The following is a 461,373-nucleotide window of genomic DNA, read 5'->3' as shown; positions in this document are numbered from 1 at the left end:
CCGTTGAAGAAGAAGTAACCATGCTAAAGGCGAAATTAACAGATCGTGTAATCAAGGATTTATCAGCGCGTGTTTTTTCCGCACTTGTCCAAGCCAGCGATGATGAATTAGCGATTGCAAAAGACTTGACGGTAACAGCCATTAACAATGTTATGAACAAGCGGATTTCTGCAGATGATGTAGAAAATGCAAAAAAAAGCCTGGAAGAAGAATTAAAATTCACGACCTTAAATAGTGACTTAAAGAATGCAGCCATAGAATTAGGCAGATATGCAGTCATTCAAAATGAGTTTTATGATCCAGAGGCAACGGAGGAGCTGCGTAAACAAGCAGCAGAATCTGTCGAGCCTGTTAAAATCCTACAGGGGCAAATTATTATTGAAGAGGGTAAATTAATCCGTCAGGAAGAATTTCGACAGTTAGAACTAGTAGGATTATTAGACAACAAACAGTCGTATAAACCATTCATTGGTTTAATTATTTTAATTTCAATTATTCTTTCGTCACTTTATTATTATTTCTATCAAATGAAGGAGCATCCGGAAAAGAGACATACCAACCTGCTCTTGTTTGGGATTATTTTTATCCTGACATTTTTTATTTTGAAAATTGTCAGCATGCTTCAAATTTTTAACTACTCAGGAATTGGATACTTATTCCCTGCCGCTATGGGCGGGATGTTAATTAAAATATTAATTGATGAAAAACTTGCGATTCTTTCATCGATAATCATTTCTATTTTTGGCAGTCTTTTATTCAATGAAGGGGTTTCTGGAACGCTTAATTTTTCAGTGGGGATCTATATAATGTTTAGTGCCCTCTCAGCTTTGCTTTTTTTAAGTGATCAAAATCAGCGCTCTAAAATATTGCAGGCAGGTTCCTTTGCAGCTGCAGTAAATCTTTTTACCATTTGGGCACTTATGTTTTTACCGAATGGACAATTTTCAGGATTGGAATATGGGTATTATATCTTAACAGCCATTTTTTCAGGAATCGGTTCAGCTGTCTTGACGATGGGGTTATTACCGCTCTTTGAAACAAGCTTTGGAATTCTATCAACCATGAAGTTGATTGAGCTTTCAAACCCTAATCATCCACTTCTGAGGAAAATTTTAATGGAAGCACCTGGGACTTATCACCATAGTGTAATGGTTGCTAATTTAGCGGATGCAGCCTGTGAAGCCATTGGTGCAAATGGGCTGCTTGCTAGGGTTGGCTGTTATTACCATGATATTGGGAAAACAAAACGGCCGAATTTTTTCATAGAAAATCAGATGCACCGTGAAAACCCGCATGACCGGCTGCCGCCTGATAAAAGTGCGAATATCATTATTTCACACGTAACAGATGGGGCAGCAATATTAAAAAAATACAATATGCCAAAGGAAATTATCCATATAGCTGAACAACATCATGGAACTACATTATTGAAATTCTTTTACCATAAGGCTATACAAGGCGTACAGGATGTCAAGGAAGAGGATTACCGTTATCCTGGTCCAAAGGCACAGACGAAAGAATCAGCAATTGTGGGTATTGCTGACAGCGTGGAGGCTGCTGTTAGATCCCTTAACCAGCCCACGCCTGAAACGATTGAATCGCTCGTTAAGAAGATTGTTTCAGAACGGCTTCAGGATGAGCAATTAAATGAATGTGATTTAACTTTAAAAGAATTAGAAATGGTGTCGCACTCGTTTTGTGAAACGTTAAAGGGGATTTTCCACTCGAGAATCGAATATCCAGAAATGACGAAGAAGGTGGTCCAAGTATGAACAAGTTGATGATTGATTTAGTGGACGAAACAAATCAACTTTCTACCGAGCAAATGGAACAAATCGAAAAACTGCTGAATTTTGCAGCTGGTATAGAAAATGTTGAAGACAGTAGCGAGGTTTCTGTTACATTTGTATCCAATGAAAGAATTCACGAAATTAATAAGGAATTCAGAGATAAAGATGCCCCCACGGATGTTATTTCCTTCGCGATGGAAGAGCTTGGTGAAGGAGAAATACAGTTGATAGGGGCTGAGCTTCCGCGTGTCTTGGGGGACATCATCATTTCTATACCAAAGGCAGAAGAACAGGCAAAGGAATATGGGCATTCATTTATTCGCGAACTAGGCTTTTTAGCTGTCCATGGTTTCCTTCACCTACTCGGCTATGATCATATGGAAAAGGATGAGGAAGAAAAAATGTTCTCTCGACAGAAAGAAATTTTAGAAGTTTATGGACTCACACGATAAGCCTATTCGGTTATGGAAATCCTTTTCTTTTGCTTTAACAGGGATTAAGGCAGCCCTTTTGACGGAAAGGAATATGCGCATTCATTTTTTTGCTTCGCTTGTAGTGATTGGGTGTTCAATATTATTTTCCATTAGTAAACTGGAATGGTTATTTGTGATTCTAGCAATTGGAGGAATCTTCTCTCTTGAATTAATGAATACAGCTGTCGAGAGGGTTGTAGATTTAATTACAGAGGAGTACCACCCACTTGCTAAACAAGCAAAAGATTTAGCTGCCGGAGCGGTTTTTATTTATGCTATTATTGCGGTTGTGATTGGAATTATGGTCTTTACACCATATTTTTTTAGATGGTTGTTCTGATGTAATTTGAAATGGAATTACGAATTCGGTACAATAACTTATCAGCCCTAACCTAATCTATATGAATTAGCTGATTTTTATGAAAATTCTAATTTTTATATTACTTTTTCGCTACAAGTGATGATTTTGTAACATTTTTAGGGTAAAATAAAGAAAGCGGCAGATAATTACTGCTGGAAGGGAAGATTGAATTTTGAACACCGAGAGATTAATCGAAGAGTCAAAGAAAGCAAGAGAAAAAGCCTATGTTCCTTACTCTAATTTTCAAGTAGGAGCTGCCATTTTGACAACAGATGGAAAAGTATATCATGGCTGTAACATTGAAAATGCCGCTTATAGCATGTGCAATTGCGCTGAACGTACTGCATTATTTAAAGCTTATTCTGAAGGTGATCGAGACTTTAAAATGCTTGCAGTAGTGGCTGATACTGATCGACCGTGCTCGCCTTGCGGGGCATGCCGGCAGGTAATCTCGGAACTATGTCCAAGTGACATGAAGGTTGTACTTACCAACTTAAAAGGCGATATTTTAGAACTTACTGTAGCTGAGTTACTTCCAGGTGCCTTTTCTCCGGAGGATTTACATGCATAGTAACGATAATAAAGGTTATAAATCAGGTTTTATTTCAATTATTGGACGTCCAAATGTAGGGAAGTCAACATTTCTTAACCGGGTTATTGGTCAGAAAATTGCTATTATGAGTGATAAACCACAGACAACTCGAAATAAAATTCAGGGTGTATTAACCTTAGATGATACCCAAATGGTCTTTATTGACACTCCAGGGATTCATAAGCCGAAGCATAAACTAGGCGATTTTATGATGAAGGTTGCACAAAACACGTTAAAAGAAGTTGATTTAATCCTTTTTATGGTAAATGCTGAGGAAGGGTTTGGCCGTGGGGAAGAATTTATTCTTGAAAAGTTCGAAACCGTCAACACACCAATCTTCCTTGTTATAAATAAAATCGATCAAATACACCCAGATGAATTACTGCCACTAATTGAATCATATAAAGAAAAGTATCCTTTTAAAGAAATTGTTCCTATTTCAGCGCTTGAAGGAAATAATGTGGAACGTTTACTAGAACAGATTAAAGTTTATTTACCTGAAGGACCGCAGTATTATCCTGCAGATCAGGTTACCGATCACCCAGAAAGATTTATTATCACAGAGTTAATTCGAGAGAAAGCATTGCACTTAACACGTGAAGAAATTCCTCATTCCCTTGCTGTTGTTCTAGATAAGATGGAACGTCAACACGGAGGTAAGGATATCATTCACGTAATGGCTACTGTTATTGTGGAGAGAGATTCTCAAAAGGGCATCATTATTGGGAAACAAGGGAGTATGCTTAAGGAAATAGGAAAACGTGCCCGAGTGGATATTGAAAATCTTTTAGGGTCAAAAGTTTTCTTGGAGCTTTGGGTTAAAGTTCAAAAGGATTGGCGTAATAAAATGTCCCAACTTCGCGATTATGGCTTTAATGAAGATGAATATTAATACTAATACTAAAATCTAGACCCTAACTAAAATATTAACGCTTATATAGAATTATGCATGGACAACATTAACAAAATTTTCGTCTTATGATTTTTGCTAAGGCAGGCTATGATAATTGTAAGGTTTGGGATTCTTTAAAAGGCTAGTCTAAATCATGAAAGGTGGGGTTTTCGATGATGGATTTTACGTGGAAAGTATTCCTACAGACAGGTAATATTGACACATATCTTCTCTTTAAAGAGCTTGAGAAGGAAAACCAAGAAATACCCGGAAATCAGAATGAAGATCTAGCGCAAATGGATTTTCCCGTTTCATAAGTTTGTCTAATGTATCGGGATGGTGACATATATGCTCCAAAAGTGTGAAGGCATCGTCATTAGAACTACAGATTATGGTGAAACCAATAAAATTATTACCTTATATACAAGGGAATGGGGAAAGATCGGTGTTATGGCAAGAGGTGCTAAAAAGCCAAACAGCCGACTTTCCTCTATTACCCAGCTTTTTACTCACGGTTACTTTCTAGTCCAAAGAGGTACTGGATTAGGGACTCTTCAACAGGGAGAAATGATTACTAGCTTTCGGAGTATTGGTGAAGATATATTCCTAACTGCCTATGCTAGTTATATTGTAGAATTAACAGATAAGTGTACGGAGGATAAGAAACCAAACCCATTTCATTTCGAACTGCTTTTTCAAACACTTAATTATATGAATGAAGGATATGATTCAGATATTCTAATGAATATCTACGAGATGAAAATGCTTAATGTATTGGGATTATATCCAATTCTTAACCAATGTTCCGTTTGCGGCAGCACAGACGGACTTTTTTCTTTTTCAATTCGTGAGGGAGGCTTTATCTGCCACCGCTGTTTACAGAAGGACCCGTACCATTATAAATTATCGCCATCATCTGTAAAATTATTACGGTTATTTTATTTTATTGATCTTTCAAGACTAGGAAATATCACTGTTAAACAGGAAACAAAGGATGAATTAAAAACCGTAATTTCAGCTTATTATGATGAATATTCAGGTCTTTATCTAAAAACAAAGAAATTTCTGCAGTCCATGGAAAAATTTCGAGATCAATTATTGTGAATGATTGACTTTTATTTTAGATTTCGATATGATGTGTTTTAATAATAAATAGATGCGTTGATGGAAAAGAGTACTTAGCAATCTTTATAAAAGCGAACCTAGGATGGTGTGAGCTAGGGTATAGGGACCTAAGGAAGGCGTTCTTGAGCATATCATGTGTGAAATCACACATCAAAGAGGCTGCATTAATATGCAGCAAATAGGGTGGAACCGCGGGTAACTCTCGTCCCTATGCTTATTTTAAGCATAGCGACGAGAGTTTTTTATTTTCAATTTTTTATTAAACGAAGAGGAGTTAGGGAAATGAAAGTATCAATGGAGCAAATTGTTTCTCATGCGAAGCACAGAGGATTTATCTTTCCAGGATCCGAAATTTATGGAGGACTTGCAAATACATGGGATTATGGACCATTAGGTGTTGAATTTAAAAATAATATTAAACAGGCGTGGTGGAAAAAGTTTGTTCAAGAGTCTCCGTACAATGTCGGTTTAGATGCAAGCATCTTAATGAACCCAAAGACTTGGGAGGCTTCTGGTCATATCGGGAACTTTAATGACCCAATGATTGATTGTAAAAACTGTAAAGCCAGACACCGTGCCGATAAATTAATTGAAAATGCTCTTGATGAAAAGGGAGTCGAGATGATCGTTGATGGACTTCCGTTTGATAAGATGGAAGAGCTTGTAAAAGAACATAATATTGCTTGCCCAGATTGCGGCAGTCATGATTTTACAGGCATTCGCCAATTTAACCTCATGTTTAAAACCTTCCAAGGGGTAACTGAATCTAGCACGAATGAAATATTCCTACGCCCTGAGACAGCTCAAGGGATATTCGTTAATTTTAAAAATGTTCAGCGTACAATGAGAAAGAAATTACCTTTTGGGATTGCACAAATCGGAAAAAGCTTCCGTAATGAAATCACTCCTGGTAACTTTACTTTCCGGACTCGTGAGTTTGAACAAATGGAGCTTGAGTTTTTCTGTAAGCCTGGCGAAGACTTGAAATGGTTCGATTATTGGAAAAATTTCGCAGAACAATGGCTTCATTCTTTAGGGCTAACCAAGGAAAATTTAAGACTTCGTGATCATTCAGAAGATGAACTTTCACATTATAGTAATGCGACTACCGACTTTGAATATAAATTCCCATTTGGCTGGGGAGAACTTTGGGGTGTTGCTTCACGGACGGATTATGATTTAAAGCAGCATATGCAATTCTCTGGTGAAGATTTTAATTATATTGATCCAGAGACAAATGAAAGATACATTCCTTATTGTATCGAGCCTTCTCTAGGTGCTGACAGGGTAACATTAGCATTTTTAATAGATGCCTATGACGAAGAACAGCTTGAAGATGGTACATCCAGAACAGTTATGCGTTTCCATCCGGCACTGGCACCGTTTAAAGCAGCGATTCTTCCTTTGTCAAAGAAACTCTCCGAAGAAGCAAGAGAAGTCTATGCAACTCTAGCAAAGCATTTCTCCGTTGATTATGATGAAGCAGGTTCGATTGGAAAGAGATACCGCAGACATGACGAAATTGGTACACCATTCTGTATCACCTTTGATTTTGATTCAAAAGAAGACAAAATGGTAACCATCAGAAATCGTGACACAATGGAGCAAACCCGTGTACCAATCGCAGAACTTGTCACATTCATCCAAGAAAAGATTATGTTTTAACTTTTAAAATATTGATGGTGCGGTTTATACCGCACCTCACTCTTAATGGATTAAATATGGTGGTGAGAAAAATAGAACTGACCAAACGCCAAGAAACTATTATTCAAATAGTAAAGGATAATGGACCGATAACTGGGGAAAGCATTGCTGAACAGCTAAATCTAACAAGAGCAACATTAAGACCCGATTTATCCATATTAACAATGGCAGGATATTTGGACGCAAGACCTCGTGTAGGTTACTTTTATACAGGGAAATCTGGAACGCAGTTATTGACGGAAAACCTCCAGAAGATTCTTGTACGAGATTATAATTCAATCCCTGTCATAGTGAGGGAAAATGTTTCAGTTTATGATGCGATATGTACAATGTTCCTTGAGGATGTGGGAACATTATTTGTTGTAGATCAAAACGCTCTGCTAGTTGGGGTTTTATCAAGAAAAGATTTGCTTAGAGCCAGTATCGGCAAACAGGAGCTTACGGCACTGCCAATAAACATCATTATGACTAGAATGCCTAATATTACAATGTGTGAAATGGATGACTTATTAATCGATGTCGCTAAGTTACTAATCGATAAACAAATTGACGCGTTACCTGTAGTAAGGCAGTCAGAAAATGGTTATGAAGTAATCGGCAGAATAACTAAAACAAATATCACAAAAGCATTTGTTGCCTTGGGTGATGAGTGATTCGTAATATCTATGGCCCAGACCTAGATAAATAATAAAAGTAATTCCAGAGGAGCTGTTGAGGAAGAATGATCACACCAGTCATATATGTAGTATCTGATTCAGTGGGGGAAACAGCTGAATTAGTTACAAAAGCAGCAATCAGCCAGTTTAATGGATCAGGAATGACATTGAAAAGATTCCCTTATGTGGAGGACAAGGAACATATTGATGAAGTAATTTCGCTAGTTTCAATGGACCACGCTATGATTGCATTTACTCTTGTAAAACCTGATATGAGGATTTATATGAAGGAAAAAGCGGATGAAGCAGGAATTTACGCTGTTGACTTAATGGGACCAATCATGGATCAAATTCAAATTTTTAGTGGGAAAGCCCCTCTGTGCGAACCCGGACTTGTAAGAAAACTTGATGAAGACTATTTTAAAAAAGTAGAAGCCATTGAGTTTGCTGTGAAATATGATGATGGAAGAGACCCACGGGGAATATTAAAAGCTGATATTGTCTTAATTGGAGTATCTAGGACGTCAAAAACTCCTTTGTCTCAATATTTAGCTTTAAAACGGTTAAAAGTTGCCAATGTACCCCTAGTTCCAGAAGTGGACCCTCCAGAGGAAATATACAAAGTGCCCGCTGAAAAATGTTTTGGACTAAAAATCAGTCCGCAAAAACTAAATAATATTAGGCGTGAACGGTTAATCTCACTCGGATTAAATGACCAGGCAAGCTATGCGAATATTGAACGAATTCGGGATGAATTAACCTTCTTTGAAAAGATAGTAAATAGAATTAATTGTCCAGTTATTGATGTTACCAATAAGGCTGTGGAAGAAACAGCAAATGTTATTCTAAATTACTTTCATAAAAGAAGGTCCTAACACATAATCTTAGATTATGTGTTTTTCAAATAAGGCTAAAAAAGTATGGAAATGTAGAAAAGAATGTACTATAATAAAAAATTGTGATAAAAATGCATCTTTTAGGTTTAGACTTGCATGTATACGAATAAACTATTTATTGTTAGATGTCAAGGGAACCTAAAGAAAAAAATTCGACATAAGTCTTTTAAGGGCTATTCAGATCTCACATTTATTAATTCTGAATATATAAGTACAACTACCCTAATGATGCGCCATTTAGGGCTAGCTAATTGGCGAGTTTACTTAAAAAAAGTTAACATCTTAAAGAAGGAATTTGCTGAGAGATGTAGAATTAATACTTATACAAATGGGATTCGAACAAAATTTGTCGATGCAGATTCATGCCCGTTGAAAGAGGAAATTGTCGAAATTGCTTCTACTTTTTCCATTTTATTGCTTCTTATGATCATCTTGGAAACAATACGACTACATATGGTAATGCTACATGGAAAGTTGATTCCAGAAAAGAAGCGGCGGACTTATTCATTATGAATCATACTGCAAAGGGGGATATTACTGTAACACAGGATATTGGGCTTTTTAATTCTGATGATTGTGCAAAATTTTTCAAGGAACTAACTAAAATTTTGTCGAAATATGCAGGAATTTAGATTTCTTTGCAGAATAAGTATAATTGGAGATGTTTTTCATGGCAGAACGGATTGCCGAAGAAAAAATTAATCAAATTCGTCAGTCTGTTGATATTGTTGAAATTATTAGCGAATATGTTCAACTAAAAAAACAAGGGCGAAACTACTTCGGATTATGTCCTTTCCATGGAGAAAACTCCCCATCATTTTCCGTTTCAACCGATAAACAAATTTATCATTGCTTTGGCTGTGGAGCGGGAGGAAATGTTTTCTCATTTTTAATGGAGCTTGAAGGAATTTCATTTCTAGAAGCAGCCGTTAAATTAGCTGAAAAGGCTAATGTTGACTTACAAGTAAACTTCTCAGTTAATGGCAAGGGTAAGAGTGTTTCTCCAGAACTTCAGTCAATGCTGGACGCACATGAGCTTTTGCGTAAATTCTACCATCACTTATTGGTAAATACGAAAGACGGTCAACATGCTTTAGAGTATTTGTTGAACAGAGGCTTTACCCGAGAATCGATAGATAAATTTCAAATTGGTTATTCATTAAATTCATGGGATTTTGTATACAAATTTCTTACGAAAAGAGATTTTTCTCCAGAATTAATGGAAAAGGCCGGATTGATTATCAAACGAGAAAGGGATGGGACTTACTTTGACCGATTCCGAGATCGGATTATGTTCCCGATTTTTGACCGCAATGGAAACTGCATTGCTTTTTCTGGGAGATCATTAGGGGCCGATGAGCCCAAATATTTAAATAGTCCAGAAACAGTAATCTTTAATAAAAGTAAAATTTTATATAATTTTCATTTGGCCAAACCAAGTATACGAAAAATGCAGCAAGCTATTCTCTTTGAAGGATTTGCTGATGTCATAACTGCAGATAAATCTGGTGTGGAAAATGGTATCGCCACAATGGGTACTTCTTTAACAGAAGAGCACATTAACCTCATAAGGCAGAATACTGAGTCGATAACGATTTGTTTTGATTCAGACAAAGCAGGAATTGAAGCTGCATTTAGAGCTGGGAATATGCTCATTGATGCGGGTTGTTCAATAAAAGTTGCTATGATGTCTGATGGACTTGATCCAGATGAATATATAAAAAAGAATGGTCCGGAAAAGTTTCGTAATGAGGTAATAGGTGCAAGTCATACATGGATGGCATTTAAATTTCTTTATTTTCGAAGAGGAAAAAATCTTCAAATAGAAGGAGATCGACTTGCCTATATCGAAACAATACTTAAAGAAATAAGTAAATTGACAAAAGCTGTTGAAAAAGATCATTATTTGCGGCAGCTTGCCTCTGAGTTTTCAATTTCTCTTGACGCCTTACAGCAACAGTTGAAACAAATTTTCTTCACAGAAAAAAAGAAGTCAAATGGTCAAACACCGACAATAAATAAGCCCAGCGTTATGGTTAAACAGGATAAGAAATTAAAGCCTGCTCATTACACCGCTGAAAGACGGTTAATGGCCCATATGTTAAGAGATCGAGACACAGCTTACAAGGTTCAGGATTTATTACGGGGTAATACGTTTAATATCGATGAACATCAGGCAATAATAACATATCTAATTGGTTTTTACGAAGAGCATATGAATCCTGATTCTAGTGCGTTTTTAACCTATATTCAAGATGAAAATCTTAGAAGAATAGTTGCTGATATTGAAATGATGTCAATTAATGAAGAATTAAGCAATCAAGAATTAACTGATTATATCAAACAGGTGTTGAATTATCAAAAATTGTTAAAGATAAAAGAAAAAGAAGTGGAACAAAAAGAAGCTGAGCGACAAAGTGATTTTAGTAAAGCTGCCGCAATTGGGAATGAAATTATTCAATTGCGTAAATCGCTATAGATTCCATTTTTAATGTCTTTGATTCTGGAAGGAGGGGGACATATGGCTGAAAAATCAGCCCGTTCAAAAGAGGCCGAGAACGAATTGACTTTTGAACAAGTAAAAGACCAGTTAACGGTACTGGGAAAGAAAACCGGCGTCCTTGCCTATGATGATATTGCGGAAAGAATGGCAAATTTTGATTTAGAATCCGATCAGATGGATGACTTTTTAGAATCCCTAACTGAGCAGGGAATTGAATTAGTGGGTGAAAGTGAAGACGAAGATCCAAACCCTAAGCAATTAGCAAAAGGGGATGACGATGAGTTTGATTTAAATGATCTTAGCGTTCCACCTGGAGTTAAGATAAATGACCCTGTCCGTATGTATTTAAAAGAAATTGGCCGTGTTGATTTGCTTTCCGCCGACGATGAAAAAGAGTTGGCACTTCGTATCGAAAAAGGTGACGAAGAAGCGAAGCGACGACTAGCTGAAGCAAACCTCCGTCTGGTGGTTAGTATTGCAAAGCGGTATGTTGGACGTGGTATGCTTTTCCTTGATCTGATTCAAGAAGGCAATATGGGATTAATTAAAGCTGTTGAAAAATTTGATTATCAAAAAGGCTTTAAGTTCAGTACCTATGCTACATGGTGGATACGTCAAGCGATCACAAGAGCAATTGCTGACCAAGCGAGGACTATTCGTATTCCGGTTCATATGGTTGAAACCATTAATAAACTTATCCGTGTTCAAAGACAATTACTTCAGGACTTAGGCCGCGAACCTACACCAGAAGAAATTGGTGAAGATATGGACTTAACACCAGATAAGGTAAGAGAAATTTTAAAGATTGCTCAAGAGCCTGTATCCCTTGAAACGCCTATAGGTGAAGAGGATGATTCACACCTAGGTGATTTCATTGAAGACCAAGATGCTACTTCACCTTCTGAGCATGCTGCCTATGAATTATTAAAAGAGCAGTTAGAAGATGTTCTTGATACATTAACAGATCGTGAAGAAAACGTCCTTCGTTTACGCTTTGGATTGGATGACGGCCGCACGCGCACGCTAGAAGAGGTAGGAAAGGTTTTCGGTGTTACCCGTGAACGTATCCGCCAAATTGAGGCAAAGGCTTTGCGTAAATTACGACATCCTAGTCGCAGTAAGCGTCTAAAAGACTTTTTAGAATAAATAACTAAATATTAAAAAGTAGTTTACTTCTAACTAAGAGGTAAACTATTTTTTTGAGATAATTGGAAATGAAAGCACTTTCTTCTTTTGTATTTATTTTACTGAATTGTTTTACACTTTGCAAATAGGTAAAAGGAAACTTTTTGATTTTAATCACAATTCATTTTTGTAAGAAAGGGTATTCCATTGCTCATTCCCCAAGACAATAGATGTTGAGAGTATGTAATTCATATTCAAAAATAACAAAAATTAATTAAAGGTTTTTTAATACTTCGAATATTACATGCACAATTGCACGAAAAATTGGTTGATAAAAGGAATAAAAGGGAAGAATAAGCAGGCTGACATTTCCTGTAAAAATCAGCTGGTTTTGTTTTTTTTATAAATATTATCGTGACAAAGTAAGTTTAGGGCTTTTCCTTCTTAAGTTTTTAAAGTAAAATAGTAGTTGTTTGTAGAAGACTATTTATTTACAGCTATACGTACATAAGGGAGGTTATATGATGAATCGAAATCCGGTAATTCCATACATCCTAATCTTTGTATTTGGAATCGGACTAATGTTCTTATTGTCTTTCAAAGGCCTCGGGGATAGTGAGGAGCTTGCCAAGGAAAAAGAAGGCGGTACCGAAACAGAACAGGTTGCAAGAGGTCCAGAGGAAATTTACAATTCTTGTATAGGGTGTCACGGAGATGCATATCAAGGGGGAATGGGTCCTGCTCTAACAGGAGTTGGCGACAGGTTATCCCAAGATGAGATTAAGGAAATTGTAGTTAATGGTAAAGGTGCTATGCCAGGGGGCATGGTTAAACCTGAGGAAGCCGATGCAATGGCTGAATGGTTAGCAAATATTAAATAATGTTACAACGAAAAGGTCCTTTGCTAATGTAAAGGACTTTTTTTATACTGTAAGTAATACATAAAAAGTGGTGAATGATTTGAATACAGATAAATTATCCGTAAGGTTAGAAACGGTAGCAAAATTTGTTCCAAAAGATTCAAAGTTAGCAGATATTGGTTCAGACCATGCATATTTACCAAGTTATCTTGTTAAGAATGGTGTGATAACCTTTGGGATCGCTGGAGAGGTAGCAAAAGGCCCATTTCAGTCTGCTGAAAAAAATGTAAGGGCAGAAGGACTTACTGATATGATTTCAGTGAGAATGGGTGATGGTTTGGCGGTAATTCAGCCAGGCGATGTGGATTGTATTACCATTGCCGGAATGGGCGGCACTCTTATTGCCAATATTTTAGAAAATGGCAAGGGGAAGCTCTCGGGAGTTAAGCGACTTGTGTTGCAGCCCAATCTAAATGCAATTGCCATTCGAAACTGGTTAATCGATAACAATTGGGAACTGATCGCAGAAGAAATCATTGAAGAGGATAGCAAAATATATGAGATATTAGTGGCTGAAAGTGGCGACCCATTAAAGCCATATAGAGATATAAATTTAGAAACTGGCCTTTTAGTCGGACCTTTTCTCCTTCAAAGGAAAGTAAGTGCGTTTAAGGAGAAATGGAGCCTAGAAATAAAGAACTGGAAGCGGATTTATGAACAGCTTGAAAGTGCTGCACCTTCTGCAGAAACAGATGAGAAAAAGCAAGAGATTTCAGAAAAAATCAATTTAGTAAAGGAGGTATTGGACAATGAAGAAAGCGAATGGGCATGAAATCATTCAATTATTTGAACAGTTTTCACCTAAGGGTCTTGCAATGGAGGGTGATAAGATAGGTTTACAAATTGGCCGTTTGAACAAGAAAATTGATAAAATCATGATTGCCCTTGATGTCCTTGAAGAGGTGATTGATGAAGCCATTGAAAGGAATGTCCAGCTAATCATTGCCCACCATCCGCCAATCTTTCGCTTTCTAAAGAATGTCCTAACAGACACGGTTCAGGGAAGAATGATTGAAAAACTATTAAAGCATGATATAGCTGTCTATGCTGCCCATACAAACCTTGATGTGGCTAAAGGCGGGGTAAATGACCTCCTAGCGAACGCACTGGGATTGGAAAGCTCTGAAGTACTAGTACCTACATACGAAACGAAACTTAAGAAACTAGTTGTCTACACACCGGCAAGTCACGCTGATGAGATTAGAAAGGTCCTTGGGGATACTGGTGCTGGTTATATCGGTCATTACAGCCATTGTTCCTTTTCAGCTGATGGAACGGGGAGGTTTGTACCTGGGGAAAATACGAACCCGCATATTGGACAGCAAGGTCGTTTAGAATCAGTGGGTGAAGTAAGAATCGAAACCATTGTACCTGAGCATCTGTTAAAAAGGGTAATTACGGCTATGATAAAAGCTCATCCATATGAAGAAGTTGCTTATGATATTTATCCTGTTGAAAATAAAGGGGAAGTTCTTGGGCTTGGCAGAATCGGAACTGTCAAAGAAATGACACTCGGAGAATTTGCTGGAAGGGTAAAAGAAGCTTTAGAAGTTGATAAGGTTAGGGTGGTTGGTGATTTATCATCACGTGTCAAGAAAGTGGCCGTATTAGGCGGAGATGGCAATAAATATTTCATGAGCGCAAAGTTTAAGGGCGCAGATGTCTATATTACTGGAGATATTTATTATCATACTGCTCATGATGCGATGATGCAGGGATTGAACATGATAGATCCTGGTCATAATGTCGAAAAAATTATGAAAAAGGGACTAACGGCAACACTTTCAAAAATGTGCAAGGAATCTGGCTATGAAGTTGAAATTTTCCCTTCAGAAGTAAACACAGATCCGTTTCAATATGTATAAAAAAATAACCGGTCAACACGACCGGTTATTTTTTAACTTTAGGTAATATTTTATTTAACGGAACGTTTTTCCGGCGTTCCCAGGTTGCTTCGTTATTGGGATCAAATTGCTCTATGAATGTAATGACTTCCTTGGTGATTGGTGTAGGTGTAGAAGCACCAGAAGTTACGGCGACGTTCTTTGCATCCTTAATCCACTCAATTTCTAACTCTGAGATATCGGCAATTCGATAGGCCTTTGTACCAGCAATTTCCTCTGAAACTTGTGCGAGTCGATTGGAGTTGTTACTCATCGGATCTCCTACCACGATGGTTACATCTGCTTCAGTGGCTTGTCCAGCAACAGCTTCCTGACGAACTTGTGTGGCGTTGCATATTTCATTATAAGCCTCTGCATGCGGATATTTTTCCTGAACCTTTTTCATTGTATCAGCTACATCCCATTGGCTCATGGTGGTTTGATTGGTAACAATCAATTTATCACTATGAATGTTTAAGGCTTCTACATCGCTTGGTGTTTCGACAAGGTGTACGAGATCAGGTGCTACACCAACAGCACCCTCAGGCTCTGGATGGCCTTTTTTTCCAATATAAATGACTTGAAATCCTTGCTTTGTTTTCTCTTCAATCAAATCATGCGTTCTTGTTACATCTGGACATGTCGCATCAATCGTAACAAGTCCCTTCTTTTTCGCAAGCTCTCTTACTTCAGGGGATATACCATGAGCTGTGAAAATTACAGTTCCAGTATCTACCTTATCAAGAATGTCTTTGCGGTTTTTTCCGTCGAGTGTAATAATTCCTTCTTCGGCAAATGCATCTGTTACGTGTTTATTATGAACGATCATCCCTAGAATGTAGATAGGGCGTGGTAATGATTTATCTAGTGCAGCATTTCTTGCAATGACCATGGCGTCAACGACACCATAACAGTATCCGCGCGGTGAAATCTTAATGATTTGCATATAATAAAGTCCTCCTATGGAACAATGACTTTGAATCTATGTATTTATTATATAAAACTAATAGAAATAATACAAAGATACAATTTTCCTATGAAATTTCTGTAAAAATTTCCTGCAAAAAAAGATGCTGTTTTCTCAGCATCCATTTGTTTAAATGTATAGTTTAGGAACAGATGGCCCATTTGGTCGTGTTTTTTCTCCAACACTTTCAGATTGAACAACACTTTTCTTTTTAGTTTTTTTCTTGGGTTCAATAGTGGAAGGATCAGACTCCTCCGCCATTAAATCTGGCTTGATTTCCTCACTTTGTTCCTCCGTTGGTAAATCTTTAAAACCTTTATACAATTTCCACATCATAGGGATGTTCTTGACTAATGGTCCATATTGCTGAATCATTGGTGTTATCGATTGAACTGAATTCAAAACCTGTTGGGTGTTGTTAATAAATCCTGTCAGACTGTTCGGATTACTTAGTGTTTGAAGTATCGAACCAACTCCTCCTCCGCTGGGAGCAGCTCGGCCGGCTGTCTGCACGCCTCCAAGACCTCTTGCTTGATTGCCTTGCTTTTTCCCGCCAAGAATTTTCGAAAGTAAGCCACCGCCATTTCGTTTTCCTTGCCCTCTTCCCATCGTTTGTCCCATCATAGCGCTGCCACTGTTATAATTCTGCTGAAAACCCATCATCGGTCCACTGCCGCCATAAGGATTCATCATGTGCTGTTGACCTCCGTATGGTCCTCTTCCCATCATGTTTGGACTCATATGCCCGTACATGGGATATCTCGGTCTAGGCTGCTGCATACGTAAGTCCTCCTCTCAAAAAAGCCTTATAATTTAAGGTATGCAATTTCCTGAATTTGGTTTAGAAATAAACACTAGGATAAACAGTAAATTTTCATGATTAAAAGTAGTCCAAAAGTAAAAGATGATAATAACTGGTTATTTAGACGAAACTTTACTATAATTACGAGATGGAAATAAAAGTGGAAGCTCTTGCTTGGAGAAAACTTGTAAGAAAACTACTCCATTAACGGTAGATATTAATATATAAGGAGCAATTACATGAAGGAAAATCGTTTTGAACGTTTTAATTTTCAACCTTTTATAATAGACGCAATGAAGGAACAAGGTTTTTATGAACCAACTGAAATTCAGGAACGAATGATACCTTTGGTTCTGAAAAATGAAAGTGCCATCGGTCAATCACAAACTGGTACAGGTAAAACACTTGCCTTTGTATTACCCATTCTAGAAAAAATAAATCCAGAGCGACAAGAGGTACAAGCTGTCATCACAGCACCAACAAGAGAGCTTGCTTCCCAAATCTATCATCAAATTTTAAAGGTGACAGAGCATTGCAGTCCTGACAAAGCGATCATGACTAGATGCTACATTGGTGGTACAGACAAACAAAGAACCATTGATAAACTAAAAGTACAGCCCCAAATTGTAGTTGGAACTCCTGGAAGAATTAAAGATTTGATGATTGAACAAGCACTATTTGTCCATACTTCGGAGATTCTTGTCGTTGACGAAGCAGATATGATGCTTGATATGGGCTTTATCGAGGATTTGGATCAAGTAGCTGCAAAAATGCCTGAGAAATTACAGATGCTTGTATTTTCGGCAACAATTCCCGAAAAACTTAAACCGTTTCTCAAAAAATACATGGAAAATCCGAAATCTATTCAAATTGATGCCAAGAGAAAAAGTGCTGAGAATTTAACACATTATCTATTGCCTTCTAGGCACAGAAATAAAAAACAGCTTGTTCACGATGCTCTTATTCAATACAATCCGTATTTAGCGATTGTGTTTACAAATACAAAAAAGATGGCGGAAGAGGTTGCTAACTTTTTGATTAATAAGGGGCTAAAGGTTGCTCGTGTCCATGGAGATCTTAACCCCCGTGAACGGAAAAAAATGATGAAACAAATTCAAGATTTAGAGTACCAATATATCGTTGCGACTGACCTAGCTTCAAGAGGAATTGATATTGAAGGAATCAGTCATATAATTAACTATGAATTACCTACTGATTTAGACTTTTATATTCACCGGGTAGGAAGGACTGCAAGAGCCGGAAACTCGGGAATTGCCCTCACCATTTATGATATTTCCGATGAAGATGCATTAAACCGCATTGAAAAGATGGGGATTCAGTTTAAATACGTCGATCTTAAAAAAGAGGAATTTGTGGAATTAGAGGATCGCAATAAAAGAAAAACAAGGGTAAGAAAAGAGGATGAAGCAGATAAGGCTGCTAAAACAATGGTCAAGAAACCTCAAAAAGTTAAACCAGGCTACAAAAAGAAAATGCAGTGGGAAATGGACAAAATAAAAAAACGTCAGAGAAGATTAAAGAAGAAGTAAGAATTTGAAGGGAGAGAGAAGGTTTTGTTGAAAATAGGATCACATGTCTCAATGAGCGGTAAAAAAATGCTGCTGGCAGCGAGCGAGGAAGCCGTTTCATATGGTGCTAATACATTCATGGTCTATACAGGAGCACCGCAAAACACTAGAAGAAAAAAAATTGAGGATTTGAACATTGAAGCAGGGAGAAGGCATATGGAAGAGAACGGTATCTCTGAAATTGTTGTCCATGCTCCATACATCATCAACATTGGTAATACCACGAATCCAGATACTTTTGAGTTAGGTGTAAGGTTCCTGCGAACAGAAATTGAAAGAACTGAGGCAATTGGCGCTAAACAAATTGTGCTGCATCCAGGTGCACATGTTGGTGCTGGTACTGAGGCTGGGATAAAGAAAATTATCGAAGGCTTAAATGAAGTGCTAACTGGAAAAGAGCAGCTGCAAATTGCTTTAGAGACAATGGCAGGTAAAGGCTCTGAATGTGGGAAGTCATTTGAGGAATTGGCGATGATTATCGATGGTGTAAACTATAGCGACAAGCTTTCTGTTTGTTTTGATACCTGTCATACTCATGATGCTGGATATAACATTGTCGAAGACTTTGATGGTGTATTAAATGAATTTGATAAAATTGTCGGCTTAGATAAACTAAAGGTACTTCATATTAATGATAGTAAAAATGCAGTCGGGATGAGAAAAGACCGTCACGAAAATATCGGCTTTGGTCATATCGGCTTTGATGCTATCAATTATATCGTCCACCATCCACAGCTGAAAGATGTACCAAAGATTCTAGAGACACCATATGTTGGTGAGGATAAAGATAATAAAAAGCCTCCGTACTTATTTGAAATTGAAATGCTGAGAGAGAAAAAGTTTAACGAAAATCTTTTAGATAAAATCATGCTTTCGTAAGAGGAAAAGCTGTGCTCAAGAGCACAGCTTTTTGATTTTCATTTTGTGAATTGAACAAATAGCTTATTTACTTCTCTTGCTACCTCTGGGCCAGCTATCTTTGCAATTTCTTTAATTAATACTGCTCGTTCGCGGGCGTCAAAAATATTTACATTTTTTCCTCTTAAGTATTGAGCAACTTTATATGCTTGCTGTCTATTCACTCGGATATTAAATTGTTCTGCATATTTGAATAGTTCATCACCAGTAATGGTATTAATCTTATGATTAATGACGCTCTCAAAAATCTTCACACTCATCACTCCTTCATCTAATGTATGAAAGGTGAAAATAGAGTGTTACAAAATACTAACATCAACTCTTTAATACTTCGTGTAAAGGTAAAAGCTTTACATTAGGAAGTTCCTATTGTATACTACTTTAAGTTAAATCGGAATGATTCTTAAAATTAAGGTGAGAAACCATGAAATCACAGTCAATTATTGAAATCAAACAAATATTCTATCGATATGAAAAAGATACAGTTCTTGAAAATATTAACCTAGCCATACCAAATGGCTCCTTTCTGGCAATTGTCGGTCCAAATGGTTCAGGAAAATCAACATTATTAAAGTTAATCTTGGGACTATTAAAGCCACAAAAAGGAGAAATTCGCTTATTTGGGCAGGAAATGAGTAAATTTAAGGATTGGCAGCAAATCGGTTATGTATCTCAAAAAGCAAATTCCTTTAATACAGGTTTTCCAGCCACAGTTTTTGAAGTGGTTTCCAGTGGATTAACAAAGAAGCTGGGATTATTTCGCTTTTTTAAGAAGGAAGATTCCCAAAAAGTATATGATGCTCTAGAATCTGTGGGAATGAGAAAGTTTAGTACTCGAAATATCGGAGAGCTTTCAGGCGGGCAGCAGCAAAGAGTATTCATTGCCCGTGCCCTTGTAAGTGAGCCTAAGCTATTGATCTTAGATGAACCAACAGTTGGGGTTGATGCTGAAAACGTAAATTCATTTTATCAAATGCTTGCTGATTTAAATAAAAAGCAGGGAATTACACTTCTATTAGTTACACATGATGTTGGAACCATTTCAGATAAAGTCACCCATGTTGCTTGCCTGAATAAGCACTTGCATTTCCATGGGGATACACGTGAATTTGAAAAGCACCAAAGTGAAGGGATGTCTGAATTTTATGGTACGGATGTCCAGCTAATATCCCATCAACATGACCACGGAGGCGTTTTTAAATGATTCAAGGAATATTTCAATATGAATTTTTACAAAATGCCTTCCTAACAGGGATCTTAATTGGTTTTCTTGCACCATTATTAGGTGTATTTATTGTGGTAAGGAGGCTTTCCTTAATTGCCGATGCCTTAAGTCATGTAACCTTAGCGGGAATTGCTGCCAGTCTTCTTCTTGAGAAATACTTTGTTGCGTTAAGCGGTTTAAATCCACTCTATTTAGGAATGGTTTTTTCAGTCGGAGGCTCGTTGTTTATTGAAAAACTACGAGGAGTATATAAGCATTACCAAGAGCTTGCTATCCCAATTATCTTATCTGGCGGTATAGGTCTAGGAGTAATCTTTATTTCACTCGCTGATGGATTTAATACGGACTTGTATAGTTATTTATTTGGAAGTGTCTCTGCAGTCAGCCGAACAGATTTATGGGTTATTTTTATTATTAGTATCGCTGTCGTAATGACAATCATTTTATTATATAAAGAGCTATTTTTATTATCATTTGATGAAGAGCATGCAAAAGCCTCAGGAATAGCAGCAAAAAGCATCCACTTTATTTTTATCATCATGGTTGCTCTTGTGATTGCTGCTTCCATGCGAATAGTGGGAATCATGCTTGTTTCTTCATTGATGACATTACCGGTTGCAGCAAGTATACGCATTGCTAAAGGCTTTAAGCAAACCATTTTTTTGTCCATCATATTTGGCGAAGTATCTGTTCTTGGAGGACTATTTGCCTCTTATTACTTAGACCTTGCTCCAGGTGGAACAATTGTCATGATAGCTGTGGCCATATTAGTGTTTACCATCATTTATAAAAAAATTATGATTAAAAATCATGTTTCACAAGGGGGTGCAGCAGGGTGAATGTTAATGAAGCCATTCAATTCTTAAAAGAAAACGGATTTAAACAAACAGGAAAAAGAGAAGATATGCTTCAACTGTTTGCTGACAGTGATAAATACTTAACAGCAAAGGATGTCTTAGATGAGTTAAAAGAGGACTATCCAGGGTTAAGCTTTGATACGATTTATCGGAATCTTTCTCTTTTTGTCAAAATGGGAATTCTAGAGATGACGGAACTATCTGGCGAAAAGCATTTTCGCTTTTCCTGTTCACGCCACCAGCATCACCATCATTTCATCTGTATGGATTGTGGTAAGACGAAGGAAATTGAAACTTGCCCAATGAACAGCTTAAGTGAGGATTTAAAAGGATACGATATCTCAGGACACAAATTCGAAATTTATGGACGTTGTCCAGAATGTAATTAAAATTGAAAAGCTGCAGCGCCTAGGCACTGCAGCTAGACAAAAAAACAGCATGGGGTTGTCCATGCTGTTTTTTGCCATTTATTGAAGCCATTTTTTAACCCAATTATTAGCTTCAAACCAATTATTAACACGTATTACACCTTTCGGAATAGGGTCCTGATTATAAGGGGTATTAAACAATAGAACAGGGATATCGCACTCTTCGTGAATCATGACAGCATTGTCGTGTTTATCCTCCAGAAATATATCCACATGATGGTGTTTAGCCGTTGACACCTTATCATGGGACCCAATTAATTCTATGTGGTTATAGGACAAGCCTTTTTTGTTAAACCACTTCTTGGTATTTTCTAAAAGGTGTGAGCCCCTTGCACTTATAAAGAATAATTCATGTTCCTTTTTCCATGTGTTCAGTATAATTTCTGCCCCTTCTGCAAGAGGAGACTCCTCATAAATTACGGGTTCGTTTTCAATAAACCACTTTGAAAATTTTTCCTTTGGAACATTTACCACTTTATTTAAATCATATTCCTTAACATCAGCGAGTGTTATGTTTAGCCCGAACCCCTCGTTAATAAAGGGTACAAGTGCTGATGGACATGTAACTGTTCCATCAATATCAATTCCAAATCTTTTCCTCATACGTATTCACCTTCAATTGCCAAGTTTTTAACTTTATTTTACCATACTAAAATGATGAAAGTTACAAACAATAATAAATGCTCCTATTACTGAAAGTGAGGGATTCGGATGGAAGATAAAAAAGACACGAAAATACGTGGGTATCTCCCAAGTCCAAACACTGATGTAGATAGTCCAGATTACCCTTCTGATTATAGAGAAGAAACAGCAGCTGAAATTGCAGCTCCGGTTCCTTTAGTACGAACCAGGGACCGAGAAGAAAATCGGGAAAGAGCAGAAGGCGGCACAGGTATGGGATGGGCAGCTTTAGTTCTATCTATACTATCACTGTTTGTAATGCCGATTCTTTTTGGTGCAGCAGGTATTGTGTTAGGGTTCATTGCAAGACGCCGAGGGGCCGAAGGGCTCGGAGCGTGGGCAATCGGGATAGGTGCCATATCCATTATTGTTGGTATCTTTATACTCCCGTTCTTTTAAACGGTAACCTGTAAATATAGGGGCAAAAAAGGAAACCCGGTAGAGATACCGGGTTTCCTCATGTGTTTATGAATTTGTTACTCCAGCTTCTTCAGCAGCTTTTTTCTGGAAATATTCTTCTGCAATTTGATCGATTTCTTTCTTTAATTCATCGACCAACTGATCTTCTGGCACTTTACGAACAATCTCACCTTTACGGAAAAGTAAACCCTCTCCTCGTGCACCAGCAATTCCAATGTCAGCTTCTCTTGCCTCACCAGGACCGTTTACGGCACATCCCAAAACAGCTACTTTAATTGGCGCTTTTATGGTTGAAATATATTCTTCAACTTCATTTGCAATACTGATTAAATCAATTTCGATTCTTCCACAGGTTGGACACGAGATTAACGTTGCAGCATTGGAAGAAAGCCCAAATACTTTTAAAAGCTCTCTAGCTACTTTGACTTCTTCAACAGGGTCGGCACTTAGAGAAATACGGAGTGTATTACCGATGCCTTTACTCATAATCGCCCCAAGTCCGGCTGCGCTTTTAACCGTTCCTGCAAAAAGAGTTCCTGATTCAGTAATACCTAAGTGCAAAGGATAATCAAATGCCATTGAAGCTTTTTCATAGGCTTCAATGGCAAGGCTGACATCCGATGCCTTCATGGAAACAATAATATCATGGAAATCTAGGTCTTCAAGGATTTTGATATGATGGAGGGCACTTTCAACCATTCCATCGGCAGTAGGATACCCATATTTCTCAAGAATTCTTTTTTCCAGTGATCCTGCATTTACACCAATTCGAATTGGTATTCCGCGTTCCTTTGCAGCTTTAACAACAGCTTCAACTTTCTCACGCTTACCAATATTTCCTGGATTAATCCGGATTTTATCAGCGCCGCCTTCAATAGCCTTAAGCGCCAATTTATAATCAAAATGGATATCGACAACTAATGGGATATTAATTCTTTTTTTAATTTCAGGAATGGCGTTCGCTGCTCGTTCGTCTGGACACGCTACACGAACAATTTGGCAGCCTGCCTCTTCAAGGCGTTTTATTTCAGCAACAGTTGCTTCAACATCATGCGTTTTAGTAGTCGTCATGCTTTGTATAAATAATTCGTTACTGCCGCCAATGGTTAAATTGCCAACTTTTATTGGACGGGTCTTTGTACGATGAATAATTTCACTCAAGGGAAATTCGCTCCTTCAAATTGGATTCGAATAATAGTTTAGTTTTTACACGCACCTATTATTTTATCAGTCCTTTACTAATCTTGACAAGACTGACGCATTGGTTTCCCTATTTTGAGTAATCAGGAAATTGATAGGAGGCTCCAATTTGAATTTTCTCCGGAGATTGACCCGGGTTTAGGCTTTTGAAATCCCCAATTAATTCGTCAATGGAGACGGGTAAAGGCTTTTTAATATGACCTTCGACAATGGATATGAGTGTTTCACCAGGTTCAACTTCGGCCTCAAATGCGGCAATCGTATTTTCAGGGACAGCCATTGTCGCTAAAGTTTGTTCAGGTGCTTGGGATTCATCCTTGGGCAAAGTACCAGCTGTTAAATCAATATATATAACATAAATGGTTAGAAGTCCAAGAAGAAATAGAGAAATTCTTTTCATGATACAAGCCTCCAAAATGGAATGTTTGTACATTCCTATGCCTGTCCAATGCGTTATAGAACAAAAAAACGCACCCAAGGATGCGTTAGTTCTCGATCGTTGCTTTTTCTTTTGTTATTTCTTTTATTGCTAAGTATAGGATGATTATTTCAACAAACCAATTGATTAAGAAACTATTTGGTACAGGTGTATTAATAGCACTCATAATAGTAAAGAATACCGTTGGCAGCGTTACACTGTAAGCGGCCATTCTCCATAGGCGGCGATAACTAATATCTCTGCCTGCAAGATTTTTTAATGCTAATCCAAATAAAGCCAGTATGGACACTTCAATGAAATTTATTGCACTTGAAAAGAGGAAGATTAAAGCAGACATGACTGGAATAATAATTCCTTTGACTCCATCTACTGTATCGACTATGTCAATAAAATCATTTTTCGTAAGTGTTAAGTCTTCAAGCATGGAGTAGGAATAGGTATCGATTCTTCCCCCTGCTGATACTGCAATTTCATTCTTAAGTAAAGCGAAGGCATTCTCTTCATCTTCCACATCATCGGTTGTAATAACTCCCGTTGGATCAACAATAATGGAGAATTCTCCTTTATCGATGGTAATGGGTACATCTGTTTCTGCAGATAAACTCCCATTATCTATCGTAAAGGAGGGGAGTTCATTATTCATAACTGATTTGGTACCTTCGATTCCAGCAGTAAGCATTGTACTTAAGTAATAAATGGACGGCAATATGGATAGTAATGTGAGGAGAAATACATATAAAATTGTTTTTCCAATTCCCTGAAAGCGAAAAGAGGCAATGTCCTTTGGGGAATGAGTACTTTTATAAAATTGTTTGAAAATATTCATATTTTACCACCCTAATAAAGATTCACCATTCTATTGTAGCTTTAGGAGCTGATATTAACAAGAATGATGTATTTATGAAACCAATTAGGGAATGAATCCGTATATTTCTTAAAATAAATTTTCTAAAGGAATGAAAATTAATGGATATAGTTTATTGGTCAGTTATCGTCATTCTATTTATCATTGGGTTTGTTGGACTCATTTATCCCATCATCCCTAGTGTATTATTCTTATTAGCTGGATATCTATTGTATGGTGTCTTTTTTTCCTTTGAGCCCTTTGGGTGGTTCTTTTGGTTGATTCAAAGTTTTTTTATCATTCTTTTGTTTATCGCGGATTATATTGCCAATATGATTGGAATTCAAAAATATGGCGGTTCGAAGGCTGGAGTCTGGGGAAGTACGATAGGTCTTATAATTGGCCCATTTGTCATCCCGTTCTTGGGAATTCTGCTTGGTCCCTTTATTGGTGCGGTAGGAGCAGAACTTTTAGTAAATAAAAGGGATTTCAAAAATAGTTTGAAGATTGGCTTCGGATCTGTTGTCGGATTTATCAGCAGTGTCATTACAAAAACAATCATTCAAATCCTCATGCTTGTATATTTCTTCTTAGTAGTAATCTAATTAAATAAGCTCCTGCTCATGATTATGAGCAGGAGCTTATTTAATTTACACCACAAATTTCATATGGACAGTTTTGACAGTCTACTTCTTGTTTTAAATATTTAAGATTTTTTATAATGAATTTTTGCTGATCATAGGATAGCACATCTTTTTCCCGCAATTCTTTTAACGCACGTTGAATAACTTCTCTTGTTCCAAAGGTTAGGTTGGCAAGCTCTTGATGTGTTAATGGCATATCAATAAGAATTCCATCTTCTGTTTTAACCCCGTAGGTATTACATAGACGGATAAGTATGGAGTATAAACCTCCCTTTTTTCCGTTCATGATCAGGTCCTGGCATTTCATTTGAGCTTTTAGGTAGCATGTGCTCAACCATGCCACAAAAGCATTCATTGCATCAGGGTCATTCATAATAAATTCTTCAAATTGGTCTTTTTTTATCGTAAGTATTTCACAATCAGAAAGGGTCTTTGCGTAAAACTGATAACGTGGATTATCTTTAAATATTTGATATTCTACTATTAATTCTCTGCTATTTACTATTTTTAAAATAAAGTCTTTTCCGCGCATGTGAACTCTGCCTAGTGAAACGCTTCCACTTAGCAGTAGATATACATATTCAACAGCATCCTTCTCCTGAAAGAGTACGGTATCCGCTTTCACCTTTTGTATTTGCTCTGCTTTACGAAAGAATTGATCCAGTAAACTATATATAGAAAAACTGCTTTTTAGCATATTTCCCACTCCTTTTATCCCTACAATTTGATTAAATCATGTATTTACAATCTATCACCGGTTGAAACATGACAATTTATCGAAAACTTTGTAATCATACCTGTTTTCATTTATATGTATAAAATTTTCCCGAGAAGGATATTGTATATTTGTTAGGTACAAAGCATTTTATTTGAAACAATAGACTATCTCTGATAATCTTAAGCTACAAAGCTTTAGGAATATTCTAATATCGTTTTGATTTTAGACACAACTAAGGCTGGAAAAATTTTTATATACATAGGAGGAAATGACAATGGCATTTGAATTACCACAATTACCTTATGCGTATGACGCACTTGAGCCTCACATCGACAAAGAAACAATGAACATCCATCACACTAAACATCACAACACTTATGTGACAAATTTAAATAATGCACTACAAGGTAATGAGGAATTATTATCTAAATCTGTTGAAGAAGTAGTAGCAAACCTTGACGCTGTTCCTGAAGCAGTTCGTACAGCAGTACGTAATAATGGCGGAGGTCATGCGAACCATGCACTTTTCTGGCAAATCCTTTCTCCTAATGGAGGCGGTGCGCCAACTGGTGAACTAGCAGACGCAATCAATAATAAATTTGGCAGCTTGGAAAGCTTTAAAGAGGAATTCGCGAAAGCGGCTACAACTCGTTTTGGCTCTGGCTGGGCTTGGTTATCTGTAAGCAATGGGGAACTAGAAGTGTCTAGCACACCTAACCAAGACTCTCCTCTAATGGAAGGTAAAACACCTATCTTAGGTCTTGATGTTTGGGAGCATGCTTATTACCTAAACTACCAAAACCGTCGTCCTGATTACATCTCATCTTTTTGGAACGTTGTAAACTGGGATGAAGTTTCTAAGCGTTACAGCGCTGCGAAATAATAATATATTAATGAAGACAGCTGATTTTAGCTGTCTTTTGTTTTTTTCGTATAAAGGCTCTCTGCTTGTTAAAGACTAACCCTTATCACAAAGGGGAGTTTTTATGGCGAAAAAATTTAAGTTGTTAGGTGACGTACAATTAACGAAAGATTTAACCTTACTGTTATTCATCGGTGGGACTTATTCTTTAAGTGTTGCACTATCAAACACTTTTGTGAATATTTATTTATGGAAGCAAACAGGTGAATATTCTGACCTTGCACTTTATAATCTTTCGATTGTCATTTTACAGCCCTTAACCTTTATCTTAGCTGGCAGATGGGCAAAGAAAATTGATCGCGTTAAAGTGTTAAGAATTGGAGTTAGTTTTCTAGCGCTTTTCTACTTAATGGTATTAATTACTGGCAAAAATGCTTCAACTTATTTATTACTGCTGGGAAGTCTCCTTGGAATAGGATATGGGTTCTATTGGCTTGCTTACAATGTTTTAACCTTTGAAATAACCGAGCCTGAAACGAGAGATTTTTTTAATGGCTTTTTAGGAATCTTATCCTCGACTGGCGGGATGATCGGACCGATTGCCGCAGGATTTATTATTACACGATTTGAAAAATTCACAGGGTATACCATAGTATTTGGAATTTCCTTATCGCTATTTGCACTTGCTGTGTTCTTGAGCTTTTCGTTAAAGCCGCGGCCTGCGAATGGTAAGTATTGTTTTAAACGGATTCTGGAGGAAAGGAAGAAAAATGAAAATTGGCGGCTTATTACCAATGCGAATTTTTTTCAAGGACTAAGAGAAGGTACGTTTTTATTTATTATCTCCGTATTCGTCTACATTTCCACAGGAAGTGAGCTTGCTCTTGGAACGTTTGGACTTATTAATTCCGGAATTTCTTTCGTAGCCTATTATGCTGCTTCCCGGTTAATTAAGAAAAACAAGCGGAAAAAGGCCATTCTTGTCGGCGGTATTATCCTTTATTTAGCTGTGTTGCTAATTGTCTGGGATATTAATTATGTAAAACTTTTAATTTACGCAGCCATGATTGCGGTTGCTTATCCTCTCTTGCTTGTGCCTTATATGTCAACTACATATGATATTATTGGAAGTGCTTGGAAAGCTGCAGAAATGAGAATAGAGTATATTGTTGTTCGTGAGATTTTTATAAATTTGGGAAGAATTGTTTCGATTTTGTCTTTCCTAGCAGCGGTAACTTGGTTTGACGCCGAAAAAAGCATTCCAATCCTCCTTTTATTTATTGGGGCAGGACATTCATTGATATATTTGTTTGTAAGAAGAGTCCAAATGCCCACAGTGTAATGCGATGAGTAATTCATATTACTCATTGCATTTTTTATTTATAAATGTTTTCTAGCTGTTATCAATTGGTAAGTGTTTTTCGTAGTAAACAGGGTGACTTTCAGCTAAAATAAGGCTTATAATGTCGAGATGACAAGGAAGTGGAGAACTTGAATTTTAAAAAGAAGAAGAAGCTGCATGTTACTTTTCGCTTAAACATGCTTTTCTTTGTTGTATTTATGCTGTTTTCTGTACTAATTCTACGTTTGGGCTTAGTACAAATCGTTTACGGCGAGGATTTTAAACGTGAAATTGAGCGGACAGAAGATATAACCGTTAATAATCCAGTACCTCGGGGGAAAATGTTTGACCGTAACGGGAAAATTATTGTTGATAATACCCCGTTAAATGCCATTACTTACACAAAATTTCAGGATACTAACCAAGAGGAAATGCTTGCAACGGCTGAACGTTTGGCACAGCTGATTGATAAAGATACATCTAAAGTTCGGGATCGTGATAAAAAGGATTTCTGGTTGTTAAAGAATCCTGAGAAAGGTAAGGAAAAAATTACAGAAAAAGAATGGGACTTATACGAACAAGACGAATTAGATGATAAAGAACTATATAACCTTCAGTTAAAAAGAATAACTAATGATGACCTTAAAAGTTTATCTCAACAAGACTTAGAGACCCTGGCCATTTTCAGGGAATTTAACAGCGGGTATGCTCTAACCCAGCAAATCGTAAAGAACGAAAATGTCACACCTGAAGAATTTGCGGTTGTCAGTGAAAATTTAGAGGATCTGCCTGGTGTTGATACTACAACGGATTGGGAACGATATTATGCATTTGGGAACACATTAAAAACTGTACTCGGAAATGTAACATCCTCTGATGAAGGCTTACCGAAGGACAAACTAGAGGAATATCTTGCTCGGGATTATAGTCGAAATGATCGGGTCGGTAAAAGCTATATTGAGCTGCAATATGAAGATGTCTTACACGGTCAAAAAGGTAAAGTTAAAAATGTCACTGATAAAGGCGGCAAAATCCTGTCTACTGAAGTTGTTTCTGAAGGACAGCGTGGAAAAGATCTTGTTTTGACGATTGATATGAATCTTCAACTTGAAATAGAAAAAATTATTGAAGAGGAACTATGGAAAGCAAAGCAGAATTCTAAATCAGCACTATTAGACCGTGCCTTTGTTGTTCTTATGAATCCACATACCGGTGAAATATTAACAATGGCAGGAAAGCAAATTGCAAAAAATGATGAAACAAATAAACAAGAAATGCGTGACTTTGCTCTGGGAAATATAACGACCTCTTATGCAGTTGGGTCTGTTGTCAAAGGAGCGACGATTTTAACGGGTTATAATACTGGGGCAATTAGCCCTGGCTCTACTCAGTATGATTCACCTTTATTAATAAAAAATACTCCGCCTAAATCATCTTGGAAGAACTTTGGATCTATAAATGACCTAAGAGCGCTACAAGTGTCATCAAACGTATATATGTGGAAGACAGTGATTGAGATGGCAGGTGGAACCTATTCACCGAATAAGCCGCTGCCATTAGATTTAACTGCTTTTGACACGATGCGTCAATCTTTCAGCCAGTTTGGACTTGGTACAAAAACCGGAATTGACCTTCCAAATGAGAGTACTGGATATGTTGGTCCTTTGAAACAGCCTGGTTTACTACTTGACTTAGCAATTGGCCAGTATGATACCTATACGGTTATGCAATTAGCACAATATGTTTCAACCATTGCTAACGGCGGATACCGTGTCCAGCCTCATATTGTAAAGGAAATTCGTGAACCTGTGCTTGAGAACAACCAACTAGGTCCGATTGTTCAAGAAATTGAACCTACTATATTAAATCGAATTGATGGTAAGGATGAATGGATTAATCGGGTACAGGAAGGATTTAGGATGGTTATGCAAGTAGGGGATGGTACCGGTGTTAGTACCTTTAAGGGTGTGGAGTATAATCCCGCAGGTAAAACTGGAACTGCCCAAGCTTTTTATGATGGTCCTGAGCGAAAGAACTTTGGGAAAATACCACCTGAAGTGATGAACCTAAGTCTTATAAGCTATGCACCCTTTGATAATCCAGAGGTTGCCATGGCCGTTTTAGTTCCTTGGGCATATCAGGGAAACAGTGGTCCAGCTACAGCTAATATAATTGGTAAAAGGGTATTGGATACCTATTTTAATTTAAAAACACAGCCACAAACCAAAGAACAAAATGTCGAAGTCATCGACGAAAACTCGGGTACAGATAGCAACCAATAGAATCCAAAAAACATTTGTCTCTAAATATTGAGGCAGATGTTTTTTTTTATTAAAAATGAACATGATAACAATAGTAGAAATTTATTTATGATTTACAAAAGTCATACACACATTTACAAAACCTTTACAATTCATTAAAACAAGCTTAACAGAGAAAGTTTATTATTAGTCTTGTAAGGAAAACGAACAACGAATTAAACAAACCAATTTTTCGTAGGGGGAATTAAGTAATGAAAAGCTTTAAGAAATTAGCACTAACAGCAATGATGACTGGCGTGCTAGCTATTACAGCAGCTTGTGGTGCACAAGGAACTGAAGGCAACAAAGAACAAGCTGGCGAAGATGTAAAGCAACTTCAAGGTGAAATTAAAATAGACGGTTCATCTACAGTTTTCCCGATTATGGAGGCAGTGGTTGAAGAGTATGGAATGATACAACCTAATGTAAAAGTACCTGTTGGATCATCTGGAACTGGAGGCGGTTTTGAAGCATTTATTGCTGGCGAAACTGAATTAAGCAATGCTTCTCGTCCAATTAAAGATGAAGAAAAAGCTGCACTTGAAGAAAAAGGTATTGATTATACAGAAGTAAAATTAGCGTATGACGGACTTTCAGTCGTAGTAAATAAAGATAATGACTGGGTAGAAAGCTTAACAATCGAAGACTTACAGAAAATTTGGGTTGAAGACGGAACAACTAAAAAATGGTCTGATATCAATCCTGATTGGCCAGCTGAAGAAATCAAATTATACTCTCCAGGAACAGATTCAGGAACTTTTGATTATTTCGATGAAGTAATTCTTGATGGAAAACCAATTGTTGAAAAAGCAACTCTTTCTGAAGATGACAATACACTAGTTCAAGGTGTTCAAGGTGATAAGAATGCTATTGGTTACTTTGGTTATGCTTACTATGCAGAAAACAAAGATACTTTGAAAATCGTTCCAATTGATGGCGGAAATGGTCCTGTTGAACCAACGAATGAAACAATTGAATCAGGTGAATATGCGCCGCTTTCACGTCCATTGTTTACGTATGTGAAAAACTCTGCGATTAAAGAACAAGAAGAAGTGTATGATTTCATGAAGTTTCTTTTAGAGAATGCTGCAGTATTATCTGAAGATGTTGGATATGTACAATTACCTGAAGAAGAGTATACAAAGCAGTTAGAGACATTAGAAACTCTTAAGTAAGATCTAGAATAATTTTATAGGTGAGAAGCATAAAAATATGCTTCTCATCTTGTCATTGGAATGAAAGGGGTTTTCAATTTGACCACTCAAAACACAAATTCTTTCTCTGTTCAAAAAATGATTCAAGAGAAGAAAAAAAGGAAGAGCGCTGGAGGAATTACTGAAAAAATAATGCCATATATTTTATTCCTCACAGCTGCTGTCTCTGTTTTGACAACGATTGGTATTGTTCTTACGCTCATCTTTGAAACATTTCTATTTTTCGATGCAGTATCCATTAAAGAATTTTTTACAGCTAAAAAATGGTATCCTTTTTCCGAAACCAATGGATCATTTGGTATTCTGCCGTTAGTAATGGGAACTCTAAAGGTAACTGTTATAGCTGCTATTGTTGCAGTCCCGATCGGATTGGCTTCAGCCATTTATTTGAGTGAGTATGCATCAGAACCTGCTCGCAGAATTATTAAACCGATATTAGAGGTTTTAGCTGGAATTCCAACGATTGTTTATGGATTTTTCGCGCTAACCTTTGTAACTCCTATATTACGTGAAATCATTCCATCCCTTGAAATTTTTAATGCATTAAGTCCTGGTATTGTAATTGGAATCATGATAACACCGATGATTGCTTCTCTCTCAGAGGATGCGATGACTTCGGTTCCGAACGCAATGCGTGAAGGTGCACTTGCACTTGGATCGACTAAATTTGAAGTAGCCATTAAGGTTGTACTGCCAGCTGCTATTTCAGGAATTATAGCATCTATTGTATTAGGGGTCTCACGAGCAATCGGTGAAACCATGATTGTAGCTGTGGCAGGTGGTTCAACACCGAATCTTGATTGGAATTTGACTGGCTCGATTCAAACGATGACTGCATATATTGTCCAAGTCAGCCAAGGGGATGCTGGTTATGGTACGACGATCTACTATAGCATTTATGCAGTTGGTATGACATTATTTGTCTTTACATTGGTGATGAATTTATTAGCACAATATATCACCCGTCGTTTTAGGGAGGAATATTAATGAAATTAATTAATCATGAATCCGTTGTTAAACGGATGACACTAAGATTATCTAAAAATTCATTTTCAAAATGGATATTTTTTGCTTTAACCATGTTTGTTTTATTAATATTAGGAGTATTATTATATCGGATATTCTCTCAAGGACTTGGCTATTTAGATTTGCAATTTTTACAAAGTCTTCCTTCCAGGAAGCCTGAAAATGCAGGAGTATACGCTGCATTAATTGGAACCATTTGGCTTATGGCTGTTGTCGCACCTGTTTCATTACTGCTGGGTGTGGGTACTGCTATCTATCTCGAGGAATATGCAAAAGATAATGCAATAACAAATTTTATTAAAGTGAATATCTCTAATCTAGCAGGTGTCCCATCTATTGTTTTCGGATTACTCGGATTAACAATATTCGTACGTGCATTAGCACTTGGGACAAGTGTCTTAGCTGCAGGACTTACCATGAGCTTACTTGTTCTACCTGTCATAATTGTAGCTTCTCAAGAAGCCATTCGCGCAGTACCTAATCAATTAAGAGAGGCTTCATTTGGATTAGGTGCTACAAAATGGCAGACCATTGTTCGAATTGTACTTCCTGCTGCCATTCCAGGAATACTTACTGGCGGAATTTTGGCTCTTTCTCGTGCAATCGGTGAAACGGCGCCGCTTGTTGTCCTTGGGATGCCTTTATTCCTTGCATTTTTACCAAAAACATTTCTTGATAGTATGACCGTATTACCTTTACAAATTTATAATTGGACAGGTCGTCCTCAAGTTGAGTTTCATGCTTTAGCTGCAGCGGGTATTATCGTTTTACTAGTGATGTTAATTATTATGAATTCAATTGCTGTTTTAATTAGGAATAAATTTCAAAAGAGATATTAATTGGTTATGATTAGGGAGGCAAACAATATGGAAACATCAACAGCTACTGCAAAAGTTGTCAATCCACTAGAAAAGCAAATTGTATATAAAACAAGTGACTTAGATTTATGGTATGGTGATAATCAAGCGCTAAAGAAAATAAACCTAGATATTATGCAAAATGAAGTTACGGCTATTATCGGACCTTCAGGTTGTGGAAAATCAACGTATATTAAGACATTAAATCGTATGATTGAACTAGTTCCTGGAGTTAGAACCTCTGGTGAAATTCTCTATCGAGGAAAAAATATCCTCGATAAATCTTACCAAGTAGAAGAATTAAGAACGAAGGTCGGAATGGTGTTCCAAAAGCCAAATCCATTTCCAAAATCAATCTATGAAAATGTGGCTTATGGTCCAAAAATACATGGTATTCGCGATAAAAAAATCTTAGATCAAATTGTCGAAAAAAGCTTAAGAGGAGCGGCGATTTGGGATGAAGTAAAAGATCGACTTAATCAAAATGCATACGGATTATCTGGAGGACAGCAGCAGCGCCTTTGTATTGCCCGCTGTCTCGCGATTGAACCTGATGTTATCTTAATGGATGAGCCAACTTCTGCCCTAGATCCTATTTCAACTTTAAAAGTAGAAGAACTAGTGCAGGAATTAAAGAAGGAATTTAGTATTATTATCGTTACCCATAACATGCAGCAGGCTGCGCGTATATCTAAGAAAACGGCTTTCTTTTTGAATGGAGAAGTGGTAGAATTTTCAGAAACTAATAAAATTTTCTCTACTCCAGAAGATAAGAGAACCGAGGATTATATTACAGGAAGATTTGGATGATGAGGTGATAGGATGAGTACTAGATCAAAATTTGATAGTAAATTAACGGATTTAAAAGAAAAGCTCCTAGAAATGGAAAGTTTAGCAGAGACAGCCGTTCGTGATTCGCTAAGTGCGCTTATTAATCACGATATTGAAAAAGCCAATCTAGTCATCGATGGTGATGATAAAATAGACGCCTTAGAACATGATATTCATGATAAAGCGTTGCTTTTGATTGCAAGAGAATCGCCTGTAGCAAAAGATTTAAGAACACTCAATGTCGCTCTAAAGGTTTCATCTGAAGTAGAGCGAATGGCTGATATGGCAGTTAATATTGCAAAAGCCACCATTCATATTGGTAATGAAAAGCATTTTAAAGAAATTTTGGATATTCCGAAAATGATGGATCTGGCCCTTGAAATGGTATCCATGTCCGTGAAGGCTTATGTTGACGAAGATGTGATGCTAGCACAAAAATGTGCTGAAAGAGATGATGAAGTAGATAAAATGTTCGGTAAACTTGTTCATGAGCTAATCAGCATGGTACCTGACAATCCGAATGCTACAAACCAGATTATTCAACTATCTTTTGTTTGCCGATTTATCGAAAGAATTGCTGACCATTCAACGAATATTGCTGAGAATGTCATTTACCTAGTAACAGGTAAAAAATTCAACCTAAATGAGTAAAAAATAAATAGTTCACCTAAAAGATGAGACCTATCAATGATGGCTCATCTTTTTTTTGTTGAGAAAATTGTCTTATTATGTACAAGCAAAATACGACAAAATACGTTCATTGTACAGTTTGTTTACTGATGTTACCATTAATAGTATCTATGATAGAATATTTTGATTACTTTTGCATATAGTATTTGTTTGCAGAAATGGAGGAGAAAAATGATTAAAGAAATTATTAAACTAAGAGAGGATGGTTTATCGTTCCGAAAAATCGCCTCATATTTGAATACCACCGTTGGAAAAGTTCAATATCAATGGAATAAATATACGAATACTCAGGAAAATCACATAAAAGCTTGTTTTGATGAAGAGAAGACCCAAAAGGAAAACAGTGAGTTAAATCCTCTAACGATTGATTATACTCCTGTTAAAGGGGAGCTGCAGGTTAAACTGGTTACCCCTCGAAAGGTAATACTTTATTGGGAGGCATCATCAAAAATTCCCGGCAAGGTCATCACTTCATTTTATGATAGACCTTTTGAGGATCTAGTTCATATCGTTAGAATTTATGATGTTACGGATATTATTTTCACAGGAAGTAATGCTCATCATTACTATGATATTACTGTTCCTTATAACAAAGGCTATTGGTTTATTAAAGGGTTGACAGCAAATCGGAGTTATATTGCTGAACTAGGTGTGAAATTAAATGAAAATGAGTTTTTCCCGTTACTTCGATCAAATTCAGTTCAAACACCGGCTATTGGCAATTTAAATGGCAGTGAAATTTATACTAACTTAGTGAACTTTCAACAGATTGATGATTACTCACCAAAATGGATTGATCATGTAAGTACCTACAGTTATTATGGGGAATCCAAAAATACGGAGCAGAAGAATGGATGATTATTTAAATACTGTAATGACCCAAAAGCATTCCAACGACTGGCAATTAAAAATTCTGATATTAACATGGGAGTACCCTCCTCATGTTGTTGGCGGGCTCTCGAGGCATGTCTATGGTCTTTCCGCCCAATTAGCCCAACTAGGTCACGAGGTACATGTGATTACCGCTGGGAATGGCGGTATCACGGCTTATGAGATAGTAAATGGAGTTCATGTCCATCGAGTCATACCACTTAACAATCAGGATGATAATTTTCTCTCTTGGATTGCAGGTCTAAATTTAGCTATGAGCTATAAAGGGGTAAAAATTGCAGAAGAGATAAAGTTTGATATCGTCCATGCTCATGATTGGCTCGTAGGCACTTCTGCAGTTACGTTAAAAGAAGAAATGTCCATTCCGTTATTAACAACTATTCATGCTACCGAACATGGCAGGAATATTGGAATTCACACAGATATGCAGCAGTTTATCCATAATAAAGAAAAGAAGTTAATTATGGAGTCCGATCAAATAATTGTTTGCAGTACCTATATGAGAGAAGAATTATTAACAAACTTCCAACTCTCTGAGAAAAAACTGGAAATAGTTCCTAACGGAATTGAACCAAGTACTGTAGAGGTAAACTCAAACGAAATTTATCCTTTCATTAAGCATAGAAAGTATATCTTCTCTGTAGGAAGAATGGTTAAGGAAAAAGGATTTGAAACGATTATTGAGGCAGCGCAACTGGCGAAGGATAACCAAAGGGATATTTATTTTGTAATTGCCGGCAAAGGACCAATGCTCGAAAGATACCGTAAAATGGTTTCGGAAAGACAATTAGATCATTTCATTGCTTTTATTGGTTATGTTTCGGACGAGCAAAGGAATGCACTGTTAGTAAATAGTGAAATCGCTGTTTTCCCGAGTCTTTACGAACCCTTTGGAATCGTGGCTCTAGAAGCAATGATTTTGGGTAAACCTACGATTGTTTCAGACACAGGCGGGTTAAAAGGAATTATTATGGATAAGCAAACCGGCCTGCTAATGAATCCTGGTGATGCCGAAAGTCTCCTATCTAATATTGACTTCTTATCACAAAATCCTGATAAGGCAAAGGAAATAGGCGAAAAAGGCAGGCGGATTGTTAAAAGCCTATATGGATGGAAACGAGTTGCTTCACAAACAGTTAAAGTTATGGAAGAAACGATGTTAAATAAACGGGTAAATGTCAATGAAAATCCTTGATAATGAGGGTTACTTTATACTTTTAAAAAACACACTAGCATTTCCTTTTGAAAAATGATATTATAGAAAAGTCGTATGAACGAACTAGCTTAATCGTTTGGAGGGAAATTAACATGCGTGTAAATATTACGTTAGCTTGCACTGAGTGTGGAGATCGTAACTATATTTCAACAAAAAATAAACGTAACAACCCTGATCGTCTTGAGCTTAAGAAATATTGCCCAAGAGAAAAGCGTACAACAGCACATCGCGAAACAAAATAAGCAGTAGGGCTTCCTGCTGCTTTTTTTGTTGCAAAAAAATAAGGAGAAAACGATTTATATGAATGAAAAAAATATCATACGTAAAGAAATGAAAGAGAAACTTTCTGAACTTACTAAACCTAATTATGAAGATTACTCCTATAAAATAGCTAGGAACCTATATAATGAAGATGACTGGAAACAAGCTAAAGTTATTGGGATTACCATCTCGAAGGAGCCGGAAGTCGATACATATCAAATTATTAGAAGAGCGTGGGAATCAGGAAAAGTGGTTGTCGCTCCGAAGTGTCACCCAAAGGAAAAGGTTTTATCCTTTCATAAAATAACCCAATTTTCGCAGCTTGAATCTGTTTTTTATGGTTTACTTGAACCCATAAAAGAGCAGACGATGGAGGTAAAGGCTGATGATATCAATCTGTTAATTGTACCTGGTTTGGTTTATACAAGAGAAGGATACCGGTTGGGCTTTGGCGGTGGATACTACGATCGCTATCTACCCAATTTTAAGGGGAAAACAATCTCTCTTGCCTTTCACTTTCAGGTTATTCCACAATTTCCTATTGAAAAACATGATATTCCAGTCTCGAAACTTATCACTAATGATGAGGTAATAACTATAAAATGATCCAAAATCTAATCATTATCTCAATTATTATAATAGGTGGTTTTGCTGGTTATCGGGAACGATCCTTAAGTAGTGATGGGGCTATTGCAGCAGTAGCGGTAGGAGTCGCTGTCAATTTCGGGTTCGGTTTAAAGGGTCTTTTCCTTCTTGGATTATTTTTTGCAACATCCAGCTTTTGGTCGAAATATAAAAGCTCAGCAAAAAAAGAAATTGAAGAAAAGTTAGCAAAGGGAGCAACCAGAGATTGGCGTCAGGTTTTAGCGAATGGTGGTTCTGCTGCATTGTTAAGCATCATTTATTTTTTTCAACAGGATACGATTTGGCTGATGGGTTTTATTATCTGCCTTGCTAGTTCAAACTCGGATACGTGGGCTTCAGAAATTGGCACGTTAAGTAAAAGAAAACCTATATATATACGGACTTTTAAGGCAATAGAAAAAGGAACCTCTGGAGCAATCAGTTTGTTGGGTACTGCAGCTGCACTATTCGGATCCATGTTAATAGCTTTTGCAGGTGCATGGCTTTTTCATTTGGGTATATTCCACTTTTTTATCATTTTCTTCTTCGGTTTTTTGGGTAATGTCATTGATACTTTATTTGGAGCGTATTATCAGCAGGTCTATATTTGTAATGAATGCGGGATCGAAACGGAGAAAAAGGTCCATTGCCAAACATCAGCTAGAAGAATAAAAGGCTATCATTTAGTGGATAATGATATGGTGAATTTCTTATCTGGATTTATTGCTGCACTATTAGCAATGATCTTCATTTATTTTATTACATAATAGATATAAAGCTGGATTGATACTGAAAAAAGTTGTGAATTATTGTACAATTTAGTTTATGTAAAATAATATACCCATTATTCCCCAAAAGGAGGAAATTTCATGGTTAAAGTGAATAGAGTTGTCCTTGTTGGAACAGGTTTTGTTGGCTCCAGCTATGCCTTTGCATTATTAAATCAAGGAATAACAGAAGAACTAGTATTAGTTGATTTAAACGAAGCAAAAGCTGAAGGGGATGCGATGGATTTAAATCATGGTCTGCCTTTTGCTCCTTCACGTACCAAAATTTGGTACGGAACCTATGCGGATTGCGATCAAGCCGACCTAGTCGTGATCACAGCTGGGGCTAACCAAAAACCAGGTGAAACACGCTTGGACCTTGTAGAGAAGAACACCAACATTTTTAAAGGTATTGTTGAACAAATAATGGCTAGTGGTTTTGATGGTATTTTCTTAGTTGCAACGAACCCAGTTGATATATTAACATATGCTGTCTGGAAATTTTCTGGTCTTCCAAAGGAACGTGTAATTGGTTCAGGAACTATCTTAGATACAGCAAGGTTCCGCTTTTTATTGGGTCAGTATTATGATGTTGATACACGTAACGTTCACGCCTACATCATTGGCGAGCATGGAGACACTGAACTTCCTGTATGGAGCCATGCCGATATTGCTGGGATGAAGATTTCAGAATGGACAAGTAAACATGAAACGAACCAAGAGGACCTAGATAATATATTTATTAATGTTCGAGATGCTGCTTATCATATTATTGAGCGAAAAGGTGCCACATATTATGGGATCGCTATGGGGCTTGTTCGCCTGACAAAAGCGATATTACGAGACGAGAATTCAGTATTAACTGTCTCAGCCTATTTAGATGGAGAATATGGTCATAAAGACGTCTATATTGGTGTACCTGCAGTAGTAAACCGCAGTGGAATTAGAGAAGTTGTAGAGCTTGATTTGAATAAAAAAGAAAAAGAAAAATTCACAAACTCTGTAAACGTTCTAAAACAAACAATGGATCCAGTGTTAAGTAAGTACTGATATAAAGTGGATAAAAACAAACTCCTATTCACATAATATCGGTAGGAGGGATGATATGTCTCGTATGCTGACATCCATATTTATGATTGGATCCATTGGCTATTTTGCATTCCGCTTCAGATATCGGATTATTAACCTTTTACTAAGATCGGGCTGGATGCGTCGAATCGCTGTAGGTTCGTTCATGAGCTTCCCAGGTGTGAAAAATAAAATGATGCAGACTGTTTTTGGCGGACCTGCCGAAAGACCATCTGATTGGTGAAAACCACAGATGGTTTTTTTTGTTTAAAAAAATGCCCACCTTATCCTCTTGTTTAGCCATCTTAAGGCTCGTTTATCGTTTATAATGTAATAAACAAGTGAAAGATGAATAAAAAAATAATTATGACAAGGTTGTCCTAATAGAAAGTAGTGGGAGTATTGAATTATAGAGAGGATTATGTCTTTTGGAGATTGGCACATTACTTTATTTCGGAGCAAGGCTACCGAATTATTCAATTATTTGAGAATCAGAAAGAATTATGGCTGGAAAAACTCGAAAATAAAAAGGCGCCAATAATTCGATTGGTACGGATTGATTTAGACTGGAGCAGCTCTTTGCAAAGAGATATAGAATTTACAGCCTCAAATGGCGAACAGATACGGAAACAAATCGGGCGTGGTGAGCTTTCGGTTGTGAATATCTATATTAGTCAATTCCCTCCGGTTGATGACTATGAGCATCGTCTGCAAAGTTCATTTATCTATCCACAGGGAAATAAAACAAGCGTAAATTCTGTATTATTAGCGGGCAGTCAATACGAATCAGGATTTAAAGCATTATCAGAAAGACTGGAAAGAGAAATCTCCTTCCCGATAAACGATGAGTATTTAGACCAAGACGTTATGGCTCAAAAGAAAGCAGCATTGGATTCTGCTCTCCAAAGGTCTAAAAAAGAAAAAGAAATATTTTCGAATGGTAAACCATTTTTTACATATCTTTTTATGATTATCCAGGTTGCACTTTTCTTATTGTTAGAGCTTCAAGGGGGAAGCACGAATACCTCTACTCTGATTAAATTTGGTGCCAAATTTAATCCTTATATCTACGAGGGAGAATGGTGGAGATTCATAACGCCGATCTTCCTTCACATCGGCTTTTTACATTTAGCAATGAATACCTTGGCTTTATACTTTTTAGGACCGGCTGTCGAAAAAATCTTTGGTAATACCCGATTTTTATTGATCTATCTTTTTGCCGGGATATCAGGGGTTATAGCCAGTTTTATTTTTAGCCCGAATATTTCAGCCGGTGCAAGTGGAGCAATCTTTGGATGTTTTGGGGCATTGCTTTATTTTGCCCTCATTTATCCAAAACTTTTTTTTCGGACAATGGGCCCTAGTGTCATTACAGTACTGGCCTTTAATTTAATTTTTGGATTTACCGTTTCCATCGTAGATAATGCCGGTCATTTAGGAGGTTTGGCTGGAGGTTTCCTTGCAGCAGGAATCCTCCATTTTCCTAAGAAGAAAAAGCCATTCTTACAAACACTATTTTTGTTACTATCTGCCTCTATTATATATGGCTCCTTAGTATATGGTTTTCAACATTCTGCTACAAGCGGGAATGAAAGTTCTACTATGATGTTAGCGCAAGAATATATTAAACAAGAGAACTATGAACAAGCATATGACGTATTAACGAAATACGTGGAGGACTCTCGAAAACAATCTCTAGAAGTATATTTTGCTTTATCTTTTGTAGAAATTAAGATGAACAAACTCGATGATGCTAAATCTCATCTGCTCAAAGTGATACAATTAGACCCTGGTTTACCCGAAGCCTACTATAATTTAGCCTTACTCCATTTAGAAGAAAATGACCTAAATAAGGCGAAAAAAAATGCTGAAAAGGCGGCAGAATTAAAACCAAGCCAACAGGAATATTCTGACTTGGTTCAGGAACTTAATCGTTTACTGCCATCATCTGACGGAGGAGAATAGGCTCACCTAAAGCGGACTCTGTTAATACTAATAAATGTGTTTTGTCGGTTGCAATTAAAATAAGTGGAAGGGTACTGCCTTTGGGATTTTCAATGGCACCCTCTGCTTTTTTTATTCCAAGGATATAATTTTTATACAAGCCCTCCCATAGGTTTCCTACAATTGCGGCGGTTTCTGATTTTGTAAAACCCGGTAATGTATCCTTGGCCATTTCATTAAATTCGCTGAGGGGAAAAGCTTGATAGTTGCTCAAATTAATAGAAAAATGACGCAAACCTTTGTTCCAGCTGAGCTGCAGCATTCTTTCTACCTTTTGTTCCAACTGTTTCTTCACATTAGACTCATCGGCAATAGCTGTTAGGAAGAAAGTTTGATCCGAGGACATTGCTTGGGAACTGAAAATTTGGTTTTCATTTTCATGGAGCTCTGCATGGTGAAAGGTAATGGCTTGTAAGAAAACATTTTTATCCATGGTTATTCTTTTTTCTTGCTCAATTAATGCAGTATTCTGCTTCCAGTTCCAAAGTTCATCGATAAGACGTCCGTTGGCATATAGCAAGGCAGCATCCTGCCTTAAGTATGCCTTCCGATCCAAAGTGGAATGTTCTTTCCATAAAATTGTATTTGTTGGTTTATTCATCACTGTAAGCGTGGTTTGTGCAGTTTTAAAGCTTACCTTTGGATCAATCGGGAAGTAGGTGATACTCTCCTGTACTTTCGGATTTTTATAATGATGTATCGTAAAAGCTAGAATAACAGTGATAAATACGCCTAGCACTAAATAGGCTTTTTTCATCTAATCCCATCCTTCCTTTTTCCTATTGAGAGATTAATAGCAGGTATATTTATGTTATATGGGAACAATTGGCTGGACATGCCATATTCTTGTTTCATTCTTAGCAAGAACAGCTTGAGCGTGGTAGGGGCTTAAGGTATACTTTACATGTAATGTTTCTCATTCCTTATGTAAGAGGGCTAAATAATGAAGTCAATCTATGATATTCAACAATTTTTAAAACAATATGGAACAATTATTTATATTGGTGATCGAATCGCTGACCTTGAATTAATGGAGTCAGAATTAAAAGATTTGTATCAAGCTCAGTTAATTGAACCGAAAGAATACTCAACTGCACTGTTAATTTTAAGACATGAAATTAGATTTTTAAAAGAAAAAGAAGAAAAAAGATAGGTGATTATGGTGTCGGAACAATGGATTGTTGGTGTTGACCTGGGTGGAACTACTACAAAAATAGCTTTTATTAACTTGAATGGAGAAATCCTTCAAAAGTGGGAAATTCCAACTGATAACGCAAATGAAGGTCAAAATATTACTAGGAATATTGCAAATGCAATCAATCAAAAATTAGCAGACCTTAATGAACAAAAGTCCAAATTAATTGGAATTGGTATGGGTGCACCTGGACCTATAGATTATGAAACTGGTGTTGTTCTGAATGTTGTTAATCTAGGTTGGAAGGATAACTTTCCTTTACAAGAAAGTTTGCATTCACTAACAGATTTGCCAGTGGTTATTGAAAATGATGCTAATTGTGCAGCATTAGGGGAAATGTGGAATGGTGCCGGTAAGGGTGCCCGAGATCTAGTGTGTGTAACACTTGGAACGGGTGTAGGCGGCGGCGTAATTGCTAACGGAGATACCGTACGAGGTATTAACGGTGCGGCTGGGGAGATTGGTCATATTACGTCTATCCCTTTTGGAGGAGCGCCTTGTAACTGTGGAAAGTCTGGCTGTCTTGAAACAATTGCTTCCGCAACGGGGATTGTTCGTTTGGCAAAGAATGAACTATCAAAAGCTGATGCAAAGGGGCCGCTAGCCGTAATACTTTCTGAAAATGGGGACGTTACAGCAAAGGATGTCTTTGATAGCGCTCGAAATGGTGATGAACTGGCTAAAAAAATTGTCGATGAAGTTGCCTTCCATTTAGGATATGCTCTTGCGAATATTGCTAATACACTGAATCCGGAAACGATTGTACTTGGCGGCGGGGTATCTCGTGCAGGTGGTCTTTTATTAGACGCAGTAAAAGTAAACTTCTCTATGTTTGCTTTCTCAGCAGTTAGAGATTCTACAGCTCTTTCACTGGCAACATTAGGTAATGATGCAGGAGCAATTGGTGCAGCTTGGCTTATAAAAAATAAACTAAATTTATAAAGAGCAAATTAAACCTGCAATAACATGCAGGTTTTTTATTGTGCTCATTTTCTGCTTCCTTTCATCATATGATTTTTATGATGGAAGGAGGCAGAAAAAATGGAAGTTCGAGTCCGTGAAGGTGATTCATTTTCGTATTATGGCCGATTATTTATGGTACCGCTTGAACTTATTACCGATTCAAACGAGAAGGTAGAAGCTTCTAGTTTGAAATCAGGTGCAAAAATAGTCATTCCAGGCTACGTTTCTGTTCCGTACACAATTAAAGAAGACGATACTTTGTGGAAAATCGGAAATGAAAAAAAAGTACCGATTGACGCTATGATGATTCTAAATCAAATGAAAGATCCCAATCGATTAATTCCAGGTGAAATCCTCTATCTGCCAGAACGAATTTCAAAGCAAAATCTTATTCCGAAATTACCATTTGATTCAAGGATACTAGTGAAGCAAATAAAAACTCTTAAGAAGTATTATCCATTTATTCATGTTGATACAATAGGCACTAGTGTTTTAGGGAAGCCCATTCAAGAAATTAGAATCGGAAAAGGGTTAAAAAAGGTTCATATGAACGCCTCTTTTCATGCAAACGAATGGATTACAACGATGGTATTAATGACCCTAGTGAATCAGTACCTCCTTTCATTAACAAATCGGACTGCAATAAGAGGAATTAATACAATAAATTTATATAATGAAACGGAGTTATCAATTGTACCATTGGTAAATCCAGACGGGGTAGACCTAGTATTAAATGGTCCACCTGCAAGCCGTCAGGATGAAGTGGTAAACATTAATGAAGGCAGCAATGAATTTGTTCATTGGAAGGCAAATATAAGAGGGGTAGACTTAAACAACCAGTTTCCGGCGAATTGGGAGATTGAGCAGGAGCGGAAGGAGCCTAAGTCTCCTGCACCTAGAGATTATCCAGGCAAGTCTTCATTATCAGAACCAGAAGCAATTGCGATGGCAGATTTAATGAAAGAAAATCATTACGATCGAATTCTGGCTTTTCATACCCAAGGCGAAGAGTTCTATTGGGGATATGAAGGCTTTGAACCTCCAGAATCAGAAGTCTTGGCAAAGGAATTCGAACGAGTCAGTGGATACAAGGCGATACGAAATGTAGATAGTCATGCGGGATTCAAGGATTGGTATATTCAAGAGTTTAAACGCCCTGGTTTTACTTTAGAACTTGGAAGGGGAATAAATCCATTGCCCTTATCTCAATTTAATGACATTCTCCTAAAAGTTGAGGGTATTTTTCTAGCCTCACTTTATTTGTAAATAGTACTTCCACTACTTGTAAAATGAAATCAATGACATTAAAATAAACTATTGTGATGGTTATTTGAAAATAAGAAAAAGTCGTACAGCTGCGACTTTTTTCTTATTTTTAAAATAATTCTGTTATTATTGAAACGTTTTTGTAATAATAACGTACTAATTATTAAGAAGAAATGGGAGGGAGGAGAAAAATGGGTTTAAACAGTAGTAAAATGAATATTAAATATATGTTCCAAATCATGTTTTTACTCATTTTTGTCTCCTTATTTAGTGCCTGCACGCACCAACAAGATGCCAAGCCCAGCCCTTCTAAAGAAATTGACAAGGATAATAACAAACCCTCTCAGCCAGTAGAAGCTTGGAAACTCCCAATTGAAATTCCTGAAGGTGAATTCTATAAAATAGGGAGCTGGTTTTCTGACCATCAGTTACTCTATATTACTAACCTTGAGCAATCATCATCTGTATATTTTTATAATCTTTTAACTGGTAAAAGTGAATTACTATATAAGAGTGAGGACCCAATTGTCACATTACAGGTTAGCCCATCAAAAAAGAATATACTAATACAAACTTCTCCTTCCACCTATGAAGGACAGGTTATCATCCTATCTCCTGAGGGCTCTGAACGAATAAAGAAATCTTTCCCCTCGTATGAATTAGCCTTTGAATGGAACCCATATAATGAGTCGGAAATTCTAATCTCTTCTTTTAATGAAGATTGGACATATCAAATGCTGCTGCTTAATATTGAACAAAGTAAAACAACTGAATTATCAATTCCTCAGCCATTTATTAAGTGGATAGGGAAAGATGAAGTGGCCTATCTGAACTGGGATGAAACGAGCCCTTCACTTTTTGCGCCACTCATGTTAAAGAAAATGGGAGCAGAAAGTGAAGAAGTACTATTCAATGATGTACTTCAGTTCTCATCCTATCAAAATACTCTAATGACTGTTACCGCCAGGGATGAGGAGCAATTACAAGCATCATATCGTTTTTATAATAAGGACAAAAAGCAGCTATTTTCTTTTTCTATCCCTCATCTGACAATGTTCTCAGGCTGGTTAGTTCCTTACCATGACTTTAATGAGAGTAAAGGGAAATTCATTACCTTTAAGCCCATAAAAAGTGTTGAAGCCGATGCTTACACAGAAGGCTTTGAACTTGTAAGTTATGATATTAATAAGGGTGACAGCGATATGATTTTGCAAGGACAGAAGAATGAACCAATTCTGCTCTCACCTACTGGGGAAGCTGCACTGTATGGAAATCGTTTTGAAAAAATCATTAATTTAGAAACAAAAGAAATATCTGAGCTCGTAGAAAAATAAAAAGACTGCCGGTTGGCAGTCTTTCATTTTTCCCCGAGCTTAGTGTGCTGTAGGAAAACCACTTTCAATAAGGGTCATGATTGCAAACCAGCCAAAAACAGCCAATGTTGCTACTGCCCAAAATGCCCCTAAGAAATTTTTATTTTTTAGGGCAGTGAATGCACCATAAGCAGCAAGTAAGGCAACCAAAGCAAAAATAATAACTACTCCCATTAATAAAGCCCCCTTTATTAGATAATACTTGGGCTTAGCCCAAATCTCTAAAATAGTTATGTAAGAATATTATATACACTCGATTCTTATTTTATATTCTTTTTTATCATTTGTCGAGGGCTAAAAAAGTTAGCAATGAAGCTTACATAGTGTAAAATAATAGTAAGGTAAAAATAGTTGGAGGTAATGAAAGAAATGAAATGGTCTCAAATCCCTCTAGGGGTATTACAAACAAATTGTTACATAGTTGAAAGACCTGACAAATCCTGTTTAATCTTTGATCCAGGCAGTGAAGGGAAAAAGCTAATTAAGTGGTTAACAAAGAGAGAACTCAGACCAATTGCAATTTTTTTAACTCATGCACATTTTGACCATATTGGTGCCGTTGATGAGGTAAGAGACTACTTTAAGATTCCTGTTTATATTCATGAAGAGGAAGAAGATTGGCTGATAGATCCGGCTTTAAATGGTTCGAAGTTTTTTCAAATGCAAGAGTTGATGAAAATGAAAAGAGCTGACTATATCTTAAAACAAGAGGAAACGTTAACGATTGGTGATTTTACGTTCTCTATTTTTGAGACTCCAGGGCATTCGCCTGGGAGTGTATCCTATTACTTTGAGTCCGAGGGATTTGTTGTATCAGGGGATGCACTATTTAAGAGCAGTATTGGTCGAACAGACCTCCCAGGGGGTAACCATAAACAATTAATGAAGAGTATCCATGAAAAATTATTATTTTTACCAGAAGAAACAGCTGTTTTATCGGGGCATGGACCTATAACCACAATTGGAGAAGAAATGGATAGTAATCCGTTTTTGAATGGTTTTTAAATCCCAAAGCGGCAGCGCCTAGGCAGGCTGCTTGTGCTAGACGGATTTGTTCCATAGAAAAGCCCTTCTCGTCGGAGAAGGGCTTTTTTGGGGGATGTCCTATTATAAATAATGGGAGGGATATAGTTAAGCTACTAAATTTACAATATAACAAATTTATCACTGTGTCAATGATGTAAAATGAAAGAAGGAAAAAATTATGTTTAGCTATTTAAAGAGGTTAATTTCAAACTCAGAACTAAACTTAATATCCTATGCAGAGTATATTGAGGCAGTCCTCTATCATCCTGAATTAGGATACTATATGAAACATAAACAAAAAATTGGCAGCCAAGGAGATTTTATTACGACAAGTAATATTTCTGATATTTATGGGAAAATAATTGCCAAATGGTTCGCAAATGTTTGTAAAGAAAATGATTTAGAACCTATATTTTGTGAGATTGGTGCAGGAAATGGTCGCTTTGCTCATGCCTTTTTACAGGAATGGGAGGATTCCATCAAAACTCCGTTCAAATACATAATTGTAGAGAGCAGTCCCTATCATTTGAGTTTGCAAAATGAATTATTAAAGCCTGCCTATACTGTAACGCAAGTAACCAGCCTTGATGAACTTGAAGCGTTTGAAGGGATGGTCTTTTCCAATGAATTATTTGATGCCATGCCTGTTCATGTAATTGAGAAAGTGAACGGTCAATTGTATGAGGTTATGGTGGGAATGAAAAATGAAACCTTATATGAGGAAAATGTTCCGCTAACCAATTCATCGATCTATACTTTTTTAGAGGAAAGCGGTTTGGTATTAAAGGATAAGCAGCGAATAGAAGTGCCTTTGTTAATGGAAGGGATGGTGCAAGATATATCCCTCGTGTTAAAGAGGGGGCTTGTAGTAACAGCGGATTATGGATATACCAAGGAGGACTGGAAGCAGCCTTCAAGAATAAAGGGAAGCTTAAGGGGATATTATCAGCACCAAATGATTCATGATGTTTTGGAGCACCCTGGAGAAATGGACATAACGACACACATTCATTTTGATTGGCTAATACAAAAGGGTAAGCAGGCAGAATTGTTATTCCATTCAAAGCTTAGGCAGGATGAGTTTTTACTTAAAGCAGGAATATTAAAGGAGTTAGAAAACCATTATGATCCAAATCCATTTTCAGAGGTAAGCAAACGAAATCGTGCTATTCGCAGTTTGATAATGCCGTCTGGTATGAGCTCGTTTTTCCATATAGTTATTCAACAAAAAGGTATAAAAGGTAATCTATTTATAGAATAAAAAACACCGGAATAGGTCCGGTGTTTTTTATGTGTTAATATCTTCTCAATGTCCTCCACCCAGCGGCATCATAAATGTTGTCCAATAAGTGAAGCCTGCGAAGAATACTGTCAAATACCCACAGAAAACATACATGTACATACGTTCGGATAATTTTAGATAGCTTAACAAAACAAAGAATCCAGTTTGGGCTAAGAAAAGCATGGCAGTTTTATCCATATCACCTAAATAGAACATTACGGTGAAAATACCTGTCCAGAAACCCAAGACCCTGTACATACGATCCATATGTATCCCTCCTTTTCCCCTACGGTACCATCAAGAAATATTATAAAGAAAAGGAGTTCAAATGTAAATAAAGTTTCAAATTAGTTTGAAACAAGCGCCTGGTAAGAGCAAGTTTCACAACCAGATATGATATTTTCTTTCTCAACTAGCTCCACATTGTCAAATAATGCTTCAAACATTCCTTTTAGGAACTCATGATGCATAGCACAAACACTTTCGTGTTCCTCTGCAACTTCTTTGAACGGACAATTGTAAATCTGGAAGTAAATTTTTGTGTGATCCCCATTAACTTCGAATTCTGGATAGAATCCTGCTAATGTTGCAGCACTTTTTAATATGGTTAGCTTTTGATCAAATTCTATTTCTTCCCCAAAGGATCTTCTTGTCAATTCCTGCTCAATTACTTCAGTTCCAAAACGCTTACCAGTTAAATAAAGAGCTTGTTTACCAGCTTCACCTAATGTAAGCATAGTAGTAATTGCTACTTTGGATAGAAGCATATAATCCCGGAACGGGAAGTGCAATTGAATTACATCGTCCGATAAACGGTATAATCTACTTGGTCGGCCGCCTTTACCAGTCTTTTTAGTTTCAGAAGCTAACATGTTAACATCTTCAAGTTTTGATAAATGTAATCTTGCAACATTGGGATGAATATTAAAGTTCTCAGCCACCTCTTGTACAGTTACTTCTTGGTGACGTTTCGTAATGTATTGATAGATGTAATACCTAGTTGGATCTGATAAAACATTTGTTATCTTTAATGTTTGTTCCATCTCTGTTCACCTCGAACCCCCATAATTTAATCCAATTATAATACAGCTATTTAAACATGGGAATGAGGTTAACAATGTTAACACTATATGTTTAGAAATTGTTCACATTTAAAGAATGTACATCCGGGTTTGGTTAAACAAGTGTTATACAAAAATTATACAACCTATTTGTCAATAGTTGTTTTTTAGGGGATTACGAAGTAATAAACTCCAAAAATATTTTTTTAAAAAAGAAAGAATCTTGAAGGAATAGCATGAATGATGTCGAATTACTACAAAGACAAAATAAAAGGTGGTGTTACTCATTGTAAGTTCAATCGAGATACTAGCAAACAGGATTATCAAAGATGCTGCTAGAAACCAAGCTACAGATATTCACATTGTACCCAGAAAGAAAGACACTCTCATTCAAATCCGCTTAACGAACAAACTCATTCCCCGGTTATCACTTCCAAAAGATGAATGCGACAGGTTAATTTCACATTTTAAATTTACTGCAAATATGGATATCGGAGAACGAAGACGCCCACAAAGCGGTGCGATTTTTTGTGAAGTGGATGGGAAATTAATGGGTCTTAGGCTTTCAACCCTTCCATCAAACAATCGAGAAAGTCTGGTGATCAGACTATTGCCTCAACAAGAACAGATTCCCTTTCACCAACTCTCACTTTTTCCTGGAATGACCAGAAAACTACTTGCCCTTCTCAAACACGCACATGGATTAATTATCTTTACTGGTCCAACCGGATCAGGAAAAACCACAACTCTTTACTCCCTTTTAAATGAAACCGCACATCTTTTTCATCGTAACGTAATCACACTTGAAGACCCTATCGAAAAAAACTACGATTCTGTTTTACAAATACAAGTGAATGAAAAAGCGGGCGTAACATACGCAGCGGGCCTAAAGGCAATTCTTCGTCATGACCCCGACATTATTATGGTCGGTGAAATACGTGATGCGGAAACAGCTAAAATTGCAGTGCGGGCTGCATTAACAGGACATTTGGTTCTCAGTACAATGCATACAAGGGACGCTAAGGGGGCGGTATACCGTCTCCATGAGTTTGGTGTAAATTGGTTAGAGGTAGAACAAACCCTCATTGCAGTTACAGCTCAGCGATTAGTGGAGCTGACATGTCCATATTGCGAAGGGGAGTGTTCACCCTTCTGCTATTCGTACGGAAGATGGAAAAGAGCGAGTGTTTTTGAACTTCTATCAGGGAGAAATCTTAATGCTGCGATGAAACAGGCGAAAGGAGAAAATATTATTTCGCGATACACGACAGTAAGAGAAGTAATAAAAAAAGGGATTGTTCTGGGTTATATTAAAGAGTCTGAATACGATCGTTTGGTGTATGATCATGAAGCGCCATAATTGGTCTGTTAATGAGCAGGCTAATTTCTTAAAAAGGATAGGAGAATTATTGGCACGCGGGTACCCTATTGCAGAAGCAATTGAAAGTTTATCCTTGCATTTATCAAAGAATCGAAAGGAGGAGCTGTATCAGTGTTTAGTTGAGCTGAGAAATGGGGTATCATTCCATGACGTCCTAAGTAATCTAGGCTTTCACAAGGATTTAATTGGTTACGTCTATTTTGCGGAGCGGCATGGCAGCTTTTCGGAGGCACTTCTAGAAGGGAGCAGTCTAGCATTAGTAAAGGAGAATGATAGAAAAAAATTAGTAAAACTTATACAGTATCCAGCCTTACTTATCTTTATCACTGGTTTTTTGTTAGTGTTTGTACAGAAATCATTGCTGCCAAAATTCACTAGTCTCTTTGAATCTATGAGTCTTGAAGCAAATTTCTTTATGAAGATACTCTCCTCTTTCGACACATATGTTCCAATATTAATGGCTATCCTCCTGCTTCTGTTGGCATCAGGTGCAACTTATTATATTTTTGTGTTTCGGAAAATCTCCGTCCTGAAGCAACGGTCACAACTCGTAAGATTTCCGATTGTGGGAAGAATCCTCAAATTGTTGTTTACCCATTATTTTTCTGTCCAGCTAAGTTTTCTTTTATCAGGAGGAATATCCGTATTTGAAGCTCTGCTCTTATTTGAGAAAAATCACAGGCAGCCATTTTATAGCGTGCTGGGATCGGAGATTAAGCAAAAGCTGTTAACCGGTGAAAAACTTGAGTCAATCCTGGCTTCATTCCCATTCTTTGAGAGAGAATTTTCGATGATAATAAAACATGGACAAGAAAATGGGAAATTAGAACAAGAATTACTATTTTTTAGCGAGCACTGTTTATTAAACATGGAGGAACGGATTGAAAAAAGCTTAAAAATGATTCAGCCTGTTCTTTATCTTTTTATTGGCTTTCTTGTTGTATCAATGTACTTAGCAATATTATTGCCGATGTTCCAGCTATTAGATGGAATATAGAAAAGCTAACAATATAAAATGGAGGAATTAATGATGAAAAATGAAAAAGGTTTTACACTTGTTGAAATGATGATTGTGATGCTGGTTATTTCGGTTTTATTAATTGTTACAATTCCAAATGTGGCCAGGCATAATACAAATATTAACAACAAAGGCTGTGAGGCATTTGTGAAAATGGTTCAAGCACAGGTGCAGTCTTATATTATGGAAAATAATAAGGTGCCTACGATGGCAAATCTAATTACTGATGGCTATCTTATTGAAGATACCGGTTGTCCAAATGGAACAAAGAATGTACAGATTGATTCAGAAGGTAAAGTAACAGCTGTAGCCAAACCAACAACGTAATGCATTACAATCAAAACGGATTTACATTGATTGAATCTTTGCTTGTTCTCTCCATCTTTTTAATCATCTCTTCGATAACTGTCTTTAGCATAAAGCCACAATACCAAATAGCTACTACCAAGTCCTTTATTTCCCAATTAAAAGCAGATTTATTTTACGGTCAGCAGTATGCCATCGCTAATCAGACTGAAGTGAGTGTTATCTTTATAGAGAATGAGCATACGTATGTCATCGCAGCGGGTGTTAATAGCATAGTCGAAAGAAATTATTCTCCGAGGATAACTGTAGGTCAGGGCACCATCCCACTATATTTTAAATATAATCGGAATGGGAATGTAGACAGATTCGGTACACTATTTATTCGGACGCCGCAGCAGGATTACAAATTAACTCTTTTGATTGGAAAGGGACGGTTTTATGTTTTGGAAGAATGATGGCTTCTTTTTACTCGAGCTCCTTTTATCATTGTCTGCTTTGTTTATGCTGAGTATGTTTTTTGTGCCTTTGTTAATAGATTTTGCAAATCAATCTCAGCAGCATGTGAGAGAAAAAAGAGCTAAACAGTTTTTATTTGAAGAACTTCAAGCAAATTTAATTGAGGACAGGACCAATACCCCTTACTCCATAAACCTTAATGGAACAGAATATAAGATTTACTGGCGTTTGACCTCAGTTAGTGGACAAAAGGAGGTGTGTGTGAAAGTTGATGAAAATACACTTCTCTCAAGTTTTGAAGACTGTGCGATACCCGAATGAAAAAGCTTTTACTCTCCTTGAGGTGCTTTTTGCATTCTCAATCTTCACAACGATCGTATTTTTCATGTTTCCGGTATTTCAAATCATATTAGACAATAAAGATTCAAATGTAAGACTCCAAAACATGGAGTGGGACGTATTTTGCAGTCAGATAAAAAAGGAAATCCATATTAGCTCTAAAGTGGAAGTGGTTTCAGGTAACCTGGTATTAACCCTAGGTAATGAAAAAGTTTTATATGAAAAGTATGGCAGTAATATAAGAAAGCGAGTGAATTCTACTGGACATGAAACATTACTGCAGAATGTTTCTGTGGTCACGTTTACAAGGATAAATAACTCAGTGAAAATTACCGTAAAAGATGTCTGGGAAAGAGAATACAGTGTTGTAGTACATTCCTATATTGAATGGTTTCCAGTAATATGAGGAGCAGTGAACGAGGATTTACATATCCATTGACTTTAGTGGTACTCATTTTGTTTCTTTCTATTTTTTCCTTTCGTGTAGAACAATTGCTATCTGAAAGGAAATTGTCGTATGAAACAACTGTGATTCTTCAGGAGGAATATTATTTCCATTCTTCTTTTAAAAAAATCGAAAAATTATTGCAATCCGGTGGTGTTGTACCAGTTAAGGGCTCATTCTCCTATCAAAAAGGGATTATGGGATATCAAGCAGACATTCCGATCGGGTCGGTACAGAAAATCAACTTTACTCTTAAAATGCACACTGGTGAAACAGTGGCAGGACGCGGCTTTTTTGATCTTGCCGCAAAAAAAATGATTAAATGGGCTGAAATTTATTAAGGGTCTTAGTAGTTTGAAAAAATAAAATATGGACATACTTTTAGGGAAGAAATAAAGGCAGGTGTGTCCATGAAAACAAATGATTATGTAAAATATATGACTCAAACTCTTGTTAAATATGCGGACCAGCCAAAAGATGAACGAAAACGGCTCCGGGAAGAGAGAAAGCAGGCCAAGGCATCTTTTTGGTATCGTTGGTTCGGGATTCTTCCCTATATTTTTTATATCGAAGTAAAAAATAGGAGAAAAAGGTAAAGAAGCAGAATCATGTCTGCTTCTTCTTTATTGTTCTGTCTAGCTCCAGCGCCTAGGAGCTCGGGTCATAAGCCAATCCGTCAAAAAGGTTAAAGAGCAACCTTTCCGCCGGCTCGTCTTATGCCTGTCGCCCCTAGGAAAAAATGAACTGCATTTTTCCCTAGGAAAAAAGCAGTTCATTTTTTCCCTGGTCAAGGCGCTTCCGCTTTTCGTATTAAACAGCCTTATCGGTTAAATAAAACAATCCGCCATTAATAAACGAGATGTTTATTTTTGGTTCATACTGTTCCTGTAAAGCTTTTTTCTCTGTTTCGTAACTTTCATTTTCTTCTTCTGCATCCTCATAAAAATGGTGAAGAAGCTGCAAATCCTTCTCCCAACGCTTCCTGGCATCCTCAGCCCAAGAATGATCATCTTCATCAATTACTGTTTTTAGATAATTTTCAATTCGTGCCAAACCGCTTTTCGGTTTTACAAGCGGCGATAGTGTAAATGAATAATCTGGTATTTTCGGTGTAAGCTGAACATTCTGCAGATGATCATGGAAATCCTCTACCATTTGTCCATTTATGAGCTGCAAACCGATTGATTTAAAAATATCCCGTTTCCGGTCGCATTGATATGATATCTTAACATTCATACACAACCAAGGCATTAATGGCGTTTGTTGATTGTTATTCTGGTGATTCTCATAAAGCCTGATGTAACTCGATAGTTTCTTTGTTGATTGAAATATTTGATGCAGTCTTGGGGACCCAAAATGAATGGTTTCCCCTTTTATATTTTCGGGCGCTATCTGTGGATTCGTAATAAGAGTAAGCTTCATTGGATTAGCTATTCCACCCGTTTTTTCTAAATAGTGCCAATAAAAAGGTCTATTCATTAATTCCTTATCAAGCTCAATCGATAACTGAACAGATAAGTATCCAGGGCCATTTTCAGTTATTTCACATTCATTAGCCTGAAAATAGCGTATAAGAAAGTTATGAATTTCCAGCTGCTGCATGTGAATCCTCCTTCTGCATGTCTTTAGCCAAATCAATCATAGATGTAAGGTTTTCCATCTTAATTCGCATTTCACCTTCAGAGCAGGATTGTCCAAATATATCAATTAAATGATCTTCAATACTTCCAAAGTCTAGCTTCGTTAAGATATCGTCTAAATCACCTATAACTTTTTCAAATAGTTCAATTTTTTCATATAGAAGCTTTAATATATGTTCTTCAACTGTGTTCTGGATGGCAAAGTTATAAATCATTACGTCCTTTTCCTGGCCAAGACGATGAATCCTGCCGATTCTTTGCTCAAGCCTCATTGGATTCCAGGGTAAATCGAAATTAATTATATGATTACAGAATTGGAGGTTAATTCCCTCGCCGCCAGCTTCAGTCGCTATGAGGACTTGTGCATGTTTTTGAAATAGCTCACGCATCCAGTCTTTTTTCCCGCGCTTAAAACCGCCCCGGAAAGGAACAGATGATATCCCATTTTGTTTTAAATACCATTGAAGATACATTTGGGTCGCTCTGTATTCGGTGAAAATGATTACCTTATCATCGATTTTTTGGATTAACTCCAATGCCTTTTCTGCTTTTGAGTTTGTTGTAACTGCTTCTACCTTTGAAATTAAATATTGAATTTGATCTTCGTATGACTTTGTTGGATTTTCTTTTTTTTGCAGCATATTTTTAAGAGTATAAAATACGGACTCCCTGCTGCTGCAGGCTTCACGCTGTAAGGTCATCACCGAGAAAGCACTTGTTTGAACCCAATCACCCTCACTTTTTAATTCAGTAATGGCTTCATACAATTCTTTCTCTTGAGGTGAAAATTCAATCGGAATCGTTTCTACATGTCTTTTGGTCCATTCAATACCTGTATCGGCACGCCGGTTTCGAATCATTACCTTATTTACCAGCTCTTTCAAATGCGCATTGTCATTTAATGAGCGGGCATCCCGTTTGTATTTTTCATAAAATGCTGTTTCACTGCCTAAATGTCCCGGTTTTAATAGGGAAACAAGATTGAAGATTTCTTCAATCCGATTTTGTATCGGAGTTGCAGTGAGAAGAAGACAAAACTTCTTTTTTAGATTTTGAACAAACTCATAGTTTTTAGTCTTATTGTTCTTCAGTTTGTGTGCCTCATCAATAATAATTAAATCGTAGTCTTGTTTATAAATAATATCACGATGAGGGTCCCGTTTAGCGGTATCAATCGAAGAGACAACTACATCGCATTGCTCCCATACATAGCTTTTTCTTTGAGAAACAGCAGGAATGAAAAATTTACTATTTAATTCATAGGACCATTGGGTCACTAGCGAAGCGGGAACGAGAATTAATACTTTTTTAACGAGGCCGCGAATCATGTATTCTTTTAATATAAGTCCGGCTTCTATTGTTTTTCCAAGACCCACTTCATCTGCAAGAATAGCTTTTCCATTCATGTTTTCAATTACCTGCTTTGCGGTTTCGAGCTGATGGGGCAGCGGGGTTAGATTAGGCAGATGACTTGGTGCTTGTAAGCCTTCAAAATCAGGGATTATCAGATGTTTTTCAACTCCAACTGCCAGCTTAAAAAGCTCCCGATTTCCCCAAGGGCCATCGTTTTCAATTCTATGTAAAAATTCATCCTGCCAAGAGGAATCAAATTCTATTTGAACTGTCATGTTTTTCATCTCCCTTTTGCAGAAAAATTTATTGCTCAATATTATGCTTTAATGGTAGGATGTAAATAGCTTTGAAAGTTTTAAATATTGTAATAAAATAATTTTTTTCAGATGTATATTTTAGTATGACCCGAATTTGAAATTATTATAATGCGGATGATGACAAGGGGAGAGACTACTGATGTAGCGCCGAAGGAGCAAGCACAATGTGTGAATCTCTCAGGCAAAAGAACTCTTGTTTGACGCAGCTCTGGAGAGTGCTGACTAAAGGGCAGCCACCAAAGGGGAAAGCCTAGCCTAGGTAAACTTTCAGGTGCAAGGACAGAGACCTTCTTTTTCGTAAAAGGGAGGTTTCTGTCCTTTTTGTTGTTTATGCACTAAAGTATTTAACAAGGTATCAACCTATGAAAAACATCTTTGATTAAAGGGGGATTATTGATGAGTGAATTAAAACGCACGCCGCTATTCGAAGTGTATAAGGAATATGGCGGGAAAACGATTGATTTTGGAGGCTGGGAGCTGCCTGTTCAATTCTCAAGCATCAAGGAAGAACATGAAGCTGTCCGCACAAAGGCTGGGTTATTTGATGTATCGCATATGGGGGAAATCATCGTCACAGGACCCGACAGCTTAAACTACTTGCAAAAGATGTTAACAAACGATATTTCAAAAATTAAAAATGGCGGAGCACAATACAATGCAATGTGCTATGAAAATGGCGGCACTGTTGATGACCTGCTAGTTTATAAAATAGAAGACAATCATTATTTACTTGTTGTGAATGCCTCGAATATTGAGAAGGATTTCAAATGGCTTGAAGCCCATTTAGAGGGAAATGTTTTGATAGATAATTTATCTGAAAAAATGGCTCAATTGGCGCTGCAAGGCCCACTTGCTGAAAAAGTACTTCAAAAGCTTGCAGGTGATAGCGATTTAACTGAAATTGGCTTCTTTAAGTTCCAATGGGAAATGGAGATTAATGGAAAAAATGCACTAGTTTCACGAACTGGGTATACTGGTGAAGACGGCTTTGAAATTTATTGCGATGCGTCAGATGCTGTAGAACTTTGGAAGGCGATTTTATCTGCTGGAGAAGAGGATGGCGTTGTTCCATGCGGGCTTGGTTCTCGGGATACACTTCGCTTTGAGGCAACTTTAGCTCTATATGGCCAAGAATTGTCTCCTGAAATTTCGCCATTAGAAGCTGGAATTGGCTTTGCAGTTAAGTTGAACAAAGAAGCAGATTTTATTGGTAAAGAAGTACTTAAGCAGCAAAAAGATGCAGGGGCGGCTAGAAAGTTAGTAGGAATTGAAATGATTGATCGTGGTATACCACGTCACGGCTACCCAGTATATAAAGGCGAAGAGCTAATTGGTGAGGTTACAACTGGAACTCAATCACCATCCTTGAAAAAGAATATTGGACTTGTCCTTATTAAAAGTGAACATGCAGGTATTGATTCTGAAATTGACGTGGAAATTCGCGGAAAACGCCTAAAGGCGAAAATAGTCCCAACACCTTTTTATAAACGAGAAAAGTAAACACGAGGGGAGATTAGGTTATGAAACATCGTTATTTACCTATGACTGAAGAAGATAAAAAGGCAATGCTTGATACAATTGGTGTTAGTTCCGTTGATGAATTATTCAGCGATATCCCAGAAAAAGTACGATTTAAAGGTGAATATAACATCAAGGCAGCAAAGTCAGAGACTGCTTTGATGAAAGAGCTTTTTAACATGGCTTCTCGTAATGCCGATTTAAAACGAAATGTATCCTTTTTAGGAGCAGGGGTTTATGACCATTACATGCCAGTCATTGTCGACCATGTTATTTCCCGCTCTGAATTTTATACAGCTTATACACCATATCAACCAGAAATCTCTCAAGGAGAGCTTCAAGCTATTTTTGAATTCCAAACGATGATCTGTGAATTAACAGGCATGGATGTTGCGAACTCCTCTATGTATGATGGCGGGACAGCTCTAGCTGAAGCAGCAATGCTAAGTGCTGGTCATACAAAACGTAAAAAAATCCTTGTTTCAGGTGCCGTTCACCCTGAATCAAAGGAAGTCCTCAAAACGTATGCAAAAGGACAGTATCTTGAAGTGATTGAAGTTCCTGTTGATAACGGGGTAACAGATATTGAAGCCTTAAAAGGTTTGGCAAACGAGGAGATTGCAGCAGTGATCGTTCAGTATCCAAACTTCTTCGGCCGAATTGAACCATTAAAGGAACTTGAAGAAATCATCCATGCTCACAAGTCACTGTTTGTTGTTTCAAGCAATCCGCTATCACTAGGTGTATTAACACCTCCTGGTAAGTTCGGAGCAGATATTGTTATTGGTGATGCACAACCGTTTGGTATCCCTACTGCGTTTGGCGGTCCACACTGCGGATATTTTGCAGTAACCACTAAGTTAATGCGTAAAGTTCCAGGCCGTCTAGTCGGCCAGACAACTGATGATCAAGGACGCCGTGGTTTTGTACTAACTCTTCAAGCCCGTGAACAGCATATCCGTCGGGATAAAGCGACATCTAATATTTGTTCTAACCAAGCATTAAATGCCCTGGCAGCCTCAGTAGCGATGACGGCGCTGGGTAAAAAAGGAGTTCGCGAAATTGCCGCTGCTAACCTGCAAAAGGCTCACTATGCGAAAACTGCATTTAAAGAAGCTGGTTTTGAAGTCATCCATGATGGTTACTCGTTTAACGAATTTGTTGTTAAATTAAATAAACCTGTAAAAGAAATTAATCAAGAGCTGTTGCGAAAAGGAATGATTGGCGGATACGATTTAGGCAGTGATTATTCGGAGCTCGCAAATCACATGCTCGTTGCGGTTACAGAACAAAGATCGAAGGAAGAAATTGATACTTTTGTGAAAGAAGTGGGGGATTTACATGCATAACCAAGACCAGGCACTCATTTTTGAACTTAGTACACCAGGAAGAATTGGATACAGCCTCCCTGAAATGGATGTTCCTGAATTAGAACTTAGCAGTCTTCTTCCGGAAGGGTATTTGCGCGAAGAAGAGCCAGAGCTGCCTGAGGTATCTGAGCTTGATATTATGCGTCATTACACCGCCCTTTCACGTAGAAATCATGGTGTTGATTCTGGTTTTTATCCATTAGGCTCCTGCACAATGAAATATAACCCAAAAATTAATGAAAATGTAGCTCGGTTTAATGGATTTGCTCATGTCCATCCGCTTCAAGACGAAAGCTCTGTCCAAGGTGCTCTTGAGCTGCTGTATGATTTGCAGCAGCATTTAATTGAAATCACAGGAATGGACGAAGTGACATTACAGCCAGCAGCTGGTGCCCATGGTGAATGGACTGGATTAATGATGATTCGTGCCTTCCATGAAGCAAATGGGGATCTAAAGCGTACAAAGGTTATCGTTCCCGATTCAGCACATGGAACAAATCCAGCATCGGCAACGGTAGCTGGGCTTGAAACGATTACAGTTAAATCAAATGAGTATGGTTTAGTTGACCTAGACGATTTAAAAAGAGTGGTTGGCGAAGATACAGCTGCTTTAATGTTAACCAACCCGAATACACTTGGTCTATTTGAAGAAAATATCGTTGAAATGGCTGAGATTGTTCACGCTGCAGGCGGTAAGCTCTATTATGATGGTGCAAACTTAAATGCGGTTCTATCAAAAGCTAGACCGGGAGATATGGGATTTGATGTTGTTCACTTGAATCTTCATAAAACCTTTACCGGTCCACATGGCGGCGGAGGTCCTGGTTCAGGTCCTGTTGGTGTAAAAGCAGACCTGATTCCTTTCCTTCCGAAGCCAGTGATAGCAAAACGTGGTGAAGAGTATGTGTTTGATTATGACCGTCCGCAATCTATCGGCCGTGTGAAGCCTTTCTATGGTAACTTTGGAATTAATGTACGTGCTTATACCTACATTCGTTCTATGGGGCCTGACGGTTTAAAGGCGGTAACAGAGTATGCAGTATTAAATGCAAACTATATGATGAGAAGACTGGCTGAGTATTATGATCTTCCGTTTGATAAGCATTGCAAACATGAGTTTGTACTAAGTGGAAGAAGGCAGAAAAAATTAGGTGTTCGTACTTTGGATATTGCAAAACGACTGCTTGATTTTGGCTACCATCCGCCAACCATCTACTTCCCGCTGAATGTAGAAGAATGTATTATGATAGAGCCGACTGAAACAGAATCTAAAGAGACTCTTGATTCATTTGTAGATATCATGATTCAAATTGCGAAAGAAGTAGAAGAGAACCCAGAAATCGTCCAAGAAGCACCTCACACAACCGTAGTAGGTCGTATGGACGAAGCAACAGCAGCTCGTAAACCAATTCTTAGATTTCAAAAGGCTTAACATATAGAAGGGCCAGATTCTGACAGCAGAATCTGGCCCCTTTTCTATGCACAAAATAAAAAGACTTCCACTTAAAAGGAAGTCTTCATTGGCTTATTTTTTTACTTTCACTTTACCGGACCATTTTTTAAACCCGCCTTGAAGCTGGGTAAGGTCTTTGTAACCTTTACGATGTAGAAACTGTGCTGCACGGGCACTCCGCATTCCGTTTTGATCATATAAATAAACAGGTAAATCTGGGCGAAGCTCCTTCATTCGTGTTCTTATTTGGGAAATCGGAATATTACGAGCTCCTAAAATATGACCTGCTTCGAAATCGTTAGGTTCACGTACATCGATTAGCTGTGCCTTCCTATAACCGGCACGAAACTCCTCTTCCGTTACCGTTTTAACAATCCTTTTTTGATAAAAATAGGTGAAAACGGAATAAGCTATAACTGCTACAATGATGATTAATAGAGGTATAAGTGAATTCAATTTCTTTTTGCTCCTTTCAAGCTTTGGTACACTATGTTTTATTATATAAGTCAATCGTGCAAAGATAAAGAATAAACGACAAAAACTTCTTCTTCATTATACCAAAAACTTCTCGTTTTGAATTCATATCAGATTTTGGTAGACTAAAACAAGAGTAAACTACATAAAGATGAGGTTTTTAAATGGATAAAGAGGTATGGCGATTTATAGATTCTGGAAATTGTTCACCATCATTTAACATGGCGTTGGATGAGGCTTTGCTTGATTGGCATAGTGAAGGGAAAATCCCACCGGTTATCAGATTTTATGGCTGGGAACCTGCAACTCTATCGATAGGATATTTCCAAAAGGTTGAAAAAGAAATTAACTTGGAGGCAGTAAAAGCCCATGGATTAGGGTTTGTAAGACGGCCTACTGGCGGCCGTGGTGTTCTGCATGAGCACGAGCTTACGTACAGTGTCATTGTTTCTGAGGATCACCCAGAAATGCCTAAAACGGTAACAGAGGCTTATCGTGTTATTTCAGAAGGGATCTTAAAAGGATTCCATCAACTTGGATTAGAAGCATACTTTGCAGTTCCAAAAACAGACGAAGAGCGGAGTGCATTGAAGGATCCACGCTCAGCAGTGTGCTTTGATGCACCAAGCTGGTATGAACTCGTGGTTGAAGGTCGTAAGGTCGCAGGAAGTGCACAGACAAGGCAAAAGGGAGTCATTCTCCAACACGGATCGATACTTTTAGATTTAGATGAAGATAAACTGTTCAGTTTATTTAAATATCCAAATGAGAGAGTAAAGGAACGGATGAAGTCTACTTTCAAAAATAAAGCAGTTGCTATTAATGAAATCAGTCCAAGAAGAATTTCACTTGAGGAAGCAAAAGAAGCTTTTTATAAAGGATTTGCTGATGGGCTTAATATCGAACTTGAATCCTATCAATTAACAGAAGAAGAACTTGCATATGTAAATAAAATTGCAAAAGAACGATATGAAAGCGATGACTGGAACTTCAAAAGATAAAAAAATCAGGCGAACCCATTTATGATGTTCGCCTGATTTTTTTATTGTTGTGTGACTTTTTCTATTTCCTTTATATACTTTTCATACCAGATTTTCCATTCTTCTTTACGTTCAATAGTCCGGCCATCCAGTAATGCTTCTATGACATCTAAACAGACATGCCACCCAGCAAGATCTCTTGGAGTATGATCGGTTATTTTATTCATTTTTTCTTTTAAGACTAATAAACATCCATCTTGCTCCTGCGATAACTCAAAACGGACAACGTCCTCTGCCCACGTAAACTCCAATACAGATTGCATTTTTAGTTCGAGTATCTCCATGTCCTCAAAGGTACCATCCCCCATGTCAAACTTAATTAGTCCCCCTTCGCGGAGTTCATCTACACGAAGCTCTGAAAACCATTTTGGAAGTTTCTCGTTATCGGTTAAATAAGACCATATCTCCTCAACAGGATGTTTAAGAAGGCGTTCATATGTGGCAGAATAGCCTTTTTCAACTTTCTCAATATTTGCTATCATCTATTTTCTCCTCCTCTTATTGACTTATTAATTAAGTATACCTTTTTTAATATTCTCGTTAATCAATTTAACTCCTTTTATTTCGTGATTTTCCCTATAATTTAAAATCGCAACCTGCGAATTTTGTTAAATTTACTCGTTTTATGCCGAAATCAAAGAGATATCTTGTCTTTTCTCCTGTTTCTAGTTTATTTTAAGTTTGACAAACTTATTTATTTCTGCATAAAACACAATATGTAGTGGTGTCGAAAATATTTTCGGTACTATATATTGATTTGTATATCCAACCTGTGTTAATTTATTTATATCGAGTCAGCAAGATATACAAGATATAGTCTCACTTACTAGAATTTCATACAAGATATAGAATTTTTTGAAGGAGTTGTTCTCATGTCTGTAGTTTTTAGACAAGAAATGAATATTGATTTTGAAAGGTTGAATGAGGATATCCACTTATTCCCCCAGGTGCACCCGGTTACCCCAGATATGAAAATAACTCATAAGGGTGTTTCACGATTGGTCATGTTGGACCGTTACACCTTCAAAGACACTGCAAAAATAACCCTAACAAATGGCGACTTTGTTGTACTCACGATAAAAGAAGATCCAAAATTCCCAGCACGCGGACTTGGATACATCATGGAGATAGATTGGGAGAGTAAAAAAGCAAAGGTTTTAGTGGAAGAGGAGTTTAGAGGAGTCCTTGATGACCCCGAAGAAAGTGCCACAGGTTTAATATGGAAGTCACTAGATGTCATTGAAAAACCTTTGGAACTGTTCTATGAGCAAATAGCCAAGAGGAATGCTACAGGGCTTGCGTCAGTTGAAGAAACAGAAGAGAAGAGAAGAGAGTGGTTCGAAAAGTTTTATAACGAGCTTGTTTCGATGAACTTCATTCCAGCTGGTCGTGTTCTTTATGGCGCCGGGGCTGAAACAGATGTAACATTCTTTAACTGCTACGTAATGCCGTTCGTTCCAGACTCACGTGAGGGCATTTCAGATCACCGTAAGCAGGTAATGGAGATCATGAGCCGCGGTGGCGGTGTAGGAACAAATGGTTCAACTTTAAGACCAAGAAACACCTTGGCAAGAGGCGTAAATGGAAAATCATCGGGTTCAGTATCGTGGTTAGATGATATTGCGAAATTGACACATTTAGTAGAACAAGGTGGGTCGCGCAGAGGTGCTCAGATGCTCATGATTGCGGACTGGCATCCAGACGTTATTGAATTTATTATTTCAAAAATGCAAAACCCTAGAATTCTACGGTTTTTAATTGATAATTCAAATGATGAAACAATTAAGAAACATGCTAAGGATAAACTTAAGTTCACACCTTTAACAGCCCAAGAAAAGGCAATGTATCAAGGAATTTTGAATTATAAACAGATCCGTGGTTTAGGTGGTTTTGATGAAGATATCATCGCTGAGGCTGAAGATAAGATACAAACAGGTGGTAACTATACGGTTCATAATCCAGAGTTCTTAACTGGAGCGAACATTTCTATTTGTTTGACGAAAGAATTTATGGAAGCCGTTGAAAATGATAGTGACTATGAGCTTCGTTTCCCTTATGTTGAACATTATAGTAAAGAGGAAATGAAAATTTACAATGAAGAATGGCATAAATTTGGCGACGTTCGTGAGTGGGAAAAGCTTGGCCACAAAGTAAGAGTTTATAAGAAATTTAAAGCTAAAGAACTTTGGAATCTAATAAACATTTGCGCAACCTACTCTGCAGAACCAGGAATCTTCTTTATTGATAATGCCAACGACATGACAAATGCAAAAGCATATGGACAACAAGTCGTTGCAACCAATCCGTGTGGGGAGCAGCCTCTCGCACCATTTTCTGTTTGTAACCTTGCAGCTGTTAATTTGGCTGAAATGGTGGATAAGGAAACAAAAACAGTAGACTTTGAAAAATTAAAGAAAACTGTAGGAGTTGGCGTTAGAATGCAGGACAACGTGATAAATGCCACTCCATACTTCCTGGAGGAAAATAAGAAGCAAGCTCTTGGAGAGCGTCGAGTTGGTCTTGGCGTAATGGGATTGCACGACATGCTTATCTATTGTGAAACAGAGTATGGTTCTAAAAAAGGTAACGAACTCGTTGATCAGGTTTTTGAAACGATCGCAACAACTGCTTATAAGACATCGGTAGAGTTAGCTAAAGAAAAGGAAAGCTTCCCATTCTTAACAGGTAAAACTCAAGAAGAAACTAACCGTCTTCGTCAGGCGTTTATTAACACTGGTTATATGAAGAAAATGCCTGAAGACATTAGACAATCTATTCTTGAGTACGGAATTCGTAACTCACACCTATTAACTGTTGCACCTAAATAACTTGGGCTTTTATGTGGTGACACATAATCGAAACCTCTTTAATTGCTGGGACACCCTAAAGCTGCTTCAACCACAACGTAATTGGTGACAATAAGCGTGATGGTTTGAAAATGAAACAGATAATACAATGGGCAATCAGCAGGCAAGTTATCTTATTTAGTAGTAATAAGATAAAAGCTTCAACGACTAGAGCGGCAGCTCGTACCTCGCAAGCGATTGGCGTGGGAAATAGGAGGGCACTCTTTGAGTGTTTGATATAGTCTATCCTTGTGTGAAAGCACAAGCAGCTTATAAGCGGTATAAAGAGTAGCGTCTTTATATGAATAAAAGAGACAGGATCTACTGGTACAATGGTGGGGGTTTCAACAGGACTCGAGCCTTACTTCTCCTTCTCATACTTCAGAAGTGGGCGTTTAGGTAAGTTTATTGAAGTAAAAGCAGATATTGTTCAAGAGTATTTAAATGCAAATCCAGAGGCAGAACCGGAAAATCTTCCGCACTGGTTTGTAGCGGCTATGGAATTAAAACCGGAAGCCCATGCAGATACACAATGTGTCATCCAACGCTGGATTGACAGTTCCATCAGTAAGACCGTTAACGCACCAAAAGGTTATAGTGTAGAACAAGTAGAAAAGGTATATGAGCGCCTTTACAAAGGTGGAGCAAAGGGTGGTACGGTCTATGTAGACGGTTCACGAGATACTCAAGTTCTAACACTAAAAGCAGAAGATAATCATGTTGATGACACATATGATCAAAAACATACACATACCCATACAACTAATAAACCACATGTTGTATTAATCGATACGATTAATGATTTACGTTCAACTTCTGTTACGATCGGTTCAGAAGTAGGCAACACATGCCCAGTTTGTCGTAAAGGGACAGTCGAAGAAATTGGCGGATGTAATACTTGCACAAACTGTAACGCTCAATTAAAATGCGGTTTATAATAAAATATATTTATAAAGATTACTTTTAGGGAGTCGGCTTAAAGCTGATTCCCTATTTTAGTTCTCACAGATAATTTTAAGACTAAGTGTAAGCTTGAAATTACTTTGCAGAACGTACGTTTCTGTTTTATAATAATATTAGGCAAAAGTTCCAATTCATAAATTTAATTCTTTTAGAACACAACTGATATGGATATAAGGAAGTCAAGAAGATTTCATAAAATATAAATTTGTTTCTAAAATTATAAGTGGAGGGGTATTAATGGGTAATATTAAAAAGGAAAATAACTCAATGTTTAATATTAGAAGTTATCCCCAATATAATAGGTTTGAATATTGTGAATGCATTATTTGCCAACGTGAGTTTCCCTCACCCTTAAGGTATTCAAAGAGATTATATTCCTGTAGTGATTATTGTGAGGATATTAGGAATAGTATGGTGAAAACTAAAGGATTTTATCGTCTTTGTAAAGTTTGTGATAAGCCAATTTGGGTTATGGCATGTCATTCTAAAACAAAGTACTATTGTTCAAAAGCATGTAAAAGTCTGAGCCAAACATTCAATCATTCTTCAATTTCCAAGCATTTAAAGACAGGTAGTAAAAAATACTACGGTCCAAATTGGATACAGCAAAGGAAAAGGGCAAGAAAACGTGATAGCTATGCATGTCAAAATCCAACTTGCAGAATAACTGAAAAAGAATATGGGCAGGAATTATCAGTTCATCATAAAGTACCATTTGTATTTTTTAATGATTATTTAGAAGCAAATAAATTAGAAAATCTTATTTCTTTATGTGAATTATGTCATAGAAAAGAACATGCTGGAGAACAACATCCTTTAAAATTTGATATGAAGAAGATTATTTTTGAGAATGCTTTGAACAGGCCAGGAGTTAAACAATTGGAAATCGCAAAAAAGGTTGTCGATTTGTTGCTAAACACAGATGAATCTATAAAGGACATATCTGTGAAAACGGGATTATCATATACTAGAGTTCGTTCCATATACATTGGGGAAAGATGGAAACAATTATATACTAAACCACCTAGAGAGGTTAGGCCTAGAGCTATGAGTCTAGCTAAAAATCCGGAAACATCTAGGAATAACTTAAAAAAAGCTATTTACTTATTACTTAATACTGATTTAAGTATGAAGGAAATAATTGAAACAACAGGAGTATCAAAGACAAATCTTTATAGAATTTATAATGGAAAAACAAATCAGGATCTTTATGAAATTGCACCTCGTTTTGTTAGACCCAGAGGAAATATTAATCAATGATTTATAGGTTTCATGTACCTATTCCCCTTCCCGTATATTATATTTTGATTGTCTACTGTACCACCAATACCACCAACAGATTAATGCTATAATTGGTGCTATTGAAAAAAATGAAAATATATGATATCAAATTGCCTGTGTTGCTGAAGCCAGTGCGGGTGCAAACATAACAAAAAGAAATTCTTGTCTGATTTGGAACGAAATTACTTTCACTCAACTGAGTATTCAGACTTCTTTGTTGATATTAGAGAACAATTTCCTTTATTGCCTTTGGAAGAAACAATTGCATTTATCTTTGTTCCACAAACGGCCGCTTTTGTTGAAGATCGAATTACGGAAAATGATCAAACTTTTTTTACAAAAATTGTGTAATGTTTCACAAATAAAGAACCCATTTTGATCATTCTTTTTTCAAAACGGGTTCTTTTAAGTTAACGTAAGATATGGGTTTGTGAAGTGTTTTTGATCAAACTATATTTTAAAGCTACAATGTTCTTTGGGGCATCCTCACTTTTTTACAATATTTATCCAATTAAATTAAGTAAGTAACCTCCGATAATTCCAGTAACCACAATCACCCAAGGCGGCAGTTTCCAATAAGCAAGCATGCTAAATAATAGGGATGCAAAAGCAAAATCAATTGGGGTTAGGATTGTACTCGTCCAAATAGGATCATAAAAGGCAGAAATTAATATACCCACAACGGCTGCATTTACCCCCATTAATGCCCCTTTGATTTTTGGATTATGGCTTAAACTATTCCAAAACGGTAATGTACCTAAAACCAGCAAAAACGCAGGGAGAAAGATTGCAATAGTTGCAAGCAATCCGCCTGTCCAGCCACCCATTATGGCACCTATATAGGCAGCAAAGGTAAACAATGGTCCTGGTACAGCCTGGGCAGCACCATACCCAGCTAGGAACGCTTCTTTACTGAGCCATCCGCTAGGAACAAATTCGCGCTCCAATAATGGTAAAACCACATGACCGCCGCCAAAGACCAAAGAACCGGAGCGGTAAAAGCTATCAAACATTGCAACCCAGCTTGAGGCACTCAACTCTCTTAAGATAGGAAGCAAAATCAATAATCCGATAAATAAACCTAAACAAACAGATGCAAACTTTCGAGAAATCGGAAACTGTATATTCGCAGAGGAATCTTCAATCTGCTCCTTGTAAATAAAGTATCCAACAGCCGCTGCTAGTAGAATGATCCCTACCTGTGTGAGAGCTGTTTGCCATAGGAGAGTACCTATCAAGGCAAACAGGGCAATTGTTTTACGGGAAAGATCTGGGGTTAGTTTTTGCGCCATACCCATAATGGCATGAGCAACAACACCAACTGCCACTATTTTCAATCCATGAATCCATCCCGTATTACCAATTTCCATCCCTTGTAGAATAAGAGCAAAAAGGATTAGTACAATGACTGAAGGAATGGTAAATCCAATAAATGCTAGTATCCCCCCTAATAACCCACCGCGCAATACGCCAATTCCAATTCCAACTTGACTGCTGGCTGGACCAGGCAAGAATTGACATAGTGCAACTAAGTTGGCATATCCTTGTTCGTCTAACCATTTTCTCTTTCGAACATACTCTTCATGGAAATACCCTAAATGAGCAACTGGACCTCCAAATGATGTTAAACCAAGCTTGGTAGAAACAAGCAGGATTTCAAGTAAAAGATTATTTTTTTTCATAAAAGACCCCTTTATAGTTTCAATTAAAAGCTAATTTGCTCTATTGGCACACACGAATTAAAATCAACCCATATTTAATTGTATCTCCTTATCTTAGCGTCTTATGTTTTTTGTTCGTAAAAAATATTAAAGATTCATTACAAAGTAGGAATGAAAAAGAGAAGTTGTTGAAAATTTGTCGAAATCTCTACATACAGTCTTCATATAATCTGAGTACTATTGAAATAGTAGTAATTAGTAAATTCCCCATTTCTAGAATTCAGGTGACCCAATGTATAATCTAATGAGTCAATTTAGTTCATTTGTAAGCAAACCGTTTTTTATCATAGCTAATAACTTGGAATCGTGGCCAAATATATTTGCGCTGCTTTTGGGAATGGTCGGTGCACTTGCTCCTTGTCAACTGACTGGTAACATCAGTGCTTTAACCCTGTATGGTAACCGCTCCTTTCAACAAAGTATTGTGTGGAGGGATGTCATCTTTTTCACATTAGGGAAAGTAGCCGCCTTTTCATTATTAGGAGGACTTGTATGGATTTTAGGAAGAGAAATTCAAGATAGCCTTATATCGTATTTTCCATGGATCCGCAAAATTATGGGACCATTACTCATTATTGTTGGGCTATATATGTTAGGATTTATCAAACTAAAAGGGACAATTAATTTATTTAAAGGAAATAAAGAATACAAACAAGAAACTCCATTTGGTTCATTTATGTTAGGTTTTAGTTTTTCGCTAGCATTTTGTCCAACGATGTTTATCCTGTTTTTTGTTACCTTAATGCCGATTGTTTTGTCCAGCACATACGGATTTATCCTTCCTTCCATATTTGCATTAGGGACTGCTTTGCCGCTAATCATTTTTATTTTGATTATTTGGTACCTAGGCGGGGGCGGAGTATTAATGAAAAAGGGAAGAAAGTTTGGGAATTCCATACAAAAAGTTTCAGGAATACTAATTATACTGTTAGGAATATTTGACTCCCTTACCTATTGGTCTTTGTAACTACTTTTGGATAAAAATAAGGCTGTATGAACAAAGTGTGAAAGTTGGAAAATAATAAAATGAACGTATAAAAAACACTTTACATAGGGTAGGGGGGTATGGTTAAATATAGTTAAGAACCTTATCTGTATTACAAAATAAACTAAAGTGTTAATTGCGAAAGGGTGTATATAAAATGGAAAAAGTTACTTTAAACGTACAAGGAATGTCTTGCAATCATTGTGTAAAAGCTGTTGAAGGCAGTGTTGGTGAACTTAACGGAGTAAGCTCTGTAAAAGTTAACTTAAAAGCTAATACAGTTGATGTAGAATATAACAACCAAGAGGTATCGCTAGATAAAATCAAAGAAGCAATTGATGATCAAGGTTACGACGTAGAATAAAAATAGGAAAAGACACGTGCTAGTGAATAGCACGTTCTTTTTAAAATAAAATATACCCACGTGGGGTATAGAAAGGTGGCTTTTATGTCTCAAAATCTAAAAGAAACCAATTTACAAATCTCAGGTATGACCTGTGCTGCCTGTGCACTTAGGATTGAAAAAGGATTAAATAAATTAGATGGAGTTGAAACAGCAACCGTCAATTTGGCTTTAGAAAAATCAGCCATTAAATTTAATCCAGAAAAAGTAAAGGTTGAAGACATCGAGAAAAAGATTAGGGACCTAGGTTATGACGTGGTTACCGAAAAGGCAGAGTTTGATATTACTGGAATGACCTGTGCAGCCTGCTCAACGAGAATAGAAAAGGGTTTGAATAAATTAGATGGTGTCGTAAAGGCGAATGTGAATCTGGCACTTGAAAAAGCAACCGTCGAGTACAACGGAACAGCTTTAACCACTAATGACATAATAAAAAAGGTAGATAAACTTGGTTACGGAGCTCGTGTAAAGGAGGAAGCAAAGGAAACCAGCGACTATCGTCAGAAGGAAATAAAAAAGCAAACAAACAAGTTTATCTTTTCCGCCATTCTTTCTCTACCATTGTTATGGGCAATGGTTGGACACTTTACATTTACTTCTTTTATATGGGTGCCTGAATTATTTATGAATCCATGGTTTCAACTGGCATTGGCTACACCTGTTCAGTTTTTTATTGGTGGACAGTTTTATATAGGGGCTTATAAAGCGTTAAAGAATAAAAGTGCCAATATGGATGTTCTAGTCGCTCTAGGTACATCAGCAGCTTATTTTTATAGTTTATATTTATCAATTATGTCGATTTCTATGGGTACTCACTCACTTGAGCTTTACTACGAAACAAGTGCCGTACTAATTACCTTAATCATCTTAGGCAAGCTTTTTGAGGCAAAAGCTAAAGGGCGTTCCTCAGAAGCGATTAAGAAATTAATGGGGCTTCAAGCTAAGACGGCGACTGTTGAAAGAAATGGGCAAGAGCTCGTAATTCCACTGGAAGAGGTAGTCGTAGGAGATATCTTATATATAAAACCAGGTGAAAAAATACCTGTTGATGGAAAAATCATCGAAGGAAATTCAGCCATTGATGAGTCAATGCTAACTGGTGAAAGTGTCCCTGTTGATAAGACAATCGGTGATGAGACAATAGGTGCAACTCTTAACAAAAACGGTTTTTTAAAAGTAGAAGCTAAAAAGGTTGGAAAAGATACTGCCTTAGCACAAATTATTAAGGTAGTGGAAGAGGCACAAGGTTCTAAGGCCCCCATTCAAAGACTTGCAGATAAAATATCTGGGGTGTTCGTTCCAATCGTGGTTGGAATCGCGGTTATTACTTTTATTATTTGGTTTGTGTGGGCAGCTCCTGGAGATTTTGCGGAAAGCTTAGAAAAAATGATAGCCGTCCTAGTTATTGCCTGTCCATGTGCATTAGGATTAGCAACACCAACGTCAATCATGGCTGGCTCAGGCAGGGCTGCAGAATATGGGATCCTGTTTAAAGGTGGAGAGCATTTAGAAATGACCCACCGTATTACCACGGTTGTATTGGATAAAACGGGGACAGTGACAAACGGTACGCCTGTTTTAACGGATGTCATCACAACCGAAACAATCGAAGAGGAAGAATTACTATCATTGATTGGCTCGGCTGAAAAGCAATCCGAGCACCCCTTAGCACAAGCGATTGTTCAGGGGATTAAGGATAAAGGAATTCACTTTAAAGATGTAACTGAATTCGAAGCCATTCCAGGTTTTGGGATCAAAGCTGTGGTTGGTGGAAAAGAATTATTAATTGGTACAAGAAAATTAATGACTAAGTACAACGTTGAGGCCGCTTCTGCCTTTGAAAAAATGAATGAATTAGAAAGGGCAGGGAAGACAGCGATGCTTACAGCCATAAACGGACAATATGCAGGTACCGTTGCAGTTGCTGATACGATTAAAGAAACATCTAAAAGTGCCATCAATCGACTTAAGGACATGGGGCTTGAAGTTATCATGATTACGGGTGATAATCAGCAGACCGCCTTAGCCATCGCAAAACAGGCTGGAATTGAAAACGTGATTGCGGAAGTTCTACCCGAGGGTAAAGCAGCTGAAATTAAACAATTACAGACACAAGGTAAGAAAGTAGCAATGGTTGGCGATGGGATTAACGATGCTCCGGCGCTGGCAGTCGCTGATATTGGGATGGCGATTGGAACTGGAACAGATGTGGCAATGGAAGCAGCGGACATTACCCTTATTCGCGGGGATTTAAATAGTATTGCAGACGCTATTTTCATGAGTAAGAAGACAATAACAAATATAAAGCAAAATCTTTTCTGGGCACTCGCCTATAATTCTCTGGGAATACCATTTGCAGCACTCGGTTTCTTAGCTCCTTGGCTTGCAGGAGCAGCTATGGCATTCAGTTCTGTATCCGTTGTCCTTAACGCTTTACGATTACAAAAAGTTAAACTACAGTGATCCTACAAAAAGGCTGACACATAATTGTCAGCCTTTTTCCCATTTTTCACTATCTTTAACTATTATACTTATTTTACAAGCAATCAAATTTAATAAGCCGGGTGAAATCAAATGAATCATATTTTACTAATTGAAGATGAGGAAAGTGTGTCAACAGTAATAAAAGGTTATTTAGACAAAGAAGGTTATACGGTTCATTGTTCACCAACTGGGTTAAAAGGGTTGAATCTTTTAAAAACAGCAGATTATAAATTAATTATTCTAGATTTAATGCTGCCTGATATCAGAGGTGAAGAAGTTTGTAAAATCATACGTCAATCATCTGATGTGCATATCTTTATGCTGACTGCAAAAGGATCATTAAATGACAAAATAGAGGGATTAAATATGGGTGCAGATGAGTATTTAATAAAACCATTCAGCCCGAGAGAATTAACTGCTCGAGTAAATGCTTTATTTAGGAGAATAAGCTCCATGTTCCCTTCATCTAAGATTATTTTTGATGATGGTTATTTATCGATTGATTGCGATAAAAGAACAGTCCAAATTTTGGGGCAAGAGGTTCCGTTTACACCTAATGAGTTTGATATTATTTGTGCACTAGTTTCAGCAAAAGGAAGTGTGTTATCGAGAGAACAGTTGATTGATAAAATCTTTGGCGTAGATTTTAGCGGCTATGATCGGACCATTGATGTGCATATAAAAAATATTCGTAAAAAGATAGAAATAGACACCAAGAACCCAAAATATGTCCTTACGGTTATGAAAGCAGGATATAAGTTTGGCGGTGAGAGGTAATTGCAATCTATCAGCAGAAGATTAAGTATTTTATTGGTATTATCAGCGGTTGCTGCCATCCTGCTGGTTACTATTTTTGTTAATATGACAGTTTCCAATAAATTTAACGAATACATGATTGAAATCCAGAACAAGAGGTATGAAAGAATTGTTTCCTATTTCGAAGAAGCCTACAAAAGGGAAGGTAAATGGTCCTCAGATACAGGTGTAGAATTAATGCATGAAGCTTATATGGGAAATTATTGTTTGACACTTTTAGATAGCCGTAAACAGGCAGTCTGGGGAATGGACCCTGATGATTTAAATACTCAAATCCATATTGGGGAAATGTCAGGACATGATAGTGGTGTTTATACAACCAAAACGTTTGACATTAAAGTGGATGGAAACGTAGCTGGATTTGTCGATATTGGACAGTATTCTTCTGTGCTTTTATCAGAAGAGGATCTAACCTTTAAATCTTCTATAAACAAAAGCATTTTTGCCAGTGGTGCACTTACCCTCATTATCATTATTAGCTTAAGTCTATATTTTTCAAAACAATTTTCAACACCGATTCGGGAAGTAGCCAAAATGTCTGTTAGCTTATCTCAAGGTAACTTTGATACAGTTTCAAATATTAAAAGTAATATTGAAGAATTAGAGGATTTAAGAAAGAGTGTGAACATCCTTGCAGGAAAATTAAAGTATCAGGACGCGCTTCGAAAAAGGTTAGTATCGGATATTACGCATGAGATTAGGACGCCTTTGAATGTCCTTCAAAATAATCTTGAGGCCATGATTGACGGCGTAGTTCCAGTAACAAAAGAGGGATTAAATTATCTAAATGAGGAAGTCATTCGGTTTGGAAAATTAGTAAATGACTTAAACCTCTTAAAAGAGTTTGAATCAGAGAGCATCAAGCTTAATTATGAAACGATTCACCTAGAGGATTTACTTACAGAGATGAGTAAAGATTTTTTTATCGGTTCTGATTGTAAAAATATTTCTATCGAATATGATATTCAACCAGATGAAAACTATCAAATGATTTGTGACAAAGATAAGATAAAACAAGTAATAATTAATTTATTTTCAAACTCTATAAAATTCACTGAAAGCAATGGAAAAGTACTGATTAAACTTTATAAAGAAAATAAAAAGATCATCTTAGAATTAATGGATAACGGAATTGGTATTAAACCGGAAGATTTACCCTTTATTTTTGAAAGGCTGTATAGAGGTGATAAAAGCAGGAATCAAATTGAAGGAAATGGGATTGGATTAACGATTGTTAAGAATATCCTTGAACTTCACAATGCGAAAATTGAGGTAGAGAGTGAAGAAGGAATAGGAACTTCAGTGAAGGTCTATTTTAATTCAACAAATTAACGCATATCTGTGACCAAAATTTGACACTCTTATATTCTTCATACTGTCTTCATAACACTTTACTAATCTAATGTTGTAAGCATTATACATTAGGAGTTGTAGAGAATGAAAAAGAAGATAGTTACCTTGCTAGTTTCGAGCGCAATAATAACAGCCTTCACGGGTTGCAGCAGACCAGTAACAGGAGATAAAGAGGCAGATAATGCTCTTCTTGCCTTTAACAAAATTGTTAAGGCTTACCCTGATAAAAAAGTGTTCCATGAAGCTCTAAAGCATTGGGGCTTTGAGCTTCCAACAGGTGAAAAGTTTGAATGGAGTAAAGATATGTCAGCTAATAAGGCGGATTTTGCTATGGTTATGCTGGCGGATCCTCTTGTAGAAGCAGGACTTGATATTAAAAAACTTGATGAAAACGAATGGCTTTATGAACCTGCTGCTAAGGACGATAAAGGAAATGATTTACCTAATCGTCTTATTAAACCCTACAATGTATCAGATAAAAAACAAGCTTCAAATGGTTCAGAAGATTCCATGAGAAGACTCTTAAAGGCTGATACAGACAATGTTAAGTATCATAAGGATGTACAACATTTTGGTCTTAACCTTGGAGAAGGCAACCAAGTTCAGTGGACAGAAAAGCTAGGTACAAATGATGCTGATATGATCTTTGTGTTAAATGCGGAGCCCCTTGTAGAAGCAGGAATTGATATCAATAAACTTGAAGACAGCGGTTGGGTCTTTAAAGAAGCAAGTGAGGATGATATGGGAATGGGAGCAAGTCCAGATCAAATCGTTAAAATCTACGATATTAAAAAATAATAAATAAACCACCCCTGATATCTTGGGTGGTTATCATATTTGATAGAAAAGATTGGAGTGAGTGGGTTGGAACAGAGTCTTAAAATAGGTGGAATGACCTGTGCTGCTTGTGCCAAGCGAATTGAAAAAGTAACAAAAAAGCTTGAGGGAGTTCAAGATTCAAACGTGAATTATGCAACCGAGAAACTTAGCATTCAGTATGATGAAAACATCGTATCACTCCCAGCTATTCGTGCAACGATTGAGAAGGCGGGGTATGAGGCTATTATTGAGTGTGTTAATAGGGTACTGCAAATAGAAGGAATGACCTGTGCAGCATGTGCCAAACGAATTGAAAAGGTAACTAGTAAGCTTGATGGCGTGCTGGAATCAAATGTTAATTATGCAACGGAAAAATTATCAATAAGCTTTGAGCCTTCTAAGGTGAGAGTTTCAGATATTAAGCAAGCAATTGAGAAGGCAGGATATAATGCAACTGAAGATGAAACAACAGTTGATAGTGATAAAGAGAGAAAAGAAAAGGAAATCAAGCTGTTATGGAAGAAGTTTGTGATTTCTGCAGTCTTCACCGTGCCGCTGCTTGTTATCACAATGGGCCATATGTTTTTTGAACCGCTTGGTTTTAAACTTCCTGCGATTATTGATCCAATGGTGAATCCGCTATACTTTGGCCTCATTCAATTATTATTGGTACTTCCAGTGTTATTTGCTGGAAATAAGTTCTTTACGGTTGGCTTTAGCTCTTTGATCAGTAGAAGCCCCAATATGGACTCTTTAATTGCTATGGGTACTTCTGCAGCATTCCTTTATGGAATCTTTGCTATTTTTCAGATATATGGCGGGAATATCGATTATGCTTACGATTTATATTTTGAAGCGGCCGGTGTTATTATAACCTTAATTCTGCTAGGTAAATATTTAGAAGCCGTTACAAAAGGAAAGACCTCTGAGGCAATAAAGAAACTAATGGGACTAGCCCCTAAAACAGCAATTATTATTCGTAATGGTAAAGAAGTAGAAATCGCAATTGAGGAAGTAGAAGTTGGTGATATTATTGTCGTTAAACCAGGAGAAAAAATGCCTGTAGATGGCGAAGTAATCGAAGGGATGACGTCTGTTGATGAATCAATGCTGACTGGTGAAAGTATGCCAGTAGAAAAAAATATAGGCGATGCTATAATCGGAGCAAGTATCAATAAAAATGGATTGATAAAATATAAAGCTACTAGAGTTGGGAAAGATACTGCATTAGCACAGATTATTAAATTAGTAGAAGATGCGCAAGGTTCAAAGGCCCCGATTGCAAAGATGGCAGATATTATTTCTGGATATTTTGTTCCTGCGGTAATTGGAATCGCGATTGCGGCGGCATTGGCTTGGTATTTCTTTGCGGGTGAAACGGGAGTATTCTCTTTAACAATTTTTATCTCTGTTCTTGTTATTGCCTGCCCATGTGCATTAGGATTGGCAACCCCAACAGCTATTATGGTAGGTACTGGAAAGGGTGCTGAATATGGGGTACTAATTAAAAGCGGTGTTGCCTTAGAGACTGCTCATAAAATTAAAACTATTGTCTTTGATAAAACTGGGACAATAACTGAGGGCAAGCCAAAGGTTACGGATGTTGTTGTGAAGAGTGAGAGTGAAATTACAGAGGAATACCTGCTCCAATTGGCCGCTTCTGCTGAAAAAGGTTCAGAGCATCCATTAGGTGAAGCGATTGTGAAAGATGCTGAGGAAAGAGGCATAGAATTTAAAAACTTAGACTTTTTCAAAGCAATTCCTGGTCATGGAATTGAGGTTGAAATGGATGGTAAGAACATTTTACTCGGAAATCGAAAGCTTATGGTTGAAAGTGAGATTTCGCTAAAAGACCTTGAGGTAACATCTGATAGGCTTGCTGGCGAGGGTAAGACTCCAATGTATGTGGCAATAGATGGTCAGATGGCTGGAATTATCGCAGTAGCAGATACCGTTAAAGAAAATAGTAAAAAAGCAATTGAACAGCTTCATAAGATGGGCATTGAAGTAGCCATGATTACCGGAGATAACAGAAGGACGGCAGAGGCGATTGCCAAACAGGTTGGGATTGACAGAGTGTTAGCGGAAGTCCTGCCTGAAGACAAAGCAAACGAGGTTAAAAAGATTCAGGCAGAAGATAGAAAAGTAGCAATGGTTGGCGATGGTATAAACGATGCTCCTGCGCTTGCACAGGCGGATATCGGTATTGCCATTGGTTCTGGTACAGATGTTGCTATGGAATCAGCAGATATTGTTCTTATGAGAAGTGATCTAATGGATGTACCAACTGCCATCCAATTAAGTAAAAAAACAATCTCAAACATAAAACAAAACTTATTTTGGGCATTCGGTTACAACACCTTAGGAATACCAATCGCGATGGGAGTACTCTATTTATTTGGAGGACCGCTGTTAAACCCAATCATCGCAGCCGCTGCCATGAGCTTAAGCTCAGTATCTGTTCTACTAAATGCTTTAAGACTAAAAGGATTTAAACCAGCTAAATAATAAAAAATGGCAGCGAATATGAATCGCTGCCATTTTTTATTGGATAACTATTGTAGGTATTTAGCTCTAATCTCCTCTAGGTCGACTATATTGATATCATCAACCACTTCTATCATTCCAAGTATTTCTTTTTCATTTAGGTAGATACCATAGGAACCACTATTACTAATAGTAAATTCAATATTATTGACCCTTTTTGTACCAGTAAAATCGGTAATAATTTGCATTGTTGATGAATTCAGAATCATAAAGTACCCTTCTGCATTATCAAAGGATGAGAGATCTAAAGTCACCTTTGTATTGATCCCTTTATTAACCACCATAATAAGCGGCTCAAATTCATATCCAGTTCCTTTTATTGAAATTGTCTGCTCATTACCAGCTACTTCAGCTTTTTTAACTAATCGTTCTGTTGCTACCTTACTAAAATCGTCACCGTAGATACTAGGCTGAGCAGGTTCCGCTGGGGGTGCCTTAACAGCAGAATCAAGCCCCTCCCCGTCGCTGCCGGAAGCTGTAATAGCTTCTAAATCATCTACAACTTTAATTACTCCACGCTTCATTCCCATCCAGCAGCTGAAATTAAGATCTTCACTCCCTGGTGTGAATTCAATTAGATTATTTCCACTTTGCAGCTTCTGTTGAATATCCATACCAGGCACTACAATCGTATTATTACAGCTAGTAATTTCTTCACCATTTATAACCCATTTAAGCGGCATTCCCTTTTGCACATAAAGAGTTTTTGGAGTATAGCCATAAACATTAGCAGTCATATTCAAGACCTGAACTCCATCTTTAATTGTTGCTTTTATCTCATCGGTCGAGGATGAGGAGGCGTTTGCATCGCCGAAGGCTCCCACACTGGACATAATAGCCATTGGGCTGATATTCATGCCTGCCAAGGCAAGCCCCCTGTTACTCATAATAAGGCCGAGCATAATTATTAACATACCGCTAAACTTTAGTATTTTTTTTGTATACCCTTTGCTCAACAACCCTGATAATGCTCCAAATGTCAGCATGAGCGGGACTGTACCAATAGAGAACATAAACATCGATAAGGCACCTGCAACAGCACTGCCTGTTCCTAAAGCAAAAATTTGCATGGTTTGTAAGGGTCCACAGGGCATTAATCCGTTTAGAAGTCCGACATAAAATGGTGCTCTTGGTTTACTCATTGCTCTACAAGCCACATTTGGCAATTTAATTTGGAATTTTCTAAAGGCCTTAAAACCAGCCATATTAAAGCCCATCATAATCATGAAAACACCAGCAAATAACTGCAAACCGGCCTTAGCTGTTAGGGACAGAGCGAAAACTGAACCAATAGCACCGATGACCCCGCCAAGTACCGTATATGCGACCACTCTTCCGGCGTTATATAAAAGTGCTGGTTTTATTGCTTCAAATTTATTCTTGCTTTCTTTTCCTATACTTTGCGAAAGCATGATTCCACCGCACATACCTACACAATGGATTGAAGTAATCACTCCAACTACAAATAATACAGCATAGGAAGCATTATTTAGTTGTGATTCCATATCGTAATTACCAGAGTTGATTCCTAGTAACACAACGGCTGCTACTGCAATCATGATGCCAATAAACTTAAAGTCTTTAGGACTTTCAGTGCTATAACCTACACTCTCAATAGCGTTTTTAATTTTTTTAAAATCACAGAAATGATCATCATATTCAATTTCCGCAAATTGACCGCTAAAACTAGCTTTTACATCGAGGACCCCATCTAATTTTCTTACGGTCCTCTCAACCCGCTTCTCGCAGGATGTACAGGTCATTTCATATACCTTTATACGTTCTTTTATTACACTCATAATATTTCCCTGCCTTTACTAATTAATGAAACCAACTAAAAGATAGGTAAAGTATAGAGAATTTTTATGTTGATGATATGAAGAAAGAGAGTAGTATAGTGAACAATTTGTAGACAAAATATATCCAAATTTTGAACCATGTTAAAAATTATTAAAAGACCATACTATAAAAAAATAGTTGGAAAAGAGGATGGAATTTGGAACCTTTTATGCCGCAATTAGTTTATTTTGAACCAAGGGCCCTAGAATACCCTCTTGGAAGAGAATTAAAAGAGAAATTTGAAAAATTGAATCTTGAAATTCGTGAGACGACCTCTCATAATCAAATTCGTGATTTGCCGGGTGATAATGAAAATCAAAAATACCGAAATGCAAAATCAACCCTTGTGGTCGGAATCAGAAAGACATTGAAATTTGATACTTCTAAGCCTTCAGCAGAATTTGCTATACCTTTAGCCACTGGCTGCATGGGGCATTGCCATTATTGCTATTTACAAACAACTCTTGGCAGTAAACCATATATTAGAACCTATGTAAATCTAGAGGATATCTTTGAACAAGCTCAAAAATACATGGATGAGCGTAAGCCTGAGATAACCCGATTTGAAGCCGCTTGTACCTCGGACATTGTTGGAATAGATCATTTAACACATTCATTAAAGAAGACGATTGAATTCATTGGACAATCAGAATTTGGGCTGCTCCGCTTTGTAACGAAATTCCATCATGTAGACCATCTTCTAGATGCCAATCATAATGGAAAAACAAGGTTTCGTTTTAGTGTGAATTCGCGGTATGTGATAAAGAATTTTGAACCAGGTACATCTTCCTTTGAAGATCGGTTGTCAGCAGCAAGGAAGGTAGCAAAGGCAAATTACCCATTAGGGTTTATTATCGCCCCCATATATTTGCATGAAGATTGGAAGGAAGGATATCGTGAATTGTTTGAGAGGTTAAGTGACGAGCTTTCAGGCATAGAAATACCAGATTTAACGTTTGAACTAATTCAACATCGCTTTACAAAACCGGCAAAGAATGTAATTGCAAAGAGGTACCCGAAAACCAAACTAGAAATGGATGAAGAAAAGCGTAAATATAAATGGGGCCGCTATGGAATTGGAAAATACGTCTATCCAACAGAAGAGGCCAATGAATTGGAAACCACCATTCGCCAATATATTAATGAATATTTTCCAAATGCAGTTGTTGAATATTTTACATGAAAAAATTATTTTTTTACTTGTACACCGTACTATTTCATGAACCTCCTGCTTAAAGATGTAACAATGAGTTACCTTTAGGAGTGGCTGCCATGAAAATAGACGGTGTTTTTTCTGGAGGAGGAATAAAAGGATTTGCCCTTATTGGGGCTATTCAAGAAATTGAGAAAAGAGGTTTTCAATTCGAAAGAGTTGCAGGGACGAGCGCTGGGTCGATTGTGGCCGCATTAATTGCGGCAGGCTATGGAAGTAGTGAGATAGAACACCTTCTTGATGAATTGGATTTAACAAAATTTCTCGATGCCCGAAAAATGATTATTCCGTTTCCACTTGCTAAATGGCTTTTTGTTTATTGGAGGTTAGGCTTGTATAAAGGGAATGAATTAGAAAAATGGATTGAAGAAAAATTAGCAGCTAGGGGAGTAAAAACTTTTTCAGATTTACCGCCACAAAATTTAAGAATCATTGCATCAGACCTTTCTAATGGCAGGTTGATGGTTCTTCCAGATGATTTGGCTAAATATGGGATTCCTCCTGAGTCATTTTCAATTGCAAAAGCAGTAAGAATGAGCTGCAGTATCCCATACTTTTTCGAACCGGTGAAATTGAAATCGATGGATGGAGTAAATGTGATCGTTGATGGCGGGGTATTAAGCAATTTTCCAATGTGGCTTTTCGACCGTGAAAATATCCAAAAGGTGAGGCCAGTAATCGGAATTAAATTAAGCGCAGATGAATACGAACATGAAAAACATAAGATTAAGAATGCTATTCAATTGTTTGCTGCTCTCTTTGAAACGATGAAAGATGCACATGATTCACGTTATATATCCAAAAAACATGCAAAAAACATTATTTTTATTCCCTCGGAGGGGGGAATGTCTATCGAGTTCCATATAACAGATGAAAAGAAACAGGAATTGTTTAAGATAGGCAGAGAGGCTGCTATAAAGTTTTTTAAATCTTGGTGTTACTAAGAAAAGATATAAAAAAAATCGAGCGCTTATAACGACGCTCGATTTTTCTTTTTTCCTTTTTTACCATCGATAACTGTTAAGTGAACAGGGGATTTCTTTTTAGTCATTTTGCTTCTCTTTAAAGAAGTTAGTGATCCAAAAGATGTACCTTTTGCAGACTGTTCGCCGCCTTTAGTCAGTAAACGTTTTTTCGACTTCTTAGCTGCTTTGATAAAGGCCTGCTGCTCTTTATTCCTAGGATTTGACCTGCGAATTAGTTTGAAAACAAAATAAATGGCTAAACCAACCAATGCGAACACTACGATATTCTTAAGGAAACCAATAGGGTTACTTGTAAATGCTGCAAAAATGCCAATTATTCCTAAAACAATAACACTACCAACCAAAGGAACGGAAATCCGATTTTTCAAGAAAGCCACCTCCCTAACAGCATCATAATCATTTTCTTAATTTTTTAAACTCAAAAATAATAATGTTTTCAATATTTTATTCAGCATGAAGCTGTAATATAAACACTACTCGACTAGTTCTTTCGTATTACATTCAAAAAATAAGATTGTAGGTTATAAATAATTGTATTTACTTATATTTAATTCTACTCCATATATGAAAAAACCTCTAGGATGACATAATATTTCCAATTAAAAAATTTATTCTATGCAAGTGATTGACAAAGGAAGGGCATAATAGGGTTGAATTCATTTCGATAAGAAATTAAATTTACAACCTTAAAGGAGGTATTTAATATGACTAAAATTCCTGAAAAGTCAAAATATCCAAAACCAATGTCTTTTGTTACTGTTGTATTTTGGACGGGTTTGTTTGGAGGTCTATTTTGGGGGACGATTGGTTTTTTTGCATATTACTTCAATTTCACTGAAATTCGACCTAATATCATACTAGGTCCATGGGCGTTAGGGGATTGGAAAAATGAATGGCTAGGAACGATCATATCAATTATTTTACTTGGGATTTTATCGGTTGGTGCAGCCTTTATTTATTCTATTGCACTAAAAAAATTTAACGGTATTTGGTTGGGCTTAGGGTATGGTATTGCACTATTCTTAATCGTGTACCTGGTGTTGAATCCCATTTTTTCAGAAATGAAGCCATTTTTAGACTTAAGTCGTAATACGGTAATTACCTCAATATGTTTATATTTGGTTTATGGCTTATTTATTGGTTATTCCATTAACTATGAGTATGAAATCAATCATATGGAAGAAAATGAGACAGCCTCTTAACGCTTTATTAGTCTTTATGGACTGAGATGTGTTAAAATATTTTTGATATTATGGAATAATGCAATATTTGCTGCTGGATTACATACGGGAGAGTGGGAGAAGATGGGAAAGATAGATAAATTAAGATCAAGTTTTTCTACATATGGAATTGATGGTTTTTTAATTACAAGTCAATTTAACCGTCGCTATATGACAAACTTCACTGGTTCGGCTGGGGTAGTTCTTATTAGTGCTGATAAAGCACAATTTATTACGGACTTCCGTTATGTTGAACAAGCATCCAACCAATGCGAAGGATATGAAATTGTTAAAATGACCGGCACGCTTGTTGATGAGGTTGCAAAGCAAGCCAAAAAACTCGGTATAAAAAAACTTGGGTTTGAAGAGGACCATTTAACATTTGCTACATATAAAGCTTATGAAAAAGAAGTTGAAGCAGAACTTATCCCTGTTTCAGGGGTTATTGAAAAGTTACGCTTGATTAAGACTGACTCAGAGATTAAGATATTAAAGGTGGCAGCGGATATTGCCGACGCTGCGTTTAAGCATATATTGGATTTTATTCGTCCAGGGAAAACGGAGCTTGAAGTATCCAATGAATTAGAGTTCTTTATGAGAAAAGCAGGAGCAGCATCTTCTTCTTTCGATATTATTGTTGCGTCAGGTTATCGTTCAGCACTTCCACATGGAGTTGCAAGTGACAAAGTCATTGAAACAGGAGACTTTGTAACCTTAGACTTTGGTGCCTATTATAATGGTTATGTATCTGATATTACAAGAACAGTATCAGTGGGAGAACCTGAGGCTAAGCTGAAGGAGATATACGACATTGTCCTAGAAGCGCAGCTTAGAGGAATGGCTGGAATAAAGCCTGGCATGACAGGTAAAGAATCAGATGCACTTACAAGGGATTACATAACAGAAAAGGGTTATGGAGAATACTTCGGACATTCAACCGGTCACGGTATTGGTCTCGAAGTCCATGAAGGTCCAACGCTTTCTATGCGTTCAGATATGGTTCTAGAACCAGGCATGATTGTTACGGTTGAACCAGGTATCTACATACCAGGCCTTGGCGGTGTTCGGATTGAGGATGATACTCTCATCACGAAAGACCATAACGAAGCTTTTACACATTCCACAAAAGAACTTATTATTTTGTAATAGACATAGGAGGATAAAACATGAGTATTTCTGTTAATGATTTTAAAACCGGGCTAACCATTGAAGTGGATGGCGGCCTATGGCGCGTACTTGATTTCCAACATGTAAAACCTGGTAAAGGTGCCGCATTTGTTCGTTCTAAGCTTCGTAACCTTCGTAATGGTGCGATTCAAGAAAAAACATTCCGTGCCGGTGAAAAGGTAGAAAAGGCTCAAATTGATAATCGTAAGATGCAGTATCTATATGCAAGTGGCGATCAGCATATTTTTATGGATATGGAATCATACGAACAAGTTGAATTGCCAGCAAACAATATCGAATATGAATTAAAGTTTTTAAAAGAGAACATGGAAGTCCACATCATGATGTTTAACTATGAAACACTCGGTGTAGAACTGCCAAATACTGTTGTACTAGAAGTTACTGAAACAGAGCCAGGCATAAAAGGTGATACATCTTCAGGTGGAACCAAGTCTGCAACCCTTGAAACAGGACTTACAGTACAAGTACCTTTCTTTGTCAATCAAGGTGATAAATTAATTATCAACACAACAGAAGCATCCTATGTTTCTCGTGCATAAAAAATAAGTCCCAAAAAACTAAGGCCGCTAAACATGGCCTTAGTTTTTTGTTTATTTCATGCTGAAAAGTTTATTACTTTTCCTATTGTGAAAACTTCACTAAATAGTAATAATTAGTTTCCATTCATGTGATTAGTTTTTGTTAAAATTAAGTAGAATTACAAACATATAAACAAAAGGGGTGACACAGCAATGAAAAAAGTTCTCTCTCTCTTGTTTCTCTGTGCGGCTATCGGTCTACTAGTAGCAGCCTGCGGTAACTCCAAAGAGACAAATGTGACTTTAGATAAAAAACATTTACCATTACCAGATTATGTTTTAAACTCTTCTGATTTGATTCAGGAAACGTATGCTATGGTATCGAACTACCCAGAAGTAGTAGCAGGTGTACCTTGTTATTGCGGATGTTATGCACAAGACGGGCATGAAAGTAATCTGGATTGCTATATTGATTCATTTGGAGAAGATAATGCCGTTACCGGCTGGGATTCAATGAGTATATCCTGAGACGTCTGTATAGATATCGCCCGGGAGGCGGTAGAAATGCATTTAGACGGTAAAAGCCCTAAGAAAATATATGATTTAATCACTACTAAGTATCAAGATTTTGGGGAGCCTACTCCGACACCAGAACCTAAGTAAGGGATAACCTATGAAAAAAATACTATATGGCCTTTACATCATTATCTTTATAGGGATTATTATTTGTATCGTTAATAGTGATATTTTTAGCAGCAAGAATGCAGAAGCAATTGCTGCAGGTGAAAAGGTTTATAACAAGCAGTGCCTGATATGCCATGGTGAAAATGGCAAAGGTGAAGGTAAAAATGCTGGCACCGCCATTAATAATCAACAGTATTTAAATGCAGTTAGTGACAAAGACATTTTCAATAGTGTTAAATTTGGCAGAGAAGGTACAGGAATGCCTAGCTATGGACCAAGACTTTCAGAGGATGAATTAAATAATGTTGTTGCTTATATAAGGAATTGGCAGTCTGAAGAAATAGATTTTGAGGTTCCTAAAACAATTGCAGGTAATATTGTTAATGGTGAAAAACTTTATAATTTATATTGCATTAACTGTCATGGCGAGGCAGGCAGCGGTAAATTAAAGATGGGAACAGCTCTATCAAATCCACAATTCTTGAAATTTACTTCGGATAAGCAAATTTGGATTGGTACAGCATATGGCCGTGATGATACCAGAATGGCAGCATCATTAAAGGGCTCGGACGGAGTAAGACAGCTTGAGAAAGAAGAAATTACGGATATTGTAACATATATCCGTTCATTAGAAGCAAAATAACGAAAACCCTGGATCTTCGGATTCAGGGTTTTTTAGTATGCAATTTAATTAACAAAACGTTCATTTTCAAGCCAATTAGTTAAATAGTTTTGGGTTTATAGTACTAGTTGAGATAAAAAAATAGGGGGATTTTTATGGCATGTAGATAAATGTGAACATTCTGTGGGCATTTTTTGACAAAAACGTAACGTTTATACCCCTTTTACAAAATGTTCATAAGTGAATCAACTATACACAGATGATTAATATTATATTTATTTCAAAGAGGGCTATAGTGAAAAATAGCTTAGGAGCTCAAGGAGGATTAACATGCTTAAAAAGAAGTTGTTGGCTTTATTTGTAATTACCTCATTTTTATCAAGTTTTATCATTTCAAACGCTAAGGCTGAAACAACCTTTCAGCCAGAGAAGTTTCCCTATACGGAAATGCAAATTCAGGTAATGCCAGAGTTTGATTATCCTGAAGGTTGGGAAAAAGATACCCCTTCTTTACTAGTGGGACAATATGGAACTTTTACAAACAAAAGCGGACAAGATTTTGATGGGAAAGTTGAATTAGCTGTTCCAGCTAGTGAAAAAGGATTCCAAGCATACTTAGTTGCTGAATTTCCAGAAGACAACAAGCCCGAAGTACAACGGCCATTTGATGTGGATAAAGAAAAGGGAACTATTTCTTGGAAACCTTCAAAAGCAATAAAGAATAATGAATCATATAGATTCGTTGTCGAGTATTATACGAGCGCAGTAGATGTTAAGGATAAGAGAAGCTTTACATACGAATATAGTAACCCAACAGAGATTGGAACATTAGACGTAATCTTCTATGCTCCAATGGAAGCAAAAGAGATTACACTAGAACCGAAGGCACCAAATAATACGAAAAGTGAATATGGTGAAGAGTTATTCTACTACCAATACAAAGATGTAAAAATAGGAGAAAGCTATAAATATTCATTTTCCTATCAAAAAGATGGTTTCAAATCTACTTTAGATGCTATTAATGAGAAACAACCTCCGAATGATGAAAACCATACTAGTGTTAATGGTACAGCAACAGATCAAATTTCTGGCGGATCAGGTGTATCAACTGAATCAGATGGAAATCGCCCGCTAATTGGCATTGGTGGTGCTGTCGTTATTGGAATCGCCATTATCATAGCCGGTGTGTTTGTTTACTTGGGGTTAAAAGGGAAATCATATTCTGCACCTAAAGCATCTAGTTCTAAAGCAGCGATCCAACACCCGAAAAAGCAACTAGCTAAAAAAGAAACGAAGTCAATTAGTGTTGACGATAAAAAGGAATTACGTAAAAAGCTTTTAGCGGGAAAGATTGATCAAGAAACGTACGATGAAGAAATGAAAAAATTAATTTAATGGGGTGAATGGGTGTGAAAAAGAACACAATCGTTATGCTGGGTGGTTTTATTATCGCAGGGGCAATCGTTTTCTTACTTATGGCAGCTACACCAGGATCAAGCGGCATCGAATTAACAATGAAAGATCTTTTGGCTAACCAAGAAAAACATAAAGATGATTTTGTAACGGTAGAAGGACTATTAATCGAAGAATCTATTAAATGGAACCCAGATAAAATCGAATTGAAGTTTGATTTAGAAGATAACGAGGGAAACCTAATGCATGTTATCCATAACGGCACAAGGCCAGATAACTTCTCTGAGGGTGTTATTGTTATTCTCCAAGGCGCACCTACTAAGAAAAATACATTTGTCGCTGAAACAGTTAAAACAAGATGCCCTTCTAAATATGAGGGTGAAGATGTTGAAAACTATGATCCTGAAGCACATAAAAAATTATTAGATCAGCCACCAACAGAACCAGAAAGTGCAAAATAATAAGAAGGTGACGATATGTACTTATTTGCTAATGCAACAATTTATGTAGGCTTAGCGCTTGCAATCTATTCACTCCTCATCATCACGCTGGGGATTAGCACTAAGAATCAAAAATTAATTAATAGCGGTAAGGGTGGTGTAATCGCTATCCTAGTCTGCGCCTCTATGGCAATGCTTTCCTTATTTTATTTGCTAGCTACATCCCAATTTCAATATGAATATGTTAGTGATTACACCAGCAGTGAGCTTCCAATTATTTATAAACTTACAGCATTATGGGCGGGGAATTCAGGCTCATTGCTATTATGGACTTTCTTCCTAGTTCTTTACACTGTAATGATTGCCTTCTCACGCAAAATGAGAGGAAATCCGATGGTTCCGTATATTTCCGCCATTCTATTAGGAAATATCGTATTCTTCTTTTTAATCCTTGGATTTGTTGCTAAACCTTTTATACTGTTGGATCAAGTTCCAATCGAAGGTCATGGCTTAAACCCAATGCTGCAAAACCCGGGAATGATTATCCATCCTGTTACACTTTACCTTGGTTATGTAGGACTTGCTATTCCGTTTGCCTTTGCAATGGCAGCACTGTTATTGAAAAACGTGGATGACTTCTGGATTAAAATGACTAGACGCTGGACAATTATAGCTTGGTTGTTTTTAAGTCTAGGTAATATTTTTGGCGGCCAGTGGGCTTATGTCGAGCTAGGCTGGGGCGGTTACTGGGCATGGGATCCAGTTGAAAATGCATCCTTTATGCCATGGTTAACGGCAACTGCGTTCCTGCACTCGGTTATGATTCAAGAACGGAAAAACATGTTAAAGATTTGGAACATAAGCTTAATCATTACTTCTTATGCATTAACATTGTTTGGAACATTCCTTGTTCGAAGTGGTGTTCTTACATCGGTTCACGCATTTGCTAACTCAAATCTAGGATTATACTTCTTAATCTTTATGGGTGTAATGGTTATAGGGGCATTGTATGTCTTAATGAGCCGTTACAACCTGCTTAAACGCAGTGCCGGGGAGTTCAATTCCTATATTTCTAAAGAAAGCAGTTTCTTAATTAATAACCTATTGTTAGTGGGAGCGGCGTTTGGGGTATTCTGGGGAACAGTATTCCCATTAGTATCAGAAGCTGTACGAGGTACAAAGGTTACAGTAGGGATGCCATTCTTTAATACCGTTCAAGCTCCAATTCTATTATCTATGATGTTTGTAATGGCGGTATGTCCATTGCTGGCATGGCAAAGGTCATCATTAAAAAACTTAAAGAAAAACTTCTTGATTCCAGCAATTCTTGCTGTTGCAGCAATGGCTTTAATGGTTGTACTAGGAATACAAAAAGCCTGGGCAGTAATCGGCTTTGGAGTTATCGTTCTTCTCTTAATTACTCACTTCCTTGAGTTTTATCGTGGAGTTAAAGCAAGAAGGAAAATGACAAGTGAAAAATTTTATCTTTCACTTTATCGCTTGATGACTAAAAACCGCAGGCGCTATGGTGGTTATATTGTCCACATCGGTATAGCGTTTATCGCAATGGGTATTATCGGATCGCAAAACTATGATGTACAAACTATGAAAACAGTAAACTTAGGGGATTCCATTGAAGTGAAGGATTACCGTATTAATTACGAGCGTCTTGATCAAAAAAAGGAAGGTATAAATGATATCGTTTACGCGGAAATGACGGTTTTCAAAAACGGTAAACGAATTGGAAATATCCAGCCTGAAAAAGTTTTCTATGGCAACTGGGATCAGCCATCATCAGAAGTTGGACTAATCACATCCTTAAAAGAGGATTTATACGTTGTATTAAGTGATTGGGAAGATGATGGAAAAGCAACCTTTATTGTGAAAGTTAATCCAATGATTGCATGGCTATGGATTGGATCCTTTATGATTGTTATCGGCTCGCTGTTTGCTGTGTGGAATGGAAAATATCAAAATATTACTCCAAGATACACAGGAGTACGCAAAGAGGTGTCTTAATGTGAAAAATAAAATTTATATTGGACTCCTTCTAATTGCCTTTATTTTTCAGGCTACAACCTTTCAAGCAGGAGCAAAAGAGTTCGACTACAAATCGAAGGAATTCGAAGCAGCTGCGTCTCAATTCATGTGCACCTGCGGCTGTGGTCAAGACCATTTTGAATGCGATCCTAAGACTTGTAATCTCACAATTGGTTTTAAGGAAGACATCGTTGAAATGATGAATAAGGGCTGGGATAAGGATAAAATTCGTGAATACTACGTCAATATTTACGGTGAAGAAATTTTAACAGCCCCAGAAAAAAGCGGGTTTAGTTTAGTTGCTTGGATAATGCCTTTTGCAGCGTTAGCCATTGCGGGGGCAGCGATATTCTTCATCATTCGTAAATGGGTGAAGAAAAAAGGAACGGATGAATTAACCCTAGACAACGAAAAGGTAAAGGATGAGGTGGAAGAAGAAATCCTCTCGTCTATGATTGAAGAAGAACGCAAAAAGTATCTTTAGGATGTGAACATTATGCAAGAAATCTCGATCATTTCAATGATATTTACAGCAGCCCTCGTGCTCATTTGTTTATTTCTCGTTCTTGCACCCTTCTTTTCTTGGAATTCGTATTTAAGTTTTGCGAATATGGGTCAGGATTCTGCTTCCAATAAAGAAGTGCTCTTATCCACACTGAATGAACTAGAGTTTGAATACAAGATGGATAAAATTTCACACGCAGATTACAAAAATCTTAAGAAGCAATATGAATCCCAAGTAGTCAGCATTATGAAGGAAGAAGAAGAGCAAATAACATCTCAATCCGTTGACAAGGATTTAATGGCTGAAATAGAAAGTGAAATTGAAGCGACAATGAAGAGTCATAAAAATAATAAGGGGGGAGGAAAGTGATTAAGAAAGTCACCGTTTTCCTCCTCGGACTGCTGCTGCTGATTCCATTAAATGGAATGGCAGCAGGGGAATCAGCGATATCCGTTGATATGCATTACCTAGTCGTCAGCCCTGCAGAAGATGGTTCAACTAATATGATGAATATGGTGAACTATACCAATACTTCATCAGAGGAAGTTAAAGGTGACGGCAAGGGTGAAGCAGTACTGAATGTCACTATTCCGACAGGAGCAACTGGATTTACCTTTTTAGATAACAAAATTGCTCAAAAACAGGTTGATACAGGATTCATTACAACAGATCCTATCTCAGCCAATCAGACCGTTGTTTTGCCATACAGCTACAGAATCGCAAAGGGCGAGGAAATTAACCTGAACTTCGACTATCCTGTTCAGATGATGCAAATTCTTGTTCCTGAGGGAATGGGTAGTATTGAATTTAAGAACATTACTGCTACCAATCAAGGGCTATTCAAGATGGATGATCAAAATTATCAGGGATACAGTGTTGAAGGCATCCAAGCAAAACAAGCCTTTACAATGATTTATAACAAAGATAAACAGCCATCAGCAAGTGCAGCTCAAGGTACTACAGAACTAGGTGTAAGTGAAACTAGTGGAAATGTAACAAAAACAGCACCCGCCTTCCATAATCCTGGTCATCTTCGCATGTGGTCACAATCACCGCTGCGCAGTTGGGACCCACATGTGTTCTTAATTGTAATGGTTGCCATTATTATCGCAGCGTTGTCCTATTTTGCTTACTTTAGAATGAAGGCAAGAGCAGAAGAGAAGAGACTTGGTGCTGACAAAGAAGAAAATGCATTTAAGAATTTAATGGCAAAGCAAAAGGCGATTATGGATAAAATCCTTGAATTAGAAGAAAATTTCGATGATGGAAATATGTCAGAAGAGGATTATCAAGCCAAACTTTCTACATATAAGCAGCATTTAGTACAAGTTAAGATGAATTTACGCCAATTTGTAGAGTAACGTCGGAATGCGAGGGATACTTGATGATTGAAATAAAGAAGCTTACAAAGCAAGCCGACAATAAGTTAATTCTTCGAGGTGTTGACCTATCAATCAAACAAGGTGAAACAGTTGCTATTCTTGGTCCAAATGGAGCGGGAAAGAGTACACTTTTAAAAGTGCTGGCAACATTAATAAAGCCTTCATCAGGCCTTGTAAAGATTAACGGATTGGATCTTAAAAAGGATCATATAGAAGTGAAAAAACTGTTTGGATATTTACCGCATTCCAGCTTGCTGTACGATCATTACACACCGCTAGAAAATTTACTGTTTTTCGGTGAGTTATATGGTGTCAAGGACGTTGAAAATAGAGCAAGACAATTGGTAAAAGAAGTAGGCTTGTCATTCTTCATTAATGAACCAGTAAAGAATTTTTCCCGTGGGATGATCCAAAGAATTGCAATAGCAAGGGCCATTATCCATGATCCGAAAATCATGCTTCTTGACGAACCGCATACAGGATTGGACCAAGGTGCGATTACAATTCTAAATAATGTTGTTCTTTCCATGAAAGAAAAGGGATGTACGACATTAATGGTTACTCACGATTTCAAACAAGCAGCTGAAATCTGTGATCGAATTATTATTGTGAAGAACGGAAAGATAGCTGATGATTTTAGCATTAATAATAAATCTTTAGGCTTAGTTTCTGAAAAATACCAGGTTTTAGTGGAGGGAGTTTCGTAATGTTTAGAGCAGCCCTCACAATTGCCAAAAAAGATATCTATTCTGAACTCAGAACAAAACAAGTTTTGGGTACGATGATTATTTTTGCTGGGTTAGTCATCTTAGTCCTAAGCTTTGCTTTTGATCCAGCAAACAATACGACAAAAGCAGTGATTCCAGGTGCTGTTTGGATCATCATTGTATTTTCGGGGATTTTAGGCCTTAATCGCTCGTTAGTATCTGAGCAGCGAAATGATACCATGCATGGTTTATTGGTTGCACCAATGGAAGCCTCTAGTATTTATTTAGGCAAATTCATGGCAAACTTCTCGATGATTTTAATAGTAGAAATTGTCGCGGTTCCCTTCCTATTTCTACTATTTGATTTTAAAGTGAATGGCAGTATTTTATATTTTATCTTAGTGTTGTTTGTTGGGAGCTTTGGATTCATTGCAATTGGAACTTTCTTGGCCGCATTAGCTTCCAATTCTAAGAGCAGTGAGATGTTATTACCGCTTTTGCTCTTCCCAATGACAAGCCCGGTATTAATTGGTGTTACCCAAGCAACAAAAATTATTCTTACTAATATGGAGAAATTACCAAGTGCTATTGCTTGGCTGCAATTGGTCGCAGCCTATGATGTAATTTTCTTTGTACTATGCTTTTTACTAATTGAGTACGTTCTGGAGGTTTAATAGATGAGTATGAATCTTGAAAGAGAAAAGGCGCCTCTTCCTATAACAGATTTGGCACCGATAAAAAGTTCGCTGCTTACCAAAATATTATATGGCGGAATGGTAGCTGCGATGTTGGCGGCATTCTACTTTATTTTCCTTTATGCAGAAATAGAAAAGACAATGGGAGCCGTACAAAAGATATTTTATATGCATGTTCCATCAGCATGGGTAGCTTTTTTAGCTTTCTTTGTAACATTTGTCTTTAGTATTCTATTTTTAATAAAACGCAAACGGATCTATGATACATACGCCTATGTATCTGCTGAAATTGGTGTTGTATTTACAATCATTGTTCTAACGACAGGACCTATATGGGCAAAGTCTTCATGGAATACATGGTGGGCTTGGGAACCACGCCTAACCACAACACTAATCCTATTCTTCCTTTTTGTAGCATACTTGATGGTTCGTCAGATGGATGGAGTTTGGGATAAAAAAGCTAGATTAGCTGCAGTATTTGGAATTATCGGATTTGCTGATGTTCCAATCGTATTCTTTGCGATTCGCTGGTGGCAATCTAAATTCCACCCAATCGTATTCGGAGATGGTCCATCACAACAAGGCGGCGGAATAGCACCAAGTATGCTCGTTGCTTTATTAGTTACGATTACTGCTTTTACATTCCTTTATGCCTACCTTCTTCATAAGGGTGTTTCTTTTGAAAATATGAAAATTAAAGTTGACCAGTACAAAGAAAAATTACGTGAGAAATTAGAAAACTAGGAGGAATTTTTTATTATGGAATTCATGTATGGAGCCTATTCAGTTGTTTGGTTAGTTATTTTTGGTTATATGCTTCTTATTGGAAAGCGTCATAGCAGCCTGAAAAAAGATATTGAGTTTTTAAAACAACTAGATAAATAAGGGGTTGTTAGGAGGAAGCATGATGAGCAGACGAGTCATAAACTTACTCGTATTGTTTCTATTAATTGGAATGTTTGGCTTTTTTGGATATAGTTTGGCTAGTAAAGGTGACAATACCGATGTTGGTGACCAAGCCTATAATTTCGAACTCCCAAATTTAGATGGAACCAATACGAAGCTCTCTGATTACAAAGGCGAAATAATCATCTTAAATTATTTTGCATCATGGTGTAAACCGTGTGTGGATGAAGCTCCAGAACTTGAAGCATTTGCAAGGGATTACGGCGATAAATACCGATTAATTATGATTAACAAAGGCGAAACAATGGACCGAGTGAAAAAGTTCCTAGAAAAATATAACACGCCTGCCGTTTATGTATTTGACTACAATTCCAAAATTGCAAAAAAGTATAATGTAACAGGGCAGCCAGAAACATTTGTCATCGATAGACAAGGAGTAATAAGAGAGCATTACAATGGTCCGGTTACATCAGCCCAATTATATGGAATGGTAAAGAAGTACGATCAATAATAGTTTAAAAAAAGGATTGAACCACTTTTACAGTGATTCAATCCTTTTTTTATCCACTTATAGGATGATATTTAAAATCAGCTGAAACACTTGCTTTAATTAGAAGCTGTCCCGGTAGAATTTGTGTTGAACTGACTCCTTTTGCAAACGCAACTTGTTGGCTCTCAAAGGGCTGAATAACGTCTGTGCCTTCTGTCACAAGAATTGGCGTGGGATTGAGTGTGACTCTTAAGGTATTAGCTATGGTTGTTGCTTTGCTGCTTGCATTGTTTAAAGCCATTACAAGTGCTTGTTGGTAATAAGAATCCTTGTATCTCGTTGTAAATTGAACATTAGCAACATAATTTGCTCCGTTCTGAACCGCAGTATCTACTACATTTCCTATAATAGATAAATCATCGATTTTTACCTCCAAGATATGTGTTACTTTATATCCTCGAAATATTTGTTTTCCTTGGTCATAGTCATAGTCGGGTTCAATTCGATAATCAAACGTTTGTATTTGATTTCTATCAATACCTAAAGCAATGAGAGAATCTATCACCTTGTTTCCAACAATTGAATTCTGCTGCTGAGCACCAATTAGTTCTTTACTTTCAGTTACTACTCCTAAATTAACGGAGGCTGTATCTGGCTGTACGGCAATTTCTCCTTCACCCTTCACTTTTATTATGTTGTTCCTTTGAGATAGTGTATTCCGGTCTCCAGGATGCTGAATGTACATGAATTTTCCCCCTCAATAATATTCCTTACTACATAAATTACGTTTTACTTTATGAAGTATTCCTAGCAATCTAGTCATATTGCGCATCGAAAGGCATACATTTTAAATAATGAGACAAGCAACCCGCAAGGAGGAAGAAATGTGGAAACGATCCTAAAATTCTTACCAAAAAACATTGCAGAACAAATCAGTAAAATCCCTCCTAGTCAAAAAGAAGAATTGGAAGAAATCAGAATTCGTATCGACCGCCCAATAGAAATTACGATGAAAGGAGCTCCAATGTTTCTATCGTACATTATTCGGCAAGAAGATGCTTTCCACTTATTGAATAAAATCAGCCAATTCTCGATTTATACACTTGAGGAAGAGTTGAAACGGGGGTATATAACGGTTTCAGGCGGCCATAGAATTGGACTCGCAGGAAAGGTCATCCTTGAAGAAGGAAAGGTAAAGGCGATAAGGGATATTGCTTCTTTTAACATCCGGATTGCCAAGGAAAAGATAGGTATTGCAGAGAAAATTACCCCCTTTATTTTCAATCATTCATGGATGCATACGATGATTGTTGGTCCTCCCCAAACCGGAAAAACAACATTGTTACGGGATATCGCTAGAATTATTTCATCTGGAAACCAAGAAAAAGGGATACATGCATATAAGGTAGGAATTGTTGATGAACGCTCGGAAATAGCGGGATGTGTACAGGGAATCCCTCAAATGACGTTCGGGCACCGGTTAGACGTGCTCGATGCCTGCCCAAAAGCCGAGGGGATGATGATGATGATTCGTTCAATGAGTCCCGACGTGCTGGTTGTAGATGAGATTGGTCGAATAGAGGACGCCGAAGCCATTCAAGAAGCTGTACATGCTGGCATAAAACTAATCATGACCACTCATGGCACAAGCCTAGAAGAAGCGAAAAATAGACCTTCACTAAAGTCTATTATAGACCAAAACATCTTCCAGCGATTTATTGTCCTAAGCAGGGCTCACGGACCAGGAACAATTACACATATTTTGGATGGTAATGGAAAAGAACTCAGTCAAAAAGTGAGAGTGACGTAAATGGTTAAAATAATTGGAGCCATTTTTATTATTCTTGCTACTACTTGGACAGGATTTGAAGTTGCCAAACATTTAAGTGAACGGCCGAGACAGCTTAGGCAATTAAGATCTGCTCTTCAATCACTTGAAGCTGAAATCATGTATGGTCATACACCTTTGCATGAGGCTGCGAGGAGATTGGCAGCACAATTATCAAAGCCATTATCATCCTTCTTTGAAGGTTTTGCAAAAAAACTCACAGATACGGAAACAACAGTAAAGGATGCCTGGGAAGACAGCTTGAAGGAGGTTTGGAAGCAGACTGCTTTCAAACAAGGTGAATTTGAGATTATGAAGCAATTTGGGGAAACCCTGGGTCGGCATGATCGCTTTTCCCAGCAAAAACATATTATGCTAACTCTTTCCCATCTCGAAAGAGAAGAAGCTGACGCAGTTGAAAACCAAGCAAAATACGAAAAGATGGTAAAGAGTTTAGGGTTCTTTTCAGGATTATTACTGATTATTTTATTAATTTAGGGGGAAAAGCAATGGGTTTAGAAGTGGATATTATTTTTAAAATAGCCGGGGTGGGAATAGTCGTTGCATTTTTGCACACAGTTCTTGACCAGGTTGGGAAAAAGGAATATGCCCAGTGGGTTACTTTATTCGGCTTTATTTACATTTTGTTTCAAGTCGCTTCAATTGTGGATGATCTCTTCCAGAAAATAAAATCTGTATTCTTGTTCCAATAGAAAGGAGGGCTTTGCCATTGAGATTATTAAAATAGTTGGCGTGGCTCTTGTCGCAACCTTCCTTGCTTTAATAATAAAAGAGCAAAAACCTAATTTCGCCTTCCTGTTAATTGTATTTGTAGGCTGCAGCATTTTTTTGTTTTTAGTTGATAAAATCTACGAAATTATTCATATGCTTGAAAAGCTGGCAGTGAATGCAAATGTCAATTTAGTTTACGTAGAAACCATACTAAAGATTATTGGAATTGCCTATATTGCCGAGTTTGCCTCTCAAATTACAAAGGACGCAGGTCAGGGTGCAGTAGCTTCAAAAATCGAACTTGCTGGAAAAGTGTTAATTCTTGCGATGGCAATCCCAATTTTAACGGTCATGATTGAAACCATAATTAAGCTAATTCCCAGTTAGAAAGTTCATTTTCGTTTGAATACAAGAGGTGAAAAATGATGAAGCAAAGGCTGCAGATTATTCCCATTATTATTCTATTATTTATGTTTTTTACTTCAACAAGTGTACAAGCTAACGAAGAAGTGAATGATGCCTCCACACCTCTTTCGCCACAGGATTTAGTTGACGCACAGCTTAAAACAATGGATTTAACAGAGCTTAAACAATATTGGGAGGATATTCAAAGTAAATACGGCGGCTTTCTCCCAGAAAGTCAGAAAGGAAGTTTGTATGATTTTGTAAAAGGAGATAAGAAATTCTCCTTCAAGGAGTGGACACAAGGAGTTTTAAAATTCCTATTTCACGAATTTGTTATAAATGGAAAATTACTTGGTTCTTTAATCCTTCTTACGATATTCAGTATGTTTCTCCAATCTATGCAGAATGCGTTTGAAAGCAGCACGATTAGTAAAGTTGCCTATTCCATTGTCTATATGGTCCTAGTAATTATTGCGCTAAATAGTTTTCATATCGTAATTGAGTATACCAATGAGGCAATTGGGAGCATGATTTCCTTCGTGCTGGCACTTATACCGCTTTTGTTAGCCTTGATTGCATCATCGGGCGGAATCATCTCAGCAGCTTTCTTCCATCCTGTTATTTTGTTCTTAATGAATATCAGCGGGATGTTCATGCAGTATGTCATCCTTCCGCTGCTTTTTTTAGCCACTCTATTGAGTATTGTGAGTACGATGTCCGACCAATATAAGGTGACGCAGCTTGCACAGCTGCTTAGAAATTGGAGTATTGGCTTAATGGGGCTTTTCTTGACTGTTTTCCTTGGAGTTATTTCAGTCCAGGGTGCGTCTACAGCGATAACAGATGGAGTTGCCATCCGTACGGCAAAATTTGTGACTGGTAACTTTATTCCTGTCATTGGCAGAATATTTACTGATGCGGCAGACACAGTAGTAAGTGCATCTGGATTGTTGAAGAATTCTGTTGGAATAGCGGGTGTCGGCATCCTGCTCATCATAGTTGCTTTCCCGGCTATTAAAATCCTAATGATCGCGTTTATTTATAAAATAGCGGCTGCTATTTTACAGCCGCTAGGCGGGGGACCCGTTATTAAATGCTTAGATATTATTAGCAAAAGCGTTATTTATGTTTTTGCTGCACTTGGCATCGTCTCTCTCATGTTCTTTTTAAGTATTACAGTTATTGTCGCAGCAGGGAATCTAACGATGATGATGAGATAGGGGAGAACGTTATGGAATTTTTAATAGAATGGGTAACGAATATTATTCTTTTTATCCTCTTGGCAACCGTTATTGATATGCTGCTTCCAAATACAAGTATGCAAAAATACACAAAAATGGTTACGGGGCTTCTGCTAATAGCCATAATCCTTACGCCTATTTTTAAGTTAATCTCTAAGGATTTTGAAACTGCGATGGCTCAGATCCCCTCTTTCCAGAGTCCAGGAGAAAAAAATATGGAAAATTTAATAGAATTGCAGAAAAAAGAAATACAAGCCTCTAATCATGCATATATTTTAGAAACAATGGCTGCCCAGCTTGAAAAGGGAGTAGAAGAGGAGTTGATGGAACAATTTGGTTTGGAAATCGCAAAAATAGAACTCACAACCAAGGATGATAGTCAAGAATCATTCCCTGAAAATCTTGAAATGGTTACAGTTCGCCTAAAGCAGCCTGAATCAAAAGTTACAACAGTCGAAGCCGTACAACCAGTAAGCATTGATACGGGAACGCCTCTTCCATCTAAAGATCAAACAGAGGAATCAGAAAAAATCGCCGCATTTCTTTCGCAACAATGGAATGTAACCGATAAAGTAATTGAAGTCTCGGTTGAAGGGGGGATGAAATAGCAGAATGGAAAATAATAAGGGACCATTTTCATGGCTTAAAAACCTAGTCTCAAAGGGTGAAACTTCTGATAAAAAGTCTGGGAAATATCAATATATGATTCTGGTACTATGTATCGGTGCAGCCTTTATGATTGTTGGTAATGTCCTATTCTCGGATAAATCTGCTCCACTTGACAGTAAGGCAGTAACTGCGAGCCAGTCAGAAACGTCAGAGGTTGAGGCTTTTAGCCTAAAGAAAGATTCTAATAATAAAACAATTTCTGGTTACGAAGAAGAATATGAGAAACAGCTTAAGAAGGCACTGGAAGAAATGCTGGGTGTAGACGATGTAATGGTAGTGGTGAATATTGATTCAACTGACAAAAAGGTGCTTGAGAAAAACAAAGTAACAAAATCTCAAACAACAGAGGAAAAAGACAACGAGGGTGGAGAACGGAAGGTTCAGGATACCTCCACGGATGAGCAATTAGTCATTATTCGTGAAGGTGAGAAAGAGGTACCGATTGTAGTTGAATATCAAAAACCAGCCATTCGCGGCGTATTAGTAGTAGCTAAGGGTGCAGAAAATATTCAAGTCAAAAAGTGGATTATTGAGGCAGTAACAAGAGCTCTTGATGTACCTAGCCATCGCGTTGCCGTAATGCCTAAAAAATAAAAGGGGGATTTATAAATGCTATTGAAAAAACAAACAGTTTGGTTATTAACAATGTTAAGTTTGGTGGTTGTATTATCCGTTTACTACATCACATCTCCTGAACAAAATAGTAATGAACTTGCAGCAGTGAAGCAAGAAGAGAAAGCTGATCAAAAAGAAACGAAAACAGATACTGAAACGGAAGTTAAGGATGGCGACACCGTTATTTCTCAGGTTGCTGGTGACGAAGAATTTGAAGCACTTCGTTTGGAGCTTCAAGATGAGCGCAGCGAATTAAAGGAACAATTAAACACTGTTGTGGCAACCACTGATCTTCCTGCTGACCAAAGAAGTGAAGCGGTTGACCAAATGAAAAAATTAAGTGAAATTGCTCAAAAAGAAGAAATGCTTGAAACATTAATTAAAGCCATGGATTATGAAGACGCATTAGTGAGAGCAGATGGTTCAACGGTTAAAATTATTGTAAAGTCTAAAAAAGAATCTTCAAAATCAGAAGCAAATGCGATTATACAAATGGTTAAAAAAGAAATTGGTGAAACAAACTTCGTAGCTGTAGAATTCCAGCCAACTAAATAAACCAAACAAAAAGGAAAGCCGTCGGCTTTCCTTTTTTTAAGGATTGAAAAGAAGAATATTGAACTTCAACAAGGTATTAGCGTATAGTATTAGTAGTTAGTATTAATCTAGCAGGACAAGGAGTGTTTAGATTGTTAAAAGTTCAAGAAATTCGTGAATTAATTAAATTAGTTGACCAATCCAGCATTGATGAATTCGTATATGAAAATGAAGGTTCCAAAATAAAAATGAAAAAGAATACTGAAACAAAAGTAACAACTGTACAATCAGTACCACAAGCATCAGTTGAGGCTGTTCCTGTAATTCAACCAGCAGCACCAGCTGCAGTTTCTGCAGCACCTGTGCAAGAAGAAAAGCAGGAAGCAGCAAACAATGTTGCAGCGACTCCAGCTGATACATCAAATTTACACAAAATCACTTCCCCAATGGTAGGGACTTTTTATGCCTCACCAACACCAGAAGCAGATGTATATGTAAAAGCAGGTTCAGGTGTTACCAAGGATTCTATTGTATGTATTGTCGAAGCAATGAAATTATTTAATGAAATTGAAGCTGAAGTTAATGGCGAAATCGTTGAAGTTCTAGTGAAGAATGGTCAATTAGTAGAATATGGGCAGCCATTATTTTTAGTAAAGCCAGAATAAGGAGCGATAACAGGATGATAAAGAAACTGTTAATTGCAAATAGAGGAGAAATAGCTGTCAGAATTATTCGTGCCTGCAGGGAAATGGGCATTGAATCTGTTGCCGTTTTCTCCGAGGCAGACCGTGAAGCGCTGCATGTACAGCTTGCAGACGAAGCCTATTGCATAGGACCGACATTATCAAAAGATAGTTATTTAAATGTGACAAATTTAATTAGTGTGGCAAAACTAACAGCTTGTGATGCCATCCACCCTGGATATGGTTTTCTAGCTGAAAACGCAGATTTCGCTGATCTTTGCCGTGAATGTAATATTACCTTCGTGGGACCTAGTCCCGAGGCGATTACCAAAATGGGAACGAAAGATATTGCAAGGGAAACCATGCGTAAAGCAGGGGTTCCAATTGTACCAGGTTCAACGGGAATCATAAATGATATTGATGAAGCACTCGAGCTTGTTAAAAGAATACAATACCCTGTAATCATCAAAGCAACCGCTGGTGGAGGCGGTAAAGGTATCCGTGTTGCAAAAAATGAACAGGAACTCGTTAAGGGTATTAGTATTACACAGCAAGAGGCGCTGACTGCGTTTGGTAATCCTGGAGTATACATAGAAAAGTATATTGAGGATTTCCGTCATGTTGAAATACAAGTTCTTGCAGACTCCTATGGAAATACTGTCCATTTAGGAGAAAGGGACTGTACGATTCAACGGAGGCTGCAAAAACTTTTAGAAGAGACTCCTTCACCAGCATTAGATGGGGAAATTCGTGAAGAAATGGGAAATGCAGCAGTAAAAGCGGCAAAAGCAGTTGATTATTCAGGTGCGGGAACGGTAGAATTTATATATGAATACCGCAATCGTAAATTTTACTTCATGGAAATGAATACTAGGATACAGGTGGAGCACCCAGTTACTGAAATGGTTACAGGTATTGATCTTATTAAGGAGCAAATCCGCGTTGCTTCGGGAGAAAAATTAACGGTAAAGCAGCAGGATGTTACGTTTACTGGCTGGGCAATTGAATGCCGAATCAATGCAGAGAACCCTGAAAAGAACTTCATGCCTTCAGCAGGAAAAATAAATATGTACCTGCCTCCTGGCGGGTTTGGCGTTCGAATTGATTCAGCTGCATACCCAGGATATACGATTCCACCTTATTATGATTCTATGATTGCAAAGGTCATCACATACGGTAATAGCAGGGAAGAAGCAATTTCACGAATGAAACGTGCGTTAAGTGAATTTGTGATTGAGGGTGTTCATACTACCATACCATTCCATTTAAAATTGCTTGAGCATGAAAGTTTCGTAGAGGGACAGTTCAATACGAAGTTTCTAGAGTTACATGATGTGATGAAGTCTATCTAAATCTGGGGGTGTACTTTATGAGCGAATATAATGTACTGGAAATGAATCAAGGTAACAGTGGCCACGGTAAAGTTGAAATTGCACCAGAAGTCATTGAAGTCATTGCAGGTATTGCTGCTTCCGAGGTCGAGGGAGTTGCACAAATGCGTGGGAACTTTGCGACAGGTGTAGTTGAACGGCTGGGGAAGAAAAACCACGGTAAAGGTGTTAAGGTGGAATTATCAGAAGATGGAATCACAGTTGACGTATACTGCTTAATGAAATTTGGGGTATCTATTCCAACTGTAGCAGGGAAAATACAAGATAACATCCGACAAGCATTGCTCAACATGACAGCCCTAGAGGCAGAAGCAGTAAACATACACGTCGTTGGTATCTCATTCGAAACCCAAAAACCAGAACCAGAAGTAGAAGAAGAGATCTAAACGGATGACCAAAGGAGAAAATCCTTTGGTTTTTTTCTTTTTTTACGGTTATTAGTATACTGCTTCTAGGTAAAAATAAGGTATTACAGTGCGAATCGATTTTAGTTATGCTATTATCTTTTTATGTGCAAAACAATATCATGCAATTGTTGTATGAAATTAGACAAAAATTAATTATTATCTCTAAAGGAGTTAACTGTATAATGAAAAGAAGAACTGCAAGGGAAAAGGCGTTACAAGCTCTTTTTCAAATCGATGTAAGCAATACAGAGCCAGCTTCTGCAATTGAACATGTTTTGGAAGGGGAGTCAGGAGATGACTACCTAACTAAGCTTGTGTTAGGAGTGGTTGAAAATAAAAATGAAATTGATCCATTAATCGTAGTAAACCTTGAAAAATGGACGATGGACCGTTTAGCAACCGTAGACAGAAACTTATTAAGGTTAGCCGTCTATGAATTAAAATATTTCAGAAATGAAACACCTGAAAATGTTATTTTAGATGAAGCAATAGAAATTGCTAAAATCTACGGTGACGAACAATCCAGCCGATTTATTAATGGTGTACTATCTAAGGTGAAACAGCAGCTGATTAGCGAATAAATAAATTGACAATTACAGGAGGGGAAACATTATGACTGCAACAATTATTGATGGTAAGGAAATAGCCGCAAAGAAAAAAGTAGAAATTGCTGAGGAAGTCCGTAAATTAAAGGAACAAGGAGTTACACCTGGACTTGCTGTCATTCTCGTTGGAAATAATCATGCGTCCAGAACATATGTATCAAATAAAGAAAAAACTTGTCGAGACCTTGGTATGCACTCTGTGCTAATTGAATTACCGGAAGAGGCTTCCCAGGAAGAACTTCTGTTAAAAATCGAGGAATTGAATGGAGACCCCGCAATCCACGGAATTCTTGTTCAACTGCCACTGCCAAAGCATATTGATGAAATTAAAGTAATTGAAGCAATTTCACCATTAAAAGATGTCGACGGATTCCATCCCATTAACATTGGACGAATGATGACTGGTCAAGATGCGTTCTTACCGTGTACCCCTTTTGGAATCATGGTGCTCTTAGAGGAGACTGGTATATCTGTTGCTGGCAAACATGTAGTAGTTGTTGGGAGAAGTAATATTGTTGGAAAGCCAGTAGGTCAATTATTTCTTAACCAGCATGCAACTGTAACCTACTGTCATTCACGGACAAAGGATTTACAGGCTCAAACATCACAGGCTGATATACTTGTTGCGGCAGTTGGTATTGCTAATTTTATTAAAGCCAATCATGTAAAAGAAGGTGCAGTCATTATTGATGTAGGGATAAACAGAAATGAAGCTGGAAAGCTTTGCGGGGATGTTGATTTTAACGAAGTTGTAGAAAAAGCCGGTTATATTACTCCCGTTCCAAAGGGAGTAGGTCCAATGACCATTACGATGCTTATGTATAACACTCTTAAATCAGCAAAAAATACGCTGCAGTCCTAAAAAGGAGTTCGTAATGGAGGAAAAAAAGTATTTATCTGTATTGGCATTAACAAAATACATAAAAAGAAAATTTGATGCTGATCCCCATTTGCAGGATGTCCATGTTAGAGGTGAAATATCGAACTTTAAACAACATTCGAGCGGGCATATGTACTTTACCTTAAAGGATGAAAAAGCACGTATTCTGGCTGTCATGTTCTCCAGCCAATCACGGACAATGAAGTTTTCGCCAGAAAACGGCATGAAGGTGGTTGTGAAAGGTGATATTTCTGTCTATGAACCAAGCGGTCAATATCAAATATATATAAAGGAAATGCAGCCAGATGGGATTGGGGAGTTATTTTTAGCCTATGAACAGTTAAGAAAAAGACTTGAAGCGGAAGGTTTATTTTCGATAGAACGTAAGAAGTCTATTCCAAGCTATCCTAAGACGGTAGGCGTCATTACCTCCCCAACAGGAGCTGCAATAAGAGATATTATCACCACGATAAAAAGACGTTATCCGATTGCGAATATTCTAGTATTACCAGCACTCGTACAAGGTGAAAATGCCGCTCCTTCTATCGCTAAAGCTATTGAGAAGGCAAATAAGCTGGATGACCTTGATGTGCTTATAGTTGGGCGTGGCGGCGGCTCAATTGAAGAATTATGGGCTTTTAATGAGGAATTGGTCGCTAGAGCGATATTTCAATCTGTACTCCCAATCATTTCTGCTGTTGGACATGAAACAGATTTTACCATTGCAGATTTTGTTGCAGATATGCGTGCGCCAACGCCGACTGCAGCAGCTGAGTTAGCTGTACCTCATATCGAGGAATTAATGGAAAGACTGCTGCAGCGGAAAACCCGTATGCTCCAGTCTATGAATAGCCTATACCGATATGAGAAGCAACGGTTAGACAGAGTACAAAAATCCTATGCTTTTCGGTATCCACAGCGTCTTTACGAACAGAAGCTTGAGCAGGTAGATAAATTAACAGAACTGCTTGTTCGCGGCGCTTCTCGATTGTCAGATGTAAAAAGGTCACAGCATCAAACGGTTCACAATCGTCTGATGCGAAACCATCCAAGGGTAGCTTTACTCGATGCAGCGGGCAGGTTTGACCGCTCACAAAAAGATATCGGGAGGGCAATGGAGAAAATTCTCTTAAAGAAACAAACAGAATTCGATAAGGTTATTTCAACCCTTCAAGCCTTAAGTCCGTTAAAAATAATGGAACGTGGATACAGCCTCGTCTATTCTACTGAAAATGAATTAATAAAAAGTATTAAACAAGTTAAAGAGAACGAACCACTTCAGATTCAATTATCAGATGGCAGCCTTCTCTGTAATGTACAGAACATAAAGGAGAGCGAAAACCGTGACGAATGAACAAAAGATTTCCTTTGAGGAAGCAATGAATAAGCTTGAGCAAATTGTGGATAAGCTTGAAGAAGGAGATGTCCCTTTAGAAGAGGCAATTGTCTTTTATAAAGAAGGGATGGAACTATCTAAGCTTTGTCATGATAAGCTTAAAAGTGTTGAAGAACAATTAACACAGATTATTACGGAGGACGGACGGAAACAAAACTTCAAGATAGAAGAGGAGGAATAGGCTTTGAGTACTAAAGTTCTAGATGCTTTTACACAAGAACATAAACAACTGCTTGAATCAGAGCTTCGAACCTTGGTGCAAAAGCTGAAAGCACCTCCTATTATTAAAGAAGCCATGCATTATTCCCTTGAAGCAGGCGGTAAAAGAATTCGTCCTTTACTAGTATTTGCTACTATTGCTGCATTTGGAAGAGACCCTAAACTTGGGCTGTTAGCAGCTTCAGCAATAGAAATGATTCATACTTATTCATTAATCCATGATGACTTGCCAAGTATGGATAATGATGACCTTAGAAGAGGGAAGCCAACGAATCACAAAGTGTTTGGCGATGCAATCGCCATACTAGCTGGAGATGCCTTATTAACCTTAAGCTTCGAGGTAATTGGACAGATTCCAAACGAAAATGCTTCGAGTGAGACGAAACTCCGATTGGTAACCGAAATGGCCAAAGCTGCAGGCAGTGAAGGAATGGTTGGCGGTCAGGTGGCGGATATGGAAGGAGAGGGAAAAACTCTTACCATTGAAGAGCTTGAGTATATACATATACATAAAACAGGAAGACTCTTAAGATTTAGTGTCATTGCAGGTGCGTTGTTAGGCGGGGCAAACCACGAGCAACTTGAGAACCTTTCTTCTTTTGCCCATCATCTTGGGCTTGCATTTCAAATACAGGATGACATTTTAGACTTAGAAGGCAATCCAGAGTTACTGGGTAAACCTGTTGGAAGTGACACCACTAATCATAAGAGTACCTATCCACAGCTGTTAACGATGGAGGGTGCGAAAGAAGAGTTACAAAAGCAATTAGATTTGTCCAAACAATACTTAGAAAAGACTGGACTTACTATCAATCTGCTTAGTGAAATTGCAGACCTAGTGGCATCTAGAGACCACTAATATAACTGGTATTTGAACAACAAAGTAATTGTGTTATAATTGTTGTCAATGTAGAAAACGTTGTTAATGCCGTTACCACTAATAGTGTTAGCGGCTATTTTTAAATAGTAGACTGAAAGAAAAAGTATGAAAGTGAGTGGTCCTAAAATGGATCTGTTATCAATAAAAGACCCTTCCTTTTTAAAAGGGATGTCAAATCAAGAATTAGAGGCTTTAAGTCAAGAGGTACGCAAATTCTTGATTGAAAAGCTGTCTGTAACTGGTGGCCATATTGGACCGAATTTAGGTGTTGTCGAATTAACAATTGCTTTACATAAATGTTTTGACAGCCCCAAAGACAAATTTATTTGGGATGTAGGACATCAGTCCTATGTTCATAAAATACTGACAGGCAGGGCTGGCGAATTTGATACATTGCGTCAATATAAAGGACTGTGCGGCTTTCCGAAAAGAATTGAAAGTGAGCATGATGTATGGGAAACAGGACATAGCTCGACATCTCTTTCTGCGGCGATGGGAATGGTCATAGCAAGAGACTTGAAAAAAGAGAGCTCCTTTATTGTGCCGATTATTGGTGATGGTGCGTTAACAGGTGGAATGGCATTAGAAGCATTAAACCATATTGGTCATGAAAAGAAGAATATGATCGTCATCCTGAACGACAATGAAATGTCAATTGCTCCTAATGTTGGTGCTCTTCATAATATCCTTGGTCAATTACGCACTGCGGGTAAATATCAGTGGGTTAAAGACGAGTTAGAATTATTCTTAAAAAAGGTTCCGGCTGTTGGTGGAAAACTCGCAGCAACTGCCGAACGTGTTAAAGACAGCTTAAAATATTTATTTGTTTCAGGCATGTTTTTTGAGGAAATGGGCTTTACGTACTTAGGTCCAGTAGATGGGCATGATTTTGAAGCATTATTTGAAAATTTCCGCTATGCCAAAAAAACGGAAGGACCAGTCCTTCTCCATGTGATTACGAAAAAAGGAAAAGGTTTCCATCCGGCTGAAAGTGATACAAAAGGTACATGGCATGGAACAGGACCATATAAGATGGATACAGGTGCCTTTGTTAAGTCTGATAAGGCACCACCGGCATGGAGCAGCCTAGTTAGTGAAACAGTTCGCAAGCTTGCACGCGAGGATGAGCGAATTGTGGCAATTACCCCTGCAATGCCTGTTGGGTCTAAGCTTGAGGGCTTTGCTAGTGAATTCCCAGAGAGAATGTACGATGTTGGAATAGCTGAACAACATGCTGCTACGGTAGCTGCTGGATTAGCCACCCAACATATGAAGCCATTCTTAGCTATCTATTCGACATTTTTACAACGGGCATATGATCAAGTTGTTCATGACATTTGCCGTCAGAATCTAAATGTTTTCATTGGAATTGATAGGGCTGGGTTAGTAGGAGCAGATGGTGAAACCCATCAGGGCGTATTTGATATTGCCTTTTTAAGACATGTACCTAATATGGTATTAATGATGCCTAAAGATGAAAATGAAGGGCAGCATATGGTTTATACGGCTCTAAATTATGATGATGGTCCAATTGCGATGAGATTCCCTCGAGGAAATGGTTTAGGTGTTCCAATGGATGAAAAGTTCAAGAGCATTCCAATTGGCACCTGGGAGGTTTTAAAGGAAGGCGAAGACGGTGCTATCTTAACCTTTGGTACCACAATTCCAATGGCAATGGAAGCAGCAGAAGTTCTAGAAAAACAAGGAATTTCAATAAAAGTAGTGAATGCGCGTTTCATAAAGCCATTAGATGAAAAAATGCTCAATCAGTTATTCTCAAAGAATACACCTCTCCTAACCATTGAAGAAGCGATTCTTCAGGGTGGATTTGGAAGCAATGTTTTAGAATACACACATGATCAAGGATTTTATCATCAAGCAATTGATCGAATGGGGATACCAGACCAATTTATTGAGCATGGAGATGTTAATTCACTGCTAGAGGAAATAGGGATGACTACCTCTGAGGTTGTTAAAAGAATGACTATACTTGCGCGAAAAAAACAACAAAGGGCATAACGAATGAAGAACAAAGAGCGTTTAGATGTTTTATTAGTTGAAAGAGGTTTAGCTGAAACTCGGGAGAAGGCAAAGCGTTCCATTATGGCTGGGCTGGTTTATACAAACGAGGAGCGCTTAGATAAACCCGGAGAAAAAGTAAAAGTAGATATCCCGCTTATGATAAAAGGAAATGTGCTCCCTTATGTAAGTCGCGGCGGTCTTAAGCTTGAGAAAGCGTTAAAGGTCTTTGATGTGACAGTTAAGGATAAAATTATGCTCGACATTGGTGCTTCTACGGGAGGTTTTACTGACTGCGCTCTGCAAAATGGTGCCCAAATGTCCTATGCCTTGGATGTAGGATATAATCAGCTTGCATGGAAGCTGCGGCAGGATGACCGTGTAGTGGTTATGGAAAGAACCAATTTTCGATATGTAACACCGCAAGATTTATCAGGAGAAATGCCCAATTTTGCAACCATCGATGTTTCTTTTATTTCCTTAAAGTTAATCTTACCTGTTTTAAAAACACTTCTTGTCCCTGACAGTGATATTGTTGCGCTCGTCAAACCGCAATTCGAAGCAGGCCGTGAGCAGGTTGGAAAAAAAGGTATCGTTCGCGATGAAAAAGTACATTTACAGGTTGTTAATAAAATTGTCAATTTTGCACTTGAACAAGGATTTAATGCGGTTAATTTATCCTTTTCTCCTATTACAGGAGGAGACGGGAATATTGAGTTTCTCCTTCACCTCAGGTGGGTAGGGGAGCAAGATAATGGTCAAAATCAATTACCTTTTGAGCCTTCACAAATAGTGAAAGACTCCCATCTAGAATTTAAATCGAAACAAGATATAGAAGGATGAGCATATGCTTATCCTTCCTTTTTGATTTGACAAGTTTTTCTCTTGAATAATCATTGTACATCCTAGGCAAAATGGGCTAACATATTGGTATAAGCGACATTTTTGTACAAAATACTCAAATGTTCCGATGATTACGGGGTGAATGATTTGAATAAAGGTCAACGTCATATAAAAATTAGAGAAATTATCACCAATAATGATATTGAAACACAAGATGAACTGGTTGATGAATTAAAAAGTGCTGGGTTTAATGTAACACAAGCAACGGTTTCAAGGGATATTAAAGAACTGCACTTGGTTAAAGTCCCATTGTTAGATGGCAGATACAAATACAGCCTTCCAGCAGATCAACGCTTTAATCCATTGCAAAAATTAAAAAGATCGTTAATGGATGCATTTGTTCGTATAGATTCTGCTGGACATTTACTTGTAATGAAATGTCTGCCTGGAAATGCTATGGCAATCGGTGCATTACTTGATAACCTTGACTGGGAAGAAATCTTAGGAACCATTTGTGGGGACGATACGATTTTACTCATCTGTCGTACACCTGAAGATACAGAGACAATCACAAATCGGTTCCTTGACATGCTGTAATTGGGGGGAGCACCATGTTATCAGAATTATCGATTAAGAACTTTGCCATTATTGAGGCCCTTTCCATTTCGTTTGACAAGGGCTTGACTGTATTAACTGGAGAAACGGGTGCAGGAAAGTCAATTATTATTGACGCCATTCATCTGCTGGTAGGCGGCAGAGGCTCTGCTGAGTTTGTTAGACATGGGGAAGATAAGGCAGAAATTGAGGGGCTATTTCAAATAGATGAGCACCATCCGGTATTTTCAAAAGCATTTGAGTTTGGAATTGAAATTGAAGAAGGTATGGTCGTATTACGAAGAGATATTTCCCGGACTGGCAAAAGTGTTTGTAGAATCAATGGTAAGCTCGTGACCATTTCCACTCTCCGGGAAGTGGGTTCGACCTTAGTTGATATACATAGTCAGCATGAACACCAAGATTTAATGGATGAGAGCAGGCATCTTCTCTTACTTGACCAATTTGGGTTTGAGGAAATATCTCGTTCCCAGGCAGAATACCAAGAAGTGTTTCATCGCTATGAACAAACTTTTCATAAACTAAAGTCTTTGAGTGAGAATGAGCAAAAAACAGCACATCGATTAGATTTAATTCAATTTCAATTTGACGAGATTCAAAATGCAAATTTAAAGCTGAATGAAGATGAGCAGCTCTTTGAAGAAAAAAGAAAGCTTGTGAATTTTGAGCGTGTTTTTGATGCAATTCAATCCAGTTATAATGCCCTTACAGGAGAACAAAAGGGGTTGGATTGGATTAGTTTGGTAATGGGACAGCTTGAAGACGCTCAAGCATTGGATTCCGCTTATAAAGAATTATATGAATCCGTCATGAATAGCTTTTACCAACTAGAGGATGCTTCCCGCACATTGAGAAGTGAACTAGATGAATTAGAATATGATCCACAGCGGTTAAATGAAATCGAAGAAAGATTAAATGAAATTAATCAGTTAAAACGGAAATATGGAAAAACAATTGAAGAAATTTTAGAATATGCAGCGAAAATTGAAGAAGAAATAGAAACATTACAAAATAAAGAAACACATATAGGGCAATTAGAGAAACAACTAGCCTCCATCAAAAAGGATTTAAGTCTAGAAGCCAAACAGCTGACCGAGCTCCGAAAACGCTGGGCTGGAAAGCTGACAAAACTAATTCATAATGAGTTAAAAGAACTATACATGGCAAAAACAGTCTTTGAAATCCGCTTTGAATCCGTCTTGCCACATTTTACAAAAAACGGTGTGGATCACGTGGAGTATTTTATTTCAACCAACCCCGGTGAGCCTTTAAAGCCATTATCAAAAATTGCCTCTGGCGGTGAACTATCGAGGATAATGCTAGCACTTAAAAGCATTTTTTCGAAACACCAAGGAGTTACTTCCATTATTTTTGATGAGGTGGATACTGGTGTCAGCGGCAGGGTAGCACAATCGATAGCTGAAAAAATTTATAATGTAGCTGTCGATTCACAGGTATTATGTATTTCTCATTTGCCGCAAGTGGCTGCAATGGCAGATACTCATTTGTTTATTTCCAAAGTGACAAAAGGCGGGCGAACCAAAACTTCGGTCAGTCCACTCTGTATGGAAGAAAAAATAAGGGAAATTGGCAGAATGATTTCAGGTGTTGAAATTACCGATTTAACGAAAAAACATGCTGAAGAATTGTTATTTTTAGCATCTGAAAATAAAAAAATTGAAAAGCTTCCCAATTAGGGGAGCTTTTTTATGTTGTCACAGGTTATAAATGATGCTGATGGAGGCAAAATTAAAGATGTAGCCATTTCGATGTAGAGTGAAACAGAAGCGAGGAGAGTGAAGATTTTGAAGTTAGAAATAATTAGAAAGATCATTGGTGGAATTCTCCTTGTTTCATTAATCAGCGTTCTTTATTTTCAGCCATTTCAGCAGTACCTTGATATACCAAAGACCATTACAGTCTTTGAAGGACAAGATTATACTTTTCAAAAGGCTGTACCGGTATCAGCCTCTTTAGTATCTCACAATTCAACTATCACACTTGAACAAGATCAAAAAAATGTATCCTTAAAAGCAAATGATTCAGGCAAAGAAGAAATGCTATTAGAGTTTGCAGGGATACCTGTTAAAAAAGTCGATGTAAATGTCTTAAAGGATTTCAAAGTCCAGCCAGGAGGACAATCCATTGGTGTTAAATTAAATACGGTTGGCGTATTGGTCGTAGGTCACCATTTAGTTAATACTGAGGATGGAAAAAAGTCACCTGGTGAAATAGCAGGAATCAAAATCGGTGATATTATTACAGAAATCGATGGTACGAAAATTGAAAAAATGACAGATGTGGCTCCCTTTGTACAAAATGCAGGACAAAGCGGAAAAGCATTAGATATGGTTATTAGCAGGGAAAGCGGTAAGTTCACAACGAAACTAACTCCCTTGAAAGATAAGGGAGAAAGCTCCTATAAGCTTGGATTATATATTCGTGATTCAGCAGCAGGAATTGGGACTATGACATTTGTTCATCCGCAATCTAAAAAATATGGTGCCCTCGGGCATGTCATTTCGGATATGGATACGAAAAAGCCAATTGTAGTAGAAGATGGTCAAATCGTTCGGTCTACTGTTACCTCCATTGAAAAAGGCAGTAATGGCGACCCAGGAGAAAAGCTTGCACGATTCTCTTCAGATCGTGAAATAGTTGGGAATATCACAAAAAACAGCCCATTTGGCATTTTCGGCGTGTTAAATAAAGAGTTAAAGAACGGAATTTTGGACAAACCACTGCCAATCGCCTTATCTCACCAAGTGAAGGAAGGGCCAGCAAAAATTCTAACAGTGGTAAATGATGACAGGGTAGAAGAATTTGAAATTGAAATTGTCAGCACGATCCCGCAGAAATTTCCAGCAACAAAAGGCATGGTTTTAAAAGTAACTGATCCAAAGCTATTAGAAAAAACTGGAGGAATCGTTCAGGGTATGAGCGGAAGTCCTATTATCCAGGATGGAAAGCTAATTGGAGCAGTAACACATGTCTTTGTCAATGATCCAACCTCTGGTTATGGAGTACACATTGAATGGATGTTAAATGAAGCAGGAATTAACATATACGAAGAACCTAAAGAAAAGGCTAGCTAAAACTCAGTCATTCAAACAAAATAGGCGATATCGCCTGTTTTGTTTTTTTGCATTAACGTAAAGTTTTTTCGACATTTTTTTGGAATAATTAGGCATATATGCGAATTTAGTCGAAATTCAAAGTAAAACAAAGAAAAGATGAGATTTTCTCACTATTTTAAGAAATATTAAAAAAACTAGAGGAATTTTAGTTGCATTGTCGAATTTCTAATTTAGAATAGAATTAAGAGAATAAAAAATTAATGTTAAATAGAGATATGACCATTTGGATTTGAGGAGGATATAAAAGTGAAAAAGATTAAAGTTTGTGTCGTGGATGATAATAGGGAGTTAGTTGGATTATTAGAGGACTATATTTCTTCCCAAGATGATATGGAAATTGCGGGTATTGCAATTGCACATAATGGTCAGGATTGTTTAGAACTTCTTGAATCAACGGATACGGATGTACTCGTTTTAGATATTATTATGCCTCACCTAGATGGTTTAGCTGTTCTAGAGCGCTTAAGAGAGCTTAAAAAGGGTGCAATTCCAAATGTTATTATGTTGACTGCATTTGGACAAGAAGACGTTACAAAGAAGGCAGTAGAGCTTGGTGCCTCGTATTTTATTTTGAAACCTTTTGATATGGAGAATTTAGGTAACCATATCCGTCAAGTAAGCGGTAAAAGCAGTCAGGTAAGCAGGAAGGCAGCTTCAGGAAATTATCGTTCACACACTGAAAATAAACCAAGAAATCTAGATGCCAGCATTACAAGCATTATTCATGAAATTGGAGTTCCAGCACATATCAAAGGATACTTATACCTGCGTGAAGCCATTTCAATGGTTTATAACGATATTGAATTACTTGGCTCCATTACGAAGGTGTTATACCCTGATATTGCAAAGAAGTATAACACTACAGCAAGCCGTGTGGAACGTGCAATCCGTCATGCTATCGAAGTAGCGTGGAGCCGCGGAAATATCGATTCCATTTCATCATTATTTGGTTACACAGTAAGCATGTCTAAGGCAAAGCCTACAAACTCCGAGTTTATTGCTATGGTTGCGGATAAGCTTCGTTTAGAGCATAAGGCTTCTTGAAAGGATCAATAATATAAAAAGCCTTCATTTTGAAAGAGACCACTGAAAAAGTCCTTAAAGGTTAGCCTTTGTTAATTAGGCCGGTTGATTTCCACTCCAGGATGCTTCGCTTTCCGCGGGGCGTGCGGTGAGCCTCCTCAGCGCTAAAGCGCCTGCGGGGTCTCACCTGTCCCGCTGATCCCGCAGGAGTCTACGCACCTTCCGTTCCATCACCCTAGTGCCTTAAACCAATAACTCTAACGAACTATAGAACGTCCAAATCACTAACTTTTTTAGGGATTTGGACGTTCTTTGCTTTATAATAGAGTTAGTCTATATGTTTTATCTGTATTTGCGTTTTCCAAAAACTATTCCTCAACCAATGTCTTCTCACTTATTCTCAAATTGAATTTTTTTAACCGACGAATGATATAGGATTGGGATACACCGAGTTTTTTTGCTGTTTTCCAAGTGCTATTCGTTTCGTTATAGGTTTTAATTAAAATGCTTTTTTCAATCTGTTCTAAATAGAATGGTAAACTCACTTCTTCTACATTTTGAGGGAGCATCTGTTGAGACTGCTGAAGGGGGAAGTCGCTTGGTAAATCATCTATATCCAGTTTTGGTCCAATAGATGTAATCACTAATCGTTCTATTAAATTTTCAAGTTCACGAATATTTCCTTCCCAGCTGTAATTGAATAAGGTATCCATAATATTTTTTGATAAAGTATGTTGACGACCATACTTTTGGTTGAATTTACTTAAATAAAAATTTAAAAGTGGAATAATATCTTCTTTTCTTTCGCGTAAAGGCGGTATTATCATGGGAAGGATGTTTAAACGATAAAATAGGTCCTTGCGAAATGTTCCTTCTTTGACCTGTTCCATTAAATTTACATTCGAGGCTGCAATAATTCGCACATCAGCTTGTTGTACTTGGTTATCCCCAATCATTCTAAATGTCTTGTTTTGTAAAAATTGCAGAAGCTTTGATTGTAGATGAAAAGGAAATTCTCCGATTTCGTCTAAAAACAAAGTCCCCTGTTCAGCCGCTGCAATTAAACCGAGTTTTCCATACGCATTGGCCCCTGTAAATGCCCCTTTTTTGTACCCAAATAATTCAGATTCAATGAGGGATTCCGGAATTGTACTACAATCTAAATGAATAAATGGTTTATTATTACGACTACTCAGCTGATGAATACGATAGGCAAAGGCTGTTTTCCCAACACCTGTTTCTCCAGTTAATAGAATCGTTGAATCGATATCTGCAATCTTTTGAGACCAGTCAAAAATGTGCTGAGTAGCTTTACTTTTTCCGACATAGAAATCTTCATACTGCTGATTTTTTTGCAAAATTAGTTGCCGAATTTGCTGTTTATATAGTTGTAAAATAGATTCGATTTTTTCTAATTCACTCGATTGATTGATAACTTGGGATAATTGTCTTGCATGCGTAACGATATATTGAATATCCCCATTCTTGTCTGGAATATAGTCACTAGAAACAAGCAAATGAACATTATCTTGAGTCACCTGAATAGTACTAATAAACTGTTTTTGTTCAATGACAAGCCTTGCGATTGAAGGTGAAAATATACCTCGTTTTTCCATTTTAATAACGTTTTGGCCAATCAATTCATCAATTTGTATGGATGAAAAACTTTTATATGCTGCTTCATTCACCCACAATACATTCCCTTTGTTATCGATAATCCAAATAGGATCTTTTAATGTATTTAAAATTTTAAAGAACAATTCCTGATCAAATTGTTGTATAACCCCATTAGCCATAATATCTCTCCTCATTAGTAAACAATTCATTCGTATCTGAATCATAAAATATCAGTTTTTGATTCTAAAAAGAATCAGTAAAATCCCCTTTGTGAGAAAATTCTAACATAAAGCAAGACAAATTTGTGCTGTTTTCGACAAATTGATTCTATTTTGAATCATTAAATTGATTTTGAGTTATAAATATTGTTTAAAAACTACAAAAATGCCGGTATATCAACATTTTAAAAGTTGGCATGATATTTGCAGATATATGAAGTGAACCAACATTACGATAAGTAGGAGGGTGAACATTTTTGCAACATTTACTTAGCAATACAGTAAAAAATATTAAAGTTTCTGCCATCCGTGAAATCGGAAACAAAGTGGCAAATGATCCGTCGATTATAAACTTTACAATTGGACAACCAGATTTTGTAACACCAGATTCTATTTTAGAAGCAGGAAAACGTGCAATTGAAGCGCGTAAGACTGGTTATACACATAACTCAGGTGTACTTGAACTTAGACAAGCTGCGTCTGACTTCGTAAAAAGACGTTACAATCTAAATTATCGCCCAGAAGATGAAATTTTAATTACAATGGGGGCAAGTGAAGCGCTGGATATTGCTTTCCGTACGATTTTAGAGCCTGGTGATGAAGTGATTTTACCAGCACCCATTTATCCAGGTTATGAACCACTTAATCGTATGTGCTACGCAACACCTGTGTTTGTGGATACTCGTAAAAATAATTGTATAATCTCTGCAAAATTAATCGAAGAAAACTTAACAGAAAAAACAAAATGTGTTGTTTTACCTTATCCATCAAACCCTACAGGTACTATTTTAAATGCTCAAGAATTAGAAGAAATCGCAAACCTATTAAGAGGTAAGGATATTTTTATTGTTTCGGATGAAATATACAGTGAATTAACATACGGTATGAAACATATTTCAATCGCTTCCTTCCCAGAAATGAAAGAGCAATGCATAGTCATTAATGGTTTATCAAAGTCTCATGCCATGACAGGTTGGAGAATTGGCTACACATTAGCCCCTGCATATATAACAGAAGAAATGTTTAAAGTTCATGCGTTTAATTGTGTATGTGCCAGCTCAGTCAGTCAATATGCTGCCATTAAGGCATTAAATCACGATTTAATAGAAGTCGAAGAAATGCGTCAGCAATATGAACTTCGCCGCAACTATGTTTATCAACAAATTACGGATATGGGCTTAGAAGCCATCAAACCAGATGGGGCATTTTACTTATTCGTTTCAATTGAAAAAACTAGATTAAACTCGAACGAATTCATTAACAAACTTGTTGATGAAGCGAAAGTGGCTGTTATTCCGGGTTATGGGTTCTCTGAATATGGTGAAGGGTACTTCCGGATTTCGTATGCATGTTCAATGGAGAATCTGAAAGAGGGCATGAAACGTATGAAACGGTTTGTACAAACATTATTAAAAAAAGAGGAGGTTGTTTAAATTGAAACCATTGTATTTTCTTGCATTTGTTCCTGTTGTGGCTTTCCTAATTGGTGTACCTTTTACCAATCGGGTTGAACCCTTTGTATTAGGGCTGCCCTTTTCAATATTTTGGATTGTATTGTGGGTTATTTTAAGTTCTTTAACTATATTAATTTTATATAGGTTTGATCAACATGACGAGGAGGTGTCAGAATGAATATTTCATTAATAATTATGATCGCCGTTGTTATCTTTTGCATCTATACGGCGATAAAAGCCGGTAAAGGAAAAAATGAAAAATTGGAAGAGTGGGCATTAGGTGGACGAGGCATGGGGGCTATCATTACGTTCTTCCTATTAGCAGGCGAGTTTTTTACAGCCTTCACTTTAACTGGGTTAGTAGGACTAGCCTATAATAGTGGGATTGCGACTCTTTATATCATGTCCTATATCTCGATTGCTTGTATTATTGGTTATTTTCTATTACCAAAAATTAGACGTTATAGTAAGGAGCATAATCTAATTTCACAAGGTGACTTTTTTGAGAAAAAATATAATAGTCCGACCTTAGGGAAGATTATTACAATCGTGGGGGCAATTGCTATTATTCCGACAATAGTAATGGCATTAAAAGGGATGGGGCTGATTGTGTCTGTTGCATCCTATGGGGCAATATCTTCTACAGCAGCAATTTGGTTTGGAAGTATTATTGTTTTATATATACATTAATTTCAGGACTTCATGGTTCTTCTCGTGTAGCTTTGGTTAAGGATATTCTTTTGTTTGGTGTGCTTCTATTTTTAGGTCTTTACTTCCCATTCCATTATTATGATGGTGTTGGATCAATGGTTAAAGAAGTTGGTGAGGTTAAGCCTCAAGTATTACTATTTCCAGATACAGGTCTAAGTCTAGTATGGTATGTCTCCACTGTCGTCTTAATGTGTTTAGGGTTATATCTATGGCCAAATTCATTTTTATCGATTTTTGCAGCGAAAAATGACAAAGCCCTTCGAAAAAATACTATTTTAATGCCGTTATATTCATTGATGCAGCTATTTGCATGTCTTGTCGGTTTAACGGCGATATTAGCCATTCCGACTCTATCAGGAGCGGAAAGTGATTTGGCATTAATTAAGTTAGTATTTGAAACATTTGATCCATGGTTTGTAGGATTCATCGGAGCAGCGGGATTACTGGCATCTTTAGTACCGTGTTCTGTCGCGCTCATTACAATTGGTTCAATGATAACTTCTAATATTTATATGCCGTTGAAGCCAGATACTTCAGTTCGTAAGCAAATGAATATTGCACGTCTTTTCGCAACCGTTGCAGCAATTATTAGCTTATTCTCATCATTAAATTCAAACGGTGCAATCGTGTTCCTGCAATTAATTAGCTATAACTTTATAATGCAGCTATTCCCAGCTTTTATTTTTAGTTTACAGAAGAAAAACCTTGTTACGAAACAAGGGGCAATTAGTGGTATTGTTATGGGTGTATCATTAGCATTATACTCCGCAGCAGCCGGTACAACTGTGGCAACATTAGCCCCGAACCTGCCATCATTTATTTTAGACATTAATAATGGTCTATACATGTTAATTATTAATGGAATCGTAACGATGGTTGTCAGTCTTTTAACTCAAAAATCAACAGCGGAAAGTAAAACTTTAGAAAGAGGAATTATATAAAATGAAAATTATAAATTATGAATTAGCTAAAAAACTACGCCACGAATTGCATCAACATCCTGAACTTTCTAACGAAGAAGTTTGGACAAAACAACATTTAATGGAATTTTTGAAAGCGAATACAAAACTAGAACTAGTAGATAAAGGAAATTGGTTCCTTTGCGTTTATCGGGCAGGAACAGATAAGCCAAATATTGCTTTCCGTGCAGATTTTGATGCACTTCCAATGGATGAAGTCATTGATCTGCCATGGGCTTCTCAGCTCTCTGGAAAAGCACACAAATGTGGTCATGATGGCCACTCAGCAACACTAGCAGGATTTGCGCTTGAAATTGATCAAGAAGGTGCAGATAAAAATATCTTTTTTCTCTTCCAACCTGCAGAAGAAACAGGAGATGGTGCTATTCAATGTGTTGATTTCATTAAAGAACACAATATTGATGAAATTTATGCCTACCATAATATGAGTGGTTTCCCTTACAAGACTATAGGGATTATGGATGGAACGATGATGTGTGCATCTAAAGGGATGACGATCCATCTGGAAGGTGCTCCTGCCCATGCCAGTCAGCCAGAAACGGGAATCAATCCTTCCTTCGCGATCGGTAATATTCTTGGAGCGATTCCTGAATTTACCTCTCCAGAGAAAAATAAAGGTCTTATCCTGTGCACAGTTGTACAAATTGATGTAGGTGAAAAAGCTTTTGGTATTGCTGCATCAAAAGGAGATATTCGTATGACAATACGTGCTCGTTACCAAGAAGAGTTGGAGCGGCTACAAGAAAATCTTGAAAACTTTGCGAGAGAGCAGGCAGAAGTATTTGGGTTGAAAGTAAGTTTCCAATATAATGATGAATTCCCGGAAACGTTTAATCATAAAGAAAGTGCAGATAAAATTCGTTTGGCAGCAAAAGCAAAGGGAATGGAATTAGTTGAAGTGAGAGAAGCATTCCGTGGATCTGAAGACTTTGGACACTTTACAAAGTTAACGAAAGGTGCATACTGCTTTATTGGAAATGGAGAAGATTATCCACATGTTCATACTTATAAGTATGACTTCCGTGATGAACTTATTGAATCGGGAGTTGAACTATTCAAGGGGTTAGCTAAATTGTAACATTATATGGGCTATTTTCAAAGCTGAACTAATTCAAATAAGTAGTTCAGCTTTGAAAAATCCAATCCCCATAATCTAATAAGGCTTGGATTTTAATCAAATGAATCTATAATCATGTAATTGCTTTTAAAACAGCTCTTAATTTTTTACACACTCCAATTTTGGATCAAAAGTATCAAAAAACGGAACAAGTAGCCTTATATGTTCTGGTCCTAATTTATCTGTAGAATGGAGTAGCCAGTCGAAGATAATGCCTCTGGTAAAAATGAGAATCATGTGGGCGATAAATCCGGCATCCATATCTCGGCGGAATTCATTTTGCTCCTGTCCTTTTTGAATAATCCCTTTAAAATGGATAAACATACGCCGTTCCTGCGAAATCATGTATGAAGGCTGTTCGTCATTCATTTGCAAAGTGTAGATGGCCTTCGTCCATTCTCTGCGGCTTTCATTTACATAATTGTACATTTCCTCACATAGGGCGATTAATTCTTCTTTATTAGTTTGATAGGTTTGTGATGATACTCTGGTGATCACTTCCTCATCAAGATCAAACCAGGAACTGAGGATGACTTCTCCTTTATTTTTAAAATGATTATAAAAAGCTCCTTTTGTGACCCCGGCTTTTTTGCAAATATCCTCAATTGTCGTATTATGGTAGCCTTTTTTGATAAAGAGCTCCATACTGATTTTGTTCAGCGTATTGCGCGTTTTTTTCGCTTCTTCCCTGCTTTTTCGAGCCATTTTGCCAACACTCCTTTACTTAAAAAGCCTCTTTTCCATAAGATGTAATACTTACATAAATCATAGCACAGAATGAAATCTTGCAAAATTAGGAAGAATTCAATAGTATTTTTTATTTTTTAAATTATTGAAAAATTCAAAAATATATAGTAAGATAAAAACATCAATTACATACTACGGTATCTAAATGATAAAGCATGTGTTTGGTTTTATCAATAAGGAAGGTGGGGGATAGGAAAAAGTACCTTTGGTTATAAAACTACTATTTTAAAGAGGTTAATGGGAGGGTTCTTAAATGTTGAAAAAAAAGTCCAAATTTTTATTCCTAAACATAATGATTGGTTTAATCGTCGCGCTTATTCTTTCCGGCTGTTCGGGTTCAAATTCAAATTCCCCAGAAACATCGACATCTCCACAAAAGCAAGTGGATCCGGGAGAACCTCAATATGGTGGAACGTTAAAAATTTCATCACCTATTGAACCTGCCAATTTAGGTGTTCCGCCGGAGCAGCCTGGAAGCGGTTTTGTACACATGATGGCACCAGTACTTGAAACACTCGGAAAATTTGATGATAAGGGTGTTATGCAGCCGCTATTGGCAGAAAAGTGGGAATTGGATCCACAAGCAAAAACCATCACTTACTTTTTGAAAAAAGGCATTAAATTCCACGATGGCACTGACTTCAATGCAGAGGCTGTAAAATGGAATATTGAATTATTTCGGCAAGCCAAACGAGGCGAAGTAGACGGGATTAGTTCGATTGATGTAGTAGATGAAAGCACAGTCAAGATTAATCTAACCGAATGGAACAGCAGCTTGAACAACGCGCTCTGTTTCTGGATTCAAATGATTTCTCCGACAGCGTATGAAAAGAACGGAAAAGACTGGGCATTTAGCCATCCAGTGGGCACCGGTGCATTCGCGTATGACAGTTGGGAGCGCGGCGTTGCGATTAAATACAAGAAAAATGAAAACTACTGGCAAGAGGGCCTTCCATATCTTGATGGGATCGAATACAAAATCATCCCTGATGCCATGACGGCTTCTGCTGCCTTCCAGCAAAGAGAAGTGGATGCCTCATTCTATTTACCGGTTGATAGAGTCCTAGAATTAGAAAAGAACGATCAATACAAAGTCGTCACACTTACAACAGGTCTTGGCAATAGAGAAAACGGGCTTATCCCAAATAGCGGAAATCCGGATTCTCCTTGGGCCGATGTAAAGGTCAGAGAAGCATTAGCTTATGCGATTGATGCAAAGACAATCGTCGAAAAGGTCCTAAAAGGCGGTTATGAAGTTACAGATCAATGGGGACCTGTGACAGGGAATTCTTACAACCCAGATGTGAAAAAATTTGAATATAATCCTGAAAAAGCGAAGAAATTGTTAGCGGAAGCAGGATATCCAAACGGCTTCAAAACGAAGCTCATCTCTTGGCCGGGTCTTCAGCATGAATCACTGCCGCCTGTTTATCAGAGCTATTTAAAGGAAGTTGGAATTGATGCGGAAGTCATGCCTGTTGATACTGCTAGAATGTATGACCTGATTGGCACCGAGTGGGACGGGCTTATGTACTTTGACGTTATGACCGACCCAGACCTGCCGCTTTACATGGAACGTTACTTAAGCAAAAAAGCCAAATTATACGTAAACATTGACCATCCGGAAAATGTGGAAGAGCTCATTAAAAAGGGTAAAGCTGCAACCGATCCGGAAACAAAGCAGCAGGCAAACCTTGAATTACAGAAGGCTGTCTTTGAGGAAAACCATATGTTCTTCCCATTAGCGGTAACGACCATGCCAATTGTCATGTATCCGAATATTCAAGACAGCGGATTTAATGAAACATATGGCAATGTGTATTCTCCAGAAAAGACTTGGCTTTCAAAATAATGAAAAAGCTTGAGGGGAAGACGCTTTTCATCTTCCCCTCTAAACTAACAGAAAAGGAGAGCTGTTATGATTGCGTTTATAATCCGCAGGCTATTACAGACCGTTATTGTTTTGTTTATGGTGAGCCTCATCGTATTTTCCATTCTGCAGGTTCTGCCGGGAGATCCAGCACGGACTTTGTTAGGACCTGAAGCTTCCCCAGAACAAGTAGAACAAATTCGCGAAGAATTAGGGCTGAACCGCTCGCTGCCAATCCAATATTTTACCTGGGTCAGAAATGCCATTCAAGGGGATCTAGGAAAGTCGATTGCCTTTAGAGTAGATGTAACGGGAATTATTGGCGAACACTTACCAAAAACCATTTATATCAGTATTCTTTCGATGATATTAGCCATCATTATCGGGGTGCCGGCTGGGATTATTGCTGCCATTAAAAGGGGAGGAAAAATTGATTCCCTTATTTCCGTCGTCGCAAACTTTGGAATGGCGGTACCTGCCTTTTGGCTCGCTGTTTTATGTATTTATTTCTTCAGCCTTAAACTGGGATGGTTTCCGGTGCAAGGATATACCTCCCCATTTGAAGATTTCTGGTTAAGTACACAGCAGGTCATTATGCCTGTTATCTGCCTTGCCTTTGCCGCCCTAGCTTCCTTTGCCCGCCAGACTAGGTCAGCCATGCTGGAAGTGATTATGCAGGATTTTACCAGAACGGCACGTTCCAAAGGGTTAAAGGAAGGCGCTATTATCATCAAACATACGTTGAAAAATGCCATTATTCCTGTTATCACCTTAGTGGGGCTGCAGGTTCGAAACATCGTGGGCAGTACCATATTTATTGAGCAGGTCTTCAATATTCCGGGTATGGGGCGGCTTGTCGTTCAAAGTATCTTTAATCAAGACTTTGTTGTCGTTCAGGGCTGCGTGCTGGTCATTGCCATTATCGTTGCGCTTACCAATCTATTGATTGATATTTCATATGGCTATGCAGACCCACGGATACGGATTAAATAAGGAGGGACAAAGATGACAACAGAAATCATTGCTGCTAACAAAGGCATGGAACAGGAGGTTAGAAATACAAGCAATACTCTGCGCTTTATTCGTGTATTCCTTGCCCGAAAAACAGTGGTAGTAAGTTTAGCCATTATAAGTATTATGATTATTTGTGCTATTTTCGCTCCGTTAATTGCTCCATTTGATCCATATAAACAAGACTATACGCAGATACTTGCGGAACCATCACTAGCCCATCCATTAGGAACAGACCTTGTTGGACGAGATGTCTTGAGCCGGATTATTTACGGCAGCCAGGCAGCGCTGCTGGTTGGAATTGTGTCCGTCGCCATTGCAAGCATGATTGGGATTATCCTAGGATTATTTTCTGGCTATGTTGGCGGGTTAATTGATGCGATTATTATGAGAGCAATGGATGCCCTCATGGCGATTCCTCCTATTATATTGGCGGTGGTTTTCGTGGCAGCCTTTGGCGGAGGTTTAACGAACGTCATCATTACGTTAGGCCTTTCGCTGGTACCGACTTACGCACGATTAATGCGGGGCCAGGTACTAGCGATAAGAGAATCGGATTTTATTGTGGCTCAGGAGCTCATGGGCTCAACGAATTTACGAAATATGATCAAGCATGTACTGCCAAACTGTATTTCACCTTTGATCGTCTTAATTACTTTAAACTTTGGTGTGGCAATTTTGGCTGAAGCGGGCCTCAGCTTTTTAGGGCTTGGGATTGTACCGCCGAAAGCTGCCTGGGGTTCCATGATCAATGACGGCTATAAATATTTATTATCAAATCCAATTCTCTCCTTTGCCCCCGGAATGGCCGTCGTTCTCGTAGTGGTGGCATTTAATATTGTCGGAGATGCATTAAGGGATGCCCTTGATCCACGTCTTAAAGGAACCTTGTGAAAAAAATAAATGGGAGGTGTACATAAATGAGCCATTTGCTCGAGGTTAAAAATTTACAAACACACTTCACGGTCGACCGCAATGTCGTAAAAGCAGTTGATGGCGTTTCCTACTACGTAGATGAGGGAGAAGTTGTGGCAGTCGTCGGTGAGAGCGGCAGCGGGAAATCCGTTACCCAGTATTCCGGAATCCAGCTAATCCCAACGCCCCCAGGAAAAATTGTCGGCGGGGAAGTCCTGTTTAATGGTAAAAACTTGCTGCAGTTAAGCGGGGAGGAACTGCGGCAGGTACGCGGCGGGGAAATCGGGGTCGTATTCCAGGAACCGATGACATCGCTGAACCCTGTATTAACAATTGGTTATCAAATAATCGAGACGATTATTCTCCATCTAAAGATGAATAAGAAGGATGCCCGCAAACACGCCATTGAATTACTGAAAAGTGTGGGGATTCCAGATGCAGAAGAACGGATTGACTATTATCCGCACCAATTCAGCGGCGGCATGCGGCAGAGGGTGTGCATTGCGATGGCGATGGCCTGCAAACCGAAAATTCTAATTGCGGATGAAGCAACCACCGCACTTGATGTTACTACACAGGCACAAATCTTGGAGATGCTAAAAGATATTGTAAAAGAAACAAAAACTTCTATTGTATTAGTGACCCATAATTTAGGGATTGTTGCCCGTTATGCAGACCGTATTTATGTGATGTATGCCGGCGAAATTGTTGAATCAGGCACAACTAAGGAAATTTTCTCAAGTCCAAAGCACCCCTACACGATTTCCTTGTTGAATGCCATCCCTAGATTGGATGATCCAAAAGGCCGGCAGTTGATTCCTATTGACGGTATTCCACCATCCTTGATTAACAAGCAGGACATTTGTGCCTTTTTACCAAGATGTCTACACCGGGCCGCAGCCTGCTCCTTCAAGCCGGCACCAAAGCTTGAGTCTATGGGTGGCAACCATTATTCTGCCTGCCATAAAGATATAAAGGCCGAAGCAATTCTAGAGGTGGCAGCCGCCAGAGCCGCTGCGGAGTATTCTTCTACTGAAGTATTCCATCATCGTCAATTGGATAACGAAAACCTACTAGAGGTTAAAAACTTAAAAATGTATTTCCCCGTCACAAAAGGGATTCTGAAGCGAAAGGTAGCGGATGTTAAAGCAGTGGATGACGTGAGCTTCTTCATTAAAAAAGGGGAAACTCTTGGTTTGGTTGGGGAAAGCGGATGCGGAAAAACTACAATAATCCGCAGTATCTTACGGATGTATGAACCTACTTCGGGTGAAGTAATTTTTGATGGACAAAACATTGCCAAAATGCCAAAAAGCAAACTGCGTCCGATACGCAAAAATATATCCCTGGTATTCCAGGATCCATTTAGTTCACTTGACCCCCGTCAAAGTGCAGGCAGTATTGTAGGAGAGCCTTTGATCATTCATCAATTAACGAAGACAAAACAGGAATATGAAAAAAAGGTCGATGAATTATTTGAACTAGTGGGGCTAAACCCTTCCTGGAAAAATAGAGTGCCTCACGAATTCAGCGGAGGGCAGCGGCAGCGGATAGGAATCGCCCGCGCATTGGCCAGTAACCCCTCATTTATCGTGTGTGACGAGGCCATTTCCGCACTGGATGTTTCGATACAAGCACAAATTATTAATCTATTAGAAGATTTACAGAAAAAGCTGGGCCTTACCTATTTATTTGTGGCCCACGATCTGTCCGTTGTCCGCCATATCAGCGACCGGGTTGTCGTCATGTACCTAGGTAAGATTGTTGAGGTAGCGGATTGGAAGTCGCTGTATGAAAACCCATTGCATCCTTATACAAAGGGACTACTTGCGGCCGTACCAATACCAGACCCGTTCGTAGAGGAAACCCGGGATCATGTGATGCTGGAAGGGGAAATCCCAAGCGTGATGAACCGGCCAAAAGGCTGCGCGTTTATTAACCGCTGTCCAATGGCAACTAAGGAATGCAGTGAAGTGGAACCGCCGCTTGTGGAGACTGAGGAGGGGCACAGTGTTGCTTGCATTAAAGTCGGAAAGGAAGTTTTAGTATGAGCCATATGAAAAGAATAGATCAGGCATTAGCAACAAGAGGTATTGCGGTTGGCACCTTTATTTCCTTTAACAACCCTGACGGCGCTGAGTTTGCTGCCCATTCTGGTTTCGATTTTGTTTTAATTGATGCGGAGCATGGAACTTTCTATTTTGAAGGTACCGTTGCGATGATGCGTGCGGCCGCGGCAGGCGGAGCAGCCTCTGTTGTCCGGCTTCCTACTAGTGAGCATTCCGGCATCACTAAAATCTTAGATGCCGGTGCAGTCGGTGTACTGATTTCAAGCATTCGAACTGGCGAGGAAGCAAGAAGGGTTGTGCAGGCCGCCAAATACGGACCATTTGGTAAGAGAGGCTTTAGCCCAGGTACCCGCGCTATGGATAGTTTTAAAAATACTAAGGAATACCGGGAGTGGAGCGATCAGAATATCTTGATCTGGGTGATTATCGAGAATGAGGAGGCCCTCAGGAATATTGAAGACATTCTCGACTCCGGCATCACCGGCATTATGCCTGGGCCATATGATTTATCGATGGCTATGGGGTACGAAGGGGACACGACACATCCGGAAGTCGTAATGGCCTTAGACCGCGTTGCTGACCTTGCTGTTAAGAAGGGCATCGATCTTGTTGTATTTACAGAGGTGCAAGAAGGGGAGGAGGCGCCAACCCCATATGAAATTGCGGAGTCTTGGAAAAACCGCGGAGCAAGGTTCATTCATTTTAGCACTGACCGTATGATCATGGCGTCCGGTTACCGAAAGATATTAAGTGGTTTAAAGGAACCACTGAATTTTTAGTAGTGTTACCATTAGAAAACAGAAGGAGAAGTGTCAGATGATAACCGTAAATACTTCAATTAAAAGACCAGACCACGAGCTGGTAAGACAATTAGGGGAGATTACCCCAAGCGACTACGGGCACAAATTGAATTTTCAGTTCATCACTGCAAGTAAAATGAAGCCGTTATTCCCGATTGAGACGCATTTCGCCGGGCCGGCGGTAACGATTCGGATCCCGCCGAACGATGTACTGCTAACCTGCAAGGCACTGGAGTATATCCAGCCCGGTGACATCGTCGTCATTGATGCATCCGAAGAGGACCGTTATGCCTGCTGGGGTGAAGTAACAACAAGAATCGCATTGGAAAAAGGGGCAGTGGCTGCCATTATCAACGGGGCCATTACAGACTCGATTGCCCTGAGAGATTTAGGGTTTAAGGTATATTCACATTCGGTATCACCATTAACGACGAAATTCTACGGTCTTGGCGGCGAAATCAATGTTCCGGTTTCGATTTCAGGCTGTGTCATACAGCCCGGAGACGTGATTGTTGGCAGTAATGATGGGCTTTTAGTTGTACCTAAGGATGAAATCATAGACTATCTAGAGATTGGAAAAGCGGCAAAAGAATTAGATCAAGCGAATCTCGAAGAATTAAGAGTATTAGGGGCAGATAGGTTCCTGCGCCGACTGGATTCACAATGGGAAGATATGCTGAATAAGGGTAAATAGGGTTTTTCTTCAATCAACAAATATGCTTTTTAAGCGCGAAGTTCATCCAAATAAATTAGCATCAATATATAATAGTCTAGGAGATGGTGGCAGATGCTTCATTTAATCAACAAGAATGTCAGACAAATAGAAATATCCGGTATTCGAAAAGTCTTTAATAAGGTGTTAAATGATCCAAGTATCGTCAATTTAACGGTAGGTCAGCCGGATTTTGCTACTCCTGAAAAGGTGATTAATGCAGGTATTAGATCGCTGGAGGAAAAACGGACAGGTTATACTACCAACTCGGGATTACCTGAACTTAGAAACGCCATTACAAGCTTTGTAGATCGTCGCTATGGCTTAAAATATGAGCCGGAGAACGAAATTCTTGTTACAATCGGCGCAAGTGAAGCTCTTGACATTGCGTTTCGTACCATTCTGGATGAAAGCAGTGAAGTGATTTTGCCCGCACCTATTTATCCGGCGTACGAACCACTGATAAGATTATGCGGAGCCAAACCTGTTTTTATTGATACGAGGGAAACTGGCTTTAAGCTTAACGCAAAGATGATAAAAACAAAACTCACTGATAAGACGCGGTGTGTCCTTCTACCTTATCCATCCAATCCTTGCGGAAGTATTTTAGAAAAAGAAGAATTAGAGGAGATTGCTGATATTTTAAGAGATAAGGAAATTTTTATTATATCCGATGAAATATACAGTGAATTAACCTATGGAACTAGACATCATTCGATTGCCTCTTTTCCAGGGATGAAAGAAAAGAGTATTGTGATTAATGGTCTTTCAAAATCACATGCGATGACAGGCTGGAGGATTGGCTTTGCACTTGCACCGAAATATCTAATTGATGAAATGCTAAAGATCCATGTATATAATACCGTTTGTGTAAGCTCCACCAGCCAATATGCAGCATTAGAAGCATTATCGACAGATTTAATAGAAGTAGATCAAATGAAGGAAGAATATCAAAAACGAAGAGATTACGTTTTTGACCGTGTCAAATCAATGGGTCTAGATGTGAGTTGGCCGGATGGGGCCTTCTACTTATTTCCTTCGATAAAAAATACAGGGATGAGTTCTGAGAAATTTACTAACAATTTAATTGAACAAGCAAAAGCGGCGGTTATACCTGGCAGTGCCTTTTCAGCCTATGGAGAAGGATATATTCGAATCTCGTACGCTAGCTCAATGGAAAATCTGGAAGAAGGGTTAAACAGATTAGAGGAATATTTGGAAAAAATAAATATCAAAATGGATTGCTAGAATAGTTAAAAAAAAACGGTGTCAGTTAGTGCGGGCGAGTATAGGTCGTAACATATAGCAGGTTGGGTTCCAAGCCTTCATTTATAAAATGAAGGCTATTTCATATATTAAATATTATTTTTCCTTTTCTAGTTCCATTAATTTTTGAATAAGTATATGCTGAGGCATATGCATAAGCTGTTCTATGGGAACATTTAATTTTTCGGCAAGCTTAATGGCAGTTTCAGGTGATAATTGTAAAGGTTTCATTGTGATCCTCCATTTATTTAGTTAGGAAGTGAAAAAATGACACAGGTTTTTGCGCATCGAGGTTATTCTTCAGCTTTTGCTGAAAATACAATGAGTGCATTTATTGCTGCCGAAAAGGCAGGAGCCGACGGTTTAGAGCTGGATGTCCAATTAACAAAGGACGGTGAAGTGGTTGTTATTCATGATGAAAAACTTGATCGGACAACGACTGGTAAGGGCTTCGTGAGAGATACTACATTTAAAGAAATAAGAAAATTAAATGCCAATAAAAAAGGTGTGAATAAAGAGCCAATCCCCTCATTGGTTGAGGTTCTTGAATGGATGCAATCCAATCAACTTGTTTGTAACATAGAGTTGAAAAATAACCTATTTCCGTATGAAGGAATGGAAGAAAAGGTAATTCAGCTTGTTCGAAGATTTAATTTGAGTAATCGGATTATTATTTCTTCTTTCAATCATTACAGTATTGTCTTAAGTTATCGGACTGCACCTGAAATCGAGACAGCACCTCTATTTAATGAGCGAATCTATATGCCATGGGTTTATGCGCAATCCATTCGCGCACAAGGGATTCATCCGAAGTTAGCGTCGGTAACAGATGAAATTATCAAAGGTGCAATAGAAAATGGAGTAGCAGTCAGACCCTATACCGTTAATAAAGATGCTGATATGCAAAGGCTTTATAAACTAAATTGTACGTCGATTATTACAGACGACCCAGTAAAAGCTCTGAAAATCAAGAAACAATACGAAAAGAGACCTTAAAAGGCCTCTTTTTATTTTTTGGCTGTGTTAAAGCTGAATGTTGATTTTACTGTGTTTTGAAAATAAGCGGAGAATTTCCGTATAAATTGGGAAATACCCATATTTCCTTTATAATAAGCGGAGTTTTTCCGCTTATTGTATCCAAATCATTGGATTTTGTCTTATTTGAAGCAGTTAACCGGAATATCTCCGCTATATCTGCTTCTTAAGGTTCCTTTTCTACAATAGGCGGAAATTCTCCGTCTATGAATGATCAACCCGACACGAAATCAACAATGAATAATAACACAGCCTATTTTTTAAATCTAGTCTGTACCTTGTTTCTTTTTCTGTCGCGGTGAAAAATGAACCCTGCGACGAAGGCTAAACCACCAAGGAATAGGATTAGACCTAAAAGAAATTGCAGCCATAAGAAAGGGATTGGGCTTTGAAGAATCCCAAATGTCATATCACGCATTAATTTAATCCCAAAGCCAGCTAAAAAGCCTGGAATAACTAATATTAGTAAAGCAATAATCCGCTTCATAATTAAATCCTTCCAATTGTTTAGTAAGTCGTAAGAATAATACCCTCAAGGAAATATTAGTACAAAGATAAAATTTGTCAAGGTAACTAAATAAATATAAAATAGAAATTGAAAAATATTGCATATTTTCGATTATGTTGTATGAAAAAATCTTCTTTTTCAACTATAATAAAGGGGCGGAAAAATGCAAAATGTTATGATTGTTGGCGCCGGTAAGGGTGGTACAGCGGTCCTTAAGCTGCTCAATGAAACAGAGGTCCTTAAGGTTAAGGCTGTCATTGACAAAAATTTAGATGCACCGGGTATCTATTTAGCTCAGAGTGCTGGTATTAAAATCGGAACTGATTGGAAGCAGTTTATAAGTGAAAATATCGATATTATTATTGAAGTAACAGGAAATGAACATGTGTTTCAAGAGTTAAGGAGCGCTAAGGACAAAAAAACCGTTTTAATTCCTGGCAGTGTTGCATTTCTTCTTGCAAGGCTTCTTGAAGAAAAGGAAGAATTGATTGTTAAACACCAAAATGCCTCCTACCAGCAAGAACTAATTTTTAATGCCACAAATGATGGGATGCTCGTGATTGATGCAAAGGGGTTCGTGATTTTATTTAATCGACGAGCCGAGGAAATGACAGGTGTGAAACGGGACCAAGCAATTGGCAAATACGTGGTAGAAGTAATCCCGGAAAGCAGACTGCCTTTAATCCTTGAAACGAGAAGAATAGAGACGAATCAGGAAATGGTATTAGGGAATGGAAGAAAAATTATAACAACCCGTATTCCTATCATCGAAGAGAACGGGACCCTAATAGGGGCATTCGCCGTTTTTAAAGATATCACAGAAGTAGTCAATCTAGCCGAGGAAATTACCGATTTAAAAGAAATCCAAACTATGCTTCAGGCAATCATCCATTCTAGTGATGATGCTATTTCAGTAGTCGATGAAAATGGCAGGGGTTTGCTTATTAACCCGGCATATACACGTCTTACTGGTCTTACACAAGAACAGGTTATAGGACATCCAGCGACTGCAGATATATCCGAAGGTGAAAGTATGCATATGAAGGTACTCCAAACAAGAAGAGCGGTCCGTGGTGTTCCGATGCGAGTGGGTGCAAATAAACGGGAAGTAATAGTCAATGTGGCGCCGATTATTGTTAAAGGTAAACTAAAAGGCAGTGTCGGAGTTATTCATGATATGTCAGAAATTAAAACACTAAACAGGGAATTGAACCGTGCCCGTCAAATCATTCGCACGCTTGAAGCGAAGTATACCTTCGAGGATATTATCGGCAGTTCTGAAGAAATGACTCTCGCGATTGAACAGGCGAAGTTAGGGGCAAAAACGCCTGCGACAGTTCTGTTACGGGGTGAGTCTGGTACAGGAAAAGAATTGTTTGCCCATGCTATACATAATGCAAGTGATCGAAAATACAACAAATTTATTCGCGTTAATTGTGCAGCCATTTCTGAGTCCCTTCTGGAAAGTGAATTATTTGGTTATGAAGAAGGAGCTTTTTCAGGGGCAAAAAGAGGAGGAAAAAGGGGTTATTTTGAAGAGGCAAATAACGGAAGTATTTTCCTCGATGAAATAGGCGAACTTTCTGCCAATACACAGGCGAAATTACTTAGGGTATTGCAAGAAAATGAAATCACACGTGTAGGCGGTACAAAGCCAGTTCCGATAAATGTTAGAATTATTGCGGCAACACATGTGAATCTTGAAAAAGGAATTGCAAAAGGCTCTTTTAGGGAAGACTTATACTATCGTTTAAATCGTATGCCAATACATATACCGCCACTCCGAAGTCGGAAGGAAGAGATTCCTGTACTGTGTGAAAGGCTAATTGAAAAAATTAATTTGGATTACGGCAGAAACGTCGAGGGAGTTACCCAAGCTGCTCTCTTAAAATTAGTAAATTATGATTGGCCGGGAAATGTACGGGAATTAGAGAATATTCTCGGTAGAGCGATAATTTTTATGAATTATTATGAAACATTCATAAATGTACATCACCTGCCAGAATTGAGACCTAAAAAAACGGGAAGTGAACCGCTAATAGCAGACCATAGTGAATCAATCCAACAGGATCGTTCCTTAAATGCAATGGTAGAAGATTATGAAGCAGAGATTATCCAGCAAATGCTTCACCGTTATAATGGTAATAAGACGGCAGCTGCTAAGGCACTAGGCTTATCGGTGAGGAATCTTTATTATAAGCTAGAAAAATATAAACTTGAAAATAATAGCACGCAATAAATTTCATGGTGTGAAAAAAATTGCACTTATTATTTTGGTGATTAAAGCGTTTTCAGTGATTTCAACTTGGCACGGATTTTGCATATTAAAATGATGGAGTTGCAGTTGAAGAGAAAGGGTTGATGACAACTTGTTGCTTGAATCACTGATACAAAAAGCAACCCAGCTGGATGGTAACACGGTAGCTGTTGCAGTAGCAGAAGATGAAGAAGTCATCGAAGCAGTTATCGAAGCATTAAACCGGAATCTCGCCAATTTTATATTATTTGGTGATAAAGAAAAAATTAATATGATAGTAAACCTTAAGAATAAAGACCAGCAAAAAAGTAACAGGAAGCTTACTGTTATTCATGCAGACTCAAACGAGATGGCTGCAGAGCTGGCAGTTAGGGCTGTATCAACGAAGGAAGCAACCGTTTTAATGAAAGGGAATATTCCTACAGGCGCTCTTTTAAAAGCAGTTCTAAATAAAGAGTACGGTCTTAGGACGGGAAATGTTCTATCACACGTGGCTGTTTTTGAGGTTCCAGATTTCAATCGGTTTACCATCGTTACGGATGCAGGGATGAATATTGCCCCTGATTTAGAGCAAAAAGCTCAAATGATAAAAAATGCTGCAGCCTTGGCTAGGGCAATTGGAATTGAAAGTCCAAAGGTTGCTCCTATAGCTGCTGTTGAAGTAGTGAATCCGGCCATGCAAGCGACAATTGATGCTGCTGCATTAAGTGTTATGAATAAACGAGGGCAAATCACTGGCTGTATTGTAGATGGTCCATTAGCATTAGATAATGCCGTTTCTGCTTTAGCTGCTGAACACAAAGGAATTCATAGTGAAGTAGCTGGTAGAGCTGATATTTTATTAGTTCCCACTATTGAGGTTGGAAACGTCTTATATAAGTCATTAATTTATTTTGCAAAGGCAAAAGTAGGGGCTGTTATTGCAGGCGCAAAGGCTCCCATCGTATTAACTTCTAGGGCGGATTCGGCGGAAAGTAAGCTTTATTCACTTGCGCTCGCCATCTGCTCTGTAACCAAATAGAATAGAGTGTAGTTTTCAAATTTGAGGAGGATGTTAACATGGAAATTTTTAAGTACTTAGAACAATATGATTACGAGCAAGTTGTATTTTGCCAAGATAAACAATCTGGATTAAAAGCAATTATTGCCATACATGATACAACTCTAGGACCAGCACTAGGCGGTACTCGTATGTGGACATATGAATCAGAAGAAGCTGCAATCATTGATGCATTACGATTAGCCAAAGGAATGACTTATAAAAATGCTGCAGCTGGTTTAAATCTTGGCGGTGGTAAAACTGTTATCATTGGTGACCCGCGTAAGGATAAAAGTGAAGAATTGTTCCGTGCTTTTGGCCGTTACATTCAAGGGTTAAATGGAAGATATATTACAGCTGAGGATGTTGGTACAACGGTTGCAGATATGGATTTAATCCATGAAGAAACAGATTATGTTACTGGTATTTCACCAGCATTCGGTTCATCTGGAAATCCTTCACCTGTAACAGCTTATGGGGTTTACGTTGGAATGAAAGCAGCTGCAAAAGAAGCATTCGGTTCTGACTCCCTAGAAGGAAAAGTAGTTGCGATTCAAGGTGTTGGGAATGTTGCTTATACTCTTTGTAAATACTTGCATGAAGAGGGTGCGCAATTAATCGTTACCGATATTAACAAGGAAGCTATTCAGCGTGCAGTAGAGGATTTCGGTGCTCGTGCAGTGGATCCTAATGAAATTTACGGCGTTGAATGTGATATTTATGCGCCTTGTGCCCTAGGTGCAACCATTAATGATGATACGATTCCACAGCTTAAAGCTAAAGTTATTGCGGGTTCTGCTAATAACCAGTTAAAAGATACTCGTCATGGTGATCTTATCCATGAAATGGGTATTGTTTATGCTCCTGACTACGTCATTAATGCTGGCGGTGTTATCAATGTTGCAGATGAACTTTATGGGTATAACCATGAACGGGCAATAAAAAAAGTGGATCAAATCTATGCAAGTATCGAAAAGGTAATTGCTATTTCAAAGCGTGACGGCATCCCAACTTATGTTGCAGCAGATAGAATGGCCGAAGAAAGAATTGAAAAAATGCGTAATTCACGCAGCCAATTCTTGCAAAATGGCCATCATATTTTAAGTCGCCGCTAGGATTTTCGAAAATAGGAAGGGTAGAACGCTGAATGGGTAATTCAGCGTCTTTTCCCTTTAATAGATGTGAAATGTAAAAAAATGGAGGTCAAATACCTTGCCTGATAAGAAATATCGAATGCTCGTCATCAACCCAGGTTCCACTTCAACTAAGATTGGAGTCTTCGATAATGAAATTTCCATTTTAGAAAAAACAATCCGTCATGATTCAGAAAAAGTTAATTCATTTGCCAATATTATTGATCAATATGAATTTAGAAAGAATACCATTTTGGAAACACTGGATAACGAAGGGATCAATATTTCCAAGCTTAGTGCTGTTTGTGGGCGCGGAGGTTTGCTTCGTCCGATTGAAGGGGGAACCTATGCAGTCAATGAAACCATGCTCAATGATTTGCGGTCTGGTTTTGCTGGACAGCACGCCTCAAATCTAGGTGGTATAATCGCTCAAGAAATTGCATCAGGACTAAATATACCATCCTTTATTGTTGATCCTGTGGTTGTTGATGAATTAGAGCCTCTTGCCAGGGTTTCTGGATTCTCATTAATTGAAAGAAAAAGTATCTTTCATGCACTGAATCAAAAGGCTGTTGCACGCAGAGTGGCTAAAGAATTGGGGAAGAAATATTCCGAATTAAACCTAATTGTCACGCACATGGGCGGTGGGATTACAGTTGGGGTACATAAGCAAGGGAAAGTCATAGATGTAAATAATGGTCTCCATGGTGATGGTCCTTTCAGTCCTGAACGAGCTGGAACTGTTCCTGTTGGGGATTTAGTTGCTCTTTGTTATTCTGGGCAATATTACCGCGAAGAAATAATGAAGAAGCTTGTTGGCCAAGGGGGCCTAGTAGGATACCTTGGAACGAATGATGCTGTAGAGGTCGAAAAAAGGATTGAAAGCGGAGACGACCAGGCCGCTCTCGTTTACGAAGCAATGGCTTACCAGGTAGCAAAGGAAATTGGTGCAGCAAGTGCGGTATTAGCTGGAAAAGTAGATGCGATTGTACTGACAGGCGGTCTTGCATATGGTAAAGATTTTGTGAAATCCATCACCGATAGGATTAATTGGATTGCAGATACGATTGTCCATCCAGGTGAGAATGAGCTTCAAGCACTGGCGGAAGGTGCATTAAGGGTTTTACGCGAGGAAGAAGCTGTTAAAGAATATCCTGGCACGTTTAAAATAGCAAAAATCTAACAATTTGGGGAGGAAATACAGTGTCACAAGAATACGATTTAGTCATTCTTGGCGGTGGTACCGGCGGTTATGTAGCTGCCATTCGTGCCTCCCAGCTTGGCTTGAAAACAGCAATAGTTGAAAAAGGGAAACTTGGAGGAACCTGTTTACATAAAGGCTGCATCCCAAGTAAAGCTCTTCTCAGAAGTGCTGAGGTTTACGCGACAGCTAAGCACAGCGAAGATTTTGGTGTTATCACAAGTGAAGTATCCTATAACTTTGTGAAAGTTCAGGAAAGAAAGAATAAAATAATCGATCAACTCCATAAAGGCGTACAACATCTCATGAAACAAGGGAAAATTGATGTTTATGAGGGACTTGGCCGCATTTTAGGACCTTCTATTTTTTCACCAATGCCGGGGACGATTTCGGTTGAAATGAATAATGGCGAAGAAAATGAAATGCTCATTCCGAAAAACGTTGTCGTTGCAACTGGTTCAAGACCTAGGACGCTTCCTGGACTTGAAATTGATGGTGAACTTGTCATTACCTCTGATGAAGCATTAGAGCTTGAGACATTACCTGCATCCATCATTATTGTTGGCGGTGGAGTGATTGGAATTGAGTGGGCGTCAATGCTTTCTGATTTCGGTGTAGAAGTAACTGTTATCGAGTATGCGGATCGGGTTATTCCGACTGAAGATAAGGAAATTTCTAAGGAAATGCAGCGACTGATGAAGAAAAAGGGGATAAAGCTTGTAACAGGAGCGAAAGTCCTTCCTGAAACACTTGTAAAAGGTGATCGCGTCACCATTTCAGCAGAAGTTAAAGCTGGTGTGAAAGAATTTAAGGCTGAAAAACTCCTTGTATCTGTAGGACGCCAAGCAAATGTCGAAGGAATTGGAATAGAAAATACAGAAATCCAGGTAGAAAAAGGATTTATTGTTACCAATGAATTCTACCAAACAAAAGAATCTCATATTTACGCAATTGGAGATGTAATTGGCGGCTTGCAGCTTGCGCATGTTGCCTCCCATGAAGGGATTATTGCAGTGGAGCATATTGCTCGGAAGGATCCGTCAGAGCTGAATTACAATCTAGTTTCAAGATGTATATATAGTAATCCTGAGGTGTCCAGCGTTGGGATTACCGAAGAACAGGCAAAAGAAAAAGGTCATAAAGTAAAAGTGGGTAAATTTTCATTCCGAGCAATCGGAAAGGCTCTTGTATTTGGAGAATCCGATGGCTTTGTCAAGATTGTTGCTGACGAAGAGACTAATGATATTCTAGGGGTGCATATGATTGGTCCACACGTAACGGACATGATTACAGAAGCAGGATTGGCAATGGTATTGGATGCAACTCCATGGGAAATTGCTCATACGATTCACCCTCATCCAACTCTATCAGAAGCGATTGGAGAGGCTGCATTGGCAGTTGATGGAAGAGCAATCCATTCTTAAATAATAATGGACTTTCGAACATATGGGAGGTAAAAATAAATGGCTGAAAATCGTCATCATTCATTAGGTTTAAGTGATGAAAAGGTTTTGGAAATGTATGAAACTATGCTTTTAGCCCGCCGGATTGATGAACGGATGTGGTTATTGAATCGTGCGGGTAAAATACCATTTGTTATTTCTTGTCAGGGACAAGAAGCTGCTCAAGTAGGTGCAGCATTTGCGCTTGATAAGGAAAAAGACTATGTACTGCCGTATTACCGGGATATGGGTGTGGTGTTAACCTTTGGGATGACTCCTAAGGAACTTATGCTTTCTGGTTTTGCCAAAGCGGAGGACCCAAACTCAGGCGGCCGGCAAATGCCAGGGCACTTTGGTCAAAAGAGAAATCGCATCGTTACTGGTTCATCTCCTGTAACCACTCAGGTTCCACATGCTGTCGGTGTAGCGTTAGCAGGAAAAATGGAAAGGAAGGATCTGGTGACCTTCGTAACCTTTGGTGAGGGTTCGTCAAACCAAGGTGATTTCCATGAAGGAGCTAACTTTGCTGGAGTTCACAAGTTACCTGTCATATTCATGTGTGAAAATAATAAATATGCGATTTCTGTCCCAATTGAGAAACAATTAGGATGTGAAAAAGTGTCTGATCGTGCAATCGGCTATGGTATGCCAGGATTTACTGTTGATGGAAACGATCCATTAGAAGTGTATAAAGTGGTGAAGGAAGCTGCAGACCGCGGTCGTCTTGGTGAGGGTCCTTCATTAATAGAAACAATCTCATACAGACTGACACCACACTCTTCTGATGACGATGACCGTTCGTACCGAGCTCCTGATGAAGTGGCTAAAGCGAAAACGAAGGATCCAATCATTACCTTCGGTGCCTATTTAAAAGAAATAGGTGTGATGAATGATGAGTTGGAAAAAGAAATCAATGAACGTGTGATGAAGCAAGTGAATGAAGCCACTGATTATGCTGAAAATGCACCGTATGCAGCACCTGAACACGCGCTGAAATACGTTTATGCGGATAAGTAAGGGGGATGTAACATGGCAGTAATTTCTTATATAGATGCGGTCACAATGGCCATTCGGGAAGAAATGGAACGAGACCCAAAGGTATTTGTCCTTGGTGAAGACGTTGGGGTAAAAGGCGGGGTTTTTAAAGCCACACAAGGTTTATATGAACAATTTGGTGAAGAGCGAGTGATTGATACACCACTTGCTGAATCTGCAATTGCCGGGGTAGGAATCGGAGCAGCTATGTATGGAATGAGACCGATTGCTGAAATGCAATTCGCTGATTTTATTATGCCTGCAGTAAATCAAATTATTTCAGAAGCAGCAAAAATTCGCTATCGCTCAAATAACGACTGGGGCTGTCCAATGGTTATTCGTGCACCTTATGGCGGCGGAGTCCACGGGGCACTTTATCATTCTCAATCCGTTGAAGCGGTGTTTGCGAATACACCAGGTTTGAAAATTGTTATGCCTTCAACTCCATATGATGTGAAGGGATTATTAAAAGCAGCTATCCGTGATAATGATCCAGTGTTATTCTTTGAGCATAAGCGTGCATACCGTTTAATCAAAGGAGAGGTTCCGACAGATGATTACACACTTCCAATTGGAAAAGCGGATGTGAAGCGTGAAGGTGATGACATTACTGTTATTACCTATGGCCTTTGTGTTCATTTTGCCCTCCAGGCAGCAGAAAAATTAGCTAAGGATGGAATATCTGCACATATTCTTGATTTAAGAACAGTTTACCCGTTAGATAAAGAAGCAATTATTGAAGCGGCTTCTAAAACTGGTAAGGTGTTATTGGTTACAGAAGATAATAAAGAAGGCAGCATTATCAGTGAAGTATCTGCAATCATTGCTGAAAATTGTTTATTTGATTTGGATGCTCCAATTATGCGTCTAGCTGGTCCTGATGTCCCAGCAATGCCATATGCACCAACAATGGAGAAATTCTTTATGGTCAATCCTGATAAAGTTGAAAAAGCAATGCGTGAGCTTGCAGAGTACTAATTCGAAAAGCGGAGGCGACTTGGGCAGCCCCGACAAGCGTAAGACGAGCCGGCATGAAGGTTGCTTTTTAACCTTCTTGACGGATTGGCTTATGTCCTCGAGGGGCTAGTCGCCGCAGCTAGACAATAGGAGGTTTGGATATTGGTTATTGAACAAATTAAAATGCCTCAGTTGGGGGAAAGTGTAACCGAAGGAACAATCTCTAAGTGGCTTGTTTCTGTAGGGGATAAAGTAAATAAATACGACCCATTGGCTGAAGTAATGACAGATAAAGTAAACGCAGAAGTTCCATCTTCCTTCACAGGTACAATAAAAGAGCTAGTAGCGGAAGATGGAGATACACTTGCGGTTGGTGAAATTATTTGTACCATTGAAATTGAAGGCGGTAATGCTGAAAAAACGGAAGTTAGTGAGCAAAAAACAGAAGCAGCTGAAACAGCTGCTGTTTCCGAGCAAGCAGATCAAGGTAACAAAGCTCGTTATTCTCCTGCAGTTTTAAAAATTTCTCAAGAAAATGGCATTGATCTAAATCAGGTGACAGGCACCGGTGCAGGCGGCCGGATAACAAGAAAAGATTTATTGAAGTTGATTGAAACAGGAAATATCCCTGCTGCTGGTGCAAAGGTTGAAGCACCAAAGCAGACTGAGGTGCAGCAAGTTCCAGCCATTGAAACGGCACCAGCGGTTGCTTCTCCAAAGCAAGGGACACCTGCTCCAAGTATTCCTGTTGCAGCAGGCGATATCGAAATACCTGTAACTGGCATCCGAAAAGCAATTGCCGCCAATATGCTCCGAAGTAAGCATGAAGCACCTCATGCTTGGACAATGATTGAGGTCGATGCAACAAATCTTGTGGAATACCGCAATTCTTTAAAGGATGAGTTCAAAAAGAAAGAAGGCTTCAATCTCACTTTCTTTGCCTTTTTCGTAAAAGCTGTAGCGCAGGCATTAAAGGAATTCCCTCAAATCAACTCCATGTGGGCTGGAGATAAGATTATCCAGAAGAAAGACATCAATATATCTATTGCAGTCGCAACCGATGATGCTTTATATGTACCTGTTATTAAGCAAGCCGATGAGAAAACAATTAAAGGGATTGCCCGTGAGATTTCCGAGCTTGCTGTAAAGGTAAGAACCAATAAACTTCGCTCAGAAGATATGCAGGGTGGAACCTTTACTGTCAACAATACTGGCTCGTTTGGCTCGGTTCAATCAGCTGGAATTATCAACTATCCGCAGGCAGCGATTCTTCAAGTGGAATCCATTGTCAAGCGCCCAGTAGTTATGGACAACAATATGATTGCTGTTCGCGACATGGTAAACCTATGTATGTCACTAGACCACAGAGTATTAGACGGATTAGTTTGCGGCCGATTCTTACAACGGGTAAAAGAAATTCTTGAAAATACCTCAAAATCAACAACATCTATATATTAGTAAAATAACCGCCGCCGATCATATGGCGGCGGTTATTTTTATTGCTTGATATTACTATCTATCTTACAATAAAACTAAGTGAAATTTATTGAATATTAGTTTAATTTTCGATCTCAAGGAAGGGGGATGTTGCGTTTGGATAACTTTCGAAATCAATTTTTTCCATTAAAGACGAAAGAAGATTGGAAAGCAAAAGCGGAGGAATCTTTAAAGGGTAAAAGTATTGAAGCCTTGAAAAGTCCTACATATGAAAATATAATTTTGGAACCGCTTTATTCTCAGCAAGATGATCAGAAAGCACCGGACTATCCGGGGGGGGCAGATTTTCGTAGAGGCATTGACCCATTAGGTTATGTAACAAATGATTGGAAGGCAGCGCAGCGAATTTCATATCATTCTGTTGACGAACTAAAGGAAAAGCTCCATGTGGGCGTTGAAAAAGGACAAACAGCTCTTTCATTTGAAGTTTCAGAGGAACTTCTTGAATCCAAAGAAACTTTAAATGATGTACTTGGGGATTTACCTTCTACATTCCCATTTGCAGTTAATGGGAGAGATATGCAATCAGCATTGCTGGCAGTATTAGCAGAAAGTGAGGAAAGCGCTAATCAAGTAAGTGGATATATTGGCAGCGACCCATTGTCTTTGTTTGCAGAGGAAGGACTCATTGATGAAGATTTTTTCAAGGGTTGGATAGAAGATATAAAGCTTGCAAGTCTAAAACTACCAAATTTACGGTCAGTTCTAGTAAATACCTCACCCTACCATCAAGGCGGAGCCAATGCTGTTCAAGAATTGGGGATTGCAGCCGCAACGGGTACATTCTATCTCCAAATGCTGCTTGAAGGCGGAATGAAGCTGGAAGATATTCTTTCGAAAATGGTATTTCAATTCTCAATCGGCAGCAATTTCTTTATGGAAATGGCCAAACTTAGAGCAGCTCGAATTCTTTGGAACAAAATAACCAAAGTATATGGAGCAAAAGCTGAGGCTCGGGGAATGCAGATTTCTGCCGAAACATCTATGTTTACAAAAACGGTTTATGACCCGCATGTAAACATTCTCCGTGCAGGAAATGAAGCATTTGCAGCGGTTGTTGGCGGAGTTCAGTATCTGCACGTAACGCCATTTGATGGTATAACGGGCAGTTCTCAACAATCTGAACGAATTGCGAGAAACATCCAAAACATTCTGAAGGAAGAAGCTCATCTTCGTACAGTTGTTGATCCTGCTGGAGGCTCTTGGTATGTTGAAACATTGACCACTGAGCTAGCAGAAAGAGCGTGGAAGTATTTCCAACAGATTGAAGCAAATGGCGGTATGCTGGAAGTATTAAAATCCGGATGGTTACAAGAAGAAATTTCTTCAGTCCATACACAACGCAAACAGGATATTTTCACAAGAAAACAAAGCATTATCGGTACAAATGTATATGCAAATCTAGTAGAAAATACGGTTCAAGTTAAAGAACATGTCACTGAATCAACTAAGATCAATCCTAATGCAATTAGCATAAAGGCAATTAAGAACATCAGATTATCAGAGCCATATGAAGAATTACGTAATAAGAGTAAAGGTATTGAAAGGAAGACAGGCTCTAAGCCACGGGTTGGCTTGATTTGCCTCGGTGAGTTAAAACAATACAAACCCAGGTTAGATTTTATGCGGGGTTTCCTCGCAGCTGGCGGATTAAAAGCTATCGACAGCAATCCAGTTACTTCTTTGGAAACTGTCAAACTATTTATCTCAAGTCAAGAAACTAAGTTTTTCTGTCTGTGCAGCAGCAATGATCTATACGAATCTCTAGGACTTGAAATGATTAAAGTACTGCGTAAAGAATTCCCAGATAATATTTTTTATTTAGCGGGATTGCCTGAAAAAGACATGCAATCACAATGGACGAATGAAGGTATAAGGCAGTTTATCCATATAAATAGTAACTGTTTTGAACTTCTTTCAACCATTCTTTCAGAAATGGAGGTGGGGTTAGATGAATACACAAAAGCCTGATTTTCAAAGTATTTCCCTGTTTGAAGAACAAGACTTTATAACAAAAGAGCAATGGCTGGACAAGGTTGATAAGCAAATAGATACGTCTATTAATGATTTGCTGTTTGAAACGAATGAACAAATTCAACTAAAACCACTCTATACAAAGGAAGATCGTGAAGGACTGCAGCATTTAAATGACCTCCCTGGGGTACCGCCATTTACTCGCGGGCCTTACCCAACGATGTACGTGAATCGTCCATGGACAGTAAGACAATACGCTGGGTTTTCTACTGCTGAGGAGAGTAATGCTTTCTATCGCAGAAATCTAGCGATGGGTCAAAAAGGCTTGTCCGTTGCCTTTGATTTAGCCACACACCGCGGCTATGATTCTGACCATCCACGCGTCGTTGGCGATGTTGGTAAAGCTGGGGTTGCTATTGATTCTGTGTTAGATATGAAGACCCTTTTTGATGGAATTCCGTTGGATCAGATGTCAGTATCCATGACCATGAACGGTGCTGTGCTGCCGATCCTAGCCTTTTTCATCGTTACTGCTGAGGAACAGGGGGTCACACAGGATAAGCTGTCTGGAACGATTCAAAATGATATCTTAAAAGAATATATGGTCCGTAACACGTATATCTATCCGCCTGAGATGTCGATGAAAATCATCGCAGATATCTTTGAGTATACTTCTAAATACATGCCGAAGTTTAATAGTATCAGTATTTCTGGCTATCATATGCAGGAGGCTGGTGCTCCTGCTGACCTGGAATTAGCTTACACCTTAGCAGATGGGCTGGAGTATGTACGCACAGGACTTAAGGCTGGAATTGACATTGATAAATTTGCACCACGGTTGTCCTTTTTCTGGGCGGTGGGCATGAATTATTTTATGGAAGTTGCGAAAATGCGGGGTGCTCGTTTAATCTGGGCAAAAATGATGAAATCATTCGAGCCGAAAAACGAGAAATCTATGGCCCTCAGGACACATTCCCAAACATCAGGCTGGAGTCTAACGGAACAAGACCCATTTAATAATGTAATGCGGACCTTGCTTGAAGCACATGCGGCGGCTATGGGTCATACACAATCACTCCATACTAATGCTTTGGATGAAGCAATTGCTCTGCCAACAGATTTCTCAGCTCGAATAGCACGAAATACACAATTATTTTTACAAGAAGAAACGAATATCACCAAAGTTATTGATCCTTGGGCAGGTTCTTATTATGTAGAAAAGCTTACCGATGAATTGGTAAAAAGAGCCTGGACACATATTGAGGAAATTGAAAATCTTGGCGGTATGGCAAAAGCAATCGAAACAGGACTTCCAAAAATGAGAATTGAAGAAGCTTCAGCTAGAAAACAGGCACAAATAGATTCTGGCAAAGAAACTATTATTGGTGTTAACCAGTATCGCCTCGAAAAGGAAGAAGCAATTGATATTTTGGATATTGATAATACCGCGGTTCGATTAAAGCAAATTGAAAAATTAACAAACTTAAAAGCAGGCCGCGATGAAGCAAAGGTAGCAGAAGCTCTGGCTGCTTTAACAAAGGGTGCCGAAACAGGGGAAACCAACCTGTTAGAGCTAGCTGTTCAGGCTGCAAGAGTCCGGTCAACCTTAGGTGAAATTTCCGATGCGATTGAGAAAGTTTCCAGCAGACATAAAGCGATTATTCGTTCTATCAGCGGCGTCTATAGTAAGGCATATACAAACGAAGAAGAAATATCTGAAGTAAAACTTATGACGGATGATTTCCTTGAGAATGAAGGCAGAAGACCGAGGATTCTCATTGCCAAAATGGGGCAGGACGGTCATGACCGCGGCGCCAAAATCATTGCCACTGCCTTCGCGGACCTCGGGTTTGATGTTGATATAGGTCCATTATTCCAGACCCCGGAAGAAACAGCCATGCAGGCAGTTGAAAATGATGTGCATGTCATCGGAATGAGCTCATTGGCAGCAGGTCACAAGACATTATTGCCGCAGCTTGCGGAGGAGTTGAAAAAGCTTGGCCGTGAGGATATTTTACTTGTAATCGGCGGGGTTATCCCTGCTCAGGATTATCAATTTTTATATGAAAATGGCGCCTGTGCCATTTTTGGACCGGGGACCATAATCCCAGTGGCTGCCCAAAAGGTAATCAAGGAAATTTATAAACAGCTTGGGTATGAGGAAGTGTCACAATAAATGTCTGAGGATATGAAACCGGAATGGAGCAACCCAAATGAACCGGAAAAATTCTCAACACTTATCAAAAAAGGGCAAGAGCAGGAAGGCCAGTCTTTAGTCATCGAAAAAAACATTGTCTATCGTAAACGTCAGTCAAAGGAGCCTTCTGTTGAAGAGTTAGTTGAAGGTGTACTGTCAGGGAATAGGGGCCAGCTTGCCCGTGCCATCACTTTGGTTGAAAGTAATGCTGAACAGCATTTCCATAAGGCTCAGGAGCTCTTGCAAAAGCTCCTGTCTCACAGTGGGGAATCAATTCGAATCGGAATTACTGGTGTCCCTGGTGCTGGGAAGAGCACTTTTATTGAAACGTTTGGCACTTATCTTTGTGACCTTGGGCTAAGGGTCGCTGTACTGGCAATTGATCCAAGCTCTAGTCTTTCAGGTGGAAGTATCCTTGGGGATAAAACCAGAATGGAACAATTATCGCGTAATCCAAGGGCTTTTATTCGACCCTCGCCAACGGCAGGTAAATTGGGCGGTGTACATCGAAAGACAAGAGAAGCGATGCTGATATGTGAAGCAGCAGGTTTTGATGTGATTTTAATCGAAACCGTCGGTGTGGGGCAAAGTGAAGTAATTATACGCGACATGGTTGATTTTTTCATGCTCCTTGTCCTGACAGGTGCTGGTGATGAATTGCAAGGGATGAAGAAAGGGATTATGGAATTAGCAGATGCGGTCCTTGTTCATAAAGCAGACGGAGCTAATAAAGAAAAATCGGAGCAGACGAGAAAAGAATATAGCCGTATCCTTCATTTTCTTCAGCCGGCTACGAAGGGATGGGCGTCCAAAGCGTATACCTGTTCCTCATTAACAGGGGAAGGTATTAAAGATGTTTGGGGAGTCATTAAGGATTTTGAAGAGAAAGGAAAGTCCCGAGGAGTATTTGCAGAAAGACGAAAAGGACAGCAGCGTGATTGGATTTATTCGTTGATAACTGATCAGCTTCATTACAGCTTTTTCCATCATCCAGAAGTAAAGCTCCAGCTTCCACAATTAGAAAATGAAGTAATGGCAGGAGAAAAAACAGCAGCAACTGCAGTGGAAATCCTATTTAATGCATTCTTATCAAAAAAGTAAGTACTGTTCAATTGGAAAAAACACGTTTTTACTGTTATTATATAGTTATATCGACATAAATTAGGAGTGAAAAGTATGAGCATGGATTTCAATTTTTTCATGAATGATGTTGTGACTCAAGCACGTAATGAGATCGCGGCAGCTGGTTATAAAGAACTTAAAACACCTGAAGAGGTTGAAGAAGCGCTTGGGCAAAAAGGTACAACCTTAGTAATGATTAATTCTGTATGTGGTTGTGCCGGCGGCATTGCACGTCCAGCAGCGGCTCATGCCCTTCATTATGATAAACGTCCAGACCATCTTGTTACCGTTTTTGCAGGACAAGATAAAGATGCAACAGAAAAAGCACGCAGTTATTTTACAGGTTACCCGCCTTCCTCGCCATCATTTGCTCTATTAAAAGATGGAAAAATTGTTTCAATGGTTGAAAGACACCAAATCGAAGGATACGACCCAGCAACAGTAGTGGCAAGACTGCAAAAAGAATTCGAAGAAAACTGTGAAGAACTATAAAGTATTGTCAAAAGGGCTAATCTCTTAACGGAGATTAGCTCTTTTTTTTATTTTAAAAAAGTAATAATCAATTTTTATAAATATACTTGCATAATTATTTTATCCTGTGTTAAAATTCATTACGTTGTATAAATATTAGACTTTAACTCTATAAAGTTAGAAAAAGCAGTATGAAAATTAATTTTGAATTTTTAGAAAATTATAGGAGGAAAACAAATGAAAAAAGTAATTGGTTTATTTTTAATAATGATTTTAGCTGCTGGTATACTTGCGGCCTGTGGAGAAAGTGAAGATGATAATGCAAGTGATAAAAAGACACTAGTGATGGCAACCTCAGCTGATTATGCGCCGTTTGAGTATATTGAGTCAGATAAAAGTGACGAAATTATTGGTTTTGATGTTGATTTAGCGAATGCAATTGCTGGAAAACTTGGCTATGAAGTTGAAGTGAAAGATATGGATTTCGGCGGTTTGGTCCAGTCACTTAAATCTGGACAAGCTGATTTTGTATTAGCGGGAATGACTCCAACCGAAAAAAGAAAGAAAAACGTAGATTTCAGTGATATCTACTATACAGCGCAACACATGGTTATCTCTAAAAAAGACAGTGAAATCTCAACAGTAGAAGATTTAGAAGGTAAAACAGTTGGTGTTCAGTTAGGTTCTATTCAAGAAGGTAAAGCAGACGAAATTAATGAAACTGTAGCTATAAAAGTTGAGAATCGTAACCGTATCCCAGAACTTATTCAAGAATTGAAAGCTGGCCGTTTTGACGCAATTATTATTGAAGACACTGTGGCTAAAGGATATCTTGATAAAGAAGCGGATTTAACTAGCTTCACAATCAGTGATGATCCAGAGGAAGCAGGATCTGCGATTGCATTTCCGAAGGATAGTGCTTTAACAGAGAAGTTTAACAAAGAGCTTCAAGAAATGAAAGATAATGGCGAACTGCAAGAATTGATTGTTAAATGGTTTGGTGGGGAAAACTAAATCTACAACCAAGACGTTCAGAAAGTCTTCTGAACGTCTTACTAATTTCAATACATAGAGAGGACGGCAGATGAATGAACTTAGATTTCGGACAATTTATTCCTTCAATGCCATACATTTTAGAGGGAATATTTGTTACCCTTAAAATTGTCATACTGGCAGGAATAATAGGCTTTATTTTAGGAATTATCCTTTCTCTATTTAAAATTAGCAAATATAAATTTCTTGGCTGGTTTGCGGACGCCTACACCTCGATTTTCCGAGGTACTCCGCTCGTATTACAGCTGATGTTGATCTATTATGGTTCGCCGCAGTTAATTGGGTATCAAATTGAACCTTATACCGCTGCGATACTATCCTTTGCTCTTAATTCCGGTGCTTACATATCCGAGATTATTAGAGCAGGAATTCAAGCAATTGATAAAGGACAGCAGGAAGCTGCAATGGCTCTGGGTGTACCTTACTCGAAAATGATGTGGGATATCATTTTACCGCAGGCTCTTAAAAATATTCTGCCTGCATTGATGAATGAATTTATAACGTTAACGAAGGAATCTGCGATTGTTACTACAATTGGGGTAATGGATATCATGCGTCGTTCCTATCAAGTTGGGGCTGAAAATTATTCGTTTTTTGAACCACTTTTAATAGCTGGATTGATTTATTACTTAATGGTCGTGACCTTGACGTTCCTTGGAAAAGTGGTTGAAAGGAGAATGAGACGCAGTGATTAAGGTTGAAGATTTGCATAAAAATTATGGAAAGCTCGAAGTTTTAAAGGGCATCACCACGACAATTGAAGCAGGAGAAGTTGTTGCGATTATTGGACCATCCGGTTCAGGAAAGTCTACCTTTCTTCGCTGCATGAATCTTCTTGAAAACCCAACAAGCGGAAGAATATTTGTAGGTGGACAGGATGTTACGGATAAAAAGACAAATATTATGAAGGTACGGCAAAACGTTGGAATGGTTTTTCAACATTTTCATTTATTCCCGCACAAAACCGTTTTGCAGAATCTTACCTATGCACCGATTAAGGTAAAAGGGTTAGCAAAGGCTGAAGCAGAAAAGATAGCCTATGATTTGTTAGATAGAGTAGGATTAGCGGAAAAAGCAAATGAATATCCGACAAGATTATCTGGGGGACAAAAGCAGCGTGTTGCCATTGCAAGAGCATTGGCAATGGAGCCGGACGTTATGCTTTTTGATGAACCAACTTCAGCGCTTGATCCAGAAATGGTAAAAGAAGTTCTGGAAGTAATGAAATCCCTCGCTCATACTGGGATGACGATGGCGATTGTGACCCACGAAATGGGTTTTGCCCGTGAAGTGGCCGATCGAGTCCTATTCCTGGATGGCGGGGTATTAGTCGAAGATGCAAAACCGCAAGAATTTTTTATAAACCCGAAGAGCAAGCGAGCACAAGATTTCTTGCAAAAAATGCTCTAATAAGGATAAGCTAAAGATGGTCTATATGGATCATCTTTTTTATTTTGAGGAGAATTGCAATGAAATATCGAATTGGTTATCGGACAATTAAAACCGCATTAGGGACAGCAATCTCTATCTTAATTGCTCAGCAGTTAGGTCTAGACAACTTTGCCTCAGCGGGTATTTTAACTATTTTGTGTATTAAGGTAACAAAAAGAAAATCTGTACGTGCTTCTTGGGATCGATTTTTAGCTTGTGTTTTAGCTATGGCATTTTCAAGTCTATTTTTCGAGGTTATCGGTTACCATCCAATCGTTATTGGAATTATGCTATTATTCTTTATCCCGACTGTCGTAATGTTCAAAGCTAACGATGGAATCGTCACGAGCAGTGTAATTATTTTACATATCTATATGGCTAACAATTTATCTGTAGATCTTTTTATTAATGAGCTTGGTGTTATTATTATTGGAATTGGAGTAGCACTCATTATTAATCTCTATATGCCAAGTGCAGATAATAGATTAAAACAATATCAATTGAAATTAGAGGATAATTTTAAAGTGATTTTTTGTGAAATGATCAAATTCTTAAGAACAGGGGAAAGTAATTGGTCCGGACAAGAAATTACGGAAACGGCTAATTTACTAGAAGAAGCAAAATCATTTGCCTTTCGAGATGTAGAAAACCACTTTTTAAGGGATGAAAATGACTATTTTCATTATTTTAAAATGAGAGAAAAGCAATTTGAAATCATTGAAAGGGTTTTACCGATTGTTACATCCCTTACGGTTACGTTACCCCAAGGGAAAATGATTGCCGAATTTCTGGAAGAACTGTCCAAAAATATTCAGCCAGGAAACACTGCTCATATTTATCTAGGAAAATTAAAAGAGATGAAAAAGGAATTTGAAGAAATGGAGCTTCCGAAAACAAGGGAAGAATTTGAAGTACGAGCTGCACTGTTGCAGTTAGTAAAAGAAATGAATGAATATTTAATCATTAAAAGTTCCTTTAAGACATCAAAATGGAATAAACCAAGGAAAACGGAAGCAAACTAAGAAAAAAATGGCAGGTGGATTTTTATGATAAAGATACTATCGCCAATCCTGTTTGCTTTTTTTATTTCTCCCCTTTGGCCGCTTGGTCCTAACCCACTCCCTGGCGACCCTTTTGTTATTGTCAATAAAACGACAAATGAATTGGCTTTAATTGATGCTAATAGGGTCCAAACTGTTGTGAGTGTTGGAACTGGAAAAACCAAAGATTTAACTCCAGAAGGACTATTTACGATTACGATAAAAGCAGAGGATCCCTACTATCGTCGGAAGGATATACCGGGTGGTGACCCTGAAAATCCCCTTGGTTCCAGATGGATTGGCTTTGATGCAGAGGAAACAGATGGTCGAATATATGGAATTCATGGAACCAATCAACCGGCATCCATTGGCAGGTATGTTTCACAAGGCTGCATTCGTACACAGAATGAAGTCATTTCCTCCTTGTATCCCATAATTCCATTAGGTACGAAAATCTTAGTCACTTCAACGAATAAGTCATTTGAGGAGCTGGCAATAGAAAATGGAGCCATTGATAAATAGTAAAAGGGACTGTTCTTCAGACAGTCCCTTGTCTATGTTTTAAATTAAATAAATTGTGCAATCCCGATTAGGAGAGTTGAGGCTAACATCGCGATTAACATTAAGTATACAACTATTTTTCTTGTTCTTTTCTTATTCAAAGTGGGTTCCCCCCTTTATATTAATAGCTTTATTTCTATTTTACAGGGAAAAGCCCAATTGAACAATGGAACAACATCTCAATTTGGGAAGGAATTATGAATTTTTTAGCGAATAAGATAATTGTCGAAACTATTATAATTTTGAAAAATAGAGGGATAAAAATGATTAAAAAAGTAGACCACATCGGAATTGCTGTTCGAACGCTTGAGTCTTCACTTCCTTTTTACACAGATGTACTTAATTTGCCATTATTAGGTATTGAAGTAGTAGAGAGCCAAAATGTTAGAGTTGCGTTTCTTAAGGCGGGAGAAACCAAACTTGAGCTGCTTGAGCCAACTTCGGAGGAAAGCACAATTTCCAAATTTATTGAAAAACGCGGTGAAGGAATACACCATGTTGCACTAGGCGTAGATTCAATTGAAGAAAGAATCAAGGAAATGAATGAAAAAGGAATTACGATGATCGATAAGGAGCCAAGAATGGGTGCAGGGGGGGCTCATATTGCCTTCATGCATCCAAAGTCAACATCAGGTGTATTAGTCGAGCTATGCGAAAAGAAGGGGTGAGGGAATATGATAGACATCTATGAAAAAATTAATGAATTGTATGATAAGCGCCGGGAAGTAGAGCTTGGCGGCGGTGACGAGAGAATTGATAAGCAGCATGAAAAGGGGAAATTAACCGCAAGAGAAAGAATAGAGCTTTTAGTAGATAAAGGTTCTTTCGTAGAATTAAGTCCATTTATAGAGCACAGAACCAATGACTTTGGTTTGGATGAACAGAAAGGACCCGGTGACGGTGTTGTTACTGGATATGGAAAAGTAAATGGCCGTCCAATCTACTTATTTTCACAAGATTTTACTGTATTTGGCGGTGCGCTTGGGGAAATGCATGCCAAAAAAATAGCTAATGTTATGGATTTAGCTGCTAAAAACGGTACACCGTTTGTCGGCTTGAATGACTCAGGTGGTGCACGAATCCAAGAAGGTGTAGTCTCGCTGGATGGTTACGGACACATTTTTTATCGAAATGCGATTTATTCAGGGGTGATTCCGCAAATATCCGTCATAATGGGTCCATGTGCTGGTGGAGCGGTCTATTCACCTGCTATTACCGATTTTGTTTTTATGGTTGAAAAGACAAGTCAAATGTTTATTACAGGTCCAAAAGTAATTGAAACCGTAACGGGTGAGAAAATTTCTGCAGAGGATCTTGGAGGAGCACATGTTCATAATAGTATTAGTGGAAATGCTCATTTTGAATCTCCTTCTGAGCAGGAAGTTTTAGAAGAGGTTCGTAAACTTCTAAGCTACCTGCCGCAAAACAATGAAGAAAAACCTCCAAGACTTGAAGTGGAAGAGGAAAATGATTATCGACCAGACTTAACAGATGTTATTCCATTCGATGCCGTCCGTCCATATGATGTTCGCAAGGTAATTGAACAAGTTTGTGATGCAGACTCCTTTATGGAAATTCAAAAAAACTTTGCGAAAAATATCGTCGTAGGTTTTGCCCGAATTAAAGGCGAGAGTGTAGGGCTTGTTTGCAACCAGCCAAAAGTGATGGCGGGCGGGCTTGATATTAATTCATCTGATAAAGCCGCAAGATTTATCCGTACCTGTGATTCGTTTAATATCCCGATTATTACCTTTGAGGATGTAACAGGTTTCTTTCCAGGAGTTAAACAGGAGCATGGGGGTATTATTCGCCATGGTGCGAAAATATTATTTGCTTATTCAGAAGCCACTGTTCCGAAGCTGACAGTTATTTTAAGAAAAGCTTATGGCGGGGCATATGTAGCGCTTAATAGTAAGTCTATTGGGGCGGATTTAGTCTATGCCTGGCCTAATGCAGAAATTGCGGTAATGGGTCCACAGGGTGCTGCCAATATCATTTTTGCGAAAGAAATCCAAAATAGTGATAATCCTGAACAAGTAAGGCAGCAAAAAATTGAAGAATACCGCGAAAAGTTTGCCAATCCCTATGTGGCGGCGAGCAGAGGCATGGTCGATGATGTCATTGACCCGCGTGAAACGAGAATAAAAATTATCCAGGCATTAGAGATGCTTCGAAACAAAAAAGAATCTAGACCCTTCAAGAAACACGGCAATATCCCACTGTAAAGCTTTCATTTGATGACAGGTTTATGAAAGAGTATACTCTATTGTGAGTACATAAAACGGAGGGTTATTCAGATGATTAATCATGAACGTCTTTTGAATGAATTTTTAGAGCTTGTCCAAATTGATTCAGAAACCAAATACGAAACTGAAATTGCGAAAGTGCTAAAACAAAAGTTTACCGATTTAGGTCTTGATGTGTTTGAAGACGATACAACGGCCGTAACGGGTCATGGAGCCGGAAACTTAATTTGTACCCTTGCTGCGACTAAAGACGGCGTAGATCCTATTTATTTCACTTCTCATATGGATACAGTTGTTCCGGCACGAGGTGTTAAGCCATCCATTAAGGACGGCTATGTGGTTACGGATGGAACAACTATTTTAGGTGCCGATGATAAAACTGGCCTATCTGTTATGCTTGAAACCATTCGTGTCTTAAAGGAACAAAATATTCCTCATGGACAAATCCAATTTGTGATAACTGTCGGTGAAGAATCAGGACTTGTAGGTGCAAAAGCACTTGATTCCTCCTTATTGAAGGCAAAGTATGGCTATGCATTAGATAGTGATGGTTTAGTTGGAAATATTGTTGTTGCAGCTCCTACTCAAGCTAAAATCAAGGCAGTTATTTACGGAAAAACCGCTCATGCGGGTGTTGCTCCGGAAAAAGGAGTATCTGCCATTACGATTGCTGCGAAATCAATTGCTAGAATGTCATTAGGCAGAATTGACTCCGAAACGACAGCAAATATCGGCCGCTTTGAAGGCGGCACACAAACGAATATCGTTTGTGATCGTGTGGATATTCTAGCAGAAGCCCGTTCACTCATTGCTGAGAAAATGGAAGCACAGGCTGCTAAAATGAAAGATGCTTTTGAAACAGTAGCTGCTGAAATGGGTGGCAGAGCTGAAGTTGAAGTTGAGGTTATGTATCCAGGCTTTAAATTTGGAGAAGGCGATCAGGTAGTTGAAATCGCACGTAAAGCGGCAGCGAAAATTGGCCGCAGCTGTGAATTACAGCATAGCGGCGGCGGAAGCGATGCAAACGTCATTGCGGGCTTTAACATTCCAACGGTTAACCTAGCAGTGGGTTATGAAGATATTCATACCACAAATGAACGTATGCCGATTGAAGAATTAAACAAGTTGGCAGAAATGACTATCGCGATTATCGAGGAAGTTTCTAATCAATAAGTGATATTTAGGGGAGAGCCTTCGGGTTCTCCTTTTGTTTTGCTAGAGTACTTGCCAGATTCTTGAGTAAGTTTTAATGATATTTAGTACATCACCGATACATATATACTAAAAAATCACCTAATAATATATAGATACTAAGATCCATTTAAGGAGATAGATTAGCATGGAGATTGACAAAAAATTTTTAATTAATAATTTAGTAATTGAAGATAATTATGTAACTCCATTTCAAAGTACATCACCCGACGGAACGAATTATGTATTAGGTGTGAAAAGTAATGGCAGCGTTGTGGCTGTACCAGAAGTTCATTTTATACGTCCGAAATGGCACTTACCATATCAAGCAATTGGATATTCCAAAAATGAAAATGACTTTTACTACTACCAAGGCAGAAGTGCGGTGATTATGAATCATTATGGGTATGTTAAGCATTGGATTCAAGAGGAAAATAACATTCAAAATTTTAGATGTTATGAGAATAAATTAGGCCAAAATAGGTATGTTTACACGGTGCAAGTACACGACACACCCATGCCAAAAGGAAACGCGGGATATTGGTTATGTGAGTTGGTTGTTCTGGATGAAAACTTTAAGGAAATTGATCGTCAAAGAATAAAAGCTTCTGGAAGAATTAAAGATGATTATCCAATGGAAAACCATGATTATGTCTATATTGATGATGGACATTACATGATTCCAACTGCTTACCCAAATACGGTGGATAATATTCCGAACGTTAACGGTTCATATAAAGTATTTAATAATGTCATCCAAGAAGTGAAAAATAGCCAAGTCGTTTTCCATTGGGAATCCATTGATTATCCCGAATTATTTAAACTAAGTCATTATCTTAATGATCCAGCGGATTGCCCGTCAACAGGGGAGAAATATTTAGATTACGCTCATATAAATTCAATGTTTATCGATGAAAGAGACCAGAACTTACTTGTGTCATTTAGACATATTGGAATCGTGAAAATTGACAGACAAACGGGCGCAATTTTGTGGATGCTTGCTAAAAATCGCTGCGATATTAAAGGGATTGATGAAAACATGATTCCTTCTATGCAACATGATGCCCGTTATAACTACGATCATTCAATTACTTTATTTGATGATTCAGGAAGTACAACTGATAACGCTAGAGTTATGAGATATTGGATTGATGAGAAAAAATTAACGGCAATAAAAGTAAAAGAGTATGTTTGCCCATATGGAAAAAGCCAATCACAAGGAAGTGCCACTTTAATCGATGAGGAAAATGAAATATTTGACATTGCATATGGTGGTGGACATCCTACTATCTCTTTCCATGAATATTCCTTTAAATACAATAAGGAATTAATGTTTGTAAATTTGCCTACTCAGGAAACAAGTGTAGTTTACAGGGTTTTTAGAGACAATAAGGGGACACAAAAAAGAAATAAGGATTAGTAGGAGGAGGCCAACGGGGTCTCCTTTTTGCTATACTAGAGATATCATTGTTATTAGGAGAAGTGGTCACGTGAAGGAAATGTATCCTAAGAAGGGTAGAGTCATACTGCATGTTGATATGAATAGCTTTTACGCTTCGGTGGAGATGGCTTATTACCCTGAACTTAAGGGGAAGCCTGTTGCGATTGCCGGAAACGTGGAGGAACGAAGAGGAATCATTATTACCTGCAGCTATGAAGCAAGAAAATTTGGAGTCAAGACGACTATGCCGCTATGGGAAGCGAAGAAGCTCTGTCCGCAGCTAATCATAAGGAAGCCTAATTTCGACCGTTATCGGACGGCATCTATCGCCATGTTTGAAATTCTCAGGAATTATACAGAGCTAGTGGAACCTGTATCGATTGATGAAGGGTATATGGATATAACCGACTCTTTTGAACTTGGTAGCCCTATTGAAATCGCCAAAAGTATTCAAAAAAGAGTTCTCGAACAGCTAGATTTGCCCTGCAGCATTGGAATTGCACCCAATAAATTTTTGGCAAAGACAGCGTCTGATATGAAAAAACCGATGGGCATAACGATTCTTCGCAAGCGTGACATCCCTTCTGTTTTGTGGCCGTTAAATACGAGTGAGATGCATGGTGTTGGTAAAAAGACTGCTGAAAAGTTAACAACCATTGACATTCAAACGATTGGAGAATTAGCAGCTGGCAATGAAATACAGTTGAAATCACTTCTCGGCATTAATGGAATCCGTATTAAGGAAAGGGCAAATGGAATTGATAATAGAGCGGTAGATCCTGAATCGGTATCTGATTTTAAAAGTATTGGAAATTCAACGACGCTTCCTAAAGATACGAGCAATCAACAAGAGTTATTTCGAGTATTAGAATCGTTGGCGGAAACCGTTTCGGTAAGGCTAAAACGGAAAAATGTATTTGCTACGACCATAGGGATTACCATTCGTTTCAAAGATCGAAAAACAATCACTCGAAGTAAAAAACTTTCCAATCCTATTCATCAAAAAGAAGATATTGCTTCGTTTGCAAAGCAGCTTTTTCTCAAGCATTGGAATGGAAATGCTGTCCGGTTGTTAGGTATAACAGGCTACGATTTAGTCGAACATGACCTTGCCTTCAAACAGCTTGATATATTTTCATTTGAAAATGATGCAAAAAAAGAGCCGTTACTTAAAACCCTTTCCACTCTCCGTGATAAATATGGGAAAAATATCATTGAAAATGCCGGCGCACGAAAAGTCAACAATGCTCATAGCGTAGGAACGGGAACAAGTTTTAATAAAGATTTTCTTCGTACATTCCCGCAAAAAAAGAAGGAAGAGAATTAAAAGCTCCGCCATTGTATGAAGAACAATGCGGAGCTTTTTGTATTATTTACAGATATCTACATCTAAAGCTGTTACAGGCCACCAGAAAAATCCGTCTTTTTCTAACATCTCATCAGCAGCTTTCGGTCCCATTGAACCAGATTCATAATTCGGATAGTCCTCGGCTTTCGTTTTTTCCCATACTTCAGAAATTTTATCCACAAAGGCCCAAGAATAGGCGACTTCATCCCAGTGTGTAAAGTTGGTTGCATCACCGCGCATGCAATCATAAAGGAGCTTTTCATACCCTTCAGGAGTGTTCATTGCATGAATGCCTGTATTAGCAAAACTCAGTTTGACTTCCTGGGCATCGAGATGTCCACCAGCTTTTTTGGCGTTAAGGTGAAGGGTAATTCCTTCCTCAGGCTGAATATGAATAACAAGCAGATTCGGGTTCAACAATTTCTCAGGCTGATAATAAAGGTTCATTGGAATGTCTTTAAATTGAACAACAATTTTGGTTGACTTTGTTGTCATTCTTTTCCCAGTTCGGATGTAAAAAGGTACACCTGCCCAGCGGAAGTTATCAATCATAATCTTCCCGGCCACGAAGGTTTCAGTGTTTGACTCTTTGTCGACCATTGGCTCGGCGCGATATTCTGGTACCTGTTCATCTTCTACCATTCCGGATCCATATTGTCCACGAACAAAATATTTATTTATTTCTTCCCCTGTGATCATTCTTAATGAACGAAATACTCTAACCTTCTCAGAACGAACCTCATCTGTTGTCAACTTAATCGGCGGTTCCATGGCAAGCAGTGCTACCATTTGCATGATATGGTTTTGAACCATATCCCGGAGAGCCCCGCTTGTTTCATAATATCGGCCTCGTTCTTCTACACCAAGAATCTCGCTTGAGGTAATTTGAATATTAGAGATATAACGGTTATTCCATAAAGGCTCAAAAATGGCATTGGCAAACCGAATAACTTCAATATTTCTGACCATTTCTTTCCCTAAATAGTGATCAATTCGGTAAACCTCTTCCTCTGAAAAAGCTGTTCGAATTTGCTCATTCAACTCTTTTGCTGATTCCAAATCATGTCCAAATGGTTTCTCAATGACAAGTCTTTTGTAGCCTTTTACATCTGTTAATCCATCCGATTTTAAATGTAAGGCGATTGGAGCAAAAAATTCAGGTGCCATAGCAAGATAGAAAATCCGATTTCCTTCTAACTCGTATTTTTCATCAATTTGCTCTGCTAAACTTTTTAGCGCTAAATAGGAGCTTGAATCTGATACATCATGAGACTGATAGTAAAAATGAGCCGCAAACTCATCGATATCATCCTTTTTTCCTAGAGCGGTTAAAACAGAGTCCTTCACAGAACTTTGGAAATCTTCAGTGGATAATGGTCTCCTAGCCACGCCAATGACCGCAAATTTATCTAACTTTCCTTTTTGAAACAAGCGGTAAAGGGAGGGAAATAGCTTTCGAATAGCTAAATCTCCTGTTGCACCAAATATCATGATTAATGAAGTCATATTTCTAGATTGTTCCACTGTAATTACCTCTCCTTATATGTATTCAACTTAGATTTAGCCAAAAACCTCTGAAGCATGTATTGAAATCTAAATCCCTTTAAAAGAGAATACCATGGATAGAGGGCATTTATGCAAGTGATATGCTATAGTATTTATAACTTTATTCGACAAGGAGCGGTAATATTGGACATATTTTTTTTGGGAACGGGTGCTGGTATACCGGCTAAGCTTCGAAATGTTACTTCCATTGCCTTAAAATTACTCGAAGAACGAGGATCCATTTGGCTGTTCGATGCGGGTGAAGCGACACAGCATCAAATCTTACATACATCGATAAAACCGCGCAGAATAGAAAAAGTCTTTATTACCCACCTTCATGGCGATCATATCTATGGTCTTCCTGGGTTGTTAGCGAGCCGGTCTTTTCAAGGCGGAGAATCAGAAGTGACGGTTTATGGACCAAAAGGACTGAAAGAATATATTACGATAAGCCTTTCAGTCAGCCAAACCTATTTAAAATACCCACTTAAGATTGTAGAAATAGATGATGGGGTTATTTTTGAAGATGAACAGTTTATTGTGGAGGCAAGACTTTTAGATCATGGCATTCCTTCATACGGGTATCGGATTATTGAGAAGGACAGGCCAGGAACACTTTTAGCGGATAAGCTTGTCGAGGCTGGAGTAGAGCCTGGACCCATTTTTCGAAAAATTAAAGAAGGGGAAACGGTTACGCTTGAAGATGGAACAGTCATCGTGCCGGCAGAATTTCTAGGTCCGGATCAAAAAGGACGGATTGTCACGATTCTTGGCGATACAAGGTACTGCGAAAATGCTATTTCCTTAGCGCGGGATGCGGATTTATTAATTCATGAAGCAACTTTTTCAAAAGGGGAAGAAAAGCTTGCCTTCGATTATTTCCACTCAACTACTCATCAGGCTGCGAAAGTGGCAAAACTCGCTGGCAGTAAACAGTTATGTTTGACACATATCAGTTCACGCTACGACCGGCAAGCCTGGCAGGAACTAGTCACGGAGGCCAAGGAAGTATTTGCAAATACAGACATTGCTGAAGACTTTAAAGAAATAAACATACCTTCAAAATAAAAAAGACGGCAAAAAGCCGTCTTTTACTCGTTATATCCAGCCGCGCTCATACTGTTTTGGTCCTTCAATTGTTACACCTAGTTCTTTTGCAGCTGTTCTTGGCCAGTATGGGTCACGTAATAATTCGCGAGCTAAAAATACTAAATCCGCACGCTCATTTTGAAGGATTTCTTCTGCTTGGATACCAGTGGTAATTAATCCCACGGCACCTGTAGAAATTTCGGCACCAATTCTAATCGTTTCTGAGTAGGGAACTTGATAGCCAGGATAAATATCAATATGCGCAGGTACGACTGCCCCTGAGCTTACATCAATTAAATCCACACCTTGTTCCTTCATCCATTGACTAATAAACACGTAATCTAGGGGTGTTAATCCCTCTTCATGATAGTCATTAGCTGAAACGCGGACAAATAGCACACCGTCCCAGACTGTTTTGATTGCTTCAATAATCTCACGAAGGAAGCGATAACGATTTTCAGCAGATCCACCGTATTCATCTGTTCTTTTATTTGTTAGCGGGGAAAGGAACTCATTAATTAAATAGCCGTGCGCACCATGCAGCTCAATCACATCAAAACCCGCTTTAGCTGCCCGTTCAGCAGCCTTTTTAAATGCTTCAACGGTTTCGGCTATATCTTCTTTGGTCATTTCCTTAGGAGTTTTCATTTTTTCATTAAAAGCTAAGGCCGAAGGGGCGAAGCTTTCACCTTCTAGATTTGCCTTTCTACCCGCGTGAGCAAGCTGGATACCTGTCTTAGTCCCATGCTCCTTCATCATGCTGACAAGTTCAGTGAAGCCTTCAATGTGGTCATCACTCCAAATTCCTAGATCCCTAGGTGAAATCCTGCCCTGTGGGGTAACCGCTGTTGCTTCAACGATTATTAATCCAACTTGACCAACAGCTCGGCTTGTATAATGCGTGCGGTGCCAGTTCTGAATATGACCATCTTCGTTATGACTCGAATACATACACATCGGCGCCATTACTATTCGATTTTTAAGGGTAACATCCTTAATCGTAAAAGGGGAAAATAATTTAGCTGACATCATGAGCCTCCTATTAAAAAATTTGTGATTTACTCTTTCTCTCTTAACTCGCTTAATTTATATATTGTACCTCTCCACATGATTCCGCCGCGTTTAAAGGTTAGAAGGCTTGCCCGAATAATCGAATAGATAAACAGCAGGGCAGTTACGGGTAATACTAGAAACATAGAAGGTGAAAATATCGTCATTTTTTTTATTACTAGCAGATAATGAATACCGCTTAATAAAATATTTCCTAAGCTTAATAAGGCTACGGTTTTATCGGAAGAAAATATCGTAATAAAAGGAAGAACATTGGTAATAAAGACACCGAAAATCGCAAAAAGTACCATGCTAACCCGGTAATGTAATCCGGCAAATGTATTCTTTTCGAGTCCAACAAACGCTTCCCGTAAACTCCCGTACCATTCCACCTCAATCAGCTCTAGTGCCGTGACAATCCTTTGACGATAGCCTTCTTTTTTCATTTTCATTCCAAGCTGTAAGTCGTCATCTGGCCGCATTTTCACTCTCTCATGTGTTCCGAAACTCTGATATGCTTCTTTTGAAACCAGGTTAAAGGCACCAATTCCAGTACCAACCTTTGACTTTGGGTTATTGGCAGCCCAAGGTCGTTTAAAATAGGAAAATCCAAACATAAAAAAAGCAATAAAAGATTTTAACCAGAACGGATTCGCACTCAAGTTTGGTGCAGCAGTCAAATGGTCCAGCTCGTGCCTCTCGAAATAATGAAGCGCCTTAGCAAATGTCTCTTTATCAAACTTCACGTCCGCATCAGTAAACAATAGCCATCTTCCAGAAGCCTGAAGGAATCCTTTGTATAAGGCGTTATTTTTTCCAAGCCAGCCTTCAGGCAATTCTTCTATATGAATAACTGTAATCCGCTGATCTTTCTGTTGCAGCTCATCCATTAAAAGCCCTGTGGAATCCGTTGACCGATCATTGACGAGTATCCATTCAACGTTTTTGTAAGTTTGCTCTAATTGGCTGAGGATACTAGATTTTATTTGCCCGGCTTCATTACGGGCTGCAACAATCACCGACAATAAAGGCCCATCCTCCAAGCTTTTTTCTGCCTCTAAAGCCTCTATTTTTCGTAAACCTATGAATCCGTCGATTAGAAAAACTGTCCAGACCAGGATACCCATTGAAAATAATACCGCTAGCATCTTGTAACACTTCCTAGCCTTTTTTTATCCTAGTTTAAATCAATGGAGACAAATTAGGAAGTTGGTTCGGTAACTTCCAGCTGTTCACTTAATGCAGCGCCCATTTTTTTTGATTGCGCCGTTGCAGCTTTAATACACGAAATGAACGCCTGCTGAACTTGATGTTCTTCAAGCACTTTAACCCCAGCCTCAGTTGTTCCGCCTGGGCTTGTTACATCCCTTCGTAACTGCTCAGATGATTTTGCCGAGTTTTTCACCATTTCTGCAGCTCCAATTAATGTTTGTACGATTAATTCACTTGCCATTTCCTTATCGAGTCCAACTTCTACGGCACTTTTTTCCATCGCTTCAATAAGGTAATAAATATAAGCAGGTCCGCTGCCTGAGAGTCCTGTTACAGCGTCTAGCTGCTCTTCTTCAACAAAAGTAGTTAAGCCGACAGTTCCAAAAAGATTTTTCATTAATTCAATCTGATGAGGGGTAACCCGTTCGTTTACAGCAACAGCAGTAGCTGATTTACCAACGGCTGCGGATGTATTTGGCATTGCTCTACCTATGGCAATCGGTAATTTCGCTAATGTTTCAATCGTATTCATGGAGACTCCGGCTAAAACTGAAACCACCAGCATTTTTTCATTCAGATATTCACGAATGGATTGAATAGCCGTTGCGGCATCCTTAGGCTTCATCGATAATATCACGATATCAGCGCCTGCAAACATTTCGTTTAAATCGTAGGTTGTACGAATCCCATACGTATCACCCAGCTTTTTCAGCCTCTCTGCATTTGAATTGTTCGTAACCCAAACATTTTTTCTATCAATCAAACTATTTTCAAGAATGCCTGAAATAAATGCCTCAGCCATCGAACCTGCACCGATAAATGCTAATTTTTTCATGGAAATTTCCTCCTTCAACTTCTTAATAAAATACAAAAAGACCCCTCGTCCAAAAAGGACGAAAGGTCTATGCTTCCGTGGTACCACCTTCATTAACCCCCAAACTAAAAATGCTTTAAGGGTTCACTCGACTCCGGGTAACGTCGGATTTACGTTAGGTTTACCTAAGTGCTCATAAGGCAGGTTCAATGATAAAGAGGGCTGTGAAGTCTTTCAGCCGGTGAACTTCACTCTCTTTTGCCATTATTCATTTACTAGTCTTAGTCATCGCAATTTATTAATCAAATTTTACTAGTGATTATGCAAGATAAAGGTCCGTCTGTCAAGGGGTAAGTTTCTGAATTTTTTATTTATTTTAAATTTAATATGCAAAAATAATGACATTTACTTGGAAAATCGCTACACTTTACATTATATATAATTGTCAAAAAATGTTCACATTCTATTTGAAAATAATGATAGGGGTTTTTTGAATGGCAGAATGGAAGGATGGAATTGCGAAATTGACCATGCCGACTCCTTTTAAGGTCGGGGATGTTAATGCTTATTTAATAAAAGGGGATCGTCTGACACTGGTTGATGCGGGCATTAAAACGAAGGCATCCTGGAATTCTTTCAAAGCACAGCTGGCTGATTTGCATGTAAGCACGGATGATATTGAGCAGGTGATTATTACCCATCATCATGCGGATCATGTTGGGATGCTGGATTTTTTGTCTGATAAGATTGAGGTATATGGTCATCTGCTGAATGAACGATGGATTAAACCAACAGAGGGATTTTTGCAAGAGCAAGAGAATTTTTTTCGTGGATTATTTCTTGAATTTGGGTTACCACAAGAATATTTTCCGTCCCTTTCAACGTTAAGACAGTCATTCAGGTATTCTTGTAACCGTTCATTGACAGGAGAATTGGTTGAAGGAATGGTCCCGCCGGGGTTAAAGGAATGGAGTGTCATTGAGACACCTGGACATGCCCAGAGTCAAATTGCTCTATTTCGAGAAAGAGATGGAATTCTTATTGGCGGGGATTTGATTCTCGCACATATTTCACCCAATCCTCTCTTAGAGACACCAGCGCCAGGCAAAAAAGAAAGACCAAGACCGCAGCTGCAGCATAATGATTCGATGAAAAAGCTGTTGTCTTATCCGATTCAGTTGGTCTACACAGGACATGGGGAGGAAGTCTTTCAATTAAGAGAACTAATTGAAAAAAGACTTCTTCATCAACATGAACGGGCGATGAAGGTTAATAATTGGCTGAAAGAAGAGCAGCAAACCGTATTTGAAATTTGCAAAACTCTTTTTCCTGCTGCGTACAAGCGTGAATTGATCTTGACCTTATCGGAAACAGTGGGACAACTTGACTATTTAGCATCTATCGGCGAGATTAGTAGTAAGGACCATCAACCTGTCCTGTATCAAGCTAGATGAGGTGTGTGTATGGCAAGGGGACAACTTAAGGATAAAAATATTGTTATTACTGGTGCATCTGGGGGAATAGGTGCTGAAATTGCCAAGCTTTGTGCTGCAAGTGGTGCCAACCTTATCTTACTTGCAAGAAGCATAGAAAAGTTAAGGCTGCTGCAAACGGAATTGCAGCAAAAGCATCAAGTTAGGGTGGATGTCCATCAGTTAGACGTCTCTGATACCGACAAAGTGAGGGAAGTTTTCAGCGAAATAACAGCGAAAATTGACCATATTGATATTCTTGTGAATAATGCAGGTTTCGGTGTTTTCCGTGAAGCATATGAGGCAACCATGGACGAAATCAAAGGGATGTTTGAAGTGAATGTTGTCGGGCTGATGGCCTGTACAAGTATGGTGCTTCCTAAAATGCGTGAACGCCGTTTCGGCCATATTATTAATATCGCATCCCAGGCGGGGAAAATCGCCACGCCAAAATCAAGTGTTTATTCGGCTACCAAGCATGCGGTTCTCGGCTATACCAATTCCCTTAGAATGGAGCTTAGTGATTATAATGTTCTGGTCACATCTGTAAATCCAGGACCGATTGCAACAAACTTTTTTAACATTGCTGATGAAAAAGGCACGTATGTTAAAAATGTTCAAAAGTTTATGCTGCAGCCAGAATATGTTGCACAGAAAGTCGTGGACAGCATGTTAACGAAAACGAGAGAAATCAACCTGCCGCGCTGGATGAACATGGGCAGCATCGTTTATGTTCTTTTTCCAAGACTTTTCGAAACAATTGGCAAAAAAGCATTTAACAAAAAGTAAAACCGCCCTGTTTAGCGGTTTTTTTTTGTGGAGTAAATCTTTCATCCTGTTAAAAATTCGTACACTGTATCATTCACAGCTTCGTATAAATCTACAGCAGGCTGTTCGACTTTTATTTGAATAATTCGGTCTGCAAGCTTTTCTAAATCTTCACTGTTCATTGGCAGCGAATCCACTTCGGAATAATATTGTTTAAAGCAATTTTTTATCATTTTGATTATCAATTTTTTCTCCATGTACGTGCACCTCACTCACCATTATACCGTTTTTGCCTCTAGAAAAATAACCATAACCAAGAAACCTGTCAAAAAATTTCCATTGAATAAGAACGTATATTCGCTTAAGATAAGTATATAATAAAAGGAACAGGTGTTCGAAAAATGATAATGGAGGAAAGTCATGGTGGATTACAGCACGTTACCGCACAATCAAATTTTATGTGTTGACATGAAGAGCTTTTATGCAAGCTGTTCCGCTGTCATGCTTGGCCTTAATCCCTTGACTTGCTATCTAGCTGTGGCCGGTAACAAAGAGCGGAATGGAAGTGTTGTGCTTGCTGCTTCCCCTCGTATGAAGAAAGAATTTGGAATTAAAACAGGTTCTAGGTTATTTGAGATTCCCGATGATCCGCGAATTCAAATCGTCGAGCCGAAAATGGCAACTTATTTGCGTATTTCTACTGAAATTACCCGTCTATTTAATCGTTATGTACCAAAGGAAGCCATCCATACGTATAGCGTTGATGAAAGTTTTATCAAAGTGGATGGAGTACTGCATTTGTGGGGAGACGCCTTTACGGTTGCAGCCAAAATAAAGGATGATATTGAACGTGAATTCCAACTTCCCTGTGCAGTTGGAATTGGTCCTAATATGTTATTGTCAAAGCTTTGCCTCGATCTTGAAGCAAAGAAGCATGGAATCGCCGAATGGAAGTATGAGGATGTCCAGAACAAGCTTTGGAATGTTTCTCCGCTAAGAGAGATGTGGGGAATCGGCCGGCGTGTCGAAAAAACATTAAATGGGATGGGCATTTTCACAGTTGGTCAGCTGGCTCGATATGATTTAGAAGCACTGGAAAAGAAATTTGGAATCATGGGCAATCAGCTTTATCATCATGCCTGGGGAGTAGACCTTTCAGACTTGGGAGCACCCCTGATTGAGGGGCAAATCAGCTTTGGAAAAAGTCAAATTCTTTTAAGAGATTATAAAGAGGAGGAAGAAATAAAGCATGTGATTTTAGAAATGTGTGAAGAAGTAGCCCGAAGAGCGAGATCTCGCCGCAAAGCCGGGAGGACAGTCAGCCTGAGTGTTGGCTATAGTCAAGACGAACTTGGCGGCGGCTTTCATCGCTCAAGAACTATCAAGCAGCCGACAAATGTAACCATGGATCTTTACCGTGTTTGTCTCGAGTTATTCCACGAACATTACACAGGAAAGACAGTAAGGCAAATTGCCATTAGTATCGGAAATATCGTTGATGACCGCGAGTTTCAGCTCGATCTTTTTGATATGGGTGCGTATAAGCGGCGGGAGCTTGGCTATGTGGTTGATTCTGTCCGCAGACGCTTTGGTTCAGGTTCCCTGCTGCGGGCTGTTTCCTATACAGCTGCCGGAACAGCTAGGCACCGGGCCACACTTGTTGGAGGACATAAGGGATAAATAGAAAAGCGTAAGCCCCTAGGCACTGGAGCTGGACAACGAGAGAGGAGGGATCGAATGATTCGCGACCGCGGAAGAATCAAATGGGTTTCAATGATGCTTCCCGAGCATGTTAAATTGCTCAGGGATTGGGTAAAAGAAGATCAGTATGAAGAGCAGAAAGAAATGGATGAGCAACAGCTCGAACTCATGAATGCTACCTTATCTGAAGCAATCGAATTCGACCAATTCGTAACCATTACTCATTTTCGAAATCGAAATTATGAACTTGTTATAGGAAAAATTCATTATTGGGACGAAATGACACAAAGGCTTCATATCGTCGATCACTTTGAAGAAGTACACCGCATTCCGATTGCAGCCATTGCGGATATAAGGATTACGGATGTGTAAATATTAGAAAAGAGCTGATCCATTTAAGATCCGCTCTTTTTTGAAGTTACCCAAACTATTAACGGAAGTCCGCCTTAAATTCACCAGTAATTTTTTGGCGGCCGTTATTTTCTTCAAATGATTGCTCCTGTTCTAAGTCGAAACGGTTCATAATTGGTAAATCATTGACAGAGAAGAGGTAAGAGTTTTCTGATGCAGAGTGTTCATACCAGGCCCAGTTTGGAACGACGAAGTAATCGCCTTGTTTCCAATCGAAGCGAACGCCGTTGATTACGGTGAAACCTTCACCTTTGTGTACTTGGTAAACAGTTGAGTGTGTATGGCGTAATGCTTTTGTTTGGAAACCTGCTGGTAAATGCTGCATTCTAGTGCCAAGCGTTGGGTTAGCCGATTTACCTGTAGTTGGGTTAATGTACTCGACTGCAAATCCATGGTGTGGATTTGGATCAAATTCCATCAAGCCTTTAATTCCTTCTACCGTACGATCCCATTTATAATTAGCAAGTGGAGCAACGGTGAATTTATCATCACCAACAGGGCGAACCATGCCGCCTTGATAACGAATCTCTGAAAAGTTATCTGGAATATCTGGCTGCTGTAAACCTTCTTCATAAGGTTCAAAGAAGGTACCGCCGATTGCGTAAAGAGTAGGAATATCTAAAGCATCCATCCAATACATAGGCTCTGTACCTAAATGTTCATGCCCATGCCATAAGCCCTTCGGAGTAATTAAAAAGTCGCCTTCTTCCATGAAAACACGCTGACCCTGTACAATCGTGTATGCACCCGTGCCTTCAGAAATAAAGCGCAATGCACTTTGTGAGTGACGGTGAGAGGGAGCTTTTTCACCTGGTAATAACATTTGAATAGCTGCATAAATCGTTTGAGTAGTAGATCCCCATCCCCAAGGTTCACGATAAGTTAAGCCAGGATTTTGGAAATAGATTGCACGACGTTCACCGCCGCGTTCTGGTGTGAAGATTTGAGCTGCTTCATTCATTTTCTTTTTCAGTAATTCACTGCTCCAAAGATAAGCTTGTGCTTGAGGCTTTGGATTTTTGTGCATAATTGCAGGAATTGCTTCCCAAAGTGGACCTAAGTTGTATTGTTGAATATCTCTCGTGTAATCGGTTACAACGGAGCTTTTCATAAACTCTTGAACTTCTGGATTTACTTCAGCCATTTCACATTCCCCTTTACTATTGAAAATTTATAGAAAAAAGGGGAGCAGCGTATTGCTGCTTGACCCCTTACAATACCTAATTAAACAGTGACTGCCGCTTCTGTTGCCTTTACTTTATTTTCAAGTGCACCAATTTGGTCAATCTCAATTCGAACTACGTCTCCATCTTTTAAGAATTGCGGAGGATTCATAGCAACCCCAACCCCCCCAGGAGTTCCTGTTAATACAACATCTCCAGGCTCTAGTGTCATTAGATTTGATAAGAAAGATACTAATTTTTGAACGGAGAATACTAGATTAGCAGTATTCGTTTTTTGACGGACTTCCCCATTTACTTTAAGTACAACATCTAAGCCGGATGGATTTTGTAATTCATCAGAAGTTACTAAATATGGTCCCATTGGTGCACTGCCGTCTACTGTTTTTCCTTGTAACCATTGAAGAGTGCGTCGTTGAATGTCACGATAAGTTACGTCATTTGTAATGGTATAACCTGCTACATAATCTAATGCATCTTCTTCTGCAACATTGCGTGCCTGTTTGCCAACAACAAAAGTAAACTCTGCTTCATAGTCAAGCTGGTCAGAAATTGGATAGTGTGGAATATCGTCCTCAGGCCCTAAAATGGTATTAGCAAATTTCGCGAAAATAACTGGGTCCGATGGGAGCGCGCGGCCCATTTCTAAAATGTGCTCACGGTAGTTGTGACCCACACAAATAATTTTTCCTGGTTTTTGAACAGGTGCTTCTACCTTAACTTCCTCGAGTGTGTAAATTGCTTTTTTATCGAAGCTTTCAGGATTAGCAAGAATGAAATCGATTGCATTTTGAGCTAGTTCCAGCGATTCTTTACCACCTTGGTATAACTCATCTGTATTTTCTGGTACATATGCTTTTGCAATTGCTTCGTATCGGTACTTTCCTTCTGCTTTTAACTGTGCTTGGTAAGCATAGTTTAAGTCGATTACTTTGTTATCAACGATTGCCCCTGCACGTGTGTGTCCAGCGACAGTAAAATTAATAAGTTTCATGGTTGTCCTCCTTGATTTCACTAATTATGAAATTAGTTCACTATTTATAAAAAATATTAAAAGATTTCAAAAGGATTGTCAATATTATTTATTTTCAGAAAAGGGTAATTTTTTTGTTGACGAAACACTGAAAAATGATTTAAGGTTTTCTTATCGGTTAACTAAGTTCTCTATTTGTGGAAGTCGATAACTTGATCAAGGGGGAAATGTCAATGACTAATGTAAGCGACATCATTATAGTAGGTGGAGGAATCGGTGGTTTAGCAGCAGCACTATCAATTCAAGAAACAGGTAAATCAGTAGCAGTTTTTGAGCAAGCACCTGAATTTGGTGAAGTAGGTGCAGGGATCCAGTTAGCACCAAATGCGTTAGAAGTTTTAGACCGTTTAGGTGTAAAGGAAGAAATCTTAAAGCATGCGGTAGTACCAAAACGTCTGGTACTAAAAGATGTATATACAGCAAAAGAATTAGCAACTCTTGATTTAGGGGAAGGTTTCCAAAAAGAATTCGGTCAGCCCTATATCGTATTGCATCGCTCTGACTTACACAGAGTTCTTTATGAAGCATGTCAAAAAAGCAGTAATATCAAATTCTTTACAAACCAAATGATTCAAACGGCAGAACAAAATGGTGATACGGTAACAATTGTTAACCAAAATGGTGAAACGTATAGTGCAGAAGCAGTTATTGGTGCGGATGGGGTAAAATCAAACATGCGTAAGCAGCTAGTTGATGATAATCCAGTAAACTCTGCATATGTAGCTTACCGTGGAACGATTCCAATCGAAGAAGTGGCTAGTACTGCAAATTTAGACTTAGATGATGTTATCATGTGGATTGGACCAAACTTGCACATGGTGCAATACCCAGTTCGACGTGGAGAGCTTTACAACCAAGTAGTAGTATTTAAATCATATGATGCTAATGTAGAAGACTGGGGAACTCCAGAAGAAATGACAAGCCGTTTTGAAAATTGTCATCCAAAAGTTGAGAACGCTTTAACTTACATTAACCGACAATTCCGTTGGCAGATGTATGACCGTGAACCAATCGACAATTGGACAAATGGCAACATTACGCTATTAGGAGATTCTGGTCATGCCATGCTTCAATATTTAGCCCAAGGCGGCGTTCAAGCACTCGAGGATGCATTTGTATTAGGTGAGAAGTTAAAAGAACATAAAACCTACGAGGAAGCATTTAAAGCATACCAAGATATTCGAATTCCACGTTCTGCAATGGTACAAGGATCAGCTCGCAGATGGGGAGAAATTATTCATGCTGAGGATCCAACTGCACTAGCACTTCGTAACTTTATTTTCGAACATCACAAACCAACGGATTACAATGTTGTTGATTTCCTATATGGTTATTTCAAGAAAAATTATGAACGTGTAAATTGCTAATTAAAATAAAACGCGTTAGAGCTGGCTCTAACGCATTTTTTAAATTTTTGTTTTAAGTGAATTGAAGGAGGACGTAAACGTTGGCAACGGCAGTACTGAATGAAAAATTAGAAGTATTTAAAAAGAGTATAGATGATATTACAACGGTTTTGAAAAAAACGGATGAGGCTGCACTTTATGTGAAACCATCTGAAACAGAATGGTCCGCAATGCAAATAGTTTCTCATGTTTTAGAAGCTGTAGATTTTTGGGTTTATGATTTGGAAGCACTACTAGTGGTTCCAGGAGCAAAATGGGGACGTAATCACGAACATGTACGTCGGTTAGCCGCTGTAGATGAAAACGTTGTATTTCGAATTAAGAAAGAGGATGCCATCACTGCGCTACAAAACTTAGTCCCGAAAGTAGAGAAAGCTCTTGTAAAAGTGGAAGAAGAGGATTTAGTAAAAACAGCACCAAGCTATAATCCAAACTTTGACGGAAAACCTTTATCATTTTTAGTCGACCATTTAATCGTTAAGCATGTAACGGGTCATTACGGGCAACTCGTTCGTCATTTAGAAAAAGTTCAGTAAGTTGAAAAATATAGTACTCAAAAAAAGGACTCCTTTGAGGAAGTCCTTTTCTGTTGTTTGCATTAATCCTCTTTTACAACTCGCACTTGAGAGTCAAATTTCCCTTTATGAGAACCATCGCAAAAAGGTTTGTTGTTGGAAAGCCCGCAACGGCAAAGAGAAAAGGCAGGCTTTGTTTCCATTACATTTCCAGCTCCATCCAGCAATTCCACCTCACCAGTAATCCGCAGTGAACCATTATCATTTACTTTAATTTGAATCTTCGACATCTCCTGACACTCCTTTAAAAGTATTATTTTCAGAATATATTGAATAGTGAGGAAACGCAAGTAATCAAAAACAATAGCTGCAATAAAAAATTATGTTACAATCATCGTATGTCAACGGGGGGGAGTTTTAAACATGGTGATTATGATAACTGCTGCAGCAACTGAGAAACTTAATAAACGAATTAATGGCCGTGAAGGCTATTTGAAACTAAAGTATGACACAGAGGATTGCGGATGTGCCGTAAACGGTGTAATCGCCTTGTGGTTTGTACCGGAACTTGATGCTGACGATATTACGTTCGAGACAAATGGACGAAACATTTATATAGAAAAGTCAAAAACAGTTTTCTTTGATGAAAAGATGACAATTGATTTTTCAATTGCAAGTAATACCTTTCAACTAAAAAGTCCACAGCAAATCTTAAACGGATACATGAGTTTTGTTGTGACAGAAAAAGCAGACTGACCCACTTGGTAAAGGGTTCCGTTTTCGGGTGCTTTCTTATTTAAAAGACACAAGAATTGACGTGTGAATTTGGAATAAGTCTTTTATCAGTTGGGGGATAAGGTTAAAGCAGCGCTAATAAATAGGCGGAAAAATTCCGCTTAATTCGTTTTTATTATTAAAAAAGGCTTAAATAGACGGAGAGATTCCGCCTATTGGCTCGAGAAATTCGAAAATGGGAGATTTTTCTTTGAATAAGCGGAAAACCTCCCCTTATTTACCCCAAAACGAGCTTCATTCTGCATATAACCGGAAAATCTCCGCTTATGTTTTATTTTTGCTGGGTACTCGATTAAGGACAAGACATCTTTTAAGAAAATTACCTCGAAACGGAACCCTAACCCACTTGGGCAGTCTGCTTTTTCGAAACGCAGATAAAAAGAAATTCTATCATGTGTTTATGCATTCTCAACGTATTTAGACAAAAATTTATCAATGACTCTGCGATAATCATCAGGATTTTCGTTAAAAGACTGAGCATGGCGGCCCTTTGCAGCGAGATAAAGCATTTTTGGACCTTGCTTTTTCTCATATAATTCCTTCGTCATGGCTGGAAGAATAAAATCATCGTTTTCGCTGTGAATAAAAAGAATAGGATGTTTAATATTTTCAATAACTGAGATGGGTGAGACATGACGGATCGAATATTTTTCACGAAAGCGTAAAATAAAATCTGCAATCGGAATTAACAGCGAAGGAATCATCTTGTATTCTTTTTTGAGTTGATAAGAAAGCTGCTCTTTCAGGTCAGAGAACGGGCAGTCTGCAATATAAAAATCAGCACCATCCTCAAGCATTCCAGCATACAACAGCATCGTAGCCGCTCCCATTGATTCACCATGGATACCGAGTGTAAGAGTCGGTCCCTTCTCCTTTTTCAGCCAATCAATAACGGCTTTTAAATCAAACTTTTCATAGTGACCAAAGCTGGTTGTTTTTCCCCCAGACTCTCCGTGGCGCCGATGGTCGTAAATGATGGCATTAAATCCTCGCTCTAAAAAAAGATTCATATATTTTATTGAATTAATTTTTGTTTCTGTCACACCATGGGAGATAATCACATAGCGATTGGACTCGTGCGGCTCAACCAGCAGAGCTTTTATAGGATAGCCGAAGGGTGACTCAATGATAACCTCGCGTTTAGCAAGTGACTCGAAATGTTCGGGAATGAATCTCCCCGCTTCCTGTTCTCGCTGTACAATAAATTGCTCATCCTTCTTCTTCATATACATAAGCCGATTAGTAAAATAAAAACCTAAAGAAAATGTAAATAAGAATGAAAGTAAAAGAGCTCGTAACGCTTTTCTCACAAATACACCTCCAAAAGGTCCTCAAATAGTAATTATTTGGTAACATTGGCTTTTATTTTAACATAGGAAAAGCCGCTAACTCCATTTAGCGGCTTAATGAATATTAATTATTGCTCAGCATTTTGTCTCTTAGTAGGATGAATTGCTTTTTCTATTTCCTCGGCAGAAATCATTCGCTTTCCTGTACCTGCAGATTCGGCGTAATCCTTACCTTTTTGGCTGAATCCTTTATCTCGTTTTTGGCTCATAATCGTCAGACTCCCTTCGAAGTGGTTTCATTTAATAAGGTGCTTATATGGGAGCTTGATTATTCATGTAAAAAAACTATAACGGTTGGGCAAGAGGCTTGAAATAGCCGCTTTCAATCTGCCTCTATCGAGGAGGGAGGAAGGAAGAAAGATTTCATTTCTAGAGGTATTAAATTCTAAAAAATCAAAAATAAATGAAATTTTGACAAAATAAGAGGATTTTCTGTGTCCGGGCTCGAAATAGTATAAGGTAATAATACATAAAAGGAGAGGTAAAAAATGAGCCAAACAGAAGTAGTAATTGTTAGCGCAGTACGTACAGCATTAGGAAGTTTTAACGGAAGTTTAAAAAATGTATCAGCACCTGAATTAGGGGCAACTGTTATCAAGGGAGCACTCGAACAAGCAGGCATAAAACCAGAACAAGTGGACGAAGTTATTTTAGGAAATGTGCTGCAGGCTGGTCTTGGTCAAAACCCTGCAAGACAAGCTGCTATCAGAGCAGGAATACCTGAAAGTGTTTCCTCAATGACAATCAATAAAGTCTGCGGATCAGGATTAAAGGCTGTTCACCTGGCGACTCAGGCAATTCTAGCAGGGGATGCTGAAATTGTTGTTGCTGGTGGAATGGAGAACATGAACCAAGCTCCTTACATATTAAAAAATGCCCGTGAAGGCTTTAAAATGGGTGATCAAAAATTAATAGATACTATGACTAGCGACGGATTGACTTGTGTTTTTAATCAATATCATATGGGAATTACAGCTGAAAACTTGGCAGAAAAATATTCCATTACGAGGGAAGAGCAGGATCAATTCTCTGCATGGAGTCAAGAGAAAGCTGTTAAGGCAATTGAGGAAGGTAAGTTTAAAGATGAGATTGTCCCTGTTGTCATTCCTCAGCGTAAAGGAGATCCAATTGTTTTTGATACGGATGAGTATCCGAAAAAGGGCAGCACAGCCGAAAAACTTGCCGGATTACGTCCAGCCTTCAAAAAAGATGGCAGTGTAACAGCTGGAAATGCATCCGGAATCAATGATGGAGCAGCAATTTTAGTTGTGATGAGCAGGAAAAAAGCGGACGAACTAGGGATAAAGCCATTAGTAGTGATTAAAGGAAATGCAAGTGCTGGTGTTGATCCAAGCATTATGGGAATCGGTCCAGTTCCAGCGGTAAAAAAGGTTCTGGAAAAAACGTCTATTGCTATGGAAGAGCTCGAGTTAATTGAAGCGAATGAGGCATTTGCTGCCCAATCACTGGCTGTTGACCGTGAACTTCATTTTAATAAAGAAATATTAAATGTTAATGGCGGTGCGATTGCACTAGGTCACCCAATTGGCGCAAGCGGTGCAAGAATTCTTGTAACGCTGATTCATGAAATGAAACGGAGAAACGCACAAAAGGGATTGGCAACACTTTGTATTGGCGGCGGTCAAGGGGTAGCAACGATCGTTGAGCTAGCGTAAAGCTTAAAAATGAGGGGAGAACAAGCACGATGAAGAAAATTAGTACATCCTTCCAGGAAGCGGTCGCGGATATACAAGATGGAGCCACGTTGATGGTCGGCGGTTTTGGTTTGTGCGGAATTCCTGAAAATCTAATCTTAGCGTTGGTAGATAAAGGAGTAAAGGATTTAACTGTCATTTCGAATAACTGCGGAATTGATGATTGGGGCCTTGGGCCGCTTTTGAAAAATAAACAGATTAAGAAAATGATAGGATCCTACGTAGGAGAGAATAAAGAGTTTGAGAGACAGGTTTTAGCAGGCGAGCTTGAAGTAGAACTGACACCACAAGGCACGTTAGCGGAAAAAATAAGAGCAGGCGGTGCGGGAATTCCGGCATTCTATACTCCTGCAGGGGTAGGAACACCGATTGCAGATGGTAAGGAAACAAAGGTCTTTAATGGTAGAGAGTATCTGCTAGAGGAGGCGTTGACTGCTGATTTCAGCCTTGTTCGGGCGTGGAAGGGCGACAAGATGGGAAATCTCGTTTATCACAAAACAGCAAGAAACTTTAATCCAATGATTGCTGCAGCCGGAAAGGTAACGATTGCTGAAGTGGAAACACTCTGTGAAATCGGGGAACTTGATCCGAACTTTATTCACACACCGAGTGTTTACGTTCAGATGATAATAGAAGGCAAGCAGGAAAAAAGGATTGAGCGAATGACAGTTACAAAATAGATTGCTGGAAGGAGAAAGTACCAATGGTCTCAGTTAGAGAGAGAATTGCAATAAGGGCAGAGAAAGAAATCGAAGACGGTTTTTATGTGAACTTAGGAATTGGGATGCCAACGCTGGTAGCTAATTTTATATCCGAAAATAAGCAGGTTGTTCTGCAATCGGAGAATGGATTACTTGGAATTGGTCCTTATCCAACTGTTGAAGAAGTTGACCCTGATTTAATCAATGCCGGAAAAGAAACGGTTACAGCGATTAGCGGGGCATCTTATTTCGATAGTGCTGAATCATTTGCGATGATTCGCGGCGGACACATCAATTTGGCTATCCTAGGAGGCATGGAGGTTTCTGAGAAAGGAGACCTCGCAAACTGGATGATACCTGGTAAAATGATTAAGGGAATGGGCGGTGCGATGGATCTTGTCCATGGAGCTCAGAAAATCATTGTCATTATGGAGCATGTCAACAAGCGCGGCGAATCAAAAATATTAAAAGAATGCACACTGCCGTTAACCGGAAAAGGTGTCGTTCATCGAATTATCACCGAACGGGCGGTAATGGATGTAACTCAATCAGGATTAAGGCTTGTTGAAGTTGCCTCAGGGTATACAGTTGACGATGTTGTAAACTCAACAGAAGCTTCCTTGGCAGTAGATGAAAACGTAGTTCTCGAAGCTTATTAGGAAAGTCCAGCAGGCTGTTAATCATAACAGCCTGTTTTTTCTATTGGCTGTGTTAATACAAATCAACAGCCCAATTTAACACAGCCTTTCAATTATAATGCTATAATACATATGAAATCATGAAACATGGGGGAGTTTAGGATGAAAAAGAAATCGAAACAAAAAAATCAATCTAAACCAAAAAAAGAAGAAACAGCGGTAACGCTTAAAGATATGATCAATCCGGAATTAATCAAACAGTTAAAAGAACAGCAGGACCAGCTCAAGGCAGCGGAAGAGCGTAAGCAAGAAGCAGAAGAGCAACGGAAACGAGAAGAACGCCGTTTAAAAGAGAAAAATAAATCTTTCGAAGAGCTGCTCAACGAGAGCGGCATGAACTGGAAGGAATTTAAATAGGAGACCAAATCGGTCTCCTATTTAACGATGTTCTTTATAAAATGCTGCCTTAGAAAATGTTTTTATCAGAGCTATTTCATCTTCTGTTAAAGACTGGCTATTAATAGCGTGGGAATTAGCTCTTACTTGTTCTGGACTACTGGCTCCGGCAATGACCGAGGCAACAGCAGGTTGTGCCAAATTGTATTGAAGCGCTATTTCAGTAAATGAGCGGTCACCTGCCAGCTTGTCCTTTAGGGCAGGTAAGACATGAAGAAGCTCTTCCTGACTATAGTCTTGATATCCTTTCTGTGACACCTTTTTGAGCATTTTATCGGTTAGAAGTCCTTTTGCGAGAGGACCACGGGTTACTGCACTCACTCCATGCTCATCCAGAAATGGCAAAGCTTCCTCCTCTGCACGGCGGTCCAAAATACTATATTGCATCATCACAGAAACAATATAAGACTTCTTTACATACTCACGAATGACATTTGGGCGTATGGAGGAGATTCCATAATAGCGAATAAGTCCCTCCGCCTTTAATTCTTCAAAAGCCTCTATCACATCATCAATCCGATCCTCAATTGTCCCGCCGTGCAGCTGGTATAGGTCAATATAATCGGTGCCAAGTCGTTTCAAGCTTTGTTTGACTGCTTCCTTAATGTACGATTTGGACGGATCCCAAGACCAGCCTGATTTGTCGGATTTCCAACGGTTTCCAACCTTTGTTGCAATAATTACTTTATCACGAACTTCCTTTAAAGCTGTCCCAACGATTTTTTCATTTTCACCAAAATCATATAAATCTGCAGTGTCAAAATAATTTATTCCCTCTTCCAATGCAGCCTCGATAATCTCTCTAGCTGCTTTCTCCTTTACGCCAATCGACATACAGCCTAAGCCTAATTCCGTAACCCATAAATCTGAGTTTCCCAGTTTTCTCTTTTTCAAAAGTATCACCCCGTCCTTTCTATAATTTTAATAAAGTCCGGGGAAGACTACAAATGGAAAGGCTATTTTGGAGCGATTTTTGCAGCCCATTCAGCAACTGTGGAATAATCCTTATTGTATTCCTTTAGCTTTTGAACAATTTCCCATCCCTTACCAACAAGAATAATTCCCTTTTCATGCACGTATACCTTCATCCCATACCCCTCCAAATAATGTATGGTAAAATGTATGAGCAGCTAGTAACGAAATAGAACAGGAGCTGATATAGATGAGTAATCTTATTGAAAAGACAATACATAGCGAAGAAATTTTTTCAGGTAAAGTCATAAGTCTTCACCTTCAGGATGTTGAGCTTCCAAATGGAAAGCAGTCAAAAAGAGAGATAATTAAACACCCAGGTGCTGTCGCTATTTTGGCTATCACCGACGATAAAAAAATTGTTATGGTAGAGCAATTTCGTAAAGCACTTGAGCGGACGATTGTTGAAATACCAGCAGGAAAGTTAGAACAAGGCGAAGAACCTGCTCTTTGTGCCCGTCGGGAGTTAGAGGAAGAGACAGGGTATGAATGTGAAAGTCTAGAGCTGCTCGTCTCATTCTATACATCACCTGGATTTGCAGATGAGATTGTTCATTTATATGTTGCCGAAGGATTAACGAAGAAAGAAAATGCAGCAGCACTTGATGAAGATGAATTTGTGAACATTGAGGAATTAACACTGGATGAAGCCATTCAGTATATAAAGGAACAAAAAATTTATGATGCTAAAACCGCCTATGCCGTTCAATATTTACAGCTGCAAGAGGCATTAGTAAAAAAATGAACCGCTATTATGTAGATTTACATATTCATATTGGAAGAACCTGGACTGGTAAGCCTGTAAAGATAACAGGTGCGAAATCATTAACGTTTACTAATATTATCGAGCATGCAAGGCATGAAAAAGGTCTGAATATGATTGGAATTATTGACAGCCATTCACCAGAAGTAATCCTTGAAATGGAAAGCCTTGTTTCGAGTGGAGACATATTTGAACATCCAGATGGAGGCTTAGCATTCGGTGATTTAACGATAATCCCCGGTTCCGAGTTAGAAATCTATGACGAACAATGCAATGGTCCGATACATGTTCTTGTGTATTTTCCTACAATTTCTATTATGAGGGAGTTCTCTAATTGGCTGTCTGGGCACTTGAAAAATGTCCAGTTGAGTTCACAGCGGATTTACGCATCAGGTCTCGATTTGCAAAAAAAGGTTAAAGAATTAGGAGGAATCTTTATTCCTGCACATGTGTTTACTCCTTTTAAAAGTCTATATGGTAAAGGTGTCAATACATCGTTAACAGAAGTATTCGATCCAGACCTGATTGATGGGATTGAGCTTGGTTTGAGTTCTAATACCATGATGGCAGACCAGATAAAAGAATTACACAACTATACTTTTGTGACTAATTCCGACGCGCACTCCTTAGCGAAAATTGCCCGCGAATATCAGGTGATATCGATGAAGGAACCATCATTTAAAGAATTAGGAATGGCCTTAAGGAAAGAGGACGGACGACATATTCTAGCGAATTACGGATTAGACCCGCTCCTTGGTAAATATCACAAAACTGTCTGTGCAGAATGTTTACATCCAGCTAGTGAGGACGACCAAATTTGTACTCAATGCGGTAACAAAAAAATCATTAAAGGTGTAGCTGACCGAATTCTGGAGTTAAAGACTGCTGAAAAGAGTCCAGAAGGGCGTCCTCCCTATGTCCATCAAGTCCCGCTAGATTTTATTCCGGGACTAGGACCAAAATTACTCGAAAAACTCGTGAATCATTTTGGTTCTGAAATGGCAATTTTGCATGAAGTACCGTCACAAGCATTAAATGAGGTGGTTCCACCAAAAATTGCTGAATTAATCATGAAAGCAAGAGAAGGTAAAGTTACTTTAGCGGCAGGCGGCGGAGGAAAATACGGCAAAATTGCAGACTAATTTAATATTTCTATTAAAAAACCTGGCAGAGATACTAAATCTGCCAGGTTTTTGATTTTTACGCCCTCTTTTAAAAATGAAAATCTACTAATTTATCGTCATAGAAATACTAGAAAGGCATAAAATGTAATAACTGATTAGGAGAAATAGGAGGGACTGCATATGAAGAAACGATTTTACCAGAACGATGCCGCTAGTTATTTCCGTGAGCATTCCTCAATTTTTTTATTTATTGTCATATTATTTTTAATGGGTGTAATCTTCGGAGCAATTGTTGTGAATAGCATGAGCATTACCCAAAAGGAAGATTTATTTTATTACTTATCACAATTTTTTGGTCAAATTCTTAATGGGAAAGTTGCAGAAAATAATGATTTATTTGCCCAAAGTTTTCTCCATAACAGCAAGTTCATTGGGCTCATTTGGATACTGGGAATTTCGATTATTGGACTGCCGGTGATTCTCATTCTATTATTTATTAAAGGTCTAGTGGTAGGTTTTACAGTTGGTTTCCTCGTTAGTCAATTGGGATTGAAGGGATTTTTACTTGCATTTGTATCCATTCTCCCACAAAATTTGATTATCATTCCCGTTTTCATTTTGATGGCTGCTTTATCGGTAATATTCTCATTGAGAATGATTAAAAAACAATTCTTTAAGACATCAGGACAACCGATCTTACCATTTTTTAAAAACTATATTCTCACCTTCATAGTTGCTGTAGTTCTTATTTCTGCTGCCTCAGGAGTAGAGGCTTATGTATCACCATGGCTGATGAAAACAATGATGGGATCACTTGATTTATAGAGATTATCAGCTAATAATAAATATAATCTGTTGTTTATAATAATTTTATTTTGACACCTCTTTCTCATCTGTTATAATGAGAATAGCAGCGGCGAGGGAGGGACTTCGGTATGGAAACTAGAATTGAGAGAATTAAAAAGCATTTGCATTCGTCAAGTTATAAGCTAACACCTCAACGTGAAGCAACCGTTCGGGTTTTGTTAGAGCATGAAGAGGATCATTTAAGTGCAGAAGATGTATACCTCCTCGTTAAAGAAAAGTCGCCTGAAATTGGATTGGCAACTGTTTATCGTACACTTGAGCTATTAACTGAATTGAAAATTGTAGATAAAATTAACTTTGGTGATGGAGTTTCCCGTTATGACCTTCGCCAAGAAGGGGCAGCACATTTTCATCATCATCTTGTTTGTATTGAATGTGGAGCAGTTGATGAAATTCAAGAAGACCTGCTTGAAGATGTGGAGGCAGTGGTGGAACGCAGATGGAATTTTAAGATTAAAGACCACCGTCTCACATTTCATGGTATTTGCTATCGGTGCCTAGATAAAGGAAAAGCAGAAGAAAAAGCAGAATAATAATCAAAGGTCCTTTTTAATTAAAAGGGGCTTTTTTCATTTCTCTTTCCCAACTCTCATAAAATATATTCGCCAAAACACTACCTTTAGGTATAAAAGGTGGACAAATTGGCATATCTTTTACTAGGATGATTGTTTGGGGGAAGGTAAATGTTCTCTTTTATTAAAGTAGTACTACAAACCTTAAAGGTTTTTATCATATTCACCGGGTGCACGATACTCTTTTATTATGGTATTATGTGGGTAAATGAGGAGTACCAAAATTACCATCGTTATGATTCACCAGAAGGCTCTGCATTAAAGGTTTCCACACTAAATAAGGATGAGAATCCTTTCTGGCTGGATCGGCTGATTTTGTTTTACTTAAATGGGGAGTAGTATTCAATGGATGAATATTTGAAAAGTTTTATGCAGTTTTTACTGGTAGATAAGAGGGTGGCAAAGAATACGCTGCTATCATATGAACGAGATTTGAAAAACTATCTTCGCTACTTAATAAACGTTGAAGCAATTGAAACTTTAAATCATGTACAGAGGGTTCATATAGTTCAATTCTTAAATTTTTTAAAGGAGCAAGGGAAATCTCCGAAAACCTTGGCTAGGCATGTGGCTTCCATACGCGCTTTCCATCAATTTTTATTACGTACACATGCTGCGAATCAGGATCCATCAATCTTTATTGAGATTCCTAAGTCAGAAAGGTCAATACCGAAAGTTTTAAGTTTAGAGGAAGTAGAAAAACTTTTAGATATATCTAATGGACAAGGGAATTTTGCATTAAGGGATAAGGCAATGCTAGAGATCCTTTATGCTACAGGTATTCGTGTCAGTGAACTTATTCATATTGATGTAGAACATGTTAATTTAACAATGGGTTTCGTCTCTGTCATCGGAAAAAGCAATAAAGAGCGAATTATCCCTGTTGGAGGACCAGCAGCAGTAGCATTAAAAAGGTACCTTGAGTATGGAAGACCAAATTTTCTACTGGAGAATCGTACGGAAGATTCATTATTTCTAAACCACCATGGAAAGCGGCTATCGCGTCAAGGATTTTGGAAGATTTTAAAAAAACTTGCAAATGATGCTGGCATTAAGAATGAGTTAACACCGCATACACTCCGTCATTCATTTGCGACACATCTTTTACAAAATGGTGCAGATATTAAAGCAGTCCAAGAAATGCTGGGACATGCTGATATTTCTACTACGCAAATTTACACGCAGTTCTCGAAGACGAGGTTAAAGGATGTATATAGTAAATTCCACCCAAGGGCTTAATAGGATTCTAGTTTCATAAGAACTTAAAATGTCGGAAAGCTGCCATATTTATGTGCAGCTTTTTCTTGTAATTTTACTAGAGTTTAGTAAAATATAGAGGTCAGACTTCTGACGTTAATTTTTTAAGAGTGTAAATAATCCTATTTTAATAAGGGTAATCTATTTTTATTAATGAGCAAGGTTATTTTAGAAAAAGGAGGAAGACTAGAATGGCATTAAATACATATAAACGAATATTTTTAATTGTGATGGACTCTGTTGGGATTGGTGAATCACCTGACGCAGAAAAGTTCGGTGATCTAGGTGCAGATACCCTTGGGCATATTGCTGAAAGAATGAACGGTCTCATTATGCCCAACATGGGAAAATTAGGTTTAAGTAATATTCGAGAAATCAAGGGGATTGAAAAAACTGAAAAGCCCTTGGCCTACTATACTAAAATGATGGAGGCCTCTAACGGAAAGGACACCATGACAGGGCACTGGGAGATTATGGGATTGAATATCCAAACACCTTTCCGAGTATTCCCTGATGGTTTCCCTGAAGAACTTCTTTCCGATTTGGAAGAACGTACGGGAAGAAAGATAATTGGCAATAAACCTGCTAGTGGAACAGAAATTCTTGATGAGCTTGGGGAAGAGCATATGAAAACGGGAGCATTGATTGTCTATACTTCTGCAGATTCTGTACTCCAAATTGCAGCACATGAAGAAATTGTTCCAATTGAGGAGCAATATAAAATATGTAAAATCGCACGCGAGTTAACCCTTGATGAAAAATACATGGTCGGCCGTGTTATTGCTCGTCCATTCTTGGGTGAACCAGGCAAATTTAAGAGAACAGCTAATCGTCATGACTATGCATTAAAACCATTTGATAGAACGGTTATGAGTGAGATGAAAGATGCAGGTTTAGATGTAATTGCGATCGGGAAAATCTCAGATATTTATGATGGAGAAGGAGTTACCCAGTCTCTAAGAACAATTTCTAATATGGATGGTATGGATAAGCTAGTACAAACACTGGATATGGATTTTACGGGTATGAGCTTCTTAAATTTAGTTGATTTTGATGCACTTTATGGACATCGCCGCGATCCAGAAGGCTATGGAAAAGCACTTGAAGAATATGATGCCCGATTACCAGAAGTGTTTGCTAAGTTAAAAGATGATGATCTATTAATCATTACAGCGGACCACGGAAATGATCCAGTAGCACCAGGAACGGATCACACACGTGAATATGTACCATTAATTGTTTATTCAAAGAAAATGGCAGAAGGCAAAGAACTTCCTATTCGTGAAACCTTCGCTGATATTGGGGCAACAGTTGCAGATAACTTTAAAGTGAAAATGCCTAACTTCGGAAAAAGCTTTTTAAATGAACTAAAATAAAAGGGGTATGAATATGAATATCGAAAAAATTCAAAATGCAGCAGACTTTTTAAAAGAGAAATATTCAAATACACCAAAAATCGGACTTATCTTAGGCTCTGGTCTTGGTGTTCTAGCTGATGAAATTGAGAATCCTGTTAAGATACCATACAATGAGATACCTGATTTTCCAATTTCAACTGTTGAAGGTCATGCCGGACAGCTTGTTTTTGGAATATTAGAGGGTGTAGAAGTGGTTGCGATGCAAGGTCGTTTCCATTTTTATGAAGGGTACGGTATGGACAAAGTAACCTTCCCTGTACGAGTGATGAAAGAATTAGGTGTGGACATGTTAATCGTAACGAATGCTGCGGGCGGTGTTAATGAAAGCTTCGAAGCGGGAGATCTTATGATTATTAGTGATCATATTAATTTTACAGGTGCTAATCCTTTAATAGGTCCAAATGATTCAAAATTTGGTCCCCGATTCCCTGATATGTCAGAAGCCTATACAAAAGAATTGCGGAATGCAGCGAAAGAGATTGCTGCCCGCTTAAATATTAATATAAAAGAAGGCGTATATTTCGGATTTTCGGGACCAGTCTATGAAACTCCAGCAGAAATTAGAATGGTTAGAACACTAGGAGGAGACGCTGTTGGTATGTCAACAGTACCTGAAGTGATTGTTGCCCGCCATGGCGGGATGAAGGTCCTTGGAATTTCTTGTATTACGAATATGGCTGCAGGTATTCTAGACCAGCCTTTATCACATGAAGAAGTTATTGAAACAACAGAAAGAGTAAAAGCTAATTTTCTATTATATATAAAAGAAATTGTTAAAAGCATAGCTAAATAATCTTGTAAAAGTGGTGATTAGTATGAGAATGGTTGACTTAATTGAGAAAAAAAGAGATGGACTTGAACTAACTACAGAAGAAATAAAATATATTATCAATGGTTACACAGATGGTTCTATACCAGATTATCAGGTTAGTGCTCTAACGATGGCAATCTTTTTTCAAGGGATGACAGAAAAAGAAAGAGCGGATTTAACGATGGCAATGGTTGAATCTGGTGATCAAATTGATTTATCACAAATCGAAGGGATTAAAGTAGATAAGCATTCAACTGGCGGAGTAGGGGATACAACAACACTTGTACTTGGCCCGCTTGTTGCAGCGCTAGATGTACCGGTTGCAAAAATGTCAGGGCGCGGTTTAGGACACACCGGAGGAACGATTGATAAATTAGAAGCAGTAAAAGGCTTTCATGTTGAAATCGAGAACGAGGAATTCATTAATTTAGTTAACAAAAACAAAATTGCCGTAATTGGGCAAAGTGGTAACTTAACACCTGCTGATAAAAAGTTATATGCGTTAAGAGATGTAACAGCAACCGTAAATAGTATTCCATTAATTGCAGGCTCAATCATGAGCAAAAAAATCGCAGCTGGTGCTGATGCCATTGTTCTAGATGTAAAAACGGGTGCTGGTGCCTTCATGAAGACAATTGATGACTCAAGAGAACTGGCGAAAGCAATGGTAGGTATCGGAAACAATGTTGGAAGACGAACGATGGCAGTTATTTCTGACATGAGTCAGCCGCTCGGATTTGCGATTGGAAATGCACTTGAAGTGAAGGAAGCGATTGATACCTTAAAGGGTGAAGGTCCGGAGGACTTAACAGAGCTTTGTTTAACGCTGGGGAGTCACATGGTTTACTTAGCAGAAAAGGCAAGTTCTTTAGCAGAAGCACGCACGATGCTTGAACAGGTCATTAAAGATGGCTCCGCACTTGAAAAGTTTAAAGTCTTCCTGAGCTCACAAGGTGGAGATGCATCAATTGTTGATGATCCTTCAAAAATGCCGCAAGCTCAATTTACATTCGAGCTGGAGGCGAAAGAAGATGGTTATGTTTCTGAAATTGTTGCGGATGAAGTAGGAACAGCTGCAATGAAATTAGGAGCAGGAAGAGCGACAAAAGATTCCATAATTGATTTAGCTGTAGGTCTTGTTTTAAGAAAGAAAATCGGCGATCAAGTAAAAAAAGGTGAATCGTTAGTAACAATATACAGTAATTTTGAAGATGTAAGTGAAGTAAAAGCAATGCTTTATGAAAATATTATCGTTTCTTCTGAAAAAGTTGAGGCGCCAATCTTAATTCATGAAGAAATAACAGAATAGAGCCTATGAGTAGAGGTCCAGGAAAATATCCTGGGCCTTTTTATTTTATTGTAAGGAAAATATTGTATAAAGTTGGTGGATTTGGAAAAAATGGAATCTATATAAAGAATGGAGGGTTATGCGAATGAAACGATATATTTCTTTACTAGTAATAGCCTTGTTACTTACAAGTTTATGGATTCCATCTGTATCAGCAGAAGAAAAAACGAGTACCGATATAACAGATAATGTAAGATCCGCTATTTTAATTGAGCGTGACACGGGTCAAATTCTTTATGAGAAAAATAGTAATGAGGAGCTCCCGCCTGCAAGCATGACAAAAATTATGACCATGCTTCTAATTATGGAAGCAATTGATCAAGGAAAACTCAAATGGGATGAAAGTGTCCGAACTAGTGAATATGCTGCCTCAATGGGGGGGTCGCAAATCTTCCTTGAACCTGGAGAAGAAATGACGGTAAAGCAAATGCTCCAAGGTATTGCGATTGGCTCTGGAAATGACGCATCGGTAGCTATGGCCGAGAAAATTGCTGGATCAGAAGAAGCCTTTGTTGACATGATGAATAACAAAGTAAAAGAACTTGGTTTAAAGAATACGATTTTTAAAAATACTACTGGTCTTCCTGGAAGCGGTCATTATAGTTCTGCACACGATATGGCGGTAATGGCCAAGGAGCTATTAAAATATGAAGACATAACAAAGTTTACTGGAATGTATGAAGCGTATCTTCGTGAGAATACGGATAAAAAATTCTGGCTTGTTAATACCAATAAATTAGTTCGCTTTTACCCAGGAGTAGATGGATTAAAGACAGGATTCACTGCTGAAGCGAAGTATTGTTTGACAGCAACCGCACAAAAGGATGGTATGCGAGTCATAGCTGTTGTATTTGGAGCACCGACTTCAAAAGAAAGAAATGCCCAAGTGACAAAGATGCTAAATTATGCGTTTGCCCAATACCAAACGCACCCAATGTTCAAGCGAAATGAAGTAATTGGCAACGCTCATGTTAACAAAGGGAAAGACAAGAAAGTTGAGGCCGTAACAAGTGAACCTCTTTCTTTACTTACAAAAAAAGGTGAAAAAACAGAGGATGTTAAACAAAAAGTTACACTTGATAAAAACCTAAACGCTCCCATTCAAAAAGGAGATAAGGTTGGAAGTATTCAACTTGTGAAAGATGGAAAAGTAGTGCTTGAAAGTGAGTTAGTTGCGAAAAACAACGTAAAAGAAGCAACCTGGTGGACGCTTTATAAACGTTCATTCGGTATGTTCACAAAAGCAGGAAAATAGTATAACTAATTGTCGAAACTTAACTTTTTTTAGCAAATAACAACTAGTTTTGTCTTGATAGAAGGAGATTGCTCTAACGGTAACGAATTGACTCACTATACCAGATGAAGGAGGCTAGGGATAGTGAGTCTTAACATTGAAATGGAAATAAAACATGATGTTTTATTGCTGCGATTAAGCGGCGAGCTCGATCATCATACAGCGGACGAATTACGAGAACAAGCTGCTAGTGCAATTGAAAAAAATGATATTCGTCATATAGTTTTGAATCTAGAACAGCTTTCTTTTATGGACAGCTCTGGGTTAGGTGTCATTTTAGGGCGGTATAAGCAAATCAAGCAGGTGCATGGTGAAATGGTCGTTTGTGCGATTTCCCCAGCAATACAACGATTATTCGATATGTCGGGGATGTTTAAAATTATCAAGCTGGAACCGACTGAAGAGTTTGCATTGCAAAGATTGGGGGTGGCCTGAGTGAAGAATTCAATGAATCTTCAATTCAGTGCTTTAAGTCAAAATGAATCATTTGCCCGTGTCACGGTTGCTGCATTTATTGCACAGCTTGACCCTACAATGGATGAACTGACTGAAATCAAAACTGTTGTTTCTGAAGCAGTAACTAACTCTATTATACATGGTTATGAAAATGACCCTGACGGAATTGTTTATATCCAGGTAACCATTGAAGATAATGTAGTGGATATTTCGATTAAAGATGTCGGACAAGGTATTGTAGATGTGGAGGAAGCTCGACAGCCATTATTTACAACGAAACCAGATTTAGAAAGATCTGGTATGGGATTCACTATCATGGAAAATTTCATGGATGAGGTTGAGGTTCTCACACAGCCAGGTAAAGGAACCGAAGTAAGACTAAAAAAGCATTTACACACAAGCAAAATGCTATGCAATTAAGGAGACTTGCCAATGGATGTGGAGGTCAAAAAAGATAAAGCGCAAACGTATTTAAAGGACCATGAAGTTAAGGAACTTATTAAGAAAAGCCAAGACGGAGACCAAGCGGCAAGAGACCTTATTGCTGAAAAAAATATGCGTCTTGTTTGGTCCGTTGTCCAGCGGTTTCTAAATAGGGGATATGATCCAGATGATCTTTTTCAAATTGGATGTATCGGACTGCTGAAATCTGTAGATAAGTTTGATCTTTCCTATGATGTGAAATTTTCTACCTATGCGGTTCCAATGATTATTGGTGAAATACAAAGATTCATACGTGATGATGGGACGGTAAAGGTTAGCCGTTCATTAAAGGAAATGGGCAACCGAATTAGAAAAGCGAAGGATGAATTATCGAAAACGTATGGAAGAATTCCAACGGTTAACGAGATTTCAGCGCATCTTCAGCTTTCACCAGAGGATGTTATTCTAGCCCAAGAGGCAAGTAGGACGCCATCTTCGATTCACGAGACAGTATATGAAAATGATGGAGACCCTATTACATTATTAGATCAGATTGATGACGGAAATGAAGGCAAATGGTTCGATAAAATTGCCTTAAAAGAAGCGATTCGAGAATTGGACGAACGTGAGCGGCTCATTGTCTATTTACGTTATTATAAGGATCAAACGCAATCGGAAGTAGCGGTGAGACTGGGAATTTCTCAGGTGCAAGTGTCAAGACTCGAAAAAAAAATATTGCAGCAAATGAAAGACCGAATGGATCTCTGATGATCCATTCGGTCTTTTTTTAGTAAAAATATAATTTTTGCTCATACTAGATATACAAGGAAATCATTGTGTGGGGAGTGAATGTTTTGGAAAAAACAGTCTACATCCGCATGCGGAATCGTGTTATGGCAAAACCGGAGGAAAGTATCTATTTAATGGATATAGCTCAGATTATTGCTCCAGAAACAGTAATCGCTGAATTGAAAAAACTAAAAGTCCATCAAATATCCGAAAAGGACAAAAACATTATCATCATTGATGTGATGAAAGTAATTAGATTGATTTCAAGTTTAATCGAGGATGTAGAAGTTCAAACCATTGGACCAGCACAAACGATTATAGAAGTGATAATAAAGAAAAGACAAATGTCGCTTCCTTTTTTTATCTTAATCTGGTTTTTATTATTTTTTGGTTCAGCTATGGCCATTATGAATTTTCATGACGATGTCAGTATGCGAAGTGTTCAAGAAAAGTTATACAGAATTATTACTGGAGTGGAAGATTCTAAGCCATGGATATTTCAAATTCCTTACTCCATTGGGTTAGGTCTTGGAATGATTTTATTCTTTAATCACGTATTTCAAAAAAGGATTAACGAAGAACCCAGTCCCCTGGAAGTAGAGATGTTTAACTATCAAATGGATTTAGATAACTATGTGATCATTCATGAAAACAAGGAAAGTATGAAAGAGACTAATGACAATTAAAGTGATAGCAGTTATGTTTATTGGATTTGCAGGTGGATTAGCAGTTGGTTCAGGTTTTGTAGCTTTCCTAACAGTACTTGGAATCATCCCGAGGCTGACACAGTTATCGAAAACCATGAAAATGATACGACACTATGAATGGGCGGTTGTTATGGGGGCTTTAACGGGTGTAGCTGGGAGCTTGAGAGATCCAATTTTAGGCTTATCTCCATACTTTATGCTGCCTCTTGGGTTAGTCGGAGGTGTCTTTGTTGGAATGCTAGCCGCAGGGCTCACAGAGGCTTTAAATGTATTTCCTGTTCTTGCAAAGAGGTTAGGGATTGATGGGAAAATTATCATCCTAATAATGGCGATTGTATTAGGAAAAATAGCGGGGTCAATTTTTCAATGGGTCTATTTTGTTCATCATTAACGTCGGGCAGTGTCTAGCTCTAGGCGCCTTCTGCATTTCAATTTGAAAGGACATCCAAGAATGAGTATTCGCAGGCGGGTTATATTAATTACTGATGGTGATGAGTATGCAAAGAGGGCAGTAGAGTGTGTCGCCCATGAAGTAGGCGGGCGTTGTATTACACAGTCCCATGGGAATCCTTCTGCTCTGACAGGGGAGGAACTTGTAAAATTAATTAAAAAGGCAGCAAATGACCCAGTATTAGTAATGTTTGATGACAGCGGACTTGTTGGGGAAGGTGCAGGTGAACGAGCGTTGAAATATGTCGCCGCCCATAAGGATATTGAAGTTTTGGGTATTATTGCTGTTGCTGCAAAAACCCATCAGGCAGAGTGGACAAGAATAGATGTAAGTTTCGATCGAGATGGTGAATTAACTCCTTATGGTGTAGATAAACATGGAATACCAGAGCTTGAGATTGGAAGATTAAATGGAGATACCGTTTACTGTCTTGATGAACTAGATGTACCAATTATTGTCGGAATCGGTGATGTTGGTAAAATGGCGCGGCGTGATAGCTATGAACTTGGAGCACCAATTACGAAAAAGGCGGTAGAGCTAATACTCGAAAGGAGTGGATATCGTGACGAGAGAGAACGAAATAAAATGGCCGATTCCTGAATCGCTAGAAGAAATAGAACAATACATGAAACAGCGAGTTGGTTTAGGAGTAAGTTTTGACTTTGGGGTTCGAAAGTTAAAAATTCTGAAAAAAGATGTGCACTTTTACTGGATAACTGGTTTATGTGATACTCAATTTATTATTGAAACAGTAGAAGAATTAGTACGCATAAACGATCATGAGAAATTGTCTGCTGATTTATTTAAAATAGTCGAAAACAGACTTGTCAATCAATCTGTTAGTCCAATTAAAACACTTGATGAGATGGTCACCCAATTTTTATCTGGACTAATTGTTGTGGTAGTGGAGGGAGCAGATACTGCTTTTGCTGTTGATGTCAGAAGCTATCCTGGCCGTTCACCACAAGAACCAGATACAGAAAAAGTAGTTAGAGGTTCACGGGACGGGTTTGTAGAAAATATTGTTATCAATACTGCATTAACAAGAAGAAGAATACGTGATGAACGACTGCGCTTTGAGATTCTAAAGGTTGGTGAACGTTCAAAAACAGATATAGCCATTGGCTACATAAATGATATTGCAGATCCAGACTTAGTTAATATTCTTCGTAAAGAGCTTAAGTCCATTAAAATCGATGGAATTCCGATGGCCGATAAAACAATAGAAGAGTTTATTTTAAAACAAGGTTTTAATCCTTATCCGTTGGTAAGATACACAGAACGTGCCGATGTCGCTGCTGCACATCTTTTAGAAGGGCATGTGGTTATATATGTTGATACCTCACCAAGTGTAATCATTGCACCAACCACCTATTTCCATCATGTACAACACGCTGAGGAGTTCCGTGAAGCGCCTATAATGGGGACCTTCGTCCGCTGGTCTAGGTTTTTAGGTATTCTAACATCAATATTTTTACTTCCGTTATGGCTGTTGTTTGTATTAGAACCGTCCTTGCTGCCAGATAAGCTCTCGTATATCGGACCAAATGAACAAACGAATATACCAGTGGTGTTTCAAATATTACTAGCTGATTTTGGTCTTGAATTTTTAAAGATTGCAGCCATACATACACCAACTCCCCTATCAACCGCTATGGGGTTGATTGCGGCGGTATTGATTGGTCAGATTGCTATTGAAGTTGGTTTGTTTGTTCCTGAAGTGATTCTATATGTTGCGGTGGCAGGTATCGGTTCATTTACCACCCCAAGTTATGAGTTAAGTGTAGCAAATAAAATTGGCCGAATCGTTCTAGTAATTCTAGTATCAATTTTCCATACACCAGGCTTTGTTATTGGTTCCACCTTGCTGTTTATTCATCTAGTAACAACACGCACTTTAAATACACCGTATTTTTGGCCATTTCTTCCCTTCGAACCAAAGGGATTCTTGCAAATTATTTTCCGACGTGCAATTCCAGGGTCAATCCTTCGTCCAAGCATTGTGCATCCGAGGAATCGCTACCGTCAGCCGCCGGATGGAGAATAAGTTATTGCGGAAAAGATTTGGTTATGCTAAAGTATTTTTAATTATCTAAAAGGATAAAAATAGGCAGTATCCTTTGTGGATTCTGTCTATTTAGTTATTACTTTTTTAAGCACGTACCATAGACTAATAAAGAGTCTTTACGGAGAGAGGGAAGGTAATGTATTTTTACGGGACAACGGGCGTAAACGGCAAGGGTAATTTGGAAATAGGCGGAGTAGATGCAGTAGAATTGGCCGAGCAATTTGGAACTCCTCTCTATGTTTATGACGTTTCATTAATGAGGGAAAGAGCTAGAGGATTTAAAAAGACCTTTGAAGAGCAAAATGTAAAGGCACAGGTTGCATATGCCAGTAAGGCCTTTTCGACAATCGCTATGCTTCAGCTTGCTGAGGAGGAAGGGTTATCTCTTGATGTAGTCTCAGGCGGAGAGTTATATACTGCTATTGCTGCTGGATTTCCGGCTGAAAGAATCCACTTTCATGGAAACAATAAAAGCAGAGAAGAATTAAAAATGGCGTTAGACAACAAAATTGGCTGTATCGTAGTTGATAATTTTTATGAATTGGAACTTTTAAAAACAATCTGTATGGAACAAGATGCAACAGTAAGCATATTACTCAGGGTTACTCCTGGAATTGAAGCACATACTCATGATTATATTTTAACTGGTCAGGAAGATTCGAAATTTGGTTTTGATTTACAAAATGGACAAGCGGAGGAAGCTTTAGTAACTGCACTTCGTTGTAATCACTTTGATGTGTTAGGATTGCATTGTCATATTGGATCCCAAATTTTTGAGACAACCGGCTTCTTGCTCGCTGCTGAAAAAATTGTTGGTAAAATGAATCAATGGCTTAATACACTTAACTTTGAAGCAAAAGTACTTAATCTAGGCGGAGGTTTTGGGATTCGCTATACTAGTGAAGATGAACCGTTGCTGCCTTCACAATATGTTAGTGAAATTATTAAAGACGTTAAGAGATTAATTCAGGAATACTCGATGACAATGCCAGAAATTTGGATAGAACCTGGTAGGTCACTTGTTGGTGACGCGGGTACAACACTATATCAAATTGGTTCTTCTAAAGAAGTTCCTGGTGTGAGAAAATATTTAGCGGTAGATGGCGGGATGAGTGACAATATTAGGCCAGCCCTTTATCAGGCGAAGTACGAAGCGGTACTTGCTAATAGGCCATTAGCAGAAGCATCGAGTAAGGTTTCTATTGCTGGTAAATGCTGTGAATCTGGTGATATGCTGATTTGGGATTTACCACTTCCGGAAACAGAAGATGATGATCTTCTTGCTGTTTTTTGTACGGGTGCCTATGGATATTCGATGGCAAATAATTATAATCGTATTCCACGTCCAGCAGTAGTCTTTGTTGAAAATGGGAAAGCAGCACTTGTTGTAAAAAGAGAAACATACGAAGATTTACTTCGATTAGACCTGCCGTTAAAATAAATGAGCTGCCGCCAAAGCGGCAGTTTATTTATTTGGGCCAATGGATTATTTTTGATATATAGTGTAGAATGACAACATGTACACTATCTTCAAATTATATTTGGAGGTTAACTTATGAAGAATAGTAATTGGAAAGTCTTTGGTATTCTTTTAGGACTAGCGCTTATTTGGGGGATTATCTATTGGGTTTTTATTGTACCGAAATAATGATACTTGGGATTGATAGATAAACATTTATTATGTATGATTGACAATAATGAAACACTTTACGAATTTGACTACATATTATAAAGAAAACTGTTTATTTATGATTTTGTTGGAAAAAATATATTATCCCTAACTGGGTTTACTTAATATAATGAGGGAGCTATTATGTTAATTCGTTATAAGAAAACATTTGAAAAGATCGCCATGGGCTTGTTGTCCTTTATGCCGACTGAAAAGGACTTAAAGAAACTCCAATTCACCATTAAGGAGTATGAAACGGAAGAGAATTTACAGCTCTTTCTTTGGAAGGAAGAAGATATTATCGGTCTTATTGGGGTTCAAATAAACGATGATAATTCTGAGTTAATGATTCAACATATTTCTGTCAATCCCTCACATCGTTATCAAGGGGTTGGAAAAAGAATGGTTAAAGCTCTGAAGGATATGTATCCCGACAGGCAAATAACCGCAAATGACAACACAGCACCATTTATTGAGAAATGTGACTTTTGCTAACTAAAGCATTGAAAGGCGACGAGACTTTATTCGTTGCCTTTTCTATTCCTTAGTGCTTCCATACGTTCTTCAATGACTATTGTCCTATCTCGTAATTTATGTCTATGCACGATTGATTCATTCTCTAAGTTACTTCTCTCTCCCCAGATAAAACCTAATTCTTCACATTCCTTAATACATGCTTTTAAAAGAATAGGATCAATTACAGGTAGATTAATGCTTTGATAGCGTACCTCTTTTCCGATTTCATCAAGAAGTTTTGTGAGTGAAGGGAATAAAACATTCACATCTAACCCCTGTATGGTTAAACCATTTGCCTTAAAGGACAAGATTTTAATAGCTTTTTTCAGAGTTCTTTCAGCACCTTTAAAATTTCCCCGGCGATGATGGTACCTTGACACCGCTAATAGGATGAAGCCTACCCAGATGGAATCCTTTTGCTTATCGCTAGATTCCTTCCAATACTCCTCTAGAATTTCGTGGCATTCAAAATAGTCTCGATCACCATTAAAATGAACTAAAAATTGAACATAATGCTCCGGGTACAAAAAATCACCCCTATATAGTTAAGTTATGTACAGTGTAGCATATAATTATTATTTCTTCAGAAAAATTCCAAAAGAAAGAGCCCACCCCAAAAGGCGGGCTTTGTTGCTAGCTTGCTTTGGCGTTTCTAATTAAAACCAGGAAGCACCTACAATAATTAACAGAATGAATAGAACCACGATTAAAGCGAATCCGCCTCCAAAACCGCAACCTTCAGCCATTTTCAAATACCTCCTATAATGTTTTGTTTTCTTTTCATTCTCATCATATGTAGGGTGTTTGTCCAGTGTTATAGGTCAACATCCCATTTTCAAATTTTAGGATAGTAATGATTTTTCTATTGGATAACGTATTTGAATCCTCTATACTAATAATAGTCATGATTTTTATGAAAATTACTTCAAGGATTCTGGTGAAAGATGATACACTATAATGTAAAAATTGACGCATTTGAAGGACCATTGGATTTACTCCTCCATTTAATTAATCGACTTGAAATAGATATATACGATATTCCTGTTGCCCAAATAACAGAGCAATACTTAATCTATATTAAAACAATGACCGAACTTAAATTGGATATTGCCAGTGAGTTTTTAGTAATGGCAGCTAGCCTTTTAGCGATAAAAAGTAAAATGCTGTTACCGAAGCATGAAGAGGAGTTGGATGACTTCAATTCAGAAATTACTTATGAAGAAGACCCTAGAGATGAGCTAGTTGAGAGATTAATTGAATATCGAAAATATAAAGAAGCCGCGCATGATTTGAAGACGCTTGAGGAGGAACGCGGACTTATGTATACGAAACCTCCAAGCGACCTTTCGGATCTTGCCAAGGAAAAACAACCACAAAAAACAGAAATAAATATCACCCTATATGATATGTTGGCTGCTTTTCAGAAACTTTTAAGAAGAAAAAAGCTGCAACGCCCATTGGCCACAAAAATTGCCAGGCAAGAAATATCCATTGAAACAAGAATGACTGAAATAATGAGTGAGTTAAAACATTTAAAGGGCCGGAAAAACTTCAATGATTTATTCCCAATTCCTGCAAAGGAACATATTGTTGTGACGTTTTTGGCAGTTTTGGAGCTAATCAAAAGAAAAGAAATTGATGTAGAGCAAAATGAAAACTTTGGGGACATCTTTGTTCATGCAATTCAAGAAGGAGTGTAAGGGGCTTGGAGATAATAAATTGGCATAGCATTTTAGAGAGTCTTTTATTTGCGGCTGGTGATGAAGGACTTACTTTAAAGCATGTTGCAGAGGTCCTAGAGGTAGAGGAACTAAAGGCTAAAGAAATAGTAAAAGAATTAATACAGGTGTATGAAAAGGATAGCAAACGTGGAATCATGATTGTTCAGCTTGCAGGTACGTATCAGCTTGCCACAAAAAAAGAAAACGCAACGTACTTAAAAAGGCTTGTGGACTCACCTAATACTGCTGCCCTCTCACAGGCAGCTTTGGAAACATTGGCGATCATTGCCTATAGGCAGCCGATCACTCGAACTGAAATTGAAGAAATACGCGGAGTAAAAACGGAGAGACCACTTCATACCCTGATGACAAAAGCCCTCATTAAGGAAGTTGGAAGAGCGGAGGGAACGGGGAGAGCCTACCTATATGGGACCACTAAAGAATTTCTTGATTATTTCGGTTTAAAAAACATTGAGGAATTACCCAAGCTGCCTGATAGAGTTGAAGAAGAATTTGTCCAAGAAGAAGCAGACCTATTCTTTGATAAGTTTCAGGAGAGTATTAATTCTTAAAAATAAACAATTTATTTTAGATGTGATAAAATAGAAATAATATTCAAAGAAATTCCGAAGATTCAACTGATAGTTAATGACCAAAGGAGATTGATTTAATTGTTAATTAAAGAATGCATCGGATACGAATTGGAAAAGGAAAAATCAAATACTTCAGAAGACTTCTTTAATAGAAGTGAAGTTACATTTTTCGAAGATTCTGAGGAAAAGACCCTGCATGTTTTATATGTTAGATACTTTGAGGAATTCTTCTCGGAGTTCACTCCTTATCAGCAAAACCCAATTTTCACGAAAGACAATATCCAAGTAACCTTCAAGGACATTGTTGCCTTGGTGTGTTTAATCAAAAATCCTGGATTGCGCAATCGCAAACGCTTATACATTAATTCGAAACAGGAATTCGCTTCTTATTTTCAAGATGTTGACTTTGAAAAATTACCTGAAATAGTACTTGCTGTTAAGCAAAAGAATAAATTCGAGCTGCGTTCTCCGCTCGATTACATTAAACAGCCGAGATAGTGGCTAATAAACAATTCAAAGGGGTGTTTGGATGGGAAATTCATTGGTTAAATCGCAGCTTAAAGATGTAGGAGGGTTTTTAACTACTACGATTAGTACTCTAGAAAGTTATTTAAATGAAATAACCATTTCGCAGATGGAGCAACAGTTATCTGGAGATTCGAATTATTATAAAATAGTACTGTCAAACTTGAGAAAATTGCTTGTTTATTGTGAAGAAGGGTTGGATGCGTGCTCAGTTATTTTGCTAAGTGAACCGTTCCAGAAAGCAACAGCAGAAAAAACCCTTTATCGAATTTTTCATCAATGTATTGAAGAGTTCTTCTCTCCTAAAAATGATGCTTGGTTTGAGGATAGTCGTTCCGCATATACAGGAAGAAATTCAATCAAATTTTATAAAAGCGTACCTGAAAGTGTACAAGAATTAGTGAAAGGACTCGAGGGAGAATTTCAAAGAGTCAGAGAAGAACTTGAATACTATGAAACAGATTATCGTACGAAAATGATTCAATCTAAATAAATGATTATCTGAAACTGTCCTTTTGTAAGGGCAGTTTTTTCTGTTATATAGGTTCGTCTCATTTGCTTAATTGTTCATAATCACAGATAAATTTCATACCTTTTAGGTAGATTCGAAAAAGGTGGGATAAAATGAATCGATTTAGTCAGTATGTACGTGAACTATTTGAATGGAATGAAGAAATGAAGAGTTTCTTAGAAACAGAAGATGTGAAAGATAATTTAGAGTTATGGGAGCAGCTGGAGCATTTCACAGAGTTAATTGAAAACACAGGACAATCATTATCAGATAATGAAATGCTCAGTTTACAAACAAAAGCAGAGGAAATTCATGAACAAATGGAAAGTTATTTTTCTCGTAAAGAAGGAGTTGGGAGTATTTGGGTTGAGAAAAAAACTGTCCCGCCAGGAGGCCATACACTTCCGGATCTACCTTACGCCTACAATGCCCTCGAACCTTATATCTCGGAAGAAATCATGAGATTGCACCATGATAAGCACCATCGATCTTATGTAGAGGGATTAAACAAAGCGGAGATGAATTTAAAAAAAGCTAGAGACAACAATGATTTTTCGCTAATCAAACATTGGTCTAGAGAATTAGCTTTTCATGGCTCTGGGCATTATCTGCATACGATTTTCTGGAAGAACATGATTCCTAAAGGAGGGGGAAGCCCTCAAGGACTCCTCAAGAGAGAAATTGAAAATTATTTTGGCAGTTTCGATAAATTTAAAAAGCAGTTCTCTGAAGCAGCAAAACAGGTTGAAGGTGTGGGGTGGGCTATTCTTGTATGGTCGCCACGGGCAAGGCATCTTGAGATTTTACAATCAGAACGGCATATGCTGCTAACGCAATGGGACACCATTCCACTCCTGGTTCTGGATGTTTGGGAGCATGCTTATTATCTACAATATAAGAACAAACGTGCTGAATACGTTGACAATTGGTGGAATCTAGTTAACTGGAATGATGTTGAAATGAGGTTTGATAAAGCATCTGAAATAAAATGGCCAGCATTTTGAACGAAGGCAATCGGCATGAAGTCGATTGCCTTTTCATTTTCTTTTAGGACAAATTGTCATATCAGACCTTGTCCTGCATAAAATTTTAGAAAGCTAGTATTGATGCTAGAAATGTTAACGAAGGGGACGAGGTAAACTTATGAGAATGATTTGGAAGCTAGTCATTTTTGCCCTCATGGTCTCACTATTCATTGCAAACATTCCTCAAAAGGTGGATGCTTCGGTTTCCGTAAGTGCACGAGGTGCAGTACTAATGGAGCAAGAATCTGGGCGTGTCCTATTTGAGAAAGATGCCCACACAAAAAGAAGAATCGCCAGTATTACGAAAATAATGACGGCGATTCTTGCTATCGAATCGGGAAAAATGAATGAAATAGTGAAAGTAAGTGAACAAGCTACCCGAGCCGAGGGTTCGTCTGTGTACTTAAAGCCTGGAGAAAAGATTAAGCTTGAGCATTTAGTATATGGTCTGATGCTTAGGTCTGGCAATGACACTGCGGTTGCTATTGCTGAACATGTCGGAGGAAGCTTAGATGGGTTTATTTATTTGATGAATCAAAAAGCCAAAGAAATTGGCATGTTGAATACGCACTTTTCTAATCCACATGGTTTAGATGATCATGAAGACCACTTTTCAACTGCTTATGACATGGCACTACTGACGCGCTATGCGATGAATAACAAAACATACCAAAAAATAGCTGGAACAAAGAATTATAAAGCACCGAATCCTACAGAAAATTGGGATCGTGAGTGGAAAAATAAAAACCGCTTACTTACAAGGTACAAGTATACGACGGGTGGGAAAACAGGTTATACAAAACGTGCAAAAAGGACATTAGTTACAACGGCAACTAAAGGGGATATGAGTTTAATAGCAGTTACCTTGAACGCTTCAGATGATTGGAATGACCACATAGCCATGTATGAAAATAGCTTTAAAACCTATGATATGGCAGAAGTGATATCAAAAGGAAAAATAGATATTAAAACGAATAAATATTATCAAAAACACCTTTATGTAAATAAATCGATTGTTTATCCAGCGACAGATAAGGAAATGGACATGTTCTCCATAAAGTATAAATTAAATAAGCCGGGAGAAGACTGGGACGAATCGAATCATAATGGAGAAGCAGTTGGTAAAGCACAAATTTTCCTTGATGGTAAAGTGGTAATAGAAACACCTATTTATTATCAAGGTGGTCCTGAGAAGAAAAAGGGTCTATTTGATTCCTTAAAAGATTTATTTCTATCCGTAATTGGCGTGAAATTAAATGGTTAATTACATTTGGGTATTTATGACAATTGTTGGATTCGTGTTTGCTATGATAAACGGAACAATGGAAGAAGTAAATAAGGCAATATTTGATGGCGCAAAGGAAGCTGTGACACTTTGTATTGGGTTAATCAGCATTCTTGTGTTTTGGTTAGGGATGATGCGGATTGCACAAGAATCGGGATTACTAGATTTGTTGTCTAAGTTATTTCGTCCATTCGTTAAAAGAATATTTCCTGATGTGCCAACCAATCATCCAGCCATGGGGTATATATTGTCTAATATGATTGCGAATATGTTTGGGTTAGGAAATGCTGCTACACCGCTTGGAATCAAAGCGATGGAGGAATTAAAACATTTAAATGGCGGCAAGAATTCAGCCAGCAGGTCCATGGTCACCTTTTTAGCAATAAATACTGCAAGCATTACCATTATTCCTACAACCGTTATTGCAATCAGGATGAACTACAATTCTGCCTCCCCGACTGAAATTGTGGTACCAACCTTAATTGCCACCATTATCTCAATGCTTGGAGCAGTTATGATAGATCGTTATTTTTATAATCGACGAAGTCGTAAAGGATGAATGCCGCATGGAATTTCTATCACTTATTTCCCTAGGTTTTATTCCTGTCTTAATAGGTTTTATCCTCCTTTATGGAACCATAAAACAAGTTCCGACTTATGAAAGCTTTGTTGAAGGAGGAAAAGAAGGAATCAAAATTGCCGTCTCCATTATTCCGTTCCTTGTAGGCATGCTTGTAGCGATTACTGTCTTTCGGGCCTCAGGTGCTTTAGAAGCATTAATGAATTGGATTAGACCAGCAATGGAGGCAATCGGAGTCCCGGCAGAAATTATTCCCCTCATCCTCATAAGGCCAATTTCTGGAACGGCAGCACTTGGTATGACAAGTGACCTAATTGCTGTTTACGGTCCAGATTCTTTTATTGGCAGACTAGCATCTGTTTTGCAGGGAAGTACAGATACGACTTTTTATGTGTTAACCGTATATTTCGGAGCTGTCGGAATCAAAAAAATGGGCGATGCCCTTAAGGTAGGGCTTCTGGCAGATGTAGTCGGAATTATTGCAGCAATTGTGGTCGTAGTACTTGTATTCGGTGCACAATAAAATGATGGGAAAGAGTATGGATTAAAAATAAGCAGGTTCCTAAGTGTGTGAAACATTATTAGGAGCATGCTTTTTTGTATTTCATCCGTTTAAAAAGGCGTTACTTTGAAAAAGGACAATTTTGTGTCATAATTCATTAGGGAAGAATAACAAATTTGTTTCCAAATAAACTGTGGTGCCCCGCACCCAGTATTCAAAATAATGGTAAACAGCTGAGGTGGATCATATTGGAAAGATTGCAAAAGGTAATTGCTCGAGCAGGGATAGCTTCAAGAAGAAAATCTGAAGAATTAATTAAAGAAGGAAAAGTAAAGGTTAATGGGAAAGTAGTGACAGAGCTAGGTGTGAAAGTTACACAATCTGACAGGGTTGAAGTCAATGGAGTACAGATTGAAAAGGAGGAACCCGTTTATTTTCTTTTATATAAACCGCGCGGCGTCATTTCAAGTGTAAGTGATGATAAAGGAAGAAAGGTGGTAACGGATTTCTTTCCGTACCAGCGAGAGAGAATTTTCCCAGTGGGACGTTTAGATTATGATACTTCCGGATTATTGCTGCTAACAAATGATGGGGAGTTTGCAAATTTACTTATGCACCCTCGTAATGAAATTGAAAAAGCATATGTCGTGAAAACGAAGGGTATTCCATCAAAGGAGAATCTTAGAAAGTTAGAAAGAGGAATTCATCTTGAAGATGGAAAAACGGCTCCAGCTAAAGTCAAAATGCTTTCAGCAGATAAGCAAAAGCAAACTTCTATCATTGAAATAATCATCCATGAAGGCCGTAATCGCCAGGTTCGGAGAATGTTTGAAGCAATTGGACATGACGTTTTAAAATTAAAAAGAGAACGCTATGGCTTTTTAACTTTACATGGATTATCCGCTGGGGATGCTAGAGAATTGACACACCATGAAGTGAAGTTATTAAGAGGATTATCTTTAGAGTCTACGAAAAAAAATTCATAAAGATGTCACAATTGCGGTGGGGAGAATTTACTATGAACACAGTGGAAAATGTTATAATTTAGACTAACTGTGTCGTAATTGTGACTTTTAGGGAGGGAGAAATTATGAAAAAACGGCGATTGATAATGAGGACAATGATTTTGTCCATTTTAGCGGCTGCCGTAGCCTACACGCTATATGCCAATCTAACAAAAGACAGTAGAATGAAGGTTGAAGTTGGTAAACAAGCTCCGGATTTTGTGTTGGTGGATATGGAAGGTGAAAAGCATAAGCTTTCTGATTATAAAGGTCAGGGAGTATTTTTAAATTTTTGGGGAACCTGGTGTAAGCCTTGTGAAGCAGAAATGCCTTATATTAATAATCAATATAATCATTATAAAGATAAAGGTGTGCAAGTGTTGGCGGTTAATGTCAGTGAATCTGAATTGGCCGTTAATAAATTCATTGAACGTAAGCAACTCGATTTTCCTAATGTGATAGATACTGACGGACAGGTTCAAGCTGCATATGGAATTAACCCGCTTCCGGCAACATTTTTAATCGATAAAGACGGGAAAGTAGTTAAATACCATACAGGACAGTTAACAGAAGCCACTGTCGCGGAGTATATGGAGAAAATTAAACCTTAAGGGGTTGTAGGGAGTTTTTTGCAATGAAAGATGTTAAATGTGAATGCGGACATGTGAATCCACACGGTACCGTATTATGTGAAGCATGCGGAAAAGTATTAGATGAACAATCAAAAGATAAATCACTGCTGGATATGCGCTATGAAGGCAGTGCCCGCCGCTCACAAACATATAATAAGACCATAGTTGATAAAATATGGAACTTCTTCTCTTCCGTCAAGGTAGGTGTATGGCTTATTGTCATCACGCTAGTTGCTTCTGCAGCTGGGACGATTCTTCCACAGGAAATGTACATACCTCCTACAATGCCGGCTGAAGAATATTACGAGGACCAGTATGGCTGGTTTGGAAAATTATACTATCAACTAGACTTTAATAATTTGTATAGTTCATGGTGGTATTTAATTTTAATCGCGATGATAGGAATTTCCCTTGTTATTTGCAGTCTTGACAGGGTTGTCCCGCTGTATAAGGCATTAAAAGCTCAACGAGTAACAAGACATGAAGGATTTTTAAAACGTCAGCGTCTGTTTGGCATAAGCGAGACTGGGGATCAAAAAGACTTAGCAAGCGTTAAGCAGCGTTTAAAGGATAAACGTTATCATGTACGGGAAGAAAACGGAGATTTGCTAGCAGAAAAAAATCGTTTTTCTCGCTGGGGTCCATATGTAAACCATGTTGGATTAATTATCTTCTTAATTGGCGGCATGCTGCGGTTTGTTCCCGGAATGTATATTGATAGTGTTTTATGGCTGCGTGAAGGTGAAACAAAGATTGTCCCTGAAACAGATGGACAATATTATGTTGAAAACAAGAAGTTTATTCTCGAAAATTACGATAAAGAAAAGGATAAAACCTTTGAAGCAGCGATTGACCGCGCTGGGATGGTTGTTAAAAATTATCAAACAAATGCTGTATTGTATAAAAGAGTCGGACCAGCAATACCAGGGGAACAGCCTGAATTAGAAGAAGTTAAAGAACACAAAATTCGAGTGAATCAGCCTTTGAAATTTGAAAGCTTTGCTTTATATCAAGTAGACTACAAGCTTGATGAATTAAATACAATGTCCTTCGCTTTAACAAACAAAGACACCGGCAAAACGTTTGGTGACATAAAAGTCAATCTTTATGACCCAAAGCCGAAATATGACCTTGGAAATGGATATGCAGTTGAAGTTTTGAGTTTCTTCCCAGATTTTGAATTTGCTGAAAGCGGGGAGCCGACAACAAAGTCCAGGATACCCAATAATCCTGCTTTTGTATTCAAAATGATATCACCAGAAGTCCCCAAAGGGGAAACAAGTTTTGTTGCGATACAGCAAACCATTGAGCCATTAGGGGATAACCAATTTAAAATGGCTTTCAAAGGAATTGAAACAAAAAATGTTACTGCCTTAACGGTTCGTAAAGATTTAACGATATGGATTATTATTCTGGGTGGAATTCTGTTTATGATTGGTGTAATCCAAGGTGCTTATTGGAACCATCGCAGAATATGGATACAAAACAAAAAGGGCGAAATTTGGATCGCCGCTCATACTAATAAGAATTGGTACGGCTTAAAAAGAGAAATTGAATCGACACTTTTGGAAACGAAGCTAATTATTCCTGATGATCAAGTTCAAATGGAAAGAAATGATAAGGAGGGTGTCTAGTTGGTATCATTAAGCAGTAATTTACTTTATATTGCATTTATCCTTTATTTAGTAGCGACCCTCTTCTTTGGCGGGGCCATTAAGGCCAAGAAGAATATCGAAGAAAAGAAAAGTACGAATCGATGGGGGAAAATTGCAGTCGTAGTAACAATTGTTGGCTTTGTCTCTCAGGTTGGATACTTTATTACAAGATGGATTGCAGCAGGACATGCACCTGTTAGTAATTTATTTGAATTTACAACCTTTTTTGGAATGTGTCTTGTAGGGGCATTCATCGTTATTTATTATATCTATCGGACACCTCTTCTCGGATTGTTTACCATGCCTGTTGCAATTCTTGTAATTGCTTATGCCAGCATGTTTCCCAGGGATATCTCACCATTAATACCTGCATTGCAAAGTGACTGGCTTCATATACATGTCACGACAGCCGCTTTAGGTGAAGCCATTTTAGCAATAAGCTTTGCTGCTGGATTGATTTATCTTGTAAAGGTAATTGATCAATCTAAAGCTACGAAGAGAACCTTTTGGCTTGAAGCGGTGATGTTCGGGCTGGTAACAACATTAGGATTTGTTCTTGTATCCAGTTTATTCTCTGCTATGGATTATAAAGCAGAATTTAATTGGATTGATAAGAATGACTTTGAGGCAAAAATTGAATATACCATGCCAGCGATTACTGGTCCTCATGAGGGTGAACTCTTAACCAGTGGGAAACTTGAACCGCTTGTAGAAATGCCTGCCTTTATAAATGCGAAGAAAATGAATTCAGTTATTTGGTCGTTTATTGGCGGGTTTATCCTTTATGGATTAATTAGATTAATTATAAGAAAACGTATTTCGGCAGCATTGAAGCCTTTAGTTAAAAATATAAATTTGGATTTTGTAGATGAAATAAGCTACCGGTCTGTATTAATTGGATTCCCCGTATTTACCTTAGGTGCTTTGATTTTTGCGATGATTTGGGCGCAAATTGCCTGGACAAGATTCTGGGGCTGGGATCCTAAAGAGGTTTGGGCACTAATAACATGGTTATTCTACGCAGCATTTTTACATCTTCGCCTTTCCAAGGGATGGCATGGTGAGAAATCAGCCTGGCTTGCCGTTATTGGTTTTGTGATAATTATGTTTAATTTAGTCGCGGTAAATCTAGTTATTGCAGGACTTCATTCCTACGCTGGATAATAATTTTTAGCCAATAGTCTTTACTTTTTCCAAGTAAAGGCTATTTTGCAAATATTTATATAGAAAAAAGGTTGTTTGTCATAAATCTGACACTTTTTGTAAAGACAATTACCTTAAATTATAGATAATAATTATCACATTTTGTAAAATAACAGCATGGGGGGATTATTAATGGATAAAGACGTAAAGATTTTAGTGGTAGATGATGAAGAAAGAATTCGCCGTTTATTAAAGATGTATTTAGAGCGTGAAGAATATACAATTGATGAAGCAGAGGATGGTAATGAAGCGTTAACCAAGGCAATTGCAAATGATTATGATGTCATTCTTTTAGACTTAATGATGCCTGGCAAGGATGGGTTAGAGGTTTGCCGTGAATTAAGAGAAAAGAAGGCTACGCCTGTTATCATGTTGACAGCTAAAGGTGAAGAGGTTAACCGTGTACAGGGCTTTGAAGTGGGTACAGACGATTATATTGTAAAACCATTCAGCCCAAGAGAAGTAGTACTACGGGTAAAGGCTCTATTAAGAAGGTCATCACAAACTAGTTATCTCCAAACAGATACAACTACTAAGGATGTTATCGTGTTCCCGCATTTAACAATCGACAATGATGCACATAGAGTTTTGGCTGATGGTAAGGAAGTAAGTTTAACTCCAAAAGAATATGAATTACTATATTTTCTTGCGAAAGCGCCAGACAAGGTTTTTGACCGGGAGCAATTACTGAAAGAAGTATGGCATTACGAATTTTTTGGAGATTTGCGTACGGTTGACACACATGTTAAGCGTCTTCGTGAAAAGTTAAATAAAGTCTCTGAGCAGGCAGCAAGAATGATTGTGACCGTTTGGGGAGTTGGCTACAAATTTGAGGTAGTTAATGAATGACCTTTTTACGAAGTGTAGTTGGAAAGCTCTGGCTAACCATCATATTTTTGGTTGCCTTTATCCTTTTCATCTTAACTGTAATGCTCCTAGAATTCTTTGAGAATAACAATATTACGGAAACCAAAAATGATTTAACTCATCAGGCTGAGAAAATAGCTAAAGTATTGGAGAATCATCCGGATGAGCAATTTTCCTTAGGTTTAGAAATCTCATGGGAAATCATTGATGAATTCACAAAGGTAGTTATCATTAAAAATAACCGTGAAGTCTACTTCTCGCCTAACACTGAAAAGTCAGTGAAATTATCATTACAAGATATACGCAATGATGTTGAGATGTCCAAAGTCTTTGAAGAGGACGTAACGGTTGAAAAAGTGGCAAAGCTTTCATCGAATGATTCAGGGAAGGATACTGCCAAATATTCGATTATTGGTGTACCGCTGCACATGGATGATGAGGAAATTGGCGCGGTATTTATTTATCAATCCTTGGAAATCATTCAAGAAACTACACACTCAACCACTAATTTTATCTTACTTGTTGCGGGTGTAGCTATTATTCTGACAACTATTTTTGCCTTCTTTTTATCTAGCAGGATTACGGCTCCTTTAATAAAAATGAGGGAAGCTGCCTTCGAAGTGGCAAGAGGGAAATTTGATACGAAAGTTCCAATCCTGACTCATGATGAAATTGGGGAACTTGCCACAGCATTTAACCAGATGGGCAGGCAGCTTAAGTTTAATATGAATGCCCTGAGTCAGGAAAAGGAACAGCTTGCAAGCATCTTGAGCAGTATGGCGGATGGAGTTATTACTTTTAATCGGGACGGAACAATCCTAATTTCCAATCCGCCGGCTGACCGTTTTTTACAATATTGGTACTATGAAAAAGGGGGACCTGGATCTCCTTCTGAAGAAATACCAACACAAGTAATGGAGCTTTTTCAACAGTCTGTTGATACAGAGACAGAGCAAGCGGGGGAAATTTCTCTTCAAGGCCGTCATTGGGTCATCCTGGTTAGTCCGCTATACAGTAACCGATTTATTCGTGGAGCGGTTGCGGTACTAAGAGATATGACAGAAGAACGGGTGTTAGAAAAAATGAGAAAAGATTTTATTGCAAACGTTTCTCATGAGCTAAGAACACCAATTTCCATGTTACAAGGCTATAGTGAAGCCATTGTAGATGATATTGCTGAATCTCAAGAAGAGAAAAAGGAAATGGCAAAAGTAATCTACGATGAATCATTGAGGATGGGGAGACTCGTTAATGAGTTGCTTGATCTTGCGAGAATGGAAGCCGGGCATATTCAATTAACGCTGGATGATGTGAATCTTACTGCGTTTATGAATAGAATTGTTCATAAGTTTCAAGGGCTGGCTAGAGACAATGAGATACATTTAAGTGCTGAGTTGGAGAATGATATTCCAAACATCTTATTTGATCCAGACCGGATTGAGCAAGTATTAACGAACTTGATTGATAATGCTATCAGACATACACCACAAGGCGGTTCAGTTAGGTTACATGTAAGGAATGATGACTTCGGAATAAAAGTGGAAGTCTCTGATTCAGGTTCTGGAATTCCTGAAGAAGATTTGCCTTTCGTATTTGAACGTTTCTATAAAGCAGATAAAGCAAGAACTAGAGGCAGAGCTGGTACTGGATTAGGACTAGCTATCGCGAAAAATATTATTGACGCGCATCATGGTCATATTTCAGTACAAAGTAAAATAGGACAAGGAACGACATTTGCCTTCTTACTTCCACGAAAATGAGAAGAATATGGCGATTTCTCTTGATTCACGGGAAACAATTAAAAGCGGAAGCCCTTAGGCGCTGAAGCTAGATAAAAATAATAAAACTTTAAACTCATCTATAATGGTGAGTTTTTTGTTTTGCCTTCACTTTTTTTTATAAAAAGTCTATATTTAATATGTGAAACTTTTTGTACATAAGTATCGACTAATTCTATGAACGGGGAGGGGAATGGATGGACTCCGTTTTCGAAGAGCTATATCAAAAATATCATCATGACGTTTTTCAATTTCTATTTTATATGGTAAGAAACAAAGAACAGGCAGAGGATCTAGTCCAAGAAGTATATATAAGGGTATTTAAATCTTATCATCGCTTTGAAGGGAAAAGCAGTGAAAAAACATGGCTATTTTCTATCGCGCGAAATGTTGCCATTGATTCATTTCGTAAGCAAAAGGGATGGAAGGGAAGACTCCTTGAAAAATTTGATTGGTCACAAAGTCAGATAAAAGATGATTATCCGATACCCGAAGAAATTACAATTCAAAGGGAAGAAATCAAATGGGTTTATCAATGTTTGGACCATTGCACTGTGGATCAACGTTCTGTTGTCATATTGCGTTTTTTAAACGATTTATCAATTAGTGAAACAGCAGAGGCTCTCGATTGGACGGAAAGTAAAGTGAAAACAACACAACATCGTGCATTGAAAGTATTGAAAAGGCACATGGAAATATTTCATGATAAGGAGGGATTAGAGAGTGAAGAAGTCGGAGTGGAGCGATAAGCAGCTCGAAGAATTACTTAGGCAAATGCCCAAAATAGAAGACAATCGCAATCCTCGTGACATATATCAAAATCTTTCTATAAAAAAGAGAAAAAGAACAGCATGGCTAATTCCAGGGTTTGCAGCAGCTGCTGCATTACTCCTTTTTTTCATATTAATTCCTAGGTTTTTAGAAGGAACACAATCTTTTGATAGTGCAAAACAGGAATCTTCAAGTGAGGAAAAGATTAGCCTTGCTGACGATAAAGCATCAATACTGGATAATAAAGAAGAAGATGGGTTATCAGGTGCAGAACCTAAAATGCTGATGACTGGAATGAATAAAAGTGCAATATACGATGATGATATAGAGAACGGAAAGGTAATCACTTATTGGGTACCTGATTCGCAGGCACAAATACTAGTCCCTGTATCCATTATTGTCCCTCAAGATGATAACAAGAATTGGCTGTCTCTTTTTACTGATTCAATGGGACTGTTAAAGGAAGAGGAATGGGGATTGACAGATTATTATCCACTGAACGCCACGTTGGAATTGGATAACACGAATAATACCGTGATTGTCAATGTGCCTAGTGACCATAAATATGGGCAAGGTTCTGCAGGTGAACAGATTTTTTTAGATATATTGGAGAAAACAATAGCTTCGAATAGTCAGGTAAATAAGATTAAACTCAAAACAAATGGACAGCCTGGAATAGAATTTGGTAATTATGGTGTAATGGATGAATTGGAAGTTAATCCAGAAGGTAAACATGGATATTTCTTATATACACCTGATGGATTAGAAACCACCTATCTCGTACCTTCGACTGAAATGTTTCAAGATATAAATTCAGCTTTCGAAGCAATGAAGACTGACCAAGAGGTAGGCGGCCTAGAAGCCTCAATAGGTTCATCCTTTCAGATGAAGGAAGTTTCAATTCAGGATAACAAATTAATCATTAATATGGATGAAAACACACCAATGGAGGATAACCTTGCAACGGTTTATGCCTTTGAAGCCATTTTATTAACTGCAAAAGAATTTGGGATAGAGACGATTATGGTAGTGAACGCTCCCATTAAGCTTTTAGGACCATTTGATTTATCACAGGAAATAAAGGTTCCGTTGGCACCTAATCACCGCCCAATCGAATAATATAAGATTAAAAAGATTGACCAGTATAAGGTTAATCTTTTTTTTAATGAATAAAAAACCATATCTCTCCAAATTATAACAAGTATGCTTAACCGCTCTGACCAACAATATGTTCTAAATAACATTCCGTAAACATATGGTTTGTGGAGGAGAGGACAAGATTAAGGAGGAAAACAATCAAATGCGAGACTACATAAGGCGGCTTTTAATTGCCGCAATTATGGCGCTTTGTGTCAGCTTATTATTTTTAGGTGGAAAGCAGACTGAAGCGAGTATGCAGGAATCAAAGGAAATAAAAGCTGGATGGATATGGCCCGCTGATGGTGTCATATCTGATACATATGGAACAAGGCGTGGAACACATAAGGGAATCGATATAGCGGGCAGGTTAAACGCTCCTGTTATCGCTGTAGAAGATGGGGTTGTGGGCAAATCCTATTATTCAAAGACTTATGGGAATGTAATATTTCTTAAGCACCCAAATAACTATGTTACGGTTTATGCCCACTTAAATAAGCGGCTTGTAAATACAGGTCAAGAGATTAAACAAGGTGCTAGAATAGGGATGATGGGAAGAACGGGTGAATCAACAGGTGTTCATCTTCACTTTGAGAGTCATGAGGTAGAATGGACATTTGATAAGAAAAATGCAATTGATCCAGAAACGCTGCTTGGTCATACTGAGGTAGGTGTGGCAGTAAAAGGTGGAATGGCAAGTAGCACCAATATTCTTGCAGCAAGTACGTATGTAAATAGCGAAAAGGCACATTATATTGTACAAGCGGGAGATACACTAACCTCCATTGCAAAGAAAAGCAATTTATCAGTTGCGGAGCTAAAAGAAGTCAACCAACTAAAGTCAGATCTTATCCTGCCTGCACAAGTTTTAGTCATTCAAAAATAATTAATATTACACTAACCTTCACAATTGGTTAGTGTTTTTTTCTTTTCAATACGAATACTTACTAGTATAATGAGGGAGTAATTAAATATCGATCTATCTTCGGGGCAGGGTGAAATTCCCGATCGGCGGTATTAGAGTTAAACTCTTGAGCCCGCGAGCTTTTATGGCAGGATTTGGTGTAATTCCAAAGCCGACAGTATAGTCTGGATGGGAGAAGATGGAGGTTCGCGACGTTCAAAAAATGCTGGTATATTGAACGTTTATTAAGAGCGCCTTTGTAAAACTCCCTCAAGATTACTTTCTTGAGGTTTTTTATTTTTACTAGGACACCTTAAAAGCTGCTGAACCTCTCTTCCTAACTTGATGGATCAAAAAGGAGAGAGGAAAAAGAATGAAGAAAAAAATGAGTGTCAAAGCAATTGTATCAATTGGAATGCTGAGCAGTATCGCATATCTTTTAATGCTGATAAACTTCCCGCTTCCACCATTTCCAAATTTCTTATTTATTGATTTCAGCGATATCCCAGCATTAATCGCTGCATTAATTTTTGGACCTGTTGCAGGAATATTAGTTGAGTTTTTCAAGAACGCACTCAATTATATTGCTACTGGAAGTGCAACTGGAATTCCGGTTGGACATATTGCGAATTTCCTTGCAGGTATTCTGTTTGTATTGCCAACCTACTATGTATACAACAAAATGAGAACCCGAAAAGGAATGACATTCGCACTGATTGCAGGAACCCTTATTATGGCGGTAATGATGAGCATTTTAAATTACTTATTTATTTTACCGGCATATACCTCGCTGTTGAAGTTTCCTGACATGCGAAATTTAGTGGTGCCGTGGATTTTACCATTTAATATCATTAAAGGCATAATCATGTCTTCTATATTTATGCTGCTATTCATCAGAATGCAGTCATGGATTAATAAATTAACAATTGTAAAAAGTGCTTAAAAGAAAAGAAATCAGGCTTGTTGCCTGGTTTCTTTTATTTGATTGAGAATAAATAACCCCCGCCAAAGGATGACGAGGGTAGCAGCTTAACAATATTTTAATGACAAAATATTATTCGAATTTAGTTGGATTGCCGTCAAATGCTTCGTCAGCAACTTTAATTGAATCAGTTGGACAGCCTTCGAAAGCATCCATCATGTCATCAATTAATACATCAGGGATTTCTACAATACCCTCGTTATCATCAAGAGTTACAAATGCAATACCCTCATCATCATAATCGTAAATGTCTGGTGCTGCTGCTCCACATGCTCCGCATGCAATGCAAGTTTCTTTGTCAACAATCGTGTACTTTGCCATGAAAAAAAAACCTCCCAATAAAATAACTTACTCATTCCATATTAAATGGAAACGCATTACTCATTCCTATTGTAAAACTGAATGAGTAACTTTTCAATAGTAAAATACTCTATAGGATTTGGATTACCTAATCTTCCACATTTTTTAGCAACACGACTACCACTTTCATGATAGAATAGGGATAGAAAAATAGGTGATTTTGTCGATTATAAGCAAAAAGTGGTGGAATGGAATGTGTGAAATAGAAAATATTTTATTATATTGTTTGAAACAATTAAACGGTGAAAGAACAATTTATTCCATCTATCACCTTTTAAATGGGAAAAAATCATCACAAACACTTCAGGATGCACATTTATTTTCACTTAAAAGGTACTTTCGAATTCTTGAACCATTAACGCGCGAATCTTTTGATAAAATTTTCAACAACTTACTTGAGGGAAAAATGGTGGAAGCCTCTGGGGATCAAAGATTTAAACTTACCTCTAGAGGACAAGCATACTTATTGCAACATCCACAGCCATCCTATATAAATGGTTGGAAGTATCAACTTAATACATTGCTATTTTGGGAAAGACTGTCCCTGCTGGTTCAAGTAGCTTCTAATATTATATTTAAAGAAACGAAATACATCCCCATTCAAAAAAATTCTGAGGTTCATAACTGGTTGAAGGACTTTTTAAAATCTACCTCGATCCCAAAGCAAAAGCTAGGGGAGATTCTCTATTCAGAATTAGTGGGTATTTTTGAACAGGAAAAAGATATCAACCCTTCCGTATTGGTTTTTAGATTAACGGGATATCAACAAATTGGATTGACCTCTATGCAAACGGCGAAAATGCTGAATTTTGATTTACTTCAATATCATCTCGCCTTTATCAATTGCCTCCATTGCTTAATCCAATGCATTGAAAAAAATCCTGCTCGTTATCAGGTGTTATCATCGCTGTTAGCAAATTTTGAACAAAAAGATTCCTTAACTCATTCTTCACGTAAAACCTGGGAACTTTTAAATCAAGGTTTTTCCCTGGAGGAGATCGCAGGTATTCGTCATTTAAAAATAAGTACAATAGAAGATCATATTGTAGAATTTGCTTTAAATATTAAAGGATTTTCCATTAATTCCTATGTGGAGGAAGAAACCCAACAGAAGATCTTAGAAATTTCACGGCAAGAATCTACTAGGCAGCTTAAAGTAATTAGGAACATTTTTAAAGAGACTTCCTACTTTCAAATTAGACTCGTTCTGGCAAAGTATGGTGATAGACAATGGAATTAGAAAAACTTTTATTTACGCATTTTGGTTATCAAACATTTAAAACGGGGCAAAAGGAAGTGATCTCGTCTTTGCTCGGGGGGAACCATACGATTGCGATGCTTCCTACAGGCACAGGTAAATCTTTATGTTACCAGCTTCCAGGGTATTGTCTTGATGGGCAGATATTAATCATTTCTCCTCTGTTATCTCTAATGCAGGATCAGGTGGAGCAATTAATGAAATTTGGTGAAAAACGGGTTATTGCTTTAAACTCTTTTCTTGCTTCTGATAAGCGAGGCTATGTATTACGGAATTTAACAAAATTTAAATATATTTTTGTTTCGCCAGAAATGTTAAGCCTGCCTGCTATTATGAAAAAGCTGCAAGCCCTTAACATCTCGTTATTTGTAGTGGATGAGGCACATTGCATTTCACAATGGGGCTACGATTTCCGTCCAGATTATTCTAAGCTGGGAGATTTTCGAAAGAAACTCGGGAATCCGCTAACCCTTGCATTAACAGCAACCGCCACCAAAAAGGTAAGAGAGGATATTATCCAATCTCTTGATTTAGAGGAATTTAGTAAGATTGATTCGACGATTGACCGTCCGAATATTGCCTTTTATGTTGAAGAAGTACCTAATTATAAGGATAAGCAATCCCGTTTGATAGAATTAGTTCTTCAGTTACAAAAGCCGGGAATTATATATTTTTCAAGTAAAAAGGTTGCGGAACAAATGGCTTCTCTATTAGTAGAGAAGGGGATTATGAGAGCAATGGCTTACCATGGAGGCTTAGACCAGGAACAAAGAATCTTAATACAGCAGCAATTTATTCACGGACAACTTGATGTGATTTGTGCAACAAGTGCTTTTGGTATGGGGGTTAATAAAGAAAACATTCGATTTATCATCCATTACCATATGCCAATGCAAATCGAATCATATCTGCAAGAAATTGGCCGAGCTGGGCGTGATGGCGAAGCTAGTATTGCAATATTATTATATTCACCTGGTGATGAACAGCTTCCTATTCAGCTCGCGGAAGGAGAACTACCCTCTGATCTGCAAATTGATTGGCTGTTCGCACATTTAGTTCACAGTGAAATATCGAATGAATATTTCTTAGAAGGTAACCAGTATTTAAGGGAGCAAGGAGGCTTTTCTGAGGTCCAATGGCGTATTATTCAGGACTTAATCAAAAACCCTCAAGGCTCTTCCGATTTAGAACAGTTAAAGCGTACAATAAAAGAATTCGTAAATGAAAGATTAAAAGTAAAGAAAGATAGTATTAATTTTCTAAAAAAATGGATTAAGTCAAAATCATGTAGAAGAGATTTAATTCTGAATTACTTTGAAGAAGTTGCTGTTAAAGGGAGTGTCAGGAATTGCTGCGATATTTGCGGAATCCACTTTGATCAATATCATGCACCTGAGAGAGAACAAACGAATCCTATGTTTGAAGGAATGTGGAAAGATTATCTAGCCAATATTCTACTAAATAGTGAGTTGAGTAAATGAAAAATAAATATAATGAATTAATCAAAGGATTAACCGATAGAGAAATACTCTTTCATTTATACATGACCCAAATCATACTCCTAGTTATTACTATTGTTTTAGGTTTTCTTTTGTTTGATCAATTTTCATTTATGAAGGCAATTGATTTTTCTGATATAAGAATTTTGTTGATCGGCGTTCCTGCAGGGGTTGCGGTTGTCATTTTAGATATTCTATTAATGAAATGGCTTCCGTCATCTTATTATGATGATGGCGGTTTGAACAAAAGAATTTTTAAAAATAGAAGTATCTTCCACATAGCCTGGATTGCTGCATTTGTAGCAATTAGTGAAGAATTACTATTTCGAGGAGTTATCCAAACAAAGGTTGGACTCATTCTAGCAAGTCTTATATTTGCTGTCATCCATTATCGATACCTTTTTAATTGGTTTTTATTTACTAATATTGTAGTTCTTAGTTTTTTCATAGGTTACATGTATGAATGGAGTGAAAATTTAGCTCTTACAATAGTTATGCACTTTACAATAGATTTTTTATTAGGACTTTATATTAAATATAGACACTCCAAAGAGATAGTTGAACAGGAGGGACTGTTTCATGAATAAAGAAGAACCTTTCAGAACCGAGGCGGAAAGGCTTAAACGGCGTATTGAAAAAATAAACGAAGAAACAACCGAAGGTCGTGAAAAATTACCCCCAAGAGAACAGATTCATAGGGCGAAGAGAACGAAAACAAAATTGAAGGTAAAGTATCCGATTATTCGAATATTGGTATTATTTTTTATACTTCTTCCTATCGTTATTTTTAGTGCTTACTCCTATCTTGAGGAGGGAAAAAGCAAAAAGACAGAAAAAGTCACAGGTGAATCTTCTGGATATGAAGTTATTAATTTTGAAAAGTCTGAAACAGAAAGCAACAGTATTAACAAAGTTGCTGAGGAAAAAGAAGATAATTCAACAGTGGAGAATGAGGAAGATGTAATAGAAGTCCAACAGCCAGTCAGCCCAGAAACTCCGATACTGGATCCCGTTTCAGAACAAGGAAATAGTAGTGTACCGAACACTGATAAAAATAGCAGTGCTTCTACAGAAACAATCATTACCCATACCGTCAAAACGGGAGAAAATCTCTATCGTATTTCTTTGAAGTATTATCATTCAAAAGCTGGAGAGGAACTCATCCGAAAAGCGAATAATTTAAAGGGAAATGAAATCATAGTTGGACAAGTCTTAAAAATCCCCGTGAAAAAGTAACCGATCAATTTTTGATCGGTTTTTTTTAATGAATTTTTCATAATTTATCGGACAAGTTCATATTTATGTTAATGAGGTGTTGATAGTATGGATAAAACAATTTGTTCACTTGCGCATACGGATGAAGCAACAAAACAAATGCTAGAAAACGTCCGAAAAAGAAAGGTTAAGTTTGATACCGTTAAAAGATGGCACTATTTATCTATTTATTCTATGCTGCTGTTTGCTTTCCTATTTTTTAGTTATTTCTATTTTATGATTGCTAAACAATACTCTTATTCTTTTTTTGCGATGTTTTCTGCTTCTGTTAGTGATGCCATTAATATCAGTTTGCTGGCTGGTACAGTCATATTGTATGGTGCGATGAATGTATTAAGGCAGCAGAAGGATAAAAAGGAGAAAGAATACCAGGAATTAAGGTGTGAAATTGTCAATCGCAGTAAGGATTTATGGAAAAAGGAAGAGCATTGGAAAAATCGCCATGTAGATTTTGATGTAATAAAGAAAACCTATGATATTAACCTTTATCACGAAAAAAAATAAGAAGCAGCTTAAGGCTGCTTCTTCTAGACATTAAAAAAATATCTTCTTCCCTTGTTCATCCTTTAATATTTCGACTGCTTCAAGGAAGCGTTGTGAATGAATGATTTCTCTTTCGCGGAGGAACCTTAAACCATCATTTAAATCTGGGTCATCGCTTAGATTAATGATCCATTGGTAAGTAGCCCTTGCTTTTTCTTCTGCTGCAATATCTTCGTAAAGGTCAGCAATTGGGTCACCTTTAGCTTGTATATAAGAAGCAGTCCATGGCACCCCAGATGAATTTTCGTAATAGAGAGCATTATCATGTATGGCATAGTGATCACCTATTCCGGCTGCCTTCATCATTTCTGGTGTGGCATCTTTCGTAAGTTTATAAATCATAGTGGCAATCATTTCCAAGTGTGCAAACTCCTCTGTGCCAATATCTGTTAATAAACCAATTACTTTATCAGGTATGGAATATCGCTGGTTTAAATATCTTAAAGCCGCAGAAAGTTCGCCATCTGCACCGCCATATTGCTCAACTAAATATTTTGCTAATGTTGGATTACAAGTACTTACACGGACCGGATATTGAAGCTTTTTCTCATAAATCCACATACAAATCCCTCCCTCTGATTATAAAATTAGATTTAAACTTGCCAAGGCCATGGAGGTTCGTTCCAGTTCCATGGGTGTCCGGAATAGCTGTTGCCAAACTGTTGAAGAGGACCAAATTGACTTTCAAATGCCTTTTTTATCGTTTTTCTTTCTTTTGCATAATGGTTGAATTGTTTTATGGCTTCAAGGTCGTCAGGGTGTGTGTCTAAATAAAGTGTTAATTCGACTAAGACAAAATCAACTGCTTGGAGTTGTTCCATTATTTGATAATATTCTGGCGGGATTTGTTTCATCTTGGAATTCCCCCCTTTGCCTTCTCAAATGGGTTGAAATAGGGGTCGTAAAATGGTTTCCAAAGTGTTCCTGCTCTCAGTGCTTCCTGTGGTGAGAATTGTGGAAGATTAGGTGGTTGAAATCCCATATATATATTTGGGGGAGTTGAATAAGTTTTTTCTAGAATCGGCTTGCAGGGGTCAAATGGACTAGCAATAGGGTGCCAGGTTTTATATAGAGTAAACATAGTAGCCCTCCCTTAATTAACATCATTAATAAATATGAAAATATTTCTCTTTCATGACATAAATCTTTGCTATGCAGCAGGGTATTTCATCAAAATGTTGAAGTATAATAAGGTTATTAATAACTTTGAGGTGATTGAAAGTGTTTGTAAAAAATATGATGATTCCAAATCATGCTTGTGTTACTGTGCAGGAAAACACATCATTGGCAGAAGCTTTAGAACAATTGGAAACCCACCAGATTGATGGAGTGCCAGTTTTACTAGGTGAAAAGTATCTAGGTGTTGTTACACGCTACAAAATTTATGAGAACTACTTTCTGTCCGGAAAACAGAAGGATGAATATTTAAGCAGCGTCACAGTTAAAGAGATTGCTACATATCAAGAGAAGTACCTACTAGGTGAAGAAGTATTTGAAAAAACTCTGCTGGACTTAAAAGACTTCCCGCTGTTAGCTGTAGTTGACTTAAATCGTAAATTTCTAGGGGTTGTAACACGATCTGATGTCCTTTCAACTTTTCAGAGTGCTTTTGGAGTAAATCGCCCAGGGGTAAGGATTGCTTTTACATCAGTAGAAACAGAAGGGCGTATTGCTCGACTTTCTGAAATTGCCCATCACTTCCATGAACATATTATCTCGCTCGTCACGTTTGATGAGACAGATAAATTAGTTCGAAGAATTGTCATGAAGGTAGAAAAGAAAGATAATATTGATAGGTTTACAAAGAAACTTGAGGAACAAGGTTTTCGTATTTTGAGCATTCAAGAAGACTAGTAAATCTGAATGGAAAGAATCCAAATCCTTCTCATACAATGAATGGGGGGGATTTTTGTGTTGAGGATCATTTGGCGGCTATTATTTATTTTTGTATGTGGTTATTTGGTTATTGAATGGTTTCCAATTACTTATCCATTTCATCTTGCTGATATTTTGGTCGGACCGATTATTTATCCATTGGAGTTTTTTGCTGCCTCATTAGCTTTTTTCTTGGGATTAGTCATCAGTCTGCAACTATTTCGAGAGCTTCTTCAACTTACTTTTAAAATAGTGAAGCAAAAACGGAGCAAACGTTAGTCCTGTTTGGTTTTAGTTTTCTTTATGGTATGATTTTAGCTAGAACATTAAAATTGGAAAAGGGGAAAATATGGGTTATATTATCGTTTTGCTTCTGATCATAGGAGCAGGTTTAATCTTGTATATGGTAAAAGAAGCTTTCCTTAATCATGTGGTACATCATGAGATGACTTTCGAAGATTTTCCAAGTTCCTTTGGATCTGTATCGATTTTCTTTATCTCAGATATTCACAAGCGTCTTATTTCCGATGATATTATCACAGCTGTGATGGGGAAAACAGATATCGTGGTAATTGGCGGCGATTTGATGGAGAAGAAGGTTCCCTTTGAAAAAGTAAGAATGAACCTTGAGAAATTAAAACAATTAGGACCCGTGTATTTTGTTTGGGGCAATAATGATTATGAAACAGATTTTCGTAAATTAGATGCCATTCTTTTGGATTATGGAGTAAAAGTATTGGATAATACTGCAGCTATTTTTGAATCGGCAAAAGGTGATAAATTATCATTGCTGGGTGTAGATGCCTTAAATCAAGAAAGAGACAGACTTGACTTGGCATTACTAGATGCTGAGGATAATAGCTTTAAGATATTGGCAAGTCATTACCCTGACATTACGGACAAAATTATGCCAGAACATAAAATCAGCCTCGTGTTAAGTGGTCACACCCATGGAGGACAAATACATATTCTAGGTTATAGTCCATACAAAAAAGGTAAAGTAGAAAAATTAGAAAACACTACGTTGTTAATTAGTAATGGTTATGGCACGACAAGTGTGCCACTTAGATTAGGAGCACCTGCACAATGTCATTTGATTACGATTAAGAACGAGCAGTAATACTCATTTTATGAATGGTTTGGTAATATCGGGGGAATTAAGATGGGTGATCAAGAAGGTAAATATAATATTAAAGCTGCTGCATTAATGCTGGGAATTCAACCTGGAACGCTAAGAGCATGGGAAAGACGTTATCAAATGATAGCACCAGTTAGAAATGAAGCAGGACATCGATTATATACAGAGGAACATATAAAAATTCTAAAGTGGTTAATAAAGAAGGTGAATCAGGGATTTACTATCAGTCAGGCGATTTCTTTAATGGGACATAATCAGATACATATCGATTCCGAAGCATTAAACCTAAATCTAGGTAATCCATTAATCAGTTTAAGTGATGGTCTGTATGACGCCTTAATCCACTTTGAACAGGAAAAGATAAACGAAGTAATTAATTCAATGTTTAGTATTTTCACAATGGAAAAAGTAATCATAGATATTTTCAGTCAAATCTTTAATAAAATTGAGGAATGTTTTAATGGAGGAAAAATAACCAAAGCTCAAAGGAATTATTCAGTATCATTCTTACAAGCACGAATTACAACCATTATTAATAGCTTTCCAACTAATGCTCATCTTACCAAAGCAGTATGTCTTACATTCTCACAAATCGGGGATGATATAGGAATAGGACAGCTCATTTTTAGCTTTTATTTAAGAAAACGCGGAGTAGAGGTAATAAATATAGGTGCATTTCATTCTGAAGAGGATATTTGGGAAACATTAGAGATTATCCATCCTGATTTATTTATCATCTCATGTGAAGATCAAAAAGACTTAGATGGCGCACTTTCACTTGTTGAACTGCTATCCAAAAATCATCAAGACTTTTCCGTTGGTATTTGTGGTGAAGCAATTATATTAATGAAACCCTCTGATAAGGAACAGTTTTCAACCTTTTTTCTTGGACAAACCGTAAATGAATGGGAAATGTGGCTAATGGAACGGATGGTATTTTAGACAAAGCACCAACCAACGCCATTGACATACACTAGGATAAGAGTTATGTCACGGCAGGGGGCAAAAGAGCATGCGCTTAGAACGCTTAACAGTCAATAAGATAAAAATTTTTTTAACCTCTGATGATTTAATGGAAAGGGGACTTTCCAAAGACGATATTTGGAAGGATTCAATAAAATGGCATCAACTCTTCCACGACATGCTGGAAGAGGCAAGCGAGGAATTTGATGTTGAGATTCAAGGGTCTGTAGCAGTAGAAATTTTTTCCTTACAGGCTCAAGGAATGATAATGATCATTACGGTTGATGAAAATATTGAAGAAGAAGAAGTATTATTTGATGGCTTTGTAGAAATGCAGGTTAGAGTTGAAGGGTGTGAAAACCTGCTATATCAATTCGATAGTATAGAAGATATTATCGATCTTTCTCACAGGCTGACACCACTGCAAGTTAGCGGCGGCAGTTTATTTTCCTATAATAATCGATATTACTTACTTATGAATAATCTAGACTCTTCATTAGTCGAAAAAATTGCAGCTTATTTATCTGAATACGGAAATCCTTCCATTCTTAGTACGCATGTACTTGCCGAGTATGGCAATCAAATTATTAAGGACAATGCGGTGGAAACGATACTAAAATATTTCAAATAGCTTTTTGTATCCTCAAGACAATGTAAGGAGTCCGCCGCTCCTTTTTTGTTTGATTAGAAAAACAACCCCTTTTTATTAAAATGGCAACGTTTACAAAAAATACTCGAAAAGTAGTGAAAAGTGTATTTTTCATCTTGCATAAATCCATTTGTCGTGTATACTTGTCTCTGAAAGCGACAACATTAGTTAAAGTGATTTTCTAGGAGGTTTACAGATGGTAGCCGAAAAAAGTAATGAAAAAACTAATCAAGAGGAAGAGAATAATGTTTTAACTTCAACACAGACAGTTATACATAAAGCTCTTGAAAAGTTAGGTTATCCTGAAGAAGTATATGAGCTCTTAAAAGAGCCATTACGTATGATGACAGTAAAAATACCAGTAAGAATGGATGACGGTTCAATAAAAATTTTTACCGGTTATCGTGCACAGCATAACGACGCTGTCGGTCCAACTAAGGGCGGAATTAGGTTTCATCCCAATGTATCAGAAACTGAAGTTAAGGCTCTTTCTATTTGGATGAGCTTGAAGTGTGGAATTGTTGATCTTCCATATGGCGGTGGAAAAGGTGGAATCATTTGTGATCCGCGAGATATGTCATTTAGAGAGCTAGAAAGGCTAAGCCGTGGATATGTACGAGCAATCAGTCAAATTGTTGGGCCAACAAAGGATATTCCGGCACCGGATGTTTTTACAAATTCTCAAATTATGGCTTGGATGATGGATGAATATAGTCGTATAGATGAGTTTAACTCTCCAGGATTTATTACTGGTAAGCCTCTTGTTCTAGGGGGCTCACATGGTCGTGAATCTGCTACTGCTAAGGGTGTAACAATATGTATCCGTGAAGCAGCACAGAAAAAAGGGATACAAATTGAGGGTGCCAGGGTCGTTGTTCAAGGCTTTGGTAATGCAGGAAGCTTCTTATCTAAATTCATGCATGATGCAGGAGCTTTGGTTGTTGGTATTTCTGATGCTTATGGCGCATTATATGATCCAAATGGACTTGACATTGATTACCTGCTAGACCGTCGAGATAGCTTTGGTACGGTAACGAAATTATTCAATAATACGATTACGAATAAAGAATTATTAGAACTTGAGTGTGACATTCTTGTACCGGCAGCAATTGAAAATCAAATTACAGCTGAAAATGCACATAATATTCGTGCAAGCATAGTGGTAGAGGCTGCAAACGGTCCTACAACACTTGAGGCAACTGAAATACTAACAGAGCGTGGTATTTTACTTGTACCAGATGTACTTGCATCTGCTGGCGGAGTAACGGTTTCCTACTTTGAATGGGTTCAAAATAACCAAGGCTATTACTGGTCTGAGGAAGAAGTAGAAGAAAAACTCGAAAAAGTAATGGTAAAATCATTTAATAATATTTATGATACAGCACAAACACGCCGTGTAGATATGCGCTTAGCCGCTTATATGGTTGGGGTAAGAAAAATGGCAGAAGCAAGCCGATTTAGAGGCTGGATATAAAAGCTTTATGATTGAAACATATTGGAAAAACTCCTATCATTGTCGGGTAGGAGTTTTTTTGTGGAATAATATATTGAGGTGATCAATTTGCAATTAGAAGACATTATTATTGTCGGAGGGGGACCTTGTGGATTAGCTGCTGCTATTGCCTTCCAAGAAATTGGGCTTAACCCGCTTATTATTGAAAAAGGGAATGTGGTAAATGCCATCTATCATTACCCAACACATCAAACATTTTTTAGTACTAGTGAAAAGCTAGAAATCGGGGATGTTCCATTTATCACAGAAAGCTATAAACCGAAACGAAATCAAGCACTCGTATATTATCGGGATGTTGTGAAGCGTAAACAACTGCGTATTAACTCTTTTGAAAAGGTATCAAAGGTGTTGAAAGTAGAAAATGGTTTTCAAGTAGTTACCAATAAACAGATTTATCAAACAAAGTTTGTGGTGGTTGCTACAGGATACTATGATCACCCGAACTATATGAATGTGCCCGGGGAAGATTTGCCTAAAGTATCTCATTACTTTAAAGAAGCACACCCGTATTTTGATAAGGATGTTTGTGTTATCGGAGGCAAGAACTCCAGTGTAGATGCAGCTCTTGAACTAGTTAAAGCTGGTGCTAGAGTTACTGTTTTATACAGAGGGAAAGAATATTCCTCGAGCATAAAGCCATGGATTCTCCCGGAATTTGAGGCATTAGTTCGGAACGGTACCATAACCATGGAGTTTAATTCTGATATTATTGAGATAACAAATGAACAGGTAAGATATAAAAAGGATGGAGAAGATAAGACCATATACAATGAATTCGTTTTTGCGATGACGGGTTATCGACCAGATCATCAATTCTTAAAAAATATGGGGATTAATATTGACGAGGAAACGGGAAGGCCGCTTTATAATCCTGACACCATGGAAACGAATATGGAGGGTATATATATCGCAGGAGTAATTGCAGCAGGTAATAATGCTAACGAAATATTTATTGAAAATGGCAGGTTTCATGGAGGTCTTATTGCTCAATCAATCAAAGAAAAACCTAAAAAATTGAATAAAGGGTGAAAATAATATATGAAAAAGGTTGTTTTGTTAACAACTGGCGGAACAATTGCCAGTAAACCCAACAAAGATTCAGGTAAATTAGCTTCTGGGGAGCTAACGGGTGAAGAGCTGGCAGCGATGTGTAATCTGCCGAAGGATATTGAGGTGGTTGTCGAATCCGTATTTCAAAAGGCAAGCATACATATTACGTTTGATGATTTAGTGGTTTTAAAGAATAAAATCAAACAATATTATGAGGATGATAAGGTTTCCGGTATAGTGGTAACGCATGGAACAGACACACTTGAAGAAACAGCTTACTTTCTTGATTTAACCATATTGGATCCGCGTCCAGTGGTCATTACAGGGTCGCAGAGGTCTCCTGAAGACTTAGGAAGTGATGTCTTTATAAACCTAAGACATGCTATATATTCAGCCTGTTCAGAGGATTTACGGAATGCTGGTGCTGTTGTCGTGTTCAATGAACGAATATTCGCTGCCCGATATGTGAAAAAAGAGCATGCCTCCAATATCCAGGGATTTAACGTCTTTGGATTCGGGTACCTGGGTATTATTGATAATGATGTAGTCCATATTTTCCAAAAGCCAATAAAGCGTGAATATTTTGCTGTTCAGTCACCTATTCCACAAGTCGAAATTATAAAATGTTATATTGGAGCTGATGGGAAATTTATTAAGGCTGCCAGAGAATCCGGAGTCAGAGGGATTATCCTTGAAGGTGTGGGACGAGGTCAAGTGGCTCCTCAAATGATGGTGGAAATAGAAAAATCACTTTCAGAAGGAATTGTCATGGTGATTACAACGAGTGCTGAAGAAGGTTCTGTGTATACCACTTATGATTATAAAGGCAGTGCGTATGATTTATACAATAAGGGTGTAATCCTTGGAAGTGATAATGACTCCAAAAAAGCAAGAATTAAATTAGCGGTTGCACTTGCAAGCGGAATAGAGAAAATAAACTTTTAATAGACAAATCGAAAATGGATATAATCTTTGATTCAATTAATGACAATATCATGTTAGGATTAAGTTAACGAATTATTTGAAATGAGGACTATCCATGCTGGGAATATTATCAGCCGGCATCGCCCCTGGTCTGGCCTTGCTGAGTTATTTTTATTTAAAAGATGAATATGAGTCAGAGCCAATTTCCGTCGTTTTTAGGACCTTCATGTACGGTGCTCTTCTGGTGTTTCCAATCATGTTTATTCAGCATGTGCTTCATACGGAGAATATTATTAAATCTGGATTTATTGATGCATTCCTTTCCTCGAGTCTGCTAGAAGAGTTTTTTAAATGGTTTATCTTGTTCTATGCGATTTACCAGCATGTTGAATTTGATGAACCGTTTGATGGGATTGTATATGGCGTGGCTGTTTCTCTTGGTTTTGCCACTGTTGAAAATATATTTTATTTAGTTGCTAATGGAATTGAACATGCAATGGCAAGAGCCTTGCTCCCTGTCTCAAGTCATGCCTTATTCGGAGTCATTATGGGATTTTACATTGGAAAAGCAAAATTTACTGAAGGCAAAAAAACAAAGTGGGTATTAATATCATTACTTTTACCGTTCATCCTGCATGGTTCTTATGATTATATTTTAATTTCACAAGAAAACTGGCTATATATTATTTTACCTTTTATGATCTTCCTTTGGTGGTTTGGCTTAAGAAAGGTTAAAATGGCGAAAATATTAACGACAAACCATAAGAAAAAACAATATTCAGCACAAAATTCCTTTCATTCTTAAAGAGAAATTTCCTTCATTCTAAATGAAGGGGATTTTTTTTGAATAAATTTGCCATTAAAACAAAAAATAGGCTTACATCTAAAAAGATTTACAACTGGGGGTTACTTTACCATGAAGAAGAAAATTGTTAAATTTATTTTTCCACTCTTAATCTCCCTTTGTATGGTGCCATTTACGTTTCTAGAGGACGACAGGGCATATGCATTCTCTAACCAGGTTATTCAACAAGGTGCTGTTGGAGATGATGTCATCGAGCTTCAATCTAGACTTCAGTATTTGGGCTTTTACAATAGGAAAATTGATGGTGTGTTCGGGTGGAGCACCTATTGGGCACTAAGAAATTTCCAATATGAGTTTGGATTGCCAATTGATGGCCTTGCAGGTACAGAGACAAAGGCAAAATTAGCTAAAGCAAGCAAATATAATAAGCAGTTTGTAAAGGAACAAATCAACAAAGGTAATAAATTTACTCATTATGGCGGAGTGGACCAAAAAAAGCAGAGTGCACCAAACCCTAAAGCACAACCGAAAACACAACCAAACGCTCAACCAAAAGAACAACCAAAAGAACAACCGAAAGAACAACCGAATGCTCAACCGAAAGCACCAGCTAATACGGCTAATCCTAAACAGGCTGCACCAAAGCCTGCTGAACCAAAAGCTCCACCCAAAAAACCAACGGCAGCGAATACGCCAGGTGGTTTCTCAAGTAACGATATCCAATTAATGGCGAATGCTGTGTATGGGGAAGCCAGAGGTGAACCATATACAGGACAAGTTGCAGTAGCTGCCGTTATCCTAAATCGTGTTAATAGCGCATCCTTTCCAAACACTGTTTCAGGAGTTATTTTTGAACCGGGTGCATTTACCGCCGTTGCGGATGGACAAATTTGGCTGACACCAAACGAACAAGCTAAAAAAGCAGTATTAGATGCAATAAATGGCATTGATCCAACTGGGGAAGCCCTATATTATTTTAATCCGGTCACTGCCACAAGTAAGTGGATTTGGTCAAGACCACAAATTAAACGAATCGGGAAACATATATTTTGCGAATAGAGGGGTGAAAAGGATGATAAGAGGAATAATCATAGGTGTTCTAGCGGTAGGTGTTGCAGGAACAGCCTACTGGGGTTATCAAGAACATCGCGAGAAAAATGCAATTTTAATCAATGCTGAAAATAACTATCAACGTGCCTTTCACGATCTTACTTTTGAAATGGATTTACTTCACGATAAGATTGGAACGACTCTTGCAATGAATTCAAGATATTCCTTGTCACCTTCATTAGTAGAGGTTTGGCGATTAACTTCGGAAGCCCATAGTGATGTCGGTCAACTTCCGTTAACATTGCTCCCGTTCAATAAAACGGAGGAATTCTTGGCTCAAATTGGAAAGTTTAGTTATCAAACAGCAGTAAGAGATTTAGATAAAGAACCATTATCAGAAGAGGAGTATGAAACATTAAAGGTTTTATACAAGCAATCTGGTGAAATTCAAAATGAGCTTCGTAAAGTACAGCATATGGTATTGGAAAACAATCTACGCTGGATGGATGTTGAACTGGCGTTAGCTTCAGGAAAAGAAAAAACCGACAATACGATTATTGATGGGTTTAAAACAGTCGAAAAAACGGTTTCCGGCTATGATGAGAGCGATTTTGGCCCTAGCTTTACAAACATGCAGCAGAAAGATGATAATTTTAAGAAAATTAAAGGAAAAACCATTTCTGAAAAAGAAGCGATTAGTATTGCGAAAAAATATATGAAATTTGATGGAAATTCAGAAGTAAAAGTCACAGAGAGTGGTAAAGGTTCAGATTATGGTTTTTATAGTGTATCAATAAAAAATAAGAAAACTGGCCAAGAAGGCAGTATGGATATCACGAAAAAAGCAGGATACCCAATCTGGTTTATCAATCACCGAGAAGTTGACACACAGAAGATAAGCTTAAATGATGCAAATCTTAAAGCAGCAGCTTTTCTAAAGGAAAATGGTTATAAAAATCTAGAGTTGTTTGAGAGTATGCAATATGATAACACAGGCGTCTTTAATTTTGTTACGAGTGAGAACAATATTAGGATTTACCCGGAGGCCATTAAGGTTGAGGTCGCACTTGATAATGGAAATATCATTGGCTTCACAGCAGACGAATATCTAAAATCCTTCGAAACTAGGGAAGTAGAAAAACCGGTGCTGACCAGTGAACAAGCTCGCGCGAAAGTAAATCCTAACTTTAAAGTCATGGAAGAGAGACAAGCGATTATTGTTAATGATCTAAATAAGGAAGTACTGTGTTATGAATTCTTAGGAACGCTTGGAGATGATACCTACCGAATCTTCATTAGTGCCAAAGACGGGACCGAAGAAGAAGTAGAAAAATTAAAGAACGCCGAGGAAGTTTACGACGAAGTTATTTAAGGTTTCAGAATAAAATCATACTATCACTCCAATAATAGTAGTAATTGGAATTGGAGTGATGGTATGAAAATAGTAGAAAGAATATTAATAAAGACAGTTATTATCCAATTTATCTTTCTTTTTCTAGCGCAGCTATTCTTACATCAGTTAGATATCTTTCCACAGTTAGAACAATTAACAAAATATGAGGGAGTAAATGAAAATACATTTACTGAGATATTACAAACCTTTAACGGTAATTAACAAAGCAGAATTCCTGCTTTTTTTTTATTCTTAAAATGGGAAAAGTAATAAGAAATTTAAATATAAAAATGTTTAAAAAAAGAGGCTTCCACCTTTCTTATGGTAAAATAAAAATATAGGTCTACGAGACGATCATGAATGAATGACTTAGGAGGATTTATGGAAAACAAAATATCAATTGCCATTGACGGCCCTGCTGCAGCCGGCAAGAGTACAGTAGCAAAAGTTGTTGCAGAAAATTTATCCTACATTTATATAGATACAGGTGCTATGTATCGCGCTTTGACATACAAAGCATTGGCAAATAACATTAATTTAGAAGATGAAAACAGTTTATTAAACACTTTCCTAGCAACAAAGCTAGAACTTTATCCATCCCCAAATGGACAAATGGTATTTCTTGATGGGCAAGAAGTAACAGAAGCTATTCGAACATCAGAAGTAACAAATTCTGTTTCGCTGGTAGCTACACACCAAAGGGTTCGTGAAGAAATGGTGAGAATGCAACAATCCTTTGCAGTAAATGGAGGGGTTGTTATGGATGGGAGAGATATAGGGACCCATGTGCTTCCAAATGCGGAGATTAAGATTTTCTTGCTTGCGAGTGTTGAAGAAAGAGCAGCTAGACGCCATACGGAAAATCTCCAAAAAGGCTATCCTTCCAATCTGGAACAGTTAAAGGAAGAAATTGCCCGTCGTGATAAAATAGATTCTGAACGAGAGTTTGCACCATTAAAAAAAGCAGACGATGCAATGGAAATTGACACAACATCCTTGGATATTCCTGAAGTAGTAGAAAAAATAATGGCCCTCGTGCATGAAAGGGTTGGATAAGTGTGACGTTTTATACGTTTGCTAGATCGGTTGTCGCTGGTTTTATTAAACCGTTGTACAGAATTGAGGTTATTGGACTAGAGCATTTTCCTAAAGATGGAGGAGTGCTCTTATGCACCAATCATATTCATAATTTTGATCCTTTAGTCGTTGGCATTTCAACGCCTAGACCAGTCCATTTTATGGCAAAGGAAGAAATTTTTAAAGTTCCTGTTTTGGGTAATGTCGTTAGAAAGTGTAATGCATTCCCAGTAAAGAGAGGAATGGGGGACCGGGAGGCATTAAGAGCGGGATTAAAGATATTAAAAGAAGGAAATGTTTTCGGGCTCTTTCCTGAAGGGACTAGAAGCAAAACAGGTGAGATCGGAAAAGGGTTATCGGGAGCGGGCTTTTTTGCACTAAGAACAGATGCTGATGTGGTGCCTTGCGCCATTATTGGACCATACAAAAGTTTCGGTAAATTGAAAGTGGTTTATGGAAAGCCGATTGCAATGGAAGATATGAGAAGCAGGAAAGCCTCTGCAGATGAGGTAACTGAATTAATTATGTCAGAAATCCATAAACTTATAAAAGAGTACCGATAGGTTCTGCTTGACAAAATAAGCTATTTGTAAGAAGTTAATAAAAAGAGATTTTATTAGAATATTCACTCGTTTTTCATGTAATTAGAAAATATATATTTAACATGCAGTAAATGGATTAAGGAGGAATACATATGTCGGAAGATATGAATCAAGTAGAAGTGAAAAACTATACCATTGGAGATAAAGTCTCTGGACAAGTCACCAAGGTAGAAGAAAAACAGGTAATAGTAAATATTCAAGATAGTAAACATGACGGTATTATCCCTATAAGTGAGCTTTCCAGCCTTCATGTTGAAAAAGCCTCTGATGTAGTGTCTGAAGGTGATGAATTAGATCTTGAAGTACTAAAAGTCGAAGAGGATGCTATTATCTTATCAAAAAGAAAAATCGATGCCGGGAAAGCATGGGTAAATCTTGAGAGACTTTTCAATAGCGGTGAAGTATTTGAAACTGAAGTGAAAGATGTAGTAAAAGGCGGTCTGGTCGTTGATCTTGGCGTACGAGGATTTGTTCCTGCGTCTTTAGTAGAAGCACATTTTGTTGAAGATTTTACAGATTATAAAGGTAAGAATCTAACTTTTAAAATTGTTGAACTTGATAAGGAAAAAAATCGTTTAATCCTTTCTCACCGTGCAGTGGTGGAAGAAGAGAAGGGAAAACACAAGAAAAATATCTTAAATAGTATTACGCCTGGACAAGTTATTGATGGTACGGTACAAAGAATTACAGATTTTGGTGCATTCGTTGATATTGGCGGTATTGATGGACTCGTTCATATATCCCAATTGTCATATCAACATATTGATAAACCATCAGATGTAGTCCAAGAAGGACAAAAAGTAAAAGTTAAGGTTTTGAATGTGGATCGTGATAATGAAAGAATTTCTTTATCTATCAAAGAAACACAGCCAGGACCATGGTCTGATGTAGCTGAAAAAGCACCAAAGGGCAGCACCTTAACTGGGACCGTTAAACGATTAGTATCATATGGTGCCTTTGTGGAAGTTTTCCCAGGGGTTGAAGGACTTGTTCATATCTCACAAATTGCTCACAAACATATTGGTACACCACATGAGGTATTGAAGGAAGGACAAGAAGTACAAGTAAAAGTACTAGATGCGAACGAGCAAGAGCAGAGACTCTCTCTTAGCATCAAAGACCTTCTCGAAAAAGATGCTGATGAGAACTTCGATTACGAACTTCCTGAAGAATCTAAAGGTTTCCAGCTTGGTGAAATGATTGGCGATAAATTAAAGAATCTAGGAAAATAATGGTGATAATCAGTGTCTAGATCTGAACGGAAATGGGACCATATTCGCTATGCCTTAGAAACAGGGCAAAAACGATTAACAGCATTTGATGATATTCAATTTATTCATCAAAGTTTACCAAACATTAATGTTTCGGATGTTTCTATTCACCAAAAAGTTGGCGGACTTTCTTTAAGTTCGCCAATTTTTATCAATGCAATGACAGGAGGCGGAGGCGATAAAACCTATTCTCTGAACAAGCAGCTGGCAATGGTAGCGAGGGAAGCAGGTCTTGCGATCGCAGTGGGGTCACAAATGTCAGCATTGAAAGATAAATCTGAGAGATATACATATGAAGTTGTTCGAAAAGAAAACCCTTCTGGAGTTCTTATTGCTAACATAGGAAGTGAGGCAACTCCTGATTTAGCAAATGCAGCTATTGAAATGATTGAGGCAAATGCCTTACAGGTACATTTAAATGTAATCCAGGAGCTTGCTATGCCTGAAGGAGACCGGGAATTCTCTGGGGCTTTAAGGAGAATTGAAAAAATTGTAAAAGAGGTTAACGTTCCCGTTATTGTTAAAGAGGTTGGATTTGGTATGTGCAAAGAAACTGTTGAATCTCTTTCATCTGTGGGAGTGTCTGTTGTAGATGTCGGTGGATTCGGAGGAACCAACTTTGCCGAAATAGAAAACAAGCGTAGTGATAAATCTAAAGCATTTTTTAATCAATGGGGAATTCCTACAGCAATCTCTATTTCTGAAGCCGCGCATGCTTCCATCCCCCTAACAATCATTGGTTCCGGTGGATTTTCTTCAAGCATTGATATTGCAAAAGGAATAGCATTAGGTGCGAGTGCTGTTGGCTTTGCGGGTTATTTCTTGAAGATTCTTGTTGAAGAGGGAATTGATTCTTTAAATGAAGAAATTTCATCACTTCATCATGGATTAAAAATAATTATGACTGCATTAGGAGCCAAATCTATTTTAGATTTACAAAGTGCTCCATTAATGATATCTGGTCAAATGCATCATTGGTTAACTCAGAGAGGAATCGATACCAAAACATACAGCCAGCGTACTATAAAATAAGCTCCCGCAGCCTTGCGGGAGCTTATTTTTTTAACTATACTTATTATCGTTTAATCCTCTTGCTTCTTCAGGGCTTTGAAGCTTAGTTGCTCCAGGATAGTGTAACGCCTGGTCACGGTCTGATTCAACTTTTCCACTTGCTTTTAACTTTTTTTCTTGTCGATCCTTTCCCATTTCTCCACACCTCCTACTATTAACATGATTTTCTTGCTTAAAGATTATTCAGGGAAGTATGAACTACATAAAGAAAACCGATAATGGAAATAATAGGAGGTGTATGATAATGGAAGGTTCATTGTTTTATTGGATACTTTGGTTGTTTTGGGTTTCCATAACTTTTTTTATGAACAAGCAAAATCCGTATCGTGCAAAATTAGCTGCTTGTATTTTAGTGGTCATTATTCTTTCAAATGTACATTTTACGGTTGATATTTTTCAGTTTTTTGCTAGTGGATTATTTTTGCTGCTATTATCTTATATTATTTTAAGTAAGAAAAAGCTGGGTTCGTTGCTATATGCCTTTATTTGTTCATTTATTGTAACCACTTCATACGTTACCTTTAACTTATTTGTCATTTTTGACCCAGTCTGGGTTGTGTTTCAAAAGGAATGGATGATGGGATTTTGCTTAAGCTGTCTGGCCATTATTTTGCAGAAGTCATTAAAAGATAGATTGTTGATTATTGTTAGCGGCACTATGCAGGGAGAGATACTCTATTCTTTTTACCTAAGTAAATTTGAATTTTCCTACCCAATAGGGGCAATCGCTTACCTAGATGTCTCGGCTCTAACAATTTTGCTGCTAGTAAGCTGGAGCGCCCTAGAAAATGCCGGTACCTACTTTCAAAACCATTTTCACTTTTTGGAAAAGGGCAAGCAAAAGTCATCTTAATATATTTTTGTTTTTGATAGCAGTCCAGCTTCAGGCGCCTTGCGCTTTTAAACTTACCATTGCAGGAAAGGATTCACATTGCTAAAATAATATGGTTAGACCCTTCTTTTGGATAGAAGGGTTTCTTTATCATTAGTACGCAATTGCTTAATTATATAATTGAGTTTCTCTGCTTTAACGATAAAATAACAAAATATTGATAAATATATGGATAGAAAGGATGGCGATTATTATGGTAAAACCTGTTATAGCCATTGTAGGGCGACCGAATGTTGGGAAATCGACCATTTTCAACAGAATTGTTGGAGAGAGGATATCTATCGTTGAGGATATCCCTGGAGTAACGCGTGATCGAATTTATAGCTCCGGGGAATGGTTGACACATGATTTTAATGTAATTGATACGGGTGGTATTGATATCGGGGATGAACCTTTTCTCGAGCAAATTCGCCAGCAGGCTGAAGTGGCCATTGACGAAGCAGATGTTATCATTTTTTTAACAAATGGCAGAGAAGGAGTTACCGCTGCAGACGAAGAGGTTGCAAAGATATTATATAAATCCAAAAAACCTATCGTATTAGCGGTTAACAAAATTGATAATCCTGAAATGCGTGAACAAATCTATGATTTTTATTCTTTAGGATTTGGAGAACCTATACCAGTATCAGGCTCTCATGGACTCGGATTGGGAGACCTTCTGGATGAGGCAGCTAAACATTTTCCAAAGGATAAGGGTCAGGATTATGATGCAGATGTCATTAAATTTTCTTTAATTGGCAGGCCCAATGTTGGGAAGTCATCGTTAGTCAATGCAATTTTGGGAGAAGAACGTGTTATTGTAAGTGATATTGCTGGAACAACAAGAGATGCTGTGGATTCACCTTATACGTATAATGGCGATAGGTATGTCATTATTGATACAGCTGGTATGCGGAAAAAAGGAAAAGTCTATGAGAGTACCGAAAAGTATAGTGTACTCCGTGCATTAAGGGCAATAGAACGGTCTGATGTTGTTTTAGTTGTTATTAATGCGGAAGAAGGAATCATCGAACAGGATAAGAAAATTGCCGGTTATGCACATGAAGCTGGCAGGGCAATTGTTATTGTAGTCAACAAATGGGATGCTGTTGAAAAAGATGAAAAAACAATGAAGGAACTTGAACAGAAAATTAGAGAGCATTTTCTCTACTTAAGTTATGCTCCGATTGTTTTCTTGTCAGCAAAGACGAAAAAACGTATTCATACACTATTACCAATGATTAATACAGCTAGTGAAAACCATTCAATGCGTGTCGAAACGAGCGTGTTAAATGATATAATTATGGATGCGGTAGCCATGAATCCAACACCAACGGATAAAGGTCGTCGATTAAAGATTTATTACACCACTCAAGTAGCTGTTAAACCGCCAACCTTTGTTGTTTTTGTTAACGAACCAGAATTAATGCATTTCTCTTATGAGCGCTTCTTAGAAAATCGAATCCGTGAAGCTTTTGGATTCGAGGGAACCCCGATAAAAATTTATGCCAGAGAAAGAAAATAATTTTACGGTGGGAGTGATCTAAATGCGGGAAAAGAAAGAAGCTGTAGCCGTTATTGGTGCTGGAAGCTGGGGAACAGCCCTTGCGATGGTCCTTGCAGACAATGGACATGAAGTCAGATTGTGGAGCCATAATGAATCCCAAGTTCAAGAAATTAATCAATACCATACGAATAAAAAATACTTGCCTGAAATACAGCTGCCAGAATTGATTGTCGGCTTTGCGTCAGTAAGGGACGCTTTGGCAGAAATTAAAACAGTTATTTTAGCGGTACCAACGAAAGCTATCCGCGAAGTACTTGGGAAGGTACGCAATGTTCAAAACTCACCTTTGACCATTGCACATGTTAGTAAAGGGATTGAACCTGATTCCCTTTTGAGAATATCAGAACTGATCAAAGAAGAAATGCCAACGGAGCTTTTAAAAGCTGTTGTTGTCCTTTCAGGCCCAAGCCATGCTGAGGAAGTCAGCAGGAGGCACCCAACAACTGTTACGGTTTCTTCTGAAGATATGAGTGCCGCTGAAGAGATTCAAGATTTGTTTATTAACCATAATTTTCGAGTTTATACGAATCCAGATGTTATTGGAGTTGAAATCGGCGGCGCATTGAAGAATATCATTGCCTTGGCTGCCGGAATAACGGACGGGCTGGGGTATGGTGATAATGCGAAAGCTGCATTAATAACAAGAGGTTTAGCAGAAATAGCTCGCTTGGGAACCAAAATGGGGGCTAACCCGTTAACGTTTTCTGGATTAGCAGGTATAGGAGATTTGATTGTAACTTGTACAAGCGTTCATTCAAGGAACTGGAGAGCTGGAAACCTTCTTGGTAAAGGGAATAACCTAGAAGAGGTTCTTGATAACATGGGAATGGTTGTAGAGGGTGTAAGAACAACGAAAGCAGCCTATCAGCTTGCCCAAAAGTATAACGTGAGTATGCCGATTACATGTGCCCTTTACGATGTATTATTTAATGGGAAAAACGCAAAAGATGCGGTGGATGTATTAATGGCCCGTGGTAAAACTCATGAAATGGAAGATTTGGTGAATATTCTTGAGGAAAGAAACCTTGAAGATTAAAAATTGTGTATTTTTCTCTGAAAAATAGGCATTCATTGAGTGCGTTTCCCCGCATGGTTGCATACAATGCAAGCGAAGCACACGTGTAGTATGAACCAAATGAATGGGTTGTTTAGTCACTAAGACTGAAGTAAGGAATTCGCCCCTCTTTACTTCAGTTTTTTTGTTTAGTAAAAAAACAAAAATTTTCATGAAAACATCTTCCTTATGGTATAATAGCTTTCGGAATAAGGGGGGTGTCCTAATGTCACCAGGTATGCTGAAAATGTGGATATCAATTGCGGGGATGGGTCTTATGTTCCTGGCGATTTTTACAATATATCTAAGTCGTTATAAGTTAAAAGGCATTCTAAAGGTTTTAACTGCTGTTTTAGCTTACATTTTTTTATTTATTTCAGGTATTACATTATTTGTTGTCCTTTTTACATAATACAAAAAAACAGGTGATTGTATGAATTGGAAAGTCATTTGCACATTACTAATCTTTACAACTTTGATGTTATCAGGATGCATGTATCCCTCAGAGAAGTTAGCAGAGAATCAAATCCCATATACCGACCAAATCCAAGCAGTTCAACAAGCGGTGAACACCTTTAAGGAGGATAATGGGGGAATTCTGCCGATAAAAACAAGAGATGCAGTGACTCCAATATATCAAAAATATCCGATAGATTTTAAAAAAATCGCTCCCAAGTACATTGCGGAGCCCCCGGGGAATGCCTTTGAAAGTGGCGGGATATTCCAATATGTTCTTGTAGATGTTGAAACCAATCCAACTGTAAAACTGTTAGACTTGAGGATGGTTGATACGATTCGTGATATCAAACTGAGGATTAAATCCAATGGATATCCGCCATATAAAGACAAACTTGCTGATAATGTATATACGATTGATTTTAATGAATTAGGATATAAACAGGAGCCATACGTGGTTAGTCCATATTCTAATCAAAATCTCCCATTTGTGGTCACAACAGATGCTGAAGTCTATGTCGATTATCGGCAGGATTTATACCAGCAGCTAAAAAAAGCAGAAAAGCCGGTAAAACCGGGTGAGGATATACGTAATATACTTGTGGAAGATTCCATGTTTGTTCCTGCCTATTCTTTGCCATACACAATTGATGAGAATAATGAGCCAGTTTTTTTAAAGCAATAAGAATGTCAAATAGTCATAACCCTTCACCTGCGAAATATATTGTAGGAGTAGGGTTTTTTTTTGGGCAAAAATGGATCACTTGTACTTTGCCTCGGGAACCCTCATCCGTTCAACTGTTCAGACACAACAGATACCTGCATATTCATGGAATATTTATTTAAGGGGGTAAAAAATTTATAAAAAAGTGTCATAACAATATAGGACAACGTCATAAATATATATTGTCCAAAAATATCTTGATGGATAATATTATCCCACTTTACTCTATGATCGGGAGGGGATCACTTGGAAAAGGTTGATATTTTCAAAGATATTGCCGAAAGAACTGGCGGTGATATTTATTTAGGAGTAGTAGGTGCTGTTCGAACAGGAAAATCCACATTTATTAAAAAATTTATGGAGCTTGTGGTTTTACCGAATATAGACAATGAGGCAGAGAGATCAAGAACAGTCGATGAACTTCCTCAGAGTGCAGCCGGGAAAACAATCATGACCACAGAGCCAAAGTTCGTTCCGAACCAAGCGGCAACTGTGCATGTTGATGAGGGTCTTAATGTAAATATTAGACTGGTTGATTGTGTTGGTTACACTGTCCCAGGTGCAAAAGGCTATGAGGATGAAAATGGCCCTAGGATGATTACTACCCCTTGGTACGAGGAACCTATCCCGTTCCATGAAGCCGCTGAAATTGGAACGCGAAAAGTGATTCAAGAGCATTCTACAATTGGGGTAGTGGTTACTACGGATGGGACAATTGGTGAAATTCCAAGAAGCAATTACATTGAAGCTGAGGAACGAGTCATTAACGAGCTGAAGGAAGTTGGCAAACCGTTTATTATGGTTGTCAATAGCGCCCAGCCATATCACCCTAGCACTGAAACACTTAGGTCTAGCTTAGCGGAAAAGTATGACATTCCTGTCCTTGCAATGAGTGTTGAAAGTATGCGTGACAGTGATGTACTTAATGTTCTTAGAGAGGCTCTATATGAGTTTCCAGTCCTTGAAGTTAATGTTAACCTGCCGAGCTGGGTAATGGTTTTGAGAGAAAATCACTGGCTGCGTGAAAGTTATCAAGAAGCTGTTAAAGAAACAGTTAAAGATATCAAGAGATTAAGAGATGTTGATCGGGTCGTACAGCAATTTAGCGACTTTGACTATATTGAGAGAGCTGGGTTAGCTGGAATTGAAATGGGTCAAGGTGTTGCAGAAATTGATTTATTTGCTCCAGACGAACTTTACGATGATATTTTAAAAGAAATTGTCGGGGTGGAAATCAGGGGTAAAGATCATCTCCTTGAACTCATGCAGGATTTTGCACATGCAAAAGCAGAATATGACCATATTTCTGATGCATTAAGAATGGTCAAACAAACTGGCTACGGAATTGCGTCGCCGTCACTTTCAGATATGAGCCTGGAAGAACCTGAAATTATCCGCCAAGGTGCAAGGTTTGGAGTTAGGCTGCGAGCGGTTGCCCCATCCATTCATATGATAAAGGTTGATGTTGAATCTGAGTTCGCTCCAATTATCGGTACAGAAAAGCAAAGTGAAGAGTTAGTGCGCTACCTAATGCAGGACTTCGAGGATGATCCATTATCCATTTGGAATTCTGATATATTTGGACGTTCGTTAAGCTCTATCGTTAGGGAGGGTATCCAAGCCAAGCTTTCCTTAATGCCAGAGAATGCAAGGTATAAACTAAAAGAGACGTTAGAGAGAATTATTAACGAAGGATCAGGCGGTTTGATTGCAATAATCCTTTAGGCTTAAAGACTCCATTTGGAGTCTTTTTTCTTTTTATTACAAATATCTATACCCATAATTACGAAATTTAGTAGAAATTTGTAGAAATGAAGAAAAGATTACCATTATTTCATGAATTATTCTTGATAAGCGTAAATGATTGTGATAATCTTTTATCAGACTTACGTTTGGTGCTTAAAACCTTTATATAATAAGGTTTTTATTAAAAAAGTAGATTAAAATATCAAAAACTGCATTTTTTGATTACTTTTCCAATAAAACCGCACTATGACGTATAGAAATTAGAAAAATTGTTTAGAAATGTAGATAAGTAATCTTATTTATGATTCTTAACTTATAATCATTGGGAGGAGGTGAATAGCATGAACAAGACAGAACTAATTAACGCAGTTGCAGAAGCAAGCGAGCTTTCTAAAAAAGACGCTACAAAAGCAGTTGATGCTGTATTTGATGCAATTCTAGATGCTTTGAAAAATGGTGATAAAGTCCAACTAATCGGTTTTGGAAACTTTGAAGTACGCGAACGCGCAGCACGTAAAGGACGTAATCCTCAAACTGGTGAGGAAATCGAAATTGGTGCAAGCAAAGTTCCTGCTTTCAAACCAGGTAAAGCACTTAAAGATGCAGTAAAATAATTACATAAATTTATTGCCTCGGCAAAAAGGTCATGGTAACCACCATGGCCTTTTTTCTTTTGGTTTCTTACTTTGAACATCAATTTTGTTGTGCTAATATGTATTTGTCATATATACTTGGTTGATATATAGTAGGGGGAATATGCATGTCTGAAGTGAATCGTACCCAAATTGAAGAAGCAGTACGTTTAATATTAACAGCGATTGGTGAAGATCCGAGCAGGGAAGGCTTGCTTGATACTCCGAAACGAGTAGCAAAAATGTATGAAGAGGTTTTTAGCGGTCTTAATGAAGATCCGAAAAAACATTTCGAGACCGTATTCAGTGAAGACCATGAAGAATTAGTTCTAGTGAAGGACATCCCGTTCTATTCCATGTGTGAACACCATCTAGTACCTTTCTTTGGAAAAGCACATGTGGCCTATATCCCAAAAGATGGACGTGTGACAGGGTTAAGCAAATTAGCAAGGGCAGTAGAGGCAGTCGCTAAAAGACCTCAGCTTCAAGAGAGAATCACCTCTACTATTGCTAATAGTTTGATGGAAAAATTAGCTCCACATGGAGTAATGGTTGTTGTTGAGGCAGAACATATGTGTATGACAATGCGCGGGGTAAAAAAACCGGGGTCAAAAACAGTAACAACTGCAGTACGGGGCAATCTTGCAAATGATACCATTGCTCGTTCTGAAATATTATCTTTAATTAAAAGTTAGTGGGGTGATACTATGGAAAAACGACAATCTCAAAGCAGCGATTTTGTTGTGATCAAAGCTGTTGATGATGGAGTTAATGTTATTGGATTGACGCGAGGCACTGACACAAAATTTCATCATTCTGAAAAGCTGGATAAAGGCGAAGTGCTTATAGCTCAATTCACCGAACATACATCAGCAATAAAGATTAGGGGAAATGCAAAAATAATGACTCAATTTGGCGAAATTGAAAGCGAAATGAAAAAGTAGTCAGTCATTCGTTTTACATTTTTATTTCATATCGGTGGAAATGTATTTATTTTGTGAATTTCTGCCCATACATAAGCTTTTATGATATAATTGTCACTGCCTTGTTTACACAAAAGGATCGTAATAAATATATTAATTCGGGGAAGCAAGGGTGATTAATTTGCCAGACATTCGACAAAAGTTTACAGACATTAAGGAGCAAGTTGAGCAAAAAGTATTTCATCCTTACTTGCTAAAATATATTGAGAAGCCTGTAATTGATGAAGATAAACTGCTTATTCTTGTGTCCATTATGGATCGACTCGAATTGTCTTACAATGAGTTAAAAAATTATACGATGACAACTATGCTCATCCAGATTGCCCTTGATACCCATGAGCATATATCTAATGCAAATGTGGATGAAAAAAATAGACAATTAACGGTCCTGGCTGGGGATTATTATAGTGGTTTATATTATAAACTACTGGCAGATTCTGAAAATATCATCATGATAAAAGAACTCTCAAAAGGGATAAAAGAGGTTAATGAACATAAAGTTTCTGTCTATCAAAAGGAACTTTACGATATTGAAAACCTAATGACAAGTATAAAGAGAATTGAAAGCTCTTTACTTGTGAAATTCTCTGAATGTTTTAAAGTGGACTTATGGAATGAATTTATAGCCAACTTATTTTTTTTCAAGCGCTTGCTTAACGAGAAGAACCTGTTTTTGGAAGCTAGAAGCAGCTATTTGTTTGAATACATGAAAGATATTACTAGTCCAAATAAAAACCTTACAATAAAAAATCTATCAGATAAACAGCAAAGAGATTTGCTTGTGATTTGTGATCGTTATCTTGATTCTTCAAAACAATTCCTGTTAAAAGGAATAAGTCAGCTGCCATATTTAAATGATATGCTTGAAGCTAGAATTACTTCGATCATTAATGAACATCAACCAATTGCGAAAACTTTAGTGGAAGAAGGGTAAGCAAATGCAGCAATCTAAGGAACAACGAGTTCATAAGGTCTTTGAGAAAATATCTGATAACTATGATAAAATGAACTCGGTTATTAGTTTTCAGCAGCACATCAAATGGCGTAAGGACACCATGAAAAGGATGAATGTCAAGCCAGGTTCGAAAGCGCTGGATGTATGTTGTGGAACAGGGGACTGGACGATTGCTTTAGCAGAAGCTGTTGGTCCTTCCGGTGAAGTGACTGGATTGGACTTTAGTCAAAATATGCTAAATGTCGGGATTGAAAAGGTGAAAAGCCTAGGCCTAAAGCAGGTTAACTTAATTCATGGTAATGCGATGGAACTGCCTTTCCCTGATAATAGCTTTGATTATGTAACGATAGGATTTGGGTTACGAAATGTTCCAGATTACCTTCAAGTATTAAAAGAAATGAATCGTGTTTTAAAACCAGGAGGCATTGCGGTCTGCCTTGAAACCTCCCAGCCTACTTTAGCAGGGTATAAACAGCTATATTATTTTTATTTTAAATTTATTATGCCTATGTTTGGCAAGCTATTTGCAAAGAGCTATAAAGAATACTCCTGGCTCCATGAATCGGCCCGCAATTTTCCGGGAATGAAAGAATTAGCTAGACTGTTTGAGACTGCCGGCTTTAAAGATGTTTATTATAAGCCATATAGTGGTGGTGCTGCAGCCGTACATTTCGGATATAAAAAGTAAATAAAAATAGACATGCAAACAGGATGAAAAGCTGGTGAATACAAATGAAATTAAAGATGATGTATTCATTTTTGAATTCAGATATAAATACAATTGAAAGAAAATTAGAAGAGACCATTCAGGCGGATTCTCTTCTTTTGAAACGGGCTTCTTTGCATACCCTTCAGGCAGGAGGTAAAAGAATTCGGCCTGTTTTTGTTTTATTGGCTGGTAAGTTTGGTCACTATGATATTAATATAATGAAATACGTTGCTGTTGCTTTGGAGCTTATACACATGGCTTCATTAGTACATGATGACGTCATTGACGACGCGGACTTGCGAAGAGGTCAGCCGACAGTTAAGGCAAAATGGGACAACAAGACTGCCATGTATACGGGGGATTTTATCTTTGCGCTCTCACTTGAATTGATGAGTGAACTAAATAAGCCCTTAGCTCATAAAATATTAGCCAATACCATTGTTGAGGTAACAGTTGGAGAAATTCAACAAATAAAGGATAAGTACCGTTTTGATCAAAATCTTAGGGATTATTTGCGCCGAATCAAAAGGAAGACAGCACTGCTCATTTCTGCAAGTTGTCAGCTTGGTGCTATTGCTGCAGATGTTGAAGAGTCCACTCATAAAAAACTGTACTTATTTGGTTATTACGTTGGAATGGCATTTCAAATTACAGACGATATCTTGGATTTTACTTCCTCAGAAGAGGAGCTGGGAAAGCCTGCAGGCAGTGACCTGCTTCAAGGGAATATTACAGCTCCCGCTCTATATGCAATGGAGAATGAAAACATTCGCAGGGAGATTAAAAAGGTTCACGAGGACATGGAGCCTGCTCAAATTCAAAAAATTATCACCCTTATTAAAGGGTCCGGTGCAATTGAAAAGTCGATCGCATTAAGCGATTTGTACTTAGATAAAGCACTAGCTGTACTAGAAGAGCTGCCAGCTAATCGAGCCAAAAAAACACTGCGAGATATCGCAAAATTCATCGGTCGAAGAAAATATTAAAAGGTAAGGAGCTAATCTGAGATTAGCTCCTTTTTTATGGACTTGTCTAGCTTCAGCGCCTAGAGGCTCGGGGTCATAAGTTTGTCTAGTTTCGGCTCCTTGGGACTCGAGTCATAAGCCGCCCCCTGAAGAAGGCAAAGAACGCCTTCTTTCAGGGTTCGTCTTATGCCTTCGTCCCAGGGCAGTCACCTCCACATTTCCGACAATCCGTCAAGAAGGTTAAAAAGCAACCTTCCTGCCGGCTCGCCTTATGCCTGTCGCCCCTAGGAAAAATTGAACTGCATTTTTCCCTGCCCAAGGCGCTTCCGCTTTTCTGGCTTGCGAAATATTCGAAACAATGTTAATATTTTCGGTGGGTTGTTCTTATTAACATCCATATACATACATAACTAGGAGTGGAATTCATGGAAAAAACATTTTTAATGGTGAAGCCTGATGGTGTACAACGTAATTTAATCGGAGAAATCGTTGCTCGTTTTGAAAAAAAGGGCTTCCAATTAGTTGGCGCTAAATTAATGAGCATTCCGACTGAACTTGCTGAGGAGCACTATGGTGAGCACAAAGAACGTCCATTCTTTGGTGAATTAGTAGATTTCATCACATCTGGTCCTGTTTTTGCTATGGTTTGGCAGGGTGAAAATGTGATTGCAACTGCACGTCAAATGATGGGGTCAACAAATCCTAAAGATGCTGCCCAAGGTACAATCCGTGGCGACTTTGGCTTAACAGTTGGCAAGAATGTTATTCACGGTTCAGATTCACCTGCAAGTGCAGAGCGTGAAATTGGATTATTTTTTAAAGATGGCGGCGTTGTTGAGTACTCTAAACTAGTTAACGAATGGATTTACTAATTTAGAGATAAAAGGCACTTGTATGCATATACAGGTGCCTTTTTTGTATGCGCATACATAAAAATGATTAAAATATTTCAAAACAATAGTGTACAAATAGGGTAACTGTTATTATCATTAAATAAATAATCATCTATCAATTTATGCTATTTTCAGATAATTATACTAGGTTTATTAGTCTAATTATGGTATATTGATAAAAATCCTTTAATGAGTTGAAGGGGGAAAGTGTAATGGGAATGAGATATTTAACAGCTGGAGAATCACACGGTCCGCAATTAACGACAATACTAGAGGGACTGCCAGCAGGAATGCCATTATTAGCTGAGGATATTAATACAGAGCTTGCAAGAAGGCAGCAGGGGTACGGCCGCGGCAGGCGAATGCAAATTGAAAAGGATACAGTTGAAATCACATCTGGAGTACGACATGGGGAAACACTTGGATCTCCAGTTGCTCTAGTAGTAAAGAATAATGACTGGAAGCATTGGACGAAAATTATGGGAGCAGACCCATTATTAGAGGGACAAGAGGATGAAGTAAAACGAAAAATAACTCGACCAAGACCAGGACATGCAGATTTAAACGGAGCTATAAAATATGGTCATCGAGATATGAGAAATGTTCTTGAGCGTTCATCTGCACGAGAAACTACTGTAAGAGTAGCAGCCGGTGCAGTTGCTAAGAAACTTTTATCGCTAGTCGGTGTTACACTTGTTTCCCATGTTGTTGAAATTGGCGGTATTAAAGCCAAGCCAAATACAAATTTATCAATTGAAGAGATAAAGGAAAGAACGGAGCTTTCATCTGTACGCTGTGCAGACCCTAGTGTAGAACAGGAAATGATGGATGCGATTGATAATGCTAAGAAAAATGGTGATTCAATTGGCGGAGTTGTTGAAGTCATTGCTTCAGGCATGCCTTCAGGAATAGGAAGCTATGTGCAATATGATAGAAAATTGGATGCAAAGCTCGCAGCAGCGATAATAAGTATTAATGCCTTTAAAGGTGTAGAATTTGGAATAGGCTTTGAAGCTGCAAGAAAGCCTGGAAGTGAAGTGCATGATGAGATTGTTTGGGACGAAGATAATGGTTATACGCGAAAGACGAACCGTCTAGGCGGTTTTGAAGGCGGTATGACAACAGGGATGCCAATTGTCGTTCGAGGAGTAATGAAGCCAATACCAACGCTATATAAGCCACTCATGAGCGTTGACATCGATAGTAAGGAGCCATTTTCTGCAAGTGTAGAGCGTTCCGACAGCTGTGCTGTTCCTGCAGCAGCGGTAGTGGCAGAAAATGTGGTCGCATGGGAGCTTGCTAATTCTCTTATTGATCAATTTTATAGTGACCGGTTCGAGACATTTGCTGCTGAAATTAACCGTCAGCGTGAATATGCGAGGGAATTTTAATGGAAGCCATTGAAATTCAAACAAGTTCCAAAAGCTATAATGTGTTTGTCGGTGAAGGCGTAAGAAGTGAAATAAGTACTTTTTTAAAGAATCATTTTACAAATCTGACTAGAATATTAATTATTACAGATGAAACAGTTGGCAGGATTCATCTTGATAAAGTATTACCCTTTTTAACTGAATGGAATCCAGTTGTTTTTACTGCTCCTAGTGGTGAAAAAGCAAAAACGTTCGAAGTCTTCTATGATGCCTTATCCGTGGCATTAGAAAACCGTCTAGACCGAAAATCTGCCATACTCGCTTTTGGCGGTGGTGCAGTAGGTGACTTATCTGGTTTTGTTGCTTCAGCGTTTATGAGGGGAATACCATTTATCCAAGTTCCAACTACCATCCTTGCTCATGATAGTGCAGTTGGGGGAAAAGTTGCTATTAATCATCCTTTAGGAAAAAATATGATTGGGGCTTTTCATCAGCCTGAGGCTGTTTTTTATGATTTAGAATTACTCCATACACTGCCTGAACAAGAAATTCGTTCTGGTTTTGCAGAGGTTATTAAACATGCACTTATTTACGATGCTAGCTTTTATAAAAGGTTAAAATCAGATATCGATAATCTTAACTCTTTAACCACTGAACAATTATTTGAATCCCTTACAAAGGGAATTCAAATAAAAAACGAATTTGTCTCAAAGGATGAAAAAGAGACAGGAATTCGAGCTTATTTGAATTTTGGACATACATTAGGACATGCAATTGAATCAGAAATGGGCTATGGTAATTTTACTCATGGTGAAGCTATAATGATTGGTATGATTTTTGCGTTAAAGATCAGTAAAGAGGTTTCTGGACTATCCTTTAATACAGAAGAATTTATTACCTGGGTCCGAGGGCTTGGGTACCAAACAGAAATACCAGCACATTTATCGGTTGAGCATTTACTTTCAAAAATGAAGCAGGATAAAAAGTCTGCAGGTGGTTCAGTAAAGTTTGTATTGTTAGAGCAATTAGGGAAACCAAAACTTCACGAGCTTTCGGATGATTTTCTAGTAGATCAGCTCAAGAATTTTTAAAAACAAGGGGTGCTTTTCATATGATTAGAGGGGTGAGGGGAGCAATCACCGTTGATTGCAATACCGAGGAAGCAATCGTATCTGCAACAGAAGGGCTTGTAAAACAATTGATTGAGGAAAACAATATTCTACCTGAGCAGGTAGCATCTGTTTTTATTTCAACAACAGAAGACTTAAACGCTGTTTTTCCAGCAAAAGCGCTGCGTAAATTTGCCGGCTGGACCTACGTCCCTGTTATGTGTATGAGAGAATTGCCAGTGCCAAATTCTTTGGAAATGTGCGTTAGAGTTATGATGCATGTAAATACGGCTGTAACACAGGAAGAAATTGTGCATGTTTATTTAGGGGGGGCAAAGGTATTAAGACCTGATTTAGGTAATACCTTGGCTAAATAGACAGCATTATAATATATAATCTTTAGGATGGAGTGGAGATAAATGAGATGGAAAAAGCAGTTATTAACACTGACTCCATATCAGCCAGGTAAATCAATTGAGTCAGTTAAAAAACAATATAATTTAGAACAGATTGTTAAGCTAGCCTCAAACGAAAATCCGTTTGGGTGTTCAAATAAAGTACTTTCTGCACTAAAAAACAATCAACCAGGCTTTGCTATTTACCCTGATGGCTACATGACCACTTTAAGGGAATCTGTAGCTTCTTTCTTAAATGTAAGTCAAGATGAATTAATATTTGGGAATGGTTCGGATAACATTATCCAAATTATTTCAAGGTCATTATTACATCCAGGGGCTAATACGGTAATGGCGACACCTTCTTTTTCCCAATACAAGCATAATGCTGTAATTGAAGGAGCAGAGATTAGGGAAATTCCATTACTCAATGGTGAGCATGATTTAGAGCAAATGTTTGCTGCCATTGATGAAAATACCAATGTTGTCTGGGTTTGCAGCCCTAATAATCCAACAGGTACATATGTAGCAGAAAATAAATTGATTGCCTTTTTAGATCAAGTTCCATCCCATGTTTTAGTTGTGTTGGATGAGGCCTATTATGAATACGTAGTTGCTGATGATTACTATAATTCAATTGAATTAACAGGCAAATATCCAAATTTAATTGTGTTACGAACATTTTCTAAAATATACGGACTTGCTTCATTAAGAGTTGGCTATGGTGTTGCCAACCGTTCAATAATTCAAGCACTTGAACCTGCAAGGGAACCGTTCAATGTTAATTCATTTGGACAGATTGCAGCTATAGCTGCTCTTGGAGATCAAGAGTTTGTCGAAAATTGCAAAGAGAAAAACAGACAAGGTTTGACTAAATTTTATGAATTCTGCGAACAATACGAACTAGAGTTTTATCCTTCTCAAACAAATTTTGTTTTAATAGATATTAATGCCGATGCTGATCAAGGATTTCAATTTCTATTAGAAAAAGGTTACATCGTTAGATCTGGAAAAGCATTAGGATTCCCTTCTTCATTAAGAATTACTATTGGTTCAGATGAACAAAATGAAGGTGTGTTAAAAGCACTAGGTGAATTTTTAACACAACAAAATACAGCTAAGCTCAGTGGAAAGTAGGCGGACTACCAATGAAAGGCCGAGTTTTTGTTATAGGGCTTGGGTTAATTGGCGGTTCTTTAGCTTTATGTATTAAGAAAGAGCATAAAGACGCTATCATAATAGGCTATGATATTCATCAAGAACAGGCTAGGCTGGCTAAAATGCTAGGAGTTATTGATGAAGTGGCTGATCATATAGCAGAAGGTGCTAAAGCCGCAGATTTAATTATTATTTCCGCACCAGTAATCGAAACGGAAGCGATTATTCACTTATTGTCAGATCAATCGTTAAATCCAGATGTAATCATTACTGATACCGGAAGTACAAAAAGTAAAATAGTTGCTAATGCTGCAAGCCTTATGAAAAAAGGATACACCTTTATCGGAGGTCATCCGATGGCTGGGTCACATAAAAGTGGTGTGTCTGCTGCAAAAGAAATCCTTTTTGAAAATGCCTTTTATCTCCTAACACCAGAGGAACATGTTGAAAAATCCAAAGTGGAAATGTTGAAGACATGGCTCAATGGCACAAATGCGAAATTTTTAAGTGTGACACCGGAAACCCACGATTATTTAACAGGTATCGTCAGCCATTTCCCTCATATCATTGCAGCCTCTATAGTGCGTCAAACAGAGAGGTTAGCTGGAGAAGAGAGTCTTATTCCGCGATTAGCAGCAGGAGGGTTTAGAGATATTACTAGGATTGCTTCTAGCAGCCCAGCAATGTGGAAGGATATTTTACTGCATAATCGCGAGGTTTTGATAGAGTTAATTGATAAATGGAAGGAAGAAATGGATTGGGTTAAGGAGTTACTCGAGCAGGAAGATAGTGGTGGAATTTTCCATTATTTTCAGCAGGCTAAGCAATACCGTGATGGCCTGCCGGTAAGAGAAAAAGGAGCAATTCCTTCATTTTACGATCTATTTGTTGATGTTCCGGACTACCCTGGTGTGGTTTCTGAGGTTACAGGATACCTGGCAAAAGAAAATATAAGTATAACAAATATTCGGATATTAGAAACTCGAGAGGACGAAATCTACGGAGTCCTTGTAATTAGTTTTCAAACAGAAGAGGACCGCCAGCGGGCAGAAAAGTGTATTCATAACTGCTCAAGCTACGCGACCTCAATTGGAACATAATTTGATTTGGAATATAGGTGATGAAATGGAATTAATAGAATTGCAGCCAACTATGAATGGTTTAAGGGGTATGATTGAAATACCCGGAGATAAATCAATTTCACATCGTTCAGTTATGTTTGGTTCAATTGCCCAAGGTGTAACAAGGGTGACAAATTTTCTGCCAGGCGATGATTGTTTAAGTACAATTTCTTGTTTTCGAAAGTTAGGAGTCGTAATTGAAGAAAATGAGAATGAATTAACTATCCATGGAAACGGATTTGATGGATTAAAGGAACCTAATGAGATATTGGATGTTGGGAATTCTGGAACAACCATTCGATTATTATTAGGGATTTTAGCGGGAAGACCATTCTTCTCTTCACTCATAGGTGATCACTCGATTGGCAAAAGACCTATGACAAGAGTGACGGAGCCACTTAGAACAATGGGTGCGCAAATTGATGGTCGTAAGAATGGAGAATTTACTCCCCTTAGTATTCGCGGTGGACATTTAAATCACATTCACTATAACATGCCTGTTGCTAGTGCTCAGGTGAAATCTGCGCTAATTCTTGCAGGTCTTCAAGCCGAGGGAGAAACAATCATAATCGAAAAAGCAGAATCGCGAGATCATACCGAAAGAATGATTCGGAAATTTGGTGGTGAAGTCGGGAAGGATAATCGTACAATTACGGTAAAAGGCGGTCAAAAGCTGAAAGCCTCTGATATTCTAGTTCCTGGAGATATTTCTTCAGCAGCTTTTTTCCTAGTTGCCGGTGCAATTGTTCCTGATAGTGAAATTGTCCTTATGAATGTAGGTCTAAATCCGACTAGAACGGGCATCATCGAGGTCATGAATCAAATGGGTGCCAATTTAGAAATTCATAACCATGATGAAGATGCTTTTGAACCAGCTGGAAATATTACGATTAAAACATCAAGTCTTAAAGGAACAGTCATTGAAGGTGATGTGATCCCAAGACTAATTGATGAAATCCCAATCATTGCCTTATTAGCTACACAAGCAGAAGGAACCACAATTATAAAAGATGCATCTGAGCTTAAAGTCAAAGAAACAAATCGAATTGATACGGTTGTGCAGGAATTATCGAAACTTGGAGCTTCAATAGAAGCTACTGAGGATGGAATGATTATTCATGGCGGAACTACTCTTAGAGGCGGAACCGTGTCCAGTCATGGTGATCATAGAATCGGAATGATGCTAGCGATTGCTTCACTGCTATGTAAGGACGAAGTTCAGCTTGAAAACCCAGAGGCCATTTCGGTTTCTTACCCTAACTTTTTCAGCCATCTTAATAGCTTGAAAAAATAAAGCTGCCACTTGTGCAGCTTTTTTTGAGTCTGTATTTTCCTGTCATAGTTTTTAAGATTGGCTCATAGCTTGTCTTAAGAACTTTAAAGCTAGGAAGGGGTGGTAGGATGGAGTATATTATTGAAAATGCCAACATTCTTAAGGAAACTGAACTTACAAAATCATCGTTGCTGATTAAAGGAAACCACATAGCTGCAAAATATGCTCAAATTCATCATAAGAAATTAATGAAAATGAATGCAGAATCTTTTATTATGACCCCATCTTATGTGCTTTTAGATTCAAGTATCCCTCTAAATGCTTCCTTTAAGGAATTTCGGAAATATATGATTGAGAATTTCCTTTTGAAAGGGTGTACCACCTTACTTACCTATATTTCGATTTCTTACGAAAGTGAATTAACAAAAAAGATAAATGAAACAAAAACGACACTTATGAGTAGTCCAATTGACTTTCTTATTAGTGTTAAAATTCCTCTGCGCCTTTTAACTCCTTCATTCATTAGGAAGTGTAAGAAAGAAAGAGTTCCTGCAATTTTTATAGATGTTGATCATTTCAGTGAACTAACTAAAATTCCTTGGGGTTGGATTAGGGAGGCTCTCTTTCCGTATAATTGTCCGCTTGTTCCAATATTTTCTAATGAAGGAAAGAAGGAAGCAAGGGGTGCTGTGTCGAAATGGAAAGGAATAATGGAAAGTGAAAAAATACCCGCAATATATGAGGAACTAATAGAGAATCAACCGTTGTCACTTCAAGTGTTAAACAAAATGGGCTTATATCCACAAAAGGCAAGCTTACTGCATGGAGCAGAAGTAAGCTATAATTTATATCTTAAGGCTAGAGAAATCATGAATGTTGATACAGTGGCTTTATTTCTTTATCATAGTAATAGACTTGTAGTAACAGTAAACAAGGGAAAAGTAATACGAGCAGGGGAAGAGGTTTTATTTAAACCAGGATATGGAGAATATGTTAGGGTGCGTACCCCATCTTATTTTGCATTATAGTCAATCAAGGGAACCGAGAGGATAGAGATCATGGACAGAATAAATAAAATTATCTCAATGTTGGAAAGCGGTCAACATATTGAAGCCATAAATGAATATAATGTTGTATTAACCAAAGGTCAGCCCGATGAAAAATTCATCCTTGCTGAAGAAATGTTCCAGTTTGGATTCTTAGATGAATCAAAGGCGCTAGTCGAAAATCTTTTGGCTATCTATCCTGAAGAGGGAGAACTCCTCGTCTTACTAGCTGAAATATTAGTGGAGTCTGGGAATGAGGAACAAGCAATTCTAGAATTAGAGAAAATCTCCGAACACGACCCCAGCTTTGGACAATCTCTCTTGCTTTTAGCAGACTTATATCAAGTTCAAGGATTATATGAGGTGTGTGAAAGAAAATTGCAGAAAGCTAAAGATATCCTGCCAGATGAGGTTATCATTGATTTCGCTTTAGGTGAACTCTACAGTGAAATAGGAGAAGTTACAAAAGCATTGATTTCATATGAAGCAGTTCTAAAGGAGTATCACGAAATTGCTGGTGTAAGCATTTTTCAACGAATGGCAGAGCTTTTGAGTGCCTCGGGGGAATTTGAAGAAGCATTAGCCTATTATGACAAAGCAATTGATGAGAAATTAGAAATTAATACGCTGTTTGGATATGCTTTTACAGCACTTCAAGCAGGATATAATCGGACTTCAATTGAGAAATTCGAGGAATTAAAAGGGCTTGACCCAGAATACCATTCCCTGTACTTACATCTAGCAAAGGCGTATGAACGGGAAGAAGAACTTGAAAATAGTCTAACGGCGATTCAAGAAGGCATTAAGCAGGATGAATTTAATAAAGATTTATATTTCTTTGGTGGTAAAATTGCCATTAAGCATGCAAAACCTGAGTTAGCTGAACAGTACTTCCGTGAGGCACTTGCATTAGATCCAGGCTTCACTGAGGCAGCGCTAACACTAAATAAGCTCTTTTTTCACCAAGAAAGGTATGAAGCAGTAATTGATTTAATCTCCCAGCTGGACTTTGTAGATGATGAGGAACCCCAGCTCCTTTGGGACTCTGCCCTAGCATATGAAAGGTTAGAGGAATATTCCGATGCATTAGACAAATATGAAAGTGCATATACTTTTTTTAAGAATAATGAAGCTTTTTTGAACGATTACGGTTATTTTCTAATTGAGGAAGGAAAAACCGACCTTGCTGCCGAAATTTTTAAACAGTTACAAAAAGGTGATCCAACAAATGGAGAGTATGCTGATTTGCTTGACCGTCTATTAAGTAGAGAGAATTAATAAAAAGCTGAATATACAGAGGAGGGAAACTATATATGGCAACCCCTGTTTCTGTCAACGAGAAAAAGGACTTTATTCGTTGGTTTTTAAATCATTATCAATTAAAAAGAAGAGAGTGTGTTTGGATTCTTAATTATTTAATGAGTCACGACCAATTAATGGAGAAGGTTCATTTTGTAGAGCAAGCACAGTATTGTCCACGTGGTCTGATCATGTCAACTCACTGCGTAGATAAAGTACCATTTCGCTTTTATAAAGAGAATGTAATGACCACTGATGCTGAAAAATCCTTCCATGATATTCGGTTAAATCGTGACGAAGATATTTTTATTCAATTAAACTTTCATGCTTCTAATCAAGCGCATCAATATGCAGCCGTATTAGAGGAAAACCCATTTGTACCAAAGCACCTGCAAGTAAATGAAAAAGACGGTATTGTAGCAGAACAATTTTTACAAAACAGCATTGAGCGGTTTCAACGGGAGAAGTTGCTTCAACTAATTGATGAAGCACTTGATAAGCAGGATAAAACAGCTTTTCGCGCATTAACTGAAAAGCTAAATCAACTAAAAGAAACAGAGAAAAACGGAAGCCTGCGATAAGCAGGCTTCCATTTTTTGTATACAGAATTCTTTTCCCTATTTCCTTTTATGTTTTTTTGAAAAAGTGATATGATAGAAGTAATGATGTGAAAAGGGCTGGTGTCATAAATGAAGTGGGTTTCAAAGGATATAGAAACATATTTAACTGCAAAGGAATACGTGGATACAGCAGTCATTCCCTTATACTCGGTTTCATTTGGGAATGAAATGAAGCAATCAGCCTCAAGTGCTGAATTTATTACGTTACTTACCAGTTACTTAGAAAGACAATTTACTGGAAGACTATTGTTACTTCCACCTTTTACATACCTAAAGAGTGATAAACCAGAAGACATAATAAAGCAGATGAAGAAATGGGAAGAAAATATTAAGAGGAACGAATTTAAGCATATTTTTTACATAACTTCAGAGAGTGATTGGAAAATATATGAGAAGGAGCTTGCCGGCTCATTAATTTGGCTTCCGTCTCTGCCGCTTGAGCATCTGAATGATCAACAAAAGATTTCAATGATTGAGAGCCAAGTGAAGCAGTTGTTAAGTATTTTTACGCAAAAATGGAGTGAAAAGGAATAATTCTTTTCTGAATAACATGTTTTTAAAATAGTATGATATTGACCTAGGAAAAAGTTTGATATATCATTGTTATGTCCTAGTTTTATATGTGTTTAATTTATGTCCGATGGACTTAACTTGTGAATAGAGGGGGGATAAGCATGAGTAAGCATCGCGTATCAAGAAGACAATTTTTAACCTACACACTTACAGGTGTAGGAGGGTTTATGGCGGCAGGAATGTTAATGCCAATGGTTCGTTTTGCAGTTGATCCAGTATTAACGGCGGAAGCAGGTGGAGATTTTATTGCAACTCCATTGAAAATTTCCGACATTACAAATGAACCACAACGAGTTGATTTCACGTTTGAGCAAAAGGATGCTTGGTATACTTCAGACGTTTCAAATACTGCCTGGGTTTATAAGGATGAACAGGATAACATAGTTGCCCTATCTCCTGTATGTAAACACTTAGGTTGTACGGTTGGCTGGGGTACTGGGGATCATTCTGATGAATTCTTCTGTCCATGTCACTTTGGAAGGTATACAAAGGATGGAACAAACGTTAAGGGAACTCCGCCAATTGCACCGCTGGATGTGTACCCATTCCAAGAAAAAGACGGTTTACTTTATTTAGGTAAAGCTGAGCCTAAGAAAAAGGAGGCGTAATCATTGTTAAACAAAATTTACGATTGGGTAGATGAACGTTTAGATATTACGCCTTTGTGGCGCGATATCGCAGATCATGAAGTACCTGAGCATGTTAATCCTGCGCATCACTTTTCTGCGTTTGTTTACTGCTTTGGCGGTATGACATTCTTTGTTACTGTAATTCAAATTCTATCTGGTATGTTCTTAACGATGTATTATGTACCGGATATTAAAAACGCATGGGAGTCTGTATTCTACCTTCAAAATCAGGTAGCTTTCGGACAAATCGTACGCGGTATGCACCACTGGGGTGCTAGTTTAGTTATTGTAATGATGTTCTTACATACATTACGCGTTTTCTTCCAAGGCGCTTACAAAAAACCTCGTGAACTAAACTGGATTGTTGGGGTTCTTATTTTCTTCATCATGCTAGCTTTAGGTTTAACAGGTTATTTATTACCTTGGGATATGAAAGCGTTGTTCGCTACAAAAGTTACATTGCAAATTATTGAAGCAGTGCCGTTTATTGGTGTACACCTGAAAACGTTACTATCGGGTCATGAGACGATTGTTGGTGCTCAAACCTTAACTCGTTTCTTTGCGATTCACGTGTTCTTCTTACCTGCTGCTTTATTTGGCTTAATGGCAGCTCATTTCATGATGATTCGTAAACAGGGTATTTCTGGACCACTATAATACTCTTAAATTGATTCTGATCTATTAATAATCTTAATTTACGAATAAAGGAGGGGGATTGTTCGATGCATCGCGGTAAAGGAATGAAGTTCGTCGGTGACTCACGTGTATTGGCACCTGAGGCCCGTACGAAAAAGAATATTCCAAAGGATTACTCAGAATACCCTGGTAAAACAGAGGCATTTTGGCCTAACTTCCTTTTGAAAGAATGGTTGGTAGGTGCAGTATTTCTTGTTGGGATTTTATGTTTAACAGTTGCACATCCTAGTCCACTTGAAAGGATTGCGGATCCATCAGATACAGGATATGTTCCAATGCCTGACTGGTATTTCTTGTTCTTATATCAATTACTGAAGTATGAATTTGCTGCTGGACCATATACAGTAGTTGGTGCTATGGTTATCCCTGGACTAGCTTTTGGAGCATTATTATTAGCTCCATTCTTAGATCGCGGACCAGAACGCCGTCCATCGAAGCGACCGTTGGCAACTGGATTTATGTTGCTGGCAATTGCTGGTATCACCTACCTAACATGGGAGGGCGCGAGTAACCATGACTGGGAAGCAGCAAAAGAATATGGTAAAATCGTAGCAACCGCTGACATTGACAAGACAACTGAAGAATACAAAATTGCTTCAGATAATACTTGTTTATCTTGTCACGGTGATGCCTTCCAGGGTGGAGCAGGTGCACCAACTTTAGTTGGCACTGGATTATCTGCTGATGAAATTGCAAAAATTGCAAAAGAAGGTGTAGGTACTATGCCTCCTGGAGTTTTCAAAGGTGACGACGAACAGCTTAAAAAGCTTTCTGAATACATCGCAAACTTAGGGAAATAATAAATGATTAATTTAAAGCTGACGGAATCACGTCAGCTTTTATTATTAATAAAATCAATGAAAAGAGGAAGAGATGTGAAATGGATTTATCCCCTCTTAGCAAATAAATCATTTTTACTACTGTTGTTGATTATCAATATTGCTGGAACGATCTACGGGTATGTGTGGTATGGCTGGCAATTAAAAGAGACTCCAGCTATTTTTCTAATATTTGTTCCAGACAGCCCGACTGCTAGCTTGTTTTTTGTCTTTGTAGTCGCTGCATTCCTGTTAAAAAAGAATTGGCCCCTTATGGAAGCACTTGCAATTGTTACTTTATTTAAGTATGGAATATGGGCTGTCGTAATGAATCTGCTAGTCTTTTTCGCACAGGGAGAGCTAGATTGGATTGGCGTAATGTTAATTTTCTCTCATTTTGCTATGGCAGTACAAGCCATATTGTATTCTCCCTTTTATCGTTTTAAATGGTGGCACCTAATAGTCACAGCGGTTTGGACATTACATAATGATGTTATTGATTACGTATTTTTTATGCTGCCACGATACCACATGTTAAATGAGGTTACACCAGAAATTGGTTACTTTACTTTTTGGCTTTCGATGGTATCAGTAGGTATTGGCTATTATTTTGTTATACGCCCTAATCGATTTAAACTAGAACTAAAATAGTTTATTGATAGGATAAAAGATGGTCTAACCTTGTCCACCCTTTCATACATTTTATTAGTAATGATAGGGGGGACAAGGTTTGAAGTATAAATGGTTGCTAATATTTGTTATTGTCATTATGCTCACTCCCATGACGGTAAGTGCTCACCAGCACACACCGATAGAGAAGCTAGATAATATCTCAGATGAAGCGCTGCAAATGATTAAATTTCAGAGATATGAAGATGGCAAAAAGCTGCTTAGTTATTTTTCAGCGCAATTCACGGATATCAAAAGCAAAGAACATCCTTTTACGATGGATGAATTAAGAATTATTAACGTATCCCATGATGAGGCAATGGAAGCAGCGGCCAGCTCAAATATGGATTATGAGGAAAGAGTCCAAAAGCTTACGAAGTTCCGTCTTGTAGTGGACGCGATTGCTACTAGCCATCAGCCACTTTGGACAGAGATGAAGTATCAGATTATGACTGCCTTCCAGGAAGCTAGAATTGCTGCCAGCACAGGTGATTCTGAACATTTCCACTCTAATTTTAATACTTTTATGTCCTTATATAATGTTATTTATCCAAGTATGAAAATTGATGTCTCTGCAGAAAATATTCAAAAAATAGATGCTCGTATCAATTTCATTGATGAATATCGTTCAGAGGTTGTTAGTAATGTAAAAAGCCAAGAGGAATTAGAAGGCCTTGAAATGGATTTAAAGAATCTATTTGATAATATGGATGAGGATGAGGCAGATCCATCACTATGGTGGGTTATCATATCTACAGGCAGCATTATCATCCTAACTTTATCTTATGTTGGCTGGAGAAAATATCTTGGTGAAAAGAACATGAGAAAAAACCGTTCGAGCGTTCATAAGGATTAATAAAAGCAATGTCCAACAGGACATTGCTTTTTAGCTGTCTAGCGCAAGCGGCCTAGGGGCTCGGGCGCTTGCGCTTTTCTATATTTCTATAGGCTTTTTATTTTCATCTAGTGTAAATCCTTCTCCGTGGACATCATGGACAACAGTGACAGAAACAAACGCATGTGGGTCTACTGAGGTAATTAAATTTTTTAAACGAACGATTTCGTTTTTAGCTACAACACAGTACAAAACTTCTCTCTCTAGTTTAGTAAAAGAACCATATCCCTTTAGAACAGTAACTCCCCTTTCCATTTCATCCATAATTTTTTTTGCGATATCATCATTTCTATCAGAAACAATCATCGCACCCCTTGCCGTATAGGCACCTTCTTGAATAAAATCAATAACCCTGGCTCCAATAAATACTGCAACTAGTGTATACATTGCCTCTTTATAATTGAGATAGGTAAGAACAGAGGCCCCGATCACACCAATGTCAAAGATAAACATAGTCCTTCCCATGCTCCAACCTGCATATTTCTGGACAAGTCGTGCAATGATATCGACTCCACCTGTCGTACCACCATAGCGAAAGATAATTCCTAATCCAATTCCAAGAAAAACACCCGCAAACAGTGCAGCGAGTAATAAGTCATCTTTTAGCGGCATGTCAACCGAATAACGCTGGAATATCCATAAAAAAACGGATAGACCAACCGTGCCAAGAAGTGTGTAAATAAAAGCATTTCTACCGAGTAATTTCCAGCCGACAAAAAAGAGAGGGATATTTAAAATTAAGTTTGTATAAGATGGATCCCATTTGAACATGAAGTATAGAAGAAGAGTTATACCTGTAAAGCCGCCTTCGGCAAGTTTATTTTGCATATTAAAATTGACCAGTCCAAAAGACATAATCGCTGTTCCAATTAAAATAAATAAAACGTTTTTCAATTTAAGTCCAAATATCATATTCTTTTCTCCTCTACCACAATTTTCCTTAGCCAGCGGCTTTTATTATAGCGAATTAATAGTAGAAGAGCAATTTTAGGCTGGAAAGTGATACTTAATGCGAAAATATTTGTAAAACTAACTTTTTTTAGCTAATGTATTTAGTATAGTTGTTTTACAATTATTAAAAGAGGTGAATATGTGTGGTCAATGGCAAATCTATCAAAGACCTGCAGAAGGATGTAGATACATACATAAGTCAATTCAAGGAAGGGTATTTTAGTCCGCTTGCAATGGTAGCCCGGCTAACGGAAGAGCTAGGTGAGCTTGCTAGAGAAGTCAATCATCAATATGGTGAGAAGCCTAAGAAATCCAGCGAAACGGAAAAGGCTATTGAGGAGGAGCTGGGTGATCTTCTTTTTGTTATCATTTGTTTGGCCAACTCATTAAATATTGACTTGGAAGAAGCACACGAATATGTCATGAACAAATTTAATACCAGAGACAAGGACCGCTGGACAAGGATAGAAACGAAGGATGAGGAGTGAAGAGGTATGGAAACGGTGAAAATTATTATAGCGGGACCACGCGGACGGATGGGGAGCGAAGCTGTCAAAATGGTAACCAATACGGAACATTTTGAGTTAGTGGGAGCAGTAGACCATAAACACGATGGCCATATGTTAAGTGACTTAGAGGGTTTTCATTCAATGAAAAACGTCCCTATTTATTCAACCATTGAACAGTGCCTGCAAAATGTTGAGTGTGATGTATTAATTGACCTAACTACACCTGAAGTTGGCATGCATCATGCCAGAACAGCACTTCATCATAATGTGAGACCTGTGGTGGGTACTACTGGTTTTACAAAAGCTGACTTAGAAGAGTTGGAGGGTATATGTAAGGAAAAGGGACTAGGCTGTATAATAGCACCAAATTTTGCACTTGGCGCTGTTTTAATGATGAAGTTTTCACAAATGGCTGCAAAATATTTTAATGATATTGAAATAATTGAACTACACCACGATCAAAAGCTTGACGCTCCATCCGGGACTGCTGTTAAAACTGCTGAAATGATTGCGTCTGTAAGAGAATTCAAACAACAGGGCCATCCTGATGAGAAAGAAACAATAAATGGTGCAAGGGGTGCAGAGTTCAACGGAATGCACATTCACTCAGTGAGATTGCCAGGCTTAGTGGCCCATCAACAGGTTTTATTTGGTTCAGATGGTCAAACGCTATCCATTCGTCATGATTCCTATAATCGCGCCTCATTTATGTCTGGTGTGAAAATAGCCGTAGAGACGGTAATGAAGCAAGACCTTTTTGTATATGGACTTGAAAATATTCTAGAATAGGAGCACTAATATGAATATAGCCTTAATTGCACATGATAATAAAAAGAATGATCTAGTACAATTTGTGACAGCTTACCAAACTATCTTTTCAGAGCACACCCTTTTTGCAACGGGGACTACTGGTCTTAGAATACAAGAAGCAACAGGATTACCTATTACTAGATTTCAATCTGGCCCTCTAGGAGGAGATCAGGAAATCGGTGCGATGATTGCAAAAAATAAAATGGACGCGATTTTCTTTTTCAGAGATCCACTTACAGCTCAGCCGCATGAACCTGATGTGACCGCACTCGTTCGCCTATGTGACGTGTATTCCATACCCCTGGCTACAAATATGGGGACTGCGGAACTATTGATTAGAGGATTAGATGAGGGTTTCTTAGAATGGAGAAACATTGTTCATGAGACCGGTGAAAGAGATGAGCGATAAGCCCTTACATATATTAGCATTCGGTGCCCATGCTGATGACGTCGAAATTGGCATGGGAGGAAGTATCGCAAAACTGACAGCAAGAGGGAAAAGAATAGGTATTTGTGATTTAACGGAGGCTGATCTTTCTTCTAATGGGACGATTGAGATAAGGAAAGCGGAAGCAAATCAAGCAGCTGAAATATTAGGAGTATCTACGAGACTGTCACTTGCATTTCCAGATAGAGGCCTGCTTCTGCAGGAGGAATTCATTAGGAAGATTGCTTTCGTCATTAGAAGGTATCAACCACAAATTGTCTTTGCTCCTTACTTTGAAGACCGCCATCCTGATCATGGAAACTGCGCCCGCCTTGTGGAAGAGGCGGTCTTTTCTGCGGGTATAAGGAAATACCGTACCGAGGATAGCCAAGCACCCCACAAGGTTTCAAAAGTGTATTTTTATATGATAAACGGCTTCCATAAGCCAGATTTCACTATTGATATATCAGATACGATGGAGTATAAAATTGCAGCCTTAAGGGCTTATAAAAGCCAATTTGAGCAAACAGAAAATAGTGTTAAAACGCCACTGGTTAATGGTTATATCGAAACCGTTGAGGCAAGGGAAAGGCTATTTGGTCAACAAGTTGGAGTTGATTTTGCAGAGGGGTTTAAATCAAAGGTGCCAATCCTCTTGAATTGTGACTTGATGGGAGATTGTAAATGAGGAAACTTAAAATTGGGATTACCTGTTATCCTACTGTTGGCGGCTCGGGAGTGGTGGCGACAGAATTAGGGAAAATGTTAGCTGAGAAAGGGCATGAAATCCATTTCATCTCGTCTAGCATGCCGTTTAGGCTTAATAGAATGTATCATAATATTTTTTATCATCAGGTTGAAGTGAATCAATACTCTGTTTTTCAATATCCGCCCTATGATATTGCTTTAGCAAGTAAGATGGCCGAGGTTGCTAATAGAGAAAATCTAGACATTCTTCATGTTCATTATGCAATTCCACATGCCGTTTGCGCGATCTTGGCAAAACAGATGTCAAAAGTGGATGTAAAGATTGTCACCACTCTGCACGGTACAGACATAACCGTTCTTGGGTACGATCCATCCCTGACAGAAGCCATTAAATTTGGGATTGAAAAATCGGATGTAGTAACCGCTGTTTCAAGGTCTTTAATTGAGCAAACCAAAGAACTTATTCAGCCAGACAAACAAATAGAAACGGTCTATAACTTTATTGATGAAAGAATTTATCAAAAAAGAGAAGCAAATCATTTAAGAAAAGAATTCGGAATTAAAGATAAAGAAAAGGTCGTCATCCATGTTTCAAATTTTCGACCAGTTAAACGTGTTCAGGATGTTGTAAAAACGTTCGCAAAGATTTCTGCTGCTATGCCGGCAAAGCTTTTGCTTGTTGGTGATGGGCCTGAAATGACGCCTGTGTGCAGACTTGTAAAGAAACTAGGATTAACAGAAAAAGTTCACCTCTTAGGTAAACAGGAAAACCTTGATGAATTATACTCCATCAGTGATATAAAGCTGTTATTATCTGAAAAAGAAAGCTTTGGGCTGGTGGCTCTCGAGGCAATGGCCTGCGGTGTACCTTGTATCGGAACGAATGTTGGCGGGCTGCCTGAAGTCATTCAGCATGGAAAGACTGGATACATTTGTGAATTAGGGGATATTGACGATATTTCTAAGAAAGCTATCACGCTATTAAGTAATCAACAAATTCATGAACAATTTGCCAGTAATGGATTATCTGTTGTGAAAACAAAATTTAGAGCCGAACAAATTGTCGGGAAATATGAGCAATTATATTATAAGCTCTTAAACTAAGGGTGATTTGGATGAAGAGGCCTTTTTTAGCAGCTGTACCAGTATTAGAAAGGCTAGAGACTGCTGGTTTTGAAGCATATTTTGTGGGGGGGGCTGTCAGGGACTTCCTTTTAAATAAAGAAATTAATGACGTAGATATTGCCACCTCGGCAACCCCCGAAGAAGTAAAACAGATATTTTCGAAAACTGTCGATATTGGAATCGAGCATGGTACGGTTCTAGTTTTGTATCAAAATCAAGGATATGAAATTACTACGTTTCGAAGTGAAGCAGCATACGAGGATTTTCGCAGACCGAAGGAAGTTGCATTTATTAGGAGCCTTACGGAAGATTTGCAGCGGAGAGATTTCACCATGAATGCTATTGCGATGGATAAGGATGGCAATCTTATTGATCCTTTTCAAGGACAAAAATCAATAATGAACAAAGTTATTCAGACTGTCGGAAGAGCAGAGGATCGATTTCAAGAGGATGCACTAAGAATGATGCGTGCTGTTCGTTTTGTAAGTCAGTTGTCTTTCAAAATTGAAGAAGAAACACTAAATGCACTGAAAGAATTGGTACACTTACTTGAACATATTGCTGTCGAACGAAAACAAGCGGAGTTCGATAAATTACTATGTGGTGTTAATCGAAAACAAGCCTTGGAGTTAATTCTTCAAACCAATATGTATTCCTTCTTACCTGGGTTATCAAGCCAAGAGGGTGCTATTAAGATAGTGTTAGAGTATGAGCTTGAACGTTTAAACCCACGTGAGATGTGGGTATTACTCATATTCTGCCTAAAAGTAGAAAAAAAAGACGTAGAGGAATTTCTCAGAGACTGGCGAATCCGATTAAAGGAAATTAGGGAGATACAGCTTATTTTACATTACTTAAATAAGAGATTCATAACGAGTTGGTCTACATATGATTTGTATACAGCAACGAAGAACATTTTCGTATCATCTGAAATTCTATATCTCACTATTAACAACATCAAAGGTAATGATACCATTCAGCACTATATACGACTGTATGAAGGTCTTCCAATAAAAGATCGAACAGAAATGGACCTAACAGGAACTGACTTAATGGCATGGTTTAACAAAAGCGGTGGACCATGGGTGAAAGAACTATTGCTTAAGGCTGAGCAAGCGATTTTAGATGGCAGGATTACGAATAATAAAAAGATCATAAAGGAGTGGCTGATGGAGTGCAATCACAACTAAGGAAAGAACTGCTTGACGCCTTTACAACTGCTGGCGGTTCCTATTTGTCTGGCCAGCATATAGCAGAGTTACTCGGCTGCTCCAGAACAGCTGTATGGAAACATATTGAAGAGCTCCGAAAAGAAGGTTTTGAATTAGAAGCAGTGCGCCGCAAAGGGTACCGAATTGTAAAAACACCTGAAAAAATAACAGCTGATGAACTAAGACTGGGTTTAAAAACTAAATTTATTGGTAAAAACGTCCACTATGAGGAAAGTGTAGAATCCACACAAAAGATTGCACACCGTTTAACCTATGAAGATGCACCTGAAGGGACAGTAGTTATTGCAGAAGAACAGCTGTCAGGCCGCGGAAGAATGAACCGCAAATGGCATTCACCCAAGTATACAGGCATTTGGATGAGTATTATTCTAAGACCAAACATCCCGCTGCCAAAAGCTCCTCAATTAACGCTATTAGCAGCGGTGGCAATTGTTCAGGCGATTGAGGACCTTACCGGGGTGCTTCCAGAAATAAAATGGCCAAATGACATCCTGATCAACGGGAAAAAGGTAACGGGAATTCTAACTGAACTTGAAGCAGAGGCAGATCGAATTAATTCAATTATCATCGGAATTGGAATGAATGTTAATCAAACGATAGAAGACTTTCCACCTGAGTTACAAAAGATAGCAACCTCGCTTCTTATTGAAAAAGGTGAAAAGATATCCCGTGCTGACATAATAAAGGGCATCTTTATGAATCTTGAAAAATTATATTTACTATACCTAGAAGAGGGTTTCCTTCCTATTAAGCTCCTATGGGAAAGTTATGCCATAAGTATTGGCAGGAAGATAACTGCCCGTACACTTACACATTCCATTGTTGGAAATGCCCAAGGTATTACAGACGACGGAGTATTAATCATTGAAGATGAACAAGGAAAAATACACCAAGTGTACTCTGCGGATATAGAAATATAGGAGTTCAGTTATTAACGAAAAGAATAGCTTGCGGTTTTCTGAATTATTTCTTATAATTCAAATAATGGGCGGTATCCTTGAGAGCTGCACCTGAAACTATTTTTTCACAATTTAAAAAGGTTTCTGCCTAGATCCGTAGTACGGACCGGGACAGAGGGATAGAACATGTAAAAGAGTACCAAGATCCTCTGCCTTCAGAAGGATCTTTTTTGCGCTCTTTTTTATTCCCCTCTTCCTACTAAAAAGGAGGGAATGTTGATGAAGCAAAGTACAGATTTCTTAAAAATGAAAGAAAATAAGGAAAAAATCGTCATGCTTACAGCGTATGATTATCCATCTGCGAAACAAGCAGAACAGGCAGGAGTCGATTTAATTTTAGTTGGAGACTCTCTTGGGATGGTCGTGCTGGGATACGATTCCACTTTACCCGTGACGATGGAAGATATGATTCATCACGCAAAAGCAGTAAAACGAGGAGCGAAAGAGACGTTTATTGTCGTAGATATGCCATTCTTAACCTATCATTTGTCCATTAAGGATACCATGCTAAATGCAGGCAGATTGATTCAGGAAACAGGTGCTCACGCTGTAAAGCTTGAGGGAGCAGATGATGTAATAGAAAAGATTTCAGCTCTTACTAAGGCAGGAATTCCAGTTTGTAGTCATCTTGGATTAACCCCACAATCCGTTGGCGTATTAGGCGGTTATAAAGTTCAAGGCAAAGACGCAAAAGCAGCAATGAAACTGTTGGAAGATGCGAAAAAGTGTGAGGAAGCAGGGGCATTCGCGATTGTGCTTGAATGTGTACCAAAGCAGCTTGCAGAGGAAGTATCAAAACATGTTTCTATTCCAATTATCGGCATAGGAGCAGGGGCAGATGTGGATGGTCAAGTACTCGTTTATCATGATATTTTAGGTTACGGTGTGGAGAGAGTGCCTAAGTTCGTAAAACAATATTACAACTTAAACCCGTTCATTATTGAATCCATACAAGCGTATGTAAAGGAAGTAAAATCAGAACAGTTTCCCGAAGATAAACACTCCTTTACAATGAAAGAACGTGAGCTTAGCGGACTTTACGGAGGTATTAAATGAGAGTCATTACCACGATAAAGGAAATGCAGGCAGAAATAAAAAAACTGAAGTCTAATTCAAAATCAATCGGGTTTGTGCCAACCATGGGATTTTTACATGAAGGTCATCTAACGCTATTAAATAAAGCAAGGTTAGAAAATGATAGTGTTGTTTTAAGTATTTTTGTAAATCCACTGCAATTTGGACCAACAGAGGATTTTTCAACCTACCCCAGAGATTTTGCCAGAGATCAATCATTGGCTGAATGTGAAGGGGTAGACATCATTTTTTATCCGTCGGTAGATGAAATGTATCACCATTCTTCATCTGTTAAAGTGGTAGTTCAGGAACGTACCGATGTTTTGTGCGGGAAATCTAGACCGGGCCATTTTGATGGTGTGGCGACTGTCTTAACAAAGCTTTTTAATATTGTGATGCCAACAAGAGCTTATTTCGGGATAAAGGATGCTCAGCAAGTTGCCGTAGTTGAGGGATTAATTTCCGATTTTAATTTTCCGATTAAATTAATTCCTGTAGACATTGTCCGTGAAGAAGATGGCCTTGCAAAAAGCTCTCGTAATGTTAATCTCCTGCCTGAAGAAAGATCACAGGCTGTAGTTCTATATAAAAGCTTAACTGCCGCTAAGAAGGCCATAGAGGGAGGAGAACGGAACCCCCAAACAATTAAGGACCAAGTCTCAGATATGATTCGTTCAGAGACACATGGACAGATTGATTATGCAGAGATCTACTCCTATCCTCAATTAAAAGAAATAGAGAATTTAGAAGGCAAATGTATCATTGCGCTGGCTGTTAAATTTTCAAAGGTTCGATTAATAGATAATATCATCTTAAATGTTAGGCAGGAAATTGGAGGAGAAAAATAATGTTTCGGAACATGATGAATGGGAAAATCCACCGTGCTACGGTAACTGAAGCTAATCTAAATTATGTTGGAAGTATTACCATAGATGAAGATTTGCTAGATGCCGTGGGTATGGCGGCTAATGAAAAGGTTCAGATTGTTAATAACAATAATGGTGCTAGACTTGAAACCTATATCATTCCTGGAGAGAGAGGCAGCGGTGTAGTTTGTTTAAATGGTGCAGCTGCCAGACTAGTTCAAAAAGGTGATATTGTTATAATCATCTCTTATTGCTTAGTTCCTGAAGAAAAAGTTCAAAGCCATCAGCCTAAAGTAGCTATTATGGATGAATGTAACAAGATAAAAGAAATGATCCATGCTGAACCTGCATTAACCATTATGTAATTAATCCCCTTTACCCGGGGATTTTTTCTTTTTTTATGTTTATTTTATATACTGTAAGTATGGTTTTCTTTTTCTTTTACCTTTTTTGTGATACCGTTTTAATGAAGGTTTGAGGTGTTATGTAAATGTTAAATAAATTTGTTGTAGTAGACTTGGAAACTACAGGAAATAACCCCAAAAAGGGGGATAAAATAATCCAATTTGCTGCTGTGGTCATTGAAGACGGGAAAATCACAGAAAGCTTCTCATCGCTTGTCAATCCCAAAAGGTCAATCCCTGCTTTTATTGAAGAATTGACACACATAGACGATGAGATGGTAAAGGACTCGCCATTATTTGCAGAAATAGCCCCCAAGGTTAATTCATTATTAGAAGGTGCTTATTTCGTTGCTCATAATGTATTATTTGATTTGTCATTTTTACAGGAAGAATTAATTCAAGCAGGATTTGAAGGCTTCTACGGCTCAGTCCTTGATACAGTAGAAATGGCGAGAATCATCTTTCCTACAGCTGACGGCTATAAGCTTTCTGACTTAGCTGTAAGAGAGGACCTGCAGCATGATCGCCCGCATCAGGCAGATAGTGATGCGCAGGTTACGGCAGAACTTTTTCTAATTCTTGTTAATCGGTTATCTCAATTACCAGTAATGACTCTTAATCAGCTTTCACAGCTTTCAGGAGGACTTAAAAGCGATTTACAACTATTAATTGATGAAATCATTTTAGAGACAGATTCAAGCAGCCAAAAATGGCATGAATACCTTGAAATATGTAATACACTTGCGCTGAAAAAGCTTCAAAGTCATTCATCATCATCTAGCAGGCATTATAAGGATGATGATCAATTTCCACTCAGTGAAGAAGATAAGGTGAAGATGGTTAATAAGGGTTTTACCTCTTATGAAAAGAGAATAGGACAATTTCAAATAATGGATGGCGTTTACCAGGCTTTTCAATCTGGAATGCATACACTCATTGAGGCAGGTACGGGTGTAGGGAAGTCTCTAGGCTATCTGCTGCCCGTTGCGTATTATGCAAAAGAGAGCAGGCTCCCTGTCGTGGTAAGTACGCATACCATTCAGCTTCAAGAGCAAATTATTCAAAATGAAATGCCTTTGTTAACAAAGATTCTTCCATTTGAAGTAAAGTCAGTTTTGTTAAAAGGAAGAAACCATTATATTAGTTTAGAGAAATTCGCCCTGTCCTTATTGGAGGAAAATGATAATTACGATACGACTTTAACGAAAATGCAAATCCTTGTATGGCTGACAGAAACCAATACGGGTGACCGTGATGAGCTTAATCTCTCTAGCGGCGGAAATATTTTTTGGAATAAAATTAAGAATGAACAAACAATTTTTGCGATGAATAAACTTTGGCAGGAGAAGGATTTCTATTTACGTGCAAAGAACGAGGCTCAGGATGCGGATATTATTATTACCAATCATTCGCTGTTATTAAGTAATCTATCTGCTGAAAAAACATTTTTGCCAGAGTTTGATTATGCCATTATCGATGAAGCACATCATTTTGAAAAGGTTGCAAGCCAATATTTTGGACGCACATTAGATTACCTCACAACCCGATTACTGTTAAGTCAATTTGGCCAATATGAACAGCGGCTTTTATTTCATGAACTAGAATCGATCCTTGCTGTCTTAATAGCAAACAAGGGAAATTTAACTTCAACAATAAAAATAAATCAACTTGCAGCCGACCTTTCCTATGAAATGGACGAATTTTTTAAGCTGACTGCCCTTTATGCAAAATCAAGCACTACTGAAAGACGGGGCATAAATCGAGCAAAGGTACGGTTTTTGCGTGAAAAAGGTGGCAAAGAAAAAACGGCTCTTATCCATAGTGCAGAGAGGTTTGCCTTTCTTTTGAAAGATTTACAGAGTGCCATCACGGAGCGTTTAGATATAATTAAGAATCATAAAGAACATCTAACAAGTAAGCAAAAAGGAAAAATGGAAGAAATCATTTCCTTTAGTACCGATCTAGAAGAACTAAGAAACACCGTTCAAGATTGCTTTATTAAAGAATCTAATGATGTAAAATGGATTGAGATTGATTTCCGTTCTCAACAGAATGTAACCACCTTCTATGCCCAGCCTGCATTCGTAGCGGCTTCATTAAAAGAAAGGTTTTTTAATGTTAAAAAAGGAGTTGTGTTAACTTCAGCTACCCTTACAATTAACAACTCGTTTGACTACATGATAAATGAAATTGGACTCGACAAAGACACTACTATGACAATGAACATACCTTCTCCTTTTGATTATAAAAATCAGGTGAAACTGTTAATACCTGAAGATTTACCAGAGGTGAATGCAACCGGTCTAGAGGATTATGTCATTGCGATTACGGAGCATATTATCACGGTCGCAGAGGCAACAAAGGGTAGAATGCTGATTCTCTTTACGGCTCATGACATGTTAAAGAAAACATATGAGCTTATAAAAGAAAGTGGATTTCTAAATGATTTTGCGATGATTGCGCAAGGGATTACAAGTGGAAGCCGCTCAAGATTAACGAGGAATTTTAAACGTTATGAGAAGGCCATTTTACTAGGGACAAGTAGTTTCTGGGAGGGGATAGATATCCCGGGTGAGGACCTATCATGCTTAGTCATTGTCAGATTGCCATTTAGCCCGCCTGACGAACCGCTGACAGAAGCTAAATGTCAAATAATTAAACAACAGGGTGGGAATGCCTTTACGGAGTATTCTCTACCTGAAGCAATACTAAGATTTAAGCAGGGCTTTGGGCGTCTAATCCGCAGTGATAAAGACCGGGGAATTATGATGGTTTTTGATAAAAGGATCATTACTGCAAAATATGGCAAGGATTTCTTGAAGTCAATACCTTCCGTACCGATGAAAAAAGGAAATATTGACGAATTAGTCGAAATAATTTACAAATGGCTATAATGAAATTGGGAAAAATTACACATCCTATTAGTATTGGAGGTATGTGTATGAGAAAATTATTAATTGTGGCAGCAATTTTTTTCCAATTAACTTCGATTGGAAGTGCCTCTTCTTATAATTATGGTAATGTAGAAAGTATCGATTTGAATTTGAAGGACCATGAAATTGCTGTCACTTTTTTGGGCTTAGGTGACGGAGAAGCGACCCTGATTCAAGGCTCCAATGGCGAGAATATTTTGGTTAACACGGGTGGAGAAGAAACAAGTGATGAATTGCGGGAAGTGCTCAAAACTTACGGTGTTAAAGAAATTTCAACACTAATCATCACAAACACTCAAAATCTATTTCTTGACCAACTTACGCAAATCATTTCAAAATATAATGTAAAGCAATTGATTGCAACAGCTGAAATTGCAAAGGAATTAACGAATATGTCACTTTCTTTTTCGGGGGTAAAAGTGGTTCCTTGGACAGAGGGAACAACACAAGTCCTTTTCCCCGATTTGTCTGCAGAAGTTCTTTATGCAGGAATAGGAGAAAATGAAGGGATAGACTTTACCCTGCAATTTTTTAAGCATCGTTTATTTCTGATGACTTCGTCAAGTCAACAAGTAGAAGAAAATTTATTAAAGAAAAATTTAGATGATGTTACTATTTTTAAAGTGCCAAACTGGGCTAAGGAAGATTCATTATCGGAGAAATTAATTCAACATGTTAATCCGCAAATTTCGATTCTATTTGAATCAGAGCAGCATCAACCTGACCCCGATATTATCTATGACCTGCAGGATACATGGTCTGAAGTGTTTTTCACAAAAAAGCATGGTACCATTACGTTAAAATTTACTGAAAATAACTATGAAGTATTCACTTTTCCAGTAGAAAAGGAAGACTATAGCTGATATTATTGCTTTAAAGAGATAAAGGAGGAATACAATGGAATCAAAAATAGAAGTCCTCTCAAGTGTTAAACTTCAGCATAGTCCGGACTTATACAAAATTGTTGACGCCCTTAATCGAACATTAAAACAAAAGGACTTAATGTTTGGACTGGCACTCGATCAAGAAGATCAAAGTAAAGCTATTTTTACCATTTATCGTACATAAAGAAGTGGAGTACAATGAAAAAAATTATTTTATTTCTAGTTTTATTTATAGTAATTTGTGTTGGTGTTTTTATTAAAGTATATGCAGCTGCCCAGGAACCTCTAAATGCTGCAGAAGAAAAGGCTGTTTCATTGGCAAAGGAAAAGGTCGAGCTAAACGATGTCGAGGATTTTCATATTTATCATGGAACAGAGACTGTTAATATCCTAGAGGGGAAAAATAAAAAAGGTGAAAATATTATCGTTTGGATCCCTGAGAAAAGCAAGAAAGTGATGTGGGATAAACGTAAAAACGGCATTTCTAAAGAAGATGCTGTTCAAAGACTGTTGGAAGAAAGAAATCCCAAAAAGATTATTTCCGTTAAATTAGGAATGGAAAATAATATCCCATTATGGGAAATTTATTACCGTTCTGAAAATAATTTAATAAATTATTATTATGTACACTTTAAAACAGGTGAGTGGCTAAAAAAAATCGAAAATTTATAGCTTATATAGGAGCAGGAGGAATAGATATGGCAGTGAAATTAGCAAACAGAGTAATGGCGCTTACACCGTCAACAACATTAGCAATTACAGCAAAGGCTAAAGAATTAAAGGAACAAGGGGAAGATGTAATTGGTTTAGGTGCGGGTGAACCTGATTATAACACTCCACAACATATATTAGACGCAGCAGTCCGGTCTATGAATGAAGGACATACGAAGTACACCCCTTCTGCAGGCTTGCCGGCCTTAAAGAAGGCAATTATTGAAAAGTTAGAAAGAGACCAAGGGCTTACTTATAAACCAAATGAAATCATTGTAGGGAACGGAGCAAAACATGTTTTATATACGCTTTTTCAAGTTCTCTTAAATGAGGGTGACGAAGTCATCATCCCAACCCCTTACTGGGTAAGCTATCCTGAACAAGTTAAATTAGCCGGTGGCGTTCCGATTTACGTAGAGGGATTTGAGTCACAACAATTTAAGATTACTCCTCACCAATTAGAAGCGGTGATTACAGAGAGAACCAAGGCAATTATAATCAATTCTCCAAGTAATCCTACAGGTGTTATTTATTCCGCAGAAGAACTTCAGGAATTAGGAAAATTATGCCTTGAAAGAAATATTTTAATCGTATCTGATGAGATTTATGAAAAGCTCATCTATGGTGAACATAAGCATGTATCCATTGCACAGTTATCTCCAAATTTAAAGGAGCAGACTATCGTCATAAATGGTGTTTCAAAATCACACTCCATGACAGGCTGGCGTATTGGTTATGCTGCAGGAAATAAAGAGATTATAGAGGCCATGACAAACTTAGCGAGTCATAGTACATCTAATCCGACTACAACTGCTCAGTATGCCTCTATAGCTGCCTATAATGGACCACAAGAGCCAGTAGAAGAAATGCGTCAGGCATTTGAACATCGTTTAGAAGTTGTTTATGATCAATTAGTTGCGATTCCAGGATTCGCTTGTGTGAAGCCTCAAGGTGCATTTTATTTATATCCAAATGTGAAGGCTGCAGCTGAATTAACAGGATATCAGGATGTAGATGCATTTGTTGAAGCTTTGCTTGTAGAAGCAAAGGTAGCGGTTATCCCGGGCTCCGGATTTGGCACACCAGATAATATCCGTCTTTCCTATGCAACCTCACTTGACCTTTTAGAAGAAGCAGTTGCAAGAATAAAGGATTTTGTTGAATCTAAGCGTCAACGTTAAAATATTGGATTTTTAATAAAAAGTCTGCGATTGCAGGCTTTTTGCTTTTCTTATAATATCTGGATATTTCAATCCTCTTACTGTGAGAGGTTGTTCATGGTATACTAAGCAAGAGGTGTCGCAAAACATGAAAACAAATATATTATCATGGCTTCAGGAAGGTAATATAACGGTTCCTGCTTTATTATTTTCTGAGTACCGAAATATGAATCTAAATGAATACGAACTTGTTCTTTTATTGAATATTATGACCTTTATAGAAAAGGGAAATGACTTTCCCACTCCAGAAGAGCTCTCATCTCGGATGACGATTACTGTTTCAGAATGCAATGAAATGCTGAGAAGATTAATTCAAAAAGGATTTATACAAATAATAGATCAATACTCTTCAGAAGGAATCAGGTTTGAGAAATACTCTGTAGGACCTTTATGGGAAAAACTCGTAGACCAGTTTTTAATGAAAAATAAACAAACTCAAGAGGTCACTAAGAAAGCAGATGAAAGTGATCTATACACATGCTTCGAGAAGGAATTTGGACGCCCATTATCCCCGTTTGAGTGTGAATCACTGGCAATGTGGATGGATGACGACCACCACGACCCTGTAATCATTAAGGCAGCATTACGAGAATCGGTCATGTCAGGAAAGTTAAATTTCCGCTATATTGACAGGATTCTTTTTGAATGGAAAAAGAATGGCATAAAGACAATTGAACAGGCGAAAAATCATGGGCGAAAGTTTCGCCAAAAGCAGACGCCAAATCGACCGGCGCAAGATTCCCAAGCCTCAACATCCAATTCTGTGCCCTTTTACAACTGGCTGGAGCAATAAAATTTACTAAACGAGAGGAGAAATTCTCTCGTTTGTTTCCATTTATATTACTAACTGGCAGGTGAAGTTATTTTGTTAAACAATACACAAATTCGTTTTTGTCTCGATCAAATGGGCGAGATGTTTCCTGATGCTCATTGTGAATTAGTACATTCAAATCCTTTTGAGCTGGTCATTGCGGTGGCATTGTCTGCACAATGTACGGATGTTCTCGTCAATAAGGTTACCAAGGAATTATTTAAGAAATACAAAACACCAGAGGATTATTTAGCGGTTCCTCTAGAAGAACTGCAAAATGATATTCGCTCCATTGGACTTTATAGAAATAAGGCTAAGAATATTCAGAGTCTAGCACGTCTATTATTGGATGAATATGGCGGTGAAGTGCCGAAGGACCGTGATGAATTAACGAAACTTCCGGGTGTAGGAAGAAAAACGGCAAATGTGGTCGTATCAGTGGCTTTTAATATTCCTGCTATCGCAGTAGATACTCATGTTGAAAGAGTAAGTAAGCGGCTCGGTATATGCCGCTGGAAGGATTCTGTGCTCGAAGTAGAAAAAACATTAATGAAAAAGGTACCAAAAGACGAGTGGTCTGATACACATCACAGATTGATTTTCTTTGGCCGCTACCATTGTAAAGCTCAAAACCCACAATGCCCAAGCTGCCCTTTATTAGAGCTGTGCAGGGAAGGGAAGAAGAGAATGAAGGGCAGGGAAGCAGTGAATGGATAATCAACAATTAATCCTTTTTTTAGAGGAACTAGACATAGAGGTACCGGCTGAACCTGAAAATGAAGTCATTTCATTCCTTTTAGCTGAATGGAATCTACTAAAAACTGAACTAGAAACCCTTTATCGTAATCGGGACCAACAAACTACACTTAAAGGGATGAAAAAAGGGATCGGCTTGTTTATACATTTTTTATATTGGTCCAATGATAGACAAGTCAAGCTTAATGAACTTGAGCCATTGGGAAGCATAGAAATGAAACCAGTTAACCTTGATGAAAGATTAGGTTTTATCATAAGAAGACCAAACCTATTTCATTCCTACCGTCAACTATCCGAGTTGATGACAGAGCAAGAAAAACTATTGGCAAAGAAAAATATTGTAAAAAAGCGTCTAAGCCAAAAGGGCTAGACGCTTTTTTGTATCGGAGATTTATCCTCCACTGGTGCCATTACCATTACCATTGCCGTTTCCATTTTCATTTCCGGCTCCGGGCTCTGTGGTTCCTGGTTCATCTCCATTTCCATCGCCATCCCCTTCAGGATTTCCATCACCCTCACCATTGCCGTTTCCATTTCCATTACCTTCATCATCTTCTTCTTGCTGCGGTAATGGTATATCAACTGTAGTGACGGCCGGATCGCTTCTCTTGTCACCAATAATAGCAATGATACTGATGCTATACTTCGTACCTGGTACTGGATTCTGAAGCGTAACTACTTTTTCTGAAATTTTCGATGTTTGTGGTGCAGCACCACCAGAAATGGTAACCTCGAATTCGACCCCGGTATTCTCAGAATTGTTGTAATCCCAGGTTAGTGTAACTTCGTTCTTTTCAGCATTATAGAGTGCACTAGGGTTACTAGGAGCGTCAATCTTGTTGTATTTTTCTGATACCTTTTTTGGTGCATGACCTTTCACGGCATACTCCACAATAATCTGACTATCAGGTGTAAACTCACTTGCCAAGGCAGGCGGTTTAGAACCTTTTTCAACTCTAACCTTTTGCACGCTATCTGGAACAGGGAAGTCAGGTGTCTGGATATCTTTAGACACATATTCCATTAGGTTCTTAAAGATTAGTTGGGCGATTCTTTGATCTGCACCTGATTGTATTGGCGTCTTACGACTCGAATAACCCGTCCAAACGGACGCAGTATAGTTGGTTGTATAACCCGCAAACCAGGCATCAGGCACAACCCTGCTGCTTGTAATATTCCACTTTTTCATTTCATCTTCTGTATAGTTAGTTGTACCAGTTTTCCCTGCGATTGGAAGTCCTGGAACTCTTGCCGTTGTACCAGTACCCGGAGAAACCATAACGCTCTTTAACATATCAGTAATCATGAAAGCAGTAGAATCCTTCATGACAAGCTTTGATTCAGGTGCAGTGTCAAGGACTGTACCATCTCTAAGCTCAATTTTCTTCACGGCATAAGGCTTTGTATACATTCCGTTATTTCCAAATGCACTGTAGGCTCCTGCCATTTGGAGAGGCGATACCCCTACTGTTTTTCCTCCAAAACCGCCAATGGCATAGGATTCAAAAATTTCTTTCAGCGGTATACCTAAGTTAATAGCAAATTCTTTCGCTTTTTCTAAGCCAACCTGTTGAAGCGCCTGAACCGCAGGAGTATTTCTTGATAACTGTAATGCCGTACGCATTGAGATTGGACCCATGTATTTGTCATCCCAGTTGCCAAACTCTTGCCCAGTTGAATACTTTATTGGTTTATCATCAATCGTTTGATAGGTACCCCAATTGAGATATTCAATAGCTGGCCCATAGTCCAGTACAGGTTTAATTGTTGATCCAGGCTGTCGCTGTGTATCAATCGCATAGTTAAAGCCTCGGCTAACCTCTTGGTTTCGTCCGCCGCCAATCGCACGAATTTCACCTGTCTTGGTATCAATGAGAGCGATACCTGCTTGGAATTCTGCATCTGGATAGTTAATGACATCATCTGTATTTAAAATGGTATTCACATGTAATTGTGCATTTTTATCAAGTGTTGTATGAATCGTTAAGCCATCAGAAAAGATATCAAAGTCTCCTTGAGCCTCTACTTCATCGATAACAGCATCGACAAAAGAATCAAAAGGCTTTTCGTCTCTAACTCTTTCCTCTTCTTTAACCAATGAGGCTGTCACTGGAACACTTTTTGCTTCTTCCATTTGTTCTTTTGTGATATAACCATGCTGCTCCATTAACATTAGTACAATATTACGTCTTTTTTCTGCTAAATCAGGATGGTCAAATGGGTTGTAGTTATTTGGACTTTGCGGCATTCCTGCCAGCTGTGCAGCTTCTGGCAGAGTGAGCTCGCTTAATTCTTTGTCATAATAAATTTTTGCAGCCGTCGCAAGTCCATGGCTGTTTTCAGAAACAAAAACTTTATTTACATACATTTCAAAAATTTGATGCTTTGTATATTTTTGTTCAAGCTGATAGGCCATCCATGCTTCCTGAACCTTTCGCTTCAAGGTTTTTTCAGGAGTTAAAAATGAATTCTTGATAACCTGCTGTGTAATCGTACTTGCTCCTTCAGAACCAAAACCTTCCCTGAAATTGGCTACAACGGCCCCAGCCAAGCGGATAGGGTCCAAACCATGGTGCTTATAAAAACGAACATCCTCCACTGCTAAAACGGCATCTTCAACAAGTTTTGGTATATCCTTATAGTTTACGTATTCACGGTTTACTGAACCAACTTCTGCAATTATTCCGCCATCTTTATCTAATACTTTAGAGGAGATGGGGTCTTTTAATAATTTCGGATCAAGTTTAGGAGTATCCTTTACTAAATAAGCAAAAGTTCCAACGCCAGCCAAAATACCAATAATGCCAAGGGCAACAAGTATTAGAAAAATTTTCTTAACAATACCGCTAGGTTTTTTCTTCGCTTTTTGTTTTCCTTTAGATTGTTGGAGTTTTTTACGGCGCTCCTCTCTCGATTCTGCCATGATAAATTTCCTTCCTTTCATACTTTAAACATTTTCTATTATCTAAAAATGAAAAAGAGTATCGATTATTTTAATATAGTCAATTCTAGGTTGAAATCCAAGCGGAATATAAACTCCTCTTTGCTCGATTTCTTCCTTTGTAATTGATTTTCTACCCCCATTTTTCATTCTTTCCCAAAAGGATAACAAGTGTTTAGCTTCTAGTAAATATACTTGTTCAAATTTGGAAAACCTGAGAATAACAAAACAAATTCCACCCTGTGAAACAACTTCCTGCATATGATCGATTTGATGCTGATGGAAATTTTTCAAAGGAAACGATGTTGGATTTGCTGTTTCCTTTGCCTCAAAATCGATGTATTTACCTTTATATACCCCGTTATAGTCAGTGGTGGAAGCTTGTTTAAAATAGGCTTCTTTGATGACGGCTGCACTTCTTTTAGGGTAATCCACCTGGACAATTTGAACGGGTGTAGGCTTTTTATGAATGACAGCAATATTTCTCACACGGTAATATTCATTCGTATCGTTCAAATCATCCTCGAGTGTCATCCCTCTATTACTAAAAGAGTGATTACTGGGTTTCTTTACTTTGGATTCCGTTTCAATCTCTTTTGGAACGTATCTTTTTCCGTTTGGATAATTAAATTTCATGATAAGCACCTCTCAAGCTATTACTTATCATATCAAATCTAATCGCTAAGGGGTGTATAAAATTATTAGGTAAACGCACGCTAATAAAAATAATGTACCGTGCCTTTATAAAAAAAGCATGATTCTTTTTTCATAAATAATCAAGTCTTAAAAACTACCTATAATGAAAGTAGAAGGTGAATATGAATCATCTTACCATACATGAGATAGAGACTATCAGTCAAATGAAAGCTGAAACGGACAAAAAGAATCTAGATAATATTTCGAGGACAGATGCCTATTTTTCCTATTTTAAAAAGAACCCAGATATTATTTGGTCATTCCTTGCGAGTATGGTATCAAGGAATGGCGGGTGGAATATGTGTGATTTGGAAGGGCATGTTTTTCGTGAAATATTAGAGCCTAAAACAAAGAAAGAACTATTTCTAACTTTTGAACGAGCCAATTGGCTAATTTTCCACGATGTTTACCCTCAATTACTGGTCTATCAATATTCGACGAAAATAAAGCGGCCAATGTTTCATCTTCTTCCGTACTTTAAATGTTCTGAATTTATTCAAAAAGAGTGGGAGAGGTACTGGAAGGAAGGTAATCGTGAACGCCTTACCACTTCGTTAATAATAAATGAACAAAATGTTATTCATACACCTGTTATTGGCCATCCAATTTATAAAAAGCGGGTTTTTCAATCGTGGATTTTTAATGTACAGGATTGGCTGCATTTCAGCTGTGTCCTATTTCCTACGTGCGGGGGAGAATTATATGGTGCAAGTGTAAATGGTTTTAAGTCACTATCGAAACGAATTAATCTTGGAAAAAGATTAGCAAGAATCTTGACCCATCCTCGGCTTTTCCCCTTTTTTTTCGAATTTGCTGATAAAACACCGCATACTGGGTCCCGAAATGATTATGAACAATATTTTAAAACAAAGACGAACCGTAATACACCGATATTAAGATCAACCTTTCCCATTATTGAACATAATCATTATGAATACGAGGATTGGAGCAAGAATCGAATGATATCCCCAGCATGGTTATATTTTCAAGCAAGACACCGCCATCCTATTCACCTAACAGATTGGTATTATGAAAAATCAAATCAGCTTGACTTAATGCTTGCTTTACACAAAACATCACATATAAAGAAAATATAAAAGCAAGGCGCTATGCCTTGCTTTGTTATTACTCCGCTGGACGATTTGGTCCTTCGAGTTTTTTATCACCATAGCCGACTTTATTATCTACTTGTGATGCGCCAGGTTTTTTGTTTTGTTTCTTTTTTGACATTATCAACACCTCCAATTTTAGCTTGTTCGATTTTCCATTTTTCATGCGAAAATGAGACAGTGTCGAATGGGAAGGTAATAAATGCCAAATCGGCACTTTCTTTGGCGAAACGCTTCTAGTTTTGTCAGTGGGGAAGGAAGCGGTAAAAAGAAAGAGAATAGTACAGTATATAAACGCGAGGAGGTTCTAAATTTGATGAATTCGTCATTGCCAGAAAAGGAAAAGCTGCTTTCTATGCTGACAGAGATATATGATCAATTAGAAGAATTGGAGATTGTTCTAGAAGCATCTTTCTCCGACCTTCGCATTCAAATGAATCATGAAGAGCAAAAAAAATTATTGGAACCGGTTCATAGACTCTCAATGCTTGAAATGCAATTAGATAAGATAAATCCACCCTCCCACGAATCTACAGCAGATCATAGCAGCTCCGTAACCAGAGCACTAAAACTTGAAATGGGCTTTTAATTATAGATAGAATAAGATAAAGAAAATTGAGTAGCTTTATTAAAAGCTGCTTTTTATTTTGTAGGCTGTGTTAAAGCAAATTTAGATATTGGCACCCTGTTGATTGGTGCGGAAGGCACGAGACTCCTGCGGGAGGACGGGGCAGGGGAGACCCCGCAGGCGCTTCAGCGCCGAGGAGGCTCCCCGGACCGCCCGCGGAAAGCGAAGTGCCTGGAGCGCAAATCAACAGACCATATTAACACAGCCATTTGCGAAAAAAGAAAGGAAATATGGGCAATGTCTGAAGAAATTCTCCAATTAACCAAAAAGCTGTTACACTATAACACATTATTTATTGAATATTTCGAGGAAGCTCGGGAGAAAGGGACCTCCCATGATTTTCATGAGGTAATAAAGCCGTTTGCCAATGAAGTAAAAAGTACTTCAATTGAATGGAGTACTTTAATGAAGACTTGGTTAACGAATAGCCCGCAAAAACATATACATCCAAAACAAATCAATACCACCTTTGAACATATGGAACAATTATCCATTCAGGCGTTTTTTCCGAAAACAAGCCGGTCAAGATTTTTAAATGCCAATCGAACGGTTGAATTTTTTCTATTAGAAATAGTAAAGGAACTAGAAAAATAAAACAGAGATGCAACTTTTGCATCTCTAAGGCTTGTCTAGCTTTTATTTTTATGAATTTTCGATGAGGGAGTCTTCCTTAAAGTCGTCTGGAATTACTGCGCCCTGTGATTCGAGCTCACGGACAAGAAGACGGTATTCTTTAATGTTAATCTCGTTGTGAATATAAGCTTTCTTAGCAAAATCCATTAATGCATTTACGTCATCAGTGTTGTAATCCCGACTTTGATTAAATTTGCTTTTAAGTGAGCGAATGTCCATATGTAATTCCTCCTTCATCATTTTTTTAATCGTAACATGAAAAAAAAGGATTCCTAGTTTTTAAAATATTTAAACTTTAGACAAAATTCCCCTCATTTTGACATTGAAATCTATATGCAAATATGCACCCATCATCTCCTTCCAACATAGTTTGTAGTAATGAAAACGCGGAGGAGATGTTTGCCCATGTTTGGTAAAAATAGATCAAATTATTATCTAAATCAGGGATACTCGGGGCAAATGAATTACAGGAGACCAATCCATTATCCAGAACAGTTTCAGGGTGTTCCTCGTAATCAACCATACCAAAACCAACCTGTACAAAGCTTGGAATGGTACCCATATCAGCAGCAAAATCCATACTATCAACAGCCATATCAACAATCCTATCCACAACCATATCCACCATTTGATGCAACCTTTCAACCTGGTGGAATGCCTCAGCAAACGCACAATCCAGCTGGACAGTATCCTCCTAAAGATGCACAATTTTTATTTCAAAATCCGCTGCAGCCTAAGGAGGAAATGACACCGAATCAGTATTCGCCGCAAATGAATGGTTATCCGGTCATGAACCCTTATCCAAAACCAAATGGAATGCTGAAACAACCAGGGGGGATTCAGTCACTTATGAATTCTTTTAAATCTCAAGATGGAACAGTGGACGTTAATAAGATGGTGAATACTGCAGGACAAATGGTAAATGCAGTAACTCAGGTCTCTTCATTGGTAAAGGGTATTGGAGGAATATTTAAAGCATAGAAAACGTAGAAAGACGGCCAAAAGCCGTCTTTCTAATTGGAGTTTTGTCGAAAAATATTTGAGTTGATGATGCTTTTAGGTTATTAATCCTCAATATTTATAGTTTTTCCTCTAACCATTGGAATGGTAATGGTAAGTAATCCATCACGATAGGAAGCTTTAACCATTTTTTCGTTAATGACTACAGGTAATGAAATGGTTCGGGATAGCCTTTCGTGTGAGATCCTTTTTTGGAAAAGATGATTGTTAAGATTTTCTGATGTTTCACTTTCATTATTTACAATGGAGATTGTTAATTGATTGGGTAAGATATTTAGTTCTATTTGATCTTTTTTAATCCCTGGAAGCTCGGCTGTAATCATATATTTATCCTCTGATTCCCGTACCTGAATAGGAAAAGCACCACCAGGAAACGGACTGCTAAAAAATTCATCAATGGATTGTAGAAATCCCTTTACTGGTTTTTCATGAATTAAGTCATTCATGTTTCTAAAAAAATCTCGAAACTGCTCAGGCTTGAATTTTTTGTTATTATTTTGGTCACTTGGAGGTATGGATGACATCATACTTTCCCTCTCTTTCCAAATTTTCTCACCATATCATATGCTTATGCCTAATGTTTGTGCTTTGACATAAAAGAACCGCAGCAATTTGAAATGCTGCGGTTCTTTTATTACTTTATATTAAATTTATTTCTGAAAGCAGGACATCGATATCAAGGATCATATTTCCATGATCATCGACTTCGATTAGTTCATCTTTTTTCATTTTTGTCAGCGTTCTACTAATCGTTTCACGAGTCGTTCCAATCATACTGGCCAAATCACGGTTAGTAAACTCAGACTTGAGCAGGATCGTCCCGTCCTCTAATTCCTTTCCATGTTTTTGCCCAAGGCGAATGAGGAGTTTGATTATCTGCTCATATGTATTGTTAAGGATTTGTTCTTCTAACCGATTCTGCAAATCAACAATTTTTTCACCAAGTACTTTAAAAACTTTAATGCTTAATTCAGGGTATTCAATAAGAACACCTTCAAATTTTGAGATAGGCACTGCAATTAACGTTGACGGTTCAAGAACTTCGGCATAAGCAGGGTAACTTCCTTTTCTGAAGAAACCTACATGAGGAAACATTTCCCCTTTTTTCATAATGGCAACTATTTGTTCTTTCCCATGAATATCACTTTTATATATCTTTATTTTTCCGTCATAAATAAAATAAACATTTTCTAAGGGATCACCTTGAAGAAAGACATGACTTTGCTTTTTCCATTCTCTTGCAATGGAAATATTGGCAATCTTTGATAATTCGTAGTCATCTAATTCCCTAAAAAGCGTGAATTCAGAAAGAACCTTCTTAATATCTTCAATTCTCATATTCCACCTCCACAGCCGTAATAAAATACCTTATACTATTGTAACAGACAAACAAATAATAATTAATATACTTTTTTTACGAACGTTTATTCGCTATAATGATAGCAATGAGGTGATCCCATGAAACTAAAGAAAAATTTGCAGGAAATTCTTGTTGATTTAAAAATAAATGACAGTTTTAAAGAAAATATCGTTACATGGAAGACACTCGAATCAAAGGATGCCCAAACTATCTCACTTCCCGAGAACCTTCATCCGGCATTAAGAGATTCACTTAATAGTAAGGGAATAGATAAGCTGTATACGCATCAAAAAACTGCTTATGAGAATATCATGGACGGAAATAGTGTTGTAGCCGTTACACCAACCGCTTCGGGAAAAACACTATGTTATAATCTACCGGTTTTACAAAGTATTTTATCCAACCCTAATGCAAGGGCACTTTATATGTTTCCCACCAAGGCTCTAGCTCAGGATCAAAAGAGTGAAATCAATGAAATAATCCAGGCAGGTGGTATTGATATCAATAGTTACACTTATGACGGTGATACACCGGCTAATATCCGCCAAAAGGTCCGTAAAGCAGGACATGTTGTTATCACCAATCCTGATATGCTCCACTCAGCCATCCTTCCACATCATACGAAATGGGTTTCACTCTTTGAAAATCTCAAATTTGTTGTGATCGATGAGCTTCATACCTATCGAGGTGTATTTGGCAGTCATGTTGCCAACGTGATCCGCAGGCTAAAGCGAATTTGTCGTTATTATGGCAGTAATCCAGTTTTTATCTGCACATCAGCGACCATTGCCAATCCGCTTGAACTAGCTGAAAAGTTAACAGAAGAAAAAATGGTCCTAATTGATAATAATGGCGCACCAAGTGGAACCAAACACTTTCTTTTTTATAATCCGCCTATTGTAAATAAGCCCCTGAATATTAGAAGAAGTGCAACGCTTGAGGTTCGTAAAATCGCTGGAGAATTGTTAAAAAATAAAATTCAAACGATTGTCTTTGCTAGAAGCAGGGTTCGGGTTGAAATAATCTTAACCTACTTGCAGGAATTAGTGAAAAATCAATTAGGCCCGAAATCTATTATGGGATATCGCGGGGGCTATTTACCTACCGAGCGCAGAAAAATTGAAAAGGGCCTTCGCTCTGGGGATATATACGGAGTAGTCAGTACGAATGCACTCGAGCTTGGAGTAGACATAGGTCAGCTGCAGGTATGTATAATGACAGGTTATCCTGGAACCATTTCTAGTGCATGGCAGCAGGCAGGGAGAGCTGGAAGAAGGCACGGGGAAGCCCTTGTCATTATGGTTGCGAGTTCAAGTCCTTTAGATCAATATATCATCCAGAACCCTGAGTACTTTTTTAATAAAAGCCCTGAGACGGCAAGAATTAATCCTGATAACTTAATTATTTTAATTGATCATATGAAGTGTGCGGCCTTCGAGCTTCCTTTTAAAGCGGGTGAGCAGTTTGGGGAAGTTGGAACAGAGGAATTGCTTGAATACCTGACACAGGAACGTATTCTGTACCAGAATGGTGATAAATGGTATTGGATGAATGATTCGTTTCCTGCTCATAATATTAGCTTGCGCTCCGCTTCACAGGAAAATGTTATCATTGTTGACCAATCAGATATCGCAAATGCGAGGGTAATTGGGGAAATGGACCGGTTCTCTGCTATGACGCTTCTCCATGATGAAGCCATATATCTTCATCAAGGAACCCAATTTCAAGTGGAGAAGCTTGATTGGGAAGAAAAAAAGGCATTTGTCACTGAAGTGAATGTCGATTATTTTACGGATGCCAATTTAGCCGTACAACTTAAAGTTTTAGAAGAGGACAAGCTTAATAGGCTGGAGTATGCAGAAATTGGCTATGGGGATGTAAGCGTCCGGGCAATGGCAACCATTTTTAAGAAAATCAAATTCGAGACCCATGAGAACATCGGTTCTGGTCCAATACATCTCCCTGAAGAAGAGCTTCACACGAGTGCGGCATGGATTTCATTAAATAAGTCTTTCGCGGAAATGGGGCAAGAGCGATTAGAGCAGGGACTTGTTGGTACTGCACATGCTTTAAATCATATTGCACCATTATTTGTAATGGCAGATCCACAAGATATTCATGTGATCCCACAGGTAAAAGCAGATCATAATGAAAAACCAACGATCTTCTTTTATGATCGATATCCCGGGGGCATCGGTTTAAGCGAGAAAATTCATTCTGGAATGTCAGTAGTCTTTGCAGAAACGAAGAAAATGATTGAAAATTGTAAATGTCAAATTGGGTGTCCATCATGTATTGGGACCGATACTGTGGGTGAGAAAGCAAAAAGTGACACATTAAATATTATCGAAGCTTTTATTAATCCTTCCAATTAAAACGAGGAAGTGTTGAAATGTCATTGAAAAATAAATTAAATCGTTTAAAACCACATATTTCAGGAGGAGCACATGCAATAAATAATCCTCCACCAGAGTCAACACGAATTGAGATACCTTTCCTGCCTATATGGGAAAGTGAAAATGTGACCCCTTATTTATTGGACCAGGATTACTGTCTGATTCGTGAAGTAAAATATCCATTAGCACAAAAACATGGTCATTATCATTTTCAAGATTTTCTTACAGCTGTTGATATCTGGAATAAACAGCCTATAAGCCATCCATTATCAGCCGAAGGGCATCGTGCCGAAGAATTATTTTTTTTTGATACGGAAACAACTGGCCTTGGCGGTGGAGTAGGGAATACGATTTTTTTACTTGGTTACGCAAGTGTAATCGGTGAAAATCTTGTTCTAAGGCAGCATATTCTTCCTCATCCAGGTGCTGAAGTCCCTTTATACAAAAGCTTTTTGGAGAAAGTAAACTATAAAACATTAGTCACTTATAATGGGAAATCCTTTGATTGGCCGCAAGTAAAAACCAGGCATACCCTTGTTAGGGATCATGTACCAAAGCTTCCAGCCTTTGGTCATTTTGATTTATTTCATGCTGCAAGAAGACTTTGGAAGCATAAGTTGGACCGTCTTAAGCTAGCGGTGGTAGAAAAGGATGTATTAGGAATCGAAAGGGAGGATGATATCCCAGGTTATTTGGCTCCAATGATTTATTTTGAATTCATTGAAAGTAAACAGCCGGATGGGATGCTTGGAATCATTAAACATAATGAAATTGATATCTTGTCACTTGTCACATTATATACCCATCTAACCTTTCAACTTTGTGGCATGGACACCAGCCAAACACGAAAAGAATCATTTGAAGTAGGCAGGTGGTATGCTTCACTTGGGGAAAAGGCTGAAGCAAGAAAAGTATTGGCGAAGCTTGTAGAAGGCATTGATTTCACTTCTTTACAGGCAAAGCTTACATTAGCCTACCAGTTTAAAAAAGAGCAAGACTGGGAAAGTAGTTTACCATTATTTACAGAAGTGGCTGACGCAGAAAATCAACAGTTGAGCATTGAAGCATGTGTGGAAGCTTCGAAGATATATGAACATAAATTAAAAGATTACAAGTATGCCTTGGATTATTGTCTAAAGGCATTGGAAATTATGGAAACCACAAAGGTTCCAATCAAAAAAACACAGCAACAGCTTGATCTCAGGCGGAAACGTTTGGAGGGGAAATTCGCTAAATTTCCCTGGTAAGCACAGCATTCGTTAAACCTCGATTATTTGTAACAAAAAATTCATATTTAAATACCAAAATAATAGTAATCTCATATTGTTTCTTATAGTTGAACGTTGTAAAATATAAAACTGTGAGTAAAAAACGACTATAAAACAATAATGGGGTAGATACTATGTATAAAGCAATCTTGTATTTATTTTTTGTTGTCGTTTGTTTGACTGCTGTACTTTTTTCAAGCTTAAAAGATAACTTATATTCAATGCTATAAAAAAGTAAAAGCGCTTCTAGATATAGGCGCTTATCACTATGGTTTTGAGCTAGACATTTGTCTAAGCGAAGTTAATCTTTATTAGATATATGAAAAATAGGTATTTTCATTAGTACAAGAAATACTCTCCTATCATAGGCTGTTAATGTAAACAGAATATATATTTGAAGGGAGAGCTTATATTGTATCTTGGAACTAATTTTGCGCCGCCAGTCATTCATCCGACTAAACAAGTAGTAAACCACACTTTCTCAACGACCGTGGTTCCGCATATTCATCCAACACATACAACAACTGTTAATCATCATATGTACCAGCATAAACACTATTGTCCTCAGACAGCTTCTTGTGCACAGGATTGTTGTCATCAACACATTAACTGCTGTAAAGGTGGTATGCCAGCACCTGCGCCAACGGCTGTTGCTGGAGCTCAGAGCAATGCATTACCTCCAGGGAACAACATGCCGCCTAACATGGGACCAGGCATGATGGGACCAGGTATGGCACCAGGAATGGGACCAGGCATGATGGGACCGGGTATGGCACCAGGAATGGGACCAGGCATGATGGGACCGGGCATGGCACCAGGGATGGCACCAGGTCAATTCCCACGTCCGCGACGTTTCTTTGGATAATCAATTAACAAGGGCAAATTTGCCCTTGTTTTTTTAATATATTTTGATATGTTAATAAAAAAGACGGTAATCATCTGCCGATAAGGAGAAGAACCTTGATTAAAGTTTTAGCCATATCAGGTTACAAACCATTTGAATTAGGAATATTTAAAAACGACCATCCTTCTGTTTTCTATATTAAAGCAGCTATAAAGAAAACAGTAATACCAATGATTGAAGATGGTTTAGAATGGATCATGATCAGCGGTCAGCTGGGCTTGGAGCTTTGGGCTGCAGAAGTAATCATTGAACTGAAATCTGAATATCCTGATGTAAAGCTAGCTGTTATAACGCCATTTTTAGAGCAAGAGGCTAATTGGAGTGAAAACAACACCGAATACTATAAATCTATCCTGGCACAAGCGGATTTCATTGATTCAGTCACAAAGAAAAAGTATGAAAAACCGTGGCAGTTTGTTTTAAAAAATAAATTTTTTATTGAAAAAAGTGACGCCATGCTCCTTTTTTATGATCAAGAAAAAGAAGGCAGCCCAAGATACATATACGAAATGGCTGTTCAATTTCAAAATAATCATTCTTATCCAATCCAGCTGATTACATTTTATGATTTACAAGTAATCGTTGAAGAAGAACAAGAGCTCCACCGTACAGATTTTTAAAGGAAATTCATATAACTACAGTTATACATAGTTATAAGAAAGAAAAATTGACAAAATCACTTATTTTTGAAAAAATAATAGGTAATGATTGGCGAATGACTTGAGGTGAATTTATGGTGACCGATAAAGTGAAACTTACCGCTAAGGATATATTAGAAAAAGAATTCAAGACCGGTGTAAGAGGGTATAAGCAAGAAGATGTTGATAAGTATTTGGATTTAATTATCAAGGATTATGAAACATTTCAACAGGAAATAGAAGATTTGCAGCAAGAAAATCTTCGTTTACGAAAGCAGCTAGAAGAAACATCTAGAAGACAGCCAGTAACACAGCCAGCAGGAACGACGAACTTTGATATCTTGAAACGTTTATCGAATCTTGAAAAGCATGTTTTTGGTAATAAGCTATACGATTAACAGATCGTACCTTGATTTCCAAATTAGTACCATTGATTAATAGGATACAATTGCATATAATAAAAAAGTACTCATTAATTACGTTCGGGTAATCGCTGCAAGAAGCATTTGCTCTCTTGTAGAGGAAAGTCCATGCTCGCACGAGCTGAGATGCTCGTAGTGTTCGTGCCTAGTGAATTCATAAGCTAGGGCAGCCTGAATAAGGCTGACGGCCGGGAAAACACCTAAGTCCTTACGGATATGGTATGAATACCTATAAAAGTGCCACAGTGACGGAGCCTTTACAGAAATGAAAAGGGTGGAACGAGGTAAACCCCACGAGCGAGAAACCCAAATAATGGTAGGGGCACTTTCTCTAAGGAATTGAACGAGGAGAAGGACAGATTCCTTGGAATCTGTAGATAGATGATTACCACCTAAGTACGAGGCGTTTACGCCGTTTGTAGTACTCTGGTACAGAACATGGCTTACAGAACGTTATTAATGTTAATAAAAGTTAATGGTATCGACTCTCCTTATGAGGAGAGTCTTTTTACTTTTAGAATGGTTTCTAATCAACATGCTTTTTGCATGGGCTTACTGATTTTGGTCTATAATGGTATGATAGACCAGCAAATAATCATACATAATAAGGTTAAAAGTTAAGGGTGGACGAAAATGGGAAAATATCAATTAATTGCAACCGCGGCAATGGGGCTGGAAGCATTAGTAGCAAAAGAAGTACGCGCTCTCGGTTATGAGTGTGAGGTAGAAAATGGAAAAGTGATTTATACTGGTGATGAAACCGCGATTGCCCGCAGCAATATGTGGCTGCGTACAGCTGACAGAGTAAAAATAAAAGTCGGTGAATTTAAAGCCTATACGTTTGATGAATTATTTGAGAAAACTAAAGGCTTGCCCTGGGAAAAGTATCTTCCAGAAGATGCAGAGTTTCCTGTAACCGGAAAGTCAGTCAAATCAAAGTTATTTAGTGTCTCAGATTGTCAGGCCATTGTGAAAAAAGCGGTTGTGGATCGAATGAAAAGCTATTATAAGCGGGATTCTTGGTTTGAGGAGACAGGCGCCTATTATCGTATTGAAGTGGCATTGTTAAAAGACGTTGCTACTATCACGATTGATACCAGCGGTCAAGGACTACATAAACGAGGATACCGTGTGGATCAAGGGGAAGCACCATTAAAGGAAACCCTTGCAGCGGCACTGGTACAATTAACGAATTGGAAGCCTGATAAACCATTTATCGACCCTTTCTGTGGTTCTGGTACCATTCCAATTGAAGCTGCCATGATAGGTCAAAATATTGCTCCAGGCTTTAATCGTGAATTTGTTTCTGAAAAATGGAATTGGATTCCGGGAAAAGTATGGGATGAAGCTCGTACCGAAGCGGAGGATTTGGCAAATTATGACCAGCTATTGGATATTATGGGAACTGATATTGACCACCGAATGATCAAAATCGCTCAGGAGAATTCCTTTGAGGCAGGTCTTGGTGATCTCATTCAATATAAACAAATGCAAGTAAGAGATATTACAACCACCAAGGAATATGGAGTGATTGTTGGAAATCCACCATATGGAGAAAGACTCGGTGAGAAAAATGCTGTGGAGCACATGTACAAGGAAATGGGACAGGCCTTTAGTAAGCTCGACACCTGGTCCATATATATCTTGACCTCTAATGAAGAGTTCGAGCAATTTTATGGAAGGCCAGCTACAAAAAAGCGCAAGCTATTTAATGGATTTATCCGTACGGACCTTTATCAATTTTGGGGGAAAAGACCACCTCGTTCAATTGAATAGTTAGCAAAAAGAACAATTGGAGCCTACTGGAAAAAGGCTCCATTTCATTCGTTTACAGGAGGGGATTATATGCAAGACCGTATTCCATTTGTAGTTTCTAAAACTGAATCCTTTTATGACAAGTTAAGTGAATGGATTGGTGACTTATTTTATGATATTTTACCCGAAGCTGGGTTTGAATTACGTGATGAACAAATCTTTATGGCCTTTCAGCTTGAGAAAGCATACAAGGATAAAAAAATAATGTTTGCTGAAGCTGGAGTTGGTACAGGAAAAACAATCGTTTACCTGCTATACGCAATTATGTATGCGAGATACACAAATAGACCTGCTATCATTGCCTGTGCGGACGAAACATTAATTGAGCAGCTAGTGAAAAAAGAAGGTGACATTGCCAAGCTTGAGAAAGTGCTCGGACTCAATATTGATGTTCGTTTGGCAAAGTCCAGGGACCAATACCTTTGCTTGAAAAAGCTTGAGTATGTCAGGCACGAGGACTTTAATGATGATATAGCTGGAATTTATGAGGAATTACCTGATTTTGTTCATAGTGATGGCTCGATGCAAAGGTTTGAAAGATATGGCGACCGCCGGGATTATCCTGCGTTATCCGATGATACTTGGGGGAAAATTAACTGGGATATGGTTCAGGATTGTTTTTCTTGCGAAAAAAGACACCGTTGCGGTCTTACCTTAAATCGTGATTTTTACCGACATTCAAAGGACTTAATCATTTGTTCACATGACTTTTATATGGAGCATATTTGGACAAAGGAGTCGCGTAAGAGGGAGGGACAGCTTCCTTTATTACCTGACCACTCTTCTGTGGTATTTGACGAAGGACATTTACTTGAGTACGCGGCACAGAAAGCGTTAAGCTATCGTTTTACAGATTCTACATTAGAGACCTTACTAACAAGGCTGATGGAAAATGAAGTACGTGAAAAAACACTCTATACCATAGAGGAAGCTCTTTTAGACAATGATAAGTTCTTTAGTGCGATATCACAGTATTCTGTCCCATCAGAAGGATCAGAAAAACAAATGATTACCATGAATCCATCTCTAATCAAATATGGTACAACGCTGTTAAATCGACTTCAAGCAATTGAAGAAGAGCTTGTCTTTGAAAGTGAATTGTATGTAATTAATGAATATGACTTGAAAATTGTTGAGGAATATTTGGAGCAAATTACTTACTCTTTATCATTATTCCTTAAAGAAATGAACGGGATTACTTGGTTTGAGGAAAAGGGATATGAACGGACACTTGTCATCATGCCTAAAATGGTTGAAGAAGTCATGAGGGATGAAGTATTCGTACAGAAAAAACCGTTTATCTTTTCATCAGCGACATTATCGAACCAAAAGAAATTTGACTATATTGCCAATAGCTTGGGAATTAAAGAGTTTTTATCTTTCTCTGTGGACTCACCTTTTGATTACCAAGAAAAAATGGAAGTATTTATACCGAAGTTCAATCAAAATTCGATGGAAGCGAAAATTGACTATTGTATAAATAAGATTGTTCAATCCGAGGGCAGGGCACTTATTCTGCTAAATAATCAAAATGAATTAAAGAGTCTTAAACAAAGGCTTTCAGGAAGTGTTCCATACCCAGTCTACTTTGAAGGTGATGAAGAAATTAGCACGCTCGTTTCAAAGTTTCAAAATGATGAGCATGCGATTCTTTGCACCATTCATTTATGGGAAGGTTTAGATATTCCAGGCAGGTCATTAGAAAATGTGTTGATATTTTCCCTGCCATTCCCTCCAAATGATCCAGTGTTTACGGCAAAAAGGAATGGTGTTGCTAACTCATTTGAAGAAGTGGATTTACCTTATATGCTGCTTCGTTTACGGCAGGGCATTGGCCGATTAATTAGAAGTGAAAATGATCAAGGCAGTGTTCATATTATGCTGGATGAAGATATCGATTCAGCATTATTGCAGAAAATTAAAGATGTTCTCCCTACAGAGGCAGTTGAAGTATAGTGAAAAAGGTCAGCCGTTTTGGCTGACCTTTTGCTTATCTTCCTAATAATCGAAGTCCTTCTGGAGTCATTTTCTCAGGTGACCATGCAGGTTCCCAGACAAGATTAACGTCAACATTTCTAGTTTCTTCAATCCCTTGAACAGCGTAGCGAACGCCAGTAGTAATGCTATCATGTAGTGGACAACCTGGTGTTGTTAACGTCATCGTAACATCTACATCGTTTTCCTCTTTAACGTCCACATTATAAATTAAACCCAGGTCAACAACATTAATATTTAACTCAGGGTCATATACACTTTTTAAAGCTTCTATTACTTTTTCTTTTAAGTTCATCACAAACACCTCGTTATTTTTTTAGTACGCCCAGAATCGTTAATGCAATAGCGATAAAAACAATCGATAATACAAATTGTCCAATATTAAACAGGAGAATGCTCTTAAAGATAATGGAAAGAAAGACAGTAAGTACCGCAATTACAAAAATCGAAAAGAAGGGAACAACCACTTTTTCGTTCATTACATCTTTTAAAGAAGGAACCGCTTGTTTCCCCATTTCCTTACTGTATTTATAAGTCCACCATAAAAACGGAACAATTTTAAATAAGTATCCCATTATACTAAGGACAATCCAGAGCAATAAATAGAGGTATACCAATGGTCCTATTAGGTTTGAAAACTGTTCAGTCCACAATGCAATAAATGCTGCTAAGTGGACGAGGTTTCCTAAGCCTATGGCTGCTAAAGCAAAGGAAAACGAATGATCAAGCGTCTTCTTCAGCCTTTTTTTAATGATAATCGAGACATGCCAGCTAAAAACTGAAAAACCAACAAACAGTAAGAAAAATCCTGCTTTTAACAGATAACTATTATCACTAAAAAAGGAAAGCAGAGTGATGACAAGACCAGACATATATAAGCCATATACATATCGTGCATGAACCATTGGAAACCCATGTGATAAAGAAAACATAGGAGCCATTTTATAAGAAAAACCGAAAATTAATAGTGTAAACCAGCCTGTTACACCCATTAAAAGATGACTTTTAAATATTGCTTGATAGTATTCAGCACCAAAGCCTGTTTGGAGAGAATAAATTAATGTTATTCCTAAGAATATCGTCAAGAATAAACAAACAAGTGCACTGCCAACAAAAGCAGTCAGGATATTCGGTTTTGCCTGCTTTCTCAATGTCATAAACATTTGAAATAGAAACATTAAGATACCAAGTAACATGAGAATACCTGGTAGTAATGCATTCTGTGGCGATACATATAACATCCAAGAAAAAGAAGCGATTCCTATTGCAGTAACAAAGAATTGGATAAATCCAAATTTCTCATTCCATATTTTTGTTAGGAAAGCAACGGGAACTAGCTGATACATCGCACCCATCGCTACCATTAGCGCCCAGCCCAAGATCAGTAAATGGGCAGCAGACCAGATTGCTGGAATACGGAAGCTGCCATTAACAACCATTTGTCCATTTATAAGTACAAGGATTTGAGATATCACAAGTGCAAGTAAACTGAAAATAATAAATGAGAAAGGAAGCTTAATATTTGTTTCACTTCCCATCGTGTTAGGAAGCATACTCTTTCACCTTCTTATCGGAAGATTTCAATTTTGAAACTTCCGTCGTTTTGTGGTTCTGTACGCTGCTTGTAGCCGAGTTCCTCTAGCTGCTCATATAGGAACATAGGTCTTCTATCATTAATGATCGTTAAGACTTCACCTTCACCTAAATTTTCCAATGCTGCTAGTGTTCTCATCATTGGCTGTGGCGGTTCTAAACCTCGATTATCAAGTATCATATTGAATCACCTTTCTTTATGAAATTAGGCATTCTTAGTGAAAGTAACTTTCCAATGCTTCGCATCGATTTCCTCAGCCTCATGGGTAAAGCCTTTTGCTTTTAATACAGCGAACAATGGTACAGGCTTGAATGGGGCATGGAGGATAAAGATATCATTATCTTTCACTTCTTTAATGGCTTCCATAATTTTTTGGAAAGGTTCAATCTTATTCTTTAAATCTTCCCTAACATCTAGCTCAATAATCTTTTGTTCCATAATAACAACTCCCAATATGATTGATTTTTTAATAGAATAATTCCTGTTCAAGTGCTTCACGGTCGATTAAATAGAGTCCATCTTCGCGTTGGTTAATATAGTTTTTCTTTTTTAAATGGTTAATCGTTCTGCTGACTGTTTCTCTTGAAGTGCCAATCATGTTTGCCAGCTCACGATTTGTAAATTGTGTTGTTAGCTGATATCTGCTGCCAACCTGTTCACCGTTTGACTGGCAGAGTCTAATAAGAAGTAATACGATTTGTTCAAAGGTATTATGGAGGACTTGCGCCTCTAATCTGCCTTGGAGATCGACAATTTTCTCTCCTAACACTTTAAAAAGCTTTATGCAGAGTTCAGGATTAGCAATAAGCGTTTCTTGAAATTTGTCAATCGGAATGACAATAAGATTTGCCTCTTCTAACACCTCCGCATGTGCAGGAAAGTTTCCTTCCCGGAAAAATCCAGCATGTGGAAACATCTCACCAGGTTCGAGTATAGAAACAATTTGTTCCTTCCCAGAAAAATCCGTTTTATAGATTTTGATTTTTCCAGAGTGGATAAAAAATACCCGGTCAAGTGGATCATCCTGCATAAATACATACATCTTCTGCTTATAAAAGCGAGTCAATGCAATTTTTATGAAAGGCTCCAGCTCTACATCAGATAATTCTTTGAATAGGGGGACATCTGATAGTCGTTTGTTTATGTCCTCTTGCTTCATTAACATCACCTTCGTATTAGTAATTCTTAATTACCTTCATTCTAGCAGTGATTGCAAAACAATTATGTGACCTCCATCATAGATAGCAAATTTCTTTGAAAATTATTCTCAATAAAAAAATCCGCAAGATTTAATCTTGCGGATCTTCTTCATGGGTAGATTCTTCGAAGCATTCAAAGCAATACATCTTTCGGTCATCAGATTGTACACCGTTAAAGAAGCCATCTAAACAATAAATCTCTTTTGAGCATGTACTGCAATAGCCAACCAATTCTTTCATTCTATTTCACTCCTTTCAGTAACTATTAGCAAAATCATCCTATAGGTGTGATAGTTAGCACTATAGCGAGTATACAAATTTTCTATAATAAAAAAGAAGTTAGCAAATTAAAAGGAGTGAAAATTGATGCAAACATTCGCAACGATTATTCATGTACCAGATTATCCGCCACGTGAAAAACATTCAACTATATTTAAAGGCTTTGACGGCTTGAATTCTGGAGAATTTATGCAAATTGTAAATGACCATGACCCAAGACCTCTTCAGTATCAGTTTATGATGGAAAGACCTGAACAATTTATTTGGGAATACCTTGAAGAAGGTCCAGAGGTTTGGAAAGTTTCTATCGGTAAAAAATAATCGGGTTCTCTGACCCTCGGGTACGAACATATTTAACTTCTCTAAAACATTTTTACTTAACTTTTTTATTTTTCAGGAACATCATCTTTCCCTAAATTTCATTTTACAACAGAATTTAATTCTGTTGTTTTTTTTATCCTTATATTTTCAGAAAAATATGATAAAATACAAATGGTTATAAAAAAGGGGGATTTAGTATGAGCCTTACGCCAGAGCAAGTTGAAAAGAAGTTTTTAGAATATGTAAAGAAGATGAGTGCCTATAATGAGGCACTTGGATTGATTTATTGGGACCTAAGGACTGGAGCTCCGAAGCAGGGAGTCGATCAAAGGTCTGAAGTAATTGGCATGCTTTCGTCAGAGGTTTTTAAAATGTCCACATCGGAAGATATGGCAGCATACATAGCAACATTATCTAAAAATGAACTATCTGAAAAAACACGTAAGGTTCTTGAGGAGTGTAAAAAAGAATACGAGCGCAACAAAAAAATTCCAGCGGATGAATACAAGGAATATGTCATTCTACAGTCCAAGGCAGAATCTGTCTGGGAGCAGGCAAAAGAAAAGTCAGATTTTAATCTGTTCAGACCTTATCTTGAGAAATTGGTAGAAATGACGAAACGTTTCACTAATTATTGGGGTCATAAAGGAAACACATACGATGTTTTACTAGATTTATACGAACCTGGTATGACGGTTGAAGTCCTTGATCAGGTGTTTGGTAACCTGCGGGAGAAAATTGTCCCATTGGTTAAACAGATTGCTGACTCACCAAACAAACCAAGGACAGAATTTCTTTTTAAAACCTTTAAGAAGGAAAACCAGCGTGCATTAAGTATAGAAATACTTGGGAAGATGGGTTATAACTTTGAGGCTGGCAGGCTTGATGAAACGGTTCATCCCTTCGCTACTGGTTTAAATCCAGGTGATGTCCGGGTAACGACAAACTATGATGAACAGGATTTTCGTACAGCTGTTTTCGGTACTATTCACGAAGGCGGGCATGCCTTATATGAACAAAGTATTTCAAAGGAATTGATTGGAACACCATTATGTACAGGAACTTCAATGGGGATTCACGAATCTCAATCTCTCTTCTACGAAAATATTGTCGGTCGTAGTTTTTCTTTTTGGAAGAATAATTATGAGCTATTAAAGACATATGCAAATGGTCAGTTTGACGACGTTTCAATTGAAGAATTCTACAGGGGAATAAATGAATCGAAGCCTTCGCTTATTAGAATCGAAGCAGATGAATTAACGTATCCTCTCCATATTATTATTCGCTATGAAATTGAAAAGGGTCTTTTTAATGGTGAGATTGAGGTAAAGGATCTTCCACAGGTTTGGAATCAGTTATATAAAGAATATTTAGGGATTGCCCCAGAGAATGATGCTAAAGGAGTATTGCAGGATGTTCACTGGGCAGGGGGAAGCTTTGGATATTTCCCGTCGTATGCACTAGGATACATGTACGCTGCTCAATTTAAGCATAAAATGCTTGAAGATCTGCTAAACTTTGATCAACTATTAGAAGAAGGGAATTTGCTGCCAATCAAAGAATGGCTGACGAAGAATATTCACCAATATGGGAAACAGAAGAAACCGTTAGAAATCCTTCATGATGTAACGGGGGAAGGTTTGAATGCTCAATATCTAATTGATTATTTGTACGAAAAATATGGTAAGGTCTATCAACTAATTTAATAGAAGCAATGGAAGGGAAATAAGATTTCCCTTCTTCTTTATTACAATAAGGTGTGTGTGCCCAATGGGAAAAATAGGTCCAATTATATTTATTGCAATAAGTGCGGCTTTGTGGGGAATCATTGCCATTTTTGTTAGAAAGCTAGCATCTTTAGGTTTTACTTCAATGGAAATCGTTACTTTGAGGGTGGTTACAGCAGCTTTATTGCTAGGAATTATCGGCTTAACAAAATATCCGAGACACATGAAAATCCATTTGGCAGATAGTAAATATTTTATCGGAACGGGGATTTTCAGCATTGTACTCTTTAATTGGTGTTATTTTACTTCAATAAATCAATTGAGTCTTTCATTTGCAGTTATATTACTTTACACTGCTCCTGCATTTGTTGCTGTCCTTTCTTATTTATTTTTAAAAGAAAGTATGGATAACAGGAAGATTATTGCAGTAATAGGGACATTGATAGGCTGTGTTTTAATCGTTGGATTTAGTTTTAGGGACACATCATCATTGAATTTTATTGGGATTCTAACAGGATTAGGTGCAGGCTTCGGATACTCTTTATATACTATATTTGGCAAATTTGCATTAGAAAAATATCGCCCATTCACTGTTACTTTTTACACGTTCTTAGTTGCGGCAATAACGTTACTTCTCTTTACAGACCTTTTTGAAAAAGGAAGTATTTTAGTAAGTGGTGAAGTAATTATTTACGGATTAGGTTTGGGCTTGTTTCCAACAGTAATTGCATACTTACTATATACAAAAGGACTAGAAAACATGGAGAGCAGCAAGGCATCGATTATCGCAACTGTAGAACCTGTAGCAGCAACGTTACTAAGTGTATTCCTATATAAAGAAAACTTTGAAGTTCTACAATTTGTTGGAACATCTATAATTCTGTTATCAGTGATTCTGATTAATTTGCCTAAAACAACTTTAAAAATTCAACAAAAAAAGGCTTCACTGTAAATGAAGCCTTTCTATATTTTTACCAAGAACCCCATGTTTTAAATCCTGGTGAGCCTGGTGGTGCATTTTGAATCATATCGATAAACGGTATGGTGTATGCGAATAGAATTAGGGCTGCTGTGATACCAAGCCATAATTTCCAGTTTTCAAAAATCATTGGAGCTTTTTCTTCAAGATTTTCTGCTTCACCTACAGGGAATTCTTCTTCTCCTTTAGGTGCAAAGAACGCAAGATTAACAAAGATGATAATCATTAAAATGATTCCAAGGAAGAGAATCGATCCGCCTACGGCTTGTGCAATTTGGTAAGGAATCCATTCCATTGCTTGCGCTGAATCTCCATAAGTTGAGTAGGCAGAGCGTCGTGGACCGCCAAGAAGTCCTTGGAAGTGCATAGCACCTGACATAAAGGCCATTCCGATAAACCAAACCCAGCCTTGAATAATAGCTAATTTGTTCATTGCTTTTGTTAATATACGTCCGGTTAAATGTGGAACAAGCCAAAAGGTAATGCCAAAGAACGTCAAAACAACAGAGGTTGCAGCAGTTAAATGGAAGTGACCTGTTACCCAAATGGTATTATGAATGACTTGGTTCATTTGGTTTGAAGCGTTGATAATACCGCCAGCACCCGCTGGTATAAAGCTTGCCATACCGATAAATGGAACGGTAAAACGAGCGTCCTTCCAAGGTAAAACCTTGAACCAGCCAAAAAGTCCAGTTGCTCCTTTAGAGCGGCCATATCTTTCAAACGATGCAAACAATGAAAATGCAGTCATCAATGATGGAATGATTACCATAAACGTTAGAACTACCTGTAAAAACTTCCAAGCTGGATCAATACCCGGTTCAGTTAATTGATGGTGGAATCCAACCGGAATGGAAAATAGTAAAAACAGTATAAATGATAAACGTGCTAAAGAATCTGAGAAAATTTTTCCGCCAATAATTTTTGGTATGATTGCATACCAGCACATATAAGCTGGGAGTAACCAGAAATACACGAGCGGATGTCCGAAATACCAGAATAGTGTACGGCTGACTAATACATCAACAGTATCTACTAAGCCAAGTGACCATGGCAGTAACTGGAATAATACAGTAGAAGCGACACCAAGTGTAGCAACAATCCAAAGTACCGTATTAATAACAGCCATAAAGCTTAATAACGGGCTTGGTTTTCCAGGGTTTTCCCTGCGCCATCTAGCATAAGTCATAATTTGAGCAGCACCGTCAAGCCAGCTGCCAACAACAACAAATGTCATGCCTAAGTAAAAAATCCAATGTGCTTTTAATGGTGCATAGAAAGTATAAAGAACAGATGCTTCTTTAAGTAAAACCATTGTAGAAGCCATAATTGTTCCTACCGTCATTACCCAGAAGCCAATCCAGCCAATCCGGCGTGCTGCTGGAGAATGAGTACCTGCTGTACGGCTGACAGCAGCATATTGAAATCCCATAATAAAGAACGTTGTTAAAACAAGTCCCATTAAAACGCCATGTACGGTTAAAATTTGATAATAATCAATACCCCACGGAAGCTCAAATTTGCCCGAACGGACCAGGGTTTGGAGTAATCCCATCAACCCTCCTAGTGTAAGAGCAATAAAGGCAACATAAAAGTGTGCCATCGCAAGCTTGCCATCACGTGGATCAACTTTTAATTTTGATGTTTGGCTAGACATTATTTAACCACCTTTATCTTAGAGCTCATTAAATGGTGACCGGTACCGCAGTACTCGTTACAAACCACTAAATATTCGCCTTCTTTATCAAATGTTGTAACAATCTCATTTATGTAGCCTGGTTCAAGCATCATATTGATATTTGTTCCAGCAACTTGGAATCCATGAATAACATCCTTCGTAGTCGCCATTACTTTTACTTTCGCTCCAAATGGAACCTCTACTTCAACTGGATTATAGGAGAAAGCTGAAGCAACATACACTAATTCATAATCCCATTCTTTTCCTTCAACCTTGTTTAATCCAGGTTTATCAAATGGTGCCTGAGTATCAACCTTTTTTGGATCTATAGTCGTTAAGCAGCTTGGCGGCTTGTTACCTAAGTAAAAAGCGCTTACACCTACTACTGATAAGAAAACAACAAGAGCGCCTATTCCGAAGATAAGCCAAATTTTTTCAAACTTATGCATATGCATGGTTATTTCCCCTTTCTTTATTTAAAAACGGTCTAAGAACAAGAAATAGACACTTACCCATGTGACAACTAAAAAGATTCCCAAAAAGAAAACGGATGCCAGTGTCCCTTTAAGAGAAGAGCTGTCTTCAATTTCTGTTTTTTTATTTGTTTTCAGTTCCGCTTTCGCCATCCCCCAAGACTCCCTTCATAAAAATTAATTAAATAATAAGTTCTCTTTCATAATACAAAACAATTGTGAGGAAAAAATAACAAATTTCAGAGTTCACAAAATGTTCATTCCTTAGGTAATTACTATGTTAATAGTAATAAACTGATATAACAGTGATTTATATCACAATAGTGGTAGGTGAGTTGTGAATAAAATGTGAACTATCACTTATTACCTGTGATAAAAGTAATTGATTATGACTGTCTTGAAGAGAAAAGCTTGTTTTTTTAATGATTGTCACAATTCTGAAACTTTTAAATAGAATGGAATAGATGCAACAGAATTTCGAGAAGCGAGCGTGTTATTGATGGAAAAATATTATTGTGAACCATGCCGTCTCCTCTATAACCAAATAGAATTTTGTAAAGTCTGTGGATCCTTGGCAGATAAAAAGATAAAGATTGAAGTTCAGAACCAATCTAAAAAACAGTGAAAGATAATAAAGCTCCACGGCATAAAAGTTAAAATTGGAAAAGTTTTCGTAATGATTAGTTGCTGCATCTCAGTTATAATCAAGGAGCACAACAACAACAACCTTCAAAACGTTGGCTTCCCTTTAGCAGGGAAGCTTTTTTTTTGTACATACATCTCCTTTTTTTTGGTAAAAATACCATTACCTACATTGAAGGGGAATAAACGATGCCAACAATTCTTTCAGTAGCAGAAGCAGTTCCGGAATTTAAGATAAAACAAGAGCAGGCAATAGACTTTGCCAGAGAACTTTTTTCAGATCGTTTTAAGGATATCGAAAGATTGCTTAAAGCTTTTCAAAATGGACAAATAGAAAAAAGGCACATCGTTAAAGAGATTGATTGGTATAAAGAAGACCGTTCCTTTGCGGAAAAAAACAATGCCTATATAGAATCTGCTGTAACCCTGGGAATGCAGGCGATTGTGAATTGCCTTGAAAATGAGACATTTTTGACCAGAAAGATTAACTGCGAAGAAATCGATGCGATTTTCTATATCTCAACAACAGGTATGGCAACTCCGAGTATCGAGGCTAGAATAATGAATCATTTGCCATTTCGGGAACACACCAAAAGAATACCCATTTGGGGTCTTGGCTGTGCTGGGGGAGCGGCTGGTTTATCGAGGGCATTTGAATATTGCACTGCATTTCCGGATGCCTTGGTTGTGGTGCTTTCAGTTGAACTCTGCAGTTTAACCTTCCAGCGTAATGACTATTCAAAAAGTAACCTAATTGGAACGTCACTATTTGCTGATGGGGTTGCTTGTGCATTGATTTGTGGTAATGAAGTAAGGATTGATGAATTATGTGCTAAAAGGACTGCACCAGCCATCATTGATACTCAATCTACGTTAATGCCTGACTCTTTAGATGTAATGGGATGGGATATAAGGGATCAAGGATTATTCGTGGTATTCTCCCGAGATATCCCCAGTATTGTAGAGGAGTGGCTAAAACCTAATGTAAGTAAATTTTTAACTCAGAATAGGCTGGAACTGGCTGAGATTACTCATTTTATTGCCCATCCTGGCGGGAAAAAAGTTATAGATGCTTATATCAAATCGTTAGGTATACCACCTTCAATGACCGACATTTCACTTGATGTTTTAAAGCAATATGGAAACATGTCGTCGGCAACAATCCTTTATGTTCTTAGTAGATTTATGGAATTAGGCGGTGAAGCAGGGACATTTGGACTTTGCACGGCGCTGGGACCGGGATTTAGTTCTGAATTGCTCTTATTGAAATGGGGGTAAAGGATGATTCCTTTTTTTCTATTTATTTCAGTTTTAATTATTCAACGTTTACTTGAGTTAGCAATTGCCCGCAGAAATGAAAAGTGGATGAAGGAGCGGGGGGCGATTGAATTTGGTATGAAGCATTATCAATATATCGTCCTGATGCATTCTTTATTTTTTGTTGTCTTCCTTTTTGAAAAAGTTACCTTTTCTCGTGAGTTATCTTCTTTTTGGCCGTTTTTAGCAGCAGTATTTGTATGTGCGCAGCTAATCAGAGTGTGGGCGATTTCGGTACTTGGCCGTTATTGGAATACAAAAATCATCGTTTTACCAAATGTTGAGGTTGTCAGAAAAGGACCATACAGGTTTATCAGACATCCCAATTATTTAGTTGTCTCGATTGAACTCCTGGTTGTGCCCTTAATGTTTGGTGCATACATAACAGCTTGCTTGTTTACGCTATTAAATGTGCTCATGCTGTCAATCCGCATACCGGCTGAGGAAAAAGCGCTTCAGGAGCTAACTGAATATGAAGGAAGCTTTCAAAGCTGTAATCGCTTTTTGCCGAAATTGTTAAATAAATATGACAATTGACTTTTCTATGTTGAAAATGATTATCAACTATGATATTCTATTTTTAAAGAAGAATGAAAATCATTCTCACTTCATTTGAGCGGATAGGAAGGTGTATCTTATGGCTTTTGCATTTGTAGGTGGAACGGTAATCGTATACGCATTTGTCATGAAGCACGTCTTGAAAAACGTAACACATTAAGAGATATTTGTTACATTAAGTCTGGGAGCAATCCTAGGCTTTTTTTGTTCGGAAATTGGAGTGACCGAAGAGCATGGGGAAAAGACAATTGGGTAACTCCAGGGGGACTGGAGTTACCGAGAAGCAAATTAAAATGCATTTTCGGTAACTCCACCATAGTCAAATTTTATTTATAATAAGTAGCGTGTCTTAAACCTATTATCTGGTAATGTTTCTTCAATATCCGCCTAATCTGTTTCCTAGATTCAATTACCTTAAACCACTCAAATATCAAATTTGTTGTTATCTTTATATCTGGAATGAGCAGCTGAAGTTCCCCCACGGCCCGCAAAATGGCGTCATCAACATTTTCCAAACACCAACATGAATGACAAGTGAAGATCGTCCCATCAAACTAAACTGCAAAGGAATGGCACAACATACAGCTGGGGCCTTTCTTCAGTTGATAATAATCATATTGTGGTAATCGGGTATAAGGGGAAATTGTTTTATGTTCCTTCACTAAATCTTCGGCTAGCTTATAATGGTCATCGGTTAGAATAGAACTTCTCTTATTTAACTTTTCAATATATTTAGTGAGCTGAGTGGGATAAATAATCGGCTTGTCCAGTGGCGCTTGATAGAGGGTGAAGGAAGGATTGACAAAGAAGACATTTGAATTTAGAGAAATAGAGTATTTCTTTTTTTGGAGAAACTGGAGCAGCAATGTGTCAGTTTTCTTTATTTGGTCAAGGGGATTCTGGATCACTGTATCATTCATGGCAAAGAACTGATCAGTTTTATAATAAAAATCCCCCTCAAAATTTTTCACTTCACAAGGAAAATGGGTCCCTTGGCTGATGAGAAACGAATCTATTTGAAAAGTGATAGAGTTCGTCTCCAAGAGTAAATCATTCAATATTAGAAACTTATTTGGGTCGAGACCTTCCGTTAATTGATCAAACATCACCTCACCTTTAAATCCTTTTTCAAGATTTGCATAAAATAATTTCTCTTTACTTGGTAAGACCGAACGATAATTCAACAACCTAAAAATCTTCAACTCATCTGACTCTCTACGGTCCCTAAATGCCAAAATCCACTTCCTTCCTCTTTTCTTAATTGTAACCAAGGAATAAAATAAAAGAAGTGAATATTATGTTAACAAATTGAGTTTTCACGATAGGAAAAGTTTGAATTATCGTATAAAATATTAAATATTACAAAGTTGTGAACAAGGGGAAGAAATTATGGTGCAAACGGCAAATAAACAAGAAACCATTTTATCACTTAAAAATAAGATCCTTGCTTTATATGAATATCTTATTGAACAAAGTGATACGGAGAACGCAGAAAAAACAAAGCAGCTAGCGAAGAAACTGCAGAATCGTGAGTTTATGATTGCATTTTGCGGTCACTTTTCAGCTGGAAAATCAACGATGATTAACAAAGTGGTCGGCGAGAATTTGCTGCCATCAAGCCCGATTCCCACCAGTGCAAACCTAGTGAAGGTAAAATCAGGTGAGGAATATGCGAAGGTGTTTTTCAAAAATGAAAAGCCGCGGGTTTACTTAGCACCATATGATTATGAATTAGTAAAGAATTACTGCAAGGATGGCGACCAAATCGAGGAAATCGAAATCAGCCATGCAGACTCTCAGTTACCAGAAAACACCGTTATTATGGATACTCCAGGAATAGATTCAGCAGATGATGCACACAAGGTGGCAACCGAATCTGCAATCCACCTTGCAGACCTCGTTTTGTACGTGATGGATTATAATCATGTCCAAGCTGAGCTGAATTTTTTATTCACAAAAGAATTGACGGAAGCAGGGAAAGAAGTTTATCTCGTTATTAATCAGGTAGATAAACATAAGGAAGAGGAGCTATCGTTCCGCCATTTTCAAGAAAGTGTCCAGGATTCGTTTGGTGCATGGGGAGTTAAGCCGGCACGAATCTTTTATACTTCCTTAAAGTTTCAAGACCATAAACTGAACGAATTTAATGAATTGAAAGCTTTTATCGCCCAGAAATTGCAGAATAAGGATCAGCTTCTACAGCAATCCATTTTTCATTCTTTGAAAAAAATTGCTGTAGACCATCTAGACCAAGATCGCAATAAAAGGGTAGAAGAACTTCAGCCAGTTTTTGATTTGTTAAATGAACTTCCTGAGGAAGAAAAACAGGAACTAACACAAACCTATCAATCCATTAGTTCAAACCTTCAGACTCTTGAAAAAGGGGTTGAGGAAACCAAAAAAGAAATGGATAAAGAGATAGCAAAAATCTTGAATAATGCTTATTTGATGCCCTTTCAAACAAGAGAATTGGCGGAGGCTTATCTTGAAGCAGCACAGCCGGAGTTTAAGGTAGGGTTTCTTTTTTCAAAACAAAAAACGCTAGAAGAAAAGAATGCTCGTCTTGATAGACTTTACCAGGACCTGCTAGAGAAAACGAAATCACAGATTGAATGGCATTTGCGTGAATATTTGATTGCCATCCTCAAGAACAACAGTCTAGATGACCAGGTTCTACAAAATAAGGCGCAATCTTTTTCAATCAATGTTCCGATTGATTTAATCGTACAAACGGTTAAGCAAGGAGCCCGTTTATCCGGTGAATATGTACTTCACTACACAGAGGACTTGGCGAATGGAATCAAAAAGATAGCAAGAGAAGGTATTTTAGATTTTAAACAGGCACTCATGCCTGAACTAGCAGCAAAAACAAAAAAGTTAACACAAATGTATCAAGAAGAATTCAAGAATATTGAACAATATGTAGGTGCACTAACAGAAAAAGAAAATTTTGAAAAAGATACTTCAGCAAAAGAGGCAAAAGTTGAGATGCTGCTAAATGAAGCATACGAAGATCTAAACGATGAGTATTTGCTATTCCAGCAAGAGGAAGAAGAAGCTGATGTCGTATATGGACAAACCATACCGGAGACAGAAACACAACAAAAGAAATTGCCGGTAGCAAAAGTAAAAACAAACCTTGCCAAGAAAAACGAAACAGAAAAAGCAAGAAGTCATTTACAAACCATGGTTGCTCGGTTAGATCAATCAGCTAAGTTAATTGACAACCTCCCAGGCTTTAAAAAGCTAGCAATGGAACTGGAAGAAAAAGCAGGTCGTTTGACTAACAAAGGGTTTACTGTTGCATTATTTGGTGCCTTTAGTGCGGGGAAATCTTCCTTTGCTAATGCACTTATGGGGGAAAAGGTGCTGCCAGTATCTCCTAATCCGACAACTGCAGCTATTAATAAAATCAAGCCTGTAACCGAGCAATATCAGCATGGCACGGTGCTTGTGAAATTTAAAGAGGGCAACGCAATGCTTGAGGATGTTAACCGCTCCTTGAAATTATTTGACCTGCAAAGCCCTGATTTAGAAGCTGCGTCGAGCGAAATTGATAAGGTTATGCTTGAAAAAGGGCAGGAAGGTGTAGCGGAAAAGACACACTATGCATTTTTACAAGCATTTAAAAAAGGCTTCCTCTTACACGGAAAGCAGCTTGGAAGTGTCTTGGAAACGGACTTAAACGAATTTGCAGATTTCGTTGCTTTGGAAGAAAAGTCGTGCTTTGTGGAGTGGATTGAGCTTTACTATGATTGTGAACTGACTCGCAAAGGAATCACACTCGTTGATACCCCAGGAGCAGATTCAATTAATGCCCGTCATACGGGAGTTGCATTTGATTATATTAAAAATTCAGATGCTATCTTGTTTGTTACGTATTATAACCATGCCTTTTCAAAAGCGGACCGAGAGTTTTTAATCCAGCTTGGACGCGTGAAAGAGTCCTTCCAGCTAGATAAAATGTTCTTTATTATTAATGCTATTGACTTAGCTGAAAATGAGGAAGAGAAGGAAACGGTCGCGGAATATGTAACAGAACAATTAATTAAATATGGAATTAGGAAACCACACCTTTACCCGTTATCTAGTTTGTTGGCTTTAAAGGAAAAAGTAGAACCAAACACAGATGAAAAGTCTGGAATGGGGAATTTCGAAGGGGATTTCTACCATTTTATTTCTAATGATTTAACTGAAATGGCCATCACCTCTGCAGGTAATGAATTAAGTCGTGTTCAGGAGTTGGTTGGTAAACTAATTCAAAATTCTAAAGAAGACCAATCCGTAAAAGACAAAAAACGCACTGAAATAGAAAAACAAAAGGCCATGATTAAAGAGTTGCTAGAAAAACAAAGTTCTGAAGGATTACAAAAACGTATGACACTAGAAGGTGAAGAACTCCTTTACTATATTAAGCAAAGGGTATTCCTTCGCTTTGGTGACTTTTTTAAAGAGGCATTTAATCCTGCATCCTTAAGAGATGACGGAAGAAATTTAAAGAAGGCATTACAATCTGCTTTGGATGAATTGTTAGAAAGCCTTGGCTTCGATTTCGCTCAGGAACTGCGAGCAACTACAGTCAGACTGGACTCTTTTGCACGAAAAGTGTTATTCGACTATCATACAGCGCTAACTCGCGGTATGAAGGAAATTAATAAGGACTTATCATTTGCGCCTTTTGAGATGAAGTATGAAGGGGAGATAGAGTTTCCTTTAGCTTTTAGTCAGCTAAATAAACAGCTGTTTACGAAAGCTCTGTCCTATTTTAAAAATCCAAAGTCCTTTTTCGAAAAAAATGAAAAGAAGCTTATGAGTGATGAGCTAAATCATGTTTTAAATGGCCCTGCAGATGATTATCTGAAGTCTGAAGGTGAAAAATTAGCTAACTTTTACTCACAAATTTTGATTGGACAATTCGAAGAATTAATAACCCAAATTGAAGAACAGGCAGACGATTATTATTTGAGCCTTCTTACTGCATTAGATGGGGGAATCTCTATCGAGAAATTACAAGAAGTTTATCAAAAGCTGGAAGAGTCTAAGTACTAACTTACTGGGGGATCTCTATGAATTATATTATCGATAAAGAATGGCTGTTTAAAAATGTAAATGATCCACATGTCCGTATTGTGGATTGCTCTTTTTCGTTAGCAGACCCTACAAAAGGCAGACAGGAATATGATAAAAATCATATTCCTGGAGCCAGCTATTTTGATCTTGAGAAAGATTTATCGGGTGAAATTGGTGAACATGGCGGCCGACACCCATTGCCTAATTTACACGAGTTTATCGAAAAACTTGAACATGCTGGTATTGATGAAAATAAAACGGTGATTGCTTATGATCAAGGAGAAGGAGCTTTTGCAGCAAGGTTTTGGTGGCTGCTGCAATACCTTGGACATGAAAAAGTGTATGTACTGGATGGAGGCTTAAAAGGCTGGAAGGTAGGAAATTACCCGGTTACATCAGAGGTGCCTACCTTTAAAAAAGCTGCCTATAAGCCAAATATTAAGCATGACCTGCTCGCAGGTATGGAGGAAGTAAGGGCAGTGTCAGGTGGACCAGATTCCAATACAATCCTTATTGATTCAAGGGAAGAAAGAAGATATTTAGGGTTAGAGGAACCGATAGATAAAAAAGCTGGGCGGATTCCCGGGGCAATTAATAAACCATGGTTCGATGGATTAACTGCCGGTTATTATAAGCAAGCCGAAGTCCAAAAACAACGGTTCTCCGACATTAATCCTGAAAACGAAATCATTGTTTATTGTGGTTCAGGTGTTACAGCGGCACCCAATTATCTGGCATTAAAAGCAGCAGGGTTTGAAAAGGTAAAACTTTACTTGGGAAGTTTTAGCGATTGGATTTCCTATCAAGAAAACGAGATAGAGTAAGTTTTTTATGTTATAATCAAAACCGTGTTGTTTTTAAATGATCGGAGGTCAATATATTGGAAAATCAAAAACCTTCACTTATGTTAGTTGATGGAATGGCTTTATTATTTCGTGCTTTTTATGCTACGGCTGTTTCAGGCCAGTTTATGATAAATTCAAAAGGAATTCCGACGAATGGAATTCACGGATTCATTAAACATTTATTTACTGCAGTATCTTCCTTTAATCCATCCCATGTGGCCGTTTGCTGGGATATGGGTAGTAAAACGTTCAGGTCAGAATTATTCGATGCCTATAAAGGGAATCGCGGTGAAGCACCTGTCGAATTAATCCCTCAATTTGATTTAGTTAAAGATGTAGTGGCCGCTTTTGACATCCCTAATATTGGTTTAGCGGGCTATGAGGCAGATGACTGCATTGGAACAATTGCGTATCAAGCTAAAGAACAGGCGCATGTTTCGATTCTAACGGGAGATCAGGATATCCTTCAGCTTCTCGATGAGAGTATCTCGGTTATTTTATTGAAAAAAGGCTATGGGAATTATCTTGTCCATACTCCTGATACCTTTTTTGAAGAAAAAGGTATTAAACCGCGGCAAATGATCGATTTAAAGGCACTTATGGGAGACCCTAGCGATAATTATCCTGGAGTAAAGGGGATTGGTGAGAAAACGGCTTTGAAGCTCCTAAAGGAATTTGAGCATGTTGAAGGGATTATTTCGAATCTTGACCGTCTTTCTAAGTCTCACAAAACAAAAATTGAGCAGGATTTAGAAATGCTTCACTTATCACGAATACTTGCGGAAATTAAATGTGATGTCCCAGTCAGCTGTGATTTACAACAAGCTGGTCTAAAAATTGAAAAAGACAAAGCTTTAGACAAATTAAATGAATTAGAGCTTCGCGGCTTGCAGCGCTTGCTACCACTCGAAGCTTCCTTTATTTCGTGAAATTTTAGGCTGTCCTTTAAAGGGCAGCCTTTTTCTATTCTTTAAAAATTACTTGTAGGATTGCTGTGTTGATGGATCCAAGTATAATATACTAATTTCACTTATTAGAGGAAGGTAGATATTAATGAAACCATTGCAAAATGATAGTTTAATACCGCTTTATCATCAACTTAAGGAAATATTAAAGGATTCTAACGAGAGTGAGGTATGGAGGAAAGAGATCAAATACCTTCTGGGAATCAATTAATGAATGAGTACAGTGTGAGCTGGAATACTGCAAAAAAAGCCATTGAGGAGTTAGTCCAAGAGGGACTTCTTTATCGGATCTAGGGAAAAGGTACGTTTGTGGCCGGTATGCACGCAATGTACCATCCCTTTTATTAAGAAATTTCCTTAATTAGTTCAAACAGTTTGAGTTCATTGACTTCCGTAATGATTTCTTTCGTGCTACTTTTATCGAACTTTTTTAATAAGCTGCTAATTTGCTTTTTAATCGTTTCCACTTCAACTGCACGGATTTCTGCAATATCCTTACGCTTTAAGCCGCCGCAAAGCAACTTCAATACTTCGAGTTCAGATTGGGTCAGATTTGCCACGATTTTGAAAAAATGGGTTAATTGATCTTCTGATTTTTTTATTCGAGCGAATTCGTGCCTGATTTTCTCCGCAATAATCGGCCTGATCGGTGACTGGTTGTTAGTGGCGGAATAAATCGCTTCTATGATTTCTTCTTTTGGGGCCGATTTCATTAAGTAATCAACAATCCCTGTTTGGAAGGCTGCAAATACAATATTGTTATCCTGATGAACAGTCAACATTACAATCTTGGTATCGGGTAAAATCTTATGTATTTCGGAAGCTGCCTTAATCCCTGCCATCTGACTTTCCATTTCAATGTCCATTAATACAATATCTGGTTTTTTAACCGCTGCAAAAGCAACGGCCTCGTAGCCGCTTTTGGCAGAGGCTGCTAAAGAGAGGTTATCCACACTGCTTATGATTCTTTCCAGCCGTCTTCGATGGGCCTCCATGTCGTCAGCTATTAAAATATGTATCTTTTCCAAATGAATACCTCCCCAAAATTAGGAAAAGGGGTATGTTTTATCCCCTCTTTACCAATGGCAATAGAATATCAAATTGTGTGAACTTACCTAATTCACTCGTCACTTCAATTTTTCCTCCATGAGCTGTAATGACTTTATGACAAAATGATAAACCAATTCCCCAATTGGTGATGCTTGGTTTCGTTGAGAAAAAGGGGGTGTAGATTTCATCTACATTTTCCGCGGCAATCCCAGGACCGTTATCTCTAATCGTAATCGTCCCCCATTGGTCCACAGTGTTTAACATAACCGAAATTATCCCGTCTTTGCTTCCAAGTGCTTCAACTGAATTTTTAAGGATATTATAGACCGCCTCATTGATTTGGTCTTCATCCATGTACACATAGATACTTGACTCAGGTTTTTCAATTTGGAACTCCACATCCGAGAGCATTGAATGAAAACGCTGAATCGCTCTTTCGATTGGCAGCTCGATAGGAACGGCTTTGATGTTCAACGTGATATGCTTCAGCTTCTCATTGGCTTGGTTAATACTTTGAAACGAATATTCACACGAATCGGTAATCAATTTAAGGCTATATAGAGCCTCTTCGTCATTTGCGAATTTTTCTTGCAGATACTCAGCCTCCGATCGAATTGCCAGCAGATGGTTCTTAATGGCATGAGTAAACGCTCGAATCCCTAAAGATGCCGTATCAATCTTTTTCTTCGTAATGATATTAATGTTTGAGTAGCGTGCCTCATTCGATTTGTATTTGTAAATGTTGTAGAGCATGATGCCAATAGCAACGATTGCAAGAAACGGGAAAAAACGATATTCCATTAAAAATAAATTAATCGGCGGCTGTGAATAATTAATAAAGCTTTTACTGAAGGTGATTTTGACAAAGTTGGAAGGCGCCCAATAAAAAATGAATAGTTGTAAAAAGGTGATGGGCAGTAAGGTAATCATCATGTAAAGCGTATGGTCACGAATGGACCTTAGTTTGTAATAGCGAATGTAATGGTCAATAAATAAGACAAAACTAACAATGAGATAGGCATAATTTACTGTCTGGAAAACAATATCTCCTATTCTACTGAATTGCTGGTATTGCCTGGTGAGTATCTCCGTTCCTGATGATAATTCCTGAAGGTAGAGGTTTATACTTGGGTCATAAAAGAGAAACTGGAGGAGTCCTACAATTCCTAGTGCCAAATAAAGATAGCGCAATTTCTTTCTGATTTTAAAATTGCTGGTAAAAGAAATCGAAAAGCACAAAAAGGAAAAATAGAAAAGGATTAATCCTAAATGAAAGAGTCTAATTAACGTATGAGTATCAAAGTTACCTAATACTAGACGGCTCCAAGTTCCAGGACCAAAATCAATGAATTGATTCACAATACTATAATAGTAATTAAATTTTGATAGATAGAGGGTGAAAGAAATATACGCCATAATCCATCCAATTGTTAACGCACATAAAAAGAAAACCGACCTGCTGCTTAGGTTTTTATAGATAAAAAAGATTAAAAATACCATGAAAATAAGGCAGAGAAATATCATGTTTGTCACTCCTGGTTAGAAAAGGGGGAAAGAAATTTTCTACTTATTTAAAAAAATGAAAACCTTTACACTAAGTATATAACAAACTATTAAAAAAAATAAGGGGGAACAACGAATGAAAAAAGTAATTAGTTTACTAGCCATACTGATTCTATTTCTTGGAATCTTAGCAGGCTGTGCAAGTGGAGGGTCCGAAAAAGGAAATGCAGAACCGGAAGACAAAAAAGATTCGAATGAAGAAGTCAGTTTGAAAATGGCAGTTTTTCCTGCAGATGAAGCAGTTTTTAAGAAAGGTTATGAAAACTTTAAAAAGGATCATCCAAATATTGATATCACCTTTGAAACTTTCCCTCAGCAGCAATATTATGAAAAGATCCGTATGCAGCTAGCAGGCGGTGAAGGTTATGACCTTTTCACTGGTCAATTAGACAACATGGTTGATACTGGAATTGTCGCACCGCTAGATCAGCACATTAAAGACAGTGGTATGGATGTTTCAGGATATGGTTCCATGTATGACACATATAAATATGAAGGAAAAGTGATGAGCCTTCCATATCGTAAATCCAATTGGATGCTTTATTATAACAAAACACTTTTCGATGAAAAAGGTGTCGAGTATCCAAGTGATGATATGACGTTGGATGAATTCCGTGAATTAGCTTTAAAAATGACAAGCGGCAGTGGTGAAAGTAAAGTATACGGTGCATTTTTACAACAATGGCCGCAAACTTGGTATATGAGTGCAGTTCAAAATGGTTCTTCTATTATTGATAAAGATTTAACACCATTTAAAGAAGCATTAAAAGTAAGAGTGAATCTTGAAAAAGACGGTTCCATTATGCCGTGGTCTGAACAGGTAACAACTGGTGCTCACTATAATGCTGCTTTCCAAAAAGGTAATATTGCCATGAATATCATTGGAGACTGGCATGTTGCTCAGCTTCGTCAAGGGGAAAAGGAAGGAACAGTTAAGTTTGATTGGGACGTTGCTCCAATTCCACATCCAGAAGGTGTAGCAAAGAATACATCACTTGCATTGCCTGTTACGATTATGATGAACAAAAATACAAAGCATGCAGATGAAGCATTTGAATTCCTTAAGTATATGTCAGGGAAAGAAGGAGCCGAGCTTTTAGCTTCTGAAGGTTATTTAACTGGATATATGGATAAGGATGTAGAAGCTGCATATCTTGGGGACGGTTCACAAAAACCTGAAAACCTTCACTATTTCTTAGAGACAAAAGAATACCCAGAATATCCAATGCTGCCTGGAGTTAAGAACGTTGTCGTTGAACAAATCTTTAAGCAAGAAGGAGAACTTGCCTTGCTTGGTCAGAAATCCGTGGATGACACCATTAAAGAAATAACCAAGCGTGTCAAAAGTGAATGGGCTAGTAAGTACGGAGAAAAGTAACAAAGAAAAGTGAGGTACTGCGCTGGATTATCCAAACAGCAGTACCACTTTTTTTAAAAAGTACTGTTTTCGAATAGCTATAAAGAAAGGATGAACCCTCATGAACCCTACTAAAAAGGTAAGGTCAAAAACCATTAGGCGAAATCGAATCATCGCATATACCTTTCTTCTTCCCAATATCATTGGCTTCCTAGTATTTATTCTAATTCCTGTAATTGCTTCTTTTTTTATGAGTTTTACCTCATGGAACGGTTTCGGAGTCGTAGAGTTTATTGGGTTAGACAACTATAAACAACTACTGAAAGATGAGAATTTTAAAATTTCCTTTTTTAATAGTATCCTTTTCATGGTCATCTCTGTTCCTATCACCTTATTTCTTTCCATGTTAATCGCGGTGGCCCTAAATCAGGGAATCCGCTTTGTTAAGGTTTTCCGGACAGCTGTTTTCCTTCCTTATGTTACAGCTACGATTGCTGTTGCAGCTGTATGGCAGCTCATTTTTAATCCTACGATGGGACCCATTAATGGGGTATTAATGAACTTAGGGATTGATCAGCCGCCTGGCTGGCTATCCTCACCAACCTGGGCTTTAATCTCTGTTTCTATCGTTTATATTTGGCATTCAGTCGGCTATTATATGGTTTTATTTTTAGCAGGGCTCCAGAGTATACCAGATTACCTTTACGAAGCAGCTGAATTGGACGGGGCGGGACCGATTTCGAAATTTTTCAATATCACGGTGCCAATGTTATCCCCAGTTCTATTCTTTACTACCATTATTGGTGTCATAAACTCGTTTAAAGTGTTTGATTTAATTTATGTCCTGACCGGCGGAGGACCTGGCCGATCCACTCATGTACTTGTATACGACATTTATAATACGGCATTCAAGCAATTTGAGTATGGATATGCTTCAGCGATGGCTTATGTATTATTCCTGCTCATTCTTGTTATATCTATCATTCAATTTAGAGGACAGAAAAAATGGGTGAATTATTAATGAAAAATCAAGAGAAAGGAGGATGGAAGTTATGAATCTTGCTACGGAAGCATCTGTATACACCGCTGAAGCCAAAAGCCGAAAAAAAATATCAATCGGAAAAATAGTAAAGTACCTTGCTGTAATTTTTGTTTCACTCGCCATGGTTTTGCCATTTGTTTGGATGTTGTCTGCGTCATTAAAAGCAGAAACAGAGATTTTTGGGTTCCCGATAAAGTGGATTCCAGAAACCTTCCGGTGGGACAATTACAAAGACGTTTGGACAACCGTTCCGTTTCATCTTTATTATTTGAATACGTTAAAGATTGCGGTTATTACTACGATATTAGTGATTATCAATAGTTCCCTTGCGGGGTATGCGTTTGCGAAAATTAAATTTCCTGAAAGCAATAAATTATTTTTCATTTATGTAGCTACTATGATGATTCCTTACCAGGTAATGATGATTCCCCAATTTATGCTGATGAGCAAGCTTGGGCTGGTGAACTCTCATTGGTCACTTATTATTCTAGGGGCGTTTAATCCCTTTGGTGTTTTCTTATTCCGTCAGTTTTTCTTATCGATTCCGGATGAGTTATTAGAAGCAGCTAGAATTGATGGTTTAACTGAGTTTGGCATTTATTGGCGGATTATTATGCCATTGTCTAAACCGGCGATTGCTACACTCGTTATATTCTCATTCATGCATTCATGGAATGACTTTTTAGGCCCATTAATCTATCTGACTTCTGACCATTTGTATACTTTGCAATTGGGTATCCAGCATTTTATTACCGAATATAACACGGAGTATTCTCTATTAATGGCAGCGGCCGTATCCGCAGTTATACCAACCATCATTGTTTACTTCTTGGCCCAGGACCATTTTATCAAAGGAGTGGCCAACACTGGAATAAAATGATAGGGAGTGAAATGATGAACAAAACACCTAAAAAAGGATTATCTGTCCTGATAATTTTAACGTTAATTATTTCTTTGACTGTAAATGCACCTTTGATATTTGCTGATGATAACGCTAATCGTTTGGTCAATGCAGGATTTGAAGAAACCAAAGGTGCTGCGTCAGGATGGGACCACTTAGGCGCAGCCAGTTGGAGCGTGTGGAAGCCAACTGGAAGTCCTGTTGTTTCAATTTCTGAGGAAGCAAGCCGTACAGGTAAGTATGGATTGAAAATTAAGGCTTCCCAGAACGCCCGAGCTGCAGTGTCTCAAGATGTAGCCGTAAAAGGTGGCAAAACATATCAACTAAGTACCTGGATAAAGACAGATAATATTGTCAGCGGACAGGGAGCACGAATGAGAGTGACAACGTTTGAGGGAAAGCAACAACTTGAACTCCTTTACTCCTCCCGCTTAACGGGCACCCATGATTGGTCCGAGATCAAAATGGATGTAGAGCTCCCAGCAAATGTAGATAGTATTCGGGTACAGCTTTTCTTTGAAACCGGGACTGGAACGGCTATGTTCGATGATGTTTCCCTACTATTAATTGATCCGGCAACCTCGATTGAGATTGAAAATAAGGAAGTAACAATTCTAGAGAATGAGACTGCTGAAATAAATGTCAGACTAGAGCCTGCCGACGCAAGCTCAACGATTTCTTGGTTTTCCACAGATGAGTCGGTTGCTAAAGTGGATAACGGTAGGGTTACCGGAGTGAGAGCAGGGGAGGCAGTGATTATGGCAATCACGGATAATCGACTGTCTGCCAGCAGCATGGTCAAGGTGTTGAAAAATGAAGCGGTTGGACGGCCGGCCATTGAGGCGATTGAAATCCAACCGAAACAAATGCAGCTTGAAGCCGGGCAAGTTCGTTTACTTCAAGCAAATGTTTCGCCTGAAAATGCCGATAGGGAAAAGTTGGTTTGGCGTTCTTCCAATGAAAGTGTAGCTTCCATACAGAATGGTCTGGTAGAGGCCAAGTCCGAAGGAAGCGTCATCATCACTGCTGAGACAATGGATGGCAGCATAAAAAGTGTAACTCAACTAACCGTCGCGGCTTGGGAACAGGATGAATATGACGTGTTACGTTATAAGTGGGAAAGCCAAATGACCAGTCTTGATTTATACGATGCTTCTAATGAACGTATGAAACAAATGGTTACCAATCAAACCAAAACAACACTGGCATTATGGAAAAACATGGTGAAAAATACTAATCGAACCTTCTTGTGGCATGAATACTCGAGCACCGATAATTCAGCAGATATCCGATCAAATTATCGGAACTTGACCACTATGGCTAAGACGTTTGCGAATGAACATTCAACGCTTTATCGAAATCCACAATTACTCAAGGATATCAAAGATGCACTAGAGTGGCTGTATCAGAATCAATATAATGAATCGATTGCCCAGTATAGCAATTGGTGGAATTGGGAAATTGGTGTACCGAATGAATTAAACAGCATCATGGTGCTTTTATATGATTATTTGGATCAAGAAACGATCCACCGCTACTTGAAGGTCGTGGATCATTTTCAGCCGGATCCAACGAAATCTGGAGCAACTACACCGAACAACTTCCGGGAAGCCGTCGGCGCCAACAGAATTGACGTCAGTAAGGTTGTCGGAGTCCGTGGTGTACTCGTGAAGGATGAGGTGAAAATCGCTGCTGCCCGGGACGCCCTAAGTCAAACCTTTGAAAACGTGGCGTCAGGCGATGGTTTTTATGAAGATGGTTCGTTTGTGCAGCATGAGGATATTGCTTACACCGGTTCTTATGGCATTGTGTTAATCGAGGGGTTAACGGAGATGCTGGATTTATTGAGTGGTTCAACTTGGAGTGTAACGGACCCTAAGGTATCGAATGTTTATAACTGGATTGAAGATGCATTTGAACCATTTATGTACAAAGGTGCCTTGATGGATATGGTAAGGGGAAGAGCAATTTCACGTGATTTCCTGCAGGATCATCAAGCGGGTCACAGCATCATTAAGACTGTAATTCGAATGGCGCAATTTGCTCCAGAACCATATGCAGAAAAATATAAAAGTATGGCTAAAAATTGGCTTCAAGAAGATACACAACTAGATTATTTTTCAAATGCAAGCAGTTTCCGTGATATGGTTTTGGCTAAAAACCTGTTAGAAAATCAAGATATCAGCCCAAGGGGAGAACTTGATTTCCATAAAACATTTGCCTCAATGGACCGTGTTGTTCATAGAAAACCGGGTTACACTTTCGGAATCAGCATGTATTCAAACCGGATTCAAAACTATGAGGATATGAATGACGAAAATCGAAAAGGCTGGTACACAGGTGAAGGGATGACCTATTTGTATAATGCCGATCTCGCGCAATACAGCGATGATTTCTGGCCGACTGTTGACCCATATCGGATGCCGGGAACAACTATTGATACAATGAAACGAGCAGATGGAAGTGGAGAGCACAATTCAAGTGAGTCCTGGACAGGTGGTTCCACGTTAAATCGGTTTGGGACAGCAGGTATGTCTTATAAGGCCTGGAATAGTACATTAACCGCTAAAAAATCATGGTTTATGTTCGATAACGAAATTGTCGCTCTTGGCTCGGGAATAAGCAGCAATGATAACCGAACAATCGAAAGTATTGTTGAAAATCGAAAAATTCGTGAAGACCGCTCGAATAATCTCCTCATCAATGGTGAAAAGCCGGAGTTAACCGAGGGTCAACAACATACGGTTGAGGCCAAGTGGGTATTCCTTGAAGGGAATGTACCGGGATCTGATATAGGTTACTATTTTCCAGAAGGAAGAACGCTCAGGGTGAAAAAAGAACAGCAGACTGGATCTTGGAAGGACATCAATTATGGCGGGCCGTCGAATCCAATCACACGTTCCTATGTCACGATGTGGTTTGACCATGGTGTGAATCCTGCAAATGAAACGTACGCCTATGTCCTGCTGCCAGGCTTAAATCAGGAACAAACAAGCCAATATGCCGCACAGCCGGGGATTACGATTTTACGAAATGATCCTGGCGTCCAAGCGGTTCATGATGTTAAGGAAAATATTATCGGGGCTAACTTCTGGCTGAATGAAAAGCAAACGGTAGGTCCGTTAACGGTATATCAAAAAGCTTCTATTACCATGCAGGAGAAGGATGGCGTGCTGACGCTAGCCGTTTCCGACCCAACGATGCAGAACAAAGGCTGGATTGATGTCGATTTTGATGGAAAAGCCTTTAAGGTATTCGACGCAGACGAAAATATCCAAGTGTTACAAACGAAGCCTTCGATTAAGTTGAAAGTGAATGTCCAGCAGTCTTACGGGAAATCATTCATCGCCAAATTAAAAATGATTCCTAGCAAAAAAGGGAATAGCTCGAATTCAATTCGATAAATACAAAAGGAGAGAGACCATGGAGAGGCAACAAAGGCCGAATCTAATCTATATTTTTGCAGATCAATGGCGCCGTCAGGCTGTTGGGTATGAAGGAGAGGATCAGGTAATTACACCGAATATCGACGCATTTGTGCGTGAAGGGACGATCTTTTCTAATGCCGTAACTTGCTCCCCATTATGTTCTCCTCATCGGGCCTCCTTGCTTACCGGAAGGTATCCAAGCAGCACTGGGGTTTATACGAACTGTAAGGTTGGGGCAGATGTTATGTTAAGCCCAGATGAAATTAGTATTGGTGACGTGCTGGAAGAAAACGGCTATCAGACGGGATATATCGGAAAGTGGCATCTAGATTTACCGGAATTAAATATATCGGAACAGCCGGAATCCGGTGCAGAAGGGTGGGATGCGTATACACCTCCTGGACCGAAACGACAAGGATTCCAATTCTGGTATTCATATGGTGCTTGGGATGAGCATCTCTCACCGCATTACTGGCAGGATAGCCCGAAGAAAATTAAGGTAAACCAATGGTCCGTCGAACATGAAACAGACCAAGCACTAACATTTATCCAAAACCGAACCAGCGATCAGCCGTTTGCCTTATTTTTATCCTGGAATCCGCCACATAGCCCATTTGATCAAGTACCAGAAAAATATAAGGCGCTATATAACAGGGATCAAATCACACTTCGTAAAAATGTCACCCATTGCAGCTTCTCCGTTCATACTGGAGAAACAGTGGACGGCGGCATTGAAGAATTAAAGGAAAAACAATTGAATTACTTTGCTGCGATCTCAGGAATTGATGATCAATTTGAGAGAGTTTTACAATTATTAAAATCAGAAAAGCTAGATGAGAACACCATTGTTGTTTTGACTTCGGATCACGGTGAAATGATGGGTTCCCATGGTCTGATGGCAAAGCATGTATGGTTTGAGGAATCGATTGGTGTCCCATTTTGTATTCGCTGGCCGAATGTAATTCCAAAAATGCGGACAGACCTTTTACTTAATACTGTTGATATTATGCCGACTTTGCTTAGTTTTCTTGATTTAGAGATTCCTAGAACGATTGAGGGGATTGATTTATCGGACTTCATCGTAAACCAACAAACTGGCGGTCCAAAGGAAGCGTTTATTAGTGCTTATCCTGGAAGAAAGGAAGCGATTGAAGCGTTTCGTGAGGCTGGACTGGATAATCGCCAATTTGGATGGAGAGCCATTCGAACAGACGAATTTACCTATGTTATTCACCATGGTTATTCCCCTGAAGACGAAAGTGTTCGCTTGTTATACGATTTGAAAAGGGATAAATATCAGTTACATCCAGAGAAAATCGAAAATCCTTTCAAACATCGGATTGCAGAGGAACTTGAATGGAAGCTGCATCACTGGCTGAAAGATATGAACGACCCATTTTATTACAAACTAGAGGAGAATTGCAAATGACTGTATTAGTTGAAGAAGTACGCATGGAAGAAATTAAGAATAGTTTACGCTTTACGAAAGGACCTGCTGTAGACCGTGCTTTTGTTGAAAAAGCAATTGGGCATGTTTTGGCTAAAATCGATCAAAGCCTAGATGTATTTACAGATAAATTTCCTGATTCCAACAGTGTAAATCTTGTCTATCCTCCGATTGAAAATGTAGAGTGGACCACAAGTTTTTGGACGGGTATGCTCTGGCTCGCTTATGAATACACAGGGGATGAAAAATACCGGAAAGTTGCAGAGAAGCAGATTCAAAGTTTTAAAGAACGTCTAGAAAAACGAATCGAGGTTGACCACCATGACCTAGGCTTCTTATACACACTAAGCTGTGTCAGTGCATATAAGCTTACCGGAAATGAAGAAGCAAAGGATATCGCATTAAAGGCAGCTGATTTGTTAATTACCCGCTATTACGATAAAGCAGGAATTATTCAGGCGTGGGGCAATCTAAATGATCCAAAAGAGCGAGGCAGAATGATTATTGACTGCAACATGAATCTTCCGCTCCTTTACTGGGCGTCAGAAGTGACTGGAAAACCGATCTATCGAGAAATCGCCGAGACCCATATCAAGCAGGCAGCGAAATATATTGTTAGACAGGACGCCTCCACTTTCCATACGTATTACATGGATCCGGAGACTGGTGAACCAATGTACGGCAATACCCACCAAGGATTTTCGGATGACTCCTGCTGGGCCCGCGGACAAGCATGGGGGATCTACGGTTTCCCGCTCAGCTACAATTACACCGGTGATTGGAGTTTAGTCGATTTAGCAAAAAAAGTGACAAACTATTATTTGAACCGTTTACCGGAAGACGAGATTTGCTACTGGGATTTGATTTTTACCGAAGGTGATGAAGAAAGGGACAGCTCTGCAGCTGCAATCACGGTATGTGGACTGCTTGAGATGGTGAAATATTTACCACTTACTGATCCTGAAAAAGAAATCTATGAAAATGCTGCTTTAAAGATGGTGCAGTCCTTATATGAAAACTATCGGACTGATATCGATAGTGAGGCAAACGGAATCCTTAAGCACGCCGTATACTATAAAGCTGGCGGCCGTGGTGTGGATGAAAGCTGTATCTGGGGTGACTACTATTATTTTGAGGCATTAATTCGACTTGTTAAGGATTGGAAAATGTACTGGTAAGGTATTCGGGATATGGAAACGTCCAAGAGGTGTTGGCGTTTCCTTTCCTTTAGGATTTGAAAGGGGAAATGATGATATGGATGGGAAGCTATATCGAACAATGGAGTTTATCATGAATGCCTTTATATTGAATCTTTTATGGCTGGTGGTATGCCTTCCGATTCTAACCATATTTCCAGCGACAACCGCTTTGTTTGGTGTAGTCCGGGAGTGGCAGAAGGAAAATGATATTAAAGTATTTTCTGCTTTTTTCCGCCATTTAAAGGCGAATTTTAAACAAAGCTTCGTTCTTGGCATTTTATGGATCGTCTTTACCTTTTTGCTTATCGGTGATTTTATCATCACCAATCAGATGCAATCAAACCTAAAATACGTACTATTTGCGGTTTTCTTCCTTTTAAGTATTGTTTATCTGTTTGCATCGATATCGATTTTTCCCGTCATCGTTCATTACCGAGTGTCTTGGAAAGAAGCTATCAAGAATGCCATGCTGCTTTCGATTGGAATTCCTCACTTTATGCTTCTTTCTCTCGTGATGATTGCCGGTACAGTGGGGCTCATATTTTTTTTTCCAGCGGCCTCGATGTTAGTTTTTAGCATTGCTGCCTATCTAATTTATGCTCTAGTATCAAAGGGGTTTCATAAGGAGAAAAAAGTTCAAACCAATTACCAAACGGCCGCTAATTAACATTGTGCTATGTGTCCTTGGTACATAAAAAATATCAATAGGATGGTGTATGTATGGTAAAAAATTTAAAGAAAATTTTGGCAACATCATTGACACTAACAACCTTTTTATCTGTTTCTGCACTAGATACCAACAACTCCGTTCATGCCTCTGAAACGTCGGCAGCTTCCACCGTGGCAAATTCTGCAGAATCTGTAAATGAACTCAATCAATTAAAGGAGAACTTTAGAAAGTATCTAGTTGGTACTGAAAGCTTGAATTCTGACCCATTGTTAGCTAGTAAAATCAATTCAGTCCACAAAACGGCCAATGATAGGCTCGACTTGTTCCTTCCTAGCGAGGAAAGGGGACAAGGTCTGTTCAAAGATGTCACACTTGGCCAAGATCCGAAAAATCTAGCAAACTCCTATTTGTATTTATACCAAATGGCACTAGCTGCCAAATCCTATAAAGACCCTAGCCAAACCGGATTTAACTTTTACGAGAATGTGGAAATGATCAATAAAATCATTGAAGGGCTGGATTGGCTGTATGCTAATCACTTTGCCGACCAAGAAAAGGGTTATTACGGGAATTGGTATGAATGGGAAATAGGTGCCCCGAATCATATTTCGAAAATCTTACTTTTGTTAGAGGATGAGATTAAAAGCCAGAAACCGGAACTGATTAACGCCTATGTGAACTCGATGGATTTATACTTAAGGAACGGAAAAGACGGGGATATTGATTTAACGGCCCGTCAACATACAGGCGCCAATCTTGCCGATATCGCCACAAATCGAATTATCCAAGGGGCAATTACAGGAGACGGGCAGCGGGTATCAAAGGCAGTGGCCAATATCCTGACTGTTTTTCAAACGATCGACCCTGATCATATTGTAAATGGGAATACGGATGGATTTTATGAGGATGGCTCCTTTATTCAGCACCACCGGGTTGCCTATACGGGTTCTTACGGGAAAGTCCTGATCAATCGGATTATCCAAACGATGAAAATTCTGGACGATAGTTCATACAATCCGAAAGACATATTGGTTCCAACCGTCAAAAATTGGTTATATCAAGGCTTCTCACCGGTTATTTTTGAAGGGTATATGATGGAAATCGTCAAAGGCCGGGCGGTTTCAAGAACAGGAACCGGGTATGCGGATGTCAATGGTATCGTCGAAGCAATGGTTGATTTAACGAACTACTTGAATGAAGAAGACAGTCAGCAATTAAAATCTCACATTAAATATATTGCTCAAACTACGAAAGGGACTATTAATACGGGATCCTTCACTTCTAATTTAGCTGTGGTACAGTATAATAACCTGATCGTGGATTCCAACGTTGAGGCTAAAAACGCGATTGCCGAAGAAAATCATTATGCCTTTAATTTAATGGATAAAACGGTCCATTTAAGAGACTCCTATGCGTTTGCTTTTTCAAGAAGCTCTGACCGAATCAGCAAATATGAGTATATGAGCGGCGAAAACTTAATGCCATGGTTCCAAGGTGATGGCGCGTATTACTTATATTTATCAGGAAGGAATCAAACGAAATCATTTGGGGCTAATTATTTTGCAACTATTAGCCCTTATAAGCTTCCGGGAACAACTGTACCTGTTGAGGAGAGAAAAACCATTCCTGAGCTGTATGGAAAGGCTTACTATGAAAATACCAATCATCCATTAAATTTCTTTGCATCCTCAGTGTCGCAAAATGATTATGTTTATTTTCCAGTAGGAACGAATAAGTATTCCGGCGGGGTAAAGCTGGGGAAATACGGGGTAACAGGTATTCAGCTTGGGGATGAGATTGGCTATCGCGATAAACAGAAAGGGATACTGCCTGACGATTTTGTCGCATATAAAAATGCCGAAGCGAATAAATCGGCGTTTATGCTTGATGATGAAATTGTTTTACTTGGATCTGGTATTAAGGATCAGTTGGGACGAGAGGTTATTTCCACCATTGATAACCGGATGTTTGACAGCAACGAAACCAGTTCCATTACAGGGGAAACATATGATGATCAAGTATTAACGGATCCTGAAAATGGCCAATACGAGTTAAAATGGCTGAATTTTAAAACCGATGAGGAAGCAAGTAAGGTAGGGTATTACTTTCCTGAATCCTCCAGCATCAATGTTTCAACAAATACGGTGACGAAAAGCCTTAAAAAAATCCGTACTCCCAACCCGGACACCAAGATTACGGAGAACTTCTTTACATTAGGACTGGAGCATGGAACAAATCCGCAAAATGCGAAATATGCCTATGTGATTTTACCTAATTTCAATGAAGCGGATACGGAGGAATATGCGAATAGTCCATGTGTGAAGATCTTGTCTAATACGGAGGATGTACATGCTGTTGAACATGTTAATCTTGGGTTGAAAGGTTTCAATTTCTTTGGTGACAAAAAGAGAAGTGTAAGTAATGTAACTTCCTATAATCCGGCATCGATTCTTGTGAAAAAAGATGGGGATATTGTGACGATTGCTGTTTCCGACCCGACCTTCAGTCTTGATAAGATGAAACTGGAGGTGGAACTCCCGCACCCTGCAGTGGTAGAAGCGAGCAAGGGTGTTAAGGCTTCCGTTTCTAGTAAAAAGACGTTAATTCATATTGATTCCAAGAATTCTTATGGGAAGAGCTTTGAAATCAAGCTAAAAGTTAAAGAGTAATACTAGCTGATAAAATGCGGTGGAGTGGGCGGCATTATATGGGACGGGTTCACTCCCACTGCTTTTTCGTGCTCTTAATAAAATTTTATCTAAGATAAAGAGGTGTAGGCATTTATGAAAAGACCAAACATTCTATTGATCACAAGTGATCAGCAGCATTATGATACGATCGGCGCCTTTAACCCGGAACTCTTCACCCCGAACCTCGATCGCTTGGCTAAGGAAGGAACGACTTTTCAGCGCGCCTATTGTCCAAATCCTACATGTACACCGGCAAGGTCTTCAATCATAACAGGCACCTACCCAAGCCAGCATGGGGCATGGACATTGGGAACAAAACTGAGTGAGGAGCAACTGACTGTCGGCGATGTTTTTGTAGAAAATGGGTATCGAACAGCACTTGTCGGGAAGGCTCATTTCCAGCCTACGCGTACGTCAGATGAGTATCCATCACTGGAATCGATGCCGCTCCTCCAGAATATTGACTTCTGGAAATCTTACAATCAGCCATTCTACGGTTTTGAAAGAATTGAACTTTTGCGCAATCATACCAATGAATACTTGGTGGGCCAGCATTACGTGGCCTGGCTGGAGGAGAAGGGTTTCCATGACTGGAAAAAGTATTATATGGCTCCAACGGGAACGATGGATCCAGCCATTAAATATACCTGGGGGATTCCGGAGGAGTATCACTATAATACATACATAGCAGAAAAAACCAATGAACTTCTGGAAGCCTATCAACAGCAAGGGGAAAACTTCTTCCTTTGGGCGAGCTTTCCGGATCCGCATCCTCCATATTTGGTGCCGGAGCCATGGGCTTCGATGTACGACCCTAATCAGTTGACCATTCCCGAGGCTGTTCCCGGCGAACATGACAAGAATCCCACGCATTTTAAAAAGACCCAGGAGGAGAACCCTGATTTTTCTGACCTAGAGGAAACAGGCTGGGGCATTCACGGTTATCACTCGCATTTGCTGCCAGAGGACGACCGAAAAAAATTAGTAGCGAATTATTATGGGATGATAAGTTTCATGGATAAGTATATTGGTAAAATTCTAGATAAGCTGGATGAACTGGGAATTGCCGATGACACTCTGGTTGTTTTTAGCACAGATCACGGTCATTTCTTCGGCCAGCATGGCTTGCAGTACAAAGGCGGGTTTCATTATGAGGATTTGATTAAACTGCCATTTATTGTCCGATATCCGGGGAAAGTACCGGGACAAAAAGAATCACATGCCCTGCAATCGCTGGTCGATCTAGCACCAACCTTTTTGTCCTTAGCTGGTATCCCTATCCCGCCTAATATGTCTGGTGAAGACCAAAAGAATGTTTGGCTGGGAATCCAAGAGAAGGTAAGGGATCACATTTTGTGTGAGTTTCGTCATGAGCCAACAACCATCCATCAAAAAACCTATGTTGATGAGCGCTATAAAATTACGATCTATTACCGGCAAACCTATGGTGAAATTTTTGACTTGAAGGGGGACCCTAAAGAATTAAATAATTTATGGGATCATCCAAACTATCAAGAATTGAAAAAAGAGCTTCTATTAAAATATGCGTGGGCGGAATTGCATAAAGAGCAGATGCCGATGCCTAGAATTTCTCATGCATAGGGACGTAAAACATACTATTAAACAGTAAGGAGACTAACAAAAAATGGTACAATCCTGTTTAACTTCGAAGAACCAAGGCCATACCGGTGTTATGTGGAAAACTGTTTCTGAGGCATGTAATCTTGCTTGTAATTATTGCTATTATAGCAGTTGTGGAGGTCAGCCAGGAAAAATCGAAAAAATAGATTCTATTATGCTTGAAAAATTTATTAAAGAATATATGGATATTTCCAATGGAATAGCTTCATTCGCATGGCAGGGAGGAGAGCCGCTCCTAGCAGGCTTGGATTTTTTTAAACAGGTTGTATATTTACAAGCAAAGTACGCTCCTAAGAATACAATCATAAGCAATTCACTGCAAACCAATGCCACGCTCATTACAAAGGAATGGGCAAGTTTTTTTAAACAATATAATTTATTAATCGGTGTTAGTCTGGATGGACCAAAGGAAATCAATGATGCAAGAAGGGTGAATGGTCAGGGCATTGGGAGCTTCGACCGTGTGATGCGTGGGATTAATCATTTGCGTAATGCAAATGTTGACTTTAATATCCTCACGGTTATTCACGAAGGAAATGTAGGCAGGGCAAAAAAGTTGATGGCGTTTTATCAGACAGAAGGGTTTAGCCATGTGCAATTTATTCCTTGTATGGATTTCCGAGCCCAAGAACCGAATAAGCCGGGGCAATATTTGATTACACCTGAACAATATGGCCAGTTCTTATGTGAGGCATTTGATGTATGGTATAACAATGGTAACCCGAAAAGATCGGTCAGGATCTTTGATAACATTTTAAGTGTGTATTTGCACCAAGAGGCAGAACTATGTGTCCATCGTCAATCATGCCCGAAAACACTGATCCTTGAACAAAACGGTGACGCCTATCCGTGCGATTTTTATATTAATGATGAATCTAGACTTGGGAACGTCGCTCAGGATTCGCTTATAGATATTTTAAACAGCCCAAAATACGAAGACTTTCTTGGATTGAAGCCGAATTTACCAGATAAGTGTAGAGAGTGCAAGTTTTTACATTTATGCCATGGCGGTTGTCCGAGAAATCGAGCATGGAATCAAGCAGTTGATATAATTAACCCAGATTATTTCTGCGGGAGTTATCTTGAACTCTATAACTACTGCCATGAACGAATGGAAAAGCTGGCTGAAAATATAAAACAGAAGTGGCTGCAAAATCACCTTCAAGCAGACCGACCAAAGCCTGAACGAAATGATCTTTGCCTTTGTGGAAGCAAGAAAAAATTCAAAAAATGTTGTGAAAAGTTTTTGCAAAAAGCTTAGCCTTCCTATTGGAGGAGTTAAAATGGATATATCAAATGGATTTTACTTAACATCGGGATTGGTGCTCTGCCAGGCTCCATATTTGGTATTGTTACTGCAACTTTATTCATCAAGTTATTTTTATGTTATCTTTTCAACTATTTGTTTCGTTAGGAACCTTATTATTTTTTAAAAAATCTCCCAAAAAAAGTTAAAAAACATGTTCTCATTGAGGAATACAATTATGTAGCAGCTGCATTTTCCGAAAGCAATAATTGCTGCAGTAGTTATTTATTCCTGTCCCTGTATTTAATCCTGAGGCTGTCCCAGAAAGGGACAGCTGTTTCCATTTTATTTTGTATTTTTTTTCTTTTGTGCATTTTCTAGTTTGCTTTTTGGTTCCTCAGCGAATTCTGCATCTTGACCGTATCCTTGTGGATTAACCCCAGGAGCCTTTACACCGCGATTAGCATGACCGTTTTTGCTCATCCTTCTCACCTCCCATTTTTTTAGTATTTCCACTCGGAATAATAAAACTCAACTTTCTAAACAATAATGATAAGAGGTGATAAAAATGAACAAAGGCGTTTATTTAGCCCTTTCTAGTATTGGTTTAGCACAAGGCTTAAAAATTCCCATTCATTATTACAAAAAGAAAGAGTGGCGCCCAGACCTCTTTTTCCAAACAGGCGGTATGCCTAGCTCCCACTCAGCTGGAGTTTCAACACTAACCACCTATATAGCGCTACAGCGAGGGCTGCCAACATTTGATTTTGCTCTATCGCTGGTTTATGGATTAATTGTCATGTACGACGCCCAAGGGATACGACGGCAAACAGGTGAACTCACCTTAAAAGTCAATTCCATGCATGATTTAATTGAAAAAGTGGACAAAGAGGAAAGCGTAGAATTTGAACAGGAAGCTCCTAAAAAGTTAAAGGAAATGTTAGGACATCAGCCTGAAGAAGTAATTGGCGGAGCAATTCTTGGGGCAATAGTAGGAGTAGTTGGACATTTATGTACAAAAAAGGGTAGAAAATTGTCGAAATTTAAGGTAAAATCTGATAGTAGATGGTTTTAGATTGCTTGGAGAGGGATGGAGAAGCCAGTGCGAACAACTGATGAGTACTTGCACTACCTAGAAGGAAAAGGATTTCAATTTCAAGAGGATGCAATTGGGTTTATTTATTTCGGAAAACACTATACGAATGCTTCCGATGAATTGATTAATTCTGCGATAGAGATCACATTAAAAGCCCAGAAGAGCTTTGATGGCAGCTTTTATGTGTCATTATTAGAAACCCTTGTTTCGAGCAAAATACAAACAAGAAATGCAGCCCTCAAGTTCGTTAAAGAAAGAGAACTAGTGGCAATATAAACAAGAATCCTCCCAAAACGGGGGGATTTTTGTTTAACCATGATATCACAAAAATGGCTTTTCCATGCTGCTTTACTCTTCATTCAAAGTATTTTTTCGGATTGCAAGTCGGGCCAATTCATCGGCTGCTTTATTTTCGATACTTGGAATCCACTTCATAAAAAATAAATCAAATTGTTTCGATAACTGTAATGCCTGTTCTAGAAGAGGAGCATATAGTTTATTTTTCGCAAATTCTTTCTCTACAGCCTTATTGACTAATTCTGAATCCGTTCGAAAGGATACAACACTATGGGAATAGCCTTTTTCTAAGCACAGCTCTAATGCTTTAATAAAGGCATGATACTCGGCCTCGTGATTAGACATCATACCGAGCGGAATTGAAAATTTTTCGGCTGTCCCATTCCCTTTTATAAAAATTCCAGCACCGCTTGGACCCGGGTTGCCAGCACTGGCACCGTCTATGTAGACTTCGATCATAGGAGTCCCTCCATTTTCATAATAATTGAAAGTTTATCATAATCTAACACAAAACGCAGGAAATAAATTTTCCCTCTTTCTACTTTGTTGAACTGGGTATGCTAAGAGTAGATGTTTAAACGTATTGTAAGAAAGTGCAATCATAAATTCTTTCTTTTCAACTCAGAAATTTTCTTTAGAAAGGTTGAAAATCATGAAATATAAACTTGAGTGGAAATATAAAACAGGCAGTAATGAAAAAATACAATTCACCTCTGATTGGATTTCTACGGAATTGGCAATACAAGCAGGTGAAGAGCTTGAAAAGCTAGGGAAAGCAAGTGACATCTACTTTTATGATGAGATAGGTACATCGTGGATATTAAAGGAACTGAAAAAGCTGGTAACTGAAATTGAGGATGACCCTCATGAAATCACTGTATATTTCGATGGCGGATTTAAAAAGGAAACCAATACAGCCGGTCTTGGTGTGGTTATATTTTTTAAACAAGGGAAAAAGAAATATCGAATTAGAGCGAACGAAATGTTCGATGAATTGGAAACAAATAATGAAGCAGAATATGCAGCCTTTTATTATGGTTTAACGCTTTTAGAGGAATTAGGCGTTCATCATCTGCCTTGTGAATTTAAAGGGGACTCACAGGTCGTCTTAAAGCAGCTTGAAGGAGAATGGCCGTGCTATGAGGATGTACTCAATGCCTGGCTTGACAGGATTGAAGAAAAAATGAAGTCACTCTCGCTGACACCAAAGTACACACCGATTCCAAGAAATGATAATAAAGAAGCAGATAAATTGGCTACTCAGGCGTTAGAGGGGAAAGAAATTTTTGCAAAGACACAAATAATTTAAGAAACGGGGTGCCTTTGACTCGTGGAAAAATCTAGTAGAAAAGAACTGTTCCATCATGTTGAATCACTATTAGGCCAGTACTGTAATGGATGTTTTGTTCATCAGCAGTTTAAACAAGATGGAGGCAGGAGGTTTGCCCATCGCTTTTGTATTTCACAATGCACCGTAGGGGAAAAACTGCAGGAATATGGAAAAAAGCTTACAAGATGATTAGTTACTGTACTGGATGTCCAATTTCAAGAAGGCACCTAAAGAAATATAAAAAAGGCTGACGGTATTCGCCAGCCTTTGGTTAGTCATTAGATTAAAGTTTTACTACGTTAGCAGCTTGTGGTCCGCGGTTTCCTTCAACGATTTCGAAAGAAACTTCTTGGCCTTCTTCTAAAGACTTGAAGCCTTCGCCAGTAATAGCGCTGAAATGTACGAATACATCGTCTCCGCCTTCAACTTCGATAAAACCAAAACCTTTTTCATTGTTGAACCATTTTACTTTACCGTTTTGCATTTACTATTTCCTCCTAAGCCTTTCAAGACACTTTATGTAAGTGCCAAAGATAAATATTATCATGTACATAAAGATAATATTAATACTATTCAATTAATGATACATGACGCTTTAAATATACATGAATATTTTTGGGCAGTCAAGGAAAGTAAGCGCTTTTTTACCCAGTGAATCGTATTTTCATGCAATCTTCAAAATTAATAAAACTATCAACATAAATTTTTATCAGCCTCATATTCTTATAAAAATGGTTGATAAAGGGTGAGGAGTAATGTACCGATTTTCGATTGAGGGAGATGAATGGATTTTAAGATTCTCGCCGCAAGTCTTCATTGAAGCCGAAGAAAAACAAGTTGTCTTGATGTCATTGCTTCAAATCGGAAATGATTTATCATCTTATTCACATGGTGACGCCTTTCTCATGTTCACGAAGAAAATAGGTGCAATTGTTTTTGATGTTGAAAGAATTCCATCATTTATTTTGACTGTATCGAATATCATTCCAGAAGAAAATTGGTATATGCAGGATTCAACCTTGAAACTTATACAATAATACTGCAAGTGGGTGGTCAAAATTGACTGCCCTTCTTTGTGTCATTTGTTATAATCTAGACAAACAAATTTTAACAATTAATGAAATTGTCTGCTAAGATATGATTGTAAGATATCCTCTGAATTTCCCCTGTGTATCATCTACTTATTTTTTTCAAACAGCAGCAATCCATTTCCTGAACAATATTCTTTACCATATAGTATCAATCTAATGAGGTAATTGTAATTTTTTTATCCTTTACAAAAAGACAAATGAAGTGGGAAAATGAATGCTGGATGCTTTATCAAAAGGAGCAATCGTAATGAAATTAATTATTGCTGAAAAGCCAGATCAAGGTTCAACACTGGCTTCTATTTTTAAAAATAAAAAACAAAATGGTTTTATTGAGGTTTTTCCCAATGAGACTTTTCCAAATGGTGCCTATGTCACTTGGGCGATTGGGCATTTATGTCAGCTTGTGAATCCAGAAACGTATGAGCCGGGATGGAAGAAATGGTCTTTGGATAATCTGCCGATGATTCCGAATCAGTTCCAATATGAAGTAACGAAGGATAAAGTAAAACAATTTTCAGTTATTCAAAAGCTGGTAAATAATCCTGCGGTAACAGAAATTATCCATGCGGGTGATGCCGGGCGTGAAGGTGAATTGATTATCCGTAATATACTTCGAATTACTGGCTGTAAAAAGCCAATGAAACGACTTTGGATTTCCTCTTTAACAGCTAACTCCATTCGAGATGGGTTTAATAAATTATTAGACGAAGATTATACAAGAAATTTATATTTTGAAGCGTACACCCGGGCTTGTGCAGATTGGGTAGTCGGAATGAATGCATCAAGGCTCTATAGCTTACTGCTGCAAAAACAAGGCTTTTCAGATGTGTTTTCTGTAGGCCGGGTACAGACACCAACATTAGCACTTATTGTAAAAAGAGAATTAGAAATTGAAAATTTCAAGTCGGAACCCTTTTGGGAAGTGATTGGCCATTTTAACATCGATGGCAAGAAATACAGCGGTAAGTGGCAGAATGATGGAGAATCACGCGTAAAAACAAAAGAAATAGCTGAGAAGGTTGCGGCGTTTTGCCGAGAAAAGCCTGCAGAAGTTTCAGATGTGATATCGGAAAGAAAAGAATTTTTTCCACCGTTACTCTATAATCTCTCAGCTCTTCAGGCTGAAGCAAATAAACGATACAAATTTTCACCGAAGAAGACACTGGATGTGCTGCAAAAACTCTATCAAAAAGGAAATGTATCCTATCCCCGCTCTGACTCGCGGTATGTAACGAAAGAAGAAGCGAATACATTCCCTGAAATACTTACTAAATTAAGTCATATCAATGGGTATGATAAATTCTTCCCACTGCCATTGGAATCAATTGCGGATAACAAACGATATGTAAACGAAAAAAAAGTTACTGATCACTATGCGATAATTCCTACTGAACAAATTCCAAATGTTGAAAGATTAGACCCAGATGAAAAGAAACTATATGACCTCATTGTCACAAGTTTAATTGCCGCACATTATCCGAAAGCAATTGCTGAATATACGACAGTGACAACTTTAGTAGATGGACGGGCAGTATTTCAATCAAAGGGAAAGGTCCAAATCGATGAAGGCTGGCGGAAGGTAATCAACCAAAAGGAAAAAGAGGATGAACCGGCACTGCCGAAAGTTTCAAAAGGGGAACAAGGACGGACAACGAAGGTGGATGTAAAAGAGAGCCAGACACAGCCGCCAAAACGCTATACTGAGGGTCAGTTAATCACGTTAATGAAGACTGCCGGGAAGCATATCGAAGACAAGGAAATGGAGAAAATATTATCTAAGACAGAAGGTCTTGGTACTGAGGCAACAAGGGCTGGAATTATTACGATGTTGAAGGACCGAAAATATATTGATGTAACCAAGAACTTAGTTTATGCAACTTCAAAAGCAAGAATATTGATAGAAGCGATTGGTGAGGAGATTCTTGCTTCCCCAGAAATGACGGCAAAATGGGAGCAGAAATTAAAAGAAATCTCTGAGGGGTCTGCTTCTCCAAAGAATTTCATGGAACAAACCAATAAAATGGTCTACCATCTGATTTCTTCTGGAGTGGGACATTCTGCAAATTGGATATTTTCAGAAGATGTTCGTGAAAATTTCACTCCAAGTAAGAAGATGACAAAGGGTAAAGGCAGTACGAAGCTGGGGAATTGTAAAAAATGTGATGGCTCAGTGGTTGATAAAGGAAGCTTTTATGGTTGTTCGAACTATCAAAAAAACCAGTGTAATTTCACAATATCAAAAAAAATCCTCGGGAAAAACATTACCCAAAAGAATATTAAACTCCTCTTAACGGAAGGGAAAACAGAGTTGATTGAAGGGTTTACGAATAAGGATAAAACCTTTAATGCAAGGCTTTTTCTCGATGAACAGGAGAAAAGGGTCAAGTTTTTATTTGAAGAACCAAGTGCTAAAAGTGTGACAAAGTGATAATTCAACTTGTCACTATTTTTTTTCTATAGTAAACTTTTAGAAGAGTAATTTTTTTGGAGGTCCGGGATGCCAACACCTAGTATGGAAGATTATATTGAACAAATATATATGTTAATTGAAGAAAAAGGGTATGCCCGTGTTTCAGATATTGCAGAGGCACTATCTGTTCATCCCTCCTCTGTAACAAAAATGGTACAAAAGCTCGACAAAGATGAATATTTAGTCTATGAAAAATACAGAGGCTTCAGTTTAACCACAAAAGGGAATAAGATTGGGAAGCGCCTTGTATTTAGACATGATTTACTTGAACAATTCTTAAAAATTATCGGAGTGAAAGATGAAAATATCTATAATGATGTCGAAGGAATCGAGCACCACTTAAGCTGGGATTCGATTGAAAGAATCGTTGACCTCGTTCAATTTTTCCAAGAAGATGAAACGAGAATAGAGGCATTAAAAGAAATTCAAAAACAAAACGAAGCTGAATAAGCGTAAAGCACCTGGCCGCCGCCAGGTGCTTTTTTAGAATAAATCAGGGTAATGGTCAAAGGATGGTTCCAGCTCAGGGCTAAGAACAAGATTACCATCATAATCCTCAATCGCTTGAACGCCTTTGATGACGCCGTTTGCAGCTTCCATTAATGCTTTTTGATAGGAAATAATCCGTCCTCCGGATGTGACAAAGCTGATAATCTCTCCAACATGGTTCCGATGCAGTGCTACGACTGTTTCCACAACGTTTCCCCCCTTTGCTCGATATTCTTTCTATAATTTTAAAAAAATAAACGAAGAATAAATAAAAAATAATACTTTAAAGACATTGAAAAAGAAGCATCGGTCTATCCCGATGCTTCTTCTTTTCTTAATCCCAATTAAATGGTGTTTCTTGATAGACATAATAGTTGAGCCAGTTTGAGAAGAACAAGTGGCCATGAGAACGCCAGCGATTGATTGGCGGCTGAGTAGGATCATTGTTTGGAAAGTAATTTTCTGGAATATGAATTTGCAGACCTCTCTCAATATCCCGATTGTATTCTTGAGCTAAGGAATCAGACTCATATTCCAAGTGTCCTGTTATCATCACATGTTTTCTGTCATGGGAGGCAATGAGCAGGGCACCAGCATTCTCCGAAGCAGCCAACAGCTTAAGTTCAGGTTTCTCATGAATTTCTCCAATCGATACATCTGTATATCGGGAAACAGGAGCATAAAAATGATCATCAAAACCACGCAGAAGTAAATCATTTTGCTCGAAAACTTGGTGCTCATAGATTCCTGAACATTTACGAGATAGTTCAAATTTATCAATCCCATAATGATAAAAGAGTGCAGCCTGTGCTCCCCAGCAAATATGCAGGGTAGAGGTGACATTGGTTTTGGTCCAGTCCATAATCTCGGTAAGTTCTTCCCAATACTTTACTTGCTCAAACTCCATTAGTTCAACAGGAGCACCAGTAATAATCATACCATCATATTTTTGATTTTTGACTTCAGAAAAAGTGGTATAGAATTGTTCAAGATGCTGTTTGCTCGTGTTTGTAGATTCATAGGAATTGGTTTTTAAAAATTTTACATTTACCTGCAGCGGGCTGTTTCCCAATAGCCTTAAGAGCTGCGTCTCTGCCTTTTCTTTTTCGGGCATTAAATTTAATATAAGTAGTTTTAATGGCCGAATATCCTGACCTATTGCCCGTTCGTCGTCCATGACAAAGATATTCTCATGTTCAAGGATTTCTTTCGCAGGCAGCAGCTTTGGTATGTTAATAGGCAAGGTGCACTCCCCCTTTATTTCTTTTCAAGTTAAGTTAAGTATATAGTATTTTTTTAAAATTCGGTTATTAACATTATAAACATTATCTTAAATTCAGAAAAGAATAATATCTTGTGAAAAATATTACACGAAATAAATCAGTGATTTGATACAATAAAAGAGGTTTACAATTCTATGTGAATGCGGGGGATCATTTTTGCAAATGAAAACATCAGTTAAGTCCGACATTGAAATTGCACAAGAATCAACCATGAAACCTATTGTGGAAATTGCCAAAACAATTGGTTTAACGGAAGATGACCTCGAGCTATTTGGGAAATATAAAGCGAAAATTTCGTATGAGGCACTTTCGAAGATTGAATCAAATAACAGTGGGAAAATCATTCTTGTTACTTCCATCAATCCTACGCCTGCAGGTGAAGGTAAATCTACGGTAACAGTTGGTCTAGGTGACGCTTTTGGGCGCATTGGCAAGAAAGCAATCATTGCGATTAGGGAGCCTTCTTTGGGACCGACAATGGGAATAAAAGGTGGGGCAGCTGGTGGCGGCTATTCACAGGTATTGCCTATGGAAGAAATTAATTTGCATTTTACTGGTGACTTGCATGCGATAACTACAGCAAATAATGCTCTGGCCGCATTACTCGACAATCATATTCAGCAAGGAAATGAGCTTAAAATAGACCAGCGCCGCATCGTCTGGAAACGCGCAGTTGATTTAAATGATCGCGCATTGAGAAAGGTCATTATTGGGCTCGGCGGACCTCTTCAAGGAGTCCCTCGTGAGGATGGCTTTGATATAACTGTTGCCTCTGAGATCATGGCCGTTCTATGTTTGGCTTCAGATTTAAAGGATTTAAAATTACGATTAGCACGAATGGTTGTTGCCTATAATGACAAAAAGGAACCTGTAACGGTTGGGGATCTTGGGGTTGAAGGTGCGCTGACATTATTGCTAAAGGATGCGGTGAAACCGAATCTCGTACAAACCATCGAACATACACCTGCACTTGTGCATGGCGGGCCTTTCGCGAATATTGCTCATGGCTGTAATAGTGTGATTGCTACCCGTGCCGCTGCAAAGCTAGGTGATTATGTAATAACAGAGGGCGGTTTTGGAGCTGATTTAGGAGCGGAAAAGTTTTTACATATTAAAACAAGAAGTGCGGGTATTAAGCCAGAAGCAGTGGTAATTGTCGCAACCATCCGGGCATTAAAAATGCATGGAGGGGTAGCCAAATCTGATTTGGCAAAGGAAAACATCGCATCGTTAACGTTGGGCTTTGCTAATCTGCAAAAACATATCGAGACAATTAAAAGCTTTGGTTTACCAGTGGTTGTAGCGATTAATAAATTCATTACCGATACCGATTTAGAAGTTCAAACACTGCTGGAATGGTGTAAACGGGAGGCTGTCCCTGTTGCCTTAACAGAGGTATGGGAAAAAGGCGGTGCCGGTGGAGTCGAGCTTGCGGAAGCACTTCTAGAGGTAATCGAAAAAGAAGAAAATAAATTTCAGCACCTATACGATTTATCTGATTCACTCGAATCAAAAGTAAGAACCATTGTCCAAAAGGTATATGGGGGAAAAGATGTAGAATTCTCGTCGAAAGCAAAAAAACAGCTTGAGGATTATGAAAAATTCGGATGGTCTAATTTAGCCATTTGCATGGCAAAGTCTCAATACTCCTTGTCTGATGACCCAACGAAACTAGGGAGACCAACAAACTTTACGGTAAATGTCAGAGAGTTCAAACCATCGATAGGAGCTGGTTTCATTGTGGCTCTAACTGGAGAAGTTATGACGATGCCAGGACTGCCAAAGAAACCTGCAGCCTTAAATATGGACGTAGACGAAAATGGCAAGGCGCTAGGTTTGTTTTAAAAAAATTGAGGTGAGTTGAATGTTTGATCCAACTGCTTTTGATAATATGAAGGTAATCATTGAAGGCGCAATTTACGATTTAGACCTAGCAGGTGAAATTGTGATCATTGATCGCAATGATCAGATGAATATGGCGAAAATGTCGCGCAGCTTTGATATGCACTTTCAATTACCTGATGCAAAAGGAAATATGGTTACTGCCAAAATGGAAATCAAAGCCGATATGGTTAACCTCGCTGCTGAGCTTTTATCTGATGTGCTTTCACAGAAAAATTCAGGATGCAAATTAAGACTTCAATTTTTTCATAAGGACATTACGGATGAAAAACAATTAAAGGAAATTAATTGGATCCTAACTGAAATTTGGGGGGGAACAAGAGAAATTTGTCAATCCGTCACGATTACTCCCTCAAAAGCACTCATTTCGAATACGATTTCAATTGAATTTGACAGACTCATCGGTGAAGACCAGATGAACGATTTGGTTGAATTGCTTGATTTTATGGTATCAACGATTAAACACCTGCAATCATACCTTCTTGAAAGCAGTAAATAATAATCTCCAAAAACCAGCTCATTCATTTAAGCTGGTTTTTTATTGTATAAATTATTTACAATATTTTGATTTCAAGGTACGATTATTTTAACTAGATATTAAGACCTCATACCAATAATAGGGGGAGATTCCATTGGTTAAAACGGCATGGGTAACGGACAGTACTGCTTTTTTAGATGACGAATTAAAAAATCATCCTGATTTGTATACAATACCATTAACAATATTACTAGATGGCGAAGAATTTGCTGACGGAATTGATTTAACCGCAGCACAGCTTTATGCAAGGTTGAAGGAGCTTAAGTCTCCACCTAAATCGTCGCAGCCAGCAGTAGGAGTTTTTAAAGAATTATACGAAAAACTTTCAAAGGAATATGACCAAGTGGTGGCAGTTCTACTATCAGGAAAACTAAGTGGAACAGTATCCTCTAGTGAACAGGCAGCAAAGCTTGTTGACATTCCAGTTACAACCTTTGATTCCCAAATCCTAACTGCACCAATGACAGCTTTATTAAAAAAAGGAATCGAACTAGTAGAAGCAGGAAATAGTATTGAATCTGTCATTGATCAATTAGAATCATTAAAGACTACAAATGAGACATATGTTCTAATTGGAAGCTTAGAGCAGCTTCACCGGAGTGGCAGGATGTCTGGCTTACAGTTCTTTTTAGGAAGTATGCTAAATGTGAAGCCGATCATTTCGATTGAAGATGGTGCCCTTAATACAAAAGAGAAAGTAAGAAGCGATAAGAAGGCGAAGGAAAAGATTCTTGATTACCTTAAATCTTCCTACGAAAAGCATAATTTTAAAGAAGTATATATTCTATATGGATTACACCTGGAGCACGCAAATGAATGGAAATTGGAAATAGAGAAATTATATCCTGAGCTGATAGTGACTTGCTGTCCGCTGGGTGCTGTTATTGGCGTTCACGCCGGCGAAAACACACTTGGCATCAGCTGGCATAATGGATTGAAATAACTTTATCCCCTAGTGAGCATACTAAAAGGGCAGTTCATTTTTGATGAGGGGGTAATCATCATTAGTAAGCAAGGTAGACAAAATCCAAATATGACACGTGAGCAAATTGAAAAACAAGATCAGAAAAATGATGTTGAACTAGGCAGCGAGTTTACAATTGGGAACACAAAATCGCAAAGCCAGAAAAAAAGCGGCCGTCAAGCCAACAAAAAATAACTCCGAATTCTTCGGGGTTATTTTTTATGTGTTTTTCATGGTAAAATAGCAGGGGTGAAGGAAGGTGTCTAAATGAACGAACAAATTATCGAACAAACGGTAACCTATGTCCGTAATGAACTAGGGGAAGACGCAACAGGGCATGATTGGTATCATGTTGACCGTGTTAGACGGGCAGCTTTACATATATGTGATCAAGAGCAAGCAGGTGACCCATTCATTATTGAAATGGCAGCTCTTTTGCACGATATACCTGACGAAAAGCTAAATGATAGTGCTGAAGCAGGTCGAAATAAACTGGATTTGTTTTTTCAAAGTATTAAGCTTCCAAATGATGTACAAAACGCTATTGTTCAAATTATTGAAAGTATTTCATATAAAGGTGGAAGAAAAACGGAGCTAACTAGCGTTGAGGCAAAAATCGTTCAGGATGCGGACCGATTAGACGCCATTGGAGCGATTGGGATTGCGAGGACTTTTGCTTATGGCGGTAAAAAAGGACAACCCATCTACGATCCAAAGCTAAATGTTCGGGAAGAAATGAGTCTAGAAGAATACCGAAAAGGAAAATCAACCAGTATTCATCATTTCTATGAAAAATTATTAAAATTGAAGGACTTACTGAATACAGATACAGCGAAGGAAATGGCAGAAAAGCGTCATCAAGTGATGGAGCTATTTTTAGAACAATTTTATCTAGAATGGGATGGTCAAGGCCGATGAAAATGCTCACAGTCGAAAATGTTACGAAAACGTATGGAGAAAAGCAGCTTTTTAACAATATTTCCATAACGATTGGTGAAAAAGAGCGAGTCGGCTTAATTGGGATTAATGGAACGGGAAAATCCTCACTTTTGAAAATTATTGCTGGCTTGGATCAGCCGGATGCCGGCAAGATTATCACGGGCAAGGATTACAGTATTGCATTTCTTGACCAGCAGCCAGATTTGGATTCAGATAAAAGTGTTCTTGAACAAGTTTTTCATGGCGATGCACCTATTCTTAGGTTAATGCGTGAATACGAAAAGACGCTTTTGTTATTAAATACTGCTCCAAATGATACGAAGATTCAAGAGGATTTATTCCAACTGCAAAAACAAATGGATGCTTTAAACGCTTGGGATGCTAGTACAAATGCCAAGTCGATTTTAATGAAACTCGGAATCGAGGATTTCACTAAGAAAATCGGTGAGCTTTCTGGGGGTCAGAAGAAAAGGGTAGCTTTAGCGCAAGTTCTCATTGCTGAGCCGGATTTACTAATACTCGACGAGCCTACAAACCACCTAGACTTTGACTCTGTTAAGTGGCTGGAGGATTACTTAAGTAGATATAGCGGTTCTATCCTGCTTGTCACACATGATCGTTATTTTTTAGACCGAGTTGCTAATAGAATGTTTGAATTGGATGGCGGTAATCTTTATAGCTATAAAGGAAATTATGCCGCATTTTTAGAAGCAAAAGCCATCCGTGAAGAAAATGAGGCTGCAACCTTTGAAAAAAGGCAGAACCTTTTTAGAAGAGAACTTGAGTGGATGAGACGTGGTGCTAAGGCACGTACAACGAAGCAAAAAGCACGGATTCAGCGTTTTGATGAACTGGAAGATAAGCTATCTGGAGGGAAGCCTGCAGGGGAAAAGGTTGATATCTCATTAAATGGAAGCAGGCTTGGGAAACAAGTCTTTGAACTGAAGGATGCCTCAAAATCTTACGGGGCAAAAACAATTCTAAATCACTTTGATTTACTTGTAAAACCAGGAGATCGCCTAGGGATTATCGGCAGAAATGGAACAGGAAAGTCGACATTATTAAATGTTCTGGCTAAAAAACTGCCGCTCGATGAAGGTGATTTCATCATGGGGCAGACAGTGAAGATTGCTTATTATACACAGGAAAACGAAGACATGGATGAGAACAAGAGGATGATTGAATATATTAAAGAAACTGCAGAGGTGATTGAGACATCAGATGGGAAAACACTATCTGCCGCACTCATGCTCGAACGCTTTCTATTCCCTCCATTCTCCCATGGAACACCAATCCGCAAATTGTCAGGCGGCGAAAAGCGGCGTTTATACTTATTGAAGCTATTAATGACGGCACCTAATGTCCTGTTGTTGGATGAGCCTACCAATGATCTTGATACACAAACATTGACTGTTTTGGAAGATTATCTTGAAGAATTCCCTGGTGTTGTGATTACCGTATCCCATGATCGATATTTCCTAGATAAAGTGGTCGATCAGCTGCTTGTCTTACGTGGAGAAGGAAGAATTGATTCTTTCTACGGAAATTACAGTGAATACCTAGAAAAGGATTCAGCTGTAGAAACGAAAAAGGCGGTTGCGAGCTCAGCTGCACCTGCTAAAGCTCCTGAAAAGGAAAAAAAGAAAAGAATGACCTTTAAGGAGAAAAAAGAGTGGGAAGAAATTGACAGTTTGATTGAGAAAACGGAATCCCGACTAGAAGAAATTGCCGAAGAAATGGGGAGCACCGGCAGCGACTTCACAAAAGCGCAGGAATTAATGAAATTAGAAGCAGAATTAAACGAAAAGCTCGAGTATTTGATCGAAAGATGGGAATATCTAGCTGAATTAGCTGAAAGTGAGTAGAAAAGTGCGTCGATGACGTACTTTTTTTATCAGATAAATTTATATCAGCGTTGCAGCATTTACAAGACCAATTTCTAGAATGAAATATAATCATTATGTTAAACTTGTAAAAGAGTAACTAAAGAAGGTGATCTTCATGAAAATAAAGGCAATCGAACCAACTCCAAGCCCAAATACGATGAAAATAATCTTAGATCAAGAACTGCCAATGGGAAAAAGCCATAATTATAAAAAAGAAACTGCAGCCCAAGCACCAGGCATCATCCAAAATATACTTCAAATTGAGGGAATTAAAGGTGTCTATCATGTGGCTGATTTCTTAGCTGTTGAAAGAAATGCGAAGTACGACTGGAAGGATTTATTGCCGCAAGTCAGCCACGCGTTTGGCGAATCAGCAGAACTAGAAGCTGAGTCCCAAAAGAAATTAGACGAGCACTTTGGTGAAATCAAGGTGGAAGTCCAAATGTTTAAGGATATCCCTCTTCAGGTTAAACTGACTGATGGAACAACAGAGAAAAGATTTGGAATGCCTGAATACTTTTTAAAAGCAAGAGAACGCGCCCAGCTTCCGGAAGAAAATTATATCTTGCTCCGTCGATGGGATACTCAAGGTGTTCGCTATGGTGAATTTGACCAAATTGGTCATGAAGTAGTCGAAGAATTAATTGCGGCTTATCCAACAAAGCGGCTTGAGGACCTAGTCTCGAAAGCCCAAATGAAGGAATCTGCAGCCAAACAAACACCAACAAGAGAACGTAGAAAAGTTACTCTAGCCTCTTTAGAGAATCCTGATTGGCAAATTCGCTATCAGCTTCTTGAACAAATGGATGATCCTGAACTAGTGGACCTGCCTGTTTTAGAAAAAGCGTTAGCAGATGAAAAACCATCAATCCGCAGACTCGCCACGGTGTATCTAGGGATGATTAAAGACCAAAGAGTCTTACCGTATTTATATAAAGCATTAAAAGATAAAACGGTTACGGTGAGAAGGACTGCTGGAGATTGTTTATCAGACCTTGGTTTTCCTGATGCAAGTGAAGAGATGACCAAAGCACTGCAAGACTCAAGTAAATTAGTACGTTGGCGTGCTGCGATGTTTTTGTATGAAGTAGGTGATGAAAGCTCATTGCCAGCTTTAAAGGCGCTTGAAAATGATCCTGAATTTGAGGTCAGTATGCAAATAAAAATGGCAATCGAAAGAATCGAAGGCGGAGAAGCAGCAAAGGGTTCCGTATGGAAGCAAATGACGGAAGCGCGGAAAACAGACAACTAAATTGCACATAGCAAATTAGATATAGTAAACTGCAAATAAAGAAAGTGAGGTTTTTATTATGTCAATGGCATACGAAGAATATATGAGACAAATGGTTTTACCGATGCGTGAGGAGTTAACAAGAACAGGATTTCAAGAACTTACAACGGCTGAAGAAGTGGAAAACTATATGGAAAATGCAAGTGGTACCACACTTGTCGTTGTAAATTCAGTTTGCGGTTGTGCAGCTGGACTTGCAAGACCTGCAGCAACTCAAGCTGTATTAACTAGCGATAAAAAACCAGAAAATCTTGTAACCGTCTTTGCTGGACAGGATAAAGAAGCAACAGCAAAAATGCGCGAGTATTTCGAGGGCATTGAGCCATCTTCTCCATCAATGGCATTGTTGAAAGGAAATAAAGTGGTTCACTTTATCCCGCGTCATGATATTGAAGGTATGCCGATGGAATCCATTATGGATAATTTAAAGGCTGCGTTTGAAGCCAATTGCTAAAATTAAAGGATGTCATTTGACATCCTATTTTTTTTGAGGCTTTTAAGAGGTTCTAAAAAAATTCTACTATTCTGAAGGGAATGATTTTTCATTTAGCTTGCAAAAGAGGTATAATAATTGATAAGAGTCAAAAAAATTCGGAAAAATTAATTGAATTCTTCCAGGTACAAAGGGGAAAAAAGATGAATAAGTGGATTCGTAAATCAGTTGTCGTACTAGTTTCACTTTTAACATTTGGTCTTATTACACCCACTCAATTAATAAATAACGTTAATGCTGAGAAAACTAATGAGAGAGATACAGTTGAATCTGCACCGTCTCAACAGACTAGTTATTTTGAAGAATCTCATGTTGATAAAGAAGGGATTCTAAAGGAGTTACTTAAACAAGCGGAGCAGCAGTCCTATCAAAAATTTGGCACCAGAATTAAACCTGTCATTGAGAATGAATTTAGGGTAATTATTTTGCCAAATATTGAAAAAGCCATTCAGGAAACAGCAACACAGTTTCCAGCTGAGGACTTAGTAAACTTAGCTATCACGGAGTCTCCGGGGAAAGGGCAATCAGAAAAGATTTTTAACATCAAAAATAGTGATACAAATAGTGATGTTCTTCGGTTTCATGTTAGAAGAGATAACCCGCCGCAAGCAGGTTACTGGTTCAACTTTCATTACCATACATATCATGACGGGTTCCAAAGTCATCATGAGCTGGGATCAATCTATTGGGATAAAAATACACCGCCGAAATGGATGAGTTAATGATTTGCGTAATACTATGAAAAAGTTTTATTATAATTAGTGAAACCTTTTCTAGAGAATCTCGTATATAGACTATTACCTAAAATGGAGGAATGTAAAAATGGCAATTAGTTTATCAAAAGGACAAAAAGTAGACTTAACAAAAACAAATCCTGGGTTAACAAATGTAGTAGTTGGATTAGGCTGGGATACAAATAAATATGATGGCGGTAATGATTTCGATCTAGATTCATCCGTTTTCTTATTAGGCGATAATGGTAAGGTTACAAACGAAACAGACTTTGTGTTCTACAATAATCCCAAAGGTGCTAACGGTGCAGTTGTACATAATGGAGATAACCGAACAGGTGAAGGTGACGGGGATGATGAACAAGTTAATATCAATTTAACTGCAATCCCTGCTAATATTCAGCGAGTGACTTTCACAATTACGATTCATGATGCAGCCGCAAGAAATCAAAACTTTGGTCAAGTATCCAATGCATACGCTCGTATTTTCAATGAAGCTAATGGTGAGGAACTGATCCGTTATGATTTAGGAGAAGATTTCTCTATTGAAACGGCTGTTGTTGTTGGCGAATTATACCGACATAACGGCGAATGGAAGTTTAGCGCAATTGGCAGCGGCTATCAAGGTGGCCTTGCAGCTCTTGCAACAGACTTCGGATTATCAGTAGGATAACAACTAGATTAAAGACCCAGCAAATGCTGGGTCTTTGAAAAAACATACAACATCCGGGAGGAATTTTTTTTATGTCTGTTTTACAAGGAATTTTAGATACGTATGCACAATTTTTTAACTGGGAAATGTGGGGGCAGGTTTTAACAGATCCTGTTGCTTGGGGCTTGATTGGGACACTAGTTATCTTAGAAGGACTACTTTCCGCGGATAACGCACTTGTTCTAGCTGTTATGGTAAAACACTTACCACCTGAAAAACGTAAAAAAGCACTATTTTATGGATTATTAGGAGCTTATGTTTTCCGTTTTATCGCCATTGGGGTTGGGGTATTCTTAATTAAACTTTGGTGGGTAAAGATAATAGGTGCAGGGTATCTAGCATGGCTATCTATTAAGTATTTCATGGATAAACGTAAAGCAGCGCAGAGTGAAGAGGAAGAAGCGCATGGAATGAACCAAACTGGTCTTCTTATTCGTCTATTTGGAACCTTCTGGGGAACAGTTGTTGCGGTTGAATTAATGGACATTGCATTCTCCGTTGACAGTGTGCTTGCAGCATTTGGTGTCAGTGAAGAAATTTGGGTGTTATTAGTCGGAGGTATGCTTGGGGTATTAATGATGCGTGGAATTGCCGGAGTTTTCTTGAAATTAATTGACCGTGTACCTGAGCTTGAAACATCTGCTTATGTTTTAATTCTATTAATTGCAGCAAAAATGCTTATCGCAGTTTTCGGTATTCACCTGCCGCATTCGCTCTTCTTTATTATTATTTTAGTTACATTCGGTGCCACTTTCGTTATTCATTTCAGGAACAAAAAGAAAGAATTGGGCAAAGAATCATAATTATCAACGTACGACATAAAATGGGGAACAGACGAAAGTCAGTCCCCATTCTTTTTTATTAAAGGAGTCATTGAGAATGAAGTATTTTACTTATTTTTATGAAAATGAGCTTGAGGCAATGTTTTTTCGAACGCCTAAGGACTTTAACAAGAACAGTGATCGGGAGCTTTTATCCTATGGTCTAGGTGCAACGCTTTATATGCCAGCAACTCGTCCCAACATTCATCAAGACCTCCTCTCAAAAAAGCATGAGGGATTAACTTCGCTGGTTATTGATCTAGAGGATGCCGTTGGCGATATTGAAGTTGAAAAAGCGGAAGTATTGCTTGTAGGGGAATTGCTTAAGCTATATGGTGAAATCAATAAAAAATATTTGACGATTGATGATTTACCACTTATGTTTATCCGGATTCGGAATATAGAGCAGCTTAAAAGAATCAAAGAACAATTAGGGAATGCCATCGAACTGTTAACAGGAGTGGTTTTACCGAAATTTAATGCGGAATCTGGTGAAGCTTTATTAGCTGAGGTTGCGAATATACATACAGAACACAAGCCTTTTTATGCCATGCCTATTCTTGAAAGTGATAAAATAATACAAAAAGAAACAAGAATGACCGAACTAATGGATATTAAACATCTCCTTGATCACTATAAGAAAAATATTTTGAATGTTCGAATTGGGGCTACGGATTTCTGCGGGTTATATGGAATTCGCAGAAGTGTAGATACTACCGTTTACGAGATTGCTGTTTTACGAGATTGCGTTGCTGATATTATTAATGTTTTTCAACGATCAGAGAGTCCTTATGTGATTTCAGGACCGGTCTGGGAGTATTTCTCCTCGAAACCAAGAATGTTAAAACCGCAGCTAAGGCAAACTCCATTTCGCGAACGATATGGTGACGAAGGCTTGAAATGGCGGGCTGAATTAATTGACCAAAATTTGGACGGTCTTATCAGAGAGGTATTAATGGACATTGCCAATGGGCTAACGGGAAAAACAATTATCCATCCTACTCATATTAAAGCAGTCCAGGCTCTCAATGTTGTAACGTACGAGGAATACATCGATGCATGTTCGATTGTTGAAGCAGCAAACGGTGAAATTGGTGTGAAGAAAAGTAATTTTTCCAATAAGATGAATGAAATAAAGCCCCATTTATTTTGGGCAAAAAAAATTCTATTAAAATCTCAGCTTTACGGGGTGCTGCATGAAGGATACACAAATATCGACCTTATCAAAAAAGACGTATACGTATACAATTCTTGATGCGATTAACGTAGACATTGAAGTTACTGATAACCCATATCAGTTACCTCTTGAAGAACTGTTTACGATGGCAGCAAGAATTAATAAAAAACGTTCGTTTTTATTTGTCAGTAAAGTTCTAGGAAAGCATTTGCCCATTCATCCGCAAAGAGGTTTGTTAACAGCCGCATTACTTGCAGCAAGATATGCTGAAAATAAAGGTTTGGATGTTAAGGTTACAGAGGGATTAATTAACACCTTTGTTCAGAAAGAAACACAATTCCAAAGTGCAGCTTTTATCCCAAACTCTGTTAATCCGGTTGTTATCGGATTTGCTGAAACTGCGACGGCACTAGGGCATGCTTTTTTTGATTGCTTTGAAGAGGCAGAGTTTTTCCATACGACACGAGAAGAGATTAGTAGTTTAACACCTAGTATAACATTTGAAGAAGAGCATTCTCATGCTACCTCGCATCGCTGCTATATTCCACTGGATATGATAAATAATGAACGTGAAATTATCTTAGTAGATGATGAAATGACCACGGGAAAAACAGCCATCAATATTATTCAATCCATCCATGCTCAGTTTCCTAGGAAGGAATATAGTGTTGTATCGATTTTGGATTGGCGCTCTGAGGAAAACAAACAACAGTTTGCACAGCTAGAAAAAACACTTGGGATAACGATTAACATTGTAAGTTTGATAAGTGGCAAGGTTCAAGTAGAAGCGAAAGGTAAGCTTCAAGAAATAGTGCATCCAAATACACATCCAGGGATTAAACCATCTATTGAAGAAGTCTCATTATCAGCTATCTTTGATAAAGCTTGTACCTCAATTAATAATAAAACTCCTCTTATCAAAGAAACAGGTCGCTTTGGGACAAATAGCTATGATAATCAAGTACTTCATAAGAAAATAAATGCTGCTGCTGCTTTGTTAAGACAGTACAGGACGGGAGATAACACTCTTTGTTTAGGAACTGGGGAATTCATGTATTTGCCAATGAAATTGGCTGCGGAAATGGGTAGTAATGTCTTCTATCAATCAAGTACTAGAAGCCCCATCTATATTCAAGATATAGAAGGCTATGGGGCAAGACATGGAATCGGTTTTCCCAATCCAGAGGACCAGGATGTTGCCCATTTCGTTTACAATATTCCTCCAGGGGAATATGATGAACTATTTGTCTTTTTTGAGAGAGAAGTACAGGCTGAAAACCTTCAGCCATTATTAAAACAAGTAGAAAAATTACAGATAAAGTCGATTAAAATCGCCTTTTTCTCGAATTAATAGGGGTGAAAAGAATGTCGATCATAACCAATCAGCCCGCGAAAATGGGAAGCTATTCTGAGGAAGATGTTCTTTTTCTATTAAAGGATTTAAGTGATATTGAACTCGAAGATTCTACCGTGAATCGAGAATTGAGAGTTCAATCTGGTCAGCATTACAGTGAATCACTGCCGATTGAATACCAGCCGCCAAAGGAATATGTAGATTTGTTTTGGAATACCACCAGTGAATATAAAACGAAGGTTGCTTTATGCGTTGGGATTGTTGCGGAGCAAATCTATCGTCTAAAGGGGAAACAAGCCATTCTTGTATCCCTTGCTAGAGCAGGAACGCCTGTTGGAATTCTGATTAAAAGATATATTCATTTACGGTACGGAGTCTCTTTACCGCATTATAGTATTTCTATTATCCGCGACAGAGGCATAGATAAAAATGCGCTTCACTATATCCTCGCTAAACATCCTGAAGGAAATATTCAATTTGTGGATGGCTGGACAGGAAAGGGAGCCATTTCGATTGAACTGACAAAAGCATGCCAGGAGTTTGAAGAAAAGTATCAAATCAAACTTGATGATAAACTTGCCGTAATTGCTGATCCTGGTTATTGTACCACGCTTTTTGGCACGCGAGAGGACTTTCTAATTCCGAGTGCTTGTTTAAATTCAACCGTTTCAGGTCTTGTTAGCCGGACTGTATTAAATAATCAATATATAGGAAAATATGATTTTCACGGCGCTAAATATTACAGGGAGCTTCTATCCAGTGATGTCTCCAATGAATATATCAAAATGATTGCAGCTGAATTTCCAGCCATTATGGACGAGGCTGAAAAAGCTGCTTTACAAAGCGTAAAAGAAGAGATAAAAACAGAATTTTTGGGTATGCAGGATGTTAAAACCGTCCTGGCAGAATTTGAGATTGATAGTACGAATTATATAAAACCAGGAGTAGGGGAGACCACACGTGTCCTTCTCCGAAGAGTCCCATGGAAAATCCTAATGCGCGATCCTTCTAGCCCTTTTGTGAAACATATACTCATGCTCGCTGAAGAAAAAGACGTAGAGGTCGTTGCCTATCCAAAAATGAATTATCTATGCATGGGCTTAATTAAATCGGTTAAGGGGACTAGCAAATGATTACAGCATCAGATCTTGATCGAACACTCATGTATTCCAATCGGGCACTCGAAGAATTCGGTATCCCGGGGAATATCGTGTTAAAGCCAGTTGAATTTTATAAGGGAAATTGGACTGGATATATGACGGAAGCTGCTTTTTCTATGTTAAAAGAAGTCAGCTCGCATAGCTTGTTTATACCCGTAACAACGCGAACGACAGAACAATTTAAGAGATTTGTGATATTTGAAAAAGAAATACCCTTAACTTATGCGATTACGACAAATGGAGCTCATATTTTGTATAAAGGAGAACCTTTAAAGGATTGGTCTGAACAATTAATTATTCAATTAAAGAATGGATGTGCACCAGAAGAAGAGGTGCTTTCTGCCTTAAAAAGATCAGGAATTACATTGGATGGGGTAAGAAAGCAGGCTGAGAATCTATTTTTTTACTTTATATTAAATTGTCTTCCGACCCCATCTGAACTGAGAGAAATCCGTGAGCTTACAGCCCAATATGGCTGGAAAATGAGCCTCCAGGGAAGAAAACTCTACTTTATTCCAACTGCTATTAGCAAGGGGAAGGCACTTGAATTTATTTGTAACCGAGAAGGAATGAAAGCAATGGCAGGCGCGGGTGATTCTGTTCTAGATTGGGATTTTCTAAAAAACTGCACCTATCGATTCGTCCCTAGCCATGGAGAACTGCTTAAAGTGATGGGACCAGCTGACATCACGCTAACAAACCAGCTCGGCGTTGCTGCAGGTGAAGAGATTCTTGAGCGTTTCCTAAATACATTATCACTCAAAGTTAACTTTTCTTAATATAAGGGTAAAAGAAATAAAAATAGATACAATTGAACAAAGCAAAAGAACCGCAAAAAAATAAAACTGACATACTAACAGTGGCAAGAACGGGAGAAAGTAACAGTGTGAAAAGTAAGCATAACCAGAACAAATCGATCATAACGAAGGTTTTTGAGACCATTAATTCCATAATGATACTTAATTCCTCGCTAACATCTTCCATTCTTGGCCGCTTATATATAAACCGCATGAAGTCACCTACTTATATGTGAGTACTCCAATAATATGTAAGGACAGGGAAAAAGGTGAAAAATGAGGAAATTCCCTAGGAAAAAATGATTTGCTTTTTTCCCGAGTGAAAAATGAACTGCATTTTTCCACTAGGAATGAAACATTTTACGATTACTTTCGTATAAACAATGAACCAATTATTTAACTGTGATATGATGGTAAAGAATACCCTTACATAATTTTACTATATGAATAAAAAATCTTTCGCTTTTTTGAGGGAAGGGATTATGAATGAACTTACCATACAACCAACTGAATGTCCGACCTGTATCCCTTTCATATGAAAATTGGCTTGATATGCTGAAAACGCCCCTGTCAGAACGGCCAGAATTTTCAATAGACAAGGGAACTATTCAGATTGGGCAAGTACTGGGGAAATTTCTTGGAATTCCAATTGACAGTGATGAGTATTACAATCAGCTTTATGAGTATGTTTCATCACCTGACCCTGACTTACATTTAATAAGTGAGGAGTCACTAAATAAAAATATTGATAATCAGCATTTTCAATCAATTCAAAAGGTGTTTAATATCGGTCAAGAACAAAAGCTTTCAATTAATCGGTTCACCGCTTTTCTAGATGGTGAGCAGCTGCTTTATAAATCAAAAATCCCAGCCATACATCGAAAAGTAAGGGAAGCCATGATTGGGACTCTCGAACTTTTTACTCATCGTGAAAAGGACGGATTAAAAAATCATGAACTAAGAAGGGTTCTAGTCGACGTGATCAAGTGGTCAATGAACCATCTAAATCCTTTATTAGAGAGTGTTGACATGCAAAAGGGAATGCCAAAATTCCTTTGGTATGGCGATATGAAAAGAAGTCAGCCTTATTTTGTTTATTATTTAATGAAGCTTGGCTGCGACTTAGTTATTTTCCATCCTGAGGGGAAGGATGTGTTAGCTGGATTTCTCGATGAGGATATCTTTACACACCATTTCCCTAATAAACAGCAGCCTGAACCTTTTCCAAAAGAGAGAAGAAACCGTCAGACCACTGTCGCTTATCGAGCATCAAGGGAAATTGAGACCATACTCAATCAAGAGGGTTCTGGATTATATAAACCCTGGCAGTTACGGGATTACACACCATCTTCTATTACTTTAAAAACAACCTATGACGAACTGTTTATTCTTGGAAGAGAAATGGCAATGGTTCGCCCGGGTTTTGAGGTAGAGGCTGGACAGGTGAAGATTCCTTCCCTGTTTGCGAAAATACAAGGTGTGAGTAAAAATCGTAAAGAGTATTGGGATCGAATTCAAAACCTTACAGAATTTGAACACTCCTTGTTGATTCGCCAGCTGCCGTTTACATGGTCAAGCTCTAACGATTTTCGCTTTCATTACCGAAACGCGCTTGGCAAGGATGGATTGTTGAATCCTGAAGTCATGATACAGGCCCATTATTGGCCTTATTCCTTCTTGCCAACGGGCTTACAAAAAGGGATAGCTAATGCAATACGGCGAATTTGTGAAAAGCCGGGTTTAAAGTCGTTACCAGGGGAAAACATGGAAGAGGTAAGCATCTATTTATTTAGTCAGGCGATGTTTACACCAAAAGAGATTATCCAGTTAATGGAGAGATTTGATTATTCGCAGCATGTACCGAAATTAATTATTTATAACAATGAAAGTAGAGGTATACTTTCTCGTTCAGATGCAGCTCTTATATTACTTTTAAATCAATTTGGAATTGATATTATCGTTTATAACCCGCCAGGTCATAACGATATTGAAAACTTCCTTCAGGAAAGTCTATTTGATACACACTGGCTTGAGGATGTTGTTTTTGATCTAGAATATAAAGAACCTTTTAAGTTGAAGAAAGGGTTCTTTCAAGGAATCTTAAAAAATTTAAGGGGAGATTAAAGCATGAATCTACAAAAACAGTCTGCTGATTTAATGACGGCAACCACAGATGATACACTGAGTGAAGCGAAGATTTCAGACATTAAGCTTGCCCTTCGGAAGGAAACAGAGGTTCAGAATCTCGCAAGGTCGATAGATGAAAGAGACCAGATTAAGATTTTGGAATTTGGTAAAGAACCTGCGGTTCAAATATCTCGTTTTTCGGATCAAATTTTAGGCAATATGCGCACCACAAAGGTTGAAGACTCTGGTGAGCTTTTGAAACAGCTGACCAAAATAATGGATAGGTTTGACCCAAAGGATTTTCAAAAAACCTCACCCGGATTTTTCGGGAAGCTCTTTAAGAAGGGCGAAAAGATGATTGAAAAGGTTTTCGGCAAATACCAATCAATGGGTTCTGAAATTGATAAGGTATATGTGGAAATTTCCAAGTACCAGCATGAAATGGTAGATTCCACAAAAATGCTTGAGCAAATGTATGAGCAGAATTACCAATACTATATGACCCTTGAAAAATATGTGGTTGCTGGTGAAATGAAGGTAGAAGAGCTAAAAAACAATCATTTGCCACAGTTAGAAGCACGTGTAGCTTCAGGTGACCAGATTGCTTCGATGCAATTAGATACACTAAAAAATTCGATTGAGGCCCTAGAACAGCGAATTTATGACCTTGAAATGGCGAAAATGGTTTCGCTTCAGACAGCTCCGCAAATCCGCTTGCTGCAACGAGGAAATACGAAGCTGATTGGTAAAATTAATTCAGCCTTCGTAACGACAATTCCAATTTTTAAGAATGGTCTTATTCAGGCGGTTGCGGCAAAAAGGCAGAAGCTTGTCGCTGATTCGATGAGTGAGCTTGATCGTCGTACCAATGAAATGCTGCTAAAAAATGCGCAAAACATTTCTAAGCAAAGCACAGATATTGCAAGGCTCGCCGGTGGCCCAAGCATTAAAATCGAGACCATTGAAGAATCCTGGAACATTATCATTAAAGGTATGCAGGAAACCAGAGCCATTGAAGAAGAAAACAAGCGCTTGCGTGTGGAAGGAACAAAGCGTCTAGAACAGCTCCAGGATAACTTTAAAAAATTGAAACAACAATATTAATTGTTATATAAAACCAAATCTTATAATGAGGTGAATGAAATTGGCTATTAGCTTACAAAAAGGTCAACGAGTAGATTTAACAAAAGGAAATCCAGGATTATCTAAAATCATGGTAGGATTAGGATGGGATCCAGTTCAAAGCGGTAAAAGTGGAGGCGGGGGTCTCTTCGGTGGATTGTTTGGCGGCGGAGGAGCAGGCGGCGGTGCCAATGTCGACTGTGACGCTTCCGTTATCATGCTTGGTGCCAATGATAAAATCCAAAACAACAATGACGTTATTTACTTCGGTAATCTTAAGAGTAAAGACGGCAGCGTGCAGCACTCTGGCGACAACTTAACAGGTGATGGAGATGGTGACGACGAACAAGTCATGGTTGACTTAAGCCGCGTTCCTACAAGCGTACAAAAGCTTGTTTTTGTTGTTAATATCTATGATTGTGTAAAAAGAAAGCAGCACTTTGGTATGATCCGCAATGCGTTTATTCGAGTGGTAAACCCATCTAATAATAATGAGATGATTCGCTACAATTTATCTGATGATTACAGCGGTCAAACATCATTAGTGGTAGGCGAAATTTATCGTCATAATACTGAATGGAAGTTCGCGGCTGTAGGTACCGGTACAACCGCAGCAAGCCTAAGTGAAGTAGTTCGTTCTTACAGTTAATGTCAGAGGAACAAGCCCAGCTTGTTCCTTCCAATATTTAGTGCTAAAGAGGTGATCTTGTTGGGCATCAATTTATCTAAAGGACAAAGAATTGATTTAACCAAAACAAATCCTGGATTAACAAAGGCGGTTATTGGTCTTGGCTGGGATACAAATCGCTATCATGGCGGTAACGACTTCGACCTTGACGCATCTGCATTTCTAACTGACGTCAATGGCCAAGTAACACAGGACTTAGATTTTATATTCTATAATAATTTAGTTCATACGTCTGGCGGAGTCGAGCATACAGGCGATAACCGCACAGGTGAGGGTGACGGGGACGACGAACAAATTCGTATTGATTTCAGTAAGGTTCCTTCGCACGTGCACCGGATTGCGATTGCGGTCACGATTCACGATGCAGACTCCCGGAACCAAAACTTTGGACAGGTTTCAAATGCCTTCGCTAGGTTATTTGACGAAGAGACCAATCGTGAAATCCTGCGATTTGACCTAGGCGAGGATTTTTCTGTTGAAACCGCCGTCGTGATCTGTGAGTTATATCGTCACAACGGCGAATGGAAATTCAACGCAATAGGAAGCGGTTTTTCAGGCGGATTAGCTGCACTTTGCCGCAATTATGGACTAGAAGTATAGTTTTTTCAGAACAGCTGCCTGAATTGGGCAGCTTTTCTAAAATTATATGGGGAATTTTTAGGTTTTAGTTTTAGCATCAAAAATTACCAAATCTACCTGCTCATCTACCATGTTATAATTCTAGTATATGATTAAACTACTAGGAGGATCATAATATGCGTAAATGGGTCGTTTCCTCCGTCATTGCCGGATTATTTATGTCGATGATTACCACCTCTAAAGCCTCATTTGACAGCATTACACTTGGTGAGTATCCAAGAAACTCTGAACTCTACCAATTTATTAATAACGAAAACTCCCTCCAACAACTATACCAAATGATTATATTACCAAACAGCCTTTTTGATGAAAAAGCAGCTGCCGGAATTATTAATAGAATGGCAAATTTGCCTGAAACGCTACTTGAAAAAATAAACCAAAATGATATTACTCTTAAACTGTTTACAGGAAAATTAACGGATAACAAAACAGCTCGATATCTAGCAGGGCAGATACCAAGAGGATATCATTCACAAACAACGTGGGATGCAGTCCCGGGAATTGGCGGCTCACAGGTGGTTTTAGTGAAAATAGGACATAGCGAAAAAGGAAAAGGGCATGGATCGGTTAACTTAGAATTACATGAAATGGCACATTCAGTTGATAAGTTAGTTTTCGAGAATGTTAGCAAAAATAAAGAATTTCAACTGATTTGGGAACAAGAGAGAGGAATATTGTTTCCCGGAAACTCGTATTTCATCCTGCATGTGGAGGAATATTTTGCTGAAACATTTGCGATGTACCATTTAAACAAAGAAACAAATAAACAATTAAAATCCGCCGCTCCTCTTACGTATCAATTTATTAGAAATCTTCACTAACCTTTCATGTTAAATTGGAAGGTTTATTCTTTTATGGTAAAATGAAAAACATATGTAAGACAAGGGGAGTGGCGGCTTTGAAGCAATATCTAGAGCTATGCGAGCATGTTTTGAAAAATGGTCAGGAAAAGGGAGATCGTACCGGAACAGGGACGATTAGTACATTTGGCTATCAAATGAGATTTGATTTAGCAGAAGGTTTTCCATTATTAACAACTAAAAAGCTTCACGTAAAGTCAATTATTTATGAATTGCTTTGGTTCTTAAATGGTGATACCAATGTCCGTTATTTGCAGGAAAATGGTGTGCGAATTTGGAATGAATGGGCAGATGAAAATGGGGAGCTGGGTCCTGTTTATGGACATCAATGGCGTTCATGGACCGGTGCTGATGGCACGACGGTAGATCAAATTAGTGAGTTAATTTATCAAATTAAAACAAATCCTAATTCACGAAGACTGATTGTGAATGCCTGGAATGTCGCAGAGATTGATAAAATGGCGTTAGCACCATGTCATTGCTTGTTTCAATTTTACGTTTCAGATGGTAAATTATCCTGTCAGTTGTATCAGCGCTCTGCGGATGTGTTTCTTGGCGTACCGTTCAATATTGCCTCTTACGCGTTATTGACAATGATGATTGCACAGGTATGTGATTTGGAGCCAGGTGAATTTATCCACTCGTTTGGAGATGTACATATCTATCAAAATCATATTGAACAAGTCAATATGCAGATGGGCCGCGAGCTTCGGACATTACCGAAAGTGATAATAAATCCAAACGTAAAAGATATTTTTTCTTTTGCCTTTGAAGATTTCGCTTTAGAAGGTTATGATCCGCATCCACATATTAAAGGAGCCGTCTCTGTATGATTTCCTTTATTGTGGCTATGGATGAAAACAGAGTCATTGGCAAGGATAATCAATTGCCATGGCATTTACCAGAGGATTTAAAGTTCTTCAAACGAACAACAATGGGGCACCCGATTGCCATGGGCAGGAAAACACATGAATCTATTGGACGAGCTCTTCCAGGCAGAGAAAATATCGTGATTACCCGGCAGCTGGATTATAAGGGCAATAATGTGACAATTTTCTACTCTATGAAGGAATTTGTTGAATATTGTAGAAAACAGGAAGATGAAATCTTCGTAATTGGGGGGGCAGAAATTTTCAAAGAAACGTTTGAATACGCAGACCGTCTTTATATCACACATATTGAGGAAGAGTTTGAGGGGGATACCTACTTCCCAGAGTTCAATGATCGTCAGTGGGAACTTGTCTCCTCTGAAAAAGGGATAAAAGATGAGAAAAATCCTTATAAGTACGAATATAGAATTTATGACCGCATTAAAAAAGGCGGCCGTTAACTTTCGCAGGTAGAAATATACAACATAAAGAAAGAAGCATCGACACCGATGCTTCTTTTTGTGTTAAAAATATGCGCCATTTAATTCATAATCAGTAAGTTTATCAAGCATCCCTCTGAATTCATCTGGATGGCAGAAGTCTTCCTCATGGAAATGAGCTTTCACCCATTGAATTAATTCATTAGGGCTATTAAAGTATTCCCCACTTCGGTCGCTCTTGCGAATCATGTACCTTCCGTTCTCTTCATCGATGGTGACTTCTACAGGCAGGGCTCCATCAAAACTACTGAGTGAAAATTCCATCTTCATCACATCCATTCATTTGAGTTTCCAATAGTATATGTTCCTATTGATGAAATTATAAACGAACAAATACCTAATTGTCAAAATATTTATACAATTCAGTATGCCATTTTACATTGACTTCATGTACCGTTCTTGGTAAATTGTTAAGAGGAAAAGGTTCATATATAAATGCCGAATATCACATCTAGGTAATTTTTCATAAATAATGTGAACTTAATATGAATTATTACGTATATTTAACTCAAAACGGTATATCAATACTATAATCGTAGTAGAAAGATAATTAACTAAAGGGGATGTAAATGCATGTTCTCAAATATTGGAATACCAGGATTAATCCTTATCTTAACGTTAGCCCTCATCATCTTTGGACCTAAGAAATTACCTGAAATCGGTCGTGCCTTTGGACAAACGTTGAAGGAGTTTAAAAAGTCTACTCGTGAATTAACAGACGATGTAATGAAAGACATCGATGAGGAAAAACAAAAATTGACTAAATAAGGTGTAAGAATCTTTCTTGCACCTTTTTTTCTTCAATTTTCTTTTAAACTATAAAAACGGTGTCAATCTAGTTTTTCTAAAGAATGATTACTTTTCAACCTTTGAAATTGGCAGGGGAAATACATGGAAGATAAAGAATTGCAATTAGTTGATCATTTAGATGAACTGCGTAAACGGATTATTATTTCCGCAGTTGCTTTTGTTGTTTTTTTCATTGTTGGATTCATTTATGTTACAGATATCTACAGTTGGTTAGTTCGTGATTTAGAAGTGAAATTGATTGTCCTCGGACCAAGCGATATTATTTGGGTTTACTTTATGATTGCGACTATTATTGCGATTGCAGGTACCATCCCAGTGCTCGCAGGCCAATTATGGGCGTTTGTTAAGCCGGCGCTTAAACCAATCGAGAGAAAAATAACCCTTTCGTATATACCAGCGCTGTTTATTTTATTTATTGTTGGACTTGCTTTTGGTTACTTTATCATTTTCCCAATGGTGCTAGAGTTCTTAGTTAAAATGGGAGCAGAAATGTTTGTAACGAACTTTACGGCTGACCGATATTTCCGTTTTATTTTGAATATGACCCTTCCGTTTGGTGTATTATTCGAGCTGCCAGCGGTAGTTATGTTCTTAACATCATTAGGAATTATTAATCCATTCGTGTTAGCGAAAATTCGTAAATATGCATACTTCGTGTTAATCCTAATTGCAATCGTTATTACACCTCCGGATTTCATGTCGGATTTTGTAGTAACGCTGCCATTGTTACTACTTTATGAAATCTCGATTAACTTATCGAAGTTTGTCTACAAGAAACGAATGAAAAAGCTTCAAGAAGAGGAAAAAGAGTTTGCCGAAGAAGCATAATTACTGTGAAAATGGCCTTCAGAGATTCGATTCTCTGAAGGCTTTTTTTTGGAATAACATTATTTACAAGTTAAAAACTAAAATCAATATACTTATACACTTAAGGATTCTTTGTGTATTTTTTTGAAAATTCAGGACGAAGGGAGTCGTTTTATACTACAATTTTTTTGAAATCATGTTTTTAACCTTATTAGTGTATATGGGAGGGGAAACGGATGAAGAGACAGAAAACCGTGTATGAAGCGGCTATGGACCATGGGTTTAGCCGTCGTGACTTTCTCAAGATGTGTACAGCATTAGCAGCGACATTAGGTTTAGATTATACACAGTCCAATCAAGTAGTAAAAGCTATGGAAATTAAAAATCGAGTACCAGTGGTTTGGCTGCAATTCCAGGATTGCACAGGCTGTTCAGAATCGTTTATTCGATCTTCACAGCCAAAAACCGAAAGTGTACTACTAGAAATGATTTCACTCGAATACTCCGAAGTACTATCCGCACCATCTGGCCACCAAGCAGAAGCATCGATGAAGCAAGCTTTAAAAGATAACAAAGGCGAATATATCCTTGCAGTTGAAGGAAGTATTCCAGATGACGACGCCTTCTTAACAGTCGGCGGCGTGTCAGCGAAAGAGACTTTTCTTGAAATGGCAGCAGGAGCTCAGGCAATCATCGCATATGGATCATGCTCATCATGGGGAGGAATTGCTGCGGCACATCCAAATCCAACAGGTGCTAAACCAGTTACTAGCTTTATTAAAGATACTCCAACCATTCTTGTCCCTGGCTGCCCACCAATCGCAGAGGTCATGACAGGTGTGATCGCACATATCATCACATTTGGAAAACTTCCAGAATTAGATCATTTTGGCCGGCCAAAAGCCTTCTATCGCCACCGTATCCATGATAAATGTAATCGTCGTGCTTATTTTGATGCAGGGCTTTTTGTCGAGTCGTTTGACGATGAAGGAGCAAAGCAGGGTTATTGTTTATACAAGGTCGGCTGTAAAGGTCCAACAACTTATAACTCCTGTGCAGAAATGCGCTGGAATGGCGGCGTAAGCTACCCAATCCAATCTGGAAATCCATGCTTTGGCTGCTCTGAACAAGATTTCTGGGATAATGGACCATTTTACACTCGCAGAGCAAAAATTCCTGGAACACAGACCACCATTAATCCAGATACCGTTGGTTTAGCTGTTATCGGTGCAACCACTGCTGGAATTGCCGTCCATGCTACTGGAACGGTAATTAAGAAAAAGATAGATGACAAACGGGGTGAAGAACATGAGTGAACGAATAGTAGTAGATCCGATTACGAGAATTGAAGGTCATCTTCGTGTTGAAGTAGATATAGATGAAAACGGTGTCATAAAGGACGCTTTTAGTTCTGGTACTTCCGTCCGCGGACTCGAACTCATTGTAAAGGACCGGGACCCGCGTGATGTTTGGGCATATGTACAAAGAATATGCGGTGTTTGTACAACCGTCCATGCCCTGGCTTCTATTCGTTCTGTGGAGGATGCCTTACAAATAAAGATTCCGAGAAACGCTCATCTTATTCGTGACATCATGAATGAAACATTGTTTATTCATGACCATGTTGTCCATTTTTATCATCTGCACGCTCTAGACTGGGTGGATGTAGTGAGTGCTACAAATGCAGATCCAGCTGAAACCTCTAGAATTGCTCAATCCATCTCAAGCTGGCCCAAATCTTCACCAGGCTATTTTACTGATGTTCAGAATAAGGTCAAAAAGTTGATTGCAAGCGGTCAATTAGGGATTTTTGCAAATGGCTATTGGGGCCATAAAGCCTATAAGCTTCCTCCTGAAGTGAACCTTCTTGCAGTTGCACACTATTTAGAAGCATTAGATTGGCAGAAAGAAATAGTGAAAATCCATACGATATTTGGCGGTAAAAACCCACATCCGCACTATGTTGTCGGTGGTATGGCGACACCGCTTGATATTGATAGTGATAACGGAGTACATGCTGAACGATTAATGCATGTTTCACTACTTATTGATGAAGCGCAGCAGTTTGTTAATCAAGTCTATATTCCTGATTTACTCGCAATTGGTTCTTTCTATAAGGACTGGACCTATGGCGGCGGAATAAACAATTACCTTTGCTATGGTGATTTCTCGACTGGAGATATTTATGATACAAAGCTATACAGAATGCCTAGAGGAATTATCCTTAATGGCAACCTCAACGAAGTATTAGATGTCGATTTAAAAAATCCTAAGCATGTTCAGGAGTTTATTGATCATTCCTGGTACACCTACGATGGAAAACGTGCTGGAAAAGGAAAGCACCCATTTGATGGGGAAACAACCTTTGATTATACAGGACCAAAGGCTCCGTTTAAAACACTGGATACCGAAAAACAGTATAGCTGGCTGAAGGCACCGCGCTGGAAAGGTCATCCAATGGAAACTGGACCATTAGCGAGGATGATGGTTGGTTATGCCTCTGGAAGAGAAGATATTGTAAATATCGTTGATGATACTTTGAAAAAGCTTGATCTTCCAGTATCAGCCTTACAATCTGCATTAGGAAGAACTGTTGCTCGCGGTCTGGAAACCGTTCTGATATCGGGCTGGCTGAGGGATGACATGGATAAACTCTTAAAAAATATAAAGGGTGGCAATCAAGTTACCTTTGACCGGACAAAATGGGAGCCAAGTACATGGCCAGAACGTGCCAAAGGTGTGGGCTGGATGGAAGCACCCCGCGGAGCACTCGGACATTGGATCGATATTAAAGATGGAAAAACGGAGAACTATCAAGCAGTTGTTCCTACTACCTGGAATGCTTCACCACGAGATGCAAAAAACAAAATTGGTGCATATGAAGCTGCACTAATTGGCACACAAATGCTAGATAAAGAGCAGCCGTTAGAAATCATGAGGATTATTCACTCCTTTGATCCATGTCTTGCCTGTGCCGTTCACTTGACAGATTTGGAAACGAACAAAAGCACCGAAATTCGTTTGGGTTAGGAGTGAGATAAATGGCTGCACCAAAATTACCAAATCACGGGCCGAATCCACCTGATATCAAAATTGATCCCAACTGTGAAAATATATTTCACACAGAACGGCCAATACTTTATAAGCCTGTAAAAAATGAAGTAAGAGCCTATGTATGGGAACTGCCGGTAAGGATTTGGCATTGGGTCAATATGCTGGCAATCATTGCCCTGACGGCAACGGGTATCTATATTGGGAATCCGATGACCGCTGCTATCATCCCGGAAGAAGCCTATTATTCAAACTTAATGGGCTGGGCGAGATATATCCATTTCTTTTTCGCTTTTATCTTTGTGATTAATCATATGTACCGCTTATATTGGACCTTTGTCGGAAATAAGTTTGCAACCTCTAATCCTTTCAGGTGGATATTTGTGAAGGAAGTATTTGAAGCGGTTAAGTTCTATTTATTCTTACCAAATAAAAAGCTGCACTATGTCGGTCACAATCCATTGGCGCAGTTAAGTTACTGGATTTTCATCGGATTGTGCTCATGGATTGTCATGTTAACCGGTTTCTATATGTACTTTGAGCCGCAGCTCAATTCCTTCTGGGGAAAATTGTTTACCTGGGTGCCGTTTGTTTTCGGAGGCGACAGCTTTACCGTCCGTTCTTGGCATCACTGGGGGATGTGGGGTTTCATGTTATTTACAGTTATTCACATTTATCTAGCTTTCCGGGATGACTATCTTGATCGAAATGGCTGTATTTCTTCCATGTTCACAGGCTATAAAACAACAACGAATAAGTCAGTTGGTGAAAAAAATAATGAATAGAAAAATCACGATTTTAGGAATTGGCAACACCCTCTTTTCTGATGAGGGTGTTGGCATTCACCTTTTACCATTATTGAGAGAAGCCTTGTCAGATTATGAAGATGTCGAAATTATCGAAGGTTTGACGGATGGGATGAGATTGCTAGGACCGGTTGAGGATGCGGAATACCTAATCATTATTGACGCGATCAATGCCGGTAAGGTGCCTGGCACCATCATCACGTTAGTGGGTGGTGAAATTCCTGCTTATTTCGGTATCAAGATGTCCGTTCATCAACTTGGTTTTCAAGAGGTATTGATGGCAGCAAAGCTAAGAGAACGCTATCCGAAAGAAATTGTTATGTTTGGAATGCAGCCGTACTCGCTGGAATTAGGTGTTGAATTAACAGATACAATCCAACAAAATCTTGGAGCGCTTAGAGATGTGGTGGTTAATCAAGTTAATTATTGGAGACAGAGTTATGAAACGGCTTGATTTTTTTAAAGAAATGGGCGATGGAGTATTCCAAACTGTAAAGTCTGTCTATGAACCTTTCATTCAAGGTGATTTAGAAAAACTTGAAGGTGCGGCGGATAGAGCGCTCGGTATAACTTGGATTCCTTTAATGCAAGAAAGTGATTGGAACAGTGACCTTGAAATGAAATATTTTCAAGGAAAAGCGGTTATTCTAGTGCGCCAAGGTGTGAACATGCAGGCATGGAATGGAATTTGTCCTGTATGTTCACAAATTATTACTCTTTCGACACTATATTCAAGTGGAAAATGTTTGAATTGTCAAAAAGAATTTAATTTTAAGACAAGTACAGGAGAATTACGATTAACATCACTACCATTTAGGAAGAGGGACCAAATCTATCAAATCGGTTTCGCGAAAGGTGATTTTCATGCATGAAATGGCGCTAATGGGAGATATCCTTCAGCTTGTTCACGAAGACGCAGCCTCAAGAGGGTTTGAAAAAATCGAAAAAATTGAATTAATTGTTGGCGAAATTTCGAATGCCATGCCAGATTCTCTCAGAATGGCCTTTGATATCTACCGTGATCAAAATCTTCATCTTTTTACTGCAGGTGCAGAATTGGTCATTCATATTGAAGAAGCCAAGGCTTCCTGTGTCTTATGCGGAAGTGAATATCGTCCAGATATGAAAATAGCACTCTGTCCTAGCTGTCATATTCCTTCGGGAAAAGTAATGGCAGGGGAAACATTCCAAGTTTTATCATACGAAGGGAGTAATGGTAAATGAAGGTAGCACTAAGAACAGATATATTAACGAACAACAATAAGGCAGCAGAATTCAATCGGGAGCTGTTCACAAATACAAAAACCTTGGTAATTAATTTAATGAGTTCTCCTGGTGCGGGTAAAACGACACTGCTTGAGGAAACCGTCCGCGAGCTGTCTGGAAAGTATAAGATTGCGGTCATTGAGGGTGACCTAGCAACGGAGAGGGATGCTGATCGGATTCGGGCAATGGGTGCCAAAGCCGTTCAAATCAATACCCACGGAGGCTGTCATCTTGATGCGAGAATGGTAGCCGCTGCACTAAGTGAATTTGATCTCGATGAAGTAGATATTCTTTTCATTGAAAATGTCGGTAATCTTGTCTGCCCTTCCGGCTACGACCTTGGACAACAGCATAAAGTCGCTGTTCTAAGCGTGCCAGAGGGTAATGATAAAATCCCTAAATATCCACAGATGTTTATGCGTACCGAACTAGTGCTATTAAATAAAATCGATTTACTACCTTACTTAGATTTCAGTGTGGAAGAAGCGCGGAGAGATCTATCAGAAATCAATCCAAAATCTTCTTTACTTCCTCTGTCTGCACGAACAAAGGAAGGGCTGCATGAATGGTTCTCATGGATTGAAGGAGCATATGAGCGATGCGTACGGCCGTAAAAGTTGCCGTGAGAGGCAGGGTACAAGGGGTTGGATTCCGACCGTTTGTCTTTCAACTTGCCGATACCTACCTATTGAATGGAACTGTACAAAATAATATGGACGGCGTCAAAATTCATCTTGAAGGTGAGTCAGTAGCAATACAACACTTTCAATCTGACTTGAAAAATAAAGCTCCAAGACTATCAAAAATTAATGAAATTGATGTAGTAGAGACAGAAGTACAGGGTTTCAACGACTTTACTATTATTCCAAGTGAGCGTAGCGGAACCTCGATGCTCGTTATTCCGATTGATTCCGCCGTTTGTGAGGATTGTATAAACGAGATGAGTGACCCAGAAGATTTCCGTTATCAATATCCGTTTATCAACTGTACCCAGTGTGGACCGCGCTACACGATTATTGAAGAATTACCCTATGATCGCCCCTATACTTCAATGAAATCCTTTCCGATGTGTGAGGATTGCAAGAGAGAATATGAGGACCCGACAAACCGCCGCCATCATGCACAGCCGATTGCCTGTCCGAAATGCGGACCAAAGGTGTGGCTGCTTGATAAAGATGGAATGGAAAAAGATTCAGATAATCACATTATGGAAACGATCTCTCTATTAAAAGCAGGGAATATTGTTGCCATCAAAGGCATTGGCGGTTATCACCTTGCTTGCGATGCAAGGAATCAAGAAGCAGTAATGGCACTAAGAAGTCGAAAGAAAAGACCTAATCGACCGCTAGCTGTTATGGCTTCATCACTATCGGCAGCAAGGGGATTTGCGGTGATTAGTAAAGATGAAAAGGAAGTACTGACCAGTCCCGAATCACCAATTTTAGTAGTAAAGAAAAATAATCAGTACCAACTAGCAGAAGGTGTAGCACCTGCGACGGGGACAATTGGTGTCATGCTTCCGTACTCACCATTGCACCATTTATTGTTTGTAGATCCTGAGCTAGATTGCCTTGTGATGACAAGTGCGAATCCTTCGGGAATGCCTATTCTTTATAAGAACGAAGAAGCGTTTCAATATTTAGCGGGAATTGCTGAATACTATCTGATCCATAATCGTGAGATTTTCCACCCAGTAGATGACTCCGTTGTCCAAATCAATGACGGAAAGGTTGATTTCTTACGGCGATCACGGGGATACGTTCCTGACCCTTTTTCGACAACTGTCGATGTATCGGGAATTGTGGCGCTTGGAGGTCAGCAAAAAACGACATTTACCATCGGACGGAATGAGCAGATATTTGTTGGTCCACATATAGGTGATTTAGAAAATGTAGAGACCATTCAACACTATCAACAGGAATTGGAACATCTTTTAAAATGGATAGACACCCCGAAGTCTGTGGCTGTCATCGACGCCCACCCTGACTACCAAGTTCAGAGATTAGTAAAAGAATATGTGTTTGAAGAGGTTATTGAGGTCCAGCATCACCATGCACATATGGCAGCCGTTCTGGAAGAGCATCATATAGAAGGAAAAGCATTTGGGATCATTTTAGATGGCACTGGTTATGGTCTTGATGAGAACATCTGGGGGTTTGAAATTTTCTATGGTGACACTGCTGCATTTGAACGCATTGCTCATTTACACTATACGCCGCTGCCAGGAAGTGAAAAGTGTATTCGTGAAACATGGAGGAATGCAGTGGCAATGCTGATCTCGCTTCTTGGTGAAAAAGGAGAACAGCTTGCAAAGATTATTTTTTCAGAGAAAGTTTCTGAGATTGATATTTTAAATATCATGATTAAAAAAAATATTAATACCGTCCAAGCAGGTACATGCGGAAGACTATTTGATGCAGTGAGTGCACTGTGCGGAGTTACGAAGGTATCAAGCTATGATGGGGAAGCAGCGATTAAATTAGCTGAACTGGCTGATGAATGGGTTGTTTATGAACCTTATCCTTACGATTTGCTTGAAAAAGAAATTCTCACCATTGATTTTTCGAGAATGATCGAAGTAATAGCCTTGGATGTATTAGCGGGGGTTAATGTAACTCTAATAAGTGGGAAATTCCATGAAACTGTAGTCCAAGCGATTGTTGCTGCAATGGAAAAATTGTTAAGTAGAATGCCTGCTGCAAATCACAATGTTGTTTTATCAGGAGGCAGTATTCATAACCGTTATTTGCGGAAAAGACTAAATACAGAACTAAGAGAAAGAGAGTTTAACGTTTATTTTTCGGAAATGGTTCCTTGTAATGATGGAGGATTATCCTACGGGCAATTAGTCGTTGCCGCTGCAAAAAGGAGTGCTAACGAATGTGTGTTGGAGTACCAGCTAAAGTAATCGAAAAGATGGAATATAGTGCAATAGTCGATGTAATGGGATCACAGACTACAGTGGGGACAATCTTTATCCCCGAGGTTGAGCTTGGGGATTATGTGATCGTCCATGCCGGTCAAGCGATGAGTATTGTCGATGTGGATTATGCAAGAGATAGTGTCGAGGAATGGAGGAAGCTCATTCATGCTCGGAATTCTGAAACAGTCAAATAACCCAGAAATCTGTAAACCACTTGTAGTAGCAGTGATTGAAAAAGCAAAGGAATTTCAGCAGAAATATGGCCGTAAGCCTGCCTTCATGGAGGTGTGCGGCTCCCATACGATGGCATTAGCGCGAACAGGCGTGAAGCAATGCTTGAAGGATGATGTGAATCTTATTTCAGGACCCGGCTGCCCGGTGTGTGTTACTGATCAACGTTCGATTGACGCGATGATTGCTCTTGCAGAAGGGGATAACCGAATTATCTGTACGTTTGGTGATATGATGCGCGTACCTGGTTCAACCAAAACACTACTAGACTCAAAGATTGCTGGCAAAGATATACGTGTTCTTTACTCTCCAGTCGATGCAGTAAGGATTGCGGAAGAAAACCCTGACAAAGAGGTTATTTTTCTTGGAGTAGGCTTTGAAACTACCATTCCTATCCTAACTCTAATGGTGGGAGAGGCTGAAAAAAGGGAGATAACGAATTTTTCAATTTGGATGACAACGAAGCTAGTGGAACCTGTATTGCGCTACTTACTAGATGCTGGTGAAGTGAATTTGGACGGTTTCTTATTACCTGGACATGTATCCATCGTTTTAGGGGAAAATTCCTATCAATACTTAGTGGATAAATACAATATTTCCGGTGTCATAACCGGATTTGAGACAGCAGAATTACTCTCGGGCATTTATAAAGCAATTGATTTGGCGTTAAAGAATCAGGTTGCAATCATAAACAACCATCCGGCTATAGTTACGAAAACTGGTAATCAAGTAATCCACCAATGGTTTGAAAAATACTTAACAGAATGTGATGAAGCATGGCGGGGTATCGGCGTCATTCGGAACAGCGGCCTAGATTTAAAACCAGAGTATGACCAATACAATGCGAAGAAAAGATTCACAGTGAATGTAGGTGAACCTCGAAAAACAAAATGCCGTTGCGGAGAGGTTATCCGTGGACTCATCTCACCAACTGAATGTTCACTATTCGGAAAAGCCTGTCATCCAATGAATCCAATCGGACCATGTATGGTTTCTGCAGAAGGAAGCTGTGCAGCGTATTATCAATACATGAGGGAGAGTTTCTGATGGAGAAATATATCAGTTTAGCACATGGGGATGGTGGTGAACTAAGCCACAGGTTAATTCGTGATTTATTTGTAGAGGCATTTGGTGACGGAAAAGCAGCGATGTTTGATGCAGCCGAAATAACATTAACCTCTCAGCAAATAGCAGTTTCTACCGACTCGTTTGTTATTAAGCCAATCTTTTTTCCAGGCGGGTCGATTGGCAAGTTAGCTGTCGCCGGTACAGTTAATGATCTTGCAGTTAGTGGAGCAAAGCCATCATTTCTTACCTGCGGGTTTGTGATCGAAGAAGGCTTTCCTATTTCGGACTTAAAGAAAATTGTCACCGATATGGCAAATGAAGCGAGAAAAACAGGTGTGGCGATTGTAGCAGGAGATACAAAAGTAGTCGAACGTGGAAGTGCAGATGGTGTTTATATCAACACAACCGGTATAGGTATTTATGAACCAGGTATTGGCTGCAGTCTTGAATTTGAAGAAGGGGATGCAATAATTGTATCTGGTACAATCGGTGATCACGGTATTGCCGTCCTAGCTGCCAGGGGCGAATTAGGAATAACTATACCGATTAATAGTGATTGTGCTTCACTTAATAGAATGTTAGCTGAAGTTCTCCAACAGACAAGCGGAGTCCGAATCATGCGTGATCCTAAAAGAGGCGGATTAGCAACAACTCTTGTAGAAATCGCAGAGGATTTTCATTTAACGATGAAAATCAATGAAGTTGATTTACCTGTTAGAGAAGAAGTACACGGGGCATGTGATATATTAGGCTTTGACCCACTATACCTTGCAAATGAAGGAAAAGTGATAATCATTGTATCCGCTAAGGAAAAAGATAAAGTGTTAGATATTTTACGAGATTTCTTAGAAGGGGACGATGCAGTAGTTATTGGTTCTATTATAGGAAAACAGAAAGGACAATTACTATTAGAAACACCACTTGGATCAAAGAGATTGTTGAATAGATTAACAGGAACGATGTTTCCGAGAATATGCTAAAAAAAATGCCCTCATTTAATAAAAGGAATGGGGGTAATCATTTTTGTTTTTTCTATTCCCCATAAAGTTTTCTTTAATAAATGTTTCTAAATATTTTTTAATCCAAGCAGATTTAGACACATTTCGAGTGCTCTTAGGTGTATAATATATACAAACGGGTGAAAAAGAGGATTGATATTTTGTTATTCAAAAGCCTAGAGTTCAAAAATGTTGTTGGACAGAAGGTTAAAGTCATGGATATTCCTGTATTGGAGGAAGGTAGCACTTATAAATTTATGATCCAAGTCCGTTTACAAAATTTTATTACGTCGCTTTATCAGGAAAAGAAACCGAAAAAATGCTATTCGTTTAAAGAGTATTTGAAAAAGGTAATGAAATGGCCTGATTATGAAGCACTGTTTAAAGTAGAAGAATTAAAGAATAACGCTTAATACCTTTCGAACATCGGATATCCGGTGTTCTTTTATTTTTCACATTTTTTTCATGAAAATAGGGGTATTTATATCATATAGAATAGGGAACATGTATAATACAATGGAGTAATTCTAGGGATGTGAGTAAATGAGCAAGATTAAGATTGTCACGGATTCAACGATGGATATGACAATAGAACAGGCTGACCAACTAGGTGTTGTGGTTGTGCCTTTATCCGTAACGATAAATGGAGAAACCTATCTGGACCGTGTAGAGATTCAACCTGCTGAATTTATGGAAACAATGAAAGGCTTAAAGGATTTACCAAAAAGCTCGCAGCCTTCTGCTGGAACCTTCCTTGAAGTGTATGACCGACTTGGGGAAGACGGCTATGAAGTAATTTCTATACATATGACAGGTAAAATGAGCGGGACGGTTCGTTCTGCTGAAAGTGCTGCGCAAATGACGAAGACCAAGGTAACAGTGGTTGACTCTGAGTTCATTTCGATTGCCCTTCAGTTTCAGGTTCGAGAAGCTGCTGAAATGGCAAAGCAGGGTAAAAGTCTAGAGGAAATACTCGGCCGTCTCGATTCTGTCCGTCAAAACTCGAAGTTATATATTATGATCGATACATTAGAGAATATGGTGAAAGGCGGACGGATTGGGAAAGGGAAGGCATTCATTGGTTCCTTACTTAATATTAAGCCAATCGCTTCATTAGAAGGTGCCGAATACAATCCGGTAGCAAAAGTCCGAAGTCATTCACAAGTAGTTAAATGGCTCGCCAAGCAATTTGCAGAGGATGTAAAAGGAAAGACTGTCAAACGTGTGGGCATTGTTCATGCAGAGGCACTTGAGTTGGCTGTAAAATTAAAAGACTCTATCATAGAATTAACAGGCTACGACGATATTTCTGTTGATTACACAGGTCCAACAATCAGTACCCATACAGGACCGGGTACGATTGCTATCATGTATTACTTCGAATAAAGCGAGGATGGTGCAGTTATGCACCATCCTTATTTGTTGACCAGCTGTATTTCAGATCCATGAACTGAAAACCCAAGTCGCTTCAAATGCTTGCGAATCCCGCTCCGTTCCCACGTCTTCAGAATCAACACATCAAGCATTTTTTTCGGATAAAAGATACCGATATTTGTTAACTCTTCGAAATTCATTCCCTGATGTACATACCTTTCAATTATTTCGTCACGTTGTTCAATAATCCCAATAAAAATGCCCATAGCTTCTATAAATTCTTGTCTTGTAAAAACTCCTTTTTGATGACCGGTGATGTAGGTTTCTGCATCCAACTCTAATAGTACTTTACTCGATGCAATAAATTCGTCAATATCCCCATCGGCGCCAAAGTACCACGGTCCAAAGGAAGTCATATCGAAATCACCGACATAGACAACGGCAAGTTCTGTGAAATAGGGAGAAGTATATCCTTTTGTATGCCCAGGTGTATGTAGAAAGTTTACCTTTACACCACTAAAGTTGTATTCTTCATCGTATTGATACGTTCCGGAAATTTCACCGAGGTTTTGAACCCATTCCTTTGGCATTTGTTTTCGCAATGCTTCTACACCTCCAGGACCCCACTCCTGGTAGATTCCGTTCCCTCTTGCAATTCCTTCGATTGACTGAATGGTTTCAAACTCCAATGGATTTATCCATTTTTCTATATCTCGAAACAAATGGTTATGCAATGTATGATCAGGATGGTAATGGGTGTTCACAACCAATTCCACTCCATATTCTTCATTTAATGCTAGCAGCTCTGCTGGGTCTGCACCGGTATCAATAAGCACCTTATCTTTACTATTAATATACAAGCTTCTTGAAAATGGAACTTTACTATGATTTGCTCCTTCAATAATCATAATTGGACCAATTTTTCTCATCAATTATCACCTCAGTTTTTATTTATCATAATATTTTGTCTCAATGAATGAATACTCATTCATGATACCATAACTTCATATTTCCATAAACCTTATTGCATAGTGTCTATTGCGTTAACTTTGCAGAGTTGTTTTTGGGTAAAATTAGAATATTTGGTAAAGCTATAAAAAATTGATTTTTCAAAGGTGCTGCCAATGTTTAAATGGATGTCCGGAAAAAAAACGCCAGAAGGAGAAAAGGCACATAGCCTTGTGATTGATGAATTAAAGGAACAAATAAAAAAAGAGCTCGTTGCGTGTTCAGATTTATTATTTCGAACGTTAAAAAGAAAAGATAAAAAAATAGTCATTTGTTTTGTAAGCAGCTTGATCGATAAAACGGGTGTGGATGATTACATTCTAAAGCCAATTCAAGAGAATACAGAAGTAGGCTGGAGTGTTGAGGAGCTCGCACAAATTCTTCCGATAACTGATTTATCAGGGGCTAATCAATTAAATGAAATTGTTAAGGCCTTAATCGAAGGGAAAACGTATATTTATTCGGAAGGCGAACCATTCGGTTTGTTAGCCAATTTAAGTAATACGGTTGAAAGAAGTTTATCACATGCAGAAACGGAATCACTTGTATTTGGTCCGAAAATTGCTTTTACCGAATCGCTCTTTGGGAATGTCAACATAATAAGGAACAATATAAAAGATCCCGATTTATGTATGGAAGATTTGAAAATTGGAACCAGGTCAAAAACGAGTGCGAAACTCGTTTATATAAAGGGCATCGCAGAAGAAGAAAATATTAACACATTTAGGCAAAGAGTGAGTCAACTAGAGATTGATCATGTGCAAGGGACCACAGTGCTGGGTCAGTTGATTGAAGGAAACAGCTGGTCTATTTTTCCGCAATTGATGACAACCGAGCTTCCAGATCGGATTACGCTTGCGTTAATGTCTGGAAGAGTTGCCGTCTTAATGGACCGAAGTCCTGATGCCATTTATGGTCCAACACCCTTTTTTACCTTTTTTGAGTCAACGGAAGATGTCTATATGCGCTGGAATATGGGGTTTTTCCTACGGATTCTGCGCTTGACGGCCACCTTTTTATCTGTACTTTTAACCCCTGCCTATGTAGCGGTTTTGACGTATCACTATGAAGTCATTCCATCGCCATTACTTGTGTCATTAGGTCAATCAAGGTCGAATGTGCCTTTTCCACCAGTCTTTGAAGCCTTTCTACTTGAATTTGTTATTGAATTATTACGAGAGGCTGGAGCCAGGCTGCCAACAAAGGTTGGACAGACGATGGGTATCGTAGGCGGTATCGTTATCGGACAAGCGGCAGTAGAGGCAGGATTTACAAGTAATATTTTGATCATTATTATTGCATTAAGTGCCCTTGGCTCATTTACGACTCCTAGTTATTTGATGGGTACAGCCATCAGGATTATTCGCTTTCCCATCATTTTATTGGCTGGCTTTTGGGGAGGGATTGGGATTATGGTCGCATTTTGCTTTTTCATTATTCACCTTTTGAAATTGGATACATTAGGCAGGCCCTACCTTGCACCAGTCTATCCATTGAACTTGAGGGATTTGGGATATAGTATATTTCGATTTCCGAGTCAATTTCTTTCCTACCGTCCTGTAACAAACCAGCCTGAAGATAAAGAAAGATATTCAGCAAAAAAAGCGAAACAGAAAAAGGATGTAGATGAATAGGAGCGGTCATGATGAAAGTGAATTTACATCCGAAGGAAGGATTACTTTTTAACACGTTTCTTCTATTTTTTCTAATTCATGGCGTTCAAACTGGTGTCGGTATTGTAGGACTTCCGAGGGTCGTTTATTTGGCAGCCCAGCATGATGCATGGATTTCTGTGTTAGTAGCAGGGGCAGGCACCTCTATCGTCCTTTGGTTTATGATCATAATGCTCAGGCAATATGACAGTGCTGATTTATATGGGATCCATCTCGATGTGTTTGGTAAATGGCTCGGGAATAGCCTTAGTTTTGTATACATTCTCTATTTATTAAGTAGTTTTTTTGTTATTTTTATGAATTATGTCGAAATTGTTCAAGTTTGGATTTTTCCAAATTTAGTAACATGGCAGCTCGCACTTGTTCTTATCTTATTAGCCATATATGGTGTTTACGGAGGAATTCGAGTGATTGTCGGAATTGCCTTTCTCTCTGTGTTGGGAACCATGTGGATTTTGTTTGTTGCTTTTGTTCCACTTCGGTATGCAGACTTCAATCATTTGTTTCCGATCATGAATGGTGATGTAAAATCAATTCTGAAAGGGGCGCAGAGTACAACCCTTTCGATGATGGGATTTGAATTAGTCATGTTTTTTTATCCCTATATAAAGGAAAAAAGAAAAAGCATGAGGTGTGTTCAAATAGCCAATTTGTTTACAACATTGATGTTTAGTTTTATCACATTGGTCTCAATTGTGTTTTTTGCCGGTGATAGTCTTAAGGCAGTAATCTGGCCTGTTCTATCTATGTTTAAAATTGTCCGTCTTCCAAATCTAGAGAGATTTGAGTTTATTGCCGTATCCTTTTGGATGTTAATCATTTTACCCAATATGTGTTTGTATTTGTGGGCAGCATCAAAAGGGTTTTCGAGGATTTTAAAACGAAAACAAAAAACAGGAATATGGTTATTTGCAATTCTTGCTTTTGGTGCTACTTTTTTTATCCAAGCAAGGTATCAAATGAATATGGTAACAGATATCATTGCAAAAACAGGTTTCTACGCTGCTATATGCTATCCTGTTGTTCTTTCTATGATTGTCCTCATGAAAAAATGGTGGTTAAAGAGGAGAAATAGCCATGCAAAGACGTCATAAATGGAGAATTATTGTATTGTATATTGCATTTGCTGTGATTATGTCTAGTTGTGTAGAAACGAAACAATTGGAAAAATTAGGTCTAATAACAGCACAGGGCTATGATTTAGAAAAAGAAAACCAAATTAAAGGAACAGTAGTAGTTCACAAGTTTGATCCTTTGGCAGAAAACCTAACAAAGGTCATTACAGTAAAAGCTAATACAAGTAAGGCATTAAGACAAAAGCAGAATCTGGAGATTGATCAAAAGCTTGTTCTTGGACAGCTTCGCTGTGTGATTTACAGTAAAGAGCTTGCTAAGAAAGGAATCTCGCAGCTTGTTGATGCTCTAAACCGGGATCCTACCGTGGGAAATATGGTTTATTTAACCATAGCAGAAGATGATGCGATTTCGATTATGACTTTAGAAGAGAATAAACTTAAGGTGAACTTAGGAACCTACCTATACAATTTAATCAAACAAAATGTTGAGAGTGAGCAGCTAACCTCGCCTACACTGCATGAATTCAATCATAATTTCATGGATCATGGGAGAGACCCTGTTCTACCGATTTTAAAAATTAAAGACGATGGAGTAATCATCTCTGGGATCGCACTTTTTAAGGATGATAAGATTGTTGGCGAATTGGCAAGTGATAAACTATTTTATGCAAAGGTTCTTTCGGATCGATACAGATCAGGGACACATGAGATGGGTTTCAACCGTTCACAGTTTAAAAAAATTATTAAGAAGAGGGACCTAGGAGAAAGCAAGGAGGTCTACGATAAATTATTTATCAGCATAGATAGTATTCGCAGCAATGCGAAAATTAAATTGATTGATAAGAAAAAACTCCATTTTCGTGTGGAAGTTAATTTAGATTCACGTTTACTCGAAACAACAGAGCCTTTAGATTTGTCCACTACAAAAAACATTAAGTTTATTGAAAAAATAATAAATAAAGAAATGGAAAAGCAAATCAAACAGCTGCTGGAATATTTCCGAAAGAAACAGGTAGACCCAATTGGAATCGGGAATAAATACATGGCGAAAATTCGCACAAAACCTCTTACTGAAAAGGAATGGAGGGAGTTGCATAAGAACTCAACATTCGAGGTAAAGGTGAATAATACAATTGTAAAAACAGGGGTTATAGATTAAGAATCGCTTTCCTTTTCTCTTTCGTGAATCTTTGTTAAACTTATCACGAATATAAAAAGGCTGCGGGGGATCTATATGAAGTATCGGTTATCGTTTCTATTAATAATCATTTGTGCATTGCTGCTATCTGCTTGTGGACAAAACGGGATACAGAATCCGCTGGATTACCCAGTAAATGATTTTACGGCTGTAACACAAGAGAATAAACCTTTTGAAAAGAAGATTTTGGATGGCAAGATTTGGGTGGCTGACTTTATTTTCACCAATTGTGCAGATGTATGTCCGCCAATGACGGCTAATATGACCAAGCTGCAAAAAATGGTTGAAGACGAAAAGTTAGAAAATGTTGAGTTTGTATCATTTAGTGTCGACCCTACGGTTGATACACCCGAAAAACTAACAGAGTATGCAAAAAACTTCGGGTTGAAGGATGATAATTGGACTTTCTTAACGGGCTACTCACAAGAATTTATTGAGACCTATGCAAAGGAAACATTCAAAACTTTAGTAAAGAAACCACAAGAAGGTGACCAGGTTATTCATCAGACGTACTTTTTCTTAGTGGGGCCAGATGAAAAGGTTAAGAAAATTTACGATGGGTATAAAGAAGTGCCATATGATGAAATGATTAATGATATAAAAGCGTTGCAATAGACCTTTCTCTAGGGTCTATTTTTTTGATAAAGACTAGGATATAGTACGAGCATGTTTTGAATTATTTACGTCATGTTATAATATCATTAGTAAGAGGGTGGTGAAGAAAATGAAAGAAGTTTTCATCCTTCTCATTCTTTCGACTTTTTTCTTAAGTTCTTGCAGTCCATCCGATCGCTGGGATTTGCATGAAGAACGGATGGCTTCAGCTGTTGTTTATGAAGAGGTTCCTGCCGATTTTGTCCCAAAGGAGATAAGCATTATTTCCGCTGGTGATTCCTTAACAGAAGGTGTTGGCGATAGTACCAAAACTGGAGGATACCTGCCTTACTTAAGAACTTTGCTCGAGGAAGAAAAGGGGATTAAGGAAGTTGATTTCTATAACTACGGTGTAAAAGGTAATCGTACCCCACAATTATTAAAAAGGCTGCAAACAGATGAGATAAACGACCAACTTTCTTCTGCTGATTTAGTGATATTGACCATTGGCGGCAATGATATTATGAAGGTAGTAAAGGATAATATCTCAAATCTACAGCTATCCATCTTTGATAAGGAAAAAGAAGTATATATTAATCATTTATACCAAATCATGAATACGATTATACGAGTAAATCCCCATGCCTATATTGTTTTGGTTGGGGTATACAATCCATTTTCTCAATGGTTTTCTGATATTAAAGAGCTCGACCAGATTGTTTCCGATTGGAACGTCGCCAGTCAAAGTGTCGTTGCAAATTATCAGAATGCTTATTTTGTAGGAATCGAAGATTTATTTAAAAACCCAACAGAAAGTCTATTGCATAGTGATAACTTTCATCCGAATAATAAAGGGTATGAATTGATTGCACAACGGTTAAATGAAACACTAGAAGAACGGACATTACCTGATCTCGTTAAGAAAGCGTATATGGTCAGTAAAGAGGAGAATTAGGCTTTCTATGAAAAATAAATGGAAAACGGGATTCTTTCTTATATTAGGGTTAAATCTTTTCATTGTTATCATTCTTTTATCTTTAATCATGGTTCCTGCCGATGAGAAAGGAAAAATTCAAAGTATCCCAGATGACAAGAGTGTTTCTTTTCAAGTCAAGTCGAATAAGGCTGATTTAAATGTGTTAATCAACCAGTATATTAAAAAGGAAGCGGCTGATTCACCGATAGATTACAGTGTTCAGCTCCAGGATGAAGTGGAATTATACGGGACATTAAAATTCTTTAGTCAAGAAGTAGATTTAAAGCTTACCTTCGTTCCTGAGGCATTAGATAATGGCGATTTAGTCCTTAAGCAGAAGTCGATTTCGGTTGGAAGCCTGCCATTGCCTGTATCCTATGTGCTGAAATTTATCAAAGACAATTATAAGCTCCCAAAAGGTGTAGACATTCTGCCAAATGATAAAATGATTCATGTACACTTGCAGCAATTAAAGTTAAAGAGTGATGTGAAAATAAAGGCAAATAAGTTTGATTTAGTAAAAGATGATATTGCTTTTACCATAGTTGTACCTGTTGAATAAGGTGGCTCACAAAAGTGAGTCACCTTATTTTTTTAATCCTTCAAAATCATCGCTTGTAATGCAGGATCTTCCTTTGAAAGACCAATCAATACAATCGTATAGGTTTCATTTGGACGAAACTGTGCTTTTGGCATTGGCAGGACGATGTTTTTCGTTCCAGCCTCTCTAATCTCTAAATCCACTGTCATCGGCATAATACCTAGATAGTCTGTTGTCTGTTTGTATGAGATATTCGGAAAGACTACATCTCTGTCTTTAACAGCAATATCTATAGCTCCTGTATCCGGTGATAAGTGCAGAAAACGGATTTTTGATTCATTCATTGGAACTTCTGGTTGATTAAGGTACGGAAGCAGACGCATTTTTTTAACCGGGTCGATTATTGCCAGCGTATATGATTTATCAGGTTCAACGGTAATCCTTTTATTGAGCATACTATCTACTGAATTTCCCGTTGGGTAGATATCAATATGATACTTTCCAGGTTTTAATGGCAGATAATTGCTAGCCACTCTAAAAGGAAGGCGTTTCACTTTCATTTGACCATTTAAATAAATGTCAACCTCGGGGGCATCAGGTGAAGTGTGAAGGAACCGGACCCTTCCTTCCGTTTGAGATTGTTGGATATTACGTTCCATCATTGCTTTATTCATATATTTTAGATGTTTCAAATAGTATTGCATGTGTAGGTTTGGATTAGAGTATTTATAATTGTGAGCCAATAAATCATACATCGCAGCTCGTTGAAGATAATCAGAATGATTTCTATTTCCAGACATACCCTTCGCTCCTTTCTTTCGTTCTTTACAAATTAATTTATTCAAGCATGTTTAGGTGGGTGTCTATATTTGGATTTTTTGTTTACAAATGGATAAAGATAACATATAATTATTACAAATAAGTCGGAAGGCGGGTGAAGTGTAATGTTAAATGAAAATACGTTAATTGCCGTTCATTTCAATAACTCTTGCACAGCCCGCGGATTCACCAGTTAGGGGAATCTATACCCATTATTCCTTTTGTGAATAAAACCATGGGCTGTGTTGCCTATGGTTTTTTATTATGCAAATTTTTGGAGGAATATGGATGAATTTAATTAATATTGGATTAACTGAAAAAATAAATAACGATTATTTAGCGCAAAAACAAAGTGAAGAGATGATTATCGGTCGAGTGGCCCTAGAACATAAACATATGTATCGTGTCTGGACGGAGCATGGAGATTTACTTTGCGAGGTTTCTGGAAAATTCAACTTTGAAGCGTTAAATCGCGAGGACTATCCTGCGGTCGGGGATTGGGTCATACTGAAGCCCCGGGTGGAGGAAGGTAAAGGTACGATTTATTCGGTAATGCCGCGGTTCAGCAAGTTTTCTCGTAAGTCGGCAGGGAGAACAGCTGAAGAGCAAATTGTTGCTGCAAATGTGGATACCGTTTTTCTTGTGAACTCCTTAAATGATGATCTTAATTTAAGAAGAATAGAACGCTATCTGTTGCTCACATGGGAAAGTGGTGCCAATCCTGTTATTGTTTTAAGTAAAGCAGATCTTTGTGAAAATATTGAAGAGAAGCTTGCAGAAGTTGAAGCGATCGCTTTTGGAGGAGTACCGGTGATAGCGATTAGTGCTGAAATGAAGAGGGGAATTGAAGAGCTTGAGCCTTTCCTACAGCCTGGAAAAACCATTGCATTGTTAGGTTCCTCGGGTGTAGGAAAGTCAACCTTAACGAATTTATTGTTGGGGGCTGAAAAGCAGGCTGTCAAGGAGATTCGTGAAGGGGATGACAAAGGTCGCCACACCACCACACACCGCGAAATGATTCAACTTCCAAATGGCAGTGTCCTGATCGACACTCCAGGAATGCGAGAAATACAGCTTTGGGAAAGTTCAGATGGTTTAACCGAAACGTTTTCTGATATCGATGAGTTAGGAGAAATGTGCAGATTCCGGGATTGTAAACATAAGGATGAGCCGGGCTGTGCGGTATTGGAGGCCATTGAAGAAGGTACATTGGATTCCGGACGCTTAACCAGCTACAACAAGCTGCAAAAAGAACTCGCCTATATCGAAAGAAAAGCCGACAAACGCGCGCAAACAGAAGAGCAGAAAAAGTGGAAGAACATCACGAAACAAACGCGGCAAAAAAAGAAAATTAAATAAGGGAATTCAGCCGAACCTGAAGACTGGTTCGGCTTTTGTGCGTCTGTTAGGATTTTTTTAAATAAGGAAATTTTCATTTTGTTTTAATCAGCAAATTGTATTTCTATGAAGAGTTTCGGTATACTCATTATCAAAGCATATAAATTCAAAAGGGGTGGGTATCATGGAGGAAAGTAAACAACTAGCTACATTTGCTGGAGGCTGTTTTTGGTGTATGGTGAAGCCATTCGATGAGCAGCCAGGAATTATAAGTGTCCTTTCTGGATATACCGGCGGTCATGTTGAAAATCCTACATACCAGCAGGTTTGTTCTGAGTCTACAGGGCATTATGAAGCAGTTCAAATTACCTTTAATCCAGAAATTTTTCCATATGAAAAACTTCTTGAATTATATTGGCAGCAAATCGACCCGACCGATCCTGGGGGTCAATTTTACGACAGGGGTCAGTCTTATCAAACAGCGATTTTTTACCATAATGAAAAACAAAAAGAGCTTGCTGAACAATCAAAGGAGAACCTACAGGATAGCGGAATTTTCACAAAACCAGTCGTAACGCCGATTTTACCAGCAAAAATCTTCTATCCAGCGGAAGAGTATCATCAGCATTACTACAAGAAAAATCAAGCTCATTACGAAGGATACCATGTAGGTTCAGGGAGAGCCAGTTTTATCCAGGCACATTGGGGGGAGAAAAATGAAAAATAAGGAAGAACTAAAGAAAGAATTATCACCAATTCAGTATGAAGTTACGCAAAATAACGGAACAGAGCCTCCTTTTCGAAACGAATATTGGAATGAAACAAGAGAAGGAATTTATGTTGACCTCGTTTCTGGAAAGCCGCTATTTAGCTCGCTTGATAAATTTGATGCAGGGTGCGGATGGCCGAGTTTTACCAAGCCGATTGTTGAAGAAGAAGTAATCGAAAAAGAGGATTACAGCCATTTTATGGTTCGAACAGAAGTTAGAAGCAAAGCCGCAGATTCCCATCTGGGTCATGTCTTCGATGACGGACCAGGTCCAAATGGATTGCGCTACTGCATTAATTCTGCAGCCTTACGATTTATTCCCAAAGAGGAATTGGATGAGCAAGGATACGGAGCTTATAAGAAGCTATTTGATGAAAATTAAGAAGCCGCGAATTCGCGGCTTTTCCTATTTTCCTTTTACTTTAGAAGTGGAAGTCATTCCACCTGAAAGAATAAATTTCATTGCTTCCTCGGGTTTAACATCGATAATCTCTACTTGCTCCTTCGGAATTAAGAAAGTAAATCCGGCAACTTGAAAGGTTTGTGGAACATAAACAGCTACATGGTCCTTAAGCGGGCTGTAAAAATCCTCCAACTGTTCCGAAGTTATAAACCCCATACTTCTCATTTCCGTTCCAGGAATGACAATAAGCGCCACTTTTGAAAAAGACTTTTTCTCCCCCAAAAAGGATTGAACCGTATCTTTAATGACTGAGTAAATGGTTTTGACAACAGGAATTTTTTCAAGCCATTTATCAATCAGTTTAATAATGCTTCCTGTTACAAATTTTGTAGATAACCAGCCTAACAGCGTAATTAATACAATGGTTGTTAGCAGGCCAAACCCAGGAATATAATCTTCCTTTAAATAAGGCCTTAAGGTGTTACCTAACAGTCCATCGAGGAACAAAAACGTTTTGTAAATAACAAAGATTACAAGAATAATGGGAACAATGGTCAAAATACCGTTAACAAAGCTCTTCAAGAGAGTTTTCATTTTATCACCTACAATTTCATCATTGATTCTCATAATATAGGCGAATGCACAGACAGGTCAAGTACCTATTACATAAAGTAAGAGTGTTAACAGATAAAAACCTTAAGGAGTGAATATGTATGCATTATGGGCATGGTTTTGGTCAAGATTGTTGTGGATTTGGTTATGCAGCACCAGCGGTAGGTGGATGTGGTTTTGGTTATGGCACTTTCGTATTAATCGTAGTGTTGTTTATTCTATTAATCATCATCGGTGCTAGCTACTGCTGAACCCAAAAGACTCAGGCATAAGTCCTGAGTCTTTTTTTGTTATTTTCAAAAAAAGAGCAAAACACGAACAATGGGGTTTTGATTTTACAAATAGTTCGTTTTTATTGTTGACTGAAAGAAAAATCTCTGATATATTTACCAAGGGTTAAGTAAATACATACGTCTTGGAGGTTTTGGACAATGGAAAATAGATATGATGTAATAGTAGTGGGTGCAGGCCCAGCGGGGATTTTTACCTGTTATGAACTTACACTAAAAATGCCGAACGCAAAGGTGCTGTTAGTGGATAAAGGGCATGATATTTATCGGAGAAATTGTCCAATTTTAGAAAATAAAATTGAGAAATGTCCTCCAGCAGCGGGCAAGAAGGAGTATGCAGGATGTTTACCAGCTTGCTCGATTACTAGCGGCTTCGGCGGTGCAGGTGCATATTCGGATGGAAAGTTTAATATCACGAGTGAATTTGGCGGTTGGATGACGGATTATCTTCCAGATTCTCAAGTTGTCGATTTGATTAATTATGTAGATGAAATTAATTTAAAGCATGGTGCAACAGATAGTATTACCGATCCACTTACAGATAAAGTTAAAGATATCGAACGCCGCGCCTTTGCAGCTGGATTAAAATTGTTACGTGCTCAAGTTCGCCACCTAGGAACAGAGCAAAACTTGAAAATTATGAAAAGTATCTATGAATACTTAAATGATAAAATTGAAATGTCATATAAAACAGAAGTCCAGGATTTAATCACTGAAAGAACTCCTAATGGTTATGTTGTAAAAGGAATCAAGCTGAAAGGTGATAAGGACATTTATGCAGAAAAGGTTGTTATCACTCCAGGTCGTGATGGTTCAAAATGGCTGACTGAGATTCTTAAGTCACGCCGCCTGAAAATGACAAGCAATCAAGTAGATATCGGCGTTCGTGTAGAGACGTCTGACATCGTTATGAAGGAGATCAATGACAATTTGTATGAAGGGAAATTTATCTTCAATACATCCGTTGGAACACGAGTACGGACGTTTTGCAGTAATCCTTCCGGACATGTGGTCGTTGAAAATCACTCAGGTATCATGCTTGCCAATGGGCATGCTTATAAGGATCCAAAGCTTGGAAGTCCAAATACCAACTTCGCATTGCTTGTATCCCATACATTCTCCGAGCCTTTTGACAAGCCAAACGAATATGCGCACGAGGTATCACGACTTGCGAACTCCCTATCAAATGGCGGCTTAATCGTGCAAAAGTATGGAGATATATTAAAGGGACGTCGTTCAACGGATAGAAGAATAAAAGAAGGATTCATCGAGCCAACCCTTAAAGAGGCGGTTCCAGGGGACCTTGGACTAGTTCTTCCATATAATACCCTTAAGAGTTTAATTGAGATGACCGAGGCGTTAAATCAAATTACGCCAGGATTGGCTTCAGAACACACATTATTCTACGGAGTGGAAGCGAAATTCTATTCTGCACGACCAAAGCTCAATGACCGTTTTGAATCAGAAATCAGCGGTTTGTATGTCGGCGGCGACGGTGCTGGAATAACCCGCGGTCTAGCCCAAGCAAGTGCATGCGGCGTCTGGATAGCAAGAGATATCATCCAAAAAGCAACAACTGAACGCAAAAAAGAAGTAGTCATGTCCTAAACCCGCTAAATTAGCGGGTTTGTTTTGTTTTTGAGCTACTTACAGAAGGGTTAATCTGCGATAAATAGGTATATCTGCGTTAAATGGATTATATCTGCGATGCCTCTGATTCCATGAAAATCAACACAAAAAAACAGGGAGATTACCCCTGTTTTTTAACCTATCGTAACTTTTTCTTTCGGATAATGAATTTTCTCCTGACCAGTATCCTTGCCTCTTAGGATTAGTAGGCAGGTTACAATCCCCAATCGTCCGATAAACATTAATAAGATAATCAGGATTTTCCCAAATGTCGTTAAAATCGGTGTTAAACCCATCGACAATCCATTCGTTCCAAACGCCGACGAAACTTCAAAGATTACTTGAATCAAAGTTCCTTTTTCCGTAATAGACAGGATTAATATCGAGGTTAAACAGAGCATGGCAGCTGTGGAGATCACGATAAAGGATTTAAGCACATCCTCAGTATTCAGTTCTCGTCTAAATACTTTAATGGAACCTTTTCCTCGTGCATAAAAGAAAATCGCTAGCAATACAATTGCAAACGTTGTCGTTCGAATTCCACCGCTGGCGCTGCTCGGTGAACCGCCGATAAACATTAATACCGACATAAAGAGCTGATTACTTGGTGTGAAATCATTCAAATCCATCGTTGCCAACCCTGCACTTTTGGTAGTGGCAGAATTAAATAAGGAATAGAAAAACGTTTCATGCCAAGATTTATCGGCAAAAAAGTGATAACTATCAAGCAAATAAATCATAATGCCGCCTGCAATAGTGAGGATGACAAATGTTGCAGTGGTTAATTTCGTAAATAGGGTGAAATGGTATCTTTTCTTACTTTTTAGACTTAGAAAATATTCATAAACCTCAACAATAACTGGGAAACCAATGGCTCCGATAATCATCAATAAAATGATGATCGTTTGAACAAAGTAATCATCCCTAAAAGGGATTAATGAACCTCCTGTAATATCAAATCCTGCATTTGTCGTGGCACTAATGGAGCCGAAAAATCCATGTTTAAAAGCAGATAACGGGCTGTCAAAGTATTTCAAGAAGCGTAATCCTAAAATAATCCCACCGATAATTTCAAATGAAATGATGATGATAAAAATCCTTTTTGCCAGCTGTACCAAACCTGATAAGTTGGATTGATTTTGGTCAACCATGATCAGCTGGCGTTCTTTTAACCCTACTTTTTTACCAATCATAATCCATAGGAAGGTGCTAAGAGACATTACACCTAATCCACCTAATTGGAGGATGATACATAATAGAAATATTCCAAAGTTATTAAAGATATCTTTTATCGAGATGACACTTAGACCTGTTACGCTGACGGCACTTGCGGAAGTAAAAAGGGCATCAATGAAACTAAGTGATGCATTTTCACGATGTGCCCATGGTATTAACAAAAGTAGGGTTGAAATGATTAATGCAGATAAGTAAAAAATCACAATTAATTGAATTGTCGATAATTCTCTCTTTTTAGATATTCGTTTATTCGATTTATTCATTTAATCCATCCTTATGTAAATCTAAGTGTTATTCTATATTAACTGCCCTCAAAAGTAAAAGATAGTTTTCCTACTAGAATTTTCTGACATTTTTATATATGCTAGTGTTAGAAGGACAAAGGATGCCTGGGGGACTATAGATATGATCACAAAGCTAAAATCCTTATATGACCAAAGAGAATACTATCAAGCTTTAGAAATCATAAATCAAGAGATACTTGTGTTAAAATCGCTGCGCTACTCTGAATTAAAACAAGAGCTTAACAGAATAAAGTCTGCCGAAGAATTTCAAGTATTGATTCGGTTGACAGACCATTTTTTGATGTATCAATATAGTTCTTTTATAGCTCGTTACGCTTACCGCCGTTTCCCTTCGGTTTTAACAATTTCTTGGTATTGTGAGGAGCTTCTTGATAATGGAAAGCTGTTAGAAGCAGATGAGCTTATTTCCGCCGCAATTGCCGAAAATCAAGAGGATATTCAGGGTTGTGAAGAATTAGAACGGCTTTATTTTTGTAAGATTCGTTGTTTGTTAGAAATGAAGCTATTTAAGAAAGCAGAAGAGCTTCTAGAAAAGGTGAAGGAATCTTCCCGCCCTCTGTATGACAAGATTGGATACGTATTTATGCAAACCGGGAATAGGGAGAAAGCGGAGAAGTACTTTCAACAAGGCCTTAACGATTTTGAAAAAGGACGGATTTGTTATTTGCTCCTGGCCGATTTAAAAGCATCAAATGGACAGATTGAAGAGGCTTTAGCGCTTATCGAACAAGGGGAAAAACTCTACCCTGAAACACCTTCCTTCCTATTAGAAAAAATAAGACGTTACCGTGATCTCGGCAAAATGGCAGAAATGCTTGAATTGATAGAGGAATTGAATGAAAGAATAGCTGAGCATGCCTATCAAAAATACTTTCGCCATTTAACCAATATCGCCTACTACCAATTAGGAGAATTTGAACTCATAAGAAACGAAGATAAGGGGGAGAAATCCCTTTTTACAGTAAAAAATGAACAGGGTGAATTAATTAAACTTACTATCAAACCCATTATTCAAAAAAGCAATTATTGTGTTCCAGCAAGCCTAGAGATGATTCTGACCTATTTTGGAAAAGACATTACCCAGGATGAAATTGCCACTCATATTTTTGATTTTACTGGTTCGAAGCTGTCGACGACCGTTGATTATCTTGAAGAAAACGGATACGAATGCCGATATTTTGTGGGTAAAAAAGACCTTTATCAAGAATTATTGAAAAAGAATATTCCGATACTGTTAAGTGTTGATTTCGAGCATTCTTCCCATGTTCAAGTGATGACAGGATATGACAGTGTGTTTGATTTTTATCATATACAAGAACCTAACCTATTGGAAACGATGTATTTAGCTGCAGATGATCTCGAAAAGGCAAATGCATCAACGAGTTATATGTCCATCGTATGTGTTCCAAAGGAAAGAGCAGATGAAATTTCCTTTTTATCAAAAGAAGAGGATGATTATTTCCGCAGATTGCATGATTTAGGCGAAAAGCTGGAGGAGGATGAAGAAAAGTACAAAGAGACTTTTTTAGAATTCTTAAAGGCTACTATTGATGTCCCATATTCACCCATTTATGTGATAAAGCATTTTTCTTTTGAGGAATATAGTGATTTCATTCTTCAATGTGCTGAAAAACTGTTGCAGTCTTATCCAAATAATGACTTTATGAATATGCATGTGGCCCAAGCCTATATGCGTCTCCAAAGAATGGAGCAGGCTAGAGAGCAGCTTAACCATACGGCACGGACAACCTTCTCTCCGCTTTATCATTTTCTAAATGGAAGAATTGCTCTTTACTTTGACGAAATGAAAGAAGCGATTGGCTGCTTTCGGAATTCCCTGCAGCTTGATCCGGACCAATACTACACATGGAGCTATCTTGGACTATCCTATCTTTATTCAAATGATGTTAAGAAGGCAGAATATTTCTCTTCTATTAGTATGGAACTTGCACCGAAAGAAAGATTTGTCACTCTCAATCATGCAGCTGTGTTAATTGAAAAGCAGGAGTACGCAAAGGCACGGGGGATTTATGATCACCTGATTCGGGAAATACCGAAGGATGGTCATGCGTGGTATGAACGAGCACGTCTTGATCAGAAGCTGGGGAAACTAAGAAAGGCTTTGCGCGGTTATTTAATGGCGATCAATTTAGAGGACAATATTCCGTTTGCTGTCCTTGCAGCTGCAGACCTATATGAATACGAGCTGGAGAAGCCTGAAAAAGCAGAAGGAATTTTACAATTAGGGATAAATACCGCTGTTTCTGCTCAGCTCTTGGTACGTCTCGGAGATTTCTATCGTGAACATGAGGAAATCGAAAAGTCTAGGGACTGTTATCAAAGATGTATCGATTTATTTCCAGATGAAGGTTTTTCCTATTTTGGGTTGGCAGAAATCCTAGCCAGTCAGGAAAATAAGGAAAAGGCAGTTGAATTTCTTAAGGCACATGCAGCCAGATTTGATAAGGATAGTGAATACTTGATTAATAGTGGAAGTATGCTGGCTGAATGGGCGATAAAGGAAGATAATAATCAGTTAGTAGAAGAATCATTAGAGCTTATAGAGCGTGGAATCAACCATATTCACTCCAATTTCAATGAGGCTATAGAGCATTATGTGAAAATAGCCGGAGAGACATCGTTCATTAACAGAGCAATTGATTTTCTAAAACAAAAGTTTACAAATAATTCTAAGGTGATAGAGTTCAAATGCTATGAGGGAACGTTGTTCGAGGAAAAACAGCAATTCTCTCAGGCTTTGGATTGTTATAACACTGCTATTCAGGTAAGTAAAGATTCTTTTCCTTATTATCGAATGGGGGAAGTATACTTTAAGCTTGGAATGTATGAGCTGGCAGCAAATGCGTATTTAACGAGCATAAGTATTGACCCTGCAATTGAGCCTGCCTATTTGCGGCTTGCTGAAATAGCAGCATTCAAGGAAAATCATGAAGAAGAAGCTAAACATCTACTAGATCTGCTGGAATTTGCTCCGTTAAGTGTAAATATAGAGTATTTAGTTTCTATTTTAGCTGAAGAGAAACTGAGAAACTTACTGGGAACACTTCAAGCACTGCCTAATGGAAAGAATGAAATATGGAGGCTTGATGCGGAAGCCTATGTATATGGCGCACTAGGTGATACGCAGCTTGAACAAGAGAAGGTAACTGCTGCTCTTAAGGTAAAACCAGACTTTTCGGAACTGCTTCTTCATCAGGCTAAGATTTTTATTAAAGCAAAAAAGTGGAAGAAAGCTCGGTCTATTCTTACATTGCTATTAAAAAATAGCCCCGAAAATGTGGAGATATATCGAACACTCATTATCTACAGTGCTGCTGCAAATAAATGGTCAAGGCTCCCGAATTTCTTGACAAAACTTGAGGGGAAAAGTGAGGATAAAAGCACGAGGTTTTTATTAGCTGCAGAGGCGGGGAAACAGTTCATCTTAGATATGACTTGGAGTGGAAAAGAGGAAGGGAATGCGTTTGGTCGTTTTGTCACGAAATTAAAAAACCACACCAAGCAAATTTACCTTTTCGGTTCTATCATTGAGTTGTATGAGATGGCGATTAGATTGGATAAAAATAATTTATCAGCAGTAAGTCATTTTGCTAAACTGTATGAGGAGTTTGAACTTGCTGAGGATGCCATAAAAATTTTACAAAAGGCTCTGAAGAAACAGTGGGATGAACGACTTGCCTATCAGCTAGGAATGAATTATTTGAATGAGGAAGATTATTTTTCAGCACTGCCGCTGTTTGAACGTCAATTAAACAGTGATCCCGAGGATTCCCATCTCCGCTATTTGGTTGCATTGTGTCATTGTGAAATGGGAGAAACCCGCGTAGCAGAAGAAATGATGATGAGGATTATCGAGGAAAACCCTTTTGAACAAGACGTCTATTTACGGTTAGGACGTCTGTTCAATGAACAGGGCAGACATTTAGGGGCTGAGGATGTCCTTGAAAAAGGTATGGAATACCATCCATACGATGATGATATCAAAGAAGAGCTTCTCCTAACTAAGCAGCAATTAGAAAAATCAATAGTACTAACTAACTAAACAGATACGCAATACGTGTCTGTTTTTTTCTTTATATGAATATAAGATGAAAGTATTAAAAACTCCACTCATACAATGAACTAAAAGGGGATGTGGTGTGGTGGAGGAACGTACGTATTTAATTAAACCATTACTCGATGAATCCTTGCCGATGATTGATTATGGTAAAGGGATTTATTTGTATGATAAGGAAGGAAAAAAATACCTTGATGGCGCATCAGGCGCTGTTACTGCCAACATTGGACATGGGGTCCCTGAAATTATTGAAGCAATGCAGGAACAGGCGAAAAAAGTCTCTTTCGTGTATCGCTCGCAATTTACAAGTGAAAGTGCTGAGAAACTCGCAGAGAAAATCGCAGCATTAACACCGGCTGACTTAAATTGGTGCTTCTTTGTTAATAGCGGTTCTGAAGCGGTAGAAACCGCAATGAAAATGGCCATCCAATATTGGCAGGAGAAAGGCATACAAACGAAAACGAAGGTGCTGTCAAGGTGGGTCAGCTACCATGGAATTACGTTGGGTGCGCTTTCATTGTCCGGCCACACGGGCAGGAGAGCACGATTTGTTCCGCTGCTCGAGGATTTTCCAGTCATTAATCCCCCTTATTGTTATCGTTGTCCCTACAACCTTGAATCCCCTTCCTGCGGCTATCTTTGCGCAAAGGAATTAGAACTTGTGATTAAACGAATTGGTGCCAATCATATTGCGGCCTTTATTGCAGAACCTGTCATTGGTGCAGCGGGCGGAGCAATTGCACCACCAGTGGACTATTTTAAGACCATCAAAAAAATCTGTGAAGACCATGACATCCTTTTTATTGCAGACGAGGTGATGACTGGTTTTGGGCGAACAGGATCAATGCTTGCTATGGAGCAATATGGGGTTATTCCTGATATTGTGGCTTTAGGAAAAGGAATGGGGGCAGGCTACGCCCCCATTGCGGCTGCACTTGCAAGTGAAAAGGTAATTGAGCCCATTTTAGCGGGGACAAAAGTAGTGATGAGCGGACATACCTTAAGTGCCAACCCACAATCCTGCGCAGTGTCTCTAGCGGTACTAGAATACTTGGAAAAAAATCAGATTGTCAGTGAAGTAGAGTCTAAGGGAGATTACTTAAAAAATATGCTTTTAAATTTAAAAAATCAGTATTCCTTTATCGGAGACATTCGCGGTAAAGGCTTAATGCTCGGAATCGAATTTGTCGAGGACATCAAAACTAAAGTACCTTTTCCTAGGGAGGCTCTCGTTACCCAAAAGCTAATCTCCCTTGCAAAGGAAAAAGGGCTGCTCGTTTATCCGGCAGGTTCTGGTATTGATGGTGTCAACGGTGACGCCATAATCATCTCTCCACCATTAACCATTACCAAAAATGAAATAGAAGAATTGGTTTCACTCATGGAAGCAACCTTCGATGCTTTTACTCAGCAAATGAAATCAGGTGGTGTATAAATGGAAAATCCTTTTGGAAAGATTACAACCTTAGAGAAGGTTTTGAAGCTCTTTTTTAACGAGATGACGTTAATGTTTGGTGGTTTTGGCGGTGTTGGAACTCCGCCAACTCTGATTGATGCTATCCTTGAAAAAGGGGTAGAAAAGTTGACTCTAATTGGGAATGATACAGGGTTTCCTCACATCGGCATTGGAAAATTAATTAGTCAGGAAAGGGCAATTAAGGTGATTGCTTCCCATATTGGCTCCAATCCCATTGCCGGAAAACTCATGCATGAAGGAAAACTAGAGGTGGAGTTTTCACCGCAAGGAATTTTAGCAGAAAGGATTCGTGCAGGAGGGGTCGGTCTTCCTGCGATTCTAAGTGATATTGGAATGGATAATGATCTCGTATCAAAAAACAAACCCCATTTTTTCCTCAACGGAAAAGACTACTTAATTGAGACAGCTTTAACCGCAGATGTATCAATACTATATGCAAAAAAAGCAGACCCCTATGGAAATTTAATTTACGACAAAAGTGCCAGAAATACAAATCCGCTTGTCGCAATGGCAGGGGATATCACGATTGCAGAGGTAGAGGAGATTGTTCCGCTTGGAAGTCTCAATCCTGATGAAATTATTACCCCTGGAGTTTTCGTCGATCACATTATCCCTTCGAAGGGAGTGAACTGGAAATGGGCTTGGGAATAGACTTTCGCAACACAATAGCAAGAAGAGCAGCAGAAGAAATACGGAAAGGAATGGTTGTTAACCTGGGCATTGGTATCCCCTCCCTCGTTCCCAATCATTTACCAAAGGACATGATGGTGATGTTCCATGCTGAAAATGGGATTACTGGTATGGGACCAAGCCCAGAAAAAGGAATGGAAGATGAGAATTTATGTAATGCTGGAGGTTTTCCGGTAACTTTGAACCAAGGTGGTTCTTATTGTGATAGTGCGATATCTTTTGGAATGATTCGCCGAGGCCGTGTTGATATCACGATTTTGGGTTCCCTTCAGGTTAGCCAGCAAGGAGATTTGGCTAACTGGATTGTACCAGGAAAAAAAGTTCCTGGTATGGGCGGTGCGATGGAATTAGCTCAAAAAGCAAGAAAAGTGATTGTATTAATGAATCATTGTGATAAAGCGGGAAATCCGAAAATTGTGACAACCTGCACATTACCACTGACCTCTAAAGCCTGCGTTGATATGATCATTACGGAATTAGCTGTTTTCATGGTGACTCCTGAAGGGTTATTGCTAACAGAACTTTTTCCGCCCTATGACTTACAAGAGGTCGTAAATAAAACAGAATGTGAGTTCAGAATTAGTGATGTTGTCCGCAAAATTTCCTATTAGTTTCACCCATCCTTAAAAAGAAGGAGTGAACGTGTTGACCAATTATGAAGAATCCATCAAACAATGGCTGAAGGACAATCGTGCCAGAGGGACGAGGTTCTTACAAATACTTGTCCAAGAAAATAGTACAAGGGGAAACGAAAGTAGTGCTCAGGCTGTCATTATTGAAAAATGCCGGCAGTTAGGATTGAATCTCGATATTTGGGAAATTGATAGAAATGAGCTCATCCAGCATGAGTCGTTCTGCTGTGATCGGGAAAGCTTTGAAGGAAATCCAAATGTAGTCGCAGTGTTAAAAGGAACTGGCGGCGGAAAGTCTATCATTCTTAATGGACATATCGATGTGGTTCCGGTTGGGGATGAGAAGAACTGGGAGCATGACCCGTTTAGCGGGCATATTGAATGTGGGAAGCTTTATGGACGCGGAAGTACGGATATGAAGGGCGGAACTGCTGCTTTGATTATGGCGATTGAGGCAATCATTTCCACCGGAATTAAGCTTAAAGGGGATGTTATTTTTCAAAGTGTAATAGAAGAAGAAAGCGGCGGTGCCGGTACACTGGCTGCGGTTCTAAGAGGATATCGTGCTGACGGTGCTATTATCCCGGAACCAACAGGTATGAAAATTTTTCCGAAGCAGCAAGGCTCCATGTGGTTTAGAGTGACCGTGAAGGGCAGGGCCGCACATGGCGGAACGAGATATGAAGGAGTAAGCGCCATCGAAAAGGCAGTATTGGTCATCCGGAAACTGCAGCAATTAGAAAAAAATCGAAATATTAAAATCACAGATCCGCTATTTAACAAAATTCCGATTCCAATCCCGATTAATATTGGAAAAATAAATAGTGGTGAATGGCCGTCATCTGTTCCTGATTTAGCTGTAATTGAAGGGAGAATGGGCGTATCCCCTGAAGAAACGATATCAGCGGCACAAGGGGAAATGGCTGCGGTGTTAAATGAACTCAATGAACAAGACGAGTGGTTCCAAAAGAATCCCCTTGAGATTGAATGGTTTGGGGGGAGATGGCTTCCAGGTAACCTTGAAGTCGATCATCCATTAATGAAGACACTTTCTGAGAGCTTTGTGGAAATCAAGGGAGAACAACCGGTTATTGAAGCAAGTCCTTGGGGGACGGATGGTGGAATTCTATCAAATGTTGGAAATACTCCTGTAGTTGTTTTCGGGCCGGGGATAACAGCAACGGCACATGACGCGAATGAACATATCCAGTTGGAAGATCTGTTTGCAGCAAGTAAGATTATTGCTCTAACTCTATTAAAGTGGTGTGAAATCAGTGATTAGACATCCCTCCTAAAACAGAATTAGCAAAGTTTGGTACAATATTATTAAGAATTTTTTAGCATTTGGAGGGACAATGATGAAGAAGAATTTGTGGATAGGCGGGGAATATCGAAGTGCTTCTTCCTATATGGAGTTGAAGAATCCATTTAACTTGGAAATTCTTGCTCATATTGGTATTGCCAATCAGGGGGAGGTGCTGTCAGCAATTAAGGCTGCAGAAGATGCTAAAGAAATAATGGCTGAAATGCCTGCATTTGAACGGGCAGAAATCCTTGAGAAAGTAGCACAATATCTAAAGGATGACCGAGAGGAATGTGCGAGATTAATAGCTTTGGAGGCTGCAAAACCGCTAAAGGCAGCGAAGTCAGAGGTGGAACGGACGATTATGACCTATACCTTTGCGGCACATGAAGCGAGAAGAATTCATGGCGAAACGGTCCCGATGGACGCAGCACCTGGAGGTCAGGGCAGACTTGCCTTCACAATTCGGGAACCAATAGGCGTCATTGCAGCGATTACACCATTCAATTTCCCAATGAATTTAGTTGCCCATAAAGTGGGTCCGGCCATTGCAGCTGGAAATAGTGTTGTTTTAAAACCAGCGAGTCAAACTCCTTTATCTGCATATAAGATAGCTGATTACTTTCACGCTGCAGGCTTACCGGCAGGTGCATTGAATGTAATCACGGGCAGTGGCAGTAAAATCGGAGATATACTAATGAAAGACGACCGTATCAAAATGATTACCTTTACAGGCAGTCCTGAGGTAGGCCGGTATATTCGAGAAAACTCTGGATTAAAGCGGGTAACCTTAGAATTAGGCTCAAATTCAGCATTAATAGTTGACGAAGGTGTTCAAATAGCGAATGTCATCCCTAGAATTGTGAATGGGGCCTTTGCCTATCAGGGGCAGGTTTGTATTTCCATTCAGAGAATTTATGTCCATGAAAAGGTTTTTGAAGCTTTTGTGGAGAAATTTGTTAGTGAAACCCATAAGTTAAAAGCAGGTAATCCCCTCGAGGAAGATATTGATATTTCAGCGATGATTACACGTGGTGACGTACAGCGAACGAAGGATTGGGTAGAAGAAGCGATTAAGAATGGAGCGGATTTAAAGGCTGGCGGAAACTCCGAAGAAGGGATTTTCCAGCCTACCGTTTTAGTAAATGTCGCCTCAAGCGAAAAGGTGAGTTGTGAAGAGGTATTTGCACCCGTCGTGCATATTAATAGCTTCCGTCATTTTGATGATGCAATCAATCTAGTAAACGACTCTAAATATGGGTTGCAAGCAGGAATCTTTACGAATGATATCCATAAAGCCCTTCAAGCTGCCAAAAAACTACATGTTGGCGGTGTTATGATTAACGAGATTCCAACCTTCCGTGTGGACCAAATGCCATATGGCGGGGTGAAAATGAGCGGAATGGGCCGGGAAGGCATTAAATATGCGGTTGAAGAAATGACAGAATTAAAGCTAATCAGCTTTAAAACAGAGTAGAAGAAAATGTCTGGCTGATTTCCAGTCAGACATTTTTTTCACTTACTAAATTGGGAAGGAGTCTAAAAGATGAATCAAAGTGCCTCCACTATCCAAATTGAAGAAAGTAATTTTTTTCTAGAAGTTTACCTGGATCCTTTTAATAAAAGAATTCGGATTGACGATTACCGCGGTAATACGAATTTGGTATTAGAAAAGGCAGAGCAGCTTGCCCGTCACCATCAAGCAGAAAAGTTAATTCTAAAAGCACGGTCCGAGGATTTTTTACACTTATATGAAAAAGGCTTACAGCCGGAAGCGGTGGTGGACCGCTATTTTATCGGATCTGATGCTCACTTTTTTTCAAAGTTTTATACTGTGGAGCGAAAGAAGAATGACCATTGGATTACCGAGGACGGAATGATTCACAGTATTTATCAATTGGACACCACCATTGATAAGCCCTATCCGCCAAAGGAGTATGAATTAAAAAAAGCAGATGAAACTTGTGCTGAAGAGCTGTCAGGATTATATCGCCAGGTGTTTCCAATTTACCCTACACCCTTACATGACCCTGAATATGTGAAAAAGACGATGGAGGAAGGGACCATCTATTACATTTTCTTTTATCAGGGTAAAATTGTCAGTGCTGCATCAGCTGAAGTGAATTCATTTTATAAAAATGCAGAATTAACCGATTGTGCGACCTTAACGGAGCATCGGAAATATGGGTTAATGAAAATTATCCTCCGTGAGATAGAAGGTGAACTGAAAAGGCAGGGAATATTCTGTGCCTATTCGATTGCTAGGAGTTTATCCTTTGGAATGAATGCTGTTTTGTTTCAGCTTGATTATAAGTATCGCGGCCGATTAATGAATAACTGCTATATTTACGACAAGCTTGAGAATATGAATCTGTGGGTAAAGAATCTGGCAAACTGCTAATATTTCGGCTTTAGGTGACGAATTTTCGGCACCTTTTAAAAGGGGGTGAACCAATGGTTCAATTAACTGCTTTAACGCAGGAAGTTCTTTCAGCCATCCTGAAAACCATCGATGAAGGAATCCATGTGGTTAATACAGAAGGTAAAACCATTTTTTATAATGAGGTTGCGGCAAGACATGATGGCATGAATGTGAAGGAAGTTCAGGGTAAAGACCTGCTGGATGTCTTTCCTTCCTTAACCGAGAATTCAAGTACCCTGCTCAGGGTGATTAAAACGGGCAAACCCATCTATAATCAGACACAGGTTTATGTAAACATCCATGGAGTGAGAATTGATACCATTAATACTACACTTCCTATTTTTGTTGATAAGCAAATTATTGGTGGTGTTGAGATTGCAAAGAATTTTACTCGGATGAAACAATTATCAGAAAGTCTATTAGATTTACAAAAGAGTGTGAATAAAAACAAAAAGAAAAAAACAACGAAAAACGTCAAGTATACGTTAGATGATCTAAAGACTGTTAATCCGATATTCCAGAGCCTAAAGGATGAAGCTGGAAAATTGGCAAAATCCGATTCTCCTATTCTTGTATATGGAGAAAGCGGGACAGGGAAGGAGCTATTTGTTCAAGGGATTCATCATGCTTCTCTCCGTGATGATGGTCCTTTTATTGCTCAAAACTGTGCCGCCATCCCAGAAACGCTGCTTGAAAGTATTCTTTTTGGTACGGCAAAAGGAAGCTATACTGGGGCGGTTGAGAGAAAAGGGCTTTTTGAGCTGGCAGACGGCGGTACACTATTTCTCGATGAACTTCATACCATGCCGATTGAGCTGCAGGCTAAGCTGTTAAGAGTATTAGAGGATGGGATGGTACGAAGAGTGGGCAGTGCGCAAAACATTTCAGTTGATGTTCGTGTGATTGCTGCGATGAATGTCCATCCCAATACGGCTCTTGAAAACCAAAAGCTCCGCTCTGACCTTTACTACCGTTTAAATGTTTTTACCTTTTCGCTGCTGCCAATTCGGGAACGAAAAGAGGATATCCTGTATTTAACAGATTATTTTATTCAGTTTTTTAATAAGAAATTGAATAAAAGGATTAATGGAGTAGAGAAGAAATTGGAGAGCTTCTTTATGAGTCACCTTTGGCCAGGAAACGTAAGAGAGCTAAAGCATACGATTGAGTACATGATGAACGTGTGCGAGGAGGAAGTCCTTCAAATGGCAGACCTGCCAATAATGATGAAACAGCATGCAGTAGTAAAAGAAAATGTAGAGAACAGCCTCTCTCTAAGAAAAAATGTCGAAGAAATGGAAAGACAACTAATAGATTCAGCACTGAATATGTCAGACGGCAACATCAATCAAGCGGCCAAGCTATTAGAAATACCAAGACAAACCCTCCAATACAAACTCAAAAAGATTAGAGAATAAACGCCGAAAAATCGGCGTTTTTTTTTTGCATTTTATAATAAAAGGTTAAGATGTAGAATCCTTACCCGGACTAAGCGCATTGGCATAATACTTGCATAATATTTAAGTAAAGCAAGGTAAGGAGGAATTTTAAATGAAACAGACATTATATAAGCCGGATAGGCATTGGAAAGATATAGAGCTTTGGAAAGATGTGAGTGATGAGCAATGGAATGATTGGCTATGGCAGCTAACAAATACCATTCGTACATTGGAAGATTTAAAAAAGGTGATCAACTTAACTCCAGATGAAGAAGAAGGAGTAAGAATCTCAACCAAAACGATTCCCTTAAATATTACACCCTATTATGCTTCGCTAATGAACCCTGATGACCCACGCTGCCCGATTCGGATGCAGTCCGTTCCAATTTCTAAAGAAATTCATAAAACAAAATATGACCTTGAAGATCCACTTTATGAGGATGAAGATTCACCCGTACCAGGTTTGACACACCGTTATCCAGATCGCGTTCTATTTCTTGTCACCAATCAATGTTCGATGTACTGCCGCTACTGTACGCGAAGAAGATTCTCAGGACAAATTGGAATGGGCGTACCAAAGAAGCAGCTAGATGCAGCGATTCATTATATCCGGCAAACGCCACAAGTAAGGGATGTGTTAATTTCTGGCGGTGATGGGCTGCTCATAAATGATAATATCCTTGAATATATTTTGAAAAATCTTCGTGAAATTGACCATGTGGAAATTATTCGGATTGGAACAAGGGCTCCAGTAGTATTCCCGCAAAGGATTACCGAAAACCTTTGTAACATCTTAAAAAAATACCATCCCATTTGGTTGAATACTCATTTTAATACATCCATCGAAATTACCGAAGAATCTAAAAAGGCTTGTGAGATGCTTGCTAATTCTGGTGTCCCAGTTGGGAACCAATCGGTCATCCTCGCCGGTATTAACGACAGTGTGCCGATTATGAAAAAGCTTATGCATGATCTTGTGAAAATCCGTGTTCGGCCATATTATATCTATCAATGTGATTTATCCGAAGGAATTGGTCATTTCCGGGCACCTGTTTCAAAAGGACTTGAAATAATAGAAGGACTCCGTGGACATACGAGCGGCTATGCAGTGCCAACTTTTGTGCTCGACGGTCCTGGCGGCGGCGGGAAAATTTCACTTCAGCCGAATTATTTAATCTCACAAAGTCCAGAAAAAGTTGTCCTCAGGAATTTTGAAGGAGTAATTACGTCCTATCCAGAACCAGAAGATTATCAGCCTGGAACTGCTGAGGGTTATTTTAAAGAGATTTATCCGGACATGGAGGAAAAACGCTCTAATGTTGGAATTGCAGGAATTATGAATGACCAGCATTTCAACCTTGTTCCAGAGGGCTTACAGAGATTAAATCGTCGAAAAGAATACAATCAAAATCCTACCCATACCACATTGAAGGATAAACGAGTCAAGCGTGATGAGTTGAAGGAAAAGAAATTCCAGGCACTTCAAAACAAACCAGCACCAGCTGAAAAAAATGATTCTGATGCGAACTCTGCATCGAATGAATAGAGGGATGAATATGGGATTAGTCTGTGAATGGTGCGGGAGTGCTGCTAAAAATGGTGAGAATATCGTGTATTGGGAGCTTCCTGACGGCACAAGAGCCATTCAAATTATAGAAACTCCGGCAGTGGTTTGCGATGATTGTAACATGGTCTATCAAACAGATGTAATAACAAAGGAAATTGAAGATCAATTATTCCTGATTGATACAAAGAAAATTGGAGATAGTATCAGCTATAAAGAGTTAATGTCCCTTCCGAGGCTTTTGAAGAGAAATTATTTTGATTTTTCTTCCTAAAACAAGAACCCCTATCAGACGATAGGGGTTCTTTCATTATTCAGTTTGTATAGGTTTTGCTGCGTTTTTTCTCGCTCGTAAAAACTTAACCAGGTTTAAGACAATGGTTTTCATGACTGCATAGAATGGGATTGCCAGAACCATCCCTAGGACACCAGCCAGATTTCCGGCAGCTAGTAATATAATGATGATGGTTGCTGGATGGGTGTCCAAGCTTTTTCCAAGAATGAGCGGCGATAATACATTCCCTTCCACCTGTTGCGCGATGAGAATAACTACTATGACTAACAATGCTTTCGTAGGAGAATCGAATAAAGCTACGATTACCGCAGGTGCTCCTCCAAGAATTGGACCGATATAAGGAATAATGTTAGTAAATGCTACGATTAAGGCCATGACAAGTGCAAAGGGTAAATCAATAATCAGGTAACCGATAAACGCCAGCGTGCCTACAGCCAATGCTACAGTAACTTGGCCCTGGATATAAGCAGAGAGTGTATCGCCTGTTTCTTTAAGAATGGATAAGCCTTCCTCCCTGTATGGGTTGGGAAGGAATTTTGAGATTGCTGAAGGAAACTTGTGTCCATCTTTAAACATGTAAAATAATAAAAAAGGAACCGTGACTAGAATGATAGCTATATTGGTTATCACACCAAGTATATTCGTTATGCTTCCTGTAATCGTGTTAGGCAGAGTATTTGCAAATTCGATGAGCCGTTCCTGGACAGTTTCAAGAAGATCCTTTTGCTCGTCCATTATCCATTTAAATTCAGATGATTTCATGACATTGTCAAAAAACTGCATGGTTTTGTCTGCATATACTGGAAGTTCGTTCGCAAGAGCCGTAAATTGTTTTGTAATGGCAGGAATTAAATTTCCAATTGCAAGTACACAAATGAGTATAAATACAACATAAATGATAATGATGGCTAATAATCTAGGCACTTTATGGCGCTGTAGAAAATTAACAACTGGGTTAAGTAAAAAGTAAAGAAAACCTGTAATCAGAATGGGGAAAAAGATGGTTGAAAAAAAGATTCCGATTGGTTCAAATAAGAAGGATATCTTTGTTGAAACCCAAATGATGGTTAAAATTAACAAGACCTGAATTAACCAGTATTGAAATTTTTTCTTTGCCAATGTATGTACCTCTGTTTCTATATATTTGGTAAAATTATATCAAATCTTTATCTGTTATTGTATCTTTAAGTTAAATCCATTTTTGTCGTAGGATAGAAAGAAAGGCGCTATGTATGATTAAATCCTTTTATCACTTTTTAATGAAATACCGGCACCCAGAACCAAAGGATGCCATCAGTGTTTTTGCGAATGAGGCTTTTTTAGACCATAGCTTCCCAAAAACATCGGAAGACTATCATGAGCTCAGTTCTTACCTGGAATTTAATGGTCATTATTTAGAGTCCATGACTATATTTGATGAAGCCTGGGAACTTTATGTGCTTTCGGAAAGTAATTAAATTTATGTAAATCCCTTTAAATCGTCTCTATAAAAAGAGGCGATTTTTCTTTTTCCCCATTGTGCGCGGGTACATCCATTGGTGCATATACTATTGTAATCAAAATTCACGACTCATCATTGAGAGGATGGAGGATATGAAAAGAAGGAATATACCGAAGTATAAGGTCGGTGATACGGTCGTGATAACGATGTATGGTACTGTTGGCAAAATAACTGATGTCAAGTTGATCGACGGGAATTATGTGTACGAAGTGAATAAAAGTGATGGTCTTTTTGTTGAATCAGGACTGCAGCTCCTATCAGAATATGAAGGAGATTTGGTGGAACAAGAACAAATAGATATTGAATATAAATTCTTTTTCGGAGATTTAGTTCAAGTCGCAGGATATGGCGCAGATTTGTTTAAGATTGTCGGATTTCGAACTGAAATTTGGCGCTATAAAGAAGATGCATGGGAAGATGTTATCTACGAACTTTCAAGAATTAGTGATGGGGAATGGCTGGAAGCCGGTGAAGAGGAAATGACACTCGTTGCAGACGCTGAGAGTGCGGACACGTTTATTCAAAAACTAGGACTCCTTTATTTAGTAAATAACGAAGAGAAGCAGCAGGTCGCAATTTCAAAAACACAAAAAAATATTGTGAGAAAAGCAGAACTTGAAGAAATTGAACGAAAAAAGGAAAAGAAGCTGTTAATCGATAATTTATTAGATATTTTTAATGATTACAAAATTTTATATACAATGTTCCACGACCAGGAGTATTATCAAGTTATGCGTGTCATTTTAAGGAAATTAAAGAGTATCGTAAATGATGATGGTAAAAGCCATGTCTAGCTTCTACCACCTGGAAATTGCTGCTAATAAGTAAATGACTAAAGGAATCCCACCCCATTTAATTAGAAAAAATAGGCAATCTAAAATCTTTTCAAAGGCAGTGATGATTAATCCATCCTCCTGATTCACATCATCAAGAATAGCTTCAAATTTCGCTTGTAAATATGACATACAATCACCTCATAATCGTTTTTTTTATTCATCCTATGCTTGTCCAAAGAAAAAAAGACATATTTAATCTGTTATTTTGCACTCTATGTTTAAGCTGCAGAATATTTACCGATTCTTCTAGAAGTAAATAGCATGAATGTGCAGAATTCATCATACATTCGTAAAAAGGGGGCGATGCTATGAGAGAAATTGAAGTATTTATTGATACGGAAGAGATTGCTGAATTTTTCTTTCATGAGCTGGTGAAAAGAGGATACGTTCCTACGGAAGAAGAATTGGAAGAAATCGCTGATATCACCTTCGAGTATCTCATCGAGAAAAGTATTATCGACGAAGAAGTAGAAGATGAATAGGTAAAATATCACGATACGCTATTCATCTTTTTAATAAGAAGCAGCGAAAGACGAGCATTTGAATCTGCTCGCTTTTTGTTTGTGATATTTTTTTTGCTATTTTTCATTAATTGGTGAAACTTTACTATTTCTTTACCGTATTAAGAATAGCGAAGATGAGGAGGAATGATGGATGCTTAAAAAGATTTTAAAATCAATTCTTGGAAGTAAACTTCATCATCAAAAAAAATATTCACATTCAAGTAATGCTTGGAAGAAAATGAACCACCACAAACATAAGCACCTAGGACATAAGCACTATAAGAAGAAGCATAAAAGCGGCAGTTTCTTTTCAAGCTTCTTTAGCAGTTAATTACTTATATGTTTAAAAGAATGACTTTATTTGCTGCTAACATAATGGAAAGTAGATTTCAGCAAAATGAAACGATTGCAGAAAGATACGAGATTATCAACCATTTAGGCGTTGGAAGCTATGGAAATAGTTACTTAGTATTTGATCAAGTCTCGCAGCAAAAGAAAGTATTAAAAGCATTACGCATCCATAAAAGAATCACGAAGTCAGGAAAAAGGGATTTTGAGCTTGAAAAAGACCTGCTTCGATCCTTAAATCACACTGGGTTTCCTCGTTTTTTCGAAGATGGAAATTACAAAAATATACCATTTTTTACAATGGAGTATATAGAAGGTAAGAATTTCGAACAGCTAATTTTTCAGGATGGTCAAAAATATTCAGAAATAGAAGTTTTTAGAATTGCTTATCAATTACTAGAGCACATAAATTTTTTACATGAACAGCAGCTAATTCATAGAGATATTCGAATCCCAAATGTAATTGCGAAGGGTTCTGAGATCGTGCTTATAGATTTAGGGCTGGCAAGGAAATATAATCATGAGACTGCAGCCGGTAAAAAGGGAATACGGCATTTGCGAAAAGAGGTAAATCCCCAGGCAGACTTTTATGGCCTAGGTCATTTTTTGTTGTTTTTACGTTACTCCAACTTTTCTTTTCCAAAACAATTGAAGGAAAGCAGCTGGGAAGAGGAATTGGAGATTTCATATCATGCAAAGCACATCATCAGCAGACTTTTACAAATAAAAGACTGTTATGAGTGCTGCGCACAAGTAAAGTCAGATATCCAAAATTTAATTTTAGTATAGGGAGGAAATAAGAATGTCTTTTTTTGACAAAGTATTTGCTAGTGTAGGAATTGGTTCAGCAACGGTTGACACAAAACTCGAGAGGGATGCGTATAAGCCGGGAGAGACGGTTAATGGTATCGTAGAAATCAGAGGTGGAAAGGTAGACCAGCAAGTAGATGATATCTATTTATCATTAAATACTACCTATTTAAAAGAATCAGATGATAAAAAGTATAATGTTACAGCTACAATTGATCGTTTCCGAGTTACCAGCCCATTTACAATTGGAAAAAATGAACGAAAAGAAATTCCTTTTTCCTTCCAGCTTCCACTAGATACACCGCTGTCTATCGGCAGGTCCAAGATTTGGGTAACAACTGGTTTAGATATTAAAAACGCCGTGGATCCAGGTGATAAAGACTATATTCAAGTTGTTCCTGATCAATTAATGAATGCCATCTTTAATGCAGTCGACAGCCTTGGATTCCGTTTGCGTGAAGCAGATTGTGAAGAAGCATCCTACAAAGTTCGCGGCCGCTTGCCATTTGTTCAAGAATTTGAATATGTACCAACCTCTGGACCGTTCCGTGGAAGATTAGATGAGCTGGAAGTAGTACTCAGACCATCTGGTAATGGTGTAATAGAGTTACTTTTACAGGTTGACCGTCGAGCACGCGGATTGGGTGGATTATTTGCTGAAGCAGCAGGTTTGGATGAAAGTAATGTAAGATTAACGGTAACATCCGCCGATATTCCAAACCTTCAACAGCAAATTCAAAGCGTTATTCAAAGATTTTCTTAATAATCGACAAAAAAAGACAGGTTTCTCTGGAGGATTCTCCTATATCCATCTCTAATTATTAAGTAATAAGAATTACTTTAATAGTTGGAGGGGATAAGATGATCAAGGCGATAACCAGAAGAGCAAGTATTCAATATGATGTGACAATCTTTCAAACTCCAAAGTACAGAGAATACAAAGGGTACAAACAAGTATATCGTACATTCATTCATGCAGGCAGCCATGAAAATTGTTTGGAAGAAACGTTTAGTCTCTTTAATGTGACCGATCGAATACCATCGAATTATCAGGGAAGATTTCTTTCCACTGGAGATATTATACTAATTGATGAAGGTCGTGGTGGCCAGCATTATTATCAATTGAAACCTGGCGGGTGGCAGCCTGTTAATCGAATCCAGATAAGATAAAAGAAAACCTAAGGAGAAAATTCCTTAGGTTTTCTTTTTGCTTTTATTGACCATTACTTTTTCGACCGCCTGATGCTTCATTTTCTTTTGCATGAGCATTATGCTCTGCTTCAATGGCCTCAGGTGGAATATGATTATTTTTCTTTGGACGATTTGTTTGTGCTCTATGCTTTTTTCCCATAATTTTATGAACCTCCTTTGGATAGTCTAAAAATAGCTTCCCACAAATAGAAAAATTCATGACGTTTTCAGTGAAAGGTTTTTCATTCTAAAAAGTGTTGTGATATATTGACTAGTGTGAAGTTACGAACTTCACTTTAATTGATTGGAGGATTTTTATTATGAGTGTACATATTGGTGCAAAAGAAAATGAAATTGCTGAAACGGTATTATTACCTGGTGACCCGCTAAGGGCTAAATATATTGCAGAAACCTTCTTAGAAGATGCCAAATGCTATAATGAAGTAAGAAATATGTTTGGTTATACAGGTACATATAAAGGGAAGAGAATTTCTGTTCAAGGAACAGGAATGGGTGTTCCTTCTATCTCCATTTATGTAAATGAATTAATGAACAGCTACAATGTCCAAAATTTAATCCGTGTCGGCACTTGCGGAGCTATCCAAAAGGATGTAAAAGTCCGCGATGTTATTTTGGCAATGACCAGTTCAACCGACTCTAATATGAATCGTCTTACCTTTGGAGGTGTAGATTTCGCTCCTTGTGCGAACTTTGATTTACTTAAAAAGGCATATGACGCTGGTTTAGAAAAAGGACTTAGTCTAAAAGTAGGGAATATTTTTACTGCAGACTCTTTCTATAATGACAATGCAGAACTTGAAAAATGGGCAAAGTATCAGATTCTTGCCATTGAGATGGAAACAACAGCATTATACACGTTAGCTGCTAAATTTAACCGCAGAGCATTGTCGGTACTTACAGTTAGTGATCACATTTTAACAGGTGAAGAAACAACAGCGGAAGAAAGACAATTAACATTTAATGACATGATTGTAGTTGCACTTGAAGCAGCGACAAAAGAATAGGAAAAACGACCTCTTTCATTTTTGAAAGAGGTTTTCTAATTGACCTTTTTGGTAAAAATAGATATAGTGCATAAAGGATGAAGAAAGATAGATAGGTGAGAATAATGGTATGGAAAAATCTAGTATTAATTGGATCAATGACCGTTCTTTTTAGCGGCTGCAGTCAAATCGATTCATTAATAAATAAGCTTCCCTTCACTGGGAATGAATCTAGTAAAAACCAAGAGTCGGAGCAAAATGAATCTCCAATAAATGATCCACTCAGTTTAGAATCAATTTTTTTCAATGAAATTAAAGTAGTAGATGGCAAAAGTGTCATCCAAAATTCGACGAATGTCATGGCATTGGTTAACAAGGAGTTTTACTTGCCAGAAGATTATATACCTGAAGATCTTGTCAAACCAGAAGTACAGTTCTCCTTTGGCGATGAGGATATAGAAAAAAGTTTAATGAGAAAAGAAGCTGCGGAAGCATTAGAGAAAATGTTTACTAACGCTGCTGAAAATGGAATCGAAATTTTTGCTGTATCGGGATACCGCTCATTTAGCCGGCAAAAATCGTTGTATGATGCAGAAGTAAATAGGGTAGGGAAAGAAAAGGCTGAACAGGCGGTAGCCATTCCAGGTGCGAGTGAACACCAATCGGGATTAGCCATGGATATTTCGAGTAAGTCGAATAAATTATATTTAAATACAGCCTTTGCAAATACCACTGAAGGTAAATGGCTAAAAGAAAACGCTCATCACTTTGGCTTTATTTTGAGATATCCGAAAGAGAAAATGGACATTACTAATTACATGTATGAGCCGTGGCATTTCCGTTATGTCGGTGTGAAAGCTGCAAGTACTATGTACGAGCATAACTGGACACTAGAGGAATATTTCAATGAAGTTAAGAAAATTTAGATAGCACTTCCGGCACGCCTGACAAATGGATGTGCCCTTTTTCTTTATACATAACTTTTCTTTGTTATTTTTTAATAAAAGATGTTATTCTAATCACTAAGGGCAAGTTTTACATATTATTTTTTGGACAATGAAAGTGGTGAAATCTTTGGATGAACAAAATGTTAATCAAGAAAATCTTGAACAAGAGCAGGTAACAGATAAGAAATCTGGGTATGTACACATTAAGAAATTTCATTTTATATTGATTTTGTTTTTCCTTGTATTGCTATCTACCGGTATTACGACATTTGCCTTATCGTTTGGGGATGAAAAGGTCATTACAGTTGGTACGGAAAGATCAGAATTTGATAAACTTTACACTGCCTATGATACGCTGAAGAGTGGATATTTTGAGGAGCTTGATCAGAAAAAACTGATTAATGGGGCTATTGATGGTATGGTAAAAGCTCTAGACGATCCTTATACTGACTATATGAGTGTGGAGGAAGCGGAAAAATTCCATTCCTCAATCAGTTCTTCATTCCAAGGAATTGGAGCCGAGATTCAAGAGAAAGACGGACATATTATGATTGTGTCACCTATTAAGGGCTCACCTGCTGAAAAAGCGGGTTTAAGGCCGAATGATATCATTGTGTCTGTCGACGGAAAAAGTCTACAGGGAATGACCTCGACTGAAGCCGTAACCATCATTCGCGGAAAAAAAGGGACAAAGGTAGAATTAACGATTCAACGACCGGGAACAGATGCTCCGGTTAAGGTTCCAATTATCCGAGATGATATTCCAATCGAAACCGTTTATGGTGAGATGGTTGGCGACGGTATTGCCAAAGTTCAAATTACAAGTTTTTCTACCAATACCTCAAAGGACCTTGCTGCAAAGCTAAATGAACTGCAGAAACAGGGGATGAAAGGGTTAGTCTTAGATTTGCGTCAAAATCCGGGCGGATTATTAGATGAAGCCATTAGTATTTCAAGTATGTTTGTTCCTAAAGGAAAACTAATATTAAAAGTGGAAGACCGGAATGGTAAGACCGAGGAATACCCTTCACAAAATGATGGGGACCCAGACTTCCCGTTAGTTGTATTAATTGATAAAGGCAGTGCCAGCGCCTCTGAAATTCTTGCGGGAGCAGTAAGCGAATCTGCTGGTGTTAAGCTTGTAGGTGAAAATACTTTTGGGAAAGGAACCGTTCAAACGGCCAAGGACTTCCCTGACAACTCAAACATTAAATTTACAACTGCAAAATGGCTCACGCCGAATGGTAATTGGATTCATAAAAAGGGAATTAAGCCTGATATTGAAGTGCCGCTCCCTGACTACGCAACATTACCAATCATTAATCCTGACAAAGAGCTGAAGCTTTCAAGTACATCAACTGAAGTTGAATCAGCACAGAAAATGTTAAAGGCAATTGGTTATGATCCAGGACGTGAAGACGGATTCTTCGATGAGAAAACACAAGAGGCTGTTATTAGCTTTCAAACAGCAAATAAATTGCCTGCTGATGGAATCTTAAAAGGGGATACTACCTTTAAATTAATGGAAAAGCTTAGAGAACAGATTCAAAAAAATGATACTCAGCTTCAAAAAGCAATTGAAGTGTTAAAAGTGGAAATGAAATAATGAAAAGCCTGAACCGGTTGCTGCTGGTTCAGGCTTTTTTCATGTGGAAGTATAATCTTTGCCTAATTTTCCAAAAATGGGGATAAAAAAGGAATTAGGTGAATTTAGATATGAAAAAATTAATCATTGCCGTTATTATCCTGTCCTTTTGCGGCTTCGGCCCCTTACAGTCATTTTTTCAAAGCAGCACGGAGAAGGAGGGAGAAGAAGCCAAGAGTATTCCTTTCCTAGGAAAGTTAAAGGATTCTTCGGAAAGTGAGAATAAGCAGGAAACCTTTCTCATTATCGAAAATAGGAAAGGTGCTGCTTCATCAACAACAGAACCAGGGCTGTTGTTAAAATATGATAAAGACCATAATAAAATCGAGTACGGGTCTATCATGCTTGCACTTAATGGCAAAGAAGGCGAATTGGAGCAACTGAAAAAACAGGCAGCAGAAAAATATCAAGTAGAAATTGATTATTGTTTTATCTATGATACTTCTGGTTTCGGGACATTGATTGATTTGATTGCCCCGAACGGGATAGAAATGAAGACTGGAAATGAAGGGCATTTAGATGGTGAAAGACAAATACTAAAGGGAGAGGATTTTGTCCAATACTTGGAGCAGCTAAAAATGAATCCGGGGTATGCAAAGGAATTATCTCCAATATTTATGTTGTTAAAAGAAGAAATATTGAAAGAAATATCTGCTGAGGATTTCCTCACTTTAGCACCACAAATTCTGAATGAGACCTTAAAAAATGTCAAAACTGACATAGGAAAAGGAAAGTTAATGGATTTGGGATTAACGGTAATGATGAACCCTGTCAGTTCAATTGAACAAATAGAATTAGTGGCTGCTAATAAAGATAACAAGCTTGAACATGTAAATAAAATGTTAGAAGACGAACAAGGCTTATATTAGAGTGGTGAGAAAGTGAATGAGTTCATTCGCTTTCTCATTAATTTTCAGGAAGAATATCTAATAATTGCCGAATTCTTTCTTTTTTATGTTCTATCACTTCTGCAATAAATTGACTATATTCATTGTTTTTTTGTGAGGCAAGCTCCTCAAATAATTCCTTTAATTGTTCAAGGTGTTCTTTAAGGGTATATTCATTCACGCCAGAACCCCCTGACTGTACCTTGCGTAAAATAATTTCCACGAGCCTGTCATTGGTTGCTTCGAGAGATTTTGTCCCTTGTCGAACATATATGGCACCATAACGAAGTTCATTCCTCTGAACAACTGAGGTGTAGGGCACATATTTTGGATCATATTCAATGATGAGTACCTGAAATCTTTTATTGCTTAAGGTTTGTTGGTCACTGCTAAAATAAAAATCCTCCGTCCGATATTTTAAGTATTTTGGCAGTAAATTTGCCAGTTTATTATCTATATCTGCTTTATCTAAAAAATCATCTTCGTTTAGTCCAGTTAAGGAAATTGAACCCTCATCATTTTGACTGACACCAACAATAATACAGCCGCCGCCCGAATTTGCGATTGCAAGCACGTGTTTAGCCATCTTAGAAAACTCTGTCCATTTGGTTTTAAAATCTAGAAAATCTGTTTCACCCGTATTGTGAAGGAGAAGGTCTTTTAGGGTTTCGTGTGATGGGTTCTTAACAAAGTGAAGGAGACTTTTTGGGTAGACATACTCATAAATCATGAGGAAAGATCCTTTCTGAATATTCTTTTACTACTATTATAAGCCACTTTTATCTGGTTGATAGCCCAATTTCAGCTATAATAAAAGGAAGATCAGATGAAAAAGAGGTAAGGTAAGATGAATAATACTGAGGTATATATTTTATCCGGATTTTTAGGAAGTGGAAAAACGACACTATTGAAAACATTGCTTGAAGATGAGCGAATATTAGGCCGGAAAACCGCCGTGATGATGAACGAATTAGGAAAGGTTTCAATTGATTCAGAAGTCGCTCGGGACGAAGATGTTGCCTTGAAGGAGCTCTTAGGGGGCTGTATCTGCTGTTCCATTCAGGACAAGCTTGAAGCACAGCTGCAAGGTTTATTATTGAATGAAAAACCAGAAGTTATTTATATTGAAACTACGGGTGCTGCACACCCGGTTGAAGTTCTAGATGCCATCCTTTCACCCTTATTTGCAGATCATTTTACGATAAAAGGAATTGTAACAACTGTAGATGGATTAAGATGGCGTGACAGAATGACGTTAAGTCCACAGGTTCATCAATTACTGCTCGAGCAGGTCAGACATGCAGATTTTATCCTTGTTAATAAAATGGATGAACTGTCGGAATCAGAGCAGTCAAAAATTATTTTCGAAATACAAGGAATCAATTCTCCTGCACGCTGCTTATTAACAAATTATTCTAAAGTGTCTATTGATGAACTGAGAAAACTGACACTATCATCAAATGCAAAACAATCCAGTGCTGACTTTTCGAAAAAAGCGCTTAATTTAAGTACGTTTGTCTATCAATTCCAAGAGCCAATTAACCATTCTGATTTCGAGGATTTTTTGAAGGGTTTACCTGAGAGTATATATCGTATCAAAGGCTATATTAAATTTGATTCTATATCAAAACCCTATCTCTTCCAATATTCTTATGGAATGCCTATCTATATGAAGGAAGAAATGAATTTACCTTTAAATCTCGTGTTTATCGGCGAAAATATTGATTGGTCACAGATTGAGGAAAAGCTTGGTAAACTTAAAAGAGACTTCAAAAAACAAAATAAAAATGAATGAACATTTCTTCTTCAGGTAACTCTTTTAATGTAGTTATTTTTTCATTGTAAAGGGGGATTAGATGAAGAAGAAAACAGTTTTTGTGATGGTTATTCTATTCCTCCTAAGTGGTCAAGGGATTCATGCCGCAACCAATATTAGTTACAAAATTGAAATGCTGCCATGGGAAGAAGTTAATAATGTTTTGCCGAAGTATTCAAAGTTTACGGTTCTAGATCTCGAAACAGGAAAGAAGTTTAAAGTGCAAAGACGTGCGGGCAGTCATCATGCTGACGTACAGCCATTGACACCCAAGGACACAAAAATCATGAAAAAGATTTACGGAGGAAAATGGAGCTGGAAACGGCGTTCGATTATTGTGATTCATAAAGATCAATGGATTGCCGGGTCGATGCACGGGATGCCGCACGGCGCGGGTGCCTTAATAAATAACTTTCCAGGACATTTTTGTATCCATTTTTACGGCAGTACCACTCATCGTACAAATGCAATGGACCTGTCACATAAGCTGATGATTTTAAAGGCTGCAGGGAAGCTGGAAGATTATTTAAGCAAAACAACTCCATATGAAACGGTTGAGGCGTATATTGCTGGCTTAAAGCAGCAGGATGCCTATATTTCAAAGGTAATCTCCATACAGAAGGTTAAATGGAAACCGATATTAGGCAAAATTGAAAATGTTAGAATTACACGGATGCCGATCTTACCGGCAGAAGATTTAACACGGGAAATAAGCATGGATGTTCCAATAGAAATTGATTGGTTTATTAAAAATAGAGGAAGGCAGCACTATCGTGGTGAAATCCATTTAATCAGGTTTTCAACGATGGAAGCCTGGAAAGTAGACTCTGAATTATTTTTAGAAGAAAATGACCTAAAATAAATAAAAAAACACCTTTAGCAAAAGTTAAAGGTGTTTTTCCTATTAGGCTTGTTCTCCAAATTTAATGAACGTTCTTTCGTCCTCAATTAGACCACAGGAGGCACATTGGATCCGATAATCAGGTCCGTTGTATGGAAGATGAAATGGCTCTAATTCATTTTGACTGTATTCTTTCATAACTTCACCTGATTGCGGGTCAAGCTTTACCGATTGCGAAACTTGTTGAATGATATTAAAACGACTACGATTGGTTTTGCAATTTGGACATTTATAAGGCGTAGACATATATTTCTCCTTTCACGGTGTTGTTGATATCTATTTTTTGCAATAATATTGGAAAGTATGTAACAATGCAATTGAGGGGATATGGAGGTGGGGTTATTGACGATAGGAAATATCAATTTTGATGAATTACTAGCTGAGTATCGTCAGGTTTGGAATAATCGTATGCTAGCTGCCAGTGATAGAAGCAGTGAGGAGACTTTAATAGAAGCTGTTAAAAGAGAACTGCTAGATGAGAACTCTCATCCGAGAATTCGGAAGAATAAATTTGAAAAATACTATTCCGCTATTAGCAGAATCTCACAGTCGACAATCTCAAATGAAGCTAAAGTATCACTTATCCATGTCCACAATGGTATTATGGAGAAATTGATAAAGGAGAGCTAAACCATGAAAAAATTTAAAATTCTAAGTCTATTGTTTTTGGCTTTATTGATCGTCAGTGCATGTGGTAATAAAGAAGATCAAGATCAAGCGGATACAGAGTTACCTGAGTTTGTAGAAGTAAAGTTGACTGTTACCCCGGAGCATGGACAAGCCAATGAACCGATAGTATTTGAAGCAAAGGTTACACAGGGAGAAGAGAATGTTGAAGACGCAGACGAGGTGAAATTTGAAATTTGGCGTGCAAAGGATGAAAACCATGAAAAGGTAACAGTAAAGCATGCAGAAGACGGAATCTATCGTTTAGAAAAGTCGTTTTCACAAGAAGGAACGTACTATATTATTTCACACGTAACAGCTAGAGATATGCACAATATGCCTAAGAAAGAATTTGTTATTGGAACAGCTAGTGAACCAGAGGACCCAAATGAATCGAAGGATTCAATGGATATGGAAGGGCATTAAAGAGTAAAAAGACAGCAGTGTAATTGAATTGCTGTCTTTTTTCTATATTTCTGTAACATCTATTTGCGAGTATTGAATGTCATATGATTTTATTAATTTTATTTCAAGTATTCCATCTTTGTATTTAGCAGAGGATCCCTTCTTTTTTACCATCGCTGGAAGTGTGATGGAATGTTTAGCATCTCTTTCAGGTATATGTTCCACCATCAGCTGATTTGCAGTATGATAAATCCGCAGCTCTTTAAGGAGTGATTCATCCTTAATTGGTATTCTAACGAATACAGAATCATGTGTTTCAAAGGCTGAAGAGTTTAATGGATTTCTCTGCTGATTGGGTTGGGATTGATAATGATTCACGACGTCTTGAGGATTTATGGTTCCTCCTGATTGAGATGCCATTACATTCCCCATAATGCCTTTAATAAATTGGTCGATTTCATCCGGTTTCATATGCTGAAGCTTATTCTTCATGTCTTTATTAAAAGGGAATAAATTCCACGGGAACATAATTTCCTCACCTTTTCTGCAAACTCTCTCTGGGCATTGATACCCTATACTATGCAATAGAGGTTTTAAACGTTATAAATTCCAATTAATTTTGCATATATAACCAAGCATCAATCATATAGTTAAGAAAAACATTTATGAGAGGTAATGGCTCTTGAAGAAAAAAACGGCTTTAATTACCGGAGGAGCTACTGGTCTAGGGAAAAATACTGCATGGCAGCTTGCAGAACAAGGTTATAGGCTTGCGATTAATTATCGAAACAGTAAAAAAGAAGCTTTACTTTTATCTCAAGAGCTTGAAAAAAAATTCGGAAATAAGATCATTTGCATTCAAGGTGATGTAGCAAATCAGTTGGATTGTACGCACATTGTTGAACAAGTCTTGTCGGAATTTTCCTCGATTGATGTTGTCATTCATAATGCAGGACCATATGTACGTGAGAGAAAGAAAATGACGGAGTATTCAAACAATGAATGGAATTATTTAATAAATGGGAATTTAAATGCAGTTTTTTATTTATCCAAAGAAATCATTCCGTTTATGCGAAAGCAGCACTGGGGAAGAATTATAACCATAGGCTTTGATAGAGTGGAAACGGCTCCTGGCTGGGTTTATCGATCGGCATTTAGTGCAGCAAAGACAGCACTTGCGTCACTCACTAGAACCATTGCCATTGAGGAAGCGAATTTTGGAATTACCGCTAATATGGTTTGCCCTGGGGATATCATCTCTGAGTGGAAGGAGAAAGATATTGAAGACTCCATCTTAAGTGAAAACGTTCCAGTTGGGCGAAAAGGAACAGGGGAGGATATATCAAGAGTAATTTCTTTTCTTATTGATGAGAAATCAGACTTCATTACTGGGTGTATTATTCCTGTAACCGGAGGAATGGACGTTCTCGGAAAGGCCTATTATCAAGCAAGATCGCCACAACAAACGAAAGAAACGTAATAAGTCTTTCCTTTTACAATTTTTGAACTATTCGATTTTATAGCATAAATTGTATTCCTTTTGTGGATAATAGATGTAACACATCTATGAAAGGAGCAAAATAAAATGAGTTTTAACATGAACAGAATTAATCCAAATCAAACTCAAGTATTTTTTCATGATGGTCGTTTTGAAACATTAACGAATGAGGAACTAGAAGAACTTTTGCTCCACATGGGTATTAGTGAGGTTAATTCAGGAATGGAACAAGATGTAACGGATTAATAAAAATCCTTAATAAGTACAAAAAGAAGAAGCAATCGGCCAAGGCCGGTTGCTTCTTATGCTTCTAACAAATGTGAAGGTTCTTCTTGTACTGCACCATTTCTCATGAGATAGAAGGAGTATTGGTCTTTAGGAATTTCATATAAATCATACACATCACCATCAGCATTCAACTGCTCATAAAGTGATTTTCTAGTTTCATTGGCTTTAACAACATAAGGGAGTTTTTCGGCAGCCTTAATAGACCTGATATTTACCTTACGTATCCTCATAAAGATGGTTTCTATTCCCATATTATAAAAAACTTCCTGGAAAAAAGCGTCCTTTGCAGGGCTGTTGTAGCCTTTCCCATGGTATGGCTTACCAAGCCATGTGCCTAAAAATCCAGCATTATCTTCAATATCAAATAGATTAATGGTTCCGATTGGATTACCCCATTCATCAAGAATCGTCCGTGAAATCAATTCACCGCGCTCTTCTGCTTCTATGGTTTGTTTGGTCATAAATATAAATTCTTCATAAGAATCACATTTTTGACGCACAAAAGGAAAGACATCTGGATGCGACATTAGTTCAAATAATACATGGCTGTCATGAAGATCTCGTTTCTTAAGCATTGAATTTCCCTCCATTGGGCAATCCGATCCCATGTCTAAAGAAGCGGCCCACCCTCGAAATTTTTTATTCAGATAAACTAAAAAATTTCGGGGTGGGAATCGAACCCACTAGAACCAGGTATTACTGGTGGCGCACCATTTGCCTTCCCTATATCATTTTTTTTGTTGATGAAAAATAATGTGATTTACCCCCCAGATTTTTAGGCCTTTTTCGGTGTCACTTAGAGTATCATACAAGAAAAAATAAAAAAAATAAATAGGTTTTTTGCTGTTTTTTTGAGATTATTTACTGGCAATTTTCAACAAATTTCTACTCTTCTGAGAAAACGATTTCACCGTGAATCATCGTCCATTTTGGTTTTGCTAAATAATGAAACGGATGGTGACTCCAAAGTACTAAATCAGCTTCTTTTCCCCCATCAATGCTTCCCAAATGAGCGTCTAACTTTAGGTTCCTCGCTGGTAGAATTGTGATTCCTTCAAGTGCCTTTTGCTCGGAAAGACCCTCGCGCACAGCTATGCCCGCACATATATTTAAATATTGAATCGGGGTATAAGGATGATCGGTTGTTATCGATACTTCGACACCGTTATTAGTAAGCTCTTGATAGGTTTTCCAAGTCTTGTTTTTCAGTTCAATTTTTGATCTTCTGGTTAAGGTCGGTCCGACAGAAACTTTTAAGTTGATTCCAGATAACTCACTGGCAATTAAATGTCCTTCGGTACAATGCTCAATTCTTAAATCTAGGTTGAATTCTTCAGCAAGCCGTAATGCGGTAATAATATCGTCAGCACGATGCGCATGAATTCTGACAGGTATTTCTCTTTTTAAAGCCATAACGAGTGGCGCTACTCTTAAATCCTCAGGGGTATCTGTATGGATTGCTTTAAAAAAAGCTTCCCTGAGCATTCCCATGATTCCCATTCTTGTAATCGAGTCATTATTTCCTTGACTGTGAATTCTTTTCGGATTTTCTCCCAAGGCAAGCTTTAGACCCGCAATTTCCTGAACGATCATTTTTTTTACATTTTTACCCGTTGTTTTAATAACAGATGTGGTTCCTCCAATGACATTGGCACTGCCAGGCATAACATGTGCAGTTGTGATGCCGCTTTTAACTGCATCGGTAAAGGCGGGATCTAATGGATAGACACCATCAATGGCTCTTATATGCGGTGTCATGGCTTCAGCTGTCTCGTTTGCGTCATTACCAGCCCAGCCAGTTCCTTCATCATATAGACCTAAATGTGTATGAACATCAATGAATCCTGGTAAAAGATAATGATTATTACAGTTAATAATTTTGATCGTTGAATCGGTATCGAGATTATTCCCCACCTTTATTATTTTCCCATTATCTATTAGGACATCACCATTTTGAATCGGTTGGGATGTGATCGGGTAAACCATTGCATTTTTTAAAAGTATTTTCATGATAATTAAACCTTTCTACACACTCATAATAGTATTTTTACTATTTTATCAACAGTTCTGTTGAAGTGATAGTGGAAAATAAGTGATTTTTTAAAAAATTACGAAACCTTTTCCTGGAAGCAGCGTAAGTATTAGGGAAAGATAGAAAAAATATTTCCTTTGGGGGAATCATAAAATGGTGAAAAGTGAAGAAAGAATGCTTGCGGCTATTCTCTATGTTGTTAGTCTTTTTTTCCCGATTATAGGCCCACTGGTTATCTGGTTACTAAAGAAGGATGAGTCATCATTTATCAATTATCATGGAAGAGAATATTTTAACTTTTTCATTTCTTACACGGTTTATTCAGTAATATGCGGTATCTTAGTTATCCTTTTGGTTGGTATTTTCCTATTATGGATTTTGGGGATTATGGCCTTAGTATTTACGATCATCGCTGCAGTAAAAGCTTATGAAGGAAATGAATATCGATTCCCATTAGTTTTTAGAGTAATAAAATAGACCAACTAGCCCGGCAAAAATAATTTTTGCTGGGTTTTGAACGTTTTTATAGTTCAAACGTCATATCTTTATACAAAGCAAAACAAGGGGGAATGAACATGGAATTTTTAGAAGGAATTAACTGGGGGTTAATTGCGCCATTATTTATTATCCAACTAATTTTATTAATCGTATCACTCGTAGACATATTCAGAATCGAAAAAACAAATGGTCCGAAGATTCTTTGGATATTTATTATTGTATTTGTAAATATTATTGGACCCATTCTCTATTTTGTGATTGGAAGGAGAAATGATTAATGTCTCTCATACAAATTAAAGGGCTAAAAAAGAGTTTTCAAGGTCATGAGGTAATAAAGGGTCTGGATTTTAAGCTGGAAAAGGGCAAGTGTATTGCCCTTTTAGGCCCAAATGGGGCAGGTAAAACGACAACACTGCGGATGCTTTCAGGTTTAATGAAACCGACTGCGGGGACTATTTCATTTAGTGATGCTAAAAAAGATGGGGACATTCGCCATTTAATTGGCTACCTGCCTCAGTTCCCTGTTTTTTATGACTGGATGTCTGGTTTCGAATTTCTTCAATATGTGGGAAAGCTTGGTGGACTAACAAGTAAGGAAGCAAAGGAACGTTCCTTGGAGCTGCTTGAACTAGTTGAAATCAGTGACGCGAAAAATAGAAGAGTAGGTAAATACTCTGGGGGAATGAAACAAAGGCTCGGAATCGCACAGGCAATCATTCACCGTCCGCAGTTAGTTATGCTGGATGAACCAGTTTCTGCATTAGATCCATTTGGCAGAAGAGAAGTACTCGAGCTTCTAGAGGGATTAAAAAAGGAGACAACGATACTATTCTCTACTCATATCCTGAATGATGCTGAGGAAGTATGTGATGAAATATTATTTCTACATAATGGAGAAATTGTTGAGTCCGGGACAATGGAGAACTTGCGTGAGCGGCACCAGCAGCCAAAAATCGACTTGATTTTCCAAAAGAAAACGGAGGAGATGGAGAGAGCACTTAAAAACCATCCCTCAACTCGGTCAATATTGGTGGATGGAAATCGGATTAGTGTATTTGTTACGAATCTAGAGCTTGCCAGTAAAGAATTTTTAATGATGGTTCTCGAAAAAGAATGGCAATTGGATAGATTTGAAATGAGCAGTATGACACTTGAGGACATATTTATGAAGGTGGTGGGAAAATGAGTCAATGGATGACACTTTTTCAAAAAGAGATTCTTGAAATGTGGAGGAATTTTAAATGGATTTGGGTACCCATTACCTTTTTCTTATTAGGCGTATCAGAGCCGTTAACGAGTTATTATTTACCACAAATTCTCAAATCATTTGGTGGTTTGCCAGAAGGATCGGTCTTTGAAATACCAACTCCAACAGCTGGTGCTGTATTAGCTTCAGGGCTCAGCCAATACTCTACAATTGGGGTTTTAATCATTGTTCTAGGTACTATGGGTGTGATTGCCGGTGAACGAAAAAGTGGGGTGGCAGCCATGATTTTAGTAAAACCGGTCTCCTATCTGTCTTATGTTACATCTAAATGGGCGGGCAGTCTTTTGTTAGTGTGGTTTTCGTTATTTATTGGGTATTTATCAACCTGGTATTATACAGGTCAGTTATTTGAGTGGGTAGCTTTCGAGGAATTTTTCCAATCGTTTGTTCTATATGGATTATGGTTAACTATCATATTAACTGTAACTGTATTTTTTAGTTCAGCTCTCTTGTCTCCTGGTATGGCAGGATTCATATCGCTGTCACTTGCACTGGTAGTAAGTATTATTAGCGGGGCACTTTCTCACTTACTAGAGTGGAGCCCTTCGCAATTAACTAGTTATGCAGGGGCTTTGCTAACTACTGGGGTAGTTCCCGATGATACGCTACCAGCTAGTTTAATAGGCATCCTCCTCATTGTCATCCTATTATGGTTAAGTGTGTTTCTATTTAAGAAAAAAGAGCTTGCCTCATGATTTTAGTTGAAATATAGCAATAGAAATGAAGAGGCCAGCAAATGGCTTCTTCATTTCTACTAATTTAACGAAAAAACTCCTATCATTTTTTTTGTCCACGTTTAATAGAATAAATATAAGAAGGGGCAGATAAGGAGTTTTTTCTAGATGAAAATACATGAATTTTACCGTGGCAGTGCCAATATAACCTTAAATGGAAGCATAGCAGCGCTTGTTCCTGCAATCATCATAGGAGTTGGGAATCTATATTATTTTCAAAATAAACAGATTATGTTATTAATGATACCTTTTATTATTTACAGCCTTATTAGTTTTCAAATCTATCTTTATAGGGTGAAGCAATCTGTGTCAATCGAGCGTACTATGACACAATTGCAAAGCTATTACCAAAATATTTTTGAAGCAAAACACCTGGTTGTTGTTTTCATGAACCACCAACAGCCGAGTTTACATCTCTTTTTTCCTGATGGGCATCAAGCAGGAATGATTAAGAAATATAAGCAAAAAGGTTTTCGTTTGTTTAGAAAATCGAGAATATACGCGCTTTATAATAAACAAGAACAGACTGTTGGATTTTATAAAATAAAGCAGTCAAAGAGGTTAGTCGTTGAGGTTTATGATCGAAATATGAACTTTGTAGGCTGCTATGAAAAAGAAAAAATATCTTGGTTGAAAGAGAAGAAAGAAATGATCGATGAGAGTGGTCATAACATTGGCGCTGTGGAAGGTTCGGCATATTATATGGATGAGCGAGTTTATAATCAATCAAGACTGCAGGTCTGCCGGCTGAGACGCGGGTGGATGCCAGTTGAATGGAGTGGTCGTTTTCCGGAACCAAATACTCCCGTCCTTTCGCTTTCAGATACTTTATCAGAAAAGGACAAGCTTTTGAGGATGTCCTTTTTGATTAATGAATATTTTATTGAAAGGTAAGGGAGTGTCTTTCCTGCCACATATTTGATAGAATTAAGTATCAAAATTGCGGAGGTTTTTGTTGTGCTAATTGATTTAATTAAAGGCCATGGTTCAGGGAATGATTTTCTTCTAATAGATGAAATATCCAATCCATATTCCTTTTCAGAAACTGAAAGAGCAGAGCTAGCAAGTTTATTATGTAACCGAAATTCTGATTTAGGTGCAGATGGTATTCTGTTTATTATGAAAAGTGATCTTGCTGACGGGAGAATGAGGGTGTTTAACACTGATGGTTCAGAGGCATCAATGTGTGGAAACGGTCTTCGGTTGGTTGCCAGATATGTTTGTGAAATGCAGGGGCAAAGTGAAGCGGTTATTGAAACAATGAAGGCGGATTTAAAGGTAAGTAAACAGCAAGATATCTTTCCCGCTGTGACTACCTACCAAGTAGAGATTTCACCCGTTTCATTCCTTTTAAGTGACCTGCCATTGAATCTAAATGAACCAAACCTAATAAATGAAAATATCCCTGAGCTATCACAGGAGTTGAAATTTTCTGCGCTTGCGGTGCCGAATCCACATTTAATCTCGATTGTGGAAACAGAGCAATTGAAATCCCGAGTGCAAAAAGAGATAAGTGAGAAGGTAAATAATCCAAATGAGTTGTTCCCTGACGGCGTAAACGTCAGCTTTGTTAAATCTTTGGATGAGGGAAGTATTTATGTAAATACCTTTGAGCGTGGAGTAGGCTTCACAAATGCTTGTGGAACAGCAATGTCTGCATCTTCATTAGTCACCTGTCTACAAGGGTTAAATGAAGTAGAAGATGTAATTAATGTCTATAATAATGGTGGGAAAGTGCAATGTGTAGTTCACGAAAATGATGAGGATTACTACATTGATTTGATTGGAAATGCAACTTACTTATACCAAGCACAGGTTGAAGTTGATTTGGCTCGGAAAACTTTTGAAGTAAGTTCGAAGGAAGATTTTGCTGAACAGCAAACCTACGAAAAACTACAAGCAGAAGCTCAGGCCTATTTGAACAGAGCAGGATTGTAAAATAGTTAAGGTCACATAGAAATTTTATGTGACCTTAACTATTTTTTTGGTTTATACAGGTAATCTGGAGTGACCGAAGAGATTATTGGACTTGAATTTGGGTCAATGCAGGCGGGCTGGAGTGACCGAAGAGCTTGTTGAAAATGAATTGTGGTCAATGCAGATAGTCTGGAGTGACCGAAAAGCTTGTTGAAAAGGAGTTTGGGTCAATGCAGGATTTAGGGTTGGGTTTATAGTGACCGAAACCTGATTAATAACAAGTGCGCGGTCACTATGAGTTATTTCTTAGCTTTTAATACTTCTAACACGGGTTCAAAGGCCTGAATAGATTTGGTGTGAAAGTAATTTTTAAACGGGTCGCCTTGTTTTCGAATACGATTCAGGGCATTCTCCATCGTAAAGTGGACGGGATTCAGTTTATCACACACTTCTTCCCAATAGAGTGGAGTAGCAACCCCGGCATGTTCATTGCCCCTCATGGAATATGGGGCAACTATCGTTTTTCCTTCACTATGCTGCACATAATCAACGTAAAGACGGTTTCCACGATTTTTTTTCATACGTTCGATGGTAAACGAATCAGGATCCATAGATATTAAATAATCGGCAATAAAGCTCGTGAATAGACGTGTATCTTCAAAGGAAAATACATTCTCAGGGAGCGGCAGATAGATTTGTAATCCTTTATTTCCTGATGTCTTTACAAATCCAATGAGATTTAATTGATCAAGGACCTCTTTGATTAACAAAGCGGCTTTTACTGCCAAATGAAATTCGTCCTTTGAGGGAGGATCTAAGTCAAAGACAATTTCACTAGTTCCCTTACTGTGAATGGTTTGAAAAGGGATATGGAATTCAATCGCCAGCTGATTTCCCAGCCAAATCAAAGTTTTTAAATTGTTGCAAACGATATAGTCGATTCCTTCAGCCTGATGTGTCTGCACAAAATCTGGTGCATAATCTGGACAATTCTTTTGATAAAAAGGATCACCAAACATGCCATGAGGGTAACGAATAACGGTCAAAATCCTGTTTTCTAAAAAAGGGAGCATATAAGGTGAAATTTCTCTTAAATACAGGATAAAGTCTGCCTTTTGTATATCATGATTTTTCCATAGAGGCTTATCAGGATGCGTAATATCCAAATCCTCAGGTAAGTTTTTTTGTTTAAAAATAAATTGTTCATATGTACATTCTTTCGGCTTTAAATCAAAGCGGAAGGTATGAAAATGAGGCTCGCGCAGCTGGTTATCATAAAGCTCAAGATATTTAACTTCTAGACAAATAGCCGGGTCAACATAGATAAATTGACTGTCCTCACGAACCATATTCTGCTTGATGGTACTTTGAAGTGCTGACTTTTCATCAGGCTTAAAACCAAAAAGCACATGACCAATTCCATGAATTTCCCCTTCTTTATACACTCCTATATAAAAGTATCCATTTGTTTTTTCAAAAGAAGTAATAAAGCAGGAGACGTATTTCCAATTTTTGTATTTTAACCATTGTAACGACCTTTTTCCTTCCTCCCAAAGGCTATTTTTATGTTTAGCAATTATTCCTTCCCCATCCTGTAATACAACGTTTTCCCATAACTTATTAAAATCTGTATTAGCCTCTACAAGCTGAATTAAATGTTCACTATATGGATCTGCTGCTATTGGAAGACTAAGTTGTTTGAAAAGGTTAATAAGCTCATCTTTCCGTTTGTCGAAGTGTTTCGAATGTATAGCTTTCCCTGCCCTTACAAGGATATCAAAGACCATTAATCGACAAGGCGATTTAGAAGCTTGTTCAGCAATTTTTTTAGGTGCTTTTAACCTGCCGCGAACCTGGATGGCAGCAAAGTTTGCCTTACAGGGACTTTCTAGAAATACCAGCTCACCATCAAGGCGAAGGGGAAGGTGCGGTTGAAATAACTCCTCGTGAGATTCTAGGTATTCCTTTATTTCCGGGAACTGAGCTAGCAATGGCTTATCATTTCTACTAGTTAATGTAATCCCGCTCTTATCCCAATTCAAAATAGCCCGAAACCCATCATATTTAACCTCGTACAGCCAATCAGGTTGAATGGTTAAATCAAAGGTTAGTGTTGGCAGCATCGGTTTCATTGGTGTATTTCCTTTCTTTTTCTTTATTTTGTTACAAACCATAATGAATCATCCTTTACCAATTGTTTTTAGGAATGGAGTCGGTTAATAAAAGCAAACATAATAACAAAAAGATTGGAGAATGACGCTATGCATACGATGTGGAAAGGCAGCATTAGTTTTGGGCTCGTGAATATACCCATAAAGCTTCATACGGCCACTGAGGATAAAGACATTAAACTTCGGACTCTGCATAATAAATGCAATGCTCCGATTAAATATGAAAAGATATGCACGGCATGTGAAGAGGAAGTAAAGCCAGAGGACATCGTTAAGGCATACGAATATACAAAAGGTAAATTTGTCGTTCTTGACCATGAGGACCTCGAAAAGCTTCGCAAGGAAAATGAAGAGAAGGCTGTAGAAATCATTGATTTCGTCAAAATGGAAGAAATTGACCCTATATATTTTGACCGGAGTTATTATATGTCACCAAATGAAGGTGGAGGTAAAGCCTATTCTTTGCTGCGAAAAGCTCTTCAGGAATCACATAAAGTGGGAATCGCAAAAATCATTATTCGGTCAAAAGAGCAAATGGCAGTTATTCGTGTTTATGATAATACATTAGTAATGGAAACAATCCATTTTCCAGATGAGGTTCGCCGTTCAGCTGATGTTCCCAATGTTCCACCGGACGATAAAGTAACCGATAAAGAATTAGATACAGCCATTATGCTAATTGACCAATTAACATCTGAATTTGAACCTGAAAAATATACAGATGAGTATCGAACGGCATTACTTGAATTAATTGAAGCAAAACGTACTGGACAAGAAACCGTGACACCAACAGCGAAGGAGACACCTTCAAATGTTACCGATCTAATGGCTGCTCTGCAGGCGTCTATTGATAGGACTAAACCAAGTGGTGAATCATCTGGAAGAAAAGAACCTATATTAAAAAAGGAAACAACTGTAAAGAAAGAAACAATAGCGAAAAAGGAAACGATAGCCAAAAAGCCTGCAGCACCAAGAAAAAAGGCTGCACCAAAAGTAAAAAAAGAAGCATGAGGAAGCAGCCGATTCGACGAACTCGGGTCGGTTCTTTTTGAGTACTTAGGCTTAAAGCAATTGGTACTTTCACTCTCATTTTTGGCATATTATTATGGAAGAATTAAAATTTAAAGATGTTCGGGGGAGAGGGAATGGCCTATAATGTGCTTTTGTTTGCAGACCCTGGAATTGATGATTCTTTTGCTATCATGTATGCATTATTAAATCCTGATATAAATATTGTCGGTATTGTCAGTGGATATGGAAACACACCTAAAGAGCAATCAATTGAGAATACCGCCTATTTACTCACCTTAGCTGGAAGAGAGGATATACCTATCATTGCTGGAGCAGCCGGTCCATTGTCTGGTGAACCAGTTCAGTTTTATCCTGAAATTCATGGACCGGAGGGGCTGGGTCCAATTAAACCACCTGATACTTTTAAATTTACAAAGGTTCATGACTTTAATAAAATCCTCGAAATCATTAATGAATATAAAGGTAACCTGATTATTGTCAATGTTGGCAGATTGACGGAGTTAGCGCTCATGTTTATTTTGTATGGGGATGATGCTTTAAAGGACGTAAATGCTTTTTATATTATGGGTGGAGCTTTTTTAGTTCCTGGTAATATTACGGCTGAAGCTGAAGCTAACTTTTATTCAGATCCAATTGCAGCAAGGATTGTAATGGAAAAAGCACATAACGTTTATTTATATCCCTTAAACATTACGAATAAAGCCATTATTACACCAGAAGTCATCAATTTTCTTAATGAAAACAGTCCAACCCCCTTTAGACCGTTACTAAAACCTGCCTTTGATTATTATTTTAAGGCCTACCAAAAAAATATACCAGGTATAAAAGGTGCTCCTTTGCATGATGTAGTCCCATTAATGGCATTAACAAGTCCTGAAATTGTAAAGTATATTCCGAAAAGAGTGCGAGTGGAGGAATTTGGAAATGCTAAAGGGAAAAGTATCGCTGACTTTCGTCCAAAGCCAGATAAAGAACCAGCAGAAACCTTAGATTATATAGGAATGGAAGTGGACATTCAAAAGTTTATCAGCAATTTTATGGATGCCTTCTTAGTGGGGGATATTGGAAAAAAATAATTAATTACTATTTATTTATAGTAGCTTGCTAGTATGCTATACTATTAACTTTATTGACTTTTAGAAAGATATAAGGTAGTATGAAGATACGCTTTTAAGTTCGTGTAAATATTTATTGGTTTAAGTAGTCGTAACTGCACGAAATGTGGGTGATGTCTATTACCCTGTTGTGCAGTGCGGCTTTTGATTTTTTAAATGGTTATTAACTAAAAGTGAACAAATCTTTGGGGGTACTACTCATGAATAACGGTAAAGTAAAATGGTTTAATGCAGAAAAAGGTTTTGGATTTATTGAAGCTGATGGCGGTCAAGATGTATTCGTACACTTCTCTGCAATTCAATCAGAAGGTTTCAAAACATTAGAAGAAGGTCAATCAGTTTCTTTCGAAATTGTTGAAGGCGCTCGTGGACCACAAGCTTCTAACGTAAAAGCTGTTTAATTTATTTAAAAAATAAAAAGGTGGTGCAGTGATAAGGCATCACCTTTTTATCTTTATAAAGATGTATTTTGCTTTAAATATAAGAAACGGTTCTGCAAAAAGTACAAGGGGTGATCATTTTGGCGTTTGGTAGAAGAAATGATGAAGAAGTAAAGCTTGAAGAAACTAAAATTTGGGAATGTAATTCAGAGAAGTGTAAATGCTGGATTCGTGACAATTTTAAGAGCACTGAAGTGCCCCTCTGTCCAATATGCAAAAGTGAAATGAGTCTTAATACAAAAGAATTACAAGTCATTCATAATCATAGTAAAAACTTCATGTAATTAACATAAGAAAAAGCAGGGGAATATTCCTCTGCTTTTTCTTATGAATCAAGAGTTCCATTACAATAATTAAACACTAATAATTCCTCGTCCTCTTCAAGAGCAAAATCTAAGATCTTTTCAGTTCCTCTTTCATACAGATGATAGTGTGAAATTCTTGATCCCTTCTCATCAACTACAAAAAGTACCTTAATTCCAATTCCTTTATCTGAAAAGAGTTCATCCTCTTCGTCTATCTCCAGTTCAAGAAAAAATTCATAGCGGTCGCCGCTTAATAAACCAAATGGATCTACAAGTTTTTCAACTGTATGACCAGTAATATTCAATGAAATCATCCTTTGCAAAATATTTTCCTTTTTATTATATACATATTTAGAGGAGAACTAGAAATAAATGACACCATCGGACGAAAATTGTTATCAAAATATGGATGGGTTATATGAATTAAATGTGAACGATCTGAAATTTAATATTTATTTAATAGATATCAAGTAAAATTGAGCTATAGGGAGTCCTAAAAAGAGGATCCGTGAAAATTAATACTTATATTTGTGAATCTTTTCACAATAAGGGAAAAAGGAGGGCACTTAGCAATGTCTAAAGATAGTCCTGTAAAAAAATTATTGGCTAATAAAATGCAGCGTAGGACGTTTTTGAAATGGTCGGGGGCAATTGGTGTTCCTGTAATTGCTGGAGGTGTAGGGACAAAATTATTGATTGACCAGCAAAAAAGGGAAAACGTGGCAAGTGCAAGTGATTGGGATAAGGTGGTTTCTACTTGTAGTATCAATAACTGTGGTGGCCGATGTGTCATAAAAGCATATGTAAAAGATGGAGTGGTGGTACGAGTAGCAACAGACACCCAGGAAAGCGGAGACCCTTCCATTCCTCCACTTAAAGCCTGTGTTCGTGGAAGAAACTATCGAAATTTATTGTATCATCCAGACCGCCTGAAATATCCAATGAAACGTGTCGGTAAGCGTGGCGAAGGAAAGTTCGAACGAATTTCTTGGGATGAAGCTATTGAAACGATTGCTTCCGAGATAAAACGAATTGGGGATACATATGGTCCGGAGTCTAGATATGTTAATTACGCCTCTGGACAAAGCTGGGGGCTTCACAGCGGAAGAAACGCTGCTAGAAAAGTATTAGCACTTACAGGCGGTTACTTAAATTATCGGAATGATTATAGTTCAGGGGCAGGAAATGTGGCGACCCCTTATACGTATGGTACGAACAATTCAGGGAGCAGCTTTGATTCCCTGTTACATTCAAAATACATTATCCTTTGGGGGCAAAATCCATCTGAAATGATTTTCTCGACTCCTTACAGGGAGTATCTAATGGGAGCAAAGAAAAATGGAGCAAAAATTATTCTGATAGACCCGCGATATACCGATACAGCTATTACATTTGCTGATGAGTGGATACCAATTAAGCCAACAACAGATAATGCAATGATGGACGCTATGGGATATGTCATAGTAAAGGAAAATTTACATGATCAAGCCTTTCTCGATAAGTACTGTGTCGGGTTTGATGGCGACCATATGCCAGAAGGTATAAGTAAAGAAGAGTCACTAAAAAGTTACCTTTTGGGTGAAAAGGATGGAGTAGCGAAAACACCTGAATGGGCAGAAAAAATATGTGGAGTGCCAGCTGAAAAAATACGTGAAGTTGCCAGAAATTATGCCACGATAAAACCTTCAGCTCTTATACAAGGGTGGGCAGCACAACGTCAGGCGTATGGTGAGCAATTTATGCGGGGAGGAGCTCAATTGGCCTGTTTAACAGGAAATGTTGGTAAATTGGGCGGATGGGCAGCAGGAACAGGTTACTGGAGCCGGGCGGATATTGTATATCCTTTTAAAGTGGAAAATCCAATAAAGTCTTCGATTCCTTGCTTCCTCTGGACAAAGGCAGTTGAACAAGGTACCGAGATGACTGCAGCAGACGGGCTTCAAGGAACAGATAAATTAACAACGAATATTAAATTAATTTTTAACATGGCTGGGAATATGCTCGTTAATCAGCATGCTGATATCAATAAAACAACAAGTCTTTTAGAAGATGAAAGTAAAGTGGAATTTATCTGTGTCAGTGATCTATTTATGACTCCAAGTGCCCGGTATGCAGATATTGTTTTGCCAGGAACAACCTTTTTTGAAAGATATGATATAGGGGTGCCGTGGTGCTTTGGAGATTACGTCGTTTTTGGTGATAAAACCATTGATCCTCTTTATGAATGTCGAAATGAGTATGATGTATTTACTGAGGTGGCAGATAAGTTAGGAGTAAAGGAACAATTTACTGAGGGCATGACTATTCTTGATTTAGTAAAAGAAAGTATTAAAAGAACGCGTGAAGAGCTCGATCCAAACTTTCCGACATTTGAAGAGTTCCGCGAAAAGGGTGTCCACCATTTTAAATTTGATGAACCGCTCGTTGGCTTCAAAGCACAGATTGATGATCTAGAGAATAACCCTTTTGAAACACCTTCGGGGAAAATTGAACTATTCTCTAAGACTCTTTGGGATATGAACCAGCATGAGGAGATACCAGCTATAGCTAAATATATTTCCTCATGGGAAGGCCCGGAAGATCCATTAATTGAAAAGTATCCAATACAGCTTATCAGTTGGCATTATAAGCGTAGATGTCATTCCACCTATGATAATATGCCTTGGCTTGAGGAAGCGGCAAAGCAAGAAATGTGGTTGAATCCTAAAGACGCCGAGAAGCGTGGAATTAAAGATGGTGATAAAGTTCATGTATTTAATGACCGTGGCAGCTTGATGATTGATGTCAAGGTAACGACGCGAATTACTCCTGGTGTTGCTGGTATTCCTCAAGGTGCCTGGTATACACCAGACAAAGCGGGTACGGACCAAAGGGGCTCAATAAACGTCTTAACGTCTCAGCGGCCGACACCACTAGCAAAATCAAATCCACAATTAACAAATCTTATTGAAGTGAAAAAAGCGTAAGGAGTGACTACCTTGGGTCAAATAGGGTTTTATATCAATCAAAGCATCTGTCAAGGCTGTAAAGCTTGCAGTGTGGCTTGTAAAGATAAGAATAATACGGAAGTTGGGATAAACTTCCGCAGGGTTTACACAAAAGAAGAAGGCGCTTATATACAGCAGCCTAACGGCGGAATTGTTCAAAATGTGAAGTCGTACTATTTCTCGATTGCGTGTAACCATTGTGAACAGCCAGCTTGTCTCAAAAGCTGTCCTACAGGTGCGATTGTAAAACGTGACGAGGATGGAATTGTTACAATAGATCAGGAAATTTGTGCAGGAGCACAGTTATGTGTAAGTGCTTGCCCGTATGGTGGACCACAGTATAACAAAGAAACGTTTAAATCAAACAAATGCAATTTTTGTATTGATCTCCAAGAAAAAGGAGAAGATCCTGTTTGTGTTGCGACATGTCCATTAGGAGCAATAGAATTTGGCACGATAGAAGAACTGCGAAGAAAATACGGTAAAATTAGACAAATTAAAGGGATGCCAAGTCCTTCAATTACGAAACCAAACATTGTGATTACGCCGCATCGTGACGCTAAGCTTGTATAAAGACTTTAAAAAATGAGTGGGTGAAAAGATGTCAATCCTCATAAATTGGCTAGAGAGCCTGCATCAAGAAATAATTGTAACCACTAAATGTGTTAGAGAGCGGAACAGGAAGTCAACTTGCGGTTATTGCGTGAAAAAATGTGAGCATGAAGCAATTGTAGTAAAGGAAAATCTACCCATCATTGATACAAATAAGTGCACAATGTGTGGTGAGTGTATGATTGCCTGCCCGTTGTCTGCAATAGAGGGAATTGTTACTAATCGGGTATTCGAGAAAGGCAGCCTGGTTATTGATACGAACTATGTGCCATCAACTAAGGAATTGCTCATATATAAAAAAAGAGGAATGACATCGATTCAAGCACATCAGCCATTAAACAAAGACTGGGAAACAGTGCTAAACGAGACAAATAGTCAATTACAATTGCTTAATGAAAGTCCAATTGTAGTGAACGAGAAGGTAACGGATGAAGTTCTTTCTAGAAGAGCCTTATTTGGATCACTTCAAAAAGAAGGAAAACAACTAGCAAAGAATATGACCCCAGCTTCATGGAAGATGGAGAAAGATGACTGGAAGATAACAAAGTATTATCCGGATTATCAATTTTATGGTGTCAAGTTAAACAAAGAGAAATGCACACTCTGCCAGGCTTGCTTTACCCTTTGTCCTGAAAACCTCTTTCATATTAAGGACAGTAAGCTAATGATTGAAAATGAAAAATGTGTGGGTTGCACGTCTTGTACCGATGTTTGTCCGGAAAATGCACTTGAGATTGTACCAGAAATTAAGAGGAAAAGCGAAGATCAAAAAAATATCCATCAGAAGACGTGTAAGAACTGTGAGCATACCTTTTATACATTTGATGTGGAAACTGAGAAATGTCATGTTTGTATAAATAGAGAACCTGATTGGTTAAGTCCATATTAGAATTAACCCTTTTATCACCATCATAGATTTTGTTCCATTTGGACAAATTAAATCCATCTAAACATAGGTGGTGATTATGTGACGAAACGGAATATCAAGACAAAATCTGGTCTTCAATCAGCAAAGAGTTTAACGAACTCAGAGTTTGCCAATGAAATATCTCCTCAAAACAAAAAGGCTAAGAAAGAGAAGCCTCAGACATAAAATAAAAAAATGGTAAGCGCTGGGGGAGCCCCAGCGCTATTTTAGTTTTGACTTTTCGTTCCCGGTTTTATAGCAATTAAGGCAACAAATGCCGCAATGATACTTAGTCCGCTAAGTGTAATGAATATCCAGTAAGTAGCACCTTTCATTAACAAAGCAATAATCGGAGGGCCGGCTGCTACTCCGATAAATCTCATTGAGCTGTAGATGGAGGAAATTGTACCTCGCTCTTCCTTCTCAATTCCTTCAGTAATTAAGGCATCTAAACACGGAAGTCCTCCCCCGATTCCGATCCCTGCTATTAAAAACATGCTAATCATAAACCAGAGTTTAATCGAGAACCATAGGGCCAAAATGGATAAAGCTGCTGCAATAATCCCTCCGAAGGTGATCCATTTCATGAGGACCTTATTTTTTTTGATTACCTTGCCTGCTATAAAGGATGACAAACATAGTGCCCCAAGTGGTAAGGCCAAAAATAAACCTTTCTTAATATCTTTAATACCATATTTCGTTTCAAAGATTTCAGATAGATAAAATAATATACCAAAAAGCACTAACATTAGGATTCCGCCAATAAAAAAGATAGCATATAACCATTTACCTTTCTCAGTAAAGGTTTTCTTTACATTAATAAAAAATTGTTTAAAGGGAATTGGTTTTGAAGGCTCCGGACACTTAACTAAAATCATTACCAAGATAACCGATATAGTACAAAACACTGGAAATGAAAAGAAAGGTAAAAACCAGATAAATCCTGCTAGGACAGCTCCTAAAATAGGGCTAAGAACCTTTCCAAACGTATTAGCTGTTTCAATTAGACCTAAACAGCTGCTGACATCATCATCATTTTTGAACATGTCACCAACTAAAGGAAGTACAATCGGGGCAGCACCTGCCGCTCCCACCCCTTGAAGTGCACGCCCTACTAATATTAACCAATAGGCATTGTCCAGTTTCCAAGCAGCCCATCCTGATAGTAAACCTCCAAGTCCAGCTATGATGAGACTTGGAATGATTACCTTTTTTCTGCCAATATGGTCAGATAGGTAGCCTGCGACCGGTATTAAGAAAATGGCAACAATTGAATATACTGTAATAACCATACTCGTTTGAAACGAGGATATCGATAATTTTTTTTCCATTGAGGGCAGCACAGGTATTAACATGGAATTCCCTAACGTCATTACTAACGGAATGGATGATAGTGAGAGAATTGCCCACTTTTGTTTGGAAACTTCATCTGACTTTTTCTTTTTTCCAGCTGAAGAGGATTTATTTCTCACAGCCTCTGAACTTGGGCATAATTGTTCAATATGATCCATTTTTCTTCTATCCCGCCTTCATCATGATGTGCTAATGTTAATATTGACATCTTCATTTCAAAATAACTATCAAATAGTAATCCTTTAAATGGAATAACGATATATATTCTCTAAATTGAATTTTCTAAAAATTAATGTTGACATTAGGTTTGAAAATGGTTTAATATAAAAATCAATACGAAGGGCATTGATGAAGAGTAGTAACTTTTACGGATTCTTAAGAGAGCTGATGGATGGTGTGAATCAGTGTAGACGTTTAAGTGAATGGACTTCGGAGCCTCCAAACCGAACCTCCTATAGGGTCAGTAGGCTTTGGCGAAATCCTCATCGTTAAAAGAGGCAGATATTCAAGCATGTAATGCTTTGATATCGGTAAAGTGAGCTGATTTTTGGCTAATGAAGGTGGCACCACGGGTCTTCCGTCCTTTTTGGATGGAGGGCCCTGTTTGTTTTTAATTTAAAAAATAAAATCGTTGAACAAGAGTAGTACACTTATTTAATTCTTTTTCAGAGAGTCGGGGATGGTGAGAACCCGGTAAGAATGGATTTGTGGAATGGACTTGTGAGAGGCTGCCTGAACCTAAGTAGGGCCGCACGGAGTTCCACCGTTAAAAGGATAGGGTATCGGACTTTATTGGTTCTGTATCTGAAGGAGGAAGCTGTAATTTAACAGCTTCAAAATGAGGTGGCACCACGACTTTAGAATCGTCCTCTATATGCATAAGTTTTTATTCCTTATGCATATAGAGGACGATTTTTTATTTTTTTACGAAGGGATGCAGAAAACATGAAAACAAAAAATACCTTTTTCCTTAAGGAATTAAAAGGAGATACGTTCACACCTATCTCTATTTTGCAAAGAATTAAGGGAAACAAAAAATTCTTATTAGAAAGCTCGCATAAATACCATGACTCAGGACGCTACTCTTTCATTGGAGCTGACCCGGCTTTTGAACTCATCAGCTCAAGTGACAAAAATGAAATTCATTATCGAAATGGCGATAAGAAGGTTATACAAGGTAATCCACTTGAAATAATTAAGACATTGCTGCCGGAGATTGATGAAGCACCTTTTCCGTTTATCGGCGGGGCTATGGGGTATGTCGGCTATGATATCATCCGCCAATTTGAAGTAATTGGCGAAGAGTATCCAAATGGATTGGAAATGCCTGATGTCCATTTAATGTTTTATGAAGAAGTCATTGTTTTTGATCATCTTGAAGAAAAAATAACGATTTGCGGACTTACTCTTACTGAAGATGGCGATAAAGATTTACTTGAAAAAAGGCTGGAACAAAGAATGGAAGAGCTAAAGCAGCCTGCCCTATATCAGGATGACCAACCTTTTCAATTTACAGGCTTTCAGTCGGAAACCTCAAAAGAAGATTTTATTGAAAATGTAGAAATTGCCAAAGAGCACATAATAGCAGGTGATATTTTTCAGGTGGTTCTCTCAAGACGAATGAAGTCATCTTTCCAAGGCTCACCGTTATCACTTTATCGCAAACACCGTGCCCATAACCCTACACCTTATATGTTTTATATTGATTTCGAAGCTTATACCGTAATCGGTTCTTCCCCAGAAAGCCTTATAAAGACAAGAGGGTCACAGGTGTACGCCAATCCAATCGCTGGCACAAAACGAAGAGGAAAAACAGTTGAGGAAGATCATCTGATTGAAAAAGAGTTGTTATGTGATGAAAAGGAATTGGCAGAGCATAAAATGCTCGTTGACCTTGGGAGAAATGACTTAGGCAGGGTTTGTGAATTTGGATCTGTAACGGTGGATAAGTATATGCAGGTTGAAAAGTTCCGCCATGTCATCCATCTTGTTTCAGAAGTTAGCGGAACGTTAACAGAAGAGCATAGCAATCTTGACGCATTGGCTGCCTGTCTTCCAGCAGGTACCGTCTCAGGGGCACCGAAAATAAGAGCGATGGAGATTATTAATAAATTAGAGAAATCAAAACGCGGCCTTTATTCCGGTGCTATAGGTTATTTATCCGCCAATGGGAATATAGATTTTGCCTTAGCCATTCGTACGATGATTTTGAAAGAAGGAACCGCTTATATACAGGCTGGTGCAGGAATTGTACACGACTCCAATCCAGAGTCAGAGTATGAAGAAACCATCAATAAATTAAAAGCCTTTTTGGAGGGAGAACAATGATTTTACTGATTGATAATTTTGACTCCTTTACATTCAACCTATATCAGTATCTAGGTGAATTAGGAGAAACGGTTTCGGTTATTAGAAATAATCAACTCACCGTTGAGCAAATAAGGGAAATGAATCCGAAGGCAATCATTCTGTCACCAGGCCCTGGGAAACCAGAAGAGGCAGGAATATGCATAGAGGCCATTCAAAAATTATATCAAGAATTTCCTATCCTAGGAATTTGTTTAGGACATCAAGCAATCGGTGCTGCTTTTGGCAGTGAAATTAATAGAGCAGACTTCATTAAACACGGAAAAACATCACAAATCACGCATAATGGCTTCGGAATTTTTGCCTATTTACCTTCACCATTAGAGGTAATGCGCTACCATTCCTTGGTTGTCGATAAAAATAGCCTTTCTTCCGATTTGGAGTGTGTCGCTCAATCTATGGATGACCAGGAAGTTATGGCGATAAAACATCGATATTATCCAGTATTCGGTTTGCAGTTTCATCCTGAATCAATCGGCACCCCAACTGGGAAGCAATTGCTCAAAAACTTTTTAACTCAGATAGAAGGGAAGATGAAAAATGAAGAACTTTCTACTCCAATTAGCTGACGGTGGATCCTTTACAGAGCCTCAAATGAAGGAGGCGATGGACTGCATATTAGGTGAAGAAGTTTCTGAAAGTGAAATTGCTGCCTTTTTAATGGGGTTAAAGTCAAAAGGTGAAACAGTCGAAGAAATAACTGGCATCGTCAAAGGTCTAAAGGAGAACACTCTTCCATTTCGTAAGAAGTTTCCAAATGTTCTCGATAATTGTGGTACTGGCGGGGATGGTTCTTCGAGTTTTAATATCAGCACTACTTCGGCATTTGTCATTGCAGGTGCTGGTATCCCTGTTGCCAAACATGGCAACCGAAGCATATCGAGCAAAACAGGAAGTGCGGATGTGCTTGAGTATTTAGGAATTAATTTAAATTTATCAGTAGAACGAACAGAAGAAATTCTCGATGAACTAGGTATTGCCTTCCTATTCGCACCAAATGTTCATCCCAAACTTAAGAAGGTAACAACCGTTAGAAGACAATTGAAAATCCCAACCATCTTCAATTTTATCGGACCACTTACAAATCCTATCGATTTAGACTATCAATTACTCGGTGTCTATCGCAGAGACTTACTTCCTGTATTTGCAGAAGTACTGCAAAATCTGGGTCGTAAGCGGGCAGTCGTCATCAATGGCGCAGGCTTTATGGATGAGGCTTCGCTTCAGGGGGAGAACCATCTAACACTTATAGAAGATGGGATGATTTCCAGCCAAAGCTTTGTACCGGGTGAAGTGGGACTTCCACAGTATGATAACAGTGCCATTAAGGGTGGGGATTCTAAAGAAAATGCCCTCATACTTAAAAATGTTCTTTCAGGCGAAAAGGGTGCCTGCCGAGATACAGTGCTATTAAATGCAGGAATAGGAATTTATGCAAGCGGAAGGGCAGAAAACATTGCTGATGGAATTAGCATCGCAAGGGATGTCATTGATTCAGGAGCTGCCTATGAAAAATTACAAGGTTTAATCAAAATGACGAGAAAAGGTCAAAGAGAGGCGATATAGGGTGGAAACGATATTAGATCGAATTATTGAGGAAAAACGAAAAGAGGTCCAAAGACTTCGCGAAGGAAATTTGATGAAAATGGAAGCGAAGCCTAGAAGATCCTTTATTCAAAAATTAATGGAAGCAAATGAAATTGCCATTATTTCAGAATTTAAACGAGCTTCTCCATCGAAAGGAATCATTAACAGTGGAGTTAATCCGGCTGAGCAGGCAGCAAGATATGAGCAGGCAGGAGCATCGGCTATTTCAGTGCTAACCGATTCAACCTTTTTCAAAGGCTCCTTTTCAGATTTAAGAGCCGTAAGAGCGGCGGTCAATTTGCCTATCCTCTGCAAGGACTTTATTATTGATTCTAGTCAAATTGATATGGCCGCTGAAAATGGTGCAGATATAATCCTTCTGATTGTGGCCGCATTAGAACAAGAAACCCTTGCCAAGTTGTATCAATATGCACGAAGCTTGAATTTAGAGGTGTTAGTGGAGGTTCATAATCAAGTTGAGTTAGCGAAGGCCCTTCGAATAGGAGCACAATTAATCGGAGTTAATAATCGGGATTTAAAGACCTTTACGGTTTCACTTGAAGCAACAGAATCCTTAGCAAAATCCATTAAGGATGCAGGTGCCTTTCTTATTAGTGAAAGTGGGATCCATCAGAAGGAAGATGTGGAGCGTGTACGAAACGCAGGGGCAAATGGAATTTTAGTTGGAGAAGCATTCATGAAGAGCCCTGACCTATTACAGTCCTTCAAAGATTTCAGGCTGCCACTAGCAGGTGGTTTAAAACAATGAAGGTGAAAATTTGTGGTATAACTGGCCTTACTACTGCAATTGCAGCTGTTGACTATGGTGCTGATGCCCTCGGATTTGTATTTGCAGAAAGCAAGCGCAAGATTACAGAAGTAAAGGCTAAGGAAATCATTACCCATTTACCGAGAGAGATATTAAAGGTTGGGGTGTTTGTTAATGAGGCGAAAGAAAAGATAGAGGAAGTTGCTTCAAGTGTGGGTCTCACGCATGTTCAGTTACACGGCGATGAAACTCCTGCATTTTGTGAATCCCTTTCGTATCCGGTTATAAAAGCAATTAGTATTTATGACGAAAAGAGCTTAAAGTCAATTGAAAATTATAAGTGTGAATACGTTTTGATTGACGGACCTAAAGGGCAATACAGAGGAGGAAACGGCTTATCCTTTGATTGGAACTGTATTTCAGCAGGGGATCTTAAGGATAAAAAAGTGATTCTTGCCGGTGGATTGCATGAAGAAAATGTGGAAGAGGCAATAAAGCAGATTAAACCGTACATGGTCGATGTAAGCAGTGGTGTTGAGTCTGAAGGGAAAAAGGATCTAAACAAAATCCAATCATTCATAATTAAGGCTAAAGGGAGCCAAACAGGAGGAACAGGGAATGAATTCATATACACTGCCGAATGAAAAAGGGCAATTTGGTATTTATGGCGGAAGGTTTGTACCAGAAACACTTATGAAAGCTGTTCTTGAGCTGGATGAAGCTTATAAAATCGCAAAAGAGGACCCAAGTTTCCAAGCAGAAATTGATGGATATTTATCGGAATATGTGGGGAGAGAGACGCCGCTTTATTTTGCAAAGAATCTTACAAAATATGCTGGCGGAGCTCAAATTTATCTTAAAAGGGAGGACCTGAACCATACAGGTGCCCACAAAATAAATAATGCAATCGGTCAGGCTCTGTTAGCCGTAAGAATGGGAAAAAGAAAAATCGTTGCGGAAACTGGTGCAGGACAGCATGGAGTTGCAACCGCTACAGTTTGTGCCTTATTAAATCTTGAATGCATTATTTTCATGGGAGAAGAGGACATCAAACGACAGGCATTAAATGTATTTCGTATGGAGCTGCTCGGGGCAAAGGTTGTTAGTGTTACTTCTGGCAGCTCAACCTTAAAGGATGCCGTAAATGAAGCTTTACGCTACTGGGTTGAACATGTGGAAGATACACATTATCTATTAGGTTCCGTTATGGGGCCACATCCCTTTCCAGTAATGGTTAGAGATTTTCAAAGTGTGATTGGCAAAGAAACAAAACAACAGTTCTTTGAACAGGAAGGAAAGCTTCCTGAAGCCGTTGTCGCCTGTATCGGCGGTGGCAGCAATGCCGCTGGAATGTTCTATCCCTTCATCGAAGATAAAGAAGTAAGCCTTTATGGCGTAGAAGCTGCTGGACAGGGAACTGACACCGATTTTCATGCTGCTTCCCTCACAAAAGGAAGACCAGGTGTTCTCCATGGTGCACTCATGTACTTATTGCAAGATGATGAAGGGCAAATAATCGAAGCACATTCGATTTCAGCTGGACTCGATTATCCTGGTGTAGGACCAGAACATAGCTACTTAAAAGACAGTGGAAGAGCGAATTATCAGTCGATAACGGATAAAGAAGCATTGGATGCCTTTCAGCTTTTATCAAAACTTGAAGGTATTATTCCAGCTCTTGAAAGTGCTCATGCCGTCAGTTTTGCTGTTAAACTTGCTGCCCAAATGAAGGAAACAGAGCATATAGTTATTTGTTTATCAGGTCGTGGTGATAAAGACGTAACTGCTATAAAAGAAAGGTTAGAAAGGGAGAGGGCATAATGAATAGAATTGAACAATCATTTAAGGCTTTAAATGAACAAAATCGAAAAGCTTTTATTCCTTATATTATGGCTGGCGATGGCGGTCTGAATATATTACCTGAAACTCTCACTACTTTGGAGAAATTTGGTGCGACACTCATTGAAGTAGGGGTTCCCTTTTCCGATCCTGTCGCAGATGGTCCGACCATTCAACAAGCAGGTATTAGGTCGCTTCAAAATGGAACAACATTAAGAGGAATTATTGCCGAACTTACAAAAGCCAGGGGAGTAGTTTCTATCCCTATCGTGCTTATGACGTACCTAAACCCTATCTATTCATATGGGATTTCTACATTTGCAAAAGATTTAGCGAAAGCCGGAGTAGACGGGTGTATTATTCCTGATCTTCCGATTGAGGAAGAAGATTTGCTTGCCGCTGAGCTCGAAAATGCAGGGATTGAATTAATTAGACTTGTTACGCTGACCTCGCCAAGAGAGCGAATTAAAGAAATATCGAGTAGAGGTAAAGGCTTTTTATACACAGTAACGGTAAAAGGTATAACGGGAACGAGGAATGAATTCGATCAAGAAGTGGTGGAATTTTTAAAGAGAGTAAAGGAAGTAAGTCCGATTCCTGTTGTAGCTGGGTTTGGAATATCAACCGAGAGTCAAATCAAGGAGTTAACCCCTCATTGCGACGGAGTGATTGTCGGCAGTAAGATAGTCGACTTACTCAATAAAAACGACATCAATGGGTTGGAAAGCTTTATGTCTGTTCTTAATCCTGAAAAAAACATTAGATAGAAGAAAAAAATCTACTCATTACGAGTGGATTTTTTTGTGCTAGTGTCATTTGTTACAGCACCTCTATAGAATATTTACTATAATTTTGTTATAAGATTAAGTTTGGTTAAGTTAGGGTGAGGATGTCTGATGAAGGTGAAGGAAACAATCAACACATTAATTGCAGGTATTGATAGTTTTTCAGGAAGCTCCTACAAAGTACATGTTGATTTTTTTCGGGATACATTTACTGTCTTTGAATGGAGAAACAAAGAAAATATCCTCCCATTTACCAATCTTGAGAATAAATCAATCGGAAACATAGCTGATTTTAAAAGTGAAATTTATTCAATGAAAATCTGGAAATGGGAACCCTCTTATCGAAAGGAAGAAGGAATCATTCTTGATGGGAAATATTGGACTATTAGGGTAAATACCAAACACAAAGTTTATGAGAGTGAAGGAATTGAATGTTTTCCACCTGACTGGAAACGATTTTGTCACGCCGTTGAAAAATTAACAGGAATACCCTTCCGCTAAAACTTCTACCTATCAAATTGGCAGGAATGTCTTCTTGATACCTCCGTATATCTCTTATATAATTAGTCTATACTTTTACTGAACTTCTTTGTATTTTAATCATTTATTAGGGATTTCCCTTTAATTTATTGATTTGAAACTTCCAATCTTGGAAGTTTTGTTTGTTTAAGCCTATTTTTATAAAAATTAGATAGTAAAAAAGAGGAGTTAATATAATATGAAGGAAATTACTGTTGAGGAATTACAAACGATAAAGAATCCCACCATCATTGACATTCGATCACCTATTGAGTTTAAGGATGGTTCAATTCCGGAAGCAATCAACATTCCTTTATTTACGGACAAAGAGCGAGAGGAAATTGGTACCATTTATAAACATGAAGGACAGCCTGCTGCTAAATGGAGAGCAATGGAATTTGTTTCACATAAAATCCCTAAACTTCTAAAGGAAATAAAAGAAGCCATGCAAAATGGGGACGAATTAGTTATTCATTGCTGGCGCGGGGGAATGAGAAGCAAGGCGGTCGTAACCTTTTTAGAATTTGCTGGGATTTATGCTATGCGTTTAACTGGAGGCTATAAAGCGTTCAGACAATACATTCTTAAGCAAATCCCGACGATGTTTCCAGAAAAAGCAGTTGTATTACATGGACTAACTGGAGTGGGTAAGACGGAAGTCTTGAAGACATTGAAGTCTCTTGGGTACCCAATACTAGATCTTGAAGAAATGGCTGCCCATCGAGGGTCTATTTTTGGAACAATTGGGCTTGGAGAAGGGAATAATCAAAAAATATTCGATTCCCTTTTATACAAAGGACTTCGAGAAATACAAGGTTCTGCTTATTTTGTTATGGAAGCAGAAAGCAAACGGATTGGGAAAGCTGTTCAGCCTGAAGAACTTATGGATAAGAAAATGAAAGGGATTAATATTTATATCCACACATCTTTAGAGCAAAGGGTTATACAGCTTGTAAATGAATATGTTTTGCCTTACCAAAATGAGCCTTGGTATCATGAACAAATTTCAATTGGGATTGAAAAAATCTTAAGAAGAATTAAAGACCATGATATGAAAACGGAACTGCTTCAAACTTTAGAAAATAAGGATTATCATACGATGATTCGTATTTTACTAGAACATTATTATGATCCCCGCTATGATCATGCAACTCTTGAATACAACGGGAAGTTTATAGATGTCTTTGCGGACGATGCTAACCATGCAAGTGTGATGGTAATGGCGGAAATTGACAAGCATTTTGTAAAAAACAAAGAGGTCATTGAAGGTCAGGTTTAAGCTGATTGGGAAAATTATTGTTAAAGTCATTTAATTGCAACAAATGAACGAAAATTCTAAATTATTCCACAACTATTCCCTCCTATTTCTGATTATAATATAAGTATAATCAATAATAGGAAGGAAGCTTAACGATGAGGGAATCAAAAATTTACCACCACCGCTTAGTAGACTGTCAAGAACATGTCGCTTTTACAATAGAAGATGGTATTAATGTGTTCAGTGGAAGTGCTGCTATTAAAACCTGCATAAATTGTGGACATAGTGAATTACCTAGCGAGGTTAAGGAAATAATCGACTCGTCCATAAGCGAAAAAAGAAAAACTCCTCTATTCCCAACGAAGCTGTTTGAATTAACCAAGGGTTTCTTATAACTTCAAAAGCTAAAAGGCCGGGCACTCCGGCCTTTTATATTTCACAGTAAAAAACCGCCGAACGTATGCGGCGGCTCTTAATTCAGATGGCAAAAGTTATCGATTTTTAAATGGCCTTAATCCACGACGTTGTATTTCATCTTTCAAAATCTTTATCCATTCTTTTTCTTTCCCAGACTTAACTGCATCCCGATACGAAACAACCAACTGTTCGTTACTCATAATTTTCAATTTAAGAATGCCTCCTTTGGAAAATGAATTGAATATTCAGTTTTTAATAGTGTAATCGTTTTATTCCCATTTGAGAACCCAATTCACAAATTTGTCATATTAAAAACAAATTAATATTTGATAAGACACCAATGAAATTTAGTTGCGCTACCATGTCTCATTTGATTATACTAAGGAATAGTTAGTAACGGAAAGGAACGGTGTGAGGATGATTCATTTAACATGGCGCGATCGTGAAACAGTTAAACAAGTAAAATGTATACATACGGATGCCAAAAAATATATAGTAAATAACGCATTAACTGCCGGAAATATTTATGATGTTAAAAATGAAACGGAAGAGTTTTATTATATTATTGACAATACCGGCAAAGTAGGCGGGTTTTATAAAGAATATTTCCAGAATGTAGACTGATAGGCCTCGCCTGCAGTCTATTTTTTTAACAAAGATTACAGGGGGATTAGGAGAAATGAAAATGTGGAATGAGCTTTTTGAGTTAAAAGGGGAAAAGGTTAAATTACTTCCAATCAGCCTCCATCATATTGAGGGCTTATGGGAGGCTGCTAAACCAGATGAAATTTGGACCTACATGGCAACAACGGTTAGAAATAAAGAAGAAATGAAGCAGATGATCGCTTCTGCTATCCAGAAGAGAGAAAAGGGTACCGAATACACATTTACCGTTGTTAATCAGGAAGACAAAATTATTGGAAGTACACGGTATCTTGATATTTCACCTGAACAAAAAAGTCTTGAAATTGGCTCGACTTGGTATCATCCCGATTCCTGGAGAACCAGCATAAACACTGAATGTAAATATCTGCTTCTTCAACACGCATTTGAAAGCTGGAAGGTTAGGCGTGTTCAGCTTAAAACAGATTCTCGAAACCTCCGTTCTCAAAAAGCAATCGAAAGAATTGGAGCTGTAAAAGAAGGGACCTTACGGAAGGATCGGAAAATTGCAGGTGGTTATGTACGTGATACTGTCTACTATAGCATTCTTGATGATGAGTGGGGGACAGTAAAGTTGAATTTAGAAAGGAAACTGGGCGTAAAGTAAGAAGCATTGGGATCCAATGCTTCTTTTCTTACCTATTGATTTGTACTTGCTTTCAGTTCTGTCTTTTTACTATTTTGATATATCTTTCTGCTTAACCATGTTTGCAGTATTAAAAATGTACCTCCTACCGCCCAATATAGCGGAAGTGCTGCAGGGGAACTGAAAGAGAAAATAACAATCATAAGTGGAGATAATAAACCCATGAATTTCATTTGTTGCTGCTGAGCAGCCGGCATACTAGACTGTGATACTTTAAATTGGAAATAATAGATTACACCCGCAATGAGAGTAATGGTAATATCAGGGTGTCCTAGACTAAACCATAAGAATTGATGGGTAGCAATCTCTTCAGAACCACGAATGGCATAATAAAATCCGGTTAGAATCGGCATTTGAATCAAAATAGGCAGACAACCCATATTTAACGGATTTACACCATGCTTCTGATAAAGACCCATCATTTCTTGCTGCAGCTCTTGCTTCTTTTTTGGATCCTTTTCTTCTTTCATTCTCTTCTGGATCTCTTCCATTTCTGGCTTCAAGACATCCATTTTTTCTTTCATGTCCATTTGATTTTTATATTGCTTAAGCATAAATGGCAATAATATTAGACGGATGATAAGGGTAACGAGAATAATGGATAATCCATAGTTGCCATTGAATAGCTCTGCTAAAAAGTGAATGGAAACAATAAATGGTTCTACAAAATACGTATGGAAAAATCCAGCTTCTTTTCCTTCAGCTGCAGAACAAGCTGAAAGCAAAAGTGTGGGTAAAATTAATAATAGTAATACCATAAAAGAACGTTTGTTTTTCATATTTCCTCCTAAAATTGTTTAAAATGTTTTTAGTTGAAAAAGGGAGGAGGAAATAGGTTCTTCCGTATCATTCTGTGAACATTCTTTTCTACGAATATATTTTACAATTCGAATGAGAATAATATTTCTGTCTAGAGAGCTTTTCTTTTTATATATAAACAATGGGTGATTGATTTTTGTATGTGTTGGTTCGCTTATGGATCCCATAAAGCAATATTCCACATTCCATGCCCATAGTAATTTAATAATCACACCGAAATATAGACTTAAATATAGTGCTTCCACCGCATTTGTATCTGTAAAATCAATGAGCAATTGGTACAAAAATAATCACCTCGCTTTTAATGCTGCATGAATTGAGTATAAAGGAGAAAGGGGTAAGAATCAATTTAATCAATTTATTAAAAAATGCTGCTCAACTTTAGAGCAGCATTCTACTTTAAGTTACTGTTTTTTCCACTTTGCTGTAATCATTTCATAAGCAAATTGTGCTTTTTCTTCAGTTGGTGGTTCCACATGGTGTAATGGATATTCAAGTCCCAGTGCTTCCCATTTATAAACACCGAGCTTATGGTAAGGTAGTATTTCAATCTTTTGTACATTTTCTAGTGTTCCAATAAATTCCCCTAGCTTATGAAGATCCTCTGGTTCATCGGAAACAGTAGGGACGAGGACATGGCGTACCCAAACAGGTACTTTGCGGTCAGATAAAAACTTAGCAAATTCAAGAATATGGTCATTTGCCATACCGGTTAATTGGATATGTTTTTTACGGTTAATATGTTTTAAATCTAGTAAAATTAAGTCCGTATAATTTAATAGATCTTCAAGCTGTTCAATAAACAGTTTAGAGTGTGAGAAACACCCTCCTGAAGAATCAATGGTCGTATGAATCCCTTTCTTTTTACATTCCTTAAACAATTCAGTAAGGAACGGTATTTGTAGAAGTGGTTCACCGCCGCTGACCGTGATTCCTCCGCCAGAAGATTGGATGAAGGGTAGATAAGACATGAGATCATCCATGATTTCGGAAACGGTCATCTGTTTGCCGCTGCCGATTTCCCACGTATCCGCGTTATGGCAAAACTGGCAGCGTAATAGGCAGCCTTGGGTAAATACAACATAGCGAATACCTGGTCCGTCGACTGTTCCTAATGTTTCAATTGAATGAATATTTCCGTTCATGATGAAGATCCCCCTTATTTTTAAAGCAGGAGCCCCTTAAAAAGGAGCCCCATAATCTAATTTTATAATGATTCGTGGAATGTACGGTTAATAACGTCTAACTGCTGTTCTTTTGTTAATTTGATGAAGTTAACCGCATAACCAGAAACACGAATGGTTAATTGTGGATATAATTCTGGGTGTTCCATCGCATCCATTAATGTTTCTTTATTAAATACGTTAACATTTAGATGGTGACCAGATTTAATTGCATATCCGTCTAAGATGGACACTAAGTTACGAACCTGACTTTCTTCTTCTTTGCCAAGTGCTTTAGGAACGATAGAGAAAGTATTTGAAATTCCATCCATTGCTGAGCTGTATGGTAATTTAGCAACAGAAGATAGAGATGCAAGTGTTCCTTTAGTATCACGGCCATGCATTGGGTTTGCACCTGGTGCGAATGGTTCGCCGGTACGACGGCCATCTGGTGTATTTCCAGTCTTCTTACCATAAACCACGTTTGATGTAATCGTCAAGATTGACATTGTATGAACGGAATTACGGTAGGTTTGGTGTTTACGTAACTTTTTCATAAACGTTTTTACAATTTCAACGGCAATGCTGTCTACACGGTCATCGTTGTTTCCGTATTTAGGGAAGTCGCCAGTTGTTTCGAAATCAACAGCTAGACCGTTTTCATCGCGAATAACTTTCACTTCAGCATATTTAATAGCACTTAATGAGTCAGCTACTACGCTCAATCCAGCGATTCCTGTTGCCATGGTACGTAAGATTTGAGAGTCATGTAGAGCCATTTCTATTCTTTCATAGCTGTACTTATCATGCATATAGTGAATTACATTTAAGGTATTGATATATAGACCTGCAAGCCATTCCATCATTTGATCAAACTTTTCCATCACTTCTTCGTAATTCAATACCTCAGAGGTGATTGGCTGATATTGTGGTCCCACTTGAATCTTTAATTTCTCATCCACACCTCCGTTAATGGAGTAGAGAAGTGCTTTTGCAAGGTTCGCACGAGCACCGAAGAACTGCATTTGTTTACCAATTTCCATAGCGGATACACAGCAAGCAATTCCGTAATCATCGCCGTACTCAGGACGCATAATATCATCGTTTTCATATTGGATAGAGCTAGTTTTAATGGACATTTTTGCACAATATTTTTTAAAGTTTTCAGGCAGCTGAGGTGACCATAGTACTGTTAAGTTTGGTTCTGGAGCAGGACCTAAGTTATCTAGTGTGTGTAGGAAACGGAAAGAGCTCTTTGTTACAAGTGAACGACCGTCAGATGCCATACCGCCAATTGACTCAGTTACCCAAGTTGGGTCACCACTGAATAAGTCATTATAATCAGGTGTACGTGCAAATTTAACTAAACGAAGCTTCATAACAAAATGGTCAACGATTTCTTGTGCTTCAACTTCGGTTAAAGTACCATTTTGCAGATCTCTTTCTATATAAACATCAAGGAAAGTAGATACACGTCCAAGACTCATTGCAGCACCGTTTTGCTCTTTAATAGCAGCTAAGTATCCAAAATATAACCATTGGAATGCTTCTTGTGCAGTTGTTGCTGGCTGAGAAATATCAAAGCCGTGACTGCTGGCCATTTCTTTTAATTCTTTTAATGCACGAATTTGTTCTGCAATTTCTTCACGAAGACGCATATTGTCTTCTGTCATTACCTTGCTTGTATTCTTTTGATCCATTTGTTTTTCCTTGATTAAGAAATCTACTCCGTATAGCGCTACCCTACGATAGTCACCAATAATACGTCCACGGCCGTAAGCATCAGGAAGTCCTGTAATAATTGCTGCTTTACGAGCTAACATCATTTCATCTGTATAAGCGTCGAAAACTCCTTGGTTGTGAGTTTTACGGAACTCTGTAAAGAATCTTTCGATTTCTGGATTTAGTTCGTATCCATAAGATTCTAATGCTGCTTTTGCCATCCGAATTCCACCGAAAGGCTGCATAGAGCGATTAAAGGGCTTGTCGGTTTGAACACCAACTACTTTTTCTAGTTCTTCATTTAGGTAACCTGGAGTGTGAGAAGTAATCGTAGATACTGTTTCAGTATCCATGTCTAGGACTCCGCCTTTTTCGCGTTCCTGTTTTGTTAATTCCATTACTTGCTCCCAAAGCTTGTTTGTTGCATCTGTTGCACTAGCTAGGAAGCTGTCATCACCTTCGTATTGATTATAGTTTTTAAGTATGAAATCACGTACGTTAACTTCTTTTGTCCAAGTGCCTTTAGTAAAACCATTCCATTGTTCCATGATTAGTTCACCTCGTAAGTTTGTTTACATTTAATATAACTGTGTAACAGTTATTTCTTATCTAAAGTGTAACAGATTTTTTGTGAATGAAGTCACATCGATTGTTAACATATTGTGAACCTTATTTCTTTATTGATTTATCAAGGTTTTTCACTTTCGGTATAAAGAAGAGTTATGAGCGTATATGAAAAACTGTACTATAATTATTTGAGTGAATACACTAACTGTTATATAAGAAAAAATCAATAATACCAACATGTTTATAGTGCAAACCACTGAAACAGCTGCCTATAACAATTGAAAAAAGCAGGAGAGAAATCTCCTGCTTTTAATCGACGATGATGTCTGCAATCATTGGACCATTATGATCTCTGTCTCCATGTACTTCACAAATCAAACGATACGTACCTTCTTTATCAATTTGAAGCGGTACCATTGTTTCTTCCCCTTTTTTAACGGTACCTTTAATGTCTGTACCTTCAATATAAAATGGGTGCTCCTCACCGTTAATACCACTAATGTATAGGTTTACCTTTTCACCAGCATCAACATTAATTGTTCCTGGATCCCACCGGTATACTTCTATTTCCTTTCCGTCTTTTGTAGTACTGTTATATTCTACTGTGACCATATGAATTTCTCTTACATCTTCATTTGCTGTTTGATTGAACACAGCAGTATCCCCAGCCTTTAACATAAACCAAGCAGAAATCGTTACGAGTAAGAACGCTGTTACCAAAATAAAAACAAGTGTATCTTTCTTTAATACTAAAAATTTCATTATTAACCCCCCAATAATTTGTCCTATTTCATGTTTATGCAGAGAAGGGAGGTAAACTTGTCTCTTTTTTATAATTTTTTTCTATTGCTCGTACATATACTTTAGAGAAATGATAATTTCTTTGATTTTCCAGTTGAAAAGTTTATAGTTTAAAATAGGTCTGAAAGTACAGGTGGTAAGTTATCGGTATGAAAAAAGGAAAAATATTTACAGTAGTGAAATTTCTCTTTCCATTACTCTTATTAGTGTTTGCACTACTTGAATTGAAAAAGTTTATCGGGAATTTAGACCTTGGATTACTTCAAACTGAAATTATACAACTACGGTCTGGTACTTTAATCCTTATTTTTTTTGTAATGTTTGCTGCTGTGTTACCCATGCTTCTCTATGATGTAATGCTAATGAAAATTCTAGGTGTAAAGGCAAGGAAAAAAGATGTCCTGGAACAAGCATTAATTGTGAATACCTACTCAAACTTATTTGGTTTTGGCGGTTTAATTGGGGCGATGTTAAGAACCTACTTTTATCATCAGTTTGAAAAGGATAAGCGAAGGTTAGTAGGCGGTATTGCTGCTGTTTCTTTTTTTTATATGACTGGAATGTCTTTACTTGCTATAATAGTAGCTTTGAGTTTCAGTGAACATCCCATTTTTGTGGAAACAAAATGGTTATTCTTTGCCATTCTGGGTATATCATTATACTTACCATTATTTTTTGGAATTCATATAGTTAAAAATAAAAGGGACAAGCAGTCGTTAATCACCGTTGGATCAGGAGTAAAACTTTTCTTTATTTCACTATTAGAGTGGACCTCAGTTTTTTGTGGTATTTGGTTTTTATCTTGGATTATGAATATTCCTGTTACCTTTGAACAGCTTTTTCCTGTTTATGTTGTGGCGGCTTGTGCAGGTATTATTAGTATGATACCAGGTGGACTTGGTTCATTTGATATCGTTTTTATTTGGGGAATGCAGGACTTAAATGTTCCGGAAGAAAAAGTTCTTGTTATCCTATTATTCTACCGAATTGGATATTATTTAATCCCATTTTTACTCAGTTCTCTTCTTTTTATTAAACGGTATTGGGTGAAATGGAACAAGTCATGGAGTAATATTCCTAATACAATTCTCCAAAATGTTAGTCATGTTATGGTTACAATACTCGTTTTTCTCTCAGGCTTAATCCTGCTATTATCCGCAAGTGTTCCAGGCATAATGGATAGACTTAGAATAGCTCAGGAAATTCTTTCTTTTCCAATCATTAATATTTCTCATCAGCTTTCTGTAGCTGCAGGCTTTCTCTTGCTTGGGTTATCTCGAGGGATAGAATACAGCGTAAAAAGAACTTACGATTTGACCATGCTTGTGTTAATTCTTGCTGCCAATTTTTCTATCTTTAAAGGAATTGATTATGAAGAAGCTATTTTCCTTATTACGGTTGCAATATTACTAAGGACGTCAAGAGGACAATTTTATCGGGAAAGTTATGTCCTAACGTGGGGGAAAACCACAGTTGATATCCTGATTATTACGGTTATCATTTCAATGTATTTGGTAATTGGCTATTCTAATCTGCCATCCAGTAAAATTACCATTCCGTCACAATTATTACCTTATGTCATTGAAGATTCATCGGACCTATTCAGCTCTGCGATGATCGGTTTGCTCATTGCATTACTCATCCTTTATGCAGGATACGTAATAAGCAAACCGAAAAAGTGGAAATTTGAACGTTCTATTGGTCAAGAAGAGGAGATAGTAGAACATTTAAATACCTATTATGGAAAGAGTTTGTCCCATTTACAATTACTCCATGATCAATATATATTTTGGAACAGCAAGAAGAATGTCTTAATATCTTTTCAACAGTATGCAGATAAATTAGTAATTCTTGGGGATCCGATAGGTGATAAAGACGAATTATCAAATGCGATTGAGGAGTTTCAGGAACAAGCAGACCGATATGGATATACCCCGGTCTTCTATCAAGTCAGTGATGAAATGCTTCCATATCTCCATGGAAACGGGTATACCTTTTTTAAATTAGGTGGGAGAGTATCGAAATATGCATTTGTAAGTGAAAAAATTGCAGCGCAAATTTATCTGCATGGAATCGAGCTAAATCAATTTCAGGGATTAAGAAAATTCAAAGAAAAGCATACAAACAACTGGGAGTCGAAGTACTTAGGTTATAGAAGGAAATCAACGTTTTCTTTACCATTAACAATGACCCAAATTACATTATTAATTTCAAAGCGCAAAAGGTAGGACACGGCTCGGCTATGGCTGAGCCATTTTTTATTACGATTATTTCAAAATCACTTTAATGTCTTTTCATTTAATTAACAATTGTTCTATAAATATTTACATTCAATAATAATTTGATAAAATCAGGTGGTAAATATAAAAGTAAGGATGTTGTAAATTGTCAAGGTTTGTATCATTATTAATGTTATTATTTCTTATCTTATCAAACCAAGCAAATAGCCGCGCTGCAGAAAAGACCTTAGATATTAAAAGTGAAGCTGCAGTGTTAGTAGATTCAGAAACCGGTGCCATTCTATATAATAAAAATAGTGATGAAAGATTATTCCCTGCTAGTTTGACGAAAATTGCAACAGCCATCTATGCAATTGAAAATGGGAACATTGATGATATTGTCACAGTAAGTCCTAGAGCGGTAAAGGAAGAGGGAACAAGAGTTTATTTAGTTGAAGGTGAAAGGGTACCTTTAAAAAAGCTAATCCAAGGTATGCTGATTAACTCAGGGAATGACGCTGCTGTAGCAATCGCTGAGCATATAGACGGAAGTGTAGAAAAGTTTGCAGTAAATATAAATAAGTATTTAACGAAGGAAATCGGGGTAAGTAATACTAATTTTACAAATCCAAATGGATTGTATAATGAAAATCATTATACAACAGCTAAAGATTTAGCCTTAATAACTAATTATGCAATAAAGAATCCAGTGTTCACAGAGATATTCGGAACTAAAGAGCTGCCTTGGAGTGGAGAGTCCTGGGAAACGACACTCCTGACGCACCATAGACTTTTAAAAGGTGAGATTCCTATTGAAGGAATTACTGGTGGAAAAACTGGGTTTGTAAATGAATCAAAACATACCTTAGCAACAACTGCGGAAAATGAACATATAAAGCTGACTGCCATTGTTTTAAAAGGGGATAGAAGCAAGGATACGTATCAGGATACAAAAAAACTGATTGAATATGGTTTAAACAGCTTTCAACATCGCATTATTAAACAAGACGAGTCATTTAAAATGAAAGAAAAAGAGTATTATGCTAAAAGTGATATTGTTATTACGGAGCATGTCAATGGTTCAAAAGAAAGTATTACTGAACAAGGTATACTCGAGGTAGTAAACGATGGAGAAGTCATTCAATCTATGCAACTTGAAGTAAAAGAACCTGAACGAGTAAAAGTAAAAGTAAAAGAGGAAAAGCTGTTAACTAGTGAGCAGAGCAGTATAAATATTATTTATGGAATTATCGTTTTTGCATTTGCAGGACTTTTTCTGGGCGTTAGAAAAAGATTGGTGAAAAGACAATAACGTAAAAGCCATGGAGAGATATACTCTTCATGGCTTTTTTTGAATTACATTCGAAAGTAGCAGCATGAGAAAGGAAATGAGTACCATTGATAGAACGAAGGACCAAGCTAAACGCATGTTTCCGGATTCCATCGCAACATAAATCGCTGTTGGAGCTGTTTGTGTTTTTCCCGGGATATTCCCAGCAAACATTAATGTTGCTCCAAATTCACCCAGAGCTCGTGCAAAGCTCATAATCAGACCGGAAATTATTGCGGGAAGTGTCAATGGCAGGGATACCAATAAAAACACCTTTCCTCTGCTTCCGCCATCCACTTTGGCGGCATCTTCAATATCTTTATCGACCGATTGAAAGCCTAATTTAACAGATTGGTACATAAGTGGAAATGCAACAGTGGTTGAAGCGATAATCGCAGCCCAGGGTGTAAACATGATGGAATGTTGGAAAAATCCCTCGATTAATGCACCGATTGGACTGTTTCTTCCAAAAAAGTATATCAGTAAAAATCCTATCACCGTTGGTGGTAAAACGATTGGCAGCATAAGGAAGGTTTCAAGCAGCATCTTTCCTTTAAATTTCTTGTTATATAATAGTCTCGCAAAAAAAATACCAAAAAAGCTAACAATAATGACGGAAATAAATGCAACTTCTAGAGAGAATCTAAGGGGCTGCCAAAATTCATATGCAAACATAATCATCAATCCAATACTATAAAGCCATATTTTTCAAAAATTGTTTTTGAGGTATTACTTTGTAAATAGTCGAGAAATAGCTCAGCTTCTTTTTTATGGGGTGTAGATTTTATTATGCCTGCAGGATATATAATCGAATCATGAGTCTGATCACCTGCAACTGCCACAATATTAACTTTATCTGATACTTTTACATCTGTCATATAAACAATTCCTGCGTCAACATTACCTGTTTCAACATAAGTTAGAATTTGGCGGACATCCTTTGTTTGAATGACAATGGGTTGAATTTGTTCCCAAATACCAGTATGTTTGAGTGTTTGTTTGGCATATTTACCTGCTGGAACAGACTCTGGTATACCGATTGCAATTTTTTTCACCTGATTATCCGTCAAATCAGAAAATCCATTAAGTTGTGCAGGATTTTCTTTGTTCGTGATTAATACAAGCTGGTTACCTAATAAATCAAACTGCTTTTGTGCATCGATTAAACCTTCTTGTATTAATTCGGTAAATTGGTCATGTGATGCAGATAGGAAGATATCAACAGGTGCTCCTTGGAGAATTTGTTGTTTTAAAGCTCCGGAGCCGCCTATATTGTACAAAATTTTTATGTTTTTATTTTCTTTCTCGAAATCCTCTTTTATTTCTATTAGGGATTCATTGAGACTAGCAGCGGCAGAAATCGTTATTTCCACTGGTTTTGATTGTTGTGATTCTTCGGGCGAACATGACGTTAAGCCAACTAGCAGTAGTATGACAAAAACGACAAGAAAAGGATTCTTCATGCATTATTTCCTTTCAAATTCTACAAGGTTTCTTCTAACATTATAACGAAAGAATATACTTCCTTAAAGCTTGAATAAGAAAAAAACTGCCGGGGCGGCAGTTTTAAGTATTTTCCATAATTGTCCTATGTTGTTTGAACCTATTGAAATCTGCTTTCTACCTTTTGGCAAACTTCTTCTGCGCTCATCCCATTTGCTTCAATAACCGAACCTTTTGTATAGGTATCCTGCATTCCCATAACATTTGAATCTAAACCTGTTACAACACAGCAATCGCAATTTTGTGCATCTGATTCCTGTCTGAGTTGAACTACATCATGTCCTTTTTCCCTTAATGCTTCTAGAACATCTGTTAGTGATTCTTCTACTCCAATTCTTGCCATACAAAACACCTCCTCCTGTAAATTATCATGCCAAAGTTCCCCATAATTATTCTGTATAAGTCACGATAATCTTCAAAAACTAAAAGAGGAGGTGTAACCATGGGAAAGCGAAAAAAGGATCCATCCACCATTGGCCTGGCGTCACCGCAAGTTGAAGGCCAAGGAACAACAACAACAGAAACAGGAACAAGAGAAGCTTCATCATCGCGCAGGAAAACTAAGAGGGGTTAATAAAGGGAAAAAAGCGGGCACATAGGGTGCCCGCTTTTACTTATTAATTATTGCTATACATCTCTGCCACTTGTTTTTGAACATCACTATTTTCAAGATACTCATCGTATGTCATTTGCTTATCAACTAATCCATTTGGAGTTAATTCGAAAATCCGGTTTGCAATCGTTTGGATAAACTGGTGGTCATGTGAAGAAAAGAGAAGAGACCCTTTAAAGTTTATCAAACCATTGTTTAATGCGGTAATGGATTCCAAATCAAGATGGTTTGTTGGCTCATCAAGAAGTAAAACATTTGCTCCATTTAACATCATCTTAGAGAGCATGCAACGAACTTTTTCTCCTCCAGAAAGGACGCTTGCTTTCTTAAGCACTTCTTCACCAGAAAATAGCATTCTGCCTAAAAATCCTCTTAAGAAGCTTTCGCTTTCATCTTTTGGAGAGAACTGACGAAGCCAATCAACCAGATTCAATTCGCTGTTTTCAAAAAACTCGGAGTTATCCTTAGGGAAATAGGCTTGAGAAGTGGTAATACCCCATTTAAAGGTTCCACTGTCAGCTTCCATTTCACCCATTAATATTTTGAAAAGAGTTGTTTTCGCAACTTCGTTCGGTCCAACAAGAGCAATTTTATCACCTTTGTTCATAAAAAAGCTTACGTTATTTAGTACTTTTACGCCGTCAATTGTTTTTGTTAATCCTTCAACCATTAATAAATCATTACCAATTTCTCGTTCCGGAGTAAACCCTACGAACGGATAGCGGCGGGAGGATGGTCGAATGTCGTCTAGCGTAATTTTATCTAATAACTTCTTACGAGAAGTTGCCTGCTTTGACTTAGAAGCATTCGCACTAAATCGAGCAATAAAAGCCTGTAGCTCTTTAATTTTCTCTTCCTTCTTTTTGTTGGCATCAGAAGTCAATCTTGTAGCCAATTGACTAGACTCATACCAGAAATCATAGTTACCTACATAAACTTGAATTTTACCGAAGTCTAAATCAGCGATATGAGTACAAACTTTATTTAAGAAATGACGGTCATGGGATACGACAATGACTGTATTTTCAAAGTTTATCAAGAACTCTTCTAACCATTGAATGGCCTTAATATCTAAGTGGTTCGTCGGCTCATCCAGAAGAAGTACGTCAGGTCTGCCAAAAAGTGCCTGCGCTAAAAGAACCTTTACCTTTTCAGAACCTGTTACTTCAGCCATTTTTTTATAATGTAAGTCTTCACCGATTCCAAGTCCTTTTAAAAGAATCGCTGCTTCTGGCTCTGCTTCCCAGCCATTTAGTTCTGCAAATTCACCTTCAAGCTCGGCTGCTTTCATTCCATCTTCATCTGTGAAGTTTTCCTTCATATAGATAGCGTCTTTTTCTTGCATTACTTGGTAAAGTCTTGCGTGACCCATAATTACAGTCTTTAATACTTCTTGTTCCTCGTATTCAAAGTGGTTCTGTTTTAATACAGCCATTCGTTCGTTTGGACCAAGTTGAATTGTTCCGGTTTGAGATTCGATTTCTCCGGAAAGGATTTTTAAAAATGTTGACTTTCCAGCGCCATTTGCACCAATTAAACCATAGCAATTTCCAGGCGTAAATTTAATGTTTACATCTTCAAATAACTTACGGTCACCATATCTTAAACTAACGTTACTTACAGTTATCATTTTATAATTATCCTCCAACAGCAAAATATCTACTAATTATACCATTAAATTGGATGAAGAGCGAATTCTTTGTTGAATGAGAGGATTTATTAGAAGAAATTTAAATATATTGCAGAAAATTTTTCTGATTTTTTTTCGTCGTTTTCACACTTTATTCATATTTTTGTTGTAGAATTATTGTAATGAAGTACTGAAGGAATAAAGTAGGTGAGAAGTATGTCGAAAAAGCAACTTACTGAACTCGTTAACAAGTTAAAACAGGCCGGAATAAAAGCAAGCTTAACCAAACCAAAGTCCAACTACCTATTATCTCTACAGCAAATAAAAAAGTTTCCTTCATCCGTGAATTAAATAGGTATTAAAAAGCGATTAATCCAAGGGACTAACCGCTTTTTTTATGCTCTTATTCAATTTCATCCATAATCTCTTTATAGACTTCTTGTTTATCAAAATCTTCTCCCATTGGGAACTTAGAAATGAATTTATTATTTTCATCGATTAAATAGGTAAACGATGTATGAACAAATTGACCGTTACCAGGGTCTTTATATTGAAACTGGAGTGATTCTGCCACTTCTCTAATCTTTTTTTGGTCAGCTTTGATATTTTCTTGATCGCCAGTGAGGAAAATCCAATTATCGGAATTTGGAATTTCAAAAGCATTCATGTATTGTTGTATCACTTCAGGTGTGTCCCGGTAAGGATCGATAGTAATGGTAAGAAATTCAATTTCTTTACCGAAGACATTGCTTTTTTCTAAATCACCCTGTAATTGCACCATCTTTTGTGTAGTGGTGGGGCAAATATCTGGACAATTAGTGTAAATAAATTCGACAAGTTTAAGTTTTTTATCGTCACCAAAACTATAAGATTCACCATTCTGATTAATTAAGCTAATATTAGCAGGTACTTTGGAACTTGCATCCCGAATAAGAAAAAAAGAGATTCCAGCTGTAATCAATAGAAACACTGCTAAACTACATATTAGATAGATTTTTTTCATGACTTCTCCCTCCTATCTTAAAGATAAAGAAGTTTTTTGTAAAAAGATGTGGATATTTCGTGAACAAATCATTTTGACAATTTTAATGGATTATTATATTCTTATAAATAATTAATATTTTCAAAATAAGGGAGTATGTTGTATGTTAGGTGTCGTTCTTAACTAATCCATCAATTGGATATTTTTCATTCCATTTTTGCCTTGTTCAATTTTCCGAATGAATATAGGCCTATTTGAGTACGTTTTGGAATGAAGTTAAGAACAATGGGCATGCCAAGCATACAGTTTTCTCCATGCTGCTGTGTACATTCTAAGTAGACAGTTTTTTTGTGGATAAAATTTGTATACAAAAACGAGAAAATACTCGTTTTATTTAGCGTAGCCGCAATGACATTGTTCATTGCGGCTATTTTTATTTTATTTTGGAGGGAAAAACATTGAATACACATACATTTAAGGTTTTGCAAGTACAGGAAATAAAAGAGAAAATAGCGGAATTTGCTTTAACAAATGAAGGAAAAGAAAAAATCTATCACCTTGTACCTTCTACACATTTGAAACAAATTGAAGCATGGCTGGATGAAGTTTCGGAGGGAGTCGAAATACTCAAGAAAAGCTCGAGTGTACCTGTCCATGGTTTGGGAGGTATGGAACAAATTTTATCTAAATTAAACAAAGGTACTGTACTGCGTCCCGACCAATTATCCAAGCTTTATGATTTCTTAGATTGTTGTGGAAAAATGCGCAGATTCATGAAGGACAAAGAATATTATGCACCAAGAGTAACCTCATATGTGGAAGTGATTGAGGAATTGCCGGAGCTTGCGGGTGAAATTATTCGCTGTATTCGAAATGGAAGGGTAGATGATTATGCATCAAAAGAGTTATTAAAAATAAGAAAACAGATTGCCATTCATGAAGAGCGCCTTAAAGAAAAAACGATGCAGTTGATTCGATCCAACAAATATAAAACGTACCTGCAAGAGAATGTTGTCAGTCAAAGAGATGGAAGATATGTTATTCCTATTAAGAAGGAATACCGAAATAAAATTAAAGGGGCTGTTTTAGATACCTCTGCTTCAGGTTCAACATTATTTATTGAACCTGATGAAATTGCTCTATATCAAGAACAATTAACGTGGCTGTTTGCAGATGAAGATGTCGAAGTCCAAAAGGTTTTGTCTTATTTAACGGGATTAGTAGAAGTGAAAGAGCAGCAAATTAAATTAGCTATCGAAACGATGGTCCATTATGACTTTTTGTTTGCGAAGGCGAAATATAGCCGGTCTATTAATGGTGTCAAGGTTAGGGTTAACGATGAGCAGGAACTAAAGTTAATTCAGGCAAGGCACCCTCTCCTCGGTGATAAAGCCGTTCCGTTATCATTAGAAATGAAAGATGGCCAAAGTGCACTCGTGATAACTGGTCCAAATACTGGTGGAAAAACAGTAAGTATTAAAACTGTAGGTTTGTTGACTCTCATGGTACAGTGCGGTCTTCATATCTCTGCTTCAGAAGAAAGTAATCTTAGTATCTTTCAGCGTATCCTAGTGGATATTGGTGATGGTCAAAGTATTACAGAAAATTTAAGTACGTTTAGCTCGCGGATAGTAAATATTATTGAAATCCTTAAGGATACAAATGACCAGACTTTAGTACTTCTCGATGAACTTGGATCAGGAACAGATCCAGGGGAAGGAATGGGTCTTGCGACTGCGATTTTAGAGCAGCTGTTTAATAAAGGAGCGATGCTTTTAGCTACGACCCACTATAGTGAAATAAAAGAGTTTGCTGAAGGACATCCAGGATTTATTAA

Annotated in this window: 493 protein-coding genes, 1 other RNA gene, 3 pseudogenes, 2 riboswitches and 4 other annotated features (2 of these 503 only partly in view); of the genes and pseudogenes, 403 read left to right on the top strand and 94 right to left on the bottom strand. The window is 38.1% G+C overall.

What is annotated here, in order from left to right:
- From ACY3XC_RS03095 to ACY3XC_RS03020, 16 genes are all read left to right on the top strand, one after another.
- A protein-coding gene (locus tag ACY3XC_RS03095) for an HD family phosphohydrolase (protein ID WP_464867224.1) crosses the window boundary here: on the top strand, positions 1–1,772 show its 3' portion. It extends 397 nt beyond the left edge of the window; 1,772 of the gene's 2,169 nt are visible here — the last part of the coding sequence; its start codon lies beyond the left edge, outside the window; it ends in the stop codon at positions 1,770–1,772.
- Entirely contained in the window at positions 1,769–2,242 is a 474-nt protein-coding gene (gene ybeY, locus ACY3XC_RS03090) for an rRNA maturation RNase YbeY (RefSeq protein ID WP_464867223.1), read from the top strand. The genes ACY3XC_RS03095 and ybeY overlap by 4 nt, the downstream gene beginning before the upstream one ends.
- The gene (locus ACY3XC_RS03085) at positions 2,226–2,603 is read left to right on the top strand and encodes a diacylglycerol kinase family protein (protein ID WP_464867222.1); all 378 of its coding nucleotides are present in this window, start codon (positions 2,226–2,228) and stop codon (positions 2,601–2,603) included. Before ybeY ends, ACY3XC_RS03085 begins: the two co-directional genes overlap by 17 nt.
- Positions 2,604–2,796: 193 nt before the next feature.
- A complete protein-coding gene (locus tag ACY3XC_RS03080) occupies positions 2,797–3,195 on the top strand; it encodes a cytidine deaminase (RefSeq protein WP_464867221.1) in 399 nt (132 codons plus the stop codon).
- Positions 3,188–4,108 (top strand): GTPase Era, encoded by a 921-nt coding sequence (gene era, locus ACY3XC_RS03075; protein ID WP_179157164.1) that lies wholly within the window; start codon positions 3,188–3,190, stop codon positions 4,106–4,108. Before ACY3XC_RS03080 ends, era begins: the two co-directional genes overlap by 8 nt.
- Before the next feature lie 173 nt (positions 4,109–4,281).
- Positions 4,282–4,425 carry a YqzL family protein gene (locus ACY3XC_RS03070; RefSeq protein WP_075686228.1) on the top strand — a complete coding sequence of 48 codons (144 nt, stop codon included), beginning with the start codon at positions 4,282–4,284 and terminating at the stop codon, positions 4,423–4,425.
- A gap of 31 nt (positions 4,426–4,456) precedes the next feature.
- The gene (gene recO, locus ACY3XC_RS03065) at positions 4,457–5,212 is read left to right on the top strand and encodes a DNA repair protein RecO (protein ID WP_464867220.1); all 756 of its coding nucleotides are present in this window, start codon (positions 4,457–4,459) and stop codon (positions 5,210–5,212) included.
- A gap of 48 nt (positions 5,213–5,260) precedes the next feature.
- Positions 5,261–5,446, top strand: a binding site (T-box leader).
- A 69-nt stretch (positions 5,447–5,515) separates the two neighbouring features.
- A complete protein-coding gene (locus ACY3XC_RS03060; RefSeq protein WP_179157162.1) occupies positions 5,516–6,898 on the top strand; it encodes a glycine--tRNA ligase in 1,383 nt (460 codons plus the stop codon).
- 56 nt (positions 6,899–6,954) lie between these two features.
- Positions 6,955–7,590: a helix-turn-helix transcriptional regulator gene (locus tag ACY3XC_RS03055; RefSeq protein ID WP_218781039.1), complete on the top strand. Its 636-nt coding sequence runs from the start codon at positions 6,955–6,957 to the stop codon at positions 7,588–7,590.
- A gap of 68 nt (positions 7,591–7,658) precedes the next feature.
- Positions 7,659–8,468: a pyruvate, water dikinase regulatory protein gene (locus tag ACY3XC_RS03050; protein ID WP_464867219.1), complete on the top strand. Its 810-nt coding sequence runs from the start codon at positions 7,659–7,661 to the stop codon at positions 8,466–8,468.
- A gap of 383 nt (positions 8,469–8,851) precedes the next feature.
- Positions 8,852–9,121, top strand: a complete 270-nt coding sequence (locus tag ACY3XC_RS03045) for a DUF188 domain-containing protein (protein ID WP_464867218.1) — start codon at positions 8,852–8,854, stop codon at positions 9,119–9,121.
- Between the two features lie 38 nt (positions 9,122–9,159).
- On the top strand, positions 9,160–10,968 hold the full coding sequence (dnaG, locus tag ACY3XC_RS03040; protein WP_464867217.1) for a DNA primase: 1,809 nt from the start codon (positions 9,160–9,162) through the stop codon (positions 10,966–10,968).
- A 42-nt stretch (positions 10,969–11,010) separates the two neighbouring features.
- Positions 11,011–12,138 carry an RNA polymerase sigma factor RpoD gene (gene rpoD / locus ACY3XC_RS03035; protein ID WP_179157159.1) on the top strand — a complete coding sequence of 376 codons (1,128 nt, stop codon included), beginning with the start codon at positions 11,011–11,013 and terminating at the stop codon, positions 12,136–12,138.
- 503 nt (positions 12,139–12,641) lie between these two features.
- Complete coding sequence (cccA, locus tag ACY3XC_RS03030) at positions 12,642–12,998, top strand: cytochrome c550 (protein WP_179157158.1); 357 nt, start codon at positions 12,642–12,644, stop codon at positions 12,996–12,998.
- 79 nt (positions 12,999–13,077) lie between these two features.
- Positions 13,078–13,809, top strand: coding sequence for a tRNA (adenine(22)-N(1))-methyltransferase (locus ACY3XC_RS03025; protein ID WP_464867216.1), 732 nt, complete (start codon positions 13,078–13,080; stop codon positions 13,807–13,809).
- Positions 13,787–14,902: a Nif3-like dinuclear metal center hexameric protein gene (locus tag ACY3XC_RS03020; RefSeq protein WP_464867215.1), complete on the top strand. Its 1,116-nt coding sequence runs from the start codon at positions 13,787–13,789 to the stop codon at positions 14,900–14,902. Before ACY3XC_RS03025 ends, ACY3XC_RS03020 begins: the two co-directional genes overlap by 23 nt.
- 25 nt (positions 14,903–14,927) lie before the next feature.
- On the opposite strand, the gene ACY3XC_RS03015 is transcribed toward ACY3XC_RS03020, so the two are convergent.
- The gene (locus tag ACY3XC_RS03015) at positions 14,928–15,866 is read right to left on the bottom strand and encodes a 4-hydroxy-3-methylbut-2-enyl diphosphate reductase (protein WP_464867214.1); all 939 of its coding nucleotides are present in this window, start codon (positions 15,864–15,866) and stop codon (positions 14,928–14,930) included.
- Positions 15,867–16,016: 150 nt separating this feature from the next.
- Positions 16,017–16,667 (bottom strand): VrrA/YqfQ family protein, encoded by a 651-nt coding sequence (gene vrrA / locus ACY3XC_RS03010; protein ID WP_464867213.1) that lies wholly within the window; start codon positions 16,665–16,667, stop codon positions 16,017–16,019.
- Between the two features lie 261 nt (positions 16,668–16,928).
- Between vrrA and ACY3XC_RS03005 the strand changes: the two genes are divergently transcribed.
- Together ACY3XC_RS03005 and ACY3XC_RS03000 are read left to right on the top strand one after the other, a co-directional pair.
- Positions 16,929–18,239 (top strand): DEAD/DEAH box helicase, encoded by a 1,311-nt coding sequence (locus ACY3XC_RS03005; protein ID WP_464867212.1) that lies wholly within the window; start codon positions 16,929–16,931, stop codon positions 18,237–18,239.
- 24 nt (positions 18,240–18,263) lie between these two features.
- A complete protein-coding gene (locus tag ACY3XC_RS03000) occupies positions 18,264–19,157 on the top strand; it encodes a deoxyribonuclease IV (protein WP_464867211.1) in 894 nt (297 codons plus the stop codon).
- Positions 19,158–19,195: 38 nt separating this feature from the next.
- Here ACY3XC_RS03000 and ACY3XC_RS02995 read toward each other — a convergent pair whose 3' ends face one another.
- The gene (locus tag ACY3XC_RS02995; protein WP_179157151.1) at positions 19,196–19,450 is read right to left on the bottom strand and encodes a DUF2624 domain-containing protein; all 255 of its coding nucleotides are present in this window, start codon (positions 19,448–19,450) and stop codon (positions 19,196–19,198) included.
- 170 nt (positions 19,451–19,620) lie between these two features.
- On the opposite strand from ACY3XC_RS02995, the gene ACY3XC_RS02990 reads away from it, so the two are divergent.
- From ACY3XC_RS02990 to ACY3XC_RS02980, 3 genes are read left to right on the top strand one after another with little or no spacing between them, the layout of a single operon-like run.
- Positions 19,621–20,400 (top strand): metal ABC transporter ATP-binding protein, encoded by a 780-nt coding sequence (locus ACY3XC_RS02990; protein ID WP_464867210.1) that lies wholly within the window; start codon positions 19,621–19,623, stop codon positions 20,398–20,400.
- Complete coding sequence (locus tag ACY3XC_RS02985; RefSeq protein WP_179157147.1) at positions 20,397–21,260, top strand: metal ABC transporter permease; 864 nt, start codon at positions 20,397–20,399, stop codon at positions 21,258–21,260. The genes ACY3XC_RS02990 and ACY3XC_RS02985 overlap by 4 nt, the downstream gene beginning before the upstream one ends.
- Complete coding sequence (locus ACY3XC_RS02980; RefSeq protein ID WP_045517657.1) at positions 21,257–21,667, top strand: Fur family transcriptional regulator; 411 nt, start codon at positions 21,257–21,259, stop codon at positions 21,665–21,667. Before ACY3XC_RS02985 ends, ACY3XC_RS02980 begins: the two co-directional genes overlap by 4 nt.
- A 78-nt stretch (positions 21,668–21,745) precedes the next feature.
- Here ACY3XC_RS02980 and ACY3XC_RS02975 read toward each other — a convergent pair whose 3' ends face one another.
- Positions 21,746–22,309 carry a hypothetical protein gene (locus ACY3XC_RS02975; RefSeq protein ID WP_179157146.1) on the bottom strand — a complete coding sequence of 188 codons (564 nt, stop codon included), beginning with the start codon at positions 22,307–22,309 and terminating at the stop codon, positions 21,746–21,748.
- A gap of 108 nt (positions 22,310–22,417) precedes the next feature.
- Here ACY3XC_RS02975 and ACY3XC_RS02970 point away from each other — a divergent pair, with 108 nt between their 5' ends.
- A complete protein-coding gene (locus ACY3XC_RS02970) occupies positions 22,418–22,786 on the top strand; it encodes a hypothetical protein (RefSeq protein ID WP_464867209.1) in 369 nt (122 codons plus the stop codon).
- A gap of 66 nt (positions 22,787–22,852) precedes the next feature.
- Here ACY3XC_RS02970 and ispG read toward each other — a convergent pair whose 3' ends face one another.
- From ispG to ACY3XC_RS02955, 3 genes are all read right to left on the bottom strand, one after another.
- Positions 22,853–23,959, bottom strand: a complete 1,107-nt coding sequence (ispG, locus tag ACY3XC_RS02965) for a flavodoxin-dependent (E)-4-hydroxy-3-methylbut-2-enyl-diphosphate synthase (RefSeq protein WP_464867461.1) — start codon at positions 23,957–23,959, stop codon at positions 22,853–22,855.
- Positions 23,960–24,077: 118 nt separating this feature from the next.
- Positions 24,078–24,407, bottom strand: a complete 330-nt coding sequence (locus ACY3XC_RS02960; protein WP_179157145.1) for a hypothetical protein — start codon at positions 24,405–24,407, stop codon at positions 24,078–24,080.
- Between the two features lie 85 nt (positions 24,408–24,492).
- Complete coding sequence (locus ACY3XC_RS02955; protein WP_464867208.1) at positions 24,493–25,272, bottom strand: DUF1189 domain-containing protein; 780 nt, start codon at positions 25,270–25,272, stop codon at positions 24,493–24,495.
- 140 nt (positions 25,273–25,412) lie between these two features.
- On the opposite strand from ACY3XC_RS02955, the gene ACY3XC_RS02950 reads away from it, so the two are divergent.
- On the top strand, positions 25,413–25,895 hold the full coding sequence (locus tag ACY3XC_RS02950) for a DUF456 domain-containing protein (protein ID WP_464867207.1): 483 nt from the start codon (positions 25,413–25,415) through the stop codon (positions 25,893–25,895).
- 40 nt (positions 25,896–25,935) lie between these two features.
- Here the strand turns inward: ACY3XC_RS02950 and ACY3XC_RS02945 are convergent, their stop codons facing one another.
- The gene (locus ACY3XC_RS02945) at positions 25,936–26,631 is read right to left on the bottom strand and encodes a Crp/Fnr family transcriptional regulator (RefSeq protein ID WP_464867206.1); all 696 of its coding nucleotides are present in this window, start codon (positions 26,629–26,631) and stop codon (positions 25,936–25,938) included.
- A gap of 295 nt (positions 26,632–26,926) precedes the next feature.
- Here ACY3XC_RS02945 and ACY3XC_RS02940 point away from each other — a divergent pair, with 295 nt between their 5' ends.
- The 16 genes from ACY3XC_RS02940 to ACY3XC_RS02865 all read left to right on the top strand — a co-directional run bounded on the left by ACY3XC_RS02940 (position 26,927) and on the right by ACY3XC_RS02865 (position 42,566).
- Positions 26,927–27,535 carry a superoxide dismutase gene (locus ACY3XC_RS02940; protein ID WP_133367345.1) on the top strand — a complete coding sequence of 203 codons (609 nt, stop codon included), beginning with the start codon at positions 26,927–26,929 and terminating at the stop codon, positions 27,533–27,535.
- Between the two features lie 103 nt (positions 27,536–27,638).
- The gene (locus ACY3XC_RS02935) at positions 27,639–28,856 is read left to right on the top strand and encodes an MFS transporter (RefSeq protein WP_179157140.1); all 1,218 of its coding nucleotides are present in this window, start codon (positions 27,639–27,641) and stop codon (positions 28,854–28,856) included.
- Between the two features lie 197 nt (positions 28,857–29,053).
- Positions 29,054–31,138 carry a peptidoglycan D,D-transpeptidase FtsI family protein gene (locus ACY3XC_RS02930; RefSeq protein ID WP_464867460.1) on the top strand — a complete coding sequence of 695 codons (2,085 nt, stop codon included), beginning with the start codon at positions 29,054–29,056 and terminating at the stop codon, positions 31,136–31,138.
- 230 nt (positions 31,139–31,368) lie between these two features.
- Positions 31,369–32,331 carry a PstS family phosphate ABC transporter substrate-binding protein gene (locus ACY3XC_RS02925; RefSeq protein WP_464867205.1) on the top strand — a complete coding sequence of 321 codons (963 nt, stop codon included), beginning with the start codon at positions 31,369–31,371 and terminating at the stop codon, positions 32,329–32,331.
- Positions 32,332–32,391: 60 nt separating this feature from the next.
- Entirely contained in the window at positions 32,392–33,357 is a 966-nt protein-coding gene (gene pstC, locus ACY3XC_RS02920; protein ID WP_464867204.1) for a phosphate ABC transporter permease subunit PstC, read from the top strand.
- A complete protein-coding gene (pstA, locus tag ACY3XC_RS02915) occupies positions 33,357–34,235 on the top strand; it encodes a phosphate ABC transporter permease PstA (protein WP_464867203.1) in 879 nt (292 codons plus the stop codon). The genes pstC and pstA overlap by 1 nt, the downstream gene beginning before the upstream one ends.
- A 27-nt stretch (positions 34,236–34,262) precedes the next feature.
- Positions 34,263–35,063, top strand: a complete 801-nt coding sequence (pstB, locus tag ACY3XC_RS02910; RefSeq protein WP_464867202.1) for a phosphate ABC transporter ATP-binding protein PstB — start codon at positions 34,263–34,265, stop codon at positions 35,061–35,063.
- Positions 35,064–35,075: 12 nt separating this feature from the next.
- Complete coding sequence (gene phoU, locus ACY3XC_RS02905) at positions 35,076–35,735, top strand: phosphate signaling complex protein PhoU (RefSeq protein WP_464867201.1); 660 nt, start codon at positions 35,076–35,078, stop codon at positions 35,733–35,735.
- A 210-nt stretch (positions 35,736–35,945) separates the two neighbouring features.
- Entirely contained in the window at positions 35,946–36,632 is a 687-nt protein-coding gene (locus ACY3XC_RS02900) for a DUF4912 domain-containing protein (RefSeq protein ID WP_464867200.1), read from the top strand.
- On the top strand, positions 36,625–37,860 hold the full coding sequence (locus tag ACY3XC_RS02895; protein ID WP_464867199.1) for a glycosyltransferase family 4 protein: 1,236 nt from the start codon (positions 36,625–36,627) through the stop codon (positions 37,858–37,860). The genes ACY3XC_RS02900 and ACY3XC_RS02895 overlap by 8 nt, the downstream gene beginning before the upstream one ends.
- 113 nt (positions 37,861–37,973) lie before the next feature.
- Entirely contained in the window at positions 37,974–38,123 is a 150-nt protein-coding gene (gene rpmG, locus ACY3XC_RS02890; protein ID WP_015594975.1) for a 50S ribosomal protein L33, read from the top strand.
- A 58-nt stretch (positions 38,124–38,181) separates the two neighbouring features.
- The gene (locus ACY3XC_RS02885) at positions 38,182–38,748 is read left to right on the top strand and encodes a 5-formyltetrahydrofolate cyclo-ligase (RefSeq protein ID WP_464867198.1); all 567 of its coding nucleotides are present in this window, start codon (positions 38,182–38,184) and stop codon (positions 38,746–38,748) included.
- Positions 38,745–39,533, top strand: coding sequence for a DUF92 domain-containing protein (locus ACY3XC_RS02880; RefSeq protein WP_464867197.1), 789 nt, complete (start codon positions 38,745–38,747; stop codon positions 39,531–39,533). Before ACY3XC_RS02885 ends, ACY3XC_RS02880 begins: the two co-directional genes overlap by 4 nt.
- A 102-nt stretch (positions 39,534–39,635) precedes the next feature.
- A complete protein-coding gene (locus tag ACY3XC_RS02875; RefSeq protein WP_179157130.1) occupies positions 39,636–40,583 on the top strand; it encodes an L-lactate dehydrogenase in 948 nt (315 codons plus the stop codon).
- 55 nt (positions 40,584–40,638) lie between these two features.
- Positions 40,639–40,845 (top strand): hypothetical protein, encoded by a 207-nt coding sequence (locus ACY3XC_RS02870; RefSeq protein WP_221823016.1) that lies wholly within the window; start codon positions 40,639–40,641, stop codon positions 40,843–40,845.
- Positions 40,846–40,994: 149 nt separating this feature from the next.
- Positions 40,995–42,566 carry a rhomboid family intramembrane serine protease gene (locus tag ACY3XC_RS02865; RefSeq protein ID WP_464867196.1) on the top strand — a complete coding sequence of 524 codons (1,572 nt, stop codon included), beginning with the start codon at positions 40,995–40,997 and terminating at the stop codon, positions 42,564–42,566.
- Here the strand turns inward: ACY3XC_RS02865 and ACY3XC_RS02860 are convergent.
- Positions 42,529–43,362 (bottom strand): hypothetical protein, encoded by an 834-nt coding sequence (locus ACY3XC_RS02860; RefSeq protein ID WP_464867195.1) that lies wholly within the window; start codon positions 43,360–43,362, stop codon positions 42,529–42,531. The two genes, ACY3XC_RS02865 and ACY3XC_RS02860, sit on opposite strands and share 38 nt — an antisense overlap.
- A 186-nt stretch (positions 43,363–43,548) precedes the next feature.
- Between ACY3XC_RS02860 and ACY3XC_RS02855 the strand changes: the two genes are divergently transcribed.
- The 4 genes from ACY3XC_RS02855 to ACY3XC_RS02840 all read left to right on the top strand — a co-directional run bounded on the left by ACY3XC_RS02855 (position 43,549) and on the right by ACY3XC_RS02840 (position 47,363).
- On the top strand, positions 43,549–43,758 hold the full coding sequence (locus ACY3XC_RS02855) for a YqgQ family protein (protein WP_095247089.1): 210 nt from the start codon (positions 43,549–43,551) through the stop codon (positions 43,756–43,758).
- 9 nt (positions 43,759–43,767) lie between these two features.
- Positions 43,768–44,742: an ROK family glucokinase gene (locus ACY3XC_RS02850; RefSeq protein WP_464867459.1), complete on the top strand. Its 975-nt coding sequence runs from the start codon at positions 43,768–43,770 to the stop codon at positions 44,740–44,742.
- A gap of 99 nt (positions 44,743–44,841) precedes the next feature.
- Positions 44,842–46,029: a M14 family metallopeptidase gene (locus ACY3XC_RS02845; RefSeq protein WP_464867194.1), complete on the top strand. Its 1,188-nt coding sequence runs from the start codon at positions 44,842–44,844 to the stop codon at positions 46,027–46,029.
- A 191-nt stretch (positions 46,030–46,220) separates the two neighbouring features.
- On the top strand, positions 46,221–47,363 hold the full coding sequence (locus ACY3XC_RS02840; protein ID WP_464867193.1) for a YqgU-like beta propeller domain-containing protein: 1,143 nt from the start codon (positions 46,221–46,223) through the stop codon (positions 47,361–47,363).
- A 39-nt stretch (positions 47,364–47,402) separates the two neighbouring features.
- Here the strand turns inward: ACY3XC_RS02840 and ACY3XC_RS02835 are convergent, their stop codons facing one another.
- Positions 47,403–47,576, bottom strand: a complete 174-nt coding sequence (locus tag ACY3XC_RS02835; RefSeq protein WP_179157123.1) for a DUF2759 domain-containing protein — start codon at positions 47,574–47,576, stop codon at positions 47,403–47,405.
- Positions 47,577–47,771: 195 nt separating this feature from the next.
- Here ACY3XC_RS02835 and ACY3XC_RS02830 point away from each other — a divergent pair, with 195 nt between their 5' ends.
- On the top strand, positions 47,772–48,407 hold the full coding sequence (locus ACY3XC_RS02830; protein ID WP_464867192.1) for an MBL fold metallo-hydrolase: 636 nt from the start codon (positions 47,772–47,774) through the stop codon (positions 48,405–48,407).
- Between the two features lie 199 nt (positions 48,408–48,606).
- On the top strand, positions 48,607–49,689 hold the full coding sequence (locus ACY3XC_RS02825; RefSeq protein ID WP_464867191.1) for a class I SAM-dependent methyltransferase: 1,083 nt from the start codon (positions 48,607–48,609) through the stop codon (positions 49,687–49,689).
- Positions 49,690–49,734: 45 nt separating this feature from the next.
- On the opposite strand, the gene ACY3XC_RS02820 is transcribed toward ACY3XC_RS02825, so the two are convergent.
- Both ACY3XC_RS02820 and ACY3XC_RS02815 read right to left on the bottom strand, forming a co-directional pair.
- Positions 49,735–49,977, bottom strand: a complete 243-nt coding sequence (locus ACY3XC_RS02820) for a DUF2626 domain-containing protein (protein ID WP_095247095.1) — start codon at positions 49,975–49,977, stop codon at positions 49,735–49,737.
- Positions 49,978–50,057: 80 nt separating this feature from the next.
- A complete protein-coding gene (locus tag ACY3XC_RS02815; protein ID WP_179157120.1) occupies positions 50,058–50,753 on the bottom strand; it encodes a helix-turn-helix transcriptional regulator in 696 nt (231 codons plus the stop codon).
- 295 nt (positions 50,754–51,048) lie between these two features.
- Between ACY3XC_RS02815 and comGA the strand changes: the two genes are divergently transcribed.
- The 8 genes from comGA (at position 51,049) to ACY3XC_RS02775 (ending at position 55,312) form a co-directional block, all read left to right on the top strand.
- Positions 51,049–52,131: a competence type IV pilus ATPase ComGA gene (comGA, locus tag ACY3XC_RS02810; RefSeq protein WP_464867190.1), complete on the top strand. Its 1,083-nt coding sequence runs from the start codon at positions 51,049–51,051 to the stop codon at positions 52,129–52,131.
- Complete coding sequence (comGB, locus tag ACY3XC_RS02805; protein WP_464867189.1) at positions 52,118–53,149, top strand: competence type IV pilus assembly protein ComGB; 1,032 nt, start codon at positions 52,118–52,120, stop codon at positions 53,147–53,149. Before comGA ends, comGB begins: the two co-directional genes overlap by 14 nt.
- A gap of 33 nt (positions 53,150–53,182) precedes the next feature.
- Positions 53,183–53,497 (top strand): competence type IV pilus major pilin ComGC, encoded by a 315-nt coding sequence (gene comGC, locus ACY3XC_RS02800; RefSeq protein ID WP_464867458.1) that lies wholly within the window; start codon positions 53,183–53,185, stop codon positions 53,495–53,497.
- Positions 53,497–53,931, top strand: coding sequence for a competence type IV pilus minor pilin ComGD (comGD, locus tag ACY3XC_RS02795; protein WP_464867188.1), 435 nt, complete (start codon positions 53,497–53,499; stop codon positions 53,929–53,931). Before comGC ends, comGD begins: the two co-directional genes overlap by 1 nt.
- Complete coding sequence (locus tag ACY3XC_RS02790) at positions 53,915–54,253, top strand: hypothetical protein (protein ID WP_464867187.1); 339 nt, start codon at positions 53,915–53,917, stop codon at positions 54,251–54,253. The genes comGD and ACY3XC_RS02790 overlap by 17 nt, the downstream gene beginning before the upstream one ends.
- Positions 54,204–54,677: a competence type IV pilus minor pilin ComGF gene (gene comGF, locus ACY3XC_RS02785; protein WP_464867457.1), complete on the top strand. Its 474-nt coding sequence runs from the start codon at positions 54,204–54,206 to the stop codon at positions 54,675–54,677. Before ACY3XC_RS02790 ends, comGF begins: the two co-directional genes overlap by 50 nt.
- 38 nt (positions 54,678–54,715) lie before the next feature.
- Positions 54,716–55,057 (top strand): competence type IV pilus minor pilin ComGG, encoded by a 342-nt coding sequence (gene comGG / locus ACY3XC_RS02780; RefSeq protein WP_464867456.1) that lies wholly within the window; start codon positions 54,716–54,718, stop codon positions 55,055–55,057.
- A gap of 69 nt (positions 55,058–55,126) precedes the next feature.
- Positions 55,127–55,312 (top strand): YqzE family protein, encoded by a 186-nt coding sequence (locus ACY3XC_RS02775; protein WP_179157113.1) that lies wholly within the window; start codon positions 55,127–55,129, stop codon positions 55,310–55,312.
- Positions 55,313–55,526: 214 nt separating this feature from the next.
- Here the strand turns inward: ACY3XC_RS02775 and ACY3XC_RS02770 are convergent, their stop codons facing one another.
- Entirely contained in the window at positions 55,527–56,318 is a 792-nt protein-coding gene (locus ACY3XC_RS02770; protein WP_464867186.1) for a YqhG family protein, read from the bottom strand.
- The gene (locus tag ACY3XC_RS02765; protein WP_464867185.1) at positions 56,296–57,984 is read right to left on the bottom strand and encodes a DEAD/DEAH box helicase; all 1,689 of its coding nucleotides are present in this window, start codon (positions 57,982–57,984) and stop codon (positions 56,296–56,298) included. Before ACY3XC_RS02765 ends, ACY3XC_RS02770 begins: the two co-directional genes overlap by 23 nt.
- A gap of 156 nt (positions 57,985–58,140) precedes the next feature.
- A riboswitch (glycine riboswitch) is annotated at positions 58,141–58,229 on the top strand.
- 193 nt (positions 58,230–58,422) lie between these two features.
- Here ACY3XC_RS02765 and gcvT point away from each other — a divergent pair.
- Genes gcvT through gcvPB form a run of 3 tightly spaced genes read left to right on the top strand, consistent with a single transcriptional unit; the run spans position 58,423 to position 62,346 of the window.
- Positions 58,423–59,526 carry a glycine cleavage system aminomethyltransferase GcvT gene (gene gcvT, locus ACY3XC_RS02760; protein ID WP_464867184.1) on the top strand — a complete coding sequence of 368 codons (1,104 nt, stop codon included), beginning with the start codon at positions 58,423–58,425 and terminating at the stop codon, positions 59,524–59,526.
- Positions 59,527–59,546: 20 nt separating this feature from the next.
- Positions 59,547–60,893 carry an aminomethyl-transferring glycine dehydrogenase subunit GcvPA gene (gene gcvPA / locus ACY3XC_RS02755; protein ID WP_464867183.1) on the top strand — a complete coding sequence of 449 codons (1,347 nt, stop codon included), beginning with the start codon at positions 59,547–59,549 and terminating at the stop codon, positions 60,891–60,893.
- Positions 60,886–62,346: an aminomethyl-transferring glycine dehydrogenase subunit GcvPB gene (gene gcvPB, locus ACY3XC_RS02750; RefSeq protein ID WP_464867182.1), complete on the top strand. Its 1,461-nt coding sequence runs from the start codon at positions 60,886–60,888 to the stop codon at positions 62,344–62,346. Before gcvPA ends, gcvPB begins: the two co-directional genes overlap by 8 nt.
- Before the next feature lie 93 nt (positions 62,347–62,439).
- Here the strand turns inward: gcvPB and ACY3XC_RS02745 are convergent, their stop codons facing one another.
- Positions 62,440–62,823 (bottom strand): rhodanese-like domain-containing protein, encoded by a 384-nt coding sequence (locus ACY3XC_RS02745; RefSeq protein ID WP_179157107.1) that lies wholly within the window; start codon positions 62,821–62,823, stop codon positions 62,440–62,442.
- 182 nt (positions 62,824–63,005) lie between these two features.
- Here ACY3XC_RS02745 and ACY3XC_RS02740 point away from each other — a divergent pair, with 182 nt between their 5' ends.
- Entirely contained in the window at positions 63,006–63,842 is an 837-nt protein-coding gene (locus ACY3XC_RS02740; RefSeq protein WP_464867181.1) for a lipoate--protein ligase family protein, read from the top strand.
- Positions 63,843–63,883: 41 nt separating this feature from the next.
- Here ACY3XC_RS02740 and ACY3XC_RS02735 read toward each other — a convergent pair whose 3' ends face one another.
- On the bottom strand, positions 63,884–64,363 hold the full coding sequence (locus ACY3XC_RS02735) for an SRPBCC family protein (RefSeq protein ID WP_464867180.1): 480 nt from the start codon (positions 64,361–64,363) through the stop codon (positions 63,884–63,886).
- A 390-nt stretch (positions 64,364–64,753) separates the two neighbouring features.
- Between ACY3XC_RS02735 and ACY3XC_RS02730 the strand changes: the two are divergent.
- From ACY3XC_RS02730 to ACY3XC_RS02715, 4 genes and pseudogenes are all read left to right on the top strand, one after another.
- Positions 64,754–66,703: pseudogene (locus ACY3XC_RS02730) on the top strand (vitamin B12-dependent ribonucleotide reductase); the annotation flags it as partial.
- Between the two features lie 329 nt (positions 66,704–67,032).
- Positions 67,033–67,665 (top strand): annotated as a pseudogene (locus ACY3XC_RS02725) (vitamin B12-dependent ribonucleotide reductase); the annotation flags it as partial.
- Positions 67,666–67,927: 262 nt separating this feature from the next.
- Positions 67,928–68,950 carry an HNH endonuclease gene (locus ACY3XC_RS02720; protein ID WP_464867179.1) on the top strand — a complete coding sequence of 341 codons (1,023 nt, stop codon included), beginning with the start codon at positions 67,928–67,930 and terminating at the stop codon, positions 68,948–68,950.
- A gap of 177 nt (positions 68,951–69,127) precedes the next feature.
- A pseudogene (locus ACY3XC_RS02715) lies at positions 69,128–69,235 on the top strand (heteromeric transposase endonuclease subunit TnsA); the annotation flags it as partial.
- Between the two features lie 239 nt (positions 69,236–69,474).
- On the opposite strand, the gene ACY3XC_RS02710 reads toward ACY3XC_RS02715, so the two are convergent.
- On the bottom strand, positions 69,475–70,653 hold the full coding sequence (locus tag ACY3XC_RS02710; RefSeq protein ID WP_464867178.1) for a chromate transporter: 1,179 nt from the start codon (positions 70,651–70,653) through the stop codon (positions 69,475–69,477).
- Positions 70,654–70,924: 271 nt separating this feature from the next.
- On the opposite strand from ACY3XC_RS02710, the gene ACY3XC_RS02705 reads away from it, so the two are divergent.
- The 7 genes from ACY3XC_RS02705 (at position 70,925) to ACY3XC_RS02675 (ending at position 80,060) form a co-directional block, all read left to right on the top strand.
- Positions 70,925–71,659, top strand: a complete 735-nt coding sequence (locus ACY3XC_RS02705) for an urease accessory protein UreH domain-containing protein (RefSeq protein ID WP_464867177.1) — start codon at positions 70,925–70,927, stop codon at positions 71,657–71,659.
- 175 nt (positions 71,660–71,834) lie between these two features.
- Positions 71,835–72,041: a copper chaperone CopZ gene (gene copZ, locus ACY3XC_RS02700; RefSeq protein WP_464867176.1), complete on the top strand. Its 207-nt coding sequence runs from the start codon at positions 71,835–71,837 to the stop codon at positions 72,039–72,041.
- Positions 72,042–72,125: 84 nt separating this feature from the next.
- Entirely contained in the window at positions 72,126–74,543 is a 2,418-nt protein-coding gene (locus ACY3XC_RS02695; protein ID WP_464867175.1) for a heavy metal translocating P-type ATPase, read from the top strand.
- 111 nt (positions 74,544–74,654) lie between these two features.
- Complete coding sequence (locus ACY3XC_RS02690) at positions 74,655–75,341, top strand: response regulator transcription factor (RefSeq protein WP_464867174.1); 687 nt, start codon at positions 74,655–74,657, stop codon at positions 75,339–75,341.
- A complete protein-coding gene (locus tag ACY3XC_RS02685) occupies positions 75,342–76,712 on the top strand; it encodes a HAMP domain-containing sensor histidine kinase (RefSeq protein WP_464867173.1) in 1,371 nt (456 codons plus the stop codon).
- A 105-nt stretch (positions 76,713–76,817) separates the two neighbouring features.
- Entirely contained in the window at positions 76,818–77,531 is a 714-nt protein-coding gene (locus tag ACY3XC_RS02680; RefSeq protein ID WP_464867172.1) for a hypothetical protein, read from the top strand.
- A 39-nt stretch (positions 77,532–77,570) separates the two neighbouring features.
- Positions 77,571–80,060, top strand: coding sequence for a heavy metal translocating P-type ATPase (locus tag ACY3XC_RS02675; protein ID WP_464867171.1), 2,490 nt, complete (start codon positions 77,571–77,573; stop codon positions 80,058–80,060).
- A gap of 47 nt (positions 80,061–80,107) precedes the next feature.
- On the opposite strand, the gene ACY3XC_RS02670 is transcribed toward ACY3XC_RS02675, so the two are convergent.
- Positions 80,108–81,898: an urease accessory protein UreH domain-containing protein gene (locus ACY3XC_RS02670; RefSeq protein ID WP_464867170.1), complete on the bottom strand. Its 1,791-nt coding sequence runs from the start codon at positions 81,896–81,898 to the stop codon at positions 80,108–80,110.
- A 197-nt stretch (positions 81,899–82,095) separates the two neighbouring features.
- Here ACY3XC_RS02670 and splB point away from each other — a divergent pair, with 197 nt between their 5' ends.
- Entirely contained in the window at positions 82,096–83,121 is a 1,026-nt protein-coding gene (gene splB / locus ACY3XC_RS02665; protein ID WP_179157091.1) for a spore photoproduct lyase, read from the top strand.
- 89 nt (positions 83,122–83,210) lie between these two features.
- Positions 83,211–84,095 (top strand): patatin-like phospholipase family protein, encoded by an 885-nt coding sequence (locus tag ACY3XC_RS02660; protein WP_464867169.1) that lies wholly within the window; start codon positions 83,211–83,213, stop codon positions 84,093–84,095.
- Positions 84,096–84,121: 26 nt separating this feature from the next.
- Here the strand turns inward: ACY3XC_RS02660 and ACY3XC_RS02655 are convergent, their stop codons facing one another.
- A complete protein-coding gene (locus ACY3XC_RS02655; protein ID WP_464867168.1) occupies positions 84,122–84,514 on the bottom strand; it encodes an SA1362 family protein in 393 nt (130 codons plus the stop codon).
- Between the two features lie 327 nt (positions 84,515–84,841).
- Between ACY3XC_RS02655 and ACY3XC_RS02650 the strand changes: the two genes are divergently transcribed.
- From ACY3XC_RS02650 to ACY3XC_RS02575, 16 genes are all read left to right on the top strand, one after another.
- Positions 84,842–85,339, top strand: a complete 498-nt coding sequence (locus ACY3XC_RS02650; RefSeq protein ID WP_464867167.1) for a YqhR family membrane protein — start codon at positions 84,842–84,844, stop codon at positions 85,337–85,339.
- Positions 85,340–85,441: 102 nt separating this feature from the next.
- Positions 85,442–86,503, top strand: a complete 1,062-nt coding sequence (pepQ, locus tag ACY3XC_RS02645) for a Xaa-Pro dipeptidase (protein ID WP_464867166.1) — start codon at positions 85,442–85,444, stop codon at positions 86,501–86,503.
- Between the two features lie 20 nt (positions 86,504–86,523).
- Positions 86,524–87,084 carry an elongation factor P gene (gene efp / locus ACY3XC_RS02640; RefSeq protein WP_179157086.1) on the top strand — a complete coding sequence of 187 codons (561 nt, stop codon included), beginning with the start codon at positions 86,524–86,526 and terminating at the stop codon, positions 87,082–87,084.
- A 192-nt stretch (positions 87,085–87,276) separates the two neighbouring features.
- Positions 87,277–87,726, top strand: coding sequence for a PCYCGC motif-containing (lipo)protein (locus ACY3XC_RS02635; protein ID WP_464867165.1), 450 nt, complete (start codon positions 87,277–87,279; stop codon positions 87,724–87,726).
- A 10-nt stretch (positions 87,727–87,736) separates the two neighbouring features.
- On the top strand, positions 87,737–88,390 hold the full coding sequence (locus ACY3XC_RS02630; protein ID WP_464867164.1) for a c-type cytochrome: 654 nt from the start codon (positions 87,737–87,739) through the stop codon (positions 88,388–88,390).
- Between the two features lie 309 nt (positions 88,391–88,699).
- Complete coding sequence (locus ACY3XC_RS02625) at positions 88,700–89,764, top strand: hypothetical protein (RefSeq protein ID WP_464867163.1); 1,065 nt, start codon at positions 88,700–88,702, stop codon at positions 89,762–89,764.
- Positions 89,765–89,778: 14 nt separating this feature from the next.
- Complete coding sequence (locus tag ACY3XC_RS02620) at positions 89,779–90,243, top strand: cytochrome c maturation protein CcmE (RefSeq protein WP_179157082.1); 465 nt, start codon at positions 89,779–89,781, stop codon at positions 90,241–90,243.
- Positions 90,244–90,258: 15 nt separating this feature from the next.
- The gene (locus ACY3XC_RS02615) at positions 90,259–92,241 is read left to right on the top strand and encodes a heme lyase CcmF/NrfE family subunit (protein WP_464867162.1); all 1,983 of its coding nucleotides are present in this window, start codon (positions 90,259–90,261) and stop codon (positions 92,239–92,241) included.
- Between the two features lies 1 nt (position 92,242).
- Positions 92,243–92,746 (top strand): cytochrome c-type biogenesis protein CcmH, encoded by a 504-nt coding sequence (locus tag ACY3XC_RS02610; protein WP_179157080.1) that lies wholly within the window; start codon positions 92,243–92,245, stop codon positions 92,744–92,746.
- A gap of 12 nt (positions 92,747–92,758) precedes the next feature.
- A complete protein-coding gene (locus ACY3XC_RS02605) occupies positions 92,759–93,136 on the top strand; it encodes a hypothetical protein (RefSeq protein ID WP_464867161.1) in 378 nt (125 codons plus the stop codon).
- Entirely contained in the window at positions 93,133–94,128 is a 996-nt protein-coding gene (locus ACY3XC_RS02600; protein ID WP_464867160.1) for a hypothetical protein, read from the top strand. Before ACY3XC_RS02605 ends, ACY3XC_RS02600 begins: the two co-directional genes overlap by 4 nt.
- A gap of 23 nt (positions 94,129–94,151) precedes the next feature.
- Positions 94,152–94,856 (top strand): ABC transporter ATP-binding protein, encoded by a 705-nt coding sequence (locus ACY3XC_RS02595; protein WP_464867159.1) that lies wholly within the window; start codon positions 94,152–94,154, stop codon positions 94,854–94,856.
- The gene (locus tag ACY3XC_RS02590; RefSeq protein ID WP_251634748.1) at positions 94,856–95,530 is read left to right on the top strand and encodes a heme exporter protein CcmB; all 675 of its coding nucleotides are present in this window, start codon (positions 94,856–94,858) and stop codon (positions 95,528–95,530) included. The genes ACY3XC_RS02595 and ACY3XC_RS02590 overlap by 1 nt, the downstream gene beginning before the upstream one ends.
- Before the next feature lie 3 nt (positions 95,531–95,533).
- The gene (locus ACY3XC_RS02585; RefSeq protein WP_464867158.1) at positions 95,534–96,295 is read left to right on the top strand and encodes a cytochrome c biogenesis protein; all 762 of its coding nucleotides are present in this window, start codon (positions 95,534–95,536) and stop codon (positions 96,293–96,295) included.
- A 15-nt stretch (positions 96,296–96,310) separates the two neighbouring features.
- Positions 96,311–96,436, top strand: a complete 126-nt coding sequence (locus ACY3XC_RS02580; protein WP_095247147.1) for a CcmD family protein — start codon at positions 96,311–96,313, stop codon at positions 96,434–96,436.
- 19 nt (positions 96,437–96,455) lie between these two features.
- Positions 96,456–96,968, top strand: a complete 513-nt coding sequence (locus ACY3XC_RS02575; RefSeq protein ID WP_464867157.1) for a TlpA family protein disulfide reductase — start codon at positions 96,456–96,458, stop codon at positions 96,966–96,968.
- Between the two features lie 49 nt (positions 96,969–97,017).
- On the opposite strand, the gene ACY3XC_RS02570 is transcribed toward ACY3XC_RS02575, so the two are convergent.
- On the bottom strand, positions 97,018–97,692 hold the full coding sequence (locus ACY3XC_RS02570) for an SIMPL domain-containing protein (protein WP_464867156.1): 675 nt from the start codon (positions 97,690–97,692) through the stop codon (positions 97,018–97,020).
- A gap of 141 nt (positions 97,693–97,833) precedes the next feature.
- Here ACY3XC_RS02570 and spoIIIAA point away from each other — a divergent pair, with 141 nt between their 5' ends.
- The 22 genes from spoIIIAA to spo0A all read left to right on the top strand — a co-directional run bounded on the left by spoIIIAA (position 97,834) and on the right by spo0A (position 117,090).
- Positions 97,834–98,757 (top strand): stage III sporulation protein AA, encoded by a 924-nt coding sequence (spoIIIAA, locus tag ACY3XC_RS02565; protein WP_464867155.1) that lies wholly within the window; start codon positions 97,834–97,836, stop codon positions 98,755–98,757.
- Positions 98,758–99,273, top strand: a complete 516-nt coding sequence (gene spoIIIAB / locus ACY3XC_RS02560; RefSeq protein ID WP_179157072.1) for a stage III sporulation protein SpoIIIAB — start codon at positions 98,758–98,760, stop codon at positions 99,271–99,273.
- A gap of 11 nt (positions 99,274–99,284) precedes the next feature.
- Complete coding sequence (gene spoIIIAC, locus ACY3XC_RS02555; protein WP_007084610.1) at positions 99,285–99,488, top strand: stage III sporulation protein AC; 204 nt, start codon at positions 99,285–99,287, stop codon at positions 99,486–99,488.
- 16 nt (positions 99,489–99,504) lie between these two features.
- A complete protein-coding gene (gene spoIIIAD, locus ACY3XC_RS02550; RefSeq protein ID WP_095247152.1) occupies positions 99,505–99,894 on the top strand; it encodes a stage III sporulation protein AD in 390 nt (129 codons plus the stop codon).
- Between the two features lie 38 nt (positions 99,895–99,932).
- Positions 99,933–101,132: a stage III sporulation protein AE gene (gene spoIIIAE, locus ACY3XC_RS02545; protein WP_179157321.1), complete on the top strand. Its 1,200-nt coding sequence runs from the start codon at positions 99,933–99,935 to the stop codon at positions 101,130–101,132.
- Positions 101,133–101,143: 11 nt separating this feature from the next.
- A complete protein-coding gene (spoIIIAF, locus tag ACY3XC_RS02540) occupies positions 101,144–101,761 on the top strand; it encodes a stage III sporulation protein AF (RefSeq protein WP_464867154.1) in 618 nt (205 codons plus the stop codon).
- Between the two features lie 4 nt (positions 101,762–101,765).
- Positions 101,766–102,416: a stage III sporulation protein AG gene (gene spoIIIAG, locus ACY3XC_RS02535; RefSeq protein ID WP_464867153.1), complete on the top strand. Its 651-nt coding sequence runs from the start codon at positions 101,766–101,768 to the stop codon at positions 102,414–102,416.
- A 15-nt stretch (positions 102,417–102,431) separates the two neighbouring features.
- The gene (locus ACY3XC_RS02530; protein ID WP_464867152.1) at positions 102,432–102,992 is read left to right on the top strand and encodes a SpoIIIAH-like family protein; all 561 of its coding nucleotides are present in this window, start codon (positions 102,432–102,434) and stop codon (positions 102,990–102,992) included.
- A gap of 131 nt (positions 102,993–103,123) precedes the next feature.
- Positions 103,124–103,636 (top strand): acetyl-CoA carboxylase biotin carboxyl carrier protein, encoded by a 513-nt coding sequence (accB, locus tag ACY3XC_RS02525; RefSeq protein ID WP_464867151.1) that lies wholly within the window; start codon positions 103,124–103,126, stop codon positions 103,634–103,636.
- Between the two features lie 14 nt (positions 103,637–103,650).
- On the top strand, positions 103,651–105,006 hold the full coding sequence (gene accC, locus ACY3XC_RS02520; RefSeq protein ID WP_464867150.1) for an acetyl-CoA carboxylase biotin carboxylase subunit: 1,356 nt from the start codon (positions 103,651–103,653) through the stop codon (positions 105,004–105,006).
- Positions 105,007–105,023: 17 nt separating this feature from the next.
- On the top strand, positions 105,024–105,431 hold the full coding sequence (locus ACY3XC_RS02515) for an Asp23/Gls24 family envelope stress response protein (RefSeq protein ID WP_179157066.1): 408 nt from the start codon (positions 105,024–105,026) through the stop codon (positions 105,429–105,431).
- Between the two features lie 203 nt (positions 105,432–105,634).
- Positions 105,635–106,033 (top strand): transcription antitermination factor NusB, encoded by a 399-nt coding sequence (nusB, locus tag ACY3XC_RS02510; protein WP_179157065.1) that lies wholly within the window; start codon positions 105,635–105,637, stop codon positions 106,031–106,033.
- 31 nt (positions 106,034–106,064) lie between these two features.
- Positions 106,065–106,919: a bifunctional methylenetetrahydrofolate dehydrogenase/methenyltetrahydrofolate cyclohydrolase FolD gene (gene folD / locus ACY3XC_RS02505; RefSeq protein ID WP_464867149.1), complete on the top strand. Its 855-nt coding sequence runs from the start codon at positions 106,065–106,067 to the stop codon at positions 106,917–106,919.
- Between the two features lie 13 nt (positions 106,920–106,932).
- The gene (xseA, locus tag ACY3XC_RS02500) at positions 106,933–108,291 is read left to right on the top strand and encodes an exodeoxyribonuclease VII large subunit (RefSeq protein ID WP_179157063.1); all 1,359 of its coding nucleotides are present in this window, start codon (positions 106,933–106,935) and stop codon (positions 108,289–108,291) included.
- Positions 108,281–108,514, top strand: coding sequence for an exodeoxyribonuclease VII small subunit (locus ACY3XC_RS02495; protein ID WP_179157062.1), 234 nt, complete (start codon positions 108,281–108,283; stop codon positions 108,512–108,514). Before xseA ends, ACY3XC_RS02495 begins: the two co-directional genes overlap by 11 nt.
- A gap of 3 nt (positions 108,515–108,517) precedes the next feature.
- The gene (locus tag ACY3XC_RS02490; RefSeq protein ID WP_464867148.1) at positions 108,518–109,411 is read left to right on the top strand and encodes a polyprenyl synthetase family protein; all 894 of its coding nucleotides are present in this window, start codon (positions 108,518–108,520) and stop codon (positions 109,409–109,411) included.
- A 147-nt stretch (positions 109,412–109,558) separates the two neighbouring features.
- Positions 109,559–111,451 (top strand): 1-deoxy-D-xylulose-5-phosphate synthase, encoded by a 1,893-nt coding sequence (dxs, locus tag ACY3XC_RS02485; protein WP_464867147.1) that lies wholly within the window; start codon positions 109,559–109,561, stop codon positions 111,449–111,451.
- Positions 111,452–111,454: 3 nt separating this feature from the next.
- Positions 111,455–112,294, top strand: coding sequence for a TlyA family RNA methyltransferase (locus ACY3XC_RS02480; RefSeq protein WP_464867146.1), 840 nt, complete (start codon positions 111,455–111,457; stop codon positions 112,292–112,294).
- Positions 112,295–112,441: 147 nt separating this feature from the next.
- Positions 112,442–112,891 (top strand): transcriptional regulator AhrC/ArgR, encoded by a 450-nt coding sequence (ahrC, locus tag ACY3XC_RS02475; protein ID WP_179157058.1) that lies wholly within the window; start codon positions 112,442–112,444, stop codon positions 112,889–112,891.
- A 14-nt stretch (positions 112,892–112,905) separates the two neighbouring features.
- On the top strand, positions 112,906–114,606 hold the full coding sequence (recN, locus tag ACY3XC_RS02470; protein ID WP_464867145.1) for a DNA repair protein RecN: 1,701 nt from the start codon (positions 112,906–112,908) through the stop codon (positions 114,604–114,606).
- A gap of 99 nt (positions 114,607–114,705) precedes the next feature.
- Positions 114,706–116,004, top strand: a complete 1,299-nt coding sequence (gene spoIVB / locus ACY3XC_RS02465; RefSeq protein WP_464867144.1) for a SpoIVB peptidase — start codon at positions 114,706–114,708, stop codon at positions 116,002–116,004.
- 288 nt (positions 116,005–116,292) lie between these two features.
- The gene (gene spo0A / locus ACY3XC_RS02460) at positions 116,293–117,090 is read left to right on the top strand and encodes a sporulation transcription factor Spo0A (protein WP_464867143.1); all 798 of its coding nucleotides are present in this window, start codon (positions 116,293–116,295) and stop codon (positions 117,088–117,090) included.
- A gap of 347 nt (positions 117,091–117,437) precedes the next feature.
- On the opposite strand, the gene ACY3XC_RS02455 is transcribed toward spo0A, so the two are convergent.
- Entirely contained in the window at positions 117,438–118,865 is a 1,428-nt protein-coding gene (locus ACY3XC_RS02455; RefSeq protein ID WP_464867142.1) for a sigma-54 interaction domain-containing protein, read from the bottom strand.
- A gap of 296 nt (positions 118,866–119,161) precedes the next feature.
- Here ACY3XC_RS02455 and ACY3XC_RS02450 point away from each other — a divergent pair, with 296 nt between their 5' ends.
- The 5 genes from ACY3XC_RS02450 to ACY3XC_RS02430 are packed head-to-tail and all read left to right on the top strand — an operon-like array spanning position 119,162 to position 123,127.
- On the top strand, positions 119,162–120,337 hold the full coding sequence (locus ACY3XC_RS02450; protein WP_464867141.1) for an aminotransferase A: 1,176 nt from the start codon (positions 119,162–119,164) through the stop codon (positions 120,335–120,337).
- A 1-nt stretch (position 120,338) separates the two neighbouring features.
- Positions 120,339–120,536, top strand: a complete 198-nt coding sequence (locus ACY3XC_RS02445) for a DUF3311 domain-containing protein (RefSeq protein WP_464867140.1) — start codon at positions 120,339–120,341, stop codon at positions 120,534–120,536.
- The gene (locus tag ACY3XC_RS02440) at positions 120,533–121,048 is read left to right on the top strand and encodes a hypothetical protein (protein ID WP_464867139.1); all 516 of its coding nucleotides are present in this window, start codon (positions 120,533–120,535) and stop codon (positions 121,046–121,048) included. The genes ACY3XC_RS02445 and ACY3XC_RS02440 overlap by 4 nt, the downstream gene beginning before the upstream one ends.
- On the top strand, positions 121,012–122,010 hold the full coding sequence (locus ACY3XC_RS02435; RefSeq protein ID WP_464867138.1) for a sodium:solute symporter family protein: 999 nt from the start codon (positions 121,012–121,014) through the stop codon (positions 122,008–122,010). Before ACY3XC_RS02440 ends, ACY3XC_RS02435 begins: the two co-directional genes overlap by 37 nt.
- Before the next feature lies 1 nt (position 122,011).
- The gene (locus ACY3XC_RS02430; protein ID WP_464867137.1) at positions 122,012–123,127 is read left to right on the top strand and encodes a M20 metallopeptidase family protein; all 1,116 of its coding nucleotides are present in this window, start codon (positions 122,012–122,014) and stop codon (positions 123,125–123,127) included.
- 138 nt (positions 123,128–123,265) lie between these two features.
- Here ACY3XC_RS02430 and ACY3XC_RS02425 read toward each other — a convergent pair whose 3' ends face one another.
- Positions 123,266–123,871, bottom strand: a complete 606-nt coding sequence (locus tag ACY3XC_RS02425) for a TetR/AcrR family transcriptional regulator (RefSeq protein ID WP_464867136.1) — start codon at positions 123,869–123,871, stop codon at positions 123,266–123,268.
- A 295-nt stretch (positions 123,872–124,166) separates the two neighbouring features.
- On the opposite strand from ACY3XC_RS02425, the gene ACY3XC_RS02420 reads away from it, so the two are divergent.
- The 7 genes from ACY3XC_RS02420 (at position 124,167) to ACY3XC_RS02390 (ending at position 132,538) form a co-directional block, all read left to right on the top strand.
- Positions 124,167–125,765 (top strand): ABC transporter substrate-binding protein, encoded by a 1,599-nt coding sequence (locus ACY3XC_RS02420; RefSeq protein ID WP_464867135.1) that lies wholly within the window; start codon positions 124,167–124,169, stop codon positions 125,763–125,765.
- Between the two features lie 66 nt (positions 125,766–125,831).
- On the top strand, positions 125,832–126,776 hold the full coding sequence (locus ACY3XC_RS02415; RefSeq protein ID WP_464867134.1) for an ABC transporter permease: 945 nt from the start codon (positions 125,832–125,834) through the stop codon (positions 126,774–126,776).
- A gap of 12 nt (positions 126,777–126,788) precedes the next feature.
- Entirely contained in the window at positions 126,789–127,688 is a 900-nt protein-coding gene (locus ACY3XC_RS02410) for an ABC transporter permease (RefSeq protein WP_464867133.1), read from the top strand.
- A 26-nt stretch (positions 127,689–127,714) separates the two neighbouring features.
- Positions 127,715–129,760 carry an ABC transporter ATP-binding protein gene (locus tag ACY3XC_RS02405; RefSeq protein WP_464867132.1) on the top strand — a complete coding sequence of 682 codons (2,046 nt, stop codon included), beginning with the start codon at positions 127,715–127,717 and terminating at the stop codon, positions 129,758–129,760.
- Positions 129,757–130,557 carry an HpcH/HpaI aldolase family protein gene (locus ACY3XC_RS02400; RefSeq protein ID WP_464867131.1) on the top strand — a complete coding sequence of 267 codons (801 nt, stop codon included), beginning with the start codon at positions 129,757–129,759 and terminating at the stop codon, positions 130,555–130,557. The genes ACY3XC_RS02405 and ACY3XC_RS02400 overlap by 4 nt, the downstream gene beginning before the upstream one ends.
- 37 nt (positions 130,558–130,594) lie before the next feature.
- A complete protein-coding gene (locus ACY3XC_RS02395; protein WP_464867130.1) occupies positions 130,595–131,272 on the top strand; it encodes an RraA family protein in 678 nt (225 codons plus the stop codon).
- Between the two features lie 93 nt (positions 131,273–131,365).
- Positions 131,366–132,538 carry an aminotransferase A gene (locus tag ACY3XC_RS02390; RefSeq protein WP_464867129.1) on the top strand — a complete coding sequence of 391 codons (1,173 nt, stop codon included), beginning with the start codon at positions 131,366–131,368 and terminating at the stop codon, positions 132,536–132,538.
- A 114-nt stretch (positions 132,539–132,652) separates the two neighbouring features.
- Here the strand turns inward: ACY3XC_RS02390 and ACY3XC_RS02385 are convergent, their stop codons facing one another.
- A complete protein-coding gene (locus ACY3XC_RS02385) occupies positions 132,653–132,787 on the bottom strand; it encodes a YycC family protein (protein ID WP_179157054.1) in 135 nt (44 codons plus the stop codon).
- Positions 132,788–132,823: 36 nt separating this feature from the next.
- Here ACY3XC_RS02385 and ACY3XC_RS02380 point away from each other — a divergent pair, with 36 nt between their 5' ends.
- Positions 132,824–133,552: a glycerophosphodiester phosphodiesterase gene (locus ACY3XC_RS02380; protein WP_464867128.1), complete on the top strand. Its 729-nt coding sequence runs from the start codon at positions 132,824–132,826 to the stop codon at positions 133,550–133,552.
- 292 nt (positions 133,553–133,844) lie between these two features.
- Here the strand turns inward: ACY3XC_RS02380 and ACY3XC_RS02375 are convergent, their stop codons facing one another.
- Positions 133,845–134,078, bottom strand: coding sequence for a DUF2627 domain-containing protein (locus ACY3XC_RS02375; RefSeq protein WP_179157052.1), 234 nt, complete (start codon positions 134,076–134,078; stop codon positions 133,845–133,847).
- 184 nt (positions 134,079–134,262) lie between these two features.
- Here ACY3XC_RS02375 and ACY3XC_RS02370 point away from each other — a divergent pair, with 184 nt between their 5' ends.
- The 17 genes from ACY3XC_RS02370 to ACY3XC_RS02290 all read left to right on the top strand — a co-directional run bounded on the left by ACY3XC_RS02370 (position 134,263) and on the right by ACY3XC_RS02290 (position 154,470).
- The gene (locus tag ACY3XC_RS02370) at positions 134,263–136,338 is read left to right on the top strand and encodes a sigma 54-interacting transcriptional regulator (protein WP_464867127.1); all 2,076 of its coding nucleotides are present in this window, start codon (positions 134,263–134,265) and stop codon (positions 136,336–136,338) included.
- A 130-nt stretch (positions 136,339–136,468) separates the two neighbouring features.
- Positions 136,469–137,377 (top strand): phosphate butyryltransferase, encoded by a 909-nt coding sequence (gene yqiS, locus ACY3XC_RS02365; RefSeq protein WP_464867126.1) that lies wholly within the window; start codon positions 136,469–136,471, stop codon positions 137,375–137,377.
- A 38-nt stretch (positions 137,378–137,415) separates the two neighbouring features.
- Entirely contained in the window at positions 137,416–138,510 is a 1,095-nt protein-coding gene (gene bcd, locus ACY3XC_RS02360) for a branched-chain amino acid dehydrogenase (protein ID WP_179157049.1), read from the top strand.
- 97 nt (positions 138,511–138,607) lie between these two features.
- Positions 138,608–139,711: a butyrate kinase gene (gene buk / locus ACY3XC_RS02355; protein ID WP_464867125.1), complete on the top strand. Its 1,104-nt coding sequence runs from the start codon at positions 138,608–138,610 to the stop codon at positions 139,709–139,711.
- A gap of 20 nt (positions 139,712–139,731) precedes the next feature.
- Complete coding sequence (gene lpdA / locus ACY3XC_RS02350; protein ID WP_464867124.1) at positions 139,732–141,153, top strand: dihydrolipoyl dehydrogenase; 1,422 nt, start codon at positions 139,732–139,734, stop codon at positions 141,151–141,153.
- Between the two features lie 39 nt (positions 141,154–141,192).
- Entirely contained in the window at positions 141,193–142,188 is a 996-nt protein-coding gene (locus ACY3XC_RS02345; RefSeq protein ID WP_464867123.1) for a thiamine pyrophosphate-dependent dehydrogenase E1 component subunit alpha, read from the top strand.
- 12 nt (positions 142,189–142,200) lie between these two features.
- On the top strand, positions 142,201–143,184 hold the full coding sequence (locus ACY3XC_RS02340; RefSeq protein WP_464867122.1) for an alpha-ketoacid dehydrogenase subunit beta: 984 nt from the start codon (positions 142,201–142,203) through the stop codon (positions 143,182–143,184).
- A 141-nt stretch (positions 143,185–143,325) separates the two neighbouring features.
- Positions 143,326–144,621: a dihydrolipoamide acetyltransferase family protein gene (locus tag ACY3XC_RS02335; RefSeq protein ID WP_464867121.1), complete on the top strand. Its 1,296-nt coding sequence runs from the start codon at positions 143,326–143,328 to the stop codon at positions 144,619–144,621.
- A 126-nt stretch (positions 144,622–144,747) separates the two neighbouring features.
- A complete protein-coding gene (locus tag ACY3XC_RS02330; protein ID WP_464867120.1) occupies positions 144,748–146,631 on the top strand; it encodes a methylmalonyl-CoA mutase subunit beta in 1,884 nt (627 codons plus the stop codon).
- On the top strand, positions 146,612–148,810 hold the full coding sequence (gene scpA / locus ACY3XC_RS02325) for a methylmalonyl-CoA mutase (protein WP_464867119.1): 2,199 nt from the start codon (positions 146,612–146,614) through the stop codon (positions 148,808–148,810). The genes ACY3XC_RS02330 and scpA overlap by 20 nt, the downstream gene beginning before the upstream one ends.
- Positions 148,811–149,932: a methylmalonyl Co-A mutase-associated GTPase MeaB gene (meaB, locus tag ACY3XC_RS02320; protein WP_179157041.1), complete on the top strand. Its 1,122-nt coding sequence runs from the start codon at positions 148,811–148,813 to the stop codon at positions 149,930–149,932.
- A gap of 75 nt (positions 149,933–150,007) precedes the next feature.
- Positions 150,008–150,445 (top strand): BrxA/BrxB family bacilliredoxin, encoded by a 438-nt coding sequence (locus tag ACY3XC_RS02315; RefSeq protein WP_464867118.1) that lies wholly within the window; start codon positions 150,008–150,010, stop codon positions 150,443–150,445.
- A gap of 216 nt (positions 150,446–150,661) precedes the next feature.
- On the top strand, positions 150,662–151,438 hold the full coding sequence (locus ACY3XC_RS02310) for a transporter substrate-binding domain-containing protein (protein WP_464867117.1): 777 nt from the start codon (positions 150,662–150,664) through the stop codon (positions 151,436–151,438).
- 74 nt (positions 151,439–151,512) lie between these two features.
- Complete coding sequence (locus tag ACY3XC_RS02305; RefSeq protein ID WP_464867116.1) at positions 151,513–152,172, top strand: amino acid ABC transporter permease; 660 nt, start codon at positions 151,513–151,515, stop codon at positions 152,170–152,172.
- Complete coding sequence (locus tag ACY3XC_RS02300) at positions 152,165–152,887, top strand: amino acid ABC transporter ATP-binding protein (RefSeq protein ID WP_464867115.1); 723 nt, start codon at positions 152,165–152,167, stop codon at positions 152,885–152,887. The genes ACY3XC_RS02305 and ACY3XC_RS02300 overlap by 8 nt, the downstream gene beginning before the upstream one ends.
- Positions 152,888–152,946: 59 nt before the next feature.
- Positions 152,947–153,930, top strand: coding sequence for an aromatic acid exporter family protein (locus ACY3XC_RS02295; RefSeq protein ID WP_464867114.1), 984 nt, complete (start codon positions 152,947–152,949; stop codon positions 153,928–153,930).
- 24 nt (positions 153,931–153,954) lie between these two features.
- Positions 153,955–154,470, top strand: coding sequence for a L,D-transpeptidase (locus tag ACY3XC_RS02290; protein WP_464867113.1), 516 nt, complete (start codon positions 153,955–153,957; stop codon positions 154,468–154,470).
- 44 nt (positions 154,471–154,514) lie between these two features.
- On the opposite strand, the gene prli42 is transcribed toward ACY3XC_RS02290, so the two are convergent.
- Positions 154,515–154,610 carry a stressosome-associated protein Prli42 gene (gene prli42, locus ACY3XC_RS02285; RefSeq protein ID WP_179157034.1) on the bottom strand — a complete coding sequence of 32 codons (96 nt, stop codon included), beginning with the start codon at positions 154,608–154,610 and terminating at the stop codon, positions 154,515–154,517.
- A gap of 162 nt (positions 154,611–154,772) precedes the next feature.
- On the opposite strand from prli42, the gene mce reads away from it, so the two are divergent.
- From mce to ACY3XC_RS02260, 5 genes are all read left to right on the top strand, one after another.
- Positions 154,773–155,177 carry a methylmalonyl-CoA epimerase gene (gene mce, locus ACY3XC_RS02280; RefSeq protein ID WP_464867112.1) on the top strand — a complete coding sequence of 135 codons (405 nt, stop codon included), beginning with the start codon at positions 154,773–154,775 and terminating at the stop codon, positions 155,175–155,177.
- A gap of 6 nt (positions 155,178–155,183) precedes the next feature.
- A complete protein-coding gene (locus tag ACY3XC_RS02275) occupies positions 155,184–156,734 on the top strand; it encodes an acyl-CoA carboxylase subunit beta (protein WP_464867111.1) in 1,551 nt (516 codons plus the stop codon).
- Positions 156,735–156,806: 72 nt separating this feature from the next.
- Positions 156,807–157,928 (top strand): tripeptidase T, encoded by a 1,122-nt coding sequence (locus ACY3XC_RS02270; protein WP_464867110.1) that lies wholly within the window; start codon positions 156,807–156,809, stop codon positions 157,926–157,928.
- Between the two features lie 166 nt (positions 157,929–158,094).
- Positions 158,095–159,366 (top strand): aryl-sulfate sulfotransferase, encoded by a 1,272-nt coding sequence (locus tag ACY3XC_RS02265; RefSeq protein ID WP_464867109.1) that lies wholly within the window; start codon positions 158,095–158,097, stop codon positions 159,364–159,366.
- A 70-nt stretch (positions 159,367–159,436) separates the two neighbouring features.
- Positions 159,437–160,714, top strand: coding sequence for a DNA polymerase IV (locus ACY3XC_RS02260; RefSeq protein ID WP_464867108.1), 1,278 nt, complete (start codon positions 159,437–159,439; stop codon positions 160,712–160,714).
- Positions 160,715–160,756: 42 nt separating this feature from the next.
- On the opposite strand, the gene zwf is transcribed toward ACY3XC_RS02260, so the two are convergent.
- Positions 160,757–162,226 (bottom strand): glucose-6-phosphate dehydrogenase, encoded by a 1,470-nt coding sequence (gene zwf / locus ACY3XC_RS02255; protein ID WP_464867455.1) that lies wholly within the window; start codon positions 162,224–162,226, stop codon positions 160,757–160,759.
- 198 nt (positions 162,227–162,424) lie between these two features.
- Between zwf and rnz the strand changes: the two genes are divergently transcribed.
- Complete coding sequence (gene rnz / locus ACY3XC_RS02250; RefSeq protein WP_464867107.1) at positions 162,425–163,348, top strand: ribonuclease Z; 924 nt, start codon at positions 162,425–162,427, stop codon at positions 163,346–163,348.
- Between the two features lie 30 nt (positions 163,349–163,378).
- Here the strand turns inward: rnz and namA are convergent, their stop codons facing one another.
- The 3 genes from namA to proC form a co-directional block, all read right to left on the bottom strand.
- Positions 163,379–164,398 (bottom strand): NADPH dehydrogenase NamA, encoded by a 1,020-nt coding sequence (namA, locus tag ACY3XC_RS02245; RefSeq protein ID WP_179157027.1) that lies wholly within the window; start codon positions 164,396–164,398, stop codon positions 163,379–163,381.
- A gap of 29 nt (positions 164,399–164,427) precedes the next feature.
- Positions 164,428–165,567, bottom strand: a complete 1,140-nt coding sequence (locus tag ACY3XC_RS02240; RefSeq protein WP_464867106.1) for a glycosyltransferase family 2 protein — start codon at positions 165,565–165,567, stop codon at positions 164,428–164,430.
- A 53-nt stretch (positions 165,568–165,620) separates the two neighbouring features.
- Complete coding sequence (gene proC, locus ACY3XC_RS02235; protein WP_464867105.1) at positions 165,621–166,559, bottom strand: pyrroline-5-carboxylate reductase; 939 nt, start codon at positions 166,557–166,559, stop codon at positions 165,621–165,623.
- Positions 166,518–166,743, bottom strand: a binding site (T-box leader). Its footprint overlaps the gene before it by 42 nt.
- A gap of 196 nt (positions 166,744–166,939) precedes the next feature.
- Between proC and ACY3XC_RS02230 the strand changes: the two genes are divergently transcribed.
- A complete protein-coding gene (locus tag ACY3XC_RS02230; RefSeq protein ID WP_464867104.1) occupies positions 166,940–167,899 on the top strand; it encodes an MBL fold metallo-hydrolase in 960 nt (319 codons plus the stop codon).
- 9 nt (positions 167,900–167,908) lie between these two features.
- The gene (locus ACY3XC_RS02225; RefSeq protein WP_464867103.1) at positions 167,909–168,706 is read left to right on the top strand and encodes an SDR family NAD(P)-dependent oxidoreductase; all 798 of its coding nucleotides are present in this window, start codon (positions 167,909–167,911) and stop codon (positions 168,704–168,706) included.
- A gap of 41 nt (positions 168,707–168,747) precedes the next feature.
- Here the strand turns inward: ACY3XC_RS02225 and ACY3XC_RS02220 are convergent, their stop codons facing one another.
- Positions 168,748–168,942, bottom strand: coding sequence for a YqzH family protein (locus ACY3XC_RS02220; RefSeq protein ID WP_464867102.1), 195 nt, complete (start codon positions 168,940–168,942; stop codon positions 168,748–168,750).
- A 163-nt stretch (positions 168,943–169,105) separates the two neighbouring features.
- On the opposite strand from ACY3XC_RS02220, the gene ACY3XC_RS02215 reads away from it, so the two are divergent.
- The gene (locus ACY3XC_RS02215; protein ID WP_464867101.1) at positions 169,106–170,365 is read left to right on the top strand and encodes a Y-family DNA polymerase; all 1,260 of its coding nucleotides are present in this window, start codon (positions 169,106–169,108) and stop codon (positions 170,363–170,365) included.
- A gap of 57 nt (positions 170,366–170,422) precedes the next feature.
- A complete protein-coding gene (locus tag ACY3XC_RS02210) occupies positions 170,423–170,758 on the top strand; it encodes a YolD-like family protein (RefSeq protein WP_179157020.1) in 336 nt (111 codons plus the stop codon).
- A 58-nt stretch (positions 170,759–170,816) separates the two neighbouring features.
- Here ACY3XC_RS02210 and ACY3XC_RS02205 read toward each other — a convergent pair whose 3' ends face one another.
- Positions 170,817–171,941: a cupin domain-containing protein gene (locus ACY3XC_RS02205; protein WP_464867100.1), complete on the bottom strand. Its 1,125-nt coding sequence runs from the start codon at positions 171,939–171,941 to the stop codon at positions 170,817–170,819.
- 80 nt (positions 171,942–172,021) lie between these two features.
- Positions 172,022–172,972, bottom strand: a complete 951-nt coding sequence (locus ACY3XC_RS02200; RefSeq protein ID WP_464867099.1) for a fumarylacetoacetate hydrolase family protein — start codon at positions 172,970–172,972, stop codon at positions 172,022–172,024.
- 212 nt (positions 172,973–173,184) lie between these two features.
- Here ACY3XC_RS02200 and ACY3XC_RS02195 point away from each other — a divergent pair, with 212 nt between their 5' ends.
- Together ACY3XC_RS02195 and ACY3XC_RS02190 are read left to right on the top strand one after the other, a co-directional pair.
- Complete coding sequence (locus tag ACY3XC_RS02195) at positions 173,185–174,378, top strand: FAD-dependent monooxygenase (protein WP_464867098.1); 1,194 nt, start codon at positions 173,185–173,187, stop codon at positions 174,376–174,378.
- A gap of 80 nt (positions 174,379–174,458) precedes the next feature.
- Positions 174,459–174,953 carry a DinB family protein gene (locus ACY3XC_RS02190; RefSeq protein WP_464867097.1) on the top strand — a complete coding sequence of 165 codons (495 nt, stop codon included), beginning with the start codon at positions 174,459–174,461 and terminating at the stop codon, positions 174,951–174,953.
- Positions 174,954–175,015: 62 nt separating this feature from the next.
- On the opposite strand, the gene ACY3XC_RS02185 is transcribed toward ACY3XC_RS02190, so the two are convergent.
- Positions 175,016–175,222 (bottom strand): CDGSH iron-sulfur domain-containing protein, encoded by a 207-nt coding sequence (locus ACY3XC_RS02185; RefSeq protein ID WP_179157015.1) that lies wholly within the window; start codon positions 175,220–175,222, stop codon positions 175,016–175,018.
- Between the two features lie 133 nt (positions 175,223–175,355).
- Here ACY3XC_RS02185 and ACY3XC_RS02180 point away from each other — a divergent pair, with 133 nt between their 5' ends.
- A complete protein-coding gene (locus ACY3XC_RS02180; RefSeq protein WP_464867096.1) occupies positions 175,356–175,688 on the top strand; it encodes an iron-sulfur cluster biosynthesis family protein in 333 nt (110 codons plus the stop codon).
- 437 nt (positions 175,689–176,125) lie between these two features.
- On the opposite strand, the gene ACY3XC_RS02175 is transcribed toward ACY3XC_RS02180, so the two are convergent.
- A complete protein-coding gene (locus ACY3XC_RS02175; RefSeq protein ID WP_464867095.1) occupies positions 176,126–177,037 on the bottom strand; it encodes an alpha/beta hydrolase in 912 nt (303 codons plus the stop codon).
- 107 nt (positions 177,038–177,144) lie between these two features.
- On the bottom strand, positions 177,145–177,285 hold the full coding sequence (locus ACY3XC_RS02170; protein ID WP_179157011.1) for a hypothetical protein: 141 nt from the start codon (positions 177,283–177,285) through the stop codon (positions 177,145–177,147).
- Between the two features lie 279 nt (positions 177,286–177,564).
- Between ACY3XC_RS02170 and ACY3XC_RS02165 the strand changes: the two genes are divergently transcribed.
- From ACY3XC_RS02165 to ACY3XC_RS02150, 4 genes are all read left to right on the top strand, one after another.
- Positions 177,565–178,752, top strand: coding sequence for an acetyl-CoA C-acetyltransferase (locus ACY3XC_RS02165; RefSeq protein ID WP_464867094.1), 1,188 nt, complete (start codon positions 177,565–177,567; stop codon positions 178,750–178,752).
- Between the two features lie 29 nt (positions 178,753–178,781).
- Positions 178,782–179,471, top strand: coding sequence for a CoA transferase subunit A (locus ACY3XC_RS02160; RefSeq protein ID WP_179157009.1), 690 nt, complete (start codon positions 178,782–178,784; stop codon positions 179,469–179,471).
- A gap of 23 nt (positions 179,472–179,494) precedes the next feature.
- Positions 179,495–180,151 carry a 3-oxoacid CoA-transferase subunit B gene (locus tag ACY3XC_RS02155; protein ID WP_464867093.1) on the top strand — a complete coding sequence of 219 codons (657 nt, stop codon included), beginning with the start codon at positions 179,495–179,497 and terminating at the stop codon, positions 180,149–180,151.
- A gap of 141 nt (positions 180,152–180,292) precedes the next feature.
- Complete coding sequence (locus ACY3XC_RS02150) at positions 180,293–180,547, top strand: YqkE family protein (RefSeq protein WP_464867092.1); 255 nt, start codon at positions 180,293–180,295, stop codon at positions 180,545–180,547.
- Between the two features lie 21 nt (positions 180,548–180,568).
- On the opposite strand, the gene ACY3XC_RS02145 is transcribed toward ACY3XC_RS02150, so the two are convergent.
- Both ACY3XC_RS02145 and mciZ read right to left on the bottom strand, forming a co-directional pair.
- A complete protein-coding gene (locus ACY3XC_RS02145) occupies positions 180,569–181,480 on the bottom strand; it encodes an aldo/keto reductase (RefSeq protein WP_464867091.1) in 912 nt (303 codons plus the stop codon).
- Between the two features lie 62 nt (positions 181,481–181,542).
- A complete protein-coding gene (mciZ, locus tag ACY3XC_RS02140) occupies positions 181,543–181,674 on the bottom strand; it encodes a Z-ring formation inhibitor MciZ (RefSeq protein ID WP_464867090.1) in 132 nt (43 codons plus the stop codon).
- A gap of 74 nt (positions 181,675–181,748) precedes the next feature.
- On the opposite strand from mciZ, the gene ACY3XC_RS02135 reads away from it, so the two are divergent.
- From ACY3XC_RS02135 to ACY3XC_RS02045, 19 genes are all read left to right on the top strand, one after another.
- Positions 181,749–182,303, top strand: coding sequence for an NUDIX hydrolase (locus ACY3XC_RS02135; RefSeq protein ID WP_464867089.1), 555 nt, complete (start codon positions 181,749–181,751; stop codon positions 182,301–182,303).
- Positions 182,300–183,463 (top strand): endonuclease Q family protein, encoded by a 1,164-nt coding sequence (locus ACY3XC_RS02130; RefSeq protein ID WP_464867088.1) that lies wholly within the window; start codon positions 182,300–182,302, stop codon positions 183,461–183,463. Before ACY3XC_RS02135 ends, ACY3XC_RS02130 begins: the two co-directional genes overlap by 4 nt.
- A 162-nt stretch (positions 183,464–183,625) precedes the next feature.
- The gene (spoIIM, locus tag ACY3XC_RS02125) at positions 183,626–184,270 is read left to right on the top strand and encodes a stage II sporulation protein M (RefSeq protein WP_464867087.1); all 645 of its coding nucleotides are present in this window, start codon (positions 183,626–183,628) and stop codon (positions 184,268–184,270) included.
- 110 nt (positions 184,271–184,380) lie between these two features.
- Positions 184,381–184,845 carry a ferric iron uptake transcriptional regulator gene (gene fur / locus ACY3XC_RS02120; protein ID WP_464867086.1) on the top strand — a complete coding sequence of 155 codons (465 nt, stop codon included), beginning with the start codon at positions 184,381–184,383 and terminating at the stop codon, positions 184,843–184,845.
- Positions 184,846–184,995: 150 nt separating this feature from the next.
- Positions 184,996–185,223 (top strand): YqzK family protein, encoded by a 228-nt coding sequence (locus tag ACY3XC_RS02115; protein WP_179157000.1) that lies wholly within the window; start codon positions 184,996–184,998, stop codon positions 185,221–185,223.
- A 6-nt stretch (positions 185,224–185,229) separates the two neighbouring features.
- Positions 185,230–186,123, top strand: a complete 894-nt coding sequence (gene xerD, locus ACY3XC_RS02110; protein ID WP_464867085.1) for a site-specific tyrosine recombinase XerD — start codon at positions 185,230–185,232, stop codon at positions 186,121–186,123.
- Positions 186,124–186,332: 209 nt separating this feature from the next.
- Positions 186,333–187,517 carry a phosphopentomutase gene (gene deoB, locus ACY3XC_RS02105; RefSeq protein WP_464867084.1) on the top strand — a complete coding sequence of 395 codons (1,185 nt, stop codon included), beginning with the start codon at positions 186,333–186,335 and terminating at the stop codon, positions 187,515–187,517.
- 13 nt (positions 187,518–187,530) lie between these two features.
- A complete protein-coding gene (locus ACY3XC_RS02100; RefSeq protein WP_179156997.1) occupies positions 187,531–188,352 on the top strand; it encodes a purine-nucleoside phosphorylase in 822 nt (273 codons plus the stop codon).
- A gap of 22 nt (positions 188,353–188,374) precedes the next feature.
- The gene (locus tag ACY3XC_RS02095; protein ID WP_464867083.1) at positions 188,375–189,679 is read left to right on the top strand and encodes a pyrimidine-nucleoside phosphorylase; all 1,305 of its coding nucleotides are present in this window, start codon (positions 188,375–188,377) and stop codon (positions 189,677–189,679) included.
- 124 nt (positions 189,680–189,803) lie between these two features.
- A complete protein-coding gene (locus tag ACY3XC_RS02090) occupies positions 189,804–190,973 on the top strand; it encodes a D-alanyl-D-alanine carboxypeptidase family protein (protein WP_464867082.1) in 1,170 nt (389 codons plus the stop codon).
- 123 nt (positions 190,974–191,096) lie between these two features.
- A complete protein-coding gene (gene spoIIAA / locus ACY3XC_RS02085; protein ID WP_045517427.1) occupies positions 191,097–191,447 on the top strand; it encodes an anti-sigma F factor antagonist in 351 nt (116 codons plus the stop codon).
- Positions 191,448–191,888: an anti-sigma F factor gene (gene spoIIAB / locus ACY3XC_RS02080; RefSeq protein WP_179156994.1), complete on the top strand. Its 441-nt coding sequence runs from the start codon at positions 191,448–191,450 to the stop codon at positions 191,886–191,888.
- A 12-nt stretch (positions 191,889–191,900) separates the two neighbouring features.
- Entirely contained in the window at positions 191,901–192,659 is a 759-nt protein-coding gene (sigF, locus tag ACY3XC_RS02075) for an RNA polymerase sporulation sigma factor SigF (RefSeq protein WP_179156993.1), read from the top strand.
- Between the two features lie 86 nt (positions 192,660–192,745).
- Positions 192,746–193,366: a stage V sporulation protein AA gene (locus ACY3XC_RS02070; RefSeq protein WP_464867081.1), complete on the top strand. Its 621-nt coding sequence runs from the start codon at positions 192,746–192,748 to the stop codon at positions 193,364–193,366.
- Positions 193,356–193,778 (top strand): stage V sporulation protein AB, encoded by a 423-nt coding sequence (locus ACY3XC_RS02065; RefSeq protein ID WP_464867080.1) that lies wholly within the window; start codon positions 193,356–193,358, stop codon positions 193,776–193,778. Before ACY3XC_RS02070 ends, ACY3XC_RS02065 begins: the two co-directional genes overlap by 11 nt.
- 60 nt (positions 193,779–193,838) lie before the next feature.
- Positions 193,839–194,438, top strand: coding sequence for a stage V sporulation protein SpoVABEA (spoVAEA, locus tag ACY3XC_RS02060; protein ID WP_464867079.1), 600 nt, complete (start codon positions 193,839–193,841; stop codon positions 194,436–194,438).
- On the top strand, positions 194,401–195,885 hold the full coding sequence (locus tag ACY3XC_RS02055; protein ID WP_464867078.1) for a spore germination protein: 1,485 nt from the start codon (positions 194,401–194,403) through the stop codon (positions 195,883–195,885). Before spoVAEA ends, ACY3XC_RS02055 begins: the two co-directional genes overlap by 38 nt.
- A gap of 157 nt (positions 195,886–196,042) precedes the next feature.
- Entirely contained in the window at positions 196,043–197,347 is a 1,305-nt protein-coding gene (gene lysA / locus ACY3XC_RS02050; RefSeq protein WP_464867077.1) for a diaminopimelate decarboxylase, read from the top strand.
- A gap of 372 nt (positions 197,348–197,719) precedes the next feature.
- Entirely contained in the window at positions 197,720–198,070 is a 351-nt protein-coding gene (locus tag ACY3XC_RS02045) for a GNAT family N-acetyltransferase (protein ID WP_179156988.1), read from the top strand.
- Positions 198,071–198,096: 26 nt separating this feature from the next.
- Here ACY3XC_RS02045 and ACY3XC_RS02040 read toward each other — a convergent pair whose 3' ends face one another.
- Positions 198,097–198,618, bottom strand: a complete 522-nt coding sequence (locus ACY3XC_RS02040; RefSeq protein WP_464867076.1) for a DUF309 domain-containing protein — start codon at positions 198,616–198,618, stop codon at positions 198,097–198,099.
- Positions 198,619–198,747: 129 nt separating this feature from the next.
- Complete coding sequence (locus tag ACY3XC_RS02035; protein ID WP_464867075.1) at positions 198,748–198,837, bottom strand: YjcZ family sporulation protein; 90 nt, start codon at positions 198,835–198,837, stop codon at positions 198,748–198,750.
- A gap of 198 nt (positions 198,838–199,035) precedes the next feature.
- Here ACY3XC_RS02035 and ACY3XC_RS02030 point away from each other — a divergent pair, with 198 nt between their 5' ends.
- The 18 genes from ACY3XC_RS02030 to ACY3XC_RS01945 all read left to right on the top strand — a co-directional run bounded on the left by ACY3XC_RS02030 (position 199,036) and on the right by ACY3XC_RS01945 (position 215,727).
- Positions 199,036–199,791, top strand: coding sequence for a segregation/condensation protein A (locus ACY3XC_RS02030; RefSeq protein WP_464867074.1), 756 nt, complete (start codon positions 199,036–199,038; stop codon positions 199,789–199,791).
- Positions 199,792–199,796: 5 nt separating this feature from the next.
- Positions 199,797–200,384: an SMC-Scp complex subunit ScpB gene (gene scpB / locus ACY3XC_RS02025; RefSeq protein ID WP_464867073.1), complete on the top strand. Its 588-nt coding sequence runs from the start codon at positions 199,797–199,799 to the stop codon at positions 200,382–200,384.
- 99 nt (positions 200,385–200,483) lie between these two features.
- Positions 200,484–200,903 carry a hypothetical protein gene (locus ACY3XC_RS02020; RefSeq protein ID WP_179156983.1) on the top strand — a complete coding sequence of 140 codons (420 nt, stop codon included), beginning with the start codon at positions 200,484–200,486 and terminating at the stop codon, positions 200,901–200,903.
- A gap of 31 nt (positions 200,904–200,934) precedes the next feature.
- Positions 200,935–201,423 carry a YpuI family protein gene (locus ACY3XC_RS02015; protein WP_464867072.1) on the top strand — a complete coding sequence of 163 codons (489 nt, stop codon included), beginning with the start codon at positions 200,935–200,937 and terminating at the stop codon, positions 201,421–201,423.
- Between the two features lie 131 nt (positions 201,424–201,554).
- Positions 201,555–202,445, top strand: a complete 891-nt coding sequence (locus ACY3XC_RS02010) for a superoxide dismutase (protein WP_464867071.1) — start codon at positions 201,555–201,557, stop codon at positions 202,443–202,445.
- Positions 202,446–202,584: 139 nt separating this feature from the next.
- Positions 202,585–203,730: a D-alanyl-D-alanine carboxypeptidase family protein gene (locus ACY3XC_RS02005; RefSeq protein WP_464867070.1), complete on the top strand. Its 1,146-nt coding sequence runs from the start codon at positions 202,585–202,587 to the stop codon at positions 203,728–203,730.
- On the top strand, positions 203,723–204,310 hold the full coding sequence (locus ACY3XC_RS02000; protein ID WP_464867069.1) for a nucleoside recognition domain-containing protein: 588 nt from the start codon (positions 203,723–203,725) through the stop codon (positions 204,308–204,310). The genes ACY3XC_RS02005 and ACY3XC_RS02000 overlap by 8 nt, the downstream gene beginning before the upstream one ends.
- Positions 204,311–204,317: 7 nt before the next feature.
- A complete protein-coding gene (locus ACY3XC_RS01995) occupies positions 204,318–204,854 on the top strand; it encodes a spore maturation protein (protein ID WP_179156978.1) in 537 nt (178 codons plus the stop codon).
- A 227-nt stretch (positions 204,855–205,081) separates the two neighbouring features.
- A complete protein-coding gene (rluB, locus tag ACY3XC_RS01990; RefSeq protein ID WP_464867068.1) occupies positions 205,082–205,819 on the top strand; it encodes a 23S rRNA pseudouridine(2605) synthase RluB in 738 nt (245 codons plus the stop codon).
- A gap of 104 nt (positions 205,820–205,923) precedes the next feature.
- The gene (gene resA, locus ACY3XC_RS01985) at positions 205,924–206,448 is read left to right on the top strand and encodes a thiol-disulfide oxidoreductase ResA (protein ID WP_464867067.1); all 525 of its coding nucleotides are present in this window, start codon (positions 205,924–205,926) and stop codon (positions 206,446–206,448) included.
- Between the two features lie 23 nt (positions 206,449–206,471).
- Positions 206,472–208,103: a cytochrome c biogenesis protein ResB gene (gene resB, locus ACY3XC_RS01980; RefSeq protein ID WP_464867066.1), complete on the top strand. Its 1,632-nt coding sequence runs from the start codon at positions 206,472–206,474 to the stop codon at positions 208,101–208,103.
- A complete protein-coding gene (ccsB, locus tag ACY3XC_RS01975) occupies positions 208,104–209,288 on the top strand; it encodes a c-type cytochrome biogenesis protein CcsB (RefSeq protein ID WP_464867065.1) in 1,185 nt (394 codons plus the stop codon).
- Between the two features lie 171 nt (positions 209,289–209,459).
- Entirely contained in the window at positions 209,460–210,176 is a 717-nt protein-coding gene (locus ACY3XC_RS01970) for a response regulator transcription factor (RefSeq protein ID WP_179156973.1), read from the top strand.
- On the top strand, positions 210,173–211,954 hold the full coding sequence (locus ACY3XC_RS01965; protein WP_464867064.1) for an ATP-binding protein: 1,782 nt from the start codon (positions 210,173–210,175) through the stop codon (positions 211,952–211,954). The genes ACY3XC_RS01970 and ACY3XC_RS01965 overlap by 4 nt, the downstream gene beginning before the upstream one ends.
- Positions 211,955–212,169: 215 nt before the next feature.
- The gene (sigX, locus tag ACY3XC_RS01960; protein ID WP_464867063.1) at positions 212,170–212,721 is read left to right on the top strand and encodes an RNA polymerase sigma factor SigX; all 552 of its coding nucleotides are present in this window, start codon (positions 212,170–212,172) and stop codon (positions 212,719–212,721) included.
- Positions 212,696–213,862, top strand: a complete 1,167-nt coding sequence (locus ACY3XC_RS01955; RefSeq protein WP_464867062.1) for a hypothetical protein — start codon at positions 212,696–212,698, stop codon at positions 213,860–213,862. Before sigX ends, ACY3XC_RS01955 begins: the two co-directional genes overlap by 26 nt.
- A 181-nt stretch (positions 213,863–214,043) precedes the next feature.
- Entirely contained in the window at positions 214,044–214,766 is a 723-nt protein-coding gene (locus ACY3XC_RS01950) for a peptidoglycan DD-metalloendopeptidase family protein (protein WP_464867061.1), read from the top strand.
- Between the two features lie 91 nt (positions 214,767–214,857).
- Positions 214,858–214,989: riboswitch (FMN riboswitch) on the top strand.
- Between the two features lie 168 nt (positions 214,990–215,157).
- Complete coding sequence (locus ACY3XC_RS01945) at positions 215,158–215,727, top strand: ECF transporter S component (RefSeq protein WP_306430720.1); 570 nt, start codon at positions 215,158–215,160, stop codon at positions 215,725–215,727.
- Between the two features lie 111 nt (positions 215,728–215,838).
- Here the strand turns inward: ACY3XC_RS01945 and ACY3XC_RS01940 are convergent, their stop codons facing one another.
- On the bottom strand, positions 215,839–216,087 hold the full coding sequence (locus ACY3XC_RS01940; RefSeq protein WP_024030326.1) for a ferredoxin: 249 nt from the start codon (positions 216,085–216,087) through the stop codon (positions 215,839–215,841).
- Between the two features lie 232 nt (positions 216,088–216,319).
- Here ACY3XC_RS01940 and ACY3XC_RS01935 point away from each other — a divergent pair, with 232 nt between their 5' ends.
- The 5 genes from ACY3XC_RS01935 (at position 216,320) to ACY3XC_RS01915 (ending at position 220,662) form a co-directional block, all read left to right on the top strand.
- Positions 216,320–217,366: a YpbB family protein gene (locus ACY3XC_RS01935; protein ID WP_464867060.1), complete on the top strand. Its 1,047-nt coding sequence runs from the start codon at positions 216,320–216,322 to the stop codon at positions 217,364–217,366.
- Positions 217,357–218,865, top strand: a complete 1,509-nt coding sequence (locus ACY3XC_RS01930) for a RecQ family ATP-dependent DNA helicase (RefSeq protein WP_464867059.1) — start codon at positions 217,357–217,359, stop codon at positions 218,863–218,865. The genes ACY3XC_RS01935 and ACY3XC_RS01930 overlap by 10 nt, the downstream gene beginning before the upstream one ends.
- Complete coding sequence (locus ACY3XC_RS01925; protein WP_464867058.1) at positions 218,862–219,470, top strand: lysostaphin resistance A-like protein; 609 nt, start codon at positions 218,862–218,864, stop codon at positions 219,468–219,470. Before ACY3XC_RS01930 ends, ACY3XC_RS01925 begins: the two co-directional genes overlap by 4 nt.
- Positions 219,463–220,119 carry a LysM peptidoglycan-binding domain-containing protein gene (locus ACY3XC_RS01920; RefSeq protein ID WP_464867057.1) on the top strand — a complete coding sequence of 219 codons (657 nt, stop codon included), beginning with the start codon at positions 219,463–219,465 and terminating at the stop codon, positions 220,117–220,119. The genes ACY3XC_RS01925 and ACY3XC_RS01920 overlap by 8 nt, the downstream gene beginning before the upstream one ends.
- A gap of 87 nt (positions 220,120–220,206) precedes the next feature.
- Positions 220,207–220,662, top strand: coding sequence for a DUF2663 family protein (locus tag ACY3XC_RS01915; RefSeq protein ID WP_464867056.1), 456 nt, complete (start codon positions 220,207–220,209; stop codon positions 220,660–220,662).
- Between the two features lie 30 nt (positions 220,663–220,692).
- Here ACY3XC_RS01915 and ACY3XC_RS01910 read toward each other — a convergent pair whose 3' ends face one another.
- Genes ACY3XC_RS01910 through ACY3XC_RS01900 form a run of 3 tightly spaced genes read right to left on the bottom strand, consistent with a single transcriptional unit; the run spans position 220,693 to position 221,782 of the window.
- A complete protein-coding gene (locus tag ACY3XC_RS01910; RefSeq protein WP_464867055.1) occupies positions 220,693–221,262 on the bottom strand; it encodes a manganese catalase family protein in 570 nt (189 codons plus the stop codon).
- Between the two features lie 32 nt (positions 221,263–221,294).
- Positions 221,295–221,555 (bottom strand): spore coat protein CotJB, encoded by a 261-nt coding sequence (locus ACY3XC_RS01905; RefSeq protein WP_411254386.1) that lies wholly within the window; start codon positions 221,553–221,555, stop codon positions 221,295–221,297.
- Positions 221,552–221,782, bottom strand: a complete 231-nt coding sequence (locus tag ACY3XC_RS01900; RefSeq protein WP_179156961.1) for a spore coat associated protein CotJA — start codon at positions 221,780–221,782, stop codon at positions 221,552–221,554. Before ACY3XC_RS01900 ends, ACY3XC_RS01905 begins: the two co-directional genes overlap by 4 nt.
- A 140-nt stretch (positions 221,783–221,922) precedes the next feature.
- Here ACY3XC_RS01900 and ACY3XC_RS01895 point away from each other — a divergent pair, with 140 nt between their 5' ends.
- The 16 genes from ACY3XC_RS01895 to fni all read left to right on the top strand — a co-directional run bounded on the left by ACY3XC_RS01895 (position 221,923) and on the right by fni (position 236,043).
- Complete coding sequence (locus ACY3XC_RS01895; protein WP_464867054.1) at positions 221,923–222,555, top strand: CBS domain-containing protein; 633 nt, start codon at positions 221,923–221,925, stop codon at positions 222,553–222,555.
- 57 nt (positions 222,556–222,612) lie between these two features.
- Complete coding sequence (locus ACY3XC_RS01890; RefSeq protein WP_464867053.1) at positions 222,613–222,855, top strand: hypothetical protein; 243 nt, start codon at positions 222,613–222,615, stop codon at positions 222,853–222,855.
- 70 nt (positions 222,856–222,925) lie between these two features.
- Positions 222,926–223,696, top strand: a complete 771-nt coding sequence (locus ACY3XC_RS01885; protein WP_464867052.1) for a metallophosphoesterase — start codon at positions 222,926–222,928, stop codon at positions 223,694–223,696.
- 42 nt (positions 223,697–223,738) lie between these two features.
- Positions 223,739–224,656 carry a MerR family transcriptional regulator gene (locus tag ACY3XC_RS01880; protein ID WP_464867051.1) on the top strand — a complete coding sequence of 306 codons (918 nt, stop codon included), beginning with the start codon at positions 223,739–223,741 and terminating at the stop codon, positions 224,654–224,656.
- A 70-nt stretch (positions 224,657–224,726) separates the two neighbouring features.
- Positions 224,727–225,308 carry a genetic competence negative regulator gene (locus ACY3XC_RS01875; RefSeq protein WP_464867050.1) on the top strand — a complete coding sequence of 194 codons (582 nt, stop codon included), beginning with the start codon at positions 224,727–224,729 and terminating at the stop codon, positions 225,306–225,308.
- A gap of 214 nt (positions 225,309–225,522) precedes the next feature.
- Positions 225,523–226,800: a Glu/Leu/Phe/Val family dehydrogenase gene (locus ACY3XC_RS01870; protein WP_464867049.1), complete on the top strand. Its 1,278-nt coding sequence runs from the start codon at positions 225,523–225,525 to the stop codon at positions 226,798–226,800.
- Between the two features lie 87 nt (positions 226,801–226,887).
- Positions 226,888–227,868: a YpdA family putative bacillithiol disulfide reductase gene (locus ACY3XC_RS01865; protein WP_464867048.1), complete on the top strand. Its 981-nt coding sequence runs from the start codon at positions 226,888–226,890 to the stop codon at positions 227,866–227,868.
- A gap of 9 nt (positions 227,869–227,877) precedes the next feature.
- Complete coding sequence (locus tag ACY3XC_RS01860; RefSeq protein ID WP_464867047.1) at positions 227,878–228,834, top strand: asparaginase; 957 nt, start codon at positions 227,878–227,880, stop codon at positions 228,832–228,834.
- Between the two features lie 94 nt (positions 228,835–228,928).
- Positions 228,929–229,618 carry a glutamic-type intramembrane protease PrsW gene (gene prsW, locus ACY3XC_RS01855; RefSeq protein WP_179156952.1) on the top strand — a complete coding sequence of 230 codons (690 nt, stop codon included), beginning with the start codon at positions 228,929–228,931 and terminating at the stop codon, positions 229,616–229,618.
- Positions 229,619–229,729: 111 nt separating this feature from the next.
- Complete coding sequence (sleB, locus tag ACY3XC_RS01850; protein ID WP_464867046.1) at positions 229,730–230,677, top strand: spore cortex-lytic enzyme; 948 nt, start codon at positions 229,730–229,732, stop codon at positions 230,675–230,677.
- Between the two features lie 13 nt (positions 230,678–230,690).
- On the top strand, positions 230,691–232,040 hold the full coding sequence (ypeB, locus tag ACY3XC_RS01845) for a germination protein YpeB (protein ID WP_464867045.1): 1,350 nt from the start codon (positions 230,691–230,693) through the stop codon (positions 232,038–232,040).
- A 63-nt stretch (positions 232,041–232,103) separates the two neighbouring features.
- Positions 232,104–232,283, top strand: coding sequence for a YpfB family protein (locus ACY3XC_RS01840; protein ID WP_464867044.1), 180 nt, complete (start codon positions 232,104–232,106; stop codon positions 232,281–232,283).
- A gap of 159 nt (positions 232,284–232,442) precedes the next feature.
- A complete protein-coding gene (gene cmk, locus ACY3XC_RS01835; protein WP_464867043.1) occupies positions 232,443–233,117 on the top strand; it encodes a (d)CMP kinase in 675 nt (224 codons plus the stop codon).
- A gap of 2 nt (positions 233,118–233,119) precedes the next feature.
- Positions 233,120–233,701 (top strand): lysophospholipid acyltransferase family protein, encoded by a 582-nt coding sequence (locus ACY3XC_RS01830; RefSeq protein WP_464867042.1) that lies wholly within the window; start codon positions 233,120–233,122, stop codon positions 233,699–233,701.
- A gap of 131 nt (positions 233,702–233,832) precedes the next feature.
- Entirely contained in the window at positions 233,833–234,972 is a 1,140-nt protein-coding gene (rpsA, locus tag ACY3XC_RS01825) for a 30S ribosomal protein S1 (RefSeq protein WP_179156946.1), read from the top strand.
- A gap of 12 nt (positions 234,973–234,984) precedes the next feature.
- Positions 234,985–236,043 carry a type 2 isopentenyl-diphosphate Delta-isomerase gene (gene fni / locus ACY3XC_RS01820; protein WP_464867041.1) on the top strand — a complete coding sequence of 353 codons (1,059 nt, stop codon included), beginning with the start codon at positions 234,985–234,987 and terminating at the stop codon, positions 236,041–236,043.
- A 30-nt stretch (positions 236,044–236,073) separates the two neighbouring features.
- Here fni and ACY3XC_RS01815 read toward each other — a convergent pair whose 3' ends face one another.
- The gene (locus tag ACY3XC_RS01815) at positions 236,074–236,217 is read right to left on the bottom strand and encodes a YpzI family protein (protein ID WP_095247280.1); all 144 of its coding nucleotides are present in this window, start codon (positions 236,215–236,217) and stop codon (positions 236,074–236,076) included.
- A gap of 109 nt (positions 236,218–236,326) precedes the next feature.
- Here ACY3XC_RS01815 and ACY3XC_RS01810 point away from each other — a divergent pair, with 109 nt between their 5' ends.
- From ACY3XC_RS01810 to ypjB, 28 genes are all read left to right on the top strand, one after another.
- On the top strand, positions 236,327–236,935 hold the full coding sequence (locus ACY3XC_RS01810; protein ID WP_464867040.1) for a YphA family membrane protein: 609 nt from the start codon (positions 236,327–236,329) through the stop codon (positions 236,933–236,935).
- A gap of 232 nt (positions 236,936–237,167) precedes the next feature.
- Positions 237,168–238,478, top strand: coding sequence for a ribosome biogenesis GTPase Der (der, locus tag ACY3XC_RS01805; RefSeq protein WP_179156943.1), 1,311 nt, complete (start codon positions 237,168–237,170; stop codon positions 238,476–238,478).
- A gap of 22 nt (positions 238,479–238,500) precedes the next feature.
- Positions 238,501–239,556, top strand: coding sequence for an NAD(P)H-dependent glycerol-3-phosphate dehydrogenase (locus ACY3XC_RS01800; protein WP_464867039.1), 1,056 nt, complete (start codon positions 238,501–238,503; stop codon positions 239,554–239,556).
- A 244-nt stretch (positions 239,557–239,800) separates the two neighbouring features.
- A complete protein-coding gene (locus ACY3XC_RS01795) occupies positions 239,801–239,986 on the top strand; it encodes a DUF2768 domain-containing protein (protein ID WP_179156941.1) in 186 nt (61 codons plus the stop codon).
- 21 nt (positions 239,987–240,007) lie between these two features.
- Positions 240,008–240,715, top strand: a complete 708-nt coding sequence (locus ACY3XC_RS01790) for a hypothetical protein (RefSeq protein WP_464867038.1) — start codon at positions 240,008–240,010, stop codon at positions 240,713–240,715.
- A 285-nt stretch (positions 240,716–241,000) separates the two neighbouring features.
- Positions 241,001–242,479 (top strand): stage IV sporulation protein A, encoded by a 1,479-nt coding sequence (gene spoIVA, locus ACY3XC_RS01785; RefSeq protein WP_045517337.1) that lies wholly within the window; start codon positions 241,001–241,003, stop codon positions 242,477–242,479.
- Positions 242,480–242,841: 362 nt separating this feature from the next.
- The gene (gene hbs, locus ACY3XC_RS01780; protein ID WP_066060959.1) at positions 242,842–243,114 is read left to right on the top strand and encodes a non-specific DNA-binding protein Hbs; all 273 of its coding nucleotides are present in this window, start codon (positions 242,842–242,844) and stop codon (positions 243,112–243,114) included.
- A gap of 146 nt (positions 243,115–243,260) precedes the next feature.
- Positions 243,261–243,827, top strand: coding sequence for a GTP cyclohydrolase I FolE (folE, locus tag ACY3XC_RS01775; protein WP_133367205.1), 567 nt, complete (start codon positions 243,261–243,263; stop codon positions 243,825–243,827).
- A gap of 12 nt (positions 243,828–243,839) precedes the next feature.
- Positions 243,840–244,076 carry a trp RNA-binding attenuation protein MtrB gene (mtrB, locus tag ACY3XC_RS01770; protein ID WP_464867037.1) on the top strand — a complete coding sequence of 79 codons (237 nt, stop codon included), beginning with the start codon at positions 243,840–243,842 and terminating at the stop codon, positions 244,074–244,076.
- A 151-nt stretch (positions 244,077–244,227) separates the two neighbouring features.
- Positions 244,228–245,049 carry a heptaprenyl diphosphate synthase component 1 gene (locus ACY3XC_RS01765; RefSeq protein ID WP_368737755.1) on the top strand — a complete coding sequence of 274 codons (822 nt, stop codon included), beginning with the start codon at positions 244,228–244,230 and terminating at the stop codon, positions 245,047–245,049.
- A 4-nt stretch (positions 245,050–245,053) separates the two neighbouring features.
- The gene (locus ACY3XC_RS01760) at positions 245,054–245,758 is read left to right on the top strand and encodes a demethylmenaquinone methyltransferase (RefSeq protein ID WP_464867036.1); all 705 of its coding nucleotides are present in this window, start codon (positions 245,054–245,056) and stop codon (positions 245,756–245,758) included.
- Positions 245,759–245,802: 44 nt separating this feature from the next.
- Positions 245,803–246,765: a heptaprenyl diphosphate synthase component II gene (gene hepT / locus ACY3XC_RS01755; RefSeq protein WP_464867035.1), complete on the top strand. Its 963-nt coding sequence runs from the start codon at positions 245,803–245,805 to the stop codon at positions 246,763–246,765.
- Positions 246,766–247,169: 404 nt separating this feature from the next.
- Complete coding sequence (gene ndk / locus ACY3XC_RS01750) at positions 247,170–247,616, top strand: nucleoside-diphosphate kinase (RefSeq protein WP_179156935.1); 447 nt, start codon at positions 247,170–247,172, stop codon at positions 247,614–247,616.
- Between the two features lie 239 nt (positions 247,617–247,855).
- Positions 247,856–249,028: a chorismate synthase gene (aroC, locus tag ACY3XC_RS01745; RefSeq protein WP_179157317.1), complete on the top strand. Its 1,173-nt coding sequence runs from the start codon at positions 247,856–247,858 to the stop codon at positions 249,026–249,028.
- Complete coding sequence (gene aroB / locus ACY3XC_RS01740; RefSeq protein ID WP_464867034.1) at positions 249,028–250,098, top strand: 3-dehydroquinate synthase; 1,071 nt, start codon at positions 249,028–249,030, stop codon at positions 250,096–250,098. Before aroC ends, aroB begins: the two co-directional genes overlap by 1 nt.
- A gap of 20 nt (positions 250,099–250,118) precedes the next feature.
- Complete coding sequence (gene aroH, locus ACY3XC_RS01735; RefSeq protein WP_464867033.1) at positions 250,119–250,493, top strand: chorismate mutase; 375 nt, start codon at positions 250,119–250,121, stop codon at positions 250,491–250,493.
- A gap of 42 nt (positions 250,494–250,535) precedes the next feature.
- Complete coding sequence (gene hisC, locus ACY3XC_RS01730; protein WP_464867032.1) at positions 250,536–251,648, top strand: histidinol-phosphate transaminase; 1,113 nt, start codon at positions 250,536–250,538, stop codon at positions 251,646–251,648.
- A gap of 11 nt (positions 251,649–251,659) precedes the next feature.
- Positions 251,660–252,769 (top strand): prephenate dehydrogenase, encoded by a 1,110-nt coding sequence (locus ACY3XC_RS01725; protein ID WP_464867031.1) that lies wholly within the window; start codon positions 251,660–251,662, stop codon positions 252,767–252,769.
- A 25-nt stretch (positions 252,770–252,794) separates the two neighbouring features.
- Positions 252,795–254,084 (top strand): 3-phosphoshikimate 1-carboxyvinyltransferase, encoded by a 1,290-nt coding sequence (gene aroA / locus ACY3XC_RS01720; protein WP_464867030.1) that lies wholly within the window; start codon positions 252,795–252,797, stop codon positions 254,082–254,084.
- 107 nt (positions 254,085–254,191) lie between these two features.
- Positions 254,192–255,091: a hypothetical protein gene (locus tag ACY3XC_RS01715; RefSeq protein ID WP_464867029.1), complete on the top strand. Its 900-nt coding sequence runs from the start codon at positions 254,192–254,194 to the stop codon at positions 255,089–255,091.
- Between the two features lie 30 nt (positions 255,092–255,121).
- Positions 255,122–256,387, top strand: coding sequence for a tetratricopeptide repeat protein (locus ACY3XC_RS01710; protein WP_464867028.1), 1,266 nt, complete (start codon positions 255,122–255,124; stop codon positions 256,385–256,387).
- Between the two features lie 35 nt (positions 256,388–256,422).
- Positions 256,423–256,989 (top strand): ReoY family proteolytic degradation factor, encoded by a 567-nt coding sequence (locus ACY3XC_RS01705; RefSeq protein WP_179156927.1) that lies wholly within the window; start codon positions 256,423–256,425, stop codon positions 256,987–256,989.
- Between the two features lie 108 nt (positions 256,990–257,097).
- The gene (locus ACY3XC_RS01700) at positions 257,098–257,562 is read left to right on the top strand and encodes a YpiF family protein (protein ID WP_464867027.1); all 465 of its coding nucleotides are present in this window, start codon (positions 257,098–257,100) and stop codon (positions 257,560–257,562) included.
- Positions 257,563–257,702: 140 nt separating this feature from the next.
- Complete coding sequence (locus ACY3XC_RS01695; RefSeq protein ID WP_218781025.1) at positions 257,703–258,209, top strand: QcrA and Rieske domain-containing protein; 507 nt, start codon at positions 257,703–257,705, stop codon at positions 258,207–258,209.
- A 3-nt stretch (positions 258,210–258,212) separates the two neighbouring features.
- Positions 258,213–258,887, top strand: coding sequence for a menaquinol-cytochrome c reductase cytochrome b subunit (gene qcrB, locus ACY3XC_RS01690; protein WP_179156925.1), 675 nt, complete (start codon positions 258,213–258,215; stop codon positions 258,885–258,887).
- A gap of 65 nt (positions 258,888–258,952) precedes the next feature.
- Complete coding sequence (locus ACY3XC_RS01685; RefSeq protein WP_179156924.1) at positions 258,953–259,726, top strand: menaquinol-cytochrome c reductase cytochrome b/c subunit; 774 nt, start codon at positions 258,953–258,955, stop codon at positions 259,724–259,726.
- Between the two features lie 75 nt (positions 259,727–259,801).
- On the top strand, positions 259,802–260,395 hold the full coding sequence (gene lhaT / locus ACY3XC_RS01680) for a lipoprotein heptaprenylglyceryl N-acetyltransferase LhaT (protein ID WP_464867454.1): 594 nt from the start codon (positions 259,802–259,804) through the stop codon (positions 260,393–260,395).
- 79 nt (positions 260,396–260,474) lie between these two features.
- The gene (ypjB, locus tag ACY3XC_RS01675; RefSeq protein WP_256988858.1) at positions 260,475–261,269 is read left to right on the top strand and encodes a sporulation protein YpjB; all 795 of its coding nucleotides are present in this window, start codon (positions 260,475–260,477) and stop codon (positions 261,267–261,269) included.
- 78 nt (positions 261,270–261,347) lie between these two features.
- On the opposite strand, the gene ACY3XC_RS01670 is transcribed toward ypjB, so the two are convergent.
- Positions 261,348–262,220: a YitT family protein gene (locus ACY3XC_RS01670; RefSeq protein WP_464867026.1), complete on the bottom strand. Its 873-nt coding sequence runs from the start codon at positions 262,218–262,220 to the stop codon at positions 261,348–261,350.
- Positions 262,221–262,402: 182 nt separating this feature from the next.
- Between ACY3XC_RS01670 and ACY3XC_RS01665 the strand changes: the two genes are divergently transcribed.
- From ACY3XC_RS01665 to ACY3XC_RS01580, 18 genes are all read left to right on the top strand, one after another.
- Complete coding sequence (locus ACY3XC_RS01665) at positions 262,403–262,747, top strand: nucleotide pyrophosphohydrolase (RefSeq protein ID WP_179156922.1); 345 nt, start codon at positions 262,403–262,405, stop codon at positions 262,745–262,747.
- A gap of 6 nt (positions 262,748–262,753) precedes the next feature.
- A complete protein-coding gene (gene dapB / locus ACY3XC_RS01660; protein WP_464867025.1) occupies positions 262,754–263,557 on the top strand; it encodes a 4-hydroxy-tetrahydrodipicolinate reductase in 804 nt (267 codons plus the stop codon).
- Positions 263,558–263,567: 10 nt separating this feature from the next.
- A complete protein-coding gene (mgsA, locus tag ACY3XC_RS01655) occupies positions 263,568–263,987 on the top strand; it encodes a methylglyoxal synthase (RefSeq protein WP_464867024.1) in 420 nt (139 codons plus the stop codon).
- The gene (bshB1, locus tag ACY3XC_RS01650; protein ID WP_464867453.1) at positions 263,977–264,693 is read left to right on the top strand and encodes a bacillithiol biosynthesis deacetylase BshB1; all 717 of its coding nucleotides are present in this window, start codon (positions 263,977–263,979) and stop codon (positions 264,691–264,693) included. Before mgsA ends, bshB1 begins: the two co-directional genes overlap by 11 nt.
- Complete coding sequence (gene bshA / locus ACY3XC_RS01645; protein WP_464867023.1) at positions 264,690–265,817, top strand: N-acetyl-alpha-D-glucosaminyl L-malate synthase BshA; 1,128 nt, start codon at positions 264,690–264,692, stop codon at positions 265,815–265,817. Before bshB1 ends, bshA begins: the two co-directional genes overlap by 4 nt.
- Before the next feature lie 11 nt (positions 265,818–265,828).
- Positions 265,829–267,028: a CCA tRNA nucleotidyltransferase gene (locus tag ACY3XC_RS01640; protein WP_464867022.1), complete on the top strand. Its 1,200-nt coding sequence runs from the start codon at positions 265,829–265,831 to the stop codon at positions 267,026–267,028.
- On the top strand, positions 267,013–267,990 hold the full coding sequence (locus tag ACY3XC_RS01635; RefSeq protein ID WP_464867021.1) for a biotin--[acetyl-CoA-carboxylase] ligase: 978 nt from the start codon (positions 267,013–267,015) through the stop codon (positions 267,988–267,990). Before ACY3XC_RS01640 ends, ACY3XC_RS01635 begins: the two co-directional genes overlap by 16 nt.
- Positions 267,991–268,248: 258 nt before the next feature.
- A complete protein-coding gene (gene panB / locus ACY3XC_RS01630) occupies positions 268,249–269,085 on the top strand; it encodes a 3-methyl-2-oxobutanoate hydroxymethyltransferase (protein WP_464867020.1) in 837 nt (278 codons plus the stop codon).
- Positions 269,082–269,951, top strand: a complete 870-nt coding sequence (gene panC, locus ACY3XC_RS01625; protein WP_464867019.1) for a pantoate--beta-alanine ligase — start codon at positions 269,082–269,084, stop codon at positions 269,949–269,951. The genes panB and panC overlap by 4 nt, the downstream gene beginning before the upstream one ends.
- The gene (gene panD, locus ACY3XC_RS01620; protein WP_464867018.1) at positions 269,951–270,334 is read left to right on the top strand and encodes an aspartate 1-decarboxylase; all 384 of its coding nucleotides are present in this window, start codon (positions 269,951–269,953) and stop codon (positions 270,332–270,334) included. The genes panC and panD overlap by 1 nt, the downstream gene beginning before the upstream one ends.
- A gap of 125 nt (positions 270,335–270,459) precedes the next feature.
- Entirely contained in the window at positions 270,460–273,267 is a 2,808-nt protein-coding gene (gene dinG / locus ACY3XC_RS01615; protein ID WP_464867017.1) for an ATP-dependent DNA helicase DinG, read from the top strand.
- A 47-nt stretch (positions 273,268–273,314) separates the two neighbouring features.
- Positions 273,315–274,169 carry a ComEC/Rec2 family competence protein gene (locus tag ACY3XC_RS01610; RefSeq protein ID WP_464867016.1) on the top strand — a complete coding sequence of 285 codons (855 nt, stop codon included), beginning with the start codon at positions 273,315–273,317 and terminating at the stop codon, positions 274,167–274,169.
- Between the two features lie 34 nt (positions 274,170–274,203).
- Positions 274,204–274,374, top strand: a complete 171-nt coding sequence (locus ACY3XC_RS01605) for a YpmA family protein (RefSeq protein WP_179156911.1) — start codon at positions 274,204–274,206, stop codon at positions 274,372–274,374.
- Positions 274,375–274,388: 14 nt separating this feature from the next.
- Positions 274,389–274,862: a cell wall elongation regulator TseB-like domain-containing protein gene (locus tag ACY3XC_RS01600; RefSeq protein WP_464867015.1), complete on the top strand. Its 474-nt coding sequence runs from the start codon at positions 274,389–274,391 to the stop codon at positions 274,860–274,862.
- 32 nt (positions 274,863–274,894) lie between these two features.
- The gene (locus tag ACY3XC_RS01595; protein WP_464867452.1) at positions 274,895–276,082 is read left to right on the top strand and encodes a pyridoxal phosphate-dependent aminotransferase; all 1,188 of its coding nucleotides are present in this window, start codon (positions 274,895–274,897) and stop codon (positions 276,080–276,082) included.
- A gap of 127 nt (positions 276,083–276,209) precedes the next feature.
- On the top strand, positions 276,210–276,914 hold the full coding sequence (locus ACY3XC_RS01590; RefSeq protein WP_464867014.1) for a DnaD domain-containing protein: 705 nt from the start codon (positions 276,210–276,212) through the stop codon (positions 276,912–276,914).
- Positions 276,915–276,986: 72 nt separating this feature from the next.
- The gene (nth, locus tag ACY3XC_RS01585; protein ID WP_464867013.1) at positions 276,987–277,649 is read left to right on the top strand and encodes an endonuclease III; all 663 of its coding nucleotides are present in this window, start codon (positions 276,987–276,989) and stop codon (positions 277,647–277,649) included.
- Entirely contained in the window at positions 277,642–278,058 is a 417-nt protein-coding gene (locus tag ACY3XC_RS01580; RefSeq protein ID WP_464867012.1) for a YpoC family protein, read from the top strand. The genes nth and ACY3XC_RS01580 overlap by 8 nt, the downstream gene beginning before the upstream one ends.
- Before the next feature lie 21 nt (positions 278,059–278,079).
- On the opposite strand, the gene ACY3XC_RS01575 is transcribed toward ACY3XC_RS01580, so the two are convergent.
- Together ACY3XC_RS01575 and recU are read right to left on the bottom strand one after the other, a co-directional pair.
- Positions 278,080–280,611 carry a PBP1A family penicillin-binding protein gene (locus ACY3XC_RS01575; RefSeq protein ID WP_464867011.1) on the bottom strand — a complete coding sequence of 844 codons (2,532 nt, stop codon included), beginning with the start codon at positions 280,609–280,611 and terminating at the stop codon, positions 278,080–278,082.
- Between the two features lie 42 nt (positions 280,612–280,653).
- On the bottom strand, positions 280,654–281,265 hold the full coding sequence (gene recU, locus ACY3XC_RS01570; protein WP_179156905.1) for a Holliday junction resolvase RecU: 612 nt from the start codon (positions 281,263–281,265) through the stop codon (positions 280,654–280,656).
- A gap of 182 nt (positions 281,266–281,447) precedes the next feature.
- Here recU and ACY3XC_RS01565 point away from each other — a divergent pair, with 182 nt between their 5' ends.
- From ACY3XC_RS01565 to ACY3XC_RS01555, 3 genes are all read left to right on the top strand, one after another.
- Entirely contained in the window at positions 281,448–282,422 is a 975-nt protein-coding gene (locus ACY3XC_RS01565; protein WP_464867010.1) for a DUF2515 family protein, read from the top strand.
- Between the two features lie 214 nt (positions 282,423–282,636).
- Positions 282,637–283,023 carry a hypothetical protein gene (locus tag ACY3XC_RS01560; RefSeq protein ID WP_179156903.1) on the top strand — a complete coding sequence of 129 codons (387 nt, stop codon included), beginning with the start codon at positions 282,637–282,639 and terminating at the stop codon, positions 283,021–283,023.
- A 276-nt stretch (positions 283,024–283,299) separates the two neighbouring features.
- On the top strand, positions 283,300–283,656 hold the full coding sequence (locus tag ACY3XC_RS01555) for a DUF1798 family protein (RefSeq protein ID WP_179156902.1): 357 nt from the start codon (positions 283,300–283,302) through the stop codon (positions 283,654–283,656).
- A gap of 48 nt (positions 283,657–283,704) precedes the next feature.
- On the opposite strand, the gene yppF is transcribed toward ACY3XC_RS01555, so the two are convergent.
- Complete coding sequence (gene yppF / locus ACY3XC_RS01550) at positions 283,705–283,914, bottom strand: YppF family protein (protein ID WP_179156901.1); 210 nt, start codon at positions 283,912–283,914, stop codon at positions 283,705–283,707.
- Between the two features lie 186 nt (positions 283,915–284,100).
- Here yppF and ACY3XC_RS01545 point away from each other — a divergent pair, with 186 nt between their 5' ends.
- Positions 284,101–284,676 (top strand): YppG family protein, encoded by a 576-nt coding sequence (locus tag ACY3XC_RS01545; protein WP_464867009.1) that lies wholly within the window; start codon positions 284,101–284,103, stop codon positions 284,674–284,676.
- Positions 284,677–284,759: 83 nt separating this feature from the next.
- Here the strand turns inward: ACY3XC_RS01545 and ACY3XC_RS01540 are convergent, their stop codons facing one another.
- Together ACY3XC_RS01540 and ACY3XC_RS01535 are read right to left on the bottom strand one after the other, a co-directional pair.
- Entirely contained in the window at positions 284,760–285,242 is a 483-nt protein-coding gene (locus tag ACY3XC_RS01540) for an Hsp20/alpha crystallin family protein (RefSeq protein WP_464867008.1), read from the bottom strand.
- Positions 285,243–285,354: 112 nt separating this feature from the next.
- Complete coding sequence (locus ACY3XC_RS01535) at positions 285,355–286,053, bottom strand: Crp/Fnr family transcriptional regulator (protein ID WP_179156898.1); 699 nt, start codon at positions 286,051–286,053, stop codon at positions 285,355–285,357.
- A gap of 120 nt (positions 286,054–286,173) precedes the next feature.
- Between ACY3XC_RS01535 and ACY3XC_RS01530 the strand changes: the two genes are divergently transcribed.
- The 8 genes from ACY3XC_RS01530 (at position 286,174) to ACY3XC_RS01495 (ending at position 295,474) form a co-directional block, all read left to right on the top strand.
- Positions 286,174–288,450: a DEAD/DEAH box helicase gene (locus ACY3XC_RS01530; protein ID WP_464867007.1), complete on the top strand. Its 2,277-nt coding sequence runs from the start codon at positions 286,174–286,176 to the stop codon at positions 288,448–288,450.
- Positions 288,451–288,467: 17 nt separating this feature from the next.
- A complete protein-coding gene (locus tag ACY3XC_RS01525) occupies positions 288,468–289,718 on the top strand; it encodes a ribonuclease H-like domain-containing protein (protein ID WP_464867006.1) in 1,251 nt (416 codons plus the stop codon).
- 433 nt (positions 289,719–290,151) lie between these two features.
- Positions 290,152–290,604 carry a CotD family spore coat protein gene (locus ACY3XC_RS01520; RefSeq protein ID WP_464867005.1) on the top strand — a complete coding sequence of 151 codons (453 nt, stop codon included), beginning with the start codon at positions 290,152–290,154 and terminating at the stop codon, positions 290,602–290,604.
- Positions 290,605–290,702: 98 nt separating this feature from the next.
- Entirely contained in the window at positions 290,703–291,263 is a 561-nt protein-coding gene (locus tag ACY3XC_RS01515) for an SLOG family protein (RefSeq protein WP_464867451.1), read from the top strand.
- 113 nt (positions 291,264–291,376) lie between these two features.
- On the top strand, positions 291,377–291,679 hold the full coding sequence (gene gpsB / locus ACY3XC_RS01510; protein WP_179156894.1) for a cell division regulator GpsB: 303 nt from the start codon (positions 291,377–291,379) through the stop codon (positions 291,677–291,679).
- 80 nt (positions 291,680–291,759) lie between these two features.
- Positions 291,760–292,154, top strand: an RNA gene (gene rnpB / locus ACY3XC_RS01505) — RNase P RNA component class B.
- Between the two features lie 182 nt (positions 292,155–292,336).
- A complete protein-coding gene (locus ACY3XC_RS01500; RefSeq protein WP_464867004.1) occupies positions 292,337–293,479 on the top strand; it encodes a THUMP domain-containing class I SAM-dependent RNA methyltransferase in 1,143 nt (380 codons plus the stop codon).
- 69 nt (positions 293,480–293,548) lie between these two features.
- A complete protein-coding gene (locus ACY3XC_RS01495; RefSeq protein WP_464867003.1) occupies positions 293,549–295,474 on the top strand; it encodes an ATP-dependent DNA helicase in 1,926 nt (641 codons plus the stop codon).
- 34 nt (positions 295,475–295,508) lie between these two features.
- On the opposite strand, the gene ACY3XC_RS01490 is transcribed toward ACY3XC_RS01495, so the two are convergent.
- The 6 genes from ACY3XC_RS01490 to ACY3XC_RS01465 all read right to left on the bottom strand — a co-directional run bounded on the left by ACY3XC_RS01490 (position 295,509) and on the right by ACY3XC_RS01465 (position 298,546).
- Complete coding sequence (locus ACY3XC_RS01490) at positions 295,509–295,808, bottom strand: metal-sulfur cluster assembly factor (protein ID WP_464867002.1); 300 nt, start codon at positions 295,806–295,808, stop codon at positions 295,509–295,511.
- 13 nt (positions 295,809–295,821) lie between these two features.
- Positions 295,822–297,066 carry a hypothetical protein gene (locus ACY3XC_RS01485; protein ID WP_464867001.1) on the bottom strand — a complete coding sequence of 415 codons (1,245 nt, stop codon included), beginning with the start codon at positions 297,064–297,066 and terminating at the stop codon, positions 295,822–295,824.
- A gap of 14 nt (positions 297,067–297,080) precedes the next feature.
- The gene (locus ACY3XC_RS01480) at positions 297,081–297,287 is read right to left on the bottom strand and encodes a DUF2249 domain-containing protein (protein ID WP_132089388.1); all 207 of its coding nucleotides are present in this window, start codon (positions 297,285–297,287) and stop codon (positions 297,081–297,083) included.
- Positions 297,288–297,311: 24 nt separating this feature from the next.
- Complete coding sequence (locus tag ACY3XC_RS01475; protein WP_179156892.1) at positions 297,312–297,545, bottom strand: DUF2249 domain-containing protein; 234 nt, start codon at positions 297,543–297,545, stop codon at positions 297,312–297,314.
- Between the two features lie 28 nt (positions 297,546–297,573).
- Positions 297,574–298,266, bottom strand: a complete 693-nt coding sequence (locus tag ACY3XC_RS01470; protein ID WP_179156891.1) for a Crp/Fnr family transcriptional regulator — start codon at positions 298,264–298,266, stop codon at positions 297,574–297,576.
- A gap of 130 nt (positions 298,267–298,396) precedes the next feature.
- Entirely contained in the window at positions 298,397–298,546 is a 150-nt protein-coding gene (locus ACY3XC_RS01465) for a hypothetical protein (protein WP_179156890.1), read from the bottom strand.
- A 126-nt stretch (positions 298,547–298,672) separates the two neighbouring features.
- On the opposite strand from ACY3XC_RS01465, the gene ACY3XC_RS01460 reads away from it, so the two are divergent.
- From ACY3XC_RS01460 to ACY3XC_RS01450, 3 genes are all read left to right on the top strand, one after another.
- On the top strand, positions 298,673–298,906 hold the full coding sequence (locus ACY3XC_RS01460; RefSeq protein WP_464867000.1) for a DUF2249 domain-containing protein: 234 nt from the start codon (positions 298,673–298,675) through the stop codon (positions 298,904–298,906).
- Between the two features lie 197 nt (positions 298,907–299,103).
- The gene (locus tag ACY3XC_RS01455) at positions 299,104–300,612 is read left to right on the top strand and encodes a carboxypeptidase M32 (RefSeq protein ID WP_464866999.1); all 1,509 of its coding nucleotides are present in this window, start codon (positions 299,104–299,106) and stop codon (positions 300,610–300,612) included.
- A gap of 64 nt (positions 300,613–300,676) precedes the next feature.
- Complete coding sequence (locus ACY3XC_RS01450; RefSeq protein WP_464866998.1) at positions 300,677–301,585, top strand: DMT family transporter; 909 nt, start codon at positions 300,677–300,679, stop codon at positions 301,583–301,585.
- Positions 301,586–301,604: 19 nt separating this feature from the next.
- Here ACY3XC_RS01450 and ACY3XC_RS01445 read toward each other — a convergent pair whose 3' ends face one another.
- The 3 genes from ACY3XC_RS01445 to ACY3XC_RS01435 are packed head-to-tail and all read right to left on the bottom strand — an operon-like array spanning position 301,605 to position 303,916.
- Positions 301,605–303,269, bottom strand: a complete 1,665-nt coding sequence (locus ACY3XC_RS01445) for a b(o/a)3-type cytochrome-c oxidase subunit 1 (RefSeq protein WP_464866997.1) — start codon at positions 303,267–303,269, stop codon at positions 301,605–301,607.
- Positions 303,269–303,745: a cytochrome c oxidase subunit II gene (locus ACY3XC_RS01440; RefSeq protein WP_179156885.1), complete on the bottom strand. Its 477-nt coding sequence runs from the start codon at positions 303,743–303,745 to the stop codon at positions 303,269–303,271. The genes ACY3XC_RS01445 and ACY3XC_RS01440 overlap by 1 nt, the downstream gene beginning before the upstream one ends.
- A gap of 21 nt (positions 303,746–303,766) precedes the next feature.
- Positions 303,767–303,916 carry a cytochrome c oxidase subunit 2A gene (locus ACY3XC_RS01435; RefSeq protein ID WP_063251174.1) on the bottom strand — a complete coding sequence of 50 codons (150 nt, stop codon included), beginning with the start codon at positions 303,914–303,916 and terminating at the stop codon, positions 303,767–303,769.
- 678 nt (positions 303,917–304,594) lie between these two features.
- Here ACY3XC_RS01435 and ACY3XC_RS01430 point away from each other — a divergent pair.
- Both ACY3XC_RS01430 and ACY3XC_RS01425 read left to right on the top strand, forming a co-directional pair.
- Positions 304,595–305,683 (top strand): type III polyketide synthase, encoded by a 1,089-nt coding sequence (locus ACY3XC_RS01430; protein WP_464866996.1) that lies wholly within the window; start codon positions 304,595–304,597, stop codon positions 305,681–305,683.
- Positions 305,684–305,686: 3 nt separating this feature from the next.
- On the top strand, positions 305,687–306,259 hold the full coding sequence (locus tag ACY3XC_RS01425; RefSeq protein ID WP_464866995.1) for an isoprenylcysteine carboxyl methyltransferase family protein: 573 nt from the start codon (positions 305,687–305,689) through the stop codon (positions 306,257–306,259).
- Positions 306,260–306,834: 575 nt separating this feature from the next.
- Here the strand turns inward: ACY3XC_RS01425 and ACY3XC_RS01420 are convergent.
- Entirely contained in the window at positions 306,835–307,515 is a 681-nt protein-coding gene (locus ACY3XC_RS01420; RefSeq protein ID WP_464866994.1) for a nuclease-related domain-containing protein, read from the bottom strand.
- 154 nt (positions 307,516–307,669) lie between these two features.
- Here ACY3XC_RS01420 and ACY3XC_RS01415 point away from each other — a divergent pair, with 154 nt between their 5' ends.
- The 4 genes from ACY3XC_RS01415 (at position 307,670) to ACY3XC_RS01400 (ending at position 313,454) form a co-directional block, all read left to right on the top strand.
- The gene (locus ACY3XC_RS01415) at positions 307,670–311,329 is read left to right on the top strand and encodes a dynamin family protein (RefSeq protein WP_464866993.1); all 3,660 of its coding nucleotides are present in this window, start codon (positions 307,670–307,672) and stop codon (positions 311,327–311,329) included.
- Between the two features lie 17 nt (positions 311,330–311,346).
- Positions 311,347–312,174 carry a sulfurtransferase gene (locus ACY3XC_RS01410; protein WP_464866992.1) on the top strand — a complete coding sequence of 276 codons (828 nt, stop codon included), beginning with the start codon at positions 311,347–311,349 and terminating at the stop codon, positions 312,172–312,174.
- Positions 312,175–312,230: 56 nt separating this feature from the next.
- On the top strand, positions 312,231–313,124 hold the full coding sequence (locus ACY3XC_RS01405) for a 5'-3' exonuclease (RefSeq protein ID WP_464866991.1): 894 nt from the start codon (positions 312,231–312,233) through the stop codon (positions 313,122–313,124).
- A 207-nt stretch (positions 313,125–313,331) separates the two neighbouring features.
- Positions 313,332–313,454: a GntR family transcriptional regulator gene (locus ACY3XC_RS01400; RefSeq protein WP_464866990.1), complete on the top strand. Its 123-nt coding sequence runs from the start codon at positions 313,332–313,334 to the stop codon at positions 313,452–313,454.
- Positions 313,455–313,504: 50 nt separating this feature from the next.
- Here ACY3XC_RS01400 and ACY3XC_RS01395 read toward each other — a convergent pair whose 3' ends face one another.
- Both ACY3XC_RS01395 and ACY3XC_RS01390 read right to left on the bottom strand, forming a co-directional pair.
- A complete protein-coding gene (locus ACY3XC_RS01395; protein ID WP_464866989.1) occupies positions 313,505–314,188 on the bottom strand; it encodes a response regulator in 684 nt (227 codons plus the stop codon).
- A gap of 37 nt (positions 314,189–314,225) precedes the next feature.
- Positions 314,226–315,734 carry an ATP-binding protein gene (locus tag ACY3XC_RS01390; RefSeq protein ID WP_464866988.1) on the bottom strand — a complete coding sequence of 503 codons (1,509 nt, stop codon included), beginning with the start codon at positions 315,732–315,734 and terminating at the stop codon, positions 314,226–314,228.
- Positions 315,735–315,849: 115 nt separating this feature from the next.
- Between ACY3XC_RS01390 and ACY3XC_RS01385 the strand changes: the two genes are divergently transcribed.
- From ACY3XC_RS01385 to ACY3XC_RS01340, 10 genes are all read left to right on the top strand, one after another.
- Positions 315,850–317,151: an ABC transporter substrate-binding protein gene (locus ACY3XC_RS01385; RefSeq protein ID WP_464866987.1), complete on the top strand. Its 1,302-nt coding sequence runs from the start codon at positions 315,850–315,852 to the stop codon at positions 317,149–317,151.
- 100 nt (positions 317,152–317,251) lie between these two features.
- Positions 317,252–318,151 carry a carbohydrate ABC transporter permease gene (locus ACY3XC_RS01380; RefSeq protein WP_464866986.1) on the top strand — a complete coding sequence of 300 codons (900 nt, stop codon included), beginning with the start codon at positions 317,252–317,254 and terminating at the stop codon, positions 318,149–318,151.
- Positions 318,152–318,182: 31 nt separating this feature from the next.
- The gene (locus tag ACY3XC_RS01375; RefSeq protein ID WP_179159272.1) at positions 318,183–319,052 is read left to right on the top strand and encodes a carbohydrate ABC transporter permease; all 870 of its coding nucleotides are present in this window, start codon (positions 318,183–318,185) and stop codon (positions 319,050–319,052) included.
- A gap of 11 nt (positions 319,053–319,063) precedes the next feature.
- Positions 319,064–322,477, top strand: coding sequence for a polysaccharide lyase family 8 super-sandwich domain-containing protein (locus ACY3XC_RS01370; RefSeq protein WP_464866985.1), 3,414 nt, complete (start codon positions 319,064–319,066; stop codon positions 322,475–322,477).
- A 19-nt stretch (positions 322,478–322,496) separates the two neighbouring features.
- A complete protein-coding gene (locus ACY3XC_RS01365) occupies positions 322,497–323,930 on the top strand; it encodes a sulfatase family protein (protein WP_464866984.1) in 1,434 nt (477 codons plus the stop codon).
- Entirely contained in the window at positions 323,927–325,126 is a 1,200-nt protein-coding gene (locus ACY3XC_RS01360; RefSeq protein WP_464866983.1) for a glycoside hydrolase family 88 protein, read from the top strand. The genes ACY3XC_RS01365 and ACY3XC_RS01360 overlap by 4 nt, the downstream gene beginning before the upstream one ends.
- 76 nt (positions 325,127–325,202) lie before the next feature.
- Positions 325,203–325,814, top strand: a complete 612-nt coding sequence (locus ACY3XC_RS01355; RefSeq protein WP_179159269.1) for a YesL family protein — start codon at positions 325,203–325,205, stop codon at positions 325,812–325,814.
- 53 nt (positions 325,815–325,867) lie between these two features.
- Positions 325,868–328,486, top strand: coding sequence for a polysaccharide lyase 8 family protein (locus tag ACY3XC_RS01350; protein WP_464866982.1), 2,619 nt, complete (start codon positions 325,868–325,870; stop codon positions 328,484–328,486).
- Positions 328,487–328,600: 114 nt separating this feature from the next.
- Positions 328,601–330,109, top strand: coding sequence for a sulfatase family protein (locus ACY3XC_RS01345; RefSeq protein ID WP_464866981.1), 1,509 nt, complete (start codon positions 328,601–328,603; stop codon positions 330,107–330,109).
- A 43-nt stretch (positions 330,110–330,152) separates the two neighbouring features.
- On the top strand, positions 330,153–331,409 hold the full coding sequence (locus tag ACY3XC_RS01340; protein ID WP_464866980.1) for an anaerobic sulfatase maturase: 1,257 nt from the start codon (positions 330,153–330,155) through the stop codon (positions 331,407–331,409).
- A 330-nt stretch (positions 331,410–331,739) separates the two neighbouring features.
- Here the strand turns inward: ACY3XC_RS01340 and sspL are convergent, their stop codons facing one another.
- Positions 331,740–331,877 carry a small, acid-soluble spore protein L gene (gene sspL / locus ACY3XC_RS01335; RefSeq protein WP_179159265.1) on the bottom strand — a complete coding sequence of 46 codons (138 nt, stop codon included), beginning with the start codon at positions 331,875–331,877 and terminating at the stop codon, positions 331,740–331,742.
- 85 nt (positions 331,878–331,962) lie between these two features.
- On the opposite strand from sspL, the gene ACY3XC_RS01330 reads away from it, so the two are divergent.
- Positions 331,963–332,469, top strand: a complete 507-nt coding sequence (locus ACY3XC_RS01330; protein WP_464866979.1) for a divergent PAP2 family protein — start codon at positions 331,963–331,965, stop codon at positions 332,467–332,469.
- Between the two features lie 15 nt (positions 332,470–332,484).
- Entirely contained in the window at positions 332,485–332,766 is a 282-nt protein-coding gene (locus ACY3XC_RS01325; protein WP_179159263.1) for a DUF6123 family protein, read from the top strand.
- Positions 332,767–332,838: 72 nt separating this feature from the next.
- Here the strand turns inward: ACY3XC_RS01325 and ACY3XC_RS01320 are convergent, their stop codons facing one another.
- Positions 332,839–333,246, bottom strand: coding sequence for a reverse transcriptase-like protein (locus tag ACY3XC_RS01320; protein ID WP_464866978.1), 408 nt, complete (start codon positions 333,244–333,246; stop codon positions 332,839–332,841).
- 193 nt (positions 333,247–333,439) lie between these two features.
- Here ACY3XC_RS01320 and ACY3XC_RS01315 point away from each other — a divergent pair, with 193 nt between their 5' ends.
- Together ACY3XC_RS01315 and ACY3XC_RS01310 are read left to right on the top strand one after the other, a co-directional pair.
- Positions 333,440–334,096, top strand: coding sequence for a ribonuclease H family protein (locus ACY3XC_RS01315; RefSeq protein WP_464866977.1), 657 nt, complete (start codon positions 333,440–333,442; stop codon positions 334,094–334,096).
- A gap of 21 nt (positions 334,097–334,117) precedes the next feature.
- Positions 334,118–334,306 carry a zinc-finger domain-containing protein gene (locus ACY3XC_RS01310; RefSeq protein WP_464866976.1) on the top strand — a complete coding sequence of 63 codons (189 nt, stop codon included), beginning with the start codon at positions 334,118–334,120 and terminating at the stop codon, positions 334,304–334,306.
- 94 nt (positions 334,307–334,400) lie between these two features.
- On the opposite strand, the gene cspD is transcribed toward ACY3XC_RS01310, so the two are convergent.
- A complete protein-coding gene (gene cspD / locus ACY3XC_RS01305) occupies positions 334,401–334,601 on the bottom strand; it encodes a cold-shock protein CspD (protein WP_026563856.1) in 201 nt (66 codons plus the stop codon).
- 271 nt (positions 334,602–334,872) lie between these two features.
- Here cspD and ACY3XC_RS01300 point away from each other — a divergent pair, with 271 nt between their 5' ends.
- The 3 genes from ACY3XC_RS01300 (at position 334,873) to mntR (ending at position 338,128) form a co-directional block, all read left to right on the top strand.
- On the top strand, positions 334,873–335,154 hold the full coding sequence (locus ACY3XC_RS01300; RefSeq protein ID WP_095251973.1) for a hypothetical protein: 282 nt from the start codon (positions 334,873–334,875) through the stop codon (positions 335,152–335,154).
- A gap of 301 nt (positions 335,155–335,455) precedes the next feature.
- Positions 335,456–337,636: a DNA topoisomerase III gene (locus ACY3XC_RS01295; protein WP_464866975.1), complete on the top strand. Its 2,181-nt coding sequence runs from the start codon at positions 335,456–335,458 to the stop codon at positions 337,634–337,636.
- A gap of 69 nt (positions 337,637–337,705) precedes the next feature.
- Positions 337,706–338,128 (top strand): transcriptional regulator MntR, encoded by a 423-nt coding sequence (mntR, locus tag ACY3XC_RS01290; RefSeq protein WP_179159255.1) that lies wholly within the window; start codon positions 337,706–337,708, stop codon positions 338,126–338,128.
- A 33-nt stretch (positions 338,129–338,161) separates the two neighbouring features.
- On the opposite strand, the gene ACY3XC_RS01285 is transcribed toward mntR, so the two are convergent.
- Positions 338,162–338,374, bottom strand: coding sequence for a DUF3892 domain-containing protein (locus ACY3XC_RS01285; RefSeq protein ID WP_179159254.1), 213 nt, complete (start codon positions 338,372–338,374; stop codon positions 338,162–338,164).
- Positions 338,375–338,501: 127 nt separating this feature from the next.
- A complete protein-coding gene (gene metA, locus ACY3XC_RS01280) occupies positions 338,502–339,410 on the bottom strand; it encodes a homoserine O-acetyltransferase MetA (RefSeq protein WP_464866974.1) in 909 nt (302 codons plus the stop codon).
- 202 nt (positions 339,411–339,612) lie between these two features.
- On the opposite strand from metA, the gene ACY3XC_RS01275 reads away from it, so the two are divergent.
- The 22 genes from ACY3XC_RS01275 to ACY3XC_RS01170 all read left to right on the top strand — a co-directional run bounded on the left by ACY3XC_RS01275 (position 339,613) and on the right by ACY3XC_RS01170 (position 360,981).
- The gene (locus ACY3XC_RS01275) at positions 339,613–341,295 is read left to right on the top strand and encodes a formate--tetrahydrofolate ligase (protein WP_464866973.1); all 1,683 of its coding nucleotides are present in this window, start codon (positions 339,613–339,615) and stop codon (positions 341,293–341,295) included.
- Positions 341,296–341,314: 19 nt separating this feature from the next.
- Positions 341,315–341,851 carry a hypothetical protein gene (locus ACY3XC_RS01270; protein WP_464866972.1) on the top strand — a complete coding sequence of 179 codons (537 nt, stop codon included), beginning with the start codon at positions 341,315–341,317 and terminating at the stop codon, positions 341,849–341,851.
- A gap of 133 nt (positions 341,852–341,984) precedes the next feature.
- Positions 341,985–342,833: a DegV family protein gene (locus ACY3XC_RS01265; RefSeq protein WP_464866971.1), complete on the top strand. Its 849-nt coding sequence runs from the start codon at positions 341,985–341,987 to the stop codon at positions 342,831–342,833.
- Between the two features lie 12 nt (positions 342,834–342,845).
- On the top strand, positions 342,846–343,049 hold the full coding sequence (locus ACY3XC_RS01260) for a hypothetical protein (RefSeq protein ID WP_218781214.1): 204 nt from the start codon (positions 342,846–342,848) through the stop codon (positions 343,047–343,049).
- Positions 343,050–343,121: 72 nt separating this feature from the next.
- Complete coding sequence (locus ACY3XC_RS01255; protein WP_464866970.1) at positions 343,122–343,772, top strand: HD domain-containing protein; 651 nt, start codon at positions 343,122–343,124, stop codon at positions 343,770–343,772.
- Positions 343,769–345,658 carry an ABC-F family ATP-binding cassette domain-containing protein gene (locus tag ACY3XC_RS01250; protein ID WP_464866969.1) on the top strand — a complete coding sequence of 630 codons (1,890 nt, stop codon included), beginning with the start codon at positions 343,769–343,771 and terminating at the stop codon, positions 345,656–345,658. The genes ACY3XC_RS01255 and ACY3XC_RS01250 overlap by 4 nt, the downstream gene beginning before the upstream one ends.
- A 136-nt stretch (positions 345,659–345,794) precedes the next feature.
- Positions 345,795–346,931 carry a conserved virulence factor C family protein gene (locus ACY3XC_RS01245; protein ID WP_464866968.1) on the top strand — a complete coding sequence of 379 codons (1,137 nt, stop codon included), beginning with the start codon at positions 345,795–345,797 and terminating at the stop codon, positions 346,929–346,931.
- A 58-nt stretch (positions 346,932–346,989) separates the two neighbouring features.
- Positions 346,990–347,424, top strand: a complete 435-nt coding sequence (locus ACY3XC_RS01240; RefSeq protein ID WP_464866967.1) for a BrxA/BrxB family bacilliredoxin — start codon at positions 346,990–346,992, stop codon at positions 347,422–347,424.
- Between the two features lie 182 nt (positions 347,425–347,606).
- On the top strand, positions 347,607–348,185 hold the full coding sequence (locus ACY3XC_RS01235; RefSeq protein ID WP_179159245.1) for a YpjP family protein: 579 nt from the start codon (positions 347,607–347,609) through the stop codon (positions 348,183–348,185).
- A 100-nt stretch (positions 348,186–348,285) separates the two neighbouring features.
- On the top strand, positions 348,286–348,867 hold the full coding sequence (locus ACY3XC_RS01230; protein WP_179159244.1) for a TerD family protein: 582 nt from the start codon (positions 348,286–348,288) through the stop codon (positions 348,865–348,867).
- Between the two features lie 71 nt (positions 348,868–348,938).
- On the top strand, positions 348,939–349,709 hold the full coding sequence (locus ACY3XC_RS01225; protein WP_464866966.1) for a TerC family protein: 771 nt from the start codon (positions 348,939–348,941) through the stop codon (positions 349,707–349,709).
- 76 nt (positions 349,710–349,785) lie between these two features.
- Complete coding sequence (locus ACY3XC_RS01220) at positions 349,786–350,982, top strand: HpcH/HpaI aldolase/citrate lyase family protein (RefSeq protein ID WP_464866965.1); 1,197 nt, start codon at positions 349,786–349,788, stop codon at positions 350,980–350,982.
- On the top strand, positions 350,924–352,255 hold the full coding sequence (locus ACY3XC_RS01215; RefSeq protein ID WP_464866964.1) for a phosphoribosyltransferase family protein: 1,332 nt from the start codon (positions 350,924–350,926) through the stop codon (positions 352,253–352,255). The genes ACY3XC_RS01220 and ACY3XC_RS01215 overlap by 59 nt, the downstream gene beginning before the upstream one ends.
- Before the next feature lie 14 nt (positions 352,256–352,269).
- Complete coding sequence (locus tag ACY3XC_RS01210) at positions 352,270–353,391, top strand: cysteine protease StiP family protein (protein ID WP_464866963.1); 1,122 nt, start codon at positions 352,270–352,272, stop codon at positions 353,389–353,391.
- Positions 353,388–354,197 carry an HAD family hydrolase gene (locus ACY3XC_RS01205; RefSeq protein WP_464866962.1) on the top strand — a complete coding sequence of 270 codons (810 nt, stop codon included), beginning with the start codon at positions 353,388–353,390 and terminating at the stop codon, positions 354,195–354,197. The genes ACY3XC_RS01210 and ACY3XC_RS01205 overlap by 4 nt, the downstream gene beginning before the upstream one ends.
- 504 nt (positions 354,198–354,701) lie before the next feature.
- Positions 354,702–356,339 (top strand): YceG family protein, encoded by a 1,638-nt coding sequence (locus ACY3XC_RS01200; protein WP_464866961.1) that lies wholly within the window; start codon positions 354,702–354,704, stop codon positions 356,337–356,339.
- A gap of 33 nt (positions 356,340–356,372) precedes the next feature.
- Positions 356,373–357,446 carry a toxic anion resistance protein gene (locus ACY3XC_RS01195; RefSeq protein ID WP_464867450.1) on the top strand — a complete coding sequence of 358 codons (1,074 nt, stop codon included), beginning with the start codon at positions 356,373–356,375 and terminating at the stop codon, positions 357,444–357,446.
- A 40-nt stretch (positions 357,447–357,486) separates the two neighbouring features.
- Positions 357,487–358,113 (top strand): TerD family protein, encoded by a 627-nt coding sequence (locus ACY3XC_RS01190; RefSeq protein ID WP_179159236.1) that lies wholly within the window; start codon positions 357,487–357,489, stop codon positions 358,111–358,113.
- A 60-nt stretch (positions 358,114–358,173) separates the two neighbouring features.
- Positions 358,174–358,752: a TerD family protein gene (locus tag ACY3XC_RS01185; RefSeq protein ID WP_179159235.1), complete on the top strand. Its 579-nt coding sequence runs from the start codon at positions 358,174–358,176 to the stop codon at positions 358,750–358,752.
- Between the two features lie 155 nt (positions 358,753–358,907).
- On the top strand, positions 358,908–359,612 hold the full coding sequence (locus ACY3XC_RS01180) for an anthrax toxin lethal factor-related metalloendopeptidase (protein ID WP_464866960.1): 705 nt from the start codon (positions 358,908–358,910) through the stop codon (positions 359,610–359,612).
- Between the two features lie 77 nt (positions 359,613–359,689).
- The gene (locus ACY3XC_RS01175) at positions 359,690–360,484 is read left to right on the top strand and encodes a thymidylate synthase (protein ID WP_464866959.1); all 795 of its coding nucleotides are present in this window, start codon (positions 359,690–359,692) and stop codon (positions 360,482–360,484) included.
- The gene (locus tag ACY3XC_RS01170; protein WP_464866958.1) at positions 360,481–360,981 is read left to right on the top strand and encodes a dihydrofolate reductase; all 501 of its coding nucleotides are present in this window, start codon (positions 360,481–360,483) and stop codon (positions 360,979–360,981) included. Before ACY3XC_RS01175 ends, ACY3XC_RS01170 begins: the two co-directional genes overlap by 4 nt.
- Positions 360,982–361,044: 63 nt before the next feature.
- Here the strand turns inward: ACY3XC_RS01170 and ACY3XC_RS01165 are convergent, their stop codons facing one another.
- Positions 361,045–361,284, bottom strand: a complete 240-nt coding sequence (locus ACY3XC_RS01165; RefSeq protein ID WP_095250552.1) for a hypothetical protein — start codon at positions 361,282–361,284, stop codon at positions 361,045–361,047.
- Positions 361,285–361,593: 309 nt separating this feature from the next.
- On the opposite strand from ACY3XC_RS01165, the gene ACY3XC_RS01160 reads away from it, so the two are divergent.
- The 15 genes from ACY3XC_RS01160 to ACY3XC_RS01090 all read left to right on the top strand — a co-directional run bounded on the left by ACY3XC_RS01160 (position 361,594) and on the right by ACY3XC_RS01090 (position 374,366).
- A complete protein-coding gene (locus ACY3XC_RS01160) occupies positions 361,594–361,788 on the top strand; it encodes a twin-arginine translocase TatA/TatE family subunit (RefSeq protein ID WP_045524138.1) in 195 nt (64 codons plus the stop codon).
- A 123-nt stretch (positions 361,789–361,911) separates the two neighbouring features.
- Entirely contained in the window at positions 361,912–362,658 is a 747-nt protein-coding gene (tatC, locus tag ACY3XC_RS01155) for a twin-arginine translocase subunit TatC (protein ID WP_464866957.1), read from the top strand.
- A gap of 215 nt (positions 362,659–362,873) precedes the next feature.
- On the top strand, positions 362,874–363,953 hold the full coding sequence (locus ACY3XC_RS01150; RefSeq protein ID WP_464866956.1) for a hydrogenase small subunit: 1,080 nt from the start codon (positions 362,874–362,876) through the stop codon (positions 363,951–363,953).
- Entirely contained in the window at positions 363,946–365,667 is a 1,722-nt protein-coding gene (locus ACY3XC_RS01145; protein WP_464866955.1) for a nickel-dependent hydrogenase large subunit, read from the top strand. The genes ACY3XC_RS01150 and ACY3XC_RS01145 overlap by 8 nt, the downstream gene beginning before the upstream one ends.
- An 11-nt stretch (positions 365,668–365,678) precedes the next feature.
- Complete coding sequence (cybH, locus tag ACY3XC_RS01140) at positions 365,679–366,473, top strand: Ni/Fe-hydrogenase, b-type cytochrome subunit (protein ID WP_464866954.1); 795 nt, start codon at positions 365,679–365,681, stop codon at positions 366,471–366,473.
- On the top strand, positions 366,466–366,948 hold the full coding sequence (locus ACY3XC_RS01135) for a HyaD/HybD family hydrogenase maturation endopeptidase (RefSeq protein ID WP_464866953.1): 483 nt from the start codon (positions 366,466–366,468) through the stop codon (positions 366,946–366,948). The genes cybH and ACY3XC_RS01135 overlap by 8 nt, the downstream gene beginning before the upstream one ends.
- Positions 366,935–367,366: a hypothetical protein gene (locus ACY3XC_RS01130; RefSeq protein WP_464866952.1), complete on the top strand. Its 432-nt coding sequence runs from the start codon at positions 366,935–366,937 to the stop codon at positions 367,364–367,366. Before ACY3XC_RS01135 ends, ACY3XC_RS01130 begins: the two co-directional genes overlap by 14 nt.
- Entirely contained in the window at positions 367,359–367,718 is a 360-nt protein-coding gene (locus tag ACY3XC_RS01125; RefSeq protein WP_464866951.1) for a hydrogenase maturation nickel metallochaperone HypA/HybF, read from the top strand. The genes ACY3XC_RS01130 and ACY3XC_RS01125 overlap by 8 nt, the downstream gene beginning before the upstream one ends.
- On the top strand, positions 367,715–368,374 hold the full coding sequence (hypB, locus tag ACY3XC_RS01120) for a hydrogenase nickel incorporation protein HypB (protein WP_464866950.1): 660 nt from the start codon (positions 367,715–367,717) through the stop codon (positions 368,372–368,374). The genes ACY3XC_RS01125 and hypB overlap by 4 nt, the downstream gene beginning before the upstream one ends.
- Complete coding sequence (gene hypF, locus ACY3XC_RS01115) at positions 368,359–370,668, top strand: carbamoyltransferase HypF (protein ID WP_464866949.1); 2,310 nt, start codon at positions 368,359–368,361, stop codon at positions 370,666–370,668. The genes hypB and hypF overlap by 16 nt, the downstream gene beginning before the upstream one ends.
- The gene (locus ACY3XC_RS01110; protein WP_464866948.1) at positions 370,641–370,877 is read left to right on the top strand and encodes a HypC/HybG/HupF family hydrogenase formation chaperone; all 237 of its coding nucleotides are present in this window, start codon (positions 370,641–370,643) and stop codon (positions 370,875–370,877) included. Before hypF ends, ACY3XC_RS01110 begins: the two co-directional genes overlap by 28 nt.
- Positions 370,849–371,961, top strand: coding sequence for a hydrogenase formation protein HypD (gene hypD / locus ACY3XC_RS01105; RefSeq protein WP_464866947.1), 1,113 nt, complete (start codon positions 370,849–370,851; stop codon positions 371,959–371,961). The genes ACY3XC_RS01110 and hypD overlap by 29 nt, the downstream gene beginning before the upstream one ends.
- Positions 371,961–372,962 carry a hydrogenase expression/formation protein HypE gene (gene hypE / locus ACY3XC_RS01100; RefSeq protein ID WP_464866946.1) on the top strand — a complete coding sequence of 334 codons (1,002 nt, stop codon included), beginning with the start codon at positions 371,961–371,963 and terminating at the stop codon, positions 372,960–372,962. Before hypD ends, hypE begins: the two co-directional genes overlap by 1 nt.
- A 179-nt stretch (positions 372,963–373,141) precedes the next feature.
- Positions 373,142–373,393 (top strand): DUF2535 family protein, encoded by a 252-nt coding sequence (locus ACY3XC_RS01095; RefSeq protein WP_179159219.1) that lies wholly within the window; start codon positions 373,142–373,144, stop codon positions 373,391–373,393.
- A 130-nt stretch (positions 373,394–373,523) separates the two neighbouring features.
- Positions 373,524–374,366: a DegV family protein gene (locus ACY3XC_RS01090; protein ID WP_464866945.1), complete on the top strand. Its 843-nt coding sequence runs from the start codon at positions 373,524–373,526 to the stop codon at positions 374,364–374,366.
- 29 nt (positions 374,367–374,395) lie between these two features.
- Here the strand turns inward: ACY3XC_RS01090 and ACY3XC_RS01085 are convergent, their stop codons facing one another.
- Entirely contained in the window at positions 374,396–375,283 is an 888-nt protein-coding gene (locus ACY3XC_RS01085; RefSeq protein ID WP_464866944.1) for an MBL fold metallo-hydrolase, read from the bottom strand.
- A 195-nt stretch (positions 375,284–375,478) separates the two neighbouring features.
- Between ACY3XC_RS01085 and ACY3XC_RS01080 the strand changes: the two genes are divergently transcribed.
- From ACY3XC_RS01080 to ACY3XC_RS01055, 6 genes are all read left to right on the top strand, one after another.
- Complete coding sequence (locus tag ACY3XC_RS01080; protein ID WP_464866943.1) at positions 375,479–376,996, top strand: spore germination protein; 1,518 nt, start codon at positions 375,479–375,481, stop codon at positions 376,994–376,996.
- An 8-nt stretch (positions 376,997–377,004) separates the two neighbouring features.
- Positions 377,005–378,129: a GerAB/ArcD/ProY family transporter gene (locus ACY3XC_RS01075; RefSeq protein ID WP_464866942.1), complete on the top strand. Its 1,125-nt coding sequence runs from the start codon at positions 377,005–377,007 to the stop codon at positions 378,127–378,129.
- A complete protein-coding gene (locus ACY3XC_RS01070) occupies positions 378,113–379,270 on the top strand; it encodes a Ger(x)C family spore germination protein (RefSeq protein ID WP_464866941.1) in 1,158 nt (385 codons plus the stop codon). Before ACY3XC_RS01075 ends, ACY3XC_RS01070 begins: the two co-directional genes overlap by 17 nt.
- 75 nt (positions 379,271–379,345) lie before the next feature.
- On the top strand, positions 379,346–379,924 hold the full coding sequence (locus ACY3XC_RS01065) for an SCO family protein (protein WP_464866940.1): 579 nt from the start codon (positions 379,346–379,348) through the stop codon (positions 379,922–379,924).
- Between the two features lie 109 nt (positions 379,925–380,033).
- Positions 380,034–380,858 (top strand): SGNH/GDSL hydrolase family protein, encoded by an 825-nt coding sequence (locus ACY3XC_RS01060; RefSeq protein WP_464866939.1) that lies wholly within the window; start codon positions 380,034–380,036, stop codon positions 380,856–380,858.
- Positions 380,859–380,865: 7 nt separating this feature from the next.
- Positions 380,866–381,441 carry a YpmS family protein gene (locus ACY3XC_RS01055; RefSeq protein WP_464866938.1) on the top strand — a complete coding sequence of 192 codons (576 nt, stop codon included), beginning with the start codon at positions 380,866–380,868 and terminating at the stop codon, positions 381,439–381,441.
- A gap of 32 nt (positions 381,442–381,473) precedes the next feature.
- On the opposite strand, the gene ACY3XC_RS01050 is transcribed toward ACY3XC_RS01055, so the two are convergent.
- Positions 381,474–382,220 carry a DUF4397 domain-containing protein gene (locus tag ACY3XC_RS01050; protein WP_464866937.1) on the bottom strand — a complete coding sequence of 249 codons (747 nt, stop codon included), beginning with the start codon at positions 382,218–382,220 and terminating at the stop codon, positions 381,474–381,476.
- Positions 382,221–382,527: 307 nt separating this feature from the next.
- Between ACY3XC_RS01050 and rsgA the strand changes: the two genes are divergently transcribed.
- The 3 genes from rsgA (at position 382,528) to msrB (ending at position 384,728) form a co-directional block, all read left to right on the top strand.
- Positions 382,528–383,598, top strand: a complete 1,071-nt coding sequence (gene rsgA, locus ACY3XC_RS01045) for a ribosome small subunit-dependent GTPase A (protein WP_464866936.1) — start codon at positions 382,528–382,530, stop codon at positions 383,596–383,598.
- Positions 383,599–383,761: 163 nt separating this feature from the next.
- Positions 383,762–384,304, top strand: coding sequence for a peptide-methionine (S)-S-oxide reductase MsrA (msrA, locus tag ACY3XC_RS01040; RefSeq protein ID WP_464866935.1), 543 nt, complete (start codon positions 383,762–383,764; stop codon positions 384,302–384,304).
- Positions 384,294–384,728, top strand: coding sequence for a peptide-methionine (R)-S-oxide reductase MsrB (msrB, locus tag ACY3XC_RS01035; protein WP_464866934.1), 435 nt, complete (start codon positions 384,294–384,296; stop codon positions 384,726–384,728). The genes msrA and msrB overlap by 11 nt, the downstream gene beginning before the upstream one ends.
- A 24-nt stretch (positions 384,729–384,752) precedes the next feature.
- On the opposite strand, the gene ACY3XC_RS01030 is transcribed toward msrB, so the two are convergent.
- Complete coding sequence (locus ACY3XC_RS01030) at positions 384,753–385,343, bottom strand: DUF502 domain-containing protein (protein ID WP_464866933.1); 591 nt, start codon at positions 385,341–385,343, stop codon at positions 384,753–384,755.
- A gap of 119 nt (positions 385,344–385,462) precedes the next feature.
- On the opposite strand from ACY3XC_RS01030, the gene ACY3XC_RS01025 reads away from it, so the two are divergent.
- Positions 385,463–385,612: a YjcZ family sporulation protein gene (locus ACY3XC_RS01025; protein WP_464866932.1), complete on the top strand. Its 150-nt coding sequence runs from the start codon at positions 385,463–385,465 to the stop codon at positions 385,610–385,612.
- A gap of 180 nt (positions 385,613–385,792) precedes the next feature.
- Positions 385,793–387,259 carry an NAD(P)/FAD-dependent oxidoreductase gene (locus ACY3XC_RS01020; RefSeq protein ID WP_464866931.1) on the top strand — a complete coding sequence of 489 codons (1,467 nt, stop codon included), beginning with the start codon at positions 385,793–385,795 and terminating at the stop codon, positions 387,257–387,259.
- Between the two features lie 155 nt (positions 387,260–387,414).
- On the opposite strand, the gene ACY3XC_RS01015 is transcribed toward ACY3XC_RS01020, so the two are convergent.
- Positions 387,415–388,779: a TrkH family potassium uptake protein gene (locus tag ACY3XC_RS01015; RefSeq protein WP_464866930.1), complete on the bottom strand. Its 1,365-nt coding sequence runs from the start codon at positions 388,777–388,779 to the stop codon at positions 387,415–387,417.
- Positions 388,780–388,921: 142 nt separating this feature from the next.
- On the opposite strand from ACY3XC_RS01015, the gene ACY3XC_RS01010 reads away from it, so the two are divergent.
- From ACY3XC_RS01010 to ACY3XC_RS00965, 10 genes are all read left to right on the top strand, one after another.
- Positions 388,922–392,884, top strand: coding sequence for a tetratricopeptide repeat protein (locus ACY3XC_RS01010; protein WP_464866929.1), 3,963 nt, complete (start codon positions 388,922–388,924; stop codon positions 392,882–392,884).
- A gap of 100 nt (positions 392,885–392,984) precedes the next feature.
- Positions 392,985–394,334: an aspartate aminotransferase family protein gene (locus ACY3XC_RS01005; protein ID WP_464866928.1), complete on the top strand. Its 1,350-nt coding sequence runs from the start codon at positions 392,985–392,987 to the stop codon at positions 394,332–394,334.
- Entirely contained in the window at positions 394,335–395,027 is a 693-nt protein-coding gene (locus ACY3XC_RS01000; RefSeq protein ID WP_464866927.1) for a CoA transferase subunit A, read from the top strand.
- Entirely contained in the window at positions 395,012–395,677 is a 666-nt protein-coding gene (locus tag ACY3XC_RS00995; RefSeq protein ID WP_464866926.1) for a 3-oxoacid CoA-transferase subunit B, read from the top strand. Before ACY3XC_RS01000 ends, ACY3XC_RS00995 begins: the two co-directional genes overlap by 16 nt.
- 34 nt (positions 395,678–395,711) lie before the next feature.
- The gene (locus ACY3XC_RS00990) at positions 395,712–396,980 is read left to right on the top strand and encodes a peptidase (RefSeq protein WP_179159198.1); all 1,269 of its coding nucleotides are present in this window, start codon (positions 395,712–395,714) and stop codon (positions 396,978–396,980) included.
- Between the two features lie 76 nt (positions 396,981–397,056).
- On the top strand, positions 397,057–398,478 hold the full coding sequence (locus ACY3XC_RS00985; protein WP_464867449.1) for an aldehyde dehydrogenase family protein: 1,422 nt from the start codon (positions 397,057–397,059) through the stop codon (positions 398,476–398,478).
- A gap of 69 nt (positions 398,479–398,547) precedes the next feature.
- Positions 398,548–399,402, top strand: a complete 855-nt coding sequence (gene ablB, locus ACY3XC_RS00980) for a putative beta-lysine N-acetyltransferase (protein WP_464866925.1) — start codon at positions 398,548–398,550, stop codon at positions 399,400–399,402.
- A gap of 53 nt (positions 399,403–399,455) precedes the next feature.
- Positions 399,456–400,841 carry a sigma-54 interaction domain-containing protein gene (locus ACY3XC_RS00975; RefSeq protein WP_464866924.1) on the top strand — a complete coding sequence of 462 codons (1,386 nt, stop codon included), beginning with the start codon at positions 399,456–399,458 and terminating at the stop codon, positions 400,839–400,841.
- 133 nt (positions 400,842–400,974) lie between these two features.
- Entirely contained in the window at positions 400,975–402,408 is a 1,434-nt protein-coding gene (gene kamA / locus ACY3XC_RS00970) for a lysine 2,3-aminomutase (protein WP_464866923.1), read from the top strand.
- Between the two features lie 10 nt (positions 402,409–402,418).
- On the top strand, positions 402,419–402,700 hold the full coding sequence (locus ACY3XC_RS00965; protein WP_179159193.1) for a YokU family protein: 282 nt from the start codon (positions 402,419–402,421) through the stop codon (positions 402,698–402,700).
- Positions 402,701–402,736: 36 nt separating this feature from the next.
- Here the strand turns inward: ACY3XC_RS00965 and ACY3XC_RS00960 are convergent, their stop codons facing one another.
- Positions 402,737–403,840 carry an AI-2E family transporter gene (locus ACY3XC_RS00960; RefSeq protein ID WP_464866922.1) on the bottom strand — a complete coding sequence of 368 codons (1,104 nt, stop codon included), beginning with the start codon at positions 403,838–403,840 and terminating at the stop codon, positions 402,737–402,739.
- A 116-nt stretch (positions 403,841–403,956) separates the two neighbouring features.
- On the opposite strand from ACY3XC_RS00960, the gene ACY3XC_RS00955 reads away from it, so the two are divergent.
- Both ACY3XC_RS00955 and ACY3XC_RS00950 read left to right on the top strand, forming a co-directional pair.
- Positions 403,957–404,178, top strand: coding sequence for a YozE family protein (locus tag ACY3XC_RS00955; RefSeq protein ID WP_283955837.1), 222 nt, complete (start codon positions 403,957–403,959; stop codon positions 404,176–404,178).
- A gap of 127 nt (positions 404,179–404,305) precedes the next feature.
- Positions 404,306–405,016: a hypothetical protein gene (locus tag ACY3XC_RS00950; protein WP_464866921.1), complete on the top strand. Its 711-nt coding sequence runs from the start codon at positions 404,306–404,308 to the stop codon at positions 405,014–405,016.
- Between the two features lie 3 nt (positions 405,017–405,019).
- On the opposite strand, the gene ACY3XC_RS00945 is transcribed toward ACY3XC_RS00950, so the two are convergent.
- A complete protein-coding gene (locus ACY3XC_RS00945; protein ID WP_464866920.1) occupies positions 405,020–405,187 on the bottom strand; it encodes a hypothetical protein in 168 nt (55 codons plus the stop codon).
- 179 nt (positions 405,188–405,366) lie between these two features.
- On the opposite strand from ACY3XC_RS00945, the gene ACY3XC_RS00940 reads away from it, so the two are divergent.
- The 5 genes from ACY3XC_RS00940 to ACY3XC_RS00920 all read left to right on the top strand — a co-directional run bounded on the left by ACY3XC_RS00940 (position 405,367) and on the right by ACY3XC_RS00920 (position 407,889).
- The gene (locus ACY3XC_RS00940) at positions 405,367–405,540 is read left to right on the top strand and encodes a YozD family protein (protein WP_081954691.1); all 174 of its coding nucleotides are present in this window, start codon (positions 405,367–405,369) and stop codon (positions 405,538–405,540) included.
- A 172-nt stretch (positions 405,541–405,712) separates the two neighbouring features.
- Positions 405,713–405,892: a hypothetical protein gene (locus ACY3XC_RS00935; protein ID WP_179159188.1), complete on the top strand. Its 180-nt coding sequence runs from the start codon at positions 405,713–405,715 to the stop codon at positions 405,890–405,892.
- Between the two features lie 44 nt (positions 405,893–405,936).
- The gene (locus ACY3XC_RS00930; RefSeq protein ID WP_464866919.1) at positions 405,937–406,698 is read left to right on the top strand and encodes a serine/threonine protein kinase; all 762 of its coding nucleotides are present in this window, start codon (positions 405,937–405,939) and stop codon (positions 406,696–406,698) included.
- 13 nt (positions 406,699–406,711) lie between these two features.
- Positions 406,712–407,482 (top strand): sporulation protein, encoded by a 771-nt coding sequence (locus ACY3XC_RS00925; protein ID WP_464866918.1) that lies wholly within the window; start codon positions 406,712–406,714, stop codon positions 407,480–407,482.
- Positions 407,483–407,580: 98 nt separating this feature from the next.
- Positions 407,581–407,889 (top strand): YodL domain-containing protein, encoded by a 309-nt coding sequence (locus tag ACY3XC_RS00920; RefSeq protein WP_179159185.1) that lies wholly within the window; start codon positions 407,581–407,583, stop codon positions 407,887–407,889.
- Between the two features lie 43 nt (positions 407,890–407,932).
- On the opposite strand, the gene ACY3XC_RS00915 is transcribed toward ACY3XC_RS00920, so the two are convergent.
- Positions 407,933–408,070: a hypothetical protein gene (locus tag ACY3XC_RS00915; RefSeq protein WP_095250585.1), complete on the bottom strand. Its 138-nt coding sequence runs from the start codon at positions 408,068–408,070 to the stop codon at positions 407,933–407,935.
- A gap of 160 nt (positions 408,071–408,230) precedes the next feature.
- On the opposite strand from ACY3XC_RS00915, the gene deoD reads away from it, so the two are divergent.
- From deoD to ACY3XC_RS00895, 4 genes are all read left to right on the top strand, one after another.
- Positions 408,231–408,935, top strand: coding sequence for a purine-nucleoside phosphorylase (deoD, locus tag ACY3XC_RS00910; RefSeq protein WP_464866917.1), 705 nt, complete (start codon positions 408,231–408,233; stop codon positions 408,933–408,935).
- 104 nt (positions 408,936–409,039) lie between these two features.
- Complete coding sequence (locus ACY3XC_RS00905) at positions 409,040–409,840, top strand: M15 family metallopeptidase (RefSeq protein WP_464866916.1); 801 nt, start codon at positions 409,040–409,042, stop codon at positions 409,838–409,840.
- A gap of 130 nt (positions 409,841–409,970) precedes the next feature.
- Positions 409,971–411,467, top strand: a complete 1,497-nt coding sequence (locus ACY3XC_RS00900; protein WP_464866915.1) for a lmo1851 family serine protease — start codon at positions 409,971–409,973, stop codon at positions 411,465–411,467.
- Positions 411,468–411,577: 110 nt separating this feature from the next.
- Entirely contained in the window at positions 411,578–412,375 is a 798-nt protein-coding gene (locus tag ACY3XC_RS00895; protein ID WP_464866914.1) for an LCP family protein, read from the top strand.
- Positions 412,376–412,412: 37 nt separating this feature from the next.
- Here the strand turns inward: ACY3XC_RS00895 and ACY3XC_RS00890 are convergent, their stop codons facing one another.
- Positions 412,413–413,123: an AlbA family DNA-binding domain-containing protein gene (locus ACY3XC_RS00890; RefSeq protein WP_464866913.1), complete on the bottom strand. Its 711-nt coding sequence runs from the start codon at positions 413,121–413,123 to the stop codon at positions 412,413–412,415.
- Between the two features lie 117 nt (positions 413,124–413,240).
- Here ACY3XC_RS00890 and ACY3XC_RS00885 point away from each other — a divergent pair, with 117 nt between their 5' ends.
- On the top strand, positions 413,241–414,188 hold the full coding sequence (locus ACY3XC_RS00885) for a CobW family GTP-binding protein (protein ID WP_464866912.1): 948 nt from the start codon (positions 413,241–413,243) through the stop codon (positions 414,186–414,188).
- A gap of 61 nt (positions 414,189–414,249) precedes the next feature.
- Positions 414,250–415,071: a hypothetical protein gene (locus ACY3XC_RS00880; RefSeq protein ID WP_464866911.1), complete on the top strand. Its 822-nt coding sequence runs from the start codon at positions 414,250–414,252 to the stop codon at positions 415,069–415,071.
- A 42-nt stretch (positions 415,072–415,113) separates the two neighbouring features.
- Here the strand turns inward: ACY3XC_RS00880 and ACY3XC_RS00875 are convergent, their stop codons facing one another.
- A complete protein-coding gene (locus ACY3XC_RS00875) occupies positions 415,114–415,356 on the bottom strand; it encodes a DNA alkylation repair protein (protein ID WP_095250593.1) in 243 nt (80 codons plus the stop codon).
- A gap of 96 nt (positions 415,357–415,452) precedes the next feature.
- Here ACY3XC_RS00875 and ACY3XC_RS00870 point away from each other — a divergent pair, with 96 nt between their 5' ends.
- Positions 415,453–415,740: a hypothetical protein gene (locus ACY3XC_RS00870; RefSeq protein ID WP_464866910.1), complete on the top strand. Its 288-nt coding sequence runs from the start codon at positions 415,453–415,455 to the stop codon at positions 415,738–415,740.
- A 3-nt stretch (positions 415,741–415,743) separates the two neighbouring features.
- The gene (locus ACY3XC_RS00865) at positions 415,744–416,202 is read left to right on the top strand and encodes a FixH family protein (RefSeq protein WP_464866909.1); all 459 of its coding nucleotides are present in this window, start codon (positions 415,744–415,746) and stop codon (positions 416,200–416,202) included.
- Between the two features lie 42 nt (positions 416,203–416,244).
- Here the strand turns inward: ACY3XC_RS00865 and ACY3XC_RS00860 are convergent, their stop codons facing one another.
- Positions 416,245–416,709: an Hsp20/alpha crystallin family protein gene (locus tag ACY3XC_RS00860; protein ID WP_464866908.1), complete on the bottom strand. Its 465-nt coding sequence runs from the start codon at positions 416,707–416,709 to the stop codon at positions 416,245–416,247.
- 154 nt (positions 416,710–416,863) lie between these two features.
- Here ACY3XC_RS00860 and ACY3XC_RS00855 point away from each other — a divergent pair, with 154 nt between their 5' ends.
- Positions 416,864–417,661, top strand: a complete 798-nt coding sequence (locus tag ACY3XC_RS00855) for an SDR family oxidoreductase (protein ID WP_464866907.1) — start codon at positions 416,864–416,866, stop codon at positions 417,659–417,661.
- Between the two features lie 105 nt (positions 417,662–417,766).
- Positions 417,767–417,925, top strand: coding sequence for a hypothetical protein (locus ACY3XC_RS00850; RefSeq protein WP_464866906.1), 159 nt, complete (start codon positions 417,767–417,769; stop codon positions 417,923–417,925).
- A 56-nt stretch (positions 417,926–417,981) separates the two neighbouring features.
- Here ACY3XC_RS00850 and ACY3XC_RS00845 read toward each other — a convergent pair whose 3' ends face one another.
- Positions 417,982–418,542 carry a GNAT family N-acetyltransferase gene (locus tag ACY3XC_RS00845; RefSeq protein WP_179159173.1) on the bottom strand — a complete coding sequence of 187 codons (561 nt, stop codon included), beginning with the start codon at positions 418,540–418,542 and terminating at the stop codon, positions 417,982–417,984.
- Between the two features lie 310 nt (positions 418,543–418,852).
- The gene (locus tag ACY3XC_RS00840) at positions 418,853–419,980 is read right to left on the bottom strand and encodes an amidohydrolase (protein WP_464867448.1); all 1,128 of its coding nucleotides are present in this window, start codon (positions 419,978–419,980) and stop codon (positions 418,853–418,855) included.
- Between the two features lie 172 nt (positions 419,981–420,152).
- On the opposite strand from ACY3XC_RS00840, the gene ACY3XC_RS00835 reads away from it, so the two are divergent.
- The 6 genes from ACY3XC_RS00835 (at position 420,153) to dapF (ending at position 424,436) form a co-directional block, all read left to right on the top strand.
- A complete protein-coding gene (locus tag ACY3XC_RS00835) occupies positions 420,153–420,476 on the top strand; it encodes a DUF4870 domain-containing protein (protein WP_464866905.1) in 324 nt (107 codons plus the stop codon).
- Positions 420,477–420,574: 98 nt separating this feature from the next.
- The gene (locus ACY3XC_RS00830) at positions 420,575–420,775 is read left to right on the top strand and encodes a PLDc N-terminal domain-containing protein (RefSeq protein ID WP_464866904.1); all 201 of its coding nucleotides are present in this window, start codon (positions 420,575–420,577) and stop codon (positions 420,773–420,775) included.
- Positions 420,775–421,683 carry an ABC transporter ATP-binding protein gene (locus ACY3XC_RS00825; protein ID WP_464866903.1) on the top strand — a complete coding sequence of 303 codons (909 nt, stop codon included), beginning with the start codon at positions 420,775–420,777 and terminating at the stop codon, positions 421,681–421,683. Before ACY3XC_RS00830 ends, ACY3XC_RS00825 begins: the two co-directional genes overlap by 1 nt.
- Positions 421,680–422,459 carry an ABC transporter permease subunit gene (locus ACY3XC_RS00820; protein ID WP_464866902.1) on the top strand — a complete coding sequence of 260 codons (780 nt, stop codon included), beginning with the start codon at positions 421,680–421,682 and terminating at the stop codon, positions 422,457–422,459. Before ACY3XC_RS00825 ends, ACY3XC_RS00820 begins: the two co-directional genes overlap by 4 nt.
- 147 nt (positions 422,460–422,606) lie before the next feature.
- Positions 422,607–423,392, top strand: coding sequence for a hypothetical protein (locus ACY3XC_RS00815; protein WP_464866901.1), 786 nt, complete (start codon positions 422,607–422,609; stop codon positions 423,390–423,392).
- 63 nt (positions 423,393–423,455) lie between these two features.
- Positions 423,456–424,436, top strand: a complete 981-nt coding sequence (gene dapF, locus ACY3XC_RS00810) for a diaminopimelate epimerase (RefSeq protein ID WP_464866900.1) — start codon at positions 423,456–423,458, stop codon at positions 424,434–424,436.
- A gap of 278 nt (positions 424,437–424,714) precedes the next feature.
- Here dapF and ACY3XC_RS00805 read toward each other — a convergent pair whose 3' ends face one another.
- Positions 424,715–426,547 (bottom strand): DNA ligase D, encoded by a 1,833-nt coding sequence (locus ACY3XC_RS00805; protein ID WP_464867447.1) that lies wholly within the window; start codon positions 426,545–426,547, stop codon positions 424,715–424,717.
- 129 nt (positions 426,548–426,676) lie between these two features.
- Between ACY3XC_RS00805 and ku the strand changes: the two genes are divergently transcribed.
- The 4 genes from ku (at position 426,677) to ACY3XC_RS00785 (ending at position 429,457) form a co-directional block, all read left to right on the top strand.
- A complete protein-coding gene (gene ku / locus ACY3XC_RS00800) occupies positions 426,677–427,597 on the top strand; it encodes a non-homologous end joining protein Ku (protein WP_464866899.1) in 921 nt (306 codons plus the stop codon).
- 134 nt (positions 427,598–427,731) lie between these two features.
- Positions 427,732–428,694, top strand: a complete 963-nt coding sequence (locus ACY3XC_RS00795) for a nucleoside hydrolase (protein WP_464866898.1) — start codon at positions 427,732–427,734, stop codon at positions 428,692–428,694.
- 239 nt (positions 428,695–428,933) lie between these two features.
- The gene (locus ACY3XC_RS00790) at positions 428,934–429,134 is read left to right on the top strand and encodes a cold-shock protein (RefSeq protein WP_132094519.1); all 201 of its coding nucleotides are present in this window, start codon (positions 428,934–428,936) and stop codon (positions 429,132–429,134) included.
- Positions 429,135–429,253: 119 nt separating this feature from the next.
- Positions 429,254–429,457, top strand: a complete 204-nt coding sequence (locus ACY3XC_RS00785; RefSeq protein WP_464866897.1) for a cold-shock protein — start codon at positions 429,254–429,256, stop codon at positions 429,455–429,457.
- Positions 429,458–429,498: 41 nt separating this feature from the next.
- Here the strand turns inward: ACY3XC_RS00785 and ACY3XC_RS00780 are convergent, their stop codons facing one another.
- On the bottom strand, positions 429,499–429,792 hold the full coding sequence (locus ACY3XC_RS00780; RefSeq protein ID WP_464867446.1) for a DUF6509 family protein: 294 nt from the start codon (positions 429,790–429,792) through the stop codon (positions 429,499–429,501).
- A gap of 258 nt (positions 429,793–430,050) precedes the next feature.
- Here ACY3XC_RS00780 and ACY3XC_RS00775 point away from each other — a divergent pair, with 258 nt between their 5' ends.
- The 4 genes from ACY3XC_RS00775 (at position 430,051) to ACY3XC_RS00760 (ending at position 434,170) form a co-directional block, all read left to right on the top strand.
- Entirely contained in the window at positions 430,051–432,444 is a 2,394-nt protein-coding gene (locus tag ACY3XC_RS00775; protein ID WP_464866896.1) for a DMSO/selenate family reductase complex A subunit, read from the top strand.
- Between the two features lie 12 nt (positions 432,445–432,456).
- Complete coding sequence (locus ACY3XC_RS00770; RefSeq protein ID WP_179159163.1) at positions 432,457–433,038, top strand: DMSO/selenate family reductase complex B subunit; 582 nt, start codon at positions 432,457–432,459, stop codon at positions 433,036–433,038.
- A 28-nt stretch (positions 433,039–433,066) separates the two neighbouring features.
- Positions 433,067–433,966 carry a 4Fe-4S binding protein gene (locus tag ACY3XC_RS00765; RefSeq protein WP_464866895.1) on the top strand — a complete coding sequence of 300 codons (900 nt, stop codon included), beginning with the start codon at positions 433,067–433,069 and terminating at the stop codon, positions 433,964–433,966.
- A 78-nt stretch (positions 433,967–434,044) separates the two neighbouring features.
- Positions 434,045–434,170: a hypothetical protein gene (locus ACY3XC_RS00760; protein WP_256989119.1), complete on the top strand. Its 126-nt coding sequence runs from the start codon at positions 434,045–434,047 to the stop codon at positions 434,168–434,170.
- Between the two features lie 41 nt (positions 434,171–434,211).
- Here ACY3XC_RS00760 and ACY3XC_RS00755 read toward each other — a convergent pair whose 3' ends face one another.
- On the bottom strand, positions 434,212–435,495 hold the full coding sequence (locus ACY3XC_RS00755; RefSeq protein WP_464866894.1) for an MFS transporter: 1,284 nt from the start codon (positions 435,493–435,495) through the stop codon (positions 434,212–434,214).
- Between the two features lie 178 nt (positions 435,496–435,673).
- Positions 435,674–435,925 (top strand) — a binding site (T-box leader).
- A gap of 34 nt (positions 435,926–435,959) precedes the next feature.
- Positions 435,960–436,211 (top strand) — a binding site (T-box leader).
- A 71-nt stretch (positions 436,212–436,282) separates the two neighbouring features.
- On the opposite strand from ACY3XC_RS00755, the gene trpE reads away from it, so the two are divergent.
- The 10 genes from trpE (at position 436,283) to ACY3XC_RS00705 (ending at position 444,856) form a co-directional block, all read left to right on the top strand.
- Complete coding sequence (trpE, locus tag ACY3XC_RS00750) at positions 436,283–437,665, top strand: anthranilate synthase component I (protein WP_464866893.1); 1,383 nt, start codon at positions 436,283–436,285, stop codon at positions 437,663–437,665.
- Entirely contained in the window at positions 437,662–438,273 is a 612-nt protein-coding gene (locus ACY3XC_RS00745; RefSeq protein ID WP_464866892.1) for an anthranilate synthase component II, read from the top strand. Before trpE ends, ACY3XC_RS00745 begins: the two co-directional genes overlap by 4 nt.
- A complete protein-coding gene (gene trpD / locus ACY3XC_RS00740; RefSeq protein ID WP_464866891.1) occupies positions 438,245–439,270 on the top strand; it encodes an anthranilate phosphoribosyltransferase in 1,026 nt (341 codons plus the stop codon). Before ACY3XC_RS00745 ends, trpD begins: the two co-directional genes overlap by 29 nt.
- A 1-nt stretch (position 439,271) precedes the next feature.
- Positions 439,272–440,060, top strand: a complete 789-nt coding sequence (trpC, locus tag ACY3XC_RS00735) for an indole-3-glycerol phosphate synthase TrpC (RefSeq protein WP_464866890.1) — start codon at positions 439,272–439,274, stop codon at positions 440,058–440,060.
- On the top strand, positions 440,057–440,704 hold the full coding sequence (locus ACY3XC_RS00730; RefSeq protein ID WP_464866889.1) for a phosphoribosylanthranilate isomerase: 648 nt from the start codon (positions 440,057–440,059) through the stop codon (positions 440,702–440,704). The genes trpC and ACY3XC_RS00730 overlap by 4 nt, the downstream gene beginning before the upstream one ends.
- Positions 440,679–441,881, top strand: coding sequence for a tryptophan synthase subunit beta (gene trpB / locus ACY3XC_RS00725; protein ID WP_464866888.1), 1,203 nt, complete (start codon positions 440,679–440,681; stop codon positions 441,879–441,881). Before ACY3XC_RS00730 ends, trpB begins: the two co-directional genes overlap by 26 nt.
- On the top strand, positions 441,881–442,666 hold the full coding sequence (trpA, locus tag ACY3XC_RS00720) for a tryptophan synthase subunit alpha (protein ID WP_464866887.1): 786 nt from the start codon (positions 441,881–441,883) through the stop codon (positions 442,664–442,666). Before trpB ends, trpA begins: the two co-directional genes overlap by 1 nt.
- Before the next feature lie 129 nt (positions 442,667–442,795).
- The gene (locus ACY3XC_RS00715; RefSeq protein ID WP_464866886.1) at positions 442,796–443,185 is read left to right on the top strand and encodes a hypothetical protein; all 390 of its coding nucleotides are present in this window, start codon (positions 442,796–442,798) and stop codon (positions 443,183–443,185) included.
- A 217-nt stretch (positions 443,186–443,402) separates the two neighbouring features.
- On the top strand, positions 443,403–444,482 hold the full coding sequence (gene mnmH / locus ACY3XC_RS00710) for a tRNA 2-selenouridine(34) synthase MnmH (RefSeq protein ID WP_464866885.1): 1,080 nt from the start codon (positions 443,403–443,405) through the stop codon (positions 444,480–444,482).
- A gap of 134 nt (positions 444,483–444,616) precedes the next feature.
- Complete coding sequence (locus tag ACY3XC_RS00705; RefSeq protein ID WP_464866884.1) at positions 444,617–444,856, top strand: hypothetical protein; 240 nt, start codon at positions 444,617–444,619, stop codon at positions 444,854–444,856.
- Positions 444,857–444,952: 96 nt separating this feature from the next.
- On the opposite strand, the gene sda is transcribed toward ACY3XC_RS00705, so the two are convergent.
- A complete protein-coding gene (gene sda, locus ACY3XC_RS00700; RefSeq protein ID WP_464867445.1) occupies positions 444,953–445,078 on the bottom strand; it encodes a sporulation histidine kinase inhibitor Sda in 126 nt (41 codons plus the stop codon).
- Positions 445,079–445,295: 217 nt separating this feature from the next.
- On the opposite strand from sda, the gene ACY3XC_RS00695 reads away from it, so the two are divergent.
- Together ACY3XC_RS00695 and ACY3XC_RS00690 are read left to right on the top strand one after the other, a co-directional pair.
- Positions 445,296–445,502 (top strand): DUF6501 family protein, encoded by a 207-nt coding sequence (locus ACY3XC_RS00695; RefSeq protein ID WP_464867444.1) that lies wholly within the window; start codon positions 445,296–445,298, stop codon positions 445,500–445,502.
- Between the two features lie 55 nt (positions 445,503–445,557).
- Positions 445,558–446,148: a GNAT family N-acetyltransferase gene (locus ACY3XC_RS00690; protein WP_464866883.1), complete on the top strand. Its 591-nt coding sequence runs from the start codon at positions 445,558–445,560 to the stop codon at positions 446,146–446,148.
- A 32-nt stretch (positions 446,149–446,180) separates the two neighbouring features.
- Here the strand turns inward: ACY3XC_RS00690 and yidC are convergent, their stop codons facing one another.
- The 5 genes from yidC to ACY3XC_RS00665 form a co-directional block, all read right to left on the bottom strand.
- Positions 446,181–446,966, bottom strand: a complete 786-nt coding sequence (gene yidC, locus ACY3XC_RS00685; protein ID WP_464866882.1) for a membrane protein insertase YidC — start codon at positions 446,964–446,966, stop codon at positions 446,181–446,183.
- Positions 446,967–446,984: 18 nt separating this feature from the next.
- On the bottom strand, positions 446,985–447,290 hold the full coding sequence (locus tag ACY3XC_RS00680; RefSeq protein ID WP_464866881.1) for a hypothetical protein: 306 nt from the start codon (positions 447,288–447,290) through the stop codon (positions 446,985–446,987).
- Positions 447,291–447,410: 120 nt separating this feature from the next.
- Positions 447,411–448,151, bottom strand: a complete 741-nt coding sequence (gene pflA, locus ACY3XC_RS00675) for a pyruvate formate-lyase-activating protein (protein ID WP_464866880.1) — start codon at positions 448,149–448,151, stop codon at positions 447,411–447,413.
- A gap of 62 nt (positions 448,152–448,213) precedes the next feature.
- Complete coding sequence (pflB, locus tag ACY3XC_RS00670; RefSeq protein WP_464866879.1) at positions 448,214–450,439, bottom strand: formate C-acetyltransferase; 2,226 nt, start codon at positions 450,437–450,439, stop codon at positions 448,214–448,216.
- Between the two features lie 328 nt (positions 450,440–450,767).
- Entirely contained in the window at positions 450,768–451,220 is a 453-nt protein-coding gene (locus tag ACY3XC_RS00665) for a cupredoxin domain-containing protein (protein ID WP_464866877.1), read from the bottom strand.
- A gap of 188 nt (positions 451,221–451,408) precedes the next feature.
- Between ACY3XC_RS00665 and ACY3XC_RS00660 the strand changes: the two genes are divergently transcribed.
- Complete coding sequence (locus tag ACY3XC_RS00660; RefSeq protein ID WP_464866875.1) at positions 451,409–453,487, top strand: phosphatidylglycerol lysyltransferase domain-containing protein; 2,079 nt, start codon at positions 451,409–451,411, stop codon at positions 453,485–453,487.
- A gap of 157 nt (positions 453,488–453,644) precedes the next feature.
- Positions 453,645–454,790, top strand: a complete 1,146-nt coding sequence (locus ACY3XC_RS00655; RefSeq protein WP_464866873.1) for a D-alanyl-D-alanine carboxypeptidase family protein — start codon at positions 453,645–453,647, stop codon at positions 454,788–454,790.
- Positions 454,791–454,817: 27 nt separating this feature from the next.
- On the opposite strand, the gene modB is transcribed toward ACY3XC_RS00655, so the two are convergent.
- The 3 genes from modB to ACY3XC_RS00640 all read right to left on the bottom strand — a co-directional run bounded on the left by modB (position 454,818) and on the right by ACY3XC_RS00640 (position 456,654).
- Positions 454,818–455,483 carry a molybdate ABC transporter permease subunit gene (modB, locus tag ACY3XC_RS00650; protein WP_464866872.1) on the bottom strand — a complete coding sequence of 222 codons (666 nt, stop codon included), beginning with the start codon at positions 455,481–455,483 and terminating at the stop codon, positions 454,818–454,820.
- Positions 455,484–455,488: 5 nt separating this feature from the next.
- Positions 455,489–456,271, bottom strand: coding sequence for a molybdate ABC transporter substrate-binding protein (modA, locus tag ACY3XC_RS00645; RefSeq protein WP_464866870.1), 783 nt, complete (start codon positions 456,269–456,271; stop codon positions 455,489–455,491).
- Between the two features lie 140 nt (positions 456,272–456,411).
- The gene (locus tag ACY3XC_RS00640) at positions 456,412–456,654 is read right to left on the bottom strand and encodes a YkuS family protein (protein WP_464866869.1); all 243 of its coding nucleotides are present in this window, start codon (positions 456,652–456,654) and stop codon (positions 456,412–456,414) included.
- 99 nt (positions 456,655–456,753) lie between these two features.
- Between ACY3XC_RS00640 and ACY3XC_RS00635 the strand changes: the two genes are divergently transcribed.
- Complete coding sequence (locus tag ACY3XC_RS00635; protein WP_179159139.1) at positions 456,754–456,885, top strand: YuzL family protein; 132 nt, start codon at positions 456,754–456,756, stop codon at positions 456,883–456,885.
- 43 nt (positions 456,886–456,928) lie between these two features.
- On the opposite strand, the gene ACY3XC_RS00630 is transcribed toward ACY3XC_RS00635, so the two are convergent.
- On the bottom strand, positions 456,929–458,554 hold the full coding sequence (locus ACY3XC_RS00630) for an ABC-F family ATP-binding cassette domain-containing protein (RefSeq protein WP_179159138.1): 1,626 nt from the start codon (positions 458,552–458,554) through the stop codon (positions 456,929–456,931).
- Positions 458,555–458,770: 216 nt separating this feature from the next.
- Between ACY3XC_RS00630 and ACY3XC_RS00625 the strand changes: the two genes are divergently transcribed.
- A complete protein-coding gene (locus tag ACY3XC_RS00625) occupies positions 458,771–458,905 on the top strand; it encodes a hypothetical protein (RefSeq protein WP_256989117.1) in 135 nt (44 codons plus the stop codon).
- 52 nt (positions 458,906–458,957) lie between these two features.
- On the opposite strand, the gene ACY3XC_RS00620 is transcribed toward ACY3XC_RS00625, so the two are convergent.
- Positions 458,958–459,557, bottom strand: coding sequence for an SCO family protein (locus tag ACY3XC_RS00620; protein WP_179159137.1), 600 nt, complete (start codon positions 459,555–459,557; stop codon positions 458,958–458,960).
- Between the two features lie 437 nt (positions 459,558–459,994).
- Between ACY3XC_RS00620 and ACY3XC_RS00615 the strand changes: the two genes are divergently transcribed.
- A protein-coding gene (locus ACY3XC_RS00615; RefSeq protein WP_464866868.1) for an endonuclease MutS2 crosses the window boundary here: on the top strand, positions 459,995–461,373 show its 5' portion. The gene runs 550 nt beyond the window's last position; 1,379 of the gene's 1,929 nt are visible here — the first part of the coding sequence; the start codon lies at positions 459,995–459,997; its stop codon lies off the right edge, out of view.

The sequence above is a fragment of the Bacillus sp. CZDM1 genome (assembly GCF_055502545.1).
This window is presented reverse-complemented; position numbering and strand designations above follow the sequence as displayed.

What these genes read in the sequence shown, in the direction of transcription:
- ybeY (WP_464867223.1), top strand. Translation starts at nt 1,769, where the DNA reads ATGAACAAGTTGATGATTGATTTAGTGGACGAAACAAATCAACTTTCT.
- ACY3XC_RS03085 (WP_464867222.1), top strand. Translation starts at nt 2,226, where the DNA reads ATGGACTCACACGATAAGCCTATTCGGTTATGGAAATCCTTTTCTTTT.
- era (WP_179157164.1), top strand. Translation starts at nt 3,188, where the DNA reads ATGCATAGTAACGATAATAAAGGTTATAAATCAGGTTTTATTTCAATT.
- ACY3XC_RS03070 (WP_075686228.1), top strand. Translation starts at nt 4,282, where the DNA reads ATGATGGATTTTACGTGGAAAGTATTCCTACAGACAGGTAATATTGAC.
- recO (WP_464867220.1), top strand. Translation starts at nt 4,457, where the DNA reads ATGCTCCAAAAGTGTGAAGGCATCGTCATTAGAACTACAGATTATGGT.
- ACY3XC_RS03060 (WP_179157162.1), top strand. Translation starts at nt 5,516, where the DNA reads ATGAAAGTATCAATGGAGCAAATTGTTTCTCATGCGAAGCACAGAGGA.
- ACY3XC_RS03055 (WP_218781039.1), top strand. Translation starts at nt 6,955, where the DNA reads ATGGTGGTGAGAAAAATAGAACTGACCAAACGCCAAGAAACTATTATT.
- ACY3XC_RS03050 (WP_464867219.1), top strand. Translation starts at nt 7,659, where the DNA reads ATGATCACACCAGTCATATATGTAGTATCTGATTCAGTGGGGGAAACA.
- ACY3XC_RS03045 (WP_464867218.1), top strand. Translation starts at nt 8,852, where the DNA reads ATGCCCGTTGAAAGAGGAAATTGTCGAAATTGCTTCTACTTTTTCCAT.
- dnaG (WP_464867217.1), top strand. Translation starts at nt 9,160, where the DNA reads ATGGCAGAACGGATTGCCGAAGAAAAAATTAATCAAATTCGTCAGTCT.
- rpoD (WP_179157159.1), top strand. Translation starts at nt 11,011, where the DNA reads ATGGCTGAAAAATCAGCCCGTTCAAAAGAGGCCGAGAACGAATTGACT.
- cccA (WP_179157158.1), top strand. Translation starts at nt 12,642, where the DNA reads ATGAATCGAAATCCGGTAATTCCATACATCCTAATCTTTGTATTTGGA.
- ACY3XC_RS03020 (WP_464867215.1), top strand. Translation starts at nt 13,787, where the DNA reads ATGAAGAAAGCGAATGGGCATGAAATCATTCAATTATTTGAACAGTTT.
- ACY3XC_RS03015 (WP_464867214.1), bottom strand. Translation starts at nt 15,866, where the DNA reads ATGCAAATCATTAAGATTTCACCGCGCGGATACTGTTATGGTGTCGTT.
- vrrA (WP_464867213.1), bottom strand. Translation starts at nt 16,667, where the DNA reads ATGCAGCAGCCTAGACCGAGATATCCCATGTACGGGCATATGAGTCCA.
- ACY3XC_RS03005 (WP_464867212.1), top strand. Translation starts at nt 16,929, where the DNA reads ATGAAGGAAAATCGTTTTGAACGTTTTAATTTTCAACCTTTTATAATA.
- ACY3XC_RS02990 (WP_464867210.1), top strand. Translation starts at nt 19,621, where the DNA reads ATGAAATCACAGTCAATTATTGAAATCAAACAAATATTCTATCGATAT.
- ACY3XC_RS02985 (WP_179157147.1), top strand. Translation starts at nt 20,397, where the DNA reads ATGATTCAAGGAATATTTCAATATGAATTTTTACAAAATGCCTTCCTA.
- ACY3XC_RS02975 (WP_179157146.1), bottom strand. Translation starts at nt 22,309, where the DNA reads ATGAGGAAAAGATTTGGAATTGATATTGATGGAACAGTTACATGTCCA.
- ACY3XC_RS02970 (WP_464867209.1), top strand. Translation starts at nt 22,418, where the DNA reads ATGGAAGATAAAAAAGACACGAAAATACGTGGGTATCTCCCAAGTCCA.
- ACY3XC_RS02960 (WP_179157145.1), bottom strand. Translation starts at nt 24,407, where the DNA reads ATGAAAAGAATTTCTCTATTTCTTCTTGGACTTCTAACCATTTATGTT.
- ACY3XC_RS02955 (WP_464867208.1), bottom strand. Translation starts at nt 25,272, where the DNA reads ATGAATATTTTCAAACAATTTTATAAAAGTACTCATTCCCCAAAGGAC.
- ACY3XC_RS02950 (WP_464867207.1), top strand. Translation starts at nt 25,413, where the DNA reads ATGGATATAGTTTATTGGTCAGTTATCGTCATTCTATTTATCATTGGG.
- ACY3XC_RS02945 (WP_464867206.1), bottom strand. Translation starts at nt 26,631, where the DNA reads ATGCTAAAAAGCAGTTTTTCTATATATAGTTTACTGGATCAATTCTTT.
- ACY3XC_RS02940 (WP_133367345.1), top strand. Translation starts at nt 26,927, where the DNA reads ATGGCATTTGAATTACCACAATTACCTTATGCGTATGACGCACTTGAG.
- ACY3XC_RS02935 (WP_179157140.1), top strand. Translation starts at nt 27,639, where the DNA reads ATGGCGAAAAAATTTAAGTTGTTAGGTGACGTACAATTAACGAAAGAT.
- ACY3XC_RS02930 (WP_464867460.1), top strand. Translation starts at nt 29,054, where the DNA reads ATGCTTTTCTTTGTTGTATTTATGCTGTTTTCTGTACTAATTCTACGT.
- ACY3XC_RS02925 (WP_464867205.1), top strand. Translation starts at nt 31,369, where the DNA reads ATGAAAAGCTTTAAGAAATTAGCACTAACAGCAATGATGACTGGCGTG.
- pstC (WP_464867204.1), top strand. Translation starts at nt 32,392, where the DNA reads ATGAAAGGGGTTTTCAATTTGACCACTCAAAACACAAATTCTTTCTCT.
- pstA (WP_464867203.1), top strand. Translation starts at nt 33,357, where the DNA reads ATGAAATTAATTAATCATGAATCCGTTGTTAAACGGATGACACTAAGA.
- pstB (WP_464867202.1), top strand. Translation starts at nt 34,263, where the DNA reads ATGGAAACATCAACAGCTACTGCAAAAGTTGTCAATCCACTAGAAAAG.
- phoU (WP_464867201.1), top strand. Translation starts at nt 35,076, where the DNA reads ATGAGTACTAGATCAAAATTTGATAGTAAATTAACGGATTTAAAAGAA.
- ACY3XC_RS02900 (WP_464867200.1), top strand. Translation starts at nt 35,946, where the DNA reads ATGATTAAAGAAATTATTAAACTAAGAGAGGATGGTTTATCGTTCCGA.
- ACY3XC_RS02895 (WP_464867199.1), top strand. Translation starts at nt 36,625, where the DNA reads ATGGATGATTATTTAAATACTGTAATGACCCAAAAGCATTCCAACGAC.
- rpmG (WP_015594975.1), top strand. Translation starts at nt 37,974, where the DNA reads ATGCGTGTAAATATTACGTTAGCTTGCACTGAGTGTGGAGATCGTAAC.
- ACY3XC_RS02885 (WP_464867198.1), top strand. Translation starts at nt 38,182, where the DNA reads ATGAATGAAAAAAATATCATACGTAAAGAAATGAAAGAGAAACTTTCT.
- ACY3XC_RS02880 (WP_464867197.1), top strand. Translation starts at nt 38,745, where the DNA reads ATGATCCAAAATCTAATCATTATCTCAATTATTATAATAGGTGGTTTT.
- ACY3XC_RS02875 (WP_179157130.1), top strand. Translation starts at nt 39,636, where the DNA reads ATGGTTAAAGTGAATAGAGTTGTCCTTGTTGGAACAGGTTTTGTTGGC.
- ACY3XC_RS02870 (WP_221823016.1), top strand. Translation starts at nt 40,639, where the DNA reads ATGTCTCGTATGCTGACATCCATATTTATGATTGGATCCATTGGCTAT.
- ACY3XC_RS02860 (WP_464867195.1), bottom strand. Translation starts at nt 43,362, where the DNA reads ATGAAAAAAGCCTATTTAGTGCTAGGCGTATTTATCACTGTTATTCTA.
- ACY3XC_RS02855 (WP_095247089.1), top strand. Translation starts at nt 43,549, where the DNA reads ATGAAGTCAATCTATGATATTCAACAATTTTTAAAACAATATGGAACA.
- ACY3XC_RS02845 (WP_464867194.1), top strand. Translation starts at nt 44,842, where the DNA reads ATGGAAGTTCGAGTCCGTGAAGGTGATTCATTTTCGTATTATGGCCGA.
- ACY3XC_RS02840 (WP_464867193.1), top strand. Translation starts at nt 46,221, where the DNA reads ATGGGTTTAAACAGTAGTAAAATGAATATTAAATATATGTTCCAAATC.
- ACY3XC_RS02835 (WP_179157123.1), bottom strand. Translation starts at nt 47,576, where the DNA reads ATGGGAGTAGTTATTATTTTTGCTTTGGTTGCCTTACTTGCTGCTTAT.
- ACY3XC_RS02830 (WP_464867192.1), top strand. Translation starts at nt 47,772, where the DNA reads ATGAAATGGTCTCAAATCCCTCTAGGGGTATTACAAACAAATTGTTAC.
- ACY3XC_RS02825 (WP_464867191.1), top strand. Translation starts at nt 48,607, where the DNA reads ATGTTTAGCTATTTAAAGAGGTTAATTTCAAACTCAGAACTAAACTTA.
- ACY3XC_RS02820 (WP_095247095.1), bottom strand. Translation starts at nt 49,977, where the DNA reads ATGGATCGTATGTACAGGGTCTTGGGTTTCTGGACAGGTATTTTCACC.
- ACY3XC_RS02815 (WP_179157120.1), bottom strand. Translation starts at nt 50,753, where the DNA reads ATGGAACAAACATTAAAGATAACAAATGTTTTATCAGATCCAACTAGG.
- comGB (WP_464867189.1), top strand. Translation starts at nt 52,118, where the DNA reads ATGAAGCGCCATAATTGGTCTGTTAATGAGCAGGCTAATTTCTTAAAA.
- comGC (WP_464867458.1), top strand. Translation starts at nt 53,183, where the DNA reads ATGAAAAATGAAAAAGGTTTTACACTTGTTGAAATGATGATTGTGATG.
- comGD (WP_464867188.1), top strand. Translation starts at nt 53,497, where the DNA reads ATGCATTACAATCAAAACGGATTTACATTGATTGAATCTTTGCTTGTT.
- ACY3XC_RS02790 (WP_464867187.1), top strand. Translation starts at nt 53,915, where the DNA reads ATGTTTTGGAAGAATGATGGCTTCTTTTTACTCGAGCTCCTTTTATCA.
- comGF (WP_464867457.1), top strand. Translation starts at nt 54,204, where the DNA reads ATGAAAATACACTTCTCTCAAGTTTTGAAGACTGTGCGATACCCGAAT.
- ACY3XC_RS02775 (WP_179157113.1), top strand. Translation starts at nt 55,127, where the DNA reads ATGAAAACAAATGATTATGTAAAATATATGACTCAAACTCTTGTTAAA.
- ACY3XC_RS02770 (WP_464867186.1), bottom strand. Translation starts at nt 56,318, where the DNA reads ATGCAGCAGCTGGAAATTCATAACTTTCTTATACGCTATTTTCAGGCT.
- ACY3XC_RS02765 (WP_464867185.1), bottom strand. Translation starts at nt 57,984, where the DNA reads ATGACAGTTCAAATAGAATTTGATTCCTCTTGGCAGGATGAATTTTTA.
- gcvT (WP_464867184.1), top strand. Translation starts at nt 58,423, where the DNA reads ATGAGTGAATTAAAACGCACGCCGCTATTCGAAGTGTATAAGGAATAT.
- gcvPA (WP_464867183.1), top strand. Translation starts at nt 59,547, where the DNA reads ATGAAACATCGTTATTTACCTATGACTGAAGAAGATAAAAAGGCAATG.
- gcvPB (WP_464867182.1), top strand. Translation starts at nt 60,886, where the DNA reads ATGCATAACCAAGACCAGGCACTCATTTTTGAACTTAGTACACCAGGA.
- ACY3XC_RS02740 (WP_464867181.1), top strand. Translation starts at nt 63,006, where the DNA reads ATGGATAAAGAGGTATGGCGATTTATAGATTCTGGAAATTGTTCACCA.
- ACY3XC_RS02735 (WP_464867180.1), bottom strand. Translation starts at nt 64,363, where the DNA reads ATGATAGCAAATATTGAGAAAGTTGAAAAAGGCTATTCTGCCACATAT.
- ACY3XC_RS02720 (WP_464867179.1), top strand. Translation starts at nt 67,928, where the DNA reads ATGGGTAATATTAAAAAGGAAAATAACTCAATGTTTAATATTAGAAGT.
- ACY3XC_RS02710 (WP_464867178.1), bottom strand. Translation starts at nt 70,653, where the DNA reads ATGAAAAAAAATAATCTTTTACTTGAAATCCTGCTTGTTTCTACCAAG.
- ACY3XC_RS02705 (WP_464867177.1), top strand. Translation starts at nt 70,925, where the DNA reads ATGTATAATCTAATGAGTCAATTTAGTTCATTTGTAAGCAAACCGTTT.
- copZ (WP_464867176.1), top strand. Translation starts at nt 71,835, where the DNA reads ATGGAAAAAGTTACTTTAAACGTACAAGGAATGTCTTGCAATCATTGT.
- ACY3XC_RS02695 (WP_464867175.1), top strand. Translation starts at nt 72,126, where the DNA reads ATGTCTCAAAATCTAAAAGAAACCAATTTACAAATCTCAGGTATGACC.
- ACY3XC_RS02690 (WP_464867174.1), top strand. Translation starts at nt 74,655, where the DNA reads ATGAATCATATTTTACTAATTGAAGATGAGGAAAGTGTGTCAACAGTA.
- ACY3XC_RS02680 (WP_464867172.1), top strand. Translation starts at nt 76,818, where the DNA reads ATGAAAAAGAAGATAGTTACCTTGCTAGTTTCGAGCGCAATAATAACA.
- ACY3XC_RS02670 (WP_464867170.1), bottom strand. Translation starts at nt 81,898, where the DNA reads ATGAGTGTAATAAAAGAACGTATAAAGGTATATGAAATGACCTGTACA.
- ACY3XC_RS02660 (WP_464867169.1), top strand. Translation starts at nt 83,211, where the DNA reads ATGAAAATAGACGGTGTTTTTTCTGGAGGAGGAATAAAAGGATTTGCC.
- ACY3XC_RS02650 (WP_464867167.1), top strand. Translation starts at nt 84,842, where the DNA reads ATGACTAAAATTCCTGAAAAGTCAAAATATCCAAAACCAATGTCTTTT.
- pepQ (WP_464867166.1), top strand. Translation starts at nt 85,442, where the DNA reads ATGGGAAAGATAGATAAATTAAGATCAAGTTTTTCTACATATGGAATT.
- efp (WP_179157086.1), top strand. Translation starts at nt 86,524, where the DNA reads ATGAGTATTTCTGTTAATGATTTTAAAACCGGGCTAACCATTGAAGTG.
- ACY3XC_RS02630 (WP_464867164.1), top strand. Translation starts at nt 87,737, where the DNA reads ATGAAAAAAATACTATATGGCCTTTACATCATTATCTTTATAGGGATT.
- ACY3XC_RS02625 (WP_464867163.1), top strand. Translation starts at nt 88,700, where the DNA reads ATGCTTAAAAAGAAGTTGTTGGCTTTATTTGTAATTACCTCATTTTTA.
- ACY3XC_RS02615 (WP_464867162.1), top strand. Translation starts at nt 90,259, where the DNA reads ATGTACTTATTTGCTAATGCAACAATTTATGTAGGCTTAGCGCTTGCA.
- ACY3XC_RS02605 (WP_464867161.1), top strand. Translation starts at nt 92,759, where the DNA reads ATGCAAGAAATCTCGATCATTTCAATGATATTTACAGCAGCCCTCGTG.
- ACY3XC_RS02595 (WP_464867159.1), top strand. Translation starts at nt 94,152, where the DNA reads ATGATTGAAATAAAGAAGCTTACAAAGCAAGCCGACAATAAGTTAATT.
- ACY3XC_RS02590 (WP_251634748.1), top strand. Translation starts at nt 94,856, where the DNA reads ATGTTTAGAGCAGCCCTCACAATTGCCAAAAAAGATATCTATTCTGAA.
- ACY3XC_RS02585 (WP_464867158.1), top strand. Translation starts at nt 95,534, where the DNA reads ATGAGTATGAATCTTGAAAGAGAAAAGGCGCCTCTTCCTATAACAGAT.
- ACY3XC_RS02580 (WP_095247147.1), top strand. Translation starts at nt 96,311, where the DNA reads ATGGAATTCATGTATGGAGCCTATTCAGTTGTTTGGTTAGTTATTTTT.
- ACY3XC_RS02575 (WP_464867157.1), top strand. Translation starts at nt 96,456, where the DNA reads ATGATGAGCAGACGAGTCATAAACTTACTCGTATTGTTTCTATTAATT.
- ACY3XC_RS02570 (WP_464867156.1), bottom strand. Translation starts at nt 97,692, where the DNA reads ATGTACATTCAGCATCCTGGAGACCGGAATACACTATCTCAAAGGAAC.
- spoIIIAB (WP_179157072.1), top strand. Translation starts at nt 98,758, where the DNA reads ATGGTTAAAATAATTGGAGCCATTTTTATTATTCTTGCTACTACTTGG.
- spoIIIAC (WP_007084610.1), top strand. Translation starts at nt 99,285, where the DNA reads ATGGGTTTAGAAGTGGATATTATTTTTAAAATAGCCGGGGTGGGAATA.
- spoIIIAE (WP_179157321.1), top strand. Translation starts at nt 99,933, where the DNA reads ATGAAGCAAAGGCTGCAGATTATTCCCATTATTATTCTATTATTTATG.
- spoIIIAF (WP_464867154.1), top strand. Translation starts at nt 101,144, where the DNA reads ATGGAATTTTTAATAGAATGGGTAACGAATATTATTCTTTTTATCCTC.
- spoIIIAG (WP_464867153.1), top strand. Translation starts at nt 101,766, where the DNA reads ATGGAAAATAATAAGGGACCATTTTCATGGCTTAAAAACCTAGTCTCA.
- ACY3XC_RS02530 (WP_464867152.1), top strand. Translation starts at nt 102,432, where the DNA reads ATGCTATTGAAAAAACAAACAGTTTGGTTATTAACAATGTTAAGTTTG.
- accC (WP_464867150.1), top strand. Translation starts at nt 103,651, where the DNA reads ATGATAAAGAAACTGTTAATTGCAAATAGAGGAGAAATAGCTGTCAGA.
- ACY3XC_RS02515 (WP_179157066.1), top strand. Translation starts at nt 105,024, where the DNA reads ATGAGCGAATATAATGTACTGGAAATGAATCAAGGTAACAGTGGCCAC.
- nusB (WP_179157065.1), top strand. Translation starts at nt 105,635, where the DNA reads ATGAAAAGAAGAACTGCAAGGGAAAAGGCGTTACAAGCTCTTTTTCAA.
- folD (WP_464867149.1), top strand. Translation starts at nt 106,065, where the DNA reads ATGACTGCAACAATTATTGATGGTAAGGAAATAGCCGCAAAGAAAAAA.
- xseA (WP_179157063.1), top strand. Translation starts at nt 106,933, where the DNA reads ATGGAGGAAAAAAAGTATTTATCTGTATTGGCATTAACAAAATACATA.
- dxs (WP_464867147.1), top strand. Translation starts at nt 109,559, where the DNA reads ATGGATCTGTTATCAATAAAAGACCCTTCCTTTTTAAAAGGGATGTCA.
- ACY3XC_RS02480 (WP_464867146.1), top strand. Translation starts at nt 111,455, where the DNA reads ATGAAGAACAAAGAGCGTTTAGATGTTTTATTAGTTGAAAGAGGTTTA.
- recN (WP_464867145.1), top strand. Translation starts at nt 112,906, where the DNA reads ATGTTATCAGAATTATCGATTAAGAACTTTGCCATTATTGAGGCCCTT.
- ACY3XC_RS02455 (WP_464867142.1), bottom strand. Translation starts at nt 118,865, where the DNA reads ATGGCTAATGGGGTTATACAACAATTTGATCAGGAATTGTTCTTTAAA.
- ACY3XC_RS02440 (WP_464867139.1), top strand. Translation starts at nt 120,533, where the DNA reads ATGAATATTTCATTAATAATTATGATCGCCGTTGTTATCTTTTGCATC.
- ACY3XC_RS02430 (WP_464867137.1), top strand. Translation starts at nt 122,012, where the DNA reads ATGAAAATTATAAATTATGAATTAGCTAAAAAACTACGCCACGAATTG.
- ACY3XC_RS02425 (WP_464867136.1), bottom strand. Translation starts at nt 123,871, where the DNA reads ATGGCTCGAAAAAGCAGGGAAGAAGCGAAAAAAACGCGCAATACGCTG.
- ACY3XC_RS02420 (WP_464867135.1), top strand. Translation starts at nt 124,167, where the DNA reads ATGTTGAAAAAAAAGTCCAAATTTTTATTCCTAAACATAATGATTGGT.
- ACY3XC_RS02415 (WP_464867134.1), top strand. Translation starts at nt 125,832, where the DNA reads ATGATTGCGTTTATAATCCGCAGGCTATTACAGACCGTTATTGTTTTG.
- ACY3XC_RS02410 (WP_464867133.1), top strand. Translation starts at nt 126,789, where the DNA reads ATGACAACAGAAATCATTGCTGCTAACAAAGGCATGGAACAGGAGGTT.
- ACY3XC_RS02405 (WP_464867132.1), top strand. Translation starts at nt 127,715, where the DNA reads ATGAGCCATTTGCTCGAGGTTAAAAATTTACAAACACACTTCACGGTC.
- ACY3XC_RS02400 (WP_464867131.1), top strand. Translation starts at nt 129,757, where the DNA reads ATGAGCCATATGAAAAGAATAGATCAGGCATTAGCAACAAGAGGTATT.
- ACY3XC_RS02395 (WP_464867130.1), top strand. Translation starts at nt 130,595, where the DNA reads ATGATAACCGTAAATACTTCAATTAAAAGACCAGACCACGAGCTGGTA.
- ACY3XC_RS02390 (WP_464867129.1), top strand. Translation starts at nt 131,366, where the DNA reads ATGCTTCATTTAATCAACAAGAATGTCAGACAAATAGAAATATCCGGT.
- ACY3XC_RS02385 (WP_179157054.1), bottom strand. Translation starts at nt 132,787, where the DNA reads ATGAAACCTTTACAATTATCACCTGAAACTGCCATTAAGCTTGCCGAA.
- ACY3XC_RS02380 (WP_464867128.1), top strand. Translation starts at nt 132,824, where the DNA reads ATGACACAGGTTTTTGCGCATCGAGGTTATTCTTCAGCTTTTGCTGAA.
- ACY3XC_RS02375 (WP_179157052.1), bottom strand. Translation starts at nt 134,078, where the DNA reads ATGAAGCGGATTATTGCTTTACTAATATTAGTTATTCCAGGCTTTTTA.
- ACY3XC_RS02370 (WP_464867127.1), top strand. Translation starts at nt 134,263, where the DNA reads ATGCAAAATGTTATGATTGTTGGCGCCGGTAAGGGTGGTACAGCGGTC.
- bcd (WP_179157049.1), top strand. Translation starts at nt 137,416, where the DNA reads ATGGAAATTTTTAAGTACTTAGAACAATATGATTACGAGCAAGTTGTA.
- ACY3XC_RS02345 (WP_464867123.1), top strand. Translation starts at nt 141,193, where the DNA reads ATGGCTGAAAATCGTCATCATTCATTAGGTTTAAGTGATGAAAAGGTT.
- ACY3XC_RS02340 (WP_464867122.1), top strand. Translation starts at nt 142,201, where the DNA reads ATGGCAGTAATTTCTTATATAGATGCGGTCACAATGGCCATTCGGGAA.
- ACY3XC_RS02330 (WP_464867120.1), top strand. Translation starts at nt 144,748, where the DNA reads ATGTTGCGTTTGGATAACTTTCGAAATCAATTTTTTCCATTAAAGACG.
- scpA (WP_464867119.1), top strand. Translation starts at nt 146,612, where the DNA reads ATGAATACACAAAAGCCTGATTTTCAAAGTATTTCCCTGTTTGAAGAA.
- meaB (WP_179157041.1), top strand. Translation starts at nt 148,811, where the DNA reads ATGTCTGAGGATATGAAACCGGAATGGAGCAACCCAAATGAACCGGAA.
- ACY3XC_RS02315 (WP_464867118.1), top strand. Translation starts at nt 150,008, where the DNA reads ATGAGCATGGATTTCAATTTTTTCATGAATGATGTTGTGACTCAAGCA.
- ACY3XC_RS02310 (WP_464867117.1), top strand. Translation starts at nt 150,662, where the DNA reads ATGAAAAAAGTAATTGGTTTATTTTTAATAATGATTTTAGCTGCTGGT.
- ACY3XC_RS02305 (WP_464867116.1), top strand. Translation starts at nt 151,513, where the DNA reads ATGAACTTAGATTTCGGACAATTTATTCCTTCAATGCCATACATTTTA.
- ACY3XC_RS02295 (WP_464867114.1), top strand. Translation starts at nt 152,947, where the DNA reads ATGAAATATCGAATTGGTTATCGGACAATTAAAACCGCATTAGGGACA.
- ACY3XC_RS02290 (WP_464867113.1), top strand. Translation starts at nt 153,955, where the DNA reads ATGATAAAGATACTATCGCCAATCCTGTTTGCTTTTTTTATTTCTCCC.
- mce (WP_464867112.1), top strand. Translation starts at nt 154,773, where the DNA reads ATGATTAAAAAAGTAGACCACATCGGAATTGCTGTTCGAACGCTTGAG.
- ACY3XC_RS02275 (WP_464867111.1), top strand. Translation starts at nt 155,184, where the DNA reads ATGATAGACATCTATGAAAAAATTAATGAATTGTATGATAAGCGCCGG.
- ACY3XC_RS02270 (WP_464867110.1), top strand. Translation starts at nt 156,807, where the DNA reads ATGATTAATCATGAACGTCTTTTGAATGAATTTTTAGAGCTTGTCCAA.
- ACY3XC_RS02265 (WP_464867109.1), top strand. Translation starts at nt 158,095, where the DNA reads ATGGAGATTGACAAAAAATTTTTAATTAATAATTTAGTAATTGAAGAT.
- zwf (WP_464867455.1), bottom strand. Translation starts at nt 162,226, where the DNA reads ATGATATTTGGTGCAACAGGAGATTTAGCTATTCGAAAGCTATTTCCC.
- namA (WP_179157027.1), bottom strand. Translation starts at nt 164,398, where the DNA reads ATGTCAGCTAAATTATTTTCCCCTTTTACGATTAAGGATGTTACCCTT.
- ACY3XC_RS02240 (WP_464867106.1), bottom strand. Translation starts at nt 165,567, where the DNA reads ATGCTAGCGGTATTATTTTCAATGGGTATCCTGGTCTGGACAGTTTTT.
- proC (WP_464867105.1), bottom strand. Translation starts at nt 166,559, where the DNA reads ATGAAGGTGGTACCACGGAAGCATAGACCTTTCGTCCTTTTTGGACGA.
- ACY3XC_RS02230 (WP_464867104.1), top strand. Translation starts at nt 166,940, where the DNA reads ATGGCAGAATGGAAGGATGGAATTGCGAAATTGACCATGCCGACTCCT.
- ACY3XC_RS02225 (WP_464867103.1), top strand. Translation starts at nt 167,909, where the DNA reads ATGGCAAGGGGACAACTTAAGGATAAAAATATTGTTATTACTGGTGCA.
- ACY3XC_RS02220 (WP_464867102.1), bottom strand. Translation starts at nt 168,942, where the DNA reads ATGGAGAAAAAATTGATAATCAAAATGATAAAAAATTGCTTTAAACAA.
- ACY3XC_RS02215 (WP_464867101.1), top strand. Translation starts at nt 169,106, where the DNA reads ATGGTGGATTACAGCACGTTACCGCACAATCAAATTTTATGTGTTGAC.
- ACY3XC_RS02210 (WP_179157020.1), top strand. Translation starts at nt 170,423, where the DNA reads ATGATTCGCGACCGCGGAAGAATCAAATGGGTTTCAATGATGCTTCCC.
- ACY3XC_RS02205 (WP_464867100.1), bottom strand. Translation starts at nt 171,941, where the DNA reads ATGGCTGAAGTAAATCCAGAAGTTCAAGAGTTTATGAAAAGCTCCGTT.
- ACY3XC_RS02200 (WP_464867099.1), bottom strand. Translation starts at nt 172,972, where the DNA reads ATGAAACTTATTAATTTTACTGTCGCTGGACACACACGTGCAGGGGCA.
- ACY3XC_RS02195 (WP_464867098.1), top strand. Translation starts at nt 173,185, where the DNA reads ATGACTAATGTAAGCGACATCATTATAGTAGGTGGAGGAATCGGTGGT.
- ACY3XC_RS02185 (WP_179157015.1), bottom strand. Translation starts at nt 175,222, where the DNA reads ATGTCGAAGATTCAAATTAAAGTAAATGATAATGGTTCACTGCGGATT.
- ACY3XC_RS02180 (WP_464867096.1), top strand. Translation starts at nt 175,356, where the DNA reads ATGGTGATTATGATAACTGCTGCAGCAACTGAGAAACTTAATAAACGA.
- ACY3XC_RS02170 (WP_179157011.1), bottom strand. Translation starts at nt 177,285, where the DNA reads ATGAGCCAAAAACGAGATAAAGGATTCAGCCAAAAAGGTAAGGATTAC.
- ACY3XC_RS02165 (WP_464867094.1), top strand. Translation starts at nt 177,565, where the DNA reads ATGAGCCAAACAGAAGTAGTAATTGTTAGCGCAGTACGTACAGCATTA.
- ACY3XC_RS02160 (WP_179157009.1), top strand. Translation starts at nt 178,782, where the DNA reads ATGAAGAAAATTAGTACATCCTTCCAGGAAGCGGTCGCGGATATACAA.
- ACY3XC_RS02155 (WP_464867093.1), top strand. Translation starts at nt 179,495, where the DNA reads ATGGTCTCAGTTAGAGAGAGAATTGCAATAAGGGCAGAGAAAGAAATC.
- ACY3XC_RS02150 (WP_464867092.1), top strand. Translation starts at nt 180,293, where the DNA reads ATGAAAAAGAAATCGAAACAAAAAAATCAATCTAAACCAAAAAAAGAA.
- mciZ (WP_464867090.1), bottom strand. Translation starts at nt 181,674, where the DNA reads ATGAAGGTATACGTGCATGAAAAGGGAATTATTCTTGTTGGTAAGGGA.
- ACY3XC_RS02135 (WP_464867089.1), top strand. Translation starts at nt 181,749, where the DNA reads ATGAGTAATCTTATTGAAAAGACAATACATAGCGAAGAAATTTTTTCA.
- ACY3XC_RS02130 (WP_464867088.1), top strand. Translation starts at nt 182,300, where the DNA reads ATGAACCGCTATTATGTAGATTTACATATTCATATTGGAAGAACCTGG.
- spoIIM (WP_464867087.1), top strand. Translation starts at nt 183,626, where the DNA reads ATGAAGAAACGATTTTACCAGAACGATGCCGCTAGTTATTTCCGTGAG.
- fur (WP_464867086.1), top strand. Translation starts at nt 184,381, where the DNA reads ATGGAAACTAGAATTGAGAGAATTAAAAAGCATTTGCATTCGTCAAGT.
- ACY3XC_RS02115 (WP_179157000.1), top strand. Translation starts at nt 184,996, where the DNA reads ATGTTCTCTTTTATTAAAGTAGTACTACAAACCTTAAAGGTTTTTATC.
- xerD (WP_464867085.1), top strand. Translation starts at nt 185,230, where the DNA reads ATGGATGAATATTTGAAAAGTTTTATGCAGTTTTTACTGGTAGATAAG.
- deoB (WP_464867084.1), top strand. Translation starts at nt 186,333, where the DNA reads ATGGCATTAAATACATATAAACGAATATTTTTAATTGTGATGGACTCT.
- ACY3XC_RS02100 (WP_179156997.1), top strand. Translation starts at nt 187,531, where the DNA reads ATGAATATCGAAAAAATTCAAAATGCAGCAGACTTTTTAAAAGAGAAA.
- ACY3XC_RS02095 (WP_464867083.1), top strand. Translation starts at nt 188,375, where the DNA reads ATGAGAATGGTTGACTTAATTGAGAAAAAAAGAGATGGACTTGAACTA.
- ACY3XC_RS02090 (WP_464867082.1), top strand. Translation starts at nt 189,804, where the DNA reads ATGAAACGATATATTTCTTTACTAGTAATAGCCTTGTTACTTACAAGT.
- sigF (WP_179156993.1), top strand. Translation starts at nt 191,901, where the DNA reads ATGGATGTGGAGGTCAAAAAAGATAAAGCGCAAACGTATTTAAAGGAC.
- ACY3XC_RS02065 (WP_464867080.1), top strand. Translation starts at nt 193,356, where the DNA reads ATGACAATTAAAGTGATAGCAGTTATGTTTATTGGATTTGCAGGTGGA.
- spoVAEA (WP_464867079.1), top strand. Translation starts at nt 193,839, where the DNA reads ATGAGTATTCGCAGGCGGGTTATATTAATTACTGATGGTGATGAGTAT.
- lysA (WP_464867077.1), top strand. Translation starts at nt 196,043, where the DNA reads ATGTATTTTTACGGGACAACGGGCGTAAACGGCAAGGGTAATTTGGAA.
- ACY3XC_RS02045 (WP_179156988.1), top strand. Translation starts at nt 197,720, where the DNA reads ATGTTAATTCGTTATAAGAAAACATTTGAAAAGATCGCCATGGGCTTG.
- ACY3XC_RS02035 (WP_464867075.1), bottom strand. Translation starts at nt 198,837, where the DNA reads ATGGCTGAAGGTTGCGGTTTTGGAGGCGGATTCGCTTTAATCGTGGTT.
- ACY3XC_RS02030 (WP_464867074.1), top strand. Translation starts at nt 199,036, where the DNA reads ATGATACACTATAATGTAAAAATTGACGCATTTGAAGGACCATTGGAT.
- ACY3XC_RS02015 (WP_464867072.1), top strand. Translation starts at nt 200,935, where the DNA reads ATGGGAAATTCATTGGTTAAATCGCAGCTTAAAGATGTAGGAGGGTTT.
- ACY3XC_RS02010 (WP_464867071.1), top strand. Translation starts at nt 201,555, where the DNA reads ATGAATCGATTTAGTCAGTATGTACGTGAACTATTTGAATGGAATGAA.
- ACY3XC_RS02005 (WP_464867070.1), top strand. Translation starts at nt 202,585, where the DNA reads ATGAGAATGATTTGGAAGCTAGTCATTTTTGCCCTCATGGTCTCACTA.
- ACY3XC_RS02000 (WP_464867069.1), top strand. Translation starts at nt 203,723, where the DNA reads ATGGTTAATTACATTTGGGTATTTATGACAATTGTTGGATTCGTGTTT.
- ACY3XC_RS01995 (WP_179156978.1), top strand. Translation starts at nt 204,318, where the DNA reads ATGGAATTTCTATCACTTATTTCCCTAGGTTTTATTCCTGTCTTAATA.
- resA (WP_464867067.1), top strand. Translation starts at nt 205,924, where the DNA reads ATGAAAAAACGGCGATTGATAATGAGGACAATGATTTTGTCCATTTTA.
- resB (WP_464867066.1), top strand. Translation starts at nt 206,472, where the DNA reads ATGAAAGATGTTAAATGTGAATGCGGACATGTGAATCCACACGGTACC.
- ACY3XC_RS01970 (WP_179156973.1), top strand. Translation starts at nt 209,460, where the DNA reads ATGGATAAAGACGTAAAGATTTTAGTGGTAGATGATGAAGAAAGAATT.
- ACY3XC_RS01965 (WP_464867064.1), top strand. Translation starts at nt 210,173, where the DNA reads ATGACCTTTTTACGAAGTGTAGTTGGAAAGCTCTGGCTAACCATCATA.
- sigX (WP_464867063.1), top strand. Translation starts at nt 212,170, where the DNA reads ATGGACTCCGTTTTCGAAGAGCTATATCAAAAATATCATCATGACGTT.
- ACY3XC_RS01950 (WP_464867061.1), top strand. Translation starts at nt 214,044, where the DNA reads ATGCGAGACTACATAAGGCGGCTTTTAATTGCCGCAATTATGGCGCTT.
- ACY3XC_RS01945 (WP_306430720.1), top strand. Translation starts at nt 215,158, where the DNA reads ATGAAGAAAAAAATGAGTGTCAAAGCAATTGTATCAATTGGAATGCTG.
- ACY3XC_RS01940 (WP_024030326.1), bottom strand. Translation starts at nt 216,087, where the DNA reads ATGGCAAAGTACACGATTGTTGACAAAGAAACTTGCATTGCATGCGGA.
- ACY3XC_RS01935 (WP_464867060.1), top strand. Translation starts at nt 216,320, where the DNA reads ATGTGTGAAATAGAAAATATTTTATTATATTGTTTGAAACAATTAAAC.
- ACY3XC_RS01930 (WP_464867059.1), top strand. Translation starts at nt 217,357, where the DNA reads ATGGAATTAGAAAAACTTTTATTTACGCATTTTGGTTATCAAACATTT.
- ACY3XC_RS01925 (WP_464867058.1), top strand. Translation starts at nt 218,862, where the DNA reads ATGAAAAATAAATATAATGAATTAATCAAAGGATTAACCGATAGAGAA.
- ACY3XC_RS01920 (WP_464867057.1), top strand. Translation starts at nt 219,463, where the DNA reads ATGAATAAAGAAGAACCTTTCAGAACCGAGGCGGAAAGGCTTAAACGG.
- ACY3XC_RS01915 (WP_464867056.1), top strand. Translation starts at nt 220,207, where the DNA reads ATGGATAAAACAATTTGTTCACTTGCGCATACGGATGAAGCAACAAAA.
- ACY3XC_RS01910 (WP_464867055.1), bottom strand. Translation starts at nt 221,262, where the DNA reads ATGTGGATTTATGAGAAAAAGCTTCAATATCCGGTCCGTGTAAGTACT.
- ACY3XC_RS01905 (WP_411254386.1), bottom strand. Translation starts at nt 221,555, where the DNA reads ATGAAACAAATCCCGCCAGAATATTATCAAATAATGGAACAACTCCAA.
- ACY3XC_RS01900 (WP_179156961.1), bottom strand. Translation starts at nt 221,782, where the DNA reads ATGTTTACTCTATATAAAACCTGGCACCCTATTGCTAGTCCATTTGAC.
- ACY3XC_RS01885 (WP_464867052.1), top strand. Translation starts at nt 222,926, where the DNA reads ATGGGTTATATTATCGTTTTGCTTCTGATCATAGGAGCAGGTTTAATC.
- ACY3XC_RS01880 (WP_464867051.1), top strand. Translation starts at nt 223,739, where the DNA reads ATGGGTGATCAAGAAGGTAAATATAATATTAAAGCTGCTGCATTAATG.
- ACY3XC_RS01875 (WP_464867050.1), top strand. Translation starts at nt 224,727, where the DNA reads ATGCGCTTAGAACGCTTAACAGTCAATAAGATAAAAATTTTTTTAACC.
- ACY3XC_RS01870 (WP_464867049.1), top strand. Translation starts at nt 225,523, where the DNA reads ATGGTAGCCGAAAAAAGTAATGAAAAAACTAATCAAGAGGAAGAGAAT.
- ACY3XC_RS01860 (WP_464867047.1), top strand. Translation starts at nt 227,878, where the DNA reads ATGAAAAAGGTTGTTTTGTTAACAACTGGCGGAACAATTGCCAGTAAA.
- prsW (WP_179156952.1), top strand. Translation starts at nt 228,929, where the DNA reads ATGCTGGGAATATTATCAGCCGGCATCGCCCCTGGTCTGGCCTTGCTG.
- sleB (WP_464867046.1), top strand. Translation starts at nt 229,730, where the DNA reads ATGAAGAAGAAAATTGTTAAATTTATTTTTCCACTCTTAATCTCCCTT.
- ypeB (WP_464867045.1), top strand. Translation starts at nt 230,691, where the DNA reads ATGATAAGAGGAATAATCATAGGTGTTCTAGCGGTAGGTGTTGCAGGA.
- ACY3XC_RS01840 (WP_464867044.1), top strand. Translation starts at nt 232,104, where the DNA reads ATGAAAATAGTAGAAAGAATATTAATAAAGACAGTTATTATCCAATTT.
- cmk (WP_464867043.1), top strand. Translation starts at nt 232,443, where the DNA reads ATGGAAAACAAAATATCAATTGCCATTGACGGCCCTGCTGCAGCCGGC.
- rpsA (WP_179156946.1), top strand. Translation starts at nt 233,833, where the DNA reads ATGTCGGAAGATATGAATCAAGTAGAAGTGAAAAACTATACCATTGGA.
- ACY3XC_RS01815 (WP_095247280.1), bottom strand. Translation starts at nt 236,217, where the DNA reads ATGGGAAAGGATCGACAAGAAAAAAAGTTAAAAGCAAGTGGAAAAGTT.
- ACY3XC_RS01810 (WP_464867040.1), top strand. Translation starts at nt 236,327, where the DNA reads ATGGAAGGTTCATTGTTTTATTGGATACTTTGGTTGTTTTGGGTTTCC.
- der (WP_179156943.1), top strand. Translation starts at nt 237,168, where the DNA reads ATGGTAAAACCTGTTATAGCCATTGTAGGGCGACCGAATGTTGGGAAA.
- ACY3XC_RS01800 (WP_464867039.1), top strand. Translation starts at nt 238,501, where the DNA reads ATGCGGGAAAAGAAAGAAGCTGTAGCCGTTATTGGTGCTGGAAGCTGG.
- ACY3XC_RS01795 (WP_179156941.1), top strand. Translation starts at nt 239,801, where the DNA reads ATGTCACCAGGTATGCTGAAAATGTGGATATCAATTGCGGGGATGGGT.
- ACY3XC_RS01790 (WP_464867038.1), top strand. Translation starts at nt 240,008, where the DNA reads ATGAATTGGAAAGTCATTTGCACATTACTAATCTTTACAACTTTGATG.
- hbs (WP_066060959.1), top strand. Translation starts at nt 242,842, where the DNA reads ATGAACAAGACAGAACTAATTAACGCAGTTGCAGAAGCAAGCGAGCTT.
- folE (WP_133367205.1), top strand. Translation starts at nt 243,261, where the DNA reads ATGTCTGAAGTGAATCGTACCCAAATTGAAGAAGCAGTACGTTTAATA.
- mtrB (WP_464867037.1), top strand. Translation starts at nt 243,840, where the DNA reads ATGGAAAAACGACAATCTCAAAGCAGCGATTTTGTTGTGATCAAAGCT.
- ACY3XC_RS01760 (WP_464867036.1), top strand. Translation starts at nt 245,054, where the DNA reads ATGCAGCAATCTAAGGAACAACGAGTTCATAAGGTCTTTGAGAAAATA.
- hepT (WP_464867035.1), top strand. Translation starts at nt 245,803, where the DNA reads ATGAAATTAAAGATGATGTATTCATTTTTGAATTCAGATATAAATACA.
- ndk (WP_179156935.1), top strand. Translation starts at nt 247,170, where the DNA reads ATGGAAAAAACATTTTTAATGGTGAAGCCTGATGGTGTACAACGTAAT.
- aroC (WP_179157317.1), top strand. Translation starts at nt 247,856, where the DNA reads ATGAGATATTTAACAGCTGGAGAATCACACGGTCCGCAATTAACGACA.
- aroB (WP_464867034.1), top strand. Translation starts at nt 249,028, where the DNA reads ATGGAAGCCATTGAAATTCAAACAAGTTCCAAAAGCTATAATGTGTTT.
- aroH (WP_464867033.1), top strand. Translation starts at nt 250,119, where the DNA reads ATGATTAGAGGGGTGAGGGGAGCAATCACCGTTGATTGCAATACCGAG.
- hisC (WP_464867032.1), top strand. Translation starts at nt 250,536, where the DNA reads ATGAGATGGAAAAAGCAGTTATTAACACTGACTCCATATCAGCCAGGT.
- ACY3XC_RS01725 (WP_464867031.1), top strand. Translation starts at nt 251,660, where the DNA reads ATGAAAGGCCGAGTTTTTGTTATAGGGCTTGGGTTAATTGGCGGTTCT.
- aroA (WP_464867030.1), top strand. Translation starts at nt 252,795, where the DNA reads ATGGAATTAATAGAATTGCAGCCAACTATGAATGGTTTAAGGGGTATG.
- ACY3XC_RS01715 (WP_464867029.1), top strand. Translation starts at nt 254,192, where the DNA reads ATGGAGTATATTATTGAAAATGCCAACATTCTTAAGGAAACTGAACTT.
- ACY3XC_RS01710 (WP_464867028.1), top strand. Translation starts at nt 255,122, where the DNA reads ATGGACAGAATAAATAAAATTATCTCAATGTTGGAAAGCGGTCAACAT.
- ACY3XC_RS01705 (WP_179156927.1), top strand. Translation starts at nt 256,423, where the DNA reads ATGGCAACCCCTGTTTCTGTCAACGAGAAAAAGGACTTTATTCGTTGG.
- ACY3XC_RS01700 (WP_464867027.1), top strand. Translation starts at nt 257,098, where the DNA reads ATGAAGTGGGTTTCAAAGGATATAGAAACATATTTAACTGCAAAGGAA.
- ACY3XC_RS01695 (WP_218781025.1), top strand. Translation starts at nt 257,703, where the DNA reads ATGAGTAAGCATCGCGTATCAAGAAGACAATTTTTAACCTACACACTT.
- ACY3XC_RS01685 (WP_179156924.1), top strand. Translation starts at nt 258,953, where the DNA reads ATGCATCGCGGTAAAGGAATGAAGTTCGTCGGTGACTCACGTGTATTG.
- ACY3XC_RS01670 (WP_464867026.1), bottom strand. Translation starts at nt 262,220, where the DNA reads ATGATATTTGGACTTAAATTGAAAAACGTTTTATTTATTTTAATTGGA.
- dapB (WP_464867025.1), top strand. Translation starts at nt 262,754, where the DNA reads ATGGAAACGGTGAAAATTATTATAGCGGGACCACGCGGACGGATGGGG.
- mgsA (WP_464867024.1), top strand. Translation starts at nt 263,568, where the DNA reads ATGAATATAGCCTTAATTGCACATGATAATAAAAAGAATGATCTAGTA.
- bshB1 (WP_464867453.1), top strand. Translation starts at nt 263,977, where the DNA reads ATGAGCGATAAGCCCTTACATATATTAGCATTCGGTGCCCATGCTGAT.
- bshA (WP_464867023.1), top strand. Translation starts at nt 264,690, where the DNA reads ATGAGGAAACTTAAAATTGGGATTACCTGTTATCCTACTGTTGGCGGC.
- ACY3XC_RS01640 (WP_464867022.1), top strand. Translation starts at nt 265,829, where the DNA reads ATGAAGAGGCCTTTTTTAGCAGCTGTACCAGTATTAGAAAGGCTAGAG.
- panB (WP_464867020.1), top strand. Translation starts at nt 268,249, where the DNA reads ATGAAGCAAAGTACAGATTTCTTAAAAATGAAAGAAAATAAGGAAAAA.
- panC (WP_464867019.1), top strand. Translation starts at nt 269,082, where the DNA reads ATGAGAGTCATTACCACGATAAAGGAAATGCAGGCAGAAATAAAAAAA.
- panD (WP_464867018.1), top strand. Translation starts at nt 269,951, where the DNA reads ATGTTTCGGAACATGATGAATGGGAAAATCCACCGTGCTACGGTAACT.
- dinG (WP_464867017.1), top strand. Translation starts at nt 270,460, where the DNA reads ATGTTAAATAAATTTGTTGTAGTAGACTTGGAAACTACAGGAAATAAC.
- ACY3XC_RS01610 (WP_464867016.1), top strand. Translation starts at nt 273,315, where the DNA reads ATGAGAAAATTATTAATTGTGGCAGCAATTTTTTTCCAATTAACTTCG.
- ACY3XC_RS01605 (WP_179156911.1), top strand. Translation starts at nt 274,204, where the DNA reads ATGGAATCAAAAATAGAAGTCCTCTCAAGTGTTAAACTTCAGCATAGT.
- ACY3XC_RS01600 (WP_464867015.1), top strand. Translation starts at nt 274,389, where the DNA reads ATGAAAAAAATTATTTTATTTCTAGTTTTATTTATAGTAATTTGTGTT.
- ACY3XC_RS01590 (WP_464867014.1), top strand. Translation starts at nt 276,210, where the DNA reads ATGAAAACAAATATATTATCATGGCTTCAGGAAGGTAATATAACGGTT.
- ACY3XC_RS01580 (WP_464867012.1), top strand. Translation starts at nt 277,642, where the DNA reads ATGGATAATCAACAATTAATCCTTTTTTTAGAGGAACTAGACATAGAG.
- ACY3XC_RS01575 (WP_464867011.1), bottom strand. Translation starts at nt 280,611, where the DNA reads ATGGCAGAATCGAGAGAGGAGCGCCGTAAAAAACTCCAACAATCTAAA.
- recU (WP_179156905.1), bottom strand. Translation starts at nt 281,265, where the DNA reads ATGAAATTTAATTATCCAAACGGAAAAAGATACGTTCCAAAAGAGATT.
- ACY3XC_RS01565 (WP_464867010.1), top strand. Translation starts at nt 281,448, where the DNA reads ATGAATCATCTTACCATACATGAGATAGAGACTATCAGTCAAATGAAA.
- ACY3XC_RS01560 (WP_179156903.1), top strand. Translation starts at nt 282,637, where the DNA reads ATGCCAAATCGGCACTTTCTTTGGCGAAACGCTTCTAGTTTTGTCAGT.
- ACY3XC_RS01555 (WP_179156902.1), top strand. Translation starts at nt 283,300, where the DNA reads ATGTCTGAAGAAATTCTCCAATTAACCAAAAAGCTGTTACACTATAAC.
- yppF (WP_179156901.1), bottom strand. Translation starts at nt 283,914, where the DNA reads ATGGACATTCGCTCACTTAAAAGCAAATTTAATCAAAGTCGGGATTAC.
- ACY3XC_RS01545 (WP_464867009.1), top strand. Translation starts at nt 284,101, where the DNA reads ATGTTTGGTAAAAATAGATCAAATTATTATCTAAATCAGGGATACTCG.
- ACY3XC_RS01540 (WP_464867008.1), bottom strand. Translation starts at nt 285,242, where the DNA reads ATGATGTCATCCATACCTCCAAGTGACCAAAATAATAACAAAAAATTC.
- ACY3XC_RS01535 (WP_179156898.1), bottom strand. Translation starts at nt 286,053, where the DNA reads ATGAGAATTGAAGATATTAAGAAGGTTCTTTCTGAATTCACGCTTTTT.
- ACY3XC_RS01530 (WP_464867007.1), top strand. Translation starts at nt 286,174, where the DNA reads ATGAAACTAAAGAAAAATTTGCAGGAAATTCTTGTTGATTTAAAAATA.
- ACY3XC_RS01525 (WP_464867006.1), top strand. Translation starts at nt 288,468, where the DNA reads ATGTCATTGAAAAATAAATTAAATCGTTTAAAACCACATATTTCAGGA.
- gpsB (WP_179156894.1), top strand. Translation starts at nt 291,377, where the DNA reads ATGGTGACCGATAAAGTGAAACTTACCGCTAAGGATATATTAGAAAAA.
- ACY3XC_RS01500 (WP_464867004.1), top strand. Translation starts at nt 292,337, where the DNA reads ATGGGAAAATATCAATTAATTGCAACCGCGGCAATGGGGCTGGAAGCA.
- ACY3XC_RS01495 (WP_464867003.1), top strand. Translation starts at nt 293,549, where the DNA reads ATGCAAGACCGTATTCCATTTGTAGTTTCTAAAACTGAATCCTTTTAT.
- ACY3XC_RS01490 (WP_464867002.1), bottom strand. Translation starts at nt 295,808, where the DNA reads ATGAACTTAAAAGAAAAAGTAATAGAAGCTTTAAAAAGTGTATATGAC.
- ACY3XC_RS01485 (WP_464867001.1), bottom strand. Translation starts at nt 297,066, where the DNA reads ATGCTTCCTAACACGATGGGAAGTGAAACAAATATTAAGCTTCCTTTC.
- ACY3XC_RS01480 (WP_132089388.1), bottom strand. Translation starts at nt 297,287, where the DNA reads ATGATACTTGATAATCGAGGTTTAGAACCGCCACAGCCAATGATGAGA.
- ACY3XC_RS01475 (WP_179156892.1), bottom strand. Translation starts at nt 297,545, where the DNA reads ATGGAACAAAAGATTATTGAGCTAGATGTTAGGGAAGATTTAAAGAAT.
- ACY3XC_RS01470 (WP_179156891.1), bottom strand. Translation starts at nt 298,266, where the DNA reads ATGAAGCAAGAGGACATAAACAAACGACTATCAGATGTCCCCCTATTC.
- ACY3XC_RS01465 (WP_179156890.1), bottom strand. Translation starts at nt 298,546, where the DNA reads ATGAAAGAATTGGTTGGCTATTGCAGTACATGCTCAAAAGAGATTTAT.
- ACY3XC_RS01460 (WP_464867000.1), top strand. Translation starts at nt 298,673, where the DNA reads ATGCAAACATTCGCAACGATTATTCATGTACCAGATTATCCGCCACGT.
- ACY3XC_RS01455 (WP_464866999.1), top strand. Translation starts at nt 299,104, where the DNA reads ATGAGCCTTACGCCAGAGCAAGTTGAAAAGAAGTTTTTAGAATATGTA.
- ACY3XC_RS01450 (WP_464866998.1), top strand. Translation starts at nt 300,677, where the DNA reads ATGGGAAAAATAGGTCCAATTATATTTATTGCAATAAGTGCGGCTTTG.
- ACY3XC_RS01445 (WP_464866997.1), bottom strand. Translation starts at nt 303,269, where the DNA reads ATGTCTAGCCAAACATCAAAATTAAAAGTTGATCCACGTGATGGCAAG.
- ACY3XC_RS01440 (WP_179156885.1), bottom strand. Translation starts at nt 303,745, where the DNA reads ATGCATATGCATAAGTTTGAAAAAATTTGGCTTATCTTCGGAATAGGC.
- ACY3XC_RS01435 (WP_063251174.1), bottom strand. Translation starts at nt 303,916, where the DNA reads ATGGCGAAAGCGGAACTGAAAACAAATAAAAAAACAGAAATTGAAGAC.
- ACY3XC_RS01430 (WP_464866996.1), top strand. Translation starts at nt 304,595, where the DNA reads ATGCCAACAATTCTTTCAGTAGCAGAAGCAGTTCCGGAATTTAAGATA.
- ACY3XC_RS01425 (WP_464866995.1), top strand. Translation starts at nt 305,687, where the DNA reads ATGATTCCTTTTTTTCTATTTATTTCAGTTTTAATTATTCAACGTTTA.
- ACY3XC_RS01415 (WP_464866993.1), top strand. Translation starts at nt 307,670, where the DNA reads ATGGTGCAAACGGCAAATAAACAAGAAACCATTTTATCACTTAAAAAT.
- ACY3XC_RS01410 (WP_464866992.1), top strand. Translation starts at nt 311,347, where the DNA reads ATGAATTATATTATCGATAAAGAATGGCTGTTTAAAAATGTAAATGAT.
- ACY3XC_RS01400 (WP_464866990.1), top strand. Translation starts at nt 313,332, where the DNA reads ATGGAGGAAAGAGATCAAATACCTTCTGGGAATCAATTAATGAATGAG.
- ACY3XC_RS01390 (WP_464866988.1), bottom strand. Translation starts at nt 315,734, where the DNA reads ATGATATTTCTCTGCCTTATTTTCATGGTATTTTTAATCTTTTTTATC.
- ACY3XC_RS01385 (WP_464866987.1), top strand. Translation starts at nt 315,850, where the DNA reads ATGAAAAAAGTAATTAGTTTACTAGCCATACTGATTCTATTTCTTGGA.
- ACY3XC_RS01380 (WP_464866986.1), top strand. Translation starts at nt 317,252, where the DNA reads ATGAACCCTACTAAAAAGGTAAGGTCAAAAACCATTAGGCGAAATCGA.
- ACY3XC_RS01375 (WP_179159272.1), top strand. Translation starts at nt 318,183, where the DNA reads ATGAATCTTGCTACGGAAGCATCTGTATACACCGCTGAAGCCAAAAGC.
- ACY3XC_RS01370 (WP_464866985.1), top strand. Translation starts at nt 319,064, where the DNA reads ATGATGAACAAAACACCTAAAAAAGGATTATCTGTCCTGATAATTTTA.
- ACY3XC_RS01365 (WP_464866984.1), top strand. Translation starts at nt 322,497, where the DNA reads ATGGAGAGGCAACAAAGGCCGAATCTAATCTATATTTTTGCAGATCAA.
- ACY3XC_RS01360 (WP_464866983.1), top strand. Translation starts at nt 323,927, where the DNA reads ATGACTGTATTAGTTGAAGAAGTACGCATGGAAGAAATTAAGAATAGT.
- ACY3XC_RS01355 (WP_179159269.1), top strand. Translation starts at nt 325,203, where the DNA reads ATGGATGGGAAGCTATATCGAACAATGGAGTTTATCATGAATGCCTTT.
- ACY3XC_RS01350 (WP_464866982.1), top strand. Translation starts at nt 325,868, where the DNA reads ATGGTAAAAAATTTAAAGAAAATTTTGGCAACATCATTGACACTAACA.
- ACY3XC_RS01345 (WP_464866981.1), top strand. Translation starts at nt 328,601, where the DNA reads ATGAAAAGACCAAACATTCTATTGATCACAAGTGATCAGCAGCATTAT.
- ACY3XC_RS01340 (WP_464866980.1), top strand. Translation starts at nt 330,153, where the DNA reads ATGGTACAATCCTGTTTAACTTCGAAGAACCAAGGCCATACCGGTGTT.
- sspL (WP_179159265.1), bottom strand. Translation starts at nt 331,877, where the DNA reads ATGAGCAAAAACGGTCATGCTAATCGCGGTGTAAAGGCTCCTGGGGTT.
- ACY3XC_RS01330 (WP_464866979.1), top strand. Translation starts at nt 331,963, where the DNA reads ATGAACAAAGGCGTTTATTTAGCCCTTTCTAGTATTGGTTTAGCACAA.
- ACY3XC_RS01325 (WP_179159263.1), top strand. Translation starts at nt 332,485, where the DNA reads ATGGAGAAGCCAGTGCGAACAACTGATGAGTACTTGCACTACCTAGAA.
- ACY3XC_RS01320 (WP_464866978.1), bottom strand. Translation starts at nt 333,246, where the DNA reads ATGATCGAAGTCTACATAGACGGTGCCAGTGCTGGCAACCCGGGTCCA.
- ACY3XC_RS01315 (WP_464866977.1), top strand. Translation starts at nt 333,440, where the DNA reads ATGAAATATAAACTTGAGTGGAAATATAAAACAGGCAGTAATGAAAAA.
- cspD (WP_026563856.1), bottom strand. Translation starts at nt 334,601, where the DNA reads ATGCAAAACGGTAAAGTAAAATGGTTCAACAATGAAAAAGGTTTTGGT.
- ACY3XC_RS01300 (WP_095251973.1), top strand. Translation starts at nt 334,873, where the DNA reads ATGTACCGATTTTCGATTGAGGGAGATGAATGGATTTTAAGATTCTCG.
- ACY3XC_RS01295 (WP_464866975.1), top strand. Translation starts at nt 335,456, where the DNA reads ATGAAATTAATTATTGCTGAAAAGCCAGATCAAGGTTCAACACTGGCT.
- mntR (WP_179159255.1), top strand. Translation starts at nt 337,706, where the DNA reads ATGCCAACACCTAGTATGGAAGATTATATTGAACAAATATATATGTTA.
- ACY3XC_RS01275 (WP_464866973.1), top strand. Translation starts at nt 339,613, where the DNA reads ATGAAAACATCAGTTAAGTCCGACATTGAAATTGCACAAGAATCAACC.
- ACY3XC_RS01270 (WP_464866972.1), top strand. Translation starts at nt 341,315, where the DNA reads ATGTTTGATCCAACTGCTTTTGATAATATGAAGGTAATCATTGAAGGC.
- ACY3XC_RS01255 (WP_464866970.1), top strand. Translation starts at nt 343,122, where the DNA reads ATGAACGAACAAATTATCGAACAAACGGTAACCTATGTCCGTAATGAA.
- ACY3XC_RS01250 (WP_464866969.1), top strand. Translation starts at nt 343,769, where the DNA reads ATGAAAATGCTCACAGTCGAAAATGTTACGAAAACGTATGGAGAAAAG.
- ACY3XC_RS01245 (WP_464866968.1), top strand. Translation starts at nt 345,795, where the DNA reads ATGAAAATAAAGGCAATCGAACCAACTCCAAGCCCAAATACGATGAAA.
- ACY3XC_RS01240 (WP_464866967.1), top strand. Translation starts at nt 346,990, where the DNA reads ATGTCAATGGCATACGAAGAATATATGAGACAAATGGTTTTACCGATG.
- ACY3XC_RS01235 (WP_179159245.1), top strand. Translation starts at nt 347,607, where the DNA reads ATGAATAAGTGGATTCGTAAATCAGTTGTCGTACTAGTTTCACTTTTA.
- ACY3XC_RS01230 (WP_179159244.1), top strand. Translation starts at nt 348,286, where the DNA reads ATGGCAATTAGTTTATCAAAAGGACAAAAAGTAGACTTAACAAAAACA.
- ACY3XC_RS01225 (WP_464866966.1), top strand. Translation starts at nt 348,939, where the DNA reads ATGTCTGTTTTACAAGGAATTTTAGATACGTATGCACAATTTTTTAAC.
- ACY3XC_RS01220 (WP_464866965.1), top strand. Translation starts at nt 349,786, where the DNA reads ATGAAGTATTTTACTTATTTTTATGAAAATGAGCTTGAGGCAATGTTT.
- ACY3XC_RS01215 (WP_464866964.1), top strand. Translation starts at nt 350,924, where the DNA reads ATGAAGGATACACAAATATCGACCTTATCAAAAAAGACGTATACGTAT.
- ACY3XC_RS01210 (WP_464866963.1), top strand. Translation starts at nt 352,270, where the DNA reads ATGTCGATCATAACCAATCAGCCCGCGAAAATGGGAAGCTATTCTGAG.
- ACY3XC_RS01205 (WP_464866962.1), top strand. Translation starts at nt 353,388, where the DNA reads ATGATTACAGCATCAGATCTTGATCGAACACTCATGTATTCCAATCGG.
- ACY3XC_RS01200 (WP_464866961.1), top strand. Translation starts at nt 354,702, where the DNA reads ATGAACTTACCATACAACCAACTGAATGTCCGACCTGTATCCCTTTCA.
- ACY3XC_RS01195 (WP_464867450.1), top strand. Translation starts at nt 356,373, where the DNA reads ATGACGGCAACCACAGATGATACACTGAGTGAAGCGAAGATTTCAGAC.
- ACY3XC_RS01180 (WP_464866960.1), top strand. Translation starts at nt 358,908, where the DNA reads ATGCGTAAATGGGTCGTTTCCTCCGTCATTGCCGGATTATTTATGTCG.
- ACY3XC_RS01170 (WP_464866958.1), top strand. Translation starts at nt 360,481, where the DNA reads ATGATTTCCTTTATTGTGGCTATGGATGAAAACAGAGTCATTGGCAAG.
- ACY3XC_RS01165 (WP_095250552.1), bottom strand. Translation starts at nt 361,284, where the DNA reads ATGGAATTTTCACTCAGTAGTTTTGATGGAGCCCTGCCTGTAGAAGTC.
- ACY3XC_RS01160 (WP_045524138.1), top strand. Translation starts at nt 361,594, where the DNA reads ATGTTCTCAAATATTGGAATACCAGGATTAATCCTTATCTTAACGTTA.
- tatC (WP_464866957.1), top strand. Translation starts at nt 361,912, where the DNA reads ATGGAAGATAAAGAATTGCAATTAGTTGATCATTTAGATGAACTGCGT.
- ACY3XC_RS01150 (WP_464866956.1), top strand. Translation starts at nt 362,874, where the DNA reads ATGAAGAGACAGAAAACCGTGTATGAAGCGGCTATGGACCATGGGTTT.
- ACY3XC_RS01145 (WP_464866955.1), top strand. Translation starts at nt 363,946, where the DNA reads ATGAGTGAACGAATAGTAGTAGATCCGATTACGAGAATTGAAGGTCAT.
- cybH (WP_464866954.1), top strand. Translation starts at nt 365,679, where the DNA reads ATGGCTGCACCAAAATTACCAAATCACGGGCCGAATCCACCTGATATC.
- ACY3XC_RS01135 (WP_464866953.1), top strand. Translation starts at nt 366,466, where the DNA reads ATGAATAGAAAAATCACGATTTTAGGAATTGGCAACACCCTCTTTTCT.
- ACY3XC_RS01130 (WP_464866952.1), top strand. Translation starts at nt 366,935, where the DNA reads ATGAAACGGCTTGATTTTTTTAAAGAAATGGGCGATGGAGTATTCCAA.
- ACY3XC_RS01125 (WP_464866951.1), top strand. Translation starts at nt 367,359, where the DNA reads ATGCATGAAATGGCGCTAATGGGAGATATCCTTCAGCTTGTTCACGAA.
- hypB (WP_464866950.1), top strand. Translation starts at nt 367,715, where the DNA reads ATGAAGGTAGCACTAAGAACAGATATATTAACGAACAACAATAAGGCA.
- hypF (WP_464866949.1), top strand. Translation starts at nt 368,359, where the DNA reads ATGCGTACGGCCGTAAAAGTTGCCGTGAGAGGCAGGGTACAAGGGGTT.
- ACY3XC_RS01110 (WP_464866948.1), top strand. Translation starts at nt 370,641, where the DNA reads ATGTGTGTTGGAGTACCAGCTAAAGTAATCGAAAAGATGGAATATAGT.
- hypD (WP_464866947.1), top strand. Translation starts at nt 370,849, where the DNA reads ATGCTCGGAATTCTGAAACAGTCAAATAACCCAGAAATCTGTAAACCA.
- hypE (WP_464866946.1), top strand. Translation starts at nt 371,961, where the DNA reads ATGGAGAAATATATCAGTTTAGCACATGGGGATGGTGGTGAACTAAGC.
- ACY3XC_RS01090 (WP_464866945.1), top strand. Translation starts at nt 373,524, where the DNA reads ATGAGCAAGATTAAGATTGTCACGGATTCAACGATGGATATGACAATA.
- ACY3XC_RS01085 (WP_464866944.1), bottom strand. Translation starts at nt 375,283, where the DNA reads ATGAGAAAAATTGGTCCAATTATGATTATTGAAGGAGCAAATCATAGT.
- ACY3XC_RS01080 (WP_464866943.1), top strand. Translation starts at nt 375,479, where the DNA reads ATGTTTAAATGGATGTCCGGAAAAAAAACGCCAGAAGGAGAAAAGGCA.
- ACY3XC_RS01075 (WP_464866942.1), top strand. Translation starts at nt 377,005, where the DNA reads ATGATGAAAGTGAATTTACATCCGAAGGAAGGATTACTTTTTAACACG.
- ACY3XC_RS01070 (WP_464866941.1), top strand. Translation starts at nt 378,113, where the DNA reads ATGCAAAGACGTCATAAATGGAGAATTATTGTATTGTATATTGCATTT.
- ACY3XC_RS01065 (WP_464866940.1), top strand. Translation starts at nt 379,346, where the DNA reads ATGAAGTATCGGTTATCGTTTCTATTAATAATCATTTGTGCATTGCTG.
- ACY3XC_RS01060 (WP_464866939.1), top strand. Translation starts at nt 380,034, where the DNA reads ATGAAAGAAGTTTTCATCCTTCTCATTCTTTCGACTTTTTTCTTAAGT.
- ACY3XC_RS01055 (WP_464866938.1), top strand. Translation starts at nt 380,866, where the DNA reads ATGAAAAATAAATGGAAAACGGGATTCTTTCTTATATTAGGGTTAAAT.
- ACY3XC_RS01050 (WP_464866937.1), bottom strand. Translation starts at nt 382,220, where the DNA reads ATGTCTGGAAATAGAAATCATTCTGATTATCTTCAACGAGCTGCGATG.
- rsgA (WP_464866936.1), top strand. Translation starts at nt 382,528, where the DNA reads ATGAATTTAATTAATATTGGATTAACTGAAAAAATAAATAACGATTAT.
- msrA (WP_464866935.1), top strand. Translation starts at nt 383,762, where the DNA reads ATGGAGGAAAGTAAACAACTAGCTACATTTGCTGGAGGCTGTTTTTGG.
- msrB (WP_464866934.1), top strand. Translation starts at nt 384,294, where the DNA reads ATGAAAAATAAGGAAGAACTAAAGAAAGAATTATCACCAATTCAGTAT.
- ACY3XC_RS01030 (WP_464866933.1), bottom strand. Translation starts at nt 385,343, where the DNA reads ATGAAAACTCTCTTGAAGAGCTTTGTTAACGGTATTTTGACCATTGTT.
- ACY3XC_RS01025 (WP_464866932.1), top strand. Translation starts at nt 385,463, where the DNA reads ATGCATTATGGGCATGGTTTTGGTCAAGATTGTTGTGGATTTGGTTAT.
- ACY3XC_RS01020 (WP_464866931.1), top strand. Translation starts at nt 385,793, where the DNA reads ATGGAAAATAGATATGATGTAATAGTAGTGGGTGCAGGCCCAGCGGGG.
- ACY3XC_RS01015 (WP_464866930.1), bottom strand. Translation starts at nt 388,779, where the DNA reads ATGAATAAATCGAATAAACGAATATCTAAAAAGAGAGAATTATCGACA.
- ACY3XC_RS01010 (WP_464866929.1), top strand. Translation starts at nt 388,922, where the DNA reads ATGATCACAAAGCTAAAATCCTTATATGACCAAAGAGAATACTATCAA.
- ACY3XC_RS01000 (WP_464866927.1), top strand. Translation starts at nt 394,335, where the DNA reads ATGGAAAATCCTTTTGGAAAGATTACAACCTTAGAGAAGGTTTTGAAG.
- ACY3XC_RS00995 (WP_464866926.1), top strand. Translation starts at nt 395,012, where the DNA reads ATGGGCTTGGGAATAGACTTTCGCAACACAATAGCAAGAAGAGCAGCA.
- ACY3XC_RS00985 (WP_464867449.1), top strand. Translation starts at nt 397,057, where the DNA reads ATGAAGAAGAATTTGTGGATAGGCGGGGAATATCGAAGTGCTTCTTCC.
- ablB (WP_464866925.1), top strand. Translation starts at nt 398,548, where the DNA reads ATGAATCAAAGTGCCTCCACTATCCAAATTGAAGAAAGTAATTTTTTT.
- ACY3XC_RS00975 (WP_464866924.1), top strand. Translation starts at nt 399,456, where the DNA reads ATGGTTCAATTAACTGCTTTAACGCAGGAAGTTCTTTCAGCCATCCTG.
- kamA (WP_464866923.1), top strand. Translation starts at nt 400,975, where the DNA reads ATGAAACAGACATTATATAAGCCGGATAGGCATTGGAAAGATATAGAG.
- ACY3XC_RS00965 (WP_179159193.1), top strand. Translation starts at nt 402,419, where the DNA reads ATGGGATTAGTCTGTGAATGGTGCGGGAGTGCTGCTAAAAATGGTGAG.
- ACY3XC_RS00950 (WP_464866921.1), top strand. Translation starts at nt 404,306, where the DNA reads ATGGAGGATATGAAAAGAAGGAATATACCGAAGTATAAGGTCGGTGAT.
- ACY3XC_RS00945 (WP_464866920.1), bottom strand. Translation starts at nt 405,187, where the DNA reads ATGTCATATTTACAAGCGAAATTTGAAGCTATTCTTGATGATGTGAAT.
- ACY3XC_RS00940 (WP_081954691.1), top strand. Translation starts at nt 405,367, where the DNA reads ATGAGAGAAATTGAAGTATTTATTGATACGGAAGAGATTGCTGAATTT.
- ACY3XC_RS00935 (WP_179159188.1), top strand. Translation starts at nt 405,713, where the DNA reads ATGCTTAAAAAGATTTTAAAATCAATTCTTGGAAGTAAACTTCATCAT.
- ACY3XC_RS00930 (WP_464866919.1), top strand. Translation starts at nt 405,937, where the DNA reads ATGGAAAGTAGATTTCAGCAAAATGAAACGATTGCAGAAAGATACGAG.
- ACY3XC_RS00925 (WP_464866918.1), top strand. Translation starts at nt 406,712, where the DNA reads ATGTCTTTTTTTGACAAAGTATTTGCTAGTGTAGGAATTGGTTCAGCA.
- ACY3XC_RS00920 (WP_179159185.1), top strand. Translation starts at nt 407,581, where the DNA reads ATGATCAAGGCGATAACCAGAAGAGCAAGTATTCAATATGATGTGACA.
- ACY3XC_RS00915 (WP_095250585.1), bottom strand. Translation starts at nt 408,070, where the DNA reads ATGGGAAAAAAGCATAGAGCACAAACAAATCGTCCAAAGAAAAATAAT.
- deoD (WP_464866917.1), top strand. Translation starts at nt 408,231, where the DNA reads ATGAGTGTACATATTGGTGCAAAAGAAAATGAAATTGCTGAAACGGTA.
- ACY3XC_RS00905 (WP_464866916.1), top strand. Translation starts at nt 409,040, where the DNA reads ATGGTATGGAAAAATCTAGTATTAATTGGATCAATGACCGTTCTTTTT.
- ACY3XC_RS00900 (WP_464866915.1), top strand. Translation starts at nt 409,971, where the DNA reads ATGAAAGTGGTGAAATCTTTGGATGAACAAAATGTTAATCAAGAAAAT.
- ACY3XC_RS00895 (WP_464866914.1), top strand. Translation starts at nt 411,578, where the DNA reads ATGAAAAAATTAATCATTGCCGTTATTATCCTGTCCTTTTGCGGCTTC.
- ACY3XC_RS00890 (WP_464866913.1), bottom strand. Translation starts at nt 413,123, where the DNA reads ATGATTTATGAGTATGTCTACCCAAAAAGTCTCCTTCACTTTGTTAAG.
- ACY3XC_RS00885 (WP_464866912.1), top strand. Translation starts at nt 413,241, where the DNA reads ATGAATAATACTGAGGTATATATTTTATCCGGATTTTTAGGAAGTGGA.
- ACY3XC_RS00880 (WP_464866911.1), top strand. Translation starts at nt 414,250, where the DNA reads ATGAAGAAGAAAACAGTTTTTGTGATGGTTATTCTATTCCTCCTAAGT.
- ACY3XC_RS00875 (WP_095250593.1), bottom strand. Translation starts at nt 415,356, where the DNA reads ATGTCTACGCCTTATAAATGTCCAAATTGCAAAACCAATCGTAGTCGT.
- ACY3XC_RS00865 (WP_464866909.1), top strand. Translation starts at nt 415,744, where the DNA reads ATGAAAAAATTTAAAATTCTAAGTCTATTGTTTTTGGCTTTATTGATC.
- ACY3XC_RS00860 (WP_464866908.1), bottom strand. Translation starts at nt 416,709, where the DNA reads ATGTTCCCGTGGAATTTATTCCCTTTTAATAAAGACATGAAGAATAAG.
- ACY3XC_RS00850 (WP_464866906.1), top strand. Translation starts at nt 417,767, where the DNA reads ATGAGTTTTAACATGAACAGAATTAATCCAAATCAAACTCAAGTATTT.
- ACY3XC_RS00845 (WP_179159173.1), bottom strand. Translation starts at nt 418,542, where the DNA reads ATGCTTAAGAAACGAGATCTTCATGACAGCCATGTATTATTTGAACTA.
- ACY3XC_RS00835 (WP_464866905.1), top strand. Translation starts at nt 420,153, where the DNA reads ATGGTGAAAAGTGAAGAAAGAATGCTTGCGGCTATTCTCTATGTTGTT.
- ACY3XC_RS00830 (WP_464866904.1), top strand. Translation starts at nt 420,575, where the DNA reads ATGGAATTTTTAGAAGGAATTAACTGGGGGTTAATTGCGCCATTATTT.
- ACY3XC_RS00825 (WP_464866903.1), top strand. Translation starts at nt 420,775, where the DNA reads ATGTCTCTCATACAAATTAAAGGGCTAAAAAAGAGTTTTCAAGGTCAT.
- ACY3XC_RS00820 (WP_464866902.1), top strand. Translation starts at nt 421,680, where the DNA reads ATGAGTCAATGGATGACACTTTTTCAAAAAGAGATTCTTGAAATGTGG.
- ACY3XC_RS00815 (WP_464866901.1), top strand. Translation starts at nt 422,607, where the DNA reads ATGAAAATACATGAATTTTACCGTGGCAGTGCCAATATAACCTTAAAT.
- ACY3XC_RS00805 (WP_464867447.1), bottom strand. Translation starts at nt 426,547, where the DNA reads ATGAAACCGATGCTGCCAACACTAACCTTTGATTTAACCATTCAACCT.
- ku (WP_464866899.1), top strand. Translation starts at nt 426,677, where the DNA reads ATGCATACGATGTGGAAAGGCAGCATTAGTTTTGGGCTCGTGAATATA.
- ACY3XC_RS00795 (WP_464866898.1), top strand. Translation starts at nt 427,732, where the DNA reads ATGGCCTATAATGTGCTTTTGTTTGCAGACCCTGGAATTGATGATTCT.
- ACY3XC_RS00790 (WP_132094519.1), top strand. Translation starts at nt 428,934, where the DNA reads ATGAATAACGGTAAAGTAAAATGGTTTAATGCAGAAAAAGGTTTTGGA.
- ACY3XC_RS00780 (WP_464867446.1), bottom strand. Translation starts at nt 429,792, where the DNA reads ATGATTTCATTGAATATTACTGGTCATACAGTTGAAAAACTTGTAGAT.
- ACY3XC_RS00775 (WP_464866896.1), top strand. Translation starts at nt 430,051, where the DNA reads ATGTCTAAAGATAGTCCTGTAAAAAAATTATTGGCTAATAAAATGCAG.
- ACY3XC_RS00765 (WP_464866895.1), top strand. Translation starts at nt 433,067, where the DNA reads ATGTCAATCCTCATAAATTGGCTAGAGAGCCTGCATCAAGAAATAATT.
- ACY3XC_RS00755 (WP_464866894.1), bottom strand. Translation starts at nt 435,495, where the DNA reads ATGGATCATATTGAACAATTATGCCCAAGTTCAGAGGCTGTGAGAAAT.
- trpE (WP_464866893.1), top strand. Translation starts at nt 436,283, where the DNA reads ATGAAAACAAAAAATACCTTTTTCCTTAAGGAATTAAAAGGAGATACG.
- ACY3XC_RS00745 (WP_464866892.1), top strand. Translation starts at nt 437,662, where the DNA reads ATGATTTTACTGATTGATAATTTTGACTCCTTTACATTCAACCTATAT.
- trpD (WP_464866891.1), top strand. Translation starts at nt 438,245, where the DNA reads ATGAAGAACTTTCTACTCCAATTAGCTGACGGTGGATCCTTTACAGAG.
- ACY3XC_RS00730 (WP_464866889.1), top strand. Translation starts at nt 440,057, where the DNA reads ATGAAGGTGAAAATTTGTGGTATAACTGGCCTTACTACTGCAATTGCA.
- trpB (WP_464866888.1), top strand. Translation starts at nt 440,679, where the DNA reads ATGAATTCATATACACTGCCGAATGAAAAAGGGCAATTTGGTATTTAT.
- trpA (WP_464866887.1), top strand. Translation starts at nt 441,881, where the DNA reads ATGAATAGAATTGAACAATCATTTAAGGCTTTAAATGAACAAAATCGA.
- ACY3XC_RS00715 (WP_464866886.1), top strand. Translation starts at nt 442,796, where the DNA reads ATGAAGGTGAAGGAAACAATCAACACATTAATTGCAGGTATTGATAGT.
- mnmH (WP_464866885.1), top strand. Translation starts at nt 443,403, where the DNA reads ATGAAGGAAATTACTGTTGAGGAATTACAAACGATAAAGAATCCCACC.
- ACY3XC_RS00705 (WP_464866884.1), top strand. Translation starts at nt 444,617, where the DNA reads ATGAGGGAATCAAAAATTTACCACCACCGCTTAGTAGACTGTCAAGAA.
- sda (WP_464867445.1), bottom strand. Translation starts at nt 445,078, where the DNA reads ATGAGTAACGAACAGTTGGTTGTTTCGTATCGGGATGCAGTTAAGTCT.
- ACY3XC_RS00695 (WP_464867444.1), top strand. Translation starts at nt 445,296, where the DNA reads ATGATTCATTTAACATGGCGCGATCGTGAAACAGTTAAACAAGTAAAA.
- ACY3XC_RS00690 (WP_464866883.1), top strand. Translation starts at nt 445,558, where the DNA reads ATGAAAATGTGGAATGAGCTTTTTGAGTTAAAAGGGGAAAAGGTTAAA.
- yidC (WP_464866882.1), bottom strand. Translation starts at nt 446,966, where the DNA reads ATGAAAAACAAACGTTCTTTTATGGTATTACTATTATTAATTTTACCC.
- pflA (WP_464866880.1), bottom strand. Translation starts at nt 448,151, where the DNA reads ATGAACGGAAATATTCATTCAATTGAAACATTAGGAACAGTCGACGGA.
- pflB (WP_464866879.1), bottom strand. Translation starts at nt 450,439, where the DNA reads ATGGAACAATGGAATGGTTTTACTAAAGGCACTTGGACAAAAGAAGTT.
- ACY3XC_RS00665 (WP_464866877.1), bottom strand. Translation starts at nt 451,220, where the DNA reads ATGAAATTTTTAGTATTAAAGAAAGATACACTTGTTTTTATTTTGGTA.
- ACY3XC_RS00660 (WP_464866875.1), top strand. Translation starts at nt 451,409, where the DNA reads ATGAAAAAAGGAAAAATATTTACAGTAGTGAAATTTCTCTTTCCATTA.
- modB (WP_464866872.1), bottom strand. Translation starts at nt 455,483, where the DNA reads ATGTTTGCATATGAATTTTGGCAGCCCCTTAGATTCTCTCTAGAAGTT.
- modA (WP_464866870.1), bottom strand. Translation starts at nt 456,271, where the DNA reads ATGAAGAATCCTTTTCTTGTCGTTTTTGTCATACTACTGCTAGTTGGC.
- ACY3XC_RS00640 (WP_464866869.1), bottom strand. Translation starts at nt 456,654, where the DNA reads ATGGCAAGAATTGGAGTAGAAGAATCACTAACAGATGTTCTAGAAGCA.
- ACY3XC_RS00635 (WP_179159139.1), top strand. Translation starts at nt 456,754, where the DNA reads ATGGGAAAGCGAAAAAAGGATCCATCCACCATTGGCCTGGCGTCACCG.
- ACY3XC_RS00630 (WP_179159138.1), bottom strand. Translation starts at nt 458,554, where the DNA reads ATGATAACTGTAAGTAACGTTAGTTTAAGATATGGTGACCGTAAGTTA.
- ACY3XC_RS00625 (WP_256989117.1), top strand. Translation starts at nt 458,771, where the DNA reads ATGTCGAAAAAGCAACTTACTGAACTCGTTAACAAGTTAAAACAGGCC.
- ACY3XC_RS00620 (WP_179159137.1), bottom strand. Translation starts at nt 459,557, where the DNA reads ATGAAAAAAATCTATCTAATATGTAGTTTAGCAGTGTTTCTATTGATT.